Genomic DNA, 461,373 nt, shown 5'->3' with positions numbered 1-461,373 from the left:
ACCAACATACCGGTGTCAAAATCTAACTTTTTAATTATTCAGACCAACGAGAATTCCCAGTATTATGAGCCAGTTGGAATGACGTTGCTATCTTATAACAGTCCTGTAATTAATAATTGGAAACTTATTAATGAAACCAAGATAATTAATTCTATTGCTTGTAAAAAAGCAGAGGTACGATATAAAGGAAGAGATTGGATCGCATGGTATTCAACCGATATTCCCCTTCCTTACGGTCCTAATAAATTTAGTGGACTTCCCGGTTTAATCGTGAAAATAACAGATAAAACGGGAGATTATGATTTTGAATTGGTAAAATCAGTACCCAATTTGAATTTAAAAGGAAAAGTGGTAAATGTTACAGGGAGGCATTATCAGAATGCTAAGCTAGTTACAAAAAAAGAATTAGTTCAGGCTAGAACGAGTTTTAAAGAAAATGTTAAATTCCAAATGGAAAGCATGGGAACTGTATTTTCTCAAGACCAAAAAGAAAGACAGAGAATAAATGAAAAAGACCAAAAAGGTTACAATCCTATTGAATTAGAAGATTAAAAAACATCGTACAACATCGCAACTTTTTATTTTCTAAGAAAAATTAAAATATACGACCTCTTTTAATGCAATTTAAGAGAGGTTTATTATTGTAAGAAATTTATTTAGAGAATTTTAATTTCTTTAGTTGTGAAATAAGTTTATCGGTTTGATAGGTGAGTTTAATTAAAAGTCTGACTTTCAATATCCAACACCCTGCATAGGAATTCTGTCCCGTTTTTTTATTCTTAGAATGAAAACTCTTCTGTAAGTCTTTTATCTTCGTCAAGCCTTTCAATCAACTTCTCAAGTCCTTCGAATTTGATTTCGTCATGAAGAAAATCTCTGAATTTCACGGTAATTTTTTCATCATAAATATCACCCTCAAAATCAAGGATATAAACTTCAACCGTTAATTTTTCTCCATTCACTGTTGGGTTGGTTCCAATGCTCAGCATACCTTTATATTGTTGGCCTTTTACAAAAACTTCAACAATATAGGCTCCTTTTTTTGGTAAAAGTTTGATAGACTCTGTTGCTATATTGGCGGTTGGGTAACCTATTGTTCTTCCGATCTTTTTCCCGTGAACAACCGTACCGGAAACAGAGTAGGAGTATCCCAACATTTCATTGGCCTCTTTAATGTTTCCTGCTAAAAGTGCATTTCGAACTTTGGTAGAACTGATATTATTTTCATGAATATTGATCGCTTCCATTTGTTCTACTTCAAAATCAAGTTCTTTTGACAGTCTTTGAAGCAATTCAAAGTTTCCGCTTTTATTTTTCCCGAAAGAATGATCGTAACCAATGATAAGATATTTTACATTTAACTTATCAATTAAAATTTGACGAACAAATTCTTCACCCGTTAAGTTTCTGAATTCTTCATCAAATTCCTTTAAAAATAAATTTTCAATAGAATATTTTTCCATTAAAAACTTCTTTTCTTCCAATGTATTCAGAAGTTTAAGATCTTCATTTGGATTAAAAACAAATCTCGGATGTGGCCAAAAAGTAAGGACAGCAGTTTCTAAATTGTTCTCTGTACCTACCTTAATCAACTCATCTATAATACTTTTATGACCAAGATGCACCCCGTCAAACATTCCTAAAGATAATGCTAAAGGTTTTTGAGAAGTATACTCTGTGAAATTTTTGAAAGCTTTCAAAAGGGAAAAATTTTGACTGCAAATATAAAGCCTTTAAAATTATTTGCTATTATATGGCAAGAGTTATTTTCAAGTTATGATTTTTATGATATCTATTATTCAAATCCGGCTCAGAGTTTTTATACTTTATATAATCTTTGTATATTGTAATTTTACGAAAGGTTTTGTAAAAAAAATAAATAATAAAATCCAAATTTTAGATTCTCTCAAAAGTATGATAAAAATCTCTTTTTTACCAATTGTGAGTTTATGAAGAATCATTATATTTGCACCAAGAAAAAATTTAGCAATGGCAAACCAAATTAAAGGTAAAATTTCTCAAATTATTGGTCCGGTAATCGACGTTGTCTTCAGTGATGTGGAATCAGTTCCAGCTATCTATGACGCGTTAGAAATTACAAAAGAAAACGGTGAAAAAGTAGTTTTAGAGGTAGAACAACATATTGGCGAAGATACAGTAAGATGTATCGCAATGGACGCTACTGACGGTCTTAAAAGAGGGCAAGACGTAATTGGATACGGAAATCCTATTATGATGCCAATCGGAGAGGCTGTAAACGGAAGACTATTCAACGTTGTTGGTGATGCTATCGACGGACTTCAAAATATTTCTAATGAAGGTGGTCTGCCAATTCACAGACCAGCTCCAAAATTTGATCAACTTTCAACTTCTGCAGAAGTTTTATTTACAGGTATTAAAGTAATCGACTTAGTTGAGCCTTACGCAAAAGGAGGTAAAATTGGTTTGTTCGGTGGTGCAGGTGTAGGTAAAACAGTATTGATTCAGGAGTTGATTAACAATATTGCAAAAGGACACGGAGGTCTTTCTGTTTTTGCCGGAGTAGGTGAAAGAACGAGAGAAGGAAATGACCTTTTGAGAGAGATGCTAGAATCAGGTATTATTAAATACGGTGATGATTTCATGCACTCTATGGAAAACGGAGGTTGGGATCTTTCTAAAGTAGATTTAGAAGCTATGAAAGATTCAAAAGCTGCATTCGTTTTCGGACAGATGAACGAGCCACCTGGTGCAAGAGCTAGAGTAGCACTTTCTGGTCTTACATTAGCTGAGTACTACAGAGACGGTGGAGAAAGCGGGCAAGGTAGAGACGTACTTTTCTTCGTAGACAACATCTTCCGTTTTACACAGGCTGGTTCTGAGGTATCTGCACTTCTTGGTCGTATGCCATCTGCGGTAGGTTATCAACCGACACTTGCTTCTGAAATGGGTGCGATGCAGGAAAGAATTACTTCAACTAAAAACGGTTCAATTACTTCAGTACAAGCGGTTTACGTACCTGCGGATGACTTAACTGACCCGGCTCCTGCAACTACGTTTGCTCACTTGGATGCAACCACAGTATTAGATAGAAAGATTGCTTCATTAGGTATTTACCCAGCGGTAGATCCTCTTTCTTCTACTTCTAGAATCCTGAATCCTGAAATTTTAGGAAACGATCACTACAACTGTGCTCAGAGAGTAAAAGAAATTCTTCAGAGATACAAAGCTCTTCAGGATATCATCGCAATCCTTGGTATGGAAGAACTTTCTGAAGAAGATAAAGCAATTGTTTACCGTGCAAGAAAAGTTCAGAGATTCTTATCTCAGCCTTTCCACGTAGCAGAACAGTTTACAGGTATTCCGGGATCATTGGTAGATATCAAAGATACCATCAAAGGATTCAACATGATTATGGATGGTGAATTAGATCACTTACCGGAAGCTGCTTTCAACTTGAAAGGAACGATCGAGGAAGCTATCGAAGCTGGACAGAAAATGTTAGCGGATAACGCTTAATAAATTAGACATAAAGATAGCAGATACTAGACATGAGACTTTTAAGTTGTCTGAAATCTGAAATCTGAAATCTTCAAATCTAAATTAAAATGAATATAAAAATTTTAACACCAGAATACGTAGTTTTTGAAGGAGAAGTAAACTCAGTATTGTTGCCTGGAAAAAATGGTGAGTTTCACATCATGAAAAACCACGCAGGAATTGTTTCTTCATTAATTGGTGGTAAAGTAAAATTGTATGCAAACTCTATTGATGAAGCATATGCAAAAAACTTTACAAAAGAAAGCGATAAAGATTCTGTTTTTTCTTACACAATCAAAAGCGGTGTTGTAGAATTTAATCATGATAAAGGAATCATCCTTTGTGAATAATTAAATGAAAAGCTAAATATATTTTCAAGAAAGTGTAACTTTGGTTACACTTTTTTTATTTCATGTAAAAATCTGATTTTATGAAAAGAAGTTTAATCATTTTATTTACAATTCTGGGATTTTTATTAAAAGCTCAGGAAATTAAGACCAAAAGAGGAATTGTCAGTATCGACGGAGTACATGTGGCGAAGGTTTCAAATAAATCTAATGAATATACTTTTTTGGATCTGAAAGAGACTCCCATTTATACGATAGAATTTATAGATAAAAGTGTAGTAGATTCTGTAAGAGACAGTTACATTAAATTAAACAGGGTTTATAACCGGGATAAAACATTAGAACTCGATTATATTTCTCCATCTGCATTTTCGGGTGAAGAAAGATCAGCGGTATATACTTCTATTAAAGGATTAAAACTTATTGATAATAAGGGTATTAATGTTAAAAACCTTGATGAGTTATTCAATAATTCACCTAAAAGAAAGCTCGATACCAAAACAAAGGATGCTTATACCACAAGAAGCAAAATTGATAAGCTGAATATTACCGTAAATAGCGTAGGGGAAATTTTAAGTAACGGTAAACCAGTAGGTTACTTTACTAATTTGCCAGTAAGTTTTGGTTCAGACGATACCATTTCAGAGAAAACTTTTGTAGATATTGAGATCTATGATGCCAATAGTAAATACATCGGAAAATATATTACCACTACAAAACAGATCAAAACTGCCGGTGGGAAAATTTTTACGCTTTATAGAGAAATGTCCGGTCGGGCCTCAATCTTAAAATTTCCAACTTACAAAGCAATTGCTGAACGAATGGCAATTTTAGATCCTAGCTTTATTAAAAATCAGGATAAGATAATTGTTGGTGAAGTGAAAAAAGATGGCGTTGAAAAATAAAATTATCTTTGTTTAAATAAAAAAATCCTGAAAATAATCTTTCAGGATTTTTAATTTTATATGATTTAGTAGTTTTAAGCTCAGAAAATTAAAAACATTATAAACTCAAAATCACTCCGTTTTCTTTCAATTGCTGTATCGGTTTTGAGAACCAGAATAATTCAAAATCTTCGAAATTTTCTTCAAAATTGGTTTTAAGTTGTTGAAGTGTAATATTTTTCGATATTTCTATAGCATTTTCTTTAAGGGTTTTTACCAGCCATCCTGCTTGGTTTTGTTCCAAATCTATAGAAACAACATTCGTTTTTAAGTGGAATGTAAGTTGCGTGTACGGGTATTGGTATTTCTTTTTTGTTTTTACGCGATTCTCAGCGATTACGTTTTTCGTTAAAAAAACAATTTTTGAGTTTCCTTTAAATTTAAAATTATGATCTTCCAATAAACAGTCATGAATATGATCTGGGTGAACCGTTGTTTTCGGAATTTTAAAATCAAACCATTCCTGAAGGGGAAGCTCAAAATTAATTCCGTGCATATAATTGAACAAAGATTTTTTTAACCCAAAACTAAATTTGCCATGATCGATTCCGGTTTTGTCTGTAAAATCAATATCATTGTTGGCAAACAAAATTTCCTGTTTGATAGGTGTCACTCCAAATTCTTCAGGATTTAATCCGACAGGTGAATGAGCGGTCATGGCGAATTGATGCCAAAATCCACTCTGAAGAATTCCCATTTCAAATAACTGACGCACCATTTCCAAAGAATCAACGGTTTCCTGAATGGTCTGAGTAGGGTAGCCATACATCAGATAAGCATGAATCATAATCCCTGCTTCTGTAAAATTTCTTGTTACCTGAGCAACCTTTTCTACGGATATTCCTTTGTCAATTAATTTTAGCAATCTGTCACTTGCCACTTCAAGACCGCCGGAAACAGCAACGCATCCTGAAAGTTTTAATAAGAAACATAGGTCGCGGGTAAAACTTTTTTCGAAACGAATATTGGTCCACCACGTTACCACCAGATTTCTTCGTAAAATTTCTAAAGCAACTTCTCTCATCAAAGCGGGTGGAGCAGCTTCATCCACAAAATGGAATCCAGTTTCACCTGTCGTCTGGATCAACTCTTCCATTCGGTCAACTAAAATTTTTGCTGAAATAGGCTCGTAAATTTTTATGTAATCTAAAGAAATATCACAGAAAGTACATTTTCCCCAATAGCAACCATGAGCCATCGTCAGTTTATTCCATCTTCCGTCGCTCCATAAGCTGTGCATCGGATTAGCAATTTCTATAACTGAAATATATTTATCTAATTGTAAATCAGTATAATCGGGAGTTCCGATTTCTGATTGTTTATAGTCGTGTCTTTTTGAATTATTTTTGTAAGTAACTTCTTGATTTTCAATTAAAAAAGTTCTTTTGTACTGAGATTTTTCACTTTGCTCAGGTTGAGAAATGTTTTCGTAAAGTAATTCAAGAGGAACTTCGCCATCATCTAAAGTGATAAAATCAAAAAACTCAAAAACTCTTTTGTCTTTGACTTCCCGCAATTCGGTATTGGGAAAACCTCCACCCATTGCAATTTTTGTATTGGGATAATTCTCTTTGATAAACTTGGCAGCTCGAAAAGCTGAGTATAAGTTTCCAGGAAAGGGAATGGAGAAACAAACCAATTTCGGTTGAGTTAATTCTAATTTTTCCTTAAGAATTTTTAGCGTAAAATCATCAATAAATGTTTGATGATCTGATAGTTTTGAATATAATTCATCAAAAGAATTGGCACTTTTTCCTAATCTTTCTGCATATCTGCTGAACCCAAAATCAGAATCAACATTTTCGACAATATAATCGGACAGATCTTCTAAATATAAGGTAGCCAAATGTTTAGCTTTATCCTGAAGACCCATATTTCCGAAGGCGAATTCCATATCATCAAGCTGATTAAATCTGGAAGCTTCAGGCAAGAAGTTCATAGAGCAAATCTGTCTTGCCAAAGTCGGAGTTTTACCTTGTAAAAAGGAAATGACCTGATCGATGGTTTTTAAATATTCATTTCTTAACGCAAAAATTCTTTGTGAATTTTCTGAAACGGTCTCAGCATCAATTTCTTTGTCAAAAATTTTCTGAATTCCGTCTTTTGAAAATAAACTTAAAATAACTTCGATCCCCAAATCAATCTGATAGCTTGAAATATTTTTGGTGTTTAAAAAACCTTTAATATAAGCTGTCGCAGGATAAGGAGTATTAAGCTGGGTAAAAGGCGGAGTGATGAGAAGCAGATCTTTCAAGAGAAAATTTTTACAAATTTATTTTAAATAATTGAATTTTTATGGATGGTGTATTTTGAATAATATTCTTTTATTTTTCAATTTTAATTGATTTCTTATTGTCCGAAATAACGTTCAATATAACTCCGGTTAAAATTAAAATGATTCCTAAGAACAGATTAAAAGTAAACTTTTCATGAAACATTGAAACACTAATCAGTACAGCAACTACCGGTTCCAATGCTCCTAAAATTGCTGCCGGAGTTGAACCAATATCTTTAATTGCATAGACCAGACACAAACTTGAAATAACTGTTGTAAGGAAAGCGAAAATTAAAAAATTGAAAAAAGTGTGTGTTGACGGAATGAGAAAAGATTCATTTCCCATCAATGCCTTTGTCATAAAAAAACCGGAAGTAAACAGCATGGAATAAAATGAAAGTTTAAATCCTGAAGCCTGTATATTGGATTTGTTTACGATGACAATATACAATGCATAAAATAGGGAACTTAGCATCACAATTCCTAAACCCAGATAATTGATTTCTAAACTGTTTCCTTTTAAACAAAGTATAATAACTCCTGCAAAAGCCAAGAGTAATGATCCTATGGAAAGCTTTGTCAGTTTCTCTTTATAAAAGAAAAACATGATGAGGGCTACAATAACCGGATAGATAAACAGAACGGTTGATGCAATTCCTGGGGTAAGATAATCATATCCTAAAAATAAAAATTCTGAGGAAAGGGCATAGCAAATTCCGAGAACAGCAAATATCAATAATTCTTTTTTGCTGATCAGAAAGCTTTCTTTGGAATACAATAAATAACCTCCAATCATTAAAGCCGAAAACAGGAATCTATAGAATAAAGTAATATCTAAAGAAAAGTGAGCATGCTTAATAGGTAAAATAAAAATAGGAAGCAATCCGTAAGAAATTGCAGATGTAATCCCCAAAACATAACCTCTCAGCTTCATTAATTATTTATTGTATAAATTTAGTTTTATAGAATATTATTTATAAAAAACCACTGAGTGAATTTCAGTGGTTTTTTTATTTTTTATTATTAAATCGGTTTGAAATTTAAACCTTGTTCTTCTAATAATTTTTGTTCCTGCTCTTTATAGTAACCACTTACTAATTTGTCGTGAATGGCTTCAAATGCTGCAAGAGTTTCATTAATTTCTGCATCGGTATGAGATGCTGTTGGAATTAATCTTAGTAGAATCATTCCTTTAGGAATTACAGGGTAAACCACTACAGATGTGAAGATTCCGTATTTCTCTCTCAAGTCTTTTACCAATAGAGTAGCTTCTACCGGAGTTCCCTGCATCATAACCGGAGTTACACAAGTATTGGTATCTCCAATATTGAACCCTCTTTCTTTAAGACCGCTTTGCAGTTTATTTACATTTTCCCAAAGTTTTGCTTTGATCTCTGGTCTTGTTCTTAAAAGCTCTAATCTTTTTAACCCTCCGATTACCATTGGCATCGTTAAAGATTTAGCGAAAATTTGAGATCTTAAATTAAATTTCAGATATCTGATGATTTCTTTGTCTCCTGCAAGGAAAGCTCCGAAACCAGCCATAGATTTAGCAAAAGTTGAGAAGTAAACATCAATCTGATCCTGACAACCTTGCTCTTCTCCAGCTCCGGCTCCTGTTTTACCCAGTGTTCCGAAACCATGTGCATCATCTACTAAAAGTCTGAATTGGTATTTTGATTTTAGTTCACAGATTTCTTTAAGTTTACCTTGTTGTCCTCTCATTCCGAAAACTCCTTCTGTGATAACAAGAATTCCTCCTCCTGTTTCCTGAGCTACTTTTGTTGCTCTCTGAAGGTTTTTTTCTAAACTTTCAATATTATTGTGCTTGTAAGTAAATCTTTTACCCGCGTGAAGTCTTACTCCGTCTACGATACAAGCGTGGGAATCCACATCATAAACGATTACGTCATTTCTTCCTACCAAAGCATCAATGGTAGAAACCATTCCCTGGTAACCAAAATTTAAAAGATAAGCAGATTCTTTCTGAACAAAATCAGCCAATTCTCTTTCCAGCTGTAAGTGTTGTTCTGTTTCTCCCGACATTGCTCTTGCTCCCATAGGATAGAACATTCCGAATTCTGCAGCAGCTTTTGCATCCGCTTCTAAAACTTCCGGGTGATTACACATTCCTAAGTAATCATTTGCACTCCAGAAAATTACTTCTCTTCCTTGGAACTGCATTCTAGGACCGATAGGACCTTCTAATCTAGGGAAAATAAAATAACCTTCTCCGTAGTCTGCAAATTGTCCAAGAGGTCCTGGATTTTCTTTTATTCTTTCAAAAATATCCAACATTTTATTAGTAATTTTTAAGTAAAAAAGCCTTTTGAGATCTACAAAAAAGGCTTGATTTGTATAATAAATTTATTTCTTCTTATTTGATGAATTCCGTTTTGAAAACTTCATCATAATTATGTACACAGTTATTGACAAATCCCTGTTCTGCCATCCATTTGTCGCTGTACACTTTGGTAATGTATCTTGACCCATGATCAGGATAGATTAAAACAACGATATCATTTTCGGCAAATTCATGAGATTGTGCATATTGCATCAATGCCTGGGTAACTGCTCCTGTAGTATATCCACCCATGATCGCTTCTTTTAAAGCAATTTCTCGGGTTCTGTAAGCAGACATTTCATCATTTACTCTTACAAATTCATCAATTTTATCAAAAAGCAGGGCAGAAGGAATTAAATTTTTTCCCATTCCCTCGATCTGATAAGGGTGAACATCTTCTTTGTGAATCTCACCTGTCTCATGATAGCTTTTAAGAATAGAACCGTCGGCATCTACCCCTATTACTTTGATATCAGGATTTTTTTCTTTTAAGAATTTAGCTGATCCGGATAAAGTTCCACCTGTTCCAGTGCAGGCAAAAAGGTGAGTGATCTTACCTTCTGTCTGTTCCCAAATTTCAGGTCCTGTTGTCTGGTAGTGTGCATCAATATTGAGTTCATTAAAATACTGATTGATGTAAACTGAATTTGGTGTTTCTGAAGCGATTCTTTTAGCAACTTCATAATAAGATCTAGGGTCATCTGCAGGTACATTTGCAGGGCATATATACACCGTAGCTCCAAGTGCTTTCAGATAAGCTATTTTTTCTGGCTTTGTCTTGTCACTTACAGCAAGTATACATTTATATCCTTTAATGATGCAAACCATTGCAATAGAAAAACCGGTATTTCCGGAAGTAGTTTCTACAACTACAGAATCTTCTTTTAATAAGCCTTTTTTTTCAGCGTTTTCTATAATGTGAAGTGCAATTCTATCTTTAGTGGAATGTCCAGGATTATATGATTCTAACTTGGCATAAACGGTTGCGGGAATATCTTTCGTAACAGTATTTAGCTTCACCATAGGAGTGTTTCCTATTAGGCCAAGGATATTATCGTAAACATTACTCATTATTTGTTATTTTCAATAAAAATCTGACGGCAAAAATACAAAAAAATAAATAATTTTTAAACTTTTGTTGGGTTTCAAACTATTGATTAAATAAAAAAAAATTTTTATTTTGTAATTTTCGCTATACAGGCTTGGCAAATACTACGCCAAAATTTTTAAATTTTGTTAAAATCCCCATAGAATGATCTAAAAACATTATTTTCGCATAATTGATTTTATACTATGAAAAACTGGACTTTTAGGCAATGGAACACCTTTCTCGGATGGGTGATTTTTGTCATTGCATTTTTCACTTACCTTTCGACCATAGAGCCCAATTTTAGTTTTTGGGATTGTGGGGAATATATTTCTTCGGCAGTAAAGCTGGAAGTGACACACGCACCGGGAGCAGCCTTGTTCCAGATTGTGGGCGCAGTAGCAGCTATTTTTGCTTTTGGAAATGGTGAGCATTATTCAATTGTTATTAATGGAATGTCTGCATTATTCAGTGCATTTACAATTTTGTTTTTGTTCTGGACGATCACTCATTTGGTAAGAAGACTTCTGAACAAAGATTTTGAAGAAGTAACAAAACATCAGGAAATTTCTATTCTTTTTGCAGGGGCGGTAGGGGCTTTATGCTTTACCTTTTCAGATACATTCTGGTTTTCTGCGGTAGAAGGAGAAGTATATTCTATGGCTTCTATGTTTATTGCTTTATTGGTTTGGTTGATTACTAAATGGGAGAATGAATATAAAGATGCTGCCAACGAAAGATGGATTATTCTTATTTTCTTCATTCTTGGTCTTTCTGTAGGGGTGCATATGATGTGTATGTTGGCAATTCCGGCAGTTTGCTTAGTGTATTATGCAAGAAACTATAAGTTTACCTGGAAGAATTTTATCTGGGCTAACTTGATTACTCTGGGAATTTTAATTATAGTTTTCAAAATTATCTTCCCATTGATCATGACGATGTTCGGTAAGCTTGAGATTTTCTTTGTAAATGGTTTAGGACTTCCTTTCCATTCAGGAACAATCGTTGCATTTATTTTAATGGTTGCGATTTGCTACTTCCTTATCAAGTATGCAAGAAAATCTAAAAAGAATGTATTTCAGACGATTTCATTATCTATCGTTTATATGATTATCGGTTTCTCTTGCTGGATGGTGATTCCTATCAGAGCGAATGCAAATCCGCCAATGAACCTTAATGATCCTGATACGGCAATTGGTATGCTGGATTATTATAACAGAGAACAATATGGGGACTGGCCTACGATATACGGGCAAAACTATACTGCGTTTTTAGATGCAAAAGGAATTGAGAAAAATGAAGACGGAAGCTTTAAAACAGTTAAAACTGGTGATATTTACGAGAAAGACGAAAAGAGCGGAACGTACAGAAAAACCGGAGACAGATTCAACTATGTATTTAGCAAGTCGCATGTAAGCTTGATGCCTAGAATGTTTAGTGAAGATAAACAGGTAATGGCCAATTACATTTCTATGTATGGTGCGCCTGATTTTACATTCAACTATGACAATGCAGATATTGCTGATGATCCGCAGGCAAAACAGATTTTTGAAGAGCTGAGAGGAAAATATGAAGACGGAACGATTACAGCATCGGATTACCTTAAAGTAAAACCTTATGATCTGATTAACGTACAGAAGCCTTCACTTGCTCAGAATATGGATTACTTTATCACATTCCAAAACGGATATTATTTTGTAAGATACTTGTTCTGGAATTTTGTTGGAAGACAAAATGATTTAGAAGGAAGCACTGAAAATACAAGAGGAAACTGGATCTCTGGAATCCCTTTTATTGATAACGCAATGTGGGGAAATCAGGAAGCAATGCCTGCAAAATATAAGAATGAAAGTACTGTTAAGTTTTTCTTCTTACCGTTAATTTTAGGTTTGATTGGATTCTTTTTCCAGTTAAACAGAGATTTCGGAAGATTCTATGCTATGCTTTCCATCTTTATTATAATGAGTGTGGGGATTATTTTCTATACAGGAGTAAAACCTTTTGAACCAAGAGAAAGAGATTATGCAATGGTTGGCTCGTTCTACGTTTTTGCAATATGGATCGGTTTGGGAGCAGGAGCTATTCTTTGGTTCATACAATCTAAAGTAAAATCTAATGCAGCCAATATGGTGGCGGGTGTTGTGTTATTAGGAGTTCCATTTATGATGGGCTTCCAGAATTATAATGTACACAACAGACACAACAGATATACATCTTATGACTACGGATATTCAATCTTAAAATCTCTACCTAAAGACGGTGTTTTATTCGTATACGGGGACAACGATACTTATCCGGTTTGGGCAATTCAGGAGACAGAAAGATTCCGTGATGATGTGAAAGTGGTTAACTTTACTTTGGCATCTACTCCTTGGAACCTGGATCAGGTGAAGAGAAGAACCTACAATGCAGCAGGAATTCCTGGAGTTCTTACTCATGATGACTACAGAGACGGAGTAAATGATCAGATTTATCTGATGAAAAAAGAAGATTGGGAAGGATTCTTCTCAATGCTAAAACAACAGGGAGCTCCGGAAACCGAATTCCAGTCATTCAGAAAATATCTTACTCAGGATTCTATCACATTAAAAGAAGCTCTAAACTTCATCAAAATGAAATCTCCTGAAAAAGATGAATTGTTGAAAATGTATTTTGGAGAAGAGAAATATGAAAAATACAATATCCTTCCAGTAACCAAATTTATTTTACCTGTAAATAAAGAAAATGCGGTAAAAGCAGGAATCATCAATGCAGCTGATCTTCCAAATGCAGCGAATCAGATTATGATCAATTATAAGGCAAATACACTATATAAGAGTAATCTGATGATGCTTGACCTTCTTGCGAACTTTGACTGGAAAAGACCGGTAAGCTTCTCTTCAGGAGGAATCTATGACAGTGAAAATATTTTCTACCTTGATGAATACTTACAGTTTGACGGATTCAGTTACAGATTGGTACCGATTCACACCCCTCCAACTGCGGACGGAGATTTAGGAAGAGTAGATGGAAATTCGCTTTATAATGTGGTTAAAAACTACAGATGGGGTAATTTCAAAGATCTGAATACTCATTTTGATGAAACAGCGACTTCAAATATCCTAAGCTACAGAAGTTCTGCAAGTAGAGCAGCAGCAGCATTAGCATTAAGCGGACAAAAAGCAAAAGCTTTAGAATTACTGGATCTTGCTGCAAAAGAAATTCCTGCAGAAAAGTTCAATGATCCTCGTTCATTAAGTTCTATGGTATACGGATATATCGTTGCCGGTCAGGAGCAGAAAGCCTTGAAATTAGCAGAAGTGCTTAAAAAAGGAATCTTCGAAGAATACGAATATTATATGAAGTTAAGTCCTCATGACCAAAAACTAATAGGCAGAGATATGAGAAGCAAGCCTATGGAATATTCACTTGTCGTTTCAGCGGTTACCGATGGATATAGAAAAATAGGACAGAAAGATAAAGCGTATAATTATCTGGTAAAATCAATAGAACCTATTGACAGCAGATTCAACAGATTTGTAGAAAATCTTAAAGAAATGGGTAAAGAAAAAGCCATGAAAGAATCTGAAAAAGTACAAAAGATAACGCCTTTCTATCAGTATTTATTTGATGTAATGGAACCTTATGACTCCACTTACTCCAAAGAAAAAGAAGAGCAGATTACCAATGCAATTATAAAAGCAACACAGTAAATATTTTTAAAACGGAACTTCGGTTCCGTTTTTTATTTGTTGATATTCAGAAATTTTAAAATTATCTTTGTATCAATTAAAAATACAGAATGACCGAATCTAAAAATAAAAACCTTCCCGTTTATGCCCTCTTTTTTGCAATTATTGTAAAACTTTACTTTTTGCTTACCCATCATATTCAGGAAGACGCTTTTATTACTTGGAGGGTGGCGCAGAACCTTATGGATTATGGAGTCATAGGCTTCAACGGGGCAACGAAAATTTCAGCTTCTACGACCCATTTATATGTTTTTGTATCCTATTTTTTCAACCTTATTTTTGGAAAAGAAAACTTTATAGAACCGTTACTTATTTTTAATACCGTGCTGTTTAGCATAGGAAGTTTATTCCTTTCCCATCTGCTTTTTAAAAATCCTTGGCACAAAGCAATCTTTATATTTCTTTTTGGTATACTTCCCCCTTCCATTAAGATTTCGATCTTAGGGATGGAATACGGAATTCTGTTTTTTTTAGAAATGGCTTTGCTGTATTATGGCTTTAAAAAAGAAAAGAAATGGGCTTTACTTATTTTACCGGTTTTAATTTTATTTACTAGAATAGATTCTGTTATTTTTTTAGGAATTGTTTTCCTTATAGATACTTTTTGGAATCGAAAAATAAAATGGAGTTTCGTTCTGGGAGGAGCTTTGGGAATCAGTATTGCATTAGCATTTAACTGGTTTTATTTTGGAGAACTGATCAACAATACAATCGTTGCCAAGAAACTACGATATGACAATAACTTCACTTTACAGCAAAACTGGGATTATTTCAGACTGAACTACGGTAACTTTTGGGGAATGCTCAAATTACCGGGAGATTTCAATCCTTTTACCATTCTTGTCGCGGTTTTTGAAATCGTATGTTTCGTCTTTATAATAAGACAGAAAGAACATACCCAAAGAAATAAATTCCTGTGGATGATCTTTATTTTTGCGTGGACGAAGCAGATTATTTTTCTTTCACAGAAAAGTCTTTTCGATTGGTATTATTGGGTGCCACAGATTCTGCTTTTTGTGCCGGTTCTTATATTTGTGTTGGAGCAGAAAGAAAAAAGAAACCTTTGGCTAAGCGCGCTTATTGTTTTCTATATCCTTCCTATGTTGGCTTTTCAGACCGTACATTCTATAGCAACAGGAAACGGAGAATGGAACTACAGAAGATCGATCGGGCTTTATCTGGATCTGTACGAAAAAGATAAAAAACAATGGATTCTGCTTGAACCGGCAGGTTATGTTCCTTATTTTTCTAAATTAAAAACAATCGATGAAGTAGGGTTGGTTGATAAACAGATTCAGGAAGAAATTAAAAAAGATAAAACCAATTACTGGATTAATACTGTAAAGAAAAGAGAACCTAAATACCTGCTTTCCTATAAAGATCTGTTTACCGGAAAAGATGCTGAATATTATAAATCTCATTATAGACTTTTAAAAGAATTTCGTATCAAGGATCATCTGAACAGTCAGAATAAAATCCTGGAAAAAATTTATCATTTAAAACCATCCGGAACAGATTATAATTTATACGAAAAAATTAAATAATATAACAACTCAACATCTTAACAGTTCAACCTATGAAATACTGTGCTTTTCTCCGCGGAGTCAATGTAAAAGGAACCAATATGAAAATGGCAGAAGTTTGTCAGGTATTCAAAAATGAAGGAATGAATGATGTGGTTTCTATTCTGGCTTCCGGAAATATTGTCTTTTCATCAGATAAAAAAGCAGGAGAATTAAAAGAAATTTTGGAAAAATCTATGTCTGAACATTTCGAATATGAGGCTTACCTGTTTATTAAATCTCAGGAAGAAATAGAACAGTTTTGGAACGGAAATCCTTTTGAAAAAAATGAAGATCTTCATTCCTATACTTTTGTTGGAAACGCTGGTGTTGAAAAAGTTTTAATGCAGGAATTTGAAAACGCTTCAAAAACCGATAATGAAGATGCTAAAATAGTAAAGGATATCTTTTATTGGCAAGTTCCTAAAGGAAATACTCTGGATTCTACTTTTGGAAAAATTTTGGGTAAAAAAAGCCTGAAAGATCAGTTTACCAGCAGAAATATTAATACGTTTGAAAAGATTTTAAAGAAATTCTAGTTTAAATTCTCCCACAGACTATGCAGAGTTTATGGTAAAAAAAATCTGCGCAATCTGTGTCATCTGCGAGAATAAAAAAAGAATCAGAATAAAAAATCCCAAAGAATAAAACTATTACCACCATAGTCTGTTAAAGACATCAAATAATTTCCGATTCTGAAACTTTCTCAGTATTTTTACTGAACTTTTTAATAAAAAATAAAATGATTCAGTATTTAGATAATATTCATCACAAAGATTCAAAAAACTTTTTCCTTATTGCCGGTCCTTGTATTATTGAAGGCGAAGATATGGCTCTTAGAATTGCCGAAAAAGTGGTAGAATTAACCAATAAATATAATATTCCATACATTTTTAAAGGGAGTTTCAAAAAAGCAAACAGAAGCAGAGTAGACTCTTTTACAACGATTGGTGAAGAAAAATCTTTGGAAATCCTTAAAAAAGTAGGAGAAACTTTCAATATTCCGACAACTACAGATATTCATGAGAACGAACATGCGGCTTTGGCAGCTCAATATGTGGATGTTCTGCAGATTCCTGCTTTCTTAGTACGTCAGACAGACCTTTTGGTGGCTGCAGCAAAAACAGGAAAATGTGTGAGTTTGAAAAAAGGACAATTCCTTTCTCCGGAATCTATGAAATTTGCCGTTCAGAAAATTACAGACTCTGATAACCCAAGAGTTGCTATTATTGAAAGAGGAAATTCTTTCGGATACACAGATCTTATTGTAGATTACAGAGGAATTCCTACCATGAGAGAATATGCTCCGGTTATTCTGGATGTTACCCATTCTTTGCAACAGCCGAACCAAAGCTCAGGTGTTACGGGAGGTAGACCGGAACTTATCGAAACCGTAGCCAAAGCAGGAATTGCTGTAGGAGCAGACGGAATTTTCATAGAAACCCATCCAACTCCGGAAACTGCTTTATCTGATGGAGCGAATATGTTAAGACTTGATTTATTAGAAGACTTATTACAAAAACTGACAAGAGTAAGAGAAGCTATTTTATAATGAAGAAATTTTTATTGTTCCTATCACTCTCTTTTTCTTTGTCTGTGTATGCCCAAAAAAGAGATTCTTTACAATTTTCTTTACCTGAAAAATACAATCTTCATCTGGAAGAAAAACAGGAAAATGATCAGATGATCATGATGGAATACATTCCGAAAGGTCAAAATTGGGATAACTATGACATTATTGTTACAAAATTAGTTTCTAAAAATCTGGCTTCAGTTCCATTGCAGACTTTTTTTGATAATCATAAAAAATTGAGTAAGTCAAAAACCAAAAATCTAAGAATAAAAGAATTAGCCAGAAATAAACAAAATGAACGGGAGTACATTCTGTTTACGATGGAAGCTGATTCTTATAAAGATTCAAAAACTACAGAATCACAGGTTTACTACCTTACAAAAGGTGATAATGATGTATTTACGTGCATTGCTGCCATAAAAGAAAAGAATTTACCTGAAAAATTTGTGGAAGAATGGTCAAAAGTTTTCCTGCAGAGCCAAATAATAAAATAAAAGTTATAAATTAACCGTTTGAAATTTTAAAATATTTCGTTTGAAAAAACTAGTTTTACCATTGAGCCTGTTGGCGCCTCTGTTTGTATTTTCCCAGACTAAAAAGAAAGATACTGCAACAACTAGAGTTAACTATATTGAAGAAGTCGTTTTCCAGAAACAAACAGGAAATACATCCGATCTTTCTGCTGTGAAAATTTCAGCAAAAGATGCTAAGAATGTTGCCAGTATTTCAGGAGGTATTGAAGGGATCCTTAAAACATTACCTTCCGTAAACTCCAATACAGAGCTGTCTTCCCAATATATGGTTCGTGGTGGAAACTATGATGAAAACCTTATCTACATCAATGATATTGAAATTTACCGTCCTTTTCTGATCAGAAATTCTCAGCAGGAAGGGATGAGTATCATCAATCCGGATATGGTTTCTACAGTCAACTTTTCAGCCGGAGGTTTCGAAGCAAGGTATGGAGATAAAATGTCTTCCGCCCTGAATATTTACTACAGAGAACCTAAGAAGTTTGAACTTTCCGGAGAAGCAAGTCTTATCGGAGGAAGATTAACAACTGGTTTAGCTTCAAAAAACAAGAAGCTGACCGCTTTATTTTCAGGAAGGTACAGAAATACCAATTTGGTATTGAATACTTTAAATGAAGATACCGATTTCAACCCTACCTATTGGGATTTCCAGTCGTATATCAACTACCATGTCAGCGATAAATTTTCACTTTCATTCATCGGATATTATTCTAAGAATGACTATGAAATGGTGCCTAAAGCAAAAAGCGTAACTTTCGGAAGCCTTCAGCAGCCTATTACCGTTAATATTGGATATGCGGGAAGAGAAGAGGATATGTATAAAAATATGATGGGAACGTTCTCTATGAACTATAAACCATCAGATAAATGGAGATTTACCCTAGACAGCTTTTCTTATCAGAACAGAGAAAAAGAGTATTATACCATTCATTCCCAATACGAACTTCAGACTTTTGACCAGACAACAGGAGCTCCCGTTGTTTCGTATGATGTAGGAGGGCAGATTGAAAGTGCAAGAAATGATCTTTTTGTAAGAACATACGGAACACAGTTCAGAGCAAGATTTTCACCCAATGTAAATTCAGATTTTGAGGTGGGTTTTAAATATGAAAAAGAAAACCTGAAAGACCTTACGAATGAATGGAAGCTGGTAGATTCTGCAGGATACAGTACTCCAAGACCTGCCAATATTCTTGATCCCAGACTTAATGAAGCAGATCTTGAGCTGTTCTACAGTATATCAGGAAAAAATCATATTGAGCCGACAAGATTATCTGCGTATGCACAATATTCTCAGAAATTCTATTGGGGAAGCAGTAAAGTATTTGTAAATGTAGGAGCAAGAGTTGCCAATTGGAGTTTTAATAAAGAAACCATTTTTTCTCCGAGATTCCAGTTTGCCATAAAACCGGATTGGGATTCAGATATGTTGTTTAAAGTAAATGGAGGTATTTATTACCAGTCACCTTTTTACAAAGAAATTAAAGACCTAGAAGGTAACTTCAATTCAGATATAAAATCTCAGCGTTCCATACAGCTTGTATTGGCAAATGATTACGAATTTGAGATGTATGACCGACCATTTAAGCTGACTACAGAGCTTTATTATAAGAAAATGGATAATGTTATCCCTTATTATATGGACAATGTCAGAATCCGTTACTCGGGTCAGAACAATGCTTCCGGTTATGCCTATGGAATTGATACCAGATTATATGGTGAATTTGTTCCGGGAATAGATTCATGGTTGTCTGCGAGTTATGCAAGAGCATACGAAAATATTGATGGAAGAGGAAATATTCCGAGACCTACAGATCAGAGACTGAGATTTGCTATGTTCTATCAGGATTATATGCCGAGTTTCCCTTCAATGCGTGTAAACCTTACTTTGGTCTATGCAATGGGATTACCAAACGGAGCACCTGTATTTACAGATCCTTATCAGTATCAGAATACATTACCTTCATACAAAAGAGTAGATCTTGGACTTTCTAAAGTATTTATCGACAGAAAAGACAACAAAAAAACGTACGGTTTCTGGAGTAATTTTGAAGAGTTGACATTAGGGGTTCAGGTTTTCAATGCCTTTAATATTAATAATACGGTTGCTAATCAATGGATTACCGATTATAATTCCAACTTGATGTATCCGGTTCCGGTTCGTCTTACAGGAAGATTTTTCAATCTTAAATTAGAATTCAAACTATAAAACAAAAGCTTCTGAAAATTTCAGAAGCTTTTTTATTTCCCGAATTTTATAACAACAATACAAAATTCTATAACCATCATAGTAAAGATATTTTTACCTTTGTCTCAATGAAAAAGATTCTTGCCATACTGTTTTCTGTTTTCTACTTCGGATTTTCTTCCGGAGCGGTATTCAGTGTACATTATTGCATGAAAGAATTGGCTTCTATAAGTCAGAAAGTGGATGATATCTGCAGCAAATGCGGAGTCAAAACCAAAAAAGACTGCTGCAAAACCGAAATCAAAATTGTAAAAGTTGATGATTCGCAAAAATCGGATCTGCTTAAAATTGATTTTTTAAAACAGTTTCCGGAAGTTTTAAATCATGATTTTTTCTTCATCGATCGGTCTTTTTCATCGATAAAATTTACTCAGATTCAAATCAATGCGCCGCCGGAAAACCGGGCGCTTCCCATCTATATTACTCATTGTAATTTCAGAATTTAAAATTCGTCAGTCGTTTGATAGCCATATCATTACGAACGACACGACCTGTCGCATTTTGCGATCAGAAAATCTTATTCTTTAAAAATTAATTCTAAAATTTAATACAATGAAAAAATATATCATTACAGTAGCATTATCTTTATTCTCAATAATTTCTCTTTCAGCACAGTCTAAAAAAGATGCTCAGGTTTCTAAGCTTTATCAGAATTATATCACTATGAAATCTGCATTGGCTTCAGATGATGCAGATAAAACTTCAAAAGCGGCGGCAGAATTCATTAAAACGGCTTCTGTAATTGATTATAAGCAGGTTTCAGAAGGGAATTTAAATATCCTGAGAAAAGATGCTACGGCTATTTCGGAAGCAAGAAATATAAGCACACAGAGAGAAACTTTCTTGAACCTTTCAGACAATATGATTGCGCTTACTAAAGAATTTAAACTGTCTGAAAATCCTATCTACGTTCAATATTGTCCTATGGCAGACGGAAGCTGGCTGAGCGACGAAAAGAAAATCATAAACCCTTATTATGGAAGTTCTATGCTTTCATGCGGAAGTGTAAAGTCAGAGATTAAATAATTGATCTATTTTATTTAAAATAACAAGTTGTATAGTTTTAATTAGAATCAGCTTTAAGGTTTTTTTTGGAAATTAAATTAAAAATTTTCGAAATCTTTACTCAGTGAAATGCTTCTACAGACGAAAAATATTCTCAATAATTTCAAGAAAATATTTGTACTCTTTGCTGATTAATTTAAAACTATACAATTTTAAAAACTTCGAAATATTATGAAAAAGATAATAATGTTTCTGATGCTTTTATTCTCCGTCTTTAATTTTTCACAGACGACAAAAACATATTTTACATGTCCGATGGATCCTGAAATTGTTTCCTCAAAACCGGGTGACTGCCCAAAATGCGGAATGACTTTAAGGAAGAAAACTGTAGTTGTCACTCCGAAAGTTGTAGCTAAACCGGAAGTGAAAACTCCACCTAAACCAGAGATAAAATCAAAAGAAATTAGAAATAAGGCTAAGACTAAAGTTGAGAACAAAAATGATGTTAAAAAAATGAAGATGGCTAATAAAGCAGATAACATCAAGCCTAATTTAAATTCTAAAAATAAAGCTCAAACTTTATCTCAGTCTCAACCTCAAAAATATACCTGTTCCATGCATCCGGAAGTGATTTCCGATAAACCCGGAAAATGCCCGAAATGCGGAATGGAATTAGTTGAAGTTGAAAACCATTCTCAACCTCAATCTCAATTTGAACCTGAAACTAAAAATTCTGTTTTAAAAAGAAATTCAGAAAATGGTAAGATAAGCTTTGGAGGAAGAACAGTTCGCTATGATCTTTATGTAAAAGATACCATTGTAAATTTTACAGGTAAAAATAGGAGAGCAATTGCTGTGAACGGGAGATTACAGGCTCCTACACTGTATTTCACGGAAGGAGATACCGCAGAAATTTACCTTCACAATATGCTGAAAGAAAATACCGGTTTTCATTGGCATGGAGTGATCTTACCTAACGAACAGGATGGAGTTCCTTATCTGACTACAAAACCTGTACAACCGGGAGAAACCCATCTGTATAAATTTAAAATCTCCCAAAACGGAACCTATTGGTATCATTCCCATGTAGGTTTACAGGAACAGATCGGAATGAACGGAATTTTAGTCTTCCAAAAAAGAGAAGGCGAACCAAAAATAGAGTATACAAAGGAAATTCCGGTCTTATTAGGCGATTGGAGTGATGATGACCCAATGCAGATTGCAAGGAGGCTCCATATGGCGAATACAGATTGGTATGCGATTAAAAAAAACGCGGTGCAGAGTTACTGGGAAGCCATTAAATCAGGAAACTTCGGGACAAAAGCCCTGAACGAATGGAAGAGAATGGAGGCAATGGATGTAAGTGATGTGTATTACGATAAATTTCTAATCAACGGGCAGCCCAGTTCTGAATATTCTCAGTTAAAAGCAGGTGATAAAGTCAGATTAAGAGTGGCAAACGGAGGTTCTTCTACTTATTTCTGGCTGAATTTCGGAGGTGGGAAAATAAAAGTCATAGGAAATGACGGAAACGATGTGGTTCCGATTGAAGTTGACCGCCTGATTGTCGGTGTTTCTGAAACTTATGATATTGAAGTGACTATTCCTGAAAATAAAAGCTTTGAATTCCGTGCTACTTCAGAAGACAGAATTGGCCATGCCTCACTTTGGTTAGGTTCAGGAGATAAAGTAGAAGCTCCGAATTTACCGAGATTAAAGCTCTTTGAAGGGATGAAAATGATGAACAGCATGATGGAGATGAGCGGAAATATGAAGCCAATGAATATGACGATGGGAAATCAGATGATGGACATGAATGAAGTAATGTATCCTGAACTTCCTGAAAGCCAGCGAAAAATGACGATGAAGCACATCAATGAAATGATGGGGATTAAAACCAAAGAGAAAGAAAGTGAAGATCATTCGAATCATTCCGGAATGAATATGCAGGAAGAAAAATCAATTAAAAGATTATCTTACAATATTTTAAAATCTCCTGAAAAAACAATTCTTCCGACGGAAAATGTTCGTGAACTGAAGTTTACTTTAGAGGGAAATATGAATCATTATCTGTGGACTTTAGACAACAAGACCGTTACAGAAACAGATAAAATAATGATAAAAAAAGGAGAAATCCTGAGAATTACCATGTACAATAATTCCATGATGCGTCATCCGATGCACCTTCATGGTCATGATTTCAGGTTGATTAATTCAAAAGGAGAATATTCACCGCTTAAAAATGTAGTAGATATCATGCCGATGGAAACCAATACCATTGAATTTGCAGCGAGTCAGGATGGTGACTGGTTTTTTCACTGCCATATTTTATATCACATGATGGCAGGAATGGGAAGAATTTTCAGTTATGAAAACTCAAAACCGAATCCACAGCTTCCGAACAGAAAACTGGTATGGAAAGACTTTATGAAAGATAACAGGATGGTAAGCTCTATGGCGATGCTTGATCTGCAGAGTAATAAACTCCATGCAGAAACCATGACGATGTTCGGACCAAGATGGGCAAACCTTAACGAGTTTCATTCCAATTGGAATTTTGATCATTTTGAAGGAAGTATGAAAGTCGGACGATTCTTAGGGAAATTCCAATGGGCACTTCCTTATGCAGGATTCAGAATTCAGAAAAACCATGAAATTATGGAAAGACAGATGACAGAAGAAATGGGAATGGATTTTCATGGAAAGAAAACCTGGTTTGGGCAGCAAACAGCTTCTAAAAATAAAGCCAACTTTATTGTCGGGATGCAATACCTCTTGCCTATGTTGGTGACAGCCGATGCAAGTGTTGATCAGAACGGAAAAGTTTTACTCGAATTGAGCAGGGAAGATATCCCGCTTTCCAGAAGATTAAGAGGAAATTTCAGTTTAAATTCTGATGGCGAATTTACCACAGGATTACGGTATATCTTACAAAAGTGGGTATCTGTTTCCGGAAATTACGATAATGAAATGGGATGGGGAGCCGGAATTACTTTAACCTATTAATGACAAAAGAAACTCATTTTGAGTTTCTTTTTTTATATTTCAAATATTGATAAAGTAGGGAAAAGCTGATAAGGGAGATAATTAAAGCAAATACCCAAAATGCGGTTTTGCTAAAGTTTTTAGAATTAATTTCCTCAACCAGGCAGGCCAAACCAGATATAAAAGTTAGAATGGCATATGTTAAATAATTGTTTTTATCGGAATTGAATGAAGGAGATTTTCCCCCTGTATAATATCCGGGGTTATACATATTCTCATTCCATTCTTTATAACCTTCGATAAGGGCTTCTTCAGGTTCTACGTCATTTTCATCAATCTGTAAATCCGCTATTATTTTTAAAATCTGATCTTTTGTTTTTTCTTCTGAAAGTAAAGAGTTGTTTTTAAAATCTGCGAAATGCGGAATATGCATCTCTTTTAAATAGGAGCTTACGTATTCTAAGTTCGATTCAAACTTAAAGGTTTTTATAAGAATCATTTAATCTAAGTCATTTGAACAAAAATAGAAAAGTAGTTTGATTTTTCAGGAAAGGTTAATAAAAATTCATTTTCGGCACAATGAAATATTATTAGTCTTTGTTAAATGATTTTTAACTGATAAATACTTTTACATTTCTAATTTTATAACCCTTTCTACCATTTGTTGATTAATATTTTCAGGAATTAATCTCATCATAAGATTTCGTAAATGAGTTCCTTTTTCCCATTGAGAAATCTGCCCGATTTTGAGGCTTGTATTGACAACATGATCTACTTTTTTTCTTCTGATCTTCTGAAATTGCTCAAAAATGAAATTAAAATCTTTATTTTTCTCTAGTAATTTTCCAATAATATACGCGTCTTCAATGGCCTGACAAGCACCTTGTCCTAAATTAGGCGTTGTCGAATGAGCAGCATCACCAATCAAACAAAGATTTCCGGAATGCCAATTGGGAATAGGAGAGAGATCTATAATATCATTAAGAATAATATTTTCCTGCAAAGTAGATTCAATAATATCGATGATTAATGGATCGAAACCGTGAAAGTTTTCAGACAAACTGTTATAACGTTTGTGTATTCTTTTATTAATAACAGCATACCAATATATTTTTCGGTCTGTCATTTTAACGAAACCGAAACGTTTTCCTTTGCCCCAAGCTTCAATCGCTTCATGATGAAATTGTTCAGGCAAGTCAAACTCAACCAAGCCTCTCCAGCAGATTTGTCCGGTGTTGCGGAGGGTTCCTGTTCCAAAGATCTGATTTCTTATTTTTGAATGAATTCCATCTGCTCCGAAAACGGTTGCACTTTCAACTTCAGTTCCGTTTTCAAAGTTGATAAGATAATTTTTATTCGTTTGAATTTCTTTTAAAGAATGATTCAGTTTAATGTTTTCAAAACCAATGTTTTCAGCTAAAATTCTCTGCAAATCAGCTCTGTGGATTGCTACATTGCAGGAGTTGTATTTTTTTTCAAGCTTCAACACATTCGTTTTCGAAATGAGTTTCAGTTTTTCATCAGTCACAGAAATTCCGTGAATTTTATTTCCTGCTTTTTCAATTTTTTCTTTTAAACCTAATGTTTCAAAAATCTGCATTGCATTGATGGCCATCATAATTCCTGAACCGACGGGTTTTATTTCAGGTGCCGATTCGTAAATGGTAAAATCGAAATTATGCTGTTGCAGAATATTACCAAGTGTTAATCCTCCGATTCCCGCTCCGATGATTGAAATTGAATTCATTATTTTAAATTTTTCAGTTCATTCAATAACTGATTTTGTTTTTTGATAAAATTTTCTAAGCTATTTGTTTTTAAAGGATGGGCATTTTGATATTTTTCAATTTTCGGCAGGGTTTTTCTGATTTTGAAAGCGGTGTAAAAGCTATTTATATCCTGCTCATTTTTATTGAGCCTTGAAATTAAATTCTGAATGTTTCTGGTCTTTTCATTATACTTCTCAGAATTTGCTCTGATCTCGTTTTCAATCTGATGTTTTAGAATAGAATCATTTATAGTATTCGTTAAATGAATTGCATCTTGATAATAACCATCTGATTTATCAAGGACTACATTGTAATACTCGAGAACTTTTCTTTGGTTTTCATATGCTTTTAAGATCTTATCATCAAGAGTCGATAATTTTTTGTCATTTTTGATTAATTCAGAATAAATTTTATCAATCATATTTTGCTCATATCTACTGCCGCTCTCAAACGAATTTTTTATAGAAGAATCGGCATTATCCACAGTATTTTCTACAAGTGGCTTATTTTCTGAACTACTTTCACTACAAGAAATGATTAATAAAAATAAAGTAGAGGTAATAAGTGTTTTTTTCATGGTTATTAAGATTAAGATAATTTTTATTCTGAAAAATTGAAGTCGAATTTACTTTAAAATTACTGTATCTGATTATTGAAAAGTTGATCCAGATCAAAATTCTTATTTTTAAAATTTAGATATATTTTCAAGCTTTCATCTGTATTTTTTATTTCGAGCCTGTCTTCTAACCTTGTTTTTGAATTATAAGTATATTTATAATGGATGTTTGGGAAAAAATCCTGATTTTTTGTAAGCTGGATGATCGGTTTATTGAATGAACAAAGGAAAATATTTTCTTCCAAAAATATAATATCGGCTTTTCTATAGCTTATTTTTGATCCAAATTTAGAATATCCTTCAATTTCAGTTTCTATATTAGGAACTAAGGTATATTTTTTATCCTTTATATATTCAAAGAAAAGTTTTCTTTTATATTTCAAGTAGAAGTAAATTGCGGTATTAGTAGCAATCCATAACAGGAGAAATCCCCCAATGAAAAAAAATAAATTATTCATTGGATAAAAATAAAAAACGGAGTCTGAAAATCAAACTCCGCCTAGTAAATTTTTGCGTAAAATTATTTACCTAAATAAGATTTCAGGATCTTACTTCTGGTATTGTGTTTCAATCTCTTGATCGCTTTTTCTTTGATCTGACGAACTCTCTCTCTGGTAAGATCAAAAGTTTCACCAATTTCTTCTAAAGTCATCGGGTGTTTTCCGTTCAATCCGAAGTATAATCTTACCAAATCAGCCTCTCTTGGAGTTAAAGTATTCAATGCTCTTTCAATCTCGATTTGTAGAGACTCAAGCATTAAATCTTTATCCGGACTTGGAGATTCTCCAGAACGTAATACATCATAAAGATTAGAATCTTCACCTTCTACTAAAGGCGCATCCATAGACAGGTGTCTTCCGGAGTTTTTCATAGATTCTTTAATATCTTCCTCGCTCATGTCAAGAACTTCAGCCAATTCTTCGGGAGAAGGTGGTCTTTCATTTTCCTGCTCAAGGTGAGCGTATGCTTTGTTGATTTTATTGATGGAACCGATTTTGTTCAATGGCAATCTTACAATTCTCGACTGTTCAGCCAAAGCCTGTAAAATTGATTGACGAATCCACCATACCGCGTAAGAGATAAATTTGAAACCTCTTGTTTCATCATACCTTTTTGCCGCTTTCATAAGTCCTAAGTTACCTTCATTGATCAAATCGGGTAAAGAAAGACCTTGATTTTGGTACTGTTTAGAAACCGATACTACGAAACGAAGGTTGGCTTTGATTAACTTCTCTAGTGCTGCTCTGTCGCCCGCACGAATTTTTTGTGCCAATTCTACTTCTTCGTCCGCAGTGATTAGTTCAACTTTACCAATTTCCTGCAAATACTTGTCTAATGAAGCAGTTTCCCTGTTGGTAACCTGCTTAGTGATTTTTAATTGTCTCATCTATTTTTTCCTCAAAAAAGAGTTACTATATATTATACGTTTGAAAAGGTAAAAAGGTTACACATGTTTCAATTATTTTTTATTTATTTAAATTACAATTGAGAAAATAGTTGTAAATTATGGCTCTCGTGACACAGAATAGCGATTTTATAGGTTGCTATCTGGTAAGATATTTTGAAAAAATCGTACCAAGAAGTGTTTTTTAATTAAATTTTAACTCTAAAAACTGTGTTAATTTTTACTGGATTCTGTACCAATCGTTTTAACCGTTACAAATGATTTTTATTTGAACTGAGGAAATAAAAAAAGCGAAACCAAAGTTCCGCTTATATTTATAGAGTTAATGATATATTTAAATCATTTTAAAAAAGATCATTCAGTAATTTGGCAAGTCTCAAACCTCCGTATAGAAGCTGTCTCTCCATAGTATCATTGAATTTGTACTGGTAATCGTATGCTAATTTTGAATCGTTGGGAGTCTGTGCATAGATCTTATTAGCGATTTGATGAGAATCATACAACCAGTCTTCTACCGTTCCTGACTGAATTTTAGCTACTTCATCTTTAGACTTAATATCCAGTAATTTTGAATATTCTGTATAGCTGTATTTTTGAGAATCCACCAATTTTCCGTCCCAAACTGAATGTAAATTTGTTTTTTCGCCAAAATAAGTAACGTTGATTTTGTTTCCTCCCAAATCTTCAGCTCTTCCTACATGTAAAGGCTGTGCAAGATCTCCCATGATATGGATAAGGAAAATTAAAGCGATTTTTCTGTCTTTTTCAGAAGTTTTTTCATCTTTAATCTGGCTAGATAATACTTTTACCTGAGTGTATAAACTTGGTCCGGCCTGAGCTTCTAAGTTTTTTTCAAAAGCTTTGAAATCTGTCTGAGGATCAATGTTTACATAATGCCAAGCTGAAGCCTGCTTCCATGCACCTGTAGTATCAGATTTAATGAAGTCCGGCCAGTTTGCCCAATACGCAAGGCGTTCTCTGCCCATAATTTTTTTAATTTCTCTTCTTGCCTTTCCGGAAAGATGATTTTCTGCAATTTCTGCAATAATTCTGTGTCCAGTCAGTCCCCACGCATAAGAATAAAGCGAAGATGCCATGAAAGCTAAAATCAGAATTTTAGAATACATACTTTTCATTGTAAATAACATTTTCAGAGTGCAAAGATACGGCTCAGTTTTCGAAGTAGAATTATATATGACAGAATTCTTGTCCTCCAGGATGTTAATAAAATTTAATCTAAATAAGTTTTCTATTAACTTATTTCGTGATTATTTTAGAATGAAAGGGTGGTTTACATTGAGTGATTCTATACCTTTTACCGTATTTTCACGGATAATTGTATAGATTATTCTTTTAAATGGGATTAAATTAGTATTTTTAATTAAAAATTATTTGAGAAAATATTTTTTCAATACTGCGAGATATATTACCTTTACATGCCCAAAATCACAGGAAACACTATGTATGAGAACAATATTGTAGAAATGAATTACAATAAGCTGCAGACAGATTTCAAAGCTGAAGCTGTGGCTGTTAATCTATTAAAATACCATAGAGCTGTAAGTAATATTTTTATTGACCGTCTTGGAATTAATGATAGAGCTTATTTGAAGGATATAAAAGGTATTTCAAGTCACTTTTTAGGTTTTGATGAAGAGGTCTTTACTATAGAAACATATCGGGAAGGGATTTATGATTATCTTCCTGAAGGGTTATTTCATCCTCCTTCTTTGGGAACATCCAGAAAGAATGTAGAAACTGTTGTTAAAGAGATTCGTAAACAAAAAAGAGTAGAGGAAGATGCAAGAAAGTTCTTCAAACCCTTTGAGTTGGAGATTTTCTTTACTGAAATTAGTGCCTTGCTTAAAGAATTCGATTTTGATATTTCCAGTGATACAGATTCATTGTTAGATACAATCAGTGAACTTTGGCCTTTAGTGGAAATGCTTGACAAGCAAAACGCTTATATTTTCATCTATATATTACCGTTTTTTCATCAGATCAGGGGAGATAAAAGATGGTTTGAAAGATGCATGACTGCTTTTCTTCAGATGCCGGTAGAAGTTACTTTTACTCCGAATGTAATAGACAAAATAGAGGAGAATGATGATTCGATGCTGCTTGGGAACTCCAGACTGGGAGTGACTTATATTCCGAGTGGTACTCATATGGACGGGCAAAGGAACTGGGTCGTTAATATAGGACCTATTCCATATTCGGAGATGAAAAAGTTTATAGATGGAAGTCCGTTTAGAAAAGTTCTTTATACACTATACGATTACTTTTTGCCGGTAAGTGTAGATGTGAAAGAAAATTTCATCACAGAAAAACAGGAATATTCATTCGCCTTGGAGGACGATGAAAGAAATGCGAACCGCCTTGGTTACTCCACATTCCTCTAAAATATTTTATTATATTTACAGACACCAACCGATACATTATTAATTGAAAAAAGACAAATGGAAATCTCTTCAGTAAAAGGTATATTTTTAAGATATATTTTAATGCCTTTAATTGCAGTCATCATGATGGTTATTTTGGGAATAATCAGAAGGAATAAGCCTGCTATAAAAATTAAAACCATTATTATATACGTTCTTCTGTGCAGCTTGTGTATAGCTGTACCTGGTTTTTTTGGTTTCTCGGGAAATTCCTTTAATCCTTATTGGTATCTGATCGCTCAGATTATTTATTTTATTTTGGGGATTATCCATGTTAATCTTTTGGACAGATACTTTAAAAAGCATATTGATTCCTTTTCAATGAGTGTATTGTTTGAATCTGTACTTTCTTTGACATGTATTGTATTCGGAGGTTATCTGTTTACTTTGATCTTTAACTGGATGAGTATGGGAACAGGTTATCCGGTAATGTCTGCAACCAGTGCATTTGTTTTCCTTGTTCCACTGGTATTTCATTATTGTTACGTTCAGTTTATCAGTATTCCTGTCGATATTTATAAGACATGGAGATATTCTCCGGATCAGAAGCTTCCGGATTTTGAAGGTGCAGATTTCGACAGATTGATGGTACTGAATGTGGAATTAAGTAAAAATCTGGAAGAATCTAACCGATTCAGAATTAAAGCTAAAACGCTGCCGACAGGAGTTACTTTCGGGGATTGGTTTTATAGAGTTGTAGATGATTATAACCACAAAAATCCGGGATCTGTTATTCATCTTTCAGATAATGAACAAGAACCTTATTATTGGATTTTTTATACCAAAAAATCATTTTTCAGTTTTAGAAAATACATCAATTTCGATCAGGATATTTCAGCAAATAGTATTTCAGAAAATGAAGTTGTTATTTGCAAAAGAGTAATTCATCATGCAGAAGAAGGAATTGCTAAAAAATCATAACACACACAAATTTTAAAAGTATTTAATATGATACAGCCTATTAAACATTTTGCGATCAATTGGGTCGACGGAATGAAAGTTTCCCAGCGACATTTAAATGATCAGGATAATTTTTTAATTGATACCATCAGAGATTCCAATTCATTAGGGATTACCAATTATAATTACGGACTTTTGCCTATTCCTAATGAATTTACAGACAAAACGATTTTTGATGTTCATAATACAGCAACCAATGATGTTCAGCTCTTTATAAAACATTGCAGTGCCGTTACATTAGCCGGATACAGAGTTGAGCTTAATGACCGTAGAGTAAGTGTGAAGTCATTGGCAAAATCGATGAACGAAGAACAGGCAGACGGAGAATATTATATTTTGATTTCGGTAAATCCTTTCGATAAAGTACCTTTCGGAGATATTGATCCCGAAGAAATTCCACCGAGACACCCGAATGCACAATCGAATTATCATATCGAATTACTTCCGGTAACCTCTTTGAACAGCAGTTATTCAGGAGGGAATTATCTGATTGTTGGAAAAGTGGATTTAAAAGGAAATATTGCACAGGTGGATTCAAATTTTATTCCGCCTTGTACTTCCGTTCAGAGCCATCCTGCATTGCTGAACTATTATAATGGTTTTGCAAAATCAATTGGTAATCTGCAGCAATACGCTTTTAAAATTATTCAGAAAGCATCCCATAAAAACCAGAATACAGCATTGGCACAGAATGTTAAATTTTTGTGTAACACGATGATTACAACTTTTGCCGACATGTATTTCCAGTTTAGAAATATTACGCCTTGGCAACCACCCGTATTTTTAATTGAATCTTTTGCTAAGTTAGCTCTTAATTTATACAATGCTACACAGGTTCTGGTACCGGCAGAATTGGAAGAGATGCTGAATTATAGCTTAGAATGGAGCGAAATTGCTCCTCATACTTTGCTAAACCAATTATCAATTGTCGCAGAAACAAACTATGATCATCACAATTGTGGCGAACCTTTATTGTATATTCAGCAGATGCTGAGAAGTCTGGAAATTATCTTCTCAAAACTGAGCGAACTGGATTATATTGGTCAGAGAAAAGAAAACATTATTGTAAACGAACAGGAGGTTTCTTCCAATACCAATCCGAAAAGAGGTTGGAGTGTTTTGGATTAACCATGATATAGCTTGAAAAAAAATAAATCCCGGTATTATAAATTCGGGATTTTTTGTGTAAAATTGTTTTATAATATTCAATAAAATATGAATGTAGATATAATAAGACAGGACATCAGAGGGTTATCAGATGACAAGATCTTTCTGAACAATGCGGGATCTTCGCTAATGCCAGTACATGTAGTAGATTCAATGATTGATTATCTAAAGCAGGAAGAACAGTTCGGAGGCTATGAAGTTGCTAATAGAAATGCGGAACTGCTTGAAAGCTTTTATGATGAAACGGCTAAACTGATTAACTGCAAATCTTCAAATATTGCTTTTGCCACAAGTGCTACAGACGCTTATACCAAAGCATTATCCAGTATTGTTTTTAAAGAAGGAGATGTGATTATTACTACAATTGACGATTATATTTCTAATCAGATCACATTTATTTCACTTCAGAAAAAATTAAATCTAAAAATTATCAGAACAAAAAAACGTTCAGATCATGAGCTTGATTTGGAAGATCTGGAAAATTTAATTAAAAAGCATAACCCAAAGTTGGTTGCAGTCACTCATATTCCAACCAATTCAGGATTGATTCAGGATGTGGAGAGTGTTGGGGAAATCTGCAAAAAATATGATGTTCTGTATTTAGTAGATGCGTGTCAGTCCATCGGACAGATGTTTGTGGATGTTGAAAAAATAGGCTGTGATTTTTTAACGGCAACAGGCAGAAAATTCATGAGAGGACCAAGAGGAACAGGATTTTTATATGTTTCGGATAAAATACTGGAACAGAATTATGCTCCTTTATTATTGGATATGAGAGGGGCCAATTGGACGGAATATGACAATTATGAATTGTTTAAAACCGCAAAACGATTCGAGCACTGGGAAATCTCTTATGCTTCTCTATTAGGATTTACTGAAGCTTTAAAATATGCGAATACTATTGGGATACATGCTATCGAACATTATAATAAAGGTTTATCTGAAAGACTTCGGGGAAATCTAAGAAACAGCGGATTTCAGGTTTGGGATCAGGGAAATAATCTGAGCAGTATCATTACCTTTTGCGAACCAAACGGAGATCTGGAGAATATTCAGAAAGTACTGAAAGAAAATAACGTATTCTTTTCCGTAACGTATAAGAATTCTGCCTTAATTGATTTTACGAATAAAAATATCAACGGAATTGTAAGATTATCACCGCATTATTTCAATACAGTGGAAGAAATTGAAATAGTTTCCGAAATTTTGAACAATAGCCTAAAGTCAGTTTAAGATTCCATAATGAAGAAATAGATTGAAAATAAACTTTCAATCTATTTCTTTACCAATATTTTTTCTGTTGCTTTTCTACTCAAAACCTCCTGTTTCCCATCCACTTCTATGGTAATGGATTTGTCGAAATTTTCAATTTTTATGATCTTTATTTTCTTGTTCAGCAATAGATTTCTTTCTGTTAAATAATTAAGAAATGCATCATCAGAAAGGGTGACAGAAGCAAAGATTACAGCTTCTCCAAGTTCACAGTTGCTGAGTTTTTGTAAATCCTGAGCAATGATATTTCCGTCTTTATCAGGAATCGGTTCTCCGTGAGGGTCGAATTTGGGATAATCAAGAATTTCATCCATTTTATCAAAAAAAATAGTAGAATGTACGTGTTCCAATTGTTCTGCAATTTCATGAACATTTTCCCAGCCGAAATTCATTTTTTTAACTAAGAACATCTCCGTAAGTCTGTGTTTTCTTACGACCAAAGCCGCTTCACGACGTCCTTTTTCGGTAACGATGAGAGGTTTGTAGGTTTCATAGATTACCCAGCCTTTTTCTGCAAATTTCTTCATCATATTGTTAACACTCGGCATTTTTACATTCAAAAATTTGCTGAGTTCATTAATCGTTACTTTGCTTTCACTGTCTACTAAATGAAATAAAGCTTTCAGATAGTTTTCTTCGGTTAATGTTGTTTTCAAAATGTTAGATGATTTTCGTTACAAATCTAACAAAATATTATGAATTATTGACGGTTGTTATTTTAAGTTTTTTTAATTTTACTCTATGAAATTTTCATTCAAAAACGATTATTCGGAGGGTTGTCATCCTAATATTTTACAGGCGCTTTTAGAGCATAATAAAGATCAGCAGGCAGGTTACGGAGAAGATCAGTATTCTTTAAAGGCTAAAGAGTTAATTAAACAAAGAATAAAAAAATCAGATTCGGAGATCTATTTTGTTTCGGGTGGAACTCAGGCCAATCTCATTGTAATTTCTTCTATTTTAAGACCTTATCAATGTGCGGTTTCTGCAGCTACAGGACATATTCTTAATAATGAAACGGGAGCCATTGAAGCAACAGGACATAAGATTTTAGGAATAGAAAAAGAAGACGGGAAACTGACTCCTGAAGATATCATTCCGACTCTGGAAAATCACAGAAATGTTCCGCATCAGGTAATGCCGAAGTTGGTGTATATTTCCAATTCTACAGAGCTGGGAACGATTTATACGCTAGGAGAACTGGAAGCACTTTCGAAATTCTGTAAAGAAAACAAGCTGTATTTATTTATGGATGGTGCTAGAATGGGACATGGTTTAACTTCCGAAATCAGTGATCTGACGCTGGAAAAAGTAGCCGAACTTACCGATGTTTTCTATTTGGGAGGAACTAAAAATGGTGCTTTAATTGGTGAAGCAATTGTCATTAATAATCCGGAACTTCAGCAGGATTTTGCTTTCAATATCAAACAGAAAGGAGCGTTGCTGGCAAAAGGAAGATTGTTAGGAATTCAATTTTTAGAATTGATGAAAAATGATTTGTACTTTGAGTTGGCAAAACATGCAAATCAGCAGGCAATGAAGATCAAAAATGCCATGAAAGAAAGGGGAGTACAGTTTCTTTCAGATACGTATACCAATCAGATTTTCCCGGTTTTGAGCAATGAGCTGATTGAGAAATTGTCTGAAAAATTTGAATTTTATGTCTGGAAAAAAATGGACGAAAACTCTTCAGCTATCCGTCTTATTACTTCCTGGAATACCGAAGATCAGCCTGTGAATGATTTTATCGAGATCATCCAAGCAGAACTATAAAAAAATGCAACTTATTAAAGTTGCATTTTTCTTTATTTTAAAGCTTTATTTACAAGATTGCAATCAGCGGCTTCCAGTTTTTGACCGTCTTTATAGCTGATTTTTTTCTCGCTTGCATATTTTACCTGTCCGTTTTCTTCTTTATGTTCGCCAATACCTTCTGTTAAAGTATTGTCTTTTTGAATAAAGAATATATCTCTTGCACTTTTTCTGCCTTCAGATACAAATTCGTAAGTCAGTTTTAAGGTATCTCCTGATTTATAACCGGAAATATCTCCTTTGTTACTGTCTTTTTCAAAGTTTTTGTAAGACATTTTTCCGGTAATCGTTCCCAGATTGTCATCAATATTGGCAAATACAGAATCTTTTCCGGTTACACCCATATAGCAGAAAGATTTAGGTCCTAAAGTATCAACTACCTTTTCTGTAGTCACTGTAGAATCTGTTTCCGCTTTTGGAGCTGTTGTTTCTGTTTTTTTGTTACAGTTCATTAAGAAAACTGATAGTGAACCTAATAAGATCAACTTTTTCATAATCCTTTTTGTTGTGTTAGATAAATTTCGAAGGTACTAAAATAATCATTTTATTATGGAATGCATCTAAAAACTAAACTTTTAAACATCCTCGGAAACCTCTTGCAGCATAATAAGAATCAGCACCATTATGATAAATGAAGACCGTATTGTAACGGCGATCACAGAATATTGCGCCTCCTAATTCTCTGATTGACGCAGGCGTTTTTACCCAGCTTGAAGTTTTCAGATCAAATTTTCCTAATTCCTGAAGCTGACGATATTGCTCTTCGGTGAGGAGTTCAATGCCCATCTCTGAGGCAGTATCAATAACATTATTTTCCGGTTTATTGGCTTTTCGGGCTTCCCAAGCCGGATAATCGTAGCAAAGACTTCTGCGTTTCGGACTTTCGGGTGAACAGTCGAAGAAGATATATTCATCAGTTTTTTTATCATAACCAATAACATCAGGCTCACCTTCTGTTTCTTCCATTCTGTGGAGCGACCATAATTTTTCATTGTTTTTTTCAAGCTTTTCCTGAATTTTATCCCAATCGATACCTTTATGGCGGCTCATATTTTTTTCAAAACGAAGTTGGAGAATCTTCAGCAATTCTTCGTTTTGTGTTGAGGAGAGTTTCTTTGTGCTCATATTGAATTCTATTTTGGTGGTAGTATTAATCTGCAATAGATATTTTTCTTTCGGCAGGTCTAAAATACCAAGAAATAATTACCAGCACAAGCAGTAAAATTGCAGGAAATGTTTTGCTAAATGTATCACTAACAATACAATGAGAGATAACAGCTCCGGACATTACAAAGAAAAATCCTGCATAAGCCCATTCCTTCAATAATGGAAATTTTGGGATCAGAATAGCGATAGCTCCCAGTATTTTCCAGATTCCAATAATAGGCATTAAATAAGAAGGGTATCCAAGATTGGCGAAGTTGGCCAGTTCGTCCTTGTTTCTGATCAGTTGGACAATAGCTGTTGAAACCATTCCTAGTGACATCCAAAGGGTGAAAATCCAATAGATAATTTTATTTCTTTTCTGAAATTTGTTTTGTGTTTCCATGTCTCGAAGTTTAAGATTTTAATCATTCAATCCTTTTCCATTAAGAATTTCCGGAATATATTTTTCAATTCTGGCTGTTCTGGTCCTGGATTGTTTTGCAGAAGAAAAGTAGAGTAGATAAGCGCGTTGTCTTCCCGGTGTTAAAGCTTCGAATGCTTCTTTTAATACTGAATCTTCATCCAGTCTCTGCTGAAATTCTTCAGGCATTTCAAATTCTCTGGTTTTCTTCATTTCGACTTTAGCTCCGGATTCTTCAACTTCTACGGCTTCAAACATATATTCCTTGAGAGTTTTTTCTAAATCAAGGATTTGTTGCAAATCAGTAAAACGGATCTGTCTCGCAGCCTGTACATTTTCAGTCTGTTGAATTAAAATATTGGCAGGATCTTTCATTAAAGCGCCTTTAAAAAAGAGGAGTGCACAATATTCTTTAAAACCATGAATTAAGAAAATATTTTTTCCTTCATAAGTATAGCAAGGACATCCCCATTTTAGATCTTCTGCAAGCTGGGTTTCCAGAGCGATTGCTCTTAGTTTTTCAAATTCCTTTTGCCATTGTGCGGCTTTATCAAAGAAGAAATCAACTTTTGGATTCATATAATTTGGGTTTTGGTGTTTCGGGCTACGAGTTGTGAGTTGTATAAGCTGTATAATTCAAAATTCAAAAACTCGAATCTCTCATGATTTAAATAATTCCTGCAGACGGTTATGAGCCATATTAATGCCCTGTGCAAACGGTAATTTCAGCATCTGGTCTCTGAAATCTATAGATTTATAGATGGTCTGAATCGTTATTTTACTTGTGGTATCAGTGATTTTTTCAAATTCAAGAAACTCAAACTGAGGCGGAAAAGGAGTGTTTTCCATTTGAAAAGTTCTTGTAATTTTCTCATTGTGAACAATTTCATGAATCGTTCCATTGGCGCTGAAAGCTACTTCGCCTTGTGGATTTGAGGTTTCAAATCGGTAACTTCCGTGTTGTTTATTTTCGAATTTTGTCACTTTTGTTCCCATCCATTGTTCGAAAAGTTCGGCTTCTGTATATGCTTTGAAAAGCAATTCAACAGGCAGATCGAATTCCCGGGTGATGAAGATTTCCTGCTTTCCGTCTTCGGCGTGTATTTTTGTTTTGAGTTCCATATTTTGAGTAATTAGGTTCGAGATACGGGAGACGTGTTATAAGAACATGTACTTCATATCACGCATCTTTTTTATTCTGGTAGGCTTTCATGACTTCTTCTAACTTATTGAATTTTTCGTCCCACATTTTACGGAAAGGTTCAATAAAATCTGCAATTTCTTTCATTTTTATTGGATTTAAATGGTAGATAATTTCGCGACCGTTTTGCTCAGACTTCAATAATTCACATTCTGTAAGGATTTGAAGATGCTTTGAAACTGTAGGTCTTGCGGTATCAAAGTTCGAAGCAATTGCACCTGCCGTCATAGATTGTGCTGCAACCAACATCAATATTGATCTTCGGGTAGGATCGGCAATCGCCTGAAATACATCTCGTCTTAAATTCATTGTGTAGTTATTTGGCTACAAATTTAAATGAAGTTATTTGGCTACGCAAATTTTTATGAAGATATTTTATATAAATCAATAAAATCCCGGGATTAACAGGGCTTTCCATAAATATTTCTGCATTAATTTTACTTAATGATAATCATTTATGGAATTTTTGGCTGTCCCGGGAAATAGTATTTATTTCTTCTTAATTGAAATGAAAGTCTGTAAAATAACTGAAGTAATGATAAATAAAAGCCCTATATAAAAGGAAATATTGACTTCTTTGCTTTCATCAAAGAATAAAAATGCCATAATGATGGCATATATTGGTTCTAAATTAAAGGTCAGGTTCACGGTAAATGCCGGAATTTTTTTCAAAACTTCAGCAAATGTAACATACAGACCGACAGTACAAAACAACGCCAAAAACACCAAATATCCCGTATCTTTTAAGTCAGGAACTATGCGTTCTGAATGGAAAAAATGGAGGTAAATGGGCATAAAAAGGCCTAAAATAGCGGTTCCGGCGACCATCTGATAATAGTTAATGATCTTGCTATCAAAATGCCGAACCAGACGGTTATTATAAATGGTATAAAGGGCGCCAAACGCCGATGAAATAACGCCTAAACAAATTCCTAACTGATAAGAAGCATCAAAATGAAAAATAAGGCTGATTCCTAAAAGGGTTAAAGTACTAAGCAATAATTCGGAAACTTTAAATTTTTCCCGATCTATCAAAGGTTTAAAGATTGCCGTGAAAAAACTTGTCAGACAATAGCAAACTACACCAATTGAAATATTTGAGTATTTGATACTTGCATAAAAGAAAATCCAGTGCATGGTAATAAGCAATCCAACTTTGGATATACGGAGTTTTTCCTGAGTAGAAATCGTAAAGGGGATTCTCAGCAGTTTTAAAATAATAAATAAAATGATGGATGAAAATAAAAGGCGGTACCAAACCAAAAGACCTTCATTAAGGGAAATTAATTTTCCGAATACACCTGTAAATCCAGCCAGCATTACGGCCAGATGCAATAATAAATATGATTTTTTCATTTGAAAATGAACTGTATAAAAGATGAGTAATTAAATATTTTAATCAGAATCTGAAGTACGAAAAACCAACAGATAAAATGTATCTGCGTGAGAAATACTTCAAATCAAATTTGGAAATATTAAATTACTGGTGGAGGTAAACAGCTCGAATGATTCATATTTATTTTGAATAGGAAACAAATATAGAAAAAGGGACTGAAAATAGCAATCTAGGCTCTCCTATATCAGGTGAAAATAAAATCCTATAATTTATATTATGTTAAATATAATAGGTTTATATATTTTGCATTATTAATTAAATGCTTGTTATTTAAGTAGTAATTGTATGTTTGTTAGAACTCATAGTACACCTACATCACATACTTTTATTTTCGTATGTCATTACGCTATTGAATAGTTATTTCCAATCCTTCTAAATGCGAAATCCCCGGCACATATTGATTTCTGTCACATTTTTTTGTCCATAATTCAAATTTCATACTTTGAAAATCGGCTTTTTTCATAAATTAGCAATTGTGAAGAAACACAGGACAGGAGAAGACATATGGAATTTATAAAATCAATACTTGCTGATACGGTTGGAATTAAAGAAAGTTCCATTCAAAGCTTATTAGAGCTTGTAACAGAACGTAAAATCTCTAAAAATGAATTTCTTATTCAAGAAGGACAGACTTGTAATTTTGTTGGTTTTGTAAAAGAAGGTGTTTTGCGCTCGTTTGTTTACAGCAAAGTCGAAGAACATAACAATGATTTTTATTTTCCAAACACAATTGCTTGTGCACTTACAAGTTTCCTAACAAGTGAAAAAACAAATTGTAACATTCAGGCACTTTCAGACAGTACGATTTTCTGTTTGTCTAGACAGCAACTTGACTCAATAATGTCCCAAAATATGGAATGGCTAAAACTTTCCAAATACATTTCAGATACTTATTTTATCAGAAAATGTAAACGTGAAACTACATTCCTCAAAGACCAAGCGTTAGAAAGATTTAAACTAACATTGGAACTGTTCCCAAATATTGAGCAATTAGTTTCCCAATATCATATTGCCTCCTATTTAGGCATAAAACCTCAATCCTTAAGCCGATTAAAATCTTCACATAGGTGAATAAATTAGTCAAACGTTACTCTTAATTTTGGACCATTAACTCAAAAAAATTGTTATGCCAATCTTAAATTTGAAAATCAGTGGACAGGAAAACACTGAACTGACTCAAACTCTTGTAAACGAACTTACGGAACTTACGGCTTTGCATTTAAAGAAGAAACCCGAAGTAACAGCCATTACAGTTACTTACATCTCTGAAAACAGTTGGTTTGTAAACAAAAAAAGCCTGAAAGACCAGAGCTTAAAAAGCTTTTATCTGGACATTAAAATTACAGAGTCCACCAACCTTAAGGACGAAAAGGCAATGTACATAAAAGCCGTCTTTTCACTAATGGGAAAATTTCTTGGAAATTTGCATACCGAAAGTTACGTTTATGTAGAGGAAGTTAAAGCAGACGCATATGGATTTGGTGGATTGACACAAGAGTACAGATACATAGACAGCAAAAAATACGTCGTCCGCTAAGTGACTGTGGTTTTTTAATTTTTAAACAGGTTCTACAAATTATTTCGTAGAAATCAATTTTCTGTCTTTGTAGATTTTGGTTTTTTCTATACTTCCCTCCTCTCGATAGTGGATTCTTTTTCCGTTCCATTTTCGGGAGACTTCGTCATCGAATAAAGGTACGGAATCATTCAATACCATCCAAAAACATTAATTTTTAAATTAAAAAGCCTACAACACTATTTCTGAACATATTTCTCCTGCTCCTTTTGAGCATATCAATAGATTAGGAAAGTATTCTTTTAATACAAACTTTGAACTCAACAATAAAGGATAAGACCTCTTAGAAAAATTAAATAATTTTTGAAACCACCGCTTTTCTGAAATTTGGAGCAAGAACCTCATTAATGTTTCCGTACCGGTATTTTTGCTTTTATCATTTGAGCTACCCCCCATTCACGTAATTGATTGATAAACGGTATTAATTTTTCACTGGTTTCTGTGAGTGTATATTCTACTTTTGGTGGTACTTCTTGATATACTTTCCTATGCAATAGTCCATCACTTTCAAGTTCTCGCAGAGTTTGTGTGAGCATTTTAGTGGTAATATCATCCATGTATCTTTTCAACTCGCCAAAACGCAATACTTCATGATTAAAAATATACCACAAAATACGACCTTTGTATTTTCCACCAATCCTTCTAAATGCGAAATCCACGGCGCATATTGGTTCTGTCACATTTTTTTTGTCCATAATTCAAATTTTATACTTTGAAAATCAGCAATAGTTTCTTTTTAGTAGCTAAAGTACATAAAAGTAGGTACTTGTAAAAGTAAAATTATCAGGATAATTTTGTCTAAAATTAAAAAAATGAATAGACGAAATGCAATAAAATTAGCAACTATAGCAAGTAGTCTGCTGTTAACACCAAGCACAATGGGACAAACGATAATAGATAAATCTAAAGTTAAGAACAAGGCGCTTATTGCCCCCCTCGTAGTTCATTTGGGTAAAATAGATTTTCTTTTATTTTCAGACGGTCAAATGACTTTTGATAAAGCTCAACCTACATTCGCTCCAATGGTTTCTAAGATAGATTTTGAGGCTGGAGCGGAGAAATTACATCTACAAAAAAATATCATTGATCTGGGCATCAATATTATGCTAATACAAAAATCTGACAAAACTATTTTAATAGATGCCGGTATGGGTAAACATTTTGGAGATAATCAGGGAAAACTTTTAGAAAATTTAATACATGCAGGAATTGACCCCAGGTCCATAACTAACATACTTATAACGCATGGGCATCGGGATCATATTGGTGGAATTATATCTTTAGATAGAACACAAAATTTCCCCAACGCAAAATATCATATCGCAAAAAAAGAATATGATTTTTGGATGTCCGATATTCCTGATTTTTCCCATAGCAAATTAAGTGCAGAACAAATAAAAGCTACCGTTAGTTTTACCAAGAATATTCTTGAGAAAATTGATTCCAAACTAGAAAAATTTGAACCGGGGGAGAAATTATTTGGTTTCATCCAAACAGAACTGGCCGTTGGTCACACACCCGGACAAACTATTTTCACTATTACTTCAGAAGAAAAGTCGGTGAAAAATATAGTTGATGTTTTCCATACTCCGTTAATGGTCGCACAACCTGACTGGGGTGTTTGCTTAGATGTAGATTTTAATCAAGGAATAAAAACACGTATTCGATTATTGGAAGAAAGTTTCGCTAATAAAACATTGTTAATGTCCTCTCATTTACCATGGCCAGGATTAGGTTATATTGATAAAGAAAATGATCAATATAATTGGAATGCATTTAAATATTATACGCCTACAAATATTCAACTATAAAAAGTATTATGAAATTTAGAACATTAGGAAATACATTGGAAAAAGTCTCCGCTATAGGATTAGGTTGTATGGGAATGTCCCACGCTTATGGTCAAAAAGATGATAGTGAAAGTATCCGAACCTTACACAAAGCTTTAGATTTGGGTATTAATTTCTGGGATACAGCAGACTTTTATGGTGGGGGAGAAAATGAAAAGCTTCTTTCAAAGGTTTTGAAACCTAATAGAGATAAGATTTTCATTGCAACTAAATTTGGATTTAAATATGATCTAACAGCTACATCTTTTTCCAATCAGGTTGATGGTTCCCCAGCTTATATGCGCAAAGCGGTAGAACTTAGCTTAAAGAGATTAAATGTGGATTATATAGATCTGTATTATTTACACCGCATAGATCCCAAAATTCCTATAGAAGAAAGTATTGGTGCAATGAGTCTACTTGTGAAGGAAGGTAAAATAAGATATTTAGGTATTTGTGAATCATCGGAAAAAAGCATAGAAAGGGCAAACGTAATTCATCCTATCACCGCATTACAAAGTGAATACTCGGTGCTTACAAGGGATGTTGAAAGTAAAATATTACCGGCAGTTAGAAAATATAAGATGTCACTTATACCTTTTTCTCCATTGGGTAGAGGTATGCTTACTGAAAACTTTGACTTGTTGAATATTGCACCAGATGACTCTAGGTCGAAATTACCACGCTTTCAATACGAACATATGGAAAATAATCGAAAACTTGTTAAGGCTCTTTCGGAATTTGCAAATTCAAAAGGTATTACAACAACCCAATTGGCCCTTGCTTGGCTGTTAGGGCAAGGTGATGATATTATTCCTATACCCGGAACAAAAAAACAAGAATTTCTCCAACACAATGTGCAGGCTGTGGAAATTGTGTTAACGGAAGAAGAAATCAAAGCTGTCAATATGATAGTCCAGGAATATCCTAACACAGGTGAACGATATGGTTCAGAGTCTATGAAATTGACCAATAGGTAATATTTATTTCACTTTTTTAAAGATACCATCGATTTGTTTAACGTAGGAAAGCTGCATACTCAAAGTGGTAAGATCAAATGAACTTCCCGCTTTGGGGTAAGCGACCTTGTTATTAATAAGCATTGAAAAAGATAACGACCAATCATCTCTATGATATGTAGAAGCAGCCCGTGCTAAGGCAGTAGGATATATTTTTATTTTACCATCTTTTAAAGCTGCCGTCTCATTACCAAAATTAGCCCCTATAGTTGCCATCCCTGTAAGAAGCCAATGTTTGTCAATCACCCAAGAATATGCATATCCCCCATTGACTCCCAATTGTAAATTATCAAATGGTGTATTGCTATCGATGTCATTATCCAATATTGGTACTACCCTATGCCAATAGGCACCACCTCCCAATAAAAAACTCCCAACAGAAGCTTTCTGCTTTTCACTTTGTTCAAAAGCTGCCTTTGCTGAGAATTTGTTGCCGTTGAAAATGTATGTTCCTTCTGCACCTATCTGCTGAACAGAAAGATCGGGGAATAGATTAATTATTTTTTTATCTTCTGTATAAAATCCCTTATATTTTTGATAGTAAAGATCTACAACGTAATTCCTTCCGTAATTATGTATTTGTAAATCAGTGGATTTCGTTTTTCCATACTCACTTCCTTTTAAAGGAATGATACTATGTCCCAATAGAAAATTAACCATTGTGTTTCTTATACCTAAACCTACTCCTGCATTTATAGGATAATTGGGTGAAAAAGTAGTATTATCCCTATTTAGCTGTAAAGTACTTGTAGAGATATAGCCTGTTACCCACATTTTTTGATGATAAGCCGCCACGTAAGCTGAATCTGCTTTCTGAGCGTGGACTAAGCTGATTGACAAAAAAAATAATATAAAAATTATTGCTTTAAAAAGAATAAATCTGTTTTTTCTCATTCGATCATAAATTTCATTTCCCAATTTGTCAGTTACCATAATTTTGAAGATTGAATTTAAACATATAGTTATAAATAACCACATATCTATTCCTTTTTCTTCAAATAAATTTCAATATTTTATAAAATTAATATGGTAATGATGATTTTAGGATGTTTAAGCTTATCTTAATTAAAATAAAAAACCTTCCTTAAAAATTATTAAAGAAGGTTTTTTTCTCATTCAAAAAAAGAATTATTTTAAATTTTCATTAAAGAAACGTTGCAGTTTATCAAAAGGAATTTTATCTAACCTATCATATAAGTCAACATGCACCGCGTTAGGAATAATCATCAATTCTTTAGGTTCGGAAGCCGCTTTATAAATATCTTCACTAAAATATCTTGAATGGGCATTTTCACCTGCAATTATCAAAACTGGTCTTGGCGAAATTTCTTTAATATAGGTAAGGATCGGCATATTCATCAGGGAAAATCCGCTGGTTGCTTTCCAGGCTCCGTTTGAATTGATGGATCGTTCATGAAAACCTCTTGGAGTTCGGTAGTAATCAAAATAATCTTTAACAAATTGTGGTTCGTCCCCTTTTAATTTTTCGGCATTAGAACGCGGTCCGGGCGCAGTTACTCCTGTTTCTGCATCTTTCCAGCGCTGTTGGCTCATTTGTTCCAGTGTTTTTGTACGCTCTTCTAATGTAACCTTATCATAATACCCTTTTGAAGCCACTCTTGGAATATCATACATACTGGTTGTAGCTACAGCTTTTACACGCTTATCTACAGCTGTTGCGTTTAATGCAAAGCCTCCGAAACCGCAGATTCCGATAATGCCAATTTTACTTCTGTCAACATTTTTTTGAAGTCCCAAAAAATCTACAGCCGCGCTGAAATCCTCGGTATTGATGTCGGAAGAAGCGATATTACGGGGCTCTCCTCCACTTTCACCTGTATAAGAAGGATCGAAAGCAATAACAGCAAAACCTTTTTGTGCCATTTCATTGGCGTATAAACCTGAAGATTGTTCTTTCACAGCTCCGAAAGGTCCGCTAATTGCCAATGCAGGTAGTTTTTCACGGCTTATATTTTTTGGAAGATACAAATCTCCTGATAATATGATCCCGTAACGGTTTTTAAATGTAACTTTCTGACGGGTCACCTGATCACTTAAATGAAAGGTATAATGTTGTTTAGTGTCATTCATTTTTTCTGATTTTGAATTTTTCTGACCATCTGACTGGCCAAATACAAACACTGCAGCCATTGCCAATAATTTTATGCTTTTCATTTTCTATTTCATTTTTTTTAATATTTCTTGATCTACTGTTTGGGTTAAAATTTCCAAGACGGTTCTGCCTTGTTCGTATTTATTTGGCGGATTATTCTCAACGACGATTTTTTTGCTTTCAAGATCTTTTAAGCCTTTAGCTTTTCTTTCTTCCAAAAATGCTGAATTTCCACTTTTGGGTATTCATTATTTTTTTATTTCAAGGTTGGCTTCATTGTAAACTTCATCGGTTACGGGTTCCAGCCAAATATTTTCGTTGGTTTTTGGGTTTCCGTTGGTTGCCAGATGTGAGAACCAGCTTTTTGAGGTGGCGCCGTGCCAATGCTCTACGTTGGGAGCAATTTCTACAATATCTCCGGATTTAAGATGAATTGCCGGTTTTCCTCTTTCCTGATATAATCCTTCACCGCCTACCACAATCAGAAGTTGTCCTCCGGTATGACTGTGCCAGTTGTTTCTGCTTCCAGGTTCGAAGGTTACATTAGACAGAGGAACATTCAGATCGCTATTTTTTGTTAACGGAGCAAGCCAGGATTTTCCTGTGAAATATTGTGCATATCCTGTATTTTCTTCGCCTGTAGGGAAACTGCTGATTTTTGGGATTTTTGTATTCATTTTATTTTGGCTTTTTATAAAGCTACAACACATCAGTGAAAGAATTGCTATACTAAAGGTGGTAGCTTTTGTTAAGTATTTTTGATTCATTTTTTTAAGGAATAGTTTTAATGATTTTTGCAGGAATACCTCCAACTACCATATTGTCGGGAACATCTTTTGAAACTACAGCTCCTGCCGCAACTACTGCATTTTTTCCAATGGTAACTCCCGGCAGAATTGTTGCGTTGGCTCCAATCCACGCATTCTTTTTGATATGAATGGATTTGCCTACCAATCCTTTTCTATATTCAGGCTCTAATGGATGGTTTTCTGTAATAAGACTTACCTTGGGACCGATCAGTACATCATCTTCAATCGTAATTCCACCTAATGCGAGGAATGTACAGTCGAAATTGATAAACACATTTTTTCCGATGCTGATGTTCTTTCCATAATTGATATAAATGGGGGTGAAAACGGCAACATTTTCTGTATTTTTATCTAATATGCGGCTAAGCAGTTGTGATATTTCTTCAGGATCGGAAGAATTATTCATCTGTATCAGAAATTCTCTTACTTTATAAGATTCTTCTCTTAATCTGCTTATTTGTGGATGATCTGGTGAAATTTTTTCACCATTCAATAATTCTGTAAAAATATCTTCCTGTACCATCTCTATTTCTTTATACAAAGTTAGAGAGAAAGCTTCGTAATGACTTTTCTGCAGAGCTCAAATTTGTTTTCTGAGAAGCTCAATATGCTTAGTGAAAGTTAAATTTCTGTTGGAGGAACACCGTACTGCTTTTTAAAGGCTGTTGAAAAATGAGACGGATTTTTGAAACCGACTTCAAAATAGACATCATGTACTTTTTTGCCTTCTTCTTTTAGCTTTACATAGGCCATTTCAAGACGTTTTTTTATAATCCATTTCTGAGGAGTAAGGGCGCTTATTTTTTTGAAATCCCTTTTAAACGTGGCCAGACTTCGTCCTGTAAAGGAAGCGATCTCTTCCATAGAAAGTTCATCCATATAATTATCATTAAGAAATTCCAGAATATCTACCTTCCAGGGTTCGGCAAAATCGAATAAGATGGGATAAAACTGTTCATCAGTATTTAATAAAGCATAAATTCCTTCCAGTAATTTGAGATGTGTAATCGTTTCGGTAGGTTTCACATGGCTGTCAAAATAGGGAGTAAGTGACTGAAAAAGGCTTGTAATAGCTGTATCTGGCTGAATTTTAAAAACATTTGTATCTGAAATATTGATGTTCTTCGGGATTTCGGCTTTATTTAGATCACTGTAAAATTCGCGCAAAATATTTCGTTTAAACGTCAGGGAAATTCCTTTGTAGAGATCATTTCCGGTACCGTTTTTATACATTTTAAGCCGGTGATCTCTGCGAACCAGGGCGCACTCTCCTGCTTTCAGCTTTATTGTTTTATTTCTGTCTTCAATAATCTGTTCACCAGAATATAAATAAACCAAAACATGTTCCGGCGTGGAATGGATACATTTCGTACTTTCCTCAGAAAAACAAGACAGAAAAATTCCTGAATAACTTATTGTTTTTAAAGCTTCCATTTGATTCATTATAAAACAGATTAATAATTAAATCTAGTAAAAATAAAAATTAATCCTTTCGTATGCTTTTCTCTAAAGCTCAAATATCATTTCTGAGAAGCTCATCATAAATTTTCAGCATAAAAAAACCGCTCTTTAAAGAGCGGTTATACCTTACTAAACTTAGTTATTTCTTAACAAGTAGATCCGCAATTAAGAACCTTGATAACGACAATACCGTTAACAACGCACTGAACATTGCATAGTGTAGTTTCTAAAACTCCAGTAGCACCAGTTACAGCACCACCTACAGTTCCTACTACTCCACCTACAACACCACCAACTACTCCTCCTAGGCCGCCGATAGCGCCACCTACAGCACCACCTAAACCTGTTACTAAACCACCGATGTTATCAAGTAGTCCGTTTCCTGAAATAGTTTTCAACTCGTTTCTGTTTAATTTTTTCAAATTTTTCATGAATGTAATTTTATATGATTAATACATCACTAAGATATGAATAATAACAATACGATTATATATTTTTTGAAAAAATAATGAAATATTTTTATGATTTAATATTTCATTAATATAAATGGTATTTGATGAGGATTTCGTTTTTGTTTTATTGGGCTGATTTTCTAAATGTTAAAAAAGTGAAAGGAAAAATTACCGTTTATTTTAAAATTAATCTTCGGTTCATTTTCCGGTTAAATACATCATTGTTTTGTGATTAATTTACTCAGATGACTTAAATGAAAACCCTTATTTTGGAAAATATCTGAGGTTTTTTAGTCAATGACTCTCTTATTTTTTCAACCATGACTGATTGTCTTTGTTTTCGGATCTCTTTTTTCCGTTGTCAAAATTGTAAGCGAACCCTACTCCTAAGGTTTGTTTCAGCTGTGTTTTCTGAATCTGGTTATGGTCATACAGTAGATCTAATGTTACATTGGTAGAAATAAATTTATTGATCTTCATATTAAGTACTCCGCTATATGAAAGTACCAATCTTTCGGGGTGATCCAGATAATTGGAGAAAACAGAACCTGTATTGGTTAAATTGATGTTTTCCATGATCTTTACCTTATATATGGCAGTTCCCAGAAAACCAAACTGGAATAATGAAGAATCTCCGTCGTTTTTGAGACCGTAAGTTCCTGCATATTGTAAATCTTTATCTAATACGAAAGTCCATCTGGCATTGGCGGGTCTTAAGGTCATGGTGAAATTGTCATTTGGACGATAGGTTACACCTGCACCTAGATTCAGATAACCGGGAGCCATAAAATTGGAAATTTTTGCAGCTTCAGGGTTGTTACCGTCTTCATAACCGGCAGCAAATTGTGTCTGTAAACTTGCTCCTCCGGAAATGTACCAGTGTTCTGCGAATTCTCTACCATAGTTTGTAGAAAGGTTGATGACATCCTGTGTCTTTCTTGTACCTATTCCTTTTGTATTGTTTTGTCCATAGCCTAAAATGATAATATTTTCCCAGAGATCTTTTCCTTTTTCGTAAGTAAGATTGTAATTGACTCCGGCAAGCCATCCTACGTTATTGGCTCCCCCGCCGACCCAATTAGAGAATGCAGCCTGATTGAGCATTAAGGTATTCTGACCTTGTATACTCCACGCTTTTGTAGTGTCAATAACCGGAGCTTCAGACTTTTCCTGAGCAGAGATGAGGGCTCCCAAAGAAATACTAAGTGGTAATAAAATCTTTTTCATAGTCTATTTATTTCTATAAAATTAAAAATATTATTTCACTTAATAGTTATAAATTATTATTAATAATCGAGAGATTCCCGCATAATTTTATACTCTTTTATAATGAAAAACAGGAGGATAAGAATAGCGATCGCTCCATCTATAAAAAGAATAAACAGAGATAAATTACTTACAGCCCACTCTGATGGGAAAAATTGAACCATTAAAGTCATAAAAGATAAACCAATTCCCGCTCCTAAAAAATAACTTGTACTGGTAAGGCTGGAAGCGACTCCGTACTGTTGGGGCTCAACATCGCGAATTCCCAGAACAGATAAACTTGTAAAGCACAAAGTCATTCCGATTCCTGAAATACAGGCAGCACCCATTAAAACTAAAACCGTTGAATGATGAAAATAGATGGCAAGAATTAAACATAAAGCTCCTGTAAGCATAAATGACCATCCTAAAATTCCAATTTGTACTGAACTTAACTTTTTTGAAATATTGGGTAAAGCGAACTTTGCAATGAGAGCTGATAATATACTGAAAGGAACAAGCATTAATCCTGAGCTTGCAGCACTATATCCCATATCTTTTTGCAGCATAAGAGAGATAAGGAATAAAAAAGAGATAAAAAATGCTCCTAAAGACAGAAATACAAGATTGGAAGTCACTAAAGAGGTATGAGAAAAAAGCTTAAGGTCAATTAATGGATTGGAGATATTTTTTAAACGATAAATGAATGCAGCTAATAATAAAACAGATAAAATAATAGAACCTGAAATTATAAAAGGTCTTTCCTGAATATGAATGAATTCATGAGTTCCATACGTTAACAGCAATAAACCTAAAACCAGAAGAATACCGGAAACAGTATCTGTTGATGTACGATTGCTGTTCTTTATATCTGAAGGAAGGAATTTATAAGATAATATGATGGTGATGAAAAGAATAGGAACATTGATCAAAAATACCCAATGCCAGCTTAAATACGTACTGATAATTCCTCCAATAGAAAGACCGCTCCCGGATCCGATTGCCGCAAAAGCACTGAAAATACCTAATGCATGATTTCTTTCCTGGTCTTTTTGAAAAGTATGGGTAACAATAGATAATGCAGAAGGCATAATAAAAGCAGCACCCAATCCCTGAAGCGCTCTGAATATAGCTAAAGTTTGAAAATTAGTTGACATTCCTGCTCCCAGAGATGTCAGCATAAAGATTGTTCCTCCAATGAGGAAGATCTTTTTACGCCCCAATTGATCTGAAAGCTTGCCTCCGATAATTAAAAATCCCCCAAAGAAAAGAACGTATAACGTTTGCAGCCATTGCACAGTATTTTCCGTGATATTGAACTGTGACTGAATAGATGGTATGGTTAAATTAATAATGGCAATATCCAGTGCTTCAACGAAAGTTCCGATAGATGCTAATATTAAAATAAGATTTTTTTTAGGCTGCATTATGACTATATTTTTGTTTTGCAAAATTAATTTTAATAGAACTTATTATGAAATTTTAATATTAATTTAGAACAATATATTTATATTTGAATATTAAAAAGAATAAATGTTCTTTTTAAGCTTTAAATAAATTTATAATACAGAACGTATGGCTACTGAAATTTATATTCCGGACGAGAAAGACCTGTCTATTTTACGGATATTACAGAAAGATGCAAAACTGAGTATTCGTGATATTGCGGTAAGAATCAATTTGAGCCCTACTCCCACTCATGAACGGATAAAGCGACTGGAGAAACTGGGCATCATTAAAGGATATACAACGGTTGTAGATCGCAAAAAGATCAATAAGGGAATGGTGGTGATTTGTATGGTTGCCTTAAATGTTCATAACAAAAAAACAGCAGGCGTTTTTATTGAACAGGTCGGTAAGCTTAAAGAAGTCGTGGAATTTTACAACATTAGTGGTGAGTTTGATTTTATGCTGAAAATACTGGCAGCAAATATGGATGACTTCCATGAATTCTTTGTCAATAAACTTTCTGAAATAGAAGGAATCGGGCAAACAAAAAGTATTTTTGTAATGAACAGTATTAAAGAAAGTTATCAGATCATATAAAAAATGTCTCCGAATATTTCCGGAGACATTTTGTTGAAAGATTTTTAATCAAATTTCATATCCAGAACCTGCAAAACAGTATCATATATATAATCAAGATCTTCAGAGGCTATACAATAAGGAGGCACAAGATACATTACGTTTCCTAAAGGCCGCATAATGATTCCTCTGTGTAAAAATTCTTTATAGAAAAACTTACCGATGGTATTGAAATAAGAAGTTCCCTGTTCTGTTTTAAAATCCCATGCTAAAATTGTTCCTGTCTGACGAACGTTTTCAACTCGTGAATGCTGCTGCAGAGTTTTAGAAAACTCTTTATGTTTTTCATGAATTAAATTGATCTTTTCCTGAGTTTCTTTACTCAATAAAAGTTCCATGCTTGTTAAAGCTGCTGTACAGGCTAATGGATTTGCTGTAAAAGAATGTCCGTGAAATAAAGTTTTGTATTTATCTTCTGACAAAAAAGCATTGAAAATTTCGCTGGAGGAAGTGGTAATTCCCATAGGCATGGTTCCTCCGGTCAATCCTTTTGAGAAACACATGATGTCGGGTTTTTCCGTAAGATAATCGGCTGCAAATAATTTCCCCGTTCTTCCGAAGCCCGTGAAAACTTCGTCCTGAATGAGTAAAATGTTCTGTTCTTTACAAAATTTCATTAATTCGGATAAGTCTTCCGGGTGGTGCATCAGCATTCCTGCTGCTCCCTGAACGAGTGGTTCGTAAATAAAGCAGGCAATTTCATCAGCAATATCTTTTATTTGAGATTTTAGATTCTCTAGATTGTCAGAAGTTGGCGTATCGATGAATACGACATCAAAAAGCATTTCTCCAAATGGTTTTGTCCAGACACTTCTTCCGCTTACAGACATGGCTCCGAAAGTATCTCCATGATAAGCATCTTTAAAAGCAAGAATCTTTGTCTTTTCTTTCCCTTGGTTGTAGGCAAACTGAATACACATTTTCAAAGCGACTTCCACTGCTGTTGAACCATTATCAGAATAAAAGACTTTCTCCTGATTGTCGGGTAAGAGTTGTAATAAATTTTCTGAAAGCTGTATCGCTGGTTCATGGGTGAAGCCTGCAAAAATAACCTGTTCCAACGTATGGAGCTGTTCCGAAACTTTCTGGGCAATGTACGGATGAGCGTGGCCATGTAAAGTAACCCACCAGGAAGAAACAGCATCAATATATTGTTTTCCTTCGTCATCAAAAAGATAAACGCCTTTTCCTTTTACAATAGGAACGGCATCTTCTGCAGTTTTCATTTGAGTATAAGGATGCCAGTTGACACGCTTATCACGTTGCTGTAAATTCATTTTTTTAAATTGAAAGAATTAAAAATTAACAGGTTGATTTCCAGTTTTCAAACTGATCCATCGCTTTTTCTGTTGCTCTTTTCATGGGTTTTAATCCTAAAGTCTGCAATAGCTGCATATCTTCTGAAACTCCGGGATTGGGTGTTACCAATAAAGTTTCTCTCTCTCCGGTAAAAATGGAATTTGCTCCGGCCATAAAGCACCATCCCTGTTCAAACTCTGTCATTTCTATTCTTCCGGCGCTCAGACGAACCATAGAGGAAGGCATGATAATTCTTGCAGTGGCAATCATTCTTACCATTTCCCAGGTATTGGTTTTTTCATTGTCCTGAAGCGGAGTTCCTTCTACTCTTGCTAAAGCATTGATAGGAACAGATTCCGGATGTTTGGGCATTGTAGCTAATGTTAACAGCATAGAAATTCGGTCTCTGTGTGTTTCTCCAAGACCTATAATTCCTCCGGAACAAACGGTGATTCCTGCTTTTCTTACATTATTAATAGTGTTAATTCTGTTATCAAAAGTTCTTGTAGAGATAATCTCTTCATAATACTGTTCAGACGTATCAAGATTGTGATTGTAAGCATATAAACCTGCTTCCTGAAGACGGATTGCCTGTTCTTCTGTCAACATCCCCAATGTACAGCAAACTTCCATTCCCAAATCATTTACCCCTTTTACCATGTCGATCACCCGGTTAAAATCACGGTTGTTGCGGACTTCTCTCCATGCTGCAGCCATACAGAAACGGGATGAGCCTCCGTCTTTTGCTTTTTTGGCGTGTTCAATGACCTGTTCCGTAGGAAGTAATGCCTGAACTTTGATGTTGGTGTGATAACGCGCTGCCTGTCCGCAATACGAACAGTCTTCAGGACAGCCACCTGTTTTTATTGATAATAAAGTGGACATTTGTACTTCTTCAGGATTATGCCATTCACGGTGAACTGTGGCTGCTTTGTATATAAGTTCTAGGAGCGGAAGATTGTATATTTCCTCTATTTCTTCCTTTGTCCAGTCATTTCTTAGTGGTTTCTTATCCATGAGTCTATTTTTTCTAATTGTTTTACAATGTTGTCTATACTTTCTTTCGTTATGTTTTCCAGATCAGGAATTCTTATAATTTTTGTTTCAGATGGAATGTTTTTGCAGATTATTCTTTCAGTGTCTTGCGGGAAATTTCCGTTAAGGATGACGTATTCAAGCTTTATTTTCTTTTGCTCCAAAGCTGAAATTGATAACAACGTATGATTGATGCAGCCTAAATAATTTCTCACGACCAATGCAACAGGAAGACCTAATCTTTCAATTAAATCAATGATAAATTCATTATCGTTTAAAGGAACCATTAAACCTCCTGCTCCTTCTACGATAAGGTTGTTTGAGGTATCGGGAAGTTTAAATTCATTTAAATCTATGGTAATTCCTTCCTCTTTGGCCGATTGATGGGGAGATGCCACCAATTGAAAACGATACGTTTCTGAATGACAAACCGTATTTTCTCCTACCCAATTTGAAATCTTCATACTGTCAGAAAGATCCAGATCTCCTGATTGTACCGGTTTCCAGTAATCCGCATTGAAATATTTCGTTAAAACAGCTGAACAGACGGTTTTTCCTATTTCTGTTCCGATTCCGGTGATGAAAATTCGTTTTTGTATACTTTTTTTTGTTTTTACTGCTACATTCATGATTCTAAATATTTATCCCTTTAACAAAACCTTTAATAATCTTCGTTAAACCAAGAATCTCTTCTTCCGTATTGAAACTATGAAGGCAGATTCTCAGTCGCTCTGTTCCTTCCTTTACAGCCGGGCTCAAAACGGCATAAGTTAAAAATCCATTTTCAGATAAAATCTCTTTTAAGTTTCTTAATTGATGGTTATCAGGAATGATGATCGCCTGAATCGGACTTTTTTCCGAAGACAGACTGTTTAAATTCTGATCACGGAAAATTTTAATATTCTCCTGAAGCTTACCAGATAATCTCTTATTCGCATTTAAAAAATTATACCCTTCCAGAATACTGTTCCAGAGAAAATCATGGGCAGAAGTCGTATAAATAAAGGGTGATGAGAAATTAACGAGGTAAGATTTTATCAGATCATTACTTAAAACTGCGGCTCCATGACTTCCAAGAGCTTTTCCATACGTGATAACGGTTGCTAAAACTTTATTTTGAAGCTGAAATTCATTAACCAAGCCATATCCGAAAACTCCAAAAGCATGTGCTTCATCTACAATCAGGTGAGCATTATATTTTTCCGTGATTTCAACAATTTCATTAATGGGAGCAAAATCGCCGTCCATTGAATATAAACTTTCAATAGCAACGTAACAAAGTCCGTTTTGCTTCTTTAAAACCTGTTCTAAATCTTCAATGTCATTATGCTTAAATTTCAGTTTTTTAGCATTTGAAATTTTACAGGCATCATGTACCGAACGGTGAATTTTTTCATCAACAATCATTATATCATGACGTGTTGGAAGCGCTGAAAATAAAGCCAAATTGGCATTGTAACCTGATGGAAAAAGCAATGCAGACGGATAGCCATGTTCTTTCGCTAGAAATGATTCAGTTTCTGTAATGACACTGCTGTTACCACTTATTAATCTAGATCCCGTACTTCCTTTCAGTAATTTTGGATTTTCTAAGACATTTTTTAATAAAATATTTTGAAAATCTGTATTTCCTGCCAATCCCAGATAATCATTAGAATAAAAGTCAATTCCTTTTTGTTGAGATTTTAAAATTCTTAAGGTTCCGTTTTCTTTTCTTTTTTCTAAAGCTTCCTGAAAATGAAGGAACTGATTAAGCATAATTTAATTCTAAAACTTCCTGTGAAATGGCATTGATCCATTGCTCATGAAGCTCTTTTTCAATCGTTAAAACAACTTCAGCATGCTTTTTCCAGTCCTCCGAGAATTCATCGAGCTGGTTGATCATTTCTTCCAAATGCCCTTCCTCTTCAAGAATAATCGATTTTACCATGATTTTTGAAGAGGTTTTAGTGAGGATTTCCTGATAAACAGGGTATAATTCATCGGCACGAACCTCGATCGCATAAGTGACAAAAAGATAAGCTGCATATTTTAATTCTTCTTTCGTCAGTTGAAAAACCTGCTGAAGATATTTGCAGGCTTTAATGTCAAGCGAATGAAGATATTGTCTGGTAGCAACTGAAGCTAAAAGTTCATTGCTGTTGTATGTTTTACAGTACTCAGAATTAATTTTAAGAATCTGCTTTTTCAGATAATAGGCATGACGGTGTTCTTCTGCTGCGTGTTTTAACTGAATTAAGCTAACTTCTGTAGGATGCTCACAGGCAGAAATTTTTCTTGCTCCGGCATTTTCCATAAAGGAGAGAGTGTTCAGCCATTTGGCATGGGTTTCATTGTGCTGAACTACTTTTTCTAAAAGATTGTAAAATTCCATTCTTTTTTTGTTTTGGTTCAAAAGTAGTATATTGCCGGATGGTTCATTGGTGCCAGTTTTTATATTATGAATAGTCCGGTTGAAATTCCTTATAAAAGTTTTATTAAAATTGACAGAGATTCCGAATCTGCCATTTATATGCAGATCACGAATCAACTGATTAATGCAATTCAAAGAGGTTTTTTACCCTTTGGAACCAAACTTCCGGGAACAAGAACCTTAAGTCAGACTTTGGAAGTTCACAGGAATACCATTGTTGCGGTGTATGATGAACTTTTTGCTCAAGGTTGGGTAGAAAGCTTGCCCAATAAAGGAACTTTTATTATCGGTAAAAATGATGAAAAACCACTTGATTTTGATGATTTCAATAAAATAAACCTCAAAAATTATCCAAAATTCACAGGATTTAGTTTTAAAACTTCTAATATTCTAGACAACCCTTTTGAGCATTCAGATTGTGAATTTATTTTAAATGACGGTTCTCCGGATATCCGTTTAACTCAGATCGATCAACAATCCAGGATTTACAGCTCGACTTTAAAGAGAAGAGCCCATAAAATAGGACACTATAATCAGGACGGGAGTGAGTTTTTCAAGAAACACCTTTCTCAGTACCTCAATTTGTCAAGAGGATTACCGATTTCAAACCATAACCTGCTTATTACCCGAAGTACGGAAATGAGCATTTATATTGCTTCCGAGATCTTATTATCAGAAGGTGATACTGTTTTAGTGGGAGCTTTGAGTTATTTTTCTGTAAATATGATCTTTCAGAAAGCGGGGGTCAATATTGTTACGATTCCAATTGATGAAGAAGGAATTAATGTAGATGAAGTGAGAGAAATCTGTAAACGGAAAAAAATCAGGATGCTGTATCTGACGCCACATCATCACTATCCTACAACGGTTACTCTAAGTGCTCAACGAAGATTAGAATTATTGAATCTTGCCAATGAGTTCGGATTTATTATTCTTGAAGATGATTACGATTACGATTTTCATTATGATAAAAGTCCCATTCTTCCTCTTGCCAGTGCAGACACAAACGGCATGGTGATTTACATCGGTTCTTTCGGGAAATCTTTGGCTCCCGGTTTTCGTACCGGTTTCATTGTTGCTCCGGAAAATCTCATGACCGAAATGAGAAAATATCTGGGAATTATCGATCGGCAAGGCGATATTCTGATGGAACATGTATTAGGGGAAATGATTGCGGAAGGAGAAATCAACCGTTATTTAAAGAAATCATTGAAAATTTATCAGGAAAGAAGAGATCGTTTTGCAGAGCTGATTCAGGAGAATATTGGAGAATTTGTCCATTTTCAAAAACCTGCGGGAGGTCTTGCAATATGGATGAAACTGAATGCTAAGATCAATCTGATGCAGCTCAGCAGAAACTGTTTACAGAACAATCTTTTTATTCCCAAAACTCTTTTATATCAAAATCAGGAATTAACAGCTATGAGACTCGGTTTTGGGAATCTGAATACTCATGAAATGGAAAAAAGTGTAGAAATTCTTTCCGAAAATCTAAAGAAATTATTGTAATCTGCTTTGTCCAAGAATCGCAAAAACATAACAAGTCTTTACGATTCTTAGATTATATTTTTAATGAAGTGTTTTTTTCATCATCAGATCGGTCTGCTCTTCATTTCCTAATTTGAAAATATGGGTATCAAACTGAACAAAGCCATTTTTTCTGTAGAAATTAACCGCTCTCAGGTTTTCTTCCCAGACTCCTAACCAAAGGTATTTTTTGTTCTCTTCCTGAGCGATTTCTAAAGCTTTTTCATATAAAATCTGTCCTACTTTTTTACCGTGATGGCTGCTTTTTACATAGATTCTTTCAATTTCAAGAGAAGTTTCGTCCTGTAATTCGGTCTGTACTTTTCCTGAGTTTACTTTTAAATATCCAACGGGAACATCTTCTTCCCAGGCAATAAAAAATTGAGATTCCGGATGATTGATTTCTGCTGTTAATTTTTCTGAAGCAAAGCTTTTATTGAGGTAATTCTGCATTTCTTCTTCGGAATTATGGGCTGAAAAAGTTTCATAAAAGGTTTCTCTTCCAAGATTTTGAAGGGTTTCCAAATCTTTTATGGATGCTTTTTTGATGAGTATTGACATTATTTTGCTGAATTATTGTTTTAGTTTAATCATAAGATTTTTGATATCACTTTCCGAAAGTTCAGTTTTTGTTTTATTTTTTACAATTTCCTGTAAAGCTAATAAATGAGCTGTTCTTAAGGCATTTTCCTGAGTCACGATTGTGTCGGGAATTACTCCGGTATGCTCCCAGTTTTTCCCTGAATATGTAGATGTTATTTTTCCATCCGGAACCAATAAAAGATATTGGTTCTCAATATAATAATGATCGACAGGATTGGCGGCGCCTCCGGTTTTTTCACCAATGGCAGTCGCTAACTTTCTTTCCTGCAAAAAATAGGCAAAAGCCTCTCCTGCAGAGAATGTTTTTTGACTGGTAAGAAAATAAATATTTTTGTTGAGATATTTTTTCCCTGAAACGTTTGATTTTGTTCTGTTTCTGACTGTTTTTCCTGAATTTCGGAAATAAGTGGTGTATAAATCTGTTTTTTTATCGAAAAAATAACTGCAGAACTCAATAAGCATTGCATTGTCTCCGCCTCCGTTTTCCCGCAGGTCTATGATCAGAGCATTTGTATTTTCAACAAAATTCATGGCAGCTTCTAAAGCTTTTGCGCTGGATTTTTGTGCTGCAAACCCTTTATAATTAATATATCCGATATTGCCTTCCAGTCTTTCCACTTTTTCAAATCCAAAATTCTCAAGACTGTTGCTGAAATTATTTTGCTTTTCCTGCTCTTTCTCTGAAATTTTATTCTGGGTAGAATAATTGGGTAAGTATTTAACGAAAAAGTGCTTATCTTTTGTCACTGTTCTCAGCTTTTGTGTAAGGTTTGCAGCAAAATCTTTTTCATCTAATGAATTGAAGTTTTCGGATTTCATTTCACTCTGAAATAATGAATCAATACTTTTAAAAAACTTTTCATCAATATAGTTTTCTTTGATTTTTTCTGAAATTTCGGTCAGAATTTTTGTTTTATTACTTTGAGCCAAGATTGATGAACACAGTAAAATTGAGCTTACAAGACATATTTTTTTCATTGATGATTTAATTTGATACAAAAATAGCCGGAGAGGGAAAACCATAATTGTAAAAATGGAAACTCAGATAAAAAACCAAAGATTTTTTTCTTCTATATTTACATTTTCGAAAAATGTATGCGGCTGAATTTTCGTTAAATCTTTAAAGCTCTTAATGAAATGTGACTGGTCATAAAAAAGGTTTTCGTAAGAAAGTTCAGTCAAATTTTTCACGCTTTTATTTAAAGAAACAGCATTTCTGAAACGCTGAATTTTTCTGAATTCCGAGGCTGATTTTCCTAAATATTTTTTGCTTATTTTATTTACATACTGTCTTGAAATACCATGTTTTGCTGCAATTTCTTCAATTTTTAAGTCTGAATATAAAGCATTGACAACCGATTCAATGACAGGCATTTCTTTTTCTTTATATTTTGAAAGCCAATAGTTTTCGAGTGTTTCTATCTGGTTTCTTCTGTCTTTTTTAGCCAAAATCATTTTCATCAGTTCCGTAAAATCGGATGAAATAATTTCCTTTTCTAAAAACCTGCTTTCCTCAGAACTGAAAAAATGATAAATTCCTAAAGGTTTAAAATAAACGGTAATTTCGTTGATGGGCTGTTTATAATGAATTTCCACAGGAGAATTGCAGCGTGAAACAAAGTCTATAAAAATATTTTCCTCTTCGGATGCAGAAATTTCCACCTTGTTTTGATCGCGGAAAAAAGAAACGTTTTCGCAAGCTGAAATAATAAAATAATTATCCGGAAATGTAAGGTAATTCAAGGTTGCAGCAGAATCATCTTTTGAGATAAAATAATATCCTTCAATATATTTTTCAAGAATTGGATGATCGGGTTTGTAAAAATTAACTCTCATTTAAGTGTTTATTAAAAAACAAAATCTGAAGAAATTCTTCAGATTTTAAAGTTACGAAAATAGAATTTTTTTAAACGCTTCAGAAGCTAAATGAACTTGTACCGTCCAGTCATCGGCGGCGTCACTTCCTGCATCATCAGAAATATATTTTAAGCATAGAAACGGAATATTTTCTTTCATAGCAATTAACGCTAACGGATAAGCTTCCATATCTACAATATTATAATCAGTTTCAGAATGGTTCATTTCAAAACTGTCGCCACTTCCGCAAACTCCTTCGGGAAGATCATTTTTCTTTAATCCATATTCTAAAACGGGAGGAATTCCGGAAAGAGGAGTTTCATATAAACTGAATCCGAGACCTCTCACATCCATATCGCGCTGAATGAATTTTGTACAGCAAATCACTTCTCCTTTATGAAAATTTTTACTTCCTGCAGAACCTAAGTTTACGATTAATTTAGGCTTTCTTCGGTGAATTTCTTTAGTAAGCTCCATCGCAGCATTTACTTTACCGATACCTGTAATCAGTTTGTTTTTATCATTAAAAACCTTTCCGGCTTCGGAATCCAAAGCAAAAACGAAAAGCGTATCTTCAAGAGCAAATTGATGTTCGTTATTGATCGTTATCATGTATCCCTCTAAAAATTAAATTTCACATCCGTCCGTATCACAAGAAGCTCCTTTGTCTGACAGGTTTTTCAGAGGAGTAACAGTTTCGGTATACGTTTGCTGAAGAGCGTTTTCAAAAAGTTCTACAGGTTGAGCTCCCGAAACGGCATATTTTCCGTTCAGAATAAAGAAAGGAACTCCGGAAACCCCATTATTTCTTGCTTCAAGAATGTCCTGATTGATCTCATAATCGAATTCTTCAGAGGTTACAGCCTGTTGTGCTTCTTCTTTATCGATCCCTAAAGATTCAGCTAGAGAAACCAGTGTTTCAATATCTCCTACATTTTTCCCGTCAATAAAATGGGCAATGAATAAAGCTTCTTCCATCTCGTTGGCTTTATTGTATTTTTTTGCCAGATGCAAAAGCTTGTGAGCCGAGAAAGTATTTGTAATTAAAGCTTTTTCAAAATTAAAATCAATTCCAGCTCCTTTTCCCATCTGCGCAACCTGACCAATCATTTGCTGTGCCTGTGCTTCCGGAAAGCCTTTTTTCTCTTTGAAATATTCGATCGTATTTTTAGTTTCTTTCGGGTCTAAAGTAGGATCAAGCTGAAAGCTCTTCCACTCTATTTCCACTTCGTCTTTGAAAGGTAATTTTGCCAAAGCCTGTTCAAAATTGTTTTTTCCTATATAACAGAACGGACACATCACATCCGACCAGATTTCTATTTTCATTTTATTTATTTTTAATTGAATTTATAATTACAAAGTTAGTTCAAACTTAATCTTCTGCTGAATAATAAGTGTGCGATTAAGGCCAATATTCCCATTGTTGCTCCTACAGCACAAACTCCACTCCATTGTGCGTATTGCCAGGCGACAGAAGCTGTCCATGTTCCCAGAGAACCTCCGATGAAATAAGACACCATATACACTGTATTTAATCGGTTGACCGCATTGGATTTTATTAAAAAATAATTGGTCTGATTCATAATGTGGCTTGACTGTACTCCCAGATCGACCAAAATAACGCCAACAATGAGTCCCCAATACGTTTCTCCTGCAAAATAAGTGAAAGCCCAGCTTCCCAATACTATCAGAAGGGAATATAAAATAATTCTATCCAGATCTAAAAAACGCTGAAGTTTTCCCACTTTCGCGGCTGCTAAAGCTCCGACGGCTCCTGCCAATCCGAAACTCCCGACAACTGATGAACCGGCATTAAAAGGCGGTTTTTCCATGTGAAAGACCAATGTGGTAAATAATGCACACATCGATCCGAAAGCCATCGCACCACGAAAAGAAGCCAATCGTAAAACGGGCTGAGTTTTTGCCAGATGGAAAACAGATTTCATTAATTCTCTGTAAGTTCCTTTGAAATTAGGCTGTAAATCAGGCAACATTTTATAGACTGCAAACCATACCAAAACCATGATTCCGGCTGCAATTCCGAACATGGCTCTCCAACCCCACATTTCTCCAACGATTCCACCTACGAATCTGGATAAAAGAATTCCAAGTAATAATCCGGACATGACAATCCCGATATTTGAAGATTTTTCTTTATCTGAAGACAATTCTGCCGCTATCGGAACAAATAATTGCGGAATGACCGATGTTGCACCGATCAGCAAACTGGCTGCATACAGCATCCATAATTCCTGAGCGAAAGTCATCCATAGCAATGAAGCAAAAACCAAAACCAAATCTACTAAAATCAGTTTTTTTCGGAAAAGCTTATCTCCTAAAGGAACAATTAATAATAGTCCGGCTGCATAGCCAAGTTGTGTAAGAACTGAAATTTTACTTGCCGCACTTTCCGGAACATGTAAATCTTCTGAAATAAGAGCCAACAAAGGTTGGTTATAATAATTATTGGCAACAACAAGTCCTGAAATCACGGACATCAACCAAATGACAGTACGAGAGATACCGCTGGTAGAATTCATCTGCATAGTAAAAATTTGCTACAAATTTAGTTATAGAAAGGGTGAGTTTTCCCCTATTTCAGATTGTTAATAATTAATTGACAAATTAATGCTATCAATCGGAAACAGGAAATTCAAAGGTAAGGATTATTGAATTTAATTATTGGAATTTGAGGGAGGTTAAACTTTTTGGTCTTCCGCCACTATCCATTTTTTAATGATTTTGAAGGTTTTTGTAATTTATAAAAAGTAATTTTAGATATAATTTAGGTGACTCTATACAATTTTACACCATTGTCATTCTGACGCAAAAAGAATCTCATGATAGCTTAGATTCTTCATTTCACTGCGCTACATTCAGAATGACAGAGTCATACTAGTTGAGATAGCAGGATTAATGTAAAATTGTATATAATTACCATGATTTATTTCGTTGCAGCATCAAAAACTCTGCAGAAATTTCCGCCTCCTATTTTTTCAATTTCACTTTCTGTAAATCCTGTTTTCAATAAAGCCTCTACAACGGTATAATAAAAACCTTCTTTCTGGTCTTTCCATGCAAGATGGGTTCTTTCCCCGACTCTTTCTTCTTTTTTTCTTTCGGAATCCTGTTTCTTTTCCTCTTGATTTCCGTTGGGTTTAGGCTTTGATTCATTTGGGGATCGGTAAGCAGGAGTCAGCTTTGTGTCTGTTCCGATACAAACGTGATCGATGCCGATAACATCTACTAATGCTCTTATATTTTTTGCATGGTCTAAAGGTGTTTCTGCTAAATGGGTCCAAACTCCAATTACTCCGCCTGCTTCTGCAACAATTTTTGCCTGTTCTTTACTGATAAGCCTTGGCTTCATCATTTTAGCCATGAATTCATTATTCCCCAATTGAGAGTCAAGTCCTGTGTGAGAAATTAAAACAGGTTTTGTTGTTACTTTAAGAGCCATATCGATAGTCTCGTTATTAGCATGCGCAAGATCAATCAAGATTCCCATTTTATTGCATTCTTTGATAATATCGGAACCAAATGAAGTGAGTCCACCAAATTGTGGCTTACTGGTATACACATCTCCTAACGGAACTGAGGCATCATTATCATGCAACAGTCCTAACTGTCGAAGTCCTCTTTCGTAAGCAATATGTAACCGATCTATTTTTCCTTCCAGAAAATGGCCTCCTTCCACGGACTGAATTACGGTAGGAATATGTTTTTTATGATAGGATTTTAAATCTGAAAAATTTAATGAACGTTTCATCCCGTTGTCCTTAAGAATGACATCCATTGCGTCAAGTCCTGTAATGAATCTGTTGTAAGCATCTCCCGGATTTTCTAATTTCTGATAATCTACGGCAAAAGTCATACTGATCGCAGATAATCCTGATTTTTTCATTTCGCCCATTAAATCTACTTTAGGACCGGGTAATTCTTTAGCATTTAAAGGAACATCAATATGATTGTGAGTATCAATTCCTATAGTATTGGCAACGATTTTCGCAACTCTGGGATCAATTTCGGAAGTTGTCCAGGATAATAATGGATTGAGCATTAATACAGCTCCTGCTCCTCCAAGTGTTGTTAAAAATTTTCTGCGAGACCATTGTTGCGAATTTTCCATAAGATTAGTTTAAATTTTTATTACTAATTTTTGACAAAGAACTGTCAAAAAGCAATCGATTACACTCTTTTGATGTAGACTTGATTAAAATGTTAAATAAACTTTTAAATAATTTATAATCTTAAGTGATAATCGCTTTTACCAATGATCTGTATTGAGAAAAAGCTTTCTTTATTTTAAAAATTATGAAGAACTTTGTGGTATGAAAATTATACCATTAAAAGAAGGAAATTTTTCTACCAACAAGACCAAAGATTTTACGCTTTTAACAGATGAAAATAAGGATCTGATTAAAGGAATTAAAATGTCGGTCACTCCTTTTTTAATTATTACAGAAAATGATGTTATTCTGCTGGATGCCGGAATTGGATGGAAAAATGAAAATGGAGAAACTGTAATTTCTGAAATTCTCAGCAAAGAAAATATTAATCCCAATCAGGTAACGAAAGTTTTGTTATCACATCTTCATAAAGATCATATCGAAACAGTGATTACAAGAAACGGAAATGGTTTTGAAGCGACTTTTCCCAACGCAGAAATCTATATTCAAAAAAGAGAACTGGATTTCGCTATGGAAAATCAAGGAAATCATTCTTTTGACTTTGACACGCTGGAAAAACTGATTGAACTGGATAATATTGTTTGGATGGATGAAGATCAAGGTCAGATTACTGATGAGATTTCTTTTGAAGTAGTTGGAGGTCACACGCCTTTTATGCAGGTTTTCTGGATTAAAGAAAATAATGAAACGGTTTTTTACGGAGCGGATAATCTTCCACAGGAATCTTATTTAAAATATCATCTTGCTTATAAAAGTGATTTTGATGGAAAAAAAGCGATGGAACTAAGAGTGAAATGGCAGAAAGAAGCCATTGAAAATCATTGGAAAGTATTGTTATATCATGATCTTGATAAATCTATTCTAGAATTTTAATCGAATATTATTTTATATAAATGTCATTATGATTTCAAAATTAAAAATGATGTATGTATAGATTTCAACCATTAAGAAATTGAGATTCATTAAGGTGAAAATGACCTTATTTTATAATATAACAAATAGATCTTAACTTTCTTAATACCTTAATGGTTATTAAAAAAACATAAGATTCAAATAAAAACTCTTCTCTAAAATATAGAGAAGAGTTTTTTTTATATTGAAAAATCAGCTTATTTCTGCTTCATTTTTCCGTTTTTAAATCTTTCGCTTGCTGTTTGATAGTAAGCAATGGTTTCTGCAACCAAATTGTTGTTTTTAGACTTTACTTCAGATAGTGACTGATCTGCTCCGGTCACATTAAATTGCTTTACTCTCTTTCTGTCATCAATCTGCGTGAATACATTGTTTTTTAATAATCCCAATGTTCTGTAATTTCCTAAGAAGGCTCTTTCTTCACCTGGTTTTGTCTGATTAATATCTTTTCCATACAGACTTGTAGTGTAATTCCAGTTTAAATATCCGAATAATGTTGGCATAAGATCAATTTGAGAAGTCAGACGGTCTATTTTCTCCGGTGTATGATTCAGGTTGTAAATAATCGCAGGAATGTGGTGTTTTGCAATATTGATCTCCCATTTTCCGGCACTGCTTGCACAATGATCTGCAACAATTAAAAATACAGTGTTCTTGAACCAAGGTTTTGTTTTAGCCGTAGCAATAAACTGTCCTAAAGCATAGTCTGTATACTTCACCGCAGCATCTCTGTCTCCTTGCGGAAGATCGATCTTACCATTTGGGAAAGTATAAGGTTTGTGGTTAGATGTTGTCATAACAAACTGGAAAAAAGGTTTGTTTTCCTGACTGCTTTTATCAGCATATTTTATAGATTGCTTATAAAGATCTTCGTCACAGATTCCCCATGCATTTTCAAAATTGACGTCTTTGTCTTCTATCGCATATCTTTTGGTTTTAATTTCATCAGATAATGGGTTTCCTCTGTCTCTGTCTACAATATCAAAACCCTGTCCTCCAAAGAAGTTATTCATATTGTCAAAATAACCGTCTCCTCCGTAAATGAAATAAGGTTGATATTTTTTCGATTGTAAAACAGTAGAAATTGAGAATAAATTTTGATTATTAGGTCTTCTTACAATACTGTTTCCCGGTGTTGGAGGAACACATAAAGTTAAGGCTTCCATTCCTCTTACCGTTCTTGTTCCTGTTGAGTATAAATTAGTAAAAAATACACTTTCGTTGGCCATTTTATCGTAATTCGGAGTAAGATTATTCTTATTTCCGAAAGCAGTTAAGAAATCAGCACTGAAGCTTTCAATAGCAATCAGGATGATATTCGGATTTTGCTCATTCTCTCCTTTTGTAAGTCTTGAAATATCATCGTATTGTGTAGAGGTATAGCTTTGGTTATTTTGTATAAGGTTTTGCTTTAATGTTTTATAAGCTTCCTGATCCGATACTTTCGGATAGAATGTCTGATAATCTAGTTCATTCGATTTAAAAGCAGTTACAAAAGAAAATGCTCCGTTTTTTCCTAATTCATTAACAATTAAATTATTGCTGAATTCTGCCTGCTTATTTTTCAAAACCATTGCTAAAACTACAGTGATCGCAGCAAGGGGCAGGAAATATTTTGCCCGTGAAGCAAACGGCTTTTTGTCTGTAAAAGTATTTCTGAAAACCTTTAATTTTTTAAATACAACAAAAGTTAAGACAATTAAAAGAATCAAAACACCTGCAATAAGCGGTAAAGGATATGACTGGTTGATGTTTTCTACGACTTCATAAGTATAGATCAGATAATCTACTGCAATAAAGTTGAATCTAGCTCCAAATTCATCCCAAAACGGAATTTCTGCCAAGAGACTGAAATAAATGATAATGAAAATAAGCGTAAAATAAAAATAGCTGAAAATTTTGTCAAAAAGAGAGCCAATAAACCTCTTGGGAAGAACAAAAAGATATGCTGCGTACAGCAACATAAATAATGATCCTATTGTAAAATCAAAAAGAAAACCAGTAATAAAAGCCCTTAAAACAGAGAAAATATTAAAATCTACATCTTTTATCGAAACAATAAGAAAACCTGTCCTTATTAAAAAAGACAATGAAATGTATAACACTAAAATACTGAACAAAGCAGAAAATCGACCCTTGAAGATCTTCTGACACAGACTTGAAAAACTTTTTGAAGACATACTTATATTTAAAAACGTAAAGTAACTATTAAATTTTGAAAAAAATTTGAATTTGCCAAAAGTTTATAAAAAAAACTGATTATTGCTATTGAGTTTCACTCTTTTTTATTTCTTTACTTAGTGAGTTGGTTTATATTTGTAAATAAATAACCCTAAACAAATTCATACAATGAAACTGTCTATATCTACCCTTTTTATAATAAGCTCTACTCTGGTATTTTCACAAAAAAAATTGCCTGTTGTAAAATCTAATGCACAGGAAGTAACAATCATCGAAAACAATGAATTAAAAACAAACTGGTTTTTAAATCCTAAAGTAAAACCCGATACTTATACTACAGGAAAAAATGTAAAGTTTAAAAACGTAAAACTAAAAACCGATATAGACTCTATTGAAGTTAAGTTGAAACCAGACGAAAAATTTGATTTTATAGTCCTGTTTAAAGGAAAAGATTCCTGTCTTACCAGATTTGAAAGTCCGGAGATCAAAAACTTTTCTAAAGCTAAACCTGTTCAGAGAGATACTCTTTCTTTCGTTCTTACAGAGCAGAATAACATAAAGCTTAAAGGAAAACTTAATCATAAAGATGATGTTGATTTAATGTTTGATACCGGAGCAACAGGTTTTTATCTGATAAAAGATGCTATAAAAAAATACCTGAATCCTGCCGGAAAACAATTAACGATGAAGGATATCAGTAATAATGATTTCGCTGTAGGAAATCTGGAATGGAAACATCAGCAGGTTTATCCGATTGAAACAACAGGACACGGATGTGACGGTATGTTTGGCTGGAATGCTTTTGACGGTAAAGTGGTAGAAATAGATTATGACAAAAACATCATTGTCGTTCACACTAAACGTCCTAAAATAAGCAAAGACTACGAAAAATTTGAAATGGAACTGATGAAAGAACATTTCTGCATCAATGTAGAAATGGAAGTCAACAATAAAAAATATAAAAACAGGTTCTTATTTGATTCAGGATTTCAAAAAACATTGATATTGGATAATGCTTTAATTACAAAAAGTGGCTATCCAAAAGTAGATTTACCTGTAATCGCAAAAACGGTGGTGTATAATTCAAATAAAGACGCTATTCCTATGGAAACGGTACTTAATGAGAAATTGATCTTCGGGAAATATGTCTTGAAAAATGTCCCGGCTCAGATCAATTCATATAATCAGCCTGCAGGTTTTAGTACAAACTTTTTAGGAGGTGAAGTTCTGAAGCGTTTCAATAGCATTCTTGATTTTCAGAACAATGTGGTGTATCTGAAACCTAATCATCTGTTTAATGAAGCGTACAATATTCCTAAAAATGAAAAATCTTAATAGCAATAAACGAGTTTGAACTTTTTATTCAACCACAAAAGTCACAAAAGATTTATATGCTGTATAAAGTTGATTATTAAGCTGAAAAAGAATCTGAAAGTTTTTAAAAATCTTTGATTTTTATTCTTTTGAGAACTTTTACGATCTAATTAATAGCTTTATAAATATCTTTTGTGACTTTTGTGGTTATTATTTAAAGATCCAGCTGTTTTTGAAATTCTTCAATATACTTCGCAAGATGAAGACCATCTGCTAATCCGTGGTGAGCTTCTATCGATACCGGCATGAATTTTCTTCCGTTTCTGATACTGAATTTTCCAAAGGCGATTTTCGGAATACATTCTTTAGGATCAAAATTGGTCGGATGTAAAATGGCACTGAAAGAATTCCAGGGAATGGTAGTGTGTCTGATGTGATTGATCGGTAAAACATCATTACTGATTCCTAAACCCGTAGAATTTTGAACAGACTGTATCTCTTCCTGTAAACTTTTATTAAAAGTTTCAAAATCCGGAGAATAATGAAAAAATGAAAATCCAAACGTTCCATCTGGTCTTCCGATGGTTCCTCCGACGTGAACTTCATCATATAACACTACATTTCCATCTACAATTCTGAGCTTCAGTTCATCTACTGTATTGATCGCGACCATTGATTTATAAAGATAAACCGCATAAAAAGACTCCCCGTTTTCCTTAGCAAAATCATACGCCTTTGTACAGTCAACCTCTGTTGTAAAGCCGAAATACGGGCTTTTCATGCTCGAAAAAAATTCAAAGTGCTCCTTTCTGTTCCAACGCTCAAAATCTATTACCTTCATTGATTTATTTTTTGCAAATTTCCGTAAGTTTTATTGATTTTAAAAATTGTAACAAAGAAAAATTCGTTTTATCAACTTATGAGGTATGCTGAAATTTATAATCGGAAGGATTAATGTTCAGCTGCTTTTTAAAATAATTGGTTAAATGACTTTCGTCGGTAAAACCAAATTCAAATGCGATCTGCTTCATGGTCATTTGTCCCGCCTGAATCCTTCTTTCAATCAATTTCAATTTATAATCTGTGATGTATTTCCGGTAAGAAACTTCAAAATTTCTTTTAAAATAGGCTCCAAAATAAGTGTCTGAAATATTAAAATGCTTAGAAATCGCATTAATTCTTATAAGTTCCGGACTGTAAATGTTTTGATGAATGTAAGAAATAAGATCATCTTTTTTAATGGTTCCGCTTTCTACATTAATATTTAAAAATTTTGCGGACGCTTCACGAATTAATCCAAACAGGGATAAAATCTGGAAAAACATGATCGGAGAATCTGAAACTTTGTGAAATCCGTTGTACTCAATAATATTTTCAACCGTTTTTTTCAGAATCGTCTTGCAGGGTTCATCAAAGCTCAGTTTTTCTTCCTTTAACAAAGGATTCCGCATAATATCAACCGGAGAAGTTGTGGTAAGATTATCCGGTGAAAGATGCTTATTGGTTTCAAAATAACTGTCATTGAATTTGATGAAACAGAACTTAGTGGATTTTTTAATCTCAAAAAAATGTTCGTCTTCGGGAGAAATCAAATAAAGATCTCCGGCTTTATAGGGAATTACCAATTTATTGAAATAATGATTTCCGCATCCTTTGAAGATGTAGACCATTTCATAATAGGTGTGACTGTGATTGGGAAAAGGATAAACAGATGTTTCAAACACATCAATTTCCAAAGGCTCGAACTGTTTTCGTTTCATAACCTAAAGTTACAATATGTTAAATGATTTTTACAACCTTAAAATGAATTTTTTTAGCAAAATTTGTATAGACCGAAAAAATTATTTTCTAAATATAGTTTCCGGTTGTATTTATTCTTGTTCCCTTTTCAATTTTACAACAACCAAAAACATGTCAGATATGAAGATGCTAACCAAAATATCAGGAGCCTTATTGGCCAGTTTTTTACTTCTTTTCTGCAATCAGAAAAATAAAGAAAATCCGGAGGCTTCAAATGAAATTTTATTACTGGAAAACGTCCGGTTGATAGACGGAAACGGAGGAAATCCCATTGAAAACACAAAAATTTTAGTTAAAAACGGGAAAATTGCCCAAATAGGAAATGATATTTCAGATAAAGATGCTCAAACAGTAGACTTAAAAGGAAAAACTATTATTCCCGCTTTGATTTCTGCCCATTCCCATATCGGAACTTTAAAAGGAACGACTACAAAACCTGAAAACTATACTGAAGAAAATATCCTTTCACAATTAAAAAAATACCAGAATTACGGAGTATTGAATATAATGGTGATGGGAACAGACCGTCCTCTTTTGTTTGAAAGCGGTTTGAGAGACCGATCTGCAAAAGGAGAAATCGAAGGAGCAAGAATTCATTCCGCAGGATATGGTTTCGGAGTTGCCAACGGAGCTCCACCACTCGATTTTGCGATGGATAAAGTTTTCCGGCCAACTTCTGTAGCTCAGATTCCTGCCGAAATGGACAGTCTGGCAAAAGTACATCCCGAACTTGTAAAGATTTGGGTGGATGATTTTAACGGAAAATATAAGATTAAAATCAAGCCTGAAATCTATAAAGCCATCATCGAACAATCACATAAAAGAAATCTAAGAGTTGCTGCACACGTTTATTATCTTTCTGACCTGAAAAAATTAGTTGCAGATGGTATTGATATTATCGGACACAGTATCAGAAGTGAAGTCATTGACGATACTACTCTGGCTCAGATGAAAGCAAAGGGAATTGTCTATATTCCTACCCTTTCTCTGGATGAGTTTGCTTTTATTTATGCCAAAAAACCGGAATGGATCAATGATCCTTTCTTTAAAAATTCCCTTGAACCGGGTGTTTACGAAATGATTACTTCTGAAAAATATCAGAATGATCTTAAAAATTCCCTGAATTTTACAAAGAATATGAAAGCTTTTGAAATTGCTAAACAAAATCTTAAAAAAGTTTTTGATGCAGGAATTTTAGTAGCGATGGGAACAGACAGCGGGGCGATGCCTTTAAGAGCACAAGGATTTTCAGAACATTTGGAATTACAGCTTATGACAGAGGCAGGATTAACTCCTCTTCAGGCTTTAACAGTAGCAACAAAAAACTCAGCAAAAGCTTTAAAAATTGATAAGGATTTCGGAACTCTTGAGGTCGGAAAAACAGCAGATTTCATCGTAGTTGACGGTAATCCTGCAAAAAAGATTAAAGACACAAGAAAAATAGTCTCTGTATATAAAGCCGGAAAAAAAGTCAGTAAAGGAGCTTTTACCAAATAAAAAACAAACAATGAGAACAATTTTTTTAAGTTTTTGCTTGGTAGGAATGACCTTCTTTTCAAATGCACAGACAACTTATGAAGTTGTTACAAAAATCTATCCGCCAAATCCGGATCCGTCGGGAATTGCCGTGAGTTCTGAAAACCGTGTCTTTTTAGGATTTCCCCGTCATGCTGATAATCATAAAGAATTTGCTTTGGCAGAACTGGTGAATGATCAGTTAATTCCCTTTCCCAATAAAGAGTATGTCTATCCAGGTACAAAGCCTTATAAAGACTGGCTGGTTTCACCCCATGGAATGTATATTGATAAAAATGATGTTCTTTGGGTTTTAGATGATGGAAAACGCTCCGGAATAAAGGAAATTCCTGAAGGTGCGGCAAAAGTAGTTGCGATCGACATCAATACAAAAAAAATACTGCATTCGGTGATTATTCCGAAACCTGTGTTGGCAGATGATGCGCATTACAATGATCTTCGTGTTGATCTTTCCCACGGGAAATCTGGAACGGTGTATATTGCTAATTCAGGATTTGGTCAGCATTATTCTTTGGTAGTGCTGGATATTGCAACAGGGAAAGCAAAAGAAGTTTTACTCAATCATTTTTCAACTTCTCCGGAAGCCGGTTTTATGGGATTTCTGGAAGGAGAGCCTAAAGTATATGATTTTAAAAACCAGACTTTTCCTAATGGCGGAGCTGACGGTATTGCCATAAGTCCTAATGAAAAAACATTGTACTGGACAACCATTACAGGCAGGAAGCTTTATAGTATTTCAACGGAAATTATAAGCAATTTTGAGACAACAGAACAGCAGATTGAAAACGCTGTGAAATTTGAAGGAGAACATCCGGCTTGCGACGGATTGGCAGAGGATGAAAAAGGGAATATTTTCTTTGGAGCTTTTGAACAACAATCTATTGTTCAGAGAAGTAAGGATAGAACATTTAAATTGCTTTCTCACGACAAAGAAAATTTTGTCTGGCCCGATGGTTTAGCCTATCGGAATGGCTATGTATATGTTACTTTAGGACAATGGAACAGACTACCCAGTTTTAATGACGGAAAAGATCTGAGAAAACCGCCTTATTGGGTAGTGAAAATAAAAACAAATAATAAATAAGAATGATTTACAGAAAATTAGGAAACAGTGATTTAAAAGTATCGGCTATTACTTTTGGAGCTTGGGCTGCAGGAGGCTGGATGTGGGGAAGCACAGATAGAAATGAAGCTGTTGAAGCCATCAAAGCATCTTATGACGTGGGAGTAACTTCCATAGATACCGCTCCGATTTACGGACAGGGAACGAGCGAAGAAATTGTGGGAGAAGCCATCAAAGGGATTTCCCGTGACAAGGTTCAGATCCTGACAAAATTCGGAATGCGTTGGGATCTCGCAAAAGGTGATTTTGCCATGCACAGTAAAAATAATGACGGAAAAGATATTGATGTCTATAAATATGCAGGAAAAGAAAGCATTATTTATGAATGCGAACAGAGCTTACAAAGATTGGGAACAGATTATATCGATCTCTATCAGATTCACTGGCCGGATTCTACTACGCCGATTGATGAGACGTTTGAAGCGGTTTCCAGACTGATTGAGCAGGGAAAAGTACGTTTTGCAGGAGTTTGTAATTACAATGCCCAACAAATGGCAGAAGCGGAGAAAACATTGAATCTGGTTTCCAATCAGATTCCTTTCAGTATGGTAAACCGTGGAATTGAAGAAGAAACGGTGCCGTATTGCATTGAAAATAATAAATCAATTTTAGCGTACAGTCCGTTGGAGAGAGGTTTGCTGACCGGAAAAATCTATAACGGATATCAGTTTCAGGAAGGAGATCACCGTGCCAGTCACAAGCATTTCCAGCCTGAATTTATTGAAAAGACCAATGCACTTTTAGATCAGATAAAACCAATCGCAGAAGCACACAATGCGACTTTAGGACAGTTAGTTTTGCGCTGGACCATCGAAAGACCGGGAATTACCATCGCTTTAGCCGGAGCGAGAAATGCAGAACAGGCGGTTCAGAATGCAAAAGCTGTTGAAATTATTCTAAGCAAAGAAGAAATAAATACAATAAACGAACTAGTTAATAATTTTTAAGCTAAAAATTTGAATGGTCAATGCGTAATTCAAAAATTGCAAATTGATTATTCAAATTTCACTTTATCATTATGGAAAAAAGAAACAATAAATACCATCTTACCCTTCAGGAATTATCATTAAAAGACGGTTCAGAAGGCGGTAGAACTTTAGAATTTGATTTTGAAAATCACGACAGTTTATTTCATATTTTTGAAGTAATACAGTCGAAGAAAATCTTTGAAGACGAAAATACGGCACATGAATTCGCTTTAGGATTAAAACTTTTTACTGAAGTGATGATCAAAAACAAGCAGCATCCATTGTTTGAGGAATTGAGACCTGCAATCATGGAATTTATGAAAAAACTGAAAAGTCAATAAAAAAGAAGTAAAAATGGAATATAGATTTTTAGGAAAATCAGGACTAAAGGTTCCTGTTCTAAGCTTCGGAACTGCCACATTTGGCGGTGAAGGCGATTTTTTCAAAGCTTGGGGAAGCACTCAGGCTGATGAAGCCAATAGATTGATTAATATCTGTTTGGATGCCGGAGTCAATTTATTTGATACGGCCGATATTTATTCCAATGGAAAATCTGAGAGCGTTCTCGGAAAAGCCATAGAAGGAATTCCCCGTGATCAGCTTATTTTATCTACCAAAACTACTTTTACGTTTGGTGAAAATCCGCTCAATCAGGGTTCTTCAAGAGCACATATTTTGAAACAGATTGAAGGAAGCCTGCAACGATTAGGAACAGATTATATAGATATTTATCATATGCACGGATTCGACGGAAATACTCCTGTCGAAGAAACCCTGAAAGTTCTTGATGAATTAGTAACCAGCGGAAAAGTCCGTTATATTGCGGCATCTAATTTTTCAGGTTGGCATTTGATGAAATCGATGGGAATTTCAGAAAAATACGGTTGGAGCAAATACATTGCACATCAGGTCTATTATTCTTTAGCCAACCGTGAGTACGAATGGGAACTGATGCCTCTCGGATTAGATCAGAATGTAGGAGCTATTGTCTGGTCTCCCCTTTCATCCGGACGTCTGAGCGGAAAATACGGAAGAAACAAACCGGTTCCGCAGAACAGCCGTATTGCACAGGGAGGAAGTCCTGTTCCGGAAGCTGTGGTTCAGGAAGAGATTTTTTACAATACCATTGATGCGTTGGAAGAAGTTGCTGCCGAAGTGGGTAAAAATATTGCTCAGATTGCTCTCAACTGGCTGCTTCAGCGTCCTACGGTTTCAAGTATCATTATAGGAGCCAGAAATGAAGAACAATTAAAGCAAAATTTAGAGGCAGTAGGCTGGAATCTTACCAGGGAACAAGTTGAAAAGCTGGACAAAGCGAGCGAAATCCCTCCTATTTATCCGTATTGGCATCAATGGCAGAATAAAAGCTTAAATCCTACTCCTGATTTTTATACTCATATCAAGTAATTTATTTAAAGTAAAAAAATGAATGCAGAAAAAATAGGCTTTATCGGACTGGGAAATATGGGACATCCGATGGCGAAAAATTTAGAAAAAGCAGGTTTTGAGCTTGCTGTTTTTAACAGAACCATAGCAAAAGCAGAAGATTTTAAAGAAAAATCAATTGTTTATAATAGTGTTTCTGAAGTGGTAAAAAACAGTGATGTTATTTTCACCATGCTTACGAATGACACTGCGGTAAAAGCTGTGTATGAAGAAGTTTTAAGTCAGAATATCACAGGGAAACTTTTTGTAGACATGAGTACGATTTCTCCGGAAGCGACCAATGAAATCTCAAGTGCTGTGAAAATAAAAGAAGCCGGATTTATTGACGCACCCGTTGCGGGAAGTACAAAACCTGCGGCAGACGGAACATTGATTATTATGGTGGGTGGTGAAGAAAAAGATCTTACACGTGCAGAACCTTACCTTCAAAAATTAGGAAAAACGATCAAGCATTTGGGCGAAAACGGAAAAGGAATTGCTGCCAAATTATCCGTTAATTATTTTATTTCAACGATTTATCAGGGATTGGCAGAAACCATTCTGTTTTCAGATAAATTGGGAATTGAAAGAAAAGATATGTTGGAAATCATCAACGAAAGTGCAAGCGGAAGCGGTGCTACAAAGGTAAAAACGCCATTATTGATAGAAGATAATTATGATCCGGCTTTTGCATTAGATTTAATGTTAAAAGACATCTTACTGGCAAAAAATGCCGGAGCAGATTTTCCTTTATCAAAAACTTTGATTGAAACTTACCAGTCGGCTCATGATGAAGGTTTTGGAAAACAGGATGTGATTGGAATTATTCAGTTTTTAGGTAAAAAGGGCTAGGTAAAAAAGTTAGAAGTTCTATTTTACCCATAAAAATAAAAAATATGAAAGATTTTAAAACGGCTTTCTTTTTTCTGAGACTTCCGGTTGCGGTTTCGTTGTTGGGGCACGGCTTGGTTCGCTTGCCAAAACTTCAGACATTCAGCGAATGGATGGTTACGAGTATGGAAAAATCTGCAATTCCGACAGCTTTAATTGTGCCTTTCAGTTATCTTTTACCTGTTGTGGAAGCCATTCTCGGTATTTTGTTATTGGTTAATTTCAAAACAAAATATACGCTGTACGGAGCTTTGACTGTCATGAGTATTTTGATTTTAGGAAGCTGCTCCATTGAAAACTGGTCGGCAATTGAAGCACAGTTATTACATTCGTTCTACCTGTTCGGACTGTTTTGGTTTTATGAAAAATATAAACCTGAAAATAACATTCAGTGAAAAATATCCGGAATATTTTATTTTTATTCATTGTAACGACTCATCTTATGAACGCACAGAATTTAAAAGGAAAAAACTGGTCTGCCAGAAAAGTTGATACCACCTATATTGTCAGTGTACAGGATAAAGCCAGTATTGTGGAATCATTAACCGATTTTGTAAATAGTCAGCATATTCAGGCAGGTGAAGTTACCGGAATCGGAGCTGTGAATGAAGCTACTCTACGCTTCTTCACTCCTTCTACCAAGTCTTATGTTGATAAAACATTTAAAGAACAGATGGAAGTAACCAATGTTTCAGGAAACGTCTCTGAAATTGAAGGAAAGCTCATGCTACATTTGCACATCACTTTAGGAAGAGAAGATTATACTGCTTTGGCAGGTCACCTTTTGGATGCGAAAATTCGTGGAGCAGCCGAGTTTATTTTTTATCCGTTAAATACAAAAGTTGTTAAGACGAAAAATGAAGAAGTGGGACTGAATTTTTATGATTTTGAAAAATAGTATTTTTGAATAAATATTTTCCTCATGTTTGAGACTCTCCTTTCCCATATTCAGAATAAGGTGGATGTAACGGAAGCACAGAAGAATGAACTGCAGTCGTTTTTCACCTTTAAAAAACTTCGGAAAAAGCAATATTTATTGCAGGAAGGAGAGATCTGCAAATGTCTTTCGTTTGTAAGTAAAGGCCTTTTAAAGTCTTATTTTATGGATGAAAAAGGAAATGAGCACATCAATATGTTTGCCTTTGAAGGTTGGTGGATCTCAGATTTCAACAGCTTTATCAATCAGGAAAAATCGGTACTGAATATTGATGCTATTGAAGAAACAGAGCTGTTGATGATCACCCGTGAAGAATATGAAAACCTGATGCTTACCATTCCTGTCATGGACCGTTATTTCAGGATCTTATATCAAAACAGTCTGGTAACGAAAGATTATCGGCTGATTGTTTCCAACAGTTTTACAGCTGAAGAAAAATATACCCAGTTTGCTCAGAGAAATCCTGAAGTTATTCAGCGGGTTCCGCACAATCTTATTGCTTCTTTTCTGGGATTGGCGCCTGAAACGGTAAGCAGAATCCGTAAAAAGATCTCCACTCAATAAACTTGATCCAGATCAAGAGAAACACATGATCTAGGTCAAGTGTTTCAGCCTGTTTCTCACCATAATTTTGTGAAATAAATTTTACTATTATGGAAAACAAAAATACGGCACTGGTAGTCGGAGCTACCGGAATTACAGGAAGCAATCTTGCCCAGAAACTGATTTCACAAGGTTGGACAACGTATGGACTGTCTAGAAATCCGAATAATGCACTTGAAGGCTTAATTCCGATAAAAGCAGATCTATTGGATGTTAAAAGTCTGGAAAATGCTTTGGAAGGCATCTCTCCTACTCATGTTTATTTTACTACCTGGATGAGAAATGATACGGAAGAGGAAAATATTCGTGTAAACAGTGCATTAGTCCGAAACTTACTAGATGTTTTATCCCCTAAAAAATCGGTACAGCATGTTGCTTTGGTAACAGGTTTGAAACATTATTTAGGCCCGTTCGAAGCCTATGCAAAAGAAGGGAAACTGCCTGAAACTCCCGTAAGAGAAGAGCATCCGAGACTTCCGTTACCTAATTTTTATTATGCTCAGGAAGATGAAGTGTATAAAGCCTCAGAAAGAGACGGTTTTACTTGGAGTATTCACAGACCGCATACTGTAGTGGGTTACGCGATCGGAAACCTGATGAATATTGCTTCTACACTGGCGGTGTATGCAAGTATCTGTAAGGAAACCGGAAGAAAGTTTATCTGGCCCGGATCTTTCGAGCAATGGAACGGAGTTTCAGATGTAACAGACGCCAGAATTTTAGCTAAACAATTGGTTTGGGCTTCGACTACAGAATCAGCGGAAAATACGGCTTTTAATATTGCGAACGGAGATGTATTCCGTTGGAAATGGCTTTGGCAGAGATTAGCCGATTGGTTTGGAGTTGAAGCGGTAGGATTTGAAGATCAGATCAGGCCTTTGGAAAAAGAAATGGAAAATGATCAGGAAATCTGGAAGAATATTGCCCAGAAATACCAGTTAAAAGAAGAAAATCTGAACCGCTTATCTTCAGCATGGCATACAGATCTTGATTTGGGAAGACCTCTTGAAGTGATGTGTGATATGACCAACAGCCGAAATTTAGGTTTCAGTGAATATCAGAATACGGAAAGATCTTTCCTTGATGTATTTGAAAAACTGAGAGCAGAAAGAATAATCCCTTAAATGTATCATCAGAAAAGAGCTGTTTCCGGACAGTTCTTTTTTTCTTCATTAAAATATCGTTCCTTTGTAAAAAAGACCAGCTGGTATTTTATGAAAAAATCGGAAGCAACCCGTCTCAATATTCTCCAGAAAGCTTTTGAGCTTATCTACGTCAATGGGTATCAAACCACTAGTGTAGATGAGATTATTGCCACCACCCAGGTGACGAAAGGGGCTTTCTATTATCACTTTAAAACCAAAGACGAAATGGGTTTGGCGATCATCAATGAACTCATGATTCCCAACTTCAAAAATACTTTTATTGAACCTTTTCAAACGGTTGTAAATCCGTTGGATGCGATTTATGAATTAATGTATAATTTATTGATCGAAAACGAAAACTTAAAGGTTGAATACGGTTGTCCCGCTTCCAATTTTACTCAGGAAATGGCTCCCTGGAATATTGAATTTACAAAAGCTCTGAACCATCTTTCCCAGCAGTGGGAAAACACCATGATTGATTCTATTGAAAAAGGAAAAGAAACAGGAATTGTAAAAGCAGGTGTGAATGCAAAAGAAGTGGCTGTTTTTGTCTTATCCGGTTATTGGGGAGTGCGGAATTTAGGGAAATTAGAAAATTCAAAATCAGTTTATCTGGTTTATTTAAAAGGACTTAAGTCTTATTTCGATACGTTGAAATAATTTTTTTAGCTAAAAACATACTATTTAGTATGTTTTTGTTATACCTTTGTCCGGTTCATAAAAATTTGATGATGTATCAGACACTTACCTTTTTGCATTCCACTTTTCGATGGCTGGTTTTAATGAGTTTATTATATTCTGTTTACAGAGCGTATCAAGGCTATTTTTCAAATAAAGTATTTTCAAAGATGGATAATTCTGTGAGACACTGGACAGCAACAATTGCCCATATTCAGTTGGTGTTGGGGATTACATTGTATTCTCAAAGTCAGATCGTTAAATACTTTTGGAAGAATTTCAACGAAGCGAAGGAATCTTTTGATCTTTTATTTTTCGGACTCATTCACATTTTTCTGATGTTGTTTTCAATTATTTTAATTACCATCGGATCAGCCGTTTCAAAAAGAAAAGAAACTGATAAAGAGAAGTTTAAAACGATGCTGATTTACTTTCTGATTGCTTTACTCATCATCTTTATTGCCATTCCGTGGCCCTTCTCTCCTCTTGCTAACAGACCTTATTTCAGATAATTATGCTTAATTTATTTAAAACCAAAATCGGACGTTTAAGAATCATTGCGATTCTTGAAGGGATTTCTTTGTTAACCTTAGTATTTATAGCCGTTCCCATGAAATATGGATTTGACAATCCGGCTTTTGTAAAGATGATGGGACCTATTCACGGTTCTCTATTTCTCCTGTTCTTATTCAATACGTTAAGCGTTGGCGTTGAACAGAACTGGAAATTTAAAGAAATCACCTGGAAAGTACTTTTGGCGTGTATTATTCCGTTCGGAACATTTTATATTGATAAAAAAATATTAAGCAAACTATGAAAAATATATTGTTTTTTTGCGGAATTGCTTTGCTGATCTATATGGTGTATCGCGTATATAAATATCAAACATTAGACGATGGTTTGGATAAATTAATTAAAAACGGAGCGATCATTCTGGATGTAAGAACGGAAAAAGAGTATGAAACCGGCCATATTGAAGGTTCGCAGAATATCTCTCTAGGAACGATCAGAGAAAGATATATTGAACTTGATCCTGATAAAACATATATCACAGTGTGTTCACATGGTTTACGAAGTGTAAAAGTAGAAAGTATTTTAAAAGAAAAAGGCTTTAAAAATGTTTACAACGGTGGCGCCTGGAGTGATTTGCAGAAAAGTTTTCATTTAAAAATTTCTGAGAATAAATAAGCCGTGAGAAGATTCTACACGGCTTATTTTAATAAAAATCTAACTAGGTCTTTTTAAAAATAGTCAATTGTCAATTTTGCTTCGCAGGTCAACGAAGAATTTGAAGTAAGATTTAGTAAAATTGACAGGCAAAGTAAATTGATCTTTTACAATTGACTATTTAAGATATTTCTGTTTTAAAACTGCAATTTCTCTCGGTCCGATTCCCATTTCTATCTGAAAGAAATTTTCTACGTTTCCGTATTTCTTATTGATGGCGGCGAAGAAATTTCTGATCAATTCAGGTCTCAATTCCATTTGCTGTTTGATTTCAGCTTCCGTTAATCCTGACATTTTTGAAAGCCCTGAATACATTCCTTTCATGGTTGGATTTTTAGCCAGATAGTAATTGGAAGCAACATAATCATTTTCAATTACATCTTGAGGAACTCCTAAAATATTTAAGAATAAAGCGGATGCCATTCCGGTTCTGTCACGTCCTCCCGTACAATGGAAAAGTAATGCTTCATCCGGTTTTAAGGTTAATAACTGAACAAATAAAGTTCTGTATCTTTCTCCAAAATAAGGCAATCCTCCTTCTCCATACATATCAAACAGGAAATTCTTGTCTTTTAAGAATTTTGCCATATCCTGAGCGGTAGGAAGATTATTGCTTCCTGCAGGACAAAGAATGTAAGAAGTGTTTGCTGGAAGTCTGTCCTGTGCTTTTTTTGCCTCTTCCACGCCTCTGAAGTCTACTACGGTTACGATTTTTTTATCTTTAAAAGTTTTTAAATCCTTATCCGATAATTTGTCGATTGCATCACTTCTGAATACTTTTCCCAAAGCAACTTCTTTTCCATCAGTGGTTTTATATCCTCCTGTATCTCTGAAATTATAGGCACCTTCCATCTTTACGACACGTCTTGCGCTGTCTTTTATTTGCGCCTGTACTGAAACTCCCAATGTAGCGATTGCCAATGTTAAAATTATTTTTTTCATTTTTATAATAAGATTTTAGATTAAAATACCTGCCAACGAATTCCCAACTGTCCTCTGCTTCCGTACCATTCGTGAGAAGTAATTCTTTGTTTGTTATCTCCCATGTATTGTCTTAAACTTTCGTTGTTGATGTTATTTAACTCTACAAATAGCTTAACTTTCTTAGAGATATCGTAGCTTGCAGAGAAATCTATCGTAAAGTTTTTATCGGACCAGATGTAATATTGACTTCCCAATTGCTGGTTAATAGACTCTACAGATTTACCTCTGTAATTGGCGGCAAGACGAACCATCAACTTACTGTTTTCATAGTATAGAATGGCATTAAACATATTTTTAGACTGGTTAGGTAATGTGGTTCGATCAGAAGTTAAACTACCGTCAGTTCTTTGAACATCCACCTTTGAATCGATGTATGTATAATTGAATTCTACTCCGAAACCACTGAAAAAGCCGGGTAAGAAATCGAAACGTTTGTTGATTCCTGCTTCAAAGCCTACTAAATTTGCATCATTAAGGTTTTTAGCCTGCTTTACAAGATAGTTGGTTCCGTCAAGATTCATCATAGAAGCATCATTAAAAACAACATCTGATACTTTTTTATAAAATACGCCTCCTGAAAGAAGACCAATATTGTCAAAATAGTATTCTCCCATTACATCGAAGTTGTCACTGAATGTAGGTTTCAGGTCGGGATTTCCTTTGGTAATCACGTTTGGACTTGTGGTGTTGTCGATGCTCACTCCCGGAGACATATCTCCAAAATTTGGTCTTACAAATGATCTTGTATAGGCAAATCTTACGTTAGCTTTTGGTGTGAAATTATATTTCATGTGTAACATTGGTAAGAAAGCATTGTAATTACTTTCTACCGTTGAAGGGGAAATAACTGCTGTTGTTCCTTGTTGTGTAGATTTTGAACCGTACAATGATAATCTGGTAGATTCATTTCTAAAACCTCCGATAATTTTAAAATTCTCAGATGCTTTTATTTCTGCCATTGCATAAGTCGCCATTACATTTTCCTCACCATTGTAAACGCTTGTTGCATTACCCGCTGCACTGGAAAAATCTTTGAAGTTATTTTGTGATAAGAAGCCCGGAGAGAACAAATCAAAAAGTTGCCCTTTCGTTGGCGGATTCATAATATAAGCATCTAAATTATTATTCATTCCTCCCAAGAACTGTGTTCCCTGCGCAGCCTGCTCTGTTGATAGTTGGGATAAGCTTAATAAATTGGCTGTAGTCGGAGCATACACCTGATTATATCCGTAAGTACTGTTTCTCTGTTTTGTTCTGTATTTTGCTCCTACTTTTAATGTGATACTAGGATTAAGCTCATACTTTAGATTAACTCTTGCTATTCTGTCACGCTCATTGTTATCCAATTTTGCAATAACTAATTGAGAAAGCAATAATTTATCGGCGCTCATCACTTCTGCCGGATCGGAAACATCTGAACTGTAATCTAAATAATTACCTCCTGTTCCGGTGGGAGAATCGAAGCCCCAATATCTTCTTCCATTGGTTAAATTATTAAAACCACCATTGATTTTCTGTCTGAAAGTGGCAATAGGAAGCCCTTTCGTATCATTTGTAGGCGGAGTGTCTAAGAAGTAATTTGCCTGATAATTGCTTGCCATCCAATCCAAGCTTAATTTTGGAGCTAAAGTATGTTCCCCTCCCAATTCCATTCCGTATAATTCTGTCTGATAATGAGAATATCTGAAATTATACTGATACCTCTTATTGGTATAGTCTACATAAGATTCGTATACAGGGCGAATGTCATCAAACTTATTGTACATTCCACGGAAATACACCTTGTTATTGGCATTAAATTTATATTCTAAACCACCATTGAGTCCGATCGTTCTTCTGGTCCCCATATAACGCTTCATCATCACTGTATTGATAGACTTACGTTCTGTATCATTGGATAATCCGGTATTATAAGTGACATCAAAAGCATCCGCTCCCCATTGTCTGTCCCAGATCGCTCCCGATAAGATTACTCCTAATTTATTTTTGAAAAAACGGTCACCATATACAATCGAACCATTATAAGTTCCGTTATGCGAAAAGGTATTATAGCCACCTGCTCCACTCACGATTAATGTTTTTCTTGCGGGTGTAGTTCTGGTAATAAAATTGATACTTCCTCCAATAGCATCGGCATCCATATCCGGAGTTACTGCCTTTGAAACCTGTACAAACTGAATCAATTCAGACGGAACAACATCTAAAACAAATGATCTGTTTCCCATGACATTGGCACTTGGCAATCTGTTTCCGTTAAACAGAGCCGATGTCCAGTAAAAAGGAGTTCCTCTTACCGTTGCCTGATCCGCTTCTCCATGATATCTTGCCACAGCAACACCCTGAACTCTTTGTACCGCTTCTGCAGCATTTCTGTCGGGAAGTTTTCCGATCGCATCGGCAGCAATTACCTCCATGATGGCGTTGTTGTTTTTCTTGATCTCGTAAGCTTTAGCCTGAGTTAAAGCATTAGGTCTTGAAATAACCACCTGCTGAATATCGTTTACTTTCTCCTTGTTCTTTTTCTCTTCAGGAGCAATCGTAATGTAACCAATATCGTTGGTTCCTTCCTTTATAGTGATCGGGAAAATTTTTGTTTCATACCCGATATACTCTACTTTCAGGTTGATCTCTCCCAATTTGGGTGAAAGAAGGTTGAAATCTCCGTCTAATGCTGAAACTGCTTTCGCATCTGCATCCACAATTGAAATATTGGCTCCCGGAAGTGCTCCATTTGTTTTACCTACAACAGTTCCTCTGATTGACTGTGCATGAATGGTTCCCAAAGATGCCATCAGAAAAAATGCGGATATCTGAATGATTCTTGACTTTTGTTTTGAAAAACCAATTGAATTGTTCATAGATTTTTTTTTGATGCAAATTTGGGGTACGGATCACTTCTATTCGTCCGAAGGAAAAAACCAGAATCGGTAACGTGTCACTCGTTGGAATAATACTTTTAATTATTTGATTTCCAGTATTTTAATTTTGTTTAACTGTTTGTTATTTATTTATGAACTCAATATTAAATGGTGAATAAGATTTTTAATAGATAAATAATAGACTTCAGAATGATGAAATGAGAATTTTGTATTTATTTTGTGAAAACCTAAGGAAGAATGCAATATATAGTTATTATTGGGGCTTTTCAGGCATTGGTGGCGCTTTGGCTTTTACAGTTCAGGGAAAGAAAATCGGTATCGAATTATCTTTTTATTTTCCTGCTTTCAGCGATTGCTGTTCACTTGACAATTAAGTTCGTTATATTCAATTTTATCCTTGATGAAAGTATCAGACAGCAAATGAATACGTTCATTGGCGTTTGTTATGGTCCTTTGATCTATTTATACACTTTAAGCAAGACAAAAAAAGAATTTTCTGTGGCGGGAAAATGGTATATTTTTATTCCGCTTTTTGTTTTAATGATCGCTTATTTCACCATTTCCTGTGTATTTGTTATTTTAAATCACGTAGATCAAAAGCTGCTCGATCTGTATAATAATTTCAGTTTATACTTAATATTTTCGATTAATCTGTATTATCCTCTAAAAAGTATTTTAATTGCCGGAAAAAATAAGAAGGAAAATCTTGAAAAGGTAGAATATGATGTCATTAACAGAATTTCTTACTGTATTCTTATCATGGAATTAGGAGTAATTGCTTCCAAGACCCTGCTTTATCTTTATCCTGAAGAAAACCAATTGATAAACCTGTCGATAAGAAGTGTCGCTTACTTTTTACTATTGGTCATCTGTCTTTTAATTGTAAGGAAAAGTTTAAAAACCGAAATGTCTGCATCTTCAAAAGTTGATTTAAATAAAGATATTCAAGTAACATTCAATCAAGACTTTATTGGAGAAGATACATCGTTAAAAACGGTTGATTACGAAATAAAATTCAGTGAACTTTGGCAAAAGATGGATCAGTCTGTGAGGCAGAAACAATTGTACAGAGACTGTGACCTGAATCTCGATCAACTTGCATTAAAAACAGAGATCAATAAATACCAGATCAGCGAAATGCTGAACGGATACAAACACAAACCATTCTACCGTTATATTAACGAATACCGTATTGAATATTTTAAAAATATAGTAGAAAAAGCAATTGAAAAAGAAGAGAATATTAACTTTTTATCTTTTGCTTACGAAGCCGGTTTTAAGTCAAAGTCATCTTTTAACCGCTATTTTAAAGAGATAATAGGCAAAACCCCTTCAGAATACTATAAAAGTATGGTAAATGAAGGTAAGCAGCCAAGCTTTGAAATCAGTGCATAAAAAAAATCACTTTCTAAAAAGAAAATGATTTTATATCTCTGCAAACAAAGTGATTCCACTTTTATTTATCGGTTACAAAATTCTTTTTTGCCAGTTCCTTTCTTACACGGCTTAAACTTTCAGGAGTTATCCCTAAATAAGAAGCGATCATCCATTGCGGAACTCTTAATAACAAATCCGGATACATTTTTATAAATCTAAGGTATCTTTCTTCAGCAGTTTCTCCCAATAAAGAATTGATCCTGTTTTGAAGGCTTCTTACATGCTTCTGAAGCAGAATGTCATTCTTTGGAGCAATATTCGGAAACTGTTCTACCAGCTTTTTGAAGAAATCAGGCTGTAGCAATAAAACCTCAGAATCTTCCACAGCTTCTATGTAATATACCGATTTTTCATTGAAATAAAGACTGCTTCTGTCAGAAATCAGCCAGCTTTCCGGAGCAAACTGTATAATGTGTTCTTTCCCGTTTTTATCGATAGAATACATTTTGATAAGGCCCTTTTCTACAAAAAAATTGTATCGGCAGATTTCTCCGTATTGCAAAAGAAAATCGTTCTTAGCCACTTTTTTTATCTCATAATGAAGGCTGCATGTACTTACATTTTCTACGGGAACTTCGAGAATGTTTGCTAAATAGGTATTAATATTTTTCATTATGATAATTGATTTATAGATATATCTTGATGGGAAGCATGGTTAATTACCTTTCCGTTCTCTATGACAAGCAATTGAGGGCTTTCATGTCTTATTTCCAGATCTTCCGCTATTTTATTGGAAAGCGGTCTGTAGGCCAATAAATCTAAAAAATACAGATCTGCTATATCGTCAGTATTTTCAATACTTTCTATATCTTTTTCAAAATTTCTCAAGACTGTTTTGCTGATAAAACAACTTGTTGAATGTTTAAATATGGCAATTTTGTAAGCATAAGAATTTTCAATAGCAATTTTAAGATCATCTTCGGATTCTATTTTCTTCCAAAATGATTTCTGCTCTTTTGCTTCTTCTTTTCCGCCGAATATTTTATCAAAAAAACTCATACATTAAATTGTTTAAGATGATGGTTGAGATGTTTGTATTCCAAAAATCCCCAGTCCTTATTTTTCATGGTTCCAAAGAGAACATGCTCTTTGGGTAAACGTTCTTTTTCAAAGGCTTCCCAATAAAGATCCAATGTTTTTAAGAGCTTATTTCGGGTTTCTTCAAAACTACATTCAAAATTAACGATTAGTTTTTGAAAAGTAGGCATATTATGAGGAATTCCGTTATTAAAAATTTGCATTTCCTTTTTTGTAAGAATACCTATTGCTTTAAAAACAGGATTGATCTGCGGAAGCTTGATATTTTGAAGAGGAACCTGCAATACCAGATCACAATGATGCAGCATTTGGGCAGCGTTCATTTGGCCCCATTTCTTTTCAGAATCAGCAGATAGATTAGAGATCCTTACTTTGATCTCATCAAAAAAGTATTTGTTATGAAGCGTCTTTCTTACCAACCTTTTTCGTTCTTCAGGTTTTCAATATGGGCAAAATGATGATTACAATGCCAAGCGTATAAAGTGGCACTGTTTTTCAGGGTATAATTTATATTTTGTTCCGGATGATGAAAAGTTCTGTTGAACTGTTCTTCAGATAAGCTTTTTAATAAAACCGACCATCTTTGATGCGTTCCTTTAATCATTCTTAAAGCAGGTTTTATAGGCATTGTTACACTGTCTGCTAATTCAGCCCATTTTGCCTCTTCATAGGGTTTTATGGTAGGATTATCCTCGGTTAATGCCAGTTTAAATCTTGTGAAACTATTAATATGACTATCAGCAAGATGATTGATAACCTGTCGTATCGTCCATCCTCCTTCTCTGTAAGGAGTGTCCAGTTGTTCATCTGACATATTTTCTACCAGTTTTTTCAGCCTTTTCGGGAAATCGCTGATGGTATCAATCGCGTCTGTTAATTGTTCACGAGTAATGTTTTCGGGCTGTAGAAATTCACCGATAGGAAATCTTTTTTGGTCTATATTATTCATTTTTTGTTATGTGATTGAGTAAGGTTAATACAATTACAGCATCTTTATCTTTTAAATAATAAAGCATTTTATTTTTATAGTGGTCGTTTTTAGAATGTATTATAAAATGGTGATGGTATTTTTTTATGGCGATATCTTCCAATGCTATTTCTTTTTTATCAAATACAATTCTGTCTTTAAAAATACGAATTCCCGCAATGGTACATTCTTCATTATTACGGAATTTTTCAAGATAATTTTTAACAAGATCACTTATGAAATGTTCCCATAAAGCATCAACAATATCAGAATATAATGTGTGTTTCTCATTTAATTTTCTACCATAGAATAGTTTAAAAAATATTTTAAGTTCTTTACCATACTGATCCCTGATAAAAATCTGATACTCCCGTCCAATGGTCATTCTGTATCCTCTGATGAAATGAATACCATAACGGATTCCGGCAATATCTTCTTTATTGATAATGCTGAAAAGATCATTATTATGGTCTTTATTTTCAAACTTTATAAAATTTTTGTCGATCATTAATGACCGCTTTCTGGTGTCAAATAATCCGCGAACAATGGTAAATGTTTTCATGAAATTTCGATGGGGTCCATACAATTGGGCTTTGGACGAATTTTGAGAATTAGTTTTTGTAAATTTATCAAAAATCCGAGAATTTCAAATATGAAAAAAGCTTCAATTCTATAAAAATTGAAGCTTTTTTATGTAAAATCAGAGATTAATAACCGTGCAGATTAATATCTTCTGTTCTTTGTAATGGTATTTTCTTCCCCATTTTCTTTTGAATCACACGGAAATGCTGTAATTCATCGTCTGTCAGGATATTTATCGCAGCTCCTTTTTCATTCGCACGACCGGTTCTACCGATACGGTGAATATAGTCTAAAGGGGAACGTGGCAACTCATAATTGATAACATAAGGTAAAGCATCAATATGGATTCCGCGGCCAATTAAATCTGTGGCAACCAGAATCTGAGCGCCTTTTCCTTTAAATTCTTCTAAATTGTTTCTACGTGCACCCTGCGATTTTTGACTGTGAATGGCAACCGCTTTTATTTTATTTTTCTTTAGTTTTTCTACCAGATTATCGGCTGATCTTGTAGAAGAAACAAAAATTAAAGCTTTTTCAATGTTTTTTTCTTTAATTAAATAACGTAAAAAAGGGCCTTTATTTTCGGGTGAAACATGATAAGCCAACTGTTCGATAGTATCAATTTCAACTTCTTCTTTTTTGATTTCAATAATCGTAGGGTTGATTGATAAACGTTCCTTCATTTCGGAAACCTTGTCATTTAAAGTCGCAGAAAACAACGTTACTTGTTTTGCTACGGGTATCATGGCAAAAAGCTTATTCATTTCTTCACCAAAACCTAACTGAAACATTTTATCAGCTTCATCAATAACCAAATGCTGGATTCTGGAGATACTCAATGCGTTGTGCTCAATTAAATCTAACAAACGACCGGGTGTTGCGATAAGAACTTCTACTCCAAACGCACCCTTCATTTGCGGATTGATGGAAACTCCCCCATAAACAGCCATAGTACGAACCTCACGTTTTAAGTTTTCTGTAAAAGCTCTGAAAACTTCATCAATCTGAATAGCCAGTTCTCTTGTAGGAACCAATACTAAAACCTGAACATTTCTGTCTTTTTTAACTTCGGTATTCTGTAGTTTTTCTAAGATCGGCATCACAAAACAAGCCGTTTTTCCGGAACCTGTCTGCGCAATTCCCATCAGATCTTTTCCCTGTAAAATAACAGGAACAGCCTGCTCCTGAATAGGAAATGGCTTTAAATACCCCAATTTTTTAACAGAATGAATAATATTGTGTGATAATCCTAAAGATTCAAATGACATAAAAAACTTATTTTGTGCAAAGATAAGCTATTGATATGGTATATCTGAAATACGCGATAATGATTGTCTTTATTGCTACAATGCCGATTTGTCCGAAAATTAATTTTTGGACAAATTTTTGAAGATTAGTTTTTGTAAATTTATCAAAAATTCGAGAATTCAAAATATGAAAAAAGCATTAATAATAGTCGATGTACAGAACGATTTTTGTGAAGGAGGTGCATTGGCTGTTCCGGGAGCAAATGAAGTTATTCCTTATATTAATCTTCTGATGGAAGAAAATGAGTACGATCAGATTGTACTGACACAGGATTGGCATCCTTCAAATCATAAAAGTTTTGCAAGCAATAATGACAGAAAAGTGGGTGAAAGCATTATTTTAAATGGTGTTCCTCAGTTTATGTGGCCAGATCATTGTGTACAGGGAACTTTCGGTGCAGAATTTCATAAAGATCTGAACAGAGAAAAAGTAACGCATATCATTCAGAAAGGTAAAAATACTGAAATAGACAGCTACAGCGGTTTTCAGGATAACAATCACTTTATGAAAACAGGGCTGGATGATTTCTTGAAATATCATGAAATACAACTGGTAGAAATCGTTGGTTTAGCGATGGATTACTGTGTAAAATTCACTTGCCTGGATGCTGCTGCGAACGGATATGTTACGTGCTTACATTTTAAAGGAACCAAAGCAGTGAATGTAAAGCCTGAAAATGGAAGAGATGCTATTTACGAAATGATCCAGAAAGGGGTGACCATTTTAGGATAGTTTTTAGTTTTAGTTATGAATTATAAATTATGAGTTTTTCAAGCTGTGGAAAATTTTTCTGCTTATGATTTATGCTTTTACCTCAATAAATTAATATCTGTAGTTTGTCATTCTGAATGAAGCGCAGCGCAATGAAGAATCTCTTTAGCTGGTAATCGAATGGCAGATAGAAAATAAAAAAGACGCTGAATTTTTCAGCGTCTTTTTTTATTTGATTTTAAAATTACTTTATTAATTAAAGCATTTTAAGATTGTTAACTTCTAGTTCTGTAAGAATTCTCCAGTGTCCTCTTTTGATATTCTTCTTCGTCAATCCGGCAAACATTACTCTGTCAAGAGCTTCCACTTCATATCCTAATCGTTGGAAAATTCTTCTGATTACACGGTTCCATCCGATGTGGATCTCGATACCTACTTCAGTTTTAGGTTTCCCTTCAATGAAAGAGATCTGATCTACAACCGCGATTCCTTCGTCCAAACGAATTCCTTCCGCAATTAACTTCATATCCTCATGAGTTAACTTTTTATCTAACGTTACATGATAGATCTTTTTTGCATCAAATGATGGGTGAGTCAACTTCTTGGTCATGTGTCCGTCATTTGTTAAAAGGATAACCCCTGTTGTTGATCTGTCAAGTCTTCCTACAGGAAAAACGCGATAAGGAGAAGCATTGGCTACTAAATCCATTACAGTTTTTCTTGCTTTATCATCTTTTGTGGTAGAAATATATCCTTTTGGTTTGTTCAAAAGAACGTAAACCGGCTTCTCAGGAGTGATATTTTGTCCGTCAAAAACTACTTTATCCGTTTTCTGAACCTGATATCCCATTTCAGTTACCACTTTGCCGTTTACTTCAACTAAACCTTGAGTGATCAGTTCATCCGCTTCTCTTCTGCTGCAAATTCCTGAATTGGCAATATATTTATTAAGACGAATGGTATCCTTATGAATATCTTTTTCTATTTTGTTCAGTCTTCTTTTTTGTACGAAAGATTTTGCACCATCCTGATTTCTGTCATCTCCACTTCCCGGCCTTCTACCGTATTTTAAGCTGCCTCTTTCATATTTATCTCTAGTGTCAAAGCTATTGGGTCTGCTTCCTCCTCTTTTAGGTGCAGATTTTCCAAAAGATTTTTTTTCTTCACTCGAATTGGTAATAAAGTCTGTTTGTTCAGTTTTCCCAAACTTCTTATCCATTCTGTCCTGGTAACTTGTACCACTACTCTTTCTGGAATCTGAATTTCTTTCTCCTGCTTTAGGAAAAGATTTTTTGAAAGGTTTAGCTCCGGAATTTCCTGATCTTGAAGCACGAGAATCATCAGAATTATTTCTTGTTGAACTTCTTGGTTTCTTTGGTCTTCCTGAATTATTGTCTCTGCTCATGCTAAATATTTGTGCAAAGATAGTAATTTAATAACGAGTTAAAAATTAAGAATCATAACTTTGCAATATAGTTTTATAATTAACCCCACAGAAAATCTGAAAATGATAACAATATTAAATGATAACTTTTCTCAATTAAACGAATTCTTACACGAAAATACGTTTAGCAAAATTTTTATTCTTGTTGATGAAAACACCCATGAATATTGTCTTCCTATCCTTTTAGGAAACATGGAGACGGACTTAGGGTTTGAAATTCTTGAGATAGAAGCAGGAGAAGAAATGAAAAATATCCAGACTGCCAATCAGCTTTGGGAGATCTTGACAGAAATGCAGGCAGACAGAAAAGCATTAGTTATCAATCTTGGTGGCGGTGTGATTACAGATATGGGAGGTTTTGTAGCTTCTACTTATAAAAGAGGAATTCAGTTTATCAATATTCCTACCACCCTATTATCAATGTGCGATGCTTCTATAGGAGGAAAAACCGGAATTGATTTGATGCATTTTAAAAATATGGTAGGAACTTTTACCTTCCCAGAACAAATTTTTATCTATCCTAAATTTTTAGAAACCCTTCCCTTCAAAGAATTAAGAAGCGGATTTGCAGAAATGCTAAAACATGGATTGATTGCTGATAAAACCCATTGGGAAAACCTTATTCATATAAACAAATTAGATACAGAAACTATAATTCCTCATATTCAGGCATCAATGAATATTAAGCAGAATGTTGTAGAGCAGGATTTTCATGAGAAAAATATCAGGAAAACGCTAAACTTCGCTCATACGATTGGACATGCAATCGAAAGTTTATGTCTGAGTCAGGGAAATCCTATTCTTCACGGAGAAGCAGTTGCAGCCGGAATGATCTGTGAAGCACATCTTTCTTATCTTGAAGGTCTTTTATCCGAAGAAGATGCAAAAGTTATTATTGAAAATGTTCAAAAATATTATCCATATTTAGATATCAGTGACTTTAAAGATGAAGATATTTTTGCTTTATTATTAAATGATAAAAAGAATGTAGACAGTAAAATCAACTTCTCTTTACTTTCAGGAATTGGAATATCTGTTTTTGACCATCAATCCAACCAGAAAAATATTATAGAAACATTGAGTTTTTATAGAAAATTAAACAATGCTTAGTTGTTTTATTTAATTTTTTAAAGCAGTTTTTAATGAAAAATAGAATTTAGAACTGTTCTAAAGAGTATTTTAAAACTATTTTTATTTTATTGAATATCAGTTTTATATAAAATATAGCCGTCAAGTCGTTTGACGGTTTTTTTATTGGTTTTTTTCTGTTTTTATTTTTGGCAAGCAATTTGAAAGATACTCCCCGTCTGATGAAAATCAAGAAGTAGTAAAATTTAAAAATAGTAGCACTAAAAATTTGAAATTATGAAAAAGTTAATTTTAGGATTAGCCGTAATGGCAAGTTCATTGGCGTTTGCGCAGCAGACAAAATCTTCATCGAGTCCGGTTCAGTTTGGTATTAAAGCCGGAATGAACGTTGCTTCTCTTTCCAAAGATCAGGGATTAGATGATCAGAAATCTAAAATTGGTTTTAATGCAGGTGTTTTTGCTAACATTCCGGTGGCTAGTTCATTCAGCATTCAGCCAGAGGTTTTGTATAGTGACTTAGGAGCAAAAGTAACGACAAAAGATGTTATTCTAGGAAATACCTATACCACAGAATCTTCAAGAAACTTAGGATATATTACAGTGCCTTTAATGTTCCAGTACAAATTTGTTCCTAATTTTTATTTAGAAGCAGGTCCTGAGTTTGGTTTCATTGTAAGTGCGAAAGATAAATTCAAGAGCTCTACAAACGGAAACTCCAACGGTTCTCAAACTACGGATTTAAGTACAGATGACTTCAACTCGTTCAATTTCGGTGTGGGTATTGGAGCAGGATATTATTTTACAGATAATATTGGTCTTACGGCGAGATATGTTGCCGGAGCGACAGATATCTATAAGAATAATAACGGAGATGCTGTAAGAAATAATGTATTCCAGGTTGGATTAGCATTTAAATTCTAGGACAGTTTATCATTCAGAAAACAAATTTTAATTTCAATAAAAAATGTCAGGCTTACTTTTAAGTCTGGCATTTTTGTTTGGATACAACTGAAAACAAACTATTTCTCTATTTTATTTTTAAATAAAATGTATGCATTTTTTTATAGATAATAAATTAAATTAATAAATTTTGGCAAGAAATTTGCATATTGATGTTTAAAAATAGTACAAATCATTAATCTAAAAATAATAATTATGAAAAAAGTATTTCTAGGACTTACTATTGCAATCAGTTCTTTAACATTCGCTCAACAAAAAGCTTCAGCTTCACCAGTATCATTTGGTGCAAAAGCTGGCTTGAATGTATCAAGTATTTCTGGTGGAGATTCTAAAGCTAAAGCTGGATTTTATGGAGGTTTGTTTGCCAACATTCCTGTTGCATCAAGTTTTAGTGTTCAGCCAGAGGTTTTATACAACGGATTAGGAGCAAAAGCAGATGGAATGGAAGATTTAAAAGTGAATTTAAGCTATATTTCCGTTCCTGTAATGTTTCAGTATAACGCTCTTCCCAATCTTTACTTAGAAGCAGGTCCACAATTTAGTTTTTTAATAGACTCTAAATTCAAATATCAATCTGCATCTGTAAAAGCTAATGATTATATCAAAAGTTTCGATTTTGGAATCGGTATTGGAGCAGGGTATTATATTACTAATAATTTTGGCGTTACAGCTAGATTTGTTGCTGGTGTAACAGATATCGCTAAGGAATCTGGAGGTGTACAAGCGGAAGGAAAAAATAATGTATTCCAAATAGGTTTAGCGTACAAATTCAACTAAACAGTTTTGTTTTCAATAAAAAAAGTCTGACTTAATTTTTAAGTCAGACTTTTTTATATCATTAAAAGAAAGATTAATTAAATAACTCTAATTCTTCTCCTTTTCCTACAGGATATTCTTCTGTGAAACATCCGAAGCAGTGATTCGCAGAGCCTAAAATGCTCTTTAAATTATCTATGCTTAAAAATTCTAAAGAATCTACTCCTAAATAATTTCTAAGTTCTTCGGTTGTCATATTTGCGGAAATCAAATCATCTTTTGATGGGGTATCAATTCCTAAATAACAAGGAGCAATAATTGGTGGAGAAACACTTCTGAAGTGGATTTCTTTCACCCCTGCATCTTTAAGGATTTTAACCAATCTTTTAGACGTAGTTCCACGAACGATAGAATCGTCGATAATGACTACTCTTTTATCCTTGATTTCAGAAATAATAGGATTAAGCTTCAGATTCACTACTCTTTCTCTCATTTCCTGAGTCGGTACGATGAAACTTCTTCCGATATATCTGTTTTTAATCAGAACCGGACGGAAAGGAATCCCCGAAGCTTTAGCAAAACCGATTGCAGCCGGAACTCCCGAATCAGGAACTCCAATGACTAAATCTGCTTCTACAGGAGCCTGTTCCCAGATTTTCTCTCCAGACTTTTCTCTGATTTCGTAAACGTTGATATTTTCTAAAGAAGAGTCAGGTCTTGCAAAATAAATGTACTCGAAAGAACAGATTCTTTGCTTAGCCTTCGCTTCGTCAACCATAATGGAGTGAAGTTTTCCAGGCTCGTTTTCATTAGTGTAAATGATTTCTCCCGGTAAAATATCACGAACATATTGAGCGCCAACAGCATCTAAAGCCACAGATTCTGAAGCAACAACGTAAGAATTTTCGTTGATAGCTCCTAAAACCAAAGGTCTGATTCCGTTGAAATCTCTGAATGCAAAGAATTTATTTCTCGTCATTCCCACCACTGAATAGGCTCCTTCGATTTTCTCCATGGTTGCTTTGATCGCTCCACGAAGTCCTAAATCAAGGTTTTTTTGAATCAATCTTAAAATAACCTCAGAATCCGAAGTTGCTCTGAAAACAACACCTTCAGCTTCTAATTGAGCCTTCAGTTCTTTTGCATTGGTAAGGTTACCATTATGCGCGATTGAAAGGATAATCTGGTCATATTCGTTTTTCGCGAAAAATGGCTGGAAATTATACTTCTTTTTATCTCCTGCAGTCGTATAACGTGTATGTCCGATTGCAGAATTTCCCATAAAAGTTTCGGGATCAGGGATCTCTTTATAAACGTCCAAAACCAACCCTTCATCTTTCATGTTAGTGATTTTCCCGTCTTTTAATACTGAAATACCACAAGCTTCCTGGCCTCTGTGCTGTAATGCAAAAAGCCCGAACTGTGAAAGAGAAAACGTATCCAGATCGTCATCAGAATACATTCCGAAGATACCACACTCCTCATTGGGAGCATCCAGTCTTTCTTCTTCCTGCGTTCTGAAAAGATTTCTTCCGTAGGTTTGAGTTTCAAACTGTTTTAAATATTCACTTTTATGAATGTCTAAACTTTTCATTTCTATTTTTTCTAAATTTTGATGATGGAAGCTGGGAGCTCGAAGTCTGAAGTTTATCACTAAACTTTCTATTTTTGCCGAAAACTTCCAGCCTCCAACTTCTGGCTTCTAGCCTAATTATTTACCTAGTAAAGTCTTCAATCTGTTGTAGATCTCAACATACGCCTCAGTAACTTCACCAAGATCTCTTCTGAATCTGTCTTTATCCAGTTTTTTCATAGTATCTTTATCCCAAAGTCTGCAAGTGTCAGGAGAAATTTCGTCAGCTAAGATGATCTCACCGTCAGAAGTTTTTCCTAATTCAATTTTGAAGTCAACAAGAATGATGTTCATTTTGTCAAATAGATCGATCAGGATTTCGTTGATGTCTGAAGTTAATTCATACATTTCATCAAGCTCTTCATACGTTGCAGCACCTAAGAAAACAGCGTGGTGATCGTTGATAAGCGGATCTCCTAATTCGTCTTTTTTGTAGCAGATATCGAAGATGGTAACCGGAGATTTAATTCCTTCTTCCACTCCTAATCTTTGAGCCATACTTCCTGCAGAATAGTTTCTCACTACCATTTCTAAAGGAATAATAGATACTTTTCTTACCAACTGCTCTCTTTCGTTCAATTGTTTAATGAAATGAGTCTTAATCCCTTTTTCATTCAAATATTCAAAAATAAGCGTTGTGATGGCATTGTTCATTTCGCCTTTCAAATCAACAGATCCTCTTTTTTGAGCATTAAATGCTGTAGCATCGTCTTTGAAACGTACAACTACTTGATCAGGATTATCGGTAGCAAATACCTGTTTTGCTTTCCCTTCGTACAACATTTCTTTCTTTTCCATTTCTTACTAGATTTATTTTATTGTTTAATTAAAATTCCTGTTAAAACAGCCATTCCAAAGCTCAGTAATGTACCAATGAGTACATATTCTGTCAGTTTTCTTTGTTTGGCCTGTGCCAAGTCGCTGAATCTGAAAACAGATTTTGCAGCCACCATAAAACCTACGCCTTCCCAGTGATTCACCATGATAAAAGTGAAAACGAGTAAACGTTCTAAAATTCCAATATATTTTCCGGCACTTGATAAAGATTCGGTTTGTATATTGCTGATTGTCTCCGGAACGGGCGTCCATGAAGACAGTAATATTTTAATAAAAATTGATGCTGGTGTCGTTAAAAACAGTACTGCCATCAATATTTTTAAGAAGTTCTGATCTTTTAAAAATTCTAAATTAAATTCGTTAAAGCAAAAAGAAACTCCTGTAATTACTACAATATGTAAAGCCTGATCGATGAAAAACCAGTTTTTTTTATTTTTACTGGTCTGAAAACTCAGTTTTGCAGCATCGATAATCAAGTGTGAAATCCCCACCAAAGCGGCTACCCACCAAAGTTTTACATTCCAAAGAAAAATAAAACTTAAAATGGTGTGAATCAGAATATGAAGGTACAAATATTTACTATTAAGTTTTTTGTTTTCCTTCTCTGCAACCCAAGAATTTGGCTGAAGAATAAAGTCTCCGAGTAAGTGTGCCAATATGAGTTGAATAAAAATCATCTTACAGTTCTGAAATTTTCTTTCTAAAATATTGATTAGTCTCTACAATAAGCTCGTAGTTTGCACGTTTCAGTCGCTGGCTTATGGAGGATTGTGATATGTTAAACCTTTTTGCCAGGTCTTCCTGTGTAATATCTTGATTCATAATCATCTCGTGGATGATTTCTGAAGTCGCCATTGTCCAATTGTCAAAATCCTTTGATGACCATTTAAGAAGGATGTTCAAATCTTTATTTACTGAATCATTAGAGGTTTTGATAGCAACGGTGTGACCGTCGTTTTTTAAGTCATTTAGTAATCTTCCTGAATGTACATAGGCTGTCCCGTTGGATTCTGTAATTTTTTCAGAAGAAAAATTTTCTTCCCCAATTCCAATGGCAATTCGTACGTCTAAATTTTCCTGACTTTTTATTAATGATTTTATGGCTAAGAAACGCCAGAAAACGGCATCTATATTACATTTGAACTGAAACTCATCTCCTCTGTAGATTTCCCATGTGTGAGGAGCGCTTCCCCAATTTTCGAGAAGATTTTTAAGTCTGGTGATCCAAACTTCTGTTTCCGCGTGTTGTGAATTTATAATATCTCCGGTAATGACCGCTATCATTTTGCAAATATAAGCATAATTACTTATAAATAAAAAATATAAGCAGAAAGACTTATAGATATTGATTATTAGTGAATCTGCTTATATCAATAATCTGATTTTCCTATATAAAATGGTGAGATAATGTTTGAATTTATCAGAATGAAGCCTTAATTTTCACCTCATCTTCTACTTTCAAATCTATATTCACTTTATTATGCGCAAAGTTCTTAATGAATTCTGAAGGGGTTTTCTCTGTGTATTTTTTAAACATTCTGTTGAAATACGTTACATTATTAAAACCACAGCTGTAACTGCACTCTGAAATACTTTTATCCTGTGCCATCAATAAACAGGCTTTATTAATTCTATATCGGTTCACAAATTCTGTAAAGGTGATCTGTGTCGCTTTTTTGAAAAAATTGCAGAAAGCAGGCAATGTCAGATTCGCCAGTTTTGCGACATCTTCAATATTGATTTCTTTATCATAGTGATGTTCTACGTAAGTGAAAATATTTTCAAGGCGTGTTTTGTTCTTAGAGATAATGGTATAAGGCATGATTTCCTTGTTCAGAAGCTCATAATGTTCACATTTTGAAAGTTCAAACAAAATTTCAAGCAATAATAAATACCTTTTATATCCTTCTGATTTCAACATGAGTTTCAATTTTGGAAGCATTGTTTTATGCACCTCATCGTGAAAGTGAATTCCATATTTTGATAACTCCAAAAGATTTTTTATTGACCTCGCCTCTATTTCCTGCTGCGGAAATTGCAGAATTTCATCTTTGAACTGAAGCACAATTTCTTCATGCGGATCAATAGAATTCAAGCCAAAACCTGAATGCGGAATATTGGATCCGATTAACACCAGATCACCATTCGTATAATTGCTTTTATGATAACCAACATGTCGGGTTCCGTTCCCGGAAATCACGCAGACAAGTTCAATTTCGGGATGATAATGGTATTCCCATTTGAATTCTGAAATAGGCGAATTGTTGTGAATCGTGCGAAAAGAGCTCTTTTCATCGGGGACTACCCTTTCAAAAGTGACTTTCATTTAATTAATCAAATTTTATTGACTAAAATAATAATTATATTAATATAGTTCAAATATTGATTTATCATGTTAAATTAATGTGAAGTCAAATGCTTCTATCTTAGCCCACAAGAAATTATATGAATGAAAAATTTCAATATTAAAGCAGTTTTATTTTTAAATTATTTCGTTTTTGCGATTCTCCTAAATTCTGTAGGAACCGTAATTCTTCAGGTTCAGCAAAACTTTGGTATTTCCAAGTCTCATGCGAGTGTTTTGGAAGGTTTCAAAGATTTACCGATTGCAATCTGCTCATTCATTCTGTCCTCATTTTTACCAAAGATCGGAATCAAAAAATCAATGCTGATTGCTTTATTGTTGGTGAGCTGTATGTGTTTTGTAATGCCTTTCACCAATGATTTCTGGTTTTTTAAACTCTTATTTACCATTGTCGGAATTTCTTTCGCTTTAATTAAAATTTCAGTCTTTACCTCCATCGGATTGGTGACAAATACAGATAAGGAGCATTCAAGTTTTATGGGTTATCTGGAAGGTTTTTTTATGATCGGCGTATTAATGGGAAATGTTTTATTTAGTTTGTTCATAGATGACCATAATCCAAGATCGACCCATTGGCTGAATGTATATTGGGTACTGGGAGGAATTTCAAGCTTGTCATTTTTGTTTTTATTCTTGACAAAACTAGACGAGCATGAAGCAAAAAGTGAAAAAACAGATTTGCTGGGCGATTTAAGAAACAGTACGAGTCTGTTTGGGTATAGAAAAGTGTTGTTCTTTTTACTGTGTGCATTCCTTTTCGTTTTGGTTGAACAAAGTTTCCAGACCTGGACTCCTACTTTTTATAAAGAAATTCTAAAAGTTCCGACTTCGATGAGTATTCAGGCGGGAGCCGTTTTGGCAGGAGCTTTCGCATTGGGAAGGTTTTTGTCGGGTTTCTTTTCAAAAAAATTCAGCTGGATCTATGTAGTGTCTTTTTGTGTGGTTGGTTTTGCTATAAGTATTTTATTGGTACTTCCATTAACTCATCATATTAATATCGATGAAGGAACAACGTGGTTAAATGCTCCATTGGTTGTGTACTTATTTCCTTTAATGGGAGGCTTATTGGCTCCGATATATCCAAGTATCAACTCTGTCATTTTAGCATCTATTCCCAAATATTTACACAGTGCCATGTCAGGTTTGATTGTCGTTTTCTCTGCAATCGGAGGAACAATCGGATCGATAATTACCGGTTTTGTATTTCAGGAATTCAGTGGACAGCAGGCATTTTACCTTTCATTAATCCCCCTTTCCCTGTTGATTATTTCGGCCATTTTCATGAATAAATTAAAAATAAATCCAAAAAAATAAAGATGAATAAACAATTATACATAAACGAAATCAAGGATCTTTTTGATGATGTACAACGGTCAAAAATTTTCGAAGACCAGAAGATGATGACCGATGCGGTTCCGTTATTTCCAATCGATGAAATAAATGCAAAATATGAAACGGAAAAACAGTCGGGAAATTTTGATCTGAAGGCATTTATACTGTCCAATTTCGACTTTTTAGGAGCGAAAGTTTCGATTCACAGAGAACAGCAATTGCCAATAGAAGAGCATATTGAAAAACTTTGGGATGAACTGACGAGAACCGCTTACGAAGAAAAAGGAACTTTATTGAAGCTCCCAAAGCCTTATATCGTTCCAGGAGGACGTTTTAATGAGTTTTTCTATTGGGATAGTTACTATATCATGCTCGGTTTACAAGCTTCGGGAAGAATTGAGATGATGGAAAACATTATTGAGAACTGCTCTTATTTAATTCAGACTGTTGGATTTGTTCCAAATGCGAGCCGGACGCATTTTTTAAGCCGTTCTCAACCACCCTATTTTTCGCTGATGCTGGATCTGCTTTTTGAAACGACAAAGGATGAAAATATTTATATCAACTATCATGATACTTTAGAAAAAGAATATGCTTTCTGGATGAAGGGTGTTGAAAGATTAGAAAATGGCTTAAGTTCCGAAAGAGTTTTGAAAACCAGTAACGGAGATATTTTAAACAGATATTACGATGAAGAAAATGCACCGCGTCCTGAAAGTTATTTAATAGATATTGAAGATGCTGAGAATGCCGGAGAAGAGTTTTACCGAAATATCAGAAGTGCCTGTGAATCGGGTTGGGATTTTTCCAGCAGATGGTTTGCAGACGGAGAAAATATACAAACGATTGAAACTCTGAATTTGGCTCAAATTGATCTGAATTGCCTGTTGTGGCACTTGGAAACAACATTAGTGAAATCCTCATCACTCAATAATTTACCAGAAAAAGAAAATATTTTCAAAGAAAAAGCAGAAAGCAGAAAGCAGATGATCGACAAGTATTTCTGGGACGGAAATTCCGGAACTTATAAGGATTATCACCTGAAAAAAAATAGAACCACCTCATCTGAGCATATTGCAGTTCTTTATCCCTTATTTCTGGGATTGGCAAATGAAGAGCAGGCAAAATCCGTGGCAAAAAATATCGAAGAAAAATTTCTGTATCAAGGCGGATTGGTGACCACTACAAAGAAAACCGGACAGCAATGGGATCTTCCGAATGCTTGGGCGCCATATCAATGGTTGGGCTTTAGATCAATGAAAAATTATGGTTTCGATGGTTTAGCTGAAAAGATTAAAAATAACTGGTGCGCGAATGTAGAAAGAGTGTATAAAAACACAGGAAAATTGATGGAAAAATACAATGCATTAGATATAGAAACGGTTGCAGGAGGCGGAGAATATCCTAATCAGGATGGTTTTGGATGGACGAATGGAGTGTATCTCAAATTGAATCAAAATCAAAATCAAAATTAAACTAACTATAAATTATCAAGGCTATGAAAAAAAAAAACGATCTTTTTACTTGCCGGAATTGCAACACTGTATTTTAATAATACGTATGCTCAGGAAACGACTCCACAGGATTCTACGAGAACGGCATCTATTGATCAGGTAGTAATTACAGGAAACTCCAATCCAAAAAAGAAAATAGAATCCAGTACAGCAATTTCCACTTTTACAGCGAAAGAAATTCAGAAGCAAAACCCGATCAGTGCGGCTGCTTTGTTACAGAGAGTTCCGGGGTTTGCTGTGGAAACTTCGGGTGGTGAAGTTGGAAACAATCTTTTTGCCAGAGGGATTCCTTCTGCAGGAGCATATGAATTTGTACAGGTTCAGGAAGACGGACTTCCGGTTTTTGAAGACGGAGCGTTGCAGTTTGCCAATGCAGATAATTTCTTCCGTGTAGATAATTCGGTAAGCAGACTGGAGGCATTGAGAGGAGGTTCAGGGTCTATTTATGCTAATAATTCTCCCGGAGGTCTGATCAACTTTATTACAAAGGAAGGGAGCAATGATTTTAAAGGAACCGCAAAACTGGAGACCAGTACTTATGGTTTGATGCGTACTGATGTCAATTTAGGTGGTGCTTTGGTACAGGATAAGTTATTCTTCAATGTCGGTGGCTTTTACAGAACAGATAACGGAATCAGAAAAACAGGTTTTAAAGCCAATAATGGCGGACAGGTGAGAATGAATCTTAAATATGTCTTCGATAAAGGGTATGCTAAAGTATATTATAAAAAATTGGATGACAGAAATACCTTCTTCCTTCCTATTCCTTTGTCTCAAAATGGAAATGACTTGAAAGAATTCCCTGGATTTGATGCTAACTACGGAACATACAGCTATAGAGCAATCAGTCAGTTGAATATTCCGCAAGCGGGAGGAGGATTTTTCAACAGAAACTTAGAAGACGGGATTCATCCGAGAGTTGATGTGTTAGGAGCTGAATTTAAATATGATCTGGGAAATAATTTCTCTGTGGTCAATAAAACAAGGTATACGAATATCAATATGAACTATACCGGAATTTTCCCGGCTGGAGGACCTCAAACGATGGCTGATTTTGCTCAGTCGGAAGGGATCACGGGAAATAATTATCAGTATTCATTGGTAAGTAACGGAGCGATTGTAAATCCTGCGTATGTTCAGAAATTAGGTTTCTGGGCCATTGATAAACAGATGAATAACTTTGTCAATGATTTACAGTTCAATTATAAATTTGATAAAGGAAATGTAACGGCAGGTTTTTATAAATCGAACTGGAAGTCTCATCAATACTGGAACTGGAGCAATATTTTAACAACGGCAATGGATCGCCCGGAACTTTTGAATTTGGTTGATACTTCCTTAACGCCATCAAGTACGGGATATTCTAAAACTTATAACGGAGTTACAGACATGTCATTCCTCGTTAGAGATTCTCAAATTCAGGGAAGTCTGAATGATTTGTATTTGAATTTAGATTATAATATCACCGATAATTTGAGTTTTAATGGAGGGATCCGTTATAGCAAAGATTCTTATAAAGGATATGGCGTCAATACAACTACTTCAAATTTGAATAATTCAGGACTGACAACAGACGGAACGCATTCTTTCTTAACAACTACAGCCGATGATAATATGGCGGTGTTAGGAAATAAATATACCTATTGGTACTACGATGTAAACAGAGTGTCTTTCACAACAGCATTGAATTATAAAATCAATAAAGAAAATGCGGTGTATGCCCGTTTTTCTAATGGATTCAGATCTCCGAATGAAGAGGCATACTATAATAATATGAATGATTTGTCTGCAATAAAACCGGTAACTACGAATCAATTGGAAGTTGGATATAAATACTATTCACGAACATTTGATGTTGCGGTGATTCCATTCTACTCTACTTTGAAAAATCTTTCATTCACCGATGTATTCTCTGACGGAACTTCTGAAAATAAATTTGCCAATACCACTAACTATGGATTGGAATTGGAAGGGTATGCAAGATTATTCAATAATTTGCTGGAAGTGACTTTCAACGGAACAATTCAGAATCCGAAATATAAAAACTTCACAGGAATGGATGCAGCAGGTAATTTCTTTGATTATGACGGAAATACTGTAAGAAGAATGCCGAAATTCTATTTTAATATTACTCCGGCCGTGAATATAACAAAACAATGGAGAGCGTATGTAAGCATGAATTACTATGGTAAACGTTTCCAGGATGAAGCGAATACGGATAAAAATATCCTGCCTTCATTTTCAGAATTCGGAGCCGGAACTTCTTATCAGTTAGGAAAAATAAGACTTGCGGTTGACGGAACGAATATTTTCAACACGATTGGGATTACAGAAGGTGATCCAAGATCTCCACTCACAGGAACCGGAGATATCAGAATGGCGAGACCTATCATGGGAGCTGCTGTAAGAGCTTCAATTACGCTAGATTTCTAAAATTAGTTTCTCTAATAAATTAAAAAAAACCGTCAGAAAATTTCTGGCGGTTTTTGTTGTTATAGTAAAAGTATAAACCTACTTTTTGATAAACGGATAGATTTTCTCATCAAGTTTTAATAAATAAGAACCTGTAGATAAATGCTGAACAGAAATGTTCTTTTTGTTTCTGAACGGAACTTTTTCTGTAGAAATCACTTTTCCTGAGTAGTCTAAAATTTGTGCAGATTTTATCTCTTCCGTTTTTCCGCTTACAAAAATATTTTCGTTAGCAGGATTCGGATAAATCTTAAGCCCTTCTTCATGGGAAGTAATAAGATCTGAAGTTGATAACGATCCTAAGTTCTGACAATAGTTGCTTGCGTAAGAGTCCCACTCTGAAATGGCAAAGCTTGTCGTTGGTTGTGTTACCGTTGATTTTCTGTACAAAGAAACGTTTCCTAATGTTGAAGAATTACTTGTGCCGTAAACACCAATTGCATCTACTGTTGTTGACTGATATCTTAATTCCAGATACTGGCTTCCTGAATACGTCATCTGTGGCGCTGCGGTTACAAATTTTGCCTGACCTATGGTGTAACAGGAAAAATTAGCTTCTGGATGAAGTACTACAAATGTTTCGTTATTCTGAACAATGCCTTCCAATTCGTAAGGGGCCGGAAAATAATAACTGCTTCCGCTTGAAAACTGAATGGATAATCTGTAATCGCTCAGGTTTACGGGATGCCCTGTTTTATTGGTAATTTCTAATCCTTTGTTATTTGAAGTGCCTTCTAGATATTTTGTAATCATCAGATCTTTAGCATAGCTGTCAGTAGCTAAAGTTGTTGCAGAGGCTACGTTACTGTCTGAAGAAAGCAGATAGCCGTTATCATAAGCTTTAACGGTAAAAGTATACGCTGTTGAAGGTGTTAAATGATCTACACTGAAAGTTGTATTTTTCGTTGCTCCAACTAAAGTCCCGTTTTGGTAGATTTTATAGCCAATTACATCTGTGCTTGAACTAGGAGTCCAGCTTAATGTGGTGAAATAAGCGCTGTTTTGAGTTACGCTTAAGTTGGTAGGAGCTTGTGGTGCAACCGTATCAGGAGTCTGTCCCCAGATTGCATTTACCCAAGCCGGATTATCAATAAAAGGATTTCTGTTTTTCTGTATAGCATACACTTCATTGTTTCTGTCGATTTCCCTTTGAGAAACCGGATCTTGCTGATTCCATTGAAGAAGCATGGCAATGTAAGCGGGATCAAACGCTCTTTCTTCCGTTCCATCCAATGGATTAGTATCAGAAGCCGGGTTTGCATTATTGTTAAAATTGAAAGTTCCTAATTTACCCTCGTATCTTACAGCAAAATATAATAAACTTCTCGCAACATCTCCCTTAAACTCATTGATAGGTTCGTAAACACGGCCTGTATAAGTTATTCCCGGAATGGCACAGTTTCCGATTCTGGAAGTATTGGTAAAGGTATAAAAGGTTGTAGAACCCGCAATTCCGTATGGATAATTGCTCCTTAACTGATTGATTCTTGCATCTGTAGGAACTACATAAAACAGATCAGAATACATAGGGTAATTGCTGTAGAATGTACTTTGAGGCATCATGTGCTCACGGTTCCAGCCCTGTCCTTCTGCACTTGCGCTTCCAATAATATTTGCGGTGGTGTATTCATACGCATCCGGTCCTGTCGGAATTTCAGAATAAATATCTAATAAAATAGTCGTATTACTGGGACCGTAGTCATAATATTTATCTAAATCTGTCTGGTTATAATAATTGGTAAGATCACTGTAATGCCAGTTGATATTCTTTGCAGAAATAATGTCATGAAGCTTTGATTTCAGCGCATAACCGCTCAATCCGGTTGCGCTGTCATAATATCCTGCAGGAGCCTGTGCTGCAAAATACGATGAAATCAAAATTACAGGGAGTAGAAGTTTTTTCATGTTTTAATATTGGAAGGCAAAATTAGTAAATTATTAGACTTGTTTTTTAGAAAAATTTATTAAAAAATCATTAAATATCAGAATATAAAAAATTGAAAACTAAAGCTTTGTTTATGAATTAGTATGGAAAAAATAATTTTTTTGGACGTTCCGCCAATTTATTTATCTTTGGGAACTAACTATTATCTATTATGAATACAGAGACTATTGACAACATTAAAATGATAGCGGAAACAGCAAGAGAATTTGCTGAGAAGAATATCAGACCTAATATTATGGAGTGGGATGAAAGCCAGACTTTTCCTAAAGATTTGTTTCATCAGTTAGGTGAAATGGGTTTTATGGGGATTGTTGTTCCTGAGCAGTACGGAGGTTCTGGTCTTGGTTATCATGAATATGTTGCGATTCTTGACGAGATTTCTCAGGTAGATCCGTCTATCGGTCTTTCTGTGGCGGCTCACAACTCTCTTTGTACCAATCATATCTATGAATTCGGAAATGAAGAACAAAGAAACAAGTGGCTTCCTCAGTTAGCTTCAGGTAAAGTAATCGGAGCTTGGGGATTGACGGAGCATAATACAGGTTCAGATTCAGGAGGAATGTCTACAACTGCTGTGAGAGATGGCGATGACTGGATCATTAGTGGGGCTAAAAACTTTATTACACACGCGATTTCCGGAGATATTGCAGTAGTAATGACAAGAACAGGTGAAAAAGGAGCTAAAAATAACTCAACGGCTTTTGTATTGGAAAAAGGAATGCCTGGTTTTACTTCTGGTAAAAAAGAAAACAAACTGGGAATGAGAGCTTCAGAAACAGCTGAATTGATCTTTGATAACGTTCGTGTACCAGATTCTCACCGTTTAGGAGAAGTGGGTGAAGGTTTCAAACAGGCGATGAAAATTCTTGACGGAGGTAGAATTTCTATCGCTGCATTAAGTTTAGGAACAGCTAGAGGAGCTTATAAATCAGCTTTAAAATATGCTAAAGAAAGACATCAGTTCGGGAAATCAATTTCTCAATTCCAGGCGATCAATTTCATGTTAGCAGATATGGCCACTGAAATCGATGCTTCTGAGCTTTTGATTCAAAGAGCGGCAACATTGAAGAATGCTAAACAAAAAATGACAAAAGAAGGAGCAATGGCAAAACTATATGCTTCTGAAGCTTGTGTAAGAATTGCTAATAACGCCGTTCAGATCTTCGGAGGTTATGGATATACAAAAGACTTCCCTGCTGAGAAATTCTATAGAGATTCTAAGCTTTGTACAATCGGAGAAGGTACTTCTGAGATCCAGAGATTGGTTATTGGTAGAGATATTACAAAGTAATTTTACTTTCGGAACAGAAAATAATGGAGTTAGTTTGAAGAAAATGCTACTAAATTATTTAAGATCTGTAAAAAATAGAGTTTAAGTTTTGTATAAACCGACTCTAAACTATAAGTTTTAAAAATTAGAATTATATTATTAATAACCTAATAGCATACGTATTTTGCGTGTGCTATTTTCTTTTTCAGAAAAAATAATATTTAAACCATTTTCAATGTATTGCATAATATTTTAAATGAATAGTCTAAAATTTTCTTAAAAAACTTTGTTTTTCATAATATAATTTTTATTAGCTTTGATATTCCACAAACAAAATAAAGATTATATGAGAAAACAATTATCGATGATTGGAGTGCTTCTGATCTCAGGCATTTCTTTCGCGCAAACCGACCGTCTTTGGTCTGAAGGCTCAAGAAAAACAACTTCAGAAATTTTCGAAAACAAGTCTTCCATTACTACTCCCAGAGTTTTCAGTCTGGATATTAACGGGCTTAAAAATGTTCTAGCAAAAGCTCCCAAAAGACTGGCAGCAGGAGAAAAATCAACAATCATTATCTCCTTCCCGAATTCTGAAGGAAAAATGGAAAACTTTAAAGTAAGAGAGAATTCCAACTTTGCGCCTGAACTTGCAGCGAAATATCCAAACATTAAATCTTATGTAGGAACAGGGTTGGAAGATCCTAATTCTACAGTCTATTTCAGTATTTCCCCCTTAGGATTGTCATCAATGGAAATTTATGGTGATAAATCAGCTGTTTTTATCGAGCCTTATACAAAAGATCTTTCTACTTATGTAGTGTACAAAAAGTCTGATAAAAAAGATGATCTGAGTAAATTTGAATGCAGTGTCATTGATGTTGCTCAGAAAGGAGCGGCAATTACTACAAATATTGCGGCAAGACCTAATGCAGACGATGCGTTGTTGAGAACATTCAGACTCGCATTATCCTGTACAGGAGAATATACAACCTATTTCGGAGGAACAAAAGCCAATGCTTTGGCAGCAATGAATAATACCATGACCCGTGTAAACGGAGTTTTTGAAAAAGACTTTGCAGCAAGAATGGTTTTAATTGCCAATAACGATGCGGTAATTTATACTAATGCTTCTACTGATCCTTATTCCGCAGCTTCAGGAATGAGCAGCTGGAATTCTCAGCTTCAAAGTACCTTAACATCGGTAATCGGAGAAGCTAACTACGATATCGGTCACTTATTCGGAGCTTCAGGAGGTGGCGGAAATGCAGGTTGTATCGGCTGTATCTGTACAAACGGTTCAAAAGGAAGCGGTTACACCTCTCCTGCTGATGCAATTCCTTCCGGTGATAACTTCGATATTGATTATGTAGCTCACGAAATGGGACATCAGTTTGGTGGAAATCACACCTTCTCAATGAGTAATGAAGGAACGGGAGCAAATATGGAACCAGGTTCAGGATCAACCATTATGGGATATGCCGGAATTACAAGTCAGGATATTCAGGCACATTCAGACTCTTTCTTTCATGCGATCAGTGTACAGCAGATTACCAATAATATAAAAGCTAAAACCTGCTCTGTAAATACATCTACAGGAAATTCAATTCCTACAGCCAATGCAGGTTCAGATTATACCATTCCGAAAGGAACACCGTTTATGTTAACAGGTTCCGGAACTGATGCCAACGGAGATTCTCTAACCTATATTTGGGAACAGATGGATAATGCATCTTCATCACAAACAGGGGCTAGTTCTGCAGCAAGTGCTACAAAAGCTACGGGACCAACGTTCAGATCCTGGACTCCACAAACAACTCCAACGAGATACTTCCCGAGAATGGCATCTGTGTTGGCGGGAGCAACCACAACAGCAGGCTCAGAAATTACAGTGGAAGCTTTATCTAACGTAGCCAGAACCTATAATTTCAGATTTACGGTTCGTGACAACAGAGCCGGGGGTTCCGGAAATAATTCTGATGATGCAATAATTACGGTAAACGGTACAGCCGGCCCTTTCAGTGTTAGCTCGCAAAATTCAGCAACAACTTATTCCGGAGGAACTTCCCAAACAGTAACCTGGAATGTAGCCGGAACTACAGCGAATAATGTAAACGCAGCCAACGTAGATATTCTTTGGTCTACAGACAGCGGAAATACATGGACTACTCTACTAGCTGGAACTCCAAATGACGGGACTCAGGCAGTAACGATTCCTAATGTTTCTACCACTACAGGAAGAATCATGGTAAAAGGTTCAAACCATATTTTCTTCGACGTAAACAACGCAAATATTACTGTGAATGCAGGTTCAGGATCTTCAGATACTGTGGCTCCTACAGCACCTACATTAGCAGCTTCAGGCACTACTTCTACAAGCACAAATCTTTCTTGGTCAGGAGCAACAGATAACGTAGCAGTTACAGGTTACGATGTATATCAGGGCGCTTCATTGATCGGTTCCACAGCATCTACTTCTTATACTGTAACAAGTTTGACTCCTTCTACAACGTACAGCTTTACTGTAAAAGCAAAAGATGCAGCAGGAAATGCTTCACCTTCAAGCAATACGGTTTCTGTAACGACTCTTGCAGGAAGTACAGTTTCTTACTGTTCAGCTTCTGCCAATAATACAGCAGACGAAAGAATTGGAAACGTGAAATTCGGAACTATTAATAACACTTCTACAGGAACTGCCGGTTATGAAAACTTCACTTCGGTTTCAACCAATGTAACAAGAGGTTCTGCGTATACCATTTCTGTAACTCCGGTTTGGACATCAACAGTTTACAGTGAAGCTTATGCCGTTTATATTGATTATAACGGAGACGGTGATTTCACAGACAGCGGGGAACTGGCGTGGTCTAAAACAGGTTCTACAACCACTCCGGCAACGGGATCTATCACAATTCCTGCAACAGCAACACTTGGAAACACAAGAATGAGAGTAATGATGCAGTACAGCTCAGTACCTTCATCTTCTTGCGGAACGTATACATACGGACAAGTAGAAGATTACACCTTGAATATTGTTTCATCCGGAAGAGGAGACATACTTGATACTAAAGATCTGGCAACAGATATCAAGGTGTATCCGAATCCGGCTAGAGATATATTACATATTTCAAATTCGGCTTCAGAAGATTATAAAATCTTCGACATGGGTGGAAAACTAATTAATTCAGGAAAACTTGAAAGAGGCTCTGTAAATGTTAGCAGTCTTATCAAAGGCGCTTATATTATTCAGATTGGAGAGGTTTCTAAGAGATTCATTAAAAACTAATAACATTTTACTGCATTTATTGTAGGACTGCCTGTGAAAACAGGCAGTTTTTTGTTTTAAAAACAGGAGCCTTTATTCCTGATATTAAATTTAAAATCAATTCAATATAAATATTAAATATTCTTTTAAAAATAATTATGAATGTACAAATGTTAAATTTTCTTAAAAAAAATAATAGTCAAATGAATTTTTTATTTAATTTTATCACCGAAATTATTCTTATTGTACCGCCTACCCGACTTGTCTTTAAGGGAAGCTCTGAAATATATTTTTAGAAAACAGGTACTATTATTTTCCCTGATTTTATTTTACCATGTATTTTCAATTCAGATGATTTGAAAAGGGATATTATATAATAACTTCCTGTAAAAATGTAAGAAGATCAGACATGAAATCTTTTCTGACAAGTTATCAGGATGAGCGATCAGCTCATCATTGTCTGTTACATAATTTAAAATTTTTATATGAAACATTTATTTAAGTATTTATTTTTTTTATCAACAGCTTTCTTATCAATTGCCTGTAATTCGGATAGTGAGGTAGAACCACATATCCCCAATGTTCAAACGGTATTCTACAAAAGTGCCAACGAATTTGCAGCAACTTATGATACCGGAGGAAAAGTCAGTCAGCCAACAAGAGATCGCATATTTACACTCTATAAGCAAGGAAAATGGGGAGAATTAGAATCTCTTTTTAAAGCAGATAATTTAAACGGAGGATGGCCACCTGCAAACGGAGGATATAATATCGTTGATGATGTCCCTTTTCAGGCAGGGCAAAAATTTGACAGATACAGCGGTGCGATCGGTACTTATAACGGAACTGGAGTTCCTACTTTAGGAGGAAGCTTTACAAGCCCGATCATTAATGGATACGTCTATACCTTTTCACAGAGAGCCTTAAATCAACCTGAAAGTGCCTATGATTTCTATTACGAAATAGAAGTGTTAAATAATTCACTACCTTTCAAATCTCAAATTGCAGATATTATTCCTTGGTTTGGTCAAGTTGGAGGAGGTGTACAGAACATGTGGAAAATTCCTATTGATGCTACAACAGGATATCAGAAAACATGGAATAAATTAGCCCAGGAAGGGTATATCAAAATTACCATAAAAAAAAGTCCGAGCGGGAAATATAATAATTTGGTGGGTACAGTGATCCAAAAATAAACAAACCTGAATGCATTCGATAGTAAACAAAATAATTCTGGGTAAAAAAGCCCTTATTGCAAAAGACTACTTTACAAACGATGAGATTGTTCCGTTGGTAATAGTAAAGTTTACCTGCAATACCTGTAATCACATAAATGTACTTGAAATAACTCCCTATGAATCCGGATTTCCAATCTTTCAGCTCTACAATGAAGACAAGGTATTAACGAAAACTGAGCTTTTAAATAATAATGTAGTGAAGACAACATCTCCGGGAAGAATTCATTTTGGAGAATTAACGGTGAATGAGCTGCCTACATTATACTTTGGAACTCAATGTGAATCCTGTAAATCCAACTATATAGGAGTTTTCAGCTATGGAGAAAAGCAGCCTGGATTGACTGTTTTAGATATTTCAGGGATTTGGGAATATCAGGAATTATAATCATTGAATTAAAAAATGGCAATTATATACAATCCTGCTATCCAAATTATGATGACTCTGTCATTCTGAATGTAACGCAGTGAAATGAAGAATCTATGCTATAGTGAGATTCTTCCTTCGTCAGAATGACAATGCTGTAAAATTTTATATAGTCGCCTAAAAAAAATACCCCTATCGTTTAAATAGATCCACAGTCATGAGCTGTGGATTTTTTAATTGGAAGATACAGCAATTCAGCAGGATGAGATTTTATTCAGAGAAGCGTGGTAAATTTCTCAAAATCGTTTTTTATATTTGCTTTAAATAAAAAATATTCATGGATAAAATTGATAGTCTGAACCAGGTAGCAGAATTCCACACAACTTTCAAAGCCCCTATTTTAGATACGCCACAAATTCCTTCACCGGAAAGATGCAGCCTTAGAGTTGAACTTTTACAGGAAGAATTAAACGAATTGAAACAGGCGATCGCAGACAATGATATCGTAGAAATTGCTGATGCATTGTGTGATTTACAATATGTTTTAAGCGGTGCGGCACTGGAATTCGGACTTGGCAGCAAATTTGTAGAACTATTCAACGAAGTTCAGCGTTCCAATATGTCAAAAGCTTGCGACAATGAAGAACAGGCTCAGGAAACCGTTGAATTTTACAAAGCAAAAGACGTAGAATCATTTTATGAAAAATCGGGTGAGAAATTTAATGTGTACAGACAGGCAGATCATAAAGTCTTGAAAAACAAATATTATTCTCCAGCTGATTTGAAGACAATTATCGAAAAATAATATGAAAAAACTCATTACAAATGTTGCCGTGATTTCCTGTTTGGCTTTTACAGCTCAACACTTCATTGCTCAGAAAGTAGTCGTAAACCGCGAGGTTGAAACAACAAATGACGGCAAAATGCTTTTGGGAAACCAATTAAAAGAGCAGTTCCTGAAAGCACCATATGCAGACTGGTATGTGAAAGAGCATGATGAATATGCAATAGATCAGAAAGCAATTAATGATCTTAAAAAGGAGAAAATCAATTCCTATAATATCACGGTTTTCATGGGAACATGGTGTGAGGACAGTCATAGAGATTTCCCAAGATTGATGAAAATTCTGGAGGAAGTAAAATATCCTGATAATAAGCTTACGATTATTGCGGTAAACCGTAAAAAAGAATCTCCCACAGGAGACGAAGGCCGTTATAATATTCAGAAAGTTCCCACGATTATTGTAGAAAAATACGGTAAAGAAATCGGAAGAATCATAGAAATGCCTACGACAGGATATATCGAAAGAGATTTGGTGAATATTCTGAAGAAAGACGACCAGTCGGTAATCAATGAAATTTTAAAATAACAGATTTGAAAAATATCAGATTCATAATACCTTTCTCAGCAGGAGCCTTGTTGATGATCTTATTATTTTTTGGATTGAAATCCTGCCTGAATCTTGGAGGAAAAACAGAACAGTCAGATTATTATATTCTGACCAATCAGATTGCCAAAATGAATAAAATGGTGGTAATTGAGCAAGATTTTTCTACCATGCAGAAGACAAAAATGGGGTACGAATTTTTCGGAAAAGAAGTTTCAAGCAATAGCATCATTACTTATACCAAGACCAATGCACAGGTTTCTTACGATCTTAATAAAATGAAGATCAAGGTTGATTCAATCAATAAAAAACTCATTATTACTGATCTTCCGGAAGCGGACATAAGAATTACGCCCAGCGTGGAAATCCAGTCATTAGATGATTCTTTTTTCAACAGGATTTCTGAAAAAGATATCAAAAATGTGACACAAAAAGCAAAAGAAGCGGCTGCTAAGTCTGTAGATCAAAATAAACTGAGATCAGAAGGTCATAAACAATTGATGGAAAATCTGAATAGTATTTTCGTTTTAGCAAAGGCATTAAATTATAAAATTGAAGATCAGACAGGAAAAATTGGTATCTTAGGTCTTTAAAAATAAAACCATGGCAACAGAAAACGAAAAAACTTCTAAAAAAGAAGAAAATACAGAAATTAATCTTCCTAAGAAGGTTGAAAAAGAAGATCTTCCGAAAGCATCAACGAATAAATCAGGAAAAACCGGCGGTTAGTTCATTCCAATTTTCTTTTTGGCAAACCCTTTGAATGATAGTAACCATAAAAATGTAAAGTTATGGACACCAAAGGAAACGACAAAAACAAAGAATCTGCGAACAGTGCAGAAACGAAAAAGCAAAATCAGGATTTCCCCGATATTCCTGCTTCGTCAAAGAAAACGAATCCACCTGATATTGATGAAGAAGATGTTCAGAAATCTTCAAAAAACAAATCAGGAAAAACAGATAACACTGAAAAATAACAAAAAAATCCATCTTTCTAAGGTGGATTTTTTTGTTAATGGTGAATATTAAGATAGCAGGATTAATCTAAAATTTCAACAAGATTTTAAAATATCTAATTTTTAGGCATGTAAAAAATTAATAATTGATTTCTAAAGCAAAACTATGATTCTGTCATTCTGAATGTAACGCAGTGAAATGAAGAATCTAAGCTATCATGAGATTCTTCTTTCGTCAGAATGACAATGGTGTAAAATTGTGTATAGTCGTTTAAATTTTTATGGCTCTATTATTTTAAACGCAAAGTTTTATTAATTCAACTTTATATTTTTTTAGAAAGCAAAGGCAAATAAAATTTGCTTCGCGAAGCTCGAAAACCCAGCTTCATCCAATCAACTTGTTGATGATTCTTGGCTCACTTACTCTAATACGCAAGATAAATAGAAACTTTGCGTCAAAAACAAATGATGATTTTGTAATATTTAATCAAATTTAAAACAAGCTTTAAATAAAAAAAAGGTTTCAGCTCAATGAGCTGAAACCTTAAAAAAATATAAAAATAAAAGTCAAACACAATAATGAACTGACAGTGGTCAATTCGCTCCGCTCGTGAACTACCCTAACTATTTTGACTATTGACTTACGAAGCAAAATTGACAATTCACTTTATTATACAATCGTAGATTTTCCGATTTTCACATTCTCAAAATTATAATACGTCTTTTCGGAATATTTAATATAATCCGAAATAAAACTGCCCACTTCACTTGTAGAATAAGGCTGTTCTGCATTGAGGTCTATCGTAACATATTTGTTTTCTATCGCATGCTCTACAGATTCTCTTAACTTTTCAGCAGCATGATCCAGTTTTAAATAATCAAGCATCATGGCTGTACTTAAGATAGAAGCAATCGGATTGGCAATTCCTTTTCCTTTTGCCTGTGGATAAGAACCGTGAATAGGCTCAAACATGGCATTCCCATTCCCGATGGAAGCAGACGGAAGTAAACCGATAGAACCTCCAATTACGCTCGCTTCGTCAGAAATAATATCTCCAAACATATTTTCTGTAACGATCACATCAAACTGTTTCGGATTTAAAATCAATTGCATGGCTGCATTATCTACAAACATAAAATCAAGCTCTACATCCGGATATTCTGCTGCAATTTCCTTGCAGACTTTTCTCCATAATCTGGAGGTATCCAAAACATTGGCTTTATCAATTAAAGTCAGTTTTTTTCTTCGCTTTTGTGCTTCTTGGAAAGCCATGTGAATGATAGGTACAATTTCATCACGGTTATATTTACAAATATCATAAGCATAACCCGCTTCCTCATCCGTAAATTTTTCACCAAAATAAATCCCGCTCACCAGTTCCCTGAATATCTGAATATCAGCTCCTTCAATAATTTCTCTTTTCAAAGGGCTTTTTTCAATCAGAGAATTATACGTTTGTAAAGGTCTGATATTGGCGAAAAGTCCCAATTCTTTACGAAGTTTTAATAAACCCTGCTCAGGACGAACTTTTGCATCAGGATTATTATCAAAAGAAGGATCTCCAATGGCTCCAAAAAGGACAGCATCAGATTCCTTGCAGATCGCCAATGTTTCATCAGGTAATGGATTTCCCGTTTGGAAAATTGCTTCAGCCCCTACTAAGCCCTGTTTAAATTCAAATTTATAATGAAAAGCTTCGGCAATCGCATTTAAAATCTTAATGCTTTCATTCACCACTTCCGGTCCGATTCCGTCTCCTGGAAGAACGGCAATATTAAAATCAGTTTTCATATACTTTTTGTGTTTTTAATTCAAATTCCTGAATGGCTTGTTTTCTGCTGATTAAAAAGTCAATATCATCATAACCGTTGATCAGACATATTTTTTTATAAGAATCAATTTCAAAATTTTCACTTTTATCATTGAAAGTAATCGTTTGTTTCTCAACATCAATCAGAATTTCTTTTTCAGGATTTTCAGTAATGTCGGATAAAATTTCTTTTAAAAATTCTTCCGAAACCTTTACAGGCAATAATCCGTTGTTTAAAGCATTTCCCTTAAAAATATCGGCGAAAAAACTTGAAATAACAACTTTAAAACCATAATCTGTTAAAGACCAAGCCGCGTGCTCACGACTGCTTCCGCAACCGAAATTGTTTCCTGCAACAAGGATTTCACCGCTGTACTTTGGATTATTCAAAACAAAATCAGGATTGGGTTCATCCGTATGAACATTGTATCTCCAATCTCTGAAAAGATTATCTCCGAAACCGTTTTTATCAATACTTTTTAAAAATCTGGCAGGAATAATCTGGTCTGTATCTATATTTTCTACCGGCAAAGGAATGGCCCGGGATTTTATAATGACTAATTTTTGCATTGTGTTAAATTATTAATGTGAAATTCACCTTAAATTAGTTTTCAAAGACTGAAATTTTTCCTTCAATCGCAACCTTTGCCGCCATTAAAGGACTTGCTAAAATCGTTCTGGCTCCCTGTCCTTGTCTTCCTTCAAAATTTCTGTTGGAAGTTGAAACACAGTACTCTCCTTCCGGAATTTTATCGTCATTCATTGCTAGACAGGCAGAACAGCCCGGTTGTCTGATCTGAAAACCTGCCTCGTTGAAAATTTCATCTAATCCTTCTTCAAATATCTGTTTTACAACCTGTTGAGATCCGGGAACAATTAAAGCCTGAACATGTTCAGATTTACTTTTTCCTTTAATATAATTAGCTGCAGAACGAAAATCTTCGATTCTTGCATTGGTACAGCTTCCGATGAAAACATAATTCACTGCAATATCAGATAGTGCTTGCCCGGCTTTTAATCCCATATACTTTAAAGCCTTTTTTTCAGATTCATTCTGAGGATCCGGAATATTCTGGTTGATAGAAATACCCATTCCCGGATTGGTTCCGTAGGTAATCATTGGATAGATTTCTGATGCGTCGAAAGAAAACTCGGCATCAAAAACAGCTTCATCATCTGTTTTTAAGGTTTTCCAATACTCTAATTTCTCTTCCCATTCTTCCCCTTTTGGAGCGAAAGTTCTCCCTTTAACATAGTTGAAAGTGGTTTCATCAGGAGCAATCATTCCTCCGCGAGCACCCATTTCAATGCTCATATTACAAACCGTCATTCTGCCTTCCATCGACATTTCTTCAAAAACATTTCCGGCATATTCACAGAAATACCCAGTTCCGCTATCGGTTCCGACTTTTGAAATGATATATAAAATCACATCCTTAGGCTGAACATTTCTATTTAATTGACCATTTACGGTAATTCTCATCGATTTTGGTTTGTTCAGCAATAAACACTGGCTGGCAAAAACCTGCGCCACCTGACTGGTTCCTATTCCAAAAGCAATAGAACCAAAAGCGCCATGGGTAGAAGTATGGCTGTCTCCGCAAACAATACTCATTCCGGGTTGCGTAACGCCCAATTCTGGAGCAATAATGTGTACAATGCCTTGATATTGATGCCCTAAACCATACAATTCAATATTGTTTTTCTTGCAGTTTTCTGTGAGCTGCTCCACCTGATTTCTTGAAGAATCATCACGAATCGGTTTGTCCTGATCCAAGGTCGGAACATTGTGATCGGCAGTTGCTACAATTTGGTTAGGTCTGAAAATTTCTAAATTTCTAGATTCTAGCTCGGCAAAAGCTTGTGGGCTTGTTACTTCGTGAATCAGATGTTTGTCGATGTATATAATTTGAGGTCCGTCTGGAATAGTTTCTACAACATGAGCATCCCAAACTTTGTCAAAAAGTGTTTTTTTATTGTTGTTCATTTTAATTTTAGCACAGTTAAATCAATGATCCTACCCTATTTTTCTTGTCACTCTTTCGATGATGGAACTTAAATCATCATTATCGACTTCTTTTTTCATGTCAGCAACTTTCAAAAATTCCTGATATAAGAAGTCAAGTTCGTTTTTAGTAACATCCACACCAATATGTTTGAATCGGTAAGCCAAAGCAGAACGCCCGCTTCTTGCTGTCAATACAATCGTTGAAGCGTTTACACCTACTTCTTCCGGATCGATAATTTCGTAAGTTTCTCTGTTTTTAATCACGCCATCCTGATGAATTCCTGAACTGTGAGCAAATGCATTTGCACCAACTATTGCTTTATTGGGCTGCACAGACATTCCCATCAATTCAGAAACCAGAATACTCATAGGATTGAGCATTCTGGACTGAACGTCAGTATATAATTTTAAATGTGGATGCTGTCTAAGAATCATTACAACTTCTTCCAACGCTGTATTTCCTGCTCTTTCTCCAAGTCCGTTGATGGTACATTCGATCTGTCTGGCTCCGTTCACGATTCCAGCAATAGAATTTGCGGTTGCCATTCCCAAATCGTTATGACAGTGACAAGACAGGATTGCCTTGTCAATGCCTTTTACATTTTCTCTCAAATATTTTATTTTTTCGCCATACTCTTCAGGCAGACAATATCCGGTTGTATCAGGAATATTCAGAACTGTAGCTCCGGCTTTGATAACAGCTTCACAAACTTGTGCTAAATAATCGTTATCTGTTCTTCCTGCATCTTCAGCATAGAATTCCACATCTTCTACAAAGGTTTTAGCGTATTTTACAGCCTGAACCGCTCTTTCGATAATATCTTCTCTGTTCGAATTGAATTTGAATTTGATATGAGAATCAGAAGTTCCGATTCCTGTATGTATTCTTGGTCTTTTGGCGTATCTTAGGGCTTCTGCAGCAGTATCAATATCTTTTTGGTTGGCTCTTGTTAATCCGCAGACCTTTGCGTTTTTTACCAGCTTTGAAATCTCCGAAACGGAATGAAAATCTCCTGGGCTGGAAATTGGGAAACCAGCTTCGATAACATCTACACCGAGCTCGTCCAGTTTTTCGGCAATAATTAATTTTTGTTCTGTATTTAATTTACAACCCGGGACTTGCTCTCCATCACGCAACGTGGTATCAAAAATTTCAACTTTTTCGGAACTCATAATGAAGTTTTTATTTAATTTTGATTCAAAACTAGAAAGTTGAAAGGTTTTTGAATTTTCGTTTTTTATAAAAATTACAATACTCAAAATATTGATTTTTTATTCCAATAATTTGAGTATCATTATATTAAATTCCAAATATTTACAATGGCAGAATTGCAGAAAGATTTTTTATTTGTATTGATTAAGTCGTTAACGACCTCCGAAAAAAGGCAATTCAAGCTCTATGTAAACCGTCTCGGAATAAATGTAGATGCAAAATTTCTTCTCCTGTTTTCAGAAATTGATAAGATGAAAGAATATGATGAAAATATCATTCTTGATAAGAAAATTTCTACCAAACAACAATTATCCAATCTGAAGGCGCATCTTTATAAACAAATTCTGATAAGTCTGAGAATGAATCCAAGTCATCAGAATTACAGAATACAATTACGCGAGCAGTTAGATTTTGCGAATATTTTATATCAAAAAGGGCTTTATAAACAAGCGTTGAAGATTTTAGACAAAACCAAGCAGTCTGCTTTAGAACTGGACGAAAAAAGCATTGCATCAGAAATTATTGATCTGGAAAAGGTAATTGAATCTCAGTTTATTACGCGAAGTATTGAAGGACGCGCCGATGAATTGATACAACAATCTACGGAAATCAGCAAACAGAATCACTATGCCACAGAACTTTCTAATCTATCGTTGAAATTATATAGTGAAATGCTGACGCATGGATATGTGAAAAATAATGAAGACAGAGCTGAAATCATGGAAATCTTTAATGCTCAGATTCAGAAAATTAATTTTGAAAAACTGAATTTTACTGAAAAACTATGGTATTTTAAAGCCCATGTATGGAAAAATCAGTTGCTTCAGGAGTATAAATATACCTTGAAATATGCTTATCAATGGGTAGATCTGTTTCATAAAAATCCGGAGATGATCATGAGTCATCCGGTTTGGTATATCAAGGGCAATACTTACCTACTAAAAATCCTGTTTCTTTATGGAAATATTGATATTTTGGAAGAAAGTTTTAAAGATTTTAATAAAGTGGTTTCCTCTTCAAGTTTTGCTCAAAATGAAAACATACAATCTCTTGTTTTTCTGACTCATTATAATACTTTAATGAATATTCACTTTGTGAAAGGTGAATTCTTTTCAGGCTCCAAATTAATTCCAGAAATTGAACTGAAAATGGAAAGGCTTCGGGATAAAATAGACGAACACCATTTTATGATTCTTTACCTAAAAATGGCGGCAATGTTTTTTGGAAGTAAAAAGTTTAAAGAATCAATAAAATACTCATTAAAAGTAATTGAATCTAAAGGAAATGTACAGGAAGACTTACTGTTTCACACAAGGATTTTGATTTTAATGGCGAAACATGAGTCGGGAAATGATGAGGATTATGATGAATTTATAAAGGCGATATTGAAGTTTGCTAAAAAGATGAAAAAGCCGGATGAATTCCATTTCGAAAGCATTACATTTTTCAAAAACCTGAATAATTTGACGCCAGATAAGCAATTGGACTCCTTTAGAGAGTTTGATAAAAAATTAGAAGTCTTTGCCGGGAATGAATATTACCGGAGATCTTTGTTTTATATAGATATTCACGGGTGGGTAAAATCTAAAGTGAGAAATGTGGATGTCATTGAAATTATTAAGGAAAAAGTGAGGTATAAGAGAAATCATTGATTTTCTTATAGCAACGTTTTATTTTGAACCATTAAGGAATTAAGGTAAATGAAGAAAATCAAATGGCTAAATAGATTTTATAGCATAAAGGCTTTCAACTTAATTTTCTTAATTCCTTAATGGTTAAATAAATTATCAAAAAAAATGCTTTAAAGATTACTTTTTCACTTTCTCCAGTTCAGAATTTATAAAATCAATATTGCTGTTTTCAAAAACTTCAAGTAATTGCGGGACAAAATCACCAAAAGTTTTGTATTTCGCTCTGTTGGAGTTATACTCTTTTATTTTCTCTTCCAATTTAGGCAAAAAGATGAAATTGTTCTTTAAATGATATTCTTCAAGTTTTATTGCTCTTTCAAAATCTTTCTGAATTTTTGCGGTTTGAATTTCTCCCAGTCTTACCAGATGTTCAGCTACACACGTTTCATAATCTCCGTAACCACCGATTTTAATCATGGTTTCCTTCAAATTTGATTTCTCAAACAATTCTTTAAACTTCTGAAGTTTTTCGGAATGTTTATAGACTTCCTTATTGACAAATGAATGTCCAAACTCATGTACACTTAAAAACCTCGCCTGAAACTGGTTATCGTATCCGAATTGTCCTGCTTTTTCAACTTTCACAAAAGGACTTGCGATCTCATAAATATTTTTCGCGCCGGATTTTAGAACAAGATCAGTTCCAATTCCCCTTCCTTCTCCGTCAGAAATAGGCCACATCATCATGGGTGAAATGAGAATAACATACTGATTGAATGTTTCACCATAAAACTGCTCCATTGCGTTGGTAAAACCTGCAGGAATCTGTTTATTATATTCATTTATTGCACCTTGGTAAAAGTCTTTATTTTCATTGAAAAACGCTCCTATTTTCTCTTGGGTATAAAATTTTGAAAGTTCATTAAGATAGTTTTTAATTAAAAGAGTTACTTCTTCATTTTGTTCTTTATTTAAGCGGAAAAACTCAAATTCATAATCATTTTTCCAATCTTTTGAAGGGAATTCCTGATGGTACACTAATGATTTCATCAGAGCATCATTCCCCAAACCGTATTTTTCCATGATGACATCATTAAGTTCTGCTGTAGCTACAGAAATGGGAGCGTTTTTTAAATGTCCGAATTTATCTAATGCTTTTTTAACGATGGGTTGATAGCCTGAACAATCTTTAATTTTATATAATTCAAAGTCTTTATTGTTTCTTCTATGCCCTGCTGAAAGGATTTCTGCAAGAAAATAGGTTTCAATGTTTTTGTTATAAGTGACCGAAAATTTTGAAGTATTCTTCTGAGAAAAACTGAATATAGAAATGATAATAGTGAATGTTGAAAATATTTTTTTCATTATTTAATATTAATTCTGGGTTTAAGTATATGCGAATATAGTATTTTAACTAAAAAATGCGTATTTTTGCATCTTAAAATTTCTTAGTAAACAATGATAAAAATTACACTTCCAGACAATAGCGTCAAAGAATTCGAGGCGGGAGTTACTCCGCTAGATGTGGCAAAATCTATAAGCGAGGGATTGGCTAGAAATACCATCTCCGCAGTTGTAAACGACAAACAAGTAGAGACAACCACGCCTATAACCACGGATTCTACGGTACAGCTGTTGACTTGGAACGATGATCTTGGAAAGAAAGCTTTCTGGCATTCTTCTGCCCACCTTTTGGCGCAGGCTATCCTTGAATTTTATCCTAACGCTAAGTTGACAATCGGTCCTGCAATCGAAAAAGGATTTTATTATGATGTAGATTTCGGTGACGAAAGTTTGTCTGATAAAGATTTTGAAAAAATTGAAAAAAAGGTTTTAGAAAACGCTAAAAAAGGTTCTACATTCTCTTTGTATCCGGTTTCTAAAGAAGAAGCTTTAAAAGTGTATGCAGATAATCCTTATAAGGTGGAATTGATTTCTAATCTTAATGATGGAGAAATCACTTTCGTTACACACGACGATTTCACAGATCTTTGTCGTGGAGGACACATTCCGAACACAAGTATTGTGAAGGCAATGAAGATTTTAAATGCAGCAGGAGCTTATTGGAGAGGAAATGAAAACAATCCTCAATTAACGAGAGTTTATGGTATTTCTTTCCCAAAACAGAAAGATTTAACAGAATATCTAGAGCTTTTAGAAGAAGCTAAAAAAAGAGATCACAGAAAATTAGGTAAAGAACTGGGAATTTTTGCTTTTTCTGAAAAAGTTGGTCAGGGATTGCCTTTATGGTTACCAAAAGGAGCTGCTTTGAGAAAAAAATTAGAAAATTTCCTTTCTGAAGCTCAGAAAAAAGCAGGGTACGAGTTTGTAATTTCTCCGCACATCGGAGCAAAAGAATTATATGTAACTTCAGGACACTGGGATAAATATGGAGCAGATAGCTTCCAGCCTATCAAAACTCCGAATGAAGGAGAAGAATTTATGCTGAAGCCAATGAACTGTCCGCATCACTGTGAAATTTATAAAACCTCGCAATGGAGCTACAGAGACTTACCTAAAAGATATGCCGAATTTGGTACGGTTTACAGATATGAGCAAAGTGGTGAGCTTCACGGCTTAACGAGAGTTCGTGGTTTTACTCAGGATGATGCACATTTATTCTGTACTCCGGATCAGTTGATGGATGAATTTAAGAAAACGATCGATTTGGTTCTTTATGTTTTCGGTTCATTAGGTTTTGCTGATTTTACGGCACAGATTTCATTAAGAGATCCGAATAATAAAGAAAAATATATCGGAACCGATGAAAACTGGGAGAAAGCTGAAAATGCAATCGTAACCGCTGCTACTGAAAAAGGATTAAATACAGTAACTGAATACGGTGAAGCGGCATTCTACGGTCCTAAACTGGATTTCATGGTGAAAGATGCTTTAGGAAGAAAATGGCAATTAGGAACCATTCAGGTAGATTATAACTTACCGGAAAGATTCGATCTTTGGTATACTGGAAATGATGGAGAAAAGCACAGACCGGTAATGATTCACAGAGCGCCATTCGGTTCTATGGAAAGATTTATTGCGATTTTAATTGAAAATACAGCAGGAGATTTCCCATTGTGGCTAGCCCCAGATCAGTTCATTATCTTGCCAATCAGTGAGAAATATGTAGATTATGCTAAAAAAGTTTCTCAATTATTGGAAAATCACGATATTAGCGGATTAATTGATGACAGAAACGAGAAAACGGGTAAAAAGATCCGTGATGCAGAATTGAAGAAGATTCCATTCATGATTGTAGTGGGAGAAAATGAAGAAAATGATGGCACAATTTCTGTAAGAAGACGTGGTGAAGGAGATTTAGGAGCAATGAGTATCGAGAACTTTGTCACTTATTTTAAAGAACAGTCAAAAACAGGATTTGAGTTTAAAGCTTAAATCTAAAAAATATCATTCTGAATAAATTATTAAACTTAATTTTCATTCAGAATGATTTATATAAAATAGAAAGTTAACCAATAAAATTATAATACAATAGCACAAAGATTTAACAACAGGGGCCCACAAAGACGTCCTGTACAGGAGGACTTACACTTGATCAACGATAAAATTCGTGTGAGAGAGCTTCGTTTAGTGGGCGATAACGTAGAGCCGGGAATTTATCCAATTGACAAAGCAAGACAAATTGCTGCGGAACAAGAATTGGATCTAGTAGTAATTTCCGATAAGGCAGAACCGTTTATTGCAAGAATATTAGAATACAAAAAATTCTTATATGAGCAAAAGAAAAAGCAAAAGGAACTAAAAGCTAAGCAAGTAAAAGTGGTTGTAAAAGAGATCCGTTTCGGACCTCAGACTGATGAACACGATTACGAATTCAAGAAAAAGCATGCTGAAAAATTCCTTGAAGAAGGTTCAAAATTAAAAACCTACGTATTTTTTAAAGGACGTTCGATTATCTTTAAAGATCAGGGAGAAATCTTGCTTCTAAAACTGGCTCAGGAACTTGAGCACGTTGGAAAAGTAGACCAGCTTCCTAAGCTTGAAGGAAAGAGGATGATTATGATGATGAGTCCTAAAAAACCAGCAAAATAATTTAAAAAAAGATTTCAGTAGTATCAATATCTACTGATTGAGCCATATAAAAAGAGATTTCTTTTAGAAGTCTCTTTTTTCTGTATTGAAAAGCGCAAAATATTACACTAAAGCGTGTTCATATATCGATTTTTTTTCTTAATTTTGCAGACTATTATTCCTATTATAGGGAACCACTACAGATATTGATAACAAAACAATAAAAAGCAAAACAATGCCAAAATTAAAAACGAAATCAGGTGCTAAAAAGCGTTTTGCTCTTACTGGAACAGGTAAGATCAAAAGAAAAAATGCTTACAAAAGCCACATCTTAACTAAGAAAGAAACTAAGCAGAAGAGAAATCTTACTAGCACTTCTTACGTAGCTAAAGTGGATGAGAAAAGCGTTCAACGTCAATTAGCAATTAAGTAGTTTTTATAAATCTATATTCGGTTTATAAGAATTCAAACAAATTCAACAATTTAACCCTGAAATGGAGCAACTAAGAGTAATGAAACAATTACCGCACATTTCAAAAAAACAATTTAAATTATGCCAAGATCAGTAAATGCAGTAGCTTCAAGAGCTCGCAGAAAGAAAATTTTAAAGCAAGCTAAAGGTTTTTTCGGTAGAAGAAAGAACGTTTGGACGGTAGCTAAAAACGCGGTAGAAAAAGCAATGCAATATGCTTACCGTGGTAGAAAAGAGAAGAAAAGAAACTTCAGAGCACTTTGGATCACTCGTATCAACGCGGGAGCTAGAGTACACGGAATGTCTTACTCTCAATTTATGGGAGCTCTTAAAAAGAACAACATTGAGCTTAACAGAAAAGTTTTAGCAGATTTAGCAATGAATCACCCTGAAGCTTTCAAAGCAGTTGTAGATCAAGTAAAATAATGTAAAATTTTTGTTATCAATATAAATCCCGGGTTTTTTGCTCGGGATTTTTTTATTATCTACATTTGTCCTTTATTAATAACGTTTAAAATCGAGGATTTCCAGTGAAAAAGATCAGTACTCTCCTATTGTTATCAGTTGTCGGGTTTTGCAGTAAGGCACAAAGTTTTATTCAGGCTTATCAAACGAGGGCCAATCAGGTTTCTCAGACGAATGTCACGACTCTTTTGCAGGAGTTTGGTAATCTAGGAGTGAAAACTACCGGTTCTACGGCAAATACCAACGCACTGGATTGGCTTAAAACAAAATACCAGTCATTCGGCTACGATGCGAGTCAGATTACAGAAGATTCTTTTACCTACGGAAGCTCTACGTCAAAAAACCTGATTATTACTAAAACAGGAACTTTATATCCAAATATCTATGTGATTATCTGTGGGCATTACGATACGATAGTAGGACCTGGTGTAAGTGATAACGGAAGTGGAACTTCGATAATGCTTGAAGCTGCAAGAATTCTGAAAGACGTTCCTACGGAATATTCTATTAAGTTTATTCATTTTTCAGGAGAAGAACAAGGTTTGGTGGGTAGTACTCATTATGTTAATAATGTGGTATTCCAGAATAATGTTCGCCAGTTGAACTTACGGGTAATATTTAATATTGATCAGGTAGGTGGGAAAATAGGAAATACAAACAATACAATTAATTGTGAAAGTGATCAGAGCGGACAAACCGGAAATGATGCGGCTTCGTTATCGTTTACTCAGCAACTAGCAACTTGTACGACATTATATTCGCCGCTTCAAATCAATATGTCAAATGCGTATTCTTCAGATTATATGCCTTTTGAAAATAAAGGAGATATTATTACTGGTTTTTATGAAACAACAAGAAGCTACAATGAACATACGGTAAATGATACTTTTGCCAATGTAGATCCCACTTATGTTTATAATGTAGGAAAAGCTTCTGTTGGAGCACTTCAGCATTTTGCAATCGCAAGTACAACATCATTGTCAACATCTGATATTTCGATCAATACACTGGATGCTGTGAGAATTTATCCTAATCCGGCAAAAGATATTTTAAATATTGAACTTCCTCATGATATTAAAAATTTTCATTTTGAGGTTACAGATTTATCCGGAAGATCTTTGTTTACAACAGAAAATGAAACAAAGATCAATGTTTCAATGCTCAAGAAAGGAGCTTATTTAGGGATTATCAAATCTGAAGGTAAAACTGCTGTGAGAAAGTTTTTAATTAAGTAAAATATTCTATATAAAAAAGAAAGGAGCTAATTATAATTAGCCCCTTTCTTTTTATCCTCCTGTAGTACCGCTCTTTGCGGCTCCGTTATTAGGTACTTTTCCTCCACGTGTTCCTCCTTTCTGGCTAACTGATTTTAGATTATCTTCCTCATTATTGATTAACTGAGGATTTTCCTTCTTTTCGTTTTCTGACATGATAATTAGTTTTTAATAAGATATAAAATTACAGTTTATTTATTGCGATTCAATAATATTTCCTCAATATTTTCTAAACTAATATTTTTAGCTTTTAACAGAATTAAATAATGATAAAGTAAATCAGCTGCTTCATTTTTAAATAAATCATCATTGTTATCTTTTGCTTCAATGACTAGTTCTACCGCTTCCTCTCCTACTTTTTGAGCTACTTTATTCATTCCTCTCTGAAATAATGAATACGTATAAGAATCTTCCACTTTTTCATCAATTCTTTGGTTGATTTTCTCTTCTAATTCATAGAGAAAACCTTTCGGATTTTTATCTCCAAAGCAACCGAAACTTCCGGTATGACAAACTACACTTTTAGGAACAGCTCTAATTAAAATCGTATCGTTATCACAATCAATTTCAATATTTTTTACCGTTAAAAAATTGCCTGATTCTTCCCCTTTTGTCCAGAGTCTGTTTTTTGAACGGCTGAAAAACGTGACAATTCCTTCGTTTTTAGTCTTTTCAAAGGCTTCTTCATTCATATAGCCTAACATGAGAACCTGTAATGTTCTGTCATCCTGAATAATGACAGGAACTAAGCCTTCGCTTTTATTAAAATTTATGTTCATCGTACTGCAATTTTTTTAGATTTCAATTCATTTTTCAAATCCTGAATTTTCACTTCTCCAAAATGAAAAATACTTGCCGCCAAACCGCCTGTTGCTTTTGTTTCATTAAAAACGGTTTCAAAATCTTCAATTTTTCCTGCGCCACCAGAAGCAATGACCGGAATATATACGTTTTCGGAGATCAGTTTTGTAATTCTTAAGTCAAAACCATTTTTAGTTCCGTCACCATCCATTGAAGTTAAAAGAATTTCTCCTGCTCCTAATTCCTCTGCTTTTTTTGCCCAATCCAACGTTTTTAAACCCGTAATTTCCCTTCCTCCTTTCACATGAACCCAATCTGAACCATTAACAAATTTTGTATCAATCGCGACAACGATACATTGGCTTCCAAATTCGTTGGATAACTCCGAGATTAATTGTGGATTTTTAACCGCAGAAGAATTGATGCTTATTTTATCTGCTCCGGCTTCCAGTAATTTTCTTACGTCTTCAACGGCTGAAATTCCGCCTCCTACAGTAAAAGGAATACCTAGCTCTTTTGCAATTTCTTTTACCAATTCTACAAAAGTTTTTCGTTCTTCTATTGTAGCCGTAATATCCAGGAAAACCAGTTCATCTGCACCATCTTTTTCATATTTCTTTGCCAGCTCAATGGGATTTCCGGCATTTCTCAACCCTTCAAAATTGATTCCTTTTACTGTTGTTCCGTCTTTGATATCCAAACAGGGAATGATTCTCTTTTTAAGCATTTTCAATCAATTTTTGCAGTTCTTTCAACTCAATTCTTCCTTCATAAATCGCTTTTCCGATAATCGTTGCGGAACACCCGATTTTTTTCATCTCATAAACATCTTCAATACAAGAGATTCCGCCACTTGCGACCAACTGAATGGAAGTTTTCCTTAAAATTTCTTTGTATAAATCGGTTGAAGCTCCTTTCAACATTCCATCTTTTGAAATATCGGTACAGATTACATTTTTCACTCCTTTTTGCTGATATTGAAGAATAAAATCAATGACATCCTGATTACTTTCTTCCAGCCAGCCTGAAGTTTTTATTTTTCTATTTTCACAGTCGGCTCCGAGAATAATTTTTTCTGAACCGTATTTTTTAATTAAGTCAAAACAAAACTTCGGATTTTGCATAGCAATACTTCCGATCGTAATTTGTTTTGCTCCTGAATTAAAAGCGATTTCTATATCTTCTAACGTCTTTAAGCCACCGCCAAAATCAATTTCTAAAGAGGTTTCTCTGGCAATATTTTCCAATACTTTTTGATTGATAATATGCTTGGATTTTGCTCCATCCAAATCAACCAAGTGCAGAAACTTAATTCCAAAATTTTCAAATTCTTTGGCTACTTCTACTGGATTTTCATTGTATATTTTTTTTGTTCCGTAATCTCCTTTTGACAGACGGACACATTTTCCGTCGATAATATCAATTGCAGGGATAATTCGCATGGTTAAAGTTTTAAAAAGTTATTTAATAACTGACTTCCTATTCTGCCTGATTTTTCAGGGTGAAACTGCATCGCATAAAAATTATCTTTTTGCAAAGACGCGCTGAAAGGCAATATGTAATCACAAACAGATGTTGTATTCTCTGAGAGCTCACAATAGTAGCTGTGAACAAAATAGACATCATCACCCTCTTTAATTCCAGAAAAAACAGAGGATCTAAAATCTGAAATCGTATTCCATCCCATCTGAGGAACGATATCTATCGCAGGAAATCTTTTTACATTAATATCAAAAATTCCCATCCCTACAGTGTTTCCTTCTTCATTGTTTTTACACATCAGTTGCATTCCTAAACAAATTCCTAAAACCGGCTGTTTTAACGTAGGAATTAATTGGTCTAACCCTTTTTCTTTTAAATTGTTCATAGTAGAAGATGCTTCTCCAACTCCCGGGAAAATCACTTTATCTGCCTTTTTAATCAGCTCAAAATCATCCGTAATAATTGATTCTGCTCCTAATCTGTTTAAAGCATTCTGTACGGAATTGACGTTTCCGCCGTTGTATTTTATAATCGCTATCATGCTATAGACTTCCTTTTGTTGAGGGTAAATTAAAATTCTGATCGGATTGATTAACCGCCATTTTGATTGCTTTTGCGAAGGCTTTAAAAATAGATTCAATCTTGTGGTGTTCATTTTCTCCTTCTACTTTAATATTCAGATTACACTTAGCAGAATCTGTGAAAGATTTAAAGAAATGCTCAAACATTTCAGTCGGAACATCTCCGATTTTTTCACGTGTAAACTCAGCGTTCCAAACCAGCCATGAACGTCCTCCGAAATCAAGAGCGACTTGCGCTAAACAATCGTCCATAGGAAGCAGAAAACCATATCTTTCAATCCCTTTCTTCTTTCCCAACGCTTTTAGAATAGCTTCTCCTAAGACAATTCCCGTATCTTCAATCGTGTGATGCTCATCTACCTGTAAATCTCCATTCACTTTAATTTTCAGGTCTAAATTGCCGTGTCTTGAAATCTGTTCCAACATGTGATCGAAAAAATGTAAACCGGTTGAAATGTCAGAATTTCCGTTTCCATCAAGATTTACTTCAATTTTAATATCGGTTTCATTGGTTTTTCTTGATACTTTAGATTTTCGGGGAATTTGTTTTAAATATTGGTAGATTTCATTCCAATTTTCAGTTGTTAATTCTGCATTTTCATTCTGAATCTTGTTAATGAAAATTACTTTTGAGTTTAAATTTTTCGCCAGTTGAATATCTGTCAACCGATCTCCGATCACAAATGAATTTTCAAGATCATAATCTCCGTAGATATATTTTCCCAACATTCCGATTCCGGGCTTTCTTGTAGGTAAATTTTCACTTTCAAAGCTTTTATCGATCAGAATGTCATTAAAAATAATTCCTTCATTTTTAAACGCTTTTAGTATCTTTTCATGAGGTTTTATAAAATCTTCATAGAGAAAACTCTCTGTTCCCAACCCATCCTGATTGGTTACTATGACCAGTTCAAAATCAAGTTCCTTCGCAATTTTTGAAAGATTCTGAAAAACTCCTGGATAGAATTCCAGTTTTTCTAAAGAGTCAACCTGAAAATCTGTGGATGGTTCTAAAATTAAAGTTCCGTCACGATCTATAAACAATACTTTTTTCATTTCTAAATAATTGTCAATCTGTTATTTTTCTACTTTATCAAACCTTATAGGTTTTAAAAACCTATAAGGTTTGGCACTGTTTTAAAACTTGAATTAATTGAGTATTTTCTTCCCGATTTCCAACATTAATTCTGATACAGTTCGGAATTTGCGGACTTCTTTTGCTAGTCAGAATTTCATTTTCCAATAGCTTTTCATAGATTTTTTCTACGTTTTCAAATTCGATTAAAAAGAAATTGGCATCTGTCGGATATATTTTTTTAATACATTTTACAGACTGAAATTCATTTTTAAGCCAGGCAATTTCATTTAAAGTATTTTTTATATTTGAATTTACAACCTCTTGTTTACTAATTATTTCAACTATTTTATTTAAACTTAATGAATTGACATTATAAGGAGCTTTTACTGTATTGATCAGCTTAATAATTTCTTGTGAAGAATAAGCAATCCCAACTCTTGTTCCTGCCATTCCCCAAGCTTTTGAAAACGTCTGAAGAACGATCAGATTAGGATATTTATCTAATAATTCTGTACAGGATTTTTTTCCTGAAAATTCGATATAAGCTTCATCGACCACTACAATCCCCTTGAAATTTTGAATATAAAATTCAATATCTTCTATAGAATTTCCGGTTGGATTATTCGGTGAGCACAAGAAAAATATTTTGGATTTAAAATCATTTGAAATGGTAAGAAAATCATCTTTTACGATCTCAAAATTTTCATTTAAATCTAGTTTGATGACTTTATTTTCATTGATAGACGCATAAAATCCATACATCGCAAAAGAAGGATTCATCATTAATATTGAATCTTTTTTCGGCTCGCAGAAAACTTTTATGATTAAGTCAATCAATTCATCACTTCCATTTCCGACTGCAATCTGACTCGCCGAAATATTTTTGATCTCAGAAAGCTTTTGTTTTAGTTCTTTCTGCGTAGAGTCCGGATAGCGGTTCAGTTCTCCAAACGGACTTTCATTGGCATCCAGTAAAACCGGGTTTTCAAATTCATTATTATCTCTGAAACTGATGTATGGCTGCAGTTCTAAGATATTTTTTCTTACTAATGTATTGATATTAAACTCTTTCATTTTCTTTTTTTAATCTGATACTTACGGCATTTTTATGAGCAAATAATCCTTCTGCTTCTGCCATGATTTCTATTGTTTTTCCTAAATTCTGAAGTCCTTCTTTGGATAGATTCTGAAATGTGATTTTCTTTACAAAGCTGTCTAAAGAAACTCCGCTGTAATTCTTTGCAAATCCGTTGGTTGGAAGCGTATGATTAGTCCCGCTTGCATAATCTCCAGCACTTTCACAAGAATAATTTCCAAGGAAAACAGAACCTGCATTTTGAATTTTTGGAATATAATTTTCAAAGTCTTCCAATGCCAAAATCAAGTGTTCCGGAGCATATAAATTACTGAATTCAAATGCTTCTTCCAAGGTACTTAATAAAATGAAATGACTGTTTTTAAGGGCTTCTTTAGCCAATTCATTTCTGGGAAGCTCTTTAAGCTGTTTTTCCGTTTCTTCAATCGTCCGGTTAAAAATTTCTTCATCTGTTGAAAGAAAAACTACCTGACTGTCACTTCCGTGTTCCGCCTGAGAAAGCAGATCTACGGCACAGAATGCAGGAATAGCTTTTTCATTTGCAATAACCAAAACTTCACTCGGTCCTGCAGGCATATCGATGGCTACATTATAATTTTGAGCAAATTCTTTCGCGGCTACAACATACTGATTTCCGGGCCCAAATATTTTATAAACATTAGGGATACTTTCTGTTCCTAAAGTCATTGCTGCAATTGCCTGTGCTCCACCTACTTTAAAAAGTTGAGTCACTCCGCAAAGTTTTGCGGTATATAAAATTGCCGGATTAATATTTCCGTTTTTATCTGGAGGAGTACATAAAATGATTTCTTTACAACCTGCTAACTGAGCAGGAATGGCAAGCATAAGAACTGTAGAAAATAAGGGCGCTGTTCCTCCCGGAATATAAATTCCAACCTTTTCTATAGCTCTGTTTTCTCTCCAGCAAACGACTCCTTTTGTAGTCTCAATTTTTTCTTTTTCAGTATTTTGGGAAGCGTGAAATGCTGTGATATTTTCTTTTGCCTGCTGAATAGCTTGTTTTAATTCATTACTAATCTGGTTTACTGCATTTTCTATTTCTTCTTCCGAAATTTTTATATTTTGGATTTCTGTTCCATCAAATTTTTTATTAAAATCAAGTAAAGCCTGATCTCCGTTTTTTTCAACTTCATTAAAAATCACAGCAATTAATTCTGTGAGTTTCTCTCTTTGTAAAACCGGTCTTTTTACTAATTTCGACCAGTTTTCTTTTTGAGGATATCTATTAATTTTCATATTAAATCACCATTTTATCGATTGGAATTATCAAAATATCTTGTGCTCCGTTGTCTTTCAGTTCGTCAATAACTTCCCAGAAACGCTCTTCATCAATTACTGAATGAATACTGCTCCACCCTTTTTCTGCCAAAGGAATTACCGTAGGACTTTTCAAAACAGGAAGTATTTTTGAAATAAGATCAATCTTCTCATTAGGAACATTCATCAGAATATATTTTGAGTTTTTTGCCTTTAAAACCGCTTTGATTCTAAACAGGAATTTCTCTAAAACAGATATTTTTTTCTGGTTCAATTGTGAGGTTTTTGCAAGTACAGCTTCAGATTTTAACAGGGTAATGGTTTCCCTTAATCCGTTTTTAAATAAAGTACTTCCGGAGCTTACAATATCGCAGATTCCATCAGCAAGACCGATATTAGGAGCGATTTCTACTGAGCCTGAAATGATGTGAATATCTGCTGAAACATTATTTTTCTGAAGAAAGTTTTTAAGGGTATTTGGATAAGAGGTCGCAATTTTTTTCCCCTGAAAATAATTGATATCATCGGTTTCAATTTCCTTTGGAATCGCTAGAGAAACTCTGCATTTTGAGAAACCAAGAGGTTGAATAATCTCAATGTTCTTTTGTTTTTCGACTAAAAGATTTTCCCCGACAATGGCAATGTCAACGACTCCATCTTCCAGATATTGAGGAATATCCGAATTTCTTAAGTACATGATTTCCATAGGGAAATTGTCTACAGAAACTTTGAGTTGGTCTTTTCCGTTGTTGATGAAAATACCGCAGTCTTTGAGGAGCTGAAGAGATTCTTCGTAAAGCCGTCCGCTTTTTTGTATCGCTATTTTTAATTTACTCATTTCACTTTTGTTGTGTCTGAGTAAATAAAAATGGTTGAATTGAAAAAATTTCCCGGAAAAATTTAGAAACAAAAAAACCGTCTATTTACTCAGACGGTTTTTAATTATTTTGATTTTTAACATAGTATATCTCAATCAATTCCGTCTAGCAGATATGATGGTGATAATGATGTACTGTTAAAAAATTGGGTTTCATTGTTGAAATTTTATGGTACAAATGTAGGACTTATTTTTAAACTGCCAAGAATTTTACGAAATAATTTTTCTGTATAGAGTTATCAGTTCGTTGGCAATAGGTTTGTCATTGAACTTCTGAACAAATTCAAAACCCTTATCAGCACGACGTTTTCTTTCAGATTCGTTCTCCCACAAAAATTTTATTTTTGACTGAATATCTAAATGATTGTTCGGATCTATATAAACCGAATCAGGACCTCCTGCTTCCGGAAGACAACTTGTATTACTGGTAATGGTAACGGTTTTTGAAAAAAGTGCTTCTATGACAGGAATTCCGAAGCCTTCAAAAAAGCTTGGATAGACAAAAACATCGGCTAATTTATAAATAACAGCGAGTTCATCCATAGAAACTCCTTCTAAGAAATGAAGCTGCTTTTCCATTTTGTTCTTCTGAATAAAGCCTGCTATTTTTTGATAATATTTTGTTTTCTTTCCGACTACGATTAATGGAATATTGGTTCCGTGAATTCCTTTTACAACATTTAAAAGGTTTTTACGGTCTTCTATTGTTCCGACATTTAAAATAAATCTTTCAGGCAGATTAAATTTTTCTTTTGTGGCCTGAATAAATTCATGAGACTGTTCTTCCTTAAAAGCTTTGTGACAGCCCTGATAAATCACTTCGATTTTCGATTCAGGAACTTTTAAAAACTGGATAATATCTCTTTTTGTCTGTTCTGAGATTGCAATGATTTTATCAGCAGTATTCGCTGCTTTTTTAAACTTCCAAAAGTGAATTTTGCGGTCAAAAAAGGAATAATATTGAGGATATCTTACAAAAATCAAATCGTGAATGGTGACGATTTTTTTTATCGGTTTTTGATCCCATTTTAAAGGTAATTCACCGGATAATCCATGGAAAATATCAGCATTTTGTCTCTGTGCATCCTTCCCCATTTTGAACTGGCGTGACATATTTCCTTTGGATGTCTCAATGAACTCAACGCTAGAATTTTCCAGAATATCTGCTCCTCTTTCCGATTTGTTTTTGTGTAATAAAATATATTCGTTTTCAGGAAAATACTTTGACAAAATACGAATCAGATCACGGGAATAGTTTCCTAATCCTGAAGTGTTATGGAAAAAACGCTTTGCATCATACGCTATCTTCATTCTCAGGTCTTATGATGTTTTGAGTAAGCTGTTTCTTTTTCCAGTGTTCGGATTTGTCTTTATAAAGGAAGAATTTTCCAAGTTTATATTTAAACTGCATTTTGTTGTCATAATGAGGCCCTAAAAACCTGTACGGGATATTTGGATTTTCTTTAAGACATTCTTTAATTGAGTCTGTATAAACTGTTGGACCAGTGGTTTTATGAACATTGTGAGGATATGGATTGTTCTTAATGTTATCCAGTATATTTTCTAATGTTCTTTGTAGAAATGGGTGTCCGGCTTCATACACCAGACCCCATTGTACATAATATGTTGGCGGATCTTCATCCGTAACTAACGCAGTATCGTCTTCGCGAATCAGTTTCCGTAAAGGAATATTGATTCCACTGTCGATATCCAGATATACTCCTCCTTTTTTGTACAGGATCGCATATCTGAAAAAGTCGGCTTTTGCCGCTCCTATGGTCAACCTGTTGTAGGCTTTCAGATATTCAGGCGGAAATTCATCTTTAAAGAACTCGGTAATCCTTTTATCATCATAGAAATGATACTGATATTCCGGATTTTTCTTAAGCATTCTTTTGATATGGAACTTCGTAAGCCAAGGCAGCTTATCGGTTTTAAAGGTCTGAAAGATCTGTTTAGGAATGGCCATAGTTTTAGTATGAATTTAAACTGCTACATTGTTTTCTCTCAATGCATCATTAAGAGATGTTTTTTTATCTGTAGATTCTTTTCTCTGACCGATGATCAAAGCACAAGGAACCTGATATTCTCCTGCCGGATATTGTTTTGTATAACTTCCTGGAATTACTACTGAACGTGCAGGAACTCTTCCTTTAATTTCAATAGGTTCAGGACCTGTAACGTCAATAATTTTAGTTGAAGCTGTTAACACAACGTTTGCTCCCAAAACGGCTTCTTTTTCTACGTGAACTCCTTCTACTACGATACATCTTGATCCGATGAAACAGTCATCTTCAATGATTACCGGAGCAGCCTGAAGTGGCTCTAATACACCACCGATACCAACACCTCCACTTAAGTGAACGTTTTTACCGATCTGTGCGCAGCTTCCCACAGTAGCCCAAGTATCGACCATTGTTCCAGAATCTACGTAAGCCCCGATATTTACATAAGAAGGCATCATGATTACACCCGGTGCAATATAAGCTCCTTCTCTTGCTACTGCATGCGGTACAACTCTCACTCCTTTTTCAGCATAATTTCTCTTCAAAGGCATTTTATCATGAAATTCAAAAGGACCTACTTCAATAGTTTCCATCTTTTGGATCGGAAAATACATTACTACAGCTTTCTTCACCCATTCGTTTACCTGCCATCCGTTTTCTGTAGGTTCAGCCGTACGAAGTTCTCCTTTATCAACCAAAGAAATAACCTCTCTGATAGCCTTTTGGCTGTCTTCATTCTGCAATAATTCTCTGTTGTCCCAGATATTTTCAATAGTTTGTTGTAACGACATGTTTCTTGTTTAAAATTATTTCGCCAAATATACAAAAAAGTTGATCTTATTCTGAACCATGCAAGCTATAAAAGTTTGAATAATTCCTTTAGTTTTTGCTCTTTTATAAAAAATGCAGTCAGCGAAAAAATCAATAGGATAAAAGTGGATTTATAATACTCTTTGAGCATGCAGATAGGCTTTATTCCAGTACTTTTCATTGAGTGAAGAAATGATTACTCCTTTTGAGGTAGAAGCATGAATAAATTTTACTTCTCCATCACTTCCGATATCATGAACAATACCGACATGGGAAACTCTGCTTCCGCCAGCGGTGGCAAAAAATAAGAGGTCTCCGGGTTTTACTTCATTAATATCAATCTCTTTTCCTGCTGAAGCCTGATCAGAAGATCTTCTTGGAAGTTTAAAATCATTTTCTTCAAATACTTTTACAGTAAATCCTGAGCAATCAAAGCCTGAAGAGGTATTTCCTCCAAATTTATATGGGGTTCCAATATATTTTTCGGCATCTTTTAAAATAGAATTGATGGATTTGGATACCTTACCATCGAACTTTGAATCTAGTTTTCTAAGGTTTTCCGTTCTTGTAACGGATTTATTTTTTTCAGCAACGTTTTTTGAACTTCCACAGGAAATAATTATTGAGGATGCAATCAGTAAAATAGATAATTGACGTATTCTTAAATGATTTTCAAATAATCCCAATCTCATATGCTGCCATTGTTTAATGATGTATTGCAAATATATACATTTGGAGCATTATATATTATTTAGGATCTGTTAAATTAAATGAATTGGAAACAAAAAAAAACCGGAAAATTTACTTTTCCGGTTTTTCTCTATATTTTAAAATCTTAATTTTTATCTTTTTCTCCTTTCCATGTTCCTGATCTTCCAGGCGTCGGTACTGAATTTACCCAACTTCCGTTTCCTACCTTATCTACGGTAAGATTCCCTCTGAATTCTCCGTCAGACGGAAGACCTACTACAGCGTTTAAATCTCCTGAAGTACTAAGATTTCCTGAAATATTATAATTTTCCTGATTCAGATCAGAATGCATCGTTCCGGTAACTTTTCCGTCCGTTGCTACAACAATATTCCACACTCCTTTATCACTTCCTTCGTATGTTCCATGCCAAGTCCCGATAAAATCATAAATAGTATCGTCATCTGAACTACATCCAATAAATAAAAAAGCTGTTAATAAGAGTAAAAAAAGTTTCTTCATAGTGTAATAAAAGTTTTATGAAATAAATCTTGTTGAGTTTGAATTTGGCAAATATATAATTTTAATTTAATTTCTTAGGCTTTTTGAAATGTTTATTTTTCAGTAATTAAAGAAAGATTTAATTTCAATTAATATTGTAATCAAATTCATAAAATCTGGTTTTAGAAAATTCGTTTGATGGATTTGAATATATTTAGAGGAATAATTAATTGACATGCATTTTCTGAAATTATCATATTTTACATTCAAATTTTAAGTTTTTAATATCTAATAATTTTATTAGATATTAAAAACAAAACCCTTTATAAGAAAGGGGCTTAAGCGGTGGAGAATACGGGGATCGAACCCGTCACCTTTAGACTGCCAGTCTAACGCTCTAGCCAGATGAGCTAATTCCCCAATATATTTTTTAATGATTGCAAAAATAGAAATTATTTATCAATTTCAATAAGTTTAATCCATTTTTTCTCAAATTAATTATAAAGCGTTAAAATTAAATCCCGCTATTATAGCGGGATTTAATTTTTTGATTATGTTTCTAGTTATTATATAGTGCAAATGAAAAGCCTTCAGGTGAATAACCCATTCCTCCTCCTGCACCAAGTTCATTAATATTTGCAGTAAATAAGTGATTATTCAAAGAAGGATTATAATATCTGTAAATTGCTATAGTAATAGGAGCAACATGAGTTGACGGTCCATATCCTAGGATTCCTTCATATATCCAAGTTCCATTAGGTGAACCAGGATATACAATGTTATTTGGAAAAACATTTGAATTTGTATATAGCATAGGAAGTAATTCATCAGAACCATTAGTTATTAAACGATCTCCAGTTGTCTTGTGTCTCCATCTTAGTATTGGATTACCAAACATTACCCCATTAGGATAATATTCTGGTTTAGGTACATATAATTTGCCTAATTCTCCTTCAAAGTTATAACCTGCTGAAGTTCCTTCTGCATAATTTGTTGTATAAAAATGTTTATTATTTTTCATAAAGCGATATAAGCTAACTACATTATAAGTGAAAACTTCTTTTTGCTGGTTACTTAAGCTATTTCTTGACGATTGCTTTGTTGCATGTTCCATAGTTTCATCTTCCATTGTAGAGCTACAGCTAAAAAATGTAAAAATTAAAGCTAAAATTGTTAAAAATTGTACTGTTTTTTTCATAGATTTTTTTTGTATTGCAATTATACGGATTTTTTTATTCCCGTCATAGTGATAAAATTATATTTTAAAAAATAAAAATTAATAGGTCATAATCTACATCTATGAAATCATTTCTTTTTAAAAATCAACAGTCTTTTAAAAAGATGTTATATCGATTATTTTATAGGACATTCAGCACAAGAAAATACTTATGTTTTTATCTTCTATAAATTTCGTTTATTGCTTTAAAAATTATTTTTCTCTTCATTCTTCAATTGCAAAACCCGCTGCAAGAACGACTGATTTGCAATTTTTTCTTCCGCCTCATTAATTGCTTTCAGTAAATGATTTTCATTATCAGCAATTTCACCCAATACTTTTGAGATGATTTCCCAGACCGGTTTCATTTTTTCGATCAGTTCAATTCCTTTTGGTGCTAATTCTATCAAACGTTTCCGTTCATCTGTCTTATCTTTTCTGGACTGAATCATTTGCTGTTTTTCAAGCTCTTTTAAAAGACTGATAGTGGAAGGATGGGTATATCCTATTTCATTGGCAATTTCTACCACACTCAGCGTTTGTTTATGATGTAGAGTAAAGATGACCGGAAAGTATTTAGGTTCAAAATCGATTCCGAATTCTTTATACACTAAAGCTCCGTCTTTACGTAGCTGCTCACTGAGACGTTGTAATCGTGTTGATAAAGCAAGGGTTCCGGATTCATTAATGACATTCATAGGTTATGATTTTAGATCGAGAAAGCAAAATACATTATCGGCACTCATCAAAGGAAATTTTGCAGGTAGCAATTCCTTGTCAATGATTTTAAAGTGATTTCGTTCATAAAAACACAACGCTGCTTTAAGTATCGATACGGTTCCCAAATATACTTCTTCTATTCCGTTTTCATAGCAGTAATCGATCAGGATTTCCAATAGCTTCTGAGCGATATTGCGTTCTTTTCCTCTGAATTCCTTTTTCACAAACATTTTTCGGATGGCGGCAGCATTTTTATCAAATTTTACCAAAGCAATAGTTCCGACAAGTTCTCCATCTATGAAAGCTCCCCAAAAACCACCTCCACTGGCAAAATAAAATTCTTCAATCTGCATGAGATCCGGCTGGTCTTCTATGGTAATCGGAACATTGAATTCTTTCTGCTGAATAGTCAGAATTAGATCTATCACTGATTCTGAATACGTATTATTTATTGTTTTGATTTCTAGCATCATCTTTTATTTATGTACAAAACTACGTAGTTAACTACATAAATACAAATAAAAATGAAAATTTACAATTAAAATATTAATAATCAATCATTTAAATTCGCATTAATTTAAATCAAAACTAGATAAAATGTAAGTTTTATAAATTAACTCCTAGGGAAACATTCTCAATAAAGGTTTTCTAAATTTTCACCAAAGTAAAATAGTTCTCTTTTATAAAATCTAAATAATGAATTTGATGTCCAATACTATTAAATCCCATTGCGTTAGCTGACACTTTATATTTCCAATTTATGCAAGACTTCTGAAATCTTCTTTATCAAATGTTTTAAATAAATCTATCAAAAATATACAACTCAATAGTTTCCAGATATCCTCATTTTGATTTCTAAGTGCCCTGAATTCCCTTTTCTTTAATTATTCCATAAATCATCTTACTTTTGTTCAAAAGATTTCAGGGTTCCGTCTTCGTGATATTCAATGTTATATACAGAACGCTCATTATCTATTGATTCAGGATACCAGTTAATTTTGTTTCCTCTGGTTCCTGCATAGATTGTATAATCATCCGAATCACTCCCAATTTCTTTCCTTTTTTCTAAAAGAGTTTTGTAAATATTATTGGCATTATGAAAAGGAAGTTTATTCAGGTTGACAAGACCGCCTTTTACATCATCACTTTTGGATAAGATAACAGGTTTGGGATCCTGCCATTCTTCATTTTCATAGGTATATTCATCAACGTAGTTCGGATTTTCAGGATTTTGGAGTGTCGTAATGATCCTTCCATCATCATAAAAATGAATAAATTCATAAATGAAAATGGATTTACCTGCGAATTGAGGGAGTTTACGAAGCTGTTCTTCTGCTTTTTCCAATTTTTCTTTTTGAGAAGTGAAGGGAATTAATTTATTTACAGATTCTTTAGTTACGAGAGTTGTATCAGTAGAAAAAGAATTATTGTTCGACCCTTCTGGTAAATTTTCGCTTTGAGAATTACCAGCTGTGCTGGCTGTATCCAAAGTATCATCAATACTTTTTTTAAAATCTTTACAACCAACCAAAATGAATAGTAGTATAGGGATGAAGAGAATATTTTTCATTAGAATTTAATTATTAATTTCGTCAAAAAAGTTAAATTTTTCAGGATTATCCGGTAAATAAAATATGTCTTTTTCTTTTAGTGAAGAAACATGTCCAATATCCGTTAAAGAAACAAATTCTTTTTTAGCGACTTGTATCAATTTTCCTTTTTTGTCTTTAAACTCAAGAGTATATTTTACCTGTGGCTGATTATTAAGGTAGTTTCCGGTTTGTTTTACCTCAATAATATGAGCGGTGGCTTTCTCTCCCCAAAATTTTAATTGCAATTGTTCTTTAATTGTTTATTGCCCATTACAAAAACCTTAATAAAAAAATAAATCAATCCTACAAAAACGATAAAACAGGTGGGGATGAGAAGCAGTGGATGAAATAACTCCAGAAATCGCCAACCCAAACCACCGTTTTCTGTAGTGTAGGCATAATAGTAATAAGCAACTACTCCGGCGAAGAATGCAAACCATATCACTAATAGAATAGGGTTTACTTTCGATTGAGAACCTTCTAAAAAAAAGTAAGGATTTCTTTTGAAATCGGGATCAACTTTTAAATAAATAACCTTTCCTGTTTCAAACCTGCTCTCTTGTGGACGAGTGTCATTAATCGTCATTTTATGCCGAATTTTTTGCCCGGAAAAATTAATTATTTCAAAAATAATTTCCCTTGAGACCCAGCCGGACTGATGCGTTTTAAGCAATTTGGATTCCTGGATAAAACCTTGAACCCTTCTTCCTGACTGATTAATATATGTAAAATTTCTTTTAGCTAAAATGCCATTTTTTAAAATCGGCCGCAGTGTAAATCCTAATACAATCCCCCAAAGAATGAAGCTTGATGCCAGAAAAAATAAGGCGAGGATTCCATTAGGTGTATTATTGCTGGAATGGGGTGTATTATAATATATTATGCAGGGGTGCACAAATATAAAATAAGCTATAAAAATTCCCCAAAATACAATATATCTGTATTTCATAAAATTAATTAATTATAATGTTAACTTTTGATTCAGCCCCTGTTTTAATTTGTCTTTGCATATCTTATTTTCATTGTTATTCAAAGTATATATCTAAACATCATCAACTATAATTTAATCATATTTAGATTAGTATACTAATTTACCTTATTATTTTTATTAAATTTTCTAAATATTCTCCCAAAAGGTTATTTCTTAGCTCAAAAGATTTTTTTGCACTCAATTGAAGACGTTTTAAGATATCCATTATAAAACATAAACATCTGTGTAATCTGTAAAATCTGCAAGGTATAATTAAACCAGATTGAAGTTCTTCATACACTCCGCTTCGTTAATAATAAACGGTTTAATAATTTAATTATTTTTTAACGTAAAGATTTTATTTTTCAACTTACTTTTTAAGCGAGAAAGACTTTAATCAATTGGAGCTTTGACGATCACTTCGTGATGTGAAATCTTATCTCAGGCTATGATTAAATGATATAAAAAGCGTGCATTAAAATTAATCAACACACGCTTTCACTACTTAATATTAGAAACTATTTCCAACCGCCGCCAAGAGCCTGATAAAGATCTACTCCGGCTTTCATCTTACTGTATTTTGCATTGGCGATATTCAATTCTGCATTTAAAGAATTTACGCTTGCATTAAGTACTTCAAGGTAATTGGCCATCCCATAGTTTACCAATTCCTGAGAGTAATCTACAGACTTTTTATAGGAATCCAGTTCTTTTTGTTTTAATTCAATATAAGAATCCTGAACCGAGAATACACGGATTGCATCCGAAACCTCTTTTCCTGCCGTAAGGACCGTTTTTCTGAAATTCAGATACGCGGTTTCCTGATTGGCAAGGCTTACTTCGTAATTCGTTTTAATGGTTCTTTTATTTAAAATTGGCTGAGCCAAACCTGCCACAACACTTGCAAATAATGAGTTGACATTAAATAAATGATCAATATCCATCGACTGTAATCCTCCGCTTCCTGTGATTTTTAAAGTTGGATAAAACTGCGCTTTTGCTGAATTGGTTAATTCAAAAGCATTCATTAAATTATATTCCGCTCTCATTACATCTGGTCTGTTTGCCAATAATTGAGCCGGATATCCTAATTTTAAATCAATCGGAACATTTTGAGATTCCAGAGATGATCTTTGAATCGACTGAGAAGGTTCTCCCAATAACAAACTCATTGTGTTTTCCAGCAATTGAATTTGAGTATCGATGTCAATTAATAAAGATTTTGCATTATAAACTAAAGCCTCACTTTGCTGAACAGCAACTTCTGTAACTGTTCCTGAAACTTTCAAAGCTTTTGTCGTTTCTAAATTCTGCTCACGAACTTTAATGGTTTCTGTGATAATTTTTTTCTGCTCGTCATATGTCAATAACTGATAATATGCAGAAGCAATGGAAGAAATCAAATCACTTTTTACCGCTTTGTGGGCTGCAACTGTTCCTAAATAGGCAGCCATCTGAGCTTTTTCCTGTGCTTTTAATTTTCCCCAAAGATCAGCTTCAAAACCAATACTTGCCGTAAGATCCAGCTGATTGATATATCTTCTTTGCCCGAATAACTGTCCGGTCTGTGTATTCAAAGACTGAGTCTGGAAAGTATAACCGGGACCAACTGTTACCGTTGGTTCGTAAGCGGCTTTACTTTGTTTCAGATAAGCTTCGGCAGAATTGATGCTCTGTAAAGCAATTCTGATATCCAGGTTGTTTTCCAAAGCTTTTGAAATGTGCCCCTGAAGAATAGGATCTGTGAAGATCTCTTTCCAAGAAACATTCGAAATGTTCGTACTGTCTGCAGGAAGCATGTCTGTACGATACAGTTTTTCGTCAACAACATTATCCGGTCTGTGGTATTCTTTTCTCGCCATACAAGATGATATGGCTGCAAGAATTGCGACTGAAAATGTTATTCCTTTTATGATGTTTAATAAACTCTTCATTATTTATTATTAGAAGTTAGAGTTTAGAAATTAGAAGCTGGTTTTATATTTTATGCCAGCTCCTAATTTCTTTAACTTTAATTTTATTCTGCTAAATTGATTTCTTCTTTTTTGATAGGCTTGATTTTCTCCTGTAAATATTCAAAAATCACATATAATACAGGGATTACAAATAATCCTAAAATGGTTCCTATCAACAATCCTATTGCCGCACCGGTTGCAATGGAACGGTTACCAACTGCTCCAATTCCGCTTGCTAACACCAATGGTAATAAACCGAAGATGAATGCAAATGAGGTCATCAGAATCGGTCTTAACCTTGCTTTTGCAGCATTAATTGCAGACATGACAATGGTTTCTCCGTGGTGTCTTCTCTGAACAGCAAATTCTACAATCAAAATCGCGTTTTTTGCCAATAATCCGACCAACATGATCAATGCGATCTGGAAGTAAATATTATTTTCCAATCCCATGATCTTCTGTCCGAAGTAAGCTCCCATTACCCCAAGAGGAAGAGAAATTACCACAATAAGTGGAAGAATGTAACTTTCATATTGTGCAGAAAGGATGAAGTAAACGAAAATCAAACTTAGTCCGAAGATCAATAAGGTTTGAGATCCTGAATTTAACTCTTCTCTCGTAAGTCCTGTAAATTCTACGTCATAATTTTGGTTCAATGTTTCACTAGCTACCTGTTGAACGGCTGCAATCGCGTCCCCGGAACTGTATCCTGCAGAGTTTGCACCAGTAATTTTTACCGAAGTAAACAGGTTATAACGGCTTACAGATTGTGGTCCGTATGCTTTTTTCATTGAAATAAACTGAGAGATCGGTGACATCGCTCCAGAACCTGTTTTCACGTAAAGTTCATTAAGATTATCAATGCTTTTTCTGTTGTCAGGAAGCGCCTGAACCATTACTCTGAACTGTTTTCCGTATTTGGTGAAGTCAGCAGTATAAATCCCTCCGATATATCCCTGCATTGTAGCCAAGATATCACTTACAGAAACACCCATTTGCTTAGCCAATGGTACGTTTACCTGCATTTCATACTGAGGATATTTTGTGTTGAATGAAGACTGGGCAAATTCAATTTCCGGTCTTTGCATCAGTTTACCGATGAATTCATTCATTTTATTATCTAAGTCTGCATATTCTCCACCTGCTTTATCCAATAATACCATTTCAAAACCGGCACTGTTACCAAAACCAGGTACACTCGGTGGCTGGAAGAATACAACTTTTGCATCGGGAACAGCTCCTGAAATTCCAAATAGTTTTTTGGTAATATCTTCGGAAGTCTGTCCGTCTTTTTTCCTTTCGTCAAATGGTTTTAATTTAATGAAAGCAAGACCATTGTTACTTCCGTTTCCAGATAAGAAACCTCTACCTGTAGAGATCGTTACGTTTTGTACTCCCGGCACTTTTAAAGCTTTTGCCTGAAGGGTTTTCAAAGCGTTGTAAGTTCTTTCCATAGATGCTCCCGGAGGAAGCTGAACATCTGTAAAGATGATCCCTCTGTCTTCTGTAGGTACGAAACCTTTTTTCATAGTCGTACTTGCCCAGTATAAGATACCGCCAGTTACTGCAAAGATGATCAACGTAACCCATTTATGTCTTAACAAGAATACAAATCCTCTTCCGTAACGTTCTGTAGCTGTTTTAAATGCAATATTGAACTTATAGAAGAATTTCTGAAGAAAATTCTTGTTTTTATATTCTTCATGATGAGCTTCATGAGGTTTTAAGAATAATGAACATAAAACTGGACTTAAAGTCAAAGCGTTGATCGCAGAGATAATGATCGCAATGATCAACGTGATCCCAAACTGTTGGTAGAAAACTCCGGTTGGTCCTGTAATAAAGGTTACCGGAACGAATACCGCCGCCATTACCAAGGTAATTGAAATGATGGCACCTGTAATTTCGTCCATTGCTTCCACCGTTGCTTTTTTAGCATCAGAAATACCGTGCTCCATCTTGGCGTGAACGGCCTCGACGACGACAATGGCATCATCCACAACAATACCGATCGCCAATACCAAAGCGAATAACGTCAGTAAGTTTAATGAATATCCAAATAAATTCAGGAAGAAAAAGGTTCCCACAATAGAAACCGGAACCGCAATTGCCGGAATCAAAGTAGATCTGAAATCCTGAAGGAAAATATATACTACAATAAATACAAGAATGAAAGCTTCAATTAAGGTATGAACCACCTTATCAATAGAGGCATCTAAGAATTCATTCGTATCAAAGTTGAACGTATATTTAATTCCTTTTGGAAAGCTTCCTTCCGCAGATTTTAGATACGTTTTAATATTTTTAATAATTTCCTGAGCGTTGGAACCCGGAGTCTGGAAGATCCCCATACTGATCGATGGGCTATTGCCATTTTCCCCAATTCCAGTATAAGACTGTCCTGCTAATTCTACTTTAGCAATATCTTTCAGCATTAAGTTTTGTCCGTCGGCAAGAGATTTAATGATAATATTATCATACTGTTCCTTGTCGTTGAATTTACCAACATATTTAATGATATATTCGAATGAGCTTCCACTGTTTTGCCCGATAGAACCGGCAGCAGCTTCTCTACTCTGCTCATTGATTGCATTGGTAACATCAGTAGGAGTTACTCCGTATGCAGCCATTTTAGCAGGATCCAACCAGATTCTCATTGAGTAGTTCTTACCTCCGAAAACGTTGGCATCACCTACTCCATTAATCCTTTTTAGATTTGGAATAATATTAATATTTAAGAAGTTTTGAAGGTATACATCATCTAGATCTTTATTTTCAGAATAGAATGACATATACATCAAAGCACTTGTTTGCTGCTTTTGAGTAACAACCCCGGAACGTGTAACTTCACTTGGCAACAAAGGAGTTGCTCTGGCTACACGGTTTTGTACGTTTACCGCAGCAATATCCGGATCAATTCCCTGTTTAAAGAACACCTGAATCTGTGCAGAACCATCGTTTCCGGCTGTAGAAGTGATATAATCCATACCTTCCACCCCGTTGATCTGTTCTTCCAAAGGTACAACAACACTCTTCATCACAGTTTCCGCATTGGCTCCTGTGTACGATGTAGAAACACTTACTGTAGGAGGCGCAATATCAGGATACTGTGTAACCGGCAGTGAGATCAATCCCAAAACCCCGAGAATCACGATCATAATCGAGATTACCGTGGATAAAACCGGTCGGTTTATAAAATTTTTAATCATTTTAGAATTTCGGTTTTATTGATTGAACAAGACTATCCATTTTCACAGGTTGTGGCTTTACTGCTGTTCCTGCTTTTAGACCTCCAATACCGGCCGCCACGATTGTTTCGCCTTTATTAACTCCTGATTTGATCAGAGCCATATTGTCGATTCTGTCAATTACATTGATGACAACATTTTTAGCAGTATCTTTTTCTACTTTATAAACGTAAACAATACCTTGTTGTTCGTAAGTAGCACTTTCCGGAACAACTAAAACGTTTTCGTATGTTTTTGGTAATCTGATCGTTCCACTATTACCATTACTTAAAAGTTTTTGAGGGTTTGAGAAACCTACTCTGAACTGAATGGTACCTGTTGTAGCATCAATCTGTCCTGTCATGGTTTCAATTCTACCTTTTTCTCCGTAAATACTTCCGTTTGCCAGTTGTAATTCTACTAATGGAAGGTTTTTAATTTTTTCAGATAAAGAAGCTCCCGGAGATTTTTCTAAGAAATCAAAATACTCCTTTTCATTCATAGAAAAGTAGGCATATAGTTGAGAGGTATCTGAAATGGTAGTTAGAGCCGTCTGATCTGTCGGTCCTACTAAGCTCCCAACTTTTAAAGGAAGTTTTCCGATAACTCCGGAAATAGGCGCACGGATAATTGAATATTCAATATTGGCTTCTACTCCTTTATAATTGGCAACAGCCTGTCTTTTTGCAGCATTGGCCTGTTGTAACTGAGCCTGAGCCTGAGCTAAATTTGCCTGAGCGGTCTGTAACTGAACATTACTGATGATATTTTTTTGAACAAGCGGTTTCAATTTGTTCACTTCCACCTGAGCGGCATTTACGGAAGCCTGAGCGGCAGCAATAGTAGATTCTGCAGCACCGATTCCAGCTTTGGAAGCGGCAGCATTTTCACTTAAAATATTGGTCTCAAGACGGAATAAAGGCTGTCCCTTCGTAACGTATTGTCCTTCATCTACCAAAACCTGCGTAATGTATCCCTGTATTTTAGCACGAACATCATTATTGACTCTCCCCTGAATGGTAGCAGGAAAAGTCTGATAGCCGACTATATTTTTTGACTCCACGTTCACTACAGGATATGGTTTTGCACCATCCTGCTTCGGAGCTTCTTTTTTGCAGGCTGTGAGTGAAAGCGCTGCAACAGAAAGTATAACTAGTTTACTGTTCATTTTAAAGTTTATTAAGAGATTCCTGAATATTAAGTATGTTTTTATTTAAAAGAGCTTTGTAAGCTTCCATTTTTTCGTTGTGTACATTGTCATGATTTTTTTTAAATTGATCTAAGTCATCTAGTAGTTTTAATTCGTCTTGCATCTTTTGAACTATTTTTTCAAATCTTATTTTCTTATATTCATCATTGATGAAAAAATACCTTTTCCTTTCATCCATTTTATTGTGATCTACAATGAGCTGGGCTTTCAGTAATAAAGATATACTGGTAGAAACCGAACTTTTGCTTGCAGAAAGAACTTCCACAAACTCATCAAAAGTTATCCCTACCTTTTCATAATCAAAAAGCAGATAGGCGTAAATTTTAGAAGCTAATGGAGGTACGTTGAAAATGGTGCCATAGAACTTTACAGCATCCTGAAAAATTTTTTCATCAATCTCTATACTCTTATGCATGGTATATAAATTTGAACAAATGTAAAAATTAGTTCAGAACTAAACGAACAAACCCAATAGAGTTTCTCGATATTGGGTCTTTTAAAAATTCAATGAAAGTAGATTTAACTTTTGGCTTAAATTATAATCTTCTCAAAAGCCTTTCTCATTCCGCCGGACAGAAAAACCTCTCCGCAATAAGAATATCCTTTCCCTTCAAGAATTTTTAACATGGCAATATTATCATAATTGGTATCAACTTTAACGCTCTGAATTCCATTTGATCTCGTGAATTCTTCAATATGATCAAATAATTTTTTTACCATTCCCTGACCCGCAAATTTCTCATCTACAGCTACTCTGTGTACCACAACAAATTCTCCGTTGCTTAGCCACTCGCCTTCTATTGTGCTGTAAGCAGGCTCATCATTCATAATTAATGCGGCATATACTGCAATTTCTCCGTCTACGGTCATTACATACCCGAAACCTTTTGCAATGTCACTTTCTACGGTATCCATATTGGGATAACCTTGCTGCCATTGTGTACTTCCGTCTTGCCTTCTTCTTTCAATTGCCTGTTGCAAAATGTTCCAGATTATATTTCTGTCTTCAATTTCTGCCTTTCTTAGTTTAATTTCTGAATCCATTGTTTATAATTTTAATTAAAAGATTGACATATTCATAGATTAAGGTAATCTAAACGTTTATATTTATTTAAAATAATTTCCTAATTTTTTTTAAAAGAAAAATCAAAAAACCGAAAACTAATTGAAATTAATTTTCGGTTCGAAGTAGTAAAATTTAAAATTATGAAATTGTTTTTTATTGATTTTCACTTTGCTGAAGATAAGCATCGATAATATCAAATGCTTTTTTTTCATCTTCGAGTTTAACCATCACTTTTAGCGAAGTCGCTGTAGGTGTTGTTGTAAAAGTCAGATAATTGTTTTCTACCGCATTTGTAATCTGCGCATCGTCTAACTTAGATTTGATTAACTGAATTTCTGTAGATTTGTCACTTTCAAAAACTGATACTCTTGTGCTTCTTTCCATATTCTATTCCGTTTGAGTATCTAAATATATGACAAATTTTTTAAAATCCCAAATCCGGATTTTAAATTTTGTTAATATTACTCTCTATTTTTCCTATCGCAAGTTGAATTTCTTCCTTGGTTACATTTAAATGAGGTCTGAATCTAAGTGACTGATCTCCACAAGAAAGAATGATCATTCCGTCATTCCATAGTTCGTCTCTCAATGTATTTCTTTGCTCAGCAGTAGGAAGATCAATCGCACACATCAATCCTTTCCCTCTTGCATTTGATAATTTTTCAGGATATTTTTCTGCTAATTTTTTTAATTCATCCAACAGGTAATCACCAACAATTCTTGCATTTTCTACAAGATCTTCCTTTTCTATCACCTCCATTACCAATTGAAAACGAAGCATATCAATAAAGTTTCCTCCAAAGGTAGAATTGATTCTTGAGCTTTCTCTGAAAACGTTATCTGGAATTTCATCAAATTTCTCTTTATTGGCTAAAACCCCACAAACCTGTGCTTTTTTCCCGAAAGAGATAATATCCGGTTTTGCAGTAAAATGCTGGAAAGCCCACATTTTTCCTGTAATCCCGATTCCAGTCTGAACTTCGTCAAAGATCAATAAAATTTCATTATCATCACAGATTTTTCTCAATCCTAATAAAAATTCATCTCTGAAATGATTGTCACCACCTTCTGCCTGAATAGGCTCAATAATGATACAAGCTACTTTATCAGGATTCATCAGAATAGCTTCTTCAATCTGAATTAATGCCAGTCTTTCGTTCTTAATTGTTTCCTCAAGGTTTTCTTCTGTGATGGGGAAGCTCAATTTAGGATTTAAGATTCTAGGCCACTCAAACATCGGAAAATATTGATATTTTCTTGGATCTGAAGTGTTTGTTAAACTTAATGTATATCCGCTTCTTCCATGGAATGCCTGTCTGAAATGGATACAGATTCCGGCTTCCTGGTTAAGACCTTTTTCAAAATTCTTTCTGGTTTTCCAGTCGAAACAGGCTTTCATGGCGTTCTCTACGCCTAAAGTTCCTCCTTCAATAAAGAAAGCATACTGTAATTCTTCAGGAATCACCACTCTTTCAAAAACTTCTAAAAAGTGAGCGTATTCTTCTGAATAAACATCAGCCAAAGTAGGCTTGTTAACGGCCATTTTTCCTAACCAAGCTGATTTCTCAACGATATAAGGATGATTGTAGCCTATTGAAGCGGAAGCAAACATCGAAAACATATCTAAATATTCTCTGTTCGTAAGCTTGTCGTAAAGCCAAGATCCGTGAGATTTTTCAATATCCATCACGAAGTCAAAACCATCTGCCAAGACATGTCTTCCTATTGTTTCTTTTACTTTATTTGCTTGTATATCAATTGTTGTGTGTTCCATATTTTTTTGTTAGTGATTAAGGAATTCAGAGATTTAGAAATTAGTGACTGGTAATTTCTGTATATCTAAATCCCTGAATTTAAATTGTTTTAATTAGAATTAAAACTTTTATAAGTCAAATTTAATTCCCTGTGCTAAAGGAAGTTGTGCTGTGTAATTTATAGTATTGGTTTGTCTTCTCATATAATATTTCCAAACGTCTGAACCCGATTCTCTACCGCCTCCGGTTTCTTTTTCACCTCCGAAAGCTCCTCCGATTTCTGCTCCGGATGTTCCGATATTTACGTTCGCAATTCCACAGTCTGAACCTGCTTGAGAAAGGAATAATTCTGCTTCTCTTAAGTTCTGCGTCATGATTGCAGACGATAATCCCTGAGGAACATCGTTTTGGATAGCAATCGCTTCTTCTAATGTTTTGTATTTGATTAAATATAAAATCGGTGCGAAAGTCTCATGCTGAACGATTTCGTAAGAGTTTTTCACCTCTGCGATACAAGGTTTTACGTAGCAACCAGATTCGTATCCTTTTCCTTTTAAAACTTCACCTTCAACGATGAATTTTGCGCCTTCTTTTTTACCTTTTTTAATGGCTTCCTGATACATGTTTACTGCGTCCATATCGATAAGTGGTCCTACGTGATTGGTTTCATCTAATGGATTTCCGATTTTTAATTGTCCGTAAGCTTTTTCCAATCTGTTTTTCACTTCATCATAAACGTCTTCATGAATGATTAACCTTCTTGTAGAAGTACATCTTTGACCAGCTGTTCCAACGGCTCCAAAAACAGCTCCAATGATTGACATATCGATATCTGCATCTTTAGAAATGATAATGGCGTTATTACCACCTAATTCAAGGATAGATTTTCCGAATCTTTGAGCAACATTTGTAGAAACCATTCTTCCTACTCTTGTAGAACCTGTGAAAGAAACCAAAGAAACTCTTTTGTCATCAACTAATTTCTGCCCAATTTCATGATCTGCCACCAATACACTTGAAATACCTTCAGGAAGATTGTTTTCCTTGATTACTTCGTTCATGATATTCTGACAGGCAATCGCACAAAGTGGTGTTTTTTCTGAAGGCTTCCAAATGGTAACGTTACCACAAATCCATGCTAAAGCGGTATTCCAAGACCAGACTGCTACCGGAAAGTTGAACGCTGTAATGATTCCAACGATTCCAAGCGGATGATATTGCTCATACATTCTGTGTCCCGGTCTTTCCGAGTGCATTGTATATCCGTGAAGTTGTCTGGAAACTCCTACTGCGAAATCACAGATATCGATCATTTCCTGCACTTCACCCAAACCTTCCTGTAAAGATTTACCCATTTCATAAGAAACCAGTTTTCCCAGATCATCTTTGTATTGTCTAAGTTTTTGTCCTAGTTGTCTTACGATTTCCCCTCTCTTAGGAGCCGGCATCAACCTGAATTCTTTAAACGCTTTTTCAGCCATTTCGATCACCTTATCATAGTCTGATTCTCCGGAAGTCTTTATTTTAGCAATCAAATTACCATCTACTGGCGAAAAACTTTCTATTGTTTTTCCTGATGCGAAATATTTTCCGCCTACCGAAGTTCCTCTGTTCTCTTCTTTAATTCCTAAGTTTTTCAGTGTTTTTTCGATTCCGAAATCCTTTATTTTTTTAGACATAAAAATTTTACTTTTCGTTTTCTCTAAAGATAAAAATATTATGCGAACCTCAAAATTTAATTTTTTTTAACTCATTTTTTATTTGGACTAATTATAAACATGATTATCTTTGTAGAGTAAATAATTGAATTTCAGAAATGGAAAATAATAAAGTAGTAAAGGAATCTGAAGAAGTAAAGAAAAATTCTAAATGGAAGAGCTTGGTAAAGAAGTTTGGAATAGGCGGAATTATCTTCTTTACCGTGAAGGGAATCATTACTTCTACCCTGATTTACTTTTTGGGGAAAAATTTCTGGAGTATTATAAGTAATTATTTTACATCGATTTTTGATTAATTTAATTGGTATATGAAATGTAAAAAGCAGAGAAATATCTCTGCTTTTTCTTTTGTCAGTATAAGCTTGGTTTTGCTTATTAAAATGACAGTTAAAGGTTAATTAAGGTTATTCTTTTTTCTTTCTTCCGGAATCGATTAAGTTTTGATGAAGCAAATACTCAATCTGCCCATTTACGCTTCTGAATTCATCATTTGCCCATTTTTCCAGAAGTTTGTAAGTAGACTCATCTATCCTTATTACAAAAGATTTTTTGCTTTTGCTTTCGGAAGAAGTTTGAGTTTTATCTGATTTCATTTTTTGATTTTTGTTGCTTGCTTTTAATTATATAAAGTTCCGGCATTTAAGATGGGGGTTGCTGCTTTTTCACCACATAAAACGACCATTAAGTTGCTGACCATGGCCGCTTTTCTTTCATCATCAAGCTCTACTATATTTTCTTCAGATAGCTTTTTCAAGGCTAAATCTACCATTCCTACAGCGCCTTCTACGATCTTCGTTCTTGCGGCTACGATTGCGGTTGCCTGTTGTCTTTGAAGCATGGCTCCGGCAATTTCTGAAGCATAAGCAAGGTGTGAAATTCTGGCTTCCTGAATCACAATTCCGGCTTTTGAAAGACGGTCTGTAAGTTCCTGTTCCAGAATTGAATTGATCTTGTCGCCTCCTTCTCTCAAAGTAATCGGAGCATGATCGTCTTCTAAGTTGTCGTAAGGAAAGCTCATTGCCAAATGACGCACCGCTGCTTCGCTCTGCATTTTTACGAAATCTGAATAACGTTCTACATCAAAAGCTGCTTTGTAAGTATCTCCTACTTTCCATACGATTACTACCGCAATTTCAATCGGGTTTCCCATTTTGTCATTTACTTTCAAGGTCTGTCCTTGTAAGTTTTCAGATCGCAGACTCATTCTTTGGGAAGAATACAATGGGTTGATAAAAAACATTCCGTTTTCTTTTACTGTTCCTACATATTTTCCGAAGAAGTTCAATACTCTTGAGTGATTAGGCTGAATAATCATTAATCCTTTCAAGAAAAAACATGAAACAAGAAAGCAAAGAATAGCCAGAACAACGAACGTAATGTTGCGGTCGACTCCTGTTACAAAAAGATAAATAGCAGCTACAAAAAGTATCAGGCATATTACTAAAGCTAAGTAGCCGGACATTGGTTTTAAGACTTTTTCCATAATGTGATTTTTATTTGATATTATTTTGATATCATAAAGGTATTATTATTTTTTGAATTTCAACTCCCTATTTTTTAGATATTTTCTATTTCTTCTGAATTGAAATATAGAAATTAAACAACACAAAAAAATCCCGGAAAGTCTATTTCCGGGATTTTAATTTTTATGATGTTTTAAATTTATTTCTTATTTAAAGCTTTAAATTTAAGATAAGATACCACTGCTAATGCCAGCATTGTTCCAAGTCCGATATATACCCAAGCCGGAACCGGAACCGGATCTCCTGCTGCATACGAGTGAAGTCCGCTTAGATAGTAGTTAACCCCAAAATAAGTCATTACCATAGAACAGAATGCAAACATTGTGGCAACGTGGAACGCCCATTTGCTTCTCAATCCAGGAACTAATCTCATGTGTAATACAAAAGCATACACCATGATTGAGATAAATGCCCATGTTTCTTTCGGATCCCAGCTCCAGTATCTACCCCAAGATTCGTTTGCCCAGATTCCTCCTAAGAAGTTTCCTACTGTTAAAGCAAATAAACCGATAGTTAAAGACATTTCAGAAACAATTACCAATTCCTTCAAGGTTGTATCGTGGTGAATTTTGTAGGTTTCTTTGTTTGAAATAATATAGAATACTAAGCTCAATACTGCAATAATCATTGACAAGGCAAAGAATCCGTAACTTGATGTAATAATAGCCACGTGAACAATCAACCAATACGATTTCAATACCGGAACAAGCGGTGTGATTTGCGGGTCAAGCGCTGAACCTCCGTGAGCAAACCCCATCATAATTACCGCAACCATAAATCCTGCTGCAGGAATCAATGCATTTGAGTTTCTATACAGGATTAAACCGGCTGTAATTCCTACCCAAGAAATGAAGATAATCGCTTCATATCCGTTACTCCAAGGTGCGTGACCTGAAATATACCATCTTGCCACTAATCCTAGGAAATGGAAAACATATCCGATGATTCCAAGGGCAATAATTACTTTAATGATTTTATTTAAAACTTTTCTGGATTTAAATAATTCAATAAACCCTAAGATCAATAATAAACCTCCAACTATTGTATAGAAAATTAACAATTTAAAATTAAGGTTCACTTCATTCAGGAAAACCTCAAGATCAACTTTAGATTTTGCAGGAACTACTGCTTTACCCCATTTTTGCTGGTAGGCAGAAAGTTTTGCCAGTTCTTTATCAGCTTTGCTCCAGTTTCCTGATTGCTGAGCCTGCAACACTTCTGCAAAGTAAGGTCCCATCACTTGCTGAGATTCCATATCCGGTTCAAATTTTTGGTCAAGCCAAGAATGCCAAGTGTGGTTTGCATCATTTTTCACAGGAACAATTCTCATAAACTGACCACTGAAAAATTCATTAAAAATCTGAACTCTTTCGTTAACAGCAATTACTTCTTTATCGTAATTGGTCTGCTCAGCAGGTTTTTTACGGAAAGCAATGTTGTAATCATGTTCCAGAATGTATGTTAAATTACCATTAGCATCTGCCGGAAAAAGGTTCATTAATGAGGTATACTCATCATCATTCGCCTTAGTTTTATTTTTTAACTCATCACCTCCTTTTGAACCGACTTTAATCATCGGAACCATTGTCCAGCTTGGTGTATCTGTATTCACAGATAAAAACCACTGGTTAGCCGTCAGATATTTTCCGTCTGTTCCTTTGAACTCGTCTTTCTTGTATAATTTTCTTAAAACATCCAGAGCTTCAGTATTAATAGGAACAATTCTTCCTTCAAAATTCTGAACCAAAAGGTAACCAAATTTATCTGCATGCTCTTTGCTGATCTTATTTCTTGCAATAATTTCGTCTGCAGTAACCACTTTCATTTTCGTAAATGGCTGTGCCCCTTGTGGACGAACCGTTTCAGAAGTCTGTGCGTGATTATGAGCTTCTCCTTCTACATGAACATGTTCTCTGCTTCCGTCTGTTGTACCGTGTGTTTCAATTTTTTGAGCATTTAATCCTAAGCTTAAGAAAAGCAGTAATATACCAGCAGCTCTTTTCTTATTCACATCTTTCAACATTTTATTCAGTTTCCAGAAGTGTGTTCCTTTCCAGAAGAATATAACAAACATTCCACCAAATAATAATGCATATCCGATATAAGAGATCAGAGTTCCCCAATAATCGTGATTTACAGAAAGTACTGTTCCCATTCTGTCCGGATCGAAACTTGACTGGAAGAAACGGTATCCTTTATGATTAAGAACGTGGTTCATATATATTTTATAAGGAGTTTCTTTTCCTTCGTCTACAATTTTTACGTGGCTTTCATACGCACTTGGAGATGAACTTCCCGGATATGTTTCCATTACGAAATCATCTAATTTAAGGGCAAAAGGCGTATTGTAAATCTTTGGACCGAATCCTACCATGATGTTCAGTCCATCCATAGTCACCTGTTTGTAAGCGTTTGGATTTCCTTTTTCAACAGACAGGTCTACTAATTGTTTAGTTTTTGGTCCTTGAAGTTCAACGGTAAGCATATCAGGAACATTCTGATCTTTTTTTCTGTCTCCTTCAATCGCCATTAATCTTCCTTTTTTCAATCCTTCAGGAACAACCAGTTTTAATTCATTGATCGTATATAAGCTTCTTAAAGCTAAAGGCTGAAACTGGTCTTTTACAGTATTTCCTGTAGCTTTCGTTGCCATGGTCATATAGGCTGCATCTACAGGAGTTTTAATGAATAATTGTCCGTTTTCATTTTTAAACTCAACGGCTCCTTCAATAGGTCTGTTGAAGGTAACCAATGTTCCGTTGATAGACTTCGTTTCTCCCGGTTTGATATAAATATTCTGTCTTCCGGTGTTCCCTGTAGAAACTAAATGAAGGTATTCAGCTCCATTAGCATCTGCCAAAAGACTGTCTTTCTTTCTCTGAACATATTCTTTTGCTACCACTTTCACTTCTTTCCCGTGATAATCATACGTAGCTTCAAGATCTTTGTGCAATGGAGACATCAAATAAGGAATATCCTGATAATTAAGAACGTCTCCTTTTTCTTCAATCTGAACTTTTAAGAACGTTTTATCCGTTACAATTTCGTTAGAAGTTTCCCCTTCTCTGATGTGCATCTGACCTTCAAAACTGATGTATCTTGTGATAGCACCTCCGATGAAGATAAAGATAAACGCTAAGTGAAAAACCAGCACCGGCCATTTCTCTCTTTTCCAAAGTCTATATCTTCCGATATTTCCAATGAAGTTTAAAATAAGCAAAATCATTATGAGCTCAAACCATTTTGCTTCATAAATCAGTGCTTTTGCTGTAGGTGTTCCATAGTCGTTTTCTAAGAACGTTGCATAGGCCATAGCAAATGCATAAACCAGCAGCAATACAGCCATTGTCCTGGTCGAAATAAGAATATCCTGGATCTTCTTCATGATTTTATATACTTGACATGCAAAAATAAGGATGATTAATGAAAAGGTAGATAAAAAAAACTGTCATTTGTCAGTTGAAGGCCTGTAAAACCTTATTTTGATTCATTCTTAATAACTGAAAATATATTAAGAAAAATTTAAATATTAATATCCTATCGTTAATGATTAATAAAAGCTATGGATCTTATTGCAATCCTCTATCTGTTCAGAATGAAAGTCTTGCCAAATTTCCGCTAAAAAACCAGGCCTTTTTAAGAAAATACTATTAAATTACCATCTAAAATTTAGAAATCAAAATTATCTTTTAATGTTCAAAAAACATTAAATTTGCCCACATTGATATTATGAATAAGACGCAAACAAAAACACAGGAATCGCCTGATAAAGGCAAAATATTATCGAAGCCGCGTATATTCTTCGGGCTTATTTTTATACTTTTTTCAATTATCCTTACGTTTTCGTTCATCTCCTATCTGATGAACTGGAAATCAGATCAAAGCCAGGCAGGAACCATGCTCGATAAAACCATAAAGTCTTCTAACCTTTTTGGAAAGATCGGAGACTGGCTGGGTAATATTTTCATTTTTGAAAGTATAGGAATCGCCTCTTTCATTATTGCCTTTTTAGTATTCGTTGTTGGAACGCTTATTCTGAAAAAAAATTATTTTAAGCCCTGGAAAACAATAGGCCATTCTTTGTTTTTCATTTGCTGGCTTCCTATTTTCTTTGGAGCAGCATTTACAAAAAATCAGGGAGGCGTACTAAGCGGAGTGTATGGATATCAGATCATGGATTCTTTAAACGCTCTTATAGGAGATGTGGGAATGTGGTTGGTATTGGTGGCAAGTATTGCTTTATATTTCATTTTAGAATTCAATTTACGTCCAAGTGCTGTAAAAGCAAAATTGGGTGAAATTAATGAAAACACAATCGGAAGAGTAAAATCTATGATGCCAAGTTCTGAAGAGAACTTTGAAGCCGACGAAGAACTGGAGGAAGAAGTTCTTGAGAATAATGTAACGGTTACAGAAATGGTGACTCCAAAAGTTACTGAAGAGCCAATAGAAACGACAAAAGATTTTACAGAAATCCCTTCTTCTCCAGTTATTGAAACGATTTCTACTCCTAATCAGACTTCATTTGAGAATGATAAAGAAATTACACAGTCTATTAATTTAAATCTTAATACAAAGCCTTCAATTCCTGTTGTAAGTCCTGCAGATGCTTTTGAAAGTAAACCTGTAATATCGCAGAAACCAATTGAAGAAGATATTAAATTCAATGTAGAAGTAGCTCCGGTTATTGATATTTTGGATGAATCTGATAAACAATCGCAAGAACTTGTAGAAAAACATGGTTTGTATGATCATAAATTAGACCTTGCTAAATTCCAGATGCCTCCTGTAGATCTTTTGAAAGATTACGGAAACGAAGAAATTTCTATCAATAAAGAAGAATTAGAAGAAAACAAAAATAAAATTGTAGGACTTCTTAAAAACTTTAATGTAGGAATTGCTGAAATTAAAGCTACGATCGGACCAACAGTTACGTTGTATGAAATTGTACCTGAAGCAGGGATCAGAGTAGCTGCAATTAAAAAATTACAGGATGATATTGCTCTGAATTTATCTGCATTAGGAATCAGAATCATTGCACCAATGCCGGGTAAAGGAACGATTGGGATTGAAGTTCCGAGAAAAAATCCTACCATGGTTTCTATGCGTTCAGTAATTGCTTCTCAGAAATTCCAGAATACGGATATGGATCTTCCTGTGGTTTTCGGTAAAACGATCTCGAATGAGATCTTCATGGCCGATTTATCAAAAATGCCTCACTTACTGATGGCGGGAGCAACCGGTCAGGGAAAATCAGTAGGGATCAACGCGATCTTAACTTCCCTACTCTACAAAAAGCATCCTAGCGAATTGAAATTCGTAATGGTGGATCCTAAAAAAGTGGAACTTTCTTTATATTCAAAAATTGAAAGACATTATCTGGCCAAACTTCCGGATGCAGAGGAAGCAATCATTACAGATACGAATAAAGTAATTAATACGCTGAACTCTCTTTGTATAGAGATGGATACAAGATATGATTTGCTTAAAAATGCATTTTGTAAAAACTTAAAAGAATACAACAAAAAATTCACGGAAAGAAAGCTTAATCCTGAAAACGGACACAGATATTTACCTTATATTGTTTTGGTGGTAGATGAGTTTGCCGACCTGATCATGACTGCCGGAAAAGAAGTGGAATTACCGATTGCCAGATTAGCACAGTTGGCAAGAGCAGTAGGTATTCACTTAATTGTTGCAACGCAAAGACCTTCTGTAAATGTGATTACGGGGATGATCAAAGCTAACTTCCCGGCGAGAGCAGCATTCAGGGTAATTTCAAGTGTAGATTCCAGAACGATTCTTGATTCTACAGGGGCAGATCAGCTGATTGGTAAAGGAGATATGCTTTACTTTAACGGAAACGAAATTTTAAGACTTCAGTGTGCTTTTGTAGATACTCCTGAAGTAGAAAGACTGGCAGAGTTTATTGGGGAGCAAAAAGGATACGCTTCTGCTCTTCTGCTTCCTGAATATGTTTCTGAAGAATCATCAAGTACAGTCGGAGCTTTTGATCCTAATGAAAAAGATGCTTTATTTGAAGAGGCTGCAAGAATTATTGTTTCTACACAGCAAGGTTCTACTTCTATGCTTCAAAGACAATTAAAACTGGGATATAACAGAGCCGGAAGAATTATGGATCAGCTTGAAGCAAGCGGAATTGTTGGCGGATTTAACGGCGCTAAAGCAAGAGAAGTGATTATTGGGGATCTCCATTCTTTGGAACAGTTTTTGGAAGATCTGCGTAAGTAAAGGATAAAACGATAGTTTAACCTTTATCATTCTAAAATATCTATATATTATAAATAAAAAAATGAAAAATATTATTTCAAAAATTATACTGAGTGGTTTGGTTGTAGGAACAGTAGGATTGGCAAGCGCACAAAAAATTGATGCAAAAGCTAAAAAAATACTGGATGATGTAACTGCAAATTATAATTCTAAGAAAAATTCTTACTTCAAATTCTCTTTTGGAAGCGGGGTGAACGGACAGGTTTCCAAAACAGAACCTGGAATCTATTATGCAGCCGGAGATAAATATAAATTGAAAATCATGGGTACAGAACAGATTTTTGATGGAAACAAAATTTACAATATTAATACGGAAGATATGGAAGTTACCGTTGCAAAACCTAACGGAAGTGCTGCTATGTTCTCTCCTATCAATTATTTAACTACCTACAGAAAAGATTATAATGTAACTTACAATGGTAAAAAAACAGTAGACGGAGTAAGCGCTGATTTTATAAAACTGACTCCTGTAAAGGATAACGGACTGGAAGCTGTCTATATTTTCGTAAACTCGGCTAAAAAGCAAATGCTAAAGCTGGAACAGCACGGAAATAATAAAGATATTGCTATTATTGCCATCAAAGAGTATAAAGAGAATCAAAACTTAGATCCTAATATGTTTATTTTTGATAAAAATAAGTTCAAAAATTATATCATTACAGAATTATAACAGGAATCTATAAAATATATAAAGTCGCAAAGAACAACTTTGTGGCTTTTTTTTTAATTTTGGCAAATGTTTAAAATATTAGACCGCTATATCATAAAAACCTTTTTTGGTCCCTTTTTCTTTATTTTCAGTGTATTGTTTTTTATCTTCATTGTCAATATCATCTGGGTACAATTAGGTCAGTTTATGGGAAAAGGGCTTACAACGTTTCAAATCGTTAAGCTTCTGTTTTATCTCGGAGTAAGTGTTATCAGTATGGTATTACCACTTACCATACTTTTGGCGAGTATCATGTCCTTTGGAGAATTTGGTGAACGGTATGAGCTTGCAGCAATGAAAGCAGCGGGAATTTCGTTAACAAGAGTAATGGCTCCTCTTTTTGGGGTTGCGACGGTGCTTGCCATCATGCTTTACTTCTTTTCAAATGATATTATTCCTGACTTTCAGAGAAAAGCAAAAAATATGCTTTTCAATATCGCCCAGACAAAGCCTGCTTTGAATTTTACTCCCGGTCAGTTTATCGATCAGCTCCCCGGCTATATGGTGAAGTTTGATAAAATTTACGGTGAAGACGGGAAAGATATTGAAGGTGTTTTTGTACATAAAAAAGCAAGTACCTACGAAAATCAGCAGACGATTGTTGCTAAAAAAGGAAAGTTTGTAACTCCGGCGAATAAAAACTTCTTAAAACTTGAACTTTATGACGGTTATGTAACTGAAGATAATTTCGCAGGTAAAGGAGACAATGCAAGGCTTAAGCAGCCTGATCAGGTCATTAAATTTGATACCTTAGTTTCCCACTTTGATGTCAGCGAACTGATCAACAAAGCCATTGAAGAAGAACAGATTACGGATGATTACCGTTTCCAGACCTATCGCGAGCTGAATAAAACCATTGAAAAAAGTAAAAAAGACAATGCGTCTTATTTTAATACTGTAAATGGGGACGTCCTGAATCAGGTGAATACCGTTGTTACGTATATGGATAAAAGCAAATCTAAAATAGCAGCAAAACAACAGATAAAACTTGATACTGTAAAAGGAGAGAAAAAGCTTGAAATGATCTCTAATGCTTACAACAGATTAGATAACTTAAAAGCGACTCTGGAAACCAAAAATAACGAAATAAACCCGAGTGTAAAATATTTTGGAAAAGTAGTGATGTATCAACAGAGAATCGTCACCTATTCTTTCACTTGTGTTATATTCTTTTTGATCGGAGCAAGTTTAGGTTCTATTATCAGAAAAGGAGGAATGGGATTACCTGTAATCATAGCCATTGTAATATTCATTATTTTCTATATTATTAATGTAAGTATGGAAAACCTGGCTTGGTCAGGAAAAATGAATCCTTATTTAGCTTCCTGGCTTCCAAATATGGTGCTATTACCCTTTGGAGTCTGGATGACTTATAAAGCCCTTGCTGATTCGCAGCTTTTTGATGCTGAGAAATACAAATCTCTCTTGAAACCTATCACGAAAAGATTTTCAAAAAGTAAAGAGCATAAAAGATATCAATAATTTAAAATCCGGGTTTTCCGGATTTTTTTATTTTCTATTATTAAATCTTTATGAAACTATGCAATTCCCATAGATGTGATTTGAAAAAAATATTATCTTTGGAAAATTAATTTTTTAAAGGAAAAACATAATTTACATGAAAAAAAATCTATCCGCTCTATTTTTCGGAATCAGTGTAGCTGCATGTGCCCAGCTTCAGGTTTTTACACTTGATTTAACAGCCAATGATCTGGTTTATGATTCTAATACTAATAAAATCTATGCTTCAATTCCCAGTGCAAATGGCTCAAACGGAAACAGTATAGGAATCATTAATCCTAATACAATCACGTTGGATAATACTGTATTTATAGGAAGTGAACCTACATTTTTAGCCATTTCAGATAATGGACAGTATATTTATTCCGGTTTCAGTGGAGCATCTATTGTCCGCAGGTTTGATGTCGCAACACAAACGGCAGATATTCAGTTTACTTTGGGAGCAGATCCTACTACTGGACCTTTCTATGTAGAAGATATAGAAGTAATGCCCGGTCAACCCGGAACAATAGCTGTTGCCCGAAAAAATAATGGTTACTCGCCAAAGCATGAAGGTATTGCAATTTACGATAACGGAGTGATGAGACCCACAACAACTCCTGATCATACCGGAAGTAATAAAATTGAATTCACTGGTCCTAATGCGCTTATTGGCTATAACAACGAAACAACAGAATTCGGGATCAGAAGATTGTCTGTAAACAGTTCAGGGGTTACCAATCTTGGAGTTACCCAAAGTGTTTTAAACAGCTTTTATCTGGACTTTATTTATCATGACAATAAAATGTACTCTATTGACGGAAAAGTTGTAGATGCAACTACAGCGCCTTTTGTAATCGGGCAGTTTAGTAATGTTTATGGTCCGGTTGCTTACGATACCTATTATAACAAAGTAGCATTTGCAAGTTATGATTATTCGGGAAATATAACTTTTAAAAGATTTAATCCTAATACATTTTTGCTGACCGATAGCTTACCCATTTCGCAGGCTTTCGGAAATGTGAAAAGTCTTATTACTTGTGGTAATGGCTGTTATGCTTTTGCATCTACAGGAAATAAAGTAGTGATTATAAAAGATGCTACACTCGCTGTTTCTGAAACAGTGTCTAAACCTAAATTAACAATATATCCTAATCCTACCTCAGATTTTATCAATATAAAAAGTGATACAGAGATTAAAGAAGCTGTCGTATATGAGTTAAGTGGTAAAGTTGTTTCTAGAGCTGTTAATCAGAATAACAGAATCGATATTAAAGATGTTCCTTCCGGAGTATACATTTTAAAAATTACAGATGCTAAAGGAAATGTAAGCACTAAAAAGATTATAAAAAGATAAGATTCAAATATCTTTGACAATAAAAAAACCTGCTCTTAAGCAGGTTTTTCTTTTATATAAAATCATTTTTAATGTCCGGATTTTGCATCTGCATCATGCTGAACATGACTCAAATATTTAGTGCAATATGCTCCAAAAATCAAAATTACTAAATAACAGAATACAGGAATAATGAAGGAATGCTGCACTCCGTAATGATCAGCAAGATATCCTTGGAAAATAGGAACGATCGCCCCACCCAAAATTGCCATTACCACTAATGAAGATCCTTGGCTTGTATATTTGCCTAATCCTGAAATTGCCAATGTATAAATATTCGAGAACATGATAGAGTTGAAAATACCAATCCCTAAAATACTGTACATAGCCAACTCTCCATGATTTACCATTGCAGAGATAAGCAAAACTACGTTAACCGCTGCAAAGATTGATAGTGTTCTTGCTGGTGCTGCCTTTCCAATAAAGAAGGCAATAAAATTAAGAACAATGAACACCAAGAAGAAACTGATTTGTGAAAAAGTTAAGTCAACAATACTGAAAATAACTAGGAACACCAACGTTGCCGCTCCCAACATATAGATTGCTTTTTTCGACTGGCTAATGGATTGATTCAAAGAAATTGCTCCCAAAAATCGACCAATCATTGCGCCTCCCCAATATAAAGAAAGGTAGTTTTTACTTACAACCTCATTAAGGTTCATCACCTGAGGCTGTTCTAAAAAGCTGATGATAAAGCTTCCTACGGCTACTTCCCCACCAACGTAACAAAACATGGCAAAAACCCCAAATTTTAAATGAGTAAACTTGAAAGCTCCAAAACCTTTCTCAATCTCTTCTTCCGCAGTCTGAAAAGATGGAAGTTTCACTCTTGAAATCAATAAAGCAACTAAAAGTAAAATTGCTGCAAAGATTAAATAAGGAATTCTCGTTGCCACCGCACTGAAAGATCCGTCTGCAGCAGAGAAAAATTCAAAAATTAAATGTCCACCCAAAACCGGAGCGATAGTCGTTCCGAACGCATTGAAGGCTTGGGTCATATTCAATCTACTGGATGCAGATTCTTCCGAACCTAAAAGAGAAACATAAGCATTTGCAGTGATCTGCAAAACCGTAAATCCTAATCCTAAAACAAACAAAGCTCCTAAAAACAACCCGTAAGACGAGAAAGTAGCTGCAGGATAAAACAAAACACATCCTAAAGCTGCAAGGAAAATTCCGAAAAGAATTCCTTTTTTATAGCCTACTTTGTTAATGGGATCTCCGCTCGAAGTTGAGATCAGGAAATAAATTAATGAGCCTATAAAATAAGCTCCAAAGAAACAGAACTGCACCAACATCGATTCAAAGAAAGTCAGTTTAAAAAGCTGTTTCAGATAAGGAATCAGGATGTCATTCATACAGGTAATGAAACCCCACATAAAAAATAAAAGCGTAATGGTAATAAGAGGAATAGTATAATTCCTGCTTTTTGTTTTTACTTCATTCGTCATAGTCATTCATTTAAAATAAAAAGAGGTTAAAGGTAATTCCTTTTTATTTGATATTATACTTTTAAATTTCGTTTTTTTTAATAAATGTATAGCGAATCGGTAAAATATATGAATTTCACTGAAGTAGGAAGTAATTTTTAGAATGATCTCAGAAATTAAATCTTACCTTTGTGCTCTCAGATTATACCACTTATTTAGTATGGATTCTAAACAGCAATTTTTAGAGAAATCTTCAGAAGCAAAAGAAATCTTTTTGCCTCATATATCGACGGATCCCGTGATTTTCGGGTTTGATAATAATGAACTGAAAGTTCTGCTTCTGAAAATGAACTACAGAAAACAATGGATGCTTCCTGGAGGTTACATTCGAAGGGATGAAGATCTGGACGAAGCTATTGTAAGGCTTTTGAAGGAAAGAGCTGGCGTGACGGTTTCTTATCTTGAAGAATTCGGTGTTTTTGGAAAGAAGAATCGAAGTGAGTTTTATTTTGAAGATTTTGATGAAACATTATTTCAAAAACAGAGATTTATCACAATTGGTTTCTACGCACTTTATAATGCAACAAAACTACATCCTGTAGCCGACGAAATGAGTGAAACCTGCGAATGGATCTATTTAAGTGAACTTCCTGAGATTGAACTGGCAATGGATCACCGCGAAATTATCGAGAAGGCTTTGCTTACTTTAAGAGAAAAGATTGCTATTAAGCCTATTGGTTATAATCTTCTTCCTGAAAAATTCACTTTACCTGAAGTCCAAAAACTATATGAAGCTATTTTGGGAAAAGAGCTTAATCGAGGGAATTTTTATAGAAAAATTAAAAACCTCGGGATTCTTAGAAAACTCGATGAACAGCGCCGTGGTGGGGCTTATAAATCACCCGACCTGTATAGCTTCGATGAAGAAAATTATAAAAAAGCTCTTGAAAACGGACTTAATAACTGGTAAATAAAATCAGCAATTAAAATATAAATATTTTAAAAAATTAACCAAAAAATTATAAATAATTAAGAAATTTAATTTAAAATAGTCTGTTTTTCAAAACATCTTTCCTATTTTTGTACTAATACAAATAGATACAAGAAATACACAATAGATGAAGTTTTTACGTAGAATGTTCCCTTCTAAAAACGAAAATATTGCTACAAATACAGAATTTTGGGACTGGTTTTCGGCAAACCACAAAAAATTCTGGAAAGCAGTACATGACGGCGAAAAGGTAGAAGAAGTCTTTTTTGATAAAATGACCTCAAAATTAACCCAAATTAAAGACGGAATTTATTTCCTTACAGGAATGCATGACAGCCAGACGGCTGAACTTATCCTTACAGCAGATACAAACATTAAAAATATTGTCTTTGTAGAGGACCTTATAAAATCAGCACCCAATATTGATAATTGGAAATTCACGGCACTCAAACCTGAAGTCAATATTTCCAAGTTTCAGATCAATATGGAGAATCATACTTTTTCTGCAGAAAATTTATCTTTTTATGCAACTTATGATGATGACTACCCTGATGAAATAGATCTTACAATAATATATGATGAATTCAACGAAGCTGAAAAAGATATCATTGTAAACGGGGTTTATATCTATCTTAATAATCTTCTTGGCGAATTGTCTTCTGCAACCATTATTGATCATTTGCAAATAAAAGGAAACAATCCGGAGAATGTAGAACTTATTCCTATTGCCAAACTGAAAGATTATCTTGCATGGAGAGAAAGCGAATTCGAACAAAAATACCAACATAAAAGATATTCGGCTCAAAAAGATAACTGGGGAAGTTTTGAAGCGGCTCTCAGCAACGGAAAACCTTATTTTGCGATTGCCAATACCACGGTTTTGGAATGGGACCATAAAGCATCTCATCCATGGGTTTTAAAGATAGAAATCTATTATGAAGGAGAAGATAACCAAGGGCTTCCAACTCCCGAAGACAATCATTCGATGAACGCTTTTGAAGAAGAGTTAAGCAATATGCTTATTGATACAGAAGGCTATCTAAATATTGGCAGAGAAACAGCAGATAATTTGAGAGAAATTTTCTTTGCATGCAGAGAATTTAGAGAGTCGTCCAGAATTACCTATGAAATTATATCTAGATATTCTGATAAATTAAAAATAGAATATCATATTTATAAAGATAAATATTGGCAGACTTTTGAACGATTTAAATACTCATAAAAAGAAAGAGGCTCTCACTTGAGAACCTCTTTTTATTTTTATATTCTTTTTAGAAAGTTAGACTTTCATAATGTCTGCTTCTTTCGCTTTCAAATGCTCATCACAAAGCTTAACATATTTGTCTGTAAATACCTGAATTTCTGCTTCTATTCCTTTTACAACATCTTCAGAAACACCTTCTAGTTTTTTTAGTTCTTTTAAACCGTCCTGTCTTGCATTTCTTACTACAATTTTAGTGTTCTCAGCTTCTACTTTAGCTTGTTTTGCTAAATCTCTTCTTCTTTCCTCCGTTAAAGGCGGTACATTAAGGATAATATTGATTCCGTTATTTGAAGGGGCAAAACCTAAGTTTGAATTGATGATTGCTTTTTCAATATCATTAATTGCTTTTGCATCCCAAGGTTGAATAGAAATCGTCATGGCATCCGGTACAGAAACGTTAGCAACCTGGTTGATGGGAGTCATTGCTCCATAGTATTCTACCATCACATCCTGAACCATAGCTGTAGAAGCACGTCCTGCTCTAATTCTTTGAAACGCATGATCCAAATGTTTTACCGCTGCATCCATGTCATGTTTTACAGATTCTAATATAAGATCTAATTCTTCCATTATATAATAAAAATTTGATAAATTGCACATTTTTAAATGATTAGTAATAAGGTAATAGTATTTTTAATTATTAAAAACCTTAATTCCTAAAATCTATTATTTGCTCCCTAATTACAAATCTACTAAAGTACCAACATTCTCTCCATCCACAATTCTCCCTAAATTACCATCTTTATTCATATCAAAAACAATAATTGGCAATTTATTTTCGTGGCTTAAAGTAAATGCTGTCATATCCATCACTTTAAGATTCTTAGCATAAACCTCGTCGAAAGATAATGAATTATATTTTACAGCGTTCTCATTTTTTTCAGGATCGCTGTCGTAGATTCCGTCTACTCTTGTTCCTTTTAAAATTACATCCGCTCCAATTTCGATAGCTCTTAGCGTTGCAGCCGTATCTGTTGTGAAATAGGGGTTACCTGTACCTGCTCCGAAGATTACCACTCTCCCTTTTTCAAGATGTCTTACCGCTCTTCTTTTGATGAAAGGTTCAGCTACCTTATCCATTTCAATGGCAGACTGAAGTCTTGTTTTGATTCCCGCATCTTCCAAAGCACCTTGTAGAGCCATTCCGTTGATTACGGTGGCAAGCATTCCCATATAATCTCCCTGCACTCTGTCCATTCCTTTAGCAGCTCCTGCCACTCCACGGAAAATATTACCTCCTCCAATTACAATAGCAATTTCGCATCCTTTATCTACAACCTTTTTGATCTCCAAAGCATATTCCTGCAGCCTTTCATTATCAATACCATATTGTCTGTTTCCCATTAAGGCTTCACCACTAAGTTTTAGAAGGATTCTTTTATATTTCATCTTTTATTTTTAAGAGTTTCTTTTAGAACCAAATTCTTTTAAATTTGATGCTGCAAATATAATCATTAAAAATATTGTAAAAAGAAAAATATTTAGGTGTAAATAATGTTCTAAATATTTTGACACCTAAGAAAAAGGATTATTTTTGCATTAATTATAAATTGAATTGAAGAAAATTATCATTTTTTCATTATTTCTGTCAGGAATTGTTTCTTATGCACAAACAGGAACAAATGTTTATCCATTCTTAAATATTCCTGTATCTGCTAGACAAGCAGCTTTAGGAGGAGATGCAATTACGATAAGAGATTATGATGTTTCCTTTGCAATAGCAAATCCGGCACTATTAAATAAAGATTCAGATCAACAGCTTTCTGTAAACGGGGCGGCCTATCTGGCTGATTCAAAATATGGAACCATAGCCTACGCCAAAGACTTTGACAATGGGCACATGGCGACCATAAACGCCCGTTATATGAGCTATGGCAATATTCCCAGAACAGACGAAAGTGGTTTTGAAAACGGAGAATTCTCAGCTTCCGATGTAGCCATCGGAGCAGGATATGCCTATCAGTTTGAAGAAGACTGGACGATTGGAGGGGGATTAAACTTCATTACTTCAAAGATTGATAACTATACCTCTTCTGCTATTTCCGGAACTGCAGGTATCACCTATCATAATAAAAAAACTAAGGAAGTAGTCTCTGCAGTGGCAAGAAATTTCGGATATCAATTTAAATCATTTAACGGAACAAGAGAAAATCTTCCTTTCAGAATAGATTTAGGATATACAAAAATCTTAAAGACTATTCCTTTGGCAGTTACCATTACCGCTCATGATGTTCAACAGTTTGATATTTCTTCACAATATAATGTAGACGGACAGGAAGTGAACATCGGAAGAAAAATTGCCGATCACTTTTCTATCGGAGCCGAACTTTTCCCTGAAAAAAGCTTTAATATTAGATTAGGATATAATGTAAAAAGAGGAAATGAATTGGCTGTTGCCGATCAAAGAAACTTTGCAGGACTTTCCGGTGGTTTTGGAATCAAACTTTCAAGATTCAGAATTGATTATGCACATACAAGATATAACAACTCATCCAATGTCAATCAGATAGGTATATCTGTGGATCTCACCAGTCATGCTGGATATTAATCAGATTCGAAATTTTAACAATATATTTGAAGAAACCTTAAGAAAATCTCTTAAGGTTTCTTGCTTTTTAAGAAAATTTCTTGAAATTTGCGGTATGAAAAAACCTGTAATTGCAATTGATGGGTACTCCTCTACCGGAAAAAGCTCAATATCTAAAGTTATCGCCCAAAAACTTGGGATTATTCATTTAGATACCGGAGCCCTTTACAGAGGTGTGACGTGGTTTGCTCTTCAGAATTGCCTTAATGAAGATGGAACAATCAATCTGAACGAATTATTCTCTTCTTTGGATCAGATTGAACTGGAATTTAAAAATATAGAGAATGAGCTTGTTCTTTTCCTTAATCATATTGATATTTCTAAACAGATAAGAACCAACGAGGTTTCAGATAATGTAAGCTTAGTGGCCAAACAAAAAGAAGTAAGAGACTTTTTACTCCAGTCACAACGTTCATTAGCTGAAAAAGGAGGAATCATTATGGATGGAAGAGATATAGGAACAGTAGTTCTTCCCAATGCCGATTACAAATTTTTTCTTACCGCAAGCATCGACGAAAGAACTAAAAGAAGATATCAGGAACTTTTAGGTTTGGGAATACAGGCTGAAGAACAGCAGGTAAAAGAAAATTTACTAGAACGTGACAGAATAGACAGCGAAAGAGAAATTGCGCCATTAAGGCAGTCCGAAGACGCCACTGTCATTGACAACAGCCTTCTTACCAAAGAACAGACAATAGACACAATACTGGCTTATATTCAGAAGATTTAACAATTTTTATTAGCATTTTTTTGACCTTTGGTATATTAATTGTAACTATTTTTATCGTAAAAACTAATTTTTATTAACTATTAAAAAAACAAGAAATGTCTAGAAAAGGAAACAATACAGCGGGAATTTTGGCAGGACTACTTGCAGGAGCAGCTGCGGGAGTTATTTTGGGAATGCTTTATGCTCCGGAAGAAGGTAAAGAAACAAGAAAAAAAATTAAAAATAAAGCAAATGATCTGAAAGATCAGGCTAAAAATAAGTACGGAGAAGTTTCTGAAAAAGTAAAAGATCAGTATAGCAATATATCATCTACTTTCAAAGAAACAGCAAATAGTGTAGCTCATACCGTAAAAGATGGTTATGACAAATATAAAGATCAGATTGTTGCTAAAACTACAGACGTTGTAAAAGATGTAGAAGCAGAATTGAATGATCTGAAATCATAAATAATTTATTTTTTTGAATAAATTATAAAAAGGAACTTTGTGAATGAAAGTTCCTTTTTTTGTAACTTTAAACAAAAACAATGATAGAAACTATTAAAGAATATGCATCGAAAAGAATAGACCTGCTAAAATTGGAAGCTACAGAAAAATCTTCCCTTTCTGCGGGTATTATTACTTATCTTGTGATCTTGCTGGTTGCTTTTGCGTTTTTCATTATTCTTTTTAATTTTGGAATAGCATTTCTTATAGGAAAAGCACTGGACAATACTTCTTACGGTTTTTTAATTGTTGCTGCATTTTATTTCATTATTATGATTTTTATTGTGGCTTTCAAACAAAAAATAGTATATTCTGTAGCAGATAAGGTAATAAAATTTTTAAATCATTAAACCATGAGTGCAAAATATGAGAGCATACAGGAGTTAAGAATCAAGAAGAAATTATTAAAAAATGAAATTAATGATTTAGAAGGGCTTTTAACATTCAAAAATACAAAAGAGAGCTTAAGTGCATTTACAAACGGTCTTACCGATCAGTATCTTCAGGAGAAAGTGGATGAAGACGGCGACGAGAAGATTGTCCTAAGAAAAGATGTAATTGCCAAACAGCTTGCCACAGAAGTGAAGGATGTATTTATGAATAAAAATACGGCTTTAGGAATTGCCACTTCTGCATTCAAAGGAAATGCTTTGGATAGTGTAGTGAAATTGGGAGTGACTGCTCTTGTAGGAAATTATGCAAAAAAAAATATGGGAAGCTCTAACTGGAAGAAAAAACTGATAGGCGCTGCTTTAATATATATTGCTCCCATTGCTTTAAAAATGGTAAGAAAGAAACTTGAAGAATATCAAAAAAATAAAAGTGTTTCGAGTCTGGAACAATTGATTTAGAAAAAGAGGTTAGAAATAATATTGTTTCTAACCTCTTTTTTTATTTGGAAAATAATTGTCCTAAAATAATTCCAGCTGCCATAGAAACATTAAGGCTTTCCGTAGACTGAGATTTCCCGAACCTTGGAATGGTAATGTTTTTTTGAACCCATTTTTCAGTTTCAGGACGCATCCCGTTGCCTTCATTTCCTAAAATTAAATTTAAATTTTCAGGCCTTTCAAACGAATAGATGTTTTCACCTTCCATATCGGTTCCCACATTTACATTTTTAGTGTTTGAAAGGTATTCTGTAAGATTGGTATACACAACATTTACCCTTGTGAATGATCCCATCGTAGCCTGAATAACTTTTGGATTGTAAAAATCAACAGTATCTTCACTGCAAACGATCTGTTCTATTCCGAACCAGTCTGCAAGACGAATAATTGTTCCTAAATTTCCAGGATCCTGAATACCATCTAATACAAGCTGTATTTTTTTATCTACAATTTCTTCCTGTTCCTCATTTAGCCAACAAACGGCTACAGAATCTTTAGGATTCATCAGAAAACTTATTTTTTTCAATTCATTTTCAGAGATATGAGTAACAGGCACATTGCTATGGTCCAGTTTTTGTGGATCGGTAGAGAATATTTCTTTAATTTTAAAATTAGAATTGAAGAGTTCTCGAATGGTTTTATTACCTTCAACCAAAAACAAATTGTATTTTTGTCTGAACTTCTTTTTATCTAAAGACTGTAAAATTTTTATTGTATGAGCTGTAAGCATTTTATGAATTCTCCTCAAAAATATTATAAAATTATATCATTTGCAACATTTGTAGGGCTACTTTATGCATGTAGCACCACCAAAAAAGTTCCTGACGGAGAATATTTGCTTACTAAAAATTCATTTGAGTTCGAAGATGAAAAGAAACCTTTTGATAATGAATTAAAAGGGTATGTACAGCAAAAACCGAATAAAAAACAGTTTCTTTTTATGCCATTAAGTTTATGGCTGTATAATGCTGCTGATCCTAAATATGACGAGTTTTTTACTGAATACATGACCTATCCCAATGAAATGAGAGATCAAAAACTCAGAGATTCTCTTTTCCTGAAGTATGACATGAAAAACAGCGTGGGAAAAAGCTTGTTTATGGACAGGCTGTATCACAACTGGGGAACCGCACCGGTTATTTTAGATCCGACAAGAACAGAAAAAGGGGCAGAATCTATTGAAAACAGGATGGGTTACAGAGGATATTGGGATGCAAAGGTGAAGTTTAAAAATATCACAGATTCCACTTCTAAAAAGGCTCAGACGATCTATTATATTCAGCATAATGATCCCACATTCATTAAAGAATATTATTATAACATTCCTGATCCGGGTATAAAAGGTAACTATCAGCTGAATATACACAAAAGTCTTATCCGATCAGGGCAAATTCTTGACCAGACTGTACTGGAAAAAGAAGTGAGTAGAATCAATGAAGTAATGAGAAATCAAGGGTATTATAAATTTAATGCTTCAGGAGAAGAAGTTGGTTTTGTGGCCGATTCTCTGAAAAGCACTAAAAATGTGCCTTTAACTTTAGAAATTCATAAAGACTCTGTCAATACGCCTTACAAAATTGCAACAATCGGAAACGTAGATGTTGCAATAGTAAACAGAATGAGTGATTTTCCCAAAAACACAAAAAAAGACAGCCTAAGAAGGATCAGGTTTCATAAAATTAATGAACAGTACAAAACTCCTGCAATATGGAGATCAATCATTGTAGCTCCAAACTCTATTTATGATCAGAAACAGCTTGATGTAACTAAGAGGAATTTATTATCAATGAATAACTTCAGTATTCTTAAAGCAAAAGATTCTTTAAGAAGTGGTGGCGGAAAATCTCCTAATGACAGCATTGTTGATGTTCTCTATGTTTTGAAACCGCTTGAAAAATATGATATCAAAGTAGCGACTGACGTTAACTACTCTCCTATTCTGAATTTTGGGGTTGCACCGTCTGTTGATTTGGTAACCCGAAATATTTTTGGAGGGGCAGAAAACTTATCGACCAGCGTTGCGGGAACTTTCGGATCCGTTAAAAACCCTAAAAATTTAGATACGAGAATTTTAGCATATGAATTAACAGCTCAGGCTGCGCTTAATTTTCCAAGACTATTAGTGCCTTTTAATTATTATAAACTGATTCCTAAGCGTTATACTCCTACTACTTCTATTCTTTTGGGGGCATCTATTCAGAATAATATTGGATTGGGAAGAATCAACTTCAATACAGGATTGAATTATGCGGCCAATGTCAACGACAGGATTACTCATAAACTGACTTTATTCAATCTTCAGCTGAGTTTAACAAAGAATAAGAATGCTTACTATGATTACTTTGTGAATGATGCAAAAATCAGGGATGAAGTGTATGCTGACTATTTTTTATTTGATCCTGATACAAAACTAAAGTATGATAGCGGCTTGCTTTCCGGAGATGATGTTTCAGGAATGATCATTAATAATAACGCTTATAGAAACAGTCTTAATACAGAGCAAACAAGTAATCTGAACAGTTTTCACCAGTCTTTAATTAATAAGGACAGACAGACACAGGATGTAATTATTTCTTCAATGATCTACAATTTTATTTATAATGAAATTGGAAAAAAAGACTATGAAAACCCTTTCTATTTTAATGGAAAAGTAGAATTTGCAGGAAATATTCCGAGCATTTTTAATCAAAAAAGAGAAGAAAGTGGTATCGTCGCTTCCAATCCGCAGCGTACAATATTTGGAGTTCCTTATTCTCAGTTTATAAAATTTGATTTTGATATAAGAAAATATTTTAAGTTTGGGGATCAGACCTTAGTATTAAGACAATTTATGGGAATTGGAATTCCTTATGGAAATTCTTCTTCAATGCCGGTAATCCGTTCTTATATCAATGGTGGACCGAATGACATCAGAGCCTGGACCGTTTTTGGAGGTTTGGGACCTGCAGATTCTCAGGTTGATGAAAAAGTACGTACTTACGTAATGGATAATCTGAAATTAACGACTAATATAGAATATCGAGTTCCTTTTAACGATATGTATGAAGGAGCTATTTTTACAGATATAGGAAATATCTGGAGTTTAAGAGATAACGGATTCAATGATCAGTTTAAATTCGGTAAGTTTCTAAAGCAAGTCGGTATCGGAAGTGGTGTCGGAATAAGAGTGAATATTGCCTATATCAAACTCAGATTTGATTTTGCTTATAAAATCTATGATCCTAATAAACCAGACGGAGACAAGTGGAGATTTAAAGAATTTAATCCTTTGAAGCCTACCTTTAATCTTGGTTTCGGTTATCCTTTCTAATCAGGAGATATTCCCAGAATATAATACACTACAGCAGCCACTCTTGCGAAAACTTCTCTGAACTGGTTTCTGTAGTAGCTTTCGGGCTTATTTACATCCTGAGCATCAAATCCAAGAGCATTCATATTATTATTTCTTGCAAAAAACAAGGCACGAAGATTATGAAAACCCTGTGATACAATAATCACGTGTTTTCCTTTATATACATTTTTACAGCGTAAAATACTTTTATACGTATTAAACCCTTTAGGATCTTCAATGATAATTTCTTCAGGCACTCCTTCTTCGTATACCAGATAATTTTTCATGGCAGCAGGTTCGTTATACCCTTTACTTTTTTCTCCGCTTACAATGATTTTCTTGATTTTACCGTGATGATAAAGTAAAGCGGCCGCATCCATTCTTTTCGTAAAATACGGATTGGAAATTCCCGATCTCATTTTAGGGGAAGTTCCCAGAACAAGAGCGACTTCTCTCGGAGGAATTTTAGATATTTTGGTATAGGTTCTTCCGTTCGTAAGAGCAAAAACCCATGCATTAGCCAGAATAATCAATAAAACACCAAGTTCTATTGACGAAACAAAAAGTCTATATATGTTTTTTAGAATTCTCAACTAAGATCAAAGTTAAGCTTTATTTTTTTACTTTTAGCAATAGACATACAGGCTAAAATATGTCCTCTCTCCTCTTCTTTTTCCGTTAAATATTCGTTTTCCAATAATTCAACCTCTCCTTCTTCCAAAATACATTCGCAGCTTCCGCAAATTCCCGATTTACAGGAGTATGGTACAGGAAATTTCTGAATGAGCAACTGCTGAAGAATTTTTTCCTCATTGGTTGGAAGTTCAGTTTTATATTGCTGACCTAATATTCTGAATTCCATTTCTACATTTTTAATAAGAGGAAATTCTTTTTCTAAAGGATAAATATCATCATTAAACTCTTCAAAAAGTTCAAAATGAATGTTTTTTTTCGGAATACCGTGATGATAACAAGCATTGGCCAATGTTTTAATCATCTCTCCTTTCCCGCAGATCAAAACATCATCTACAGCATCCCAGATTGTAGATTCCTCATCCGTATCATCCAGATGAAGGATCTGATTGATGATTAAAGCCAGTTTTTTTTCATCCAGCCTTCCATAGAAAAAATTGTTAGCTGTTTTTTCCCTTGAAAAAAAATAGAAAATCTGCAACCGGTCACCACAGGTTCTGGCAAGATTATCCAATTGTTCTCTATAAATTAGATCCTGAGAACTTTTATTTCCAAAAAATAAAAACAATCTCGTTCTCGGTTCATTATGAAGAATATTTTTAAAATGACTTAAAATAGGGGTAATTCCTATTCCTGCAGCAAAACCCACGATCGTTCTGAATTCACTGGGCTTAGAAACCAATGTAAACCTTCCGCTTGGTTCACTTACCAGAATTTCATCTCCTACCTGATAATTTTTAAACAATTCTGATGTGGCTCCATCAGGAGAATTTACTTTTATTCCCAACGATATTTTTTTCTCATAAGGTGCCGAAGTCATTGAATAATCATTAATGATATCTTCACCATGAGACTGAAATTTTAAACTTACAAACTGCCCGGCTTCAAATTTAAAATTCGCCTTTAAATTCTCAGGAATTTCAAACTCCAGAGAAAAAGTATTTTTGGTCAGTTCTACCTTTTTCGCTATTTTTAACCAATGAAACTGCGTCAGTTTCCCCTTATAGATTTGTTGTTCCATACCTCAATTCAAAAATAGATAAAAAATAATTTATGAAGAAGATAATTTTATCCACGCTTGTTGTATTTGCTTTGGCAAGTTGCAAAAAAGAAAGTCAGAAAAGTGATGAAACTGCTATGGCAACAGATTCTATTTCAGCTCCGGAACCGCCTTCAGCAGTTGTACCGTTAAAAATGCTTACACTGGATAAAGTTTCCGAATATTTAAACAAAAAGAACGATACATTATATGTAACCAATTTTTTTGCCACTTGGTGCGGACCTTGTGTAAAAGAGATACCGCATTTTAAAAATAAAATTGAGGAACTGAAAGGAAAGCCTGTAAAAATTACCTTTATAAGCTTAGACCAGAAAGAAGCATGGAATACAGAAGTTCCCCGTTTTGTAGCAGAACACGGAATTCAGGATCATACAGTTCTTGTAGATGGACAACTTATGGATGGCGATTTCTTCAAAAAGAACTTCAAAGAATGGACTGGAAATGCAATTCCTTTTACATTCATGAGAAGAGGTGATAAAACTGATGAAACATTAGGAATGATCAGTGAAGAGCAGTTAAACGAGAAAATCAATTCTTTGTTAAAATAAACCTTATATCTAACAGATATAAAAAATGTTAGGCTTTTAAATTAAAATGATTAATAGAATTAGAATTATCGGACTAGTTTCCTATTTTTTTATTTTTTTGATGGGAAGTATGATGGCAATACCGTTAGGTTTTCTTTTATTCGCTTCTTTTTTTGATTTAGATACCTTAAAATGGACAATTTATGGAATTATTGGTTTAGCTCTGGTAACTTATAGCATGAATAAAAAATCAACAAAAACTATTTTTTTTCTTAATTTTTTGTCGTTGATATTCTTATTAATTCCAATTTGTAATCGTTTAATGTTATTTTCTTGGGATAAATTTAATTTCCCGTTATTTTATATCCCATTATTAATTTTTATTATTTGTTACCTACTTTCATTAATTATTGAATGTAAGCATCTGAAAAAATCTGTGTAATCTGTGGGAGCTCAATTTAAAAGTATTTGTTTTTTCATCATTATCGGAATTATTATTTTGATGATGATCAACCTTAACACAGGATTTTTAAGTTTACATTTTCAGGATTTTTTTCAGGATTCAGCAAACAGCCAAATTGCTGAAATCCGGGTAAATCGCGTATTGGTAATGCTTTTGGCAGGAATTTCAATTCCCACATCAGGTTTTTTGATGCAGGAATATTTTCAGAACCCTTTGGCGGGACCGGATATTTTAGGGATAACTTCTGTAGCAAGTTTATCTGTCGCTTTTTATATCTTCTTTTCACATGACATTCTGATTCCTGAATTTCTGCAAAACAGTTTTCTAAGTTTAGCAGCCATTGTAGGAAGTCTATTGTTGATGTTGATTTTATTATCAATGTCTAATAAATTTCAGGATAAATCATACCTCATTATATTTGGATTTTTGGTTTCGGCTTTTGCTGGAGCGATAGTTTCTCTTCTTCAGTTTTATGCCGAAAATCAAAGTTTAAAAAACTATATTTTGTGGTCTTTCGGAGCGAATAACATGGTGTCAAGAAATCAGATCTGTGTATTATCTATTTTGGTTGTACTAGGCTTATTTATCTGTTTTAAAAGTATAAAACCTTTGATCGGAAATTCATTAGGAAATTCATATGCCCAAAGTTTGGGAGTCAATTTGAATCAGCTTAAAATATTCATTATTGTTGCTTCTTCCCTGCTTTCTGCATCTGTTACAGCATTTTTAGGCCCTATTTTGTTTATAGGGATCATTGTTCCGCACTTTTGCAGGTTAATCTATAATCCGTCAAAACTTTGGCAGCAATGGATTTTAAATATGTTTTTAGGAATGCTGATGATGCTGTTCTTCTCAATCATAGCAGAAAAAACACAGATTCCTTTAAATGTAATAAGTTCTGTTTTCGGAATTCCTGTAATTTTGATGATGCTTTTGAAACAGAATAAAGTGTAAGAATGAATGATAAATGGGTTTATCGCTAATTTTGATATCTCTCGCTGATTTGGCAGATTGCGCAGATGATTAAGAATATTTTTTATGATTAAATGTAAAAATAAAGTATCCACTTTGTCATTCCGTAGGAATCTAGACTAACTTTGTAGAGATGCTTTCAGCATGACAAACAAAAGAAAACAAAAATGAATATTAGAATTACACAAAAACAATTAATTATTGCAAACATTATCTTGTTTGTCATAAGTGTAGTTTTTCTGGAATATTCAAAATTGTTTAGAATGAACTTAGATAAACATTGGATTTATTCATATGGTCACAATTGGTGGTTTATGATAGGAATTCCTGCGGCATTTTGGGGTTCTTTAATTCTAGGAGGATATAGCTTATGGAAAATCAAAAAAAACAAATTTCTCTATTGTATTTTTAGTCTTATTCCTCTTATCCTATTTATTATTTTTATATCTGTTTAAGTATGCACCTACAAATCAACCAAGCAAACATCGGCTACAGCAAAACCTTAATTTCAAATGCAACAGCACATTTGAATTTGGGAGAAGTATGCCTGTTAATTGGTAATAACGGTGTAGGAAAAACAACTTTAATCAAATCTATTTTACATCAGATTCCACTTTTAAACGGTGAAATTTCTATTCATAATAAAAATGTAAAAAATCTTTCCGTTAAAGAAATTGCTGAGAATATAGCGGTTGTTTTTTCAAAGTCTATTATTCCGCAAAATTATACGGTTGAAGACTTGATTTCATTGGGGAAATACATTTATTATCCTTTTTATTTTGAGCTTAAAAAAGAAGACCGGGAAGAAGTCTCACATATTATAGAGAAGCTTGATCTGGTACAATATAAAGATACTTTACTTAAAAACCTTTCCGACGGAAATCTTCAGAAAGCTTTTATAGGAAGAGCCTTAACACAGAACTCTCCTATTATTATTCTTGATGAACCTACAACCCATTTAGACGAGAAAAATAAGATCATTATCTTAAAAACACTCCGTAAATTAGCTCAGGAACAAAACAAATTAATATTATTTTCCTCTCACGATTGGCGTCTGGCGAAAGAATTTGCGGACAAAATCTGGTATGTAAAAGACAAACATTTATATTCAGGAATTGTTGAAGATATTTTGCTGCAACATGAAGAATTGACTAATGCTTCTTTATTTCAGATTAATGACAAATTTGTAGCACCTAGAATCATCGCCCCGGATTTTTATAAAGAAATGTTATATTCTTTGCTTCAAAAAAACTTCCAAAAAGATCTTTCTGCTCTAAATTTTGAGTTTCAGGACAACTTTTGGTTAATTTCAGGTAATTCTTCAAACCAGCAATGCGAATCTTTTGAAGAAATCGTTAATTTCGTGAAAACCATTTATTAATCCCCTTTTTTATTTAGATATTTCACATACTATGCATGCATAGTATTATGCTTATCATATAATTTAACCATTTTATTTTCAGCGTATTAACAAATTTTAACGTTAATAAATATTATGCATGCATAATATTTATTAAATTTGGGTAAAACCATTACAACAAAATATTGATGGATAATAAGGATAAAATAGAAAATGTAGATTTAATTTTAAAACAGACCTGGTTAGCTGTTTCTAAAATGTACACAGAATTGGCTCAGGAGCATGATTCTACGGCTGTACAAGCCCTTACTCTTCTTAAAATAGACCCTAAAGAAGGAACAAGAAGTACGAATCTAGGTCCTAAAATGGCAATAGAACCAACCTCTCTTACAAGAATTATCAAACTTTTAGAAGACAACGGATATATCTATAAGGAAAAAACAACGACCGATAAACGTGAAGTGATTATTAAACTTACCGATAAAGGATTGAGTTCCAGAAACATGTCTAAAGAAGTTGTGGTCAATTTTAATAAAAGAGTGATGGAAAAGATTTCACCTGAAAAAATGGATACATTCAAAGAAGTAATGTGTGAAATCATGAAAATAGCCACAGACTTAAACAATCGAAAATAATTTTGCGTCACGTCATTCTGATGAAGGAAGAATCTATTAGATATTAATATTGACATTGAACTGAATGATAAAAGAATTAAAACAATTACAAATAATAAATCAAATGAAAAGAAGAATCAAACACGTTACAGTTCTTGGTTCAGGAATTATGGGAAGCGGTATTGCGGCTCACTTCGCCAATATTGGTGTAGAAGTTTCGCTTTTGGATATCGTTCCTTTTGAACTCTCTGAAGCAGAACAGAAGAAAGGTTTGACCAAAGATGATAAAGCGGTAAGAAACAGAATCGCTTCTGAAAACTTTGAAAAACTTAAAAAAGCAAGCCCGGCTCTACTCTATTCTCCAAAATTTGCAGATAGAATTAAAGTTGGAAATTTTGATGATGATTTACCTAAAATAAAAAATACAGACTGGATTATTGAAGTGGTAGTTGAAAGACTAGACATCAAAAAATCCGTTTACGAAAAAATCGAACAGTTCAGAAAGCCTGGAACTTTAGTTTCTTCAAATACTTCAGGCATTCCAATTAATATGTTGGTGGAAGGAAGAAGCGACGATTTCAAACATTACTTTGCAGGAACTCACTTCTTTAATCCTGTGAGATACCTTCCTCTTTTAGAGATTATTCCAACAAACGATACAAATCCGGAAATCATTGATTTCTACATGAATTACGGAGCAAAATTCTTAGGAAAAACAACCGTTTTAGCAAAAGATACTCCTGCATTTATCGCCAACAGAATCGGGGTATTCTCGATGATGGATTTGCTTCATAATGTTCAGAAATTAGGATTAACGGTTTCTGAAGTTGATAAATTGACAGGTCCGGTAATCGGTCGTCCAAAATCGGCTACATTCAGAACAGCAGACGTAGTTGGATTGGATACTTTGGTAATGGTAGCCAATGGTGTTCGTCAAAGTGGGGCCGAAGCTAATGATTTCAACAATGTTTTTGCGCTTCCAGATTACATCCAGAAAATGGTTGATAATAAATGGCTAGGTTCAAAAACAGAACAAGGTTTCTACAAAAAAGTGAAAAATGCAGAAGGAAAATCTGAAATTCACGGATTAAATCTTGATACTTTAGAATACGAACTTCAGGGAAAATCTTCTTTCCCGACTTTAGAATTAACTAAAAATATTGATAAGCCGATCGACAGATTTAAAGTCTTAATTGGTGGAAAAGATAAAGCCGGAGAATTGTACAGAAAATCTTTAGGAGCATTATTCGCTTATGTTTCTCATAAAGTTCCTGAAATTTCAGATGAAGTTTACAAAATCGATGATGCTATGAGAGCTGGTTTCGGTTGGGAGAACGGACCTTTTGAAATATGGGATGCTGTTGGTGTTCAGAAAGGTATTGAACTGGCTACAGAAGCCGGGTATCAGATTTCAGACTGGGTGAAAAATGTAGAGACTTTTTATAAAGTAAATGATGAAGGACAAAGCATTTATGTAGATAAAAACTCAGGGGAATACAACAAAATTCCTGGACAGGATGCTTTCATTATTTTAGATAATATCAGAAAAAACAAAACGCTTTGGAGTAATTCCGGTGCTGCAATTGAAGATTTAGGTGACGGAATCATTAACTTCGAGATTCGTTCTAAAATGAATTCTCTTGGAGGCGAAGTTCTGGATGGATTGAACAGAGCGATTGATTTAGCTGAAAAAGAATATGACGGTTTAGTAATCGGAAATCAAGGGACTAATTTCTCTGTAGGGGCGAATTTAGCAATGATCTTGATGATGGCAATTGAGCAGGATTGGGATGATTTGAATATGGCAATCGCTTATTTCCAGAAGTCGATGATGAGAGTTCGCTACTCCTCTATTCCTGTCGTAGTTGCTCCTCACGGAATGACACTTGGTGGTGGTTGTGAAATGACTATGCACGCCGACAGAGTCGTTGCAGCAGCAGAAACTTATATTGGACTGGTTGAAACTGGAGTTGGTGTAATTCCTGGTGGTGGTGGGACAAAAGAACTGACATTGAGAACCTCAAGAGAATTCCACAGTGATGATGTGAAAAATAACAGACTTCGTGAAGCTTTCATGAATATCGCAATGGGTAAAGTAGCAACTTCTGCCTATGAAGCTTATGATATGGGAATTCTTGAAAAAGGAAAAGACATCGTTTCCGTAAGTAAAAACAGACAAATTGCTGAAGCTAAAAAAGTAGCAAAACTATTAGCTGAACAAGGCTATACACAACCTATCGAACAGAAAGTAAAAGTTTTAGGAAAAGATGCATTAGGGATGTTCTACGTTGGAACTGACCAAATGTTAACCGGAAACTTCATCTCTGCACACGATAAGAAAATCGCAGACAAATTAGCAAATGTAATGGTTGGAGGAAATCTTTCTGAACCAACCGTTGTTACTGAACAATACTTATTGAATCTTGAAAGAGAAACATTCTTACAGCTTTGTGGTGAAAGAAAAACATTGGAGAGAATTCAGTATATGTTACAGAATGGTAAACCGCTAAGAAATTAGATTCTTCTGTAAAATGTAAAAAGTATTAATGTATTAACGATGCACAACTTTAGAGATTTAGAAGTTTGGTCAAAATCAATGAAACTTTGTAAAATATTTTACTTGGCTTCAAATAATTTTCCAAAAGACGAAATGTTCGGTTTGACTTCACAGTCAAGAAGAAGTTTATATTCAATTCCTTCTAATATTGCTGAAGGTGCAGGACGAGATACAAACGCTCAATTTTCACATTTCCTGAATATTGCCTTAGGTTCTTCATTTGAATTTGAAACTCAAATTTTAATTGCGAATGATTTGGAATTCTTTAAAAATGATGATTTTAATATTATTTATACTGAAATCAAACATATACAAAATATGTTAACAAAATTGAAGCAGAAATTAAATACTCAAGCATTTTAAATCATAAATACATTTTACGTAAATACATCAATACAAACAAATGAAAACAGCATATATAGTAAAGGGGTTCAGAACTGCCGTTGGAAAAGCTCCAAAAGGAAGTTTAAGATTTACAAGACCCGATGTAATGGCGGCAACCGTAATTGAAAAATTAATGGCTGAACTTCCACAATTAGATAAAAACAGAATTGATGACCTTATCGTAGGAAATGCAATGCCGGAAGCCGAACAAGGCTTAAATGTGGCTCGCTTAATCTCTTTGATGGGTTTAAATACAGACAAAGTTCCGGGAGTTACGGTAAACAGATATTGTGCATCAGGAAGTGAGGCGATTGCCATTGCGTCTGCAAAAATTCAGGCCGGAATGGCTGATTGTATTATTGCAGGGGGAACAGAATCGATGTCTTATATTCCGATGGGTGGTTACAAACCGGTTCCGGAAACGGATATCGCAAAAACTAATCCTGATTATTATTGGGGAATGGGTTATACCGCAGAAGAAGTTGCAAAACAATACAATATCACAAGAGAAGAACAGGACCAGTTTGCTTTTGAATCTCACATGAAAGCTTTAAAAGCGAATCAGGAAGGTAGATTTGCCAAACAAATTGTTCCGATCCCAGTTGAGTATAATTTCCTAGATGAAAACCAGAAAATGCAGACTAAAAAGTTTGATTTCTCTGTTGATGAAGGCCCGAGAGCAGATACTTCATTGGCTGGTTTGGCTAAATTAAGACCAGTTTTCGCCAACGGAGGAAGCGTAACTGCCGGAAACTCTTCTCAAATGAGTGACGGAGCAGCTTTCGTCATGGTAATGAGTGAGGAAATGGTAAAAGAATTAGGACTGCAACCCGAAGCAAGATTAGTCGCTTATGCTGCCGCCGGATTAGAGCCAAGAATCATGGGAATGGGACCAATCTATGCGATTCCAAAAGCATTGAAACAAGCAGGTTTAGAATTAAAAGATATTGAATTAATTGAGCTAAATGAAGCATTCGCATCTCAATCTGTTGCCATCAAAAAAGAATTAGGACTAAATCCTGATATCTTAAATGTGAACGGAGGTGCAATCGCTCTTGGTCACCCACTTGGATGTACAGGAACAAAATTAACCGTTCAGCTTCTTGACGAAATGAGAAAACGCGGAAACAAATACGGAATGGTTTCTATGTGTGTGGGAACAGGACAAGGAGCGGCTTCAATTTTTGAACTTCTTTAAAGACTAAAAAGAAAATAGACGGATAGATAATAGATTAAGACACACAAAGAAATGATGAATGATTTTAAAAGACACAATTTTAAAAAGCTCAAAATTTGGAAAATGGGTATGGAATTATCAAGAGAGACATTAGACCTTACCGATACTTTTCCAACTTATGAAAAATATGGGTTGAAAAGCCAAATGGATCGATGCTCAATTTCCATTCCTTCAAATATTGCTGAAGGTTCAAGCAGAACAAATAGGTCTTTTAGTCATTTTTTAGATATTTCTTTGGGTTCATCATTTGAATTGCAAACTCAATTGTTAGCAAATCATAGAAAATATTTATCTGATGAAAATTGCGAAATCTTTGAAATTAAAATTGAAGAATTTCAAAGAGCAACAATGGTATTTCAAAATATGCTTAATAAAGACTAAAAAGATAATAAACTGATAGAATTAGACAATAAAATGATTTTGATAAAGGATAAAAAGTCTATTCTCTATCCGTCTATAATCTAAAAGTCTCAAAAAATAATAAGAAAAAAATCAAATATTAAATGGGAAATATATTAAAAGGTGGAGAATTCCTGATCAAAGAAATTCCTGCAAACGAAATTTTCAGTCTTGAAGAACTGAGTGAAGAACAAAAAATGCTTCGTGATTCTGCGAAAGAATTTATCGATAGAGAAGTAATTCCTCATCACGATCGTTTTGAGAAAAAAGATTATGCATTGACAGAACAGACAATGCGTCAGTTAGGTGAAATGGGATTATTAGGAATCACAGTTCCTGAAGAATACGGAGGTCTTGGAATGGGATTCGTGAGCACCATGTTGGCTTGCGACTATGTTTCGGGAGGAAACGGTTCATTAGCAACAGCTTATGGAGCACACACAGGAATCGGAACACTTCCAACTCTTCTTTACGGAAGTGAAGAATTGAAAAAGAAATATCTTCCGGATTTAGCGACCGGAACAAAATTCGGAGCTTATTGTTTAACTGAACCGGATGCTGGTTCAGATGCCAATTCAGGAAAAACAAGAGCAAGATTGTCTGAAGACGGAAAACATTACATCATCAACGGACAAAAAATGTGGATTTCGAACGCAGGTTTTGCAGATACTTTCACTTTGTTTGCGAAAATTGATGATGATAAAAACATCACAGGTTTCGTAATCAACCGTTCAGAATTGGAGAATCCTGAAAGTTTAACTTTTGGTGAGGAAGAACATAAATTAGGAATCCGTTCTTCTTCTACCCGTCAGGTTTTCTTTAATGATATGAAAGTTCCTGTAGAAAATATGTTGGGGGAAAGAAACAATGGTTTCAAAATAGCTTTGAACGCATTAAATGTTGGTAGAATTAAATTAGCTGCAGCAAATCTTGACGGACAAAGAAGAATTTTAAATCACTCTATTCAATATTCAAACGAAAGAAAACAGTTTGGAGTTTCTATTTCAACTTTCGGAGCAATCAGAAAGAAAATTGCAGAAATGTCAACAGGTGTTTTCGTAAGTGAAGCAGGTTCTTACCGTTTGGCAAAAAATGTTGAAGATAAAATTGCAGAATTGGTTGCAGGAGGAATGGATCACCAACAGGCTGAATTAAAAGGGGTTGAAGAATTTGCAGTAGAAGCTTCTATCCTAAAAGTTTTTGTATCGGATCTTACTCAAAATACAGCTGATGAAGGAATTCAGATTTACGGAGGAATGGGATTCTCAGAAGATACTCCAATGGAATCTGCATGGAGAGATGCAAGAATCGGTAGAATTTATGAAGGAACTAACGAAATCAACAGGCTTTTAGCAGTTGGAATGCTAATCAAAAGAGCAATGAAAGGAGAATTAGATCTATTATCTCCGGCAATGGCTATCAGCAAAGAATTGATGGGAATTCCATCATTTGAAGTTCCTGATTATTCTGCATTCATGAGTGAAGAAAAATCAATTATTGCTAATCTTAAGAAAGTATTCTTAATGGTTTCCGGAGCTGCTCTTCAAAAATATATGATGGATATTGAAAAACAGCAACATTTATTATTGAATGCTTCTGAAATTCTTAACCAGATTTACATGGCAGAATCTGCAGTATTGAGAGCAGAAAAACACTTCTCTGCTGATTCAGTAGAAGCTGCAATGGCTCAATTAAACCTTTACAAAGCGGTTGAGAAAATCATCGTAGCTGCCAAAGAAGGAATTGTTTCTTTCGCAGAAGGTGATGAACAAAGAATGATGCTTTCCGGATTGAGAAGATTTACAAAATATACTAATCATCCAAATGTGGTGGCATTAACTGAAAAAGTAGCTGCTCACTTTATTGATAAAGGAGCTTATTAGTCTTTTACCATACAATTGATTTTTAAACGTCCTATTTTTTGGGACGTTTTCTGTTTTTCAAAAAAATGAATTTCAAATGTAATAATTGGACCTGCTGAGTTGTCTTATATAAAACAATTTAAACTTTTTATTTAACCACAAAAGACACAAAAGATTTATATACTATAAATTAAAGCTTATCATTAAACTGAAAAGTACACAAATCTTTAAAAATCTTTGATTTTTATTCTTTTGAGAATTTAGTAATATCTATATAAATAGCTTTTGTATCTTTTGTGGTTGAGTTTAAGTCCATTCAAAAAATATAGCTCATGAAATTATTATTGGTTCCCATTATATTCGCCTCTATTTCATTATCAGCTCAGAGTACAGAGAAAAAAGTGCCTTCTCTTAAACTTAAGAAAGATACTTTAAATATGAAAATTGTTGATAGTAGCACAACAAAAAAAGCCAAGCGAAAAAATATGTATACAATGCTTATTGTAAAGCCGGAAAATCTTGAGATGTATGCTTGTCTGAAAGATAAAAGAATAGATACAACAGAATATAAAATCTTAAATTCAACACCTCCTGGAAAATTGAAACTCCTTTCAAAAAAAAAATAAGCTGTTTTTAATTATAAAATATAGAGCACGAAAGCTTACAGAAAACCTTGAATTAATCCTTTTTTGATAAGTTCTTTGCTGTTTTTGCTTTTGGTTTTCTTCAGAATATTTTTGTGATGGGTACGAACTGTATGATAGGAGACAATGATCGTATCTGCGATTTCTTTGTCACTGTATCCTTTGATTAATAATACAAAAATTTCCAGTTCTCTTTTCGTAAGCCGATCGGTAATGTTTAAAGCAAACCATTCGGGGCGTAAGGTTTTTTGATAAAAATCGTGCCTTGTTCCGATGCCCGAAACGGTCACTACATAATTATTTTCATGCGAAAGATGCTGAATATTGGTATGAATATTTATAGTCTGCACCAGCTTCCCATTTTGATCTTTTAGCGTATGAATGGCTTGATGATGAAATAATTCGTACGTATTTTCTTTTGTTTTCATCCGAAAGCAGTATCCGGACTTCAAATTCATTTGATATTCAAATCCAATTTCTTTATACGTTTCTAAAGTCCAGGCTTCAGCTTCCATTACAAAAGCTAAATCATCCGGATGGATCAGATCTATAATATCTTTTAAATGTTGAGGATATGTATCTAAGCCGTGCATGAATAAAATATTATCACTGAAATTACTCAGAGTACTGTTTTCAACATGCAATGTATAGTAATAAAACGGGCCTAAAGTAAATAATTCAGCAATAAGCCGCTCTATTTCAGGAATACTTTCTACTACATGCTGATTAGATAAGACTTCTGGATACTTATCCCAAACATCATTCAGGATATGTTTTACAGGTTCCATAGACTAAGTGTTTATATAAAAATAACTAAAATTTTGTATAAAAATGAAAAACCTATATTTTTATTTAATGATTGGCTCCTAAAATTATGAAATTATTAATTAATTCCATTGGAATATCATGAAAATATGAATGCATTCTGATTTAATTTCACTAAAATAATTTTTGAAATTTTACATTTAATATAAGCGGAAAAAATCTCTATGAAAATTGTGTAAAACTGAAGAAAAAAATTAAACACAAATGTTTTGAAATGTTGAAGCATTTTTTATTTTTGTAATCTATTTCATTGAAATGACAAAAGAAGAACTGCTTCATAAAGCAATTAAAATAGCTACTAAAGCACATAAAGGACAAACCGACAAATATCACGCTCCTTATATAGCTCACGTAATGCGTGTGATGGAATATGGGAAAACTACTGATGAAAAAATAGTAGGCGTTCTACATGATGTTGTTGAAGATCATCCTTCCGAATTCAGCCTGGATTATTTAAGAAGTGAGGGGTTTCCCGAATATATTATTTTTGCAGTAAGTTGCCTTACGAAGTACGATCCGGAAGAAGAATATGATGATTTTATCAAAAGAACCGAAAGATCTCCTTTGGCTGTTGCTGTAAAAATGAATGATCTTCGAGATAATATGGATTTGAGAAGAGTTAATCGAGAGCTTACAGCAAGAGATATTAAAAGGTTCAATAAATATCTGAAAGCATACCGCTATCTGATCGAAAAATATTAAACTCAGATACAGAATCTTTACGTTATAAAAATAATTAAGGCATCAAGAAGTTTATTTCTTAATGCCTTAAATTTATGTGTTCTGTTTAGAAAATTAATCTGCTCCAGGATAATCAAACGTTTTCACCGGATGATTTGTACCGTCAATATTGATATTTAAAGCAAGATAGGTAAAATGTAAATTTTTGTTTCCTTTTGCTTCAAATTCTCTTTGCCAAAGGTATCCGGCTGCAATTCCTATATTGTTATCAATCTGATACCCGAATCCTCCGTATACTCTGTTTCTTGCAAAAGTAGGTTTCATTGGTGTTACGAAAAATACTTCGTCGTATGCATTTGCAAATACAGTCCCTTTTTTCACTTCTTTAGCATTTAAAGGAACACTCACGTTCAAACGGTAACGGTAACGCATTCTTTGTGAGCTTTTATCAGTCTGAGGTTCATAAAACCAGCTTTTCTCGGCACGAAAACGGTTTTCAAATTTTACGATGCCTTTTTTAATATCAATTACGTCTTGCAACCATACCCTGAATTCTTCTTTGTTGATTGCATGATCTGTATAGGTTGCATATCTCCCTAAACCAATGAATGGTTTGTGATTTTTAGTAAGATTATACCCAACTCCACCTTTTATCTCATAATAATCAGGGTAAGTAAAATCGTTAATACTTCTCATCTGACCTTCTGCGTAAAGGAAAAATTTCGGGTGAAACTTGTAAGTTAAAGTCAATGCGCCAAATCCGGAAATATGTTCCTGGGCTTTAATAAAGGTAAGGCTTAAAAGTAAACTAAGACTTAGAAAAAGTTTCATCTTGAAAAAATTTTTGCAAATGTAATCGAATTAACAATTTCGTAATATTAACTTTAATTCATCATCAATTAACATTTACTTAATATTGATACTATAGGTAAATCCAAGATGAAACCATCTTTTTGGCATTTTCACTCCAAACGTTTCAGTATATTCTGTATTCGTTATATTATTAACTAAAACATACACTGAAAAATCTTTTTTGGCGAAACTTATTTTTTCATCCAGTAAGTTGTAACTTCCATTATTTAATCTTTCATTGTATCTGTAAACAATTTCGTTGGTGAAGTTTTTCAGGAATTTTGTCTCCAGTTTTGCAATCACCTGATGTTTTAGATTATCTAATGTATACCTTGAAACAAGATCTTTTGGCTGTTTAAAATCATTATCCAGATAGGTATATCCGGCAGAATATTTCAGCCAGTTTAACACCTGATGATTTACTTCAACTTCTATTCCTTTTACTTCCATATCTCCCACGTTATTAGCGTACCAAACAAGGTTATTTAAAGCAATTTTCGTCCAGTCAATCGCATTGTTGGAATTCCTTAGAAAACCACTTACTTTAGCTAAAATACTTTTAGTCTGATACTGATATCCTACTTCTGCATATAAAGCGCTTTCCGGCTCCAAATTAGGATTTCCCTGCTCTGTTTTACTTACGTAATACAAGTCGGTAAACGTAGGAACTCTATGAACTTTTGAAATATTTCCATAGACTTTATTATTGCTGTTAAAGTTATATCCTACATCCAGCCCGGGATAAAAGAAATTCCCTTCATTAGAATAATTTGCCCATGAAATTCCGGGAGAAATATTAAGCTTCTTATCAAAGAATGAGAAATAATGCTCAAAGAAAACCTGGGATACAAATCGTTCTCTGTTTCCTAAATTATTACTTGCCAGAAATTCCTTTCTTAATTCCACTCCGATACCGGTGGTTCCCAATCCCCAATCATAGCTTGAATTCACTTCACCACCTACATTATTACCAATGTGCATATTTCTGTAAATCTCAGGTTTCTCACGGTTGAAAAGATACATATCCTGTCCTCTTCTCCAATATACATTAGAATTCAGTTTAAACTTTCCAAAGCTTTGTCTGTGAGCCAAACTTATAATAGAAGACTGAAGTTCTTCATACTGCTCTGTTGCCAAAGGAGATGAATAAAATCCGTTTGCTCCAAACTTTTTCTCTGAAAAACCTGCCTGTAATTTGATATCTCCGTCTTTTATTTTCAGCTGACTCTGGTAAAAAACATTCCGGATATCATAATCCGTATTATGCATATATCCTTGGGAAGAATTCGAACTCATATTTAATGAGTTTGAGAATTTCTCTCCTCCTAAATTAGCACTAAGTCCTAATCCATACGTTTCAAAATCTCCTGCTTCAGCATTGATCTTTACTTTTTTACCGGGATTAATTTTTGTAATGATATTAATTGCTCCTGCATAAGCATTTTGCCCAAACCTTCTTGCTGCAGGTCCTTTTATGACCTCTATTCTTTCTACATCTGCCAAATCAACAGGAATATTCAGAGAATTGTGACCGGTTTGCGAATCATTCATTCGGATCCCGTTGATAAGAAGGAGCACCTGTTCAAAAGAACTTCCTCTAAAAGAAACATCACTCTGCACTCCATTGGCTCCTCTCCTTCTGATGTCCATTCCGGCAACCTGCTGCAGCACTTCATCTATGCTTTTGGCGGGTGAATTTGCAATTTCTTCTTTTGTAATTACAGTAATATTTTGGTTGGCAGATTTATAGGGTGTAGAAATGAATTTTCCCTGAATTTCAATCGTTTCAATATCAGAAGTTTTTTCCTGAGCTTTTACAAAAAACACAGATCCAATAAGGAAAAGACTGCCTATTTTCTTAATCATAACGGTATTTACTTTTAAATTTTGGTCATTTTTAAAAGTCCCCAAAAGTAGCGGAGTTTACTTACATCACAAAATGATTGTTGTCATACAGTGTAAAAACATTTAAAATTAAACTATTTAAGCTATGAAAAGGGTAAGGTTATAAGTAAAAGATATCTGTTTAATTAAGAATTTTGTGATGCCAATATTCCCGTAAAAATTCGTAATTTTGTTAGTCTTAATTTTACTATGGCTTCAACTACAGATATAGATATTAAAAAACAGATTTTTGTTAAGAATGCACATCTTAATAATCTGAAACACATAGATGTACTCATCCCTAAAAATAAACTAATTGTCATCACAGGAGTTTCCGGAAGTGGAAAATCTTCACTGGCTTTTGATACCATTTATGCGGAAGGACAAAGACGCTATGTTGAGAGTTTAAGCTCTTATGCACGTCAGTTTTTGGGCAAATTAGAAAAGCCGAAAGTTGATGATATTAAAGGATTAGCTCCTTCCATTGCCATTCAGCAGAAGGTAATTTCTTCAAATCCGCGATCAACAGTAGGAACTTCAACGGAGATTTACGATTATATGAAACTTCTTTTCGCAAGAATCGGGAAAACATTTTCTCCGGTTTCAGGTGAAGAAGTCAAAAAAGATTCGGTTTCTGATGTGGTAGATTTTATTAAATCTTCTAAAAAAGATACTGCCTTTTTATTGACGGCTCCTTATGAATACGATATAGCGAATTTTGGAGAAAACTTAAATGTTTTAAAATTGGCTGGATTCACAAGATTGGAAATCAATGGAAATGTAGCCGGAATTGAAGATTTGGAAAGCTTTGGTTTTACGCCTGAAAAAGGAATGGAAATCAATCTGGTCATCGATCGTTTCTCTTATGAAGAAGATGAAAACTTCCTTCAAAGATTGGCAGATTCTATCCAGATGGCTTTCTATGAAGGCCGTGGTTATTGCGCTTTGAAGAATATTGAAACCGGAAAAATTAAAGAATTTTCAAATAAATTCGAACTTGACGGAATAGAATTCCTGGAACCGAACGTTCATTTTTTCAGCTTTAATAATCCTTACGGAGCGTGTCCTACTTGTGAAGGCTACGGAAAAGTAATCGGAATTGATGAAGATTTGGTGATCCCGAATAAAACATTGTCTATTTTTGAAGATGCCGTTGCTTCCTGGAAAGGGGAAACAATGAGCGAATGGAAAAAAGACTTCATTAAAAAAGCAAAAGACTTCCCTATTCATAAGCCTTATCACCAGTTAACCAAAGAACAGAAAACCTACCTTTGGAAAGGTGACGGAAGCAAAACATTTCCATCAGTAAATAACTTCTTCCAGATGCTGGAAGAAAATTTATATAAAATCCAGTATCGTGTGATGCTTTCCAGATACCGTGGGAAAACACTTTGCCCGACTTGTGAAGGATTAAGATTACGTGAAGAAACAAGCTGGGTGAAAATTGACGGACACAATATCCAGTCGATGATCGAACTTCCTTTAGATGAGCTTTTCCCGTTAATAAAAGACCTAAAGCTATCTGATCACGATCAGGAAGTTGCCAAAAGATTATTATATGAAATCACGACCCGACTTGAATTCTTATTAAAAGTGGGGTTAGGATATTTAACATTAAACAGAACGTCCAATACGCTTTCAGGAGGGGAAAGCCAGAGAATTAACCTTGCTACAAGCTTAGGAAGTTCTTTGGTAGGATCAATTTATATTCTGGATGAACCTTCAATCGGTCTTCACTCCAGGGATACAGAGAATCTGATCGAAGTACTACTGAATCTTCGTGATCTCGGAAATACTGTGATCGTTGTAGAACACGATGAGGACGTGATGAGAGCAGCAGATTACATCATTGATATTGGTCCGGAAGCTGGTTATTTAGGTGGTGAACTTGTTTTTGCCGGTGATTATAAAGAACTGAAAGACGCAGATACTTTAACGTCAAAATATTTGACAGGAAGGCTGGAGATTGAAGTACCTGCAAAGCGCAGAAAAGCCAAAGAATGGATCCATATAAAAGGAGCCCGTCAAAATAATCTTAAAAATATTGATGTAGATGTTCCGTTAGAAAATCTTGTGGTTATTTCAGGAGTGTCAGGAAGTGGAAAATCTACTTTAATGAAAGAAATTCTTACCAACGACATCCAGATCCAATTAGGAATGGGCGGTAAAAAAGGGGATTATGATTCAGTGGAGTTTCCAAAGAAACTTATCAAGCATATTGAGCTGATTGACCAGAACCCTATTGGGAAATCTTCAAGATCTAATCCTGTAACCTATCTGAAAGCATACGACGACATCAGAGATTTGTTTGCTAAACAAAAGGTAGCAAAAATGATGGGCTATAAACCTAAGCATTTTTCTTTCAATGTAGATGGCGGAAGATGCGATGAATGTAAAGGTGAAGGAGTCATCAATGTTTCAATGCAGTTCATGGCAGATATCGAGCTGGAATGTGAAGTTTGTAAAGGAACCCGTTTTAAGAACGAAATCCTTGAGGTAAAATACGATGAGAAGAATATTTCAGACATTCTTCATATGACCGTTGATGAAGCTTTAGAATTTTTCAAAGATAATCATGAAGATAAAATCGTTACCAAGCTAAGACCTTTACAGGATGTTGGTTTAGGATATTTACAACTGGGGCAGAGTTCTTCTACCCTTTCCGGAGGTGAAGCACAGCGTGTAAAGTTAGCTTCATTCCTAGTAAAAGGAGTTACCACAGATAAAACCCTGTTTATTTTTGATGAACCTTCTACCGGTCTTCATTTTCATGATATTAAAAAATTACTGAAATCCTTACAGGCGTTGATTGATTTAGGACATTCTGTAATTGTGATTGAACATCAGCCGGATATTATCAAAAGTGCCGATTACATTATTGATATTGGTCCGGAAGCCGGAAAATATGGCGGTGAAGTAGTTTTTACAGGAACCCCTGAAGATTTGGCAAAGAATAAAAAATCACATACCGCGAAGTATGTAGCAGAGAAATTATAGAATATAGTTTAATACATATCTAAAAAAGGAAGCAAAATTTGCTTCCTTTTTTATTGTTTTATAGATCTTTACATTATTTTACAGTCATTTTAAAAACTTTAATCTGCTCTGCTTTATCAGAAAGAACCTGAAGTATATAATTTCCTGTTGAAAGCCTTCCTTTCATTTGAATGAAATTAATTTTATTTTTTTCCAATTTTTGTTCTGCGATTAATCTTCCGGACATATCTAAAAGCTTAATGAAAGTTTGCTTTTCTTCAAGGATATTTCCTTTTAAATAATAATTTCCATTGTTGGGATTATCATAAAGTACAAGATCTGCAGACTCTGTAGCTTCAGATGTCGAGAGCGCTTCTTTTGAAACAAATTTTGCAATATAACCAAAAGGCTGCTGAACGGATGGATTGATCATGGTTGGGAAAGCTCCGTTGGAAGTTCCTATCCCTGTCGCAGCTCCTGTTGTACCATAAATAATAAAAGAACCATCATTTAAAAATTGAGGGATAATATATTCTCCCCAGAAACTGGTTCCCGGTCCGCCATAATATGAACACCACATTCTCGCACCTGTATCGTCAAACTCAGCAAAGTACATATTCGTCCAGTTTGGCGATGCATTAGGAATCGTAGTTAAAAAAGCATTTTGAGTAGAGATATTATCTGAAGCTCCATATTGATTACCGGTGACAATAATTTTGTTCTCGTAAACAGACAAGTTATTGAATCCTAAATTAATATCATAGCCATTGGTTCCGAAATAAGTACTCCAGACCCTGTTTCCTGTAAAATCAAATTTACTTAAGAAAAGATCTCCGGAACCCGTCATTTGCGGTTTAAAAGCTCCGTTTGTTGCGAAATAAGTTGGATAATTTGTATCTGAATTTTCGCCGGACACATAGATTCCTGTAGAACTTACTTCGATACCATAAATTCCTACTCCGGTGTAAGTATTTGAAGAGGTAGGAGTTCCGTAAAATGTACCCCATTCTTTTTGTCCTGTTGTACTATTGATTTTAGTAATCAAGTTTTTAGCATTTCCTGTAGACTGAAAAGTACCTGAATCGGTATAACTTCCCGGCATTGAAGGAGCATATTGCGAAGCAGTGTAAATATACCCTTCATAGTATTCGTAATCAAAAATAGGAGGAGAATAAGTTGCCCATACTTTCTGTCCTGAACTGTTAAGCTTTACCAGATAGCTATTTGTTCCTACAACTGTAGTAACCTGATAATTGATGAAATTTTCAATAAACACCCCTGAAGTAGTAAGATCCGGAATGTTTTCATCTGTAGATCCCTCCAGATATACATTGTTATCCTGATCAAATCTGAGCATCATTGCTCTTGATGAATTTGTTTTAGGAAGGTAGGTTGTCCATAATAAAGTTCCGGAAGGAGAATATTTTGAAAGAGTAAATGTTTTATTTGAAGGTACATTCTGATTTTGAGTTAGCCAAACCCCTGGAGTAGAAAGGTTATTTACAATACTATTATATCCTTTCAATACATATTTATTATTCTGCGGATCAACGCCTCTTAGAATTTCAAAATTACTGTTTGTTGCCGTATCAGAACCTTTATAACCTGCATAAGTCATCGCTCCCGAATTTCCGAATACCGCATGATACAGATTTATATTATAAGAGATATCACAATTATTTCCTCCTAACACAAACTGATTATAATAGCTGCTCTGATACCCACTCTGTATAGTGGTCTGTGAGTTGGTATAGATATTATTTTGAGAATCATGAAATATATTTGTTCCCACTTTGTATTCATCAGATAGTAAATTTCCGGTACCCCCTACGTACGTTCCCCATGCTCTGTTGTAGGGAAATGAGATTTGAGCATTTAGTAAATATGATGAAAAGATAAAAGAAACTAAAATAAAAATTTGTCTCATATGTGTGAAATTTCTCAAATGTATAAAAATTTAATTGATTCACAATGGAATAGATAAATTACTGAGTACTATTTTATGAAAATCTTTGTGGAAGGGATTATTCTAGGCAATTCTACCAGCACACTTTATCCACAGTAAATTGTTAGTAACTTGTTAACTTTAACATTAAATTAATGTTTTGCATTAAAATTATTACTACATTTACTATGTAATAAATCTGAAATGAAATCAATTTTTGCTTTTTTCAGTTTTGAAATTGCAATTAAATTTATAAAAATTTAAGCACAGCATTGTCGGCTGTGCTTTTTTATTGTTGTCTAATTAAAAAAATGAGATGTTTTTATCTACTGAATCCGTTCCTAAAGAACGGATTCTTTTATAACTAGTTGAATGACTGCTTATAACTCAAAGGAGTCATATCTGTTTTCTTCTTAAATAACTTATTGAAAGACTGAGAATGTTCAAATCCTAGTTGATAAGCCACTTCAGATATAGAAAAATTGGTCGTAGTAAGGTAATCTTTTGCTTTTTCTATAAGTTTTTCATGAATGTGTTGCTGAGCATTTTTACCGGTCAGATTACGAAGCATATCACTTAGATAATGTGATGACAGATGTAATTCGGAAGCTAAAAAATCTACCGTAGGCAGTCCTTGTGTAAGAGTTTTCTGAGAATCAAAATAGCCTTCTAAAAAATCTTCCATTCTGGAAAGAAGGTCATGACTCACTACTTTTCGGGTAATGAACTGTCTTTTATAAAAACGATTGCTGTAATTCAATAGAACTTCCAGATAAGAAATAATAACATCCTGGCTTATATCGTCAATAGCCGTATTCAGTTCTTCATTAATATTATTCAATATTCCGACAATTAAAGTCTTTTCTTTTTCGGATAAATGCAATGCTTCATTCGTATCATAAGAGAAGAAGCCATACTTTTTGATGTTCTTTGCTAAAGGATAATTCCTTAAAAAATCAGGATGAATAAATACAGTATATCCAAAATATTCGGCATTTTCGTCTGTTGTCAGTACCTGATTTGGAGCGGTAAACATCATTCCGCCTTCATTAAAATCATAATATCCTTGTCCGTACCCCATCTTTCCGTTTTTTGAAAACTTATAAGAAATCTTATAAAAACCTAGTGTGAAACTTCGGTCAAGATAACATTTATCGACGCTCATCTTTGTATTATCTACCAGGCTTATTAGTGGATGAAGCGGTTTCGGAACGTTCAGTATCTGATGAAGTTCTGAGATCGATGAAATCTTTAAAGGAGAATAATCTTTCTTTTCCATAATTAAAGGTATTAAAAAGAAGTGAAATGTGTATTAAAGCCTGAATGTCTCATTCGTTAATCTGAGACATTCAAGCGATGGAATTAAATAAACTGTTTACCGAATTGTTCCCTGAATGCTTCTGCTCCCATATTCAGTCGTTGTGCATATAATGCTTTAGCATCTTCTCCTGCAACATATCTCAACTGCTTTTTACCGTCTGTAGCAGCTTCATACACTACTTCAGCAATCAGTTCAGGCTCAGAAGCACCTTCCATCATGGTTTCTGTATTAGAAAACATCGTATCTATCATGTCTTGATATTCAGGTTTCGTTCCCATGTCTAAAGAACGGCTGATGAAATCGGTCTTGATTCCCCCCGGAGAAACTGTTTTTACATCCACTCCGAATGTGTTTAATTCATACGCCAAACTTTCGCTCCATCCTTCAAGTGCCCATTTTGTCGCATGATAGGTTGAACCTAATGGAAAAGCAATTAAACCTCCAATGGATGTTGTTGTAATGAACATTCCGCTTTTTCTTTCTCTGAAATAAGGGATAAATTCTTTTGTAACACGAATCACACCTAATAAATTAGTATCTAATTGTTTCAGGATCTGATCATCATTTAAAGCTTCCAAAGGTCCGATTAAACCATATCCCGCATTATTGAACACCAAATCAATATCATTGGACTCCAACGCTTTTTTTACTGTTGTCTGAATTTGTTCTAAATTCGTAACATCTAATGGAAGAAGGGTCACGTTTTCCAATTGATTCAGTTCTGTTTCAGCTTCCGGATTTCTCATTGTTGCGATGACGTTCCATCCTCTGCTTTGAAATAATTTTGCTGTTGTTTTTCCTAGTCCTGTTGAGGCACCTGTTATGAAAATTGTTTTCATTTTTTCTTGTTTTAAAATTACATGACAAAATTCTGAACTTATCCAAAGATTAAAGTTGCCAAAACGGATATTGATGTAGCCAAAATGAAATTGGTCTGAAATTTTCATTCTAAAATCACAGCATTACACTAAATCAAAATCTTATGAAAACAAAACAAATCTGGGCCAACCTGCCTATTTCTAATCTTGAAAGAACCACAAAGTTTTATGAAGAATTGGGCTTTACAGCAGATAATTCTGTAAAGTCTGATCAGTTGATAAGCTTTTCCTTTGGAGAAAATAACTTTATCATCAATTTTTTTCTAAAAGATATTCTTGAGAATAATACAAAAATGAAATTTTCTGATTTAAAAACCGGAAATGAAATCATTTTCAGCCTTTCTGCCCAAAGTAAGGAAGAAGTTGATGAATGGGTAAAAGTAGTGGAAAAAGCTGGCGGCACAATCTCTGCAGCACCATATATAATAGAAGAAGGATATACATTTGGTTTTACCGATCCGGACGGACATGCATTCAATGTCTTGTATTGGCCGGGAATGTAATTATAAAAATACCGAAGATCCATAAGAACCTTCGGTAAAACTTGCTAAATATGATTGTAGTTAATTACGATTTTAAAGTCCAGATTGAACCGTTCTTTGTCGTAAATTTTTCAAGAGTTCCTTTAGTTGCAAGGTCATTTAAAAGTTTTTCGCTTTCAACTCTTGGTGTTCCTGATAATTCTGAAAATTCTTTTGCTGTAAGGGAATGATATTTTGAAAAAAGACTTTCCCAGTTTTTAGAATATTCAGATTTTTTTGTATCTGAGTTTATTTTTAAGATAGCGGTTTCATAAAAAGCGTATGGTTTTGAACCATATACTGTTTCTCTGTTTCCATCTCCGTTCGTAAAGAACATCGTAGGGAAACCACGAACACCCATTTCTCTTGCCAATTTCAGATCTTCCTGGAAAAGGTCTTTTGCTTTTCCTTCAAAATCTGCTTTTAATTTATTCGTATCTAATCCTACTTTTTCAGCAGCAGCAGCAATATGTTCCCATTTAGCGATATTTTTTTTCTTTAAAAATACCATTTCACGAAGCTCTCTCATAAAATCCAATGCTTTAGATTTATCCTGAAGCTGAGCTGCTTTAAACGCAATTGAAGGTGGGTAAGAAGAATCCAAAGGATCTTTTAACCATACATCTCCGTCGATGGGCATATCATAATATCCGCTTACTTCATCCCAATGATGGGCAACATCTGCGGGTTTGCTGATTCCTCCACTGTTGTAGCTCCAGTCCGGAAGAAGACCTCCCATTCTGTATTCTATTTCTACGCTGTTTCCGTATTCTAATTTTAACTTTCTCAATTGAGGTTCAATTCCCCAGCAAGAAGAGCAGATGGGATCGGTAAAATAAATAACTTTCACTGGTTTTTCATTTGTTTTGACATACCCATTGTCCAATTTTTCTCCTGGTGTTTCACAGACCCCTGTAGCAGGGTCACATAATAATGGGTTAGTAGTTTTGTTTTCCATTTTTTTACTTTTATCGTTCTGTCCGTTGCAACTGCTTAGCGTTACGGTAAGGAACAAGAATGTTAGTATTTTGTAGTTTATCATTTTGTTAATCATGATAATATTTTATACATATTTACTATTAGCTGCAAATCTAGTATTTAATCATTACATTTTCACAATAAATTTCCTTTTGGAAACTAGTTTCCTCTAGGAAACTACCTGATTATTTTCATACATTTACATCTTCGAATTTAAACAAACTAAGGAATGAAAAAGGTCGCCAATTTAAATACATCATTAGTCTGTAAGAACAGAATGAATGCTATTAAAGATGCTATGGAAATTCTGTCAGGTAAATGGAAATTCCACATTTTAGGAACTCTATTGCAGGGAGGGAATATGCGTTTTATGGATCTTTTGAGAGAAATTGACGGTATTGCCGCTAAAATGCTTTCAAAAGAGCTTCAGGATATGGAGATCAATCATCTGATCAAACGTACTGTACTGGATACAAAACCTGTAACTGTAGAATATGAAGTGACAGAATATGGAAGAACAATACAGCCTATTATTGACGAAATTGCTAAGTGGGGCATTGAATACAGAAAATCTCTTTATCAGAAATAAAAAAACCGACAATGGTCTGTCGGTTCAAAAAACAAAAATTGATATGGATATGATTAGATATGTGTTTTAGTAATTTTTTTGTTGATACAAATTTATATTTATTTAGAATCAATAAAAATAAAAACATCCTGACATTTATCAGGATTACCAAAGTTTAGATCTAAATCATATCTCTTTTTAAAATTATTGAGTGAAGAATTCACCAAAATGCCATAAAATACCGGCCGGATCATGAACGAAACATTCTTTTCCCCAGGTCATCGTTCGTGGCGGAGTCAGTTTTACTCCTTCATATTTCTCAAGGTTTAATTGTTGGAGACCTTCCCAAAACTCATCAACATTCCCTACTTCTATAAAAAGCATGGTATTATCAACCCAGTCTTTTACATAGGCATCCTGCAAATAAAATCCCAAATTATCCCATGTAAACAGTGATAATTTAGGTTCTAAAATAATTTCTTCAAAGCCCAAATCTTTATAAAAACTCCGGCTGATCTCAAAGTTTTCTGATCCTATAAACGGACGTATTGATTTGATTTCCTGTTTCATATTTAATGATATTATTTTAAAATAAAAAAGGACAAACTGTATGATTCAACAAATTTGTCCTTGAGTTTTTTTGATTGCAGATTATTTTTTATCTACTACGATTCTGTCTTTTCTGTTGGCCAGTTCCCAGGCTGTTGCAAAAACTAATTGCGTTCTTTTTGCCAGTAAGTTGTAATCAATTTTTTCAACATCATCTGTTGGCTTGTGGTAATCTTCATGAATTCCGTCAAAGAAAAATGCTACCGGAACATTGTTTTTAGCAAAATTATAATGATCAGATCTGTAGTATAATCTTTGAGGATCATTCGGGTCATCATACTTATAATTTAATTCCAGATTATTTGTTGTTTTGTTAGCGGCTTCATTAATTACTTTTAATTGTGAACTCAACATATCTGAACCGATTACATATACGTATTGTTTCCCCCTGTTTTCAGGATCATCACGTCCTATCATATCAATATTTAAATCGACAACTGTATTGGCCAAAGGAAATACAGGATTATCTGTATAGTATTCTGAACCAAATAAACCATGCTCCTCTCCTGTCACGTGAAGGAATAAGATCGATCTTTTAGGTCCTTTCCCTGCCTTTTTAGCACTCTGGAAAGCCTTTGCAATTTCCATTACGGCAACGGTTCCGCTTCCATCATCATCCGCACCGTTATACACGATTCCGTTTCTTGTTCCTACGTGATCATAATGCCCTGAAATCACAACAATTTCCTCAGGTTTTTCACTTCCTTCTATGAATGCCAAAATATTTTCAGAATCAGGAAGATTTCCGCCCCCTCTCTGTTTCATAAAATCAGCCGGAACCTTCTGATAATACGACCCTAATGCTTTTGGGTAAGAAATACCTAAGTTTTTATAATAATTAATCATGTATTCACCTGCTCTTTTCTGTCCCGGACTTCCGGTATCTCTTCCCTCCATTTCATCGGAAGCAATTACATATAAGTTTTTCTTTAGATCTTCTGCCTTAATCTCCTTATAAGCAGTCTGAAAGGCTTTGTTATATGTTTTAGGGGAAATAACAGATGTGCCGGACGTTTCCGTAGAAACTTTAGAAACTCCGCAGCTTGTAAGTAAAACTGCAGCTAACACCGGAATGATTAACTTTTTCATTTAAAATAATTTTCTTAAAAATAGCAAAATATATTTATTCTTTACTGAAATCCAAAATTTATTATATTTGATTTAAATGCAAAATAGATGCAAGAACTTTACGGATTTAATCATTTTTCTTTTTTTACAGAAATGTCTGAGCTCGCCAGAAAGCACGGAAGTTTCGATCTGTCTTTAGGTTTGCCTGATTTTGAAGTCGACAGCAGATTACGATATTATCTGAAAGAATCTGCAGACTGTGTCAGTCACAGCTATGAATCCCTCGAAGGGAATGCTTTACTGATTGATAATATTATTAAATTCAATGCCAAAAGAAAGAATAGTATTGTCATAAAAAAAGGAGAAGTAAATATTGTTCCCTGTTCAACGTTTGCTTTATATACTTCTTTAAAATCTATTCTTAATCAAGGAGATGAAGTCATTGTAATACAACCCTCTTACTATACCTATGCTCCTTCAATTGTTCTAAATGGAGGCTTTCCGGTCTATTATGATCTGGAATGTGATTTCACCATTAATTGGGACAAACTTCAAAGCTGCATTTCTGAAAAAACTAAAGCGATTATTGTAAATTCTCCCCAAAATCCCACCGGTAAAATCTGGAATCAAAATGACTGGAATCAATTATATGAATTAATTAAAGATCAGGAAATTTACTTAATCTCAGAAGAGATCTATGATATATATTGTTATGATGATATTGAACATTATAGTTCGTTTCTTCATCCGGATCTAAGAAAAAGAACCTTTTGCATATTTTCTTTCGGAAAAATGTTTCATGCAACCGGCTGGAAGGTAAGTTACCTGCTTGCTGCAGAGGATTTATTAAATAATTTCAGAAACTACCAACAGTATATTTCTTTCAGTACCAATGCTCCGGCTCAGTATGCGGTTGCAAAATATTTAGAAGTATTTGATCCCGAAGAAAACAGGAAAGCCATGCAGGATAAAAGAGATATTTTTAATGAACTTATCCAATACACTCCTTTGCAGGTTGAGCAAAAAGCACAGGGAAGTTTCTTTCAGGTCGTTAATTTCAGAAGTATTTCCAAAACAATGACTGACGTAGAATTCTCCAAATGGCTGACTGTAGAGAAAAAAGTATCTTGTCTCCCTGTTTCTGCATTTTATAATTCTAAAACAAATTCAGATTATATAAGATTCAGTTTTGCAAAAAAAGATGATCTGATTATTGATGCTTTAGAGTATTTGAGAAAAAATCTCTAAAAATAGGGTCAAGATTCTACATAAAAAAGCACTGCAATTACAGTGCTTTATACTTTAATTGGTATTTAATTAAAAAGAAAGAACCCTTACATCAATTCTTCGGTTTTTCGCCTTGCACTCATCGGTATCGTTAGCTGCACAAACGGGATGCTGAGAACCATATCCTTCTGCTTCTACTCTATCTGCAGCTATTCCTAATTCTAGTAATTTAAGTTTTGCCGTTTGAGCTCTTAAATTGGATAATTTTTGGTTACTTTCATCATTTCCTGAATTGTCAGTATAGCCTCCTAATTTTATTTTCAGGTCCGGATAGGCGGTCATAATTTCAACCAAATTCAATAACTGAACTTCTGAACCTGCTTTTAAATCACTTGAACCTGTTTCAAAATATAAGTTTTCAATGGTATACCAGTTATTTGCATCTAAAATTCTCTGATCTTTTTGTTTCACCGAATTATACAACTGATACAATTGACTTCCTTCTCCTATTGAAATTTTCTTTCCTCCTTTTAGTTCAACTTCTTTAATATTTCCAGTATCATAAACAAAATCACCGTTTTCATTGACGTAGCCTTTAATTTCTTTTGGATTTAATACAATTGCTCCGTTATGAGTATCTATTGCAGAACCAAGTCCTGAAACGCCAGTTAAAGCCTCAATTTTTGCTTTCCTGTTGGCTTCTATTTTATCTTTATGCAACGTTGCTAAAGTCGGTGCGATAACCAAAGAAACGATAGACATTAATTTAATCAAAATATTCATCGATGGCCCCGAAGTATCTTTGAACGGATCTCCTACGGTATCTCCTGTAACAGAAGCTTTATGAGGTTCAGATCCTTTATAATATGTTTGTCCATTGATGTCGACTCCTTTTTCAAATGATTTTTTAGCATTATCCCAAGCTCCGCCTGCATTGTTCTGGAACATCCCCATAAGAACCCCGCACACAGTAGCTCCTGCTAAAAACCCACCCAAAACTTCAGGTCCAAAAATAAATCCAATTAATAATGGTGAAATAATAGCAATGGCTCCCGGAAGCATCATTTTCCTGATGGAAGCATCGGTAGAAATGGCAACACATTTTTCATATTCAGGTTGTGCTTTTCCTTCCAAAATCCCGGGAATTTCACGAAATTGCCTGCGAACTTCTTCTACCATGGCCATTGCAGCCTGTCCAACCGCAGTAATAGCCAATGAAGAAAATATAAAAGGGATCATCCCTCCCACAAATAATCCAGCCAAAACATCGGCTCTGTAAATATCAATCCCGTCGATGCCTGCAATCCCTACAAAAGCTGCAAATAAGGCTAAAGCCGTTAATGCCGCTGAAGCGATAGCAAACCCTTTTCCCGTTGCTGCGGTAGTATTTCCGACAGCATCTAAAATATCTGTTTTTTCACGGACTTCTTTTGGCAATTCACTCATTTCGGCAATTCCACCTGCATTATCTGCAATAGGACCAAAAGCATCGATTGCCAATTGCATTGCGGTTGTTGCCATCATACCAGCAGCAGCAATAGCAACACCATATAATCCTGCACATAAATAAGAGCCATAAATTCCACCAGCTAAAACAATAATTGGAAGTAAAGTAGATTCCATTCCAACCGCTAATCCGCCAATAATATTGGTCGCATGACCTGTTGAAGATTGTCTTACAATACTGGAAACCGGTCTTTTCCCTATTGCAGTATAATATTCTGTAATGATACTCATCAATGTACCGACTACCAATCCTACCATAATGGCTCCAAAAACACCCATTTTAGTAAATTCCTGACCTCTCAGTACCATTTTCTCCGGTAAAATATAAGTAACCAGAAAATAAGAAGCTATGGCGGTAATAACGATACTTCCCCAGTTTCCTAGATTTAATGCGTTTTGTACGCTTGACGTAGAGGAATCTTCATTATCATTAATTCTGACAAATAGAGTTCCTATCATAGAAAATATAATTCCGGTTCCTGCAATCAGCATTGGGAGAAGAATTGGGGCAAAACCTCCAAAAGAATCTTCAGAGATCGTTTCTCTTCCTAAAACCATGGTTGCTAAAACTGTCGCCACATAAGAACCGAATAAATCGGCTCCCATTCCTGCAACGTCTCCTACATTATCACCAACGTTATCTGCGATTGTTGCCGGATTGCGAGGATCGTCTTCCGGAATTCCGGCTTCTACCTTTCCTACCAGATCTGCCCCAACATCTGCAGCTTTAGTATAAATTCCGCCTCCTACTCTTGCAAAAAGAGCAATGGATTCTGCTCCTAAAGAAAATCCGGTTAAGACCTCAATGGTTCTTTCCATTTCGTGAGAATCTACGGGAGCATCCGGTGCAAAAATCTGTTTGATGATTAAAAATAAAGAACCCAGTCCTAAAACGGCCAAGCCGGCAACCCCCATTCCCATTACAGAACCTCCTGTAAAAGAAACTTTAAGCGCTTTGGAAAGTGACGTTCTAGCAGCTTCTGCCGTTCTTACATTGGCTTTTGTTGCGATTTTCATTCCGATAAAGCCTGCAGATGCCGAAAATATAGCTCCAACAGCAAAAGCAATCCCGATACTCCAGTGAGAGTTCGCATTGCTCATACCCATCACCGCTAAAAGAATAGCTACAATTACTACGAAATAAGTTAAAATTTTGTACTCAGCCTTTAGAAAAGCCATTGCACCGTCAGCGATATGTCCGCTGATAACTTTCATTTTGTCATTTCCGGCATCCTGCTTACTTACCCAATTGCTCTGAATAAAGGTATACAGCAAAGCAATGACACCAAAAATTGGTACTAACACAAATAAGTCCATAGTTTAATATTTTTTTGGTAATAGAGTATTAAATATAATAAATAATTCCCAAGGATTTTAATAAAATAATACAACACGTTGAAAACATTAATGCAGTATCTTGCAGGACTTCAATAAAAAAGGATAAATGAAAAATCATTTATCCTTTAATTTATAATCAAATAAAGAGAATCTTATCCTCCATATTTATTAGCATAATCATCCTGAGAAGCTTTGATTACTTTTCTTGCGTGATCTGCTCCGTACACTTCTTGAATTCTGCATTTTGCAGGCTCATCCGGTAAGTTTTTGTATGTCAGGAAGTAGTGCATCAATCTTTTCACTTCAGCTTCAGGCAATTCAGAAATATCTCTGTAGTGGCCAAAAGCGTGATCTCCGATCATTACAGCAACGATCTTGTCATCAGCTTCTCCTCCGTCAATCATTTTGAATCCACCGATTGGAATAGCTTCCATCAACAGACCTCCTGAATGAATATTATGAGAACTCAAGACACAGATATCAAGTGGATCATGATCTCCCATTGTAACATCATTTGCACCTCTTTCAATAGCCAAATCCATTACCGCCTGATCGCAGTATGTTCTAGGAACGAAACCATACAATGCAGGAATGATATTTGAGAATTTCTGAGGTCTGTCAACCTTTAAAAATCCTGTTTCTTTATCTACTTCATATTTAATAGTATCTGAAGGAACGATCTCCACGAAAACATTTACAACATTTGGCGCATCTTCTCCCGCAGAAATCCCATGCCATGGATGTGCTTTAAAATTTGGAATCATTTTATTTAAAATTTTATTTTTAGTTAAGCTATTATTATAATTTCTCTTCTTAAATCTTCAATCGTTATTGAAATATAATCTTCACTTTCCATATAATTCATGATGAAAATGGTCTTAAATTCTTCAAGATTAGCATTCCCATTCAATCCGTCATATGTTTTATGAAGCAAATCTATTACTGCATTTTTAGAATCAACAATATTTTGCCATGAATTTTTCGTAACATATAATTGCTGAGAAGAATTATATTCAAATTCTTCATTAATTGTCTTTTCGGTAAGGAAAATAAACTCGTGACTCGCCAGATCTTTATTGAACCTTTGAACTAAGTTTGAAGGTTTTATTCTTTCCAAAAACAAGGTCATTCTTTCATACGCCTGCGTCTTGTTTTCTGAATTTGATTTTACCGAAAGTAATTTAATTTCCTGTTCTTTAAGTTTAATGTAAGTGAATACAAACTGTCTTAGTAAAACCAAGAAAGGAATTGCAATAATTAATGCAAATGCATAGGGCAGATATCCTGAAAAATTTGTCATAATTTGAGGTAGCAAAATTACTAATATTTTCTGAATTCCCCCCTACTTTTTAATTTATATAAAGGTACAATTCAATGGTATTATGAAGAATAATTGATTTCTATATTTTTCTTTTTTAAAATACCTTCTTTTGAGAATTGAATATAAATTAAAGCTAAAATTATTAGGAGATAATATCCCAACATCATTCTATTGACTAAACTGGGAAATATTAAAAAGCGAATAAAAACGGCTATATATATACTTGCAAAAAATAAACTGTAAAGTTTAAGTTTTGGATTTTTAACATTGAAATTAGCAGCAAGAATTATAGTGATGAAAAGTAATAAAATTGGAAAGTAAGAGCCATTAAACTCAAGCAATATATTGCTCTTTAAAAAATTAAAATAAGAAGAAAAATAAAAAGGGTCAGGATTTGATATTGGATAAATCTGAACCTGGGTAAATTGATTCATGAATAATGTTGACCACGAAATTTGATTAAAATATTGTATAAGAAAAAAAGAAGAACCTATATAAAAGTAAGAAAAACACAAATCGCGAACAGAGATTCTAAGGCTTTTTCTGTATACAAATATCAGTAGAAAAACAAACGAATAAAAAATATAATATTCGGGTCTTGTAAAAATGCAAAGCATTGCAAAAATTGTAGCAAGAAGAAAGTTTTTTCTAAAAATAAAATAATAAAAACTCAATAAAAGCAACAAACAAGCTAAATTATCCGGTGAAGCATGTCTGCTAGATTCTAGAAAAGGCTTGAATAATGATAAAATAATTGTAATGAATACTGCCAGATTTTGATTCCTTAAAATGTTAGTCAAAAATCTAAAAACTAATAGAAGAATCAAAACATAAGAAATTATAGAAACCAAAAATATTGAAGTTGAAGCTTCAAAACCGAGCTTGAAAAATATTAAATTGATAAAATTAAAAAAAGGTTTTACAGAGAAAAGTTGTAATTCTTCTTCATATGCTTTGGGATTTTCTGCTAAAACTTTATAATAAGTATTTTCACCTTTCGCAATCTCTTCGTGAGATAAGTCATATACAAAGTGTTTTGGATTTTTCTCCTTCAATTCAGTATATACTTTTTCATGAATCTCTTTAATTCCCATCTCGGGATATTCTGCTTTATACACTAAGCCCATGTATGCTTCTATGTCTACATTATAATACTGGTGAGTATATAAATAATAGGACATGATACATAAGTAGATAGAAAGGAAATAAACAAAAAGAGGATTACCTTTTTTAAGCATTTTAGGTGATGTCTGTTAATTTAAATTCAATGATAAAAATATGAGTAAATATTTTACAATTCAAAAAGCGCAGGACGCTGGGTAACCTCATGATAACAAACACTATTTTCATCAAAATAATGGTAAACTAAACTCTTTCTAGTTCGTGATTTATCTAAATGGGGCTCTCCGCCATGAAGAATATTGGCGTGCCATATTAATAAATCTCCTTTTTTAGCCTTGAAAATTTCTTTTTTAAGGTCTAATTCTTTCACCTTTTTTTCAAGGAATTCTTCATATGCTTTATAGCTTTTCTTACCAATTCTTAGGCTATTTCCTTCATTGTCATAATCTGAATTTAAAAAATAAGGAAGTTTATGACTTTCAGGAATATAATGTAAGGCTCCGTTACTTTCATCAATATCTTCTAAAGCAATCCATACTCCCAAAAGTCCTCCTAAAGGATAAGTGGTCATATGAATACTATCAGAATGTGTCTTTTGCTGGCTTCCGTTGATGAAATTAATGCTTTGAAAAAGTTTTGCCTGTCCATCTATTAGAACGGAAAGAAATTCCAAAAGTTCTTTATTATCTCCAATATTTTTAATGATCTCAGAATGATGAATGACAAACATTAATTTCCCTCCATAGCGGAATTTGATTGTTCCGTTTGCCATTAACTGATCGATTTCTGCATTGATTTTATCAGCCGTTTCAGAGCTTAGGTAATTTCTTAGAATAAGATATCCTTTATCATCAAAACTGATTACACTCTTTTTGTTATCCTCAGTAAGATTTTTGTAAAAAGAGGTTCCCGATAATGCATGGGCATCTACTTTTCTTTCATTCTCAGGAAGATGAGCAAAATCTTTGCTGGAAATACTTGAAAAGTAATTTTTATTGATTCCGTACTTTTTATATAATGGGATATTATGTTTTAATTTACTTTTATTAAAAAAATTGTAAACAATATATGGCAGCTTATAGTTTCGAATTTGCTTTAACATTAGATCTTATGTAATAATTTACTATAAAGTTACAAAATAATCTCCCAATTAGAATAAATCTAAATAACAGTTCAATTAATTTTTGAAAAATTTACCATTCAAAATGAGTTTCAAAAGCTTTCTAAACAATTCTTTTTTAGAACTCTCTGTAATACTATACGGCTTCAACTCTGGACGAAAGCCACGGAAGAATTCTTCAATGTTGGGTAAGCTTCCTCCTTCAAAATCAAAGATGTGAGTCTGAATGTCCTCTTTTATAGCTTTATCAATTAAAACAGAGGCTCCCGATAATTTTACATATTCTTTATCATTGAAAGTTCCTAAAAGAGCAACCGTATTTTTATCAAAAAAAGTGACTATTATATTAATAATTTTCGACTTATAATAGAAAGCTGAAAATTTAAGATACTTCATTTTAAAAAATAATTCAAAAATCTTCATAAAGCTAAGTGTATCATCTTCATTTTTGGTTCCGATAAAATTGGCTTTTATAAAGTTTTTTGCCTCCTCATAAGTAATCTCTTTTATTTCAGAATTAGCAGAAGTTTCCTCATCTAGTCTTAATTTCCGTTTTCTTTTAGGAGAATATTTCGCATATACATTTTGATATAAATCAGGATAAATAATAAAATTATTTTTTAATTCAATTTTTGAGTTAAAGCAATTGGTGTCATTAAATGTATAAATCCTTACTAAATAATTTTCATTTAAAAAATGCAAAAATTTTTCATTAACTTCGATACTATCTTCAGGAGAAAATATTCCTAATTGCTGGCACAGCCTTGGATTATGTACGATTTTAACACCATATTTCTTTACAAAAGGGATCGGCATTACAGCTTCATAATCATTGTAAATCAAAAGTTCCCATTGTTTCCCGGAAGTAATATCTAAGAAATCTTTTGTCGCAGAATATTTTCTTTGTTGAGAATTTTCCAGGCAGTCAGAATATTTTTTAAAATCTATTTCGTGGTATTTTACTCTCCTAATCATAATAATCCTTCGTCTGAGAAACTGAAATATGAATTTTGGGTAATAATTAAATGATCCAATAGCTGAATACTTAGCATATTTCCGGCTTCTTTTATTTTTTGTGTAATGTCAAGATCATCTATACTGGGTTTGAGATTTCCGGAGGGATGATTGTGGGCAATGATAATACCCGTAGAAAAATGATCTAGGGCGGTTCTGAAAAGAACTCTAACATCTACAACAGACTGATTTATCCCGCCTTGTGTGAGCTGTGTAAAATGAACAATTCTATTGCTCTGATTTAAAAATATAGCCCAGAATTCTTCAGTTCTTAAATCTGACAAATGATTTTTTAAAGTAAGATAAGCATCGTTACTGCTCGAGATCACTCGTTTTTCAGGAAGCTGCTGATCGGTTCTTCGCCTCCCAATTTCTAAAGCAGTTACTATGGAAATGGCTTTCACAGATCCCACTCCCTTGAATTTCATTAAATCTCTTAAAGAAAGTAAACTCAGCTGATTCCAATTATTATTCACTGACGCCAAAATTTTTCTGGCTAACTCAACTGCCGTTTCATCTTTATTTCCACTTCCCATAATGATGGCTAATAATTCCGAATCAGAAAGTGAGTTTTTACCTTTTGATAAAAACTTTTCTCTCGGTCTGTCGTCTTCAGCAAGAAATTTAATAGACATTGTTAGAATTATAAATTATACGGAAGTTATGAATTTAATAAAAAGCATACAACAAGATAGGTTGTTTTGATGAGTCAATATACCTTGCGGTTTCATCAAATGCGTTCTTTGATAGCATTGGGCAACCGAAACTCAGACATGCAGGATCCGAAGATTCATTATCCGGAATACAGTAATAAGAATGAAGAACAATAGCTCTTGATCTTGCATTGCTATTGGTTTCATCTAAACCATCCAATCGATAGGCTTTCCCAAATTTTCCTGTATAGCTCTCTCTTATTTCATATTTCCCTAAAGATGACCGGTGGGAACCATCAGTATTACTGAATTGTAAAGCATTCGAATTTTTAACTACCGAACCGTCACCATGAGCGACAATCGCCTTTTGCAATATCTTATCGTTTTTCAGATCGTAAACGAAATATCTGTACTTTCCCGAATAGATTTTAAAGTTGATGAAAACAGCTAAATTCTGATTATAATCTTTCCCTTTAATGTAATTCTTTACTTCCAGAATTTTCGACTTTGGCAGATAATCAATAGCAGTATTGGCCTGAGATTCAAATTTCGAACAGGAAATAAGGAAGAAAAATAAAAAAATAAAGTGTTTCATCATTTGCGGAACTGTTTATTCGATAATCATTCCGTCTTTCATTACTAATTTTCTGTCGGTAATATCAGCAAGACCAGGATTATGGGTTACAATCACGAAAGTCTGGTTATATTTATCTCTCAAATCGAAAAAAAGACGATGAAGATCATCTGCATTTTTTGAATCCAAATTTCCTGTAGGTTCGTCTGCAAAAATAATTTTTGGAGAATTAATTAAAGCTCTTGCCACAGCAACTCTCTGTGCTTCTCCACCAGATAACTGATTAGGTTTATGATGTAATCTCTGCTCTATTTTCAGGTCTTCAAACAAAGCATAAGCTTTTTCCATCGCTTCTTTTTCGTTAACTCCGGCAATTTTTGTAGGAAGCAATACATTTTCCAAAGCTGTAAATTCCGGAAGCAGCTGATGAAACTGAAAAACAAAACCAATATTCTGATTTCTGAATTTAGAAAGCTGCTTATCGTTCATATTAATGAAAGACTCTCCGGCAATCGTTATTTCCGTATCAAAACTTTTCGAGTTCGTCGGAAGATCCAATGTGCCCAAAATCTGCAAAAGTGTAGACTTTCCTGCTCCGGATTCTCCTACAATAGATACAACTTCTCCAACTTTTATATGAATATCGACTCCTTTCAATACTTCCAAATTCCCATATGATTTATGGATATTTCTTGCTTTAATCATGATTCAAAAATAGTAAATTGATTTGGAATATAAGATAATTTTAAATCGAATTCTAAACAATGAATAAAGTACTCAAATAAAAAAGCCTCCCGAATTGAGAGGCTTTTATAGGTACAAATTAGAAAATTACAGTAACAAAGTTAATGGGCTTTCTAAATATGTTTTTAATGTCTGTAAGAACTGAGCTCCTGTAGCACCATCTACGACTCTGTGATCACAAGCTAATGAAAGCTTCATGATATTTCCAACTACAATCTGACCGTTTTTTACAATCGGTTTTTCAATGATCGCTCCTACTGAAAGGATTGCAGAGTTTGGCTGATTGATGATACTTGTAAAGGTTTCAATTCCGAACATTCCCAAGTTTGAGATCGAGAATGTAGAACCTTCCATTTCGTTTGCTTTAAGACCTTTAGACTTCGCTCTGGCAGCCATATCTTTCACAACAGCAGAAATTTGAGTATAGTTCATCTGATCTGTATTTTTAAGTACAGGAACTACTAATCCGTCAGGAATAGCAACGGCTACACCAACATTGATATTTCCTCTGTGAATGATCTTATCACCTGCCCAGCTTGAGTTTACCTGTGGGTGTTTTCTTAACGCAACAGCTGTTGCTTTAATGATCATATCGTTGAAAGAAATTTTAGTATCTGGTAAAGAATTGATTTCTTTTCTTGCCTCAATTGCTTTATCCATATTGATCTCTACCATTAGGTAGTAGTGAGGTGCAGAGAATTTACTTTCAGAAAGACGTTTTGCGATAATGTTTCTTACCTGTGAATTCGGAGTTTCTGTATCTTCACCCTGAACAAAGCTTAATGCAACTTGTGTAGCAGGACTTGCAGACGGAGCTGAAGCTGCTGATTGTGCAGTTGGCTGATAGTTTTCAATATCTTTTTTAACAATTCTTCCGTTTTCACCTGAACCCTGAATGCTGTTGATATCAACACCTTTATCCTGAGCCATTTTCTTCGCCAACGGAGAAATTGCAATTCTGTCTGTAGATGAAGAGCTTGCAACCGGAGCCGCTTTTTCTTCTGCTTTAGCTTCAGTTTTCTGTTCAGCAGGTTTTTCTGATGATGAAGCCACTGGTTTTGCAGCACCTACACCAGAAACATCTGTTCCTGCAGGGCCAATAATTGCCAAAACGGTATCAACTGGAGCAGCACCTCCTTCTTCTACCCCCTGCTTCAATAAGATCCCGTTGAATTCAGATTCGAAATCCTGAACCGCTTTATCTGTTTCGATCTCAGCAAGAAGGTCTCCTTCTTTTACTGTATCTCCTACATTCTTGTGCCATTTTGCCACTTTTCCTTCCGTCATTGTATCAGAAAGTCTTGGCATTGTAATCACTTCTACTCCTGCAGGAACTTCAGCAGATGCCTGTTCCGGAGCAGCAGTTTCTGCTTTAGGCTCTTCTTTTTTTTCTTCAGAAGCTGCAGCAGGAGCAGACGCCCCACCTGTTAATCCTGAAATATCTTCTCCTTCATTACCAATAATTGCCAAAACTGAGTCTACAGCCGCTGCATTGCCTTCTTCTACACCTATATATAAAAGAGTTCCTTCTATTTCAGATTCAAAATCCTGAACCGCTTTATCTGTTTCAATTTCGGCAAGGATATCACCTTCCTTTACCTTATCGCCTACTTTTTTATGCCATTTAGCCACTTTTCCTTCCGTCATAGTATCAGAAAGACGTGGCATTGTAATCACTTCTGCCATAATATATATTGATTTGAGATTTGAGATTCGAGATTTGAGATTAGGGAAACTCAAATTCAAACTTCAAATTAATTATTAATTTTAGTTTTCTAATTTGTCTAAGAATGGATAATCTTCCTGAGCGTATACATATTCATATACTTTCTCTGCATCCGGATAAGGAGAGTTTTCCATGAACTCTACGCACTCTTCAACGAAATCTCTGGATTTGTTATCTGTAGCTTCCAATTCTTCTTCTGTAGCCCATCCGTTTGATAAAATTCTTTGTTTTATCAATTCAATAGGATCATCATTTTTATGAATAGCAACTTCTTCTTTAGATCTATAAGGTTCTGCATCAGACATTGAGTGACCTCTGAAACGGTATGTTCTAGCTTCAATGAAAGTAGGTCCGTCTCCTCTTCTTGCTCTTTCGATAGCCTCATAAGCAGCTTCAGCCACTTTCTCAGGATCCATCGCATCTACAGCAAGACATGGCATTTCGTATCCTAAACCTAATTTATAGATATCTTCGTGGTTAGCTGTTCTTTTCACAGAAGTACCCATTGCGTATTGGTTGTTCTCAACAACGAAAATTACAGGTAACTTCCAGTTCATTGCCATGTTAAATGTTTCATGTAACGACCCCTGTCTTGCAGCTCCATCTCCGAAGAAACAGATGTTTACAGCCTGTCTGTCGAAAAATTTATCCGCAAAAGCAATACCAGCTCCCAAAGGAATTTGTCCTCCAACAATACCATGACCTCCATAGAAACGGTGCTCTTTGCTGAAAATATGCATAGATCCACCCATACCTCCGGATGTACCTGTAGCTTTACCACAAAGTTCAGCCATGATTCTTTTAGGATCTACTCCCATCGCCATTGGATGGATGTGGCATCTGTAAGCAGTAATCATACTATCTTTAGTTAAATCCATTGCATGCGTGAAACCAGCAGGAATAGCCTCCTGACCGTTATACAAATGTAAAAAACCTCTGATTTTTTGTTTTAGATAAAGAGAACGGCATTTGTCTTCAAACCTTCTCCACATAGTCATATCTTCATACCACTTAAGGTATACCTCTTTAGAAAATTCTTTCATGTGTTGAGCTCTTGCTTATTTATTATGAAATAGTTGAGCAAAATTATGAAAAAAACTTTGTTTTTATTGTATGCATAAGTAACTTTTCGTTTTTTCTCTAAAATATATTTGCAGGCAGCGTGGATTATTCTTAATTTTCGACCCTTGGAAGTATTCATCTAATAGTATACTGACTGTTATTTCTTACTAGCATATCTTAGAAATCGGCCTATCAGCAGAAGCTTCCTAAGATAACTCATGAAACATGACATCAAAAAACATTACATTTTATTCCATTATTATTTTCATCTTTAATTATTGTTAACATATCTTTTGGTAATTTCAACAGGTTCTTTTCCCGTACAATTTCTATAAATTTCAATGTTAAGTCTTTTAAATTTTAAAAAAAATACTGTAACGCTTTGCTTCCCTCTATCTAAAAATAAAACTACTCCGAACACAAAGAAATAATATAAATATAAATTTCACCACATTATCTAAGGCATCTCAAAAATGAATCACAATCAAATCTACATTGTTTTTTTGCCCTTATAATATTATATTTACATTATCAAACTAAAACATGGAAGAAAAACAGCCTTCATTTATCCTTAAAGTATCAAAAATAATTTCAGATTTCTTTAATCCTTTACTTTCTTTATTTATATTCTTTTTATATATGAGTGTAAAGAATTATTCACTGAAAGATTCATTATTGTATTTCTTACCTATACTATTACTTGTTATTGTTCCTGTTATTATATGGCTTATTTGGAATGTAAAGACAGGAAGATATACCAATATGGATGTTTCGAACCGGGTACAGAGAAAGACCTTATATATATTTATAGCGGTCTGTATCATCGCATACATCGCGTTTAATTATATCAAGAACGGATATATTGATTTGGTTATGGTATCTATACTAATTCTTCTTTTTGCTCTACAGATCAGTAATTTTTTCATTAAAAGCTCCATGCATACGGCATTTAATATATTTGTAGCAGCACTATTTTATGCTATTAATCCAATTACGGGGCTTATCTGGCTGGGAATTGCCGCTCTAGTGGGGATTACGCGGATTATTTTAAAAAGACATACCCCGAAAGAAGTATTCATGGGAGCGTTTATCGCTTTTATCGTATCTTTTATTTACCTATATTGCAATATAGAATTTCAACATTAAGAATCTACTATGAAAATCAATCATCTTACCGCTGCAGAAGAAAACTTAATGAAACTATTTTGGAAGCTGGAGTCTTTTTACTTAAAAGATGTTATGGAGCAGCATCCGGAACCTAAACCCCATCAGAATACGGTTTCTACTTACCTGAAAATTTTAGTCGAAAAAGGCTATTTATCTACAGAAAAAGAAGGAAGAATTTTTAAATATACAGTTCTTGTTCCTATAGAAGAATATAGAAAGTTTTTATTAAGAGAGCTTTCTCATAATTTCTTTAATGATTCAGGAAAGGAAGTTTTGGAGTTTTTGTTCAGTGAGAGTCTGATTTCCCAAAATGATCTGAAAGGGTATTTTGATCTTAAAATAGAACTGAAGCCAGCAAAGCCGAAGCTAGAATATGCTGAAGAAATTTTAAATCCTAAAAAAGATAAGAAGAGCAAGGAAAAAGAAAAGAAAAAGAAGAAGAAAAAAGACTAATTCTTTTAAAATAAAACATAAAAAAAAGCGGCTCCGAAAAGCCGCTTATATTTTTTACCAACGATTTCCACCGCCGTTACCTCCTCTGTTGTTTCCGCCGTAACCACCACCGTTACCTCCACGGTTGTTTCCATAACCACCACCTCTGTTGTTATCGAAACTTCTTCTTGGTTTTTCTTCTCTTGGCTTAGCCTCAGACACGTTAAGTACTTTACCGTTAAGTTCTTTTTGGTTAAGAGCTTCAATAGCTTGAGCTCCTTCTTCGTCACCCATTTCGATGAATCCGAAACCTCTAGAACGACCAGTTTCTCTGTCTGTTACAATTTTAGCAGATGTTACATCGCCAAATTCAGCGAATAGATCGTGCAACTCATATTCTTTAGTTGCGTAATTGATGTTTGAAACAAAAATGTTCATTTTAAATAAAATTAAAAAATTAATAAAAATTTGGCATATAAAAGAAAAACAACATAAATTAATGAACAAATATTGATTCCAAATATAAACGATTGCAAGTTACAATTAAAAATAACAAATCAAAGCTTTTTTATCATTAATTCTCTTTTAATATTGAATTAAATTAAAAAAGTGCTGTAGAATAATATTTAACCTGCATTTTACTCTCCTTAATTGAGAAAACAAATCATTATTTTTCAATAACTAAATCTTATTAAGCTCTAAAAACTAGTTTTTAATCCTAAATTTGTGCTGCTAATTATTAGAATATGAACTATCATACTAGAAAATGGGTAAAACCTGAAGACTTAAATCCTAACCAATCACTTTTTGGAGGAAGATTATTACAGTGGATTGATGAAGAAGCTGCGTTATACGCCGTGATTCAATTAGAAAATAAAAAAGTAGTTACAAAATTCATCTCAGAAATCAACTTTGTGAGCTCTGCAAAGCAAGGTGATATTATAGAAATTGGTATCGAAGTTTCAGCTTTCGGCTCTACTTCTCTTACCTTAAGATGTGATGTACGAAATAAAATGACACATCAAACTATCATTACAGTTGACCGAATTGTAATGGTAAATTTAGATCAGGACGGAAATCCTGCTCCGCATGGGAAAACAAAAGTTGAATTTGTAAAAGACAGGTTGCTAAACAATCAGGATCAACAATGAAGATATTCATAAAAAATATGGTTTGTGGCAGATGTATTTCTGCGGTGACGGGTATTTTTAATGAAGCTCATATCAAAATTGCATCTATTCATCTTGGTGAAGTGGAGACAGAATCTGACCTTTCGGAACAAGACCTTCAGTCTCTTGAAAAACAATTGTTGGAGACAGGTTTTGAAAGAATAAAGGATTCTTCCCATCAGCTTGTTGAAAAGATCAAAAATCTGATTATCGTAAAAATAAGTGAGCTTGATGTTGATGAAAACTTTCTTCTTTCGGAATTTTTAATCTCAAAACTTCATAAAGATTACAGTTCGCTCTCAAAAACTTTTTCCCAGAACGAAAATATTACCTTGGAGCAGTTTTTTATTCTTCAGAAGATTGAAAAAGTGAAGGAGCTTCTTTTATATAATGAATTTACCCTGACAGAAATTGCAGGAAAGCTTGGTTATAAAAGTGTTCAGCATCTCTCATCACAATTCAGAAACAGTTCTGGATTTACTCCCACCGAGTTTAAAAAATTGAAGATTCACAATAGAAAACCGTTAGATCTTGTCTGAAAATTAAGCCTATTAGAGTTTTGAAAGATAATTTATGATCAAAACTCTAATCCTTTCTATATCCTCTGCCAAATTCTATAAACTTTATCCTTAAATTTATAACAACCTTCCTGTTGTATTTTGGAAATTTGTACTATAAATTAAAAGGATCATGGAAAAACAATATAAAATACTCGGAATGACCTGCTCCGGTTGCCAGAAAAAGATTTCTGAAAAACTGAACAGCATTGAAGGAGTACAAGCTGATGTTGACTTAGAAACAAATACAGCGACCATCACTTCCGAAAAAGATATTGAATTAAATGCTTTAAATAAAGCACTGGAAGACATCGGAAATTACAAATTAGAAGATCCGAATAATCCTGAAAAAGCTTTTGTCAAACCACAAGACAGAGTCTCTCCATCATCTGTCTATTATTGCCCGATGGAATGTGAAGGTGATAAAGTATATTTTCAGCAGGGAAAAAGATGTCCGACTTGCAATATGTATTTGGTGCCTATTGAGGAAAAATTAGCTAAAGATCCTAATCACAAACCTACCTACTCTTCTACGAACTTACCCGAAAATTTCAAAGACAATATCGGGAAATATTATTGTCCCATGTTTTGTGAAGGAGACAAGATCTATGACGAAAAAGGTGATTGTCCGGTTTGTCATATGCATTTGGAAGAAATTACCGATGATCTGATTAAAAACTCAGAAAACCATTCACATCATCACTCTCACGATCACAGTCATCATCATGAAGCTCCTAAAGTTACCGATGAAATGGCAGGAAAATATTACTGCCCGATGTATTGCGAAGGAGATAAAGTATACGACAGCAATGTCGGATGCCCGGTCTGCGGAATGGATCTGGTGAAATATCCTGAGAAAAAAGCAGCAAAATACACTTGTCCGATGCATCCTGAGATCATCAGAGATGAACCGGGAGATTGCCCTATCTGTGGAATGGATTTAGTAAAAATGCCTGACACCAACAATGACGGTGAAGATGAAACTTATAAGTTGCTAAAAAGGAAATTCATCATTTCTTTAGCCTTTACGATTCCCGTTTTTATTCTTTCCATGGGCGGAATGTTTATTAATTTTCCTTTTTCACATCAGGTTCAGGGCATTATTGAGTTTATTTTAACGCTTCCTGTCCTTTTGTATTCAGGATGGTTCTTAATGAAAAGAGGCTGGGTTTCTTTTAAAACCTGGAATTTAAATATGTTCAGTTTAATTGTATTAGGTGTTGCTGCTGCATTTATTTTCAGCATTGTTGCTTTGGCTTTTCCTGATATGATTCCGCATGAAATTCGAGGTCATAATCATGAGATCCCATTATATTTTGAAGCAGTCTGCGTGATTTTGACATTGGTGATTTTAGGCCAGCTTATGGAAGCTGCTGCTCATAAAAAAACAGGAAATGCAATCCGTGAACTGATGAATCTTTCACCAGATGAAGCGAACCTTATGGTAAATGGAGAAGAAAAGAAAGTACTGCTTTCGCAGGTAAAAATAGGAGATCTGTTAAAAGTAAAACCCGGCGAGAAAATTCCTGTTGACGGAAAAATCACAGAAGGAAGCTCTTATGTAGACGAAAGTATGATCACAGGAGAACCTATTCCCGTTGAAAAAAGCCTTAACGATAAGGTTTCTTCAGGAACTATCAACGGAAACCAGGTATTCATTATGAAAGCTGAAAAAGTGGGTGATGAAACGTTGCTTTCACAGATCATCAAAATGGTAAATGAAGCCAGCCGAAGCAAAGCTCCGATTCAGAAACTGACGGACAAGGTTGCTAAAGTTTTTGTTCCGGCCGTTATTTTAATTGCTGTTCTTACATTTCTTTTATGGCAGTTTTTCGGGCCGGAAGGAAAAAGAAGCTTATTTGCTTTTGTAAATGCAGTTGCAGTTTTAATTGTTGCCTGTCCATGTGCTTTAGGATTAGCCACACCAATGTCTCTGATGGTCGGAATCGGAAAAGGCGCTCAAAACGGCATTCTCATTAAAAACGCGGAAGCGCTTGAACAAATGAATAAAGTAAACGTTCTAATTACTGATAAAACAGGAACGTTAACGGAGGGAAAACCATCTGTAGAATATATTGAAACACTTCATAAAGATCAAAATTCAATCCTGAAATTAGCTTATTCATTGAACCAAAATTCTGAACATCCTTTATCCAATGCGGTGATAAAAAAAGCTCAAAACAACAATATTCTTCCTGAAAAAGTGGAGAAATTTGAAAACATCTCAGGAAAAGGCGTAAAAGGAAATATCAACGGAGAAACAGTTTATCTTGGAAATGAAAGTTTATTAATTTCCCATCAGATAACAATTCCCGAAAATTTAAAACAGAAAGCCATTGAAATTCAGTCAAAAGCGCATACAATTTCGTATGTTGCTCAAGGCAATACCGTTTTAGGGTTTATCAGCTTTACAGATAAGATCAAGGAAAGTTCTAAAAAAGCTGTGCAACAATTGCTAAGCGAAGGCGTAGATGTTATAATGATGACCGGTGATAACGAACATACTGCAAAAGCTGTTGCAGAAGAATTGGGAATCAGACATTTTAAAGCTAATTGCCATCCAGAAGATAAATTAAATGAAGTGAAAAAGCTTCAGCAACAAGGAAAAATCGTGGCTATGACCGGAGACGGAATCAATGACTCCCCCGCTCTTGCCCAAGCCAATATCGGAATCGCAATGGGGACAGGAACTGATGTCGCGATTGAAAGCGCTGAAATCACTTTATTAAAAGGGGATATTCTTGGAGTTGCCAAAGCAAAATTATTAAGCGAGAAACTCCTGAAAAACATTAAAGAAAACCTGTTTTTTGCCTTTATTTATAATGTCTTAGGGATTCCCGTTGCGGCAGGATTATTGTATCCTTTCTTTGGAATTCTTTTATCACCGATGATTGCAGCAGCAGCAATGAGCTTCAGTTCTTTATCTGTGATTTTAAATTCACTCCGTTTAAATTCTGTCAATTTAGAGAGTAAATAAACATGAAAAAAGAAAGTCTTTATATCGGCTGTTCAGGGTTTTACAATAATGATTGGAAAGGATCATTATATCCTGAAGCTACCAAAAGTAAAGACTTTCTTTCATTATATTCCCAAACTTTCAACTGTGTAGAAATCAATTCAACGTTTTACAGGAATCCAACGGCTAAAACGCTTCTGAAATGGAGTGATGAAACTCCTGAAGATTTCAGATTTTTTGTTAAAATTCCGAAAACAATTTCCCACGAAAAGCGTCTGAAAGATTGCAATGAAGAGATTACAGAATTTTGTAATCATATTCATGACCATTTAAAAGAAAAACTTTCAGGGTTTCTCTATCAGTTCCCCCCTTCTTTCAGGAACACGGAAGAAAATATTGAAACAATTCTTAAAAACATTGATTTCGGCTATTTAAATGTCATTGAATTCCGTCATGAATCTTGGTGGGATCCTCAGGTTTTTAAAATTCTCAAAGAACATGAGATTGTTTTTTCAGGAGTAAGCTTCCCCGGGAATCTCCCGGAAGAAGTTATTACAAACCATTCCGAGGTTTTATATTACAGACTTCACGGAAAGCCTGTTCTTTATAAATCCGAATACAGCACAGAGTTCCTTAATAATTTGGCTGAAAAGATCAGAAAAATCAATAAGAAAACCTTTATCTTTTTCAATAATACATGGGGAAATGCCGCTGTGACTAATTCTCTATATTTAAAAGAATTACTTTCATAATATTGTCTTATTCATAAGATTATTAAAAATTCCTTAAAAAGTGAAAAAAGGAAAAAAATCGGCATGTAATTTGTTAAGAATAATTTACAAAAATTAACAATTTTTAACAATTTAAATTCCGAACCATTTTATGAAAAAAACTTTTGCGGAAAAGTCTAGAAACAAGACTTTTCTTGGGATGTTTGCAGTGATGAGTGCAACATCAATCTTATTCAACGGGTGTAACCGAAAAAACGACAAAAAAGAATCAGATATACCGATTCCCCAAAAACTCCCCGTCGCAAAAGTCATTCCTAAAATTGATGATGAAAATGTAGCATCAGATAAAAGAGTTATTTACCTTACGTTTGATGATGGCCCGAACCAAGGGACAAAAAATCTCCTGAAAATTTTAAACAAAAGAAATGTCTGTGCAACCGCTTTTATAGTCGGAAAACATGTCTATGGAAGCAAAACACAGAAAAACGATTTTGAACTTCTGCAAAAAGATCCGTTGGTAGAACTGGCAAATCACAGTTTCACCCATGCCAGTAATAAATACACTGATTTTTATAAAAACCCTCAAGCTGTTGTGCATGATTTTGATACAGCAAAAGACAGCCTGAAATTGTATGATAAAATTGCAAGAACTCCGGGTAGAAATATCTGGAGGCTTAATAATACGAATGTAACTGACCTTAAAAGTTCTACTGAAGCAGCTAATAAGCTTAAAGAAGCCGGATATAAAGTCATCGGTTGGGATCTGGAATGGAAACCAGGTCAGAAAATGGCATTAAAAGGAAATCATCAGGCGATGCTGAAAAAAGTAGACAGCATTTTTTTCAATGATCTGGAAAAAACTTCAAGACATCTTGTATTTCTTACTCATGATCAATATTTAACAGATTCTGATTCTATCAATGAGCTTGATTTGTTTATTGAACAGCTTCAGAAAAGTAACCGTTTTGTATTTAAGAAAATTTCAGAATATCCTAAGATCAATGAAGTGTTGAATTAATTCAAATATTCAGTTTTCCTGTCATTCTGAACGAAATGAAATGAAGTAAAGAATCTGCTCTCAATTTTTACCAGATCAGATTCTTCCTTCGTCAGAATGACGGGATAACTACTTTTTCTTTAAGTTGTAAAACACAGTTCCTTGTTTTAAATTTTATAAATTCATTCGTTTTTTGCTTTTAAAATTCAGAAATTTGCAAGTATGAGCATTCAGGAAAATTACAATACAATAAAAAATCAGCTTCCAGAAAATGTAGAATTGGTTGCTGTCTCTAAAACGCATCCGGTTTCAGCGATTCAGGAGGTTTATGATTTAGGGCAAAGAGTCTTTGGTGAAAACAAAGTACAGGAGGTTATGGAAAAATATCCTCTTCTTCCCAAAGATATCCAATGGCACCTTATCGGGCATTTGCAGACCAATAAAGTGAAGTATATTGCAGAGTTTGTAGATACGATTCAAAGTGTGGATTCTGAAAAATTAATTTTAGAAATCAACAAAGAAGCAGCAAAGTACGAGCGAAAAATTAAAGTTTTGCTTCAGGTGAAAATTGCAGAAGAAGAAAGCAAATTCGGATTGGAAATTGAGGAAGCTAAAGCTTTGTTTCAAAACTATATTAACGGAGCCTATTCAAATATTGAAATTACAGGATTGATGGGAATGGCAACATTTACAGACAATGAGCTGCAGATCAGAAAGGAGTTTTCTGTTCTTAAAAACCTTTTTGATGAACTGAGTAAGCAAAAGCCTTTAGAAACTTTATCTATGGGAATGAGTGATGATTTCCCTGTCGCAATAGAATGTGGCGCCAATTCAGTAAGGGTAGGTTCTGCAATTTTTGGCAGAAGAGATTATACGAAATAGATCATTTAGGTATGCTTTTTGCTAATAATTCAATCAAAAATTTCTAAATTTGCAACTATGCAAAAAATCCTTATCGTAGAAGACGAAAAAGCAATATCGGGAGTTCTTCACAGTATTCTCTCAGATGAACTTACTGATTATGAATTTGTAATCGCCGAAGATGGCCTTGAAGGCTATAAACAGGTAGAGAAAGAAGATTTTGCATTGGTGATTTCTGACATCAAAATGCCGAAACTTTCAGGAACTGAACTTTTGAAACAGAGTTTAGCATTGAAGCCTGAAACTACTTTTATTATGATTTCCGGGCACGCAGATATTGATTCTGCGGTTTCCTGTTTAAAGGATGGTGCTTACGATTTCATCTCGAAACCAATTGACATTAACAGATTGATTACAAGTGTCAAAAATGCTTTAACTAAAGAAACACTTAAAAAGGAGAACAAAAATCTTCAAACTGAAAATAAAACGCTGAAGAAAAAAGTCAACAAAAAATATCAAATGATTGGTGAATCTGCAGGATTACAGAAGATCCAGGATATGATTGATAAAGTTGCCGTTTCTGATGCCAGAGTTTTAATTACAGGACCAAATGGAGCTGGAAAGGAGCTTGTAGCCCATGCTATTCATAACCAAAGTGAAAGAGCAAGAGGACCAATGATTGAAGTAAACTGTGCGGCTATTCCTTCTGAACTTATAGAATCTGAACTTTTCGGTCATGTAAAAGGATCGTTTACAGGAGCTATTAAAGATAAGCAGGGGAAATTTGAACAAGCAAACGGAGGAACTATTTTCTTAGACGAAATTGGAGATATGAGCCTTATTGCTCAAGCAAAAGTGCTAAGAGCGTTACAGGAAAGCAAAGTTTCTCCTGTAGGAAGTGATAAGGAAATAAAAGTTGATGTAAGAGTATTGGCAGCAACCAATAAAAATATGCAGACGGAAATAGAAGCAGGAAGATTCAGAGAAGACCTTTATCACAGACTTTCTGTGATTGAAATCTATGTACCGCCATTGGATGAAAGAAAAGATGATATCAAATTATTGGTAGAACATTTCTCTGGAGTGATTGCCGATGAACACGGTACGGCTACAAAAAAATTCGATGATAAAGCAATCAAGGCTTTAGAAGCCCTTTCCTGGACAGGAAATATCAGAGAGTTGAGAAATGTGGTGGAAAGATTAATTATTTTAGGAGGAAACACAGTTTCTGCCGAAGACGTTGCAAGTTTTGTAAGGAAATAATGTAAATTATTACTTAATATAAATTATAAAAATTGCAGTATCATTTGTTACTGCAATTTTTTTTTGAACTCAAACTATATGAACTATAAATATGAACTTTTTACATAAAAAATACACAAAAGAAACTCTGACACTCGCCTTACCGGTAATGCTCACCCAGGTAGGACAAGTCTCAGTAAATTTATTTGACAACATCATTGTCGGAAAACTATTGGGAGCAGATGCACTGGCTTCTGTATCTTTAGGAAATGCAGTATTTTTCTCCATGTTTGTTTTAGCATTGGGATTCTCGTTTGCGATTCCTCCATTGGTTTCCGAAGCCCATTCACAACATGATCATAAGACGATCAATTCTGTTTTCAGCCACGGATTTATTATTAATATGTCTGTAGGTATTATTTTAATGGGAGTTTTGTTTTTGGGGATGCCACTACTCTATCATTCGGGGCAGCCTGCTACAATCATTCCTAACACGGTAGACTTTTTAACCATTATGGCAGTCAGTATTGTTCCGTTCATGGCATTTCAGACCTTAAGAGAGGTTTCTGAAGGCTTATCTTATACAATCGGGGTAACGAAGGCTACGATTATTGCCAACGTGATTAATATCGTTCTTAACTATGTCTTTATTAAAGGGCTTTGGATATTTCCTGAAATGGGAGTAAAAGGATCCGCATTGGCAAGTTTAATCGCTCGTATCTTCATGGTTGTTTTTCTTTATATTGTATTATTAAAAGAACCTAAAACGAGACAGTACATTAAAGCCTTTTCTTTAAAAGTTGAAGTTTTTTCTAAAAAAATGTTTGATAAAATGCTGAGATTAGGACTTCCTACTGCATTACAGATGTTTTTTGAAGTTACTGCTTTTGCCGGAGCAGCATTTATCTGCGGATTGATTTCTGCTCATGATATTGCCTCTCACCAGATTGCTTTGAGTATGGCTTCATTTACCTTTAACCTATGCGTAGGTTTCAGTGTTGCCTCTACTGTAATGATCGGACGTAAGCTTGGTGAACAGAATTATATAGAGCTAAGAAAAGTCGGGATCAATAACCTGAAAATCGCTTTTATTTTCATGTGCATTTGCGGGATTGTCTTTATTTTAGGCAGAAATATTCTTCCTACTTTCTTTACGAAAAAAGAAGAAATTGAAGTAATCACCTTGGCTTCCAAATTGATGATTATAGCCGCATTATTTCAATTATCAGACGGAATTCAGGTGACTGCTTTAGGTACATTGAGAGGCCTTCAGGATGTAAAAATCCCGTCAATCTATACTTTTATTGCATATTGGATCATTACCATTCCACTGGGATATTTCCTTTGTGTCACTTTAAAAATGGGTGCTTTTGGGATGTGGATCGCGTTAGGTTTAGGGCTAACTATTTCAGCATTTTTCCTTGTCAAACGATTTCTCAATATGTCTGCCAGAAAGATAAAATTGAATTCATAAAATAGTAAACGGTCCTTTTAAGGATCGTTTTTTTTTTTGTAATCCTGTTTCATTATCTCATGAAGCAAAGAGAGGATATTCGTATTTTTGTTTTCATTAAAAATCAAAAAAATTATAATTTCGATGAAAAAAATCTTTTTCCTATTAGGCATTTGCACATTATCTTTCTATCAATCACAAACCAATAGGTTTATTTACGAACTCCAATTCAGAGCAGATGCTAATCAGGAATACAGAAAAGCTTTAATGAATCTTGATATCAGTCCGAAATCCGTTAAATTTTACGATAAAAATTTTGCTGATTATGATTCCATCAATAAGAGTTCTCAAATGGGCAATTCTCATTTCAGTACCAAAACAGATCAGGTGATCGAAAGACAGCCCAATTCTTTTAAAAACAACTGGTACAGGGATTTTTTTGAATATTTTGTTGTAAAAACAAATGATGAGATGAAATGGAAACTCTTATCCGATACTCAAACATACAATGGTTATACCTTACAAAAAGCAACTACAGATTTTGGAGGCAGACAATGGACGGCCTGGTTCTCTAAAGAGATAGATATTAAAGAAGGGCCTTATAAATTCAGAGGACTTCCTGGATTGATTTTTATTATTGAAGACGATAAAAAAGATTTCATTTATAAACTAGTTAAAAACATAAAACTCCCAAAAACCTATACTACAAAAGACTTTGTTGAAACACATTATGGAAAAGCAGCATTGCCTATATCCAATGAAAAATTCAATAAATATGTTGAAGACACCTATTCTGATCCTGTAAGAATGTTTTCTAATGGGGTAAAAAACGGTGGATCTACTTTTGGAAAAGAAACGGTAGAATCTGTAGAAGAGCTTAATAAAAAGAAAGCCATGCTGCAAAAAGGAATCAAAAGCCGATATATCTATATTGAAAAGGATAAAGAACCTAAGTTTAATTAATAAAAAACTCGCTTTTCAGCGAGTTTTTTTTATGTTTTGTCACTTACTTCTAATTTATATAATGTATAACATTGTAAGTTCTTTTTTAAACATAAAAAAAGTCCCTCAAAAAGAGAGACTCAAAAAACACAAATGATGAAAAAAAAATTTCACCACTAATCTATTGCTTTTAAATGGAACATACAACCTTTCTAAAAATCTTTTTTTATTTACTCATTTTTAGATAACAGCAATTGAACGTCCGATTTAATGAAAATCCTCTCAATATATATCTGAAAATCACTCAAGTCTCTTCCCCAAAATCACTAAAGTCCGTTCTACTCCATCCAATACAGCAACATCAGGAAGGACACCCCAATCTTCGAATCCAAAATGTCTGAATAATTTCAGGCTAGGTTCGTTATGCAGGAAAATAAAGCCTAGCAAAGTTTTTACGCCCAGTTTTCCGGCATTATCTATACAATATTGCAGGACTTTCTTTCCAAAGCCTTTTCCTCTGCTACTTTCGCCCATATAAATGCTCATTTCTACGGTTCCGTCATAGGCGGGTCTTCCATAAAATGAAGAAAAACTTACCCAGCCAACCACATTATGCTCCTGATCTTCAATCATCCAGAGAGGCCGGGTCTCTGGATTATGTTCTTGAAACCATTTCAATCTGTTTTCTACGGAGACTTCTTCCGTATCTGCGGTTACCATTCTGGAGGCGATTGTTGAGTTATAAATCTCAACAATTTTAGGTAAATCTTCAAGAGCTGCATTTCTGAACGTCAATTCTTCCATTATATATGATCCTGTTTTTGCAAAGATACATGAAGATTTCCGTTCTATGACAGCTAATTATTCGTCACGCTCCTTATCTTTCAACTCTTTAAAAGCTCTGTTAAGACTTCTTACCGTAATCCCCAGATAAGCAGCCATATCTTCTTTTGAAATTTTCATTTCTTTAGATTTTACCTCCAGAAGCTGGGATAAGGTGTGCTCTGTTGTGTGAAGCTGCTGATAAGAAGCCCTGCTCGATGTATTGAAAATACGGTCTGCAAAAACATCAAGTAATAAGTTATTCAATGTCAGATCATTTTTAATCAGAGACTGAAAATACGGGATCGTCATCGAATACACGGTAACTTCTGTAATCGCTTCAATACTACACAGACACGGAACATTCTTAATAACCTCTATTTCACCGACAATTTCTCCTTTTCCTAAGAATTCAACAATATATTCTTTATCATTCTCTTCCACGAAATAGCATTTCGTAATTCCACTTTTCACAAGCATGATCTTGGTGGAAATCTCATTTTGTGTCAATATTTTATCTCCTTTTTCAAAAGATTTCAACACAATATTCTCTTTATGATCCTGATTCTCATAAAGTTTTTCTAAATAGTCTAAAAATGGTTGATTCGTACGTAACATATTTTACCGGGGACAAATGTCCTTTTCTGTTTTGTTTTTTATACTGATTTTTGTGACCGAAAATTACAAAAACTAAAGTAAACTAAATATGAATAATGACATAACCACAATCGCTTTTGATGCAGATGATACTCTTTGGATTAACGAGCCTTATTTTCAGGCGGCTGAAAAGGAGTTTTGTGTCTTATTGGAAGATTATCTTCCGCAACATTCTGTTTCTCAAGAATTATTCAAAACGGAAATGAAAAACCTTCATTTGTATGGATATGGAGTAAAAGGGTTTATGCTCTGTATGATTGAAACAGTGAGTAAAATTTCAAATGATACTGCACCTTTAACATTAATCAATAAAACGATTGAGATCGGTCATGAACTTCTTCAAAAACCTGTTGAACTTTTAGATGGTGTTACTGAAACCTTAGAAAACCTAAAAGGAAAATACAAATTAGTTGTCGCAACAAAAGGCGATTTACTTGATCAGGAACGTAAATTAAAAAAATCCGGATTGCAGGAATATTTTCATCATATTGAAATCATGAGCGATAAAAAAGAAAATGACTATCTAAAACTTTTAAAACATCTGGATTGTCAACCTGAAAACTTTTTAATGCTTGGAAACTCCATTAAATCTGATATTTTGCCTGTTTTAGAAATTGGAGGATCAGCCGCTCATATTCCGTATCATGTAACGTGGTCTCATGAACAGCATGATCTTAATCTGGAGCATTCTAATTTTATGGAATTGGAAAGGATTAATGATATTTTGAATTATTTATAATACACTTTCTATTCCTCTGGATCTATAATTCCATATCGACAAAATTTTAAATATTTTTTGATATACTCGGAATGGTATTTTTTTTCAAAATAAGCAATCTTTTCATAATAAGGAACTTTTTTTCGCGTGTACAAATAGTGTCCACAAATAAATTCAACCATTTTTTCTGAAGAATTCAAATCATTCAAAACAATCTGATCAAGCTTTTGCGTTAAAAAATCAATCTCTTTTTTTGACCAGATTGTTTTTGCATTGAACATCTCGACTACACTTAAATATTCAGGAGTATTGTTTTTTTTATTAATAATCATACTATCCTTCCACTTCTTTTCCCACTCCATTTTATCTATCAACTGTTTCTCAGAAATTACATTCAAATAGATTTTAGTATCTAAACTGGAAACACCACCGACACATCCTTTCAAAACACTCACAGAATCTTTAGTTTTTAAATAATATTTAAATAACTTTTCAAGTGATTTTGATTTTCTATTAAAGAGAATATTTGAAGCATAATATTTGGCAACAGGATTTCCATTATAAGCGATATATTCTATTTCTTTATCAGTAGCAATTTTATCTAATTCCAAATGAAGTTTATACACTTCACTTTCTGATCCTGAAACACCTATATGTGAGCTTTCTGCCCTTTTGCTTTGGGATATTTGCTGAAAATACTCATTCACTTTAGTAGATAGTTGACCGAAATGTAATATTGGAAAAAGTACCAGAAAGATCAATACTTTAATTTGTTTCATGGTTGTAATTTAGTTTAAAAATAAAAACTCGCTCAAAAAGAACGAGTTTTACTATCATTTTATTATTTCTTCAAACATTTCTCTAAGAACTGATCCTGTTCCCAAAGCAAATGCAGGATATTTTCTTTGGCTGCGTACCCGTGAGCTTCTTTTGGAAGAAGAACCATTTTCACAGGAGCTCCAAGATTTTTCAGTGCCTGAAAATATCTTTCTGTCTGTAGTGTAAACGTTCCAGGATTATTGTCGGCATCTCCGTGCACCAATAACAATGGAGTTTTCATTTTATCAGCGTTCATGAATGGAGACATGGCATTGTAGATCTCCGGAATATCCCAATAATTTCGCTGCTCACTCTGGAAACCAAATGGAGTTAATGTTCTGTTGTACGCTCCACTTCTTGCAATTCCGCAGGCGTAATCTTTAGAATGAGTCAAGAGATTGGCGGTCATAAATGCTCCATAAGAATGGCCTCCTACTGCGACTTTATTTCTGTCGATATACCCTAGTTTGTCAACCGCATCAATGGCTGCTCTACCATCTGCTACCAACTGGGGAATAAATGTATCATTCGGCTCAGTCTTTCCTTCTCCGATAATCGGGAAAGCGGCATCATCCAATACAGCATATCCTTTTGTTGTCCAATACACGAAAGAACCGTAGTACGGGAATGTAAAGTCATTGGGGTTTTGTGTACTTTGTCCTGCCGTATTTTTATCTTTATATTCTGTAGGATACGCCCAAATCAGCAAAGGAAGTTTTTCTTTCTTAGCTTTTCTGTCATAGTTTGCAGGCAGATAAAGCGTTCCGGTAAGTGTTACTCCGTCGTTTCTTTTGTACGTAATCACTTCTTTATAGACATCTTTTATACTTTCAAAAGGATTAGCAAAATTGGTCACCGATTCTGTTTTATTTGACTTTATATTTCGCTTGAAATAGTTCGGATATTCACTTGCTGATTGCTGTATGGTAAGAATTTCGCCCTTAGACGGATTTAAGATATCAATTATCTCTTCTTTTTGATTTTTTAGGTTAGAAGTATATAATCTTTTTTTCTTTAAGGTTTTAATATCCATTTCATCGATGAACGGATGCTGCCCGTCTTTTGTAAAACCAGCTCCTATTAAATAAGCCTTTCCGCCTTTTACATCAAGAACGGTTCTTCCAAACTGATTTTTTGTGGTATTGAAATTTCCGGGATCGCTGTAGACATCCTGATAATTTCGGTCATCAATCACTTTAGATTCATTGGTATTAAGGTCTACCAAGAAAGATTTTGTATTTCTTGTATCATACCAGGATTCGTGAACAATGGCATAATGATCATTCGTCCAGCTTACATCATCATATCTTTGTTTAGTTTTGAAGAAAGATTTAGGAGCGGCATTAAATGGAGCTTCCCAAGTGAAAATTTCATCTCTGTATTCAACAGGTTTTGACTGGTCTCCTCCATCCAATGCTTCTGTATACACTAAAGTCGAAGGCATATCACTTCTCCAGCTCACATCTCTCTTTCCTGTTCTTACAGAAGAGAATCCTTTCGGCATTATTTCATTCAATGGAGTTTCATTCACTACTTTCACAACATTTCCATTACTATCATAAACCGTTGTCGTCATTGGGAACCGGCTTAAAGGAACGATATAAGAGAATGGTTTTTTAATCGTAGTTGCCATTAAATAACTTCCATCCGGAGAAAAACTTAGCCCGGCATACATATCTTTATCTTTTACTTTATTCAGGTTTCCGTTGAGGTCAACTTTATAAATATCTGAAGAAGTAAGGATTTCAAAATTCGTTTCATCCTGAGGATTTTTCAAAAGATCCTGATACGTTCTGTTTTGAGATACTTTTCCGTCTGCTGTAGAAACAATAGGACCGGTAGGTAAATCTTTACTGGAATCAATTAAAGTTCCTCTATTCTGCGGCAATGTTCTGATCAGTACATTCTGAGAATCTTTGTACCAAACATAAGGAGAGCCTAAATTAGCATTCAGATTATCTGATGTGATCTTTTTAGCTGTAGCCGTTTCCAGATCAACGATCCAAAGCTCTACTCCTTTTCCTGTGGTATTGGTAAAAGCGAATTTCTTCTCATCCGGAGAAAATGAAGTATAGGCTATTTTAGGATTTGAAGGCAGATTTTTAACCTGTGTTTCATTTTTATCGCTGGTCTTTCTTACCTTCAGATTATTCATATAGGTAACACTGCTGGAAATATTGGTGCCAGGATTAATTCTCAATCCTCCAAGCTTCATTTCCTGCTGACTCAGATCTTCAAGGGTTTTATAAGTCGGACGGTAGGTAAAAACAATCCAGTCTTTTTTACTGTTCATCAAAACACTTGGTGGTCTGTCATAATCAGCAAGTGTTAAAATTTCCGGTGAAGGTTTTTGATACGTAATACTTTCCTGCGCATTGTAGAAATTAAGAAACGCAAGAAGACAGATTGTTAGTTTTATCTTCATTATAATTTCATTTTTTACGAATTTAACGAATTTAATGACATAAAAAAAGCAGGAAAAATTTTCCTGCTTTTTCGTATTTTATAGTAAAGACTTACCAGTCTGAAGACCTTTTTCTTTTTTCGATCATATAATCTATTGAAAGTTTACCAGCTCCCATAGCAATGATCAATAAATAAACCGAAAGATACAATAGACTCAATTCTCTTTTATCAAATAAATCGGCTCCGTGTACTACAAAAGCTGCAATAGCCATGGTAAAAATTAAAATCCCTGTTGCGACTCTTGTGAAAAGTCCTAAGATTAAAAGAATGGAACAAACAAACTCTGCAAATACCGTTAAAATCAATGAAATCTGCGGCCCAAGTCCTAAAAAATCAAAAAACTTTATTTCTCCTCCTTCCAACAGCTGTTGAAGTTTAGGGAAACCATGAGATAACATCGCAAATCCGATAAATATTCTTACAACCAATAAAACTATATCTACATAGATAGGATTAGTTTTCGAGTTTGAGTAGCTCATTCAATAACATTTTAAACTTAAAGATAATAAAAATCTTTTAATATAACGATGAATATTGAGCTTTTAGTCTATCTGTACCCGAAATTTTTAAGGTCTCTGTCATTTTTTCGCCAGTCTTTTTTCACTTTTACAAAAAGATTCAGGTGAATTTTTTTAGCAAAGAACTTTTCAAGATCTAATCTGGCTTCTGTTCCTACTTTTTTGATAGCTTCTCCTTTGTGACCGATAATAATTCCTTTCTGAGTATCTCTTTCTACGTAAATAATAGAATCGATGAAGATAATCCCTTCTTTTTCTTTAAACATTTCTGTCACCACTTCTACAGAGTAAGGAATTTCTTTATCATAATTCAAAAGAATTTTCTCTCTGATAGCCTCATTTACGAAGAAACGTTCCGGTTTATCGGTATACATATCTTTGTCATAATATGCAGGGTTTTCCGGCAGCATCGACTTTAGTTTGGGAAGAATAATATCGGTATTGAAGGCATTAAGTGCAGAAATCGGTAAAATTTCAGCTTTTGGTATTCTCTCATGCCAGTCTGAAACCAGTTTTTCCAACCCTTCCTGATTGGTCTGGTCTACTTTATTTAATAGTAATAAAACAGGAACCGGAATTTTATTCAGTTTATCAATTAAAAACTCTGAAGGTTCTGCTTTATCAGTTACATCTACAATAAAAAGAAAAACATCAGCATCCTGTAAAGAGTCTTTCACAAAATCCATCATTTTTTCCTGTAAACCGTATTTAGGATCAAGAACTCCGGGCGTATCTGAGAATACGATCTGAAGGTCTTCTTCATTATAAATTCCAAAAATTCTGTGACGTGTTGTCTGAGCCTTTTGGGTAACAATCGCCAACTTCTCTCCCATTAATTGGTTAAGTAAGGTCGATTTTCCGGCATTGGGCTTTCCAACTATATTTACAAATCCTGCTTTATGCATAAAAATTATATTACGAACTGCAAAGTTACTAAAACAAAATCGGTCTATCCCGATTAATGGGAAACTTCTCTTTAAAATCTGTTAAAATAGTCGGTCGAAAACAGTCTAAGAAATTATTGTACAGAATCTTTATGGATCAGCTTGGCTTTAAAAATAACCCTTTCGCCATCTTTTTTGTAATTGGTGATTTCATCATCAATCAGCTTTATGATCATTTTTGCCATATCTGTTAAAGGCTGCTTCACATAAGTAAGTTCTATCGGGAAAAGTTCATAAGCTTCTGCTTCGTCAAAGGTAATCATCGAAAGATCTTCCGGAACTTTAATGTTGTGTTTAATAAAATAACTCATCCCCGCAATTCCTAGCTTATTACTTGTAAAATAAACGGCCGTTCGTTTTGAAAGATCCAATTGTTGTTCAAGAGCATTATGGATTTCCTCTTTTCTGTTTTCCATTCCTACCAACACTCTTTTGTAGCTGATTCCGCTTTCCGGAAAACGCTTTTCAAAGCCATATTGTCTGTCCAAAAGATGGGGAACTTCAGTATTGTATCCTACATAAAGGATTTCTTCAAAGTTTTTAGCTTTCAAAAAATCAAAAATCTGCTCAGAGACTTCAAAATTGTTGACCAAAACACCCGGCAACTGAATATCTTTAAGATAACGGTCAATAGTAACCACCGGATATTCATCTTTAATGAGTTTTTTCAGGGTCTCATCCGAATCGATAATCGGAGCTACAATCATTCCGTCAACCTGATGCTCTGCAAAAAGTTCGGTCAGTTGCTTGAATTTTTCAGGATTTTCATCCGAACTTCCGATAATAAGGGTGTACCCAAGCTTTATGGCCTCATCTTCAATACAACGGGCCATTGTAGAGTAAAAACCATTCGAAATATCTGCTAGAATCAATCCTATGAGTTTACTTCGGCTCATTTTTAAGCTTTTGGCAATCTTGTTAGGAACATAATTGATAGAATCTGCAATTTCTAAGATTTTCTCTTTGGTTTGCTGGCTTATTCTACTTCCTTCTTTTTTATTAAGGACATAAGAAACTGTTGCTACGGAAACACCTGCAATTCTTGCGATATCTTTTATGGAAGCTCTTTTCATTATATGGATTAAGAAACAAAAATATTCGATTTAATCATTAATAAACAATAGGTATTTTCTTTGAATATTTGAAAAAATTTCGTACTTTCGCAGATTTTAAAAAACAGACCTTTTTCACCTTTAAACAACTAACATACAATTAGTTAAAAATTCATTGAAAATTCACCATACTGATAAATAAGCTAAAAACGGTTGGTTATATTTTTAAAATAAGCTAATTTCGATTAAACGTTTATCTCTAAATAATTTAAAAAAAATTAATATTTCTTTGTAAAAAACTGATATTTTTGGAATTTACAAGCTGTTCTTATTATGAGTATTGACGATATCATCAATAATATCTATCCTCTTCCCGATTCTTCCAGAGATCATTTAAAAAAACATATTGCGGAAGTTTCTTATCCAAAAGGAACCTGTTTAATGGAAGCTCAGAAAATTGTTCCTTATATTTATTTTATAAAGAAGGGAATTGTTCGCGCATATGCCTCTACGGAAAACAATGATATTACTTTCTGGTTTGGCAGCGAAGGAGAAACCGTCATCTCAATGAAAAGTTATGTGGAAGATCAACCTGGATATGAAAATATTGAATCACTGGAAGATTGTGAGCTGTATAAACTGGAAACTGCCAATTTGAGAGCATTATTTGAGCAGGATATTCATATTGCCAACTGGGGAAGAAGATTCGCAGAAAAAGAACTCATAAAAACGGAGGAACTGATTATTTCCAGACAATTTAAAACCTCGTTAGAGCGGTACAAAGACCTCATGAAAGATAAGCCGCATCTTCTTAAGCGCGTTCAGTTAGGTTACATTGCATCTTATTTGGGAATTACTCAGGTAAGTTTGAGTAGAATTCGTTCAAAAATTAATCTTTGAGAGTATTATTTATTGGCCTCTTTGAATTCTTACCACGTTGACTTGAGCCCACATGTGAAGATTCCCTCCATTAGGATTTGTATATGGTAGCGCAGCAATATAAGGTAATCCTGTACCTACATCTACTATCTGAAATTTCACTTCTATTTCTGAAGCCTGAGTTAAATTAACATAAAAAGTTGCTCCTGACTGGTTAATATCATAGGTCTTATCAAAAACCGGCTGCCCATTAATGTATATAAATACAATCCCGTTTTCATTGATAACATCAATATTATTAGCCAATGACAGAAGGTATCTTCCGGCAGGAATAGTGAGCTTTGATATCCCGTCTGATGTGAGTTCCAATTGGTTTTCTATAAAACTAGCAGTACCAGAAATCGTATAGGTACCTAAAGGCATTGAAGCTAAATCCATAGCCACTCTAAAAGTTGTATTAAAATCTCCTAAAGCAAAACTTTGCCAGGTCGCATTTCCTTCACCATCAGACATTAAAACTCTATCTGTAGCTGCCCCATCCGACAATCTGAACGTTCCGTTTACTTCCAGTTTAGCATCCGTAGAAACAGCACATTTTCCCAGAGCCATTTTCCCATCATTATCAACGATTACATCGTCTTCACAATTGGAATTGCCTGCTGTGGGAGTATTCCCTTGAGCATCTATATGAAGTGTTGTTCCTGCTTTGGGTGTTGTGGTCTTAATTCCTATTTTTTGAGCGCTAATCGTAGTGCTAAATAAAAAAATAAATAATGATATATATATTAAATGTTTTTTCATATTATTTAAAATAATAAGTTTCCTAATAAATTAAAATCCAGCGTATAAAAATAGGTCCTGTTGGTAGGAACCTGATAATAGGTTATTCCGCTCAATGGTCTGTTTACCCATCTTAAAGTTATATCTCCTCCGGTTGCATTTGGCACTTCTAAAAAAAAGAAAACTCCACTCAAATATTCAGCATAAGCGATTCTGTACACTTCTTTTCCATCAAGATTAACCAGTAAATAACAATATTCTCTTCCCTGTACATCACCATTAAGAACAGCAACATATTTTCCTTTGGGAACATGAACTCCATAAGAATTTGTTGTAATCCCTATTCCATTATCAATTTTTACAGTAGATGAAAGTGTAGCCTGTGAAGGATCTGTAGATCCAAGGGTAATAGTGTCCGAAGCGGGAAAATTCATTCCTGCAGTTTGCCTTAGCTCCCATTGTGCATAATTCCCCTGAATGTTTACATTTCCATTCCATGAGGCTACGCCATTAGCATTGCTCATTAAAATTTTACCCGCCCCTTCTGTACCATCAGTAATCTTCAGTGATCCTTTTACGACCAATTTTCTATCCGGAGCAACTTCTCCTATTCCTAAAGAGCCATTAGAAGTTATTACAACATCATCGGCTTTTTGTACAGCCGTTGAAGGGTCCTGATTATTGTTATTAGATGCAGCATCTATATGTAATGGATGATTAGGCTTTGTAGTCTGTATTCCTACCTGTGAGTATGCGTAAAAGCAGATGAAATACAGGAATACACTAATTATATTTTTTAATCTCATAATTTTTCTTTTTTTAATGGTTATTAAATTATGACGCTTATTAATTATAGGTAAGTCTTATCAATCTGATATTTAATATAAAAGGCTCAGCAACAAACGGCGGAGGTGTATAGTAAGGCATTTGTGTATAAAGATTGTTGGAGTTGTAGGCGAAATAACTCACTCCGCAATGCAGATAGGTGTCCTGCGTGAAATTATACATAAAAGCAGAACCTGTAAGATTGACCCTATAATAAATTTCATATATTTTATTGTTTAAGGTCTGTCCGGTTCCCGTATGAATCTCTACTCTTCCATACTCATTGATATTCTGTAATTTTAAATCTATTAAAACCAGATATAAACCTTGGGGTACTAAGACATTAGAATTTGGATTAGCCGAATCTATTTGCAGTCCGGCTTCATTTTCTACTAAAGAGGCATTACCACTAATCAATTTTAAACCATCCGTATTTGAGTAATCTAAATTTCCGGTAATAGACCACAATGAGGTTTTACCATTATTTCCGGAGTAGTCCAAGTCCCTTTTCCGTTGGCATCAGAAACAAGTATTTTGCCTTGGCCTTCACTTCCGTCCCTTATCGCAATACGTCCGGCACGAACATCAAGCTTCGCCTGTGGAGAGAATCCTCCCACTACAGCATTGCCATTACTATCAACAATAAAATCATCTGTTTTTGTACTGTCGATTGCTACATTGGTATTCTTTTTAGGATCAACATGAAAAGTTCCCTGTGGTGAGCTTGTCCCGATTCCAACCTGTGCTGGTAAAAAATTAAAAAGGATTAATAATAGAAAGCAAGTCTTTACTTTAGAAAATGTAAAATATCTAGCCATACAACTATAATGGATTTAAGTAAAATTTATAAAATCAACTAAAACCATTCGTTGTGATAACGAATAGAGTTACCTTAATCTAAATTAAGTGAAATGTCTAAAGAACTGTAAAATAAATTATTCTTAGCGCAATTTATTTTATTAAAATAACACACATATGCAATTATTAATACTAATTTATGAAAATAATTCAATACAAGCTGAAATAATTTTACAGAATTAATGATTTTTTAACAAATGTAAAATGTAAAGTCTGCCAGAATCCTGAACTTTGCAGCAGAAAATAACGAAAAATGAATTGGATTATCTTAATTATCGCAGGATTATTTGAAGTTGCATTTGCCTCATGTTTGGGAAAAGTAAAAGAAACAACAGGAACTCCCATGTATCTTTGGTTTACGGGTTTCCTTATAACAATGACCATCAGCATGGTATTATTGATTAAAGCTACACAAACCCTACCGATCGGGACCGCCTATGCAGTATGGACAGGAATTGGCGCTGTAGGAACTGCCTTAATGGGAATTTTCTTTTTTAAAGATCCGGTAAGCTTTTGGAGAATCTTCTTTATTGTCACTTTAATCGGTTCTGTGGTTGGTCTGAAAGCCGTTTCTCACTAATCAGACTTTAAAACATATAAAAAGGGCTTCAAATTTCGAAGCCCTTTTGTTTTATCTTTTTATAACTATCGGTAAGATCTCATTGTGTCTTAACCCATATTTTTTAATTTCTTCTTCTGAGAATTTTTGAGAGTAGAAATTAGGCTCTGTCTCAAAACCAGCTTTTCTTAAACGGTCAAAATAATCCATTCCGTACCAACGAACATGGTCGTATTGACCAAAATGTTTCTGACGTTCTTTAGGATCTTTTATCGAAAAGTCTTCATACGTTTTTTCTAAAGAATTCTTCATCGGAACCTGTAAAATCCCCCATCCTCCCGGTCTTAAAACTCTGTATAATTCACTCATCGCTTTCGCATCATCTTCAATATGCTCTAAAACATGGTTACAGAAGATAATATCAAAGCTTTCATCGGCAAAAGGAAGATCCAAAATATCTGCTTTTACGTCGACAATCGGTGAGAATAAATCTGCAGAAATATAATTCAGGTTGACCATTCTCTTAAACTTTCTTAAAAATTCCTGTTCAGGAGCAATATGTAAAACCTTGTAGTTTTTAGTAAAGAAATCGGTTTCGTTCTGAAGATACAGCCACATCTGGCGGTGTCTTTCTAAACTCAACGTTCCCGGAGACAAAGCATTTTCACGCTGTTTCCCGTAACCGTAAGGAAGAAACTTCCGGTAATATTTACCATCAATAGGATCCTGAAACTTATTTCCTTTATAAAACTGATAAATAATCGGACGTGCCCAAATACTCATTTTTATAAGTAAGGGACGCGGGATTTTATTTAATAAAAGCTTAGTTACTTTTTTCATTAAAAATCCAATTGGAATGCCTTTTCTTCATCACTTACAATACCTAAAGCATCATAAATATACTGGAATGTAGAAAGTAATACTGGTTTTCCGTTGATTACAGCCACATCATGTTCAAAATGTGCAGAAGGCTGATTGTCCAATGTAGTCACCGTCCAACCATCATTATGGAATTTCACTTTTTCAGTTCCAAGGTTGATCATGGGTTCAATAGCAATTGTCAAACCGTCTTTGATCACTTTTCCGCTGCCTTGTCTTCCATAATTCGGAACCTGAGGATCTTCGTGCATCTGTCTTCCCACTCCGTGTCCTACAAGCTCTCTTACCACTCCATATCCTTCTTTTTCGCAATGAGCCTGAATAGCGTGAGAAATGTCACCGATTCTTTTTCCTCTGATACATTGCTCAATTCCTTTATATAAAGATTCTTTAGCAACTTTCAGCAATTTTTTAGTTTCAGGTTTCACTTCTCCGATTTCGAAAGTATAGGCGTGATCTCCTACAAAACCATTTAAAATAGCCCCACAGTCTACAGAAAGAACATCTCCTTCTTTAATTTCCTCTTTACTTGGGAAACCATGAACTACCTGTTCGTTTGGCGAAATACACAATGAGTAAGGGAAACCTCCATACCCTAAGAATGCAGGTTCTGCACCGTGATCTTTAATAAAATCGTGCGCTAATTTATCTAAATACAAAGTGGTAATTCCCGGTTTGATTTCTTTTGCCAACATTCCCAATGTTCTTGAAACCAGCTGAGCACTTTGCTTCATAAGACGTAATTCGTCTATTGTTTTTAATTGAATCATTTTTTATATAGATGTTAGATATTAGATGTTAGAAGTTAGATCTACAACTTAATGAATATTTTAAGTTATATTTAAACTTCTAAGCACCTATATTTCTGATCAACTTTAATTAAAAGCAGAATTTAAAACTAGCTTTTAATTTCTCGTTTTTTACCAGAAAAGTCCTTTTTTCTTTTCTTTTTTCAGTTTTGAATATGCCAAAACCTCTTTGCCTTCTACACGAAATTCTATTCTTTCCTGAATGATGTTATAAATTTCTCCCCATCCCGGAAAACCTCCTAAATTTCTGTCGTCAATGAACCAATCTGCGTCTAGTTTTCTGGATTGTGTTCCATGGTCAAAAACCTCGCCTTCAAAGCTTGAATTGATTGCATAGAATTCAACTCCGTTTTTTTTGCAGAACTCTACTGCCTCATCCAAAGTCTGTCCGTGTCTGTACGTCCATAAAATAAGTCTGTAGCCTTGAGCCTGAAGCTTTTTTAATGTTTCAAAAGCAAAAATTTTCGGTTTTCCAATTGCCGGATATGCATCATCTACAATAGTTCCGTCAAAATCAACCGCAATTTTCTTATTATTCATCATTTCAATTATGATTTAGATTTGCAAAGATAAGAAATAAAAAGAGTGCCAAAAATACTTAGCACTCTTAAACTTTATAATTTAATAAATATAGACTAACTTTTCACCCAATTGAACTGGAATTGTAAATCCGGTGTAGAAATTCTGTCTGTAATTTTCTGAAGTCTTGAAGGAAGTTTCATAAGATATTCCTGTGCTTTTTCAGCTTTTTCATTAAGACCTTTTACATGTTCAATCTTCCATTCATCCAACAAATCTTTTAAGATATTGATGTAATCCTGTCCTGTATATACCATACATCTCTGAGCAGCATCTGAGAAATGTCCCCATAGCTCACCTGCTTTCTGACCAGACTGTCTCATCATGTGAGCAGGCATCACGATTTTTTTACGCATCATATCTTCAAATGCTAAAATCATTTCTGAAGGATCGATTTCTAGAATTTTTGCAACGAAATGCTTATATGCTTTAGCATGTCTTGCTTCATCTGCCGCAATCACCCCACACATTTTTGCCAGTTTTCCGTTTCCTGATTGTTTTGCCAACGTTCCTACTCTTCTGTGAGAGATATTGGTAGCTGTTTCCTGAAAACTTGTATAGACAAAGTTTCTGTAAGGATCCATGCTTGTTCCCAGATCGAAACCGTCATTGATAAGATATTGAGTAGTCACTTCAACTTCTCTCATATTTACTCTTCCGCACAGATAAAGATATTTACTTAAAAGATCTCCGTGTCTGTTTTCTTCAGCCGTCCAAGCTCTTACCCAGCTTGCCCAACCTACTTGTTTTTCTTCCTGATCTACTCCTTCTACTCCCATCAACCAAGATTCATAAGAAGGTAATGCTTCTTCTGTAATACAGTCACCAATTAATGTTACGAACAAATCGTAAGGCATTTCACGTGCAAAAGTCTGAATTTCTTCTAAATCATGTCTGAAATCTTCACTTGAAGGATCCGGAAGGTAATCTGAAGGTTGCCAGATTTTTTCAATCGGCGTTAAAAATTTATCCAGAAAAGAACCTACTTCCTTCCCCAAAATTCCCATTACTTCTTTCCTTACAAGTGTTTGATACATTATATAAATTTAGATTTTAATTTACAAAGATATGATATTATTTATTATTTAAGACATAATATTATGTTAACTCTTTCTGATATTAATCATAAAAATTGCCGTTATTGAAGTAATAACGGCAATTCTTTAATTATATTATTATTTTTAGCTCACTAAAATATCTCCTGTCATAATTTCCGGCGCATCTATTCCCATTACTTTTAAAATGGTTGGAGCAACATCTCCTAATTTTCCAGGCTTAAGATTCCAGGTGTGGTCTTTATCCATTACGATGAAAGGAACAAGGTTGGTAGAATGCTGTGTATTCGGTGTTCCGTCTGGGTTGATCATTACATCAGAATTTCCGTGATCTGCCAAAATGAAAACAGCATACCCGTTTTCATAAGCTGCCGTAGCTACTTTTTCAATACATGAATCCACCACTTCCGCTGCTTTTACTGCTGCTGAGAAAACTCCTGTATGACCTACCATATCTGTATTTGCAAAGTTTAAACATACAAAATCAGCTGTACCATTTTCAAGTTCAGGAACGATAGCATTGGTAATATCATAAGCAGACATTTCCGGTTTCAAATCATAAGTCGGAACGTCTTTCGGACTCGGACAAAGCAATCTTCTTTCTCCTACAAACTCCTCTTCACGACCTCCTGAAAAGAAGAATGTAACGTGAGGATATTTTTCAGTTTCTGCAATTCTGATCTGTGTTTTATGGTTTCTTTCCAACACTTCTCCCATCGTTTCCTGAAGAACGTTTTCATCAAAAACAACATGTACATTTTGGAATGTTTTATCGTAATTCGTAAGAGTCACATAGAAAAGATTCAGTTTTTTCATCGAGAAATCTGGGAAATCCTGCTGAGAAAGTACTTCTGTAATCTCTCTTCCTCTGTCTGTACGGAAATTGAAACAAATTACTACATCATTATCAATAATTTTAGCAACCGGCACTACGTTTCCTGTTTCCGTTGTTTGCGTTAAAATAATTGGCTTGATGAATTCATCAGTTACATTATTATTGTAAGAATCCTGAATTGCTGCCAATGCATCTGTGGTTTCTGTTCCGATACCTTCTACCAATGCATCATAAGCCAACTTTACACGCTCCCATCTTTTATCTCTGTCCATCGCGTAATATCTTCCGACAATTGTTGCCAATTTCCCTGTCGTAGACGCCATATGGTTCTGAAGTTCTTCAATAAAACCTTTTCCAGAAAGCGGATCACAGTCACGACCATCTGTAAAGGCATGAACAAAAACGTTTTCGTTTAATCCGAACTCTTTTGCAGCCGTTAAAAGACCTTTTAAATGATTGATATGTGAATGCACCCCTCCGTTGGAAACCAAACCGATGAAGTGTACTTTTTTGTTCTCTTTTTTAGCATATTCAAAGGCATCCTGAATCACTTTCTCATGTCCAAGAGTACCGTTTTCAACCGCCATATTCAGCTTTACCAGATTTTGGTAAACGACTCTTCCCGCTCCCAGATTCATGTGTCCTACTTCTGAATTCCCCATTTGTCCGGCCGGTAAACCTACTGCCAAACCACTCGCTTCAAGTGTAGTATGCGGATAATTTTTAAGACAGTTATCTATAAATGGTGTGTTTGCTTTATCTAGTGCTGAAACGTCCGGATTCATTCCCAATCCCCATCCGTCAAGAATGGCCAATATTGCTTTTTTTGACATTATGTAAACTTTTGTACTACAAATTTATTTATTTTGAAATGAATGGAAGAATTGATCGACTTAAATTTTGTTTAAAATGATCATCTTTCTTTTGTATTGAAATAAAGAATTAAAAATTCCAGATTGGGAAACTCCAGTTAAAAATTGAAAAGTAATTTTAAAAAATTAGTAATTTCATATACTTAGAATTAATAATGTCTATTTTTAGCCGTATGGAAATTATTCAAAATAAATATCAAAACTTATTTAAAGTCTATGAAATTCTTCTGAAGAAAAATGCAATTGATACAAAATTTATAATAGATTGGGCTGATAAAGTTATTGATGCTTCAACCGACTTGATTACGTTATCATTGAGCTAGCAACAGACTCCAGAAATATAAATGATACAATCTCAATTTTAAATAACAATACTCAAAATTTTAATATTGAAGTCGTTTCGAGAGCTATAATTGGTATATTATCCCATCTTTTAGAGCTAGGAAGCATAAGCATTAATATAGTTTCATTAATAATTAACGAAATTGCTTATTATAAGGGATTGACAGATTTAGAAAATACATTTCTATATGGTTATGGTGATTTTTATGATTTAGCTGTTCAAAAAATTTATGGAGATTTAGAATTAATAAGTAAAGAAATAAAAGAGTTTATATCTTTTTATGGAGACTTCAATTTTGAAAACCATGAAAGCTGGACCCAAATCAATAAAAATGTAAAAAATAAACTTCCAGAAAATTTGAAGTTATTAAAAGTCAAATATTATTAACTACTCTATCTTTCTTTTTCTTCTATAGAATTTTATTAATTTTGCTCTATGGATTTGAGAGATCAATTAAAGAACCTTTTTCCTGATCATGAAGAGCAGGATTTTAAGATGCCTGAAGAACAGTTCAAGCAGAAAGAACCTTTGGTATGTAAGTTTGAGAAAAAAGGAAGAAACGGCAAACCTGTAACGATTGTTGAAGGTTGGGAAGGCAGTGAGGAAGAGCTTAAAAATATCTCAAAAAAAATAAAAACCACCCTTGGAATAGGTGGTTCTGAAAAGGATGGAACGATTATTATTCAAGGAGATAATCGTGATAAAATAATGAATATCCTTAAGGAAATGGGATATAAAACTAAAAGAGTCGGCGGGTAAATTTTAGAAATAAATTTGGGTTTCCGGCATCATGGCTTTTAGTTTTTCAATGGTTGTTTTTTCCATTGGGTTGCCCGTTAATATTAATGTTTTAAGATTTTTCAATTGTGAAAATTCGGTTGGAAGATCTTTTAAATCATTATTCGCCAGATTCATACTGACTACATTTTTCAAACCTTTTACTTTAGGTGAAATTTCTTTGATATTGTTCTGACTCACATTTAAAAATTCCAGATTCTTTGACTGAAATAAATCTTCAGGAAGTTTTGATATAGAGTTTTGTTGTAATTCCAGATATTTTAATTGCTTCGGAAATTCTAAGTTTCCTAAATCTTTGATCTGATTGGAGGCCAGATTCAATGATTTTAAATTTTTAATTTCATCTAAATCTTTAGCAATAAAACTGATCTGATTTCCCTGCAGATTAATTTCCTCAAGACTAGGAATTTTTAATAACGCTTCAGGAAATACGTTCAGGTTATTGGCATCCAAATGAATCACTTTTAATTTCTGAAGTTTTGTCAGATTCGGATTAATGCTTGTCAGTTCATTTAAATTGATCGAAAAGCTTTCCAATTTCTGAAGTTCGGCAATTTCATCAGGAATGAATTTAATACTGTTTTCGTTCAGGTTTAGAATCGTCAGTTCTTTTAATGCAAAAATTGACTCATCCATTTTCTCGAACTTATTTTCCATTAAATTCAGGAAGAACATTGACTGTAACTGTTGAATTTCAGCAGGAAGATTAAACATTGTTTTTCCTCTGAAACTCATACTGTAAATGGTTTGGCCACTTTTCAGAGCATCTTCAACATTGGTATACGTAGGATATTTCACAGGATCAATCTGTGCTTTTGCCTGCGAAAGAAGAAGTATAAAAATAGAAAAAAAGATTTTTTTCATAGATAGAAAAAAGCCACCGGTAATCAAATTACCGGCAGCTTAGAATTATTAAGATTATTTTTTCAAAAGTTTTACCGTTTTCTGGAATCCACCGTCGGCTTCGATATTTAAAATCAAAACTCGGGAAGATTCAAGTTGTCTTGTAAAGTCTAAATCTAAGGCATTGCTTGTTCCTGAGAATTTCTGAGTGAACACAATTTTACCATCCATGCTGTAAGCGGTTACCGCAATATTTTTCAATCCTTTTGGAGAATTAATCTTCACGATTCCTGAAGTTGGGTTTGGAGCAACTGTTACTTCTGCTTCTGCATGCACTTCACCTGTTCCCAGAGATCCTGCAGTTCCCAAATTATTTTTAAGAGCCACTACGATTGTTGCAGATTTTCCGATATAATTGATAGTATTTCCTGTAGCATCTACATCTGTAGTGATCGTAGAATCCGGGTGCTGAATAGAGAAGAATCCGAATTTATGATCCGGTGTAAAGGTAAGACCAGTCGGTTCTGCACCTGCAGGCATAGAAGCGAACAGTTTCACTTTTGGATTCGCCTGAGTATGATCCGGAGCAATTACCCAAATGTAGTTTTTACCACCATCCTGAAGCACCCAAAGATTTCCAAGTTCGTCAAATGTAAGGTTGTCGTTTCCGTCTCCCCAAGCTTCCGTTTTTGTTCCCTGAGCGGTAGTGAAAGAATAGTTTGTGGTAAGACCACCTACGAAAGTTTCAACTTGAGAAGCTGTAGTTCCGTTGTCCTGCAATCTGTATACTTTATTCAATCCTTTTGCAGTAAAGTAAATTTTACCGTCAATCGGGCTAATATCAACATCTTCAATTCCGTTGAAAGAAGTTCCTCCTAAAGACTGTGCCAAAGCAGTTGTGTTGTTCTGGTCTGCTTTTGTTTTGTTAGGAACCTGAATCCATGTTGCTGTAGTGGCAACAGGATCTCCTCCACTTAATCCCTGATCCAGTTTTAAAACAAATAAATTTCCTGAAGAAAGGTTATTCGGAGTATCCATTACATATTTGTACACCATGTGAGTTCCGCCATCTTCCCCATAATAAGCTGTTGTTCCTGCATTGTTGATCACTACGTTTTCGTGATTCATAATTCCCATCTGCCAAAGTTTCCCTTTTGAACCGTCAGCATTTTGAGAAATTACCTGAGCGGTTGCAGGATCTATTTCTACCAACCATCCGTAATCTTTCATTCCATCTCCGTTCACGTCACTTGAAGTCGTCTGTTCTTCAGCCGTAACGACTGTTCCCCAAGGCGTAACTCCTCCTGAACAGTTTCTGATTGTCTGAACCAGACTTGGAGCAGAAAAGCTTACCGCTCTGGATTTTGTTAACTGCCAAAGTTTTGTAGACGCATTATAATTGATTTCAGCCATGGTTACCCCTCCAGGATTCGTTTCGTGGTTTACAGAAAGATATCCGTTGGTAGCACTTCCGTTTTTCGGAACATAGGCTGTAAAGTCATTCTGACCACCTACTAATCCTCCTCCTTCTGTATAATTATCACCTTCTTTTAAGATCAATTGATAGTTGTGCTCTACAGGAATGATCAGTTTATTGGTTTGAGCCGTAGGAACGATAGAAGTAAAGCAGCTGATATGATTCGCATTACAAGGAACCGGAGTTGTTGACACAATAGTTTTAAGATATGCATCAATTCTTAAATCTGAACTTGTTGCTCCTCTGTTATGCAATTCGATAGAGATTCTGTTGTTTCCGTTTACAAATTTAGATTTTGGAATTGTAAAAATGTTATATACACTTTCTGCTGCTCCATCAATTGTTGTACTGGACAATGTACTGAAATCAATTGTTCCGGTTGGCATATTGTCTCTTACAACCTCTTCTCCATTAAGATAAACAACGATACCGTCGTCTCTCATTACTCCCAGTTCCATTGAAGTTGAAAGATCATTAAGGTTCACGGTGAAGTCTTTAGCAAAATAAGCAGTGATGAGCCCCGTGTTTGTAAGAGTGGTTACCGGATCTCCATATCCTAAAGGACCATTTCCCTGAGACCATGCAGAAACATCATAGTTGGTGTCTTTCCATTGTGCAGCCAAAGCTGTGTTGTTGTCATTGTATTTCCAAGAAGAATTCTTGTTGAAAATAAAAGTCTGAGCGTTCAATAACGAACCCGTGACCATTGCAAGAGCTGCAACTGTTAGTAGTTTTCTTTTCATTTTAAATTTCGATTTATTAGACGTTGCAAAGCTATTTTATTGTCTTTAAGGCCCTGTTAATAGGACTTTAAATAAATATTATTAAATATTAATTAATCAAAAACCTAATGTTAATCAGGTTAACAGAGTATTAATAAATCTACCTATTGTGAAATTTAAAAATAAAACAGCCTGCATTTTAAATTTAAAACACAGGCTGTTGCTATAATAAAAACTGATAATTGACTGTTATTTTTTGCTTACATCTGTCAAAGAATTCAGGAATGCAATAATTTGTTTCATTTCTTTCTGGGTAAGGTTCAGTTTGTCCGGAGCCAGCGTTTGATTCTTCAGCTTCAGACCGAGACCTTCTCCTCCCCCTTCATTATAAAAATCCAGAACTTCTTCCAGCGTATTAAAAGCACCGTTGTGGAAGTACGGTTTTGTCAAGGCAATATTCCTTACCGTTACCGTTTTAAAAGAGTTTTCGTAGATCCAAGAATTTTCTTTTTTTACAGGACTGTTTACTCTTCCTTTATCAGTATCAAGTTCCAATGGTTTTTGGCTGATCGGCTTTTTGGTAATTCCCAAAACTTCCGATTCATTTTCATTAAAGAACGGCGGAACCAGACCAGAGAAATTAGGCGCAAAATGGCAGGTTGCACAATTCGCTTTTCCCATAAATAAATTAAATCCTTCTTTCGCATCGGAAGAAATTTCCTTTTCATTTCTCATGAACTGATCAAAATCACTTTCATAAGAGTATAGTGATGCTACATAAGAACTTAACGCTTTAGAAAAGTTTTCTTTGCTTACCTCTCCGTTTTTAAAAGCTGCTTTGAAGGCTTTTTTGTACTCCTTATTGGTTTTTAATTTCCGGATGACGCTTTCATAGCTTGTATTGAACTCATCTTCATTATAAATTACATGTTCTGCTTGCTGTTCAAGATAAAAAGCTCTTAGATCATAAAAAAATCTTTTCGCAAAAACAGCATTATATAAAGACGGCGAATTTCTCAATACCGTTTTCCCTTCTACATTACTCTGAGACTTTGTTTTTAAATCAGTAAATGCATTTTCAGGTAAATGACAGGTTGCACAACTCATTTTCCCGTTATCACTCAGATTCTGATCATAAAAAATCTCTTTTCCTAATTTTCTTAAATCTTCACTGTCTTCATTTTGCTTTAATAAAGTGTAGAAATAAGGATTCAGAAAATCGCTGCTGAAAAGGTTTTTATTATTAACATTCCAGCCGGAAAATTCTTTCAGATCGTCACTTCTTCCATCCCATTTTCCAAACTCTTCATATAAAGGCTGAATATATTTTTTATAGAACTCAATTCTGTCAAAAGTTTCAAAATCCGTATTCTTTGAAAGATAATCGATCCCTTCTTTCAGGATTGAATTTGCTTTCTGAGTCGTATAATTTTTAAAATAAGGATCATCATTAATATACCTTTTCATTCCGGAAAAAGCATGATTTGCCTCTTCAGAAACATTTAACGAACCCGGAGTATCAAAACCCGTAACTCCCAAACTGTATATTCTGATCAGCTCGATTCTTAATGGTAACGTTTTATTATTTCCTTTACTCAAACCATTTTTCATTGCACTTAAATAGAAGTTTGCAAAACTGTTGTATAAGAAATTGGTGATCGATTTAATTTTCTCTTTTTGTTCCGCTACTTCATCAGAAAAAATCAGTTCATCCAATACCTGCAATCCTTCCGGAGGAAGCGTGTAAGCTGTTGTTCCTGCTGCTTCAATGTGAAATAATGGCGCTGCATTTAAATGGGTTTTGGTAAATTCAGGATAATGATAGGCCACATAAAATTCAATTTCTTTAAAAGAATTTCTGGTGTTTTTTAAAGATTGTTGAAGCTGATCCAGGGAAATTTTATCCTCCGAAAACTGATGTGTATCCGTTTTTAGCTGATTCAGTTTGTTTTTAAAATCTGTCAGTCCTATGTTGATCATTGTACTTTCGCTTTCCACTCCTTTATCAACAGAATTAAAAGACATTACAGCAAAACCAGCTAACAGAACAAGAAGAGCAATAGGATAAAATTTCATCAATTATTTTTTGCGCAAAACTATTGACATGAAGCGAATACTGCGTTACCGTAATTTTAAGTTTGAATTAAATAATGTTTACGTTTGTTTTCAAGGATTTTTTATTAATTTTAAATCCCGAAATCAAATTCATTACTCAGCGGTCAATTTCTATATTGATTCCGGTTTTAAAATAATGATGAAGGATATTGGGGAGGATTTTAAAGATTGCAAAAATCAAATTACAGTTTAAACTATAAAAAACATATTTATGCTAAATAAACTTGCGGCTTCAGAGCTTGTTCTGAACGAAGATGGAAGTGTTTATCACTTAAACCTTTTACCTGAAGATATTGCGGAAAAGATCATCCTTGTTGGAGATCCGGATCGTGTAGCGAAGGTTTCGAAATATTTTGATAAAGTAGAGGTTAAGAAAAATAAAAGAGAATTCTACACCCATACAGGAACTTTAAGAGGCGAAAGAATCACGGTAATGTCAACCGGAATCGGAACAGAAAATATTGACATCGTCATGAATGAGCTTGATGCTTTAGTAAATATTGACCTTAAAAATAAAGAGTTCAAAACGGAACATTCTGCGCTTCAGTTATTCAGAATGGGAACTTGCGGAAGTGTAAATCCTGAGGTTCAGGTTGACAATATGCTCGTTACGCAAAACGTTGTAGGATTGGATGGTTTGATGCATTTTTATCAGGATTATGAATTTGAGAATGAATTTTCAAAGAACTTTCTGTCTCAGTTCCCTTATCCGAAAATCAAGCCCATGTTGTATTTCGCAGAATGGGCAGAAGAATTGGGAGAACTATACAAAGACGCAAAATATCACGGAAATACAGCGACTTTCCCGGGATTTTACGCTCCTCAGGGAAGACAGCTTCGTTTAAAAGCTGTTGACGACAAGTTTTTGGAAACTTTAAATGATCTTGGAGTCACCAACTTTGAAATGGAAACTTCTGCGATCTATGCGTTATCTAAACTTTTAGGGCACAAAGCAATTACCGTAAACAACGTCATTGCCAACAGAAGACGCGGAGAATTCTCGGCAGATCATCATACTTCTGAAAAGAATCTGATCGAATGGGTGTTGGAGAGAATTGTAAAATAAATATATAAAATAAGAGACTTTTTAAATTTAAAAAGTCTCTTATTTTTCATCAACTCTCAAACCTTTTTTCATTATTTCAGTATATGATTGCATTAAAAGTTTATCAAAAAGACAAACGATGGTGGAAAAATATAAGTTATTCTACCTATTCTCTTCTTATTTTAATATTCGCAATCTCTACATTTCAGTTTTTTAAAATTAATCCTCAATATGTTTTAATTGTTGTTGTTTTATATTTTATTGGTTTAATGATTTATCGTTCTTATGAGTTTGAGCCATTACCTGGAAAAATAACAGGAATACTTTATTTGAAGGATAACGCTATAAATGTTTTAAATAAGGAAATTTATTTTTCTGAAATCAAGTATATCAATATTGATATCAACTATTATCGTGGATTTAATAAAGACAAAGCCTTTTCTAAAAATTCAGGTACAAAATATCATTCAGGAAATAAAAATTATTACAGAATTATTTTAAAAAATCATGAAGAAATAAAAGGGTAATTTATTATAGAAAGAGAAAGTCAGTATTTAGAAGTAAATGAGTACTCTAAATACTTGAAAACTAAAATCATATAGTAGTTTTACTATTTTCTTAAATAACAGTCCTCCACATGATCATTCATCATTCCTGTGGCTTGCATATGAGCATACACAACGGTGGAACCCATAAATTTAAAGCCTCTTTTCTTTAGATCCTTAGATAAGGTATCTGAAATCTCTGTGGTGGCAGGAACATCTTTTAACGTTTTAGGACGGTTGTCAATGGGTTTTCCTTCTACAAATCCCCAAATATACTTTGAAAAACTGCCAAATTCCTTCTGGATTTCCTGAAACTTCTGTGCATTGGTAACCGTGGCCAAAATCTTGAGCCGGTTTCTTATAATGCCTGTATCCTGCATCAGTTCTTCTATTTTTTCATCAGAATAGGAAGCAATTTTTTTATAATCAAAATCATCAAAGGCTTTCCGGAAATTTTCTCTTTTGGTAAGAATGGTATACCAGCTTAATCCGGCCTGAAAACTTTCCAGAATCAGAAACTCGAAAATGGTTTCATCATCATATACGGGTTTCCCCCATTCTTCATCATGGTATTTTCTGTATACATCGTCTTTTTCACACCATCCACAACGTATTTTTTCCATACTTGTTTATTTTATTCACTTAAAGATACATTTGTTGGTAAAAAGATAACAAAAGTTTATGAAAAGTTTAACACGCTTCTGCGATTTTAGGAATGGTTATTGATTATTTACTAATAACAATAAATGAAGTTAAAAATGGTGTAAACAAATATAAATTTCAGTTATATAAATATTTTCAACAAAAACGGAGTCTTTTTTATAGAAGGCTTCGTTTTTATTATGTTGTAAACACAAATTATTCCTACATTTGTAGGTAAATAAACATTAAAAAATTATGTCATACGGTTTACTTAAAGGCAAAAAGGGAATTATTTTTGGAGCCCTTAATGAACAATCAATCGCATGGAAGGTTGCAGAAAGATGTCATGAAGAAGGCGCTGAGTTTATCTTATCTAATGCTCCTATCGCTTTGAGAATGGGGGAACTTAACGATTTAGCAGAAAAAACCGGATCTGAAGTAATTGGTGCAGATGCCACTTCTGTTGAAGATCTTGAAAAACTTTTTGATGCTGCAACAGCAAAATTTGGTAAAATCGACTTTATCCTTCACTCTATAGGAATGTCTATCAATGTGAGAAAAGGAAAACATTATACAGAAATGAACTACGACTGGTTGGAAAAGGGTTGGGATATTTCAGCTGTTTCTTTCCACAAAGTAATGCGTGTGGCTTGGGAAAAAGACTGTATGAATGAATGGGGAAGTATTTTGGCGCTTACTTATATTGCGGCTCAAAGAACATTCCCGGATTACAATGATATGTCTGATAACAAAGCGTATCTTGAAAGCATCGCAAGAACTTTCGGAAACTATTGGGGAGAAAGAAAAGTACGTGTAAACACCGTTTCTCAATCTCCTACAATGACTACTGCAGGAAGCGGAGTAAAAGGTTTCGGAGGATTCTTAGGATATGCGGAAGATATGTCTCCACTAGGAAATGCTACAGCTCTTGAATGTGCAGACTACTGTGTTACGCTGTTCTCGGATCTTACTAAAAAAGTAACAATGCAGAATCTTTTCCATGATGGTGGATTCAGCAGCTCTGGAGTTACTCAGAAAGTGATCAGTAAATATGATGCAGAATAATTAATCTGATTATTTTTAGATATAAACCGTTTCAAAAATGAAACGGTTTTTTTGTTCTCTTTTATTAAATTTAATTTGAATTGATAAAATATGTAATAAAAGAATAAATTAAGTTGTAAATTTATAATACAAACCGATGATTATAAAGTATGTCCTATTTTCAAACCCTTATTATTGTTTTTGCTACAATAGCATTATTTCTGTATGGCTTAAAAAGCTTTAGTGAAGAAGTCAAGAAACTAAGTACAGAAAAACTTCAAAGTCTTATTTCTAAAGTTACCCGATATAGCATTAGTGGATTTATCTTAGGAGCTGTATTAACCAGTATTATCCAATCTAGCAGTGCTGTAAGCTCTATTACCGTTGCATTAGTCGATTCAGGGGTTATCAGTTTTGTCAATAGTCTTTCTGTTTTATTGGGAGCCAATGTTGGTTCCACTTCTACGGCTTGGCTCGTAACATTTAATGTAGGAGCAATTGCCCCCTATTTTATAATCTTGGGAATGATCATAAGCTTAATTCCCTCCAAAATACAGCTTGCAGGAAAATCTGTTTTTTATTTTGGCTTCATTTTATTTAGTCTTGAGCTTATTAGCCAATCTATTGAACCCTTCAAGACAGATCCTTTTATCGTTACTGTGCTTAAAATGACGGATAATCATATTATTGGTATTCTAAGCGGTATTGTTGTAACAGCATTAGTACAGTCGAGTTCTGTCACAACTGGGTTGGCGATTCTTCTTACACAGCAAGGTATATTAAATTCTGAGGGAGCTATCTCTATCATTTTAGGTTCAAATATAGGGACATCAAGCACTGCACTTATCGCTTCTTTACAACTCAACAAATGGGCTAAACTATCTGCTACCTCTAATTTTATTTTCAATTGTTTGGGTGTTTTGATATGCTTTCCATTCATCAATCTCCTGAATAGACTTACGATGTACCTATCTGATGACATTACTTATCAAGTCGCTTATGCTCATCTATTATTTAATATATTTCTTTCCCTGCTAATATTACCGTTTATTAAAAAGATTGCTTTCTGGTTGGAAAGTAAGTTCTTTACATCTATGGAATAAATTTTCTCATCAGTAATTATGGTAACAATTGCAGTAATCTGTATAAAGAAAAATTGCAGTAATATCCTGAAATTTGTTCTATAAATTTTACAAAATAATTATGAAAAAGAGAATATTAGGAAAAAGCGGATTAGAGGTTTCTGAATTAGGATTGGGATGTATGGGATTAACTTTCGGATACGGTCATCCTTCGAGTGAAAAAGACGCTATTGAGCTTATTCAGAAAGCTTATGATTTAGGAATTACCTTTTTTGATACTGCAGAGGCTTACAGCCAGGGAATCAACGAAGAGTTTGTAGGTAAAGCTGTGAAATCTTTCCGTGAAAACGTAGTAATTGCTACAAAGTTTGGGTTTTTAGATGGCGATGCTAATAAGGGAGTAGACAGCAGACCTGAAAATATCCGAAAAGTAACAGAAGCTTCTTTAAAGCATTTAAATACAGACGTTATTGATCTGCTCTACCAACATCGTGTAGATCCTAACGTACCCATGGAAGACGTTGCCGGAACTGTAAAAGAGCTTATTATAGAAGGTAAAGTAAAACATTTTGGAATGAGTGAAGCAGGTGTACAAAGCATTCGTACAGCCCATGCCATTCAGCCGGTGACAGCTCTACAAAGTGAATATTCTATGTTCTGGCGTGAACCTGAAAAAGAAATTCTTCCGGTATTGGAAGAACTGGGAATTGGATTTGTTCCTTTCAGTCCGTTGGGAAAAGGTTTCTTAACAGGAGCTATTAATGCTGATACCACCTTTACTCAAAATGATTTTAGAAATGTTATTCCTAGATTTTCAGCAGATAACCGAAAAGCGAATCAACAACTGGTAGAACTGGTAACAAAGATTGCTGAAGAAAAAAATGCAAGTCCTGCTCAAATTTCATTAGCGTGGCTTCTTGCCCAAAAACCTTGGATCGTTCCTATTCCCGGAACGACAAAGATCCATCGATTGGAAGAAAATGCTGGTGCAGCAAAAATTGAGCTTACCGCTGAAGAGTTAAATACGATTACAAAAGCTTTGGATGAAATTCAAATAATTGGAGAGCGTTATCCTGCACATTTACAAGCGCGTGTTGGGAAATAGTATATTTGATTTATTTCCTGATGAAACTTATTATGAAATTAGGGTATTAATATAATACCCTAATTTTTATAAAATAACTCTTAGGCTAGGAGGAATAGAAAGATAAATTTTTGTCCTAAAAAAGGTAACAACTCCAGGCTTTTTAAATTTACCAAATGACTCCCCAAAAAATTACACACCTGTCCTTTTTGCTTATTGCGATACCTTTAGAATACCCATTACTCCAGTTATCTGGCATTTGGGGATTAGAAATAAGATCGAATTTTTTGAAGAAATCTTTGTTATTAGCTCCAAGAATATAAAATTCAAAATTATCATTTAAATATGTTCTGGAAGTATTATTTATAAATCTATAATCTAAGAATTTTGGAATAGGAAGTTTGTTTTTATAACAATCTTTATTGACTTCAGTTTTTCTTTTTTCAAAATCTATAAATATTTCTTCAGACCCCAGAGTATGTCTTTGCTGTTTCAAACTGATTTATAATCAATAAACAAGAATCAGAATTCTTATATCTCGCAATAGACTTTGCCTTGCAGGCTATTTCCAGACTATCCAAATAATTGTTATTCACATTATATTCATAAAATAAGATACCAATAGTATTTTTCCTTACATTTTCATTTACTATTTCATCGTGCTCATTGCTTATATTCTTGTGAGGGAAATGATCTATTAATTTGAATCAAACTTTGCCATTTTTTCATTTAATTGATTTCCCCCTATCGAAACATTCTTTTTGCAAGAAATTACAAATAGTAGAAAACACAGTAATATTATTGCTTTGTTCATATAGTTACTAGTTTATAAGGCTTGTTGCAGCATTAACAACTTCTTTAATTGTTTGTAAAATAATGTTTTGGCTATCTGAAGGCTTCTTAGGATTATTATCATAAAAAATTTCTAATTTCTTGTGGACTTTGCCCCGACTCATGTTCTTTCAAAATTGCCAAAATTTGGCTCTCTGTAAATTTACTTGTTTTCATATCCTAAAATTAATTGTTTTTTCTCGTTAATTTTAGGGTTATAATTGGTCTAGTTTTTAGAGAAACTTACAATTACACCAAAACAAATACCGCCCACGGTATTAAAAATTTTGAGGATAAAATTTACTATTACATTATAAGATTCCTCGATCTAAGGTTAACTCTGCATTTTACAATATGTTGATTTAAAACTCCTTTTAATGATTAAGGTTATTTAGGATTGTGAAGTATTATTTCGACATTTTTAGATTTAAATTTCTTTTCTTGAGAACTAATTAAATCATCAGTAAGTATTTCATTAGTTCCTAAATTCTCATTTTCTACATTTAAAACTTCTGAAAATAGCCCTTTAACAATTATTTCTCCCTCAACTGGAATTTCTAATTTGAACTGATAGTGGTTTTTATTTTTTTCACTTTTACTTTTTGATTCCTCTAAAACATCATTATTACTATTCATAACAAGATAATATAGATTTGCTGACAAAGCAGGTTTTTCTGATTTTGGTGTACAAAAAGAATATGTAATAATATCTTTATTATTTTGCTTTTTCTTGTCAAAAGTATAAAACTTACTTCTAACCGAGTCTATAATGTTACCTTTATAGAAAATAAATTGATTAACTTTCTCTTTGTTTTCAAAGTAGATATACTGCAATTTCACCTTGTTGAGAGCATTATTTTTATCTCGGATATTCCACCAACCCATTTTCTTATTTAATTTTTTACTTATATAACCATCAATCATATAGTCATCATTATCTGCTTTAATCTTGATTAGTGAATCTTCATCTATTTTTTGAACATTACTATATTGTTCTAGATTCGTAATTTGATTGAATAAAGTATTAGAGCTAATAAACGTTTTGTCCTCTTTCTTACAAGACAAAGTACATAGTCCAAAAAAAATTAATATTATATTATTTTTTACCATATTTTTTAACTGCCAATTATGTAATCTAGAATTACTAATTGAATCTACTTTTGGTAATGTGTTATCATAAAATCTATGTATTCCCTCATCCGTATACTGATATTTCAGAACGCTATCAATTAATTTACTTGTTCTCATATCCTAAAATTAATTGTTTTTTCTCGTTAATTTTAGGGTGATAATTGGTCCAGTTTTTAACTGCATTTGTTCCTCTAACCAGTTTAGTGTTAAGCTGGGAGAGTCTATTGTAATTGTTTTTTCAAAGATTTATAGGCTGTTTTTGATGAAGCTTATTGTGAAATTAGGGTATCGATATAATACCCTAATTTTTATAAAATAATTCTTAGATAGGAGTATTAGAAGTATAAACTTTTTGTCCTAAAAAAGGTAGGATCTCCCGTTTTTACTTGCTGTTCAAAGTAGGAAGATCTTTTGTAATAGTATAAGTCTCAATATAACATAGACCTTTCAAGTTTTTAGACCGATATATATTATCCATTCCTCGATCTCTGCATATCTCTGTTTGTTCATCAAATTTTATACAATCTGGAACAAATTCAAGAGGACTACCTGTTGCTACATTTTTAGGTATGTAATCTTCAGGTTTAATTATTCCATCAAGATTGAATGAATTATATTTATTTCCTATTTTAATCGTCTTACATTTAATAGCTATTTCCTTCTTTGAAATAATTTTATATTTTTTTCCTTCAAAGCTTAGATATATCAGATAATAATTATTAATTGAATCAATTTTGTAAACAGTATAATTGTTTTTATTATCAACTTCAACTTTCTTGCTTTCACGATTAGTGATGCAACCTATTTGTAAAACTAAATATGAAAAACTAAATAAAAAAAAACAATTGTTTTTTAATACGGTGTATATGTTCCATTTGAATATTTTGTAAAAATTGTTTTGCCACTTGACATAAATTCGACACTTTTGACATCAGTACCCTTAGGACAAAATGACAAACCAGTTGGATTTGTCAAAATTATCCCATCATTTGTCATATATCGGAGATTCATACTTCCACCTGGTTGCTTAACAGCTGAGTTATGAGCTCTGGAATAAACGGTTGCTGGATTTAATGCATCATTTTGTGTTGCTGGCCCTACAAAATTATTCTCAGTTCTAGAGATTAAGCTACCTTCATAAGCTTCTGAAACTTCATGTAAAACCCCTTCTCCTGGTTTGTAGGCCAAATCACCCATTCTCCCTAATATTTCAGGATTAATAGCTTGTTCTGCCGTAACTTTTCCTGTGATCGCATCTAAAGAATTTCCTAAGAATGCACCTCCATTATGTGTTAAGCCACTTTTTGTAGTAAGTGTATTTTCAGCCTCTACATTAACTAATATAGAATGATCATTTATAATTTTTGCAACCTCTGCTGCATTGCCACTTAAAGCTCCTGTTGAGTTTTGAATATAACTAACATTCCCATTAGTGTCTCTTGATAATGTTATGTCTGAACCAGCTGATTTCTGTAATTCTATCAATGCTTTATCTGCCGCTCCACCATTTATACGAATATCCTTAGACTCCCTTCCATCCGGATCGATAAATCTAATCGGGTTATTAAACGCATAATTATAAGGACTATGTCGAGTCATTTTCTCCGCCAGCGGATCTACCACACCCCATCTTCCAATATCCGGCATATAGAATCTTGCGCCGTAATCATACATTCCTGAATCCGTCTGTAATTCCTTACCATTGTACTTATATTGGTATGGAGAATTTCCAGATGTAGGATTATACCCACCATGTTTCAAACCAAAAGGATAATAATTGTTTTCTTCAAGAACTTTTACATTTTTCTAATGAAGCTTATTATGACTATATTAATGCCCTAATTTTTATCAAATATCTCTTGGGCTAGAAATATTAAAAGTATAAAATTTTTACCTTAAAAAAAGTAGCAACTCCAAGAGGGGAATATTAATCAAATTTCATTGAACTTGGAGTTTCTATTACTATATAATATTCTTTATTATTCTTATTTACTCCCGAATATCTCTTTTTGTAAATTTTACTATCCTTATTAAATATATTAATAATAATATAATTTTGATTTAGAAAAAACTTAGGTATTTCCATATTATATGACTTTTTTGACACTAAGTTTTTATTTATTGTTAATATTGTATTGAATGAAATTTTGTAGTTATCAGTACTATTTTTTATAAATCCACTATAGTCCTGCATTTCAAAATTTAAATTTCCCGGTACATATTCTCCCAAAATCTTTTTTTCAGTTATTTTAGAATCACTGATTGTAAAATCATAAATACTTTTATTAATTTCTCCATCAATCAGGATAATCATATTTATGCTTTCATTTTGAGAAAAAAAAGAACTCGAAAAAAATAGGCATAATAAAAAAATATATTTTTTTAAGATTTTATTTTCCATTTCTGTTAAGTATATTTTGTATTACTTGTTTAGTTAAAATCATTGATGGCTTAGATATATTATTTCCTCTATAAATTGCCGCTCCTACTGGCCTACTATCCTTATATGAACCATCAGAATTTTTGGTCACATTAGTTGTATTATAAACCTCTAATCTTCCCACAATTATATTTGTTCCTTTACCAGCAAAGGTTTTATCATCCACTCCAACAGTTGGAGTCAAGGCATCAAAGGGAAAAGCTAATCCATTAGCCTCAAAAATACCTGCAGGATGAAGATGAATTGTTGTATGTGTACCAGCAGGAATTGGTATTGAAGCGGGAGCTGTTGCAACACCATTCGCATCGACTGTTGGTAAAGGCCCTGTTTCCCCTCTTAATATTACATTATCTCCCGAAATTGAAGTACTCTCTTCTCTAAATCCACCATTTGCATCACCCCTAGCTAAACATTTAAAGATTCTTTCAATCTACCATCAGGAGGAACAACCATATCAGAATTCAATTCACTCAATTTATCCGTAGAAATATGTTCTCCTTTTTTCTCAGCTGCTTTTATTGCCGTTTGGTCTTGCTTATTTGTAATCATTAAAGTTCCTTCAACATCAGTTCCATCTGTACCTATTTTTTTACCTTTTTCATTTACATAATCAATTGGATCTCTTCCATCCGGATCAATAAACCTAATCGGATTATTGTAAGCATAAGTATAAGGCGACCAACGACGTGAAGTTTCTGCGAGCGGATCAACCACACCCCATCTACCTAAATCCGGCATATAGAATCTCGCTCCATAATCATACATCCCAGACTCCTGCAGTTCCTTACCGTTGTACTTATACTGGTAATAACATTATTTACTTTTATTAAATAATTTCCAATAAGATGCTTTTTCTCCTTTTCCATAATCTCTCTCAAAAAGAGTTAAAACCTTTCCAGATTTAGGGTCTAGTTCTATGACTTTTGTATTTTTTTCATTACCACAATCCTGTATTTGCCATACATCTTGATTTTTATTATGAAAACTTGCGTTAGTTATCGATTGATAACAAATGTTTTTGAAACCATTTGCTTTGGCAATTTTTACAGCTTTCTTAGGAGAAAGATATTCTTTGTTCTTTATTTTATTATAATATTCTAATACTTGATTATTTGAAAAATCATTAACTTCTTTTCTATACGCGAACTCACATGTATATATCCTCTGATGAAATACAAAACCTTTATATAAAAAATGATATTTATAATATTCATTGTAATATTTAGGATATTGATTTAAATATTTTTGTAAAGCTGCAATATTATTAATATTTATAAAAATTCTTTTAAAATCATCATCACTTTCTATATCATTTGTTGTGAACAAACCAATATAGCTTTCTTCCTCTTTATATTTTATATTTTTTTTTAAAAACTCTTCTCCAAAAAAGTCTTTAAATACAGAATCATATTTTGATCTGCATTGTTCTTTTAATTCAATTTTATCTTGTGAAAAAATATTAATACATAAGAAAAGAAAGAAAATTAAATATTTGATATTCATTCTATAATTTTAATTTAATTGCTTTAATGGATTGTAAAAATATGATCTCAATGATCAATATTGTTTTGAAGGAATAAATATTTGTTTATTTTTTCCTTGAACCTTGTTCCAATAATTAGCTTTTTCCCATGGATAATAATCTCTTTGATATAGTCTTAATTCTTTTCCATCTTTTGAATCAAGCTCTAATATATTAATTGTACTACTATTACTGCAATCTTTTATTTCCCAAAATATTTTATTTTTATAATAATTATTACTTACAAGGCTTTGTGAGCATATATTTTTAAACATTTTTAATTTTGCTATTTTAAAAACCTTCTTTGGGCTAATATATTCCTTACTTTTTATTTTTTCATAATGATCAAGAACTTGTTCATTTTCAAAATCAAATTGCTTTTCATTATTTATAAAATCAGATCTATATACTTTCTGATAAAAAGAATATCCATTATATAAGAATTTATAAGTGTAAAAATCAAAAAAAGAAAAATATTGATCATTATTATAAAATTTTGATAGAAGAAAAATATTCTTTTTATTTATAAAAAAGTTTTTTGTATTAGAATTATCATCATTGCTAATATCTAATGTATCAACGCTTAAGAAATATTTCTCTGAACTATATTTTATATTTTTTTTGAAAAAAGATTTTCCAAAATATTTTGAAAATGCAGAATCATATTTTATCTTATATTTTTCATATGTATTAATATTATTTTGTGCAAAAATTCGTGTACTAACAAAGAGTAACAATAAGACGTATCTGGTTTTAAACATATTTATTTTTGTATTGATTTCAATCTTCCATTTGAGCCATCAGGTGACATATTTTTTACTGTTGTATTTTCAGTAGGAGTTAAATATTTAGAATCTACTATATTATAATTAGTTACATTTCCTTTGGAATTTAATGTTGTCATATTCGCTCTTCCTATAATCGCTCTAATAGCATCATTAGTAATGGGTGATCCTTTAAAAGTGGTAGTTTTATTTGAACCTGAAATTGTAATATTAATGTTATCATATGGGTCCATCATTTGTCCAGGATCTCCGTGTACTCCTCCTAAATTATGACCTATTTCGTGGTTAAAATCACTCTCAAATTTACCTGCATAATTCATTCCAGGATATGCCATTACTTTATTTGCATCTGAAACAAGACCCATTCTATCTGCTTCAGCTGTGGCTGTTCCTTCTACAGTCCCATTAGAAATATAGTTTCCTAATCTGGTAATAGTCCCATCGCTGTTTTCAATTTTGTCACCTTTAGCAGAAGCTTTAGCTGCATCCATACTCTCTGACTCTACAGCAGAAAGGTTAAATTTTGCATAAATCTTACCATCTTTTGTCTCTATTTCTCTTGCGTTTCCTCCATTATTATAACCTGAAATGGATGCTGTTAAACCTTGTTTTTGCTCTTTGGTTAAACCATAGTAATAATAATTTGCTGTAACGATAAATGGATCATCCTTGGTTCCTTTGCCAGTAATACCGCCGTCTCTACCATCAGGATCAACATATCTTATAGGATTATTTAAAGTATAATTGTAAGAACTCAAAGAGTTGTATTTCTCAGCCAGTGGATCCACAACTCCCCATCTTCCCAAATCCGGCATATAAAATCTTGCTCCATAATCATACATCCCTGAATCCGTCTGCAATTCCTTACCATTGTACTTGTATTGGTATGAAGAATTTCCAGCCGTAGGATTATAGCCTTCATGTTTTAATCCAAATGGATAATAATTATTCTCTTCCAACACTTCTATGGCTGTCCCGTTATTAAAGTAACTTAATCTTACATTTCCTAAATGATCCGTGTAATTGTAAATATACTTATTTTTCACAAAATCATAGTACCCTTCCGCTGTTGGGTAGAATTGTAATGCAGTCACAAAAACGGTACTTCCTTTAGGCCCGCTTTCTGCACTTCCTTTATACTGAAAACCATCTAAATAGTCCGTAATCTCTGTTGAGAGCTGAGTGGCTGTGCCCGGTGGATCATACGGTGCAAATTTGTACGTTTTTTTCACCTTTACTCCATCTGCACGGTACAAATAAGAGGTATTGTTTCTTAAAATCCCTGTTCTTGTCGAAAGTCCTGCATTGAATAAAAGAGATGACGGAAGATTAAGGAAATTATAATCTATTCCTAAAATCCCTTTATCTACATGACTGGTCATATTTCCATTGAGATCATAAGGAATCGTATTTCCTGAAGTATCCGGATATCCATTGTACTGACCTGAGAGATCGGTAACACTGTTCAACCTGTTTCCTGTATAGCTGTAACTAAGGTCATCGATAGTCATTGCCGTAGTACTTCCTGTCAGAAGCCCTTCGGATCTTTTCAGATTGGTAATGTTTCCGTTCAGGTCATAGTCGAGTTTCTCAAAGTATTCCTGAGCTGATGGATTGGTATCTTTCTGATAAAAACCTGCCTGCAGTCTGTTTAGTCCGTCATAAACATAGCCGTAGCGTCTCAGATTATCACCAGGTATAGTGGCTGTTTTCCAGGATACTTCTGCTATATTTCCGTTGTACTTAGGCTTTACTTCCAGGTTAGGAAAATCTGAATTGGGAAACGCCAAACCCTGCACCTGATTGTAATTGATCTTATAGCCAAAAAGGTCTGTAGTTCCCAGGTTCGCAGGATCATTGATCTGCGTCATCCAGCCTCGGATATTGTAGGCGTAATTAATTTCCTGAAGACCCGATCCCAAAGCTGTTCCTCCAACCAGTTTACTGCTCAACTGAGAAAGCTCATTGTACTCATTCTGCGCCAGAATTTCTTCAGCATTATTATCTACCTTATGCTTGTGAACCTTCAGCCTGTTTTGATTGTCGTATTCAAAAGTCTCGGTGATTACTCTTTCTGTATCGGTAGAGAGTCTTTTATGATAGGTTATACTCTGTTTCGCCAGTCCTGCAAAATCAAGTTCCGATTCTGTTTTGGTATAGCCTCCCAGATGGTTGATGGAATGGGTGGCAATTACTCTTCCTCTAGTATCATAGTAGTTGTAGCTCTTCGTCCAGTTATCATCTTCTATGTTTTTCACATAGGAAGCCAAAGGTAAGCCTTTAGTACTAAGCTCTGAGCTCATATTGTCTGTTAATACAACACTCTGATTAGGAATAGTGGAGGTAAAAGCAGGCGTTCCTGTTGGATAGGTGTCATAATAATTGACAGATAATATGGTTTCTATCTGCTGATACAAACTGTTGGTATAGTAAATCTGCATTCCGCTCATGGTAAAGCCCTGTGCATCTCTATTTTCAGTAATTACATAAAGATTGGTGATGTCTTGTAGCCATTCTCGTGTTTTACCAGGAAGGGGCATAAGCCCCGTATAAGCCACCCTTCCAAATTTGTCGTATTTTGTAACGTGCCATGTTGAAGCCGATCTTAAATTAGCATCCTGTGTTGCAACCAGACGATCAGCTTTGTCATACACCATATATTCCTTCTCTTTTCCGGGAACTTTCTTTTCTACCAGGCGGTTTTTGCCGTCATAGGTATATTGATAGCAAAGGTTGTCCAGACTGGTCTGGTCCAAGGTGGCCATTACGGATGCTAAAGGGGGAATCACATAGGACAGCTGATTAAAGTCGTTATAGACATAATAGGTATCAGCACTTTCTGTAGCGGTAAGCATTTTTCTTACCAGTATCACCTGTCCTTTGGTATTCTTAAATTCTATGGTCTTGTTCCCATCCTCATCAGTCACGGTATTTTTATACAGCTGATTGGCTCCATAATAGGTGGTGGAAGTGGGAAAAGATGATTTAAAAGTTGTCTGATCCAGGGTGGTTATATATTTTTTTACTTCTCCGTCGATATTGGCATCATAACCAAACTGTACGGGCTTGTTATCCCAGGCAGTTCCCACCTGCTTTTGGCCGAGAATTCGGTCTAAAGGAGAGTTTTCCAGCTGCTTTTCTGCATAGATCTTTTCTGATCCGTAAGGGGTATTGGCGGCATTGGCTAGCGGATCGGTGTAGATTCCTCCGTTTTGGGTTCCTGTTTGAGGAACAGGAAGGTAATCTAACGTTTGTCTTCCGAACTGGTCATAGACTATTTTGGTAACTACATCTTTGTTGGAAGGAGATGCTTTGATATTGATCACCTGCTTGGGCCTTCCCAGTCCGTCAAAATACTGAACGGATTCTGCTGTTTTGGTGGGTGTGGTTCCGTTATAGTCTAAGTAGCTCTTGCTGTAGACGTAGTTTTCAGCGGTGTTGAGCTGTGCCTGGGCAAAACCGGTTACTAGTAAGGCACTTATTGGGATTATAATTTTTTTCATCGGAGATTAGTGTTTATAGTTGTATTGGTATTCTTTCAACAGTTTACCGCTCTGGTTCTGTTCTCTTACTTCTTTCAGGCGGTTGGCTGAATCATAGATATATACTTCCCTGATGCCTGATGGTGGGGTGATGCTTCTTACTCCCACTAACGGATCGTAGGTATAGGTGGTGATAAAATGTCTTAAATAACTATTCCTGAAATCATTTAATGCATTGAGAAGTGTGGTTTCATCATTGTTTGTTCCTGCAGCGGCATCGGAATCTGATGCATTAACGATAAGATCTATCAGAGACTGGCTGATATCCGAGAGTTGTGCTCCATCTATCTTAGCAATAGGCTGGGTCTTATTGTATCCCCAAATTATTGTTGTGGAAACACCGTTTTTGGTTGTGTACTGTTCTAAATTACCTTTAGAATCATACTTGTCATAGGTTAATTCTGTTTCCAACGCACCATTTCCAAAAGAAGACTGTATCTGGCTTGGAAGATAAGAAACATTATTTGACCAGCTATTGTTATAGTCTACTTTTTTGTTATCTATTAATTTCCCATCTTGATAACTCTCTATTTTTTCAATTTCAGATATTCTGTTTTGTGAATAGACAGAGTTTCCGGAATGATAGTAGTATTTGGTCGTCAAAGCAGATCCTTCTTCAGTTATTACACTATGCTCGGCAAGCTGCTTGTTCACAGCATTATAAATGAAACTTTCATTTTTCTCTGTAGCTTTTTGAATTCCGTTATTATAAAAATAGTTTTTAGTATTCTTTGATGATAGTTTTGTCCAGCCATATGCTTCAATAAGAGGATAAATCTTAATATACTTAGCGGGGTATCCTGCTAAATTAAATTGAGAAAAAGAATTGCAGTTCCCGGAAAGGCATGAATTATAAATTGTAGGATTTGTTCCCTCTAAACTGAATTTATATTCTGCATACGATTTAAAATGCTGCCCATTAAAGCCTATACCATCCATTTTATCCAATCTGTACCCCGGTGTACTCTCATAATCAACAAATGAATATGTGTTGATGGATTGCGACAGTATTTTATTATCATTATTAAATATGCTTTCTTTAAGGAGAAGCCCTCTTTTATAGTCAATATTTTTACTTGGCAAATAAGGTTTTGTATAGGTGATCAATTCCAAATCAGGATAATCCAGAGGTGATGTGTATTCCTGCTTGATATTTCCTTTTCCTGTTTCATAAACATTCACATATTTATATCCTACAAATGCTCCCTGAGTATTCCCAATCTGTTGGGGAGTAAAATTGCGTCTGGAAGTATAGGTAACTGTCTCCTGAAGTGAAAAAGGGAAAGAATCCCATGGTACTTCAGGGCATGTAGTCATCATTTTAACGAATCTGTTTTCATTAAAATAAGGTTTTCCAAAAACTAAAGAACCACTGCTTTTATAAGGATTGTCCAGCCAGTTATATTCAAATTTTTTTTCTTTAGCAGGCACTATATTCGAATTCACTGCCCCAAACTGAATAGGAGGATTATTTTCGTAATAGGATATTTTAGATATTCTATTTCCTCCACCATATAAGAACTGATTATTATTGTCAGCATAATTGTAATAATGCAAAGACATAGTATCGGTTCCGGTATAATTAAGATCAAAATTATGCCACTTTATTACATACTGTACATCTTTTTCCAAATCCAAATCTATACAACATGTATTATTTAAACAAAAACCTGACTCATAAAAAGAAGTTGTTTGCCCGTTCACTATTTTATCAATACTGAATTTTCTAGTTGCTGTGCTCAAATCGGAAATTACAATACTTGGATAAAACTTTACTTTTCTCTTTACATTGGATACGGGTATATATTGTTGGCTAGATGTACCTGCATTGAAACTGAACATTTCAGCATCTACATAAACTGTTTGATTATTGGTACTGGAATAATCTGTAACTTCTTGATCTCCTACAAATGAATATTGATTGGTTTCAAATGTAAATACGGTAGCTCCTCCTGTAGGATACTTGATTTTTTGTAATAAATCTAAAGTACTGGCAAGTGGATTGGGCTCATTCATAAACAGTAAATTACTCTGTGAACAATTGTTCTGTGTAGCATTAAAAAATCCCCAAAAATCTTTTCCAATAGAGTCAAAAGCAAAAACAGGTCTGTTGTAAGTGAATGAATATTCTAAAGGTAGTTCATTAGGAATTAATTGCTTTAATGTTTTTAAGAACATTCGGTTTTCAATAGTATTAAAATATTCATATTCAAACTCAAACTGTTTAATGGATTGATTATTCCAGGTTTGAAGATCAAGCTTCTGCAGATAAACAGAGGCTGTATTATTGATATTGGAATCTGTTCTTCCTGTAGCATAGGTATATTTTATTTTAGCCTGATCAAGAATTTCTACTGTATCAATTTTTTTTGTTTTTACTACAAAGAAGCTAACATCTGTTTTTTGCAACGGGGGTAGCTCTGAAAAACAATTAAATCTTTTCAATATATTCAAACTACTTGTATCTGAACCAAAGTCATTGATCGTATAATTTACCATTCTATTGGTTTCTTGATAATCGTTTGTGCTGTATTTATACTCAAGAAGTAAACTATTGTTATTATCAAAAACTTTTGTTAAATGGAATGCACTTCTAAATTCTTTTTCCTCATACAAATTAGAGGTAGTTGTCACTCCATTACTCAATCCACCCGGATAAGCAGTTGCCTGTGAGCCACCTGCTTTTTTAGAAATATCAAAAACATCAAACTCATACCTATAGCCTTTTTCGTCATAAATTGTAAAGCCTGTTGGTGTAAACGGAGTGTTACCAATTGTGTCATAACGATTAATAATACGAAGTCTAAAATCACTTAGTGGCTGTATTTCAAGAATTCCGCTCGCATTTTTTTTAATATAGAATCGTCCTGTTTGTCCCATGAAATTGAACTGCCACAAATCATGCTCGGTATCAAAAGTTCCAAACTCACTTGCTTCATAGTAAAACTTATTAGCTATTTCCGGATTATTTTGAGTGTAATTTACATAGTCAGGAAATATATCATAATAATGATTATTTAAATACCCTGCTGTATTATTTTGATAGATTCCTATTTGAGTTTTTGGAATGGTTGTTCCCACTACATATGCTTCATCAGGTAACCCTCTCACCGTTCTGGAAATATTCCCTCCTGAAATTAAGCTCCATCCTAAACCGGTTTCACCCGCTACATTATCTGCCTGTACATCTCCTGAATGATATTTTAATGAAAAATTCAAATTAATATCTTTAGAATGTGTAGGGACCGAAATTAAAGGAATTGTTATATCAGGAACTCCTGTATAATTATTCACCGGAACTTCTTCAAATTTCATTAGAGATGCCATGGTAGGAGAAGGCGGTATTATTTCAGGTAAATCTGTTTTAATTTGCGGCTCACCTATCGATTGTGCAAAAGATATTTGTAATGCTATTAAACTTATAGCAGTAACTATTTTCTTCATTATTCGTGTTTATTTCTTAATCAGTTTAGCATTCGCAGTTTTGTTCGTATCCGTTTTTATCGTAATCAGGTAAGCTCCCTGTATTAAAGGCTGCGTGTTGATCTTCGTGACCTTATTCTTTGTTTTCAGACTCTGAAGCTGTCTTCCCGACATATCATACATCGTGATATCTGCTTCCTTGAAGTCAAAACCAATCTCTACATACGCATAATCCGATACAGGATTCGGATAGATCTTGATATCCTGCTTTTCAATGAGCAGATCGACCTGCTGATCGCCCAGCTTTATAATCTTCCAGTTCTCCTTTCCTAATTCCTCTGCGCTCGTTCCTGCCAGAATAATAGAACCATCTCTGTTGAGTTTAATATCAGAAAGTCTTTCCTCTCTCTTTCTGGATTCTCCCTTCACATGTTTTCTCCACTGCTCATTGCCATTCTCATCGATATACAGCATCCAGAAGGTCTCATCATCGGCTTCTATTCTCCCTTCTGCCTGAGTGTAGCCTCCAAGTAAAACTCCTTTGGTTAAATCTTTATTCTTTTCTCTTTCATCTTTTTTCAGAATCACATGCATTCCCATTAAGACATCTCTGTTTTTAAAGTTGTAAGATTTCTGCCAGATTTCTTCGCCTCTTTCGTTTAATGAGATCAGCCATAGATCGGTTCCTTCTTCTATCCCTACGGTTTTATTGCCTGAGCGTTCTGAACGGCTTTCGCCTCCTATGATAAATCCTGAGGTAGTCATGGCTAATGTTCTTAGGTGATCATCTCCTGTTCCTCCATAGTTCTTTTCCCATTCTACTTTCCCGTCTTTGTTCAGTTTAATGATCCAGTAATCGCCTTCACCGTAGTTGTTCGTGGATTTGGGATAACGGGATACGGGATTCGAGGTGGTAGTACTTGTAACTGAATTAGCTCCCGAATCACTCAATCCGGAACCCGAACCCCGAATCTCGGAACTCCTCGAATAGACTCCCAGTAAAACACCTCCGTCTTTTGTCGGGATCATTTTCTCTACTTCGTCTAATCCTTTTCCGCCTAAAATGAGCTGAGATAGCTCTTTTCCGTTTTTATCTAATTTTACGATGAGAACATCTTTGGAACCATAGCCTTGTGGGGAATTCTGAACATTTCCTGCGACAAAGAATCCTAAGTCGGTGGTTTGTATTACGGATCTGGCTTCTTCATCGGAGGTACTGCCTATGGTTTTCTGCCACAATTCATCTCCGAATTCATTGATTCTGATCAGCCAGATATCAGATCCTCCTTTGGAGTCTTCTTTTTTATCAAGACCTTTTCCGGAAAAAGTGGTGCCTGCTAGAACGAAACCTCCATCCTGCGTGGAAAGGGAAGCAGACAGATAGTCATGGTTCTTTCCTGCGAAATATTTTTCCCAGACCTCTTCGCCTTGCTGGTTGAGTTTCACCAGATGGAAATCGTAGCCGTTATTTTGTTTGTTGTCTGTAGAGATTTTTTTTGACTGAATGGAGCTTCCGGTAATGAGGTACTGAAGATCTACCGTCGGAGTCACCTGGCTTAAGAAATCCTGAGTAGTGGATTTGATGTCTTTTTGCCATAGGACTTCCTGAGCGGATACGCTCAGAATTGTGCATAAGAAGTATGCACCCATATAGAGTTTTTTCATCCGAGTTTATTTAAGTTTTATTGTTATTAATTCTTAAAACGTTGCAAAAATATTGTTTTTAGTTCACACATATTAGATTTATAATGAAATAATTGTGAATTTTATCATATCAGAGAGATTTTATCCCCTCTTATTATCGCTGAAACAAAGGTATTTCAGAGATACGACAAAGTAGGTCGTATTTTATTTACAATCATTAAGATTCACAGACCAGCTGAAACCGGTTGGTGAGTTACCTGTAACCGGTTTCTAATTGGTGAAAACTACTTGTAAAAGCCCTTGCAGCCGGTTATTGAAGTGCCTGAACGCGGTTGCTAAGTGTCTGCAAGGACTTGTGGAAGTGTCTGCAGCCATTTGGGAAACCCCTTTTAAGGGGTTGGGAACCAGGTATACCCATCTAGAGAAGTTCCTTTCATCACTTCACCAACCGGTTACAGCCACTTCAGGACCGTCTGAGGGGTGGTTCGGGACCGGGTAAAAGGGGTTAGGAACCGGCTTTATTGTCTTCGTTAGGCGAAGCTGTAGGGCTGCTTACAAAGAACTGTTTCATATCATCATAGATTACGTTGGTTCCAGGCATATTCTCACGGGAAAGGTATCTCAGATTCCTGTAAAAAGTAAGTGAGTTGTGGTAATTGTCAAAATCTAAGAGGGTTTTGGTATCCGATAGCTGCTCGGTAACGGAAGAAAGGCGCTGCATACGGATTTCCAGCTGTTGTCTGGCGGCATAATCCCTGTCATATTCTGCTTTGTCTAAAAACGGAGGAACAAACTGAGGATACTGCTCCATATAAGATTTGGCTTTGTTGACAAAGAGCTTGTTTTGCTCGGCAATGCTGCCGTACTGTTGTCTCTGCTCTGCATCGAGATTGATGGTTTTGCCCTGCAGTACGGTTTCGATACTGGTGATAGCCTGATCCAACTGGGTAAGTTCTGCTTCTGAGAACGAAATGCTGATTAAATTTTCTAGTGCCATAATAATTGATTTTTGATTTGGTTAATTTAAAACAGGCCCCCTGAAAAAGACAGCCTGTTGCTTTATTATTGATATTACTTTTTAATAATCTTAGCAGATGTATTTTCCTGTTTAATAAAGTAAACGCCTGTTGGAAGTTCAGAGATATCTACTGTGGTTTTTCCTGCGTTCAAGCTGATGGTTTTTATCAGTTTTCCTGCACTGTCATAGAGCTGTGCATTGCTTTTTGTGTCTGCTTCTATATAGAATATACCTGTGGTAGGGTTAGGATACACTTTTGTAACTGTATCTTTTACTACGTCTGCTGTAGAAAGAGTGGCGGTACAACTTGCATCATAGGTATCTCCTGATATTGTCCAGCCTTTGGTGCCTGTCAAGATATTTCTGTAGGTTTGTCCGGCAGATCCGTATTTTAGCCCGTATACCCCAAGGATCCTGCTATTGGGAGTGCTTGAATTTTCTGCCCAGCCTTTTAATGTTTTGCTGTAATTTTCGCAATTCATCCCAGAATAACTTAACATGGCATTTAACAGGACACCTGCTTTAAGGTTCCAGCTCCCAAGATTTTGGTTAAAATTGGTGGACTGATAAAGCATATAAGACATATTGGTTACCTTAGATACATCCCAAGAGCTTATATCCTGGTTAAAAGTGGTAGCACTACTAAACATATTGGGCATATTGGTCACCTTAGATACATCCCAATAGCTTATATCTTGATTAAAAGTGGTGGCACCACTAAACATATTGGGCATATTGGTCACCTTAGATACATCCCAATAGCTTATATCTTGATTAAAAGTGGTGGCACCACTAAACATACCACCCATATCGGTCACATTCGATACATCCCAAGAGCCTATATTCTGGTTAAATTGACTTCCTAATAAAGTATTATAAAACATACTTCCCATATTGGTAACGCTTGATACATCCCAATTGCCTATATCCTGGTTAAAAGTGATTGCGTTACTAAACATACCACCCATATTGGTCACATTCGATACATCCCAATTGCCTATATCCTGGTTAAAAGTGATTGCGTTACTAAACATACCACCCATATTGGTCACATTCGATACATCCCAATTGCCTATATCCTGGTTAAAATCGTCTGTCCCATCAAACATATAAGACATATCAGTCACATTAGACACATCCCAATTGCCTATATCCTGATTAAAATGGTCTGCAAATCCAAACATATAATACATAGTGGTAACATTAGATACATCCCAATTGCTCATATTAGGAACAGTTATGAGGCTGGAACAGTTGTAAAACATATAAGACATATTGGTAACATTAGAAAAATCAGGAATATCGGTAGCTGTTATTTCTAAATTATTACAACCATAAAACATTTGAGATAAATCCGGGACCCAGTTCACATCTCCCCATTGGTTGATATTTTTTAATTTAGAACTAGAAGCCGATCCTGTAAAAAAATTAAATCTGAACTGGGAGGTTGGGTATATCGAAACAGTATAGGTAGGATGAGCTGAAGATGGTAAGCTAATATAAGTAGTGCCGGAGCTATTTCCCGTACCACTGCCATTGATAGACGGGTCGCTCGTACTGACCCATGTGTAGGTATAGGTGCCAGTAGTATAAAGTGCAATAGGAGCAGCATCGGTTTGCTGCCAAGTGGTGATAATTGGGTTCTGTGCTTTGATGAAAGACATCGCAAAGCATAAAAGAATAAATAGTAATTTTTTCATAATAATAATTTTAATTGTGAGTAAATAGCTGTTGGTGTGTAATCACTTTTGGGCACAGGCAATCAATATGCGCACGCAACAATTTGACCTACAAAAATGAAGTATCTTACTCATTTTCATCATATAAAAGCACACTCACTTACACTCACAGGTAGTGTTGAGTGTGCTTTTATTCCATTTTTGTGATAAAATGGAGATTGCTCTACAAAAAATGAAATAAAGGAATCCGAACAAAAAATGCCAGTCTTCCTAACGGAAGACTGGCATTTTAATCGGCGGCTCCAAAGGAGCCGCCGAAATAATAAAATAAAATTAATATGAAGTTTATAAAATTACGGTCTGTATAGAGTGTGCAGGTGCAGCAATTTTGGCAGCCATTCCTTCGATCCATAAATTAGCATCGATGTCGTTGTCTGTATCATTCATGATGACTGTTACCAGCTGTCCGTTTTCATTCAAAAAGGTGGTAGAAGTTAAAGCTACCCTGTTGGATGAGCTTCCGACTCTCTGTGCATTCGGTTTAATGAATTTCGAAACGTGTCCTACATAGTAATATTCATAGGTATAATGAAGCTCTCCTGTTTTGGTGTCTGCTATAATTGGTGCAAAACAGAAATTTCCAACGTGGTTAGGCCCTCCCGTTTCATCAAGAAGTACATTCCAATCCGTCCATAAAGCAGTTCCTTTATTGAAGTCGTTGATCATATTTCTGCCGTATAGCTCGCCTAGCTTTACATCATAGATTTTAGAAAGGTCAAACTGTTCTTTGCAGCCTTCTGTAAAGGCAAGGAATTTATCCGGGAAAGCTCTTTGTGTTTCTGCCAGATTATCAAAAAGCTGGGTTTTGTTATTCCATGTTTCGTACCAGTGATACCCGATTCCGGATGCATATTTTGCGGTTTCCGGATCTCCTAATGTTGTAGTAGCTCTTTGATAAATAAGATCTCTGTTATGATCCCAGATCATTACTTTTTTATCTTTATAGCCGTTTTTCCAAAGGGTTGGCCCTAAATTATTTTTAAGGAACTCCCCTTCTTCCTGCGCTGTATAGATGCAGGATTCCCAACTCTGTGTGGCCATAGGTTCGTTCTGAACGGTCAGACCCCAAATATTAATTCCTCTTTTTTCGTATTCTTTGATGAATTTTACATAATAATCAGCCCATGGTTGATAGTATTCGTTTTCTAATCTTCCGCCTTTATACAGACTTTTATTAGATTTCATCCAGGCTGGTGGACTCCAAGGGGAAAAATAGAAGGTAAAATCTTTTCCAATCGCTTTCTGAGCTTCTTTAATTAATGGAATTTTATACTTCTCATCGTGGGCGACATTGAATGTCTTCAGAGCAGTATCATTATCCTGAACATAGGTGTATGAATCGCTTGAGAAATCACATGAATTCATACTGGTACGCACAACGGTATATCCTAATCCGTTCTTGCCATAGTACGCATCAAGAATCTCTTTCTGCTTGTTCTTAGGCATCTTATAAAAGGTCTCGGCAGAAGCATCTGTGATGGCCCCTCCTATTCCTATCAGTTTCTGATATTTAAAATCCGGATCTACAAAAATGCAGGCATCCGTTTCTTTAGGTTGGTCAAGCTTTTCAAATTTTACACTTCCTTTGTCTACCATTTTTTCATTGGTAGTGGAATTGGTAAGGTAAATTCTGGCTGCTTTACCGGCATTTTTTTTCCAGTAGTTCTGTGCATTGGCATTAAAAGCCATCCCGACTACAAAACAACTTACGACTAATCTCTTCATTATATCTTTTCTAATTTATATGTTTAAACCACCTCGTCTAAATTTTCAATGAAAATTTATCCACCCCTCCAAAGGAGGGGAATTTAGCGATATCTATTATTTATTCTGATAGACTCTTATATAGTCTATATAATATTTTTGAGGAAAAATACTATCATCAATACCTCTTTTCCCGCCCCATAATCCTCCGACCGCTAAATTTAAAAGGAGGAAATACGGTTTGTCAAAAGGCCATGTTTCATAGGTTTTGGTTTCGTTTTCATAAGTAAAGAACTTCTGATCATCGATATAAAACTCAATTTTATCCGGCGTCCAGTCCGCTTTATAAACATGGAACTTTTCACTGGCATCATCCACTTTCAAAGTATCTGTTTTTTCTGATGCCTTCAGATGATTGTAATTTTTTGTGTGAACAGAAGCATGAATAATCCCCTGATCATATCCCACATGTTCCATAATGTCTATTTCTCCGTCATTGGGCCACTTTTTCATGTCTTCACTCAGCATCCATATAGCAGGCCAGGTTCCGCGTCCTTTAGGAAGCTTGGCTCTTACCTCAACGGTTCCGTATTGAAATGCAAATTTACCTTTAGTCAAAAGTCTTGCTGAGGTATACTTACTTTCTTCCCAGTTTTCTTTTCTTGCTTCTATGATTAAGTTTCCTTTTTCTACCCTTGCATTTTCCAACCGGTCTTTTGTATAGAACTGAGATTCTTCATTTCCAAACCCATGACCACCTACGTCGTAGTTCCATTTGGAAGAATCCGGTAACCCTTTATAATTAAACTCATCACTCCATATTAATTTTCTTTTTGAATAGGGTTGGTTTGAAGCACAGTTTAAAGCGGAAAACAGGAGACTTCCTCCGATAAAAATGGTTGTGATATTTTGTAATTTCATATATAAAGGTTGAGGTTTTTCTATGTTGATTTTAAAAATTGAATTAAAATTAAGGCATTCTCATCTATTTTCAAAGTTTATCCCTCTGATACAGGGAAAATCTCTATTATTCATGGAGATTCTTCCATCTGCTTCGTTCCTTTCAGAATGACAAATACAACATTCAAATTCATTAAAACCTAATGTTCTTTACCGCCAAAAGCGGGTTTCATCCCGCTCCTGACCACTAAATTTATATTATTTTGACCAATTAATTCTTTTTGTCTGAACATTCTGAGAATCGGTTCCGATCATAATGTCGAATGCTCCGCTTTCCCAGTCAAAATTCAGTTCGTCATCGTAGAATTTCAGATTTTCCGGAGTTAAAGTAAATGTGATGGTTTTAGTTTCTCCTTTTTTAATGAAAACTTTCTGGAAACCTTTTAATTCTTTCACAGGTCTTATCACTTTTCCAAATAAATCTCTTATGTAAAGCTGTATCACTTCTTCCCCGTCATATTTTCCCGTATTGGCAACATTTACGCTCACTGTTAAAGTCTGATTTCCTTTAAGGTCTGTTGAACTCAGGATCATATCAGAATATTTGAACTGGGTATAGCTTAACCCGTAACCAAAAGGAAACTTCGGATCATTATCCAGATCGATATAAGCAGAAACATAATTTCTGTCCGTATTATTTTTCGCAGGTCTTCCTGTATTATAGTGATTGTAATACACTGGAATTTGTCCTTCCGTTCTAGGGAAAGTCATGGGTAGTTTTCCTCCCGGGTTTACGGTTCCGAAAAGAACGTCTGCAATAGAGTTTCCGGCTTCTGTTCCCAGCCACCAAGTGTATATGATCGTTGGAATATTGTCTGCCGCCCAATCAAAAACCAAAGGTCTACCCGCATTGATCATTAAAACAATCGGTTTTCCCGTTTTGGCAATTTCTTTTAACAGGTCTTCCTGAACTCCTGTAAAATGCAGATTGCTTCTGCTTTTCGCCTCACCGCTCATTGAAGAACCTTCCCCTAAGGTCATGATCACAATATCTGCTTTTTTTGCTGTTTCTACCGCTTCTGCAAACATAGACTTGTCCTGATCATCAACATTGGCTCCTTTTGCATATAATAAGGTAGAATTTTTGTCCAGCTGATTTTTGATTCCGTCAAACTGTGTAATAATTCTTTGACTGTCGTCTTTAAAGGCAACCGACCAAAATCCGTGGTTGGCAGAAGTTTCTTTCCCGAAAGGACCAATTAAAGCAACTGTTTTCGTTGATCTTGAAAGAGGTAAAAGATTCTTCTGGTTTTTCAGCAAAACAATGCTTTTCGAACCAAATTCTCTTCCGAATTTTCTGTTTTCCTGATTGTTCAGCTGTTCTTTCTGTCTTTTCTCATTGCTGAACCTGTACGGATCATCAAATAATCCCATCTCAAACTTTTTAATCAGGATTCTTCTTGCAGCCTCATCAATAAATTTAGGATCCACTTTTCCTTCCTGCACCAGTTTGGGAAGTTCAGCCATATAAGCACGGCTTTCCATATCCATATCGCTCCCTGCAAGGATTGCTTTTTCCGCAGCTTCTTTATTGTCTTTTGCATAGCCGTGAGAAACCATTTCGCCAATGCTTCCCCAGTCTGAAACCACAAAGCCCTGATAATTCCATTTTCCTTTTAACAGATCTCTCAGAATATATTTGTTGGCTGTTGCCGGAATTCCGTTGATATCATTAAAAGAGTTCATAAAAGTAGCTACTCCGGCTTCTGCTGCCGCTTTGAAAGGTGGAAGATAGGTTTCGTTCAGCTGTCTTAAACTCATGTCAACAGAATTATAGTCTCTTCCGCCCACCGCTGCTCCATATGCTGCAAAGTGTTTTGCACAGGCCATGATAGCATCAAGACTTCCAAGGCCTTTCCCCTGAAATCCTTTGATTCTGGCCAACCCAATCTGAGTTCCTAAATAAGTATCTTCGCCGGAACCTTCCATTACTCTTCCCCATCTCGGGTCTCTGGCAACATCCACCATCGGTGCAAAAGTCCAGTGAATCCCGTAAGCTGAAGCTTCGGTCGCAGCAATTCTTTCAGATTTTTCTATTAATCCTAAATCCCAACTCGCCGCCTGACCAAGATTCACCGGAAATGTTGTTCTGTATCCATGAATAACATCCTGCCCGAATAACAAAGGAATCCTCAATCTGGATTTTAAAGCTAACTCCTGAAATTTTCTGGTTTCTTCTGCTCCTGCTACATTAAGCATAGAACCGACTTTCCCCTGTTTTATTTCATTTAAAACATTCGCAGAATTGGAATTCTGAGGACCTGTTGCATACTCAAAACCGCTATACTGAACCAGCTGTCCTACTTTTTCTTCCAGTGTCATTTTAGACAACAGCTCAGAGACTCTCTGATCAATGGTCTTCTGCCCGAACAGATTTAGTCCGAATGCTGTAAATGCTAATAAGAAATAAATTCTTTTCATATCCTATTTTCTATGTATGAAACCGCATCGTACTTCATGAGTACGATGCGCGGTTTCAAGGTTTATCTTAAAAAATATAAGTGGCTACTGCACTTGCTGCAATTTTTACAGAAGCCGTTTTCTGATTATATTTAATCATAAATGCCTTATCTGTTGTATTGCTGTTCTGAACAATCAGAACTGTTTTTCCTGCCGGTGTTTTAAAAGCCACTGTTGAGAGATTGTCTCCCTGTGTAGAAGCAATTCTCTGGGAATTTGCAGGAACAAATTTTGAAGCATGGGCGATAATGTAATACGCCACATTTTTGTCATATCCCGTTGCATTATTAATTGTAATAGCTCCTTTACACTGTGTACAGCCACCCGGTGTATGAGGTCCAAACGAAGCGTCGTTTGCTACATTCCACTCCAGAGCTGTTTTGCTCCAGTTCCTCATCGATCCGATAATCACATTTTTCACATGCCAATCGAGATCTCCGGAAAATCCTCCTGTAGAGCTTGTCCATTGTTCTGTAAAGTATACGTTTTTATTTGGGAATAGGTTGTGAACCGTACTCAGCGCCGAAATATCTCCTGCATATAAATGGAAGGCAGATCCGTCCACATAAGGGTTGGCTGCAGTATCATTTAAAACCGCCAAAGGATAAGCCGGGTTATCACAGTTGTGATCGTAGGCAATGATTTTTGTAGTAATATTTGCCGCCTGAAAAGCCGGACCTAAATTGTTTTTAATAAAAGTGGCCTGATCTCCCGGAGTCATATACATACTTGGATTATTCCCGGGATGCAAAGGCTCGTTCTGAGGAGTAATAGCGTCAATCTTAATTCCCTGTGCCTGCATTGCCTGGATATATTTTACGAAATACTGAGCGTAGGTTCCGTAAAATTCAGGTTTCAGACTTCCTCCCATACTGTTTCCATTGTCTTTCATCCAAACCGGAGGTGACCATGGTGTTGCCAGGATTTTAATATTAGGATTAATCGCCAGAATATCTTTTAGCATCTGAATTACAGTCTGATCTTTCGCTACACTAAACTGCGAAAGCGCAGGATCTGTCTGTCCCGTCGGAAGATCATCATAAGAAAAAACTTCGCTGTTCAGATCTGAAGCTCCGATACTGATTCTTAAATAACTTACTCCAATTCCTGAACTCCCGAACAGATCATTCAGTAGTTCCTGTCTTTTGGCTGCATTCAGCTGATTGATCACCTGAACACTCCCTCCCGTAAGGGTGTATCCGAAACCGTCAATACTCTGGAAAACCTGTGAAGCATCTACCTCAACGGTTGTTCCTGTTCCTGAAGTCCCTGAAAAGTAAGCTGTCGTCTGTTGTTGTAGTTTCACCGACTGATCTCCTTTTGTTAACCATACCTGTACTGGATCTCCCGAGGTATCTCCGCTGCCACCTGAATTGTCACCATTTGCTATATCAGAGCTGCTGCAGTTAAAAAAAGAAAGAAGCGCTACACCGCAAAGTGCAGCACTTCTAAGTACGAAACTATATGAATATTGTGAAATCATATCATTTTAGTTGTGGGAAGATTAAGTAGTTTTTCTCAGTTCAACTTTGTCAACACTTAAACCACTAACATTTCCTCCTCCACATTTAATGACCAAGTAAACTGTTCCTGTTGTTGTAGCCGTATAAACTCCCGCATTTTTTGTATTTCCGTTACCATTACAACCTATAGCAGAAATTTTACCTCCAAATGGTGTGGTTCCACAACCATCCCAGGTGTTAATATTTCTGTAAATTGTTCCACTAATGTCACTTCCCGGTGCCGGCAAAGAATCTACCATATACACTTCAAACCATGTATCAGCAAGTGCTGTTGCTGAAGAAGCAACCAAATCTATAGAATATTTTTGTCCTGCAACTACATTTACAGCCTGATAGAAAGCCTGTTGGTTGCTGCCTGAAGCTACAATGGTAGCCTTACCGTTGGCAAACACCCATTGTGCCCCTGTAGGACTGATCGGAAAAATAGTCCATTTGGCAACTTCAGCCGGAGTATCAAATCTTCCCCCCTGAATAATATTTCCTGCCACAGGGTCTGAAGTAGGTACAACAACTGTCTGGCTAGTCATTCCACCAGATACACCACCAATACCTACAGCACTATGTTGAATAACATAAGTACCAGCATCCGGAAGAAAAATATCCATTTCATTTTTTCCGTTTACGAATCCATCACCATCTATATTCCATTGTGAATTGATGAAATTGATGTTATTATCCTGCACTCTTTTTAAATGGTATCTGTTTTCAGCAGTTTTAGTTAGGGTAAATGCCGCGTCCACAGAGGGTTGAGTCAAACCATTTCCTTCATCAACAGTTTCGGGAGAGCAACTCGCCAAGAAAAAGGCAGCAGAACCTATTAATAGGCTTTTATTAATATATTTAGTTATCATTTTTTTAATTTTAGTATCCAGGATTTTGTTTTAATACAGTGTTGGTAAGTTCAGTAAGCGGAATAGGAAGGATTTCGTTTTTACCGGCAGTAAATCCTCTTGATCCTAATATCGAAGGAGCATCTCCCCATCTTACCAGGTCAAACCATCTGTGACCTTCTCCGGCTAGCTCTCTTCTTCTTTCGTCTTTAATCGCCTGCATAGAAACCGGAACAGAAGTAAGTCCCACTCTCGCCCGTACAGCATCTAATAATGCCTGAGCTCTGGCTCCTGTTCCTCCTAATGCTTCTGCTTCCATTAAATAGGTATCTGCCACTCTGATAGCAATATAATTCTGGCGGAAGTTAAGTTCCGGAGCTCCCGGTAATGTAGAAACATCTGTAGTTCTTGGCAGATATTTGTTCAGAAAATAACCCGTGTCTTTATAGGCTGCAGAATAAGTGATTTTACCGTCCTGCACCAATTTTTTAGCATTAAATACAGTCGCATCCAAACGAGGATCGCCCTGCATAAAAGCAAATAAGCCTTCTGTAATAGGATTGAATGACCATCCGGAATAAATTTTAGGAGCATCATTTACAGCCGGAGGATCAAATGTTTTCACACTGTATGATCTTATTGCCGTCATTACACAAATTGAATTACCTTCATCTTTTCCTGTTCCCCAAAATGACCAATCTGAGTTTCCTTTGTTTGTACTCATTACTTCCAAAATAGACTCTGAAGTAAATTTATTATCAATTTCCCAAAGTTTTTTATAGTCAGATACCAATGCATATCCGTACTGGCTTGCCGCACCTCCTGGAGTATTACCATTTACCAGGTTTAGCTGAGCAGCCGCATCGCTGTATTTTTTATCATACAAATAAATTTTTCCTAAGATGGCACGTGCTGTTCCTTTGGAGATTCTTCCTTTTTGAGACTGAATATCCGGTAAATCATTAATTGCAGCCAATAGATCTGTTTCAATCTGAGTATAGACATCAGCTTTTGGAACCTGCGGAATATTATAATAGTCGTCATTATATTTTGCAGGCTTTAAGATTAAAGGGATATTCCCAAACATTCTTACAAGCTCAAAATAATAAAGCGATCTTAATGTTTTTGCTTCAGCGACAAACATTTTTCTTGTATTATCATTCATATCCGCATTAGGAATTCTCTCCAATAAAAGATTGGCTCTTGCAATTCCCTGATAATAATCTCTCCAATAACTTGGAGGCATGATAACCGGATTGATGCTGTAATTGGCAAATCCCTGAATACCGGCTCCATCCGTAGAACTTCCTCCTCCTGAATAGCAGTCATCCGAAGCAGCATTAAAGAAGGTAACCGAATTTTCAAAACCACCTGAATATTTTCGGAGAAGATCGTAGGTTGCTACCAACCCTGCAAATGCCTGATCTTCGTTTTTGAAGAAATTATCTGTATCAAACGTTCCGGTATTTTGTACGTCTTCCAAATTACTGTTATTACAAGACACAGCTTCAAAACTGATTCCCGCTAGCAATAAAACAGCTACACTTTTATATATAAATCTTTTGTTTTTCATTTTTCTTTTAATTAAAATTGAACATTAGCACCAAAAAGGAAAGTTCTTGCCTGAGGATAATACGCTCTGTCTATACCGAAAGTATCTCCACCAGCGATTTCAGGATCGTAACCTGTGTACTTCGTAAACGTTACCAAGTTTTCTCCCGTAACGTAGAATCTTACTTTGCTTGCCCCGAAAGCTTTTGAAACTTCTTTAGGAAGTGTATATCCTAATGAAACTAATTTCAAACGTAGGTAGCTTCCGTCCTGTAAATAATAATCTGACATTCTTGTAAAGTTCTGATTAGGATCTGTCACAGTAACTCTTGGGGTAGAATCAGAAGTTCCTTCACCCGTCCAACGGTCAAGAATTGCTGTCTGATAGTTGGCACTACCGATATCTAGTCTTCTCAGACCCTGGAAGATTTTGTTACCAGCCTGCCCCTGAGCAAACACCATTAAATCAAAGTTTTTGTAATTTAAATTTAACGTGAAACCAAACGTGTATTTTGGTACAGAGTTACCTAAGTATACATAGTCATTCTCATCAATTTTTCCATCTCCATTGGCATCCAGTCTTTTGAAATCTCCCGGTTTTGCATTGGGCTGAATTAAAGCACCATTCGAATTTTTGTAGGCATCAATTTCAGCCTGGTTCTGGAAGATTCCCATATTCTGGTATCCATAAAAAGATCCGTAAGGACTTCCCACCTGTAATCTTGAAACCGCACCCATAGATTGGAATGAAGCAAAGTTTTCATACAGTTTATTGTCTTCTAATCTTGTGATTTCGTTCTTTAAATAGCCGAAGTTTCCATTAGCCGAAATTCCAAAATCTCCCCAGTTCTTTTTATATCCTAAGCTTACTTCTATCCCGTTGTTATTCATATCCCCGATATTTCTCCAAGGATTATTCGTTAAACCTAAATAACCTGGAATATTAACCTGTCTTAAGATATCAGAAGTTTTTTTTCTGTAAACATCAACTGTAAGGTCAAAGTTTTTAAATAATTTAAGATCTGCGGCAACGTTTAACTGAGAAGTTTTTTCCCATTTCAAATCTGGGTTTTCCAGTGTACTTGGCGCATATCCTATGTGAATATTGTTGTCTCCGAAAGAATAATTACTTCCCGCAACCAAGAAATTAGCAAACTGGAAATTATCAATTGCATCATTTCCCAATATACCATATCCTCCTCTGAATTTTAAGCTGTTAACAATATCATTCTGTGGCCAGAAATTTTCGTTAGAAACATTCCATCCTAAAGAGAACGCAGGGAAATTACCCCAATGGTGAGCCTTTGCAAACTTAGAAGATCCGTCTCTACGCATTGTTCCTGTGAAAAGATATTTGTTTTCGAAATCATAAACGACCCTTGCAAAATAAGAGGTTTTATGGGTTTCTTTTCCGTCCCAAGCTGCAGTCGTTCTGTCTGCCTGAGGAATATCAAAGTTGAATGAAGCATCTTGCCAGTTATTTACAGGAAGATTCGTATAGGTCACATTCTGACCTGAAGAAATATTGTATTCATAATATCCCTGTCCTAATAAAACGCTTAGATTATGACTTCCGAATTTATTTTGGTAAGTAACCGTGTTTTCGGTACTCCATTCAAATTTCTTTTCATTTTGTCTAAACAGGCTATTGAAAGTATCATTTTTTAAAGACGGACTCAAATAATACAAAGGGGTAAATCCTTGCTGCCCCCAATAAGATAATTTTCCGTTAGCTGTCGTTTTAAAATTAAAGTGATCTAAAAACTTTAACTCAGCAAAAACGTTTCCTACTAAATCATCTCCCCAGTTATATCTTCCTAATTGTGTCTGCTGAAAAGCAAGAGGGTTAGACATTTCCTGATTCACATAATGAGAAATTCCATAAGGTTGCCCTGTTGCAGGATCTCTTACAATATATTGGTTTGAATAATCACTTGGAAAAGGTTGTGTTGAAACGTTATCTACCAAAACCGGAGTTGTTGGATCCAGGTTAACTGCAGAACTCAAAGGTCCTCCAAATTCTCCGTTCGCGTTGATTCCTGCTGATTTCTTATGGGTATATGCAAAAGTCTGTCCTATCGTTAAAAAATCAAAAACTTTATGAGTTGAGTTGATTCTCGCATTGATTCTCTTATAATTTGAAATATCTCTCATTACAATCCCTTCCTGGTCGTAGTATCCGAAAGAGGTAAAGAATGTAGATTTGTCACTTCCTCCACTAATGCTGAATTCATGAGACTGGCGTTGGGCACTGTTAAAAATTACATCCTGCCAATTTGTTCCTGCTCCCAAAGCATTCGGATTTGAGAAAATGGGAGAACCTCCGTCATTTACACTGGCTTCATTTCTGATGGTTGCATACTGTGTTGCATTCAAAAGATCAAGTTTACGGGCTGCAGTTCCTACTCCGAAGAATCCGTTATAGCTAAGATTTAATCTTCCTTTAGAGCCTTTTTTCGTAGTAATCAGGATAACCCCCTTTGCAGCGGCAACCCCATAGATTGCGGCCGAAGCACCATCTTTTAAGATTTCCATGTTTTCGATATCTGCCTGATTCAGCCATTCGATATTGTCTACCACAATTCCGTCTACCACCCAAAGCGGATCATTACTTCCCGCTCCAAAACTGGTAATCCCACGAACTCTTACTGTAGCAGCAGATCCAGGCTGTCCGGAATTTGAAATTACAGAGACCCCTGCAGCTCTTCCTTGCAGCACCTGTTCCGGCCTCCCTGTAGGAACATCTTCCAAATCTGAAGCTTTAATACTGGAGATCGCACCCGTCACATTACTCTTCTTCTGAGTACCGTAACCGATCATTACCACTTCCTCAATTTTTTGCTCTTTCGGAAGCGTGTCTTTTTTGGTGTTTTGGGCACTGAAATTTGCAGTAAAATAGAGCACTGCAACAAGCCCTAAACTTCTTGATATTCTTACATTCATATACAGTTAGTTTTTTAATTCTCAAATTGAGACAATAAAAATATATTTTTTTTTAAATAATTAACATTTTATTAATAACTATTTTAATATTTCGTTTATTTTTGGGGGTTGAAAGGCATAATTTTTCTTAAAAAAAACCTTAAATTTTCATAAAACAGAACAAAATAAATCCCTGAAATGACGACCAAGCTCTCCAAAATCTCCCTTCCGCTGAAACTTACTTTCTTTATTTTTTCAATGGTTTTAAACTGCATGGGCATTGTAATTCTGCAACTTTCTGAGGCAAAAATCACATACGATAAATTGGGATTTTTAGAGTCATTTAAAGATATTCCCGTTGCCTTTATTTCACTTTTTGCTGTCAACTTTATCAGCAGATTCGGGACAAAAAAATCATTGATTTTAGCATTAAGTATTGTCGGAATTTGTTCTCTTATTTTACCGTTTGTAGAAGTGTTCTGGTTTTATAAACTTTGGTTCGCTATCATTGGAACCTGCTTTGCGATTGGTAAAATATGTGTGTTTGGAGTTATCCGTAACAATATTTCAGATGAAAAATCTCTTGCAAAAACAATGAATAGTGTGGAAGCTTCTTTTATGATCGGGATTTTTGTCGTAAATACAGGATTTGGATGGCTGATCTCAAGCCAGTTTTCTCAATATTGGAAATTTGGGTTCTTATTTATCTCTGTATTATCGGCAGTTACTATTTTTTTATTTTCCAGACTTGAGATTGCTGAACCTGTAAAAAAAGAAAAAGAAAATCTGATCAAAGAACTTTCAGAATTCGTCAATCCTTTGGTTGTTGTATTTTTAGCAGTATTATTTTCCATCGTTTTTGTGGAACAGAGTTTTAATTCCTGGCTGCCTTCTTTTTATAAAAATCATTTAAAGGTCAATTCATTTTTCGCCCTTCAGGCTTCGTCATTTCTGGCACTTTTCTCTTATGTAGGAAGAATGATTACCTCCAATATCATCCATAGATTTCCTTTATCAAAATATTATGTTTGGTGCCTTATACTGATTGTTTCAGTCATATCAATTATTATTGGAATACAGTTTCTCGGCCCGGAAAACTCAAAAATATTATTGTTTTTATTCCCTGTAATAGGTCTTTTCTTATCGCCACTCTACCCTGTTATCAATTCAAAAATGATTACCCTTGTTGATAAGGAAAGAGTCAATATTTTCACTTCATTAGTTGTTATTTTTTCATCATTAGGGAGCTCTGTAAGCTCTATTATGATGTCAATTTTATTTGGAAACCAGTTACTGAACTACTATTCAGTTTATATTTTATTCGCTGTACTTATGTTATTTACAATAAGTTTAGTCTATTTTACAATAAGTAGAAAAACATTAGGAAAATAATTTTACTTTTACTCCCATGGAAATCAAAGACACAAAAAATAAACAAAACCTTCAGGAACTTATTGATACAAAAGACTTTGTAGCCCATGTATCTGTAGATTGTACCATATTTGGTTTTCATAATAATATCCTGAAAGTATTGCTTTTGAAGTATCATGACCTCAATTTGTGGTCACTTCCCGGCGGATTTGTCTTTAATGATGAAGATCTCAGAGAAGCTGCAGCCCGTGTTTTGTATGAAAGAACACATATAAAAGATATTTTTCTGAAACAGTTTCACACCTTTGGAAGAATAGACCGTACCGAAAACAATGTACACCAGATTTTGCTTCAGAACAAAGGAATTGAAATCCCTAAAGATCACTGGATTTTTCAAAGATTCATCACAGTAGGGTATTGTAGTTTAATAGATTTTTCTCTTGCTAATACATTTCCTGATGCCTTTAACGAAACCTGTGAATGGTTTGAGGTGAATAATCTTCCTCAAATGGCATTTGATCATGACAGAATCATAGAAACAGGTCTTGAATATCTGAGAATGAATATCAATACGGAAGTTGCAGCCAGTAATTTGCTTCCTGAAAAGTTTACCATGAAAGATCTGCAATCTCTCTATGAAACCATTTTGGGTGAGAAATTCAGAAGAAATAATTTTCAGCGTAAAATACTGAGCCTCAACATTCTTGACAGGTTGGAAAAGTTATATGACGGGTCTGCAAATAAAGCTCCTTATCTCTACAAGTTCAAAAGTAAAGTTCATAATTCACCTAATCAGTATCCTATCTCAAATGACAAAGAGGATGAGGAATAATTGAGGCTTTTAGCCTATTCAAAAAGGTGAAAAAATCAATTCTTATCAGGCATTCAAAAAAAATTTCTCCGGAATAGCGAAAAGTATTACTTTTAGAAAAATTAAATTACAATGTCATATTATCCTCTTACATCGATCCCGGATTATTACGGAATTGATGCTTTACTTACCGAAGAACACAAACTTATACGCCAATCGATCAGAGAATGGGTAGAAAGTTTTGTCATGCCACAGATTGATCATGCTGCACAAAATCATACCGATATTCCAGGCTTGATGAGAGAATTGGGAAAAGCTGGAGCATTGGGTCCTTATATTCCGGTTGAGTATGGAGGTTCCGGTCTTGATCAGATTTCTTACGGTTTGATCATGCAGGAGCTGGAAAGAGGAGATTCTGCCGTTCGTTCTGCAGCATCTGTGCAAAGTTCTTTAGTTATGTTCCCTATCAATGAATTCGGTTCTGAAGAACAGAAAAGAAAATATTTACCAAAGTTAGCTTCAGGAGAAATGATCGGTTCTTTTGGACTGACAGAGCCTAATCACGGTTCTGATCCGGGTTCTATGGAAACCTATTTTAAAGATATGGGAGATCATTATCTTTTGAATGGAGCCAAAATGTGGATCACCAATTCCCCGCTTTGCGATATCGCTGTAGTCTGGGCTAAGAATGAAGAAGGAAAAGTTCAGGGATTAATCGTTGAAAGAGGAATGGAAGGCTTTACAACTCCTGAAACCCACAATAAATGGAGCTTAAGAGCTTCCAAAACAGGAGAATTGGTTTTCAATGACGTGAAAGTTCCGAAAGAAAATTTACTTCCGGGAGTTACAGGATTAAAAGGACCTTTGTCTTGTCTGAATTCAGCGAGATACGGAATTTCATGGGGTGTAATCGGAGCTGCTATTGACTGTTATTGTACTGCAGTTCAGTATTCTAAAGAAAGAAAGCAATTTGGAAAACCAATCGGTTCTTATCAGTTACAACAGAAAAAATTAGCAGAATTCCTGACTGAAATCACTAAGGCGCAATTACTTTGCTTACAACTAGGAAGTCTTAAAAACGCTCATAAAGCGACTCCTGCTCAAATCTCTATGGCGAAAAGAAACAATGTAAAAATGGCGATTGATATTGCAAGAGAATCCCGCCAAATCCTTGGTGGAATGGGAATCATGGGTGAGTTCCCGATGATGAGACACGCTGCAAACCTAGAATCCGTAATTACTTACGAAGGAACGCATGATGTTCATTTATTGATCACTGGTTTAGATATTACCGGAATTAACGCATTCTAGGATATAGAAATCGAATATAAAAGAGCATGACCAATTTTAAAATGATCATGCTCTTTTTTGTATTTGCTTAAACGCAAAGAACTATAATGATATGTTTTATTTAAGAATGCAAAGACAATAAATTGTTTCGCGAAGCAATATCGGAAGCTTCATCCAATCAACTTGTTGATTAAATCTTTGCTCACTTAAATTATCATCAATACCCTATTTAAACTTTGCGTTAAAATAAAAATCTCTTTGATATTAAAAAATTAAATAGAATAAGTCTTAATCTCTTCAATAAAATTCATCTCTGGATTCAGAATTTCCTCAATTAAGCTTTTAATAGACTTCATGGCATCATCTATATCTCCCTTTTCAAACTGCAATGATACCACACCTTTTTTGGCTTCGGCAAAACTCCAGATTCCGGTTTCAATAGGAAGACCCCAAAACTCTGGAAGATTCTGTACCACATATTGATAAATACACAGCTGTAAGGCTTGTTTGCGGTCGCTGTTGTGGAAATATTCTTCAACATTGTCCTGATCAATTTTAACGATCAGATTTTTGATTTTTGCAGTTTTATAATCGATAATTCTCAGCGTTCCGTTTAATCGGTCGATCCGGTCAATAAATCCGAAAAATGATATTTTGTGCGATGCATCGAGATAGAAATCTACATTTTCAAACCGCTTTTCAATATCTAAAATTTCGAGTTTATTTCCGTTTTTCACAAGATCAAGATCATAATTCAGAATGCTTTCGATCACTTTTTTAGCAATGGCTTTGTGAATGAAATTCATTCCCTTTTCATAAAATTCCGGCTGATGTTTCAGCTTGTCGATAGCAATATTAATATATTTATCTATTTCTTTAATTGAAACTTTTAAATCATTTTCTTTTAACACCTTACCTTTCAAAACCTCATATACTTCTTGAAGGGTATAGTGAACTAAATTTCCGTAATTTTTAACCGATAGTTCTTCTTCAATTTCATCGTTTTCGGAAGTGTTTAAAATCTTAGAAAGATAAAAATCGACGGGGTTATACAGGTAACTTGTAAGGTGGGAAGCCGAAACTTTTTCTTTCCATTTTTCAAGTTTCTCCAAGACCACAGGTGTCTTTATAAACTCAATAGGTTCGGTAATGATAGGCTCAGATGAATTCTCTATAATAAGGTGTTCAATATGGTGAGAACTTTCCATTTCGATCTGGGTAATAAACCGGCTCTTTTCTCCCGAATTCACTCCTGAACTTAATGCATTGAACAGGAGATGTAAATTCTGGGAATCCTGAATCAAACGGTAAAAATGATAGGCATAAATACTGTCGTTCTCCAAAAATGTATGCAGATCAAAAAACTTACGGATGTCAAACGGAATATAGGTATTCTGAGAGTTTCCGAGCGGCAATTTCCCTTCGTTTACAGAAAGCAGGATTACATTCTCAAAATTTAAAAGACGGGTCTCCAAAAGTCCCATAATCTGCAATCCTCTTAAAGGCTCTCCCTGAAAATCTATGCTCTCCGAATTGATATGCTGATTGATTAAAACCTCCAGTGTTTCCATTGTGATTTCAAAATCATACGGACTCAGCTGGTTTTTTATAATCCTAAATGAATTCTCGAAGTGAGATACGTTTTCATATTGTATATCATCTATTTCCAGCCATTTTACTTTCTTACAAAAATCAATTAAAGCATCTAAATAAACATTCGTGGAATCTGCTTTCTGAAGCAAATTAGAATATGACAATTCTCCTAAAAGCTCCTGTAATAATTTTCTTGATATATAAACAATATTCCTCTCTTCTACTTTTGCTTTAAACTGATTGATCACCAATTCGTCTTCAGCAGATTTCGGAAGTTCTTCAAGAATAGGAAAAACATCGCGATAATAGTAAGAGGATTTGTTTTTTTCCAGTTGTTTCTGAAGATAAAAAAGCTGTTTTACCGCGTTGGAAAACGAAAGATTCTTCAACGGAAATCCCATCGTGATATTCAGATTCTGAACTCCGTACATGACATCTAAACTTGCAGGAAGCAAATTTTCATCCAGCAGGACAACTGCTGTATTGGAATACGTCTTATTTTCTATTTCCTTAAAGATTTCAGGCAATACTTTTGTTTGGGTAATGTTTCCTGAAACCTCATATACTTTTATATTTTTAGGCTGGTTAAAATCATCTTCGATCCAGTTAAAAGCTCTGTGATCGTTGAATTCTTTCCAAGTTTTATGATTTCTCAGAAATTTTCCGGCTTCCTGTCTTTCATCATCAAAATAATAATGATCTGCCTGAAAGAAACATTGTCCTTTATCCCATTTTAAAAGACTTCTTACCAGTTTTTCTTCAACCGGAGTAAAGGCGTTGAACCCACAGAAAACAAATTTTTCTTTGGTATTTTTAGCAAAATGATCAATTTCAGCTTTTGCGGTTTCATGAATCATTCCGGAAGTAGCCCAGTTTTTCTCCTGTAATTTTTGTTTCAGAACGGGAAGAAAAACGTTCATATTTTTCCAGAAGTTCAGGAATTTTTTTCTCGGAACCTCATCATCTTCTCCCAAATTCTGCGCCCAGTCTTTAATCCTCTCTTCATCGAACATATATTGGAGAACTACCTGATCGCCGCTCTCTGAAAACTTTAAAATATCGTCCCAGTCTTTCTGTAAAGTCGGAAACCATTTCAAAAAATCCGAAAAATTGTCTCTTGGAATAAGATTAAGGCTTTTATAGACATCAAATGCAAAAAGCCACAAAGAAATGCCCTGAATCGGCTGTTTGTCTGCAATCTGATTGATCAGTTCTTCTACCGTAAAAAAATTGGGCAAAAAACCTGAATAGTTATTTTCTTCTAAAATTCTTCTGATAAAAACAATGGGACGTTTTCCCGGCAATACGATATTGAACTCGGAAAGATCAGAACTTTGAGCTAATAATTCGTGAATAATTTTATTGAGGAACTTCAAGAGGTTTTAAAGTTTTTTAAATTTTCTAATTCTGAAGAAATTAATGTATTGTATTCAGCCTGTTTTTCTTTGTTGATGCCGTGTCCTGTCTCTTTATCGTAGGTAATCTGAAAGTTTTTATATTCGTTTGAAATTGCGGCATAAATCCCTTTAAAATACTTGTCGAAATCTGCAGAGGTTTTAATCTTTTCCTGAACTTCTTTTCTCAGTTTTCTGGCAAATATTTCTGCAATATCGAAATGTTTCTGTTCGTGTAAGAGCACATAATCATTGGTTCTTTTTGCATCTTTCCAAGATTTATCTTCATTAAAGATGGTTTCTACATTAAACTCAATTGCTGCTTTCGGATTACTGGATTTCACCACAGAATATTCCCATCCGCAATGGGTATAAGCGACTACATCAGGATTGCTTTTTCGGTTAACAGGACTTTGGAAGTTTTCCCATTTAAGTTTTGTATTCTCGCTCCAGCTTATTTTCTGACTCAATGCCTGAATGGAGAATAAAGAACACAATACAACAATAAATTTCAGCATTTATTCTACTACAATTGTTTTGGTAATCCAAGTATTTCCTCCGTTCCAGAACTTAAAAGTATACGTTCCTGTCTGTTGCGGACTGAATTTGATCTGATTAGCAAAGGTTTTTGTGGAAGGTTCACAGCCTCCGTCTGTTCTAAATTTATAAGCAGTAACTGATCTTGTTACATTATCATCATGAATATAATCATAACCGTAAAAACCTTCACAATTAGATTGATAAACAGAGTATGTTTTAATACTTTGAACGGTAAAAACATCCATCGTATCATTGATAATTTTCACGCTATCAATTTTTACTTTCTCTACTGCTTCTACGGTTTGATAGTTATCATCATCATTACATGACGTCAAAATTAATCCCAACACAACCACAGAAATTCCAATATTTATCAATTTTTTCATAGCTATTCCATTAATTTTGATTTAGAAATATAAATTTACGAATTAAAATTACCTTTTGAGAGATAGACTACTTTTTTTGTGTCAAAGAATTCTCCTTCAAAATAATTTTTAAGACTATAGATTTCACATTTAAGTCCTGCAAGTTCTTCTGCAAGATCTCCTCCTTTTAAATAAAGAACACCATTGTGTTTTGTATTGAGCTGTTCTTTTTCAAATTTCCCTTTCAGCCATCTTAAAAATTCCGGCATTTGGGTAACTGCTCTGCTCACTACAAAATGGAATTTTTCTTTCAGCTTTTCAGCTCTTCCATGGATAGCGGTTACGTTTTTCAATCCAACGCCTTCTGCAACTGCATTTACGACAGTAATCTTTTTTCCGATAGAATCAATCATGGTGAATTCTGATTCCGGAAAGAGTATTGCCAAAGGAATTCCCGGAAAGCCTCCTCCTGTTCCGATGTCCAAAACTTTTGTACCCGGTGCAAATTCCATCACCTTCGCAATTCCTAAAGAGTGCAGAATATGTTTTTCATACAGTGATTCCATATCTTTTCTGGAAATTACATTGATCTTTTCATTCCACTCATTATAAAGAGCTTCTAATTTTGAAAACTGTTCAATCTGTGTTTCAGTAAGATCGGGGAAATATTTTAATAGTAACGAGGTAGACATATCAATTATTATAATCTGCAAAAATAAGTTTTTATTGGCTTTGGTCAAATATTTAAATTTCACCTGATTCTATTTCGTAAAAAAAGACCATCAACAGACAGTCTTTTTTATTTTATTCTTTTTCAATCGGGTTATTGGTTCGGCGAAGTATTTTTGCAATTTCAGCATCCATATTGCCGTTTTTTTTCAATTTTTCGACATCAAATTTCCCTACATATCCGTCTTTGAACTGAATATTCATTGCTCCTACATTTTTTTCAATACTCATACTCTCAATATCATCAGCAAGATTAGGCGTATAGGTCATTATGGCTTTCCTGTACTCTTTCCAGCTCATTTCTTTATTATTCTTTGGCAGAAAAGCAAAGAGGGCCTTTATTTTTTTGATCTGAATTAAATTAAAAGCATGATTTCCTTCACTGTCTTTAAGACGTACAATCAACCCCGGAAGTCCTATGAATTTATAAGGTCCGTCGTTAATCGGATATTCCTTGCTGAACCAGGCTTCCCAAGTTCTTCCTTTATAGTTGGTGGTTGCTTTTTGACAGTTGATATTGTTGATTTTTAAAAATTCTTTTTCAATATTCCACTTTGGGGCTTCGTCTTCAATGACTAAAAGATTGGCTGTTTTATATTTATCATAAAACTTTATATTTTTCTGAGCATACTCTTTCTCAACAATGTACCCCAGATTCTGGTCATATTTTTTACCATTATAAAGAACTGCATTATTTTTTGTTCTGTTATATGTAGAATCTCTTTCGTATTTCGCAGCATTGTAGAAATAAGATTTTTTCCCATCCGAATCCAGATTCATATAATCAGTAACAAGAGAATCGATTTTAAGATCCGGTTTCATCTTATATTCGTACACAAAACGATAGCTCTGAGCTGAACAAAAGGACGCCAATAACAAAAATAAAAATTTAAACATTTTACTCATTTTTTAGAATTTAATATTCTTAATATGTCCAAATCTAGTGATTAAAATTCAAAAAAAATTAATCTTGGCCTATTTCTGTTTCCCGAGAGAATTTTATTATATATATTTGTTAAAATTCAAAAAAAATTCATGAACAAACTTTCAGATAGAGTAAACAGATTAGGATACTCACAGACTTTCGTGATGTCTAACAAGGCCAGAGAAATGAAAGCTAACGGTATAAACGTTATCAGTTTAACATTAGGGGAACCGGATTTTGATGTTCCAGATAATATAAAACAAGCTGCATTTGATGCCATTAATGAAAACTACAGTCACTACTCTCCTGTTCCGGGATTCTTAGAACTTCGTGAAGCAATTGCTCAGAAGCTTAAAAGAGACAATCATTTAGAATACAAACCTACACAGATCTGTGTTTCCAATGGTGCAAAACAGTCAATTATCAATGTTTTAGCAGCACTTATAAATGATGGAGATGAGGTAATATTACCAAATCCGTACTGGGTAAGCTATGATGAAATGGTAAAAATGATGGGCGGAAATTCTGTAATGCTTCCTACTTCTTACGTTACAGATTTTAAAATTACAGCGGAACAATTGGAAGAAGCGATTACAGATAAAACTAAAGCGGTCTTATTCAGTTCACCTTGTAATCCTTCCGGAGGATATTATACTTATGATGAGCTGAAGTCTTTAGCAAAAGTAATTGCCAAATATCCTCATGTAACGGTGATTTCTGACGAGATCTACGAATATATCAATTACGAGACGAAAACCACTTCTATTGCACAGTTTCCTGAAGTATATGAGCAGACAGCTGTAATCAACGGTATGTCTAAAGCGTTTGCGATGACCGGCTGGAGAATCGGTTATTCCGCGTGTCCGGAATGGCTGGCCAAAGCTTGTGAAAAAGTGCAGGGACAAATGACAAGCGGTGCGAATACAGTAGCTCAAAGAGCTTCTATTGTAGCTTTAAAAACAGATCCTTCCGAATATAAATACATGATTGACGCTTTCAAGAAAAGAAGAGATCTTGTGTATGATCTAATGAAAGAAATCCCTGGATTTAAAGTGTTGCTTCCTAAAGCGGCTTTCTATTTCTTCCCGGATATTTCTCATTATATTGGAAAAACATTAAACGGAACTGAGATTAAAGATTCTGACGATTTCGCTATGTTTCTGTTAGAAAATGCTCATGTAGGATGTGTAGGAGGAGTTTCTTTCGGAAGTCCTGAATGTATCCGCTTTTCTTATGCGGCTTCTGAAGAAGAGTTGAGAGAAGCCATGAAACGTATTAAAAACTTACTAGAACCATTCAATTAAACGAATCAAAAAATATAGAATGAACTTTTTAAAAAAAATCAGTATTGTAACCAGTATTGCCGCGGCAAGTTTTGTTGGGTATACTTACGGACAGGATTTCCAGTGGAAGGAAGCCACATCAAACGGATATACGTACAAATATGTAACGAATGATCCTACTGCAGCAAGGTATTATAAATTGAAAAACGGACTTACCGTTATTCTGAGCCCTACCAACAAAGATCCAAGAATTCAAACCTATATCGCGACAAAAGCAGGAAGCAAAACAGATCCTGCCGATCATACAGGTCTTGCCCATTATCTGGAGCATATGCTTTTCAAAGGAACTGATAAATTCGGTTCAAAAGACTGGGCAAAAGAAAAGCCAATTCTGGATCAGATCGATGCGCTTTATGAAAAGTACAATTCCACGAAAGACGAAAGCAAAAGAAAAGAAATCTATAAAGAAATAGACAGGGTTTCCGGAGAAGCTGCAAAATTTGCCATTGCCAATGAGTATGACAAAATGATGGCAGGAATGGGTGCAGACGGAACGAATGCTTTCACTTCTTTTGAACAGACCGTTTATACAGAAGATATCCCTTCCAATGTTGTAGATAAATTTCTTGCGTTACAATCGGAAAGATTCAGACAGCCTGTTTTAAGGCTTTTTCATACTGAATTAGAAGCAGTATACGAAGAGAAAAACAGATCTCTGGATGATGACGGTGATAAAGTATACGATATGATGTTTGCAAGTCTTTTCCCTAATAACAATTACGGAAAGCAAACAACCATCGGAACCATAGAACACCTTAAAAATCCTTCTTTGAAGGCAATCCGTCAGTATTTTGACACGTATTATGTTCCTAATAACATGGGAATCATCATGTCCGGAGATTTCAATCCGGATGAAGTGATCGCCAAAATTGATAAAGCTTTCTCTTACATGAAGACCAAATCGATTCCGGAATACAAAATTGGGCAGGAAAAACCGATCACCTCTCCTATTGTAAAGGAAGTTGTAGGACCTAATCCTGAAAACGTAATGCTTGGGTTTAGATTTCCGGGAGCAACCACCAAAGATGCAAGACTGCTTAATTTAGTAGGTAATATGCTTACTAACGGACAAGCCGGTTTAATTGATTTAGATCTCGTAAAAAAACAAAAATTATTATCTGCTGGTGCCTATCCGTATGTCTTGAAAGATTACTCAGTCCTTTTATTACAGGGAAGACCTACAGAAGGCCAATCTCTGGATGAAGTGAGAAGTCTTTTACTTCAGGAGATTGATAAATTAAGAAAAGGAGAATTTTCAGACGATCTTATTGAATCTATCGTTAATAACGAAAAGAAAAACATCATTCAAAAGGATGAAAAATATTCTTCCAGAGCAGGAATTCTGATGGATGAATTTACTTCTGATATTGATCATAAAGTTTCTTTGGAATACGTAGACGAAATCTCCAAGCTTACCAAAAAAGACATTATGGATTTTGCATCCAAATATCTGCAGGCAAACAATTATGTAGCGATCTATAAAAGAAAAGGAGAAGACAAAAGTATTGTAAAAGTTGACAAACCAACCATTACACCCGTTTCCGTAAACAGAGAAGACCAGTCTCCTTTCCTGAAAAAGATCGATGAAATGCCGGAAAACGCAATTTCACCGGTATGGCTGAATTATGATAAAGATATTACTAAAAACAAATTAGGAAGTATTGATGTATTATCTGTGAAAAATACAGATAATGCTTTATTCAGATTATATTACCACTTCGATTCAGGAAAATGGAACAATAAAATCCTTCCGTTGGCTGCAGAATATCTTCAGTATTTAGGAACGAAAAACAAATCTTCTGAAACCATCAGCAAAGAGTTTTATAAATTAGCTTCAAGCTTCAATGTAGGTGCAGGTAACGAAGAGACTTATGTTAGTCTAGAAGGACTTAATGAAAATTTTGATAAAACGACTGCTCTTTTCGAAGACCTTATTAAAAATTGCCAAGCCGATCAGGCTGCTTTAGACGCGTATAAAACAAGACTTAAAAAAGCAAGAGCAAACGCAAAACAAAATAAAGGGACCATCATGTCAGGATTAAGAAGCTACGCGCAGTATGGAGCTCAAAATCCGTTCAATAATGTATTAAGCGATGCAGAATTAGATGCTTTAAAAGCAGAAGACCTGATCAAAGTTCTTCATGATCTATTTAATTATAAGCATAAAGTATTATACTATGGTCCAAAATCAGGAAGTGATCTTGTAGCTTCTTTGAAACCTATCCATACCCTTCCAAAAGATCTTAAAGAGCTGACCAAAACAAAAACGTTTGTGCAGACTCCTACAGATAAAAACAAAGTCTTGTTTGCACATTACGATATGGTACAGTCTGAGATCTTCTGGGTAAGAAATGCAGATCAGTACAATGCTGCAGAAACACCAACAGTGAACTTATTTAACAATTACTTTGGTGGCGGAATGGGATCTATTGTTTTCCAAACCATTAGAGAATCTAAAGCATTAGCTTATTCTACCTATTCTTATTTTGCGAACCCAAGTAAGAAAGAAGATAAAAGTATGGTTCTGGCGTATGTAGGAACTCAGGCAGATAAATTCAATGAGTCTACCACTGCAATGAATGAGCTTCTGACCACGCTTCCTAAATCTGATCAGTTATTTGAAACAGCAAAAAGCGGATTAAGAAAAACAATTGCTTCCGAAAGAATTACTCAGGACGGAATCATCTTCTCTTATCTGAGAGCTCAAAAGCTTGGAAATAATACTGACATCAGAAAGAACGTGTATGATCTTGCTCCAAAATTATCTTTTACGGATATCAATAATTTCCACGATAAGGAAATGAAAGGAAAAAATTATACCTACTGTATAGTGGCTTCCCAGGATAAAGTAAACGAAGCTGATATGAAAAAGTTAGGTGAAGTAAAAAAACTGACGTTAACTGAAATATTTGGTTATTAAATTTTAATAAAAAGCTCTGAAATCAGAGCTTTTTTCTTTATAATCAATCAAAAACAATTATAGATTTTATTTATCAAAATCAATTTGTTTGATAGATAGAATATTCATACATTTGTATCAGAAAATTTAAATATAAAAACGAGAAAATTATGTCTTTAGTAGGAAAAAAATTCCCGAATGTAACGGTAGACGCAATGTCTGAAATGGGTGATGATCTTAGAATCAACATCTTCGAAGAAGCTACAACAAACCAACAAAAAGTTATTTTGTTCTGGTATCCAAAAGATTTCACTTTTGTTTGCCCGACTGAACTTCACGCTTTTCAGGAGGCTTTAGGTGAATTCGAAAAAAGAAACACAAAAGTAATTGGTGCTTCTTGTGATACAAACGAAGTACACTTCGCTTGGTTGAACGTTTCAAAAGATAATGGTGGTATTGAAGGGGTTACTTACCCGCTTTTAGCTGATACCCACAGACAATTGGCCAACCTATTGGGAATTGTAGATCAGGATTTCGAATACAATGAAGAAGGTGAAGAAGTTTTCACTGGTTCAAACGTTACGTACAGAGCAACTTACCTTATCGACGAAACTGGAAAAATTTTCCACGAGTCGGTAAATGATATGCCTCTAGGTAGAAACGTAAAAGAATATTTAAGATTAATCGATGCTTATACTCACGTTCAGAAGCACGGTGAAGTTTGCCCTGCAAACTGGGAAGAAGGAAAAGAAGCGATGAAAGCTGACAGAACTTCTACTGCTGAGTATTTAGCTAAGAACTAATACAATGTGTTAATTTGAAAATGAGATAATTTGAAAATTAATCACATGATTACTTAAAAATTATCTCATTTTCTATTGATTAGCACTTTAAAATTAACAAATTTCTAAATTTTCAAATCAAAATTATGTATACAGAATTAACCGAAGATACGCTACAGAATATAGTAACCGATAATGAAAAAGTGGTTGTACAGTATGGAGCGACATGGTGTGGAAACTGCCGAATCATGAAGCCGAAATTCAAAAAACTGGCCTCTGAAAACGACAGCATTCCTTTCCTTTATGTAGATGCAGAAAAATTACCGGAAAGCAGAAAACTTGCTAAAGTTGACAACTTACCTACTTTCGCAATCTTCAAAAATGGAGAATTAGTGAATCAGGTTCAGTCTAACCAAGCAGAAAGTTTAATTAACTTATTTAACGAATTGTAATTATGAAATTACCAGTAATCAGACAATTTTATCAGAATCAGACTCAAGAGAACCTTGAAAAAACACTAGAAGTGTTGGAAAGCTTCAGCGAGTTCAGAGGAACAAGTGAAGAAGATTTAAACGTTGCAGGAGAATTAATTACCAACATCTGCGGAGCTTTAGAAGTTCATGCCAACGTACAGAACGGAATGAGTGAAAAGGACGCTTTAAACTCATTTGCTCAAAAGGTTTTAGGATCTATTGACAAGTAAAACGGAATTGAAAGTTTAATTTCCTTAAACCTTTCAAATTCTCAACAAAAAAATACAGACTTCGCGCGAAGTTTCCCTATATTTTTTCAATAAAAAATCCCGATGAAAAGACATCAGGATTTTTTGGGTTTATAAAAATGAATGATAAGATTTCAATGAAACTCATATCTTATAATCCATAACTCATCACTACAATTAGCTTCTTCTGCTCATTAAAATTCTCAAAATATACCAGAACAGCAACATAACAGAAGCAAAAAGCTGTAAAGAAGCTCCTACATACTGACCTGTTGTATATACATTTTTCAGCTTACTTGTTTCATACAAAATACTTGCTGAAGCCAAAATTACCATCCCGACAGAAAACCAAAGTCCTAAGTTGAATCCGAAAATCGCTCCGGCAACAATTAATCCTAACGAAAGGAAACCTCCGATAATAATGATGTTTCTTAAAAAAGAAAAATCCTTTTTGGAAGTAAAAGCCACCAGAGATAATCCTGCAAACATGGCAATAGTAAGCATTGCAGCCTGAAAGATTACTGCTCCTCCACCTGAATATCCTATCGCGATATACAAGATAGGAAGGAAAATTACTGCTTCAAACACAATATAAAATCCTAATCCTAAATATTGGGTTGAACGACTTTGAGACATCGACCATTTATTCGCTAAAAAAGAAGCCAGCCAAAAGACACCGATAATTAATAACCAAGTGTAACTTGTTTTAAACATCATAGCAATAAGTTCCACAGGAACCACCTTTAGCAATACAGTTTCTACTCCAATAAACGCAAGAATAGATAAAGCAACGTGTAAATACGTTTTTTTGTAAAAATCCGCTTGTTCTATCTCTGAAGAATGAGCGACTAGTGCATCTGTCATCATAGTTAATGTTTTTTGTGTAATTTTAAATATATTTATTTCTTAAAAGGTTTTACCCCAAGAATCTTCCCGCTTTCTTCAAATACCACAGTTACCAGTTCTGCCGGAACTGCAGATTTATCATCAGAATATTTGTACTGAATCATAGGATACGAGCTTCCGTCAATCATAGGTTTGTATCCTGATTTAAATACTTCCAGCGTTTTGTTAAAGTGAATATCCGTAGAAAGCTTTTGATATACTTTATCCGTTACAATCTCTTTTGCCTTTGCAGATAACAATTCGTCAGAAACTTTACGGTCAGAAGTTTTTAAAGCTGCTAAGAATTTTAAAAAGTTAGTATTATAAGAGCTAATTTGATTTTTACTTAATTCTATAAGCTTTTCCTTTTGATCACCTTTTTCCACCTTCAGGCTTGTCACCTTTTGTGAAAATCCAAGCTGCATCATGAAAACAGCAAATACCAGAAATATTTTTTTCATATACTATTGTTGATTTGATCAATTCAAGGGATGAATATACAAAGAATTAAATAACTTCTAAAAACTTCATCGTATCCACATTATCAGCATATGTGTTTAATCCCGGATTTTGAGCCTCTCCCAGTTGAACGGAATCCAACCCTAATTCATCTTTTGCCACTACACACTGAATATTTTCTTCATTCTCTGCAATAAATTTTTTAACATCATCTAAAGAAGAATATCGGCTGAAATTAATCACAGAAAGCGGACTGAATAATTTGTCATCTTCTTTCAGCATCACAAAATTATTGTCCAGGAATTTTTCCTGATTTAAAAGATAAACCGCTCTGTTATAATCATAATTGTTTGCATACTTATTATGATTAATTACATCCTGGAAGTTTAAGAAATTCTCAAAAACTCTGTCGATTACAAAATCCTGAGGAATAAATAATCGGGTTACATTTCTGCATCCCAATCCGAAATACTGAAAAATATCTTTTGCCAGTAACTGCAATTCTTCATCCGTTTCATCCCCTTTCAAAACAGCAATTGAGGTTCTGTTTTTTCTGATGATATTTAAACGGTCTTTAAAATAATATTCAAGATATCTTGCCGTATTATTGCTTCCTGTAGCAATGACAGCATCAAAATTTTCTAATTTTTCAACAAATTCAAACGAGACGTTTCCTTCAGAAAAATCATTCCATTTCTTCAGTAAAAACGGAATCATGTATCTGTCTTTTGACGAAAGCTTAATGACCGGAATATGATTGCTCAATACTACAGAAATCACATCATGAAGTCCTACCAGAGGAATATTTCCTGCCAAGATCAACCCTACTCTTTTCGATGTTTTAGAGGCAGTATATTCTTTAAGCCAATTCTTTATGTTTTCTTCAGTCAATAAATCCGCCCACTGCTGTAAGGCAAATTTGTGGTTTCCCATCGTGAACCATGGATTTTCTATTTCAGACTTTTTCAACAATAACTCAAAATCCACATCATTATCATTATAATCTTCCGATTTCTTTGATAAAAACTCTTTCAGATATCCACTAAGTCTTATAAGTCCTAAAACTTGATTTTCAATATTCATAATTTCTTTTAAATTGGGGAATATTTTGTAATTTTGTGCAAATTTAAAAAAAATTAGCGATGGCTATTAAAATAACTGATGAATGCATTAATTGCGGAGCCTGCGAACCAGAATGTCCAAACAATGCAATTTATGAAGGAGCAGTAGATTGGAAAGCTTCCGAAGGTACTGGACTAAAAGGTACCATTACATTGCCATCAGGTCTTACAGTAGATGCAGATGCACCACAGGAGCCTGTAAGTGATGATGTTTATTTCATTGTAACCGATAAGTGTACAGAATGTAAAGGCTTCCATGAAGAGCCACAGTGTGCAGCAGTTTGCCCTGTAGATTGCTGTGTTCCGGATGAGGACCATGTAGAATCTGAAGAAGCACTGCTAAATAAAAAAGCATTCTTACACGGAGAATAAAAACTGCCGTCTCATTCATTATGAGACGGTTTTTTATATAAAATAATTCATATTTTTTTAATAAGGAACTAAAAATGAAGCTGTAAGAAGATTTTTTTTACAGAAAATCCAAAAATAATAAATACTATGAGTAAAAAGCACAACTTTAGCGCAGGACCATGTATCTTACCTCAGGAAGTTTTCGAAAAATCGGCACAGGCGATTTTAGATTTTAATGGAATCGGATTATCACTTCTTGAAATTTCGCACAGAAGCAAAGATTTCGTTGCGGTAATGGACGAAGCTCGTGCTATCGTAAAAAGACTGATGAATTTAGGAGATGATTACGAAGTTTTATATTTAGGAGGAGGGGCAAGTCTTCAGTTTGCTATGGTGCCTTACAATCTGATGAAAGTTGGCGGAAAAGCGGCTTATTTGGATACAGGAACTTGGGCTGCAGGAGCTATTAAAGAAGCTAAAAAAGTAGGAACTGTAGATGTTGTAGGTTCTTCAAAAGAAGAAAACTACTCTTTCATTCCTAAAGATTATACAGTAGGTTCAGCATACGATTATTTTCACTGTACTTCAAACAATACGATCTACGGAACTCAGATGAAATCTTTCCCTGAAGTAGATACTTTGATGGTTTGCGACATGAGTTCAGATATTTTCTCAAGACAACTGGATTTCTCCAAATTTGATTTAATCTATGCCGGAGCTCAGAAAAACATGGGACCTGCAGGAGTAACTTTAGTAGTGATAAAAAAAGAAATTTTAGGAAAGACAGGAAGAGAGAATATGTTCTCAATTCTTGATTACTCTCAGCATATTGCTAAAGAATCCATGTACAATACTCCACCGGTTTTCCCAGTGTATGCTTCTTTGCTTACTTTACAACACTTAGAAAACAACGGAGGAATTGCAGCTGCTGAAGCAAGAAATGAAGCAAAAGCAAAATTATTGTATGACGAAATCGACAGCAATCCTTTATTTGAAACATTCTGTGTAAAAGAAGACCGTTCATTAATGAATGTTTCTTTCAAAATTACAGACGATAGTAAAAAAGAAGAATTCGACAATGCATGGAAAGCAGCCGGAATCAGCGGATTAAACGGGCACAGAAGTTTGGGAGGTTACAGAGCAAGTCTATATAATGCTTTACCTATCGAAAGTGTACAGGTTTTGGTAGATGTGATGAAATCTATAAAATAAATAAAATATTAATAATCAAACATTTAAATACTAATTAAGTGTTATTTTAAATTTTCTTAATTTGCACAGCTATTTAAATTTTTAATAATTCACTATTTGAATATTTAAATTAATATAAAAACCATGAGAGTTTTAGCTAACGACGGTATTTCGAAAGCAGGAGAACAGGCATTGAAAGATGCGGGAATTGAAGTCTTGGACAACAGGGTTGCACAAGACCACATAATCAATTTCATCAACGAAAATAACGTAGACGTTCTTTTGGTAAGAAGTGCTACGAAAGTAAGGCAGGATCTTATAGACGCATGTCCGAATCTGAAAATTATCGGAAGAGGAGGCATCGGAATGGATAATATTGACGTGGAATACGCTATTGAAAAAGGGAAATATATCATCAATACACCGACCGCATCCTCAAAATCGGTTGCTGAATTGGTTTTCGGCCACTTCTTGTCTCTGGCAAGATTTCTTCACGAATCCAACAGATTGATGCCATTGGAAGGAGATACCCACTTCAATGCGATGAAGAAATCGTTCAGTAATGCGTATGAGCTTTCAGGAAAAACTCTAGGAGTGATTGGTTTTGGAAGTATTGGTCAGGAAGTGGTGAAAATAGGAATCTCTTTAGGAATGAAAGTGAAGGTCTTAACAAGAAAACCTCAAACTGAAATTCTTAGTTTAAATTTCTTCGATGGACAAGCGGTGAAATTTGAGATTACTTCCAGCAATGATATGGATGCTTTCTTAAAAGAAGCTGATTTCATAAGCATCAATACTCCACAGACGAACGAATATATTATAGATGCACCACAATTTGAAAAAATGAAAGATGGGGTCTATATTGTAAATACTGCAAGAGGCGGTGTCCTTAATGAAGTGGCATTGATCGATTTCATAGAATCTGAAAAAGTGGCAGGAGCTGCTTTGGATGTTTTTGAAAACGAACCCAATCCGGAATTACCTTTATTGATGAATCCTGCGCTGTCGCTTTCCCCTCACGTAGGAGGAAACACAGTCGATGCTCAGGAAAAAATAGGACTCGAACTTGCAGAGCAAATTATTAAGCTAAAAAACGAACTATAAAAGAAAATATGCCTGTTTTTAAACCATTTCGTGGAATAAGACCTCATAAAGATTATGAATCGACTTTTCCTACTCATCCTTTAGACAATTTTACCCAATCTGAAATTGCTGAAAAAGCACAGGTTGAAAATACTTATATCAATATGATAAAACCATATGTTGTAAGTAAATCCAAAGATGTCGACAGGAATCTTAGGAAAATAAGAACTACTTTTGAAGAGCTTCTGAACGAGAAAGTCCTGGTACAGGATAGTTCGGCTTATTATCTTTATGAGCAGATATATCCTAACAAACAGGTATTCAGAGGACTTTTAGGTTTAAGCAGTGTTGAAGATTTCTGGAGCGGGAAAATCAAAAGACACGAAAGTACCATTCCGCAGAAAAAAGAAAAACTGGCACATTATCTTGAAAAAGTAAATATTCAGGCAGAACCGGTATTGCTGACCTATCCTTCCAATTCAAAAATAGAATTATTGATGAATCATGAAGAGAAAAATGTTCCTATTTTCAATCATATAGACAGCATCGGAATACGTCACAAAATCTGGAGGATCGACAACCGTCTGAAATTACAGCAATTCAAAGAAGTTATTGATCAGATTGATGCTTTTTACATTGCAGACGGACACCACAGGATCGGGTCTACTGCGTTGAATGCAAAACGCCTGAAAGACAAAAACAAGAAACACAACGGAACAGAAGCTTATAACTTTGTGTATAGTTTTATTGTTTCCAATCAGTCTATTAAAATTCATGATTACAACAGGATTGTAACTGATCTTAATGGTTTGAGCAGTGAAGAGTTTTTAGCTAAAATTGAAAAGTATTTTTTAATTCACGAAAAAGAAGAAACACCGTACTACCCTTCCCAGAAATTCCACATTTCGATGTATCTTGACGGTAAGTTTTACTCTCTTCACGTAAAGCACGACCTTCGTTCTCAGGAAATGTCTTTAGACAATCTTGACCATCATCTTTTGGATAAATACATCATCAAAGATATTCTTAACATCCAGGATTCTGACAGCTCAGATAAAATTTCTTATATAAAAGGAACTTCAAATATTGAAGGGATTAAATTACTGAAAGAAAGTATTGACAACGGTGAAGGTAAAGTTGGTTTCGGGATCTATCCTGTAAGCTTTAATGATATGATCAAAATTTCAGATCTTAAACTGAGCATGCCGCCAAAATGTACCTTTATAGAACCTAAACTGGTGACTGCGTTATTAATGTATGACATGAAGCCTTAATTCACATTTTTTTATTTATTTTTATGCTTTGAAAAGAAATAGGTCAGTATAAAAATGAAGAAATCATTACTTATCATATTTCCACTCTTTTTGAGTGGATTTTTATTTTCTCAAAAGAAGCCGGTAAAAAAAACGGCTCCTACTCCTAAATATAATTATCATACCGAGTTCAAAAGAATCTCGGATGAAATTATGACCAACGGAACGGCCTATGATAATCTTGGTGAAATTACAAAAGGGATAGGACCGCGCTTCAGTGCCACTCCCGGATACGCAAAAGCGGTAGACTGGGCCGAAAAACAGTTCAAGAAAATCGGAATAGAAACAGTCTGGAAACAGGATGCAAAAGCCCCTGTCTGGATCAGAGGAAGAGAATCTCTACAGATAAAAGCATCCAACGGGGAATGGAAAAGTATTAAAATGCTTTCTTTCGGAAATTCTGAAGGAACCGGAGGAAAAGATCTTACCGGTGAAATTGTTCTGATCAATACTACAGGTGAGCTCAATTCTATATCTATCGGGCAGTTAAAAGACAAAATCGTTTTCGTAAATCTTCCGCTGGATCCGAAAATCATCAATACCAGCGATTCGTATTTAATTACGGCAAAATCAAAATTAATTTCAGCTTCTGTGATTGCCAAAACAGGCGCAAAAGCTTTGATCATAAGATCATTAACAACAGCGTACAATGATACTCCTCATGCTAAAATGGTGTACTATGAACCGGATGATAAAGCCAGAATCCCGTCTCTATCAATTGGAACAAAATCTGCAGATGAGCTTGAAGCATTATTAAAAAAGCAAAAAGTTACGGCAAAGATCAATATGTCTGCTGAATCAAAAGGCGAAACGGTCAATCCGAATGTTATTGCCGAGATTCCCGGTAAAAAAGACTCTAAGATTATTCTTTTAGGAGCCCAATTGGATTCCTGGGATTTCGGAGAAGGCGCGATTGACGACGGTACCGGTGTGGCACAGTGTATTGAAGTTTTAAGAACATTGAAAGCTCTTGGCTATGAAAATAATCACACCATACGTGTGGTTTTATATTCCAACAGTGAAAATGGCGGACAAGGGCGCGAAATATATGCCTCTTATGTCAAAAAGAAAGAAGAGAAACATATATTTGCTTTAGGAACTGATGCAGGAGGATATTCTCCGAGAGGTTTTTCATTAGATATGTCACCGCAAAGAAGAAGGCAGATCTTCGAATGGAAAAACTACTTCCTTCCTTACGGTGTTTATGATTTTGACCAGACAGATGCCATTCAGGATATTTCTCCGCTGAAAAAACTGGATGTTCCTTTGGCAGAGCTTGTCGTAGACACCCAAAGATATTTTGACTACCACCACTCTGTTCAGGATACTTATGATAAAGTAAATAAACGCGAGCTTCTTTTAGGCTCTATTGTGATGACCCAAATGGTACTGATGATTGATCAAAACTGGTAACATCCTAAAAAATGAAAACTGAAAAATTTTTATTGAGAAGAATAGCAGCTGCTTCAGTTGATTATTTTATCATTCTTTCCATTACATCTATCTATATTCTTTTATTTGGAGAGTTGAATTCAGATGGTGAATATTCAGTAAATGGGATTAAAGTAATTCCTGTATTTCTTTTTTGGTTCCTCTATCTGTGTGTGATAGAAACTACGCTGGGCTCTACATTGGGAAATTACTTATTTAGTTTAAAGCCTGTTGACGAAAATACTTTAGTAACCATAAGCTTAAAGCAGTCGTTTTTAAGACATATAGTAGATCCGATTGATATGTTCTTTTTTGGACTTGTAGCTATCATTATCATCTTAAATTCACAGGAAAGTAAAAGACTTGGGGATCTACTTGCAAAAACTAAAGTGGTAAGAATTTAATTACCTTTATACATCAAATAGATAAAAAATAACTTGGCAACCATAATTACTATGAAACGACTTCATGTGTTAGCAGCAACTATATTTTTAAGCCTGAATACTTTTGGACAAACCAAAGAAGATTCAATCCAATTCAATAAGATTTCAACAGAAATTTTAAATAACGGCAAAGCTTACAATGAACTCAGAGATTTAACCAAAAACATCGGACACCGCTTGAGTGGTTCTGCAGCCTATGAAAAAGCTGTTCAATGGGCCGCTCAGCAGCTTCGTGATGCAGGAGCAGATAAGGTCTGGCTGCAGGAAGTGATGATTCCGGTTTGGGAAAGAGGAAAAGAGTCTTTGCAGATCAAGACCAATACAGGAAAATGGAAAAGTTTAAAAATGCTTTCTTTAGGAAATTCGGAAGGAACCGGCGGTAAAGATATTTCTGGAGAAATTATCATGGTCAAATCTTTGGATGAGTATGAAAAGTTACCTGCAGAAAAGGTAAAAGACAAAATTGTTTTCTTCAACTATCCGTTTAGTCAGTCTTATATCGAAACATTCAAAGGATACAGTGACGCCGCAAAGTACAGAGTGAATGCAGCTTCTTTAACGGCTAAGAAAGGAGGAAAATTTGCCATTATCAGATCTCTTTCATCAGCTTTTGATGACGTACCTCATACCGGAGCAATGCGTTACGAAAATGATCACAAAATCCCTGCGGTTGCTATCGGAAGCTCTGTTGCTGATGAACTTGAAATTCTTTTAAAATCTCAGAAAGTCACTGCAAAATTAAACTCCAACTGCGGGATGAAAGGTGAAAAACTCTCCCACTCCGTGATCGGTGAAATCACAGGTAAAAAAGATAAAAGCGTAATCGTTGTTGGCGGTCATTTAGATTCCTGGGATGTCGGTGAAGGAGCTCATGATGACGGAACCGGAATTGTTCAGAGTATTGAAGTATTAAGAACATTCAAAAAACTGGGGATTCAAAATAATCATACCATCCGTGTAGTTTGTTTCGCTAATGAAGAGAATGGCGTAAAGGGAGGAATACAGTATGGAAAAACAGCTAAAGAAAACGACGAAAAGCATCTTTTTGCCATAGAATCTGATGCAGGTGGATTTACCCCACGAGGAATTGCCTTGGAAATGGATGAAACGAAAAGAAAACAGATCCAAAGCTGGAAACCTCTGTTTCTTCCTTACGGAGCTTATGATTTTGAAAATAAATATTCTGGGACAGACATTTATCCTCTGAAAGATATGGGAGTTCCTGCCGTAGAGCTTGTACCGGATTCCCAAAGATATTTTGACATTCACCATACCGAAGAAGATACCTTCGAGAAAATCAACAGAAGAGAACTTCTTCTTGGCGCTACGGTAATGACGCAACTTATTTATATGGTTGATAAAAACTGGTAAGAAAAACAAACCCTCTGAAATATAATTTACAGAGGTATTTATTCATTTCAATTCCTTATTATCAATAATAAGTACAAAATTAAAATCGACACGCTTCTCATCCACTATTGAGAAGCGTGTCATTTTTTTTAAGAAGCATCTCATAAGGTAATAGGAAGCTTCTCCTTCTGATGCATCAAAACCATTTACATTATTTTCTATGCTACTGAACAAAGCATAAAAAAGAGCTCAGGAAATCCTGAACTCTTTTTATTCTATAATGAGTAAAGATAAAAGAATCCTTACACGATTTCGCTTGTTAATTCCCTTGAAAGTAATTTTTCGTGCATAGGCTTCAAAAGATCTAATGAGCCTGTTTTCACAGTACATTTGCCCTTGAAATGGACTAACATTGTACATTGCTCGGCTTGCTCCAACGTATGTTTACAAATTTCGATCAGAGAATCTATAACGTAATCAAAAGTGTGTATATCATCATTATGTAATACAAGTTTGTATACTTCATCTAAATCATCCAATACAAGTACTTCTTCTTCATACTGGCGTTTCGGGTTTTCGTAATCTTTTATATGGTTATGAAAAAACATATTCCTAAATTTTAAACTTCACCTAATTTATCTGCCAGTTCATTGGTATTATTGGGTCTTTCATACACCAATTCCACAAGCTCGACACTTTTATTATTCATTTTCAAAATTTTGAAATGATAATCATCAAGATCAAACTCCTGGTTCTCTTCCGGGATGTCTGCCAATGCATGAAGAATAAACCCTGCCAATGTATTGTACTCGCTTTCTTCGGAAGGAGGTAATTTTTTAGGTAAAAACTCGTTGATCTCTTCTAAAGGCTGAGTTGCCTGAACCCAATAAATGTCGTCTCCTATTTTATCTACCACTTTTTCTTCATCATCCTCTTCATCCTGAATTTCTCCAACAAGTTCTTCCAAAATATCTTCAAGCGTAATGATTCCTTCAGTTCCTCCGAATTCATCGATTACGATTGCTAAATGCTGTTTTTTCTGCTGGAAAATCTTCAATAAATCTGATATCTTCTTACTTCCCACCACAAAGAACGCATCACGCATCAGTTCTTTAAGGTCTTCGTGATTCAGTTCCCCTTTTCTCTTTACAAATTCTCTGATGATCTCTTTAGTATATAAAATACCCACAATATTATCTATGGAATCTTCATACACAGGAATACGGGAATATCCGCTATCCATAATTTTGTTGATGATTTCAGTGATATCTTCTTCAAAGTCAATAGAGGTAATATTCTGTCTCGGAACCATGATCTGTTTTGCAGAGTGATCTGTGAAATCAAATGCATTTTTAATGATCTCATAGTTTTCTTCTTCAATTTCTCCGCTGTCAGCACTTTGCTTTACCAAAAGCTGCAATTCTTCTGTAGAGTGAATCTCCTGCTCTGAAGCGGGATGTATTTTTACGATTCTTAAGAAAGAATTCGACATAGAGTTCATCAACCAGATAAATGGTTTGAAAACAGTGTAAAAAACTCTCAAAGGCACAGCAGTTGCCATTGTAGTTGCTTCCGATTTTCTGATCGCAATTGATTTAGGAATAAGCTCTCCAAAAACAATATGCATAATCGTAATTAAAATAAAGCTAATCACTAAAGAAACCGAAGTAATTGATGATTCACTAAGATTAATACTAAGAGAATCAAAAATATTGGCAATAATATGATGCAATGCACTTTCTCCTACCCAACCTAAAGCCAGGGAAGCTAGTGTAATTCCCAATTGGGTTGCAGATAAATATTCATCAAGATGTTTGATGATGTGTTCTGCCTGTTTTGCCATAGAGTTACCTTCTGCGGCTTTTAGCTGTATTTGTGAATAACGAACTTTAACAATTGAAAATTCAGCGGCTACGAAAAAGCCATTAAGTAAAACAAGTAATAAGGCCAACAAAAGCCTGACTATGTCCGAATCCATTTAGAAATTAATATAAATTTATCATACAAAGATATACAAAATAATACAATTAAAGCTCTTGTATTTCTTATAAACCTTAAAAGCACTGCATACACTGATTTTCTTACGTACTGAAATACAATCATATAATTCAGTTTATTTTCATTATCGTGAAGCTTTCAGCACTTAGAAACAGACAAAAGGACCAGCTACAAAGTGTAAGCAGCTGATCCTTTTTAAAAATAAATTGAAGAAACTATATTATTTCTATGTGGTTTGGTGATTGATTTCTTCTTTATTCCATCGAGTTACAACCAGTTTTAAAGCTGTGTTTAACTCTTATTTTACTTCTACAAATTTACGGGATAAGTGAAAAACAGCATATCCGTAAAACAACCCTTTTTTATACGGGTGAATTCCCCGAAAACAAAGAAAGCATCGAATATCTTCGATGCTTTCTTTAGTATATTTTATAAATACTTTTGTATGTATTAATTCTTTAAAGCTTCAGCTCCAGAAACGATCTCAAGGATCTCGTTTGTAATAGCAGCCTGTCTCGCTTTATTATAGAAAATCACAAGATCATTTTTCAATGCCTGTGCATTATCTGTTGCTTTATGCATTGCTGTCATTCTCGCACCGTGTTCAGAGGCTACAGAATCTAAAACTGCTTTGAACACCTGAGTTTTAATTGATTTTGGAATCAAATTATCTAAAATCTCATTTTTGTTAGGTTCAAAGATATAATCAGTTTCTACTTCTGATTTTTCTGTTTCAGGCATTGAAATCGGAAGAAGCTGTTCTGCAGTTACTTCTTGCAATGCAGCATTTACAAATTTATTATAAATCAAATAAACTTCATCAAACTTACCGTCTCTGAAACTTTTCATTACCCCTTCAGTAACATTCGCAATTCTGTCAAATGTAAGATTATCAAATACTGCACTTTCGTTAGAAAATACTTTTCTGCTTCTTCTTACCGCATCAAAAGCTTTTTTACCAATGGTAAGAACCTCAATTTCGTGCTGAGAATTATTCTGAAACTGGATATTAAGCTCTTTTACGATTGATGAGTTGAAAGCACCTGCCAAACCTCTGTTGGAAGTTACAGCAATGAAAAGAACTCTCTTCACCTCTCTTTTCTGAGCATAAATAGAAACCTGATCAGGATCTGAACTTGAATTTACATTCTGGATGATCTCCTGAAGTTTTTCAGAATATGGTCTCAACATTACGATAGCATCTTGTGCCTTCTTTAGCTTCGCTGCCGAAACCATTTTCATAGCACGTGTAATTTGCATCGTAGATGAAATTGAACTGATTCTACTTCGTATTTCTTTTAAGTTTGCCATTAAATTAGGTTCAAAGTTTAAAGTCTAAAGTTTAAGGTTTACAACTTTGAAATTCTAAACCTTAAACATTGAATTTTTAATTAGTTATATTTAGAAGCTAAATCATTAGCTGCCTGCTTAAGAACTCCTGTAATATCGTTATCGATTTTTCCAGCTTTGATAGCAGCCATTGTATCTGGGTGCTTAGATCTTAGGAATTCGATATACTCGTGTTGGAATTCTTTTACTTTGTTCAAAGGAATATGTCTCAATAAGTTCTCAGTTCCTGCATAGATAATAGCAACCTGGCTGTCTACAGGAAGTGGAGAGTTTACTGGCTGCTTAAGGATCTCAACGTTTCTTTCTCCTTTAGAGATAACTGCTAAAGTAGAAGCATCTAGATCTGAACCGAATTTAGCAAACGCCTCTAGTTCTTTATACTGAGCCTGGTCTAATTTAAGAGTACCAGAAACTTTTTTCATTGATTTAATCTGAGCGTTACCTCCTACTCTTGATACAGAGATACCAACGTTGATCGCCGGACGAACCCCTGAGTTGAATAGATCAGACTCCAAGAAGATCTGTCCGTCTGTAATAGAGATTACGTTTGTAGGGATGTACGCAGAAACGTCACCTGCCTGAGTTTCAATAATTGGAAGTGCCGTTAATGAACCACCACCTTTTACGATTGGTCTTAAAGACTCAGGTAAATCGTTCATTTGGCTAGCGATATTGTCATCAGCGATAACTTTTGCAGCTCTTTCCAATAGTCTTGAGTGAAGATAGAAAACGTCTCCAGGATAAGCCTCACGTCCCGGTGGTCTTCTCAATAGTAGAGAAAGCTCACGGTAAGCAACTGCTTGTTTAGATAAATCATCATAAACGATCAAAGCTGGTCTACCGCTGTCTCTGAAGAACTCTCCGATAGAAGCTCCTGCCATAGCAGAATATACCTGCATTGGAACTGGATCTGATGCATTAGCAGCAACGATTACCGTGTATGCTAAAGCTCCTTTATCAGAAAGAGTTTTAACGATTTGTGCTACTGTAGACGCTTTTTGTCCGATAGCAACATATATACAATATACTGGTTTACCAGCATCAAAGAATTCTTTTTGGTTGATGATCGTATCGATCGCAACAGTAGTTTTACCTGTTTGTCTGTCACCAATGATAAGCTCTCTTTGTCCTCTTCCTACAGGGATCATAGAGTCGATTGCAACGATACCTGTTTGTAAAGGTTCAGTTACTGGCTGTCTGAAGATAACTCCAGGCGCTTTTCTTTCCAATGGCATTTCGTATAATTCCCCAGTAATAGGACCTTTACCATCGATAGGGTTACCAAGAGTATCTACTACTCTTCCTAACATCCCTTCTCCTACTTTGATAGAAGAAATTCTGTTTGTTCTTGTTACTGTATCTCCTTCTTTTACTAATTTACTTTCACCAAGCAAAGCAACACCTACGTTGTCTTCTTCAAGGTTTAGTACAATACCTTCTACATCACTAGAAAATTTCACCAACTCTCCATATTGTACGTTTTCTAACCCGTATACACGAGCGATACCATCACCGATGGTTAAAACTGTACCTACTTCCTCAACGTTTGATTGAGTATCGAAGTTGGCCAATTGCTGTTTTAAGATCGCAGATACTTCTGCCGGATTTATTTCTGCCATTGTATGGTTGTTTTTTTCTTAATTTAATTGAAAACCTTTTTTAACTTGGTTAAGTTTAGTTTTTACAGATGCATCGATCTGCTGATCTCCTACTCTTAAAATATATCCTCCTAAAATTTCAGGATTGATAATTTTTTTTAAATCGAAGTTTTCGCTTGTGTTTACAAGATTACTTGATTTTAGGATCTCTTCAATATTTGCATTCGATATTTCTGTAGCAGTAGTAAGAGTAAGTCTCTGTATACCGTTAATATCTTCAACTTTATTGATAAATTCCTGAGCGATATTTTTCAATTGAGATTCACGACCTTGCTTAATCACCAATTTAATTAGGTTTTGAGAAGATTGTGATAATCCTTTAAAAATTTCTGAGGCTACTTCAATTTTCTTTTTAGAATCGATGTAAGGAGTAAGGAAGAATTTATTCAAATCTTTAGATTCAATCATTACTTTTACTACATCTTTCATTTCAGAAAATACAGTAGCTGTTTGGCTTGTTTCGTTTGTGAAATCAAGTAAACCTTGTGCGTATCTTTTAGCTACTTTAGATGTAAGCATTCTTAGTTAAGATTTGATTTGTTTAAATAATTCTGAACCAACTCATTTTGAGCTTCGCTGTTGTCTAATTTCTGTTTAAGGATAGATTCTGCAATATTCACAGACATTGTACCAATTTGAGCTTTAATATCTGCCATGGCAGCATTTTTCTCTGCATTGATAGTTTGTTTAGCAGCTTCAATCATTTTATCTCCTTCAGATTTTGCAGCATCTTTAGCTTCACCTACGATTCTATCTTTAATCTCTCTAGCTTCTTTAAGAATAGCATCTCTTTCAACTTTTGCTTCACGAATTACTCTTTCATTATCTGCTTTAAGCTCTTCCATTTCTTTTTTAGCCAATTTAGCCTGGTTTAATGCATCAACTATAGAAGTTTCTCTGTCATTAACGGCATTAACGATTGGTTTCCAAGCGAATTTTGCAAGAAGAAATAATAGGATAACAAAAGTAAGGGTCATCCAAAACAAAAGTCCAATTCCAGGTTCTATAATTCCCATATCTGTAAATTCTTTTTTAAGTGTTATTTTATGGATTGTTTTTAAAATTCTTAGCAGCAGCCAACCGCTTCACTGCTAAGAATATTTTTTGAGGATAGATTACTTGATGAAAGCACCAAAGATAATCGCGATAAGACCAGCACCTTCGATAAGACCTGCAGCAATAAGCATTGCTCCTTGAATCTTACCAGCTTGCTCTGGCTGTCTAGCGATAGCATCCATTGCGTGACCTCCGATTTTACCGATTCCTAGACCTACACCTAGTACTGCTAAACCGATACCTACGTAAACTAAACCTGCTCCAGTTGACATGTCCATAATAAATAAATTATATTAGTTAAAAATTATTTTAAATATTTTTCTTTTAATTAGTGAGCGTGCTCTTCATGACCATGCTCGTGCTCTGCAACAGCAATTCCAATAAACAATGCAGATAATACTGTAAAGATATATGCTTGTAATGCTGCTACTAATAATTCCAGTACTGAAACAAACAATGCCAATGGTACAGATGCAAATCCTAAGAACGGAGACTTGAAAATGAAGATCAATGAAATAATCGCCAAAATCATAATGTGTCCCGCTGTAACGTTAGCAAAAAGTCGCATCATTAAAGCGAAAGGCTTTGTAAAGATCCCGATAATCTCAATTGGAACCATAATAGGATACAATAAGATTGGAACCGGTGGCATAAAGATATGTTTCCAGTAATCTTTGTTAGCACTGAACAATGTAATTAATAAAGTGATGATTGCCAAAACCGCTGTGATTGCAATATTACCTGTAAGGTTAGCTCCAAACGGGAAGAAAGGAATCAAACCGAATAAGTTATTGAACCAGATAAAGAAAAATGCAGTTAATAAATAAGGCATATATCTTTTATATTTAACTGATCCAATGTTTGGAATAGCCACTTCATCTCTGATAAATACAATTACAGGCTCTAATAATTTACCCGCTCCTTTTGGTAATTGAGATTTCTTATAATTTCTTGCCATTCCTATGAAAATCACTGCCATAAAAATCACTGACAAAAACATCGAGGCTGTGTTTTTAGTAACTGAAAGATCAAAGAATACTTCGTTTGACTTTTGTTTTCCGCTAATAATAGAGAACAATGTTGCTTTCTGAACTCCTTTAGTAGAAACTACCTGCCCCTCTTCTAAAGTATACCCGTCACGTTCATTACCGTGAGCAATACTCTTTGAAAGAAAAGTGTGCCAACCTTCATTATCTTTAATAATTACCGGTAATGGAACAGATACGTGATGCTCTTCACCGTTATCATCTTTTGTAGTCCATAAATGCCATTCATTAGAATCACCAATGTGTTCCATGATCATTTTGGTCGCATTGAAGCCCTTCTCCGCCTCTTTGTTCTCTACTTTTTCAGCTGATTTTTCACCTTCAGACTCATGTTGTGCACTGGCAAAAACACCAATAAACACAAATAAAAATGCGAAAAATAATGAAGAAATTTTTCTGTTCATATCTCTTTTTTAATCGTGTGCAAATATATCGATTTTATTAAACTTTACCAATATTAAAAATTGATTTTTATCATCAAAAAAATCAAGATTTGTTAATGAGTTTTATTATAAGAAAATATATAAAGAATGAAGCTACTATAAAGCAAACAGCTATAAATAGAAAATTTTCTGTTGTTTTCTCTATTAATAGTAAAGAAATAGCAAGCCAGACAATATCCTTTGAGATATTTATGACAAGAAATTTCATTCCAGCATCTGATTGAGTATACAAATACTTTTTAAATATCATATAAACAATGCTATTTAAAGCCACAATCAGTAATATAATAATCAAACAATCCTTGAAATTCATTTTGCAAAAATAGAATTATAATTCTGAAACGAAAATCTCAATACCTTATATAATATATATTATTAAAAATTCCCTATTTTTGCACACTTATAATTTACAATCAATATGTTTAATAGTTTACAGGATAAATTAGACAAAGCGCTTCATAACATTTCAGGACGTGGAAAAATCACGGAAATCAATGTTGCCGAGACCGTAAAAGAAATTCGTAGAGCATTGGTGGACGCCGATGTTAATTATAAAGTTGCAAAAGATCTTACTAAAAGAGTTCAGGATAAAGCTTTAGGACAGGATGTTCTTACCTCCCTTACTCCGGGACAATTGATGACCAAAATTGTTCATGATGAATTGGTAGATCTAATGGGAGGTTCTCAGGAAGGAATCAACCTTTCAGGAAAACCATCTGTAATTCTTATCGCAGGTCTTCAGGGTTCAGGTAAGACAACTTTCTCAGGAAAATTAGCCAATTATTTAAAAACAAAAAGAAATAAAAAACCTCTTTTAGTTGCTTGTGACGTTTATCGTCCGGCTGCGATTGACCAGCTTAAAGTTTTAGGCGGACAAATCGGGGTTCCTGTTTTCACGGAAGAAGGTTCTATGGATCCTTCAAGTATCTCTCAGAATGCCATTAATTTTGCTAAATCTAATGGTCATGACGTTGTGATCGTCGATACTGCAGGTCGTTTGGCGATTGATGAGCAGATGATGAAGGAAATTAAAACCGTTCACTCTGTTATTATGCCTAATGAAACCCTTTTCGTTGTTGACTCAATGACAGGTCAGGATGCTGTAAATACAGCAAAAGCGTTCAACGAAGCTTTGAATTTCGACGGGGTTGTTTTAACTAAGTTAGATGGTGATACTCGTGGTGGAGCTGCTTTAACGATTCGTTCAGTAGTTGAAAAACCAATTAAATTCATCTCTACTGGCGAGAAAATGGAAGCTTTAGATCTTTTCTACCCAGAAAGGATGGCAGACAGAATCCTGGGAATGGGAGACGTTGTTTCCTTAGTAGAAAGAGCTCAGGAACAGTTTGACGAAGAGGAAGCAAAAAAACTTCATAAGAAAATCGCTAAAAACGAATTTGGTTTTGACGATTTCTTAAAACAAATCAATCAGATCAAGAAAATGGGTAACATGAAAGATTTGATGGGAATGATTCCTGGAGTTGGAAAAGCAATCAAAGATGTTGAAATCAGCGATGATGCATTTAAACACATCGAAGCAATCATCTACTCTATGACTCCAGAAGAAAGAAGAAGACCTTCTATTATCAATACGCAAAGAAAAAACAGAATTGCAAGAGGTGCCGGAAGAAAAATTGAGGATGTAAACCAATTGATGAAGCAATTCGACCAAATGGGTAAAATGATGAAGATGATGCAGGGACCTCAAGGAAAGCAAATGATGCAGATGATGAGCAAAATGCCAAATATGCCGGGAATGGGCGGAATGTTTGGAAAATAAACTAAGCGAGATTCTTTAAAATATAAAAACCGACTCAAAATTGAGTCGGTTTTCTTGTTTTTCAACTAAAAAGTCTGATTATTTATCTCCTTTTTGAGCCTTAGCTTTGATGAAATAAGAAAAACCTACATTTACACCGAAAGTATTTACAGTATTCTTAAACTCTGTTCCAAAATAAGTTTCTTTGTTAGAAAACTGATCAAAAGAAACTCCTAGGTTAATTCCTAAAGACTGAGTAGCCATGTAAGTTACCCCCCCTTTTACTTTCCAAGCTAAACCGTCAGCTGTATACTCATCTGAGCTTCCTGAATAAGTTTCCTTTGTTTTATTGGACGCATACCCAATACCTGCTCCTAAGAAAGGAACCAATTTGCTGCTGTTTGCAAAATAATAAGTGGCAGTTGGCATTACAGAAAAACTTGAAATTGTAGACTTGTCACCATCATCTTTTGTTGTAACACTTGTAAAACCTAAGTCGATACCTACTGCCAATTTATCAATTACAAAATATCCAGCAGAAGGAGTAATAGAGAATGTGCTCACTTTTGGTCCGTCATAGCTTTGTCCATCTGCTTTAGTTTTAGTATCAATGCTGTTGAAACCCATACCGGTATTTCCACTGATTACCCAGTCTCCTTTAGTCATTTGTGCGTTAGAAAGTCCGAAAAGTGCAACTGCACCAGCTAATAATAGTTTTTTCATGTTATTTAATTTAAAAAATTATAGTTTATATTTAAGTTGATTTATTTAGTAAAAACATATTTCACTCCAAAAGTGATTGAAGATAAGTTCAAGCCGAAACTATAACTATTCAAAGCTTTAGCACCCTCGTCTTTATATTTAAAATTCTTATATCCAAACTCCCCTATCGTCGCTTCAATAGACCAGTTTTTATTTATAAAATAATCAAATCCTGGCTTTACATTGACTCCGATAGAGGTATATTTTCTCTCAGCAGATAGAGTCTGCTGACCAAAGTATCCGGATACTTCATCCACATATGTAGCCAATGCATCCTCATTCAATTTCCCAAACTCCATCGGGATTTCAAGCTGTCCAAAAATGTATAAATTGTTCGATAAAGTCCAGTATTTTCTTACAAAAGGAGCCACCACAACAGCTTTTCTTTCTCCTGTATAGTTAACAAACGTAGCAGAAGAACCACTCCTGTATATTTCATTGTATTCTTCCTTTTTATTTGTAATCCCTAATCCGGTTCCTACCGCTAGGTTTTTAGCAACAAACAACCCTGCTGTAGGGTTTATTTTAAAATCTTTAATGATGGAAGTAGCGTTTTTATTCTCTTCTTTACTGTAGCTTATCTGTCCTGAAACATACACTGTTCCTGTTTTAATCTGGGCATTAGAAAGTCCGAAAAGTGCAATAGCACTACCAAAAATAAGTTTTTTCATGTCTAGTTTTTATGATGATAAAAAAGCCCTAAGAGAACTTAGGACTTTTATTTTTAATGCTTTTAGCTTAAATTATTTAGCGAAAACATACTTAACTCCGAAAGTTACAGAAGATAAGTTCAAACCGAAGTTGAAGTTATCAGTACTTTTATCAAGATCTTTGTACTTGAAGTTGTTGTATCCGAACTCACCAATTGTAGCTTCGATAGACCAGTTCTTGTTTAAGAAATAATCTAAACCTGGTTTCACGTTTACTCCAATTGAAGTGTATTTGTTTTCAGTATTATACTGAGAAGCTGTACCGCTGTATTCGCTTTTTTCTTTACCGAAAGCCATTGGAACTTCTAATTGTCCGAAGATGTATAATTTATCTCCTAAAGTCCAGTATTTTCTCACGAAAGGCTTTACTACGAATGCATCATCAGAAATTTTAGTTTCAACAGTAGAGATTGGGCTAGTTGAAGTGTTTGTAGCAGTTGTATATCCAACTCCTAGTCCTACAGCTAGGTTAGTCCCAACAAAATATCCTACAGTAGGAGTAATTGTAAATTTCTCTACTTTTGAATCAGTGTTGTTATCCTGAGTTGAAGAATAGTTTACAACACCTGATAAATATGTAGTACCTTTAGCAATCTGAGCATTAGATAGACCGAAAAGTGCAATAGCACTTGCTAATAATAATTTTTTCATTTTAATAATTTTAATACTTTCTGAGTACAAATTTATACTGGTCTACTCTAATATTAAAATTTGTTAATGTGATTAATATCATTGTTAAAATTTGTCATTTTCCCAAAATAAATCACACCAAACAAAGCTTTTTCATTTTTTCACAATTTTTTGAATAAAAAAACAACAATTTGATAACCAGAAAAGAAAAAAGATTATTTTTCGTGATTTTCAGGCCTGTAAAAAGCAGATATAGCTACATATTTTATCAAATTATGTATAATAAATTAATATATGATTCAATTAATCAAAAAAACAAATATTATTTTTCCTAAATAGTGTTTATAATTAAATTACATTTAATGGTAAAAAGTAAAAAACTCCAGCTTTATAGCTGGAGTTCATTATAATTATTTCTTAATTTCTTATTTCAAGAAGAAATTCACACCGAAATTAACGGCACCAAAATTATATCTGTTATCATCATACCAGTAGTAGCCTCCATGATTTTTATATCGGCTGCTGATATTTTGGAATCCTAAATAGAGTTCCACATTTTTCATTTGGTATCCTACTCTTGGTGCAATATATAAACCACTATTGATATAATCTTTAGTAGAAATAGCTGCTCCTAAATCCAACCCTACAAAAAGTGGGATTTTAGCAAATTTATATTTCCCTGAAGCTGCAATAGGAATAAATCCGAAATCATCTACGTTATCTTTCCCGAAAAAATGAGAATATCCTGTAGTAGCACCAATATCTAAACCTTTAGTAATATTCCACATATATGCTGCATCTACACCTACTGTAACACTAGCTGCATCTGAAGCATCACCTAGCGGAGCACCAACATGACCTCCTAGTCTGAAACCTTCTTGTGCATGAGCCATACCACCAAAAAGTGCAAAAGCCCCTAGTAATAATAATCTTTTCATTGTTTAAAATTTAAAATGTTGTTAAAAAACTAGGTATGCAAACTCAGTGCCGTTCATGAAAAAAGCAGGAATTTTATCCTGCTTTATTTTTATATAAGTAGAGAGAAATATTAGTTCCCTCCAAATTTGAACCCAACTCCAATTTGAGCAAAACTATTCGTTACTTTTCCTCCGCTTCCGTCATTAGAAAGGTTTGATACCCCTAAGCTGTATCTTCCATCGATGAAGAATCCGTTCTCAAACATATACTCTACTCCTACAAATGGAGCGATATTTAGTTTTTTGATATCATTTTTAATATCTACTTCTCCAGAATCTCCTTCAATTTCCATATCGGCAAAATCAGAACCAATTACGGTCTTTTGCTTAGCAGAAAGAATAACTCCGAAGTTAGCACCTGCAGCAATTGAGAAACCTTCTGAAATAAAATATTTTGCAGAAATAGGGACCAATAATGTTCCTAAATTAACCTTAGTCTGCTCACCTACGAACATAATTCCGGCATTTATTCCATCAATCTTTTCTTTTGCCCCAAGCGGAGAATATAAAACTTCTGCCTGAAATCCAAAATTATCATTGATTTTATATTCTGCCATACCTCCAATGTAAAAAGTATATTTGGGATCCATATTTCTTTTTCCCAAATTATCCTGATTTTCATCAATTTTCATTGTTGACATTGCAAAACCAACTTTTGGCCCGAATCTGAATTCCTGTGCGTAAACACTACTTCCCATGACAGCAACTGCTGCAATAAGTAAAAGTTTTTTCATGATATATTTGTTTTTTCTAAAAATTAGCGAGCAAATATATCACTTTTTACGAATTTAACAACAATCTCCGAAATTTCACAGAAAATTAATCTCTTTGCCTCTTGTCTTCTTCGTTATATGCTAAAATAATCTTCTTAACAACAGGATGTCTTACAACATCTTCTTCTGTCAAATGAACAAAACCTATTTCTTTAACATCTTTCAGAATTCTCATAGCTTCTTTCAGACCAGATTGCTGTTTTGGTGGTAAATCGATCTGGCTTGGATCTCCTGTAATGATAAACTTAGCATTCATCCCCATTCTCGTTAAAAACATTTTCATCTGAGAATGGGTCGTATTTTGCGCTTCATCAAGAATTACAAAAGCATCATCCAACGTTCTCCCTCTCATAAAAGCCAACGGCGCTACCTCAATTACTTTTTTCTCAATAAAGCCTTCTAGTTTTTCATGAGGAATCATATCTCGAAGAGCATCATAAAGTGGTGCCATATAAGGATCTAACTTTTCTTTCATATCACCCGGTAAAAATCCTAAGCTCTCCCCTGCTTCTACAGCCGGTCTGGTCAATATAATTCTTTTTACCGCTTTATCTCTTAAAGCTCTTGCTGCCAAAGCGACACTGGTATAAGTCTTTCCTGTTCCTGCAGGTCCGATCGCAAAAACCATATCTTTTTTCTCAGTCTCTTTTACTAATTTTTTAAGATTGGTTGTTTTCGCTTTAATGACTTTACCATTTACCCCTTTTACGATGATATCCTGATCAAAAACAAGTTGCTTTTCATTTTCATCTTTTAAATTGAGGATATTTTCAACGTCTTTAAGTTCAATAGAGTTGTTTTTTGAGATAAACTTAACAATATCATCAAGCTTCTGTTTAAATATATCTAAAGCTTCCTGATTCCCCATCGCAAAGATAAAGTGATCTCTTCCTGTAATTTTAAGGGTAGGAAAACTTGATTTTATTAAATTGAAAAATTGGTTATTAACTCCGTAGAAGATTTTCATGTCGATATCTTCCAAATCATATGTCAATTCAAACATGCAGTATTTTTATTTTTAGATTTTAAATGTAAAGCTTTTTTTGAAATTTTTATCAAATTCTTTTCTAGAATATTTCGGGCTTTCTTTTTATTTTAGATAAATTTGCAGTACTATTATTCTACAAACAATTAATGTCAATTATTACCCTTACTTCAGATTTCGGAAATTTGGATTACAGAGTCGCCGCTGTGAAAGGCAGCATTCTTTCTCTGAATCAGAAGGTTAATATTGTTGATATCACCCACGATATTCAGGCTTTCAACCTTGTACAGACCTCATATATTGTAAGAAATGCTTACAAACATTTTCCGAAAGGCAGCATTCATATCATTGCTGTTGATAGTTTTCAGCATAGATCGAGAAAAAATATTTTATACAAGGCAGATGGTCATTACTTTATTGCAGCAGATAATGGTCTTTTAAGTTTGATATTATTTGACATTAAACCTGAAGCAATTTTTGAAATTACTTTGAATAACAGGTTTGATGATATCGTTAATTTCACGTCAACAGATATTTTTGTTCCGGCAGCCGTACATTTAGCAAACGGAGGTCTTCCTGGAGTGATCGGACGAAAAATTGATACCGCAAAACAACTTTTATTTCCCAAACCCGTACATAATGAATCTGAAAAGATGATTATCGGGGAGGTTACCTATATTGATAATTTCGGAAATATCATCTCAAATATCAGTAAAGACTTTTTTGAAAGTATAGGAAACGGGTATGAAAACTTTACCATCAGGTTCAGAAACTTAGCTCTTTCAAAAGTTTTTTCAAGCCACACAGAAGTTGTTTCTGATTGGGAAAGAGAAACGGAATACCACGGTCAGTCAGCGGCAATCTTCAATGACAGTCAGCTTTTGGAGCTTACGATCTATAAAGGAAGTAAGAAAAATGGGGCAAAAAGCCTCTTTGGAATGAACGTAGGAGAGAATATTTACATTGAATTTTCTTAAAATTATACATTTCATAAAAAAACCGATTTTTTTTATATATTTGTCAAAATCTAAAAATTAAAAATGGCAGAGTACAAATTATTGCTTCCTTCCATGGGAGAAGGTGTTATGGAAGCTACTATTATCACTTGGTTATTCAACGAAGGCGATAATGTAAAAGAAGATGATTCCGTAGTAGAAATTGCAACAGATAAAGTAGATTCAGACGTTCCGACACCTGTTTCGGGAAAAATCGTAAAGATTTTGAAACAGAAAGACGAAGTTGCAAAAGTAGGTGAAGCTATTGCTATTTTAGAGATTGAAGGAGAAGGCGGAAATACTGCTACAGAAGAAGTACAAACGGAAACTCCGGCAGCAACTCCTGATGCTGAGACTTTAAAAACAATTGAACAGGCACTTCAGGTAGCTGCTTCAGCAGAGTTTTCGGGAGATCTTTACCTGTCTCCGCTTGTAAAATCAATTGCTCAACAAGAAAATATTTCTGAATCTGAACTAAAGACGATTAAAGGAAGCGGTTTAGAGGGAAGAATTACAAAAGAAGATATTTTAGCGTACGTTAAAAACAGAGGAAACCAGCCTGTACAACAAGCTGCTCCGGTACAAGTGGCTTCTACTCCACAACCGGTTGCAACTTCAGCTCCGGCTTCCACAATTACCGTTGCAGCAGGTGATGAAATCATTCCGATGGACAGAATGAGAAAAATCATCGCTGAAAACATGGTGAAGGCTAAACAAATTGCGCCTCACGTAACTTCTTTCATCGAAACAGACGTTACCAACGTTGTAAAATGGAGAAATAAGAACAAAGATATGTTCGAAAAACGTGAAGGTGAAAAACTGACTTTCATGCCGATTTTCGTGAAAGCTATTGTAAAAGCAATTCAGGATTTCCCAATGATCAATGTTTCTTTAAATGGAGATAACATTATCAAAAAGAAAAATATCAACATCGGTATGGCAACTGCTTTACCAGACGGAAACCTTATCGTTCCGGTTATTAAAAACGCTGACCAGTTATCTCTTTCAGGATTGGCAAAAGCGATCAACGATTTAGCTTATAGAGCAAGAAACAAAAAATTAAGACCTGAAGATACTCAAGGGGCAACTTATACAATTTCTAACGTAGGAAGCTTCGGAAACCTTATGGGAACTCCAATTATTCCTCAGCCACAGGTTGCAATTATGGCAATCGGAGCGATCGTTAAAAAACCTGCAGTTCTTGAAACTAAAGATGGTGATGTAATCGCAATCCGTCAGTTGATGTTCATGTCTCACTCTTACGATCATAGAGTTGTAGACGGATCTTTAGGTGGAATGATGTTGAAACATGTTCATGATTATCTTCAAAACTGGGATCTTAATACGGAAATTTAAGTATAAATGATAATTGATAAGCCATAAATGATTCCAATTGTCATGTTGAGCTTATTGAAATATCTTTAAAAATAGTAAACCTTCGAATTTTTTCGAAGGTTTTTTATTGAAAGAATATGTAACATTTAATACAGATACTTGACAAACCATGTAAGAAAATAAGCAACTGAACTGTCTTACATAAAAGTATGAACCCCAATCCTCAAAATATGAAACAAATCCTTTTAGCTACATTCATTTTAAACACCTCTGCAATTGCTTTCTCACAGCAAAACAATCAGTCAAAAATGATTGACAGCTATGTAAAAGAAACTATGAAAAACAATCAAATCCCTGGATTGGCTCTTGGGATTATAAAAGATGGCAAAGTAATTTTTGAGCAGTATTATGGTACCGAAAATCTTGAAGATCTTAAAAAAGTGAGTTCCAGCTCAATGTTCAGAGTATATTCTACCTCAAAATTAATGACCAATGTGGGTGTTTTTCAACTGATTGAACAAGGAAAACTTTCTTTAGAAGACAACATCTCAAAGTATGTTGAAAATCTGTCAAAAGATTGGCAGAATGTTAAAGTAAAGAACCTTTTGACTCATTCATCGGGAATGCCTGATGTTATTGCTTTCAATGATATTTTACCCGAAGATCCCAATAATAAGGCTATTGAACGTTTGGGTAAAGAGAAAATGGATTTTGCTACCGGAAATGAATACAGATATAATCAAACCAATTATATGCTGCTTACCATGATCATTGAAAAAACAACAGGAGAATCTTTTGACGATTTTATTGTCAATCATCAATTTTCTGATGTAAAAAACCAGGTTTATTTTTCATCAAATTCTTTTGAAAATATCCCTAACAGAATTCAGAAATACAATTATAACTCCATCACCAATCAATACGAAAAATCTAAATTCAATGATGGTATGAGAGCACATTCCGGAAACGGACTCGCAATAACTCTTCCCGCATTTTTGAAATGGAGTAATCATCTGAATAAAAATGATTTATTGGCCCAAAACACAAAAGAAATGATGTGGAAACCATTTGAGTATGGAAATAAAAGAGATGTCTTTGCTTACGGCTGGGAAATCAATACAACGAATACTGTTCCGTCTTATGGTTTCTCCGGTGGTAACGTAAGTGCTTACAGAGTTTTTCCGCAGAACAATATAACGATCATCATGATGTCGAACGGATACAATTTCTTTCCGGTACAATATCAAATTGTAAATCATATTGCAGGTTTAATTGATAAAAAATTGGCAGATAATTATTCATTAGCTGAAGAGTCCATTATTTCTGAGTTTTCTAAAAAAAGCAACCCAAATGCTGAAAAAAATTACCTCAGTATTAAAATAAAAAATCCAACATGGGATTTTGAAAATCTATTGAACAATATTGGCTATAGTTTGCTGAGAAATTCAAGAACTGATGAAGCCATCAAAGTTTTCTCTTTAAATGTCAAAGAACACCCACAATCAGCAAACGCTTTTGACAGTTTGGGAGACGGATATTTTTCGGCAAAAAACTATACACTCTCACTGAAAAACTATAAAAAATCTCTGAAACTTAATCCTCAGAACAGCAATGCACAAAATATGATTGAGAAAATTAATACTGTCATGACTCAAAAAAATTAATAATAACCTACAAATCCGCTGAATAAAATTCCGTCGAAAGTTGGGATTTTTTTTTTTATATTCAACAATGATCATCTAACCAAAAAACTAACAATATTTACTTTTCAAAATTGAATAGAATTCAAATATTTTAAAATTTAATTAACAAATCAATAATTAAAAGAAGTGATTTTAATTTTCATGACACTCTTTGAAATTTAATTTAATAGCATTAAATTTAAGAGCCTTTTTAAATTTAAAATTTTTATGACTCTATTATTTTTAAACGCAAAGTTTTAATTCTACTTACGCATTATTTTTAGGAAGCAAAGGCAAATAAAATTTGCTGCGCGAAGCTTGAAAACAAAGCTTCATCAAATCAACTTGTTGATTCTTCTTTGCCCACTTAAATAATTAAATCTTTAAATAAAAATCTTTGCGTCAAAAAATGAAGGCAGATTTTTAACTTTTAATCAAATTTAAACAGGGTCTAGACAAATAATATTCAATACCATGGATCTTGACATTAGGAAATTGAACTCCAATAAACTTTTTGATTTTTCGAAAGAAGAGGAAAATTTAATCTTTGAAGTTTATGACAAGCTTTTTGAGCTTTATGATATTTCGGTCGTTGATAGTAAAGATTCGCTTTACAATACATTTAACTCTGACACGGAAAATCCTTTTCCATTGTTTATTCCTAAGATCTGCTATTTTATAACCGATAAACACAAAGCAAATTCTTTTTACCTGTACATCATCAGCAAAATTGAAAAAACAATAAAAGGTGGTCGGCAACCAGCTCAACTAGAAACTTTACAAATGTGGGGATTGAAAAAGCTGGAAGAGGATTTCGATTATATTTCCATCAATAAAAAGAAATGGGCAGATAAAATTGCCGAAATTTTCAGCAGCTTTAACATCAATTTTAAAGACCGTGATTTTAAAGATTTTTATGTGTTAGGAAGCAATACATTTAAAACTAAAGTTTTTTTAACATCCAAGAGAAAAGAAATTATAAAAAGCTTTCCCAATGAGAATTTTAAGCTTGAAATCAAAAGTACCATTTTAAGTTTCGGTTTACCTGAAATACTTACTGTTGAAAATGCCATACTCATTTCAAAATTTTTAGAAGAAATATAAAATCCGCAAAATTGATGTATTTTTAACCTCCGAAATGAACAAATGCTGAAATTTTTATCCCTCATTCGAAGATCTCTGAAAAAATCTTTCGACAACATCCGAAACGAACAACTGAAATACAATCTGCTTCAGGCTATTCCTTTCTGGATTGGCTCCGTGATCACCGGTTTTATTGCAGTAATGTATGCGAACATTTTTGCATGGGGTGAAAATCTTCTTCATTTGATTCTGGACTGGCATTCCTGGATGATCTTTATTATTGCTCCGATTGGTTTTGTTCTTTCATGGTGGTTGGTCAAAGAATTCGCCCCCAATGCTAAAGGAAGCGGAATTCCGCAGGTGATGGCAGCTGTAGAATTAGCAAATCCCAAAGAACACAAAAAGATACGAAGTCTTTTAAGTTTAAAAATCATTGTTTTTAAAATTATTTCGTCTGTTGTTTTGGTTATTGGAGGTGGCGCGGTTGGTCGAGAAGGCCCCACCATTCAGATAGCGGGTTCTGTTTTCAGAAAAGTCAATGAATATCTTCCCGAATGGTGGCCAAAAATCTCTAAGAAAAATATGATCATGACCGGAGCTGCAGCCGGACTTGCAGCAGCTTTTAATACTCCGCTTGGAGGAATTGTATTTGCTGTGGAAGAACTTTCTAAAACGCATATCAATTATTTCAAAACAGCTTTATTTACAGCGGTTATCATTGCAGGGTTAACAGCTCAGACTTTAGCAGGTTCCTATTTATATTTAGGATATCCGAAAACGAATGATGTTTCATTAATGGTCATGCTTCCTATTATTCTGGTAGCAGGAACTGCCGGAATTTTAGCCAGCCAGCTTTCTGTGACGATGTTAAAAATGAATGACTGGAAAAAAAGAAAATTAAAAACCGACAGAGCAAATGTTGTTTTCCTTGTCATTAGCGCTTTGATTATTGCTTCTGTTGCTTTCTTTATTAATAGAGAAATTTTAGGTTCGGGGAAAGAAATCATGGAGCGGGTACTTTTTACCAAAGACAAACATGAAGACTGGTATGTTCCTGTTTTAAGAATGTTGGGTCCTGCCCTGTCTTTTACTTCCGGAGGTGCCGGTGGAATTTTCGCGCCTGCATTGTCAGCCGGAGCAAGCATCGGATCTGTAATTTCAGGATTAATTCATTTAAGTCCTAACGAAACCAATGTAGTGATTCTTGCCGGAATGGTTGCTTTTCTTACCGGAATTACAAGAGCTCCGTTTACATCAGCGATTATTGTTCTGGAAATGACCGACAGACATTCTTTAATATTTCATCTCATGTTAGCAGGAATGGTTTCTTCAATTGCCTCTATTCTGGTGAGCAGACATTCTTTGTATGATATAATAAAGGTAAACTTTCTGAAAGAGATCAGAGAAAAAGAGTAGATATTTCATTACTATTATCAATCTTTACGTATTGCTTATCATTCATTTTCAAAATATTTATAGGCATAATTGCATATTACAAATATATTTTCTAATTTTGCACCTCGAAATAATTAACAAATTCATTTAACATTATGAACAATTACGAAACTGTTTTCATTTTAACTCCCGTTCTATCTGAGTCACAGGTAGAGGAAGCAGTGAACAAGTATGTAGATCTTTTAAAAGAAAAGAACTGCGAAATCGTTGCTAGAGAAAACTGGGGATTAAAAAAATTAGCTTATCCGATCCAATTGAAAAAGAACGGGTTCTATACTTTAATCGAATTTAAAGGTGAAGGTACTGTAGTTGCTGATCTAGAATTAGCATTCAAACGTGACGAAAGAGTAATTCGTTACCTTACTACAAAACTTGACAAGCACGCTGTTGAGTACGCTGTAACTAGAAGAACTAAAGTAAAAGCAGCTAAAGCTTAATTATTAACCCAATTTTTTAAAACGACAAGACATGGCAATAGATGAAATGGCTAAACAAGCCTCAGCTGGAGGAGAATCAGAAGTAAAATTCCTTACTCCGCTTGATATCAATACAAAATCTGAAAAGAAATATTGTAGATTCAAAAAATTCGGAATTAAGCACGTTGATTACAAAGATGCTGACTTCTTATTACAGTTCGTAAACGAGCAAGGTAAAATTTTACCAAGAAGATACACTGGAACTTCTTTGAAATACCAAAGAAAAGTTTCTGCTGCTATCAAAAGAGCTAGACATTTAGCTTTGATGCCTTACGTAGCTGACTTATTAAAATAAGACAAAAAAATAAATAAAAGAAGAGAGCAATCTCTTCTTTTGTTGCTGAATACATCATTAATTCTAACTTGATTTTAGACATCTAAAATCTAAAAAAGGACAACAACAATGAACATTATCCTAAAAAAAGACGTAGAAAACTTAGGTCTTGAATTCGACACAGTAAACGTGAAGCCTGGTTATGCTAGAAACTTTCTAATCCCTCAAGGATTTGCACTTTTAGCTACTCCAAAAAACATTGCAGCTCTAGAAGCTACTTTGGAAGCTAGAAAAGAAGAAGAAGCTAAATTAATCGCTGCTGCAAACGCTGTAGTTGATCAATTAAAGAAAACTTCTGTTACTATCCCTGCAAAAGTAGGTTCTGGTGATAAATTATTCGGATCTATCAACAATGCAGATCTTTCTGCTGCTCTTGCTAAAGCTGGAGTTTCTGTAGAGAAGAAATACATCAAAATCCCTGGTAACACAATCAAGAGAACTGGTAAAGTAACTGCAAACATCAGATTACACAGAAACGTTGAGTACAACTTCGAATTCGATATCGTATCTGACGCACCGGTAGAAGCTCCAAAAGCAGCTCCTGCTAAGAAAGAAGAAGCTCCTTCTGAAGAAGCTTAATCAAGACGAGATTTTTCTCAACATATAAAACCACTTCGTATGAAGTGGTTTTTCTTTTTTAAATATCCTATAAAGTTTGAGTTTAGATTCCTACGGAATGACAAAAGGGTTTGAAAGAACAACATACGAAGACCACTCTCCTACATCTCCCCTCGCAACTTATGCTGATACTCTGTTGGCGGAATTCCAATTACCTTTTTAAAGATATTGCTGAAAGACGAAAGACTGTTATACCCCACCATCATTGCAATTTCGTACATATTGTATTTTCCTTCCAGCATTAGCTCCAGCGAACGGGTAATCCTCAAAGCACGCAGAAAGCGAATATAGTTCATCCCCAACGTTTCTTTAAATTTTCTTGACAGCGTTCTTGTGCTCATCCCGAATTCTTTTGCAGTAGATTCTATTGTTAAAGGCTTTTCAAGGTTCGCATGAATGTATTGGGCAACCTTCAACAAGGTCTCATCATTAGGAAACGGATGCTGAACAGGAAACGCTAGTTTTTTGTCTCTCTTTTCAGGTAAAATCCCTTTTAGTGCTTTAAGGAAATAATATTTAGATCCGTCATTTTTTGTGATTTTCCCATCCCAATATTTTGTATATAAAATCATTTCTCTCAGTAAATGACTTACCGAATAGATATTAATTTCATCAAAGAAGCCATTTTCATCTTCATCTTTTTTAAAGTAAAAATTATATAAATCTACTTTGGGACTGGTCGAAAAAATATAATGAGGGGTTCCCGCCGGAATCCACATAAAGCATCTTGCCGGTAAATACCAATGCTTCGAATCTGTAAAAACATGTACAATACCACCTTCTGCATAGACTAATTGTGCAGAACTGTGATAATGAATCTCTGTTTTTACATTTCCTGTGAGGACATGATACACATAAAATTCGGCATCAATTTCTTCAACGGCTCCAAAATGACTGTCATTCATAGAATAAAGGTAAGAAGAAAATCTCAATTTGGCGTAAATGAACAAATCTTTTTCTGTTTTCACAAATCGTGTCCTATGCTTCACCCCGTAACTTTGCACTATCAAAATCAATTTAGCAAAAAACCTTTAATTAAATTATGAAAATGATATTTGACGCACACAGATATCACTGTATTGCGTTGTGCTTATTATTAGTAAGCAACCTTTTTTATTCACAAATGATCGATTATCAACATCTCAGCTTACAACAAGCCGTTGAGATTGGGCTAAAGAATAATAAAAATATTCAAATCAGCCATCTCAAAAACGAAATGTCCGAAACCAAAGAGAAAGATCTAAAGATGGAGAAACTGCCGGACATTGAATTCCACACTAGCTACAATCAGGTTACGAATCTTTTTCAGCAAGAAAATGGCGTATTTGGAAAAGCAACCAAATATAATATTATTAACGGAATGTATGATTTCACCCTCTCAGCTTCAATCCCGGTTTATATGGGTGGAAAGATTAAAAATACTGAAAAGAAAGCAGCCATAGACACTGAAATATCCTCCTTAAAGACGCATTTGGATGAAAGACAACTGACTATGGAGATCATTACCGCTTTTCTTCAAATCCATCATTTAAAAGAGCAGCAAGGCCTTATTAATGATAAAATGAAGGAAGATTCCATCAATATCAAGCAAGTAAAGTCTTTAAAAGCAAATGGTGTGGTAACAGTGAATGAGGTTTTAAGAACTTCTTTACAGCTTTCGAATCATAAAATGAGCTGGACTGAGCTGGATAACGATATTCAAATTGCTGAACACAAACTGAAAACAATCCTTTCGCTACCGGAAAATCAGGAAATGCATGTTGACACAGAAGATCTGATTTCAGAAAAAGCAGAAATACCTTATGTAGATGAATTAACTGAAACGGCTTTACATAAAAACGAATCTGTTGAAATGACCAACAAAAATCTTTCGCTAAAAAAACTAGATCAAAAGATAACTAAAGCGAATTATTTACCCAAAATTACAGCTGGTGGAGAATATTTTATGAAATATCCGAACATGATGTTTTTCCCTCCCGAACCTTACGCGTACCGTTTAGGAATGATCGGAGTCAATCTTACCTATCCTATCGAAAGTCTGTATAAGAATAAATACAAAATGCAGGAAGCCAAAGAAAACATCAGTCTGGCAAAATTGCAAATCGAGGAAAATGAGGAGAACATCAGACACAATGTTTACGAGGCTTACAAAAAGTTTGAAGAAACCGACCAAAAGGTAAAAATTGCTGAAGAAGCCATCACTCAGGCAAAAGAGAACTATAGAATTGTAAGAACGAAATATGCGAATAAATTAAGCTTAATCACTGAATTAATTGATGCTGACAACTCCTATCTCGAGGCTCAGTCAAATCTTATCTCCGTAAAAATCAACAGACAACTTAAATATTACCAACTCCAATACACGATTGGAAACTTATAAAAACTATGGCAAAGAAAGAATTAACACAAAAGGAAAAAAGAATCAACAAAACGATTACTTTATTGGCCTGGATTCTCATTATCAGCGGAATTACCGGGATGATAAGCTTCTATCTTTTTTCGAGAAAAAATGTTACGACCAACGATGCTCAAATCGAACAATATATTACCCCTGTTTCGAGTAAAGTTTCGGGTTTCATTAAAACAATCAATTTTAACGAAAATCAATTTGTACATAAAGGTGATACTTTAATTGTAATTGACAATCGTGAGTTTGTCAATCAGGTAAAAATGGCTAAAGCAAACCTTGATGCCAATTCCGAAAGCATCAATACCATTGAGAGCGGTGTAAATACCAAAGCGAGCGACACTAAAATCATCGATGCTAAAATCGCTTCTGCAAGAATTGATATCTGGAGAACGGAACAGGATTTTAAACGATATAAAAATCTGGTTTCAGAAGATGCGGCCACTGAGCAGCAGTTTGAAAATATAAAAGCTTCTTACGAACAGGCAAAAGCTAATCTTTTAGCATTAGAACAACAAAAAAATGCAGTGAGAGCAAGCGTGAATGAACAGCAAACAAAAGTTGCTCCGGTAAAAAGCCAGATCCAGCAAAGTTCTGCAAGTCTTAATAATGCTAAACTTTTTCTTTCATATACAGTTGTTACCGCTCCTTATGACGGTTGGGTGGGTAAAAAAACGATTCAGGAAGGTCAGTTGATTAAAGAAGGCCAGGCTTTGGTTCAAATTGTAAGCAAAGAAAAATGGATTATTGCGAATTATAAAGAAACACAATTGGGACAAATCGATCAGAATAAAGAAGTGATTATCACAGCCGATGCGTATCCTGACATTGAATTTAAAGGAAAAATTGTTTCGGTTTCTCCAGCTTCAGGTTCGCAGTTTTCTTTGGTAAAACCGGACAACGCAACAGGAAACTTTGTGAAAATCGAGCAGAGATTTCCGGTAAAAATCATTCTGGATAATAATCAGAATAACGAAAAATTACTCTCCGGAATGAATGTTCTGGTGAGTGCCAAAAAGATATAAAATTTGAGAGACGGGGAAATTGAGAGTAGGTGTTGAAAAGATAGATGTATTAGATTTTAAATTTTTCAAATTCCTCTCTCTCAAATTTAAAACAATCTTTACATTATTTTTAACGAAAAGGCAGAACCGCAAAATAGCGAATTTGCAAATTTTTTCTCAAGCATATTTGCCATTTTATCTTTTACTTTTTTTTACACTTTGCTCTTTTGTCTTTTCGTTTTTTTATTATTAAATACAGCAATTTTATCATTCGTCACTTTACGATTTTGCTTAAAAAAATCATGCAACACAATACAATTTATCATAAATGGGTACCACAATGGTTGAAACTGCCGCTTTTGATTCTGGCGCTGTTTCCCCACCTGATGTTGTTGTCGATATTACACTCTAATAGCGCCTTCACATCTTCTTTTATGGATGTCGATTCAGATGACATTCAATACTTAATGATTTTGATGTACGGGACATTTGTGGTTACCCTTTTAGTTATACAACGATTTATGGCGTATTTCAGTGTGAAATATTATACCTTATTGATGTCTTCCGTTTCTATTCTCATCCTTTACGGGCTCTCAATTACTAGCGATTATCATATTATTTTGGTAATCAGATTTTTGGAAGGTGTTTTCGGGGTATTGGAAGGTGCTATTTTTTTGCCTTTAATCATAGCTGAACTCAAAACGAAGCACGCCAAAGAAATTGCCTATACTTTCATGTATACCATTATTCTTACAGGAGGAACGATCACAACTTCCTTGTTAAAATCAAGCATTGAAGACTACGATTTTAAACATATGATTTTGATGATGGTTTATTTCCATGTTTTTGTCTTAATTATTGCCTTTGCCATTTTTAATAAAAACAGATTTTTCCCTAAAAAACCTCTGTATCAATTGGATATCACAAGCTGGTTTTTACTTTGGGTTTGTCTTCAGGCAGGTGGTTATGCTTTGATTTATGGGAAAAGATTAATGTGGTTTGAATCTGATATCATCATTCTTTGTTTTTTAATTTTCCTGATTTTCGGAGGATTATTTATGTTAAAACAGAGAAATCAACCCCGTCCTTTTTTTCATTTTGAAGTTTTCAGTTCAAAAAATTTAATTGCCGGAGTTATTCTGTTCTTTATTTTTTACATTTTAAGAGCTTCTATAAATAATGTGTACAGCATTATGGCAACCGTATGGAAATGGCCGTGGGATTACATTGTAGAAATCCAATACTGGAATGTTGCGGGAAGTCTTTTAGGAGTTTTTTTATCGGCTTTATGTATCACAAAAGGGGCTTCTTCAAAATTGATTTTCTTTACGGGATTTCTGATCTTGGCGATTGACTGTGCATGGTTTACTTACACTTTCTATCCAGATACTACCCTACAAACAATCTGTCCGCCTTTATTTCTTCAAGGTCTTGGACAAGGATTGCTATTTACACCTTTGGTTTTCTTTTTAATTGCAGGAATGCCGGAAAAATATGTTTCCAATGCAACAGCAGTAGGAACGGCAACAAGATTTTGGACAACAGCTATCGGATATGCTTTAATGCAGAATTTAATGCTATTTTTAACCTTAAAACATTCAGATAGCATAAGCTATGCAATGACCGACACCAATCCTGTCTTCTATTCCCAATGGAATCAGGTTTTCGGAGCCAATATCACAAAACTACCGGTAAATGAATCTTTGTCTATGACAGCAGGTGTTTTCAAAGCAAAGATCAACGCTCAGGCAATCCTTCTTTCCAATATGGAAATCTTCACAGGATTATTCTGGCTAGCTTTGATTACGGCTTTTGTTGTACTTTTATATCATCCGGTGAGAATTGCCGTAAGAAATATTATGTAATTTTATTCTAACAAAAATTCAGAAAATAAAAAAGGGAAACTTAGACTATTATTAATCTAGAGTTTCCCTTTTATGCTTTTATTGAGTAACTTACTCTCCCCAAAACGTCCATACAGAACCATTGAAAACAGCAAGCTGTTTTTTCACGGTATCATATACCATCATTCCCGGCGCCGGAGAAATAATATTGAGATGCGGGCTCGCAACTTTTGGTAAAATCATAGCTTTATTACTATCTTCCAACACTAGAATTCCTGAAGTTGCAGTAGGTGTACCGATAGCAACTTTCACAGTCGATCCGTCGGTCAAGACATCCTGCAAACTCGAATCGGCAATTCCCGTGGCATCTATAGAAAGATCAACCCAAGAATTATTTTGGTAAGATTTTATTTTTTTATCTGTAAGGTCAAAAACCAAAGTTCCGTTCACGGCATTCTGTACACTCGCAACATCTGTCACCCAAGGCAGAACCATTCCACGATTTTCATTTCCAAATTCCAGTGAAGAAGATGAAGATTCCAAAGTGGCTTTCCCAACAGCAACCTGAGAAAAAACTGAAGAAGAAATTATTAATCCTATTATTAAAACTGTTTTTTTCATTTTGATTTAATTTTAAAATTAATCCGGACACGTTTGATTATTAAAACATTTCCAACCTGTAGAAGTTCCGTCGATATTTATTTGCAGGCAATTCTGAGTAGTATTGTAAACAGTCATTCCCTCTTTCAAATCTGCTGCAGGAATTGCTGCTACCTGAGTATCACTCAGCCTATTCAAAACAAACCCTTTTGTTTTAGATTCCAATACCATCCAGGCTCCTTTTCTTGCTCCGGGCCAGTTTGTGTCACCAGAATTAGCTCTTCCCAATCCTGTAATTCCCAAATTGGATGGCAGGATTGTTCCTGCAGTTATAGCCGGTTTATAGCAAGGAGTAGTTCCTGCTCCGGGAACAATTATAGTATCAACTGCTGTATCACAATTCGTAGGGTCTGACTGTTGACAGATCTGATACGTCAAAGTATAGGTTCCTGCCGGTGTCCCGGGAGCAACCGTAACATGACCGTCAGTTGTATTTAAAGTAATATTGGGATTTGAAGTTAAAATCTGAGACATAATCACATTGGCTATCGTTGCCTGTGGACCATTATAAGCCTCAAAATCATTATCTAAAACAATTCCGGTAGAAGTACTTCCTGCATTAATTGTATAAGAATCATCCACTGCCATTGGAGGAAGATCCCCATCAAGAGCAGGACAAAACCCAGGATTAATTACCAGCGGAGCACTACAACTTCCGGTAGAGGCACAATCAAAAGTAACATTCGTAAGAAAACTAGGGTTACTATTCATAAAAACCGTACTTGGATTTGAAGTACCACTAAATAACTTGAAGTCAAGGTTAGGGCCTAAAACTGCATTATTTACCTGAATAGGATTTAAAACTTCTATATATCCTTTTTTAGAAGATGAGGAAGGGCCCGTAAAAGTTGCATTCCCTCCCTGATAATGGCTTATTGACATTTTCCCTTCATTATAAATAACAGCATCTGCAGGCGCGTTATTCATACTTCCGTTGGAAGTAAAAAGTCCGAAATTATAAATCTCACTAGAATTTCCGGACATATTGATATCACCATTAGTAGCAAAAACACCTGTATTTAAAATTGCTCCTCCATTAATATTAAATCCGTTACCCGAAATAATACTTCCGCAATTGATATAAACACTATTTTCGTTATTGGTATAATTTCCACTCAAAAACATAAGTCCTCCTCCTTCATTTCTAAAATAGGTAACGGCAGAATTACTCATATTCATGTTTCCATTGATGGTAAAGTTTCCGTAGTTATCGACTGTGTTAGTGGTATTATCCCCAAATTGCAAAACGCCCATTTCTATAACCCCTTCATTGACAATAACATTCTGTTGCCCATTCAATGTAAAATTTCCATTCCCTGAACTCATGGATACATTTCCTGTGCTAAAAACATGGACATTAATATCAGCAACCACACTTGCGGCCTGACTAAAAAGAAGCGATCCATGAACATCAAAATAAATCATTGCATTTGCGATTCCTGTAAAATTATTCTGAAATGTCACAGTAACTCCGGGAGCAATACAAACTTTCACATTAGATCCGAAAGTAGGATTATTAAAAGTCATGTTTGTAGTAAAACAAATTGTTTCGTTATCCGGAAAATGATAGTTAGGATCAGAAGGATCTGTGATTGTACATCCCGTACATTGAGCATGCAAAGCGTAGCCCATTAAAACTAACGTTAGTAATAAAAGTTTTCTCATTTTTCGTAATTTGGCGTACATAAAATTACATTTTTTTCGTCACAAAACAAGGAAAATGCAAATATTTTCCTAATGTTAACAACACATTGATTAACAATTTAAATCTATGTAATTTTAACATGAATATTTTAAAGCTACCCGATTTTATAAATTAAAAACGTATTATATGGAAATTCAGGAAATTGTTTCAAATCAGAAAAAATTTTTCAAAACCCAGCAAACGAAAAATACTACGTTTCGTAAAATGAATCTTGAAAAGCTAAAGGATTTGATTATTAAAAACGAAAATCTTTTATATGAAGCTATTGCTAAAGATTTCGGTAAATCGAAATTTGATACGTTCACTACAGAAATTTCGTTTGTAATAAATGACATCAATTATTATCTCAAGAATTTAACATCACTTTCCAGGCCTAAAAAAGTCAGCACCAATCTCGTTAATCAAATCGGGAAAAGCAGAATTCATTCTGAACCATTGGGAAATATTTTGGTAATAGGTGCCTGGAATTATCCATATCAATTATCCCTCTCTCCCATCATTGCAGCTTTGGCAGCCGGAAACTGCTGCATTTTGAAACCCAGTGAAATTGCAGAAAACACAATGAAGATCATGTCAAAAATCATTAATGAGAATTTTCCTTCCGAGTATTTATATGTTTATGAAGGCGGAATTGATGAAACAACAGAACTTTTAAAACTTAAGTTTGATAAGATCTTTTTCACCGGAAGTACAAAAGTGGGAAAGATTGTTTACAAAGCCGCCGCAGAACACCTAACTCCGGTCACGTTAGAATTAGGCGGAAAATCTCCCGCAATCATTTCCAAAGAAGCCAATCTTGAAATCGCAGCCAAAAGAATTGTCTGGGGCAAATTTTTAAATGCAGGACAAACCTGTGTAGCACCTGATTATATATTAGTAGAAAAATCAGTTCAGGAACCGTTTTTACAATTGCTCGAAAAATACATCGGAAAATTTAACTATCAAGCCGATTCTGAAAACTATACTAAAATCATTAATCAAAAGAATTTTGAACGATTAATAAAGTTAATTGACAAAGATAAAATTTACTTGGGAGGAAATTCAAATGAAGAAAAATTATATATTGAACCCACGATTCTAACAAATATCAACTGGGATGATGAAGTTATGCAGGAAGAGATTTTCGGACCTATTTTGCCGGTACTTTCTTTCACTGATTTTAACCTAGCTTTAAATGAAGTTTTAGAGCACGAAAAACCACTTGCCGCTTATTTATTCACCAACAATTCTGAAGAAAAAGAAAAGTTTATGAATACCCTTTCATTTGGTGGCGGTTGTATCAACGATGTGATTATGCATCTGGGAAATGAAAATCTTCCGTTTGGAGGTGTCGGAAGTTCAGGAATTGGAAATTATCATGGGAAATTCGGATTCGAGACCTTCTCTCATCAAAAAGCAATACTGGAAAAAGCAACGTGGGGAGAACCCAACATCAAATATCCTCCGTATTCGGATAAAAAATTCAGCTGGATCAGAAGGTTTCTGTAAAGCTTATTCCGGTTTTTATTTTAATAATAAAAGTCACAAAAGATTTAGATAACATATTTAAAGTGTATCACTAAGTTGAAAAAAAAATACACAAACCATAAAAATCTTTGATTTTTATTCTTTTGACAGCTTTTAAGATTTATTAGCAACTGTATAAATAGCTTTTGCATCTTTTGTGGTTAAATTGAATACCCGTTGAAACATATTAAAAATAAAAACCGGGAAAATTTCCCGGTTTTAGTTTATGATTTCTTTGGAGCCCACTGATTAAAGAACTCTTTTACTTTTTCTAAGCTGTATCCTTTTCCTTGTTCCAATACATCACTTTGCTGTACATGGATCATTTTACCATTTTTATCCAGTACAATGAACACAGGATACCCAAATTTATCACCCGGATTTCCATATTCAGCAAAAATCTTCTCATTTTTGTTCTCCGGAGAATAATTCAGATGATAATACAGATAATTTTTATCTACCACATTTTTCAGTTCCGGTGTGCTCTGTACATACTGATTAAATCTTAAACACCAGATACACCAGTTTCCTCCTGCCTGAATCATGATATTTTTACCTTCTTTTTTGGCTTTAGCGATCAATTTATTAATATCTGCCTGTGCATCTGCTTTCGGATCATAAGGTTTTGGCAGTTTTGCCTTTTCTTCTGCCGCAGCTTTCTTCTTCGCTTCCAATTCTGCAGCATCACTTTTCACCAACAAAGCCTTATCTCCAGAGTTTTTTGCTTCAGGAGTTTTTTTGATTTCTGTATTCTGAGCCCAAATTACAGTACTCAGAGCTACAAAAGCTATTAACGACACTTTTTTCATACTATAAAAATAAAAAAATAATACTTATTACCTGCAAAAATGAAACCATATTTTTATTATCCTTAAATTTGCATACTCTATGAATTTTTTAATCAAAATACTTTATTTAATCTCAAAGATCCCGCTTAAGATATTATATATTTTTTCGGACATCATTTTCTTTTTAAACTACTATATTGTGGGATACAGAAAGAAAGTCATCTTACAAAATATTAAAAACTCTTTTCCTGAAAAAACAGATGAAGAGCTACAGGCTATCTTAAAGAAATTCTATCTCAATTTTTCTGACTATTTGGTAGAAACCGTAAAATCGTTCAGTATAAGTGAGACTGAATCACGGGTAAGAATGCAGCATATCAATCAGCATTTGTTTCATGAAGCCAAAGCAGAAGGTAAAAATATTATTTTACTTGCAGGGCATGTTTTCAACTGGGAATGGATGAATGCTTTGGCACTTCTTACTCCTCAAAAGAACTCTCACCCTGTTTATAGAAAGGTAAATAGCAGCTTTTGGGAAGACCAGATGAAAAAAGTCCGCAATAAATTCGGAAACGAAGCACTGGAAGCGAATGAAGTGATTCTGAATATTTTCAGAAACAAAAATGACGGTGAGTCAATTTATATGTTTGTAGCAGATCAGACTCCTCACGTTGCTCATGTAAACTATGGTCTTGAATTTCTTAACCAGAGAACACCTGCTTTTATAGGCTATGATAAACTAGCTACGAGAATGGATCTAATTTTCATTTACTGTGAAATGAAGAAGGTGAAAAGAGGCTTTTATCAGGTAAATTACCATAGAATTTATCCGGATGGAGAAAAGTTCGTGAATAATGAAGTGGTAAAGAAGTTTCATAAATTATTAGAAAATACCATCCACAAATATCCTGACAATTATCTTTGGTCGCACAGAAAATGGAAATATCAGGATTCCATCAAAAATTTTGATGCCGAAAAAATATAAAATGAAATCTAAGCTTGCAATTGTCATCTTAAACTGGAACGGGAAAAACTGGCTGGAAAAATTTCTTCCAAGCGTAGTTGAATTTTCTGATGATGCTGATATTTTTGTAATTGATAATGCATCAACAGATCATTCTGTAGAATTCCTGAAAACAGATTTTCCATCTGTACAGATTGTAATCAACTCTACAAATTTCGGTTTTGCAGGAGGATACAATGAAGGTTTAAAGCAAATTGACGCAGAATATTATTGTTTACTTAATTCAGATGTAGAAGTGACTAATAACTGGATTCAGCCTATTCTAAGTCTTTTTGAAAAGAATCCGGATATTGCAGCTATTCAGCCTAAAATTTTATCTTATACTGATAAAAATAAGTTTGAATTTGCTGGAGCTGCAGGCGGTTTAATTGATAATTTAGGCTATCCTTACTGCAGAGGAAGAGTTTTTGATGAAGTGGAAGAAGATAAAGGGCAATATGATGATGAAACAGAAATATTCTGGGCTTCAGGATGTGCTCTTTTTATTCGTTCAAAAGACTTTTGGAGTCAGAATGGTTTTGATGAAAGATTTTTTGCCCATCAGGAAGAAATTGATCTTTGCTGGAGATTAATCAATTCAGGACGAAAGATTTTTTATACCGGAAAATCTAAAGTGTATCACGTTGGAGGCGGAACTTTAAACAAACAGAGCGCTCAGAAAACCTATTTAAATATCAGAAATAACCTTTCTATGATGCTGAAAAATCTGCCTTTTCCTAAATTGATCGGGTTGATCTTTTTCAGGTTATGTTTAGATGGTGTTGCAGGAATTTATTTTGGTTTAAAACAAGGTTTCCCCCATCTTTGGGCAGTTGTAAGAGCTCATTTTGGATTTTATGCTCAAGCTTCCGGAACCTGGAAACTAAGACAAAAGCATCAGAAGAATACTTTCTATCAATCAAAATGGTTGATCTTTAAACACTTTTTATAGAGGATGAATTTAGTTTTCGACACCTATTATTTTGATAACGATAAAGCCAATACCATCTGTTTAGCTTTTGAAGACTGGGAAAATACTGTTCCGGATTATGAATTTTCTGAAATAAAGGAAGGGGTTGAAGAATATATTCCCGGGGAATTTTACAAAAGAGAATTGCCTTGTATTTTAAGTCTTTTAGAGAAGATTAAAACTCAGATTAAAGACATTTCCTGCATTGTTATTGATGGTTTTGTCTATCTTGATGATGATATGAAAGCTGGTTTGGGAAAACACTTATTTGATGCCTTAAATGGCGAAATACCTATAATTGGTGTGGCTAAAACCAATTTTGCCACCGTTGAAAAATATAAACTGCCTTTAAAAAGAGGAAACAGTGGAACTCCGTTATATATTTCGAGTGTAGGGATTGATATGGAGACTGCTTATGGCTTAATTAAAAAGATGCATGGAGATTTCAGAATTCCTACTCTTTTGAAAAAAGTGGACACTTTAACAAGACAATTTTAAATCATGGATTTTTGCGCAATAGATTTTGAAACAGCCACTTTCGACCGGAACTCAGCCTGTGAGCTGGGAATTTGTGTTGTGCAAAATTCAGAAATCGTAGAAACGAAAACATGGCTGATCAAGCCTCCCAGTTTTCCTTATTTCAACCAAAGAAATATTGATGTACATGGGATTTTACCTCAAGATGTAAGGGATGCTCCTACTTTTGAGGATATTTGGTATGAGGTGGAAGAAATGATGTACGGAACATTAATGGTTGCCCACAATGCAAGTTTTGATGCAAGTGTTTTGCGTGGCTGTCTTGATTATTACGGAATGTTTACTCCAAAATTAGATTATCTGTGCAGTATTCAGCTTGCTAAAAAGTCATGGAATTATCTTCCAAAGTATGGTTTAAAGCATTTAGCAGAATACCATCAGATCAAATTCAACCATCACAGAGCAGGAGACGATGCAGAGGTTTGTGCAAAAATATCTTTATTAGCTTTTGAACGTTTATTTATGACAAACAACGAAGAAATAAATGATTCTATCTTAAAAAAGTACATAAAAAAACTGTAATTTTAAAACAAAAACATGAAAAAAATTTTATTCTCTTTTGTGATAATTTGGGGTTCTTTTATTTATGCTCAGGCAGATCTTTACAATACAAATTGGTACTTAAAAAAAGTCGTAAAAAATAACATCAATTATAATCTTCCTCAAAATAGCGAAATAGGTTCTCCTATTCTTACTTTTACATCAACATCTAATCCAGGAGCTCTATCTACGACAAATTTAAACAGTTCTATTTGTGGACAAAGTATTTCGGCATTATTATACAATATTGATATGACGACAACTACTTTAAACTTCTGGACTTACGTTGTTGGTATTGGTAATACCTGTACAACGCCTGAAAATATTACTTTTTCTCCTTTATATACAGGTTATTTTGGTCAGAATTTCCCTGTTCACAGTTATCAAATAACCTATACGGGAAACACAAAAACCCTTATACTTACCAACGGTTTAGGGGATCAAACCTTTTATCAATCAGGTAATTTAAATACCAACGACATCAGTCATAATTTAGCGGAAAAAATTACAATTATTTATCCTAACCCCGCAACTGATTATTTAGTAATAGAATCAAAACATCCAATAGAATGGACTAAAGTCTACAACTCTGAAGGAAGGCTGATCCTACAAAATAAATATGAAACGAAACTAGATATTTCTGCACTATCTAAAGGAGGTTACTTTTTAGAAGTAAAATCCCAAAATGGTACTAGCAAACATAAATTTATCAAAGAATAATTTTTAATTACTCAATACCTCAGACAAAAGATTAAATTTCGGAATATCAATTTCAAAATTCTCTTTGGTCTGTTCGTTTCTTACCAAGTATTTACCACTCATATTACCTACTCCGGAACGAAGCATTACATTCGAAAAATAAGCGAAGTTTTCATCAGGTTCTATTACAGGAGTCAGACCGATTACTCCATCTCCTACAATCTCTGTATAGCCAAAGCCAACATCGAAAATCAGCCATTTTCTTTTAAGAACTTTCACAGGAAAATCTCCCTTATTTTCAATCACAATGTTATATTTGAAAACGTAGCGGTTTTCTGAGGGATAACTGTTCTTACTATCATATTCAGGAACTACTGAAACTTTGATATTAGATGTGATTTTAGAGAACATTTTTTTGTTTTATTTGTTAAATACAAAAATCTCGCCTTTTTCAAGGCGAGATTGTAAAATATTTTATAATGCTATAAATTATAATCCAAGACCTTTTCTTTCGTCTCCACCCAATAGGATTTCAACAGGATTGTCAATACCTTCTTTTACCGCAACAAGGAATCCTACAGATTCTTTACCGTCGATAATTCTGTGGTCATAAGACATCGCAACGTACATCATTGGACGAATTACAACTTGTCCGTCAACAGCAACCGGTCTCTGGATAATGTTGTGCATTCCCAAGATTGCAGATTGAGGTGGGTTGATAATTGGTGTAGATAACATTGATCCGAAAGTACCACCGTTTGTAATCGTGAAAGTACCACCAGTCATTTCATCAACAGTGATTTTTCCGTCTCTTACTTTGATAGCCAAATCTTTGATATTTGCTTCAACACCAGCGAAAGACATATTTTCAGCATTTCTCAATACAGGAACCATCAATCCTTTAGGACCTGAAACTGCAATTGAAATATCGCAGAAATCGTAGTTTACTTTGAAATCTCCGTCAATAGAAGCATTTACATCGGGGTATAATTGTAATGCTCTAGTAACCGCTTTTGTGAAGAAAGACATGAAACCAAGTCCTACTCCGTGTTTTTGAGCAAATTCTTCTTTATATTGTTTTCTTAGTCTAAAGATCTCAGACATGTCAACTTCGTTGAAAGTCGTTAACATTGCTGTTTCATTCTTTACAGAAACTAATCTCTGAGCGATTTTTCTTCTAAGAACTGAAAGTTTAGTGGTTGTTGTAGATCTAGAACCTGTAGCTGTCATTGGGTTTCCTCCGAATGCAGGAACAGCAGCCAATTCAGCATCAGATTTAGAGATTCTTCCATCTCTTCCAGAACCTGAAACCTGAGAAGCATCAATCCCCTTTTCGTCAAGAATTTTCTTAGCCGCAGGAGACGGAGCACCTGTAGCATAAGTTTGAGGTGCGGCAGCAGGTTTTGGAGCTTCTTGTTTAGCCGGTTCAGCCACTTTCGGAGCTTCCTCTTGTTTTGGAGCTTCAGCGGCAGGAGCAGCGCTACCCGCAGGTTTTGCAGCATCCATATCGATTAAACAAACAACCTGTCCTACTTGTACCACATCACCTTCTTCAGCTTTCAGAGTGATAACACCACTTTGCTCAGCAGGCAATTCAAGAGTCGCTTTGTCTGAATCTACTTCAGCGATTGGTTGATCTTTTTCTACGTAATCACCATCTTTCACAAGCCAAGTTGCAATTTCAACTTCTGTAATTGATTCGCCCGGTGAAGGAACTTTCATTTCTAAAACTGACATATCGTAATTTTTATTTTTTTATTTATTATTATTTATAATTAAGCTGTTACAGGTCTTTTTACAGGAGCATCATCTCTGTCGAATACTCTGTTGATCACTGCGTTTTGGTTTTTCTCAAACATTTTGTGACTTCCCGGAGCCGGAGCACCACTTGGTACCGGAGCTACTACCTCAATTCCTGTATCTCTGAAGTTTCTTAAGATATAAGACCAAGCTCCCATATTTTCTGGTTCTTCCTGAGCCCAAACAATAGATTTTCTGTTCTCATATTTAGCAAAAATAGCTTCAATAGCATCTGTTTGTAACGGATACAATTGCTCGAATCTTACTAACGCGATATTCTCTGCGTTTAATTCTTCTTTTTTAGCTAATAGTTCGAAGTATAGTTTACCTGAACAAAGAACCAATTTTTCTACTTTTTTAGGATCAGCAGTAGGATCGTCTAAAATCGGCTGGAATCCTTTGTTTGAGAAGTCTTCAAGCGGAGAAACCACTTTTGGATGTCTTAACAATGATTTTGGACTCATTACGATCAATGGCTTTCTGAATGCCCATTTCAACTGTCTTCTTAGTAAGTGGAAATAGTTTGCAGGCGAAGTGATGTTCGCAACTACCATATTTTCGTTAGCACAAAGCGTTAAGAATCTCTCTAATCTAGCTGAAGAGTGTTCTGCACCCTGTCCTTCTGAACCGTGAGGCAATAACATTACCAAACCGTCCTGAATTTTCCATTTTTCTTCTGCAGCTGCTAAATATTGGTCAACAATGATCTGAGCTCCGTTTACGAAGTCTCCGAATTGAGCTTCCCAAATTGTTAAAGTATTAGGAGAAGCCATCGCGTATCCGTAATCGAAACCTAAAACTCCGTATTCTGAAAGGTGAGAGTTGAATACATCAAATCTGTTTTCAGAAACGTGTCTTAGCGGTACGTATTCTTCTTCTGTATCTTCAGTTTTTACAACAGCATGTCTGTGAGAGAATGTTCCTCTTTCTACATCTTCTCCGGAAATTCTTATGTTGTGACCTTCCACAAGAAGTGTTGCATAAGCCAACCACTCTCCCAAAGCCCAGTCTAATGAGTTTCCTTCGATAGCTTTCAGTCTGTTTTCGAAAAGTCTTGTGATTTTATTCAAGAACTTTTTATCAGCCGGAAGTGTTGACATTTTAATTGCCAATTCTTTCAGCTTCTCTAAGTCATATTTTGTATCAACAGCATCCTGAACTGCTCCTCTCTTTCCGATCGGATAGTTTGTCCAGTCTTCTGCCATGAAAAGATCCATTACATTTTTCTCAATTTCTTTGGAAGCGTCAAAATCTTTATCTAAAAGTGCTTTGAAATCAGCCTCCATTTTAGCAATAACTTCGTTTGAAGTAATGCTGTCCTTCAATAATTTATCTTTATAAATTTCTCTTGGATTCGGGTGCTTAGAGATTGTTTTGTATAGGTTAGGCTGAGTAAATCTTGGCTCATCCCCTTCGTTATGACCATATTTTCTATATCCTAATAAGTCGATGTAAACGTCTTTACCAAACTTCGCTCTGAAATCAGCAGCAAAGTGAATCGCGTGAACTACAGCTTCTGCATCATCCGCATTTACATGCATTACAGGAGATTCTGTAACTTTTGCAATGTCTGTACAGTAAGTTGAAGATCGTGCATCCATATAGTTGGTTGTAAATGAAACCTGATTGTTTACAACGATATGAACCGTACCTCCTGTTCTGTATCCTTCTAACGTCATCATCTGAGCTACTTCGTAAGCGATACCTTGTCCGGCAATTGCTCCATCCCCATGAATGATGATTGGCAGCACTTTTGCGTAATCTTTATATTTGTTATCTACTTTTGCACGGCAAATTCCTTCTACAAGAGCAGCAACCGTTTCAAGGTGAGATGGGTTCGGAGTCAAGTTAATGGCAACTTCTTCTCCGGAAGCCGTTTTGATTTTTTTAGATGATCCTAAGTGATATTTAACGTCACCCGAGAATACATCTTCTTCAAATTCTTTTCCTTCAAATTCTGAGAAGATCTGTTTGTAAGATTTCCCGAAGATATTGGTAAGCACATTCAATCTCCCTCTGTGAGCCATCCCTAGAACAACTTCATCAACTCCAAGTTGAGAAGATCTTGAGATCAACTGATCCAATGCAGGAATCAAAGTTTCACCACCTTCTAATGAGAATCTTTTTTGTCCAACAAATTTTGTGTGAAGATAGTTTTCAAAAGCTACCGCCTGATTTAATTTTAATAAAATCTCTGTTTTTTCATTCGCTGAAAGATTCGGGTGGTTTTCGTTAACCTGAAGCCATTGCTTGATGAAATCTTTTTCTTCAACGTTGTTGATGTGCATATATTCCACACCGATAGAATCACAATAAATGTTTTCTAAGTGTGTAATCAGTTCCTGTAATGTTGCAGGTCCTTTCATTCCTGTTTCAACAGCACAGTTGAATTTTGTATTTAAATCTGACTTGTCTAGACCGAAGTTCTCGATATCTAAAGTCGGAGTATAATGTCTTCTTTCTCTAACCGGGTTTGTCTTTGTAAACAAATGCCCTCTTGTTCTGTATGCTTCAATAAGGTTGACTACCTTAAATTCTTTTTTGATGTGTTCAGGAACTTCTCCGTTGGCAGCCGCCTGAGAAATTTGCTGTACTGCAGGTGCAGATGGGGCCGAAGCCTGAATGTATTGAATACTTTCATCATCACCATAGTTCTCTAAAGCAAAATCGAAACCTTGAAAGAAGGCTTTCCATGATGGTTCTAAAGAGTCTGGGAATTTTAAATATTGTTGGTATAAATCCTCAATTAACTGAGAATGAGCTGCGTTTAGGAATGAAAATCTGTCCATTATTACAGTTTATCTATTATTAAAATTTATTTGTAGAATTAATCTTCAAATTTAATAAAAAAACAGATGTAAAGCAGCCCTAAATTATTAAAAATAACTATAAAAATGATATATTTCAGTAATTTACTTATAAACTGACAAAGATAACTTCATATTCACATTGTGATCTTCTGTAGGTCTCTCTATAAAAGTCTGGCGAATATCCCCAAAACGCATTTCGTCTTTCTTTGCTTTTTGAATAAGCTGCTGAATTGCTCTTATTCTTCCTTCATAAGTTCCTTTATAGTAGATAATATAATCCTGTGTAGGATTTATCGTTCTGAAACTAAAGTTATTATCTGTAATTCCTATTTTCTTAGATAAGGGGATCCCTATAAAATAAGACACCTCTTTATCTTTATAATTGTCTGCATCTGTGATCAAAACAGGGTATCCGAATTCGTCATCTTTTTTACCCAAATCCATGCTTACGTAGTTATACACTTTATTATAGTTCATCACTACGTTTTTATATAAAGCGTCTTTTTTATTCGAAGTACTGATGTTAATTCCCAATACGACCTTCTCTTCTTCTTTTTCAACCATCAGACTATCGTATTTTATGGCAGCCATCTGGTTGTCTTTTTCTACTTTATTTCCTAAAACATTTTTAAGATTGGCCATACTTTTATCAATATTTTCAGCAAATCTGTCTTCCGTCCAAAAGTTTTCAACTCTTCTCAGCACCGAAAGTTTTGGGGTATGAACATACCATGTAATTTTTGTTCTTTCAGGAGAAACCTCTTTAAATTTAACATCTACCAACGTAGGGTTTTCATTTTTATCTTCAAAAAGCTGGTATTTTAGAGTTTTGTTTTGATTTTCATAACGGATAAACATTTCTCCTCCTCTTTCGTTTTTAGTATCCACATAACTTATGGAACTTCCTCTTCCTTCGTAAGGAGTATAATAATCAATGTCTATGCTTTTAGAACTGGTAAAAAAATTGTTCCAACGCGTGAAATGCTGTAAGTTATTGAATTGAGAAAATACCTTATCTACAGGATAATCAATTTCTTTTTCAATCTGAAAATTTTTATTTTCCTCTACAAAAAAATACATGGAAGAAGCATAAGCTCCCACCACCAGAATAACAATTACCGCTAAGATTTTAAAAAAACGCATTGCACAAATGTAATACAAATAAAAAAAGTGACCAATATACCTGATCACTTGTTTATGTTAAAGAACGTTATTAAATATGAGTTCCCGGAGGTAAAACGGCTCCTTTTTTCACCACTACAATTCCGTCCTGAACAGAGTGGGTTCCGTAATCCCCGTCTTTTAAATGTTTTCCTCCTATAATTCTTACATTATCTCCGATATAACAGTTTTTATCTAAAATTGTTTTTTCGATGTAACAGTATTTCCCGACTCCCATATTCGGATTTCCTTTTTTATTATTTTTTAGAATTTCATCTGTATTCTGATAAAAATCTGAACCCATAATATAGGAATTCACGATTGTACTGCCTTTATCAATCCTTGTTCTGTTTCCTATAATTGAATTTTCAATTTTGTCTGCCATAATGATGCATCCGTCTCCGAAAATCGCTTTGCTTACATAAGAACCGTTAATTTTTGAAGGAGGCAACATTCTCGCTCTTGTATAGATTGGAGAAGTAGAAAACAAATTAAACTGCGGCAAATCCTGACATAAATCTAAATTAGCTTCATAAAAAGACTCGATCGTTCCAATGTCTGTCCAATATCCTTCATACTGATAGCTTAATGTTTTATATTTTCCGATTGAACTTGGAATAATATCACTTCCAAAATCATCTCCCGCTCCTTCATCAAACATTTTTTTAAGAATACTTTTAGTGAAAATATAAATTCCCATCGAAGCAAGATATTCTTTTCCTTTGTGCTTGTTTTCTTCTGAAACTTCAGATTTCAAATTATCTAATGCATCAAAAGCAGGTTTTTCCACAAAAGAAGTAATATTTCCTTCATCATCTGAACTTAGAATTCCAAAGCCTGTTGCATCTTTCGCATTGACAGGAATGGTTGCAATGGTAACATCCCCTCCTTTTTCAATATGAAAATCAAGCATTTCCCTAAAATCCATCTGATACAGCTGATCTCCGGAAAGAATGAGAATATAGTCATAATCATGTTTTTCCAGATGCTTCATCGATTGGCGGACTGCATCTGCTGTTCCCTGATACCAATTATCATTCTCCACATTTTGTTCTGCCGCCAGAATATCAACAAATCCTTTGCTGAAAATATCAAAATGGTATGAGTTTTTGATATGTGAATTAAGGGAAGCTGAATTAAACTGTGTTAGTACCAGTATTTTATTCAGTCCTGAGTTTAAACAGTTTGAAATAGGAATATCTACCAATCTGTATTTTCCTGCAATAGGAACAGCCGGTTTTGATCTAGTATACGTTAATGGAAAAAGCCGTGTGCCTCTTCCCCCACCAAGAACAATCGAAATAACATTGTACTTCATATATTTTTGCAATTTTTTTAACTATTACTATATAACTTCAAATATTTTTCCGCTGATGTTTCCCAAGCGAAATCAAAATTCATATTGGTATGAACAAGGTCAGTCATTACTTCTTTTTGAGTGTAAAGACTTAGCGCTCTGTTCATCGCATGAATCATATCATCTACTCCTGCAAAAGCAAAATTGAGCCCTGCTCCTCCTGTAGAAATATCGGCTACAGTATCTTTTAACCCTCCTGTATATCTTACTATCGGAATGGTTCCATACCGCATAGAATACATTTGGTTTAGCCCGCAAGGTTCAACCCGTGAAGGCATTAATAAGAAATCAGCCGATGCATATATTTTATGAGAAAGCTGTTCTTTATATCCCAAATCTAAGGCAAAATTGGTATACGTAATATCATATTCCTTCAGTTTATTTTCGATGTAAGCATCTCCTGATCCCAGAATGATTACATTTAACGCTCCATAACTCTGTTTTATGCTTCTCCAAACCATATCGGGTAACAAATCTGCCCCTTTTTCTCTTGCAAACCGTCCGATAAAAGCAAATAGAGGAAGCTCCGGTTTCAGATTATATTCTTTACAGATTTTCTCTTTATTCTTCTTCTTCTGTTCAATAGCATTTTTTATGTTATAATTAAAATCCAGCATAGGATCGGTTTCCGGATCCCAGACTTCGTTATCTATACCGTTGATGATTCCGTAGGCTTTTCCAAATTCCTGGCGCACCAAACTTTCCAAGCCTCTAAAGCTAATAAATAATTCTTCTAAATATCCTTCTGAAACTGTTGTAAAAGCATTACAGCATTTAATCATGCTCGCCAAAGGATTAATCTGACCTTTCCAATCCAGCAGTCCCCATTTATAGTGATCAAATGATGGGATGTATTTCGCCATTTCCCAGTTCATATTCCCCTGATATTCTCCATTATGAATGGTTCCAATCGTTTTAACTCCTTTTAAAAAAGCAAATTCGGAACAATTTTCAACCATAAAAGGAACTAACCCTGTATGGTAATCATGACAATGAAGCACATCCGGACGAATTTCCATTGCACTCAACCAATGTAAAACACCATGTTGAAAAGCAATAAACTGAAAGCTCTCGTCTGAATATCCGTAAGGATTTTCACGATCCAGAAGTCCCGGAATTTTCACCATATACAGTTCAAATCCCAATACATCGGTTTTCTCTTTCAGCACCTGAACCTGAAGCATATTCGGCCCCTGATGGATGAACCCATCAAAAACTATGTCAAACTCATGATTGTATATAAAAGATTTGCTATACCAAGGCATAACCACTTTTGCCTCAATTCCTTCTACTTTATTCTGGTATTTGGGAAGAGCTCCCACAACATCCGCTAATCCTCCTACTTTTGCTACCGGATAACATTCTGTACTTAGATGGTATATTGTCATATAATTTTCTATAAATGTTCTTTCTTGTGTCTTACTATTAATTCAGAATCTTATTTTCTAAATTTACTTCTGTGATTCTTATACTTCCTGTCTTTTGTCTGTTTAAGGATAATTCCGGCAAGAGGTGGCAATTTTATACTTATTGATTTTGGATGACGCATATAATCTTCATAATGTTCGTCAAATACTTCCGGAGCAACTCCACTTCCTGCGTATCTTTCATCATCAGAATTAAATATGATCTCCCAATGCGATCCTGCACTTACTCCTATCTTATAATCGATAACTTTAGGCAAAAGATTCAAAACAACCATGAATACATCATCTCTTCTTTTTCCTTTCCTTACATATACATATACTGAATTTTCCAGATCATCCGCTTCAATCCATTCAAAACCGTCTTTCTGAAACTGATTTTCATAAAAGGCAGGTTCTTCTTTATAAATAGAATTCAGATCTTTAATAAGAGTCTGCAATCCTTTATGAACGGGATATTGTAATAAATCCCAGTCCAAACTTTTAGTAAAATTCCATTCACTGGTTTGTCCAAATTCATTTCCCATGAACAAAAGCTTCGCTCCTGGATGTGTATACATATATACATACAAGGTACGAAGATTTGCAAACTTCTGCCATTCATCTCCAACCATTTTATAAATAAGGCTTGATTTCCCATGAACCACTTCATCATGCGATAGCGGCATCATATAATTCTCATTATACATATACATCGACGCAAAAGTGAGTTTGTGATGATGGTATTTTCTATTGCTAAATTCTTCATCAAAATAATCCAATGTATCATGCATCCAGCCCATCATCCATTTCATTCCAAAACCCACTCCTCCATCATGAACAGGTTTTGTCAGCATGGGAAAATCTGAACTTTCTTCTGCAATCGTGATAATAGCGTTACCAAATTCTTTATAAACAGCTGTATTAAATTCTTGTAAAAAAGATTTGGCTTCAAGATTTACATTACCTCCAAAAATATTAGGTTCCCACTCTCCTTCATTTCTTGAATAATCGAGATGAAGCATTGAAGTAACAGCATCCACTCTTAATCCATCCGCATGATAACGGTCCAGCCAAAACATTGCATTTGAAATCAAGAATGACTTCACTTCATTTCTTCCGTAATTGAAAATATAAGATTTCCATTCCGGATGAAATCCTTTTTTGGGATCATCATATTCGTACAAATAACTTCCGTCAAATTGATGAAGTCCGTTTGCATCTCCGGGAAAATGAGACGGAACCCAGTCTAAAATAACTCCTATATTGTTCTTATGAAGTTCATCAATTAAAAACATCAAATCCTGAGGAGAACCGAAACGTGAAGTCGCTGCATAAAAACCCGTAATCTGGTATCCCCAACTCGGATCATAAGGATATTCCATCACGGGCATAAATTCTACATGAGTAAATCCCAGATCTTTCACATAAGGAATTAACTCTGCTGCAATATCTTTATAATTTAAAAAAGTATTTTCTCCACTTTTTTTCCAGGAACCTAAATGTAGTTCATACACAGAGATCGGAGCTTCCAGGCTATTGTTTTTCCAGCGGTTTTCAATCCATTCCTGGTCATTCCATTCATACCAATTGGTAGAAACTAAAGAAGCTGCCTGTATATTTTGTTCCCAGCTCAATGCATAGGGATCGCTTTTTTCCAACATTTCACCATGTGCTGTTTCAATCGCATATTTGTATAAAGTGCCCCATGATAAACCTTCAATGAAGCCTTCCCAAATTCCGGATTCGTCCCATCTGGGATATAAGATATGATCTTTAGAATTCCATTTGTTAAAATCGCCTATCACAGAGACCTTTGTCGCCTGAGGTGCCCAAACTGAAAAATAAACTCCCGAAACACCTTCTTTCTCTAAGGAATGTGCTCCAAATCGTTCATACAATCTGTAATGTTTACCTTCTTTGAAAAGATAAATATCATGATCGGTAAAAAGAGTATATGTTTTAACGGAATTCATATTCAAATGATTTTGAAATAAACGCATCAGAAAAAGTATTTCAAAATCTATTTTATTTTAAAATTTGGATGTCTCTCAAATATATAACTTTCTCGCCTTTATTTTAAAAGTTTTTATCATTAAATTTAAGTAATAGCTTTTTATTACTTAAAAAAATTGACTTACTCAAATTAACAAATTATATTTTCAATAAAACCCTCTATTAATTAGTAAAAATAAAATTTTAACATTATTTTATTACATTCCATTCTGTTTTGGCACGTAATTTACTTACATAATGATATCAAATCTTAATTATTAACTTTTAAAATCAGAGATCATGGGAAATAAAACAAATGGCTTATTGGCTTTATTAGGTTTAGGAGCTTTAGCATATTGGAAATATAAAAAGTCTACCCCAGAACAACAGCAGGCTGTAAAAGATAAAATCAACTCAGCAAAAGATAATCTGAATAAATGGGGAAGCGACATAAAAAATAAAGCTAATGAGGTAGCTTCTCAGGTTCAGGATAAAGTTGAAGAAACTAAAGCGAAAGTTCAGGATTCAAACTTTTAATATATCAACACAATTTAACATTCATATACACAACAGAAAAAGCCATCATAATGATGGCTTTTTCTGTGCCTGTAAAGCATACACCAATGGAATTTTATTTCCGAACTGCGGAATCCGCCATTTTCCTTTCTCAAATTCTTCCACATGCCTGAAGCAGGGATAAGGAGACCAGTCATATTCTTGAAAGCTTTGAAGTCCAATATTGTTTTTCATGAGATTCTGAAGTACTTCTGCCAAAGAGTGATTCCACATTATATATTCCTGTTTAATATCTGCAGACTGATCGGCATAAGTTCCTTCATAGGTTTCTATGATAGGTTTTTCATTAAAGTAATTATAGGCAACTTTTGTAAAGTCATCATCAAACATCCAGACAACAGGATGAAACTCTGCCATGATGAATTTTCCGTCATCTTTCAGAAAATGGTTTATAATTTTTGCCCATTTATCCAAATCAGGTAACCAGCCAATTGTACCATAACTGGTAAAAACTGTATCATATTTTTCATTTAAACAATCAGGAAGGCTATAAACATCAGAACAAATAAACTCTGTATCTGCCCCGCATTTCTGAGCCAGATCTTTTGCTGTTTCGATTGCTTTTTTTGATAAATCTATGCCGGTAACTTTCGCTCCCATTCTGGATAAAGAAATTGAGTCTTGCCCAAAATGACATTGTAAATGGAGTATTCTTTTATCTGTAATATCTCCCAAAAGCTCTAATTCTATTGAATTTAGAGAAGTTCTTCCCTTCATAAATTCATCTACAAAATAAAAATCTGATTTTAGATGCAATTCAACTTTTGCGTCCCAAGATCTTTTGTTAATCTCCAAATAATTCTCCATTATGTTATTTATAATATGAATACTTTTTCATTACCAAATATATCACTAATTAATGAAAACAAACCTTATCATTGTAAAAATTCACATTTTTTTTACATAAATTCACAGTTCAATACGCAAAAAAATATATACATTTGTAACTAACACAATAAACTGGAATTTATAAAAACTAAATAACGATCATTATTCAAAAATAAAACATGCTCATGTTAAACTTAAAAAAGGGAGATTTCTTTACTCTAAAAAAAAACACTGAAGAAAACCTTACTAACTTCTGTTTAGGGGTGAGCTGGCCAACGGTAAAATTATCCTTACCTTTTTTTCAAAGTCTTTTTAACAGAAAAAATGTACCAGAAATTGATCTTGAATTAGCTTGCTCTATGTTCGATAAAAACGAAGATAGAATTGATTGGATCCATTTACCTAAGTATAACAGCTGGCTTATTCAAAACAATCTTCCATTGGGAAAATTGATTTCCAAAGACGAAGCTTTTAAATATCAGGAAAACAGTACTCCTTCTTTAAAAAATTCGGATAAAAAATTAATTAACATCAATTTAGAAAAGATTAATTCTGAAATTGATCAAATCTTTTTTTACCTTCATATTAATCCTAAAAAAATCAATACTATAGATCTTTCCCTAATCCCTTCTGTAACCGTACAGATGTATGAAGGAAATATTCATCAGATCACAGAAACACATTTTCAATTTGAAATTCCAAAGGATGAAGACTCAGCGAAAAAAGGGACCTTACTTTTAGGCAGGCTCCTAAAGGTAAATCATGAATGGAAATTTGAAGCGATTGGTAAGAATTTACAGGATAAAAAACTTGTCATGCAGAAAAAGTGGCAGGAATATTTTTCTTAAATAAGTAAAACGTAAATAAAATATATAAAGAAATTCCGGCTATTCTTATATGAATAGGCCGGAATTTAATTTTTATCTAAATATGATTTATCCTAAAAACTCTTGCTGAGAAATTGTTGTTTGCTCACCTGTTCCTAGGTTTTTAAATCTTACTGTGCCATTTTTAATCTCCTCTTCGCCTAAAAAAGCAAGGTTTTTAATTCCTTTCTTTTCTGCGTATGTAAATTGTTTATTTAATTTAGCATTTTCTGGATAGAGTTCTGCAGAAATTCCTTTTTCTCGTAACTGATTAATCAGCTTCAAAGATTCCAGTATTTCTTCTCCTCCGAAATTAGCAAACAGATATTCAATATTTGCTGTGGCTTCTACAGGGAAAAGATTCAACTCTTCCATCACAAGATAAATTCTATCTAGACCGAATGAAATCCCAATTCCCGGAACATTTTTTACTCCAAAAACTTCGGTAAGGTTATCGTATCTACCTCCACCACCAATAGATCCCATTTGTGCTTCATCTGCTTTTACCTCAAAAATAGCACCTGTATAATAATCTAAACCTCTTGCCAAAGTAATATCAAAAACAAGATTCTGAATATCAACTCCTAAATTAACCGATTGTGTAAGAACAAATTCTAGCTCTTCAACTCCTTTCAATCCGGTTTCATTTCCTGCGAATTTTTCTTTCAGTTGAAGAAGGTTTTCTAAGGCATCATTCGATTGATTAAACAGGAAATCAAGTTTATCAATAGAATCCTGAGCAATTCCTCTTTCTAACAGTTCTTTTACAACTCCATCTTTTCCGATTTTATCTAACTTATCCAAAGCAACCGTAAAATCAATAAGCCTATCTGTAATTCCAGCGTATTCAGCTAAACCGGAAAGAATCTTTCGGTTGTTGATGTGAATCGTTACTGAAACATTCAGTTGTGAAAATGATTTCAAATAAAGCTGTATCAATTCAACTTCCTGCCAAAGGCTTTCACTTCCTACGACATCTGCATCACACTGATAAAATTCTCTAAATCTTCCTTTTTGAGGACGATCTGCTCTCCAAACCGGCTGAATCTGGTAACGTTTATAAGGAAACGTTAGCTTTCCATGGTTCATGGCAACAAACCTTGCAAAAGGTACGGTAAGATCATAACGAAGGGCTTTATCTGAAATCTGAGAAGTCAGTTTCTGATGGTTTTTATTTTCCCAGTCTTCCTGATTGACTTTCGAAGTATAATCTCCTGAATTTAAAATTTTAAAAATTAAGCGATCTCCTTCTTCACCATATTTCCCAGTCAATGTAGACAGGTTTTCAAAACTAGGCGTTTCTAATGGCTGAAAACCAAATAATTCAAAATTTTTCTGTAAAATATTGATAATATATCTTCTTCTGGAAACTTCTAAAGCTGTAAAGTCTCTCGTTCCTTTCGCTAAACTTGGTTTCATTTTATAAATGATGATTGATAGTTGATAAATGATTGTGTATGCAAAAGTAAGGATTTACAAAGACTTTTCCGTCATCAAAAAGCCAAAGAAATACATCCTTTGGCTTTGGAAATAATAAATCATCATTTGTGTTTGTGTTTGTTTTGATTTTATTTCAATTTTTAATCATATGCTTTCTAAAATTTCTAAAATTTCTTCTCCGTAATTTTCAATTTTATGCTTTCCGAAACCTTTGATATCTAATAATTCTTCTTTTTTAACTGGTTTATATTTGGCAACAGAAGTCAGTTCTTTATTGGTTGCAATAAAATAGGAAGGAAGATTTTGTTCTCTGGCTTTTTCTGATCTCCATAGTTTCAATGCATCTAATATTTTAATATCATCTTCATTCAGAGCTTCATCTTCGGCAGAATATTTTACATATTTAGTGTCTTTTACACTGTTTACTAAATGTTTAACTTCATCATAATAAAAGATAACCGACCAAAAATTTTCATCATGCACAAAAGCAGTTTCAACGTTTAGTATTTGATGTTCATTCAGAAACTGATCAATATTTTTTTGATCGATGCGCAGAAATTCTTCTGCAATTCTCACTTTTAAAACTTTAATTTTCATCTGATGTGTGTTTTTAATTATTTTAATACTAGTAATATTATTTACCTCCTAAAAGTAAGATCCCGTCTACTCTTATTTCTGTAATATATTTCTTAATTCCATCCTTGTCATCATATGATCTGTACGTTAATTTTCCTTCTATGGCAATTTCCTTTCCTTTGGGAACATATTTCTGAAAAATCTCAGCAGTTTTTCCAAATGCAACCAGGTTATGCCATTGTGTTTCTTCTACTTTCTCTCCTTTTGCGTTCGTATAATGATCATTGGTAGCTAAAGACACGCTTGCCTTACTATTTCCACTCTCGAAATTTGTAATTTCTACTTCTTTTCCTGTGTAACCAATCAATGTTACTTTGTTTCTTAGTGACATAATTTTATTATTTTATAAATTCAACAATCAGATAAGAGACGCTCACTGTTTTCTCAAATCTCTGTTGCAAAGATTCTGGAAATCTGCATCTTGAATCGGTTAAAAATCATTTAAATTCATTTGTAGTCGTTTGCAAACGGATATTTTGTATCTTTAGCTTATAAAAAGAAAATTGTGAAGAAAACTTTTAAAAGAACATTAAGAGTCTCAAAATATGTGATCTATAAAGAAACCTTAATAGACTATAAAGAACATTTTTGGTCATTTTTAGGTGCTTTCTTTGGGATTGGAATCATTGCCTTTATACAGTCTCATACCTTATTGGAAACAGAAAATATTTTTCTTATTGGTTCTTTTGGAGCATCAAGTGTTTTAATTTACGGAGCTATTCAAAGTCCATTGGCTCAACCTCGAAATCTAATTGGAGGTCATGTTCTCTCTGCTTTGGTAGGTGTTACCGTTTACAAAATCGTTCCTGACATTATCTGGCTTTCTGCTCCTTTAGCAGTAGCATTTTCAATTGTTTTAATGCAATACACCAAAACCTTACATCCTCCCGGAGGAGCAACTGCGCTTATAGCTGTAAGTTCTACAGGAAAAATTCCGGAATTGGGATATTGGTATGTTTTATCTCCTGTTTTATCGGGTTGTATTATCTTATTACTTGTTGCCCTGTTTTTTAATAACTTAACTCCTAACAGAAGTTATCCTAATCATACAAGGTTTAAAAGGTTATTAAAGAAAAAACATGCACATCCACACAAAATGAAAAAATAAAAATTATGAATTGTCTAGAATGCGGTGAAAAAATTATCGGCAGATCAGATAAAAAATTCTGCAACGATGCCTGTAGAAATGCCTACAATAATAAGCAGAATAAAGATTCTAATAACCTGATGCGCAATATCAACAACAAATTGCGCAAAAACTACCGTATTCTGATTGATATAAACACGGAAGGGAAAACGAAAATTGCAAAGGCAAAGTTAGATGGCTTAGGTTTTGATTTCAATTATTTCACCAATATTAAAGTATATAAAAACGGTGCAGAATATAAATTCATATACGACTACGGCTATAAAATACTGGAAGATAATTATATACTTATTGTAAAAAATCAAGCCTAAAAGATTTGCTATATGAAAGAAATAGTACTGATTACAGGAGCCGGCGGATTGATTGCTCAGGAGCTCTCAAAAAAAATAAGCAATGATTACGAAGTAAGATTTCTCACCCGAAGTAAAAAACATGAAAATGATTTTGAATGGGATGTGAAAAATGGCATTATTGATGAATCTGCTTTAGAAAACGTTTCTCATATTATTCATCTTGCAGGAGCCAATATTTCAGAAAAACGATGGACTTCAGAAAGAAAAAAAGAACTTATTTCCAGCCGTGTCGATTCTGCAAAGCTTCTTTTGGATACTGTAAGGAAAAAAAATATAAAACTAAAATCTTTCATTTCTGCTTCAGGAATTAATTATTACGGAACAATAACTTCCGAAAAAATATTTACTGAAAATGACACGCCGGGAAATGATTTTTTAAGCGAAGTTGTTATTCTATGGGAAAGAGCTGCAGACGAATTTAATATCCAAAATCTTGCGGAAAGAGTGGTGAAAATAAGAACAGCAGTTGTACTTTCAGAAAAAGAAGGGGCTTTAAAGAAAATGCTTCCTCCGATACAATATGGCATAGGTTCAGCATTGGGAAGCGGAAAACAATACATGCCATGGATTCATATTAAAGACATATGCTCTATTTATGAATTTGCTTTGAAAAATTCTCATATAAACGGAGCCTACAACGCAAACTCTCCGGAGCAGACAACCAATGAAAATTTGACAAAACAAATAGCTAAGACAATGCAAAAGCCTCTCTTTATGCCAAATGTCCCAGCTTTCGTATTAAAACTTATCTTTGGTGAATTAGCAGATGCTTTATTAGAAGGATCAAGAGCTTCTTCACAAAAAATTCAGGATGCGGGTTTTCGGTTTGAATTCCCTGATTTAAAAAACAGTTTAGAAGATTTATTATTAAAAAAGAGATAAAAGTAAAATTGCAGATGCAAAATCCAAAAATAAAGATTAAGAACACAGAAATACTATCTGACAATTGGTATACTTTGAAAAAAGTAACCTTCAGTATTGAAAAGAAAGACGGCAGTGAAGAAACCCAAAGCAGAGAAGCGTATGACAGGGGAAACGGAGCTGTTATTTTACTTTATAATGTAGCCCACAAAACCATTATTCTTACCAGACAATTCCGCTTGCCAACCTACATTAACGGAAATACTGACGGAATGCTTATAGAAGCTTGTGCAGGTTTATTAGATAATGGTCACCCGGAAGAGTGTATCAAAAGAGAAACAGAAGAAGAAACAGGTTATAAAATTTCTGAAGTTAAAAAAGTATTTGAAGCTTATATGTCCCCCGGTTCAGTTACTGAAATTCTTCATTTTTTTATCGCAGAATATTCAAATGAAATGAAAATAGCAGACGGGGGCGGTCTTGAAGAGGAAGGTGAAAATATTGAAGTACTGGAACTTTCTTTTGAAGAAGCGCTTGATATGATCGACAAAGGCGACATTAAAGATGCCAAAACCATCATGCTGATTCAATATCTCCGCTTAAAAAATATTTTGTAGGATTCTTACACCACGTAAAAATTAAATTTTGAAATTATGAAACTCTTACTATCATTAAGTCTATGCTTATCATTATCTGTTTATTCTTTCGGGCAAAAAACAGAACCATTAAGTTCCAAAGATCAGACTCTTATTGAGCGTTTTAAAACGGAATATAAAAAAAAGAATTATAAAAAATTCGAAGGAAAAATAACCGTGAAAGATACGCAAGTACAGTTTGATGATAAGATTATTTATTATGATAAATCAGATAAGACCATAGCTTCTGTATTAAAAGAAGGTCTTATTTATCCGCAATTGCTGACCGATTATCAAATGGAAAAATTCCTGGTCGAAACCACAGATAAAACACAGAAAAGATTTCTAAAGCTTCAGAAAGATCCTCGTGCCAGTTTCGATGTAAATAATGTAAACCTGACCAATATTAAAGAACTGTCATTTGCGGACTCCAATCCTAAAGCTAAAAGGTTCAAAATAACGTTTAAAGATAACAGAATCAACAGTACCATTCTGTATTTCATTGAACTTACCAATAAAAGCGCGAAAGAAAATACTCCTTTGAATGAATTTGTAGCAGGATCAAGTTTAACTTACCTGAAACAAATTGAATAAAAATAAACAGCCCTCTCTTGTTTTCAAGAGAGGGCTGTTTATTGATACCAAAATCTAAATCTTATCCAAAACTTTTTTAGGAAGTATTTTTGCCAATTCTGTTTTGTATTCTTTTTCAAGGATCACAAACTTCCAGTATTTTCTGTCTTTTGATACTGCACAAGCTTTCATGTTAGCATTGATGATATATGTGCCTTCATTCGCCAAATATTTAACGTTATTTTTACCGTATTTACTTACTAAAGCTGCATTCATCTGCTTTTTCATTTCTTCATTCATAGAGCTTACATTACATTTCAGCTTAGAAGAATAATTGGTAATAGAGAAATATTCATCATTAATTAATTCTGGTTTTTCAATAGCCCCAAACTGAAGATCCTGCATCTCAATCTTCATAAACGGATTGTTGTACGTCAGATTTAAAATCTGGGTCATCTGTTCTTTAGGAACGATCGTAAAAAACTTAGGATAAATACAGTTTACCGCCTGATCTATTTTTTTAGTTTTAATACTGTTTACAAAATAAGTAAGGTTTTTCTTTATTGCCAGATCGTCTGTATTCACTTTTGTCTGAGCAAAAGAAATAAATGACAGCATTACGAATAGAAATAGAAGTGATTTGGTTTTCATCATTATTACACTTTTTTGGTATATATGTCGATGAATTTAGGAGGATCGTTACAAGATACATTTTGAATAGACGAAAAAAAGCCATCCTTTCGGACGGCTTTTAAAATATTTTAAGATTCGATTATTTTACTTTTACAAGCTCAACATCAAAAATCAACCAAGCATTTGGCGGAATTACTCCTCCTGCTCCTCTTTCTCCGTAACCCATTGCAGGTGGAATCAATAATGTAGCAGTTTCACCTTCTTTTAATAAAAGAATTCCTTCATCCCATCCTTTAATAACTCTACCCATTCCGATTGGAATTTCGATAGGTTCATTTCTTTTGAATGAAGAATCAAACTCAGTTCCGTCTACCAATTTACCAGCATAATGTACAGATACATTATCACCAGCTTTTGGAGCATTTCCTGTAGTTGTTTTTGTTATTTTATAATAAAGCCCAGATTCTGTTTTTTGCATTCCAGCTTTCAGATCTTCAACCATTTTCAATTGGTTTGCTTTAAACTCTTCTTCTTTTTTCTTTTTGTCAGCCTCTTCTTTAGCAATAGCAATTTTGTTATTTTCTGCAATTTTAGCTTTTCCTTCGTTGAAAGTTTTTGCAGGATCATAGTTTTTGTACTCGTCACCTTTGCTGAAAATAGAAACTTTTTCTAAAACAATGTCTGTTTTAGGTTTATCCTGTGGTCCTTTTTCTACATTTGCGATTGTATCAATCACATCTTCACCTTTTACTACCTTTCCGAAGATTGTATGTTTTCCGTCTAGCCAAGGTGTAGCAACTTCAGTAATGAAGAATTGAGATCCGTTTGTATTAGGGCCAGAATTCGCCATAGAAAGAACTCCTTTCCCAGTATGTTTAAGGTCGTTTCTTTCATCTTCAAATTTATATCCTGGATCTCCCATTCCTGTTCCTTGAGGATCTCCTCCCTGAATCATAAAATCTTTGATCACTCTGTGGAAAATAGTTCCGTCATAGTAAGGAACTCCTTTCGCTTTCGCTTTGTTGTCGATTTTACCTTCTGCAAGACCAATAAAGTTCGCTACAGTTACAGGTGCTTTCTTGTCTTCAAATTTTACGATCAAGTTTCCTTTTGTCGTTTGAATATTGGCATAAAGCCCGTCATTAAGACCTTCGTAAGTTTCTTTGTCTACGTTCATTTTTTTATAAATTGGGGTACAACTCATCAGCGAAATACTTGCCGCTGCCAGAATTATATTCTTGTTAAACAATTTCATTTATTATAAAGCTTTTAATTTTATGATTAAAGGGATGTCGTTCTCAATTTTCTTCTCGTCTCCGAAAGTTCCGTAAGCTAGAGAAGATGGAACTAAAAGTGTAACTTCCTCACCATCATGTATAAAACGTAAAGCATTTTCTACCGCTTTTAATTCATCAAAATGTCCGAATTTAGCATCTCTTCTTCCAACAGGCTGATCATAAATTTTGGTCTGATCAAAATCGTAAAGATCATAAGAGTAAGAAATAACGCTTTCGTCCTGTCTTCTTGCTCTCTTATCAAAACCTTCAGCATTTACCCAGTAATTAAGCTGCGTTGAGTAAAATTTTTCAGTCTGTCCGCCAATCCAATCCTGAATCTGGTTTCTTTCCAAAGCATTCAGATTTTTCATTCTTTCCCTGGAAATATCCAGATCACTTTTGCTTAAAACACCACCTACAGGAGGATGTGCCTGTTGTGTATTTCTATTGCAGCTCAATAAGCCCAATACAGATATGAAGAGTATTTTTTTCATAAACATTTGCGAAAATACACATTTCGGGAATTATTTACAAAAGTTCGCGAACTTATTAAATTAAAAGTTTTACCATTTTTGAAATAATATGATTATAATATATTACATCTATTTAAACGCAAAGATTTATTTTTCTTACCGAATATTTTTAAAGGAGCAAAGACTGCGATAAAATAGCTGATGAAGCCAGCTATTAAAATCAATAAAATTGATTACTCTTTGCTCACTTAAATAATAAGAACTTAAAATACCTCCTTTGCGTTTAAAAATTAAATTATTAAGAATCCTATTATCACTCTGACGAAGGAAGAATCTCAGTAACTTAAAACTCGAAATTCTTCAATCCACTTCACTTCTTTCAGAATGACAAAAGCCAAAATAGCATAACTTAAAACAAAAAAAGCCGGGAAAATTCCCGACTTCATATAGATTTTTATTGAATTAAATTAAACCGTTTCCAATACGTGATCTACCAATACTCTCCATCCGAATGTATCTTCAGAATGATTGGTCTGTAAATCTACTAGATCTTTTTTCAAAATTTCTGCATAGCTTTCTTCAGCAGAAAGTTTTGGTAATTCCAGTTTTTCATTATTATATCCTAAAGCCTGGAAAACTGTTGTTACCACTGCTGTTCCTACTCCCCAAACTTCTTTCAAAGTTCCGTTTTTCTGAGCTTCTACAACATCTTTTACTTTAATTGGTTCTACTTTTACTTCAAAACCTCTTTTCTTCGCCAAAGCAATGAAACTGTCTCTTGTAACACCGTCTAAGATCTTTTCAGAAGTCGGTGGTGTAAAAATCGTATCGTTAATTCTTACAAATACATTCATTGTTCCACTCTCTTCGAAATATTCATGAGTAGCGTCATCTGTCCAGATAATTTGGTCATATCCTTCTTCAATAGCCAACTGAGTCGGGTAGAAAGATGCAGCATAATTTCCGGCAGCTTTAGCAGAACCTACTCCACCATTTGCAGCTCTTGAATAATGATCAGAAATTTTCACAGAAACAGGCTCAGTATAATACATTTTAGCAGGTGTTGCTACAATTGCAAACATATATTTTTCAGCTACTCTTGCTTTCAGTGCTTCTTCCGTAGCAAAAATCAATGGTCTTATATATAAAGACATTCCTTCACCTTGAGGAATCCAATCTCTGTCAATATCTACCAAAGCTTTCAACCCATCCAAAAACATTTCTTCTGTAACTTCAGGCATAGCAAGACGTTTCGCTGATTTATTGATACGTTCAAAATTCTTTTCAGGCCTGAAAAGGAAAACCTGTCCGTCTTTGTCTTTGTAGGCTTTCATACCTTCAAAACAAGCCTGTCCGTAATTTACTCCCATCATTGCAGGTGTAAATAGTATTGGACCATAAGGAACTAATTTCACATCACCCCACTTCCCATTTTCATACTCACAAATCACCATATGATCAATGAAAGTATTTCCAAATGAAAAATTGTTTGGGTCGAATGTAGAAATTCTGGAGTTTTCAGTTTTTTGAATTATCATTTCTAAAATTTTTTATGATGTTCTACAAATTTAACATAATTTTCTAAATATAAAAATTTTAGAGTAAATTTGTGAAAAAATAGCTTGAAAAGAGAAATAAAAACCACAAAAGACGGAAGTAAAACATTGTTTATTAATGAATTAAATGAAAACTACCATTCTCACAACGGTGCGCTTCAGGAAGCAGAACACGTGTTTATTAAAAATGGACTAAATTTAATAAATGATTGCGAAATTAATATTCTAGAACTAGGTTTTGGAACAGGTTTAAATGTTTTAGTAACAATTAATGAATATTTAAAAACTGACAAAAATCATATCATCAACTATTTTTCACTGGAAAAATACCCCATAAATGAATCCGAAATTAAGGATTTGGCTTATTTCGAGCTTTTTGATAATCCCGAATTCAAAAATATTTATCAAAAAATTCATTTGGCAGAATGGGAAAAGCCAGTAGAAATCGTTAAAGGATTTAACCTAAAAAAGATAGAATGTGACTTTTTCGACCTGAAAAACATAGCGTTACCTGAGATCAACCTCGTATATTTTGATTGCTTTGGAGCCAGAGTACAACCAGATCTTTGGGAAAAACCTTTATTTGAAATGGTTGCTGACAAAATGCCGGTTAACGGACTTTTAACAACGTATTCTTCAAAAGGTAGTGTGAGAAGGATCCTTCAGGAACTGAATTTTAAAGTGGAAAAGAAACAAGGTCCTCCCGGAAAAAGAGAAATGATTAATGCGGTTAAATTATAGAAGCAAAAAGTAAGAAGTAAGAAGTGAGAAGTGAGAAGTGAGAAGTAAAAGGTAATATAATATATATGATATCAAGCGAAACTCAACTCAATATATTTTACAAACTAATTTCTAACTTCTAATCTTTAACTTCTCTCCAAATTTCCTTATTTTAGCTGTACAAATTATTATATATGATAGATAAGATCAACATTAGAGTATACGCTTGTGCTGTAAAAGACAAAAAGGTATTAACCTTATTTGAAGAGTATGCAGGTGAAGCTTTAATGAAATTTCCAGGAGGAGGATTAGAATATGGTGAAGGAGTTTTAGAATGCCTTCATCGTGAATTTGATGAAGAGCTCAATGTAAAAGTTGAAATTGCAGAGCATTTTTATACGCAGGAAGATTTTTTAGTTTCTCGTTTCAGAGAAAATGAGCAGTTGCTTACTATATATTATCTTGTAAACATTATCAATGAAGAAGATTTTCTGATTCTCGATCCATGTATAGAAAAAGTAGAATGGATTGATATCGAACAACCCGACAATCCATTTCCTTTACCTATTGACAAAATTGTTTTTGATAAATTAAAAGAAAAATTCCTGTAAATAAATTTACAGGAATTTTTTATAGCTTTTTTACTTTCCTACTTTAAACTGATAAGCTCCGGGATAAGGTTGAAGGAAACCGGAATTCCAGTTAGACTGCAACAGTGACTCAAGAAACTCATCCGTTCTGTTTACATGGGGATTATACTGATCTTTCAAATCTATATCTGCCATTTTTCCTTTTACATTCCACCAAAACGCGCTCCATCCTCCTCTTAGTTCTTTTATGATCTCATATACGTTCTGACCGGTTGCTCTGTTCATAAGCTTGGCAAAAACCTGTCCTTCCGTAGTTGTCAAATCTCTCAACTGCTTTTCATACTGATCCGCCAACATATTCTGTCTTTCTCTTACATATTTTCTCTTCGCTTTACTATCCAAATTATTCATTTCTTTTTGAATATCACGATATTGGCTTAAAGCTGTTACAAATAACGGATAAACCCTGTATAATTTCTTATTAAGAAAGTAATAATAGTTTTTATCCAGCTGGTTATTAAACTTAGGTTTGTTTAATAGCGTCAACTCATCCATTACAACAACTGTCTCGCCATTTATTTCATAAAACTTGGCTTTTTGCCTTTCATCATAATAATATTTATTTCCAAATTCATCTACTTTCAATAGTTCGGGTGGATATTGGCTTAACGGAATATTCCCGAGAGAATCTTTTTGCCCAAAAACACCCACTCCAAAAAAGAAAAGAAAAAGGCAAATAATTTTATTAAAATTCATTATTTTTACACTTATTAGAACAAAAATTACTTACAAAAATCATTCCTTTTTATGAAATTTGAAAAGAAATCTTTAAAGTTTTTAGAGAAATACTTAAATACGGCATCTCCTACTGGTTTTGAGCATAAAGGACAGGAAATCTGGATGGATTATATAAGCCCTTATGTTGACAAAATAGAAGTTGATCATTATGGCACCTGCTACGGAATCATCAATCCTGAAGCGGAGTTCAAAGTGGTAATCGAAGCTCATGCAGATGAGATCTCATGGTATGTAAATTATATTACAGATGACGGGTTGATCTATGTAATCAGAAACGGAGGTTCAGATCAAACAATCGCTCCTTCAAAAGTGGTTCATATTCATGGAGAAAAAGGCATCGTAAAAGGTGTTTTCGGCTGGCCGGCCATTCATACAAGAAGTGCCAATCAAAATGAGCCTACTCCAAAAATTGAAAATATCTTCATCGATTGCGGTGCTGTTTCCAAAAAAGAGGTTGAAGATCTGGGAGTCTATGTAGGATGCATGATTACTTATCCTGATGAGTTTTTCGAAATGAACGACAGATATTTCGTTTGCCGTGCTCTAGACAACAGAATCGGAGGGTTTATGATTGCTGAAGTGGCAAGACTTTTAAAAGAAAACAAAAAAACTATTCCTTTTGGTTTATACATTACCAATTCCGTACAGGAAGAAGTAGGTTTGTATGGAGCGGACATGATTGCTGATACTATCAAACCGAATATTGCCATCGTGACAGACGTTACCCACGACACCACTACTCCAATGATTGAGAAGAAAAAAGAAGGTGATCAAAAATGTGGAGCAGGTCCGGTTGTTTTCTTTGCGCCCAGTATTCACCATACCATAAGAGAATTAATTATTGATACTGCAAAAACAAAGAAAATTCCTTTCCAACGTGCTGCTGCAAGCAGAGCTACAGGAACTGATACCGATGCTTTTGCCCATTCTAACGGTGGTGTACCAAGTGCATTAATTTCCCTACCTTTGCGCTATATGCATACCACAGTAGAAATGGTTTCTAAAGAAGACGTAGGAAACGTTATTAAGCTTATCTACGAAACCCTTCTGAAGATACAGCCGGAAATGAAACTGAAGTATCATTAAAAGAAATAAAAGTAAAGTATAAAAAGTAAAAATGAAAACGAAGCTTATTGCTCCTTCCCTTTTATCCGCAGACTTTGGGAATCTGCAAAGAGACATTGAAATGCTGAACAATTCTCAGGCTGACTGGCTTCACGTGGATGTGATGGACGGAAGATTTGTTCCTAATATTTCATTTGGTTTTCCTGTGATGAAAACGATTCAACAACACGCGAAAAAGTTTGTAGACGTTCATTTAATGATTGTTGAACCAGAAAAATATGTTGAAGAATTCATCAATCATGGGGCAGATTTGGTTTCTGTTCATTATGAAGCTTGTACACATCTTCACAGAACCATTCATCATATTCAGAGTTTGGGCGCAAAGGCAGGAGTTGTTTTAAACCCTTCTACTCCGGTTTTAATGTTGGAAGATATTATTGCTGATGTAGATTTGGTATTATTAATGAGTGTAAATCCAGGATTTGGAGGTCAGAAATTCATTGAAAATACTTATAAAAAGATTGCTGAAACTAAAGATTTAATCTTAAGTAATAACTCTACCGCTCTTATCCAAGTAGATGGCGGAGTGAATCTTGATAATGCTTCTAAGCTTTTCGAAGCAGGAGCTGACGTTTTAGTTGCAGGCAATGCGGTATTCTCAGCCGAGAGTCCTGAAAAAACAATCGAATTATTAAAGATCTAAACTGACTGATATTACATAAAAATGAAAAGGCAGCCTTTCGGTTGCCTTTATCATTTCCCCAAAAAAAATTGAGTTTATAATAGTTATTAGTTTTTACATGTATTAATTATAGATTACTTCCATAATTTGATGGCGTAAATTTCCTAATAAATACCAATACAAAAACACCGTAAAAACACGGAAATTCAAATACCGTATTTTTACGGTGTTTTTGTATTTTAAAACTATAGCCTCAAAATATACAGTCTTTTACAACATCATTACTTTCCTTATTTTAGCAAAAAATAAACAATGAAAAACAAGTTGATCAGGACTTTTCTATTAGGAGCACTTCTTTCCACTTCTCAAATCAACGCTCAAAACGGCTCGCTTACTGATCAAAAAATGGAATGGTTTCAGGATGCTAAACTGGGAATTTTTATTCACTGGGGAATTTACTCTGTCAATGGCATTTCCGAATCCTGGTCTTTTTTTAATAATTATATTAATCATGAAAATTATATGAAGCAGCTTAATGGATTTTCCGCTTCACAATACCAACCTGAAAACTGGGTAAAACTGATTAAAGATTCCGGAGCAAAATATTCTGTGATAACTACAAAACACCACGATGGTGTAGCTCTTTGGAATTCTAAAGCAGAGAAAGCAACAACCATTCCTCAAAATTCTTTAGCAAAAAAAGACGTCTTGACTCCTTTTGTGAGTGAACTTAAAAAATCAGGATTAAAAACTGGACTTTATTACTCTCTTCCTGATTGGAGCCACCCTTATTATGACATTAAAACAAGAGCCGAAAAAAGATATGATATAAAAAATGATGTTAAACGTTGGCAAAATTACATCACTTATTATCAAACTCAGTTAAATGAACTTTCTTCACAATATCAACCCGATCTTTTATGGTTTGATGGTGATTGGGAACACTCTTCGCAAGAATGGCATGCTCCAGAAACTCTTGAAAATCTGAAAAAACACAATCCAAATATTATTATTAATTCAAGACTTAACAATCATGGTGATTATGAAACACCGGAACAAGGAATTCCGGTAATAAGCCCGGAAAATGAATATTGGGAACTTTGCTATACCATGAATGATTCCTGGGGATTCCAGCCTTTTGACACTCATTACAAAACACCCAACATGATCGTAAGAACATTGGCTGATGCTATCAGTATGGGAGGAAATTTACTCTTAGATATAGGGCCAAAAGCAGATGGAAGCATCCCTGAAGAACAGGCAGAAATTCTAAAAAACCTTGGAAGATGGACTTCAAAACACAAAGAAGCAATTTACGGAACACGAAAAGGCTTACCTTTTGATAATTACAAAAGAAAATCTTCCCTTTCAAAAGACGGAAAAAAAGTATTTCTTTACCTGGAGGAAGCTAAAGATTTTACAAAAATTTACGGTTTAGATTCCAAGCTTATTTCCGCAAAAATTATTGGAGATAATAATGGTAAAGTTGATTTTAAAACAGACCGCTACGGAGGTACAACTATTTATTTTTCAAAGGTAAATTTTGATCAGGATGTGACTGTTGTCGAACTAAATTTCAATGAGAAAATTAAGTTTTCCAAGACAATAAAAAAAGAGGAATTTTCTCTACAGGAAATTTTAGAAGACAAAAATTCCCAAAACTCTGTTTATGAAATTTCAGAACAGCTGTATGAAAGAAAAAATATTTTCAATAATTCAGGATTGACGAATGATGGACTAAATATGAAGATCAAAACAACCTCAAAAACCAATCAGGAAACATTAAACTGGATCAGCAAACACGCTGAAGCTCTTTTTGAAACTGAAAAAGGACTGCCAAATGGTCACTATTCCGGAATGAGTACCCTTTCAAAAGACAAACAGACCGTTTATCTTTTTGTGGAAGGAATTCCAACAGGGCCTATTGCCTTAAAAGGAATTAAAAATGGGATTTCCAGAATTCGTATTGTAGGTGAAGGATCTATGATCAATCATATGATTTACAATAAGCTTTATTGGAGTGACAGACCCGGAATTGTTTATATTGACATTCCGAAAGAAAGGCTGGACAAAGACATGACCGTCATCGCTGTTTTACTGGATAAACCTATTGAATTATATCGTGAAAAAATAAAAGCCATAGAAAATAATTTATGACATTTGTATAAAAAGAAAGTCCGGAGATTTTTCTCCGGACTTTTTATTTTGAAATCTTTTTTCTTAGAAAATTTCTCTTCCTGAAAAATGAAACTGAGCTTCAATAAGAGCGTTTTCATCAGAATCAGAACCATGCACAGCATTTTCTCCAATGCTTCTTGCAAACATTTTTCTGATTGTTCCTTCAGCAGCTTCTGCAGGGTTTGTAGCACCAATTAAAGTTCTGAAATCTTCAACTGCATTATCTTTTTCTAAAACAGCAGCAACGATTGGTCCAGAGCTCATGAATTCTACCAATTCTCCGTAGAATGGTCTTTCAGCATGTACTTCGTAGAATTTTTTAGCATCAGCAACTGTAAGCTGAGTCAATTTTAAAGCTTTAATCTTAAAGCCTCCTTCAGAGATTTTACCTAATATCGCACCGATATGTCCGTCTGCAACAGCGTCCGGCTTAATCATAGTGAATGTAATGTTAGACATAAATGTTATATTTTTTTAAGTGACCAAAATTACAAAAAAATATCCGATTTTAATTTTAATTTTTTTTTAACATAAAATTAACTTTTTGAATAATTCGCAATCAATTTTTTGGCACAGTAATTGTTTATTCTATTCCGATTCTCATGTTTAATTTGAGTTTTCATGGTTATTAGTTTTTACCCAGCTTCGGCTGGGTTTTTTTATATCACTAAATAAACCAGCTTTTTATTGTTTATTTCGTAAAAATATAAACAAATTAAAATATAATGAATTACCTATCACTTCATTACGAAGCAATAATACAATAGAAAATAAAAAAATTAACGAAAATTTATTTTAAAGAAGCCTCTTCCGCCTCTTCCATAAGCTTTAAATAAGTAGAATATCTGGAATGTTGGATCTCTCCTGTCTCTAAACCATCCAAAACGGCACATTTTGGCTCATTAATATGAAGACAGTTATGATATTTGCACTCTTCTCTTTTTTTGAAAATTTCAGGGAAGTAATGCTGCACTTCTTCTTTTTCAATATCAATCATGGCAAATTCACGAACTCCGGGTGTATCGATCACGTTTCCGCCAAAGTCCCAAAAGTGCATCTGAGCAAAAGTAGTGGTATGCTTTCCTTTTAAATGGGTATCTGAAATTTCAGAGGTTTTTAAATTCAGTCCCGGTTGCAAAGCATTCACTAAAGTAGATTTTCCACAGCCAGAATGTCCGAAAAATACAGATGTTTTATCTTTAAGAATATCTTTTAACTGATCTAAATTCAGTTTTGAATAGGAAGAAATCTCCAGAGAATCATATCCAATCTCACTGTAAAGGAATTCTATATCTTTTACAATCTCAATTTCTTCTTCGTTGAGTACATCAATTTTATTGAATAAAATCAGCGGAGTAATATTGTAAGCTTCACAGCATGCTAAAAACCTGTCAAGAAAACCTAAAGAGGTTTCAGGATGTTTTAATGTAAAAATAAAACATGCCAAATCAATGTTTGACGCAATGATATGGGCTTCTTTTGAAAGGTTTACCGATTTTCTTATCAGGTAATTTGTGCGAGGTTCTATTTTTGTAATCCACGCGACGTCATCCTGCTCAAGTTGAAATTCAACAAGATCTCCGACTGCGAGAGGATTGGTCAGTCTGGTTTTAATCAATTTAAATTTTCCACGAATTCTGGCTTCGAAAATTTTTCCGGTTTCCAATTCTAAAACCTGATACCAACTTCCCGTAGATTTAATGACTTTTCCTTTCATAAACAATATTGCTGCAAATATAGGGAATTAGAAGATAGAAAATAAGGCTTAGAATTTAGAGAAACAGAATTGTTTATACTTCAATTCCCCTAAAACTAAGCCTTACTTAATTTAAATCTAAAAAACTATTATCTGTTGATCATAATATTATTCTGAACTTCAATAGATTCTTCGTGAATTGCCTTGAATACTTTTTCAATAAATTCCTGAGACATTCCAGTTTCCACTGCTTTTTGAATAGCATATTCTGTAATCACTTTCCAACGTTCCGGCTGAAAGATCGCAATATCATTTTCTTTTTTAAGCTTACCTATTTTTTCAGAAATTTTCATTCTTTGAGAAAGCAATTCAATCAGTTGAAAATCAAGATCAGAAATCAGCGTTCGGTGTCTTCCCATTTCTCCTTCAAATCCGGCTAAGTCTGTGTTTCTAACTTTTAAATTACCAATCAGTTCAGCCAGAACTTCCGGTGTAATTTGCTGGGAAGCATCACTCCAAGCTTCATCAGGATTGCAATGCGTTTCTATAATCGCTCCTTGGTAACCAACGTTCAAAGCTTCCTGCGTAATATCTGCCAAACCTGTTCGGTTTCCGCAAATATGGGAAGGGTCTATCAACATTGGAATATTAGGAAACTGGCTTTTGAAATCCAACGCAATCTGCCAGTTTGGATTGTTTCTGTATTTTGTTTTTTGGTAGGTAGAAAATCCTCTGTGAATAACTCCTAAGTTGGTAATTCCCTGTCCTAAAAGTCTTTCTAAAGCTCCAATCCATAAAGCTAAATCTGGGTTTACCGGGTTTTTCACCAATACAATTTTATCTGTTCCTCTCAAAGCCTGCGCAATTTCCTGGACGGTAAAAGGATTCACAGTAGAACGGGCACCAATCCAAAGAATATCTACATCTGCTTCCAATGCTGCGAATACGTGATGAGCATTGGCAACTTCGGTTGCCGTTTTGAATCCGTATTCTTCTTTTACTTTTTTAAGCCAGTTCAAACCAATCACTCCTACTCCTTCAAAACCATTTGGCTTTGTTCTTGGTTTCCAGATTCCCGCACGGAAAATAGGCACCTGTGCATTGGTTTCTTTCATTCTTCTGGCCGTCTCCAACATTTGAGCTTCACTTTCCGCGCTACATGGTCCGGCAATCATCATCGGTTGAGCGAAGTCATTAATCCACTCGTTTTTTAAATCTTTTAAGTTCATATTTTTATTCTATTTTATTTTGTTTGTAAGTTAGTACCATAGGAAATGTATTATAAAATTACTTTATAATTCTTTTCAAAAAATGCCGTTAAAGTTTTTAAAGGAATCAGGAATTTAAATGAAAGAGATTTCAGTTTTCCTGTATTTTTTGAGAAAGAAATTCAGATTAGCAATACCAATAAAATCGGTAATAATTTCTGAAATTTCTAAAATAGGTAAATGAAAAGCCAAGATAACCGCTAAAATAATCAGCGGATGCAAAAGTAGACTGGTAAGGTGTAAACAATTTTTTCATTGTTAAAGCGTCTATTTTCAGCTATTCTTATTAATTTGTATTTGTCAGAAAATGATTTTCCTCTCAAATATTTGACAAATATATAAAATTTATGTCAAATCAAACCTCATTAAATCATCAAGATCTTTAAGAAGTGGATTTTTTTCTATAAATTTTTCGAAGATCTTCCTTTTTGTCATGACTTCTACCTTCAGATTTTCGAAGTCTCTTTTATATTCAATTTCAATGGAATAATTATGAACTTTTCTTCTAAAATGATTAAAAAACTCACCACTTATTTTATCAAACTCTACTTTAGCAGAATCTGAAGGGTAAGAAACCATGATGTGATTTTCATCTTTTTTAAACATTTTGAAGGTCTTCACGGCATTGAAAACAAATGGTTCTTTTTTCTGCAGCTGTTTCAGCATAAGGTTCCATTCAGCCTGAAGGTCGGTATCTGTAAAATGGTTCTGCGGAAGGTTTTCTGTTTTTACAGCTACGTTTTCGTCTACTTCTATTTTTTCTTCTTTGTTTAAAAAAGAATTGATACTGAATCCTGATGAAGAAGGACGTTTTGATAAAGGTTTTGAAGTTTTTGTGATGGTATTTTCCTCCGGTACAGAAACTGCTGTTTCCTTTTTCACCTCATTGATTTGCTGAGGTTGTGCAGCCGGAACAGGAATTTTTACTTCTTGTTTTTCTTCAAGAAACGGAGCTAATATTATGAACTTTTTTTTTTTGTAACGTCTCCATTAGCCGTTAAAGAAGCTAACTGCATTAAAGCGATTTCTACAGTAAGCCTAGGGTTTTTCGAATTTTTGTAGTTGATATCAGCGTGATTACATATTTCAATAGCGTCAATCAATTGCTGTGCATTCCATTTCTGGGCCTGCTCTACAAATTTTGTTTTCGTCTGCTCTCCGACTTCTATCAGTTCTATAGTAGAAGCATTTTGAGCCATCATTAAGTCTCTGAAATGATTTCCTAAACCTGCTATAAAAATATGGGGATCAAATCCTTTTTTTACAATTTCGTTGAAAGAAAACAGCATTTGAGGTATTTTATTTTCTTTTGCCAGATCAACAATATTAAGGTATTGATCATAATCCAGAATATTCAACACTTCTGCTGCTTTAGCGAGAGTAATGTTTTTCTGGGAAAAGGTAGAAAGCCTGTCAAAAATAGAAAGTGCATCTCTTAATGCTCCGTCAGCTTTCTGAGCAATTAAATATAAAGCATCGTCTTCATATTGTACATTTTCTTTCTGTGCAATATTTCTAAGATGTGCCTGAATATCTTCAATGGTAATTCTCTTGAAATCATAAATCTGACAACGAGACAAAATCGTAGGAATGATTTTATGTTTCTCGGTAGTTGCCAAAATAAAGATCGCATGAGCAGGCGGTTCTTCCAATGTTTTAAGAAAAGCATTGAAAGCGGCAGAAGACAGCATATGAACCTCGTCGATAATATATACTTTATATTTACCTACCTGAGGAGCAAAGCGAACCTGATCTATCAATTCTCTGATATCATCTACAGAGTTGTTAGACGCAGCATCTAATTCATAGATATTGTACGCAAAACCGTCTTCTGAAACAGAACCGTCTTTTTCATTAATCTTTCTAGCTAAAATTCTGGCGCAGGTCGTTTTACCCACTCCTCTTGGCCCGCAGAAAAGCAAAGCCTGAGCTAATTGGTTTTCTTCAATAGCATGTTCTAAAGTATCTGTAATATGAGATTGCCCAACAACGGTGTCAAACTCTTGTGGGCGGTACTTTCTTGCAGATACAATAAAATTTTCCATTGGTCAAAAATAAGAAATAAAGTTTTAATCTGAAAGGGTAAGGGTTTCAAATTATCCACAAAATTATTTCTTTATAGAATAAAGGCGTTTTTATTTTTCTTTTTTCTGATATGCAAAATCAATAATTTCAACGATCGCTTTCTCAATTTCCTGTCTTCCTTCGTCAGTTTTCAAATCGATACCACAGAATTTACTTGCATTATATCCTGTATAAAGATTCAGATAATAGGCTCCTGAAACCAAAAGTGCAGTAATAGCTCTATATCTTACAGCATCTTCTTCTCCGAAGTAAGGATCTACAATATTTGAAAAAAGCATTTCTCCTATTTCCTCTCTTTCATCAGCAATTTTCTTTAGAATAGGCTTACTTTCAGAAAGTCCCCAAAGTATAATTTTCTGAAGTTCTTTATTTTTCTTCAGATTATCATACTGGCTCAAAATAGCCATTTTAGACAATTCTTTCCCTCCATCGGAAATATCTACTTCTACATTTTCCTGGCTTACTCTACTCCAATAATCCTGTGACTTGATATACTCATCAATCAATTTATCGGTACTTCCGAAATATTCATAGATTAGTTTTTTATCAAATCCCGCTACCGCAGCAATTTTACTTACTTTCAGTCCTGAATAGCCTTTAACTCGTAAAATTTTTCCAACAGCTGCTAATAGTTTTTGTTTGGTCTTTTCTTTATCTCTGATAGGACCTTGTACAACTTTTCTAGGCATGTTTATTATTTTTTTGCAATATGCAATTTATTTTTGATATCCTCAAATGCATTTAACGTTTTGTCCAGATGCTCACGCTCGTGTGTTGCAGTAACACTCATCCTTATACGGGCATCTTTTCTTGCGACTGCGGGATAAATAATCGGATTGGTATAGATCCCGTGATCTAAGAGAAGTTTCCCAACATCTCCCGTGATATGAGGGTCTCCAATTTTCACAGGGACAACGGCAGAACAGGTAGTTCCCGTATCTAATCCCATATCATCCAGTCCTTTTTTGAAATAATTAATATTATCCCACAATTTTAAACGCCAATGCGGTTCTTCATCTATTAATTCAATGGCTTTAATGATTCCTGTGGCTGTAGGAGGCGGTGTAGTTGCAGAAAATATCTGCTGACGGGATTGAAATCTGATAAAATTGGTCAGTTTTTTATTTGCGATCACATACCCTCCCAGATTACCGAATGTTTTACTGAATGTTCCTGTGATGATATCAATTTTATCCAGCAAACCGGTGTCTTCAATCGTTCCTCTTCCTGTTTTTCCTAAAATTCCTACTCCATGTACATCATCAACCATTAAATATGCATTATATTTTTTTACCAATTGGTATATTTCTTCAATGGGAGCTGTATCTCCGTCTTGAGAATATACTCCGTCAATAACGACCAATTTGGTACGGTATTGATTTTCTGAGGTTTTTAGAATATGTTCCAAAGCCTCTAAATTATTATGTGGAAATGTCTTTCTGTTTGTTAAAATACATCCTTCATATACACTTGCGTGTACTGCCATATCCACAATAGCTATATCTTCTTTTTGAAGCAAAATCTGCAATGTCGCACTATTTGCTGTATATCCTGTTGTAAAAATTACAGCTTCATCTTGTGATCTTCCAAAAAATCCAGCTATTTTTTCTTCCAGGTCATTATGATATGAATAATATCCTCCTATAAGCGGAGTGGCTGCAGTACCTGCCCCAAATTTTTCCACACCTTCAATGGCTGCCTGTTTCACTTTTGGATGTTGTGTAAATCCTAAGTAATCACTTGTCACAAAGCTTATAAATTCTTTTGTAGTGTTCTCTGCAGTCACGTTCATTATTGAACTACATCCTGTATTATTTTGTAGTCTGTAACGATGTCCATTAGATTTCATATAGTCTAAAAAATCATAATAAGCATTGGCGCGTTCCATCATATCCAGACCCGGAATATTTTCAAAGTCCTTAAACGTTGCTGTTGTAAAATCTATGTTCATCCTTAATTATTAGTTTTGTGAATTATTTATAACAAATATAAGATTATCTCGTCTTATTTTTTTTATTTTTCCAGAAAACATCTTTTTATTTTCATCTACAACTACAACGTGTTATCTCTTAGATTATCTTTTCTTCTAAAAATTAAATCACTAATCAATTTTATGAATAGATTTCATCAAAGTTTATTCCTTTTCTTATTCAAAAAATAGTAAGAAATTTGCGCATTTCAAAATATCTTTTGAATATAGCATCATGAATAATTTAGAAAAAGCAGACAAGAAAAGTCATAGATTCAAACTTATCAAAATAGGCATATTCTTATCGGGGCTTTCTGTATTTGCACAGCTTTATCTTTTTCAGCCGCTTCTTCCTTTGGTGAGTGAATATTTTAATGCCGGAGCAGGAAACAGCTCTCTTCTGGTATCTTCTTCCACTATAGGAATGGCTGCAGGTCTTTTTTTCTTTGCTTTTAAAGCAGATGCGTATTCCAGAAAAAAACTGATGGTCTTTTCTCTCCTTTCTTCTGCATTTCTGACATTTGTTTCTACATGGATTCCCAATCTCAGTATTTTAATTGCAATTGGCTTTTTTAAAGGTTTTTTAGTATCCGGTGTTTCTGCGGTTGCTCTTGCCTATCTTACTGAAGAAGTGGAAATATCTTCTGTTGCTCTTGCCATAAGTATGTATCTGAGCGGAAATACGATCGGAGGAATGAGCGGAAGGATATCTACAACAATTCTTGCAGGAGAATACGGCTGGAAAAATGCAGTTATGATCATCGGAATAGCAAGTTTAATATTAGGGTTGACTTTCTGGAAAATTTTTCCGAACTCCCGTTTTTTTCATCCTCAAAAAATAGATTATTCTTTAAAGATAAAACAGATGAGAAAGTTTCTTTCGGATCCGTTTTTATTATCTTTATTCTGTATTGCTGCCATGATTATGGGGTCTTTTGTAAGTATTTATAATTATCTAAGCTTCCGTTTAGAGGCTCCTCCATTTTCATTGAGTCATTACTTGATAGCTTTGATTTTTTTAATGTATATTTTCGGTGTTTTCGGAACTATGCTTACCAGCTATCTTTCAAGGTTCTATGAAAAGAGAAACATCCTGAAGTATTCTATTGTAACGATGTTTGCTTCTTTATTACTTTTTTATTCACAGAATATTTATCTGTTGATATTCGGTTTAGCATTATTTACGTTATCCTTTTTCTCTGCGCATACTATGGCCAGTCAAATGGTTGCTATCCGGGCAAAATACGGGAAATCTTCCGCAACTTCTATTTATTGGCTATTCTATTATTTTGGTTCCAGTATTCTTGGTAGTGGAACGGGGTATTTACTACATGCTACTTCATGGAATTTTTTTGTAAGTTTCCTTGCCACAATCCTTTTTATAGCATTTCTCTTGGCCGGAAGACTCATTTTATTTTCAAAACGGACTTCTTAAATACTGACTAATATTAAAAACCATATATTTTTCAAGCAGGAAATGAACACGTTAGCAACTTTAACACATTAACTTTACGAAAAATCACGAATTCGTGGGATTTCAGGCATAGTATTTGCAACGTGTTGATCGAATAAGTTTATAAAACATAAAGACAAAAAACTTTGAATTTATAGATTGTAAGCACCCAAATCTTAATTATATATTTTATTTACGAAAAACCCACAATTATTTTATGATTGTGGGTTTTGTTTTTATCGTCTTATTGAGGTAAAACCGGAGGCGAAATCCTCTGATTTTTTGTTGACAGTGTTCCTAAGAATTTTTCTAGCTGTAAAACTTCTTCTTCTGTTAGATCCAATAACCTTAACATATCAGATTTTTCGGAGGTTAATGTAATTCCATTATGCACGGTTGTCCGGTTTTTATAAGGTTCCGGATTTCCCTTGTTATAAATCTGGATAACATCTGCTAAAGAGGTAAAAATCCCATTATGCATCCAAGGTCCAGTCCTTACAACTTCCCGTAAACTTGGCACACGAAATTTCCCCACATCTTCAGAATTTTTAGTGACCAGATATCTTCCCAAATCTTCCTGCTCAGATCCCAGTAAAGAGGTTCCTATATTTTCGAAACGGTTGTTTGAAAAGTATCCGGAATTATGACAATTGACGCATTGTGCTTTTGTACGAAACAGATGAAGCCCCATCACTTCATCATCAGAGAAAAGATTGGTTTCACCATCTATAAAGCGATCAAATTTACTCGGAGAACTTTTAATCGTTCTTTCAAAAGTTGCAATCGCTTTAGTAATTTTTTCTTTTGTTATCTTTTTATCTCCGAAAGCTTTTTCAAATAAGATTTCATATCCTTTTATTTTAGCAATTTTTCCCACTGCCATCTCAATATGCTCACTCATTTCTCTCTGATCCTGAATAGGCATCTGAGATTGCTCTTCCAGTGAAGCAGCGCGGCCATCCCAAAACAAAGAAGTTGCGTAAGCTGAATTTAAAATACTCATTGCATTCCGGGTTCCCAATTGTCTATCATGCCCAAAAGAAACCATTCTGTTATCACACCATCCCAATTCAGGATCGTGGCAGGAAGCACAGGCAATCTGATTAGAACCCGAAAGACGCGGATCGTAAAATAATGTTTTTCCCAGCAAAGCTTTTTCCGATGAGTATGGATTATCTTTTGGAAATTCTATTTCAGGAAGATGACCGATCTCCGAAAAATAAGGTTTTGTCTCTTCGTCCAGCATCGGAACGGGCCATTTTGAAGTATCGCCGGAAGCATAGAGTTGCCTCAATTTGGTAATGAAGGATTTTTTCTGCTCAATATCTTTCTGAACTTGATTGCTCAGACAGTTGTTTAAAAGTGAAACGGTAAGAAATAAAACTAAAACCCAGCTTAGTACATTCTTCATTTTTTTCCGACGAATTTCAGCAAAAATAGGTATTAATTTTATTTTGGGATGATGAAGATCAATTCTGGTTATAACAATCTATCTGATTCAAAACAAAACACTAAAAATCAATTAATTAACAAAAATATACTATTATTTAAAATTTATCTTTCTAAGCAGACTTGATAAAATGAATAAAAATGCTATTTTTATTTTTTTTAAAAAGCCCTTGTATATATGCAGCCTGATGCGTCTCATAAGCTGATTCCGATGACTACTTTTGTCATAGAATATTATTCCCACGAAGGATATGCAGATCTTCAAACATTAAAACTGATGAAGAACTATGCCAATTTCCTGAAAAAACCTTTACGTCTAGGAATGTTTGTTCCCGTAGATCAGCAAGGCAATGTTTTGAAAGAACCGAAAAATTATATCTCCTGGAAAACTCTTGAGCACAATAGCAATGGAGAAACAGTTGATACTGCTGCATTTGAAGAATACAGAATCTATCAAACTGCAGAGCAGCAATGTTTTTTTAAAGATTTCAAAGTAGATTACAATGGCTATTCCCGAGTAAGAATTGTCGCTACTTATAATACTTCTATTGAGTTGTCATTCAATAAAACTGATCTTAGCTTTTTGAATTTCCAGGATGTGGAATCTCTTACGGCATTTGATGAAATATTTTTAACAAGAACTGCATTACGCATGATCGGAATAAAAAGAAAATAAGCAGTTTCATTTCCCCTTCTCTACCCTTTCTTTATGGATAAAAAAAAATCCTCAGAAAACTCTGAGGATAAAAACTAATAACCATGAAAACTCAAATTAAACATGAGTTACATTCTCCTATTAAAATTTTGTGCCAAATAAATCTTGCATCCGTTTTTTTAGCAATAATTAAGATTTTTTAAGAAAAAATAATAAAATTTCGTCTTGGCATAGTTTATTCTCTACCTTGATTATCTTAAAAATACATATCATGGCACACAGAAATTTTAAAAAAGAGGATTTTGTAAAAAATCAGTCCGGTGAGTTTCAGTTGGAATTTCAAGAAGGAAATATTGGCGAAGGAGTTGATCTGATTGTAGAAAGAAAAAATGAAAATGGAGAGTATGAAGTACTACAAGCTGAAATTAAAAGGCACAACAAATTGATTATGATCCGCTGGAGCGAACCTTTTGACGGAAGAATTTTATTTGATGAATAAAATTTCACAACCGTTATCTCAACAATTCAAAATATTCTAAAGTATAAAATCTTTAGTCAGCTAGACATTGTTTAAAAAAATTAGGAATCAGAAATATTCTTAATGGCATAATAATAGGTTGATTATTAGCATCAACCAAAAACAATCACAAAATGAAATCAGCTGATCTATTACAAAAAAGTTTAAAAGGAAAAACTGTCGTCATTACCGGAGGAAGCAGCGGTGTAGGAAGAGCTGCTGCGGAAGCTTTTGCATTGGAAGGCTGCAATATTGTAGTAGCAGCAAGAGGAAAAGAAGGTTTGGATGAAACGGTGACTTTGTGCAGAGATTTGGGTGTCGCAGCAATGAGCGTTCTCACCGATGTTTCTATCGCGGAAGATGTTCAGAATTTAGCAAATAAGGCTTTGCAATTTAACGGAAGAATCGATATATGGGTAAACAATGCAGGAGTAATGGCAAGCGGAAAGTTTGAAGAAATTCCTATGGAGCTGAACGAACAGGTGATAAAGACCAATCTTTTCGGGTATATGCATGGAGCTTACAGTGTTTTACCTATTTTCAAAAAACAACAGGAAGGTATCCTTATCAATAATGTTTCGATCGGCGGTTTTATGCCTGCTCCCTATAGTGCAGCGTATTCTTCTGCCAAGTTTGGAATCCGCGGAATGATGGAATGTCTACATGGAGAGATTTCGGATTTCCCTTATATTCATATCTGTAATCTTTATCCGCAAATCCAAAGATCTACCGGAAATATGCATTCGGCAAAGTATTCAGGATTAGATTTTAAAATACCTCCTTTAGCCGCAGATCCCAGAGATACAGCTGCAAGTATCGTACAACTTGCCAAACATCCTAAAAAGGATCTTTTTCCGGATTTCACTTCAATGATACTTAAAAATATCTATGGATTATTTCCTAAACCTGTCATGAATACCGCTTCAGCCGCTATGAGAGTGTTGATGAAAGTGAAAAAAGCGCCTAATGATGCAGGAAATGTCCTTACTCCGTCATCAGAACCCCATCGGATTTATGGTGAAACTATGTTTCCCGTACTTTCAAGGAAGACAAAACTGTCGATTTTTGCCGGTATAGGACTTGGATTAGCTTACATGATTTTCTCCTCAAAATCTTCTAAAAAATAAATCTTTTCTCTTTTTTTTAATATATAAAAACGGATCATGAATATCATGATCCGTTTCAATTAGAAAAACACGAAACTATTTTCCTCCGCCTCCGTTTTTCTCAACATCGGTTTTGGTATTTTCTTTTACTTTCTGGTTCCCAAATCGCTTTACGAATGAGATGGAAGCACCGTACCAATCCCATTTCGAAGCATTTCTGAAAGTTCCTCCCTGTGTATACGTTGTAGCATCATAATTCGGTCTCTGGAAAATATTCATCAACTGAAGACTGACCTCCATCTGTGTTTTCGGGAATATTTTCGTTGCAGAAATATTATGGAAAACATTCGCTTTATTTGTAGTAGAGTTCCCGTTATTTTGGTTAGAAACTTCCACCCATGCACTCAAATTAATGTTTTTATTAAAAAGATTAGTGTATGAAAGATTGGTTGAAGCACTCAGATAACTGATGTAGCTGTTCGCATTGTACAGTTTATTTTTCTGATTAAAATCGCTATTGTCGATATAATACCAACCCAACCCAAGATTTACTGTAAATTTATTTTTAAAGAAGGTCTGGTTTGTATTCGCGTATACATAATATTTATGAACCTTTCCAGCAAAATTGGAAGGCTGGGTAATGGTTATTTTCTGTGGTTTCCCATCTGAACCCGTAATATCTCCCTGTACATAATCTGTCCAATAATCCTGATCGGTAAACATATATCTTGCTGAGATAAAGTATTTCTTCAGAATTCCAAGTTTCATATATACTCTGTCACTTGGGTTCGGTTCCAGATCGATATTTCCACGGCTATAGAAACCGTCGTTATTGGGAATTAAAAACGGATTGAATTCTGCATACCAAGGTCTCCATATATTTTTATTATAAGTTAAGCTCAGATCATATTTATCTGAGAAGGAATATTTAACTAAAATATTAGGTAATAATTTTCCGTAAGAATCTTTTCTTGAGGTTCCGGCAACGTCCTGGCTAATTTTGTAATCAATATATTCGTAACGAAGTCCTATTCTCGTTTCTAATTTTTTAAAGAATGTCTTGCTGTAGTTTCCATAGATTGAACCAATCTGATCTTCATAATGAAAAGTATCATTTTTACTTAGACTTCCCAGGTTATTCCCATACAAACTGTTCGGAATTACATTATTGTTAAAATCGATCTTCCCTCCAATCTCGAAATTACCGCCTGATTTTCCTAATGGCTGAGTATAATCAACTTTAATATAATAATTTCTGTTTTCTGTATCCGTAAGGACTCCTATGTCTTTAATATCTCTTACCAATACTTTATCTTTAACGGAAAGCATATCTTTTATGTAATAGCTGTCATCTGACTGACCATAATAGTTTGTTCCTAAGTTTACATCTAAAATCTTATTCTTTTCCTTATCATACCATTTATAGAAAAGATTCGTTCCCAAATTACGGTTAAGACCATTTGAGTTTTGATTCTGGATATAAGAATTATCAAAATCTCCATTGATATTTTTCAGCCCGTCTGCATCAGAAGAAGAGTTCGAATTACTTTGATAATATTCCAGAATAACCCCTACTGTATTTTTGCTATTCAGCTCAAATTCCGAAGTTGAAGAAACCGACGGACTTTTATACCTTCCAATCGTTTTGGAATTAATCTGAGTCGTTGAATTATCTTCATACAAAGTATAAAGACTGGAGCTTTTCTGTACATTAGTATTATCACTGTAACCTCCGATAAGGGTTTGTGTAAAGTTTTTCTTGTGATAATTTAAGTTAAGATTGCTGTACTGAGAATTTTTGGTATTCTGCCTGTTATTAAAGGTTACACTCCCTTTTAATCCTTCATCATCACGTTTTCTCAAAACAATATTGATAACCGAACCTGTTGCTTCATATCTTGAAGAAGGACTGGTGATTACTTCTATTTTCATCAGGTTATCGGCAGGAATTGTCTTTAAATATTCTTTCAGTTCTTTCCCTGTAAATACGGTTTTTCTGTCGTTGATATATACCGTAACAGTTTCTCCTTCCGCTTTTATCGCGTCATTATTATCAATGCTTAACAAGGGGGTCATTCGCAGTACATCCCAAGTTGTATTCCCCGCAAGAATTGAACTATTGGCAACATTAAACACCGTACGGTCAACCTTAGATTCTACCGTTGGCTTTTTTGCCACGAACGTAACCGCTTCTATTTCTTTTTCTTTTACTTTCGATTCTAAAGTATCTTTTTGAGCCTGAGCAAAGACTAAAGTTCCCATTAATAAAGCGATTGGCACTATAATATTTTTCATTGAAATTATGTTTTTCCAATTATAAGACACCAATACGGGAATATTCGTTACATCGTCAAACGTTAAATTAAAGTTAATATTAATAAGGAAGTCTCCAATTTTTCAAAAATAAAATCTTTTATAAGATTGAAAATTAGAATAATTTAAAGAACATTATCGTTTCAGACATCAAAACAATATTTTTAAATTTGTAAAAAATCAATCAATGACAGTAGAGGATCTTGTAGGAAGCTATTCAATTCAGGGCAGTAATCAGGAAGAAACAGGACATATTTCCTATCACGGAATATTAACTTTATCTCTTGACGAAAATAAGAGGATCATTGCCCAATGGATTATTGATGATCATGAACAGAAAGGCACCGGTTTTTATAAAGACCAGATTTTAGTTATTAATTTTAATTATGAAGGTGATGATCACAAGATTTATAAAGGAGTAGCTGTTTATCGTTGTATTAATGAAAATATTCTGGATGGTTTCTGGTCCGAAAAGCATGGAAATCCATTATATCTGGGAAGTGAGTACGGGGTACGTATCGCCCGTTCGGAGTTTTTGCATTGATACTTATTTTTCTTCGTTTTTATATAATTAAAATTTGGCAATAAACATTCATTATCTGCTTTTTAAGTATATAAAATAGCGATTACTGTTGAATACCTTTCATTGTAAAAGCGAATTCATTAAGTACAAGATTCTATTTATTAAAAAAAATTAATTGGAATTAAAATTTAACTTTAAAAATTACTGAATAGATTTAGCTAATTTATTTTGAAAATCTTCTTCTTCTACGTAAATTTGCAAAAAGAAAATTTTATGAATTATACACTTGAACTCAATACGCAGGAACCCGGTTCTAATATCGTTTTCAACACCATCGTATTTGATTCGTTCAAAGTGAATATCGTTGAAAGACATGCCGGTTCAATGCGATCTCGTTCAAAATTGAATCATGTCTTATTCAAAGTCAGAACTTTAGACAATAATCTTATTCAAACTAAAGACGGTAACGGAAGAATCAAAATAAAAGGGGAAGATTTTGAAATGTATCAAAGAGCTATACAGGCTTTGTCATCCTACGAATATAAAAACAAGCTCATCAACAGAAAAGAAGTTGAGGAAAATTATGTTCACTTTATTCTGAGACTGGTTATCTTAAACTATACGCTTAGCTAATTGTACTAATCGTACTTTTTCTTATACTCCGAAATCTGCTGGTTTTGGAGATTTTAAGATTTAATATATGACTCTATAAGCGATCATTAAAAATATAATTTCTTACATTTACATTTCTATTGATCGCATATTCCCAAATTTAAGCAGGTGAAAATTCATAATAAAAAAAAATTGCTGAGCTTTTTAAAGTTTAAAAGAGACTTTCAGAAGTTTGGACTTGAAAAAGCACGCAGCTACGAACTCATTCTTCATTGGTTAAATAACAGGCTCAGCAGAAATCAGTTTCTGGTGTTATCCGGAATTCTCGTTGGTTGTACTGCCGGTTTGGCAGGGGTTTTACTGAAAACTTTGGTTCACAGTATTCATCATTTTATTACCACCGAAGTTCATTTCGAATATCAGATTTTATTTTATATTGTTTTTCCGTTTTTAGGAATTGTTTTAACGACCAGTATTGTTCTTACTTTGTTTAAAGGACAGGACAGAAAAGGAATTGGAGCTATTTTGTATGAAATTGCACAGAACTCCAGTATTGTTTCATCAGTTAAAATGTATTCTCAAATCATTCAGAGTGCCATAACGGTAGGGCTTGGAGGATCGGCAGGACTGGAAAGCCCCATTGCAGTAACAGGAGCAGCAATCGGTTCCAATTATGCACAAACCTACCGTCTTACTTATAAGGAGCGTACTCTTTTATTAGCAGCCGGAGCAACTGCGGGGATCGCTTCTGCTTTCAATGCTCCGATTGCAGGAATTATGTTTGCTTTTGAAATTTTGCTGACGGGGGTTGTGTTCACAGATTTCATTCCTTTGGTTGTTGCTGCCGTTTGTGGAAGTTTATTATCAAGGGTTTTACTTCAGGAAGATGTGCTTTTCAGGTTTCATGCAAGAGAGGCTTTCAATTACCGTAATGTACCTTATTATCTTGTTTTAGGGATTATTGCCGGATTATATGCAAGATATTTTGTAGTGATCTCGCAAAAAGTGGAGCATTTTATAAAAGGATTACAAATGTCCCGTCTCAGAAAAGCCATGTTTGGAGGCGCTGTTCTTTCTTTATTGTGTGTGCTTTTCCCGCCTTTGTTTGGTGAAGGTTATGAAACGGTAAAAGCTTTTACCAACGGAGATACTCACCAGATTATTGAAAATAGTCTTTTCAGATATTTTGAGATTAAAGATCTTACCATTATCATCTTTCTTATTCTGGTTCTTTTATTAAAGGCTTTTGCTACTTCTTTCACTATTTTCAGCGGAGGAAACGGGGGAAATTTTGCACCTTCTCTTTTTGCAGGTGGAACCGTTGGTTATTTGTTTGCGATTATCTGTCAACAAATAGGCTTTACAGAAGTTCCTATTACCAATCTTGTTCTGGTAGGAATGGCAGGAGCGATGAGCGGTGTTATGTACGCTCCGTTAACCGCAATTTTTCTGATTGCTGAATCCAGTTCTGGATATGATCTGTTTATTCCTTTAATGATTGCTTCTATTCTATCTTACCTAATCGCCAAATGGTTCTCTCCTATTTCGCCGGAACTTAAATCTATGGCTGATCAGGGAAAAATCTTTACGAATAAACATGATAAGAATTTATTATTTTCGTTAAAAACAGAAGAATTTATTGACCGATACTCTCAGATGATTCAGGAAAATGCGCCTATTGACGATCTGTTTGAACTTGTAAAAAACGGAGACAAAAATATTTTTGCCATCGTCGATGACCACAAAACATTGCGTGGAATTCTGACACTGGATGATATCAGACCTTATTTATTCAATGCTGAAAAAATTCCGGTAACAATTACCGAAATCATGAAAACACCACTCGCAATCATTCATCCGGAAGACCGTCCTTTAGAAATTCTTCAGATCTTTGATGATACCGGAGTCTGGAATTTACCTGTGGTAGATAACACCAATAAATTCATAGGGTTTATCTCCAAATCAAAAATTCTGATGAGCTACAGACAATTACTTAAAGAATATTCGGATTAAGATATCTATATAAAAAGAGCTTACCTTTAAAAAGGTAAGCTCTTTAAGAAAAAACTTATGGTATGAAATCCTACGGTTTTATAATTTCCGGCGAGGCAACAGGATTCTGATCCCAACCACCACCAAGCGCTCTATAGATAGCAACACTTGCTTTCAACTGGTTGACTTTCTTTTCAACCAATTCAAATTTTGATTCCAGTGCATCACGTTGGGTCAAAAGTACTTCCATATAATCAGCACGGGCATATTTAAACAGATCATTCGAGATGTCGATTGATTTTGTCAAAGCATCCACTTCTCTGGTTTTAATGTCTACACTGTTTTCCAGATTCTTGATTTTAGAAAGCTGATTGGCTACTTCAATATAAGCTCCCAAAACGGTTTGCTCATAATGATAAACTGCTTGAACCTGCTTTGCATTGGCATTATAATAAGCTGCTTTTATTGCACTTCGGTTAATCAATGGTGCAGTCAGTTCTCCGGCTAAAGAAAACAGGAATGATTCCGGTTTAATAAGATACGTCGGATTAAAGGCCTGCAATCCGACACCAACGCCAATATCAAGAGAAGGATAAAATCTTGCTTTTGCGGATTTAATATCCAGTCTTGAAGCAGCCAGTTCATATTCAGCCTGTTTGATATCCGGACGGTTTTCCAACAGTTCTGAAGGGATTCCGGCGTAAGCAGTCTGTGGTACAGCCGAATTAAAATCCTGACTTCTTTCCACCGGCTGAGGAAATCTTCCGACCAGATAATTGATCTTATTTTCGGTTTCTACGATCTTCTGCTGAATATCATACTGCATTCCCTGTGTTTTGAGAACCTGTGCCTGAAATCTTTTCACAGCAAGTTCATTGGAACGGGCGTTCTTTTTCAAATCTTTAATAATATCCAGTGCGTCATTCTGAATTTTAATATTTTGATTTAGAATAACAAGCTCATTATCCAAAGCAAGCAGTTCGTAGTAAGAATCGGCAATTTCTGAGATCAGATTCGTGATCATGAAATTTTTCCCTTCTACACTCGCCAAATATCTCTGAACCTGCGCTTTTTTTGCATTGTGAAGTTTTCCCCAAATATCGGTTTCCCATTTTGCCTGTACACCCACTCCGAAATCAAACAAAGGATCGGGCATTTCTTTTCCGGGCTCCATTTCGGTATTGGCTTCCATTGCTCCGATGTTGGTATAGCGACTTACTTTATCAACTCCCACTCCCGCTTTTAAGCCTACAGACGGTAAATATTCTCCTCTTTTCGCTTTAATTTCGTTTTTAGAAATCTCAATTTCCTGAAGAATAATATTTAATTCCTGATTATTCTGTAATGCCTGATTAATTAACGTCTGGAGATTGGGATCACTAAAATATTCATTCCATTTTTGCTTCCCTGTGTTGATCGTATCATTTTCTGCCAATGCGTATTTTCCAGGCACCGTTCTGTTTTCAGCACGTTGCTGTATGTCTATTGATTTACAGGCAGCAAGACTTAATAAAAAGAAGGCCGTTCCTGCATATTGATATATTTTATTCTTATTCATAATGGATCATGTCTTCGCTTAATGGTGATTCGTCTTCGTCTTTAATCATTTTTCTGCCATCTGATAATTTGGCAAAAATGTAATAGAGCCCAGGAATTACAATAACTCCGAACAGGGTTCCTATCAACATTCCTCCCAACGCAGAAGCACCAATGGTATGGTTTCCAATAGCACCTGCTCCACCTGCAAAAACAAGAGGGACCAATCCTGCAATAAACGCAAATGAGGTCATTAAAATCGGTCTGAAACGGGCTCTGGACCCTTCGATGGCTGCTTCCAGAATAGAATCTCCTGCCTGTCGTCTTTTCACAGCAACTTCCACGATCAAAACGGCGTTTTTACCTAATAATCCGATGATCATAATTAAACCAACCTGAGCATAGATGTCATTTTCCAGTCCCATTGCTTTTAACAGCATGAAAGATCCAAAAACTCCGACCGGTAATGAAAACAATACAGCAAACGGAATAATAAAACTTTCGTATTGTGCCGCCAATACCAGATAAACGAATACCAAAACGACAAGAAATACGTAGATTGCTTCATTACCACGTTGCGCTTCATCATAAGATAATCCTTCCCAAGCTACTTTGTACCCGTGAGGTAATGTTTTTGCCGCTACTTCATTGATCACCTGAATGGCATCTGCCGTTGTATAGCCTTCAGCCGGAAGTCCACGGATTGCCGCTGAGTTGTACATATTATAACGGGTAATTTCGTTCGGCCCCTGTGTTTTTTTCATTGTCATAAACGCTGAATAAGGCACCATTTCTCCATGATCATTTTTTACATATAATCCCAAAATATCGGAAGGAAGCCTTCTGAATTCAGGAGAAGACTGAACATACACTTTAAAGAACTGCCCGAAACGGATGAATCCCTGTTCGTAGGTACTACCAATCAAAATGTTCAGGTTTTCCATGGCGGTACCGATAGAAACTCCTTTCTGCATAGCAGCATTATTATCGAAAACTAATTCATACTGAGGATAATTGGCTGCAAAGAAGGTGAACACTCCGGTAAGTTCTTTACGTTTTTTAAGCTGAGCAATGAACGCTTTATTTACTTTATCAAAATCCTGATAATTGGTCGTTCTGTTAAGATCAAGCAATCTCATGGAGAAACCTCCGGAAGATCCGAAACCAGGTACAGCAGGCGGTTCGAAGAATTCTATTGTAGCTCCAAGATCTTTTGATTTTTCTTCAAGCTCTTCCATGATTTCTTTTACATTATGCTCACGGTCGTTCCAGCTTTTCAGGTTGATCAGACACGTTCCTGCATTAGAGCCACGACCTTCTGTCATGATCTCGTATCCTGCCAAAGACGAAACAGATTCTACTCCATCAACACCCTGACAGATTTTCTGCAGTGCTCTTGAAACTTTATTCGTCTGCTCCAGTGTTGATCCAGGAGGCGTCTGAACAATCGCATAAATGGTTCCCTGATCTTCATTTGGGATGAAACCACCCGGAAGCGCTTTATTAACAACAAAAATTCCGACGCAGAAAGCTACTAAGATTCCCCATGTTACCACTTTTCTGGTTACAATTTTTCTAAGGAATGAAGCATATTTTCCTGTAACTTTATCAAATCCTTTGTTGAAAGAGTCTAAAGCTTTAGTGAAAATATTAGATTTTTTAGGTTTTCCGTGATGGTTTTTCAATAACATCGCTGCCAAAACCGGAGTTAATGTTAAAGCAACCACTGCAGAAATTACAATAGAACTTGCCATGGTAATAGAAAACTGACGATAGAAAGTTCCTACAGGACCCGTCATAAAGGAAATCGGAATAAATACAGCAACCATCACTGCAGTAATCGCGATAATCGCACCTGCGATTTCTCCCATTACTTCTTTTACCGCTTTGTAAGGAGAAATATCACTTTCCTCCATTTTTGCGTGAACAGCTTCAATCACTACAATCGCATTATCTACAACAATACCGATCGCCAAAACCAAAGCGAAAAGCGTTACCAAGTTAATCGACATTCCGAAGAGCTGGATGACAAAGAAGGTTCCAATCAAAGAAACCGGAACGGCAATAATCGGAATTAAGGTTGAACGCCAATCGCCCAGGAAAATAAACACTACAATCGCTACCAGAATAAAGGCATCTCTCAAGGTATGCATTACCTGCTCGATCGATGCATCCAAAAATTGTGAAACGTCATAACTGATTTTATAATCCACTCCTGGAGGGAAATTTCCTTTCATTTCCTCCAACTTGGCTTTTACATCTTTAATAACGTCATTGGCATTACTTCCGTAGTTTTGTTTTAATACAATAGAAGCGGAAGGATGCCCATCAAGATTTGAATAAATATCAAAAAACTCACTTCCCAACTCAACTTTTGCAACATCTTTAAGTTTAATGTTCTCTCCTTCTGAATTGGAACGGACAATGATATTTTCGTATTCTTCAGGTTTATTATATTGACCTTTATAGGTAAGAACGTATTCTAAAGACTGTGCTGCAATCCCTGAACTCTGCCCGATTCTTCCGGGACGTCCTATGATACTCTGTTCACCAATTGCTTTCATTACTTCATCCACAGAAATTGAGTAAGCACGCATTCTGTCAGGATTCAGCCAGATACGCATCGCATATCTTCTACTTCCCAGGATCTGAGATTTTGCAATCCCATGAATACGGTTGATTTCGGGGATGATATTCACAGTAGCATAGTTGTAAAGAAATTTTTCATCCATGCTTTTGTTGGTACTGTAAAGATTGACGTACATCAACATACTGGGCTGAATCGGGTTTACAACAACTCCTTCTTTTTGCACTAATTCAGGAAGCAGCGGCATTACCTGATCTACTCTTGTTTTCACCAGAACGACGGCTGCATTGGGATCGGTTCCGGGATCGAAAATCACATTCACTGTGGCTTCTCCGGCACTGGTTGCATCGGTTGTGATGTAACGCATTCCCTGAACTCCGTTGATGGCATTTTCAATCGTAATCAATGAAGATTTAACCAAAACATCAGCACTCGCTCCCGGATAAGCAATGGTAACGGCAACAGTAGTGGGGGCAATTTTAGGAAACTGTTCGGTGGGAAGCTGCTTGATCGCCAAACCTCCTATAAACAGGATGACAACCGATATCACAATAGCGAATACCGGTCGGTGTATTACTTTTTTAAACATAATCTTGCTTTTTAATTACTCGGCATACAGATCGAGATTCGACATTACTTTTTCAGGGTTCTGGTATTTTGAACTGATCGTCTGGTTTTCCTGAACCATTCTAAGACCATCCAGAAGAATTCTTTCGTCCTTTCCAAGACCTGAAGCCACAACATACAGATGCGGTAATTCGGCTGCAATTTTTATTTCTCTTGCTTTTACTTTGTTATCTTTTGTAATAACATAAACATATTTCTTCTCCAATTCTTCAAAAGTCGCTTTTTGAGGAATCATCAAGGCATTTGCATAAGGTAATGTGATCACAACATTTCCTGTTTCACCAAACCTCAATAATCCTTTTGGATTCGGGAAAGTAGCTCTGTAAGCGATGTTTCCGGTTTCATTATCGAAATCGGATTCTATCGTTTCTACCACTCCATTCTGAGCGAATTCTTTTCCGTTGGCCATTCTCAAACGAACGTGCATCGGATCATTGGTTGTTCTCTCACTCATCTGATTCAGATATTCTGCTTCCGGAACATTGAAATACACCCACATTTTGCTGTTGTCTGACAGTTCGGTAATTAACTCCCCGTCATCTACCAGACTTCCTTTTCTCACATGCAGTCTTCCTACAATTCCTGTGAAAGGAGCTCGGATTTCTGTAAATCCTAAATGAGTATTGGTTGAGGAAAGCTCAGCTTTAGCTTTTTCGTATCTGGCTTTTGCCATTGCCATTTCCTGAGGAGCAACAATGTCTTTAGTTGCCAGATTTTTGGTATTTTGATATTCGATTTCGGCGTATTTTGCTTCTGCTTTGGCACGATTTACATCAGATTCATATAAATTAGGCATAATTTTAAACAAAAGCTGTCCTTTCTGAACAAACTGCCCTTCATCTACATAAATCCCCTGAATATATCCTTTTTCCTGGGCACGAAGCTCAATATGGTTGATAGAACGGATCTGTGCTACATAATCTTTATCGATTAAGGTATCTTTTACAAGCGGACTCGTCACATTGAAAGAGGTTGCTTCTTTTTTTTCTTTTTTCTCAGAATTGCAGCTTAGACATAAAAGAATAAGGCACAGGTTTATATACATGAGACTTTTCTTGACCATGATAATAATTTTTATAATATTTAAAATTTGAAAAATAGAGTTACGGATTTTCTGAACGGATCATGAAAACCTTAAATTTTTTTCGAAAAAAGTATTATAAAATCACAGTCGGATGACCCTGTACTGGATATACAGATCATCATAAGATAGCTTTAACTGCCCGGAATGAGCGAATGAAACAGCATTTTGTCTGTCGTGAAATATAGTAACGAAGCCGGAAATCAAACGCCATAAGTCTTCTCTCAGAAGAAGCGTGAGTTCTGAAGACGCTGAGGTGTCTACATTATCATCATTTTCACTGTCGTTTTCAGAAAGTGCTCTGATTTTATTGTAACGCGGCCGGCTAAGATTGTAAGAATCGTAGGCATTCTGGTTGTTTAGAAAGGCAAAAGAATCGAGTTTATTTTCGTTCTGCCTGATCAGAATATCTGTTGTGAACTGAAAATCAGGGGAAGTATTGGTTGAGATATATTGTTGTACTTGCCCATAATACAAACCCAAAACGGTAAGTAATGCAAATAGCAAACTGTATAAATATTGATAAAACCTCCCTTTCATCCTGATGACAAAGGTAAGTAATCTCCAAAAAATAACAAGTAACTGAAAATTAAAAATGTGTTAAAAAAGTCAATAGAATTTGAGTTTATTGAATTTTTTGAGGCGAGTTTATGTTTTTCCTGCTTTTAATTATCTTTTAACAGAAAAGAAAACGTGCTTCCCGCTCCATATTCACTTTTCACAAAAATATTTCCGCCTTGAGATTCTATAAATTCTTTACTGATACTTAAACCAAGTCCTGTTCCTTCTTTTTTTGTTCCCGGAATCCTGAAATATCGGTCGAATACTTTTGAAACATATTGCGGCTCAATTCCCTGTCCTGTATCTGTCACTGAAAACATGATTTTATCGTCCAGCTTTTTTACGTCTATGTTAATATCTGAATCTTCATAAGAATACCGGACCGCATTGGAAAGTAAGTTATTGAGAACCCAGGCTGTTTTTTCACTGTCGGCTAACACATTTTGAATTTCAGGAGCGATATTGATAAGAAATCTGATCTGTTTCTGCTCTGCAGCCGCTCTGTTTGCATCTACAGCATATTCAATTATTTTTGAGACTTCGGAAGGTTTGATATTCAATTTGATTGATCCGCTTTCCAACTGGGCAATATTCAATAATTCTCCTGTGATTTTTAATAGTCTGTTGGCGTCGTCTTTAATTCCGTTGACCAAGTTTTTCTGGTCATCATTCAGGTCTCCTATTTTATCATTTTCAAGCAACTGCAATCCCATTTTTATGGAAGAAATCGGGGTTTTAAATTCATGGGAAACGGTTCCGATAAAGTTGGTTTTGGCAAGATCCAGTTCTTTAAAAGGGGTAATATTATGCAACATAATTACCTGACCGATGAACTGGCTGTTTTCTTCTCCTGTAGGGATAATATTAATATCAATCACATCTTTTTCGAAATAACTTTCCTTACCATCCGCATAGATTTTCATGGGTTCGTTTTCTGCCGTTGTTTCGGGATGGATAATATCTTTGATGATACTTCTTACCAGATCATTGGTAACCGCGACATCCTGAATCAGTTTTCCGACAAAGTTTTCTTTTTTTAGCCCTGTAATGTTTAAAGCTTCGTCATTTACAAAGAGCACTTTTTTATTTTCATCGATACCGATCACCGGATCCTGCATATTATCAATCAGCGTTTCGATACGTTTTTTCCCTTTCAGGATCTTTTCAAGCTTACTTTCCGAATATTCGTGAAGTTTTTCAGCCATTGTATTGAAGGATCTTGCCAGTTCACCAAATTCACTGTTGCTTTTAAAATGAACTCTTTCTTTATAATTCTGATTGGCGATCTGCCTAATACTTGACGTTAATATTCTAATGGGATCGGCAATATTTGACGGAAGATTTACCATTAAAGTAAATGCCATTAAAAAGCAAAGCGTTCCTACAATGGAAATTGCTGTAATTGCATTTTTGGCCGTTTCATCAGCAATACTGCTTTTATGCTGAATAGCCGTCATATTAAGTCGCATGAGTTCAGCAATATCTTTTCTGACGGATGATTTTAATGAAACATTCTGAATGTCTTTTTTCAATGCAGAAAAATGAGTAACTACTTCTTCCGTTGCTTCTCTTTCGCCCGGTTCTGTGACATTCTTACGCTGTTTGTCCAAATATTTTTCAAAGACACCAAAAGCCAATGGGTCTGAATTGATCTCTTCTAACGCCAACAGCATATTTCTGGAATATTCCAGGGTATTGTAATTGGCTGCCAAGATGTTATTGGTATCCCGTTTCAATTGATTGATGTACCATGCACTTACTACAGAAAGCACGATAATCATAATGAACAAAAGACCTACACCTATATTAAGTTTTGTTTTGATTTTCATGATAAAATAACCAAATCGATGTTTTCCTGTGACAGTTTATTTAATAAAGAATTAAAAGTATCTGTTGCCAGAATGATTTTCCATAAGTTCAAATGCGGCTTTCCAATACAGACCGTGGTAATTTTCCGTTCTTCACACTGTTCCATGATTGTGTGTGCCACATTGGTATTTTCTACCTTTATGATTTCTGCTCCTAATTCTGTTGCTAATTTAAAATTATTAATCAGATGACGCTGCTTATCCAAAGCGATTTTATCAGAACTTTCACGGGGAATCTGAACATACAGAAGATACCATTGACTGTTATAATAGTTTGCCAATCTAGCCGTTTTTCTGATCACATTTTTAGCTGTTTTTTCATTGGAGCTAATGCAGGCTAAAAACCTTTCTTTTTTTATCGTTTTATGAATGGTAACTTCTGATTCTACTTTTCTTGTCACCTGTGAAGCCACTTCTTTTAAAGCCAGCTCACGAAGCTGTAAGATACTTTCCGGTTTAAAGAAATTATTGAGTGCAGAATTGATTTTTGTCTGATCATAAATTTTTCCTGCCTTTAAACGGTTGATCAGTTCTTCTGCCGTTAAATCGATATTCACCACCTCATCCGCCATAGAAAGAATAGAATCCGGAACTCTTTCTTTTACTTCAATATCGGTAATACTTTTTACTTCTTCATTTAAGCTTTCAATATGCTGAATATTCACCGCTGAAATCACATTAATCCCTGAATCCAGAATTTCCATGACATCCTGCCAACGTTTTTCATTTTTACTGCCTTCGATATTGGTATGAGCCAATTCGTCAACAATTACCACTTCGGGACGGAGATTCAGCACCGCCTGAACATCCAGCTCTTCCAGCTCTTTTCCCCTGTAAAAAAGCTTTCTTCTGGGAATAATCGGTAAACCATCTAATAAAGCATGGGTTTCTTTGCGATGATGAGTTTCAATATAACCGATTTTTACGTCAATTCCGTTTTCTAAAAGCGCATGAGCTTCCTGCAGCATGCGATATGTTTTTCCCACTCCTGCACTCATCCCGATGTAGATCTTGAATTTTCCTTTTCTTGATTTTTTTATTAAGCTTAGGAAATCCTGAGCAGACTTTTTTTCATCCATAACAGATTATCTAGAGTAAAGTTAGCAATCCCTTACCAAAATTTCAGCAAGGGATTTGAATCATTAAAAACTTACGGCAAGTGAGGTGACTGCTGTAAGGGTATTTTTTTTAAGAACATTACCTCTGTTCAGAAAGATCTCATCTTTACTGTTAAGGTTTTTGAGTTCCGTTCTCAAGACCAGATTGGGAAGAATCCAATAATCAGCGTTCAAAGAATATCCAAAGGTTTTAAAACCGTTTTCTGTTCCCGTGGCAATAATCACTCCTTTTTCATCACTATAATATTCTCCTCTTGCAGCAAAATTCAGCTTTTCTGTTGGAGAATATTTAGCAATAAGGGCAGAAGAATACCATAGATTATACTGATTGCTTCCTTTAGCTTTCTGTTCTGCTCCGATATCAAAACCTGTAATCAAAGCCAGTTTTTTATTCAGTTGAAAAATTCCATGTAGATTATGAAAATACCTCATCTGTTTCATATCATCAGGTTTATCATTACCTATGAAAGAACTGCTGTTCAGGGTAATTTTCTCGTTTGGTTTATAGGTCAGTTGATGACCAAAAGCTACCGTAGAGTTCCCTTCTACACGTTGAATTCTTTGCCAACCGTTCAGAATTAAAGCACTCATCAACCATTTTCCGTTGTCAGTGGTATAAGAGATTTTGGCACCTGTTTCAAAATAAGGAGAATTTTCTGCCATAAGACTTCTTGTTAAAGTAAAACAGTCCTTACTGACAGCACTTTCAAAGCCAATATGAGAAGGCATAACACCTGCATCTATCCAAAGGTTTTTAGATTTCGATATTTTAATCCCAACATTGGCTTCATAGATATTTTTTAAAACTCCTGATTCTGCCGCATAATTGGCATTCATATAGGTACCGGTTGCCAATGCAAGAGTTGTCCTAAATTTTTCATTTTCATAATTGGCTTTTATAAACCCTAGATTTAAATTCACTTCATTGTTTCTGTTGTGGCTGTAAATAAAAGCCGGACGCGAGTTGTTTTTAGGATTATTGGATGCATACTGATAATACAATTCAGCATACCCTGTAATTGCTAAAGATTTCTTCTCCTGCGCAAAATCTAAAGTTGGAATACCCGGTATTAAAAATATACACAGTATTTTTTTCTTCATTTTTAAAATTGATTATTTACAGTCTGAAAATAACAGCCAGAGTAAGCCTGCTGTCTCTTTTTCTTAAATCCGGTCTCCAGTTTTCAACCGCTGTATCTGCCCATCCGTCCGGACTTGTAGTTCCTTCTCTTCCTGCGAAATAAGGAATATTGCTGCTTCTATATCCATATTCCAATCTGAACGTGCAAAACTGATTGGGCATATAATCGAAAGTCGCAGTTCCCTGAAACATTTTCAGATCTTTTCCGGTTGCAAGTGCATCATTAAAATCATTATTGGCAACCGGTGAAGGGGTAAATGCTAAATAAGCTCCCGGATTACTGATGACATCTCCTCTTAAAGTCAACGCAAATTTATTCTGATTGAACCATATTCTATTCGCAAGAGAAGTTCCGATCATATAATTATCTTTCGCTTTTACACCTGCACCGGATTGGAAACCATAATGTGTGTTCAAACTGAAAGCCACCTGGGAAATTCCTTTGCTATCTTTTCTGTTAAAATATCTTGCCACCACACTGTTATCATGGTGAAATCTTCTTACTCCCGGATTGTTTCTGGTATCTTTTCCGTTGAGGTAAAAATTGGCTACTAATTGTAGATTTTCATTGGGACGGTAATAGTTTGAGTTTCCTATTGACAATCCTGTATTCCATGAATTATACGTTTGCCATCCATTCATTACCCAGACTTCTGTTTTAAATTTTTTAGAGGGATACGCCTGAACTCTTGCTCCCTGAAAATAGAACGGGGTAAAATCACACACCAAACTTCGCTGATAGTTCCAGTTTTCATTAAGAACATAGCTTTCAAGACCAATATAACTCATGAAAATCCCGGCTTCAACATTTAAGCCATGCATTACATCAAAATGATATCCTCCGGCAGCTTCACGGATGTATTTTAAATTACTGGCAGAAGTATTTTTCCCATGATTTACCGTTCCGTCAAGATCCTGTACAATAGATCCCATTTGCCCAAACTGCAGCCAAAGACGACCTATTACATTTTTATAATTCGTTTCCAGACCCACACTTGCCATATTGATTGTAAACTCATTGGAACGGCCTATTGCTGCAGAAGCGTTGTGCGTATTATCTTTTGGGCGGTTAAAATCATAATTAAAATATGAATCAACATAGGCAACCCCGGTGATAATAGTTTCCCCGTCTTTATCTTTTAAAGTAAGCGGAAAGTCGGTTTGTCGGTTTTGTCCGTTGATCCAGGAAAGATCATAGCCTTCAAACGGTATTTTTGACTGAGTGATCAGAGAATCTTTCTTTACATTTTCAATAGATACAGAATCTGCAGTTTTTTTCTGAGAAAAAGCCCATTGATTCGTTGCCAAGCACAATACGGTAATGGCGAGGCTCATTGTTTTTTTCATTTCTAAAATTTCTTTTTTTAATTATTGTAAACCGTCTAAAGCGAGGTTAAATTTCAGTACATTGATTTTTTCAGTTCCGAATACACCAAGAAGTGGTTGTTCTGTATGGGATGTTATTAATTCCTGAATTTTGTTCTCATCGATCTTTCTGATGTTAGCAATTCGTTTTGCCTGAACTTTTGCCGCCTGTACAGAGATATTGGGATCTAATCCTCCTCCACTTGCAGTTACCAAATCCGATGGGATTTCTGATTTCTGAATTCCCGGATTGTGTTTCATAAAATGGTCGATTCTTTCCTGAACCGTTTTCAAATAATCCGGATTTGAAGGACCTTTATTGCTTCCTCCTGCTCCTGTTGCATTATAGTCTACCGCTGAAGGACGTGACCAGAAGTATTCATCTCTATCGAACTTCTGGCCTATGTTGGCATAGTAGTAAGATGTTTTCGGTGAAATGTGAGAAGCTTCATTACTCTTCTCACTACTAATGATCTCTCCTTTCCCATGATTGGGAGCAGCTTGAGCAATTCCGAAAATGAAAAGCGTATAAATTCCTGAGAAAAACACAGCACATACAAGCGTTAATCTGATGGCTGATAATATATTTTGTTTCATGATAATGAATGTTAGAGGTTAGGAGTAAAAAGGAAGACGTTTAACAATCACCTTTTTACTTTTTACTTTTTACTTTTTACTTTTTACTTTTTACTTAAATAAATAGCGACACAATAAGATCAATAATCTTAATCCCGATAAATGGAATGATAACTCCACCAAGCCCGTAAATCAAAAGATTTCTTCTCAACAGTGCACTTGCTCCGATCGGTTTGTAAGCAACCCCTTTCAAAGCTAAAGGAATCAACATCGGGATGACAATCGCATTAAAAATTACTGCGGACAGAATCGCTGATTCCGGAGAATGAAGATTCATGATATTTAATCCTTGTAATGCAGGAATGGAAGCAATAAATAACGCAGGAACAATTGCAAAATACTTTGCCACGTCATTCGCAATGCTGAATGTTGTTAACGTTCCGCGAGTCATTAATAACTGTTTTCCAATTTCTACGACTTCGATAAGTTTTGTTGGGTCATTATCTAAGTCCACCATATTTCCTGCTTCTTTTGCAGCCTGTGTTCCGCTATTCATCGCAACACCTACATCTGCCTGAGCGAGAGCCGGAGCATCGTTGGTTCCGTCTCCCATCATCGCCACAAGTCTCCCTTCCGTCTGTTCCTTTTTGATGTAGTTCATTTTATCTTCTGGTTTCGCTTCTGCGATAAAATCATCGACTCCGGCTTTTTCAGCAATGAATTTTGCAGTCAGAGGATTATCTCCGGTTACCATTACGGTTTTGATTCCCATTTTTCTTAATCGGTCAAAACGTTCTTTAATGCCCGGTTTAATAATATCCTGCAATTCTATCACTCCCAGAGCTTTTTCATTTTCTGAAACCACGAGCGGTGTTCCTCCGTTTTGCGAAATAGCTCTGACTTTTTCTTCAACCTCTACTGGAAATAGATGGCCCGAATTTGTAACAATATTTTTAATTGCGTCAGTTGCCCCTTTTCGGATTCGTGTGTTCTCATAATTAATCCCCGAACTTCTTGTTTCTGCTGTAAAATTGATATACTCCGGTGAAATGTTAGAAGTAAGAATAGCCAGTTCCTGTTTTACAACACCATTTACATCTAACTTTTCACTCAGTTCCACAATAGATTTACCTTCCGGGGTTTCATCGGCCATAGAACTTAGAACTGCTGCCTTTATCAATGTTTTTTCCTCAATTCCGTTAGCCGGATAAAAATTTGTGGCTTTTCTGTTCCCGATGGTAATTGTTCCGGTTTTATCCAGTAATAAAACATCAATATCTCCTGCAGTTTCCACTGCTTTACCACTTTTAGTAATTACATTGGCTCTTAAGGCTCTGTCCATTCCCGCAATACCGATTGCTGATAATAGTCCACCGATTGTAGTTGGGATCAGACAGACAAATAATGAGATAAATGCTGCAATGGTAATCGGCGTATTGGCATAATCTCCAAATGGTTTTAAAGTCACCGTAACGATTACAAAAACTAATGTAAATCCGGCTAACAGGATCGTTAAAGCAATTTCATTCGGGGTTTTCTGTCTTGACGCGCCTTCGACCAAAGCAATCATTTTATCTAAGAAGCTTTCTCCGGGTTCTGTGGTAACTTTTACTTTAATTTTATCTGAAAGAACTTTCGTCCCTCCCGTTACACTGCTTTTATCTCCTCCTGCTTCACGAATTACCGGAGCACTTTCTCCTGTGATCGCGCTTTCATCAATCGTAGCCAATCCTTCAATAATCTCTCCGTCAGAAGGAATAATGTCTCCGGTTTCACAGAAAAATACATCTCTTTTTTTTAATTGATTAGACGGTACTATTATAATTTCTCCATTTGAAGAGAACATCTTTGCCGGAGTTTCCTCTCTGGTTTTTCTTAAAGAGTCAGCCTGAGCTTTTCCCCTTGCTTCGGCAATTGCTTCTGCGAAATTAGCAAAGAGAAGCGTGATAAATAATATTGCTGTGACGATAATATTATAGATGAGACTTCCCTGAGAAGTTTCTCCTGCTGCAATCCACACACAAACTCCGGTCATTACCAATGTTCCGATATACACCATAAACATGACCGGATTACGGAACATTTTTGCCGGGTGCAGTTTTATAAATGATTGTTTCAATGCTTCATTTACTAATTCAGCCTGAAACAAATTGTTATTATTTCCTTTCATTTTTTATTTGTTAGAAGTAGAAAGTAAAATGTGAAAAGAGTAAAAATCATTCACATTCAATTATTTATACTTATATTTATTTTTTTAACACATTTTTGATGAAACCCCATAGAAATTTAAAAGCGTGGAGTGACAGTATTGCTTTAATTAAAGAAGTATATCTTGTTACCAAGTCTTTTCCTAAAGAAGAACTTTTCGGTACTACTTCACAAATGCGGCGAGCCGCGTTATCTATTCCTTTGAATATTGCAGAAGGAGCCGCAAGAACCAGCAAAAAAGAATTTGTCCGTTTTCTTGACATATCCATTGGATCTATTGCAGAGCTTGATACTTTATTGCTCATTTCATTTGAATTAGAATTTTTATCTAACGAAGAATTCCATTTGTTAAATAGTAAACTTGATTTAATTGGAAAGCTCGTTTATGGTTTGAAGCGGAAGTTGCTTAGTGAGTGAGAAGATCTATGTAAAACGTGAGATGTATCGATTCCACTTCTTACGTCTTACTTTTACCTTCTCACTTCTCTTTCTACATACTAAAATACTCTGCGATAGGTCCCAAAGCTAATGCCGGGAAGAATGACAATGCTGCTACAATGGCAATGACCGCAAATACCATCAATCCGAATGTTGAAGTATCTGTTTTTAATGTTCCTGCACTTTCAGGAATATATTTTTTAGCAGCAAGACTTCCTGCAATGGCAACCGGACCGATAATGGGTAGATATCTTGCCATTAACATAACTATTCCGCACGCAATATTCCAGAAAGGAGTATTGTCTCCCAATCCTTCAAAACCACTTCCGTTATTGGCACTTGATGAGGTAAATTCATACAGCATTTCACTGAAACCGTGGTAACCCGGATTATTCAGCCAGCTTGCGAATGTTTCTGGATTCTGAGCATACAGATGACTCGCTATCGCCGTTCCTGAAAGAATCAGAAAAGGATGAAGAAGCGCAATAATCATGGCGATTTTCATTTCTTTTGCTTCAATTTTCTTTCCAAGAAATTCAGGGGTTCTTCCTACCATCAATCCACTGATGAAAACGGCAAGAATGATGAAAATATAAAAGTTCAGAAATCCTACACCAACACCTCCATAAAAGGCATTCACCATCATTCCCAACATTTGGTTCATACCGCTTAAAGGCATAAAGCTGTCATGCATAGAATTGATGCTTCCTGTAGAAATTACTGTTGTAGCAATACTCCAATATGCAGAGGCAGCAGATCCGAAACGTACTTCTTTTCCTTCCATATTTCCCATAGTCTGAGAAATTCCCATATGAGAAATCGCAGGATTGCCATTCATTTCAGTTGCTACGGTAGGAATCATAAGAAGTAAGAAACCTATGGTCATTACTCCAAAGACTGTCCAGGCTAATTTTCTTCTTCTGACAACATATCCCATTGCAAAAACCATCGCCAAAGGAATCAGCATTTGAGTAACTATTTCTACGATGTTGGTAAAGTAATTCGGATTTTCGAAAGGATGCGCTGAGTTGGGTCCAAAAAAACCGCCTCCGTTTGTTCCCAGATGCTTTATGGCTGTAAAGGCAGCAACAGGACCACGGCTCACTTCAACTTTGTCTCCCTGTAGATTTGTAATAGTATCTTTCCCTTCAAACGTCATTGGTGTTCCACTGAATACCAATAATGTAGCAACAACGATTGCAATAGGTAATAAAATTCTGGTACAGCTTCTTACGAAAAAGAAGTAAAAATTCCCCAGCTTTTCGGCCGTTCTTTCTCTCATGGCAACAAAAACGACTGCAGCGACTGCCATTCCGCAACCTGCACTGATAAACTGCCACAACATGAGAATAAGCTGTCCTAAATAAGACATTCCCGTTTCCCCTGAATAATGTTGAAGATTGGTATTTGTTACAAAGCTTACCGCCGTATTGAATGCCAAATCTCCACTCATTGACGGATTATGATCCGGATTTAAAGGAAGCCAACCCATATTGGTTAGCACAAACATGGCGACTAAAAACCAAACGAGATTGATCGTTAATAAAGCAAGCAGGTGTTGTTTCCAGGTCATTTCCGTGTCAGGATTAACACCCGCTGCTTTGTAGAAAATTTTATCTACCGGATTGAAGATCTTATCCAGCCAGGTTTTTTCATTACTGTATATTTTCCCGATGTATCTTCCTAAAGGTATTGCAAGACCTACTGCTAAAAAGAACATCAATAGTATTCCTAAAATTTCTGAGTTCATTGTTTTTAATTAAAATTTGAAAATTGATCGTGAATTATTCTTCAATTCTCATTTTGGTTAAAATTTCTCTGGTTTTACCAGCACATAGCACATATATCCGAATACACTAATGGCTATAATAAATAATGCGGTCATATTTTTTCAAAGTATTTTACGGTTAGAAAAAACAAAGCGAAAAGCGCTGCTCCTGTTATGATTAAAATGATGCTCATTTTTATATTTTTTTATACTTACTGAATGATAGCGGCTACTACAAATACTCCAAGAATAACCACTACATTGATGATTAAAATTTCAAGATTGTGTCTGTTGTTGGAAGATTTCCATTCTTTCCAGCTTCCCTGTTTTCTTACTTTCATATTGATATTATTTTAAATTCCTGATTTATATATCTGATGCAGATAGCATTTTTAAGAGGAAGAGGGATTTTTTCAAAAATTAAATTCTTGTAGGCTTTATCACAAGGAAACGTGAGACTGTCCAAAGAATAGATAAAAACAGATTCTATTGCATTTCTTAATGCCTGATCGCCTTTTTTATACATCTCATCCATTTTATTAAGACAGGTTACCAAAACTTTCTGATCTTTTTTGCGGATGAGTTTTCTGATTTGTTTTGTGAACACATTAATGACCATAAAAGAATTTCTGGTTCTGAATGTGTCTTTAAATTCCTCTTCGGTTTCAGGAACTACTTTTACGATTTCCTGCATTGCTTCTGTATGATTCATTTTAGAATTATTTGAATCATAGATGCCAATTTATATTCCTTTTTAAAACAAAACCAATTAATACACTACATATCAATTAGTTGTATTGAAATCAATGATTTAAAGCAATAAAAAAGCCTATCAAAATGATAGGCTCATTATCAATATGATAATTATTTATGCTATTTTGTATTCTTCTATTTTGCGGTAAAGAGTGGCAATCCCGATTTCCAGCAGACGGGCGGCTTCGGCTTTATTTCCCTGAGTATAATTGAGAATTTTCTGAATATGAAGTTTCTCTGCACTTGCCATAGAAAACGCAGACAATGTTTTATCTGTGGTAGATTGAGCCGTTGAAATCTGCTGCATATCGAAAGGCAGGCTGCTAATGGATAACTCCTGACTGTCTTCCAGAATGACACTTCTTTCTATAATATTACGGAGCTCACGAATGTTTCCTTTCCAAAAATGTTTTTTTAACACATTCAGATAGTCATTAGAAATAGAAATAATCTTTTTTCCAACTTTCTGTGTGTATTTTTTTAAGAAAAAAGTAGCCAGATCTTCAATATCTGAGATTCTTTCCCTTAGCGAAGGAAGGATGATATTGAAAATATTAATTCGGTAATACAGATCTTCTCTAAAACTTCCGTTGTCGATTTCTTTCTGTAAATCTCTGTTGGTAGCGGCAATGATCCTTACATTCACTTGAGTCGGTTTGCTGTCTCCCACTTTCAGAAATTCTCCGGATTCTAAAACACGTAATAATTTTGCCTGCAAATCTAATGGCATTTCTCCGATCTCGTCAAGAAAAACGGTTCCGTTGTTGGCTTCTTCAAAGATTCCTTTTGAGTCTTTTAATGCTCCTGTAAATGCTCCCGCTTTATGACCAAACAATTCGTTTTCCAATAATTCTTTACTAAAAGCAGAACAGTTGACCGCTACAAAATTCTGTTTATTTCTATGACTTGCATTATGAATTGCCTGTGCAAATACTTCTTTTCCGGTTCCTGTTTCTCCCGTCAAAAGAACAGTCGCATCTGTCACAGCAACTTTTTTCGCTGAATGAATTGCCGATTCTATGGTTTTTGATTTTCCGATGATATTATCAAAAGACTGCTTGTCTCCCAATTGTTTTTCAAGCTGTAGGAGTCTTTTGTTTAAGCTCACCTTATCCATGGCTTTGTAAACAAGCGGAATGATCTTATTGTTATCGTCACCTTTGGTAATATAATCGAATGCTCCGTTTTTTATCGCCTGAACACCATCGGGAATATTTCCGAATGCGGTCAGAAGAATGACTTCAATCCAGGGATAGCTTTCTTTGATATTTTTGGAAAAATCGACTCCGCTTCCGTCGGGAAGTTTCACATCACTGATCACGACATCAATTTCTGAGTTTTCCAGTCTTTTTTTTCCGTTCTTCAGATCAGAAGCCTGAAATATTTCAAAACCTTCCAGCTCAATAATTCTGGAAAGAAGCGTTCTGATTTTTTCTTCATCATCGATGATTAATATCTTGCTCAAAACAATAAAATTAAGAGACAAAGGTAAAAATTATACGGGCAGAAAAATGATATTTTTAATCAAAACTGAAGATTACAGAATTTCCAACAGCTCGTCTTTTGACAGAGTATTAAAGAAAGAAGCATCTGTTTTAATTAAATCCTGAGCCAGCTTATGTTTTTTCTTCTGCATATTCATGATTTTTTCTTCTACTGTATTGGTACAGATCAGCCGGACTGCCACTACATGTTTTGTCTGTCCGATTCTGTGGCTTCGGTCAATCGCCTGATTTTCGATGGCTGGATTCCACCATGGATCAATAAGGTATACGTAGTCTGCTTCGGTTAGATTCAAACCTACTCCTCCTGCTTTTAGGCTGATTAAAAATACCCGAACCTCATCATTGGTCTGGAAATTCTGGACTTTGGCTCCCCTATCTTTCGTCTGTCCTGTCAGATATTCAAACGGAATATTCTTTTTCTCCAGTTCAGTTTTAACAAGATCGAGCATCCCTACAAATTGGGAAAAAACCAATATTTTGTGTTCTTTGGATTTATTTTCAATCTGTTCGGTAAGGATTTCAATCTTCACGGCATTATTTCCGGAATGTCCTTCTTTTAAAAGTACCGGAGAATTACATATTTGTCTGAGTTTCGTTAACCCCGTTAAAACATGCATCCTGTTTTGTGTGATCTCATCATCATTGGTAGCAGAAATAAATTCGCGCAGTTCCTGTTCGTAATTATCATAGATTTTACGTTGCTCTGCATTCATTTCACAGTAAATGACCATCTCCGTTTTTTCGGGTAATTCTTTGGCAACCTGTTTTTTTGTTCTTCTGAGAATAAAAGGTTTTATTTTCTTTTGAAGTTCCAATGCTCTTTTGCTGAATTCAAATTTATCAATTGGGATCGCATAAATATCTTTGAAATACTGCTTGCTTCCCAACAATCCGGGACAGGCAAAGGAAAGCTGTCCATAAAGATCAAATGTATTGTTTTCAACAGGTGTTCCTGTAAGTACGATTCTGTTTCTGGATTGCAACAAACGTGCTGCTTTATATCTTTCTGAATTAGGATTTTTAATTGCCTGTGATTCATCTAAGAAGATATAATTGAACCGGAAATTTTTCAGAAAACGAATATCAGACAATACCATTCCGTAGGTCGTTAATACGATCTCATATTCATTTATTTTTGTGATACTTTTCTCTCTTTCGGCTCCATAATGAGTCAATATTTTTAGAGAAGGGGCAAATTTTTCTATTTCTTCCTGCCAATTGAATAATAAAGAGGTCGGAACCACCACCAAATTGGTTGTATGTCCATATTTTTCTCTTTGTGATAAGATGAAAGCAATGATCTGTAAGGTTTTTCCCAACCCCATATCATCGGCAAGACAGCCTCCGAAATTGAAATTGTCTAAAAAATTCAGCCAGTTCAGTCCTTCCCGCTGATAATCTCTGAGTTCTGCATTCAATTCAGCAGGAACTGATATTTCAGATCGATTTATCTTTGAAAATTGCTCGTGATAAGTTGTAATTTCGTTTTGTACTTCTTCACTCAACACTTCTTTTTCAAATAAATCGGATATTTCTGTGAAATTGACTTTCGGAATTTTAAGTAAATCCTCGTCTATATCTCCTGCCTGAAAATATCTGTTTATTTTTTCTATCCATTCATCAGGTAAAATTCCGTGAGAACCATCATCCAGCTGTACAAATTTACTTTTGTTTCGGAGCGCTCTGTGTACCTGTTTCAGTGTGGCTTTCTTTTTTCCGAAATGCACTTTCAGTTTAGCATTAAACCAGTCAATTCCGCTATTGACCTCTATCGTTATTTTAGCTTTGTGAGGATTGAGTTTATTGTTTTTAATTTCATTAAATCCAAGAATGGTAATTCCTTCATTTCGCCATATTTCAAAAGCATTCAAAAACCAGTTTTCGTCTAAAAATTTATCTTTATGCAGATAGAAATATTCACGTCCTTCCAACTGTTCACTAAAATCAGGATGCTGATTCATGATCATTGAAGTAAGGGCAATTTCTGCATTATAATCGCGCTCTATTGTAAATTCATTTCCGTTCTGATCGGTATCAAAAATCTGCTTTCTGGAATAAACCGGAACTTCCACTTCCCCATACTTCATGACAGGAATAATAGAGATGAAATTTCCAACCTGATTGAGATAAACAATGCGTTCTACTTCAAAATTTTTCTCAATAAGCTCTACGGAAGTGGCTTTACGGATATAGCTGTAATTAATATGAACCAGATTCTCTAAAGGAGCCAGAACAGTCTGAACAAATTCTTCATATTTGGAAGAATGAACCAGTAAAATTTCGTTGTTGGCTTTAAAGAACTTAAGCACCCGAAGCATATCGGGATGATCTACATAATGGAAAGTCTGCTGATGATAGACAAAATTTTCATTCCGGATCACCACATTTTTGAAAGGAATTGAAACATCATTGAAAACAAGTTCACCGGTAATTTCAAAAAACGGTTCTTTTTTAAATACGGTCAGTTGTATTTCAGCTTTTAAAACCTTTACCTCAACAGGAATCAGAGATTTTGCTGAAATGGTTTCAGAGATATCTCTGTCATGAAAATACACCTCTAATTCTAACGGATTTTTAATAATCTGCTGTAAAGCATCCAGTTCAGTATCCGTATTGTCTTCATTGTATTTATTCTGGAAAACAACAAGGGCTGTATAAAATTTAATCGCTAAAGGACTTTCAGATTTCCATATCAGATTCATCGGATCTGTACTGCTTACCGGATTTTTAATTTTTCCTGTCTGCGTTATATCGGCTTCCATGAGCAAAAAGCTCAACTGGTTGTAGTAACGGTGTCTGCCAATAACAAGGATCTGCTTTTTATCTGTTTCCTGATCCGCTAATTTTTTGATGAGAGATTGCTGTTGGGGAATAAGGTCTTTCTTAAAAACCTGCTCATCCATTTTCAGCAGTTCCTTCATTTTACTTTCGATACTCAACTTTCCATCCGAATAATTCAATTGGAAATAGGCATCCAGATTCGATTCGTTTTCTAAGCCATATCCTTTGGCTGATCGTACTAGTATTTTACGACGAAGATTATTATCATAGAATATCCGAAAGTCTTCTTTCTCAAGAATACAATGAATAATCTCAGCCTGATGTTCACACAATTTTTGATCATCGTGATCACAGGAACAGGATGAAATAACATCATTTCCAATCTGACTTACCGAAACTCTGGGAAAATCAAATGTTGCATTGTTTTTAGTAAACACACCAACATTCAGTTCAAGAGCAATGGGAAAAATATTTTGGAAGTCTCTGTTTTCCATAAAGCTTCCGTTGTGGGTATGTTTCAGCAACTCATACACTGAAAGCGTACTGATATGGGTATTAAATAGTGTATATTCTCCTGATAATTCCATTACTGATATTCCTGTTAAGAATGTGGGATGAGGTGGCAAATTTCTGAAAATTAAGTACTAAATCAAATAATGATTAAGCCAAGTTTAAAAATATTTTTATGTATCTGATACATTTAAGTTTCATCATAAAAAATACCTCAAGGAAATCCTCAAGGTATTTCTGTATATAAATGGGGGGCTATTTTTAATTTCTTTTAAATACAGATTGTCCATTTTTGAATGTTTCCATTACTTTTATTTCTTTAATTGTTAATGGATCTACTTTCAATGGGTTTTTGTCTAAAATCACAAGGTCTGCTTTTTTACCTTTCTCAAGGCTTCCTTTTTCATTTTCTTCACTCCATTGCCATGCTGCATTTATGGTAATCGCTTTAAGTGCTTCATACGGTGAAATACGCTGATCGGGACCAAGTATAATACCGGATCTAGTTTTCCTGTTTACTGCGGCATAGACAGCAGTAAGAAGATCAGGAGGCGTTACAGGTGCATCATGGTGAATGGTAAAACGTATTCCGTTGTCAAGTCCTTCTTTAAGCGGACTTATATGCGAGCCTCTTTCTTTTCCTAAGACACTGCTTAAATACCAATCTCCCCAAAGATAACAATGGGTTGGAAACCAACTTGGCATAATTCCGATCTGCTTAAATCTTGGAACCTGATCGGGACGACAAACCTGGCTATGGATAAGTACACAACGCATATCTGAAGTAAGAAGGCCTTCTTTTTTTAAAGTATCCATTAAATTCAGTCCTTCGTCAATGGCTGCATCTCCATTACAGTGAATATGAGCCTGCATACCGTGCGAAAGTATGTTTTTAAGTCCGTCATATGCTGCTTTGTGACTATAAATACCATGTCCTTTAAAGCCTATTTCTTCTCCATCCGGCGGTACAAGATAAGGTTTTGTAAGCCATGCTGATTTTCCCTGTGGAGAACCGTCAAAAGTCATTTTTATAGCTCCTATTTTGAAGTGATTATCATATTTTCGGTAGTATTTTTTTAAAGAATCCAGACCGTTTATATTGGTATCGTAGTCAGGAAGAACAATATAGTCTCCTTTTAGTAATCCTTTTTTATTGGCTGCCATTACTAAACCAATGTTTTCAGGTATAGAACGTCCATCACAGATTGTTGTTTGCCCATTAGCAAACCATTCTTTTTCGGCATTTAATAACCCTTTAATCTTATCTTCTTCTGTTGATTTTGGAAGTTTACTCATCACAAAAAGAAGCGTGTTGATATTGGCATTTTCCTGCATTTTCCCGGTAAGTATTTTAGATTCAGTATTCTTACCTATCACTCCACCTTCCGGATCGGGCGTATCATATGAGATCTTCATATCATTAAGCAAACGAGTATTTGCCACTCCCATATGGCCGGAAGCATGAAGTATATATATTGGATTAACGGAAGATACCTCATCCAGTTCCTGTGCTGTAGGATGACGATGTTCTTTCATAATGGCATCATCATATCCGTTTCCGACAACCGGCATTCCTGACGGAATATTATTTTTATGAATATACTCTTTCAAAGCCTTTTGAAGATCAGGAATCGACATTACCTTACCATAAGGTTCAGGTGCTAAATCAGCAGCAAAAGAAAATGAAGCTGCCTGAGTAACGTGACCATGGGCATCAATAAAACCCGGCATCAGCATTTTACCTTTAAGATCAATGACCTGAGTTGAATCTCCTTTATAAGACATGGCCGTTTTTTTGTCACCAGCAAACGTTATTTTACCGTCTCTTACGATTAATGCTTCAACATAATTTGCATTATCCCCTGTCATGGTAAGAATATCTCCGTTAATGTAAATAGTATCTGCTCTTTCATTTTTTGGGGAAGTACAGGAATACAATATCAGAGATGTAAAAAAAACCGTCAGTAATTGCGAAAAATTTAAATAATGTTTTGTGATTTGGTTAATCATACTGTTTATTTTTATAGTTATAAATTCAATAACAGAAATTATTTTATCAATTTCTTTATTTTTTTTAAAAGAAACTATCTTGTACAATAAACATGAAAACTTAATGAAACGACTAAAAGCTAAAATATTTAATTTAAAAAAGCATAATAAATTAGTTTTTAAGCATTTAAATCTTATCAAAATTAGCTAAATAAATATAAGAATAATAAAAAAGAGATAACTATTTCTATTTTAAGTATAATATCACTCTAAACATCCAATCAGTTATCTCCTTTATTAAAATTATATGCAAAAAATACTTTACGATTTAATGCTCGTGTTCTCCTGAATTAGATAATTTTGCATTGATAAAAAAGGCTCCTTTTACCACAATTTTTGTATCCGGATCAATAGTATTTACCGGAGTGATAGCCGTATAGCCCATATCTGTTGAACCTTTTACCACTTCAATTTTTTCAAAACTCATGGTTTTAGAATGTTCCTTCGTTTCTTTTTTTTGATCTTTTTCTTCTTCATGCGCTTCTGCTTTTTTATTGGTCTTTACGAAAACATAATATTTCCCGTCTGCTTCTACAATCGCTTCATTTGGAATTGCAGGCGTTACCGATTTATCCAAACTTACAATTCCGGTGATGTTCATTCCGTCGATCAATCCTTCTTTATTTCCTGTAACATTCGCATGAACTGAGATTGTCTTGCTTTCATTTTCAAAAGAAGAGCCGATGCTGTATATTTTTGCATCATATTCGGTTTCAGGATTATTGGTCAGCTTAAAATGAACGATCTGCCCGATTTTCATTTTTGGTAAATCTTTTTCAAACACCTGAAGATCAAGATGAATGGAATTGTTATCGATAATATCCAATACGGGAGAAGAAACATCTACATAACTTCCGATCTGTGCATTGATGTTACTCACCGTTCCGCTGATTGGCGAGGTAATAACCAATCCTGATCGTAAATTACCATTCGTTACTTTTCCGGCGCTTATTCCCATCATCTGAAGCTGTCTTTGTACAGATGATCTCTGAGTTCTTAAACTTTTTAATTCTGCATCTGCGCTTTGAAGATTCTTTTTCGCTCCCGCATCATTATCGAAAAGTTCCTTTTGTCTTCTGTATTCCTGTTCTGCATAGGTAATTCTGCTGTTTACAGTCAAATATTGCCCTTGCAGCTGAATATATTCAGGATTGCTTATGGTAGCCAATACCTGACCTTTTCTCACAAAGTCACCGATCTGAACGTTAATGGTTTTAATGACTCCGCCATACAAAGAAGTTACTGTTGCTTTTCTGTTGTTAGGAACTCTCAATAAACCATTGGCTTTAATGGTTGAAGTAAGTTCTTTCATTTCAATCGTTGCCAGACTCACTCCCACCGATTTCATTTGTTCCTCAGTCAGTTCCGCGATCGTTTGAGGAGCTTCTTCATGATTTTCCTCTTTCTGTTCGGTTTTGGGTTGTTCCACAGTTTTTTCAGCATACTCTTTTTTCCCGCAGCTTATCGCAAAAAGTGAGATGAATACAAGAGTGATGATATGATATTTAATGTTCATTTTATTTATTAATTATAGAATTGATAGTAATTACAGATTCATTTACCTTTTGAATAGATTCCAGATATTTCAGCTGAATATTGGTAGCGGTTTGCAAAGCGAAAAGATATTCTACATACGATATTTCACCTGTTTTATATCCTAATTGTCCGGCTTTTATAATCTTTTCTGCATTCGGAATCGCCTGATTCGTGTAATACTCATATTGTTTTACATTTTGCTGGTATTGATTAAACGCATTTTCCAGAAGAGTTTCCAGTTGTTTTGCCTGTAATTTTGCATTGGATTCAGCCATTTGCTTCTGAAATTCCCAGGATTGCATTCTCGCTTTTGTTGCCCCGAAAGTCAGCGGAATAGAAACTCCTACTGTTCCTGAATGAAACCGGTTTCCGCCATTGAAATACTGCTCCATTCCATTGATCGTCTGAAAACCTATCAAAGACTGATTCGTATACCCGATCGTAAATTCCGGAAGTCCCTGAGATTTTTCAACCTTCTTGTTTTTTTCTGCAATCTCCATTTCCTGATAGAATGCTTTCACCGTTGGATGTTTTGCAATAGAAAGACTGTCAAGAACATCATCCGCTTTTAGAGGATAATAGTTCTTATTGGCAGGAACTATAATTTCTTCTGAAGTATTAAGCAATGTTTTTAAGCTTTTATAAGCATTAGTAAGATATACTTCATTTTGCTTTAGCAACAGGGTAATTTCTCCTTTTTGCGTTTCTGCCGTATTGATCTCGATTTTTTTAATATCTCCGGCTTTAAATCGTACCGTCGCAACTCTTATAAAATCCTGATACAGACTATCGAGATTTTTCAGCTGCAATTGATTGTACTGCAAATATTCGATCTGATAATAATAAGTTCTGACCTGTTTTGCCAGTTCATTGGCAGAGATCTCTTTATTAATCTGTTTTCCTTTGATTTCCTCGGCAATCAACTCTTTTTTAGCTTTAAATAAAGTCGGAAACGGAATATTTTGCGAGATCGAAAAAGACTGGTCAAATTTTTTACTGTTATATTGCCCTAATTGTGCGTCCACATTTAATTTCGGAAGTTCCTTAGCCGTAGGTTGTAAGGCTTCACTGGCTTTGATATCCAAATCTTTTGATCTGATCAGGTCATTATTGCTTAATGCTATTTGTACAGCCTGTTCCGCGGTTAAAGAGGTTCTTTGCTGTGCTTTAAAAGTCTGTCCAAAGCATAAAAATCCTAACACGATCACTGTGGTTACTGATTTAGGTTTTATCTTTTTTACATCAATTTTTGTATTAAAAATAATATACAGCATCGGTAATACGAACAGTGTAAGGAAAGTAGCGGTAATCAAACCTCCAATCACCACCGTTGCTAAAGGTTTCTGAACTTCTGCTCCGGCTCCTGTAGAAATTGCCATCGGTAAAAATCCTAAAGAAGCAACTGTTGCCGTCATCAATACAGGTCGTAATCTCGTTTTTGTACCTTCGATTACGCGTTTTATGATATTGGTTTCTCCCTCTTTTTCCAACTGATTGAAAGTTCCTATCAAAACAATTCCGTTGAGAACGGCAACCCCAAATAAGGCGATAAATCCTATTCCGGCACTGATACTAAAAGGCATATCCCTGAATAATAAAGCGAAAACACCTCCTATCGCACTCATCGGAATAGCTGTAAAGATCAATGCCGCCTGTTTGAATGAATGGAATGTGAAATACAGCAACATAAAAATCAACAATAATGAAACCGGTACGGCAATCATCAGTCTTTTACTTGCCGCCTGTAAGTTTTCAAACTGACCTCCATACGTGAAATAATATCCTGATGGTAGTTTCACTTTATCCAGTTTTACCTGAATATCTTTTACAACACTTTCCACATCACGGTCTTTTACATTAAATCCTATCACAATTCTACGTTTTCCTTCTTCACGGCTGATTTGGGCAGGTCCTAATTTGTAACTGACATTTGCTACCTGAGAAAGCGGAATCTGCGCTCCGGAATTGGTAGAAATCATCAGGTTATTCACATCATCAATATTCGTTCTGTGGAGGCTGTCTAAACGTACTACCAAATCAAATCTTCTTTCGTTTTCAAACACCTGACCTGCAGACTGCCCTGCAAAAGCGGTGCTTAACGCATTATTAACCTCTTCAATATTCAATCCGTAATTCGCCATTCTGGTTCTGTCGTATTCCACATTGATTTGCGGAAGACCGCTTACCCGCTCAATCTGCGGCGAAGTTGCCCCTTCAACCGACGAAATTATTTTTGCGGTTTTATCTGCATACATCGCTAATGAATCCAGATTTTCACCAAAAATCTTTACTGCAACATCCTGTCTGATCCCGGTCATCAATTCATTAAAACGCATCTGGATCGGCTGATTCTTCTCAAAAAATACCCCCGGAATGGTTTCCAGTTTTTCGGAAATTTCATCGGCTAATTCGTCATAAGATTTTTTGCTTTTCCATTCCTCTTTTGGTTTTAAAACAATAATCAAATCAGAAGCTTCCGGCGGCATCGGATCTGTAGGAACTTCTGCTGATCCGGTTTTTCCGACCACCATTTTTACTTCGTCAAATTGTTTGATGATTCTTGAAGCCTGCATCGAAGTTTCAATACTCTGACTTAATGAGCTTCCCTGCGGCAGAATACAATGAAAGGCATAATCCCCTTCCTGTAATTGGGGTATAAACTCTCCTCCCATTCTGTTAAATAGGAAAATAGACACCACAAATAAAGCCACTGTTCCTCCTACTAAAGCATATTTTATTTTTAAAGCTTTTTCCAATAATGGTTGATACATTTTTTGCAGCCTGCTCATCATTTTATCCGAAAAAGTCTCTTTATGGGATATTTTTTTAGATAAAAACAAAGCACTCATCATCGGAATATAAGTCAGTGACAAAATCAATGCTCCCAAAATCGAAAAACCTACCGTTTTGGCCATTGGTGTAAACATTTTTCCCTCTACCCCTGCCAACGTTAAAATAGGAATGTAAACAATCAGGATTATAATTTCGCCGAAAGCCGCACTGCTTCTTATTTTTGAAGCGGATAAGAAGACTTCCTCATCCATTTCAGATTGGGTTAGCATTCCTGTTGTTTTTCTTAGTCCTAAGTGATGGAGAGTTGCTTCTACGATAATGACCGCGCCGTCTACAATCAACCCGAAATCGATCGCTCCCAAACTCATTAAATTGGCACTTACTCCGAAAACATTCATCATTCCTAAAGCAAACAAAAGAGAAAGCGGAATGGCTGAAGCTACAATTAATCCCGCTCTGAAGTTTCCAAGGAAAAGGACCAGAACAAATATGACGATAAGTGCTCCTTCAATTAAATTTTTCTCTACGGTATTAATTGCTCTGTCTACCAAATCCGTTCTGTCCAGAAACGGCTCAATAATCACATCATCAGGAAGCGATTTCTGGATCGTCGGAATTTTATCTTTAATTCTTTGCACGACTTCATTACTGTTGGCTCCTTTCAACATCATGACAACGCCTCCTACCGCATCAACTTCTCCATTATAAGTTAAAGCCCCATAACGGGTTGCATGACCAAGACCTACATTCGCAACATCTTTTATAAAAATAGGAACACTCCCTGTTTCATTTTTTACGGCAATATTCTTAATATCTTCTATGGACGTCACCATCCCGATTCCTCTGATGAAATAGGCATTTGGTTTTTTATCAATATACGCTCCTCCCGTGTTCTGATTATTTTTTTCCAGTGCCGTGAAAATATCGGTAATACTGACCCCCATTGCTTTCAAACGGTCCGGATTGATGGCCACTTCATATTGCTTCAGTTCGCCCCCAAAGCTGTTGATTTCTGCCACTCCCGGAGTTCCGTTTAATTGTCTGCGGACAATCCAGTCCTGCATGGTTCTCAGTTCTTTGCTGGTATATTTTTTCTCACTTCCTTTTTTCGGATGGAGAATATACTGATAGACTTCTCCCAAACCTGTACTTACAGGCGCTAATTCAGGAGTTCCTACTCCTTTAGGGATTTCTTCAACCGCTTGTTTCAGCTGTTCGCTGATTAGTTGTCGGGCAAAATAAATATCTACATTTTCTTTGAAAACGACCGTAATCACGGATAACCCGAACCTTGAAATACTTCTTGTTTCTTCTATATCCGGAATATTGGCGATACTTTGTTCTATTGGAAATGTTACTAACTGTTCTACTTCCTGTCCGGCAAGTGTAGGACATACGGTAATAATCTGCACCTGATTGTTGGTGATGTCAGGTACGGCATCAATCGGTAATTTTGAGGCACTCCAAGTTCCCCAAATGACCAGCATCAAAGTCATTATTCCAATGACGATCTTATTCTTGATGCTAAATCTTATGATTTTATCTAACATTGAATGTAATTTTTATTGAATGTCGGTCTGTTTAAAAATCCTTAAACAGAATGACAAAAATGAAAAGAAACTCCATGCAACGGAATTGCAAAGATTTCATAACGAATTGATGAAAGACAAAAGCCTTTCATGAAAAATCAATAAAAATTAAATCTTAGGGGGTTGCCAAATTTGGTCGTACACCAAATACGCAAAGTCATTTTTGTGAAAAAATATTTTCTTGGAAAAGTAACTACGAACCTGCTCCGGAAAGGTAATGATCGGTTCAATTTTAAAAGAAGTCACCGTCATCTGGCAACAATTACAAAAACATAACGGTGAACAAGCATCATTGCTTGCATGTGAATGTTCCTGAGGATTATTTACATACGTAAAATTCGGAGGAGTATTTAATTGCTTAGCATCATCATTACATGGCATGATAGACAACGCCACGAAATAGAATGTTAAAAGCAATCTGAATACATACATATAGGGCAAATGTATAAAAATTCTTTTTAAAAGTGTCTTATATAATTGGGAATCTCAAGTAATAAAAACTATTCTACACTCTAGATAATACAATAAAATATATCTTTGAAATAAAAATTACAGACTAATAAAAATTCCTATATTCAAAAATTATCTAAGATATTTCCAAAACATGATGACAAAAAAATATCCATTACAATTTACTTTAACTCTGATTTTATTTTTATTAACATTTTGCATCTCATGCAAATCAGAAAAAATATACTTAACTGGAAATTACGAAGCTAGAGATATTCAAAATGAAAATTTTTCATTAGATTTTAACAAAAAAATAATGACCCAAACATATATTAATTATATAGCTATTAATACTTTCAAATTGAAAAGAATTGACAATAATGGCTTTATCGCAGTAACAAGTTCAAAAGTATTTGAAAATAAAAAAATTGAAAAGCCTGCAAAAAATAAGTTAAATTTTACGATTGTAGATAAAGGAAATATACTCCTTGAATTACATTCTATACATAGAGATTCATTAAAATATAGGATAATTTATTCTAAAAATCTTGAAAACACTATCAGCAAAGGAATATTAATAAAGAAGCACAAAAAACCTTACCTACAACCCAACAAAAATGTCAAAAATAAAAATCTTTTTTCTATTCATAATTAGCTCTTTTTCAACGTTCTGTTCTGCACAGAATGAAAAGGAATACCGTGAAGAATTTACATTAAAAATCCCTGTTGATTCGGTTCAATTCTATCAGCAGGAGGTTCCGAAATCAAAATACTTTGTAAAAGAAGGAACTCTACAAATATTTCCAGGTGAAAGTTTATATGTTGAAGCTGAAACCAATGGCAATACCATTACAACAATGAAAGTGGTAAAAGAAAATTTAAACCCGGTAAAGACCATTGAAATCAAATTCTCTCAAACTGTGGAAGGAAGAAAACATGAACAAATGGTCTTACAAGTTAAAAATCCTTTTGATAAAGAACTGAGCTATGATGCAATGATGTATATTGTTGGAAATAATAACTGGATGAAAACAAGCATTATTCCGATCAAACCCAAACTTATGAATTTTGAAATGTGGAACGATGTAATCATCACTTTAGTGTTGAATAATTGGAGAATAAAGTAATATTCCCATGTAATTACAAAATAAAAACAGTTTTATAGTGGTATGTTTATATGCAGAATTTTTGACAGACATCGGCTTTTTCATCATTCAGATTAATTTTAATTATATTTGAATAATCAACAAGCTAAACGCCATTATATGAAATATAACTTTATTTTTTTCCTTTTTTGTTTTTATTTCGGTAACACTCTTTTCTCACAGGCTCCTGCTATCCAATGGCAATCTTTTTTTAATGGATTAGGAACAACGCCCCTCAATGAACTTTATCCAGATATACAGCAAACTTCTGACGGAGGATATATTCTGGCTGGAGATGGAAATGGTACAGCTACAGTAAGTACCACTTCAAATTTTTCAGTAATAAAACTCAATGCACTTGGCAATATACAATGGCAAAAAGAATTTGGTGGTTCTGATACAGATAAGGCACATTCTGTAAGGCAAACTGTAGATGGCGGATATATTGTTGCCGGAGAAACCCAATCTACCAATGGAGATGTCACCGGAAACCATGGCTCTTCTGATTACTGGATTATAAAATTAAATTCTTCGGGCAACCTACAATGGCAAAAAACCTATGGCGGAAGTGCAAACGATATTGCAAGAAGTATTCGCCAAACTACAGATGGTGGATATATTGTTGCAGGGGAAACCTCATCTACGAATGGAGATGTTACAGGAAATCACGGTTCTTCTGATTACTGGATTATTAAAATAGACTCTTTAGGCAACCTACAGTGGCAGAAAACATTTGGAGGTACAGCAGATGATAAAGCGCAAGATATAGAACAAACTGCAGATAACGGATATATTATAGCCGGATTTGCGACATCAAACAATGGTAATGTTGTAGGGAATCATGGCTCTTACGACTACTGGATTATAAAACTTACTTCCACAGGTGATATACAGTGGCAAAAATCTTTTGGAGGAAGTGCGGTAGACCGAGCCAATTGTATACGGAAAGCTGCAGACGGAGGTTATTTTATAGCAGGATGGACAACCTCAGCAAATGGAGATGTTACCTTAAATAATGGTTCATCCGACTATTGGATTTTAAAAATTACCTCCACAGGTGATATACAGTGGCAAAAATCTTTCGGAACCAGCTTTCAGGAGGAAGCATATGGAGTTGATGATACCATTGACGGAGGATGTATCGTTACAGGATTAAGATATTCTGTCCCTCAGGAAGGGCCTTCAACTGGCACCGCATATCCCGATTACTGGATCATAAAATTAGATGTTTCTGGTAATATCGAATGGCAAAATACTTATGGAGGTCCTTTATCTGATATAAGTACTTCTGTTCAGCAAACCTCAGACGGCGGATACATTGTTGCAGGTTTTGCATATAATGGCAGTTTTAACTTTGATTTCTGGATCATAAAACTTGCCGGAAGCCAACTCAGTACCCATGAAAATATCTTAAAAAGTACTCTTTCAATCTATCCCAATCCGGCAAAAGATTTCTTTACAATAGATCATCTTCCGGCAGAGTCTACAGTAAATATTCACGATGCGTCGGGAAGAAAAATATTCAGCAAAAAATATTCTGAAAGCAAAGTTTCAATCAATACCTCTCCATTTATAAATGGAGTATATATCATTCAGGTTGATGATAAGGAAAAAAATATTTTGTCTGAGAAACTAATTATCAGAAAATAAAATACATCATTAGGCAAATTCGTAATGAAAATTTATATATGAGATGATCGGTACTTAATATACCAACCTATATTGTGGTTGTCTCTAAACACCACCCATTACATACATATTTTCCATAGTTGGAGAAACACTTCCACCTTGCTTTTCTAAAGTGATCGCAAAAGCCTGCGCATTGGGAATATTGGCAAGAGCAATTTTACTATCTTTTTCCGCGGTATACATTCCGGCACTTACAGGTTTCCCGTCTGCAATTGCCCACAATTGATACTGCATTCCTTCAGGAGCTTTGGGTAAACTTTCGGCGTTCAGATATACTTCTTTTGTTTTGGTATTCCAGAAAACCATCGCTTTGGAATCGGTGTGTTTTTCTACCCCTTTCAGCATGACCATTTTCATATCAGGATTGGAGATCATTTCCATTTTCTGATTCATTTTTTGCATGGCAAGATCCTGAGATTTCTTCTCGGTCTGTATTTTGGCGATCTCTTTTTTAGTTTCAGACTGGTTATTCATCCAGAAAAGATTTCCTGCAATACTCACTAAAAATAATACCGAAGCCGCAATTGCAAAAGCTTTCCAGTTACTGTTTCCTTGAATTTTAATTTCTTCCTGAGGTTTTGCCACAGGAATATCCGTAGATACCACAGGTTTTACTTCTTCAACAATTTGCTCCTGTTGAATTTTATTCCAAATCTTTGATTTCAAATCTGTCGGAGGTGTCACTGACTGTGCAGTAGCAAGGTCTTCCAAGGTTTTTTGCGCTTCTTCAAAAGCGGCCTTTACTTCTGCATTGTTTTTCATCACACACTCCAAAATCCCTGCTTCCTCATGAGAAGCAAGACCTAGAATATAAGATTCTATAATTCCGGATGATATGTATTCTTTAGTGTTCAATTTATTGATAATCTTTTAGCAAATCTTTTAATTTCATCAGTGCATTCCGCATTTTGGTTTTTACCGTTCCCAGCGGTATTTTCAGTTTGTCGGATATTTCATTTTGAGTATATCCCTGATAATACGCGAGGTTGATAAGTTCCTGTTTGTCTACTTCCAGACTTTCAAGCACATTATTAAACCCAATATAATCTGATGAATCATTGGTTGTTGAAAGTTCTGTAGAGTTATATACGAAATCCGGAAGCGGTTGGTTTTTCAGTTCGTTTTGAAAACCTTTTGATTTTAAGTAATCTATGGCTGTATTTCTTGCAATATTGATCATCCAGGTATAAAATCTTCCTTTTGATGCATCATACTGATGAATGGAGTTCCATATTTTAACAAAAACATCCTGAATAATTTCTTCAGTATATTCTTTGGACTGAACAATTCGGAGAATGACTCCATACAACGCACCGGAGTAGTTGTCATACAGATGATGAAAACCGGTTTCGTTTTTTTCTTTCAATAAAACGATGAGTTGCTCTTCCGAATAGGTTGTTTTAATAGTGGATATTTTTTCCAAATGTAATGAAATAAAACAAATATCAAATACGGTTTAAATCATATTTAAAAATTAATTGATTTAAGCAATCTGATAGAAACTTTTCAATATTTACAGTTTTTTTTCATCAATTTCTTAATTAAAACAGCTGGAATATTAAATATTTAAAAAATTAATCAACTGAATTTCAACATCTTAATTAAAAACATTAAAATTTTTAAATCTAAATGAAAACCAAGTTCGTAAATGATTTTAACAACACAATCAAATTCAGTAACAATTAAAATCAAAACAATGAACACACAATCAAAAATCGCAGTTTTAGGAATGATGGTATTATCATTTGCTTTCAGTGGAAATGCAGCTGCACAGATGACCAAAGAAAAAACAGTGATGGTAGGAGGAGCTGCTATGTACCCTTCCAAAAATATTATTGAAAATGCAGTCAACTCCAAAGATCACAAAACTTTGGTCGCAGCAGTAAAAGCAGCAGGTTTGGTAGAAACTTTACAGGGAGCAGGTCCTTTTACGGTATTGGCTCCGACTGACGAAGCTTTCGCTAAATTACCGAAAGGCACTGTAGAAAATCTGGTAAAACCGGAAAATAAAGCGATGCTTACTAAGATTTTAACCTATCACGTTCTTGCCGGAAAATACAATGCAAAACAAATCTGGGCAGCGGTAAAAGCCGGAAACGGAAAAAGTATGATGAAAACTGTTGAAGGTGAAAGTCTTACTTTCTGGACTAAAGGAAAAGATCTGTATGTAAGAGATTCTAAAGGAAATGACGCAAAAGTAACGATCGCTGACGTTAATCAGTCAAACGGAGTTATTCATGTGATTGATACGGTATTGATGCCGTAATGTTTTTATGGTTTAAACAGCATATCAAATATGCTGTTTTTTTCTTCTTTTTTGGTAAAATCTTAGAGAGCCAATATTCATTATACAATCTAACACAAAAAAATAATTATTATGAAAAACACTATTCATGTTTCTAATAAGGGAGCTACCCTCGATACAAGCAGACGGAATTTCTTAAAACTGGGCGGTGTAGGTTTAGCAATGGCAGGCCTTACATTGATTGGCTGTGATAATAACGATTTTGATTTTACAGACCAATCTAAAGTATTCGATCTCGGCTCCGGAGATGTAGGTGTACTCAATTATGCGTATGCACTGGAACAGCTTGAAGCAGATTTCTACACAAAAGTTGTCAATAATTTTTATTCGGGAATTTCAAGTATTGAAAAAGATTTGTTTACGGATCTCTACCATCATGAAGTCATCCACAGAGATTTCTTCAAAGCAGCAATAAGCGGCGCTACCATGAACGTCTTACCCACTTTGGAATTTCAATATCCAAATGTAAATTTCAATGACAGAAATTCGGTTTTAGCTACCGCAAAAGCACTGGAAGATACCGGAGTGGCTGCCTACAACGGAGCCGGAAAATACATTACCAATCCTGATTATCTGGTCATTGCCGGAAAAATTGTTTCTGTAGAGGCAAGACATGCTTCAGCGATCAGAAATCTGATCAATCCCGGAACGGCTGCCTTTTCAGGAGACGATGTCATAGATGCCAACGGACTGGATCTTGCGAAAGAGCCTAAAGATATTGTGATGGTTGCCGGAGGATTTATCAAAACTCCTTTCACATGGAAAGAACAGGGAATCATTTAATTTTTCATCTTCAAAATCTACTATTATGAATATTCTTAAATTACTGGATAAACTTTCGAATGACAAATTTTTCACCACGGAAGCTACAAGATTAGAAACATTAACCCATATTTCCGATTTCGGAAAAAAAGCAGCTGTTGCTTCTATTCCTCTAGGATTAGGAACTTTGGTTTCGACTCCTGCAAAGGCAGAAACAAAAGCATATACCAACGATACTCCATTTTTTAAATCTGTTTTAACGGATGCCCTTCAACTGGCGCTTGTGTTAGAATATTTGGAAAATGAGTATTACGCCATGGGATTGGCTGCCGGAACTTTGATTCCTACCGCAGACCGGGTAGTTTTTATGCAGATTTCAAAACATGAATCGGCTCACGTCACTTTTCTAAAAAATACTTTAACATCTTTAGGGGTAACTCCCGGTGCAAAACCAACTTTTGATTTTACAGCCGGAGGAAATTTCACTCCTTTTACAGATTACAATCAGTTTTTGATTCTTGCTCAGGCTTTTGAAGATACCGGAGTGAGAGCTTATAAAGGCCAGGCAGGGAATATAATGTCAAACAAAGCTGTTTTGCAGGCTGCCTTACAAATACATTCTGTAGAAGCAAGACACGCTTCACAGGTTCGCAGAATGAGAGCCAATAAAGGCTGGATTGAACTGGCAGATGGCGGAAATATGCCTCCTGCTACTAATCCTGTTTATGCAGGAGAAGCCAATACGAATCAGGCAGGTTACAATACTGCTACTACATTCGGAGCCGCAGCAGGTTCTGCCGCTTACGATGAAATCCTTACGGGAAGTGATGCTCAGGCCATCGCATCTTTGTTCATTGTTTAGACTTTTTCTTAATTTTTAGTGTACAATCCCTTTTCGTTTCTTCGGAAAGGGATTGTAATATGATCGAAATAAAAAACTTATTTTTCATCAGTAAAATATTTTGTCAGAAAATAAAAAAGAATTCGCGAAAAATATCTGTCTTTTCTAACATCTATTTTCACGAATTCCACGTACAATATCATACGATATTTTTATGACAATATTTTACTGATTCTCTAATCCAGCGGTTTTTTTCCTGTGATAATATTATAGAGAATCACAATGATTGCAATTACTAATAATATATGTACTAAATATCCGGTGCTGATTCCCGGTATGATTCCTAAAATTCCTAAAAGCCATACTGCAATACAGATGACAGCTACTAACCATAATATACTTCTCATGATCAAAAAATTTAAAGTTATACAATGAAATAAAGACATGGTTTTGTCTATTATTTTTAAAATAGCCTATTAATTTCCTCCAATAGGAAACTCAATATACTCAAAGATATCCTTTTAAAAGTCTTTTGCTTATGACTCAAATCATAAATGATCTTCTCTTATTTAATTATCTTTCTAATACTATTATTCATATTTATTCCCAACATTGTTTATCCCCTCTTTTGAGGGGATATTTTATATCTGTTTAATACATCGTCTACAACAGATCAACCTTTTTAAAGAATTCAGGTCTTCTATAATTGACATTCACAACAAAACAATTTGACTTTTAGAACAAAGTAATTCATATAATCCCGGAATACCTTTGCTGTATAACAATTTAAAGAGTACTACAATGGAAAATAGTAATTACCAAGGAGCACTGCAAAATCCAATCAATTCAGGATTCAATGCTCAATCTAAAGCAGAGGAAATCATTAAAGGAATCGATCTTTCCGGTAAAATTGCAATTGTAACCGGAGGCAATACCGGTATCGGATTAGAAACGACCAAAACATTGGCTATGGCCGGAGCCACCGTCATTGTTCCTGCCAGAAATGTCGAGAAAGCTATGGAAAACCTTCAAGATGTTCCCAATGTAGAAATCGAAACGATGGATTTAATGAATCCCTCTTCTATCGATGCCTTTACCCAAAAATTTCTCGCTTCAGGAAGACCACTACATCTTCTCATCAATAATGCCGGGATTATGTGGGTTCCTTTACGCAAGGATTCCCGAGGTTTAGAATCTCAGCTAGCTACTAATTATCTCGCCCAATTTCAGCTAACGGCAAGATTATGGCCCGCTCTTAAAAACGCCAATGGAGCACGAATAGTGAATGTTTCTTCACAAGGACATCAATTTGCTCCTTTTGATTTTACCGATCCCAATTTTCTTGCGCGAGAATATGAAACTCTTTTAGGATATGGACAATCTAAAACGGCTGTAAATCTTTTCTCTCTTGAACTGGATCATCGTGCAAAAGAATCTAATGTAAGAGCTTATTCTCTACATCCGGGTTCTATTGGTGGTACTGAGCTTGGAAGAGAAGCACCTTTGGAGTTGTTTCAAAAAATGGGATTTGTAGACTCAGAAGGTCAAATGCTGCCAGAAGTATTATCTTCTCTTAAAACCATTTCTCAAGGTGCTGCCACCACAATCTGGTGTGCTACCAGTCCACAGCTCGATCATATAGGAGGAGTTTATTGTGAAGATTGTGATATTGCTTCTTTGTCATTCAGCGATACAGTATCAAACGGAGTAAAGCCTTATTCTCTGGATAAAACCTATGCGCAAAAGTTATGGGATTGGAGTGAGGAACTCACCGGAATTATTTTTAAGGCTGATTAATTAAAAACAGATAAGGCAGGTTTTTTATTTTTTAAAGAAAATCTTTAAATGGGTAAAATATAAAAGCCTGCCTTTCAAAATTCATTATATTTATTCTTCTCAATAAAAAGGCTCAAAGCATGGAACATATTTCAAAATATCTGACTCCGGAAATCAAATTATCCAGTTATGAGGATCAGCTTTTCAAGTCAGACCTTATGTTTGATGATCATATGCTTGTATGGTTCATTTCAGGAGAAACCAAAATTATACAGGCCGACAAGACCTATTATTTTTATGCCAATGATATATTTTTGATTCCCCGCAATCAGCCTACCACTATTATAAATTATCCTAAAAACGGCTTACCTCATCAGACAGTGGTTATTCATCTTACCATTGAACGTCTGAAACGCTTTTATGAACACATCGATTTTCCTCAAAAAATACTTCCGGAACAGCATATTTATAGTTTTAACGGGCATCCTTTACTCACAAGCTATCTGAATTCTCTTCTTCCTTATTTTGAAATGAATGAGTCTTTTCCCGAAGCTATAGCCTCTCTTAAAATTACCGAAGCCATTACAATTATCAGAGCTATAAATCCTGATGTAGACAAAGTACTTTCTAATTTTGATGCACCGGGAAAGATCGATCTTGTCAGTTTTATGGAACGGAACTTTCTGTTCAATATGCCGCTGGAAAAATTAGGGTATCTGACGGGCCGAAGTTTATCAACTTTTAACAGAGATTTTAAAAAACATTTTAATGTCACTCCTCAAAAATGGTTAATAGCCAAAAGACTGGAATTTGCTTATTACCAACTGAAGGAAAACAGCAGAAAACCTAAAGACCTTTATCTTGAAGTGGGATTTGAGGACCTCTCTCATTTTTCCTTTGCCTTTAAAAAAAAATACGGCATTCCTCCTACACAATTAAGCCAACTTTCATAAAAATAAAAAGCACTCCAAAGAGTGCCTGCTTAATCAGAGTTTCCTCCAACAAAAAAATTATCTTTTCAAAGATATTTATCTTGTCCATTATATAGTATGATCTGGATCATAAGGAATGTTAATCTCTTATTTTACCTTTATCTGAATATCATCTCTATCTAATCTAGCGTTATTATTTCCCCTCTTTTGAGGGGTTTTTATATAATAAATCCGTTTATTTCTAAGCAAATCTTTACATTCCGTGAACTACATATTATTTTTTTAGCTCAAAAACCAATATCAAATAAGAATTATTTATAAGAAATTCTTATATTTGCCCAGCAAAAAAAGAAATGATTTTATCTAACTTAAAAAAGGGAAAGAAACAGTACTTACGTCGAACGTCGTGAGTCATCTTCCTTTGGTTAGAACCCAAATATATCAGGAGCTTGTCATCACGACAGGCTCCTTTTTTTTGTCTTAATAATTAACATTTTTATCTATATTATGAAAGTTTTAAAATTTGGAGGGACTTCAGTAGGAAGCCCGGAAAGGATTGAGCAGTTATTACCCATTATCAGTTCCCAGAAAGCAGACAGACATTTGGTTGTTTTATCCGCGGTATCCGGAACGACCAATGATCTGGTAACCTTGTCTGCATTATATGCAAAAAAAGATATTCAGGCTGCACATGAACATATTGATATGCTTTACGGGCAATATAAAAAATTTGTTCATCAATTATTTAAGACAGAAGAAGGTATTTTGGAAGCCACCGAGTTTATTGATAAAATATTCGATCTGTTTTATCAATTTAAAAATAAGAACTTCAACTTAGCTGCTGAACGAATCATTCTGGCTCAGGGTGAGATCATCTCTACGACTCTGTTTCATTTATATTTAAAAGAAATTGAAGTTCCGTCCGTATTATTACCTGCCCTGGAATTCATGCTGATTGACGAGAACAACGAACCTGACATTGAATACATTCGAGAACATTTAGGTCAGGAGATTTCAAAATACCCAGAAGAAAAACTGTTTATCACACAGGGATATATCTGCAAAAATGCTCAGGGAGAAATTGATAACCTGCGAAGAGGAGGTTCGGATTATACTGCTTCATTAATTGGTGCAGCTTTACAGGTTGAGGAAATTCAGATCTGGACGGATATTGACGGATTTCACAATAATGATCCGAGATATGTTCAGAATACCAAATCCATTGCGAAACTTAATTTTGATGAAGCTGCCGAATTATCGTATTTCGGAGCCAAAATCCTGCACCCCCAAAGTGTTTTTCCGGCAAGAAAATATAATGTTCCTGTAAGATTATTAGATACGATGAATCCTGATAGGCAAGGTACACTGATTTCAGGGGAAACGACCAATCAAAATCAGATTGTAGCTATTGCTGCTAAAGACGGTATTACCGCCATCCGTATTCAGTCTTCCCGAATGTTGATGGCTTATGGTTTTCTGAGAAAGGTCTTTGAAATTTTTGAGCGTTTCAAAACTCCTATTGATATGATCACGACTTCTGAAGTAGCCGTTTCGCTTACCATTGATGAAACCGGCTCTCTTTCTGAAATTGTAAAGGAACTGGAAGTTTTTTCAACAGTAGAAATCGATCATGACCAATCTATTATCTGCATTGTCGGTGATTTCAGAAAAAGCAATCATGGATATGCGAGTACTGTTTCAGATGCCGTAAAACATATCCCGATCAGAATGATCTCTTACGGAGGAAGCGAAAATAATATTTCATTATTGGTTCCTTCCATTCACAAAATTGAGGGATTAAGATCTTTACACAACAGATTATTTTAAGAAAGTTATTTTTTAAAATTTTATATCGAAAATCACTTTAAGGTTCTAAACATTGAACTTAAAAGTGATTTTTGATATTATATTTGAATGAAAAATCAAATTAAGCTTTACTATTTTGTAGATTTACCCTAAAATACAAAAACTCATAGATGAAGCTATTTCTTACTCTTATCATTGTATGTCTGAACACTGCAATTTGTAAATCGCAAACTACAGCAGAGGATACCTTTGACTTTTACTTTGAGACATCAAAAGATATCAGTAAATATAGTACCTGGGAAAAGAAAGGAGATAGCGCAATCATAAAACTTGGTGAGTGGAGAGGCGACTGCTGTGGCGGCGTGCCGCATCCTCATTTTATAAAAGCAAAAATTGTTAAGGACACTCTCAGTTATAACCTTAATAATGTTCCGAACCCGAATTGTGACCGTCGTATCGGGATCTGTATGGCAGCCATAAATCTTGTTATCAATACAAAAAAGCATCCTAATTATAAAAATCTGATCTGGAATGAGATTAAGTATGAAAATACACCGGATGAGACTAAAATAATTGATGAAATTACCCAAAAAATTAAGTCTCCATCAATCGTAAAGCATGAAATATCCGAGGAAAAAGGATATTTAGGAGCTTACGAAAAATACATCGTATATACTGACCATCATGTACCTATCCTTATTGAAAGAGAAGAAAAAGAAGTCAGACGTCTGTATCTCAAAAACGGAGAACGAAATGATACCTCTTATAGCAAAGGAATCTTTTACATTACCAAGTGGGATGACAACCAATTTATCAGAAAAGGGAAAATAATAACAGCAAAAGGCTCCAGAATTATTGAAATGCACAAAGATATGCAATTTGAATATGACAGAAATAAAGTAATACAGCTTATAAACAAGTAAACTTAAATTGCTTCGTTAATCATAAAGATACTATTTGATTTTAATAAAAATAATTCGTCTCATCCTACTCAAATTACTTCCCGTATATCGCGGGGTTCTTTTCTGGTAGAAAATCCACGGCCAGTCTCATCTTCAATAGAGATTGTGTATTCTTTACCGTCCTTAGTAAAAAAAATCACCCATTCATCCGGATTATCTTCAGGTGTTGTATTGATACTTCTGTACATAGAAAATCCCCTTTTCAGAGACGTAAAGGCTTTAATGATTTCATTTCTTGAGATTTCAGGATCATTCGGACCTTTTTTATCCAGCTGAACTGTATTATTTTTGAAAGTCACTTTAGAGTTATCATAATTAGATATGGAAACCTGATCGCTACCCTGCATTCCCAATCTTTCTCTATTGTACAGAATAATCGTAGCAATCAAAACATTATGAATCTTCTGATTAAATATCGTTTTTCTCTCCGATACCAGTTTCCCGTTTTCATATCTTTTCTCTTCCAATGGGAATGATTCAATGGTCAGATTGGTCAGTGCCGGTATTTTCGATAAATATTTTCGAAACTCGGTTACCCGTCCTAAATAATCATACGTGTAATATTCATTGACGATACACTGAAATCCATCAATAGATTCTGTGAATTCCCGGGCTTCACTATACTCGGCCTTTTCGCGTGCAATTTTTTTGTCGAAAGGGCCACAATAGTAAAAGACCGATCGGTCATTCTTCATGATAATCTTTTTACAGTTAGGCTCCTGATCCTGAATACTGACTGAATATTCCTTTGTTTCTTTTACTTTTAAAGATTCAAATTTTTCACTGTCAAACTTTCCGTTTTTCATCAAAGGAAACTTCTGGGCATTCGCCAGACAAAAAAATAGTAAAAGAATATTGGTATACAGCGTTTTTTTCAAAGTATTTGTTTTTTAAATAATAAGCAGCATTCAGATTTAAAGGTAAACAAATTGATCGTATTTCAATATAGCAACATCGCAAAAATTACTGAAGGTTGATTCGGGCTCAACCATTTCATCAAAATGAATTTCAAATGTTCAGAATTTTAAAAATTCTTTTCTAGATTTGCCTATTCTAATATTATGAAAAAACTTTCACATTTTAAAGCGCTCATCAATTACTATCCGACCGAAAAAGGCGGTTTGGTAAGTCCTGTATCTAATGGCTTTCGTACAGCGTTTCAGTTTCCTTTTGAACTGCAGACGTATATAGGAGTTCATACCTTTGAAGAGGATGAGCTTATTTTTCCGGGAGATTCTGTGACCATCGATATTACTCTCATGAATGCGGAATCATTCTTAGATAAATTATATACCGGAATGGATTTTGAGCTTTCTGATAACACAGGTTTAATTGGAAATGGAGTGGTTACTGCCGTTTATTCTCAAGATTAAATTTTATATCCGGTTCTACATTCTTTAGCAGTTTAGCAACTTTAATAATCTCTTATCTTACATAAAAATAAATTACAAACTTATAATTAAAATCAATTTTCACCTTTCTCTTACAAGCCTAAAAGTCAAATTAATGCGCTCTTTCATCCGAATGGCAGATTTAGCAATCCTATGTTCCCAGTGTTCCTGCAAATCTCCTTTCATAATGAGCAGCGAACCGTTTGAAAGCGGCAAACTGTATTTGCTCTTGTGATGATCTTTTTTCCTGAAATCAAAATTTCTGGTTTGCCCCAGACTGATGGATGCGATGACAGGACGTTTTCCGTAACGGCTTTCCTTATCGCTGTGCCAAGCTACTGAATCATTTTGGTCACGGTACAGATTTAACAGGACTCCATTGAACTGATATCCGAATTCTCTTTCTATTCTCTCTTTTAAAGAAAACAGTTCAGAAGTCCACGGAGTGGCTGGCTTTTTATCTTCTTCAGAATTATCATATTTTGAATCGCCATACCATGCTGTTAAACGCGGAGTCAGCACCATTTTATCGTACATCTTCTGAGTTCGTTGTTCCCAGTTTGCGGTATGCAACAAATGCTCTTTGAGTTGGTCTGCTTCTTCATTGCTTAGAAAATGTTCTCTGTATTCCAAAAGATCTTTTGGAAATTCATAAAATTCTTCTGCATCAAACAAACTCAGCTGACTCATTATTTTCTTTTTGCTTTTTTTAAACAAGCTTATATTTTTACTCCTCTTTAAAATAAATTGAGAATACAAACTTAATCTATATTTCCTAGTCCGTTTATAACTTTTAAAAGATCAATCCCCTTTCCTAAAACCGGCTTGAACAAATCGCCTTTTTCCTGCAAACGGACTGCCATATTGTGGATTGTAAAATCTGTGGGATGAAGACCTTTTTTCACTTCACTCCATTCTAATGGGGCAGAAACAGGTGCTCCGGGTTTTGGGCGTATGCTGTATACACTTGCTAATGTCTGCGCCCTCCTGTTCTGCAGATAATCCAGATAGATTTTATTTTTATCTCTTTTTTGAAGACTTCTTTCGAGCGTAGTAAGCTCCGGCAATTCCTGATGAACTAACTGCATGAGCACGTGCCCGAAATCCTTTACCTGGTCATACGTATACTTCCCTCCCATCGGAATATACACGTGAATACCGGAACTTCCCGATGTTTTCGGATAACCGGTAATATCTGCTTTATCCAGAACTTCTTTCACAACCAATGCTGTCTCTATCACCTCTTCAAAAGTATTTTTCTCGGAAGGATCGAGATCGAGTACCAAATAGTCGGGGAAATCGACTTTCGGAATATGGCTTGTCCAGACATTCAGTTCGATACAGCCCAAATTGTTCAGATACGCTATTGTTTCTTTATCATTACAAATAATATAATTGATATACTTATCATTACTTTCAGAAAATATTTTTTGTAAAGTCACCCAGTCCGGTGTATGTTCATCGGCATCTTTCTGGTAAAAGCTCAGTCCTTCGATCCCGTTCGGAAAACGGTTGAGAGATTGCGGACGGTTTTTCAGATGAGGCAGGATAAATTTGGAAATACTCTGATAATAGTCTATAACCTCTCCTTTTGTAATGCCATCTGCCGGGAAATACAGCTTATTCTGATTGGTGAGTGTGACCTGCTGTTTTCCAATTTTTTTGACTTTATCTTTGGCAGGTACTTTTTTTGTAGAAGTTTTAGTTTTCATTTCAGGCTGTTTTTCAGGTGAATCGATATCAAATTTCACGTCTGTACTATCGATGTCTTCTCTTAATCTTAAAAAAACCGGATGTCGGTAGATATGATCTTTCGTAAGCTCGGTGAATTTTATTTCAGCCACCAGTACAGGTTTAATCCATGTAGCTTTGGAATTGGTTTTCGGGGTAATTTTAAATGTAGATTGCTTCACAATCAGTGGCTGCATCTTTTGGTGAATTTCTTTAAGGCTTTGATCTGTAAATCCTGTTCCTGTATGTCCGCAAAATACAAGTTTCCCATTCAGGTATTTCCCTAAAATAAGTGAACCGAACTGCTTTCTGGAACCTTTCGGTGCGGTAAAACCACAAATCAGCGCTTCGTCAGTTTTATGGATCTTTATTTTCAGCCATTCGGAGCTTCTGCTATTTTCTTTATATTCGCCGTCTGCTTTTTTGGCAATAATTCCTTCCAATCCCATATTTTCGGCAGCCTCAAAAAAATCTTTTCCGTTTTGAAGAATATGATCGTGATATTTGATGATTTCATTTTCAACCAAAGCCTCTTTCAGCAGTTCTTTTCGTTGCAGATAAGAAAGATTTTCAGTGGAATGTCCGTTCAGCCAGAGCAAATCAAAAACCTGATAGATAAGAACTAAATCAGTATTTTGTTCTGCTATTCTCTGCAACCATTGAAAATTAGGCTTTCCTTTATCGTCATATGCGACAATTTCACCATCCAGAACCATCTCATACTCCTGGATTTTGAGTGCATCAGCAACTTTTTTGAATGGTTTTGAAAAATCCAGTCCGTTTCTGGAATACAGCCGGATTTCTTTGTTTCTGGTATCAGCAATTGCTCTGTATCCGTCCCATTTTATTTCAAAAGCCCAGTCTTTGTCATCAAAAGGTTTTTCGTTTGTTTTACAAAGCATAGGTTTGATGAAATCGGGCAATTTTTTCTCGCCGGAAAGTTCCGGAGCATAATTTTTATAGTGTTTTAAGCTTTCGGCGGTATCATTTTTTTTTTACTGCTTTTCTCCTGAAGATAAGCTGTGACTTTAGAATTTTTTGTGGTATGCTCTTCGGCGTCATAATCTTCTTCAATTGCGTAACGATCTTTATGCTTGATAAGAAGCCAGGCATTTTCCTCTGTCGAATTTTTTATTTTTACCAAAGCAAATTCGCCTTTCAGTTTTTTACCATGTAAAATAAATTTCAGGGATTGTTTATGCAGTTCTGCGCGCATGATCAGATCATCAGTTTTTCCTTCTATTTTATCTAAGGGTTCATAGGTTCCTTCGTCCCAGATTTCAACTTCTCCGGCTCCGTAATTTCCTTTGGGAATACTTCCTTCGAAAGTCCGGTATTCATAAGGATGATCTTCAACCATCATTGCCAGTCTTTTATCTGCAGGATTAAGGGAAGGTCCTTTCGGAACCGCCCAGCTTTTAAGAACGCCATCCATCTCAAGGCGAAAATCATAATGCAGACGTGTTGCCGCATGACGCTGAATTACAAATCTCAGTTTTGCTTTGCTCTGCTTTTCTTTGCCTTCCGGTTCGGAAGTTGCCTTAAAGTCTCTCTTTTTATGATATTCTTCTAATGGCATTTCACAAAAATTTTAAGTTGAACGAAAAAAATTATCTGATGAAAATCTTATCCTGCCTTTCTTTTTCCAGATCCGAGGCTGGCTTTCAGCATGGCCATAAGATCGGTGGCTTTTCCGGCTGGTTCCTTGGTTTCTTTGATTTTTGTTCTTTTCCCTTTTGCTTTCTGTTTTATAATCTTCAGAAGGTCTTCATTATAGGTATCTTTATACTTTGAAGGATCAAAAGTTTCTGCTAAAGATTTAATCAAAGTTTCTGCCATTTTCAGTTCTTCCGCTTTCGGGGCTTTTCCTGATGGAATTTTCAGATCCTCATAGGTTCTCATTTCTTCCGGGTACCTCATCCTGTTTACCATGAGAATTTCATCCTGATAAGGGCGGACCATGCAGAGAATTTCTCTTTCTCTTAGAATAAAAGAGCCTATTCCTGCCATTTTGGTTTTCGTCAAGGCTTTCAACAGTAATTTATAAGCTTCTTCACCGTTTTTTTGCGGTTCTAAAAAATAAGGAGTTTCAAAAAGTGCGGGATCAACCTCCTCTTCTTTTACAAATTGCAAAATGCTGAGGATTTTAGATTTCTCAGGACTTACCGACTGAAAATCCTCATCTTCCAAGACAATGTATTTGTCTTCTATTTTGTAGCCTTTTACAATATTTTCCCAAGCTACTTCTTTGTTGGAATTTTCATTTACCCTTTTGTATTTGATATTGCTGAGATCTTTTTTATCCAGCATATCCAGATCTAAAGTACTCGATTCACTGGCCGAGTACAGCTTGATCGGTATATTTACCAATCCAAAACCTATGGCTCCATTCCAGATCGCTCTCATATTTTATTATTTTTATCATTTAGAGTACAAAACCCTTTCCAAATTGAATCGGATACTCATCATTTGAATCTATCAGTCTTTCTTTGTCTTCAATTAGAAATCCAGAAAACCATCCACCAGTGTTTTCCACTGAATCTTTGAAATCCCGATCATTCCGCCTGCCGCGATCAAAAAGTTTCTGGCTTTATCTATAAACTCTGAATCCATATTGGGTGTTTCGTTTCTGCCATATATTCCTGCCTCAATAAAATCTCTTCCTTTAAAGATTGCAAAAGTGGAAGTAGCATGATCAGAATAAAAATGTACAATATGTTCTGACGTTTTATTCTGAGGATTCTTCGAAGGTCTACAAGTCATCATCATAAAATTAAGGCAAATGCCATGAGTCTGTTCTTCAAAAAGATCTGTGATTTCAACCCAGTCATACCCTTTGGCTTCCACGGTTCCCGGTCCCGGAATGTCTATTCTGATATAATCACCAATTAACGGAAATCGCTCTACCATTTTCCCTTCTGAATCAAAAAGCTTAAAATCTGCAAAACCTTCCCCACAATAACTTTTCCAGTTGTTGATCAACATGAATCTTTCCTTTAAGGTATTGAATCCTTCATTCACCTGTTCCTGATCTGCATAGCTTTTCTTAGCTTCCGTATCATGATAGCTTCCCTTCTTTTGAATTGGTACTCCGAAAAGTTCTTTAGGTTTCATATGATCAGTGTTAAATTTAATGATAAGACCCTTATACGGAGTTTCTGTCTGATTTCTTGTTTATATATTATCCGTTGACAATCAGGCCTCCGTTTGGATGAAGAACCTGTCCTGTAATCTGAGCCGCTCCTTCAGATACCAGAAACAAAAAACTTTCCGCCACTTCTTCGGGAGTTGCATTTCTCTCCAAAGGAGGTTTTCCTGGGTCTTCTTCTTTTTCATCAAAAGTTTCTTTTGTAAGCGGTGTTGCCACTGGTCCCGGAGCAACTGCGTTTACTCTTATTCCTTTTGGTTTTGCCTGTAATGCTAAGGAACGGGTGAAAGAAACAATGGCTCCTTTTGTTGCTGCATAATCCAACAATTCCGGATGTCCCTGATAAGCGACTGCGGAAGTTGTATTGATGATAGAATCTCCTTCTTTTAAATAAGGAAATACCACTTTAGTCAACAAGATCATCCCAATGATATTGGTATCAAATGTTTTACGAATATTTTCTTCTTCAAGATCCTGAATACGTTCTGCAGGAAACTGAGTTCCCGCATTGTTGATGAGGATATTAATCTTTCCCCATTCTGAAATTAATGCAGCAACTGTCTTTTCACAAAATTCATAATCATTGATGTCCCCTGAAAACAATCTGCATTTTCTGCCCAGGTTCTCAATTTCTTTTTTTGTTTTCCCAGCTCCTTCATCATCTTCATGATAGATAATGGCCACATCTGCTCCTTCTTTTGCTGCAAGTAATGCTACTGCTTTCCCGATGCCACTGTCTGCTCCGGTAATGAGAACCGATTTGTCAGCTAACTTTAATTCTTGCATCTTTATTTTTTTTCAGGCCTAATTTTGCTTTAGCTTCAAGGTTTTTATTGATTTCTGTTTTAAAACACCCCAAAATGAACTCAGTGTAATATAATTGAGCATTCAGAGCCTGTGTTTTAGGATGCAGTTCAAGGGTGTTTGTATAAATAATTTTGCCTTTGTAAGAGAATGAAAAGAAAGCAAATATTTTGTATGAAGAATTTCTGATGGGGGTACAATATCCCGTTGTTGCAATCGACCAGTCGGCTTCGTAGAGTTTTGCAACATTCAAGGCCATTGTTTCCACAATGTTTTCCGAAACACAGTCGCATACTTCAGCTTCTTCTTTATCTACATTCAGTAATTTTACTTTCATGGGTAAAGTATATGCAGTCATTCCGCCTTGATAAACCAGTGGTGCGTTCGGCATCTGAGATAAAGCCAGCTGTAGACATCCTGAGGTTACACATTCTGCAACCGCAATCGTTTCATCTGCCGTCATGAGAGACTGACTGATGTACTCCAGAAGATTTTTGTGAAATTCCATCGCATTTTATTTTTTAAGTGATTGGTTATTTTCTTAAATTATTACATTTCAAATGTTTTTTATTAAATACTTCTTTGAAATCACAGGCTTTCAAAGTCATTTTTACCCAAAGTATCCAAAAGTCTGCTCAGGCATTCTTCTTCACTTTTCACTTTTGTGTAAGCCGTTTTTGCATACAGCATGAAAGAAGGGCCTTCAACAGGAATGTCTATAGTTTCATAGGTTATATGCTCGTGATGATTATTTTTTATATGAAATAGATATTCCTCGATATGATGATGTATCAGTTTTTTTAAGACTTCAGATTTCGTATTTTTTCTTATTTTTTCCAGAGATTTCTTCAAAAAAACGGTCATCCCGTAAAAATGAACGCGCTCCGGAGATCCCATTTCATTTTCCAAGATGGTATTCTGGTGATATATTGTAGAAGGTGTTTGTTTTTCATGTTCTATCATAGCCGTTATCCGTTTTCAGAGATATTTATAAATTTTTCAAAATAGTGCAGATCATTTTTGTCTTTAATGGATAGATGAAACATCATCTGTATGGGTTCTTTTTTTCCTATACTTTCTAAAGAATCAAACTGTGCAATAAATGCCTGAACATTTTCCTGCTCAACGGTTCCGGTTATAATAAACACCAAGAAAATATTCTGTTCAATTTCTTTTGCATAAACGGAAGCTCCTTCTTCGAACAATATTCCGTTGTGTATGATTTTTTTAAAGCCTTCATGTTTTAGCTTTTTCAAAATACTTTGGGATTTTATATTCATAAGCCGCTTCAGTTATGTTAGAAAAAGCCATATAGAATATAAGCTATATGACTTTAGTATATTTAAATGGTGTGTGGCGTTCACAAAAAATTATTAGTCTAAAATACGAATTAATAATTCACCATTTTATGACTTCAGTCATATTTGAACGTTTATTAATATAAAATTTTCCTGTTATGAATTTTAACTTTGCCTTCTTTTTCCATCTTTTTGAGGGCTCTTATCACTGTTTCTACCCGAAGTCCCACCAAGTTTGCCAATTGCTGCCTGGTAAATTCTACAGGAAAGCATTGTTCACAGTCGTCATCACGAAAGCTTCTGAGATAATCCAATAATCCTTTTAATCTTACAGAAGGATTTAGTGAAGCCATATTCTGGATCATTACCAGTTTAAAATAGAGATGTTGGGATAAACAATGATTCATTTCCATTGAAATATCGGGATGCTTTTCCAGTAATTCTATAAAGTTTTTTTTAGGTAACCTTATGATTTCCGTCTCAGCAAGACAAACGGCATTGATCGGGTATTGCTTGTCCAGAAAAAGAAGAGAATCTCCAAAACTTTGATTTTTACCCAGGATATTTTGAATAAACTCTTTACCTTCTTCATTGTAATTGTTTAGTTTTATTTTTCCTTCCACAATCTGGAAATAATATAAAACCTGGTCTCCCTCGCTGAAAACCATTTCTCCTTTTTTAAAAATCTTCGTTTCTGCGCCCGATGAATACAAAAGCGACTCATCGATATTCATGCAACTTTTTACCTTCATGGTCTCCTGTTTAAAATAAAGTTTACTACATGATTTTACGGTCTTCTATTTTTTAAGAAACGTTACCCTTTCATTCCTTTGATTGTCAGTATTGTTTTTTTCTCATAAAAAAGTGGTTATCTGCTCCTATCGAATACAATAGATTTTCTTCAGTAACCATAAAAACTTTTTTAATGATTTCTAACGTTTATAAAAAATATTAGGAACTTTTTGGGTATCAATACAAATATTACACCTCGAATTGTTAATTAAAGTTAATTTTTTTTAAATAAATACATCTAAAAAGACCTATATCAACTTTTAATTATCACATTCCCAAAAAAAACACTAAAATCGATAAATATATTACGAATAAATATTATTAATTTTCTTAATAAAAACAATGCTAAAAAGAGTGTTTTCAACAACAAAACTACCGTTTATTAAAGGTTGGAAAAAATAATTGTATTTTAATAAAATGTATATTAAAGATCAGCCTGAGAATAACAAATAGATTTCATATTATTAAATTTCATGAGGTTATCTTCAAATTTAATCTATTATTTTCAATTTATCTCATAATCTCAATCATAAAAACAGAACAAAAAATAAAAATAATACAATCTCTTACGTTTTAATTTTGAAAACTAATAGAATATTTTGCCCAGTTCTATTTTCACCATCTTTTCCTTTTCCATTTTTTTTACCACGCGTATCACCGTTTCAATCCGTAACCCTGTAAGTGACGCCAATTGCTGCCTTGTAAACGGAATTTGATAAGAAAATGGTTCTTCGTACTGATGATAAGCTTTTAAACAATCCATCACCTGTCTTACCCGGTACAAAGGATTACTTACCGAGAGATTATTGAGCATAATAAACCTATAATACATTCTCTCTGCCGTAAACTCATATAAATCCCATAACGATTTGGGACAGTTTTTTAAAAATTTAAGAAATTTGAGTTTGGGCAATCTCAGAATGTCGGAATCTTCCAGAGCAACAGCATTAATAGGATATGGAAGTTCTGAAAATAAAAATGTTTCCCCAAAACAGTGCCCTTTAAAGGGTACACTATGAATAAATTCTCTTCCATCTTCATGATAATTATTCAGTTTTACGCTTCCGTGTTTTATTTGATAAAAATAATTAGGCTGTCCACCTTCCGTGAATATTACCTCATTTGCTTTATAAGTTTGCATTTCTGCTCCTAATGAAAGCAAAAGTTCTTCATTAAATATCATTTTTGAAAGCTAAAAGTTTTATTACTAATTTATATAAAACGGAACGTTAGAATTACCTCTGTACAGTATGCAAACATTGATTAATTCAACAATAACGTTTCTTTATCGAATTTCAAAAATAGATAAAGGCATTCTCAAAATTTATGATTGTAATCATAAGTTTCTTCCTGAGATTTTATCGGAAAATCAAATTGACCGTTTACAAGTTCATAGTCTTTAGAATGTAAAAACCGATTGCTGATGGACGCGGATTTTCACAGGACAGGAAAAGAAAACAGAATAAAGCTATCAGATATTTATTTTATGATTCAATAAAAGATCAATCACACTTATCTTTAATTCTGTTACACTTGCTAAACCAACCTGTACAGTTATAAGTTTTAATAGCATATTCTACTCGATCCTTTTCTATTTTAGTGAGAGGAATAATTTTTTAAGCATCATGAATTAAAAACAATGACAAAATTAAAATTTCATTTCACTACAAAAAGCTTAAAACAATGTGAAAAATTTAAAATTTAACAATACTTACCCATTTATTTTCTTTTTAAATTAATTTTTTATGTATATTTGAAAACCAACAAAACTAATCACCTTCATGAAATATAAATCTATTTTTTCTTTTTTTGCATTTATTCCAGTAAACATTTCTCTTCAACATATCCTTTTCAGGCGAAGAAAATATGTGAAGAAACAGGAAATGAAAGCAATTTTATTATCCCAAGAGCATGTGTCTTATCTTTCTTTAGTAAGAAAAAACAATTCTTTAGTAAAGAATTGGTATTGAAAAACAATCAATTCATATCAATCCAATGGATATTGGAAAAATGATGTACCTTTTTTATAGAACAAATTTTATTTAAAAGAATACGCTTATAGTTACACCTTCCTATTTTAATTAAACCCGGAAGGTGTTTTTATTATTCAATACATTAACATAAAATAATATAGCCTATGGTAAAAAACTCTACATTCTTAACACATTTTCAGTGTTACCAATCAATCACTAATCTATATGACGATGAAACATGACTTCTCTTTGCTTTGTCTCAATCGATTATTCCATCAAAAAATGTAAGCCAATCAAATAAATTTAATACTTAACTTAAAAATCGTATGACTATGAAGAAAATCTACTTATTCTTTTTAGCACTTTTGCTATCAATCCAAAACTTTGCGCAGCAATATCAGGTCGCGGGTACCTGTACAATGACTTTAGGAACGAACACCTATGGGCCTATGTACAGTACAGCAACTTCTGCAGCAACAAGCAGAGTGGCGGTAATTTATCCTGCGACGCAGCTTACCGGTGTATCTGGCCAGGCTTTAACGGGGATCTATTTTAAAAAGATAACAACCGGCAACATGACCGGAACTCCTAATCTTAAAGTTTATCTAAAGGAAACATCAAGTCTGGATTTTGGCGCTTCTGCCATTGATTGGACGGCTACGGTGACAGGAGCCACTTTGGTATATGACTCCAATCCTGTTACTGCAGCCACGGGAGCTGCAGGATGGAAACAGTTTATATTCTCAAATAATTTTACGTATTCGGGAGCACAGAACCTTATGGTTTTGATGGAATATACCAATACGGGAAATACGGTTAATACCACCTGGGAATATGAATATACATCACCTTGTGTGGTAACTACAAATAATAATACCACCAAGTATATTAACAATACGACTGGACTGGCAGCATCTCTAAGCAATTCCAATTACAGAAGGCCATTTATATCGTTTTCACATACTTCTGCAGCGCCTTGTACAGGTACAGTGACAGGAGGTACAGCAACGGCTTCTGTTTCTAATGTCTGCGCCAATATTCCTTTTAACTTGGCAGTTACGGGAGCTACATCAGGAACAGGAATTACCTATCAATGGCAAAGTTCACCCGCAGGGACAAATACTTTCACCAATATAACAGGAGCTACATCTATCTCTTATACAGTAGCCAATCAAACGGCAGCTATGGATTACAGATGCACCATCACCTGTACAAATGGTGCAAGTACACAAAATTCCAGTATCGTTTCTGTGGGTCAAAATACAGGTGCAGCATGTTTAAACTACTGTACCCCTGCCTATACATATAATTGCAGTTCCGGAGATGATCTGAATAGTTTTGTGATTACAGGACAGGGAGGTTCTTCAATCAGTGATCTGAATACCGGCTGTAACGGAGCTTATTATGACAGAACTTCAGCATTTACACCTGTAAATCTTTTACCTGGCCAGTCTTATCCTGTACAGATCAATACAACCTATACTTCTCCAACTTATGAAAAAGCAAGTATCTGGATTGATTTCAACGACAATGGAGTGTTTGATGCCACTGAAAAATTATTAACAGATCTTCCTTTAGCAACCAGTCCGGCATTTGCAACGGCTAATATTGCCATTCCTGTTACAGCAACTGCAGGTATTCACAGAATGCGTGTACGTGTGGTATATAACACTTCTAATGTTGATGCCTGTACATCGGCTAGCTATGGCGAGACTCATGATTACAATGTCAACATACTGGCTCTTGTTCCTTGTGCTGCCGCACCAGTGAGTGGTACAGCAGCGGTATCCGCTACAAGTGTCTGCGTAGGAGTTTCTTTTAATCTTACGCTTACCGGTGCTACTTTTGGTGGCGGTATTACTTACCAATGGTACAGCAGCCCTGCCGGATCAGGAGCCTGGATAGCTATTACAGGTGCTACAGGAACTACCTATACTGTTACGAGTCAAACAGCAGCTACCGATTACCGTTGCATAGTTACCTGTAGCAATACCAACCAGAGTGCTACATCCAATACGGTTTCCGTAGCACAAAATGCACCAACTCAATGCTATTGTACACCAACCTATACCTATGGATGCAGCAGTGGCGATAACCTAAACAGCTTTGTAATCACAGGAGCGGGTACTTCCACCATCAGTGATCTGAATACAGGTTGTAATGGTAGTGGTTACTATGACAGAACAGCAGCTTTTACTCCTGTAAATATCATAGCTGGACAGTCTTATCCTGTACAGATCAATACTACATACTCTTCTCCTACTTATGAAAAAGCAAGTATCTGGATTGACTTCAATAATAATGGAGTTTTTGATGCTTCTGAAAAATTATTAACGGATCTTCCGTTAGCAACAAGTCCGTCATTTGCTACTGCTAATATTGCCATTCCTGTTACTGCGCTGGCTGGAGTTCACAGAATGCGTGTTCGTGTAGTGTACAGTACTTCCAATGTTGATGCATGTACATCGACTAGCTATGGTGAAACCCATGATTATTTGGTGAACGTACAGCCTTGTACTACTCCAACACCTGTTGTAACAGTGACTTCAATTACTCATAATTCAGCAAATGTTACCTGGTCTCAGGATGCCATAGGAGCTAATTCTTACCAACTAAGATACAGACCTGTAGGCTCTTTGGCAGGTTGGTTACCGGCAGCAGGGCCAATAGACAAACCAGCAATCGCTCCGGGAGCTTTACAATCTGAACCTCTATTAGGGTTGGATCCGGCAACATTATATGAAGTAGAAGTGGTAGCATTTTGTGGAACAACCAATATGGGAGCTTACTCACATAATGAATTTTCAACAACATGTGATCCTACTCCGCCAAATGTTACTATTACTGGCATAACTGCTACTTCAGCTGTTATTAACTGGTCACCATTAGTAGCAAGTGCTACCTATGAAATGAGATGGAGAAAAGTAGGAGATGCATGGCCTACTATAATGACTGCTCTACCGAATCCTCCTGCTACAACTTATTTGCTTTCTCCTTTAACGCCATATACTCAGTATGAAGTTCAGGTAAGAAGTACTTGTATAGGATCAACGACTCCTAATCCTTGGTCAAGTTTGGTAAGATTTACTACAGAGAGAACATGTGAGATTCCGCCACCGGGATTAACGATTCTGGAATTAAAGCCAACAAGCGCTAAAGTTCAATGGGATCCTTATACAGGGCCGGATGCCACTGGTAAATACATTTTAAGATACAGAAAAGTAGGAATTCCGGGATGGACGAATGTTCAGGTAAATAACAATATCTACACTCTTACCGATTTAACTGAGCTTACGAAATATGAAATGGAAGTAGCGAATGTTTGTAGCGGTACTCCGGGCAACTTTACCTTACCGTATTACTTTACAACGCCTACCGTGATCTATTGCCAGATGGAAGCATTGAATTCAGTGGGAGATTACATCTCCAAAGTAACGGTAGTACCAAACGGAAAGCCACAGATAATAAAAGCTTCTGCGGGTTCAACGTATACAGATTATACCGCTGATCCGCTTGCTCAGATCGAATTGATCCAGGGATCAACCAACAACCAGTTGACCATTGACAAAGTGGTAACAGGAGATGCAGGTGTTGTTGCTTGGATTGACTTCGACAGAAACGGAGAATTTGATATCAACGAAAGAATCTTAGTATCCGGACCAAACAGTGCAGCAACAGCAACTACTATGTTCAGTGTACCATCAGATGCATTTGTAAGCAATGCAGACTATATGTATGTAGTGATGAGAGTCGCATTGATGAAAGGAGGAATTGCTATAAACTGTAACGACTTCGATAGTGGTGAAGTAGAAGATTACAGTGTCAGAATCTCTAAGAAATCAGCAAGTAACTTGTTGAATCAAAATGACATCTTGATTTACCCTAACCCGGTAAGCACGATATTGAACGTTAAGAATATCAGCAAGAGAGCAAACTATAAGATTTATAGTGCAGCAGGACAGTTGATATCAAGCGGAATCATCTTAAACAATAAAGTAGATGTTCACGCCCTGATCAATGGCATGTATGTGATCGATATTCAGGATGGCTCAACTTCTGTACAGAAGAAGTTCCTCAAGGAATAAGAGTCATAACAGTTGATTAACTACCAATCAGCTCTCATTTCTGAGAGCTGATTTTTTTAATTCATTATTTAACAATATTACTATTTCTTTCTACTATGTCTTTTCACAAATTTATAAACCTCAAACCACAACACCGAAACAGCAGCAACAAGCAATGTAATCCCCAATTCTGCCGCAGCAAGAGGAGTTACACTAAAGAACCCTGATACTGGCTTCACATAAAGAATAACAAATAACAGTACAAGAACCAAAGCAGAAATTCCCATCAGTAAGAAATTACGATTTTTAAAGCTTTCTAATACACTGTAATAGAAAGAACGGTTCACCAAACTCAGTAATATATTGGCAAATATCAGAGTACTGAAAACCAAAGCCCTTGTTTTAGCTTCATCATTCCCAAGATCAACAGAATACTGATACATCCATACTATTCCTCCGGTAATAACCAGCCCCTGAATAATACTTACCGTGAGTTCCTTCCAGTTCAAGAAGGTATCCGTAAGTGCTCTCGGAGGTTTCTGCATTGCATTTTTTTCGATAGGTTCATTTTCATAAACAATGGAACAGGTAGGCCCCATTACCAATTCCAGAAAAATGACATGAACCGGTGTAAATATATGAGGAAATACCCATCCTAAAAACAACGGTAAAGAAACGGTGAGTATAATAGGAATATGAATGGAAATGATATACTGAACCGCTTTTTTGATATTGGCATAAATTCTTCGTCCGGCAGCGATTCCTACTACAAGCTTTTCAAGATCATCATTCGTTATTACCAAAGCTGCGGCTGATTTGGCAATTTCAGTTCCTTTATTACCCATTGCGACTCCTATGTGAGCCGCCTTCAATGCAGGACCGTCATTCACACCGTCTCCTAACATAGCTACAACATTACCCTGCGCTTTAAGGGCATTCACTACTTCAAGTTTTGCTTCAGGAAACATTCTAGTAAATAAAGTGGTAGTTTCAGAGATTTTCATCAGATCATCTTCTGAACTTGAAGCCACTTCGCTTCCATTAATCGCGGGACTCTTATTTATAATTCCAGCCTGTAAGGCAATTGCTTTTGTGGTATCAGCATTATCTCCTGTGATTACTTTTACTTTAATTCCTGCATCATAAATATGCTGAAATACATTCTTTATTCCTTTTTTAGGAGGATCATAAAATACCGTCAATCCTAAGAATTCAAATTTAAAATTCTGCTGTTTTACAGGAAAATTATTTCCTTCAAAATGAGATTTGGCCACTCCAAGAACACGGTATCCCTGCTCTCCGAATTCTTTTATGACTCCCCGTATTTTATTCTTTTCTTCTTCCGAAAGCTGGGAAACATTCAGGATGGCTTCAGGAGCTCCTTTAGCTGCTATAATTCTGTCTTTTTGTTCATTCTCGAAAAGATGGGTCATCATTGGTGGCTTCCCTTCCAGCGGGTATTCATGAAATAACAGATAATCTTTCCTTTTATCTGAATCCTGAGTCTGCTCGTACACCTTATGCAAGGTTATTTCCATCGGATCAAATGGCACAGGTTCACTACTCCACATCGCATAATCGATGAGTTCATCCAGTTCTTTTATTTTAAACTCTTCCTGCTCATAAATCGTATCTGACTTATAATTGTAAAGATGTTTTAACTGCATGGAGTTTTCAGTAATCGTTCCTGTCTTATCGGTACATATTACGGTTACACTCCCCAATGTTTCAACAATACTGCTTCTCTTGATAATGATTCCTTCACGCATCAGCTTCCAGGCTCCTAAAGCCATGAATGTTGTAAAAGCAACAGGAATTTCCTCAGGAAGTACAGACATTGCCAACGTAAGTCCGCTCAATAAACTGGTAACAAAATCTTTCGTTTCAATATAATTGAAAACACATACAGCCAAAAATATAATGAGTCCTATAATAGCCATCCCTTTCACAAAATTCCGGATCTGAAGCTGTAAAGGAGATGCTTCTTCTTTTATGCTCAGAATAGACTGTCCTATTTTCCCTACTTTGGCTTCTTTTCCTATACTTTCAACTTCAAAAACTGCAAGCCCGGAAACAGTGATCGTTCCACTGTACACTTTATTATCGTCTGACTTACTGTCTTTGAAAACAGAAAAGCTTTCTCCTGTAAGTGAAGATTCATTCACAGAAAAATCGTTGCTGTGTACAATAGTTCCATCAGCATTAATAAGCATTCCTTCTTCAGTAATACAAAGATCACCTACAGCGATTTCAAACGTGGGAATTTTAATGACCTTTGAATTTCTTATCACCTTACTTAAAGGCTCATTCAATTTTTCAAGTTCTTCCAGTGCTTTCTTACTCCGGTTGTCCTGATAAAAAGAAATGGCAGTAACTCCTACTATGGCTACAAACATAAATAACGCTTCTCCATAGTCGCCTATAATCACATAGATAAGAGAAACACATATAAGTAAAATAAGCATAGGCTCTTTCAGGATATTGACGAGCATACTTACCCATGTTTCCTGCCTAACCGCTTCTAGCCGGTTGTAACCGTATTTTTTTCTGGAAGCTGCCACTTCAGCTTCCGTAAGACCTTTCAAATCCTCGGGTATATTGTAATTCATGTGAGAGGGATATTGTATTAAAATTACTGAATGTTTTTATCATAACAGAATAGTTTCAGGTTTTTTATCTCCTGTTACTCGATCTGTTTTTTAACTTCTGCTGTCCATTTTTCTATTTCGGATTTATCAGCATTTGACAGTTTCGCATGATGATGAATAAAAGTATATGAGCTAAGAGGCATTTCTCCGCTTTTAACGGTTTCAGCAATCTCATTTATTTTTTTTAATTTTTTCTCTTTCGGATATGCATTGAATTCATCAAAATTCAAATGCCGTTTTCCGGAATTCACATGATCTGCCAACCACCATTTTACAGGCTGTATATTGTTGTACCATGGATATGCTGTATTGTTGGAATGGCAATCATAACAGCTTGTTTTCAACAAACCTTTTACATGAGCAGGTACCTGATAATGTTTTTCAATCGCTTGTTCTGAAGAAGAAGCACTTATATTTTTATCGGTATCAAAAAGCTGAATGACAAGTAATAATAGTATAATACATCCTGCTCCTATTTTTACGAAAGAAGACTTTTTCATTATTTTTTTATTTTTAGTTAGAATATGTTTTAATTTTTCAATGGAATAAATGGTACTCCTGAACTGGAAGACTATAGGTTTCTCTCGATTCTGCAATATCTGTTCTATGCAAAATGTTGCCATGAAATTACTCCTGACAAAAACTCAATGACTATCATAAACACAGCTGATTAATCTTATTGATAGAAATAAACCTTCAACATGCTACAACATAAACCTATGTGTATCTGCATCTTATACAGTTACTTTTATTTTATAAACAAACAGGAATACTTTCTCAGTCAATAAATGATAGAGAAAACAGATTAAGACCGATAAGATCTCGGAGGTTCCCAGATAGAACTGAATATTTCTTTATTGTAAAGAACACTCTTATAAAAGGTTTTCTCGGTCCCCCAATAAATATATACTTTCTCTGCAAAATAAAAATCGACAGAGGAGTTGACAGTAAAAACGACAGAAAGAAGATGAGTGTGCGAAACAAAAGGTAATCTCTGATCCTGATCATAGTCACTATCTTTCACAGGATTGTCGTAATGAGTTTTAAGAAATGCAGTGAAAGACATTTCAGGATTTAGATTTTTATGCTGTATATAATGCTCTACAAGGAGCGGCATTTTCAAAAGCTGATACAGTTCAGTTGTAGAAACCAAATATAATGAAAGCAATACTATGGAAATCAACTTTTTCACTCTATCGAAATTATGAAATTTTTCATTAAGAATGATTTTAAATTAATACTGCAAATCATACCCTTGTCTATAAAAAAATAAAAAAACCTCTTTATAAAAAGAGGTTCAGTAACACAAAAACATGAAAAATCCCGTTACCCGGGGTGTATCTTATGAAGTTACTAATTACCAAAATACTAGCTCTGTGTATGTTTTACTTCTCTACATTTTCAATCTGAATGATGAGAAGTTATTTTTCCAGGTCTTTTAGAATTTTATATAAAAGATCATTCAATTTTTGTTCTTTCAAAATTATTATGATGCAAATAAAGCACATACCAAGAAAAAACAAAGACATTATTACCCCTCGATAACACTCGCGTGTTATATCAAGGGGTAAAAGCAATTTCCATCGAATTTAAATTTTCACTATTTATTACATATAATTATTATTTATTTACAATAAAAACCTTTAAAACAAATGACAAAATCAACCACATAACTCTTTTTGCAATAAAACTATAAACAAATAAAAGTGCATAAAAAAACTTGTTTTAATGATACTTTAACAACTGCTATACGGGTATTTTAATGGATATTCCCTACCTTTATTATATAGAAACTTTAAATTTTTAAGCTTATGAAAGCAGTACGTTTTTTTGGACACAAGGATGTTCGTATCGTAAATGATATGGAAAAACCAACCCCAAAGGGAGATGAAGTTTTATTGAAAATAGGAGGAGCTGGCGTTTGCCATTCAGATCTCCATATTATTGATGAAGGTACCGTAGCCGGTTCTGTATTTACATTGGGGCATGAAAATGCAGGCTGGATAGAAGAAGTAGGATCTGATGTTAAAGATTATAAAAAGGGAGATGCTGTTCTAGTATACGGACCTTGGGGATGCGGGCATTGCAAACCTTGTCAGCAATCCAAAGAAAACTATTGTGATCATCAGTCTGAAATGGCTTATGGAGGAGGTCTGGGTCTTAACGGAGGAATGGCAGAATATATGCTCGTTCCCTCCTCACGTCTATTAGTCCCTATTTATGATCTAGATCCTGTAATTGCAGCTCCACTTACTGATGCCGCTCTTACTCCTTATTCTGCCATTAAAAGATCAATCCCGAAATTAACGCCAGATGAATATGTTGTGGTAATTGGTGTCGGAGGATTAGGTCATG

The 461,373-nt window shown here is 34.7% G+C and carries 428 protein-coding genes, 1 tRNA gene and 2 pseudogenes (2 of these 431 running past the window's edge); 178 read left to right on the top strand and 253 right to left on the bottom strand.

Going from position 1 to position 461,373, the window contains the following annotated elements; genetic code table 11:
* On the top strand, window positions 1–552 hold the 3' portion of the coding sequence (locus JI747_RS04605) for a GLPGLI family protein (RefSeq protein WP_225686599.1). Its footprint begins 273 nt before the window's first position; only the last 552 of its 825 coding nucleotides appear in the window; the start codon falls outside the window, past its left edge; it ends in the stop codon at window positions 550–552.
* Between the two features lie 227 nt (window positions 553–779).
* On the opposite strand, the gene JI747_RS04600 is transcribed toward JI747_RS04605, so the two are convergent.
* Window positions 780–1,700 (bottom strand): bifunctional riboflavin kinase/FAD synthetase, encoded by a 921-nt coding sequence (locus JI747_RS04600; RefSeq protein ID WP_225686598.1) that lies wholly within the window; start codon window positions 1,698–1,700, stop codon window positions 780–782.
* A 289-nt stretch (window positions 1,701–1,989) separates the two neighbouring features.
* Between JI747_RS04600 and atpD the strand changes: the two genes are divergently transcribed.
* From atpD to JI747_RS04585, 3 genes are all read left to right on the top strand, one after another.
* Entirely contained in the window at window positions 1,990–3,498 is a 1,509-nt protein-coding gene (atpD, locus tag JI747_RS04595) for a F0F1 ATP synthase subunit beta (protein ID WP_225686597.1), read from the top strand.
* Between the two features lie 89 nt (window positions 3,499–3,587).
* A complete protein-coding gene (locus JI747_RS04590) occupies window positions 3,588–3,869 on the top strand; it encodes a FoF1 ATP synthase subunit delta/epsilon (protein WP_225686596.1) in 282 nt (93 codons plus the stop codon).
* Between the two features lie 80 nt (window positions 3,870–3,949).
* Window positions 3,950–4,771, top strand: a complete 822-nt coding sequence (locus tag JI747_RS04585; protein WP_225686595.1) for a hypothetical protein — start codon at window positions 3,950–3,952, stop codon at window positions 4,769–4,771.
* Between the two features lie 97 nt (window positions 4,772–4,868).
* Here the strand turns inward: JI747_RS04585 and JI747_RS04580 are convergent, their stop codons facing one another.
* The 4 genes from JI747_RS04580 to JI747_RS04565 form a co-directional block, all read right to left on the bottom strand.
* Window positions 4,869–7,064 carry a B12-binding domain-containing radical SAM protein gene (locus tag JI747_RS04580; RefSeq protein ID WP_225686594.1) on the bottom strand — a complete coding sequence of 732 codons (2,196 nt, stop codon included), beginning with the start codon at window positions 7,062–7,064 and terminating at the stop codon, window positions 4,869–4,871.
* Between the two features lie 70 nt (window positions 7,065–7,134).
* Window positions 7,135–8,019, bottom strand: a complete 885-nt coding sequence (locus tag JI747_RS04575; RefSeq protein ID WP_225686593.1) for a DMT family transporter — start codon at window positions 8,017–8,019, stop codon at window positions 7,135–7,137.
* Window positions 8,020–8,108: 89 nt separating this feature from the next.
* Complete coding sequence (locus JI747_RS04570; protein ID WP_225686795.1) at window positions 8,109–9,380, bottom strand: aminotransferase class I/II-fold pyridoxal phosphate-dependent enzyme; 1,272 nt, start codon at window positions 9,378–9,380, stop codon at window positions 8,109–8,111.
* 82 nt (window positions 9,381–9,462) lie between these two features.
* The gene (locus JI747_RS04565) at window positions 9,463–10,500 is read right to left on the bottom strand and encodes a PLP-dependent cysteine synthase family protein (RefSeq protein WP_225686591.1); all 1,038 of its coding nucleotides are present in this window, start codon (window positions 10,498–10,500) and stop codon (window positions 9,463–9,465) included.
* 222 nt (window positions 10,501–10,722) lie between these two features.
* On the opposite strand from JI747_RS04565, the gene JI747_RS04560 reads away from it, so the two are divergent.
* The 9 genes from JI747_RS04560 to JI747_RS04520 all read left to right on the top strand — a co-directional run bounded on the left by JI747_RS04560 (window position 10,723) and on the right by JI747_RS04520 (window position 24,174).
* The gene (locus tag JI747_RS04560; RefSeq protein ID WP_225686589.1) at window positions 10,723–14,208 is read left to right on the top strand and encodes a protein O-mannosyl-transferase family; all 3,486 of its coding nucleotides are present in this window, start codon (window positions 10,723–10,725) and stop codon (window positions 14,206–14,208) included.
* An 89-nt stretch (window positions 14,209–14,297) separates the two neighbouring features.
* A complete protein-coding gene (locus JI747_RS04555) occupies window positions 14,298–15,791 on the top strand; it encodes a hypothetical protein (protein ID WP_225686587.1) in 1,494 nt (497 codons plus the stop codon).
* Between the two features lie 32 nt (window positions 15,792–15,823).
* Window positions 15,824–16,348, top strand: a complete 525-nt coding sequence (locus tag JI747_RS04550) for a DUF1697 domain-containing protein (RefSeq protein ID WP_225686585.1) — start codon at window positions 15,824–15,826, stop codon at window positions 16,346–16,348.
* Window positions 16,349–16,551: 203 nt separating this feature from the next.
* Entirely contained in the window at window positions 16,552–17,361 is an 810-nt protein-coding gene (gene kdsA, locus JI747_RS04545) for a 3-deoxy-8-phosphooctulonate synthase (RefSeq protein ID WP_225686584.1), read from the top strand.
* Entirely contained in the window at window positions 17,361–17,876 is a 516-nt protein-coding gene (locus JI747_RS04540) for a hypothetical protein (RefSeq protein WP_225686583.1), read from the top strand. Before kdsA ends, JI747_RS04540 begins: the two co-directional genes overlap by 1 nt.
* 40 nt (window positions 17,877–17,916) lie before the next feature.
* Window positions 17,917–20,124 (top strand): TonB-dependent receptor plug domain-containing protein, encoded by a 2,208-nt coding sequence (locus tag JI747_RS04535; protein ID WP_225686582.1) that lies wholly within the window; start codon window positions 17,917–17,919, stop codon window positions 20,122–20,124.
* 107 nt (window positions 20,125–20,231) lie between these two features.
* Window positions 20,232–20,609: an HYC_CC_PP family protein gene (locus JI747_RS04530; RefSeq protein WP_225686581.1), complete on the top strand. Its 378-nt coding sequence runs from the start codon at window positions 20,232–20,234 to the stop codon at window positions 20,607–20,609.
* Between the two features lie 106 nt (window positions 20,610–20,715).
* Window positions 20,716–21,189: a DUF3347 domain-containing protein gene (locus JI747_RS04525; RefSeq protein WP_225686580.1), complete on the top strand. Its 474-nt coding sequence runs from the start codon at window positions 20,716–20,718 to the stop codon at window positions 21,187–21,189.
* A gap of 210 nt (window positions 21,190–21,399) precedes the next feature.
* Window positions 21,400–24,174, top strand: coding sequence for a multicopper oxidase domain-containing protein (locus JI747_RS04520; protein ID WP_225686579.1), 2,775 nt, complete (start codon window positions 21,400–21,402; stop codon window positions 24,172–24,174).
* 13 nt (window positions 24,175–24,187) lie between these two features.
* Here JI747_RS04520 and JI747_RS04515 read toward each other — a convergent pair whose 3' ends face one another.
* The 6 genes from JI747_RS04515 to JI747_RS04490 form a co-directional block, all read right to left on the bottom strand.
* Window positions 24,188–24,652, bottom strand: coding sequence for a hypothetical protein (locus JI747_RS04515; RefSeq protein WP_225686577.1), 465 nt, complete (start codon window positions 24,650–24,652; stop codon window positions 24,188–24,190).
* Between the two features lie 129 nt (window positions 24,653–24,781).
* Entirely contained in the window at window positions 24,782–25,900 is a 1,119-nt protein-coding gene (locus JI747_RS04510; RefSeq protein WP_225686576.1) for an FAD-dependent monooxygenase, read from the bottom strand.
* A complete protein-coding gene (locus JI747_RS04505; protein WP_225686575.1) occupies window positions 25,900–26,499 on the bottom strand; it encodes a hypothetical protein in 600 nt (199 codons plus the stop codon). Before JI747_RS04505 ends, JI747_RS04510 begins: the two co-directional genes overlap by 1 nt.
* A 59-nt stretch (window positions 26,500–26,558) precedes the next feature.
* Entirely contained in the window at window positions 26,559–26,996 is a 438-nt protein-coding gene (locus tag JI747_RS04500) for a hypothetical protein (RefSeq protein ID WP_225686574.1), read from the bottom strand.
* 62 nt (window positions 26,997–27,058) lie between these two features.
* Window positions 27,059–27,925, bottom strand: a complete 867-nt coding sequence (locus tag JI747_RS04495; protein WP_099767369.1) for a sigma-70 family RNA polymerase sigma factor — start codon at window positions 27,923–27,925, stop codon at window positions 27,059–27,061.
* 362 nt (window positions 27,926–28,287) lie between these two features.
* Window positions 28,288–29,079: a S1/P1 nuclease gene (locus tag JI747_RS04490; RefSeq protein ID WP_225686573.1), complete on the bottom strand. Its 792-nt coding sequence runs from the start codon at window positions 29,077–29,079 to the stop codon at window positions 28,288–28,290.
* Between the two features lie 300 nt (window positions 29,080–29,379).
* Here JI747_RS04490 and JI747_RS04485 point away from each other — a divergent pair, with 300 nt between their 5' ends.
* The 4 genes from JI747_RS04485 to JI747_RS04470 all read left to right on the top strand — a co-directional run bounded on the left by JI747_RS04485 (window position 29,380) and on the right by JI747_RS04470 (window position 33,744).
* Window positions 29,380–30,345 (top strand): type VI secretion system baseplate subunit TssG, encoded by a 966-nt coding sequence (locus JI747_RS04485; RefSeq protein WP_225686572.1) that lies wholly within the window; start codon window positions 29,380–29,382, stop codon window positions 30,343–30,345.
* A 57-nt stretch (window positions 30,346–30,402) separates the two neighbouring features.
* A complete protein-coding gene (locus tag JI747_RS04480) occupies window positions 30,403–31,305 on the top strand; it encodes a TssN family type VI secretion system protein (RefSeq protein WP_225686571.1) in 903 nt (300 codons plus the stop codon).
* A gap of 27 nt (window positions 31,306–31,332) precedes the next feature.
* The gene (locus tag JI747_RS04475) at window positions 31,333–32,472 is read left to right on the top strand and encodes a hypothetical protein (RefSeq protein ID WP_225686570.1); all 1,140 of its coding nucleotides are present in this window, start codon (window positions 31,333–31,335) and stop codon (window positions 32,470–32,472) included.
* 87 nt (window positions 32,473–32,559) lie between these two features.
* Window positions 32,560–33,744, top strand: a complete 1,185-nt coding sequence (locus tag JI747_RS04470) for an aminotransferase class V-fold PLP-dependent enzyme (protein ID WP_225686568.1) — start codon at window positions 32,560–32,562, stop codon at window positions 33,742–33,744.
* 41 nt (window positions 33,745–33,785) lie between these two features.
* Here JI747_RS04470 and JI747_RS04465 read toward each other — a convergent pair whose 3' ends face one another.
* Window positions 33,786–34,439, bottom strand: coding sequence for a metal-dependent transcriptional regulator (locus JI747_RS04465; RefSeq protein WP_225686567.1), 654 nt, complete (start codon window positions 34,437–34,439; stop codon window positions 33,786–33,788).
* Between the two features lie 85 nt (window positions 34,440–34,524).
* On the opposite strand from JI747_RS04465, the gene JI747_RS04460 reads away from it, so the two are divergent.
* A complete protein-coding gene (locus JI747_RS04460; protein WP_225686566.1) occupies window positions 34,525–35,556 on the top strand; it encodes a threonine aldolase family protein in 1,032 nt (343 codons plus the stop codon).
* A gap of 32 nt (window positions 35,557–35,588) precedes the next feature.
* Here the strand turns inward: JI747_RS04460 and JI747_RS04455 are convergent, their stop codons facing one another.
* From JI747_RS04455 to JI747_RS04425, 7 genes are all read right to left on the bottom strand, one after another.
* Window positions 35,589–36,089 (bottom strand): hypothetical protein, encoded by a 501-nt coding sequence (locus JI747_RS04455; RefSeq protein ID WP_225686565.1) that lies wholly within the window; start codon window positions 36,087–36,089, stop codon window positions 35,589–35,591.
* 73 nt (window positions 36,090–36,162) lie between these two features.
* Complete coding sequence (locus tag JI747_RS04450) at window positions 36,163–36,720, bottom strand: DUF4256 domain-containing protein (protein WP_225686564.1); 558 nt, start codon at window positions 36,718–36,720, stop codon at window positions 36,163–36,165.
* Window positions 36,721–36,745: 25 nt separating this feature from the next.
* Window positions 36,746–37,144: a DoxX family protein gene (locus JI747_RS04445; RefSeq protein ID WP_225686563.1), complete on the bottom strand. Its 399-nt coding sequence runs from the start codon at window positions 37,142–37,144 to the stop codon at window positions 36,746–36,748.
* Window positions 37,145–37,162: 18 nt separating this feature from the next.
* Window positions 37,163–37,741: a YdeI/OmpD-associated family protein gene (locus JI747_RS04440; RefSeq protein WP_225686562.1), complete on the bottom strand. Its 579-nt coding sequence runs from the start codon at window positions 37,739–37,741 to the stop codon at window positions 37,163–37,165.
* An 81-nt stretch (window positions 37,742–37,822) separates the two neighbouring features.
* A complete protein-coding gene (locus JI747_RS04435) occupies window positions 37,823–38,284 on the bottom strand; it encodes an SRPBCC domain-containing protein (protein WP_225686561.1) in 462 nt (153 codons plus the stop codon).
* A 58-nt stretch (window positions 38,285–38,342) separates the two neighbouring features.
* Window positions 38,343–38,672 (bottom strand): ArsR/SmtB family transcription factor, encoded by a 330-nt coding sequence (locus tag JI747_RS04430; RefSeq protein ID WP_225686559.1) that lies wholly within the window; start codon window positions 38,670–38,672, stop codon window positions 38,343–38,345.
* A gap of 180 nt (window positions 38,673–38,852) precedes the next feature.
* Window positions 38,853–39,719: a DMT family transporter gene (locus JI747_RS04425; RefSeq protein ID WP_225686558.1), complete on the bottom strand. Its 867-nt coding sequence runs from the start codon at window positions 39,717–39,719 to the stop codon at window positions 38,853–38,855.
* Between the two features lie 544 nt (window positions 39,720–40,263).
* Here JI747_RS04425 and JI747_RS04420 point away from each other — a divergent pair.
* The gene (locus JI747_RS04420; protein WP_225686557.1) at window positions 40,264–40,830 is read left to right on the top strand and encodes a Crp/Fnr family transcriptional regulator; all 567 of its coding nucleotides are present in this window, start codon (window positions 40,264–40,266) and stop codon (window positions 40,828–40,830) included.
* Between the two features lie 55 nt (window positions 40,831–40,885).
* Window positions 40,886–41,296 carry a tautomerase family protein gene (locus JI747_RS04415; RefSeq protein ID WP_225686556.1) on the top strand — a complete coding sequence of 137 codons (411 nt, stop codon included), beginning with the start codon at window positions 40,886–40,888 and terminating at the stop codon, window positions 41,294–41,296.
* A gap of 39 nt (window positions 41,297–41,335) precedes the next feature.
* Here the strand turns inward: JI747_RS04415 and JI747_RS04410 are convergent, their stop codons facing one another.
* Complete coding sequence (locus JI747_RS04410; protein WP_225686555.1) at window positions 41,336–41,476, bottom strand: hypothetical protein; 141 nt, start codon at window positions 41,474–41,476, stop codon at window positions 41,336–41,338.
* Between the two features lie 203 nt (window positions 41,477–41,679).
* A complete protein-coding gene (locus JI747_RS04405) occupies window positions 41,680–42,030 on the bottom strand; it encodes a winged helix-turn-helix transcriptional regulator (RefSeq protein ID WP_225686554.1) in 351 nt (116 codons plus the stop codon).
* Between the two features lie 117 nt (window positions 42,031–42,147).
* Between JI747_RS04405 and JI747_RS04400 the strand changes: the two genes are divergently transcribed.
* Both JI747_RS04400 and JI747_RS04395 read left to right on the top strand, forming a co-directional pair.
* Window positions 42,148–43,146 (top strand): MBL fold metallo-hydrolase, encoded by a 999-nt coding sequence (locus JI747_RS04400; protein WP_225686553.1) that lies wholly within the window; start codon window positions 42,148–42,150, stop codon window positions 43,144–43,146.
* Between the two features lie 8 nt (window positions 43,147–43,154).
* The gene (locus tag JI747_RS04395) at window positions 43,155–44,144 is read left to right on the top strand and encodes an aldo/keto reductase (protein ID WP_225686552.1); all 990 of its coding nucleotides are present in this window, start codon (window positions 43,155–43,157) and stop codon (window positions 44,142–44,144) included.
* 3 nt (window positions 44,145–44,147) lie between these two features.
* Here the strand turns inward: JI747_RS04395 and JI747_RS04390 are convergent, their stop codons facing one another.
* The 9 genes from JI747_RS04390 to JI747_RS04350 form a co-directional block, all read right to left on the bottom strand.
* Window positions 44,148–45,023, bottom strand: a complete 876-nt coding sequence (locus JI747_RS04390; RefSeq protein WP_225686551.1) for a DUF4421 family protein — start codon at window positions 45,021–45,023, stop codon at window positions 44,148–44,150.
* Window positions 45,024–45,311: 288 nt separating this feature from the next.
* Window positions 45,312–46,358 carry an alpha/beta hydrolase gene (locus JI747_RS04385; RefSeq protein ID WP_225686549.1) on the bottom strand — a complete coding sequence of 349 codons (1,047 nt, stop codon included), beginning with the start codon at window positions 46,356–46,358 and terminating at the stop codon, window positions 45,312–45,314.
* A 3-nt stretch (window positions 46,359–46,361) separates the two neighbouring features.
* Window positions 46,362–46,514, bottom strand: coding sequence for a hypothetical protein (locus tag JI747_RS04380; RefSeq protein ID WP_225686547.1), 153 nt, complete (start codon window positions 46,512–46,514; stop codon window positions 46,362–46,364).
* Between the two features lie 30 nt (window positions 46,515–46,544).
* Window positions 46,545–46,973: a cupin domain-containing protein gene (locus tag JI747_RS04375; RefSeq protein WP_225686546.1), complete on the bottom strand. Its 429-nt coding sequence runs from the start codon at window positions 46,971–46,973 to the stop codon at window positions 46,545–46,547.
* Between the two features lie 94 nt (window positions 46,974–47,067).
* Window positions 47,068–47,628 (bottom strand): DapH/DapD/GlmU-related protein, encoded by a 561-nt coding sequence (locus JI747_RS04370; protein ID WP_225686544.1) that lies wholly within the window; start codon window positions 47,626–47,628, stop codon window positions 47,068–47,070.
* 98 nt (window positions 47,629–47,726) lie between these two features.
* A complete protein-coding gene (locus tag JI747_RS04365; protein ID WP_225686542.1) occupies window positions 47,727–48,548 on the bottom strand; it encodes a helix-turn-helix domain-containing protein in 822 nt (273 codons plus the stop codon).
* A 164-nt stretch (window positions 48,549–48,712) separates the two neighbouring features.
* Window positions 48,713–48,997 (bottom strand): bacteriocin-like protein, encoded by a 285-nt coding sequence (locus JI747_RS04360; RefSeq protein ID WP_449508534.1) that lies wholly within the window; start codon window positions 48,995–48,997, stop codon window positions 48,713–48,715.
* 327 nt (window positions 48,998–49,324) lie between these two features.
* Entirely contained in the window at window positions 49,325–50,245 is a 921-nt protein-coding gene (locus JI747_RS04355) for a DUF3078 domain-containing protein (protein WP_225686538.1), read from the bottom strand.
* Between the two features lie 59 nt (window positions 50,246–50,304).
* On the bottom strand, window positions 50,305–51,690 hold the full coding sequence (locus JI747_RS04350; RefSeq protein WP_225686536.1) for an MFS transporter: 1,386 nt from the start codon (window positions 51,688–51,690) through the stop codon (window positions 50,305–50,307).
* A 148-nt stretch (window positions 51,691–51,838) separates the two neighbouring features.
* Between JI747_RS04350 and JI747_RS04345 the strand changes: the two genes are divergently transcribed.
* Window positions 51,839–52,309, top strand: a complete 471-nt coding sequence (locus JI747_RS04345) for an Lrp/AsnC family transcriptional regulator (protein ID WP_225686534.1) — start codon at window positions 51,839–51,841, stop codon at window positions 52,307–52,309.
* 44 nt (window positions 52,310–52,353) lie between these two features.
* On the opposite strand, the gene bioA is transcribed toward JI747_RS04345, so the two are convergent.
* The 5 genes from bioA to JI747_RS04320 are packed head-to-tail and all read right to left on the bottom strand — an operon-like array spanning window position 52,354 to window position 57,056.
* Window positions 52,354–53,625 carry an adenosylmethionine--8-amino-7-oxononanoate transaminase gene (gene bioA, locus JI747_RS04340; protein ID WP_225686532.1) on the bottom strand — a complete coding sequence of 424 codons (1,272 nt, stop codon included), beginning with the start codon at window positions 53,623–53,625 and terminating at the stop codon, window positions 52,354–52,356.
* A 25-nt stretch (window positions 53,626–53,650) separates the two neighbouring features.
* Window positions 53,651–54,664: a biotin synthase BioB gene (gene bioB / locus JI747_RS04335; RefSeq protein ID WP_225686530.1), complete on the bottom strand. Its 1,014-nt coding sequence runs from the start codon at window positions 54,662–54,664 to the stop codon at window positions 53,651–53,653.
* The gene (gene bioD, locus JI747_RS04330; protein WP_225686528.1) at window positions 54,646–55,311 is read right to left on the bottom strand and encodes a dethiobiotin synthase; all 666 of its coding nucleotides are present in this window, start codon (window positions 55,309–55,311) and stop codon (window positions 54,646–54,648) included. The genes bioB and bioD overlap by 19 nt, the downstream gene beginning before the upstream one ends.
* Window positions 55,312–55,315: 4 nt before the next feature.
* Window positions 55,316–56,440, bottom strand: coding sequence for an aminotransferase class I/II-fold pyridoxal phosphate-dependent enzyme (locus JI747_RS04325; RefSeq protein ID WP_225686526.1), 1,125 nt, complete (start codon window positions 56,438–56,440; stop codon window positions 55,316–55,318).
* Complete coding sequence (locus JI747_RS04320; RefSeq protein ID WP_225686523.1) at window positions 56,433–57,056, bottom strand: hypothetical protein; 624 nt, start codon at window positions 57,054–57,056, stop codon at window positions 56,433–56,435. Before JI747_RS04320 ends, JI747_RS04325 begins: the two co-directional genes overlap by 8 nt.
* A gap of 66 nt (window positions 57,057–57,122) precedes the next feature.
* On the opposite strand from JI747_RS04320, the gene JI747_RS04315 reads away from it, so the two are divergent.
* Window positions 57,123–58,604, top strand: coding sequence for an aminotransferase-like domain-containing protein (locus tag JI747_RS04315; protein WP_225686522.1), 1,482 nt, complete (start codon window positions 57,123–57,125; stop codon window positions 58,602–58,604).
* 60 nt (window positions 58,605–58,664) lie between these two features.
* Here JI747_RS04315 and JI747_RS04310 read toward each other — a convergent pair whose 3' ends face one another.
* The 7 genes from JI747_RS04310 to JI747_RS04280 form a co-directional block, all read right to left on the bottom strand.
* Entirely contained in the window at window positions 58,665–59,183 is a 519-nt protein-coding gene (locus JI747_RS04310; protein WP_225686521.1) for a GNAT family N-acetyltransferase, read from the bottom strand.
* Between the two features lie 12 nt (window positions 59,184–59,195).
* Window positions 59,196–60,203: a S41 family peptidase gene (locus JI747_RS04305; protein ID WP_225686520.1), complete on the bottom strand. Its 1,008-nt coding sequence runs from the start codon at window positions 60,201–60,203 to the stop codon at window positions 59,196–59,198.
* A 63-nt stretch (window positions 60,204–60,266) separates the two neighbouring features.
* Window positions 60,267–61,061 carry a helix-turn-helix domain-containing protein gene (locus JI747_RS04300; RefSeq protein WP_225686519.1) on the bottom strand — a complete coding sequence of 265 codons (795 nt, stop codon included), beginning with the start codon at window positions 61,059–61,061 and terminating at the stop codon, window positions 60,267–60,269.
* 51 nt (window positions 61,062–61,112) lie between these two features.
* On the bottom strand, window positions 61,113–61,694 hold the full coding sequence (locus JI747_RS04295; RefSeq protein ID WP_225686518.1) for a 5'-methylthioadenosine/S-adenosylhomocysteine nucleosidase family protein: 582 nt from the start codon (window positions 61,692–61,694) through the stop codon (window positions 61,113–61,115).
* A 15-nt stretch (window positions 61,695–61,709) separates the two neighbouring features.
* The gene (locus JI747_RS04290) at window positions 61,710–62,408 is read right to left on the bottom strand and encodes a DsbA family oxidoreductase (protein WP_225686517.1); all 699 of its coding nucleotides are present in this window, start codon (window positions 62,406–62,408) and stop codon (window positions 61,710–61,712) included.
* 35 nt (window positions 62,409–62,443) lie between these two features.
* Complete coding sequence (locus JI747_RS04285; protein ID WP_225686516.1) at window positions 62,444–63,628, bottom strand: MFS transporter; 1,185 nt, start codon at window positions 63,626–63,628, stop codon at window positions 62,444–62,446.
* A 398-nt stretch (window positions 63,629–64,026) separates the two neighbouring features.
* The gene (locus tag JI747_RS04280; RefSeq protein WP_225686514.1) at window positions 64,027–65,211 is read right to left on the bottom strand and encodes a dipeptidase; all 1,185 of its coding nucleotides are present in this window, start codon (window positions 65,209–65,211) and stop codon (window positions 64,027–64,029) included.
* A 202-nt stretch (window positions 65,212–65,413) separates the two neighbouring features.
* On the opposite strand from JI747_RS04280, the gene JI747_RS04275 reads away from it, so the two are divergent.
* Entirely contained in the window at window positions 65,414–66,145 is a 732-nt protein-coding gene (locus JI747_RS04275; RefSeq protein ID WP_225686513.1) for an MBL fold metallo-hydrolase, read from the top strand.
* 236 nt (window positions 66,146–66,381) lie between these two features.
* Here JI747_RS04275 and JI747_RS04270 read toward each other — a convergent pair whose 3' ends face one another.
* Window positions 66,382–68,364: an LTA synthase family protein gene (locus JI747_RS04270; protein WP_225686512.1), complete on the bottom strand. Its 1,983-nt coding sequence runs from the start codon at window positions 68,362–68,364 to the stop codon at window positions 66,382–66,384.
* A 169-nt stretch (window positions 68,365–68,533) separates the two neighbouring features.
* On the opposite strand from JI747_RS04270, the gene JI747_RS04265 reads away from it, so the two are divergent.
* Entirely contained in the window at window positions 68,534–69,700 is a 1,167-nt protein-coding gene (locus JI747_RS04265; protein ID WP_225686511.1) for a hypothetical protein, read from the top strand.
* Window positions 69,701–69,893: 193 nt separating this feature from the next.
* Here the strand turns inward: JI747_RS04265 and JI747_RS04260 are convergent, their stop codons facing one another.
* Window positions 69,894–70,520 carry a chloramphenicol acetyltransferase gene (locus JI747_RS04260; RefSeq protein ID WP_225686510.1) on the bottom strand — a complete coding sequence of 209 codons (627 nt, stop codon included), beginning with the start codon at window positions 70,518–70,520 and terminating at the stop codon, window positions 69,894–69,896.
* A gap of 76 nt (window positions 70,521–70,596) precedes the next feature.
* Window positions 70,597–71,439, bottom strand: coding sequence for an AraC family transcriptional regulator (locus JI747_RS04255; protein ID WP_225686509.1), 843 nt, complete (start codon window positions 71,437–71,439; stop codon window positions 70,597–70,599).
* A 160-nt stretch (window positions 71,440–71,599) separates the two neighbouring features.
* On the opposite strand from JI747_RS04255, the gene JI747_RS04250 reads away from it, so the two are divergent.
* The 14 genes from JI747_RS04250 to JI747_RS04185 all read left to right on the top strand — a co-directional run bounded on the left by JI747_RS04250 (window position 71,600) and on the right by JI747_RS04185 (window position 81,973).
* Window positions 71,600–72,976 carry an amidohydrolase family protein gene (locus JI747_RS04250; RefSeq protein WP_225686507.1) on the top strand — a complete coding sequence of 459 codons (1,377 nt, stop codon included), beginning with the start codon at window positions 71,600–71,602 and terminating at the stop codon, window positions 72,974–72,976.
* A gap of 10 nt (window positions 72,977–72,986) precedes the next feature.
* The gene (locus JI747_RS04245) at window positions 72,987–74,099 is read left to right on the top strand and encodes a major royal jelly family protein (RefSeq protein ID WP_225686505.1); all 1,113 of its coding nucleotides are present in this window, start codon (window positions 72,987–72,989) and stop codon (window positions 74,097–74,099) included.
* Window positions 74,100–74,101: 2 nt separating this feature from the next.
* Window positions 74,102–75,085 (top strand): aldo/keto reductase, encoded by a 984-nt coding sequence (locus JI747_RS04240; protein WP_225686503.1) that lies wholly within the window; start codon window positions 74,102–74,104, stop codon window positions 75,083–75,085.
* Window positions 75,086–75,156: 71 nt separating this feature from the next.
* On the top strand, window positions 75,157–75,447 hold the full coding sequence (locus tag JI747_RS04235; protein ID WP_225686502.1) for a DUF3861 domain-containing protein: 291 nt from the start codon (window positions 75,157–75,159) through the stop codon (window positions 75,445–75,447).
* A gap of 13 nt (window positions 75,448–75,460) precedes the next feature.
* Window positions 75,461–76,513 carry an aldo/keto reductase gene (locus JI747_RS04230; RefSeq protein WP_225686501.1) on the top strand — a complete coding sequence of 351 codons (1,053 nt, stop codon included), beginning with the start codon at window positions 75,461–75,463 and terminating at the stop codon, window positions 76,511–76,513.
* Window positions 76,514–76,531: 18 nt separating this feature from the next.
* Window positions 76,532–77,383, top strand: a complete 852-nt coding sequence (locus JI747_RS04225; RefSeq protein WP_225686500.1) for an NAD(P)-dependent oxidoreductase — start codon at window positions 76,532–76,534, stop codon at window positions 77,381–77,383.
* Between the two features lie 44 nt (window positions 77,384–77,427).
* On the top strand, window positions 77,428–77,817 hold the full coding sequence (locus tag JI747_RS04220) for a MauE/DoxX family redox-associated membrane protein (protein WP_225686499.1): 390 nt from the start codon (window positions 77,428–77,430) through the stop codon (window positions 77,815–77,817).
* Between the two features lie 47 nt (window positions 77,818–77,864).
* On the top strand, window positions 77,865–78,320 hold the full coding sequence (locus JI747_RS04215) for a PPC domain-containing DNA-binding protein (RefSeq protein ID WP_225686498.1): 456 nt from the start codon (window positions 77,865–77,867) through the stop codon (window positions 78,318–78,320).
* A 24-nt stretch (window positions 78,321–78,344) separates the two neighbouring features.
* Complete coding sequence (locus tag JI747_RS04210) at window positions 78,345–78,923, top strand: Crp/Fnr family transcriptional regulator (protein ID WP_225686497.1); 579 nt, start codon at window positions 78,345–78,347, stop codon at window positions 78,921–78,923.
* Window positions 78,924–79,012: 89 nt separating this feature from the next.
* The gene (locus JI747_RS04205; RefSeq protein ID WP_225686496.1) at window positions 79,013–80,086 is read left to right on the top strand and encodes an SDR family oxidoreductase; all 1,074 of its coding nucleotides are present in this window, start codon (window positions 79,013–79,015) and stop codon (window positions 80,084–80,086) included.
* The gene (locus JI747_RS04200; protein WP_317197612.1) at window positions 80,087–80,767 is read left to right on the top strand and encodes a TetR/AcrR family transcriptional regulator; all 681 of its coding nucleotides are present in this window, start codon (window positions 80,087–80,089) and stop codon (window positions 80,765–80,767) included.
* A gap of 29 nt (window positions 80,768–80,796) precedes the next feature.
* Window positions 80,797–81,297 carry a hypothetical protein gene (locus tag JI747_RS04195; RefSeq protein WP_225686495.1) on the top strand — a complete coding sequence of 167 codons (501 nt, stop codon included), beginning with the start codon at window positions 80,797–80,799 and terminating at the stop codon, window positions 81,295–81,297.
* Window positions 81,298–81,299: 2 nt separating this feature from the next.
* Window positions 81,300–81,602 carry a DUF3817 domain-containing protein gene (locus JI747_RS04190; RefSeq protein ID WP_225686493.1) on the top strand — a complete coding sequence of 101 codons (303 nt, stop codon included), beginning with the start codon at window positions 81,300–81,302 and terminating at the stop codon, window positions 81,600–81,602.
* Complete coding sequence (locus JI747_RS04185) at window positions 81,599–81,973, top strand: rhodanese-like domain-containing protein (protein ID WP_225686491.1); 375 nt, start codon at window positions 81,599–81,601, stop codon at window positions 81,971–81,973. Before JI747_RS04190 ends, JI747_RS04185 begins: the two co-directional genes overlap by 4 nt.
* 156 nt (window positions 81,974–82,129) lie before the next feature.
* Here JI747_RS04185 and JI747_RS04180 read toward each other — a convergent pair whose 3' ends face one another.
* A complete protein-coding gene (locus JI747_RS04180) occupies window positions 82,130–82,954 on the bottom strand; it encodes a tyrosine-protein phosphatase (protein ID WP_225686489.1) in 825 nt (274 codons plus the stop codon).
* Between the two features lie 20 nt (window positions 82,955–82,974).
* Window positions 82,975–85,854: a TonB-dependent receptor gene (locus JI747_RS04175; protein ID WP_225686487.1), complete on the bottom strand. Its 2,880-nt coding sequence runs from the start codon at window positions 85,852–85,854 to the stop codon at window positions 82,975–82,977.
* Between the two features lie 258 nt (window positions 85,855–86,112).
* On the opposite strand from JI747_RS04175, the gene JI747_RS04170 reads away from it, so the two are divergent.
* Window positions 86,113–87,270, top strand: a complete 1,158-nt coding sequence (locus tag JI747_RS04170) for a helix-turn-helix domain-containing protein (RefSeq protein WP_225686485.1) — start codon at window positions 86,113–86,115, stop codon at window positions 87,268–87,270.
* Between the two features lie 61 nt (window positions 87,271–87,331).
* Here the strand turns inward: JI747_RS04170 and JI747_RS04165 are convergent, their stop codons facing one another.
* The 6 genes from JI747_RS04165 to JI747_RS04140 form a co-directional block, all read right to left on the bottom strand.
* Window positions 87,332–87,925 (bottom strand): Crp/Fnr family transcriptional regulator, encoded by a 594-nt coding sequence (locus JI747_RS04165; protein WP_225686484.1) that lies wholly within the window; start codon window positions 87,923–87,925, stop codon window positions 87,332–87,334.
* Window positions 87,925–88,311, bottom strand: coding sequence for a bacillithiol system redox-active protein YtxJ (gene ytxJ, locus JI747_RS04160; protein ID WP_225686483.1), 387 nt, complete (start codon window positions 88,309–88,311; stop codon window positions 87,925–87,927). The genes JI747_RS04165 and ytxJ overlap by 1 nt, the downstream gene beginning before the upstream one ends.
* On the bottom strand, window positions 88,308–88,769 hold the full coding sequence (locus JI747_RS04155) for a hypothetical protein (protein WP_225686482.1): 462 nt from the start codon (window positions 88,767–88,769) through the stop codon (window positions 88,308–88,310). Before JI747_RS04155 ends, ytxJ begins: the two co-directional genes overlap by 4 nt.
* On the bottom strand, window positions 88,763–89,299 hold the full coding sequence (locus JI747_RS04150) for a YfiT family bacillithiol transferase (protein WP_225686481.1): 537 nt from the start codon (window positions 89,297–89,299) through the stop codon (window positions 88,763–88,765). Before JI747_RS04150 ends, JI747_RS04155 begins: the two co-directional genes overlap by 7 nt.
* Entirely contained in the window at window positions 89,292–89,879 is a 588-nt protein-coding gene (locus JI747_RS04145) for a hypothetical protein (protein WP_225686480.1), read from the bottom strand. Before JI747_RS04145 ends, JI747_RS04150 begins: the two co-directional genes overlap by 8 nt.
* A 145-nt stretch (window positions 89,880–90,024) precedes the next feature.
* Entirely contained in the window at window positions 90,025–91,167 is a 1,143-nt protein-coding gene (locus tag JI747_RS04140; protein ID WP_225686479.1) for a DEAD/DEAH box helicase, read from the bottom strand.
* 166 nt (window positions 91,168–91,333) lie between these two features.
* On the opposite strand from JI747_RS04140, the gene pncA reads away from it, so the two are divergent.
* Window positions 91,334–91,939 carry a bifunctional nicotinamidase/pyrazinamidase gene (gene pncA, locus JI747_RS04135; protein WP_225686478.1) on the top strand — a complete coding sequence of 202 codons (606 nt, stop codon included), beginning with the start codon at window positions 91,334–91,336 and terminating at the stop codon, window positions 91,937–91,939.
* A 235-nt stretch (window positions 91,940–92,174) separates the two neighbouring features.
* Here the strand turns inward: pncA and JI747_RS04130 are convergent, their stop codons facing one another.
* Window positions 92,175–93,137: a pseudouridine synthase gene (locus JI747_RS04130; RefSeq protein WP_394371121.1), complete on the bottom strand. Its 963-nt coding sequence runs from the start codon at window positions 93,135–93,137 to the stop codon at window positions 92,175–92,177.
* A gap of 288 nt (window positions 93,138–93,425) precedes the next feature.
* On the opposite strand from JI747_RS04130, the gene aroB reads away from it, so the two are divergent.
* The 3 genes from aroB to JI747_RS04115 all read left to right on the top strand — a co-directional run bounded on the left by aroB (window position 93,426) and on the right by JI747_RS04115 (window position 96,188).
* A complete protein-coding gene (aroB, locus tag JI747_RS04125) occupies window positions 93,426–94,472 on the top strand; it encodes a 3-dehydroquinate synthase (protein WP_225686474.1) in 1,047 nt (348 codons plus the stop codon).
* Window positions 94,473–94,727: 255 nt separating this feature from the next.
* On the top strand, window positions 94,728–95,372 hold the full coding sequence (locus JI747_RS04120; RefSeq protein ID WP_225686472.1) for a porin family protein: 645 nt from the start codon (window positions 94,728–94,730) through the stop codon (window positions 95,370–95,372).
* Between the two features lie 234 nt (window positions 95,373–95,606).
* Window positions 95,607–96,188 (top strand): porin family protein, encoded by a 582-nt coding sequence (locus JI747_RS04115; RefSeq protein WP_225686470.1) that lies wholly within the window; start codon window positions 95,607–95,609, stop codon window positions 96,186–96,188.
* A 73-nt stretch (window positions 96,189–96,261) separates the two neighbouring features.
* Here the strand turns inward: JI747_RS04115 and purF are convergent, their stop codons facing one another.
* The 5 genes from purF to JI747_RS04090 form a co-directional block, all read right to left on the bottom strand.
* Entirely contained in the window at window positions 96,262–97,761 is a 1,500-nt protein-coding gene (gene purF, locus JI747_RS04110) for an amidophosphoribosyltransferase (RefSeq protein ID WP_225686468.1), read from the bottom strand.
* A gap of 117 nt (window positions 97,762–97,878) precedes the next feature.
* Window positions 97,879–98,598, bottom strand: coding sequence for a phosphoribosylaminoimidazolesuccinocarboxamide synthase (purC, locus tag JI747_RS04105; protein ID WP_225686466.1), 720 nt, complete (start codon window positions 98,596–98,598; stop codon window positions 97,879–97,881).
* Window positions 98,599–98,615: 17 nt separating this feature from the next.
* Window positions 98,616–99,314, bottom strand: a complete 699-nt coding sequence (locus JI747_RS04100) for a DUF3307 domain-containing protein (protein ID WP_225686464.1) — start codon at window positions 99,312–99,314, stop codon at window positions 98,616–98,618.
* A 1-nt stretch (window position 99,315) separates the two neighbouring features.
* The gene (locus JI747_RS04095; protein ID WP_225686462.1) at window positions 99,316–99,921 is read right to left on the bottom strand and encodes a SatD family protein; all 606 of its coding nucleotides are present in this window, start codon (window positions 99,919–99,921) and stop codon (window positions 99,316–99,318) included.
* A 136-nt stretch (window positions 99,922–100,057) separates the two neighbouring features.
* Window positions 100,058–100,963: an AraC family transcriptional regulator gene (locus tag JI747_RS04090; RefSeq protein WP_225686460.1), complete on the bottom strand. Its 906-nt coding sequence runs from the start codon at window positions 100,961–100,963 to the stop codon at window positions 100,058–100,060.
* Window positions 100,964–101,086: 123 nt separating this feature from the next.
* Here JI747_RS04090 and JI747_RS04085 point away from each other — a divergent pair, with 123 nt between their 5' ends.
* Genes JI747_RS04085 through JI747_RS04075 form a run of 3 tightly spaced genes read left to right on the top strand, consistent with a single transcriptional unit; the run spans window position 101,087 to window position 106,281 of the window.
* A complete protein-coding gene (locus JI747_RS04085) occupies window positions 101,087–102,316 on the top strand; it encodes an MFS transporter (RefSeq protein WP_225686458.1) in 1,230 nt (409 codons plus the stop codon).
* Window positions 102,317–102,318: 2 nt separating this feature from the next.
* Window positions 102,319–103,809 carry a trehalase family glycosidase gene (locus tag JI747_RS04080; RefSeq protein WP_225686456.1) on the top strand — a complete coding sequence of 497 codons (1,491 nt, stop codon included), beginning with the start codon at window positions 102,319–102,321 and terminating at the stop codon, window positions 103,807–103,809.
* Between the two features lie 39 nt (window positions 103,810–103,848).
* Complete coding sequence (locus JI747_RS04075) at window positions 103,849–106,281, top strand: TonB-dependent receptor (RefSeq protein ID WP_225686792.1); 2,433 nt, start codon at window positions 103,849–103,851, stop codon at window positions 106,279–106,281.
* Between the two features lie 78 nt (window positions 106,282–106,359).
* On the opposite strand, the gene JI747_RS04070 is transcribed toward JI747_RS04075, so the two are convergent.
* The gene (locus tag JI747_RS04070; protein ID WP_225686453.1) at window positions 106,360–108,225 is read right to left on the bottom strand and encodes an endonuclease; all 1,866 of its coding nucleotides are present in this window, start codon (window positions 108,223–108,225) and stop codon (window positions 106,360–106,362) included.
* Window positions 108,226–108,416: 191 nt separating this feature from the next.
* On the opposite strand from JI747_RS04070, the gene JI747_RS04065 reads away from it, so the two are divergent.
* The 9 genes from JI747_RS04065 to JI747_RS04030 all read left to right on the top strand — a co-directional run bounded on the left by JI747_RS04065 (window position 108,417) and on the right by JI747_RS04030 (window position 116,761).
* Window positions 108,417–109,556: an acyl-CoA dehydrogenase family protein gene (locus JI747_RS04065; RefSeq protein ID WP_225686451.1), complete on the top strand. Its 1,140-nt coding sequence runs from the start codon at window positions 108,417–108,419 to the stop codon at window positions 109,554–109,556.
* A gap of 325 nt (window positions 109,557–109,881) precedes the next feature.
* The gene (locus tag JI747_RS04060) at window positions 109,882–112,815 is read left to right on the top strand and encodes a reprolysin-like metallopeptidase (protein ID WP_225686449.1); all 2,934 of its coding nucleotides are present in this window, start codon (window positions 109,882–109,884) and stop codon (window positions 112,813–112,815) included.
* Window positions 112,816–113,279: 464 nt separating this feature from the next.
* Entirely contained in the window at window positions 113,280–113,990 is a 711-nt protein-coding gene (locus JI747_RS04055) for a glycohydrolase toxin TNT-related protein (protein WP_225686448.1), read from the top strand.
* A 10-nt stretch (window positions 113,991–114,000) separates the two neighbouring features.
* Window positions 114,001–114,417, top strand: a complete 417-nt coding sequence (locus JI747_RS04050) for a hypothetical protein (RefSeq protein ID WP_225686447.1) — start codon at window positions 114,001–114,003, stop codon at window positions 114,415–114,417.
* A 316-nt stretch (window positions 114,418–114,733) separates the two neighbouring features.
* Entirely contained in the window at window positions 114,734–115,201 is a 468-nt protein-coding gene (locus JI747_RS04045) for a nucleoside triphosphate pyrophosphohydrolase family protein (RefSeq protein ID WP_225686446.1), read from the top strand.
* A 1-nt stretch (window position 115,202) separates the two neighbouring features.
* Window positions 115,203–115,766: a thioredoxin family protein gene (locus JI747_RS04040; protein WP_225686445.1), complete on the top strand. Its 564-nt coding sequence runs from the start codon at window positions 115,203–115,205 to the stop codon at window positions 115,764–115,766.
* A gap of 5 nt (window positions 115,767–115,771) precedes the next feature.
* Window positions 115,772–116,377, top strand: a complete 606-nt coding sequence (locus JI747_RS04035) for a DUF4230 domain-containing protein (RefSeq protein ID WP_225686444.1) — start codon at window positions 115,772–115,774, stop codon at window positions 116,375–116,377.
* A gap of 10 nt (window positions 116,378–116,387) precedes the next feature.
* Window positions 116,388–116,513 carry a hypothetical protein gene (locus JI747_RS20355; protein ID WP_262904121.1) on the top strand — a complete coding sequence of 42 codons (126 nt, stop codon included), beginning with the start codon at window positions 116,388–116,390 and terminating at the stop codon, window positions 116,511–116,513.
* 62 nt (window positions 116,514–116,575) lie between these two features.
* Window positions 116,576–116,761 (top strand): hypothetical protein, encoded by a 186-nt coding sequence (locus JI747_RS04030; protein ID WP_225686443.1) that lies wholly within the window; start codon window positions 116,576–116,578, stop codon window positions 116,759–116,761.
* A 649-nt stretch (window positions 116,762–117,410) separates the two neighbouring features.
* Here JI747_RS04030 and leuB read toward each other — a convergent pair.
* Genes leuB through JI747_RS04010 form a run of 4 tightly spaced genes read right to left on the bottom strand, consistent with a single transcriptional unit; the run spans window position 117,411 to window position 121,732 of the window.
* The gene (gene leuB / locus JI747_RS04025; protein WP_225686442.1) at window positions 117,411–118,532 is read right to left on the bottom strand and encodes a 3-isopropylmalate dehydrogenase; all 1,122 of its coding nucleotides are present in this window, start codon (window positions 118,530–118,532) and stop codon (window positions 117,411–117,413) included.
* On the bottom strand, window positions 118,522–119,121 hold the full coding sequence (leuD, locus tag JI747_RS04020; protein ID WP_225686440.1) for a 3-isopropylmalate dehydratase small subunit: 600 nt from the start codon (window positions 119,119–119,121) through the stop codon (window positions 118,522–118,524). The genes leuB and leuD overlap by 11 nt, the downstream gene beginning before the upstream one ends.
* A gap of 34 nt (window positions 119,122–119,155) precedes the next feature.
* Window positions 119,156–120,538 (bottom strand): 3-isopropylmalate dehydratase large subunit, encoded by a 1,383-nt coding sequence (gene leuC, locus JI747_RS04015; protein ID WP_225686438.1) that lies wholly within the window; start codon window positions 120,536–120,538, stop codon window positions 119,156–119,158.
* Between the two features lie 30 nt (window positions 120,539–120,568).
* Entirely contained in the window at window positions 120,569–121,732 is a 1,164-nt protein-coding gene (locus tag JI747_RS04010; protein ID WP_225686436.1) for a 2-isopropylmalate synthase, read from the bottom strand.
* A gap of 147 nt (window positions 121,733–121,879) precedes the next feature.
* Here JI747_RS04010 and JI747_RS04005 point away from each other — a divergent pair, with 147 nt between their 5' ends.
* Entirely contained in the window at window positions 121,880–123,424 is a 1,545-nt protein-coding gene (locus JI747_RS04005) for a hypothetical protein (RefSeq protein ID WP_225686435.1), read from the top strand.
* 156 nt (window positions 123,425–123,580) lie between these two features.
* On the opposite strand, the gene JI747_RS04000 is transcribed toward JI747_RS04005, so the two are convergent.
* The gene (locus tag JI747_RS04000; RefSeq protein WP_225686434.1) at window positions 123,581–124,768 is read right to left on the bottom strand and encodes a DUF4932 domain-containing protein; all 1,188 of its coding nucleotides are present in this window, start codon (window positions 124,766–124,768) and stop codon (window positions 123,581–123,583) included.
* Window positions 124,769–124,861: 93 nt separating this feature from the next.
* Between JI747_RS04000 and thrS the strand changes: the two genes are divergently transcribed.
* The 5 genes from thrS to JI747_RS03975 all read left to right on the top strand — a co-directional run bounded on the left by thrS (window position 124,862) and on the right by JI747_RS03975 (window position 129,607).
* Window positions 124,862–126,799 (top strand): threonine--tRNA ligase, encoded by a 1,938-nt coding sequence (gene thrS, locus JI747_RS03995; RefSeq protein WP_225686433.1) that lies wholly within the window; start codon window positions 124,862–124,864, stop codon window positions 126,797–126,799.
* Window positions 126,800–126,955: 156 nt separating this feature from the next.
* Entirely contained in the window at window positions 126,956–127,456 is a 501-nt protein-coding gene (infC, locus tag JI747_RS03990) for a translation initiation factor IF-3 (protein WP_185100065.1), read from the top strand.
* Window positions 127,457–127,670: 214 nt separating this feature from the next.
* Window positions 127,671–127,868, top strand: coding sequence for a 50S ribosomal protein L35 (rpmI, locus tag JI747_RS03985; RefSeq protein ID WP_034694453.1), 198 nt, complete (start codon window positions 127,671–127,673; stop codon window positions 127,866–127,868).
* Window positions 127,869–127,988: 120 nt separating this feature from the next.
* Window positions 127,989–128,333, top strand: coding sequence for a 50S ribosomal protein L20 (rplT, locus tag JI747_RS03980; RefSeq protein ID WP_225686432.1), 345 nt, complete (start codon window positions 127,989–127,991; stop codon window positions 128,331–128,333).
* Window positions 128,334–128,437: 104 nt separating this feature from the next.
* The gene (locus tag JI747_RS03975) at window positions 128,438–129,607 is read left to right on the top strand and encodes a M28 family peptidase (RefSeq protein ID WP_225686431.1); all 1,170 of its coding nucleotides are present in this window, start codon (window positions 128,438–128,440) and stop codon (window positions 129,605–129,607) included.
* 51 nt (window positions 129,608–129,658) lie between these two features.
* Here the strand turns inward: JI747_RS03975 and JI747_RS03970 are convergent, their stop codons facing one another.
* From JI747_RS03970 to amaB, 29 genes are all read right to left on the bottom strand, one after another.
* Entirely contained in the window at window positions 129,659–129,802 is a 144-nt protein-coding gene (locus tag JI747_RS03970; RefSeq protein ID WP_225686430.1) for a hypothetical protein, read from the bottom strand.
* A 35-nt stretch (window positions 129,803–129,837) separates the two neighbouring features.
* Window positions 129,838–130,425 carry a bifunctional phosphoribosyl-AMP cyclohydrolase/phosphoribosyl-ATP diphosphatase HisIE gene (hisIE, locus tag JI747_RS03965; RefSeq protein ID WP_225686429.1) on the bottom strand — a complete coding sequence of 196 codons (588 nt, stop codon included), beginning with the start codon at window positions 130,423–130,425 and terminating at the stop codon, window positions 129,838–129,840.
* A complete protein-coding gene (gene hisF, locus JI747_RS03960; protein WP_225686427.1) occupies window positions 130,422–131,174 on the bottom strand; it encodes an imidazole glycerol phosphate synthase subunit HisF in 753 nt (250 codons plus the stop codon). The genes hisIE and hisF overlap by 4 nt, the downstream gene beginning before the upstream one ends.
* Window positions 131,167–131,889 (bottom strand): 1-(5-phosphoribosyl)-5-[(5-phosphoribosylamino)methylideneamino]imidazole-4-carboxamide isomerase, encoded by a 723-nt coding sequence (gene hisA, locus JI747_RS03955; protein ID WP_225686425.1) that lies wholly within the window; start codon window positions 131,887–131,889, stop codon window positions 131,167–131,169. The genes hisF and hisA overlap by 8 nt, the downstream gene beginning before the upstream one ends.
* Before the next feature lie 2 nt (window positions 131,890–131,891).
* Window positions 131,892–132,470 (bottom strand): imidazole glycerol phosphate synthase subunit HisH, encoded by a 579-nt coding sequence (gene hisH / locus JI747_RS03950; RefSeq protein ID WP_225686424.1) that lies wholly within the window; start codon window positions 132,468–132,470, stop codon window positions 131,892–131,894.
* A 1-nt stretch (window position 132,471) separates the two neighbouring features.
* A complete protein-coding gene (gene hisB, locus JI747_RS03945; RefSeq protein ID WP_225686423.1) occupies window positions 132,472–133,566 on the bottom strand; it encodes a bifunctional histidinol-phosphatase/imidazoleglycerol-phosphate dehydratase HisB in 1,095 nt (364 codons plus the stop codon).
* Window positions 133,567–133,627: 61 nt separating this feature from the next.
* Entirely contained in the window at window positions 133,628–134,662 is a 1,035-nt protein-coding gene (gene hisC / locus JI747_RS03940) for a histidinol-phosphate transaminase (protein WP_225686422.1), read from the bottom strand.
* On the bottom strand, window positions 134,649–135,941 hold the full coding sequence (hisD, locus tag JI747_RS03935; protein WP_225686421.1) for a histidinol dehydrogenase: 1,293 nt from the start codon (window positions 135,939–135,941) through the stop codon (window positions 134,649–134,651). The genes hisC and hisD overlap by 14 nt, the downstream gene beginning before the upstream one ends.
* A gap of 1 nt (window position 135,942) precedes the next feature.
* On the bottom strand, window positions 135,943–136,800 hold the full coding sequence (gene hisG / locus JI747_RS03930) for an ATP phosphoribosyltransferase (protein WP_225686420.1): 858 nt from the start codon (window positions 136,798–136,800) through the stop codon (window positions 135,943–135,945).
* Window positions 136,801–137,049: 249 nt separating this feature from the next.
* The gene (locus JI747_RS03925; protein ID WP_225686419.1) at window positions 137,050–138,150 is read right to left on the bottom strand and encodes a glycosyltransferase family 4 protein; all 1,101 of its coding nucleotides are present in this window, start codon (window positions 138,148–138,150) and stop codon (window positions 137,050–137,052) included.
* A complete protein-coding gene (locus JI747_RS03920; RefSeq protein ID WP_225686418.1) occupies window positions 138,134–138,808 on the bottom strand; it encodes a glycosyltransferase family 32 protein in 675 nt (224 codons plus the stop codon). The genes JI747_RS03925 and JI747_RS03920 overlap by 17 nt, the downstream gene beginning before the upstream one ends.
* 15 nt (window positions 138,809–138,823) lie before the next feature.
* Complete coding sequence (locus tag JI747_RS03915) at window positions 138,824–139,636, bottom strand: 2,3,4,5-tetrahydropyridine-2,6-dicarboxylate N-succinyltransferase (RefSeq protein WP_047438958.1); 813 nt, start codon at window positions 139,634–139,636, stop codon at window positions 138,824–138,826.
* A 150-nt stretch (window positions 139,637–139,786) separates the two neighbouring features.
* Window positions 139,787–140,347: a C40 family peptidase gene (locus JI747_RS03910; RefSeq protein WP_225686791.1), complete on the bottom strand. Its 561-nt coding sequence runs from the start codon at window positions 140,345–140,347 to the stop codon at window positions 139,787–139,789.
* Between the two features lie 143 nt (window positions 140,348–140,490).
* The gene (locus JI747_RS03905; protein ID WP_225686417.1) at window positions 140,491–140,865 is read right to left on the bottom strand and encodes a hypothetical protein; all 375 of its coding nucleotides are present in this window, start codon (window positions 140,863–140,865) and stop codon (window positions 140,491–140,493) included.
* Window positions 140,866–141,190: 325 nt separating this feature from the next.
* Window positions 141,191–141,264: transfer RNA gene (locus tag JI747_RS03900), tRNA-Ala, on the bottom strand.
* A 139-nt stretch (window positions 141,265–141,403) separates the two neighbouring features.
* Complete coding sequence (locus JI747_RS03895; RefSeq protein ID WP_225686416.1) at window positions 141,404–142,042, bottom strand: hypothetical protein; 639 nt, start codon at window positions 142,040–142,042, stop codon at window positions 141,404–141,406.
* A 224-nt stretch (window positions 142,043–142,266) separates the two neighbouring features.
* Window positions 142,267–142,758, bottom strand: a complete 492-nt coding sequence (locus tag JI747_RS03890) for a MarR family winged helix-turn-helix transcriptional regulator (protein WP_225686414.1) — start codon at window positions 142,756–142,758, stop codon at window positions 142,267–142,269.
* A gap of 3 nt (window positions 142,759–142,761) precedes the next feature.
* Complete coding sequence (locus tag JI747_RS03885) at window positions 142,762–143,253, bottom strand: GNAT family N-acetyltransferase (RefSeq protein ID WP_225686413.1); 492 nt, start codon at window positions 143,251–143,253, stop codon at window positions 142,762–142,764.
* Between the two features lie 428 nt (window positions 143,254–143,681).
* On the bottom strand, window positions 143,682–144,350 hold the full coding sequence (locus JI747_RS03880) for a hypothetical protein (RefSeq protein ID WP_225686412.1): 669 nt from the start codon (window positions 144,348–144,350) through the stop codon (window positions 143,682–143,684).
* A gap of 6 nt (window positions 144,351–144,356) precedes the next feature.
* Window positions 144,357–144,617: a hypothetical protein gene (locus JI747_RS03875; RefSeq protein WP_225686411.1), complete on the bottom strand. Its 261-nt coding sequence runs from the start codon at window positions 144,615–144,617 to the stop codon at window positions 144,357–144,359.
* Window positions 144,608–145,321: a hypothetical protein gene (locus tag JI747_RS03870; protein ID WP_225686410.1), complete on the bottom strand. Its 714-nt coding sequence runs from the start codon at window positions 145,319–145,321 to the stop codon at window positions 144,608–144,610. The genes JI747_RS03875 and JI747_RS03870 overlap by 10 nt, the downstream gene beginning before the upstream one ends.
* 539 nt (window positions 145,322–145,860) lie before the next feature.
* A complete protein-coding gene (locus tag JI747_RS03865) occupies window positions 145,861–147,276 on the bottom strand; it encodes an efflux transporter outer membrane subunit (RefSeq protein WP_225686409.1) in 1,416 nt (471 codons plus the stop codon).
* 83 nt (window positions 147,277–147,359) lie between these two features.
* A complete protein-coding gene (locus tag JI747_RS03860) occupies window positions 147,360–150,506 on the bottom strand; it encodes an efflux RND transporter permease subunit (RefSeq protein ID WP_225686408.1) in 3,147 nt (1,048 codons plus the stop codon).
* 1 nt (window position 150,507) lies between these two features.
* Window positions 150,508–151,692, bottom strand: a complete 1,185-nt coding sequence (locus JI747_RS03855; protein ID WP_225686407.1) for an efflux RND transporter periplasmic adaptor subunit — start codon at window positions 151,690–151,692, stop codon at window positions 150,508–150,510.
* A gap of 1 nt (window position 151,693) precedes the next feature.
* The gene (locus JI747_RS03850) at window positions 151,694–152,149 is read right to left on the bottom strand and encodes a transcriptional regulator (protein ID WP_225686405.1); all 456 of its coding nucleotides are present in this window, start codon (window positions 152,147–152,149) and stop codon (window positions 151,694–151,696) included.
* A 116-nt stretch (window positions 152,150–152,265) separates the two neighbouring features.
* Complete coding sequence (locus JI747_RS03845) at window positions 152,266–152,778, bottom strand: GNAT family N-acetyltransferase (protein WP_225686404.1); 513 nt, start codon at window positions 152,776–152,778, stop codon at window positions 152,266–152,268.
* Window positions 152,779–152,953: 175 nt separating this feature from the next.
* Window positions 152,954–153,184 carry a DUF2007 domain-containing protein gene (locus tag JI747_RS03840; protein ID WP_225686403.1) on the bottom strand — a complete coding sequence of 77 codons (231 nt, stop codon included), beginning with the start codon at window positions 153,182–153,184 and terminating at the stop codon, window positions 152,954–152,956.
* A 61-nt stretch (window positions 153,185–153,245) separates the two neighbouring features.
* Window positions 153,246–154,574, bottom strand: coding sequence for an L-lysine 6-transaminase (lat, locus tag JI747_RS03835; RefSeq protein ID WP_225686402.1), 1,329 nt, complete (start codon window positions 154,572–154,574; stop codon window positions 153,246–153,248).
* A gap of 108 nt (window positions 154,575–154,682) precedes the next feature.
* The gene (gene amaB, locus JI747_RS03830; protein WP_225686401.1) at window positions 154,683–156,233 is read right to left on the bottom strand and encodes an L-piperidine-6-carboxylate dehydrogenase; all 1,551 of its coding nucleotides are present in this window, start codon (window positions 156,231–156,233) and stop codon (window positions 154,683–154,685) included.
* A gap of 137 nt (window positions 156,234–156,370) precedes the next feature.
* On the opposite strand from amaB, the gene JI747_RS03825 reads away from it, so the two are divergent.
* Window positions 156,371–156,568, top strand: coding sequence for a hypothetical protein (locus JI747_RS03825; RefSeq protein ID WP_225686400.1), 198 nt, complete (start codon window positions 156,371–156,373; stop codon window positions 156,566–156,568).
* A gap of 108 nt (window positions 156,569–156,676) precedes the next feature.
* Here JI747_RS03825 and JI747_RS03820 read toward each other — a convergent pair whose 3' ends face one another.
* The 3 genes from JI747_RS03820 to ccsA form a co-directional block, all read right to left on the bottom strand.
* Window positions 156,677–156,865: an Arc family DNA binding domain-containing protein gene (locus JI747_RS03820; protein WP_225686399.1), complete on the bottom strand. Its 189-nt coding sequence runs from the start codon at window positions 156,863–156,865 to the stop codon at window positions 156,677–156,679.
* A 23-nt stretch (window positions 156,866–156,888) separates the two neighbouring features.
* A complete protein-coding gene (locus JI747_RS03815; protein ID WP_225686398.1) occupies window positions 156,889–157,755 on the bottom strand; it encodes an SPFH domain-containing protein in 867 nt (288 codons plus the stop codon).
* Between the two features lie 179 nt (window positions 157,756–157,934).
* Window positions 157,935–161,180, bottom strand: coding sequence for a cytochrome c biogenesis protein CcsA (gene ccsA / locus JI747_RS03810; protein ID WP_225686397.1), 3,246 nt, complete (start codon window positions 161,178–161,180; stop codon window positions 157,935–157,937).
* Between the two features lie 344 nt (window positions 161,181–161,524).
* On the opposite strand from ccsA, the gene JI747_RS03805 reads away from it, so the two are divergent.
* The 4 genes from JI747_RS03805 (at window position 161,525) to JI747_RS03790 (ending at window position 167,652) form a co-directional block, all read left to right on the top strand.
* On the top strand, window positions 161,525–164,047 hold the full coding sequence (locus JI747_RS03805; RefSeq protein WP_225686396.1) for an FtsK/SpoIIIE family DNA translocase: 2,523 nt from the start codon (window positions 161,525–161,527) through the stop codon (window positions 164,045–164,047).
* 61 nt (window positions 164,048–164,108) lie between these two features.
* Complete coding sequence (locus tag JI747_RS03800; RefSeq protein ID WP_225686395.1) at window positions 164,109–164,756, top strand: LolA family protein; 648 nt, start codon at window positions 164,109–164,111, stop codon at window positions 164,754–164,756.
* A gap of 66 nt (window positions 164,757–164,822) precedes the next feature.
* Window positions 164,823–166,277 carry an LptF/LptG family permease gene (locus JI747_RS03795; RefSeq protein WP_225686394.1) on the top strand — a complete coding sequence of 485 codons (1,455 nt, stop codon included), beginning with the start codon at window positions 164,823–164,825 and terminating at the stop codon, window positions 166,275–166,277.
* Between the two features lie 136 nt (window positions 166,278–166,413).
* Window positions 166,414–167,652 carry a T9SS type A sorting domain-containing protein gene (locus JI747_RS03790; protein WP_225686393.1) on the top strand — a complete coding sequence of 413 codons (1,239 nt, stop codon included), beginning with the start codon at window positions 166,414–166,416 and terminating at the stop codon, window positions 167,650–167,652.
* 68 nt (window positions 167,653–167,720) lie between these two features.
* Here the strand turns inward: JI747_RS03790 and JI747_RS03785 are convergent, their stop codons facing one another.
* Window positions 167,721–169,142: a sugar MFS transporter gene (locus JI747_RS03785; protein WP_225686392.1), complete on the bottom strand. Its 1,422-nt coding sequence runs from the start codon at window positions 169,140–169,142 to the stop codon at window positions 167,721–167,723.
* A 199-nt stretch (window positions 169,143–169,341) separates the two neighbouring features.
* Here JI747_RS03785 and JI747_RS03780 point away from each other — a divergent pair, with 199 nt between their 5' ends.
* The gene (locus JI747_RS03780; protein WP_225686390.1) at window positions 169,342–170,091 is read left to right on the top strand and encodes an NUDIX hydrolase; all 750 of its coding nucleotides are present in this window, start codon (window positions 169,342–169,344) and stop codon (window positions 170,089–170,091) included.
* A gap of 148 nt (window positions 170,092–170,239) precedes the next feature.
* The gene (locus JI747_RS03775; protein WP_225686388.1) at window positions 170,240–171,334 is read left to right on the top strand and encodes a DUF695 domain-containing protein; all 1,095 of its coding nucleotides are present in this window, start codon (window positions 170,240–170,242) and stop codon (window positions 171,332–171,334) included.
* 57 nt (window positions 171,335–171,391) lie between these two features.
* On the opposite strand, the gene frr is transcribed toward JI747_RS03775, so the two are convergent.
* Both frr and pyrH read right to left on the bottom strand, forming a co-directional pair.
* Window positions 171,392–171,946 carry a ribosome recycling factor gene (gene frr / locus JI747_RS03770; RefSeq protein WP_225686386.1) on the bottom strand — a complete coding sequence of 185 codons (555 nt, stop codon included), beginning with the start codon at window positions 171,944–171,946 and terminating at the stop codon, window positions 171,392–171,394.
* A 111-nt stretch (window positions 171,947–172,057) separates the two neighbouring features.
* Complete coding sequence (pyrH, locus tag JI747_RS03765; RefSeq protein ID WP_225686384.1) at window positions 172,058–172,765, bottom strand: UMP kinase; 708 nt, start codon at window positions 172,763–172,765, stop codon at window positions 172,058–172,060.
* Window positions 172,766–172,931: 166 nt separating this feature from the next.
* Here pyrH and porQ point away from each other — a divergent pair, with 166 nt between their 5' ends.
* The 5 genes from porQ (at window position 172,932) to JI747_RS03740 (ending at window position 176,029) form a co-directional block, all read left to right on the top strand.
* Complete coding sequence (gene porQ / locus JI747_RS03760; protein WP_225686382.1) at window positions 172,932–173,924, top strand: type IX secretion system protein PorQ; 993 nt, start codon at window positions 172,932–172,934, stop codon at window positions 173,922–173,924.
* Window positions 173,925–174,018: 94 nt separating this feature from the next.
* Window positions 174,019–174,693: a (d)CMP kinase gene (gene cmk / locus JI747_RS03755; protein ID WP_225686380.1), complete on the top strand. Its 675-nt coding sequence runs from the start codon at window positions 174,019–174,021 to the stop codon at window positions 174,691–174,693.
* Between the two features lie 95 nt (window positions 174,694–174,788).
* Window positions 174,789–175,139 carry a YtxH domain-containing protein gene (locus tag JI747_RS03750; RefSeq protein WP_225686378.1) on the top strand — a complete coding sequence of 117 codons (351 nt, stop codon included), beginning with the start codon at window positions 174,789–174,791 and terminating at the stop codon, window positions 175,137–175,139.
* 80 nt (window positions 175,140–175,219) lie between these two features.
* Window positions 175,220–175,528: a phage holin family protein gene (locus JI747_RS03745; protein WP_225686376.1), complete on the top strand. Its 309-nt coding sequence runs from the start codon at window positions 175,220–175,222 to the stop codon at window positions 175,526–175,528.
* A 3-nt stretch (window positions 175,529–175,531) separates the two neighbouring features.
* Entirely contained in the window at window positions 175,532–176,029 is a 498-nt protein-coding gene (locus JI747_RS03740; RefSeq protein ID WP_100375586.1) for a phosphoribosyl-ATP pyrophosphatase, read from the top strand.
* A 40-nt stretch (window positions 176,030–176,069) separates the two neighbouring features.
* Here JI747_RS03740 and JI747_RS03735 read toward each other — a convergent pair whose 3' ends face one another.
* Entirely contained in the window at window positions 176,070–176,798 is a 729-nt protein-coding gene (locus tag JI747_RS03735) for a TrmH family RNA methyltransferase (protein ID WP_225686374.1), read from the bottom strand.
* On the opposite strand from JI747_RS03735, the gene tamL reads away from it, so the two are divergent.
* Window positions 176,784–179,378 carry a translocation and assembly module lipoprotein TamL gene (gene tamL / locus JI747_RS03730; RefSeq protein WP_225686371.1) on the top strand — a complete coding sequence of 865 codons (2,595 nt, stop codon included), beginning with the start codon at window positions 176,784–176,786 and terminating at the stop codon, window positions 179,376–179,378. The two genes, JI747_RS03735 and tamL, sit on opposite strands and share 15 nt — an antisense overlap.
* Here the strand turns inward: tamL and JI747_RS03725 are convergent.
* Window positions 179,375–179,992, bottom strand: coding sequence for a SanA/YdcF family protein (locus JI747_RS03725; RefSeq protein WP_225686369.1), 618 nt, complete (start codon window positions 179,990–179,992; stop codon window positions 179,375–179,377). The genes tamL and JI747_RS03725 overlap by 4 nt on opposite strands.
* Window positions 179,989–181,113, bottom strand: a complete 1,125-nt coding sequence (locus tag JI747_RS03720) for a ferredoxin--NADP reductase (protein WP_225686367.1) — start codon at window positions 181,111–181,113, stop codon at window positions 179,989–179,991. Before JI747_RS03720 ends, JI747_RS03725 begins: the two co-directional genes overlap by 4 nt.
* A 32-nt stretch (window positions 181,114–181,145) precedes the next feature.
* On the opposite strand from JI747_RS03720, the gene JI747_RS03715 reads away from it, so the two are divergent.
* From JI747_RS03715 to JI747_RS03670, 10 genes are all read left to right on the top strand, one after another.
* Complete coding sequence (locus tag JI747_RS03715; protein WP_225686365.1) at window positions 181,146–181,700, top strand: TlpA family protein disulfide reductase; 555 nt, start codon at window positions 181,146–181,148, stop codon at window positions 181,698–181,700.
* A 481-nt stretch (window positions 181,701–182,181) separates the two neighbouring features.
* Window positions 182,182–183,096, top strand: a complete 915-nt coding sequence (locus JI747_RS03710; protein WP_225686363.1) for a FecCD family ABC transporter permease — start codon at window positions 182,182–182,184, stop codon at window positions 183,094–183,096.
* 475 nt (window positions 183,097–183,571) lie between these two features.
* Complete coding sequence (locus JI747_RS03705) at window positions 183,572–184,495, top strand: ABC transporter ATP-binding protein (RefSeq protein ID WP_225686361.1); 924 nt, start codon at window positions 183,572–183,574, stop codon at window positions 184,493–184,495.
* 167 nt (window positions 184,496–184,662) lie between these two features.
* Complete coding sequence (locus tag JI747_RS03700; RefSeq protein ID WP_225686359.1) at window positions 184,663–185,109, top strand: MarR family winged helix-turn-helix transcriptional regulator; 447 nt, start codon at window positions 184,663–184,665, stop codon at window positions 185,107–185,109.
* A gap of 103 nt (window positions 185,110–185,212) precedes the next feature.
* Window positions 185,213–187,606: a 3-hydroxyacyl-CoA dehydrogenase/enoyl-CoA hydratase family protein gene (locus tag JI747_RS03695; RefSeq protein ID WP_225686357.1), complete on the top strand. Its 2,394-nt coding sequence runs from the start codon at window positions 185,213–185,215 to the stop codon at window positions 187,604–187,606.
* A gap of 39 nt (window positions 187,607–187,645) precedes the next feature.
* On the top strand, window positions 187,646–188,008 hold the full coding sequence (locus JI747_RS03690; RefSeq protein ID WP_225686355.1) for a four helix bundle protein: 363 nt from the start codon (window positions 187,646–187,648) through the stop codon (window positions 188,006–188,008).
* A gap of 40 nt (window positions 188,009–188,048) precedes the next feature.
* A complete protein-coding gene (locus JI747_RS03685) occupies window positions 188,049–189,227 on the top strand; it encodes a thiolase family protein (RefSeq protein ID WP_225686354.1) in 1,179 nt (392 codons plus the stop codon).
* Between the two features lie 54 nt (window positions 189,228–189,281).
* Complete coding sequence (locus JI747_RS03680) at window positions 189,282–189,647, top strand: four helix bundle protein (protein ID WP_225686789.1); 366 nt, start codon at window positions 189,282–189,284, stop codon at window positions 189,645–189,647.
* Window positions 189,648–189,769: 122 nt separating this feature from the next.
* On the top strand, window positions 189,770–191,548 hold the full coding sequence (locus tag JI747_RS03675) for an acyl-CoA dehydrogenase family protein (protein ID WP_225686353.1): 1,779 nt from the start codon (window positions 189,770–189,772) through the stop codon (window positions 191,546–191,548).
* A 311-nt stretch (window positions 191,549–191,859) separates the two neighbouring features.
* The gene (locus JI747_RS03670; protein ID WP_225686352.1) at window positions 191,860–192,153 is read left to right on the top strand and encodes a hypothetical protein; all 294 of its coding nucleotides are present in this window, start codon (window positions 191,860–191,862) and stop codon (window positions 192,151–192,153) included.
* A gap of 35 nt (window positions 192,154–192,188) precedes the next feature.
* On the opposite strand, the gene JI747_RS03665 is transcribed toward JI747_RS03670, so the two are convergent.
* Complete coding sequence (locus tag JI747_RS03665) at window positions 192,189–192,959, bottom strand: response regulator transcription factor (protein WP_225686351.1); 771 nt, start codon at window positions 192,957–192,959, stop codon at window positions 192,189–192,191.
* A 292-nt stretch (window positions 192,960–193,251) separates the two neighbouring features.
* On the opposite strand from JI747_RS03665, the gene JI747_RS03660 reads away from it, so the two are divergent.
* A complete protein-coding gene (locus JI747_RS03660; RefSeq protein ID WP_225686350.1) occupies window positions 193,252–193,698 on the top strand; it encodes a phosphohydrolase in 447 nt (148 codons plus the stop codon).
* Window positions 193,699–193,791: 93 nt separating this feature from the next.
* Here JI747_RS03660 and JI747_RS03655 read toward each other — a convergent pair whose 3' ends face one another.
* Window positions 193,792–194,508: a DUF2490 domain-containing protein gene (locus JI747_RS03655; RefSeq protein WP_225686349.1), complete on the bottom strand. Its 717-nt coding sequence runs from the start codon at window positions 194,506–194,508 to the stop codon at window positions 193,792–193,794.
* 75 nt (window positions 194,509–194,583) lie between these two features.
* The gene (locus tag JI747_RS03650) at window positions 194,584–196,395 is read right to left on the bottom strand and encodes a TonB-dependent receptor plug domain-containing protein (protein WP_225686348.1); all 1,812 of its coding nucleotides are present in this window, start codon (window positions 196,393–196,395) and stop codon (window positions 194,584–194,586) included.
* A 228-nt stretch (window positions 196,396–196,623) separates the two neighbouring features.
* Between JI747_RS03650 and uvrA the strand changes: the two genes are divergently transcribed.
* Window positions 196,624–199,410, top strand: coding sequence for an excinuclease ABC subunit UvrA (uvrA, locus tag JI747_RS03645; RefSeq protein WP_225686347.1), 2,787 nt, complete (start codon window positions 196,624–196,626; stop codon window positions 199,408–199,410).
* 73 nt (window positions 199,411–199,483) lie between these two features.
* Here the strand turns inward: uvrA and JI747_RS03640 are convergent, their stop codons facing one another.
* The 3 genes from JI747_RS03640 to JI747_RS03630 all read right to left on the bottom strand — a co-directional run bounded on the left by JI747_RS03640 (window position 199,484) and on the right by JI747_RS03630 (window position 203,494).
* Window positions 199,484–201,316 (bottom strand): T9SS type A sorting domain-containing protein, encoded by a 1,833-nt coding sequence (locus JI747_RS03640; protein WP_225686345.1) that lies wholly within the window; start codon window positions 201,314–201,316, stop codon window positions 199,484–199,486.
* 382 nt (window positions 201,317–201,698) lie between these two features.
* Window positions 201,699–202,613 carry a helix-turn-helix domain-containing protein gene (locus tag JI747_RS03635; protein WP_225686344.1) on the bottom strand — a complete coding sequence of 305 codons (915 nt, stop codon included), beginning with the start codon at window positions 202,611–202,613 and terminating at the stop codon, window positions 201,699–201,701.
* Between the two features lie 83 nt (window positions 202,614–202,696).
* The gene (locus JI747_RS03630; protein WP_225686343.1) at window positions 202,697–203,494 is read right to left on the bottom strand and encodes an SDR family oxidoreductase; all 798 of its coding nucleotides are present in this window, start codon (window positions 203,492–203,494) and stop codon (window positions 202,697–202,699) included.
* A gap of 143 nt (window positions 203,495–203,637) precedes the next feature.
* On the opposite strand from JI747_RS03630, the gene JI747_RS03625 reads away from it, so the two are divergent.
* Window positions 203,638–204,036: a VOC family protein gene (locus JI747_RS03625; protein WP_225686342.1), complete on the top strand. Its 399-nt coding sequence runs from the start codon at window positions 203,638–203,640 to the stop codon at window positions 204,034–204,036.
* 64 nt (window positions 204,037–204,100) lie between these two features.
* On the opposite strand, the gene JI747_RS03620 is transcribed toward JI747_RS03625, so the two are convergent.
* Complete coding sequence (locus JI747_RS03620) at window positions 204,101–205,012, bottom strand: ClpXP adapter SpxH family protein (RefSeq protein ID WP_225686341.1); 912 nt, start codon at window positions 205,010–205,012, stop codon at window positions 204,101–204,103.
* Between the two features lie 249 nt (window positions 205,013–205,261).
* Between JI747_RS03620 and JI747_RS03615 the strand changes: the two genes are divergently transcribed.
* Window positions 205,262–205,621: a winged helix-turn-helix transcriptional regulator gene (locus JI747_RS03615; protein WP_225686340.1), complete on the top strand. Its 360-nt coding sequence runs from the start codon at window positions 205,262–205,264 to the stop codon at window positions 205,619–205,621.
* 183 nt (window positions 205,622–205,804) lie between these two features.
* On the opposite strand, the gene JI747_RS03610 is transcribed toward JI747_RS03615, so the two are convergent.
* On the bottom strand, window positions 205,805–206,170 hold the full coding sequence (locus JI747_RS03610) for a VOC family protein (protein WP_225686339.1): 366 nt from the start codon (window positions 206,168–206,170) through the stop codon (window positions 205,805–205,807).
* 81 nt (window positions 206,171–206,251) lie between these two features.
* Entirely contained in the window at window positions 206,252–207,298 is a 1,047-nt protein-coding gene (locus JI747_RS03605; protein WP_225686338.1) for a M28 family metallopeptidase, read from the bottom strand.
* A gap of 87 nt (window positions 207,299–207,385) precedes the next feature.
* Between JI747_RS03605 and JI747_RS03600 the strand changes: the two genes are divergently transcribed.
* The gene (locus JI747_RS03600) at window positions 207,386–208,525 is read left to right on the top strand and encodes an aminotransferase class I/II-fold pyridoxal phosphate-dependent enzyme (RefSeq protein ID WP_225686337.1); all 1,140 of its coding nucleotides are present in this window, start codon (window positions 207,386–207,388) and stop codon (window positions 208,523–208,525) included.
* Between the two features lie 69 nt (window positions 208,526–208,594).
* On the opposite strand, the gene JI747_RS03595 is transcribed toward JI747_RS03600, so the two are convergent.
* The 11 genes from JI747_RS03595 to pdhA form a co-directional block, all read right to left on the bottom strand.
* The gene (locus JI747_RS03595; RefSeq protein WP_225686335.1) at window positions 208,595–211,327 is read right to left on the bottom strand and encodes a sodium-translocating pyrophosphatase; all 2,733 of its coding nucleotides are present in this window, start codon (window positions 211,325–211,327) and stop codon (window positions 208,595–208,597) included.
* A gap of 173 nt (window positions 211,328–211,500) precedes the next feature.
* Window positions 211,501–212,112 carry an inorganic pyrophosphatase gene (locus JI747_RS03590; protein WP_225686333.1) on the bottom strand — a complete coding sequence of 204 codons (612 nt, stop codon included), beginning with the start codon at window positions 212,110–212,112 and terminating at the stop codon, window positions 211,501–211,503.
* 23 nt (window positions 212,113–212,135) lie between these two features.
* Window positions 212,136–212,648, bottom strand: coding sequence for a DUF7935 family protein (locus tag JI747_RS03585; protein WP_225686332.1), 513 nt, complete (start codon window positions 212,646–212,648; stop codon window positions 212,136–212,138).
* 80 nt (window positions 212,649–212,728) lie between these two features.
* Entirely contained in the window at window positions 212,729–213,763 is a 1,035-nt protein-coding gene (locus JI747_RS03580) for a hypothetical protein (protein ID WP_225686331.1), read from the bottom strand.
* A 197-nt stretch (window positions 213,764–213,960) separates the two neighbouring features.
* A complete protein-coding gene (locus JI747_RS03575) occupies window positions 213,961–214,893 on the bottom strand; it encodes a phytanoyl-CoA dioxygenase family protein (protein ID WP_225686330.1) in 933 nt (310 codons plus the stop codon).
* Between the two features lie 75 nt (window positions 214,894–214,968).
* Window positions 214,969–215,886: a hypothetical protein gene (locus JI747_RS03570; protein WP_225686329.1), complete on the bottom strand. Its 918-nt coding sequence runs from the start codon at window positions 215,884–215,886 to the stop codon at window positions 214,969–214,971.
* Window positions 215,883–216,560, bottom strand: a complete 678-nt coding sequence (gene radC, locus JI747_RS03565) for a RadC family protein (protein ID WP_225686328.1) — start codon at window positions 216,558–216,560, stop codon at window positions 215,883–215,885. Before radC ends, JI747_RS03570 begins: the two co-directional genes overlap by 4 nt.
* Window positions 216,561–216,594: 34 nt before the next feature.
* On the bottom strand, window positions 216,595–217,176 hold the full coding sequence (locus JI747_RS03560; protein WP_225686327.1) for a murein L,D-transpeptidase catalytic domain-containing protein: 582 nt from the start codon (window positions 217,174–217,176) through the stop codon (window positions 216,595–216,597).
* 12 nt (window positions 217,177–217,188) lie between these two features.
* A complete protein-coding gene (locus tag JI747_RS03555; RefSeq protein WP_225686326.1) occupies window positions 217,189–217,857 on the bottom strand; it encodes an ABC transporter ATP-binding protein in 669 nt (222 codons plus the stop codon).
* Between the two features lie 126 nt (window positions 217,858–217,983).
* A complete protein-coding gene (locus JI747_RS03550; RefSeq protein WP_225686324.1) occupies window positions 217,984–219,582 on the bottom strand; it encodes a pyruvate dehydrogenase complex dihydrolipoamide acetyltransferase in 1,599 nt (532 codons plus the stop codon).
* Window positions 219,583–219,663: 81 nt separating this feature from the next.
* Window positions 219,664–220,665 carry a pyruvate dehydrogenase (acetyl-transferring) E1 component subunit alpha gene (gene pdhA, locus JI747_RS03545; protein ID WP_225686322.1) on the bottom strand — a complete coding sequence of 334 codons (1,002 nt, stop codon included), beginning with the start codon at window positions 220,663–220,665 and terminating at the stop codon, window positions 219,664–219,666.
* A gap of 562 nt (window positions 220,666–221,227) precedes the next feature.
* Between pdhA and JI747_RS03540 the strand changes: the two genes are divergently transcribed.
* Together JI747_RS03540 and JI747_RS03535 are read left to right on the top strand one after the other, a co-directional pair.
* Window positions 221,228–221,830, top strand: a complete 603-nt coding sequence (locus JI747_RS03540; RefSeq protein WP_225686321.1) for a phosphatase PAP2 family protein — start codon at window positions 221,228–221,230, stop codon at window positions 221,828–221,830.
* Window positions 221,831–221,839: 9 nt separating this feature from the next.
* Entirely contained in the window at window positions 221,840–222,304 is a 465-nt protein-coding gene (locus JI747_RS03535; protein WP_225686320.1) for a BlaI/MecI/CopY family transcriptional regulator, read from the top strand.
* A 54-nt stretch (window positions 222,305–222,358) separates the two neighbouring features.
* Here the strand turns inward: JI747_RS03535 and JI747_RS03530 are convergent, their stop codons facing one another.
* On the bottom strand, window positions 222,359–222,721 hold the full coding sequence (locus tag JI747_RS03530) for an RNA recognition motif domain-containing protein (RefSeq protein WP_225686319.1): 363 nt from the start codon (window positions 222,719–222,721) through the stop codon (window positions 222,359–222,361).
* 308 nt (window positions 222,722–223,029) lie between these two features.
* On the opposite strand from JI747_RS03530, the gene JI747_RS03525 reads away from it, so the two are divergent.
* The 9 genes from JI747_RS03525 (at window position 223,030) to JI747_RS03485 (ending at window position 233,212) form a co-directional block, all read left to right on the top strand.
* Entirely contained in the window at window positions 223,030–223,434 is a 405-nt protein-coding gene (locus JI747_RS03525) for an acyl-CoA thioesterase (protein ID WP_225686318.1), read from the top strand.
* Entirely contained in the window at window positions 223,431–223,991 is a 561-nt protein-coding gene (locus JI747_RS03520) for a helix-turn-helix domain-containing protein (RefSeq protein ID WP_225686317.1), read from the top strand. Before JI747_RS03525 ends, JI747_RS03520 begins: the two co-directional genes overlap by 4 nt.
* A 151-nt stretch (window positions 223,992–224,142) precedes the next feature.
* Window positions 224,143–226,986 carry a heavy metal translocating P-type ATPase gene (locus JI747_RS03515; RefSeq protein ID WP_225686316.1) on the top strand — a complete coding sequence of 948 codons (2,844 nt, stop codon included), beginning with the start codon at window positions 224,143–224,145 and terminating at the stop codon, window positions 226,984–226,986.
* A 2-nt stretch (window positions 226,987–226,988) separates the two neighbouring features.
* Window positions 226,989–227,717 (top strand): DUF72 domain-containing protein, encoded by a 729-nt coding sequence (locus JI747_RS03510; protein ID WP_225686314.1) that lies wholly within the window; start codon window positions 226,989–226,991, stop codon window positions 227,715–227,717.
* A gap of 130 nt (window positions 227,718–227,847) precedes the next feature.
* A complete protein-coding gene (locus JI747_RS03505) occupies window positions 227,848–228,714 on the top strand; it encodes a polysaccharide deacetylase family protein (protein ID WP_225686312.1) in 867 nt (288 codons plus the stop codon).
* Between the two features lie 201 nt (window positions 228,715–228,915).
* Window positions 228,916–229,575 carry a YggS family pyridoxal phosphate-dependent enzyme gene (locus JI747_RS03500; protein WP_225686311.1) on the top strand — a complete coding sequence of 220 codons (660 nt, stop codon included), beginning with the start codon at window positions 228,916–228,918 and terminating at the stop codon, window positions 229,573–229,575.
* Window positions 229,576–229,632: 57 nt separating this feature from the next.
* A complete protein-coding gene (locus tag JI747_RS03495) occupies window positions 229,633–230,817 on the top strand; it encodes a sigma-54-dependent transcriptional regulator (RefSeq protein WP_225686310.1) in 1,185 nt (394 codons plus the stop codon).
* Between the two features lie 91 nt (window positions 230,818–230,908).
* Entirely contained in the window at window positions 230,909–232,270 is a 1,362-nt protein-coding gene (locus tag JI747_RS03490; RefSeq protein ID WP_225686309.1) for an MATE family efflux transporter, read from the top strand.
* A 123-nt stretch (window positions 232,271–232,393) separates the two neighbouring features.
* Window positions 232,394–233,212, top strand: coding sequence for a GLPGLI family protein (locus tag JI747_RS03485; protein ID WP_225686308.1), 819 nt, complete (start codon window positions 232,394–232,396; stop codon window positions 233,210–233,212).
* 279 nt (window positions 233,213–233,491) lie between these two features.
* Here the strand turns inward: JI747_RS03485 and JI747_RS03480 are convergent, their stop codons facing one another.
* Both JI747_RS03480 and JI747_RS03475 read right to left on the bottom strand, forming a co-directional pair.
* On the bottom strand, window positions 233,492–233,995 hold the full coding sequence (locus JI747_RS03480) for a GNAT family N-acetyltransferase (RefSeq protein WP_225686307.1): 504 nt from the start codon (window positions 233,993–233,995) through the stop codon (window positions 233,492–233,494).
* A 57-nt stretch (window positions 233,996–234,052) separates the two neighbouring features.
* Window positions 234,053–234,631, bottom strand: coding sequence for a Crp/Fnr family transcriptional regulator (locus JI747_RS03475; RefSeq protein ID WP_225686305.1), 579 nt, complete (start codon window positions 234,629–234,631; stop codon window positions 234,053–234,055).
* Between the two features lie 88 nt (window positions 234,632–234,719).
* On the opposite strand from JI747_RS03475, the gene JI747_RS03470 reads away from it, so the two are divergent.
* Window positions 234,720–235,409, top strand: coding sequence for an HAD family hydrolase (locus JI747_RS03470; protein WP_225686303.1), 690 nt, complete (start codon window positions 234,720–234,722; stop codon window positions 235,407–235,409).
* A gap of 8 nt (window positions 235,410–235,417) precedes the next feature.
* Here the strand turns inward: JI747_RS03470 and JI747_RS03465 are convergent, their stop codons facing one another.
* From JI747_RS03465 to JI747_RS03445, 5 genes are all read right to left on the bottom strand, one after another.
* Window positions 235,418–236,167, bottom strand: coding sequence for a hypothetical protein (locus JI747_RS03465; protein ID WP_225686302.1), 750 nt, complete (start codon window positions 236,165–236,167; stop codon window positions 235,418–235,420).
* A 62-nt stretch (window positions 236,168–236,229) separates the two neighbouring features.
* Window positions 236,230–238,632 carry an alpha/beta hydrolase family protein gene (locus tag JI747_RS03460; protein ID WP_225686301.1) on the bottom strand — a complete coding sequence of 801 codons (2,403 nt, stop codon included), beginning with the start codon at window positions 238,630–238,632 and terminating at the stop codon, window positions 236,230–236,232.
* Window positions 238,633–238,723: 91 nt separating this feature from the next.
* A complete protein-coding gene (locus JI747_RS03455; protein WP_225686300.1) occupies window positions 238,724–239,152 on the bottom strand; it encodes a DoxX family protein in 429 nt (142 codons plus the stop codon).
* 68 nt (window positions 239,153–239,220) lie between these two features.
* Window positions 239,221–240,096, bottom strand: coding sequence for a GTPase Era (gene era, locus JI747_RS03450; protein ID WP_225686299.1), 876 nt, complete (start codon window positions 240,094–240,096; stop codon window positions 239,221–239,223).
* 113 nt (window positions 240,097–240,209) lie between these two features.
* Window positions 240,210–241,208, bottom strand: coding sequence for a LacI family DNA-binding transcriptional regulator (locus JI747_RS03445; protein WP_225686298.1), 999 nt, complete (start codon window positions 241,206–241,208; stop codon window positions 240,210–240,212).
* 312 nt (window positions 241,209–241,520) lie between these two features.
* On the opposite strand from JI747_RS03445, the gene JI747_RS03440 reads away from it, so the two are divergent.
* Window positions 241,521–242,087 (top strand): Crp/Fnr family transcriptional regulator, encoded by a 567-nt coding sequence (locus JI747_RS03440; protein WP_225686297.1) that lies wholly within the window; start codon window positions 241,521–241,523, stop codon window positions 242,085–242,087.
* A 9-nt stretch (window positions 242,088–242,096) separates the two neighbouring features.
* On the opposite strand, the gene JI747_RS03435 is transcribed toward JI747_RS03440, so the two are convergent.
* Genes JI747_RS03435 through JI747_RS03420 form a run of 4 tightly spaced genes read right to left on the bottom strand, consistent with a single transcriptional unit; the run spans window position 242,097 to window position 244,489 of the window.
* Complete coding sequence (locus tag JI747_RS03435; protein ID WP_225686296.1) at window positions 242,097–242,867, bottom strand: hypothetical protein; 771 nt, start codon at window positions 242,865–242,867, stop codon at window positions 242,097–242,099.
* Window positions 242,868–242,872: 5 nt separating this feature from the next.
* Complete coding sequence (locus tag JI747_RS03430) at window positions 242,873–243,652, bottom strand: hypothetical protein (protein WP_225686295.1); 780 nt, start codon at window positions 243,650–243,652, stop codon at window positions 242,873–242,875.
* 40 nt (window positions 243,653–243,692) lie between these two features.
* Window positions 243,693–244,139, bottom strand: coding sequence for a hypothetical protein (locus tag JI747_RS03425; protein ID WP_225686294.1), 447 nt, complete (start codon window positions 244,137–244,139; stop codon window positions 243,693–243,695).
* Window positions 244,115–244,489, bottom strand: coding sequence for a hypothetical protein (locus JI747_RS03420; RefSeq protein WP_225686292.1), 375 nt, complete (start codon window positions 244,487–244,489; stop codon window positions 244,115–244,117). Before JI747_RS03420 ends, JI747_RS03425 begins: the two co-directional genes overlap by 25 nt.
* 293 nt (window positions 244,490–244,782) lie before the next feature.
* Here JI747_RS03420 and JI747_RS03415 point away from each other — a divergent pair, with 293 nt between their 5' ends.
* On the top strand, window positions 244,783–245,109 hold the full coding sequence (locus JI747_RS03415) for a DMT family transporter (RefSeq protein WP_039368753.1): 327 nt from the start codon (window positions 244,783–244,785) through the stop codon (window positions 245,107–245,109).
* A 51-nt stretch (window positions 245,110–245,160) separates the two neighbouring features.
* On the opposite strand, the gene JI747_RS03410 is transcribed toward JI747_RS03415, so the two are convergent.
* The 5 genes from JI747_RS03410 to gpmI all read right to left on the bottom strand — a co-directional run bounded on the left by JI747_RS03410 (window position 245,161) and on the right by gpmI (window position 250,078).
* A complete protein-coding gene (locus tag JI747_RS03410; protein ID WP_225686290.1) occupies window positions 245,161–245,928 on the bottom strand; it encodes a class I SAM-dependent methyltransferase in 768 nt (255 codons plus the stop codon).
* A complete protein-coding gene (gene map / locus JI747_RS03405; RefSeq protein WP_225686289.1) occupies window positions 245,928–246,737 on the bottom strand; it encodes a type I methionyl aminopeptidase in 810 nt (269 codons plus the stop codon). Before map ends, JI747_RS03410 begins: the two co-directional genes overlap by 1 nt.
* A gap of 150 nt (window positions 246,738–246,887) precedes the next feature.
* Window positions 246,888–247,319: a BT0820 family HAD-type phosphatase gene (locus JI747_RS03400; RefSeq protein ID WP_225686287.1), complete on the bottom strand. Its 432-nt coding sequence runs from the start codon at window positions 247,317–247,319 to the stop codon at window positions 246,888–246,890.
* Between the two features lie 92 nt (window positions 247,320–247,411).
* A complete protein-coding gene (locus JI747_RS03395) occupies window positions 247,412–248,392 on the bottom strand; it encodes an acyl-ACP desaturase (protein WP_225686285.1) in 981 nt (326 codons plus the stop codon).
* A gap of 144 nt (window positions 248,393–248,536) precedes the next feature.
* Entirely contained in the window at window positions 248,537–250,078 is a 1,542-nt protein-coding gene (gene gpmI, locus JI747_RS03390; protein WP_225686284.1) for a 2,3-bisphosphoglycerate-independent phosphoglycerate mutase, read from the bottom strand.
* Between the two features lie 541 nt (window positions 250,079–250,619).
* Here gpmI and JI747_RS03385 point away from each other — a divergent pair.
* A complete protein-coding gene (locus JI747_RS03385) occupies window positions 250,620–250,847 on the top strand; it encodes a hypothetical protein (protein ID WP_225686283.1) in 228 nt (75 codons plus the stop codon).
* Window positions 250,848–250,895: 48 nt separating this feature from the next.
* The gene (locus JI747_RS03380) at window positions 250,896–251,219 is read left to right on the top strand and encodes a translation initiation factor (RefSeq protein WP_225686282.1); all 324 of its coding nucleotides are present in this window, start codon (window positions 250,896–250,898) and stop codon (window positions 251,217–251,219) included.
* Window positions 251,220–251,222: 3 nt separating this feature from the next.
* On the opposite strand, the gene JI747_RS03375 is transcribed toward JI747_RS03380, so the two are convergent.
* From JI747_RS03375 to JI747_RS03365, 3 genes are all read right to left on the bottom strand, one after another.
* On the bottom strand, window positions 251,223–252,122 hold the full coding sequence (locus JI747_RS03375) for a leucine-rich repeat domain-containing protein (RefSeq protein ID WP_225686281.1): 900 nt from the start codon (window positions 252,120–252,122) through the stop codon (window positions 251,223–251,225).
* Window positions 252,123–252,176: 54 nt separating this feature from the next.
* Entirely contained in the window at window positions 252,177–254,321 is a 2,145-nt protein-coding gene (locus tag JI747_RS03370; RefSeq protein ID WP_225686280.1) for an alkaline phosphatase PhoX, read from the bottom strand.
* 228 nt (window positions 254,322–254,549) lie between these two features.
* Window positions 254,550–256,376, bottom strand: a complete 1,827-nt coding sequence (locus JI747_RS03365) for a cytochrome-c peroxidase (protein WP_225686279.1) — start codon at window positions 256,374–256,376, stop codon at window positions 254,550–254,552.
* 250 nt (window positions 256,377–256,626) lie between these two features.
* Here JI747_RS03365 and JI747_RS03360 point away from each other — a divergent pair, with 250 nt between their 5' ends.
* Together JI747_RS03360 and JI747_RS03355 are read left to right on the top strand one after the other, a co-directional pair.
* Complete coding sequence (locus JI747_RS03360; RefSeq protein ID WP_225686278.1) at window positions 256,627–257,481, top strand: nucleoside phosphorylase; 855 nt, start codon at window positions 256,627–256,629, stop codon at window positions 257,479–257,481.
* Window positions 257,482–257,564: 83 nt separating this feature from the next.
* Window positions 257,565–257,987, top strand: a complete 423-nt coding sequence (locus JI747_RS03355) for a hypothetical protein (protein WP_225686276.1) — start codon at window positions 257,565–257,567, stop codon at window positions 257,985–257,987.
* A gap of 83 nt (window positions 257,988–258,070) precedes the next feature.
* On the opposite strand, the gene JI747_RS03350 is transcribed toward JI747_RS03355, so the two are convergent.
* Window positions 258,071–258,628 carry a DNA-3-methyladenine glycosylase I gene (locus tag JI747_RS03350; RefSeq protein ID WP_225686274.1) on the bottom strand — a complete coding sequence of 186 codons (558 nt, stop codon included), beginning with the start codon at window positions 258,626–258,628 and terminating at the stop codon, window positions 258,071–258,073.
* A gap of 274 nt (window positions 258,629–258,902) precedes the next feature.
* Here JI747_RS03350 and JI747_RS03345 point away from each other — a divergent pair, with 274 nt between their 5' ends.
* From JI747_RS03345 to JI747_RS03335, 3 genes are all read left to right on the top strand, one after another.
* Window positions 258,903–259,712, top strand: coding sequence for an enoyl-ACP reductase FabI (locus tag JI747_RS03345; protein WP_225686272.1), 810 nt, complete (start codon window positions 258,903–258,905; stop codon window positions 259,710–259,712).
* Between the two features lie 149 nt (window positions 259,713–259,861).
* A complete protein-coding gene (locus JI747_RS03340) occupies window positions 259,862–260,794 on the top strand; it encodes a Na/Pi cotransporter family protein (protein ID WP_225686270.1) in 933 nt (310 codons plus the stop codon).
* Between the two features lie 100 nt (window positions 260,795–260,894).
* A complete protein-coding gene (locus JI747_RS03335) occupies window positions 260,895–261,878 on the top strand; it encodes an aldo/keto reductase (protein ID WP_225686268.1) in 984 nt (327 codons plus the stop codon).
* A 148-nt stretch (window positions 261,879–262,026) separates the two neighbouring features.
* On the opposite strand, the gene JI747_RS03330 is transcribed toward JI747_RS03335, so the two are convergent.
* From JI747_RS03330 to JI747_RS03235, 20 genes and pseudogenes are all read right to left on the bottom strand, one after another.
* The gene (locus JI747_RS03330; protein WP_225686267.1) at window positions 262,027–262,353 is read right to left on the bottom strand and encodes a hypothetical protein; all 327 of its coding nucleotides are present in this window, start codon (window positions 262,351–262,353) and stop codon (window positions 262,027–262,029) included.
* 722 nt (window positions 262,354–263,075) lie between these two features.
* On the bottom strand, window positions 263,076–263,936 hold the full coding sequence (locus JI747_RS03325) for a hypothetical protein (RefSeq protein ID WP_225686266.1): 861 nt from the start codon (window positions 263,934–263,936) through the stop codon (window positions 263,076–263,078).
* 1,410 nt (window positions 263,937–265,346) lie between these two features.
* Window positions 265,347–265,616, bottom strand: a pseudogene (locus JI747_RS20475) (RHS repeat-associated core domain-containing protein); the annotation flags it as partial.
* A 130-nt stretch (window positions 265,617–265,746) separates the two neighbouring features.
* A complete protein-coding gene (locus JI747_RS03315; RefSeq protein WP_225686265.1) occupies window positions 265,747–266,220 on the bottom strand; it encodes a hypothetical protein in 474 nt (157 codons plus the stop codon).
* Window positions 266,210–266,425, bottom strand: coding sequence for a hypothetical protein (locus JI747_RS03310; protein WP_225686264.1), 216 nt, complete (start codon window positions 266,423–266,425; stop codon window positions 266,210–266,212). Before JI747_RS03310 ends, JI747_RS03315 begins: the two co-directional genes overlap by 11 nt.
* A 448-nt stretch (window positions 266,426–266,873) precedes the next feature.
* A pseudogene (locus JI747_RS20470) lies at window positions 266,874–267,066 on the bottom strand (RHS repeat-associated core domain-containing protein); the annotation flags it as partial.
* Window positions 267,067–267,072: 6 nt separating this feature from the next.
* A complete protein-coding gene (locus tag JI747_RS03300; RefSeq protein ID WP_225686263.1) occupies window positions 267,073–267,762 on the bottom strand; it encodes a hypothetical protein in 690 nt (229 codons plus the stop codon).
* A 54-nt stretch (window positions 267,763–267,816) separates the two neighbouring features.
* The gene (locus tag JI747_RS03295; protein ID WP_225686262.1) at window positions 267,817–268,542 is read right to left on the bottom strand and encodes a hypothetical protein; all 726 of its coding nucleotides are present in this window, start codon (window positions 268,540–268,542) and stop codon (window positions 267,817–267,819) included.
* 2 nt (window positions 268,543–268,544) lie between these two features.
* On the bottom strand, window positions 268,545–272,069 hold the full coding sequence (locus JI747_RS03290) for a DUF6443 domain-containing protein (RefSeq protein WP_225686261.1): 3,525 nt from the start codon (window positions 272,067–272,069) through the stop codon (window positions 268,545–268,547).
* A 6-nt stretch (window positions 272,070–272,075) separates the two neighbouring features.
* Window positions 272,076–275,552 carry a hypothetical protein gene (locus JI747_RS03285; RefSeq protein ID WP_225686260.1) on the bottom strand — a complete coding sequence of 1,159 codons (3,477 nt, stop codon included), beginning with the start codon at window positions 275,550–275,552 and terminating at the stop codon, window positions 272,076–272,078.
* 9 nt (window positions 275,553–275,561) lie between these two features.
* Entirely contained in the window at window positions 275,562–277,196 is a 1,635-nt protein-coding gene (locus tag JI747_RS03280; protein WP_225686258.1) for a T9SS type A sorting domain-containing protein, read from the bottom strand.
* Between the two features lie 484 nt (window positions 277,197–277,680).
* Window positions 277,681–278,172, bottom strand: a complete 492-nt coding sequence (locus tag JI747_RS03275; protein WP_225686256.1) for a hypothetical protein — start codon at window positions 278,170–278,172, stop codon at window positions 277,681–277,683.
* Between the two features lie 74 nt (window positions 278,173–278,246).
* Window positions 278,247–279,893 carry a BspA family leucine-rich repeat surface protein gene (locus JI747_RS03270; RefSeq protein ID WP_225686255.1) on the bottom strand — a complete coding sequence of 549 codons (1,647 nt, stop codon included), beginning with the start codon at window positions 279,891–279,893 and terminating at the stop codon, window positions 278,247–278,249.
* 324 nt (window positions 279,894–280,217) lie between these two features.
* Window positions 280,218–281,657 (bottom strand): glycoside hydrolase family 30 protein, encoded by a 1,440-nt coding sequence (locus JI747_RS03265; protein ID WP_225686254.1) that lies wholly within the window; start codon window positions 281,655–281,657, stop codon window positions 280,218–280,220.
* 96 nt (window positions 281,658–281,753) lie between these two features.
* On the bottom strand, window positions 281,754–282,557 hold the full coding sequence (locus JI747_RS03260; RefSeq protein WP_225686253.1) for a glycoside hydrolase family 16 protein: 804 nt from the start codon (window positions 282,555–282,557) through the stop codon (window positions 281,754–281,756).
* Between the two features lie 237 nt (window positions 282,558–282,794).
* The gene (locus tag JI747_RS03255) at window positions 282,795–285,017 is read right to left on the bottom strand and encodes a glycoside hydrolase family 3 N-terminal domain-containing protein (protein WP_225686252.1); all 2,223 of its coding nucleotides are present in this window, start codon (window positions 285,015–285,017) and stop codon (window positions 282,795–282,797) included.
* 67 nt (window positions 285,018–285,084) lie between these two features.
* On the bottom strand, window positions 285,085–286,539 hold the full coding sequence (locus JI747_RS03250) for a glycoside hydrolase family 30 protein (protein WP_225686251.1): 1,455 nt from the start codon (window positions 286,537–286,539) through the stop codon (window positions 285,085–285,087).
* A gap of 21 nt (window positions 286,540–286,560) precedes the next feature.
* Window positions 286,561–287,430, bottom strand: a complete 870-nt coding sequence (locus JI747_RS03245; protein WP_225686250.1) for a hypothetical protein — start codon at window positions 287,428–287,430, stop codon at window positions 286,561–286,563.
* A 10-nt stretch (window positions 287,431–287,440) separates the two neighbouring features.
* Entirely contained in the window at window positions 287,441–288,982 is a 1,542-nt protein-coding gene (locus JI747_RS03240) for a RagB/SusD family nutrient uptake outer membrane protein (protein ID WP_225686249.1), read from the bottom strand.
* 11 nt (window positions 288,983–288,993) lie between these two features.
* On the bottom strand, window positions 288,994–291,903 hold the full coding sequence (locus tag JI747_RS03235; protein ID WP_225686248.1) for a SusC/RagA family TonB-linked outer membrane protein: 2,910 nt from the start codon (window positions 291,901–291,903) through the stop codon (window positions 288,994–288,996).
* Window positions 291,904–292,080: 177 nt separating this feature from the next.
* Between JI747_RS03235 and JI747_RS03230 the strand changes: the two genes are divergently transcribed.
* The 3 genes from JI747_RS03230 (at window position 292,081) to JI747_RS03220 (ending at window position 295,375) form a co-directional block, all read left to right on the top strand.
* Window positions 292,081–293,274, top strand: a complete 1,194-nt coding sequence (locus tag JI747_RS03230; protein WP_225686247.1) for an MFS transporter — start codon at window positions 292,081–292,083, stop codon at window positions 293,272–293,274.
* A gap of 16 nt (window positions 293,275–293,290) precedes the next feature.
* Window positions 293,291–294,085 (top strand): NUDIX hydrolase, encoded by a 795-nt coding sequence (locus JI747_RS03225; RefSeq protein ID WP_225686246.1) that lies wholly within the window; start codon window positions 293,291–293,293, stop codon window positions 294,083–294,085.
* Between the two features lie 111 nt (window positions 294,086–294,196).
* Complete coding sequence (locus tag JI747_RS03220; RefSeq protein WP_225686244.1) at window positions 294,197–295,375, top strand: acyl-CoA dehydrogenase family protein; 1,179 nt, start codon at window positions 294,197–294,199, stop codon at window positions 295,373–295,375.
* A 251-nt stretch (window positions 295,376–295,626) separates the two neighbouring features.
* On the opposite strand, the gene JI747_RS03215 is transcribed toward JI747_RS03220, so the two are convergent.
* The 5 genes from JI747_RS03215 to JI747_RS03195 all read right to left on the bottom strand — a co-directional run bounded on the left by JI747_RS03215 (window position 295,627) and on the right by JI747_RS03195 (window position 300,872).
* A complete protein-coding gene (locus JI747_RS03215; RefSeq protein WP_225686242.1) occupies window positions 295,627–298,323 on the bottom strand; it encodes a PD-(D/E)XK nuclease family protein in 2,697 nt (898 codons plus the stop codon).
* Window positions 298,320–298,859, bottom strand: coding sequence for a DUF922 domain-containing protein (locus tag JI747_RS03210; RefSeq protein WP_225686241.1), 540 nt, complete (start codon window positions 298,857–298,859; stop codon window positions 298,320–298,322). The genes JI747_RS03215 and JI747_RS03210 overlap by 4 nt, the downstream gene beginning before the upstream one ends.
* A complete protein-coding gene (locus JI747_RS03205) occupies window positions 298,860–299,267 on the bottom strand; it encodes a hypothetical protein (RefSeq protein WP_225686240.1) in 408 nt (135 codons plus the stop codon).
* 35 nt (window positions 299,268–299,302) lie between these two features.
* The gene (gene rsmG, locus JI747_RS03200; RefSeq protein WP_225686239.1) at window positions 299,303–299,938 is read right to left on the bottom strand and encodes a 16S rRNA (guanine(527)-N(7))-methyltransferase RsmG; all 636 of its coding nucleotides are present in this window, start codon (window positions 299,936–299,938) and stop codon (window positions 299,303–299,305) included.
* Between the two features lie 112 nt (window positions 299,939–300,050).
* Entirely contained in the window at window positions 300,051–300,872 is an 822-nt protein-coding gene (locus JI747_RS03195; protein ID WP_225686238.1) for a GLPGLI family protein, read from the bottom strand.
* Between the two features lie 138 nt (window positions 300,873–301,010).
* Here JI747_RS03195 and JI747_RS03190 point away from each other — a divergent pair, with 138 nt between their 5' ends.
* The 5 genes from JI747_RS03190 to JI747_RS03170 all read left to right on the top strand — a co-directional run bounded on the left by JI747_RS03190 (window position 301,011) and on the right by JI747_RS03170 (window position 306,627).
* Window positions 301,011–302,204 carry a pyridoxal phosphate-dependent aminotransferase gene (locus tag JI747_RS03190; RefSeq protein ID WP_225686237.1) on the top strand — a complete coding sequence of 398 codons (1,194 nt, stop codon included), beginning with the start codon at window positions 301,011–301,013 and terminating at the stop codon, window positions 302,202–302,204.
* A 19-nt stretch (window positions 302,205–302,223) separates the two neighbouring features.
* Window positions 302,224–305,163, top strand: a complete 2,940-nt coding sequence (locus JI747_RS03185; RefSeq protein ID WP_225686236.1) for a M16 family metallopeptidase — start codon at window positions 302,224–302,226, stop codon at window positions 305,161–305,163.
* A 149-nt stretch (window positions 305,164–305,312) separates the two neighbouring features.
* On the top strand, window positions 305,313–305,945 hold the full coding sequence (locus tag JI747_RS03180) for a peroxiredoxin (protein ID WP_225686235.1): 633 nt from the start codon (window positions 305,313–305,315) through the stop codon (window positions 305,943–305,945).
* Window positions 305,946–306,070: 125 nt separating this feature from the next.
* Window positions 306,071–306,376, top strand: a complete 306-nt coding sequence (locus tag JI747_RS03175) for a thioredoxin family protein (RefSeq protein ID WP_225686233.1) — start codon at window positions 306,071–306,073, stop codon at window positions 306,374–306,376.
* Window positions 306,377–306,378: 2 nt separating this feature from the next.
* Window positions 306,379–306,627 (top strand): DUF6952 family protein, encoded by a 249-nt coding sequence (locus tag JI747_RS03170; protein WP_225686232.1) that lies wholly within the window; start codon window positions 306,379–306,381, stop codon window positions 306,625–306,627.
* Window positions 306,628–306,822: 195 nt separating this feature from the next.
* Here the strand turns inward: JI747_RS03170 and JI747_RS03165 are convergent, their stop codons facing one another.
* Genes JI747_RS03165 through JI747_RS03155 form a run of 3 tightly spaced genes read right to left on the bottom strand, consistent with a single transcriptional unit; the run spans window position 306,823 to window position 309,072 of the window.
* Window positions 306,823–307,512 (bottom strand): Bax inhibitor-1/YccA family protein, encoded by a 690-nt coding sequence (locus tag JI747_RS03165; protein WP_225686231.1) that lies wholly within the window; start codon window positions 307,510–307,512, stop codon window positions 306,823–306,825.
* A gap of 32 nt (window positions 307,513–307,544) precedes the next feature.
* Window positions 307,545–307,991 carry a peptidylprolyl isomerase gene (locus tag JI747_RS03160; protein ID WP_225686230.1) on the bottom strand — a complete coding sequence of 149 codons (447 nt, stop codon included), beginning with the start codon at window positions 307,989–307,991 and terminating at the stop codon, window positions 307,545–307,547.
* Between the two features lie 46 nt (window positions 307,992–308,037).
* The gene (locus JI747_RS03155) at window positions 308,038–309,072 is read right to left on the bottom strand and encodes an acyl-CoA reductase (protein ID WP_225686229.1); all 1,035 of its coding nucleotides are present in this window, start codon (window positions 309,070–309,072) and stop codon (window positions 308,038–308,040) included.
* A gap of 59 nt (window positions 309,073–309,131) precedes the next feature.
* Here JI747_RS03155 and JI747_RS03150 point away from each other — a divergent pair, with 59 nt between their 5' ends.
* From JI747_RS03150 to JI747_RS03120, 7 genes are all read left to right on the top strand, one after another.
* Window positions 309,132–309,482 (top strand): 4Fe-4S binding protein, encoded by a 351-nt coding sequence (locus JI747_RS03150; protein ID WP_225686228.1) that lies wholly within the window; start codon window positions 309,132–309,134, stop codon window positions 309,480–309,482.
* Between the two features lie 126 nt (window positions 309,483–309,608).
* On the top strand, window positions 309,609–310,673 hold the full coding sequence (gene serC, locus JI747_RS03145) for a 3-phosphoserine/phosphohydroxythreonine transaminase (protein ID WP_225686227.1): 1,065 nt from the start codon (window positions 309,609–309,611) through the stop codon (window positions 310,671–310,673).
* 123 nt (window positions 310,674–310,796) lie between these two features.
* Window positions 310,797–311,756 carry a D-2-hydroxyacid dehydrogenase gene (locus JI747_RS03140; RefSeq protein WP_225686225.1) on the top strand — a complete coding sequence of 320 codons (960 nt, stop codon included), beginning with the start codon at window positions 310,797–310,799 and terminating at the stop codon, window positions 311,754–311,756.
* Window positions 311,757–311,764: 8 nt separating this feature from the next.
* Entirely contained in the window at window positions 311,765–313,009 is a 1,245-nt protein-coding gene (locus tag JI747_RS03135) for a DUF1015 domain-containing protein (protein WP_225686224.1), read from the top strand.
* A 54-nt stretch (window positions 313,010–313,063) separates the two neighbouring features.
* Window positions 313,064–314,461 (top strand): M28 family peptidase, encoded by a 1,398-nt coding sequence (locus JI747_RS03130; protein ID WP_225686223.1) that lies wholly within the window; start codon window positions 313,064–313,066, stop codon window positions 314,459–314,461.
* Between the two features lie 11 nt (window positions 314,462–314,472).
* Entirely contained in the window at window positions 314,473–314,883 is a 411-nt protein-coding gene (locus JI747_RS03125; protein ID WP_225686222.1) for an RDD family protein, read from the top strand.
* Window positions 314,884–314,934: 51 nt separating this feature from the next.
* Window positions 314,935–316,293: a M20/M25/M40 family metallo-hydrolase gene (locus JI747_RS03120; protein ID WP_225686221.1), complete on the top strand. Its 1,359-nt coding sequence runs from the start codon at window positions 314,935–314,937 to the stop codon at window positions 316,291–316,293.
* Window positions 316,294–316,574: 281 nt separating this feature from the next.
* Here the strand turns inward: JI747_RS03120 and JI747_RS03115 are convergent, their stop codons facing one another.
* The 8 genes from JI747_RS03115 to atpB all read right to left on the bottom strand — a co-directional run bounded on the left by JI747_RS03115 (window position 316,575) and on the right by atpB (window position 323,784).
* On the bottom strand, window positions 316,575–316,880 hold the full coding sequence (locus JI747_RS03115) for an ATP-dependent Clp protease adaptor ClpS (RefSeq protein ID WP_225686220.1): 306 nt from the start codon (window positions 316,878–316,880) through the stop codon (window positions 316,575–316,577).
* 11 nt (window positions 316,881–316,891) lie between these two features.
* A complete protein-coding gene (locus tag JI747_RS03110; RefSeq protein ID WP_225686219.1) occupies window positions 316,892–318,250 on the bottom strand; it encodes a hemolysin family protein in 1,359 nt (452 codons plus the stop codon).
* Between the two features lie 470 nt (window positions 318,251–318,720).
* Window positions 318,721–319,581: an ATP synthase F1 subunit gamma gene (gene atpG / locus JI747_RS03105; protein ID WP_225686217.1), complete on the bottom strand. Its 861-nt coding sequence runs from the start codon at window positions 319,579–319,581 to the stop codon at window positions 318,721–318,723.
* A gap of 80 nt (window positions 319,582–319,661) precedes the next feature.
* Entirely contained in the window at window positions 319,662–321,239 is a 1,578-nt protein-coding gene (atpA, locus tag JI747_RS03100; RefSeq protein WP_225686215.1) for a F0F1 ATP synthase subunit alpha, read from the bottom strand.
* A gap of 18 nt (window positions 321,240–321,257) precedes the next feature.
* On the bottom strand, window positions 321,258–321,797 hold the full coding sequence (gene atpH / locus JI747_RS03095) for an ATP synthase F1 subunit delta (RefSeq protein WP_225686213.1): 540 nt from the start codon (window positions 321,795–321,797) through the stop codon (window positions 321,258–321,260).
* A gap of 2 nt (window positions 321,798–321,799) precedes the next feature.
* Window positions 321,800–322,294 (bottom strand): F0F1 ATP synthase subunit B, encoded by a 495-nt coding sequence (locus JI747_RS03090; RefSeq protein ID WP_225686211.1) that lies wholly within the window; start codon window positions 322,292–322,294, stop codon window positions 321,800–321,802.
* Between the two features lie 99 nt (window positions 322,295–322,393).
* Window positions 322,394–322,612: an ATP synthase F0 subunit C gene (locus JI747_RS03085; protein WP_056031560.1), complete on the bottom strand. Its 219-nt coding sequence runs from the start codon at window positions 322,610–322,612 to the stop codon at window positions 322,394–322,396.
* Window positions 322,613–322,662: 50 nt separating this feature from the next.
* Complete coding sequence (gene atpB, locus JI747_RS03080) at window positions 322,663–323,784, bottom strand: F0F1 ATP synthase subunit A (RefSeq protein ID WP_225686210.1); 1,122 nt, start codon at window positions 323,782–323,784, stop codon at window positions 322,663–322,665.
* A 457-nt stretch (window positions 323,785–324,241) separates the two neighbouring features.
* On the opposite strand from atpB, the gene ffh reads away from it, so the two are divergent.
* The gene (gene ffh / locus JI747_RS03075) at window positions 324,242–325,603 is read left to right on the top strand and encodes a signal recognition particle protein (protein ID WP_225686209.1); all 1,362 of its coding nucleotides are present in this window, start codon (window positions 324,242–324,244) and stop codon (window positions 325,601–325,603) included.
* A gap of 78 nt (window positions 325,604–325,681) precedes the next feature.
* Here the strand turns inward: ffh and JI747_RS03070 are convergent, their stop codons facing one another.
* The 6 genes from JI747_RS03070 to JI747_RS03045 form a co-directional block, all read right to left on the bottom strand.
* On the bottom strand, window positions 325,682–326,305 hold the full coding sequence (locus JI747_RS03070; RefSeq protein WP_225686208.1) for an outer membrane protein: 624 nt from the start codon (window positions 326,303–326,305) through the stop codon (window positions 325,682–325,684).
* Window positions 326,306–326,346: 41 nt separating this feature from the next.
* The gene (locus JI747_RS03065) at window positions 326,347–327,015 is read right to left on the bottom strand and encodes an outer membrane beta-barrel protein (RefSeq protein WP_225686207.1); all 669 of its coding nucleotides are present in this window, start codon (window positions 327,013–327,015) and stop codon (window positions 326,347–326,349) included.
* 72 nt (window positions 327,016–327,087) lie between these two features.
* Entirely contained in the window at window positions 327,088–327,705 is a 618-nt protein-coding gene (locus JI747_RS03060; protein WP_225686206.1) for an outer membrane beta-barrel protein, read from the bottom strand.
* Between the two features lie 404 nt (window positions 327,706–328,109).
* On the bottom strand, window positions 328,110–328,622 hold the full coding sequence (locus tag JI747_RS03055; RefSeq protein ID WP_225686205.1) for a hypothetical protein: 513 nt from the start codon (window positions 328,620–328,622) through the stop codon (window positions 328,110–328,112).
* A 110-nt stretch (window positions 328,623–328,732) separates the two neighbouring features.
* Window positions 328,733–329,395, bottom strand: a complete 663-nt coding sequence (locus JI747_RS03050; RefSeq protein WP_225686203.1) for a porin family protein — start codon at window positions 329,393–329,395, stop codon at window positions 328,733–328,735.
* An 85-nt stretch (window positions 329,396–329,480) separates the two neighbouring features.
* Window positions 329,481–330,437, bottom strand: a complete 957-nt coding sequence (locus JI747_RS03045; protein ID WP_225686201.1) for a PhoH family protein — start codon at window positions 330,435–330,437, stop codon at window positions 329,481–329,483.
* Between the two features lie 131 nt (window positions 330,438–330,568).
* Between JI747_RS03045 and JI747_RS03040 the strand changes: the two genes are divergently transcribed.
* The 8 genes from JI747_RS03040 (at window position 330,569) to rplI (ending at window position 338,358) form a co-directional block, all read left to right on the top strand.
* Window positions 330,569–331,396, top strand: coding sequence for an SAM hydrolase/SAM-dependent halogenase family protein (locus JI747_RS03040; RefSeq protein ID WP_225686199.1), 828 nt, complete (start codon window positions 330,569–330,571; stop codon window positions 331,394–331,396).
* A gap of 63 nt (window positions 331,397–331,459) precedes the next feature.
* Window positions 331,460–332,770, top strand: a complete 1,311-nt coding sequence (locus tag JI747_RS03035) for a dihydrolipoamide acetyltransferase family protein (protein ID WP_225686197.1) — start codon at window positions 331,460–331,462, stop codon at window positions 332,768–332,770.
* 209 nt (window positions 332,771–332,979) lie between these two features.
* The gene (locus JI747_RS03030; RefSeq protein ID WP_225686195.1) at window positions 332,980–334,413 is read left to right on the top strand and encodes a serine hydrolase domain-containing protein; all 1,434 of its coding nucleotides are present in this window, start codon (window positions 332,980–332,982) and stop codon (window positions 334,411–334,413) included.
* A 492-nt stretch (window positions 334,414–334,905) separates the two neighbouring features.
* Window positions 334,906–335,535, top strand: coding sequence for a hypothetical protein (locus tag JI747_RS03025; protein ID WP_225686194.1), 630 nt, complete (start codon window positions 334,906–334,908; stop codon window positions 335,533–335,535).
* 42 nt (window positions 335,536–335,577) lie between these two features.
* Window positions 335,578–336,930 carry a chloride channel protein gene (locus JI747_RS03020; RefSeq protein ID WP_225686193.1) on the top strand — a complete coding sequence of 451 codons (1,353 nt, stop codon included), beginning with the start codon at window positions 335,578–335,580 and terminating at the stop codon, window positions 336,928–336,930.
* A gap of 134 nt (window positions 336,931–337,064) precedes the next feature.
* Entirely contained in the window at window positions 337,065–337,406 is a 342-nt protein-coding gene (gene rpsF, locus JI747_RS03015) for a 30S ribosomal protein S6 (protein ID WP_039365402.1), read from the top strand.
* Window positions 337,407–337,437: 31 nt separating this feature from the next.
* Complete coding sequence (gene rpsR, locus JI747_RS03010) at window positions 337,438–337,740, top strand: 30S ribosomal protein S18 (RefSeq protein WP_007844708.1); 303 nt, start codon at window positions 337,438–337,440, stop codon at window positions 337,738–337,740.
* Window positions 337,741–337,848: 108 nt separating this feature from the next.
* Window positions 337,849–338,358: a 50S ribosomal protein L9 gene (rplI, locus tag JI747_RS03005; protein WP_225686192.1), complete on the top strand. Its 510-nt coding sequence runs from the start codon at window positions 337,849–337,851 to the stop codon at window positions 338,356–338,358.
* Between the two features lie 140 nt (window positions 338,359–338,498).
* Here the strand turns inward: rplI and JI747_RS03000 are convergent, their stop codons facing one another.
* Window positions 338,499–339,365 (bottom strand): helix-turn-helix domain-containing protein, encoded by an 867-nt coding sequence (locus JI747_RS03000; RefSeq protein ID WP_225686191.1) that lies wholly within the window; start codon window positions 339,363–339,365, stop codon window positions 338,499–338,501.
* Window positions 339,366–339,439: 74 nt separating this feature from the next.
* Between JI747_RS03000 and JI747_RS02995 the strand changes: the two genes are divergently transcribed.
* The 3 genes from JI747_RS02995 to JI747_RS02985 all read left to right on the top strand — a co-directional run bounded on the left by JI747_RS02995 (window position 339,440) and on the right by JI747_RS02985 (window position 343,673).
* Entirely contained in the window at window positions 339,440–340,777 is a 1,338-nt protein-coding gene (locus JI747_RS02995; protein WP_225686190.1) for a TolC family protein, read from the top strand.
* Between the two features lie 5 nt (window positions 340,778–340,782).
* Window positions 340,783–341,829, top strand: a complete 1,047-nt coding sequence (locus JI747_RS02990) for an HlyD family secretion protein (protein WP_225686189.1) — start codon at window positions 340,783–340,785, stop codon at window positions 341,827–341,829.
* A 281-nt stretch (window positions 341,830–342,110) separates the two neighbouring features.
* Window positions 342,111–343,673: an MFS transporter gene (locus JI747_RS02985; protein ID WP_225686188.1), complete on the top strand. Its 1,563-nt coding sequence runs from the start codon at window positions 342,111–342,113 to the stop codon at window positions 343,671–343,673.
* Between the two features lie 90 nt (window positions 343,674–343,763).
* On the opposite strand, the gene JI747_RS02980 is transcribed toward JI747_RS02985, so the two are convergent.
* Both JI747_RS02980 and JI747_RS02975 read right to left on the bottom strand, forming a co-directional pair.
* The gene (locus JI747_RS02980) at window positions 343,764–344,273 is read right to left on the bottom strand and encodes a hypothetical protein (protein WP_225686186.1); all 510 of its coding nucleotides are present in this window, start codon (window positions 344,271–344,273) and stop codon (window positions 343,764–343,766) included.
* A gap of 18 nt (window positions 344,274–344,291) precedes the next feature.
* The gene (locus JI747_RS02975) at window positions 344,292–345,977 is read right to left on the bottom strand and encodes a hypothetical protein (protein ID WP_225686184.1); all 1,686 of its coding nucleotides are present in this window, start codon (window positions 345,975–345,977) and stop codon (window positions 344,292–344,294) included.
* A gap of 166 nt (window positions 345,978–346,143) precedes the next feature.
* Here JI747_RS02975 and JI747_RS02970 point away from each other — a divergent pair, with 166 nt between their 5' ends.
* The gene (locus JI747_RS02970; protein WP_225686182.1) at window positions 346,144–347,505 is read left to right on the top strand and encodes an aldehyde dehydrogenase; all 1,362 of its coding nucleotides are present in this window, start codon (window positions 346,144–346,146) and stop codon (window positions 347,503–347,505) included.
* A gap of 242 nt (window positions 347,506–347,747) precedes the next feature.
* Here JI747_RS02970 and JI747_RS02965 read toward each other — a convergent pair whose 3' ends face one another.
* Window positions 347,748–348,332, bottom strand: a complete 585-nt coding sequence (locus JI747_RS02965; protein WP_225686180.1) for a thioredoxin family protein — start codon at window positions 348,330–348,332, stop codon at window positions 347,748–347,750.
* 79 nt (window positions 348,333–348,411) lie between these two features.
* On the opposite strand from JI747_RS02965, the gene JI747_RS02960 reads away from it, so the two are divergent.
* The 5 genes from JI747_RS02960 to JI747_RS02940 are packed head-to-tail and all read left to right on the top strand — an operon-like array spanning window position 348,412 to window position 352,081.
* Window positions 348,412–349,296 carry a lysophospholipid acyltransferase family protein gene (locus JI747_RS02960; RefSeq protein WP_225686179.1) on the top strand — a complete coding sequence of 295 codons (885 nt, stop codon included), beginning with the start codon at window positions 348,412–348,414 and terminating at the stop codon, window positions 349,294–349,296.
* Window position 349,297: 1 nt separating this feature from the next.
* On the top strand, window positions 349,298–350,266 hold the full coding sequence (locus tag JI747_RS02955; protein WP_225686178.1) for a glycosyltransferase family 2 protein: 969 nt from the start codon (window positions 349,298–349,300) through the stop codon (window positions 350,264–350,266).
* A 3-nt stretch (window positions 350,267–350,269) separates the two neighbouring features.
* The gene (locus JI747_RS02950; RefSeq protein WP_225686177.1) at window positions 350,270–350,782 is read left to right on the top strand and encodes an endonuclease V; all 513 of its coding nucleotides are present in this window, start codon (window positions 350,270–350,272) and stop codon (window positions 350,780–350,782) included.
* A 3-nt stretch (window positions 350,783–350,785) separates the two neighbouring features.
* Window positions 350,786–351,343: a 3'-5' exonuclease gene (locus JI747_RS02945; RefSeq protein ID WP_225686176.1), complete on the top strand. Its 558-nt coding sequence runs from the start codon at window positions 350,786–350,788 to the stop codon at window positions 351,341–351,343.
* Between the two features lie 15 nt (window positions 351,344–351,358).
* Complete coding sequence (locus JI747_RS02940) at window positions 351,359–352,081, top strand: T9SS type A sorting domain-containing protein (RefSeq protein ID WP_225686175.1); 723 nt, start codon at window positions 351,359–351,361, stop codon at window positions 352,079–352,081.
* 3 nt (window positions 352,082–352,084) lie between these two features.
* Here JI747_RS02940 and apaG read toward each other — a convergent pair whose 3' ends face one another.
* The 7 genes from apaG to glgB form a co-directional block, all read right to left on the bottom strand.
* Entirely contained in the window at window positions 352,085–352,471 is a 387-nt protein-coding gene (gene apaG / locus JI747_RS02935; protein WP_225686174.1) for a Co2+/Mg2+ efflux protein ApaG, read from the bottom strand.
* Window positions 352,472–352,549: 78 nt separating this feature from the next.
* Window positions 352,550–353,797: a 2-oxoglutarate dehydrogenase complex dihydrolipoyllysine-residue succinyltransferase gene (odhB, locus tag JI747_RS02930; protein WP_225686172.1), complete on the bottom strand. Its 1,248-nt coding sequence runs from the start codon at window positions 353,795–353,797 to the stop codon at window positions 352,550–352,552.
* A gap of 38 nt (window positions 353,798–353,835) precedes the next feature.
* Entirely contained in the window at window positions 353,836–356,649 is a 2,814-nt protein-coding gene (locus JI747_RS02925) for a 2-oxoglutarate dehydrogenase E1 component (protein WP_225686170.1), read from the bottom strand.
* A 123-nt stretch (window positions 356,650–356,772) separates the two neighbouring features.
* Window positions 356,773–357,813 carry an SRPBCC domain-containing protein gene (locus JI747_RS02920; RefSeq protein WP_225686169.1) on the bottom strand — a complete coding sequence of 347 codons (1,041 nt, stop codon included), beginning with the start codon at window positions 357,811–357,813 and terminating at the stop codon, window positions 356,773–356,775.
* Between the two features lie 70 nt (window positions 357,814–357,883).
* Window positions 357,884–359,149, bottom strand: a complete 1,266-nt coding sequence (locus tag JI747_RS02915; protein WP_225686168.1) for a glucose-1-phosphate adenylyltransferase — start codon at window positions 359,147–359,149, stop codon at window positions 357,884–357,886.
* A 17-nt stretch (window positions 359,150–359,166) separates the two neighbouring features.
* On the bottom strand, window positions 359,167–360,576 hold the full coding sequence (locus tag JI747_RS02910; RefSeq protein WP_225686167.1) for a glycogen synthase: 1,410 nt from the start codon (window positions 360,574–360,576) through the stop codon (window positions 359,167–359,169).
* A gap of 50 nt (window positions 360,577–360,626) precedes the next feature.
* Entirely contained in the window at window positions 360,627–362,567 is a 1,941-nt protein-coding gene (gene glgB, locus JI747_RS02905) for a 1,4-alpha-glucan branching protein GlgB (RefSeq protein ID WP_225686166.1), read from the bottom strand.
* Between the two features lie 319 nt (window positions 362,568–362,886).
* Between glgB and JI747_RS02900 the strand changes: the two genes are divergently transcribed.
* Window positions 362,887–363,123, top strand: a complete 237-nt coding sequence (locus JI747_RS02900; RefSeq protein WP_225686165.1) for a YtxH domain-containing protein — start codon at window positions 362,887–362,889, stop codon at window positions 363,121–363,123.
* A 45-nt stretch (window positions 363,124–363,168) separates the two neighbouring features.
* Here JI747_RS02900 and JI747_RS02895 read toward each other — a convergent pair whose 3' ends face one another.
* Window positions 363,169–363,969 (bottom strand): class I SAM-dependent methyltransferase, encoded by an 801-nt coding sequence (locus JI747_RS02895; RefSeq protein ID WP_225686164.1) that lies wholly within the window; start codon window positions 363,967–363,969, stop codon window positions 363,169–363,171.
* A 206-nt stretch (window positions 363,970–364,175) separates the two neighbouring features.
* Between JI747_RS02895 and JI747_RS02890 the strand changes: the two genes are divergently transcribed.
* Complete coding sequence (locus JI747_RS02890) at window positions 364,176–364,838, top strand: TerD family protein (RefSeq protein ID WP_225686163.1); 663 nt, start codon at window positions 364,176–364,178, stop codon at window positions 364,836–364,838.
* Window positions 364,839–364,925: 87 nt separating this feature from the next.
* Here the strand turns inward: JI747_RS02890 and hisS are convergent, their stop codons facing one another.
* From hisS to JI747_RS02875, 3 genes are all read right to left on the bottom strand, one after another.
* Window positions 364,926–366,275 carry a histidine--tRNA ligase gene (gene hisS / locus JI747_RS02885; protein ID WP_225686162.1) on the bottom strand — a complete coding sequence of 450 codons (1,350 nt, stop codon included), beginning with the start codon at window positions 366,273–366,275 and terminating at the stop codon, window positions 364,926–364,928.
* 165 nt (window positions 366,276–366,440) lie between these two features.
* Window positions 366,441–366,893: an HRDC domain-containing protein gene (locus JI747_RS02880; RefSeq protein ID WP_225686160.1), complete on the bottom strand. Its 453-nt coding sequence runs from the start codon at window positions 366,891–366,893 to the stop codon at window positions 366,441–366,443.
* Between the two features lie 37 nt (window positions 366,894–366,930).
* Window positions 366,931–367,263 carry a single-stranded DNA-binding protein gene (locus JI747_RS02875; protein WP_225686157.1) on the bottom strand — a complete coding sequence of 111 codons (333 nt, stop codon included), beginning with the start codon at window positions 367,261–367,263 and terminating at the stop codon, window positions 366,931–366,933.
* A 174-nt stretch (window positions 367,264–367,437) separates the two neighbouring features.
* Between JI747_RS02875 and JI747_RS02870 the strand changes: the two genes are divergently transcribed.
* Genes JI747_RS02870 through JI747_RS02850 form a run of 5 tightly spaced genes read left to right on the top strand, consistent with a single transcriptional unit; the run spans window position 367,438 to window position 370,522 of the window.
* Window positions 367,438–368,040, top strand: coding sequence for an HPP family protein (locus JI747_RS02870; RefSeq protein WP_225686155.1), 603 nt, complete (start codon window positions 367,438–367,440; stop codon window positions 368,038–368,040).
* A 5-nt stretch (window positions 368,041–368,045) separates the two neighbouring features.
* Entirely contained in the window at window positions 368,046–368,390 is a 345-nt protein-coding gene (locus tag JI747_RS02865) for a hypothetical protein (RefSeq protein ID WP_225686153.1), read from the top strand.
* Window positions 368,391–368,402: 12 nt separating this feature from the next.
* On the top strand, window positions 368,403–369,314 hold the full coding sequence (locus tag JI747_RS02860; RefSeq protein ID WP_225686152.1) for a TIGR01777 family oxidoreductase: 912 nt from the start codon (window positions 368,403–368,405) through the stop codon (window positions 369,312–369,314).
* A gap of 14 nt (window positions 369,315–369,328) precedes the next feature.
* Complete coding sequence (gene nudK / locus JI747_RS02855; protein ID WP_225686151.1) at window positions 369,329–369,910, top strand: GDP-mannose pyrophosphatase NudK; 582 nt, start codon at window positions 369,329–369,331, stop codon at window positions 369,908–369,910.
* Between the two features lie 36 nt (window positions 369,911–369,946).
* Window positions 369,947–370,522: a hypothetical protein gene (locus tag JI747_RS02850; protein ID WP_225686150.1), complete on the top strand. Its 576-nt coding sequence runs from the start codon at window positions 369,947–369,949 to the stop codon at window positions 370,520–370,522.
* Between the two features lie 54 nt (window positions 370,523–370,576).
* Here JI747_RS02850 and JI747_RS02845 read toward each other — a convergent pair whose 3' ends face one another.
* The 4 genes from JI747_RS02845 to JI747_RS02830 form a co-directional block, all read right to left on the bottom strand.
* Complete coding sequence (locus tag JI747_RS02845) at window positions 370,577–371,155, bottom strand: hypothetical protein (protein ID WP_225686149.1); 579 nt, start codon at window positions 371,153–371,155, stop codon at window positions 370,577–370,579.
* Between the two features lie 118 nt (window positions 371,156–371,273).
* A complete protein-coding gene (locus tag JI747_RS02840; protein ID WP_225686786.1) occupies window positions 371,274–372,311 on the bottom strand; it encodes a peptidylprolyl isomerase in 1,038 nt (345 codons plus the stop codon).
* Between the two features lie 81 nt (window positions 372,312–372,392).
* Window positions 372,393–372,905: an FKBP-type peptidyl-prolyl cis-trans isomerase gene (locus tag JI747_RS02835; protein WP_225686148.1), complete on the bottom strand. Its 513-nt coding sequence runs from the start codon at window positions 372,903–372,905 to the stop codon at window positions 372,393–372,395.
* 446 nt (window positions 372,906–373,351) lie between these two features.
* The gene (locus JI747_RS02830) at window positions 373,352–374,422 is read right to left on the bottom strand and encodes a branched-chain amino acid aminotransferase (protein WP_225686147.1); all 1,071 of its coding nucleotides are present in this window, start codon (window positions 374,420–374,422) and stop codon (window positions 373,352–373,354) included.
* An 84-nt stretch (window positions 374,423–374,506) separates the two neighbouring features.
* Here JI747_RS02830 and mnmD point away from each other — a divergent pair, with 84 nt between their 5' ends.
* Window positions 374,507–375,181 (top strand): tRNA (5-methylaminomethyl-2-thiouridine)(34)-methyltransferase MnmD, encoded by a 675-nt coding sequence (mnmD, locus tag JI747_RS02825; protein ID WP_225686146.1) that lies wholly within the window; start codon window positions 374,507–374,509, stop codon window positions 375,179–375,181.
* Between the two features lie 173 nt (window positions 375,182–375,354).
* On the top strand, window positions 375,355–375,771 hold the full coding sequence (locus JI747_RS02820; protein WP_225686145.1) for an NUDIX hydrolase: 417 nt from the start codon (window positions 375,355–375,357) through the stop codon (window positions 375,769–375,771).
* A gap of 30 nt (window positions 375,772–375,801) precedes the next feature.
* Here the strand turns inward: JI747_RS02820 and JI747_RS02815 are convergent, their stop codons facing one another.
* Window positions 375,802–376,506: a DUF4294 domain-containing protein gene (locus tag JI747_RS02815; protein ID WP_225686143.1), complete on the bottom strand. Its 705-nt coding sequence runs from the start codon at window positions 376,504–376,506 to the stop codon at window positions 375,802–375,804.
* A gap of 51 nt (window positions 376,507–376,557) precedes the next feature.
* Here JI747_RS02815 and chrP point away from each other — a divergent pair, with 51 nt between their 5' ends.
* The 3 genes from chrP (at window position 376,558) to JI747_RS02800 (ending at window position 380,452) form a co-directional block, all read left to right on the top strand.
* Window positions 376,558–377,634 (top strand): chryseobasin maturation metalloprotease ChrP, encoded by a 1,077-nt coding sequence (chrP, locus tag JI747_RS02810; protein ID WP_225686141.1) that lies wholly within the window; start codon window positions 376,558–376,560, stop codon window positions 377,632–377,634.
* Between the two features lie 31 nt (window positions 377,635–377,665).
* Entirely contained in the window at window positions 377,666–378,316 is a 651-nt protein-coding gene (gene rpe / locus JI747_RS02805) for a ribulose-phosphate 3-epimerase (protein ID WP_225686139.1), read from the top strand.
* Window positions 378,317–378,607: 291 nt separating this feature from the next.
* On the top strand, window positions 378,608–380,452 hold the full coding sequence (locus tag JI747_RS02800; protein WP_225686137.1) for an alpha-L-fucosidase: 1,845 nt from the start codon (window positions 378,608–378,610) through the stop codon (window positions 380,450–380,452).
* 63 nt (window positions 380,453–380,515) lie between these two features.
* Here JI747_RS02800 and JI747_RS02795 read toward each other — a convergent pair whose 3' ends face one another.
* The 7 genes from JI747_RS02795 to JI747_RS02765 all read right to left on the bottom strand — a co-directional run bounded on the left by JI747_RS02795 (window position 380,516) and on the right by JI747_RS02765 (window position 387,473).
* Window positions 380,516–380,932: a nucleoside-diphosphate kinase gene (locus tag JI747_RS02795; RefSeq protein ID WP_225686135.1), complete on the bottom strand. Its 417-nt coding sequence runs from the start codon at window positions 380,930–380,932 to the stop codon at window positions 380,516–380,518.
* Between the two features lie 331 nt (window positions 380,933–381,263).
* On the bottom strand, window positions 381,264–382,190 hold the full coding sequence (gene rsgA, locus JI747_RS02790) for a ribosome small subunit-dependent GTPase A (protein WP_225686132.1): 927 nt from the start codon (window positions 382,188–382,190) through the stop codon (window positions 381,264–381,266).
* 128 nt (window positions 382,191–382,318) lie between these two features.
* A complete protein-coding gene (locus tag JI747_RS02785; RefSeq protein WP_225686130.1) occupies window positions 382,319–383,398 on the bottom strand; it encodes a chorismate mutase in 1,080 nt (359 codons plus the stop codon).
* Window positions 383,399–383,782: 384 nt separating this feature from the next.
* A complete protein-coding gene (locus JI747_RS02780; protein ID WP_225686128.1) occupies window positions 383,783–384,319 on the bottom strand; it encodes a hypothetical protein in 537 nt (178 codons plus the stop codon).
* Between the two features lie 77 nt (window positions 384,320–384,396).
* Complete coding sequence (dnaX, locus tag JI747_RS02775) at window positions 384,397–385,482, bottom strand: DNA polymerase III subunit gamma/tau (RefSeq protein ID WP_225686126.1); 1,086 nt, start codon at window positions 385,480–385,482, stop codon at window positions 384,397–384,399.
* A 90-nt stretch (window positions 385,483–385,572) separates the two neighbouring features.
* Entirely contained in the window at window positions 385,573–386,211 is a 639-nt protein-coding gene (locus JI747_RS02770; protein WP_225686123.1) for a TetR/AcrR family transcriptional regulator, read from the bottom strand.
* A gap of 5 nt (window positions 386,212–386,216) precedes the next feature.
* Entirely contained in the window at window positions 386,217–387,473 is a 1,257-nt protein-coding gene (locus JI747_RS02765) for an aminotransferase class I/II-fold pyridoxal phosphate-dependent enzyme (RefSeq protein WP_225686121.1), read from the bottom strand.
* A gap of 253 nt (window positions 387,474–387,726) precedes the next feature.
* On the opposite strand from JI747_RS02765, the gene JI747_RS02760 reads away from it, so the two are divergent.
* Window positions 387,727–388,926 (top strand): MFS transporter, encoded by a 1,200-nt coding sequence (locus JI747_RS02760; RefSeq protein ID WP_225686119.1) that lies wholly within the window; start codon window positions 387,727–387,729, stop codon window positions 388,924–388,926.
* Between the two features lie 262 nt (window positions 388,927–389,188).
* Here the strand turns inward: JI747_RS02760 and JI747_RS02755 are convergent, their stop codons facing one another.
* Window positions 389,189–390,355: a cytochrome-c peroxidase gene (locus tag JI747_RS02755; protein ID WP_225686114.1), complete on the bottom strand. Its 1,167-nt coding sequence runs from the start codon at window positions 390,353–390,355 to the stop codon at window positions 389,189–389,191.
* Between the two features lie 216 nt (window positions 390,356–390,571).
* On the opposite strand from JI747_RS02755, the gene JI747_RS02750 reads away from it, so the two are divergent.
* The 3 genes from JI747_RS02750 to JI747_RS02740 all read left to right on the top strand — a co-directional run bounded on the left by JI747_RS02750 (window position 390,572) and on the right by JI747_RS02740 (window position 392,692).
* Complete coding sequence (locus JI747_RS02750) at window positions 390,572–391,069, top strand: hypothetical protein (protein ID WP_225686113.1); 498 nt, start codon at window positions 390,572–390,574, stop codon at window positions 391,067–391,069.
* Window positions 391,070–391,319: 250 nt separating this feature from the next.
* On the top strand, window positions 391,320–391,547 hold the full coding sequence (locus tag JI747_RS02745) for a glutathione synthase (RefSeq protein WP_225686111.1): 228 nt from the start codon (window positions 391,320–391,322) through the stop codon (window positions 391,545–391,547).
* Window positions 391,548–391,699: 152 nt separating this feature from the next.
* Window positions 391,700–392,692, top strand: coding sequence for an SDR family oxidoreductase (locus JI747_RS02740; protein WP_225686109.1), 993 nt, complete (start codon window positions 391,700–391,702; stop codon window positions 392,690–392,692).
* Window positions 392,693–392,767: 75 nt separating this feature from the next.
* Here JI747_RS02740 and JI747_RS02735 read toward each other — a convergent pair whose 3' ends face one another.
* Window positions 392,768–394,966: an outer membrane beta-barrel family protein gene (locus JI747_RS02735; protein ID WP_225686107.1), complete on the bottom strand. Its 2,199-nt coding sequence runs from the start codon at window positions 394,964–394,966 to the stop codon at window positions 392,768–392,770.
* Window positions 394,967–395,171: 205 nt separating this feature from the next.
* Between JI747_RS02735 and JI747_RS02730 the strand changes: the two genes are divergently transcribed.
* The 3 genes from JI747_RS02730 to JI747_RS02720 all read left to right on the top strand — a co-directional run bounded on the left by JI747_RS02730 (window position 395,172) and on the right by JI747_RS02720 (window position 398,132).
* Window positions 395,172–395,528, top strand: a complete 357-nt coding sequence (locus JI747_RS02730; protein WP_225686105.1) for a hypothetical protein — start codon at window positions 395,172–395,174, stop codon at window positions 395,526–395,528.
* A 252-nt stretch (window positions 395,529–395,780) separates the two neighbouring features.
* Window positions 395,781–396,140, top strand: coding sequence for a prevent-host-death protein (locus JI747_RS02725; RefSeq protein WP_225686103.1), 360 nt, complete (start codon window positions 395,781–395,783; stop codon window positions 396,138–396,140).
* Between the two features lie 147 nt (window positions 396,141–396,287).
* Window positions 396,288–398,132 (top strand): chloride channel protein, encoded by a 1,845-nt coding sequence (locus JI747_RS02720; protein ID WP_225686101.1) that lies wholly within the window; start codon window positions 396,288–396,290, stop codon window positions 398,130–398,132.
* 70 nt (window positions 398,133–398,202) lie between these two features.
* On the opposite strand, the gene JI747_RS02715 is transcribed toward JI747_RS02720, so the two are convergent.
* From JI747_RS02715 to kdpB, 10 genes are all read right to left on the bottom strand, one after another.
* Window positions 398,203–399,669: a TolC family protein gene (locus JI747_RS02715; RefSeq protein WP_225686099.1), complete on the bottom strand. Its 1,467-nt coding sequence runs from the start codon at window positions 399,667–399,669 to the stop codon at window positions 398,203–398,205.
* Window positions 399,662–402,823 (bottom strand): efflux RND transporter permease subunit, encoded by a 3,162-nt coding sequence (locus JI747_RS02710; RefSeq protein ID WP_225686097.1) that lies wholly within the window; start codon window positions 402,821–402,823, stop codon window positions 399,662–399,664. Before JI747_RS02710 ends, JI747_RS02715 begins: the two co-directional genes overlap by 8 nt.
* Before the next feature lie 15 nt (window positions 402,824–402,838).
* Window positions 402,839–403,924 (bottom strand): efflux RND transporter periplasmic adaptor subunit, encoded by a 1,086-nt coding sequence (locus JI747_RS02705; RefSeq protein ID WP_225686094.1) that lies wholly within the window; start codon window positions 403,922–403,924, stop codon window positions 402,839–402,841.
* Window positions 403,925–404,026: 102 nt separating this feature from the next.
* Window positions 404,027–404,482, bottom strand: a complete 456-nt coding sequence (locus JI747_RS02700; protein WP_225686093.1) for a hypothetical protein — start codon at window positions 404,480–404,482, stop codon at window positions 404,027–404,029.
* A gap of 125 nt (window positions 404,483–404,607) precedes the next feature.
* Window positions 404,608–406,332, bottom strand: a complete 1,725-nt coding sequence (locus JI747_RS02695) for a HAMP domain-containing sensor histidine kinase (RefSeq protein WP_225686092.1) — start codon at window positions 406,330–406,332, stop codon at window positions 404,608–404,610.
* A complete protein-coding gene (locus JI747_RS02690) occupies window positions 406,329–407,450 on the bottom strand; it encodes a sensor protein KdpD (protein WP_225686091.1) in 1,122 nt (373 codons plus the stop codon). Before JI747_RS02690 ends, JI747_RS02695 begins: the two co-directional genes overlap by 4 nt.
* Before the next feature lie 63 nt (window positions 407,451–407,513).
* Window positions 407,514–408,590: a porin gene (locus JI747_RS02685; protein WP_225686090.1), complete on the bottom strand. Its 1,077-nt coding sequence runs from the start codon at window positions 408,588–408,590 to the stop codon at window positions 407,514–407,516.
* Between the two features lie 16 nt (window positions 408,591–408,606).
* Window positions 408,607–409,977 (bottom strand): outer membrane beta-barrel protein, encoded by a 1,371-nt coding sequence (locus JI747_RS02680; RefSeq protein WP_225686089.1) that lies wholly within the window; start codon window positions 409,975–409,977, stop codon window positions 408,607–408,609.
* A gap of 21 nt (window positions 409,978–409,998) precedes the next feature.
* Entirely contained in the window at window positions 409,999–410,592 is a 594-nt protein-coding gene (locus JI747_RS02675) for a K(+)-transporting ATPase subunit C (RefSeq protein ID WP_225686088.1), read from the bottom strand.
* 94 nt (window positions 410,593–410,686) lie between these two features.
* Window positions 410,687–412,741, bottom strand: coding sequence for a potassium-transporting ATPase subunit KdpB (kdpB, locus tag JI747_RS02670; protein WP_225686087.1), 2,055 nt, complete (start codon window positions 412,739–412,741; stop codon window positions 410,687–410,689).
* Window positions 412,742–412,839: 98 nt separating this feature from the next.
* Between kdpB and JI747_RS02665 the strand changes: the two genes are divergently transcribed.
* Window positions 412,840–413,196 (top strand): four helix bundle protein, encoded by a 357-nt coding sequence (locus tag JI747_RS02665; RefSeq protein ID WP_225686086.1) that lies wholly within the window; start codon window positions 412,840–412,842, stop codon window positions 413,194–413,196.
* Window positions 413,197–413,269: 73 nt separating this feature from the next.
* Here JI747_RS02665 and kdpA read toward each other — a convergent pair whose 3' ends face one another.
* The 10 genes from kdpA to JI747_RS02620 all read right to left on the bottom strand — a co-directional run bounded on the left by kdpA (window position 413,270) and on the right by JI747_RS02620 (window position 428,933).
* Window positions 413,270–414,967 (bottom strand): potassium-transporting ATPase subunit KdpA, encoded by a 1,698-nt coding sequence (gene kdpA, locus JI747_RS02660; protein WP_225686084.1) that lies wholly within the window; start codon window positions 414,965–414,967, stop codon window positions 413,270–413,272.
* Window positions 414,968–415,024: 57 nt separating this feature from the next.
* Window positions 415,025–415,102, bottom strand: coding sequence for a potassium-transporting ATPase subunit F (locus JI747_RS02655; RefSeq protein ID WP_225686785.1), 78 nt, complete (start codon window positions 415,100–415,102; stop codon window positions 415,025–415,027).
* Between the two features lie 95 nt (window positions 415,103–415,197).
* Window positions 415,198–415,326 carry a hypothetical protein gene (locus JI747_RS20350; RefSeq protein WP_262904120.1) on the bottom strand — a complete coding sequence of 43 codons (129 nt, stop codon included), beginning with the start codon at window positions 415,324–415,326 and terminating at the stop codon, window positions 415,198–415,200.
* Window positions 415,323–415,697: a DUF7674 family protein gene (locus JI747_RS02650; protein ID WP_225686082.1), complete on the bottom strand. Its 375-nt coding sequence runs from the start codon at window positions 415,695–415,697 to the stop codon at window positions 415,323–415,325. Before JI747_RS02650 ends, JI747_RS20350 begins: the two co-directional genes overlap by 4 nt.
* A 156-nt stretch (window positions 415,698–415,853) precedes the next feature.
* Window positions 415,854–417,203: a sigma-54-dependent transcriptional regulator gene (locus JI747_RS02645; RefSeq protein ID WP_225686080.1), complete on the bottom strand. Its 1,350-nt coding sequence runs from the start codon at window positions 417,201–417,203 to the stop codon at window positions 415,854–415,856.
* A 72-nt stretch (window positions 417,204–417,275) separates the two neighbouring features.
* On the bottom strand, window positions 417,276–420,611 hold the full coding sequence (locus JI747_RS02640) for a DEAD/DEAH box helicase (RefSeq protein WP_225686079.1): 3,336 nt from the start codon (window positions 420,609–420,611) through the stop codon (window positions 417,276–417,278).
* Window positions 420,612–420,795: 184 nt separating this feature from the next.
* Window positions 420,796–422,544, bottom strand: a complete 1,749-nt coding sequence (locus tag JI747_RS02635; RefSeq protein WP_225686078.1) for an amidohydrolase — start codon at window positions 422,542–422,544, stop codon at window positions 420,796–420,798.
* Between the two features lie 307 nt (window positions 422,545–422,851).
* Window positions 422,852–424,099, bottom strand: coding sequence for an efflux RND transporter periplasmic adaptor subunit (locus JI747_RS02630; protein WP_225686077.1), 1,248 nt, complete (start codon window positions 424,097–424,099; stop codon window positions 422,852–422,854).
* 1 nt (window position 424,100) lies between these two features.
* Window positions 424,101–428,462, bottom strand: a complete 4,362-nt coding sequence (locus JI747_RS02625; RefSeq protein WP_225686076.1) for a CusA/CzcA family heavy metal efflux RND transporter — start codon at window positions 428,460–428,462, stop codon at window positions 424,101–424,103.
* Between the two features lie 147 nt (window positions 428,463–428,609).
* Window positions 428,610–428,933, bottom strand: coding sequence for a DUF6660 family protein (locus JI747_RS02620; RefSeq protein ID WP_225686075.1), 324 nt, complete (start codon window positions 428,931–428,933; stop codon window positions 428,610–428,612).
* Between the two features lie 172 nt (window positions 428,934–429,105).
* Between JI747_RS02620 and JI747_RS02615 the strand changes: the two genes are divergently transcribed.
* From JI747_RS02615 to JI747_RS02605, 3 genes are all read left to right on the top strand, one after another.
* Window positions 429,106–429,606, top strand: a complete 501-nt coding sequence (locus tag JI747_RS02615) for a hypothetical protein (protein ID WP_225686074.1) — start codon at window positions 429,106–429,108, stop codon at window positions 429,604–429,606.
* On the top strand, window positions 429,569–430,078 hold the full coding sequence (locus JI747_RS02610; protein WP_225686072.1) for a hypothetical protein: 510 nt from the start codon (window positions 429,569–429,571) through the stop codon (window positions 430,076–430,078). Before JI747_RS02615 ends, JI747_RS02610 begins: the two co-directional genes overlap by 38 nt.
* Before the next feature lie 138 nt (window positions 430,079–430,216).
* The gene (locus tag JI747_RS02605) at window positions 430,217–431,746 is read left to right on the top strand and encodes a T9SS type A sorting domain-containing protein (protein ID WP_225686069.1); all 1,530 of its coding nucleotides are present in this window, start codon (window positions 430,217–430,219) and stop codon (window positions 431,744–431,746) included.
* 84 nt (window positions 431,747–431,830) lie between these two features.
* Here JI747_RS02605 and JI747_RS02600 read toward each other — a convergent pair whose 3' ends face one another.
* Both JI747_RS02600 and JI747_RS02595 read right to left on the bottom strand, forming a co-directional pair.
* Window positions 431,831–432,640, bottom strand: a complete 810-nt coding sequence (locus tag JI747_RS02600; RefSeq protein WP_225686068.1) for an anti-sigma factor — start codon at window positions 432,638–432,640, stop codon at window positions 431,831–431,833.
* A gap of 1 nt (window position 432,641) precedes the next feature.
* Complete coding sequence (locus JI747_RS02595; RefSeq protein WP_225686067.1) at window positions 432,642–433,208, bottom strand: RNA polymerase sigma factor; 567 nt, start codon at window positions 433,206–433,208, stop codon at window positions 432,642–432,644.
* 273 nt (window positions 433,209–433,481) lie between these two features.
* Here JI747_RS02595 and JI747_RS02590 point away from each other — a divergent pair, with 273 nt between their 5' ends.
* From JI747_RS02590 to JI747_RS02580, 3 genes are all read left to right on the top strand, one after another.
* Entirely contained in the window at window positions 433,482–434,051 is a 570-nt protein-coding gene (locus tag JI747_RS02590) for a fasciclin domain-containing protein (RefSeq protein ID WP_225686066.1), read from the top strand.
* A 111-nt stretch (window positions 434,052–434,162) separates the two neighbouring features.
* Entirely contained in the window at window positions 434,163–434,873 is a 711-nt protein-coding gene (locus JI747_RS02585; RefSeq protein WP_225686065.1) for a ferritin-like domain-containing protein, read from the top strand.
* A gap of 25 nt (window positions 434,874–434,898) precedes the next feature.
* Complete coding sequence (locus tag JI747_RS02580; RefSeq protein ID WP_225686064.1) at window positions 434,899–435,714, top strand: ferritin-like domain-containing protein; 816 nt, start codon at window positions 434,899–434,901, stop codon at window positions 435,712–435,714.
* 215 nt (window positions 435,715–435,929) lie between these two features.
* Here the strand turns inward: JI747_RS02580 and JI747_RS02575 are convergent, their stop codons facing one another.
* On the bottom strand, window positions 435,930–436,100 hold the full coding sequence (locus tag JI747_RS02575) for a lmo0937 family membrane protein (protein WP_225686063.1): 171 nt from the start codon (window positions 436,098–436,100) through the stop codon (window positions 435,930–435,932).
* A gap of 394 nt (window positions 436,101–436,494) precedes the next feature.
* Between JI747_RS02575 and JI747_RS02570 the strand changes: the two genes are divergently transcribed.
* The 4 genes from JI747_RS02570 to JI747_RS02555 all read left to right on the top strand — a co-directional run bounded on the left by JI747_RS02570 (window position 436,495) and on the right by JI747_RS02555 (window position 441,130).
* Entirely contained in the window at window positions 436,495–437,490 is a 996-nt protein-coding gene (locus JI747_RS02570; RefSeq protein WP_225686061.1) for an SDR family NAD(P)-dependent oxidoreductase, read from the top strand.
* A 119-nt stretch (window positions 437,491–437,609) separates the two neighbouring features.
* Window positions 437,610–438,422, top strand: a complete 813-nt coding sequence (locus JI747_RS02565; protein WP_225686060.1) for a helix-turn-helix domain-containing protein — start codon at window positions 437,610–437,612, stop codon at window positions 438,420–438,422.
* A gap of 486 nt (window positions 438,423–438,908) precedes the next feature.
* A complete protein-coding gene (locus JI747_RS02560) occupies window positions 438,909–440,228 on the top strand; it encodes an aspartate kinase (protein WP_225686059.1) in 1,320 nt (439 codons plus the stop codon).
* Between the two features lie 149 nt (window positions 440,229–440,377).
* Window positions 440,378–441,130, top strand: coding sequence for a hypothetical protein (locus tag JI747_RS02555; RefSeq protein WP_225686058.1), 753 nt, complete (start codon window positions 440,378–440,380; stop codon window positions 441,128–441,130).
* A 68-nt stretch (window positions 441,131–441,198) separates the two neighbouring features.
* On the opposite strand, the gene JI747_RS02550 is transcribed toward JI747_RS02555, so the two are convergent.
* Window positions 441,199–442,047: a hypothetical protein gene (locus JI747_RS02550; RefSeq protein WP_225686057.1), complete on the bottom strand. Its 849-nt coding sequence runs from the start codon at window positions 442,045–442,047 to the stop codon at window positions 441,199–441,201.
* Between the two features lie 183 nt (window positions 442,048–442,230).
* Between JI747_RS02550 and JI747_RS02545 the strand changes: the two genes are divergently transcribed.
* Window positions 442,231–442,542: a hypothetical protein gene (locus JI747_RS02545; RefSeq protein ID WP_225686056.1), complete on the top strand. Its 312-nt coding sequence runs from the start codon at window positions 442,231–442,233 to the stop codon at window positions 442,540–442,542.
* 99 nt (window positions 442,543–442,641) lie between these two features.
* Here the strand turns inward: JI747_RS02545 and JI747_RS02540 are convergent, their stop codons facing one another.
* From JI747_RS02540 to JI747_RS02490, 11 genes are all read right to left on the bottom strand, one after another.
* Window positions 442,642–443,250, bottom strand: coding sequence for an alpha-ketoglutarate-dependent dioxygenase AlkB family protein (locus JI747_RS02540; RefSeq protein ID WP_225686055.1), 609 nt, complete (start codon window positions 443,248–443,250; stop codon window positions 442,642–442,644).
* A gap of 71 nt (window positions 443,251–443,321) precedes the next feature.
* A complete protein-coding gene (gene ligD / locus JI747_RS02535) occupies window positions 443,322–445,193 on the bottom strand; it encodes a DNA ligase D (RefSeq protein WP_225686054.1) in 1,872 nt (623 codons plus the stop codon).
* Between the two features lie 65 nt (window positions 445,194–445,258).
* Complete coding sequence (locus tag JI747_RS02530; RefSeq protein WP_225686052.1) at window positions 445,259–445,870, bottom strand: DNA polymerase ligase N-terminal domain-containing protein; 612 nt, start codon at window positions 445,868–445,870, stop codon at window positions 445,259–445,261.
* A gap of 47 nt (window positions 445,871–445,917) precedes the next feature.
* Complete coding sequence (gene ku, locus JI747_RS02525) at window positions 445,918–446,697, bottom strand: non-homologous end joining protein Ku (protein WP_225686050.1); 780 nt, start codon at window positions 446,695–446,697, stop codon at window positions 445,918–445,920.
* A gap of 93 nt (window positions 446,698–446,790) precedes the next feature.
* Complete coding sequence (locus JI747_RS02520) at window positions 446,791–447,405, bottom strand: hypothetical protein (RefSeq protein WP_225686048.1); 615 nt, start codon at window positions 447,403–447,405, stop codon at window positions 446,791–446,793.
* A 67-nt stretch (window positions 447,406–447,472) separates the two neighbouring features.
* The gene (locus JI747_RS02515) at window positions 447,473–448,225 is read right to left on the bottom strand and encodes an SDR family oxidoreductase (protein ID WP_225686047.1); all 753 of its coding nucleotides are present in this window, start codon (window positions 448,223–448,225) and stop codon (window positions 447,473–447,475) included.
* A complete protein-coding gene (locus tag JI747_RS02510; protein WP_225686046.1) occupies window positions 448,203–448,751 on the bottom strand; it encodes a CinA family protein in 549 nt (182 codons plus the stop codon). Before JI747_RS02510 ends, JI747_RS02515 begins: the two co-directional genes overlap by 23 nt.
* A gap of 80 nt (window positions 448,752–448,831) precedes the next feature.
* The gene (locus JI747_RS02505) at window positions 448,832–449,206 is read right to left on the bottom strand and encodes a hypothetical protein (protein WP_225686045.1); all 375 of its coding nucleotides are present in this window, start codon (window positions 449,204–449,206) and stop codon (window positions 448,832–448,834) included.
* A gap of 5 nt (window positions 449,207–449,211) precedes the next feature.
* Entirely contained in the window at window positions 449,212–449,499 is a 288-nt protein-coding gene (locus tag JI747_RS02500) for a hypothetical protein (protein ID WP_225686044.1), read from the bottom strand.
* Window positions 449,500–449,678: 179 nt separating this feature from the next.
* Complete coding sequence (locus JI747_RS02495) at window positions 449,679–450,293, bottom strand: Crp/Fnr family transcriptional regulator (protein ID WP_225686043.1); 615 nt, start codon at window positions 450,291–450,293, stop codon at window positions 449,679–449,681.
* A 626-nt stretch (window positions 450,294–450,919) separates the two neighbouring features.
* Window positions 450,920–451,516: a Crp/Fnr family transcriptional regulator gene (locus tag JI747_RS02490; protein ID WP_225686042.1), complete on the bottom strand. Its 597-nt coding sequence runs from the start codon at window positions 451,514–451,516 to the stop codon at window positions 450,920–450,922.
* 1,122 nt (window positions 451,517–452,638) lie between these two features.
* Between JI747_RS02490 and JI747_RS02485 the strand changes: the two genes are divergently transcribed.
* Window positions 452,639–456,391, top strand: coding sequence for a GEVED domain-containing protein (locus tag JI747_RS02485; RefSeq protein ID WP_225686040.1), 3,753 nt, complete (start codon window positions 452,639–452,641; stop codon window positions 456,389–456,391).
* Window positions 456,392–456,471: 80 nt separating this feature from the next.
* On the opposite strand, the gene JI747_RS02480 is transcribed toward JI747_RS02485, so the two are convergent.
* From JI747_RS02480 to JI747_RS02470, 3 genes are all read right to left on the bottom strand, one after another.
* The gene (locus JI747_RS02480) at window positions 456,472–458,979 is read right to left on the bottom strand and encodes a cation-translocating P-type ATPase (protein WP_225686038.1); all 2,508 of its coding nucleotides are present in this window, start codon (window positions 458,977–458,979) and stop codon (window positions 456,472–456,474) included.
* 74 nt (window positions 458,980–459,053) lie between these two features.
* Complete coding sequence (locus JI747_RS02475; RefSeq protein WP_225686036.1) at window positions 459,054–459,518, bottom strand: heme-binding domain-containing protein; 465 nt, start codon at window positions 459,516–459,518, stop codon at window positions 459,054–459,056.
* 305 nt (window positions 459,519–459,823) lie between these two features.
* Entirely contained in the window at window positions 459,824–460,210 is a 387-nt protein-coding gene (locus tag JI747_RS02470) for a hypothetical protein (RefSeq protein WP_225686034.1), read from the bottom strand.
* Between the two features lie 619 nt (window positions 460,211–460,829).
* Here JI747_RS02470 and JI747_RS02465 point away from each other — a divergent pair.
* Window positions 460,830–461,373, top strand: partial view of an NAD(P)-dependent alcohol dehydrogenase gene (locus JI747_RS02465; RefSeq protein ID WP_225686031.1) — the 5' portion only. It continues 482 nt past the right edge of the window; 544 of the gene's 1,026 nt are visible here — the first part of the coding sequence; its start codon is at window positions 460,830–460,832; its stop codon lies off the right edge, out of view.

Source organism: Chryseobacterium tagetis (assembly GCF_016735585.2).
Taxonomy (GTDB): Bacteria; Bacteroidota; Bacteroidia; order Flavobacteriales; family Weeksellaceae; genus Chryseobacterium; species Chryseobacterium tagetis.
Note: the sequence above shows the minus strand (reverse complement) of the source record. Positions and strands in the feature narration are given on the sequence as shown.

Bases quoted from the DNA above. Each gene is read 5' to 3' on its own strand.
- JI747_RS03685 (WP_225686354.1), top strand. From the start codon at position 188,049: ATGAAAACAGCATATATAGTAAAGGGGTTCAGAACTGCCGTTGGAAAA.
- JI747_RS04140 (WP_225686479.1), bottom strand. From the start codon at position 91,167: ATGTCATTTGAATCTTTAGGATTATCACACAATATTATTCATTCTGTT.
- JI747_RS03155 (WP_225686229.1), bottom strand. From the start codon at position 309,072: ATGAATATTGAAAATCAAGTTTTAGGACTTATAAGACTTAGTGGATAT.
- radC (WP_225686328.1), bottom strand. From the start codon at position 216,560: ATGTCTATTAAATTTCTTGCTGAAGACGACAGACCGAGAGAAAAGTTT.
- JI747_RS04435 (WP_225686561.1), bottom strand. From the start codon at position 38,284: ATGGAACTCAAAACAAAAATACACGCCGAAGACGGAAAGCAGGAAATC.
- JI747_RS03515 (WP_225686316.1), top strand. From the start codon at position 224,143: ATGGAAAAACAATATAAAATACTCGGAATGACCTGCTCCGGTTGCCAG.
- JI747_RS04590 (WP_225686596.1), top strand. From the start codon at position 3,588: ATGAATATAAAAATTTTAACACCAGAATACGTAGTTTTTGAAGGAGAA.
- JI747_RS02745 (WP_225686111.1), top strand. From the start codon at position 391,320: ATGGCACACAGAAATTTTAAAAAAGAGGATTTTGTAAAAAATCAGTCC.
- JI747_RS04050 (WP_225686447.1), top strand. From the start codon at position 114,001: ATGCATTCGATAGTAAACAAAATAATTCTGGGTAAAAAAGCCCTTATT.
- JI747_RS03870 (WP_225686410.1), bottom strand. From the start codon at position 145,321: ATGAAATACAGATATATTGTATTTTGGGGAATTTTTATAGCTTATTTT.
- JI747_RS02580 (WP_225686064.1), top strand. From the start codon at position 434,899: ATGAATATTCTTAAATTACTGGATAAACTTTCGAATGACAAATTTTTC.
- JI747_RS03635 (WP_225686344.1), bottom strand. From the start codon at position 202,613: ATGGAAAAGAAAGATTATTCTCCTTTAAAGATTTCATCGATCTCAGAA.
- atpD (WP_225686597.1), top strand. From the start codon at position 1,990: ATGGCAAACCAAATTAAAGGTAAAATTTCTCAAATTATTGGTCCGGTA.
- JI747_RS02485 (WP_225686040.1), top strand. From the start codon at position 452,639: ATGAAGAAAATCTACTTATTCTTTTTAGCACTTTTGCTATCAATCCAA.
- JI747_RS03700 (WP_225686359.1), top strand. From the start codon at position 184,663: ATGGATAATAAGGATAAAATAGAAAATGTAGATTTAATTTTAAAACAG.
- JI747_RS02770 (WP_225686123.1), bottom strand. From the start codon at position 386,211: ATGCCTAGAAAAGTTGTACAAGGTCCTATCAGAGATAAAGAAAAGACC.
- JI747_RS03060 (WP_225686206.1), bottom strand. From the start codon at position 327,705: ATGAAAAAATTATTATTAGCAAGTGCTATTGCACTTTTCGGTCTATCT.
- JI747_RS03620 (WP_225686341.1), bottom strand. From the start codon at position 205,012: ATGGAAAACAAAACTACTAACCCATTATTATGTGACCCTGCTACAGGG.
- JI747_RS02815 (WP_225686143.1), bottom strand. From the start codon at position 376,506: ATGAATTTTAATAAAATTATTTGCCTTTTTCTTTTCTTTTTTGGAGTG.
- JI747_RS03210 (WP_225686241.1), bottom strand. From the start codon at position 298,859: ATGCTGAAATTTATTGTTGTATTGTGTTCTTTATTCTCCATTCAGGCA.
- gpmI (WP_225686284.1), bottom strand. From the start codon at position 250,078: ATGTCAAAAAAAGCAATATTGGCCATTCTTGACGGATGGGGATTGGGA.
- JI747_RS04005 (WP_225686435.1), top strand. From the start codon at position 121,880: ATGGCAGAATTGCAGAAAGATTTTTTATTTGTATTGATTAAGTCGTTA.
- JI747_RS03295 (WP_225686262.1), bottom strand. From the start codon at position 268,542: ATGTTTAAAACCAGATACGTCTTATTGTTACTCTTTGTTAGTACACGA.
- JI747_RS02585 (WP_225686065.1), top strand. From the start codon at position 434,163: ATGAAAAACACTATTCATGTTTCTAATAAGGGAGCTACCCTCGATACA.
- JI747_RS03270 (WP_225686255.1), bottom strand. From the start codon at position 279,893: ATGAAAAAATTACTATTTATTCTTTTATGCTTTGCGATGTCTTTCATC.
- JI747_RS02820 (WP_225686145.1), top strand. From the start codon at position 375,355: ATGATAGATAAGATCAACATTAGAGTATACGCTTGTGCTGTAAAAGAC.
- JI747_RS02605 (WP_225686069.1), top strand. From the start codon at position 430,217: ATGAAATATAACTTTATTTTTTTCCTTTTTTGTTTTTATTTCGGTAAC.
- JI747_RS03695 (WP_225686357.1), top strand. From the start codon at position 185,213: ATGAAAAGAAGAATCAAACACGTTACAGTTCTTGGTTCAGGAATTATG.
- JI747_RS03590 (WP_225686333.1), bottom strand. From the start codon at position 212,112: ATGATTCCAAATTTTAAAGCACATCCATGGCATGGGATTTCTGCGGGA.
- JI747_RS02785 (WP_225686130.1), bottom strand. From the start codon at position 383,398: ATGAACTTAAAAGATTTAAAAAACGAGTGGATTAATGACTTCGCTCAA.
- JI747_RS02515 (WP_225686047.1), bottom strand. From the start codon at position 448,225: ATGCAAGAATTAAAGTTAGCTGACAAATCGGTTCTCATTACCGGAGCA.
- JI747_RS03340 (WP_225686270.1), top strand. From the start codon at position 259,862: ATGTCCTATTTTCAAACCCTTATTATTGTTTTTGCTACAATAGCATTA.
- JI747_RS04550 (WP_225686585.1), top strand. From the start codon at position 15,824: ATGAAATACTGTGCTTTTCTCCGCGGAGTCAATGTAAAAGGAACCAAT.
- JI747_RS02665 (WP_225686086.1), top strand. From the start codon at position 412,840: ATGAAACCCCATAGAAATTTAAAAGCGTGGAGTGACAGTATTGCTTTA.
- JI747_RS02880 (WP_225686160.1), bottom strand. From the start codon at position 366,893: ATGAAAATTAAAGTTTTAAAAGTGAGAATTGCAGAAGAATTTCTGCGC.
- JI747_RS02710 (WP_225686097.1), bottom strand. From the start codon at position 402,823: ATGTTTAAAAAAGTAATACACCGACCGGTATTCGCTATTGTGATATCG.
- amaB (WP_225686401.1), bottom strand. From the start codon at position 156,233: ATGTCTAAAAAAATAAAGGATTTCGGAATCGAAAAAACACTGAAAAAC.
- JI747_RS02675 (WP_225686088.1), bottom strand. From the start codon at position 410,592: ATGAAACAAAATATATTATCAGCCATCAGATTAACGCTTGTATGTGCT.
- JI747_RS04415 (WP_225686556.1), top strand. From the start codon at position 40,886: ATGCCAATCTTAAATTTGAAAATCAGTGGACAGGAAAACACTGAACTG.
- JI747_RS02900 (WP_225686165.1), top strand. From the start codon at position 362,887: ATGGGAAATAAAACAAATGGCTTATTGGCTTTATTAGGTTTAGGAGCT.
- JI747_RS04350 (WP_225686536.1), bottom strand. From the start codon at position 51,690: ATGCAGCCTAAAAAAAATCTTATTTTAATATTAGCATCTATCGGAACT.
- JI747_RS02700 (WP_225686093.1), bottom strand. From the start codon at position 404,482: ATGAAAGGGAGGTTTTATCAATATTTATACAGTTTGCTATTTGCATTA.
- ytxJ (WP_225686483.1), bottom strand. From the start codon at position 88,311: ATGAGTTTTTTTGATAAAATATTCGGCGGAAAAGAAGAAGCAAAAGAG.
- JI747_RS03370 (WP_225686280.1), bottom strand. From the start codon at position 254,321: ATGAAAAGAAAACTACTAACAGTTGCAGCTCTTGCAATGGTCACGGGT.
- JI747_RS03395 (WP_225686285.1), bottom strand. From the start codon at position 248,392: ATGTATCAAACACTTGTAAGGAAAGAAGTAATGGGAATTTTGGGGAAG.
- JI747_RS04185 (WP_225686491.1), top strand. From the start codon at position 81,599: ATGAAAAATATATTGTTTTTTTGCGGAATTGCTTTGCTGATCTATATG.
- JI747_RS02985 (WP_225686188.1), top strand. From the start codon at position 342,111: ATGCAACACAATACAATTTATCATAAATGGGTACCACAATGGTTGAAA.
- JI747_RS03275 (WP_225686256.1), bottom strand. From the start codon at position 278,172: ATGGCACTAGAAAATTTAATCAGCATTTCGTTCTCAGAAGCAGAACTT.
- JI747_RS03335 (WP_225686268.1), top strand. From the start codon at position 260,895: ATGAAAAAGAGAATATTAGGAAAAAGCGGATTAGAGGTTTCTGAATTA.
- JI747_RS02640 (WP_225686079.1), bottom strand. From the start codon at position 420,611: ATGGAATTATCAGGAGAATATACACTATTTAATACCCATATCAGTACG.
- JI747_RS02560 (WP_225686059.1), top strand. From the start codon at position 438,909: ATGAAAGTTTTAAAATTTGGAGGGACTTCAGTAGGAAGCCCGGAAAGG.
- hisH (WP_225686424.1), bottom strand. From the start codon at position 132,470: ATGATAGCGATTATAAAATACAACGGCGGAAACGTCAATTCCGTACAG.
- JI747_RS03745 (WP_225686376.1), top strand. From the start codon at position 175,220: ATGATAGAAACTATTAAAGAATATGCATCGAAAAGAATAGACCTGCTA.
- JI747_RS02705 (WP_225686094.1), bottom strand. From the start codon at position 403,924: ATGGTCAAGAAAAGTCTCATGTATATAAACCTGTGCCTTATTCTTTTA.
- JI747_RS04000 (WP_225686434.1), bottom strand. From the start codon at position 124,768: ATGAAAAAAATATTTTCAACATTCACTATTATCATTTCTATATTCAGT.
- JI747_RS03030 (WP_225686195.1), top strand. From the start codon at position 332,980: ATGAAACAAATCCTTTTAGCTACATTCATTTTAAACACCTCTGCAATT.
- tamL (WP_225686371.1), top strand. From the start codon at position 176,784: ATGAGCTGTAAGCATTTTATGAATTCTCCTCAAAAATATTATAAAATT.
- hisC (WP_225686422.1), bottom strand. From the start codon at position 134,662: ATGAAAGAGTTTAATATCAATACATTAGTAAGAAAAAATATCTTAGAA.
- era (WP_225686299.1), bottom strand. From the start codon at position 240,096: ATGCATAAAGCAGGATTTGTAAATATAGTTGGAAAGCCCAATGCCGGA.
- hisD (WP_225686421.1), bottom strand. From the start codon at position 135,941: ATGAAAATTAATAGATATCCTCAAAAAGAAAACTGGTCGAAATTAGTA.
- JI747_RS03650 (WP_225686348.1), bottom strand. From the start codon at position 196,395: ATGATTAAGAAAATAGGCAGTCTTTTCCTTATTGGATCTGTGTTTTTT.
- JI747_RS03350 (WP_225686274.1), bottom strand. From the start codon at position 258,628: ATGGAAAAAATACGTTGTGGATGGTGTGAAAAAGACGATGTATACAGA.
- JI747_RS04070 (WP_225686453.1), bottom strand. From the start codon at position 108,225: ATGAAAAAACTTCTACTCCCTGTAATTTTGATTTCATCGTATTTTGCA.
- JI747_RS04095 (WP_225686462.1), bottom strand. From the start codon at position 99,921: ATGATAGCGGTCATTACCGGAGATATTATAAATTCACAACACGCGGAA.
- JI747_RS02990 (WP_225686189.1), top strand. From the start codon at position 340,783: ATGGCAAAGAAAGAATTAACACAAAAGGAAAAAAGAATCAACAAAACG.
- JI747_RS03470 (WP_225686303.1), top strand. From the start codon at position 234,720: ATGAATAATGACATAACCACAATCGCTTTTGATGCAGATGATACTCTT.
- JI747_RS02650 (WP_225686082.1), bottom strand. From the start codon at position 415,697: ATGAATCATACAGAAGCAATGCAGGAAATCGTAAAAGTAGTTCCTGAA.
- JI747_RS03660 (WP_225686350.1), top strand. From the start codon at position 193,252: ATGACAAAAGAAGAACTGCTTCATAAAGCAATTAAAATAGCTACTAAA.
- JI747_RS03430 (WP_225686295.1), bottom strand. From the start codon at position 243,652: ATGAGATTAAAAAATATAATTAGTGTATTCCTGTATTTCATCTGCTTT.
- JI747_RS04060 (WP_225686449.1), top strand. From the start codon at position 109,882: ATGAGAAAACAATTATCGATGATTGGAGTGCTTCTGATCTCAGGCATT.
- JI747_RS03885 (WP_225686413.1), bottom strand. From the start codon at position 143,253: ATGATGCTAGAAATCAAAACAATAAATAATACGTATTCAGAATCAGTG.
- JI747_RS04225 (WP_225686500.1), top strand. From the start codon at position 76,532: ATGAATGCAGAAAAAATAGGCTTTATCGGACTGGGAAATATGGGACAT.
- JI747_RS04575 (WP_225686593.1), bottom strand. From the start codon at position 8,019: ATGAAGCTGAGAGGTTATGTTTTGGGGATTACATCTGCAATTTCTTAC.
- JI747_RS02590 (WP_225686066.1), top strand. From the start codon at position 433,482: ATGAACACACAATCAAAAATCGCAGTTTTAGGAATGATGGTATTATCA.
- leuC (WP_225686438.1), bottom strand. From the start codon at position 120,538: ATGAACAACAATAAAAAAACACTTTTTGACAAAGTTTGGGATGCTCAT.
- JI747_RS03400 (WP_225686287.1), bottom strand. From the start codon at position 247,319: ATGATGAATAATAAGAAAATTGCGGTTGATTTTGACGGAACTATTGTA.
- JI747_RS03655 (WP_225686349.1), bottom strand. From the start codon at position 194,508: ATGAAACTTTTTCTAAGTCTTAGTTTACTTTTAAGCCTTACCTTTATT.
- JI747_RS04205 (WP_225686496.1), top strand. From the start codon at position 79,013: ATGGAAAACAAAAATACGGCACTGGTAGTCGGAGCTACCGGAATTACA.
- JI747_RS03130 (WP_225686223.1), top strand. From the start codon at position 313,064: ATGAAGAAATCATTACTTATCATATTTCCACTCTTTTTGAGTGGATTT.
- JI747_RS03670 (WP_225686352.1), top strand. From the start codon at position 191,860: ATGAAATTATTATTGGTTCCCATTATATTCGCCTCTATTTCATTATCA.
- JI747_RS03865 (WP_225686409.1), bottom strand. From the start codon at position 147,276: ATGAAGAGTTTATTAAACATCATAAAAGGAATAACATTTTCAGTCGCA.
- JI747_RS04375 (WP_225686546.1), bottom strand. From the start codon at position 46,973: ATGAATACAAAAATCCCAAAAATCAGCAGTTTCCCTACAGGCGAAGAA.
- JI747_RS03255 (WP_225686252.1), bottom strand. From the start codon at position 285,017: ATGAAAAGAATTTATTTCTTATTAGCATTTACAGCATTCGGACTAAAT.
- JI747_RS04410 (WP_225686555.1), bottom strand. From the start codon at position 41,476: ATGGTATTGAATGATTCCGTACCTTTATTCGATGACGAAGTCTCCCGA.
- JI747_RS03575 (WP_225686330.1), bottom strand. From the start codon at position 214,893: ATGTTAAAGCAAATTCGAAACTATAAGCTGCCATATATTGTTTACAAT.
- aroB (WP_225686474.1), top strand. From the start codon at position 93,426: ATGATAACAATATTAAATGATAACTTTTCTCAATTAAACGAATTCTTA.
- JI747_RS03055 (WP_225686205.1), bottom strand. From the start codon at position 328,622: ATGAAAAGATTATTATTACTAGGGGCTTTTGCACTTTTTGGTGGTATG.
- JI747_RS02840 (WP_225686786.1), bottom strand. From the start codon at position 372,311: ATGAACGTAGACAAAGAAACTTACGAAGGTCTTAATGACGGGCTTTAT.
- JI747_RS03615 (WP_225686340.1), top strand. From the start codon at position 205,262: ATGAAAAAGGTCGCCAATTTAAATACATCATTAGTCTGTAAGAACAGA.
- JI747_RS04200 (WP_317197612.1), top strand. From the start codon at position 80,087: ATGTATCATCAGAAAAGAGCTGTTTCCGGACAGTTCTTTTTTTCTTCA.
- JI747_RS04150 (WP_225686481.1), bottom strand. From the start codon at position 89,299: ATGAATAATATAGACCAAAAAAGATTTCCTATCGGTGAATTTCTACAG.
- JI747_RS04065 (WP_225686451.1), top strand. From the start codon at position 108,417: ATGAATACAGAGACTATTGACAACATTAAAATGATAGCGGAAACAGCA.
- JI747_RS03625 (WP_225686342.1), top strand. From the start codon at position 203,638: ATGAAAACAAAACAAATCTGGGCCAACCTGCCTATTTCTAATCTTGAA.
- JI747_RS04285 (WP_225686516.1), bottom strand. From the start codon at position 63,628: ATGCAGATGAATTCTACCAGCGGTATCTCTCGTACTGTCATTTGGTTG.
- JI747_RS02960 (WP_225686179.1), top strand. From the start codon at position 348,412: ATGAATTTTTTAATCAAAATACTTTATTTAATCTCAAAGATCCCGCTT.
- JI747_RS02875 (WP_225686157.1), bottom strand. From the start codon at position 367,263: ATGTCACTAAGAAACAAAGTAACATTGATTGGTTACACAGGAAAAGAA.
- JI747_RS04555 (WP_225686587.1), top strand. From the start codon at position 14,298: ATGACCGAATCTAAAAATAAAAACCTTCCCGTTTATGCCCTCTTTTTT.
- JI747_RS02615 (WP_225686074.1), top strand. From the start codon at position 429,106: ATGATGACAAAAAAATATCCATTACAATTTACTTTAACTCTGATTTTA.
- JI747_RS03840 (WP_225686403.1), bottom strand. From the start codon at position 153,184: ATGGAAAGAAGCACAAGAGTATCAGTTTTTGAAAGTGACAAATCTACA.
- JI747_RS03190 (WP_225686237.1), top strand. From the start codon at position 301,011: ATGAACAAACTTTCAGATAGAGTAAACAGATTAGGATACTCACAGACT.
- JI747_RS04175 (WP_225686487.1), bottom strand. From the start codon at position 85,854: ATGAACAATTCAATTGGTTTTTCAAAACAAAAGTCAAGAATCATTCAG.
- JI747_RS04215 (WP_225686498.1), top strand. From the start codon at position 77,865: ATGAACGCACAGAATTTAAAAGGAAAAAACTGGTCTGCCAGAAAAGTT.
- JI747_RS04530 (WP_225686581.1), top strand. From the start codon at position 20,232: ATGAAAAAGATTCTTGCCATACTGTTTTCTGTTTTCTACTTCGGATTT.
- JI747_RS04460 (WP_225686566.1), top strand. From the start codon at position 34,525: ATGAAATTTTCATTCAAAAACGATTATTCGGAGGGTTGTCATCCTAAT.
- JI747_RS02795 (WP_225686135.1), bottom strand. From the start codon at position 380,932: ATGTCTAACATTACATTCACTATGATTAAGCCGGACGCTGTTGCAGAC.
- JI747_RS02520 (WP_225686048.1), bottom strand. From the start codon at position 447,405: ATGAAACCTAAAGAACTTTTCGGAGTACCAATTCAAAAGAAGGGAAGC.
- leuD (WP_225686440.1), bottom strand. From the start codon at position 119,121: ATGCAAAAATTAGTCATTATAAAATCCCGGGCCATTCCTTTGCCGGTA.
- JI747_RS03125 (WP_225686222.1), top strand. From the start codon at position 314,473: ATGAAAACTGAAAAATTTTTATTGAGAAGAATAGCAGCTGCTTCAGTT.
- JI747_RS04325 (WP_225686526.1), bottom strand. From the start codon at position 56,440: ATGCTTAATCAGTTCCTTCATTTTCAGGAAGCTTTAGAAAAAAGAAAA.
- JI747_RS03855 (WP_225686407.1), bottom strand. From the start codon at position 151,692: ATGAACAGTAAACTAGTTATACTTTCTGTTGCAGCGCTTTCACTCACA.
- JI747_RS03780 (WP_225686390.1), top strand. From the start codon at position 169,342: ATGGATTCTAAACAGCAATTTTTAGAGAAATCTTCAGAAGCAAAAGAA.
- JI747_RS03680 (WP_225686789.1), top strand. From the start codon at position 189,282: ATGAATGATTTTAAAAGACACAATTTTAAAAAGCTCAAAATTTGGAAA.
- JI747_RS02980 (WP_225686186.1), bottom strand. From the start codon at position 344,273: ATGAAAAAAACAGTTTTAATAATAGGATTAATAATTTCTTCTTCAGTT.
- JI747_RS03070 (WP_225686208.1), bottom strand. From the start codon at position 326,305: ATGAAAAAACTATTATTAGCTGGTGCAGTTGCACTTTTCGGACTTTCT.
- JI747_RS03280 (WP_225686258.1), bottom strand. From the start codon at position 277,196: ATGAAAAAACTCTATATGGGTGCATACTTCTTATGCACAATTCTGAGC.
- JI747_RS02975 (WP_225686184.1), bottom strand. From the start codon at position 345,977: ATGAGAAAACTTTTATTACTAACGTTAGTTTTAATGGGCTACGCTTTG.
- JI747_RS02530 (WP_225686052.1), bottom strand. From the start codon at position 445,870: ATGCCATTAGAAGAATATCATAAAAAGAGAGACTTTAAGGCAACTTCC.
- JI747_RS04040 (WP_225686445.1), top strand. From the start codon at position 115,203: ATGAAAAAACTCATTACAAATGTTGCCGTGATTTCCTGTTTGGCTTTT.
- JI747_RS02570 (WP_225686061.1), top strand. From the start codon at position 436,495: ATGGAAAATAGTAATTACCAAGGAGCACTGCAAAATCCAATCAATTCA.
- JI747_RS04440 (WP_225686562.1), bottom strand. From the start codon at position 37,741: ATGAATCCAAAAGTTGATTTCTTCTTTGATAAAGCCGCACAATGGCAA.
- JI747_RS04010 (WP_225686436.1), bottom strand. From the start codon at position 121,732: ATGAGTTCCGAAAAAGTTGAAATTTTTGATACCACGTTGCGTGATGGA.
- JI747_RS20350 (WP_262904120.1), bottom strand. From the start codon at position 415,326: ATGAAAGTAAGAAAACAGGGAAGCTGGAAAGAATGGAAATCTTCCAAC.
- JI747_RS02505 (WP_225686045.1), bottom strand. From the start codon at position 449,206: ATGATAGAACATGAAAAACAAACACCTTCTACAATATATCACCAGAAT.
- JI747_RS03790 (WP_225686393.1), top strand. From the start codon at position 166,414: ATGAAAAAAAATCTATCCGCTCTATTTTTCGGAATCAGTGTAGCTGCA.
- JI747_RS03175 (WP_225686233.1), top strand. From the start codon at position 306,071: ATGTATACAGAATTAACCGAAGATACGCTACAGAATATAGTAACCGAT.
- JI747_RS02830 (WP_225686147.1), bottom strand. From the start codon at position 374,422: ATGATAATTCAAAAAACTGAAAACTCCAGAATTTCTACATTCGACCCA.
- JI747_RS04280 (WP_225686514.1), bottom strand. From the start codon at position 65,211: ATGGAAAATTCGCAACAATGGTCTCGCAGAAAATTTTTAACAACACTT.
- JI747_RS03920 (WP_225686418.1), bottom strand. From the start codon at position 138,808: ATGGCCATTCCTAAACAGATCTTTCAGACCTTTAAAACCGATAAGCTG.
- JI747_RS02565 (WP_225686060.1), top strand. From the start codon at position 437,610: ATGGAACATATTTCAAAATATCTGACTCCGGAAATCAAATTATCCAGT.
- JI747_RS03460 (WP_225686301.1), bottom strand. From the start codon at position 238,632: ATGAAGATAAAACTAACAATCTGTCTTCTTGCGTTTCTTAATTTCTAC.
- JI747_RS04270 (WP_225686512.1), bottom strand. From the start codon at position 68,364: ATGTCTTCAAAAAGTTTTTCAAGTCTGTGTCAGAAGATCTTCAAGGGT.
- JI747_RS03750 (WP_225686378.1), top strand. From the start codon at position 174,789: ATGTCTAGAAAAGGAAACAATACAGCGGGAATTTTGGCAGGACTACTT.
- JI747_RS02955 (WP_225686178.1), top strand. From the start codon at position 349,298: ATGAAATCTAAGCTTGCAATTGTCATCTTAAACTGGAACGGGAAAAAC.
- JI747_RS03465 (WP_225686302.1), bottom strand. From the start codon at position 236,167: ATGAAACAAATTAAAGTATTGATCTTTCTGGTACTTTTTCCAATATTA.
- JI747_RS03505 (WP_225686312.1), top strand. From the start codon at position 227,848: ATGAAAAAAACTTTTGCGGAAAAGTCTAGAAACAAGACTTTTCTTGGG.
- JI747_RS04490 (WP_225686573.1), bottom strand. From the start codon at position 29,079: ATGAAAAGTATGTATTCTAAAATTCTGATTTTAGCTTTCATGGCATCT.
- JI747_RS03925 (WP_225686419.1), bottom strand. From the start codon at position 138,150: ATGAAGATAGCGTATGATGCAAAGCGTTTTTTCCATAACACTTCAGGA.
- dnaX (WP_225686126.1), bottom strand. From the start codon at position 385,482: ATGGAAAATTTTATTGTATCTGCAAGAAAGTACCGCCCACAAGAGTTT.
- JI747_RS04525 (WP_225686580.1), top strand. From the start codon at position 20,716: ATGAAAAAATATATCATTACAGTAGCATTATCTTTATTCTCAATAATT.
- JI747_RS04400 (WP_225686553.1), top strand. From the start codon at position 42,148: ATGAATAGACGAAATGCAATAAAATTAGCAACTATAGCAAGTAGTCTG.
- hisG (WP_225686420.1), bottom strand. From the start codon at position 136,800: ATGAGTAAATTAAAAATAGCGATACAAAAAAGCGGACGGCTTTACGAA.
- JI747_RS03895 (WP_225686416.1), bottom strand. From the start codon at position 142,042: ATGAAAAAAACAGTACAATTTTTAACAATTTTAGCTTTAATTTTTACA.
- JI747_RS02690 (WP_225686091.1), bottom strand. From the start codon at position 407,450: ATGGATGAAAAAAAGTCTGCTCAGGATTTCCTAAGCTTAATAAAAAAA.
- JI747_RS02835 (WP_225686148.1), bottom strand. From the start codon at position 372,905: ATGAAAAAAATACTCTTCATATCTGTATTGGGCTTATTGAGCTGCAAT.
- JI747_RS03970 (WP_225686430.1), bottom strand. From the start codon at position 129,802: ATGTCAGAAAACGAAAAGAAGGAAAATCCTCAGTTAATCAATAATGAG.
- JI747_RS02740 (WP_225686109.1), top strand. From the start codon at position 391,700: ATGAAATCAGCTGATCTATTACAAAAAAGTTTAAAAGGAAAAACTGTC.
- JI747_RS02655 (WP_225686785.1), bottom strand. From the start codon at position 415,102: ATGACCGCATTATTTATTATAGCCATTAGTGTATTCGGATATATGTGC.
- JI747_RS04485 (WP_225686572.1), top strand. From the start codon at position 29,380: ATGCCCAAAATCACAGGAAACACTATGTATGAGAACAATATTGTAGAA.
- hisB (WP_225686423.1), bottom strand. From the start codon at position 133,566: ATGAAAAAAGTATTGTTTATAGATCGTGACGGAACTTTAATTTTAGAA.
- JI747_RS20355 (WP_262904121.1), top strand. From the start codon at position 116,388: ATGGCAACAGAAAACGAAAAAACTTCTAAAAAAGAAGAAAATACAGAA.
- JI747_RS02630 (WP_225686077.1), bottom strand. From the start codon at position 424,099: ATGAACATTAAATATCATATCATCACTCTTGTATTCATCTCACTTTTT.
- JI747_RS02725 (WP_225686103.1), top strand. From the start codon at position 395,781: ATGAATTATACACTTGAACTCAATACGCAGGAACCCGGTTCTAATATC.
- JI747_RS02730 (WP_225686105.1), top strand. From the start codon at position 395,172: ATGACAGTAGAGGATCTTGTAGGAAGCTATTCAATTCAGGGCAGTAAT.
- JI747_RS03150 (WP_225686228.1), top strand. From the start codon at position 309,132: ATGGCTATTAAAATAACTGATGAATGCATTAATTGCGGAGCCTGCGAA.
- serC (WP_225686227.1), top strand. From the start codon at position 309,609: ATGAGTAAAAAGCACAACTTTAGCGCAGGACCATGTATCTTACCTCAG.
- JI747_RS03120 (WP_225686221.1), top strand. From the start codon at position 314,935: ATGAAACGACTTCATGTGTTAGCAGCAACTATATTTTTAAGCCTGAAT.
- JI747_RS03720 (WP_225686367.1), bottom strand. From the start codon at position 181,113: ATGGAACAACAAATCTATAAGGGGAAACTGACGCAGTTTCATTGGTTA.
- JI747_RS03250 (WP_225686251.1), bottom strand. From the start codon at position 286,539: ATGATTTCACAATATTCATATAGTTTCGTACTTAGAAGTGCTGCACTT.
- JI747_RS03535 (WP_225686320.1), top strand. From the start codon at position 221,840: ATGAAAATCAATCATCTTACCGCTGCAGAAGAAAACTTAATGAAACTA.
- JI747_RS03605 (WP_225686338.1), bottom strand. From the start codon at position 207,298: ATGAAAAAGTTAATCATTCCGGTGTTAGCTGCAGTTTTACTTACAAGC.
- JI747_RS02970 (WP_225686182.1), top strand. From the start codon at position 346,144: ATGGAAATTCAGGAAATTGTTTCAAATCAGAAAAAATTTTTCAAAACC.
- JI747_RS04420 (WP_225686557.1), top strand. From the start codon at position 40,264: ATGGAATTTATAAAATCAATACTTGCTGATACGGTTGGAATTAAAGAA.
- JI747_RS04395 (WP_225686552.1), top strand. From the start codon at position 43,155: ATGAAATTTAGAACATTAGGAAATACATTGGAAAAAGTCTCCGCTATA.
- JI747_RS04365 (WP_225686542.1), bottom strand. From the start codon at position 48,548: ATGAATCAAATGGAAGCTTTAAAAACAATAAGTTATTCAGGAATTTTT.
- JI747_RS02890 (WP_225686163.1), top strand. From the start codon at position 364,176: ATGTTAAACTTAAAAAAGGGAGATTTCTTTACTCTAAAAAAAAACACT.
- JI747_RS03845 (WP_225686404.1), bottom strand. From the start codon at position 152,778: ATGGATTCAGAAATTAAACTAAGAAAGGCAGAAATTGAAGACAGAAAT.
- JI747_RS03240 (WP_225686249.1), bottom strand. From the start codon at position 288,982: ATGAAAAACAAAAGATTTATATATAAAAGTGTAGCTGTTTTATTGCTA.
- JI747_RS04315 (WP_225686522.1), top strand. From the start codon at position 57,123: ATGAATAGTCCGGTTGAAATTCCTTATAAAAGTTTTATTAAAATTGAC.
- JI747_RS04220 (WP_225686499.1), top strand. From the start codon at position 77,428: ATGAAAGATTTTAAAACGGCTTTCTTTTTTCTGAGACTTCCGGTTGCG.
- JI747_RS04500 (WP_225686574.1), bottom strand. From the start codon at position 26,996: ATGAATAATTTATTTTTTTTCATTGGGGGATTTCTCCTGTTATGGATT.
- JI747_RS04250 (WP_225686507.1), top strand. From the start codon at position 71,600: ATGAAGATGCTAACCAAAATATCAGGAGCCTTATTGGCCAGTTTTTTA.
- JI747_RS02545 (WP_225686056.1), top strand. From the start codon at position 442,231: ATGAAAAAACTTTCACATTTTAAAGCGCTCATCAATTACTATCCGACC.
- JI747_RS04245 (WP_225686505.1), top strand. From the start codon at position 72,987: ATGAGAACAATTTTTTTAAGTTTTTGCTTGGTAGGAATGACCTTCTTT.
- JI747_RS02950 (WP_225686177.1), top strand. From the start codon at position 350,270: ATGAATTTAGTTTTCGACACCTATTATTTTGATAACGATAAAGCCAAT.
- JI747_RS03495 (WP_225686310.1), top strand. From the start codon at position 229,633: ATGCAAAAAATCCTTATCGTAGAAGACGAAAAAGCAATATCGGGAGTT.
- apaG (WP_225686174.1), bottom strand. From the start codon at position 352,471: ATGTTCTCTAAAATCACATCTAATATCAAAGTTTCAGTAGTTCCTGAA.
- JI747_RS03675 (WP_225686353.1), top strand. From the start codon at position 189,770: ATGGGAAATATATTAAAAGGTGGAGAATTCCTGATCAAAGAAATTCCT.
- JI747_RS04170 (WP_225686485.1), top strand. From the start codon at position 86,113: ATGCAATATATAGTTATTATTGGGGCTTTTCAGGCATTGGTGGCGCTT.
- JI747_RS03630 (WP_225686343.1), bottom strand. From the start codon at position 203,494: ATGAAAACAATTTTCATAACAGGTGCCTCAACAGGACTAGGAAAAACA.
- JI747_RS03455 (WP_225686300.1), bottom strand. From the start codon at position 239,152: ATGAGCTACTCAAACTCGAAAACTAATCCTATCTATGTAGATATAGTT.
- hisIE (WP_225686429.1), bottom strand. From the start codon at position 130,425: ATGAACATAAATTTTAATAAAAGCGAAGGCTTAGTTCCTGTCATTATT.
- JI747_RS03665 (WP_225686351.1), bottom strand. From the start codon at position 192,959: ATGGAACCTGTAAAACATATCCTGAATGATGTTTGGGATAAGTATCCA.
- JI747_RS04385 (WP_225686549.1), bottom strand. From the start codon at position 46,358: ATGAAAAGCATAAAATTATTGGCAATGGCTGCAGTGTTTGTATTTGGC.
- JI747_RS03585 (WP_225686332.1), bottom strand. From the start codon at position 212,648: ATGACAAATTTTTCAGGATATCTGCCCTATGCATTTGCATTAATTATT.
- JI747_RS02685 (WP_225686090.1), bottom strand. From the start codon at position 408,590: ATGAAGAAAAAAATACTGTGTATATTTTTAATACCGGGTATTCCAACT.
- JI747_RS03300 (WP_225686263.1), bottom strand. From the start codon at position 267,762: ATGAATATCAAATATTTAATTTTCTTTCTTTTCTTATGTATTAATATT.
- JI747_RS02635 (WP_225686078.1), bottom strand. From the start codon at position 422,544: ATGATTAACCAAATCACAAAACATTATTTAAATTTTTCGCAATTACTG.
- pyrH (WP_225686384.1), bottom strand. From the start codon at position 172,765: ATGAAATATAAAAGAATCCTTCTAAAACTTAGTGGTGAAGCCTTAATG.
- bioB (WP_225686530.1), bottom strand. From the start codon at position 54,664: ATGGATAAGAAACCACTAAGAAATGACTGGACAAAGGAAGAAATAGAG.
- JI747_RS04255 (WP_225686509.1), bottom strand. From the start codon at position 71,439: ATGAAACGAAAACAGTTCGAGCCTTTGGAAATTGATGTGTTTGAAACA.
- rplT (WP_225686432.1), top strand. From the start codon at position 127,989: ATGCCAAGATCAGTAAATGCAGTAGCTTCAAGAGCTCGCAGAAAGAAA.
- JI747_RS03570 (WP_225686329.1), bottom strand. From the start codon at position 215,886: ATGATTAGGAGAGTAAAATACCACGAAATAGATTTTAAAAAATATTCT.
- JI747_RS03180 (WP_225686235.1), top strand. From the start codon at position 305,313: ATGTCTTTAGTAGGAAAAAAATTCCCGAATGTAACGGTAGACGCAATG.
- JI747_RS02915 (WP_225686168.1), bottom strand. From the start codon at position 359,149: ATGAAGTACAATGTTATTTCGATTGTTCTTGGTGGGGGAAGAGGCACA.
- JI747_RS02495 (WP_225686043.1), bottom strand. From the start codon at position 450,293: ATGAAGGTAAAAAGTTGCATGAATATCGATGAGTCGCTTTTGTATTCA.
- JI747_RS02995 (WP_225686190.1), top strand. From the start codon at position 339,440: ATGAAAATGATATTTGACGCACACAGATATCACTGTATTGCGTTGTGC.
- JI747_RS02715 (WP_225686099.1), bottom strand. From the start codon at position 399,669: ATGAATAAGAATAAAATATATCAATATGCAGGAACGGCCTTCTTTTTA.
- hisS (WP_225686162.1), bottom strand. From the start codon at position 366,275: ATGAAACCAAGTTTAGCGAAAGGAACGAGAGACTTTACAGCTTTAGAA.
- JI747_RS02490 (WP_225686042.1), bottom strand. From the start codon at position 451,516: ATGATATTTAATGAAGAACTTTTGCTTTCATTAGGAGCAGAAATGCAA.
- JI747_RS03185 (WP_225686236.1), top strand. From the start codon at position 302,224: ATGAACTTTTTAAAAAAAATCAGTATTGTAACCAGTATTGCCGCGGCA.
- JI747_RS03205 (WP_225686240.1), bottom strand. From the start codon at position 299,267: ATGAAAAAATTGATAAATATTGGAATTTCTGTGGTTGTGTTGGGATTA.
- JI747_RS03520 (WP_225686317.1), top strand. From the start codon at position 223,431: ATGAAGATATTCATAAAAAATATGGTTTGTGGCAGATGTATTTCTGCG.
- JI747_RS04115 (WP_225686470.1), top strand. From the start codon at position 95,607: ATGAAAAAAGTATTTCTAGGACTTACTATTGCAATCAGTTCTTTAACA.
- pdhA (WP_225686322.1), bottom strand. From the start codon at position 220,665: ATGAAAGAATTTTCTAAAGAGGTATACCTTAAGTGGTATGAAGATATG.
- JI747_RS02945 (WP_225686176.1), top strand. From the start codon at position 350,786: ATGGATTTTTGCGCAATAGATTTTGAAACAGCCACTTTCGACCGGAAC.
- JI747_RS04510 (WP_225686576.1), bottom strand. From the start codon at position 25,900: ATGAATTCAATTTCAATCATCGGAGCGGGAATCGGAGGATTAACACTT.
- JI747_RS03475 (WP_225686305.1), bottom strand. From the start codon at position 234,631: ATGTTACGTACGAATCAACCATTTTTAGACTATTTAGAAAAACTTTAT.
- atpA (WP_225686215.1), bottom strand. From the start codon at position 321,239: ATGGCAGAAATAAATCCGGCAGAAGTATCTGCGATCTTAAAACAGCAA.
- hisF (WP_225686427.1), bottom strand. From the start codon at position 131,174: ATGCTTAAAAAGAGAATCATTCCCTGTTTGGATATCAAAGACGGAACA.
- JI747_RS04165 (WP_225686484.1), bottom strand. From the start codon at position 87,925: ATGAAAAATATTAATACCTATTTAGCAAACATTCTCGAAGTTCCCGTA.
- JI747_RS03160 (WP_225686230.1), bottom strand. From the start codon at position 307,991: ATGAAAAAAATATTTCTGGTATTTGCTGTTTTCATGATGCAGCTTGGA.
- JI747_RS04515 (WP_225686577.1), bottom strand. From the start codon at position 24,652: ATGATTCTTATAAAAACCTTTAAGTTTGAATCGAACTTAGAATACGTA.
- JI747_RS03065 (WP_225686207.1), bottom strand. From the start codon at position 327,015: ATGAAAAAACTTATTTTTGGTAGTGCTATTGCACTTTTCGGACTTTCT.
- JI747_RS04130 (WP_394371121.1), bottom strand. From the start codon at position 93,137: ATGGATAAGAAGTTTGGGAAAACTGAACAAACAGACTTTATTACCAAT.
- rpe (WP_225686139.1), top strand. From the start codon at position 377,666: ATGAAAACGAAGCTTATTGCTCCTTCCCTTTTATCCGCAGACTTTGGG.
- JI747_RS03285 (WP_225686260.1), bottom strand. From the start codon at position 275,552: ATGAAGAAAATAGTTACTGCTATAAGTTTAATAGCATTACAAATATCT.
- bioD (WP_225686528.1), bottom strand. From the start codon at position 55,311: ATGAATGTAGCAGTAAAAACAAAAAAAAGTATACAAAAACGAATTTTC.
- purF (WP_225686468.1), bottom strand. From the start codon at position 97,761: ATGAAAAGTTTAGACATTCATAAAAGTGAATATTTAAAACAGTTTGAA.
- JI747_RS02800 (WP_225686137.1), top strand. From the start codon at position 378,608: ATGAAAAACAAGTTGATCAGGACTTTTCTATTAGGAGCACTTCTTTCC.
- JI747_RS03420 (WP_225686292.1), bottom strand. From the start codon at position 244,489: ATGGCTAGATATTTTACATTTTCTAAAGTAAAGACTTGCTTTCTATTA.
- JI747_RS04445 (WP_225686563.1), bottom strand. From the start codon at position 37,144: ATGGAAACACAAAACAAATTTCAGAAAAGAAATAAAATTATCTATTGG.
- JI747_RS02575 (WP_225686063.1), bottom strand. From the start codon at position 436,100: ATGAGAAGTATATTATGGTTAGTAGCTGTCATCTGTATTGCAGTATGG.
- frr (WP_225686386.1), bottom strand. From the start codon at position 171,946: ATGGAAGAATTAGATCTTATATTAGAATCTGTAAAACATGACATGGAT.
- JI747_RS04360 (WP_449508534.1), bottom strand. From the start codon at position 48,997: ATGAAAAATTTGAAAAAATTAAACAGAAACGAGTTGAAAACTATTTCA.
- JI747_RS02540 (WP_225686055.1), bottom strand. From the start codon at position 443,250: ATGAGTCAGCTGAGTTTGTTTGATGCAGAAGAATTTTATGAATTTCCA.
- JI747_RS04470 (WP_225686568.1), top strand. From the start codon at position 32,560: ATGAATGTAGATATAATAAGACAGGACATCAGAGGGTTATCAGATGAC.
- JI747_RS03890 (WP_225686414.1), bottom strand. From the start codon at position 142,758: ATGAATGTCATTAATGAATCCGGAACCCTTGCTTTATCAACACGATTA.
- JI747_RS03220 (WP_225686244.1), top strand. From the start codon at position 294,197: ATGTCATATTATCCTCTTACATCGATCCCGGATTATTACGGAATTGAT.
- uvrA (WP_225686347.1), top strand. From the start codon at position 196,624: ATGGCTTCAACTACAGATATAGATATTAAAAAACAGATTTTTGTTAAG.
- lat (WP_225686402.1), bottom strand. From the start codon at position 154,574: ATGGAACACACAACAATTGATATACAAGCAAATAAAGTAAAAGAAACA.
- JI747_RS03115 (WP_225686220.1), bottom strand. From the start codon at position 316,880: ATGTTTTTTCATAACCATATAAAAGATTACGAAAACCCGAAACGCCAG.
- JI747_RS03355 (WP_225686276.1), top strand. From the start codon at position 257,565: ATGATTGCATTAAAAGTTTATCAAAAAGACAAACGATGGTGGAAAAAT.
- nudK (WP_225686151.1), top strand. From the start codon at position 369,329: ATGCAAAATCCAAAAATAAAGATTAAGAACACAGAAATACTATCTGAC.
- JI747_RS04425 (WP_225686558.1), bottom strand. From the start codon at position 39,719: ATGAAAAAATCATATTTATTATTGCATCTGGCCGTAATGCTGGCTGGA.
- JI747_RS04190 (WP_225686493.1), top strand. From the start codon at position 81,300: ATGCTTAATTTATTTAAAACCAAAATCGGACGTTTAAGAATCATTGCG.
- cmk (WP_225686380.1), top strand. From the start codon at position 174,019: ATGAAAAAACCTGTAATTGCAATTGATGGGTACTCCTCTACCGGAAAA.
- JI747_RS02765 (WP_225686121.1), bottom strand. From the start codon at position 387,473: ATGAACATAGATTTTACAACAGCAACGTTTAAGGACTTTGAAAATATT.
- JI747_RS03850 (WP_225686405.1), bottom strand. From the start codon at position 152,149: ATGCATAAGAGTATAGAGATTGATGAAAAAATTTTTCAGGATGCTGTA.
- JI747_RS03260 (WP_225686253.1), bottom strand. From the start codon at position 282,557: ATGAAATTACAAAATATCACAACCATTTTTATCGGAGGAAGTCTCCTG.
- JI747_RS03550 (WP_225686324.1), bottom strand. From the start codon at position 219,582: ATGGCAGAAGTGATTACAATGCCACGTCTTTCTGATACTATGACGGAA.
- JI747_RS04260 (WP_225686510.1), bottom strand. From the start codon at position 70,520: ATGAAGGTAATAGATTTTGAGCGTTGGAACAGAAAGGAGCACTTTGAA.
- JI747_RS04405 (WP_225686554.1), bottom strand. From the start codon at position 42,030: ATGGACAAAAAAAATGTGACAGAACCAATATGCGCCGTGGATTTCGCA.
- JI747_RS02845 (WP_225686149.1), bottom strand. From the start codon at position 371,155: ATGATGAAAACCAAATCACTTCTATTTCTATTCGTAATGCTGTCATTT.
- bioA (WP_225686532.1), bottom strand. From the start codon at position 53,625: ATGAATTTACAGCAACGTGATAAGCGTGTCAACTGGCATCCTTATACT.
- rsgA (WP_225686132.1), bottom strand. From the start codon at position 382,190: ATGAAAGGAAAAGTCATTAAATCTACGGGAAGTTGGTATCAGGTTTTA.
- JI747_RS02925 (WP_225686170.1), bottom strand. From the start codon at position 356,649: ATGGACAGATTTTCATTCCTAAACGCAGCTCATTCTCAGTTAATTGAG.
- JI747_RS02755 (WP_225686114.1), bottom strand. From the start codon at position 390,355: ATGAAGAATGTACTAAGCTGGGTTTTAGTTTTATTTCTTACCGTTTCA.
- rpsR (WP_007844708.1), top strand. From the start codon at position 337,438: ATGGCAATAGATGAAATGGCTAAACAAGCCTCAGCTGGAGGAGAATCA.
- JI747_RS03690 (WP_225686355.1), top strand. From the start codon at position 187,646: ATGCACAACTTTAGAGATTTAGAAGTTTGGTCAAAATCAATGAAACTT.
- JI747_RS04145 (WP_225686480.1), bottom strand. From the start codon at position 89,879: ATGAAAACATTTACCATTGTTCGCGGATTATTTGACACCAGAAAGCGG.
- JI747_RS03910 (WP_225686791.1), bottom strand. From the start codon at position 140,347: ATGAGATTGGGATTATTTGAAAATCATTTAAGAATACGTCAATTATCT.
- JI747_RS03235 (WP_225686248.1), bottom strand. From the start codon at position 291,903: ATGAATGTAAGAATATCAAGAAGTTTAGGGCTTGTTGCAGTGCTCTAT.
- JI747_RS04310 (WP_225686521.1), bottom strand. From the start codon at position 59,183: ATGTCAATACTCATCAAAAAAGCATCCATAAAAGATTTGGAAACCCTT.
- JI747_RS04540 (WP_225686583.1), top strand. From the start codon at position 17,361: ATGAAGAAATTTTTATTGTTCCTATCACTCTCTTTTTCTTTGTCTGTG.
- ffh (WP_225686209.1), top strand. From the start codon at position 324,242: ATGTTTAATAGTTTACAGGATAAATTAGACAAAGCGCTTCATAACATT.
- JI747_RS04370 (WP_225686544.1), bottom strand. From the start codon at position 47,628: ATGGTACAGGAAGATATTTTTACAGAATTATTGAATGGTGAAAAAATT.
- JI747_RS03735 (WP_225686374.1), bottom strand. From the start codon at position 176,798: ATGCTTACAGCTCATACAATAAAAATTTTACAGTCTTTAGATAAAAAG.
- JI747_RS03905 (WP_225686417.1), bottom strand. From the start codon at position 140,865: ATGAAGAAACTTTTTTTACTCTTATTAACAGCTTTTTTATTTATTGGA.
- JI747_RS03265 (WP_225686254.1), bottom strand. From the start codon at position 281,657: ATGAAGAGATTAGTCGTAAGTTGTTTTGTAGTCGGGATGGCTTTTAAT.
- JI747_RS03480 (WP_225686307.1), bottom strand. From the start codon at position 233,995: ATGGAAGAATTGACGTTCAGAAATGCAGCTCTTGAAGATTTACCTAAA.
- JI747_RS04450 (WP_225686564.1), bottom strand. From the start codon at position 36,720: ATGAGCACAAAGAAACTCTCCTCAACACAAAACGAAGAATTGCTGAAG.
- JI747_RS02625 (WP_225686076.1), bottom strand. From the start codon at position 428,462: ATGTTAGATAAAATCATAAGATTTAGCATCAAGAATAAGATCGTCATT.
- JI747_RS03380 (WP_225686282.1), top strand. From the start codon at position 250,896: ATGGATTTGAGAGATCAATTAAAGAACCTTTTTCCTGATCATGAAGAG.
- JI747_RS03610 (WP_225686339.1), bottom strand. From the start codon at position 206,170: ATGAAACAGGAAATCAAATCAATACGTCCGTTTATAGGATCAGAAAAC.
- JI747_RS04240 (WP_225686503.1), top strand. From the start codon at position 74,102: ATGATTTACAGAAAATTAGGAAACAGTGATTTAAAAGTATCGGCTATT.
- JI747_RS02555 (WP_225686058.1), top strand. From the start codon at position 440,378: ATGAAGCTATTTCTTACTCTTATCATTGTATGTCTGAACACTGCAATT.
- JI747_RS03375 (WP_225686281.1), bottom strand. From the start codon at position 252,122: ATGAAAAAAATCTTTTTTTCTATTTTTATACTTCTTCTTTCGCAGGCA.
- JI747_RS03805 (WP_225686396.1), top strand. From the start codon at position 161,525: ATGAATAAGACGCAAACAAAAACACAGGAATCGCCTGATAAAGGCAAA.
- JI747_RS03435 (WP_225686296.1), bottom strand. From the start codon at position 242,867: ATGAAAAAACATTTAATATATATATCATTATTTATTTTTTTATTTAGC.
- rpmI (WP_034694453.1), top strand. From the start codon at position 127,671: ATGCCAAAATTAAAAACGAAATCAGGTGCTAAAAAGCGTTTTGCTCTT.
- JI747_RS03170 (WP_225686232.1), top strand. From the start codon at position 306,379: ATGAAATTACCAGTAATCAGACAATTTTATCAGAATCAGACTCAAGAG.
- JI747_RS03710 (WP_225686363.1), top strand. From the start codon at position 182,182: ATGATGATCAACCTTAACACAGGATTTTTAAGTTTACATTTTCAGGAT.
- JI747_RS04585 (WP_225686595.1), top strand. From the start codon at position 3,950: ATGAAAAGAAGTTTAATCATTTTATTTACAATTCTGGGATTTTTATTA.
- JI747_RS04305 (WP_225686520.1), bottom strand. From the start codon at position 60,203: ATGAAAAAAATATGTCTTGTAAGCTCAATTTTACTGTGTTCATCAATC.
- rpsF (WP_039365402.1), top strand. From the start codon at position 337,065: ATGAACAATTACGAAACTGTTTTCATTTTAACTCCCGTTCTATCTGAG.
- JI747_RS04055 (WP_225686448.1), top strand. From the start codon at position 113,280: ATGAAACATTTATTTAAGTATTTATTTTTTTTATCAACAGCTTTCTTA.
- kdpA (WP_225686084.1), bottom strand. From the start codon at position 414,967: ATGAACTCAGAAATTTTAGGAATACTATTGATGTTCTTTTTAGCAGTA.
- atpG (WP_225686217.1), bottom strand. From the start codon at position 319,581: ATGGCAAACTTAAAAGAAATACGAAGTAGAATCAGTTCAATTTCATCT.
- JI747_RS04235 (WP_225686502.1), top strand. From the start codon at position 75,157: ATGGAAAAAAGAAACAATAAATACCATCTTACCCTTCAGGAATTATCA.
- odhB (WP_225686172.1), bottom strand. From the start codon at position 353,797: ATGTCAGTTTTAGAAATGAAAGTTCCTTCACCGGGCGAATCAATTACA.
- JI747_RS03915 (WP_047438958.1), bottom strand. From the start codon at position 139,636: ATGTCGTTACAACAAACTATTGAAAATATCTGGGACAACAGAGAATTA.
- JI747_RS03410 (WP_225686290.1), bottom strand. From the start codon at position 245,928: ATGAAAAAAGTAACTAAGCTTTTATTAAATAAAATCCCGCGTCCCTTA.
- JI747_RS04565 (WP_225686591.1), bottom strand. From the start codon at position 10,500: ATGAGTAATGTTTACGATAATATCCTTGGCCTAATAGGAAACACTCCT.
- JI747_RS03245 (WP_225686250.1), bottom strand. From the start codon at position 287,430: ATGATAACTAAATATATTAATAAAAGCCTATTAATAGGTTCTGCTGCC.
- purC (WP_225686466.1), bottom strand. From the start codon at position 98,598: ATGGAAAAGAAAGAAATGTTGTACGAAGGGAAAGCAAAACAGGTATTT.
- JI747_RS03490 (WP_225686309.1), top strand. From the start codon at position 230,909: ATGAACTTTTTACATAAAAAATACACAAAAGAAACTCTGACACTCGCC.
- JI747_RS04355 (WP_225686538.1), bottom strand. From the start codon at position 50,245: ATGAAAAAGATTTTATTACCACTTAGTATTTCTTTGGGAGCCCTCATC.
- JI747_RS03580 (WP_225686331.1), bottom strand. From the start codon at position 213,763: ATGGGAATTAAAGAGATTCATGAAAAAGTATATACTGAATTGAAGGAG.
- JI747_RS04085 (WP_225686458.1), top strand. From the start codon at position 101,087: ATGAAAAATTTCAATATTAAAGCAGTTTTATTTTTAAATTATTTCGTT.
- JI747_RS03345 (WP_225686272.1), top strand. From the start codon at position 258,903: ATGTCATACGGTTTACTTAAAGGCAAAAAGGGAATTATTTTTGGAGCC.
- JI747_RS04430 (WP_225686559.1), bottom strand. From the start codon at position 38,672: ATGAATTTAAGACGAGATGTATTTCAGGCGATTGCCGATCCTACCCGA.
- leuB (WP_225686442.1), bottom strand. From the start codon at position 118,532: ATGAAAACTGATTTTAATATTGCCGTTCTTCCAGGAGACGGAATCGGA.
- JI747_RS02940 (WP_225686175.1), top strand. From the start codon at position 351,359: ATGAAAAAAATTTTATTCTCTTTTGTGATAATTTGGGGTTCTTTTATT.
- rplI (WP_225686192.1), top strand. From the start codon at position 337,849: ATGAACATTATCCTAAAAAAAGACGTAGAAAACTTAGGTCTTGAATTC.
- JI747_RS03140 (WP_225686225.1), top strand. From the start codon at position 310,797: ATGAGAGTTTTAGCTAACGACGGTATTTCGAAAGCAGGAGAACAGGCA.
- JI747_RS03800 (WP_225686395.1), top strand. From the start codon at position 164,109: ATGAAAAATATTATTTCAAAAATTATACTGAGTGGTTTGGTTGTAGGA.
- JI747_RS02910 (WP_225686167.1), bottom strand. From the start codon at position 360,576: ATGACAATATACCATCTAAGTACAGAATGTTATCCGGTAGCAAAAGTA.
- JI747_RS03315 (WP_225686265.1), bottom strand. From the start codon at position 266,220: ATGGAAAATAAAATCTTAAAAAAATATATTTTTTTATTATGCCTATTT.
- JI747_RS03560 (WP_225686327.1), bottom strand. From the start codon at position 217,176: ATGATGAAACACTTTATTTTTTTATTTTTCTTCCTTATTTCCTGTTCG.
- JI747_RS02920 (WP_225686169.1), bottom strand. From the start codon at position 357,813: ATGCGTTTTTTTAAAATCTTAGCGGTAATTGTTATTCTGGTGGTGGGA.
- JI747_RS04195 (WP_225686495.1), top strand. From the start codon at position 80,797: ATGTTTTTGTTATACCTTTGTCCGGTTCATAAAAATTTGATGATGTAT.
- JI747_RS04520 (WP_225686579.1), top strand. From the start codon at position 21,400: ATGAAAAAGATAATAATGTTTCTGATGCTTTTATTCTCCGTCTTTAAT.
- JI747_RS02610 (WP_225686072.1), top strand. From the start codon at position 429,569: ATGTCAAAAATAAAAATCTTTTTTCTATTCATAATTAGCTCTTTTTCA.
- JI747_RS04120 (WP_225686472.1), top strand. From the start codon at position 94,728: ATGAAAAAGTTAATTTTAGGATTAGCCGTAATGGCAAGTTCATTGGCG.
- pncA (WP_225686478.1), top strand. From the start codon at position 91,334: ATGAAAAAAGCATTAATAATAGTCGATGTACAGAACGATTTTTGTGAA.
- JI747_RS04100 (WP_225686464.1), bottom strand. From the start codon at position 99,314: ATGATTTTTATTCAACTCATATTGGCACACTTACTCGGAGACTTTATT.
- JI747_RS03820 (WP_225686399.1), bottom strand. From the start codon at position 156,865: ATGAAATCAGATAAAACTCAAACTTCTTCCGAAAGCAAAAGCAAAAAA.
- atpB (WP_225686210.1), bottom strand. From the start codon at position 323,784: ATGAACAGAAAAATTTCTTCATTATTTTTCGCATTTTTATTTGTGTTT.
- JI747_RS02965 (WP_225686180.1), bottom strand. From the start codon at position 348,332: ATGAAAAAAGTGTCGTTAATAGCTTTTGTAGCTCTGAGTACTGTAATT.
- JI747_RS03485 (WP_225686308.1), top strand. From the start codon at position 232,394: ATGAAAAAAATCTTTTTCCTATTAGGCATTTGCACATTATCTTTCTAT.
- JI747_RS03540 (WP_225686321.1), top strand. From the start codon at position 221,228: ATGGAAGAAAAACAGCCTTCATTTATCCTTAAAGTATCAAAAATAATT.
- JI747_RS03290 (WP_225686261.1), bottom strand. From the start codon at position 272,069: ATGAAAAAAATTATAATCCCAATAAGTGCCTTACTAGTAACCGGTTTT.
- JI747_RS04090 (WP_225686460.1), bottom strand. From the start codon at position 100,963: ATGAAAGTCACTTTTGAAAGGGTAGTCCCCGATGAAAAGAGCTCTTTT.
- JI747_RS03775 (WP_225686388.1), top strand. From the start codon at position 170,240: ATGAAGTTTTTACGTAGAATGTTCCCTTCTAAAAACGAAAATATTGCT.
- JI747_RS02865 (WP_225686153.1), top strand. From the start codon at position 368,046: ATGAATTGTCTAGAATGCGGTGAAAAAATTATCGGCAGATCAGATAAA.
- JI747_RS03445 (WP_225686298.1), bottom strand. From the start codon at position 241,208: ATGAAAAGAGCTTCCATAAAAGATATCGCAAGAATTGCAGGTGTTTCC.
- JI747_RS03510 (WP_225686314.1), top strand. From the start codon at position 226,989: ATGAAAAAAGAAAGTCTTTATATCGGCTGTTCAGGGTTTTACAATAAT.
- JI747_RS04475 (WP_225686570.1), top strand. From the start codon at position 31,333: ATGATACAGCCTATTAAACATTTTGCGATCAATTGGGTCGACGGAATG.
- JI747_RS03600 (WP_225686337.1), top strand. From the start codon at position 207,386: ATGCAAGAACTTTACGGATTTAATCATTTTTCTTTTTTTACAGAAATG.
- JI747_RS04290 (WP_225686517.1), bottom strand. From the start codon at position 62,408: ATGAAAATAGAAATCTGGTCGGATGTGATGTGTCCGTTCTGTTATATA.
- ligD (WP_225686054.1), bottom strand. From the start codon at position 445,193: ATGCTTTGTAAAACAAACGAAAAACCTTTTGATGACAAAGACTGGGCT.
- JI747_RS03360 (WP_225686278.1), top strand. From the start codon at position 256,627: ATGCTAAATAAACTTGCGGCTTCAGAGCTTGTTCTGAACGAAGATGGA.
- JI747_RS04295 (WP_225686518.1), bottom strand. From the start codon at position 61,694: ATGATAACGATCAATAACGAACATCAATTTGCTCTTGAAGATACGCTT.
- JI747_RS03035 (WP_225686197.1), top strand. From the start codon at position 331,460: ATGGCAGAGTACAAATTATTGCTTCCTTCCATGGGAGAAGGTGTTATG.
- JI747_RS03050 (WP_225686203.1), bottom strand. From the start codon at position 329,395: ATGAAAAAACTTTTACTTATTGCAGCAGTTGCTGTCATGGGAAGTAGT.
- JI747_RS04560 (WP_225686589.1), top strand. From the start codon at position 10,723: ATGAAAAACTGGACTTTTAGGCAATGGAACACCTTTCTCGGATGGGTG.
- JI747_RS03500 (WP_225686311.1), top strand. From the start codon at position 228,916: ATGAGCATTCAGGAAAATTACAATACAATAAAAAATCAGCTTCCAGAA.
- JI747_RS03230 (WP_225686247.1), top strand. From the start codon at position 292,081: ATGACGACCAAGCTCTCCAAAATCTCCCTTCCGCTGAAACTTACTTTC.
- JI747_RS03195 (WP_225686238.1), bottom strand. From the start codon at position 300,872: ATGTTTAAATTTTTATTTTTGTTATTGGCGTCCTTTTGTTCAGCTCAG.
- JI747_RS04505 (WP_225686575.1), bottom strand. From the start codon at position 26,499: ATGAAAAAAACACTTATTACCTCTACTTTATTTTTATTAATCATTTCT.
- JI747_RS03110 (WP_225686219.1), bottom strand. From the start codon at position 318,250: ATGGATTCGGACATAGTCAGGCTTTTGTTGGCCTTATTACTTGTTTTA.
- JI747_RS02750 (WP_225686113.1), top strand. From the start codon at position 390,572: ATGCAGCCTGATGCGTCTCATAAGCTGATTCCGATGACTACTTTTGTC.
- JI747_RS03225 (WP_225686246.1), top strand. From the start codon at position 293,291: ATGGAAATCAAAGACACAAAAAATAAACAAAACCTTCAGGAACTTATT.
- kdpB (WP_225686087.1), bottom strand. From the start codon at position 412,741: ATGAAAGGAAATAATAACAATTTGTTTCAGGCTGAATTAGTAAATGAA.
- JI747_RS02695 (WP_225686092.1), bottom strand. From the start codon at position 406,332: ATGAAAATCAAAACAAAACTTAATATAGGTGTAGGTCTTTTGTTCATT.
- JI747_RS03595 (WP_225686335.1), bottom strand. From the start codon at position 211,327: ATGGACTTATTTGTGTTAGTACCAATTTTTGGTGTCATTGCTTTGCTG.
- JI747_RS03020 (WP_225686193.1), top strand. From the start codon at position 335,578: ATGCTGAAATTTTTATCCCTCATTCGAAGATCTCTGAAAAAATCTTTC.
- JI747_RS04455 (WP_225686565.1), bottom strand. From the start codon at position 36,089: ATGAAAAAGTTGATCTTATTAGGTTCACTATCAGTTTTCTTAATGAAC.
- JI747_RS03740 (WP_100375586.1), top strand. From the start codon at position 175,532: ATGAGTGCAAAATATGAGAGCATACAGGAGTTAAGAATCAAGAAGAAA.
- JI747_RS03530 (WP_225686319.1), bottom strand. From the start codon at position 222,721: ATGAACATTTTTGTTTCAAACATCAATTACGCAACTAAAGAATATGAG.
- JI747_RS03815 (WP_225686398.1), bottom strand. From the start codon at position 157,755: ATGGAAAAAGTCTTAAAACCAATGTCCGGCTACTTAGCTTTAGTAATA.
- JI747_RS04495 (WP_099767369.1), bottom strand. From the start codon at position 27,925: ATGAGACAATTAAAAATCACTAAGCAGGTTACCAACAGGGAAACTGCT.
- JI747_RS04345 (WP_225686534.1), top strand. From the start codon at position 51,839: ATGGCTACTGAAATTTATATTCCGGACGAGAAAGACCTGTCTATTTTA.
- rsmG (WP_225686239.1), bottom strand. From the start codon at position 299,938: ATGTCTACCTCGTTACTATTAAAATATTTCCCCGATCTTACTGAAACA.
- JI747_RS02620 (WP_225686075.1), bottom strand. From the start codon at position 428,933: ATGTATGTATTCAGATTGCTTTTAACATTCTATTTCGTGGCGTTGTCT.
- JI747_RS03705 (WP_225686361.1), top strand. From the start codon at position 183,572: ATGCACCTACAAATCAACCAAGCAAACATCGGCTACAGCAAAACCTTA.
- map (WP_225686289.1), bottom strand. From the start codon at position 246,737: ATGATTCAATTAAAAACAATAGACGAATTACGTCTTATGAAGCAAAGT.
- JI747_RS03860 (WP_225686408.1), bottom strand. From the start codon at position 150,506: ATGATTAAAAATTTTATAAACCGACCGGTTTTATCCACGGTAATCTCG.
- atpH (WP_225686213.1), bottom strand. From the start codon at position 321,797: ATGCTTACATCTAAAGTAGCTAAAAGATACGCACAAGGTTTACTTGAT.
- JI747_RS04030 (WP_225686443.1), top strand. From the start codon at position 116,576: ATGGACACCAAAGGAAACGACAAAAACAAAGAATCTGCGAACAGTGCA.
- JI747_RS04045 (WP_225686446.1), top strand. From the start codon at position 114,734: ATGGATAAAATTGATAGTCTGAACCAGGTAGCAGAATTCCACACAACT.
- JI747_RS04265 (WP_225686511.1), top strand. From the start codon at position 68,534: ATGAAACTGTCTATATCTACCCTTTTTATAATAAGCTCTACTCTGGTA.
- JI747_RS03795 (WP_225686394.1), top strand. From the start codon at position 164,823: ATGTTTAAAATATTAGACCGCTATATCATAAAAACCTTTTTTGGTCCC.
- JI747_RS04080 (WP_225686456.1), top strand. From the start codon at position 102,319: ATGAATAAACAATTATACATAAACGAAATCAAGGATCTTTTTGATGAT.
- JI747_RS04230 (WP_225686501.1), top strand. From the start codon at position 75,461: ATGGAATATAGATTTTTAGGAAAATCAGGACTAAAGGTTCCTGTTCTA.
- JI747_RS04300 (WP_225686519.1), bottom strand. From the start codon at position 61,061: ATGAGAGTTAATTTTTACAAACCCGATCATCCAATTCTTGAAAAATAT.
- JI747_RS03165 (WP_225686231.1), bottom strand. From the start codon at position 307,512: ATGATGACAGATGCACTAGTCGCTCATTCTTCAGAGATAGAACAAGCG.
- JI747_RS03640 (WP_225686345.1), bottom strand. From the start codon at position 201,316: ATGAGACAAATTTTTATTTTAGTTTCTTTTATCTTTTCATCATATTTA.
- JI747_RS02895 (WP_225686164.1), bottom strand. From the start codon at position 363,969: ATGGAGAATTATTTGGAGATTAACAAAAGATCTTGGGACGCAAAAGTT.
- chrP (WP_225686141.1), top strand. From the start codon at position 376,558: ATGAAATTTGAAAAGAAATCTTTAAAGTTTTTAGAGAAATACTTAAAT.
- JI747_RS03440 (WP_225686297.1), top strand. From the start codon at position 241,521: ATGAGTATTGACGATATCATCAATAATATCTATCCTCTTCCCGATTCT.
- JI747_RS03365 (WP_225686279.1), bottom strand. From the start codon at position 256,376: ATGAAATTTTATCCTATTGCTCTTCTTGTTCTGTTAGCTGGTTTTGCT.
- glgB (WP_225686166.1), bottom strand. From the start codon at position 362,567: ATGAATTCCGTTAAAACATATACTCTTTTTACCGATCATGATATTTAT.
- JI747_RS02475 (WP_225686036.1), bottom strand. From the start codon at position 459,518: ATGAAAAAGTCTTCTTTCGTAAAAATAGGAGCAGGATGTATTATACTA.
- JI747_RS03325 (WP_225686266.1), bottom strand. From the start codon at position 263,936: ATGAGAACAAGTAAATTAATTGATAGCGTTCTGAAATATCAGTATACG.
- JI747_RS04275 (WP_225686513.1), top strand. From the start codon at position 65,414: ATGAAAATTATACCATTAAAAGAAGGAAATTTTTCTACCAACAAGACC.
- JI747_RS02760 (WP_225686119.1), top strand. From the start codon at position 387,727: ATGAATAATTTAGAAAAAGCAGACAAGAAAAGTCATAGATTCAAACTT.
- JI747_RS03040 (WP_225686199.1), top strand. From the start codon at position 330,569: ATGTCAATTATTACCCTTACTTCAGATTTCGGAAATTTGGATTACAGA.
- JI747_RS03715 (WP_225686365.1), top strand. From the start codon at position 181,146: ATGAAGAAGATAATTTTATCCACGCTTGTTGTATTTGCTTTGGCAAGT.
- JI747_RS03135 (WP_225686224.1), top strand. From the start codon at position 311,765: ATGCCTGTTTTTAAACCATTTCGTGGAATAAGACCTCATAAAGATTAT.
- hisA (WP_225686425.1), bottom strand. From the start codon at position 131,889: ATGCGAATTATCCCTGCAATTGATATTATCGACGGAAAATGTGTCCGT.
- kdsA (WP_225686584.1), top strand. From the start codon at position 16,552: ATGATTCAGTATTTAGATAATATTCATCACAAAGATTCAAAAAACTTT.
- JI747_RS04210 (WP_225686497.1), top strand. From the start codon at position 78,345: ATGTTTGAGACTCTCCTTTCCCATATTCAGAATAAGGTGGATGTAACG.
- JI747_RS03880 (WP_225686412.1), bottom strand. From the start codon at position 144,350: ATGAAAAATATTCTCTTCATCCCTATACTACTATTCATTTTGGTTGGT.
- JI747_RS03555 (WP_225686326.1), bottom strand. From the start codon at position 217,857: ATGATTAAAGCAAGAAATATCCATAAATCATATGGGAATTTGGAAGTA.
- JI747_RS02680 (WP_225686089.1), bottom strand. From the start codon at position 409,977: ATGAAAAAAACAATGAGCCTCGCCATTACCGTATTGTGCTTGGCAACG.
- JI747_RS04480 (WP_225686571.1), top strand. From the start codon at position 30,403: ATGGAAATCTCTTCAGTAAAAGGTATATTTTTAAGATATATTTTAATG.
- JI747_RS03025 (WP_225686194.1), top strand. From the start codon at position 334,906: ATGGATCTTGACATTAGGAAATTGAACTCCAATAAACTTTTTGATTTT.
- JI747_RS02850 (WP_225686150.1), top strand. From the start codon at position 369,947: ATGAAACTCTTACTATCATTAAGTCTATGCTTATCATTATCTGTTTAT.
- JI747_RS04180 (WP_225686489.1), bottom strand. From the start codon at position 82,954: ATGAAAAAAATAATTTTAACATTGGCAATCGCTACATTGGGAGTTTCA.
- ku (WP_225686050.1), bottom strand. From the start codon at position 446,697: ATGAGAGCGATCTGGAATGGAGCCATAGGTTTTGGATTGGTAAATATA.
- JI747_RS04320 (WP_225686523.1), bottom strand. From the start codon at position 57,056: ATGGAATTTTACAATCTTTTAGAAAAAGTAGTTCAGCACAATGAAACC.
- JI747_RS03090 (WP_225686211.1), bottom strand. From the start codon at position 322,294: ATGGGAATTATAGAACCTGGAATTGGACTTTTGTTTTGGATGACCCTT.
- JI747_RS02480 (WP_225686038.1), bottom strand. From the start codon at position 458,979: ATGAATTACAATATACCCGAGGATTTGAAAGGTCTTACGGAAGCTGAA.
- JI747_RS03825 (WP_225686400.1), top strand. From the start codon at position 156,371: ATGGAAAATAATAAAGTAGTAAAGGAATCTGAAGAAGTAAAGAAAAAT.
- JI747_RS03415 (WP_039368753.1), top strand. From the start codon at position 244,783: ATGAATTGGATTATCTTAATTATCGCAGGATTATTTGAAGTTGCATTT.
- JI747_RS02860 (WP_225686152.1), top strand. From the start codon at position 368,403: ATGAAAGAAATAGTACTGATTACAGGAGCCGGCGGATTGATTGCTCAG.
- JI747_RS02510 (WP_225686046.1), bottom strand. From the start codon at position 448,751: ATGGAATTTCACAAAAATCTTCTGGAGTACATCAGTCAGTCTCTCATG.
- JI747_RS03085 (WP_056031560.1), bottom strand. From the start codon at position 322,612: ATGGACATGTCAACTGGAGCAGGTTTAGTTTACGTAGGTATCGGTTTA.
- JI747_RS02735 (WP_225686107.1), bottom strand. From the start codon at position 394,966: ATGAAAAATATTATAGTGCCAATCGCTTTATTAATGGGAACTTTAGTC.
- JI747_RS03785 (WP_225686392.1), bottom strand. From the start codon at position 169,142: ATGACGAATGAAGTAAAAACAAAAAGCAGGAATTATACTATTCCTCTT.
- thrS (WP_225686433.1), top strand. From the start codon at position 124,862: ATGATAAAAATTACACTTCCAGACAATAGCGTCAAAGAATTCGAGGCG.
- JI747_RS03525 (WP_225686318.1), top strand. From the start codon at position 223,030: ATGAACTATCATACTAGAAAATGGGTAAAACCTGAAGACTTAAATCCT.
- JI747_RS03045 (WP_225686201.1), bottom strand. From the start codon at position 330,437: ATGTTTGAATTGACATATGATTTGGAAGATATCGACATGAAAATCTTC.
- ccsA (WP_225686397.1), bottom strand. From the start codon at position 161,180: ATGAAGAAGATCCAGGATATTCTTATTTCGACCAGGACAATGGCTGTA.